Source organism: Sorangium sp. So ce185 (genome assembly GCF_051526825.1).
Classification (GTDB): Bacteria; Myxococcota_A; Polyangia; order Polyangiales; family Polyangiaceae; genus Sorangium; species Sorangium cellulosum_D.
This window is the reverse complement of sequence record NZ_CP150316.1, coordinates 9,245,546-9,706,918: the sequence shown is the minus strand read 5'-3', so window position 1 is coordinate 9,706,918 and position 461,373 is coordinate 9,245,546. Positions and strand designations below refer to the sequence as shown.

The following is a 461,373-nucleotide window of genomic DNA, read 5'->3' as shown; positions in this document are numbered from 1 at the left end:
CGAACGCCTCCGCTGACGCCGTGAGCCAGCGGCCCGGGAGCACGTCGACCGCAGCGCCGACGGCGCCGAGGAGCTGCGAGCCGATCTCGACGTCGTACACCGCGCTCGATCCGCGGATCCGGGCCCCGACCTCGGCCGCGAGCCGGAGGTCGCCGAGCTGGTACGCCGCGGCGGCGGTCGGCGCGAGCGTGACCGTCCCGGCGCTGGCGAACGCGGCCTTGTCGCCGGTGGGCAGGCCGAGCTCGAGGCGCGCTGCGAGCGAGAAGCCGTCGAGGGGGCCGCTCCGGGGCGGCGGCACGATCGCGAACGCCGCGCCGAGGCGCGCGTCGCGCATCACGCTGCGGTGCAGCACCGCGTCGGTGCCGAGGACGTCGGCGAAGCCCGCGCCGTCCTGGTACAGCGTGACGGGCGCGGCGACCGTGACCTCGAGGCGATCGGTGAGCCCGAGCGACCACACGAAGGTCGCGTCGACGATGTTGTCGAGCACGTGGACGACCGTCCCGCCGGGGTCAGGCGAGGCGACGCGCAGGCCCGCCGGCCGCGACAGGTAGCTCGCCACGAGGCCGAACGAGGCCTTCGCGCTCGGCGCCGTCCCCGTGCTCCCCACGGCGAAGAAGGGGCCGCCGCCCGCGTGGGGCCAGAGGTTGTCGGCGTCGATGCAGGTCGACAGCCCGTGCGCCGGCGCGCACTCGTCCGCGCGCGCCGGCCCCGGAAGGAGCGCCGCCATGAAAAAACCGGAGGCCACCAGCAGCGGGAGGCTTGATCGTGCCGGCACCCTCCAATTGGCGCGCATCGCGCCCGACCCTCTACTACTGCCGGGGTGAGAGTCAAAACAGCAATCGTCTCGGCGCGATCTGGGGGCACCCGACGCTCCGTCGGCGCGCTGCGCTCCGCGGTCGGTCCCGCGCCGTGCTACGACCACGCCCGGCCGGGGCCGGCGCCGCCGGCGCCCGCACGACCATGATAGACGACGCGCACCCGCTCCTGCTCGGCTCCGGCTCGCCGCGCCGGCGAGAGATCCTGACCACGCTCGGCCTGCCTCTCCGCGTGGCGGCGGCCGAGGTCGACGAGGCGGGCCGCCCCGGGGAGGGGGCCGCGGCTTACCTCGGGCGGGTCACCCTGGCGAAGCTCGCGGCCGCGCGGCGCCTGCAGCAGGCGGTCGGGGCCGGCGCGATCCTCGTGGCCGACACCTCGGTCATCCTCGGCGACTCCATCCTCGGCAAGCCCCGGGACGAGGGCGACGCGCGCGCCATGCTCCGCGCCCTCTCGGGCCGCGAGCACCAGGTCTGGACCCGGTTCGCCATCGCCGGCGCCGAGGCCGATCTCGCGCCCGCGGCCGCCCCGGGCCGCGCCGAGGCCCTCCACGCGGAGACGGTCGTGACGCGGGTGCGCTTCCGCGCGCTCGACGACGACGAGGTCGCGTCGTACGCGGCGACCGGCGAGGGGCTCGACAAGGCCGGCGCTTACGCGATCCAGGGGATCGGCGCGTTCGCCGTCGCGGGCATCGAGGGCTCGTACTCCAACGTGGTCGGCCTGCCGGCGTGCGAGGTCGTCGCGGCGCTGCGCGCCGCCGGCTTGCTCGCGCGCTTCCCGCTGTCGCCCGCGCGCTCGTCATGAGCGACGACGCCGCGATGGCCGCGCGCCGCCGTGACGGGGGCGCGATCTTCGCCCTCGCCCTCGCCGCGCGGATCGCCGTCGTCGCCTGGGCGGCCGGGCGATTCCCGCCCACCGCCGACGGCACCTACTACCACCGCATCGCCGAGCGGATCGCGGCGGGGCTCGGCTACACGTGGCTCTGGCCCGACGGCGTCGTCACGTACGCCGCGCATTATCCGGTCGGCTACCCGGGCGCCGTCGGCGCGCTGTACGCGGTGTTCGGCGCGCGCCCTGCGGTCGCCATGCTGCTCAACGCCGTCGTCGGCGCGCTCGCGGCGCTCGCGGTTCACCGCCTGGCGGTCCGCGCCGCGCCGCGCTCGCGCGCCATACCGGCGCTCTCGGGCGCGCTCGTCGCGCTCCACCCCGGGCTCGTCGCGTACACCCCGGCCGTCATGACCGAGGGCGTCACCGGCTCGCTCGTCGCCTGCGCGGCGTGGGCATCGGCGCGGGCGCGCGAGCGCCGCCCGGCGCTGGCCCCGTTCGCCGTCCTCGGGCTGCTCGTCGGCGCCGCCACCCTCGTCCGGCCGCAGGCGCTCCTGCTCGCGCCCCTCTTCGCCGGCCTCGCCCTCCTCGGCGCTCCGCGCGGCGACGGCGCCCGCCTCCGCGGGTCCCTCGCCGCGGGCGCGGCGCCCGTCGCCGTCACCGTCCTCGCGGCGCTCCTCGTGTGCGCGCCGTGGACCGCGCGCAACTGCGCGCGGATGAACCAGTGCGCGCTGGTCAGCGTGAACGGCGGCTGGAACCTCCTCATCGGCGCGGACCCGGCCTCCACCGGCGCCTGGGCGCCCATCCAGGTGCCCGAGGCGTGCCGTGAGGTCTTCGACGAGGCCGGCAAGGACGCGTGCTTCGGCCGAGAGGCGCGCCGCTACATCGCGGAGCACCCAGGCGCATGGCTCGGCCTCGTGCCCCGGAAGCTCGCGGCGACGTTCGACTATTGCGGCGCGGCCGGGTGGTACCTGCACGCGTCGAACCCGGCGGCCTTCACCGAGGACGACAAGGTCGCGCTCGGCGCCGTCGAGACGGTCTTCGAGCGCCTCGTCCTGCTCTGCGCGCTCGTGTGGGCAGCGCGCAAGCCCGCGCCGGCGCCCGGCGCGCTCGCCGCGCCTCACCCCGACGACCGCGCTCGCGGTCCCTCGCTCGCGCAGCGGGCGCTCGTGCCTGCCCGGCTCGCGCTGTTCGCGCTGGGGGTCGTCGCCGCGCTGCACGTCCACGCATGGGTGGGCTACCTCGCGCTCCTCGGCCTGGCGCTGCTCCAGGGTCGCGCGCTGCTCCGGGCGCCGGTGCTCGCGCTCTCGGCGCTCGCCGTCCTCGCCGCAACCGCGGCCACCCACGCGGTGTTCTTCGGGGCCGGGCGCTACGCGCTCGTCGCCTTCCCGCTCCTCTCGGGGCTCGCCGCCCTCGCCGCGGCGCGCCAGAGCCCGGAGCAGCCGCGCGCCGGCGCGCCGCACCCCGCGGGCGGCGCGCCCTCCGCGCCGCCGCTCGGGCGCGGGTCGAACGACGAGCTACTTTGACAGCGCCGCCCGGGCTGCTGCATCCTAGGCGCCCGCCGGCTCGGGAGCGCGTGCCCCCGGCCGGCGAACCTGGAGGAGAGACGGATGCCCTTGATTGAAACGGAAGAGGCGGCGCGACGCCTCGCGCGCGCCATCGCAAGCGATCTCTCGCTCTACAACGAGGAGAAGATCGTGCAGGGCATCCAGCAGGATGACCTCTTCACGGTCCTCTCCGAGGAGATCGAGGAGGGCCGCGCCCTCTACAAGAGCCGCGTCTCGCCGGATCTCTACCAGAAGAATTTTTACGACCGCGCCCTCGTGGACATCCTGATCAAGTCCAAGGGCCACATCAAATCGAAGATCTGGTAGCGAGCCTCCGCAGCTGGTCGAGCGCCCTGCGCATGTCCTCGGGCAGCGCGCTCTCCCAGCGCACCGGCCTCTGCGTGGCGGGGTGGATGAACCCGAGCACGCGCGCGTGCAGGGCCTGCCGCCCGAGCTCCTCCGCGATCGCCCGTACGGCCGGCTTCTTCGGCGGCTTGCCGTAGAGGGGGTCGCCGAGGACGGGCGTCCTGCCGCGCTCGGCGAGGTGCACCCGGATCTGATGGGTGCGGCCCGTCTCGAGCGAGCAGGCCACGACCGTCGCCGCGTCGCCGAGCCGCTCGAGCACGCGGACGTGGGTCACCGCGCGGCGCGGCGCCGCGCCGCCCGCGCCGGGGTCGCTGCGGATCCACGACGTGAAGCGGAGCCTGTCGGTCGGGTGGCGGCCGTGGAGCGTGTCGTAGGTGGCGTCTCGCGCCTCGCCCGCCACGATCGCCGCGTACTCGCGCTCGATCTCGTGCCTCGCGAACCGCGCCTTCAGCGCCTCGCGGGTGGGCTCGTCCTTGGCCACGACGAGCAGGCCGCTCGTGCCTCGGTCGAGCCTGTGCACGATCCCGGGGCGGACATGGCCCATGGGGTCGCGCGGATCGGCCGGCGCCAGGGCGAACCCGGGCAGGGCGAGCAACCCGTTGACCAGCGTGCCCGACGCGTGCCCGCGCGCCGGATGCACGACGAGCCCCGCCGGCTTGTCGATGACGAGCAGGTGCTCGTCCTCGTACACCACCGGGATGGCCACGCCGGGATCGGCCATCGCTGCGGACGGCGACGGCTCCTCCGGCCGGACATCGACCAGGGCGCCCGAGCGCACCGCCACCGACGCGCGCGCGGGCTCCCCGTCGACGAGGACCCGACCGGCGGCGATCCACCGCTGCACCGCCGCGCGCGAGGTCGCGCGGCCGGCGCGCTCCATCAGGTGGACGACGAGCTTGTCGAGGCGGTCGTGAGGGTCGCCGTCGTCCACCCGAAAGTGGAGCGCTTCCGCACCGGCAGCCATCGCGTTCGTCACGGGCGTCGTTCACGGCCGAGCGGCGCCAGCCGAGCGGCGTCGCTGCCGCGCGATCAATACTCCGTATCGCCCTCGTCGTCCTCTTCGGCGGTCCCGAGCTCGGGGTTGAGGGCGACGTGCGACTCGAGGTCCTCGAGCCGCTGCGCTTCGGACAGCCTGGCGAGGCCGCACTGCTCGACGAGGTACAGGTCGAACGCCGTGTAGCGCGGGAAGACGCGGACGTTGGTGTCCTCGTTGTCGAGGCCGAGGATGACGAGCTCGCCGTCCCGCCTGGCCTCGCCGAGGTAGAGCGCGTTCCACGGGTGGCCGGGGAGGTTGGGCAGCCGCACGACCTTGCCCCGGAGGCGCGACTCGGTCCAGCCGAGGTCGGTCTTCGCCTCCGCCAGCTTGCGGACCGAGGTGAGCTTCGGCCGCGGCGCCGACGGATCCTGGCCGAAGCGATGCCGCCCCTTGAACCGCGGGCCCAGGCTATCGAGGGTGAAATCGAACTCCAGGAACGCCCGCAGCGTGGGCGGCAGCTCGACCATCAACTTCGACTCGAGCGCATCGAGCGCCGCCTGGCTCGCTCCCACGGCGCCATGGCTGGAGGGGCGCTTCTTCAGTTGCGCGATCACCCGATGCACAAGCTCAACGCCACGTTCGATCGATGCCATGGTTCCACGGGCCGCGGTTGCGCGGCGTTCTTCAGGACCCAAAGGGCCTCACTGGGGCCGCGTTCTCGGCCCCGGTTGTTGCGGGCTCGTCGCGCGCTCGGGCGGCACTCTACATCAGCCGACCGGGAGCGCGTCCCTCTATGGTGCCTACCGGTCCGGTCCGCTCGGTGTCAACCCGCGATCGCACCTGCTGTCGATCATTCATCCGCGGGCATCCGCAGGAAGCGGCCGAGCGGCGCCTCCCTTGGTCCCCCGCGCGCCCGTCACCCACGCCTCGACGAGCGAGGTCCGCCTCGCTCCCGTGAGCGGAGGGTACGCCGCGCCCGCCAGATCAGGACGACGACCGCGCCGAGCACCACGGTCGCGCCGACCGCCAGGATGACCCATTGTGGCGCAGGATAACGGCCGCGCTGCAGGCCAGGAGGCGGCCGCTCGACCTCGATCTGGAGCTGCGCGCCCACGGGGCCTCGTTACACGCGGACGCGTCGACCCGCAACTGATCCGCGGCGTGAGCCGGCCGGATTCGGCGCGTCACCCCACCCGCCGGCCGCCCGCCGCCTCCCGGTGCCCAGCCACGCAAGGGCGACGCGGCAGGCCGCACGGATATGCAAGCAGCCGGTCGGCGCCAAGGGATCAAAACTTGCCTTCATGGAAACTCGGGCGTGTACATTGAAGCGACGCGTGGGCACCCTGCGGCCGGTGCGAGAGGGTGAGAGATGAAGCCGGGCTCTTCAGCATGGGTCGGGGAGGCGCGTCGGCGGTCCCCTGGGATTCGACGATTCCTCTTCGCGATCGCGGCGTGGTCGGCTCTCGGGGGGATGGCGGGGGCGTGCGGCCGGACGAGCCTCCTCGAGCTCCCGGGGGCCGACGTCGGCGGGCTCGGAGGCGGCGGGGGCGGTCCGACCAGCGCGAGCGCGTCGACGTCGTCGAACGGCGGCGGCTTCGGAGGCTTCGCGGCGTGCGGCGGCGACGCGGACTGCGACGACGGCGACGCCTGCACCCGCGACAGCTGCGTGGACGAGCGCTGCGACCACGCGCCCCGCGACGACGACGAGGACGGCGTGGGCCCGACGATCTGCGGCGGGAGCGACTGCAACGACTTCAACCCGTCCGTCTTCCCGGGCGCTCCGGAGATCTGCACGGACGCGGCGGACAACGACTGCAACGGCGTGAGCGACTGCTTCGATCCCGCGTGCGCCGCAGGACAGGACTGCGGCTGCACCCCGCGCCCCGGCGGTGAGCGCTGCGACAACGGCGTCGACGACGACTGCGACACGCTCGTCGACTGCTTCGACGCGGACTGCTCGGGGACCCGCGCCTGCGCCTGCTCCGCCTCCGAGACCGGGGCGTGCGGCAACGGGGTCGACGACGACTGCGACGGCACCTTCGACTGCGACGACGGCGACTGCGGCTCCGACCCGCGGTGCGCCTGCAGCGCGATCGGTGAGCGCTGCGACAACCGTACGGACGACGACTGCGACCTCCTTGTCGACTGCGCCGACCCGGACTGCCGCAGCAGCTTTCCTTGCGTGTGCCAGCCGCCCGGCTCGCTGGAGCGATGCGACGACGGCCAGGACAACGACTGCGACGGGCGCGTCGACTGCGCGGATCCGCAGTGCATCACCGCGCCGGCCTGCGAGGTCTGCGTGCCGGAGGTCTGCGACGACGGCGTCGACAACGACTGCGATGAGCACATCGACTGCGCCGACACCGCCTGCGTGTTCGCGCCGAGCTGCGAGCCGACGCCGGAGCAGTGCAACAACGATCTCGACGACGACCGCGACGCCCTGATCGACTGCCAGGATCCGGACTGCGCGAACAGCCCGGTGTGCGTGCTCGAGCAGGCGAACTGCCTCTCGCCGAAGCGCATCCCCGGGACCGGCACCTACACGGGGGACACCACCGGCCACGTGAGCGAGACCCGGGGCGCGTGCGGCGGCGACGCCGGCGAGGCGGTCTTCTACTTCGTGCTCACCGCGCCGTCGCGCGTGCACCTCGACACGCGCGGGTCGAGCTTCGACACGACGCTCTACGTCCGCACCGGCATCTGCAACACCGGCCGGGAGATCGGCTGCGATGACGACAGCGGCGGCGGGTCGTGGGCCTCCCGGCTCGACTTCGTCATCCTCTACCCGGGCACGTACTTCGTCTTCCTCGACGGCTTCACGGTCGATCCCTTCGGCGGCGCGAACGAGGGCCCCTTCGCGCTCAACGTCGAGATCGTCCCGAACCCGAGCGAGATCTGCGACGACGATCTCGACAACGACGGCGACCACTACGTCGACTGCGCCGATCCGGACTGCGGCGCCTTCGGGCCCTGCCGCGGCTGTGCGGGCGGCGCCGCGCCCGGCCCCGAGTTCGGGACCGCCGCGTGCACCGACGGGATCGACAACGACTGCGACGGCGCGCTCGACTGCGCCGACGAGGACTGCAGCGCAAGCGACTTTTACGTGACGGAGTGCTGCGACGGCCGCGATGACAACGGCAACGGGATCCCCGACGATTTCAGCTGCCGATGCGCCTCGGACGCGGATTGCGACGCGGGGCAGATCTGCTACACGCACACGGCGTACACGTGCGGTTTGCCCTGCAACAGCTTCTTCGGGAGCATTTGTCCCTTCGTGGCGCCGGGCTCGCACTGCAACGACGCGACCAGCCAGTGCGAGTTCTGAGGGCCCGCGGGCCGGCGCCTTCGCCGGCGCCGCGCGCACGGCGCTCCCCTGCTGGCGGTCGCCCGGGCTAAGGTCACGCCATGGAGATCCTCATCATCCGCCATGGGCAGGCCGTGGATGACGCGCCTGACCTCGGCGACGCCGGTCGCTGGCTCACGGGCAAGGGTCGCAAGGTGACCCGGCGCGTCGCGAAGTGGCTCGCGAAGCAGAAGGGCCGACGCCCTGCGGCGATCTGGACGAGCCCCCTCGTTCGCTCGGTGCAGACCGCGGAGATCATCGCCGAGGCTGCCGAGCTGACCGACGACGTCTCCGTCATCGCCGAGCTCTCTCCCTCGCGAGACACCGCCGAAATACTCCGCCTGCTCTCGCAGTATCAGGGGGCTCAGCCGCTGGCGCTCGTGGGGCACGAGCCCTCGCTGTCGGCGCTTGTGACATCGCTGCTCGGCGACGTCGGCTGGACGGGCCTGAAGAAGAGCGGCGTCGTCGCCGTGAGCTGGGACGGGCGTGGGCCGGGTACGCTGCGCTTCGCGCTGGATCTGAAGGCCATGAAGGCGGTCGACCCGGTGAAGGAAGCGCAGCAGCAGGCGCCTCGCTCCCGCTGAGCGCCGCCCGCGCCTCGGCGCCGCTCAGCGCACCGACCGCTCCACGGCGCTCAGCACGTCGACGTCGCGCACGCCGTCCGCTTCGGCGCGGTACGACAGCACGATCCGGTGCCGCAGCGCCGGGATCAGCAGGGCCCTCACGTCGTCCACGTCGGCCGCTGCTTCGCCGCGGAGCGCCGCGCGCGCCTTGGCCGCGATCACGAGCGCCTGGCTCCCGCGCGGCCCTGCGCCGTAGCGCACGTAGTCCCGGACCTCCTGCGCGGCGCGGTCGGTCCCCGGCCGCGTCGCCCTCGCGAGGCGCACCGCGAGGTCCACGGCCTCGTCGGTCACCGGGATCCGCGGGATGAGCCGGCCGATCGCCCGCACCTCGGCCGCCCTGAGCACCGCCTCGATCGCGGGCGGCTTCCCCGACGTCGTCCTCCGCGCCACCTCGCGCTCCTCGGCCTCGCTCGGGTAGGTGACGTGGATCTCGAGCAGGAAGCGGTCGAGCTGCGCCTCGGGCAGCGGGTACGTCCCCTCCTGCTCGATCGGGTTTCGCGTCGCGAACACCTGGAAGGGGTCGGGGAGGGCGTGCGTGGTGGTCCCGACGGTCACCTTGCGCTCCTGCATCGCCTCCAGCAGCGCCGCCTGCGTCTTCGGCGGCGTCCGGTTCACCTCGTCCGCGAGGACGAGGTTGTGGAAGATGGGCCCGGGCTGGAAGCGCAGGCTCCGGGAGCCGTGCTGCTCGTGCAGCACGTCGGTCCCCGTGATGTCGGCGGGCAGCAGGTCCGGCGTGAACTGGACGCGCCCGAAGCTGAGGTCGAGCGCCTTGGCGAGCGACGACACGAGCAGCGTCTTGGCCAGCCCCGGGACGCCGACGAGCAGCGCGTGCCCGCGCGCGGCGAGCGTGATCAGCATGGCCTCGACAACGTCGTCCTGCCCGACCACCGCCGCCGCGATCGCCGAGCGGAGCCGCTTGGCGCCTTCCGCTGTGCGCTCGAGGAGCGCGGCATCCGAGAGGGAGCTCGACCCCTCGTCGGCGGTCGTCTCGGCGTCGTTCCTGTGCTCGGGATCGCTCATAGGGCCAGGGCTCGTACCCCGAGGCCGCGATGCCGACAAGGACCCGGCGGCGCCGGCGCTCACCGCGGCGGATCCTGCTCCGTGGAGGTTTGCTCCGACAGGTGAGCAGGTGTTAGCAATCGATCGCAATGGCGCAGAGCTCTGAGGCCCGGGAGAGGAGGGGGCCGCGCGCGGCGGACGGGGAGGCGCAGCGCGAGGTCAAGGTGAGCGAGCCAGCGGACGAGCCGTACAACGGCGGCGCCGGCGCGGCGGAGGACGGCGCGGAGGCCCCCGGGGCGGGTGGGCAGGGCGCCCCTGATGAGGGCGGCGGGTCGAACGGGGAGGCGCCGTCGGCGCCGCTGGAGTCGCTGAGCCTGCACGACGGGCCGATCCCGCACGCGCCGCTGTCGCCGGTCGCCGGGCCGTGGCGTTCCTACAAGGAGATCCTCGCGAACCTCGCCCAGCGCGTGCTCGAGGCGCAGCGCCCGATCCGCATCCTCCAGGCGCTCCGGTGGGAAGCGGACGTCGAGGAGCAGTTTCTCCGCGCGAAGCAGCGCGAGCTGCCCAGGGTGACCTACGCGGACGACCTCGGGTTCGATCCGGCGGCGAAGCAGCGCGAGCTCGAGGAGATCCTCCGGGACGCCGAGCGGGACCTCGGCAAGCGCGATCGGCTCGGCCAGATCCTCCGCGCGACCGCGGATGAGTACAGGAAGGTCGTGAGCATGCTCATGGGGCGGGGGACCAAGGCGTTCTACGACCTGTCCCGCGAGCTCTACGGCTCTCCGAAGGATAAGCTGCCCGACGGAAAGACGAGCGTGCGGGACATGGGGTTCGTGCTCTACGACCTCCTGACGGCGATCGGCGGCGAGCGGCTCGGCCCGTCGCAGCAGCGCGAGATCACGGCGGAGATGGCGGCGCTCGAGCTGAACGCCCGCTTCGACCGCTTCTTCGGCGGCGCCTCGATCCGCGTGCAGGTGGACGATTCGCTCCTCGCGGATGCCGCCGCCGGCAGCGACTACGTGAAGATCCGGAGCGGCGCGATGTTCTCCAGGAGCGACGTCGACATCCTCGAGGCGCACGAGGGGTGGGTGCACGTCGCGACCAGCCTGAACGGGCAGGCCCAGCCCGTGGCGCGCTGGCTGGCGAAGGGGCCTCCGCGCACCACGGCGGTACAGGAAGGGCTCGCGGTCCTGGTCGAGATCCTCACCTTCAGGAGCACGCCGCGTCGCGCGAAGAAGCTGAACGACCGCATCCTCGCGGTGGACAAGGCGGAGGACGGGGCGTCCTTCCTCGACGTGTTCGAGTGGTACCGCACCGAAGGGTACGAGGAAGAGGAGTGCTTCCAGAACGCCCGGCGCGTCTTTCGCGGCGGCGTGCTCGCGGGAGGGGCGCCGTTCACGAAGGACGCCTGCTACTGCAAGGGGATCGTCCTCAACTATGCCTTCATGCGCGCCGCCATTCAGCACGATCGGGCGATGCTCATTCCCTTCCTGTTCGTGGGGAAGGTCGCGCACGAGGACGTGCCCGTCCTCCACGCGCACGTGACCGACGGGATCATCCGCCCGCCCCCGTATCTCCCGCCGATGTTCGACGACATGAGCGGGCTGGCGATCTGGATCTGCTATTCATCCTTCTTCTCGCGCCTCGGCGGGACGGCGCTCGCCGAGCACTACGGCAGGATGCTGGAGCGCTGATCGCGGCCGCCCGGCGCGCCGCGCGCGGCGGCGCGCCGTTCACGCGGGCGGCGGCGCGGAGGCCTGCGCGCTCGGGCCGGCCGCGCGCGCGTGGGCGGTCGCGTGCGCCACCGCGATCCAGAGCCTGCGCCGGATGGCGTCCGGCACCTCGGGGACGACCCTGGCCGCGTCGAGGAGCGACTCTTCGTCCACCGCGCGGGACCGCTCCGCGACCGGGAGGCTCAAGGGATCGCGCAGCGCGCGCCGGTCCTCGGCGTTCATGCGCTTCACCGCCACGCGGAAGTCCTCGCGGGCGAGGCGGAGGCGGTTGCGCACCGTGTTCTCGTTCACCTCCAGATCGCGCGCGATGTCGGCGCTCGTCATCTCGAGCAGGTCGTGCATGATCAGGACGACCCGCCGTTCGAGGTCGATCGCTCCGAGCAGCCGGCCGACGAGCTGGCCGCTCTGCTCGCGCGCAAGCAGCTGTTCCGAGCTCAAGCCCGGGTCGGCGAGATCGAACGGCCAGCTCGCCCCCGCGCCGACCGCGATCTCTCGGCGGCGATGGGCGCGCCCGCGGTAGTGGCCGACCTGCCGCCAGGCGATGCCGAACAGCCAGCGCCTGAGGGGCTCGCCGAGCGGGCCCGCGGCCTGCGGAGCCCTGCGGCCCGCGCCCGGCTCGCGGCCGGAAGGGCAATGGCCAGCGCGCGCCTCGTCTGTGCCGCGCCTCGGATCGAAGCTCTCCAGCGCGTGGTACGCAGCGATCATGACGTCTTGCAGGACGTCGTCGATGTCGCGCTCTGCCACGCCGAGCCATCGGAGCGCTTGCCGGAGGAACGACAGGCCAATCGTGTACACGGTCTCGAAGCTGGGCCGCTCCAGAAGCGGCACGTGCTCAAGAGGCTGTTGCATGCCTGAACTTACGTGCAGCAGCCCGTGCTGATTTGAAAATCGTCAGACCACCCCAAGGAAGCTATCTATTGTAACAAATATTACGTGCGCAGCGCCGCGCGTGCTGCGCGTTCACTTGCCCTGGAACACCGGTTTCCGTTTCTCCGTGTAGGCGGCGAGCCCCTCGCGCGCGTCCTCCGACGCGAACAGCTCGGCCTGGAGCTCTCGCTCGAGGGCGAGCCCCTGTTCGAGCCCCACCTCGAAGCCTGTCTGCACCGCGCGCTTGATGCGCCCGACCGCCAAGGCTGCGCGACCCGGCAGCGTGAACGTGTGCCCGTACGCGAGGATCCGGTCCATGAACTCGTCGTGGGAGGCGGTCTCCCAGACGTCGTTGACCAGGCCGACCGCTAGGGCCGTCTCGAAATCGAACGTCTGGCCCTCGCACATCAGCTGGATCGCCCGAGATTTACCGATGAGCCTGGCGAGACGCTGGGTGCCGCCCGTGCCGGGAAGGACGCCGAGCGCGACCTCCGGGAGGCCGATCTTGCCGGCGTTCTTGCGGGCGATGCGGAGGTCACAGGCCATCGCGATCTCGAGGCCGCCGCCTACAGTGTGGCCGTTCAACGCCGCGATGCAGAGCTTTGGCGTGTGCTCGAGCCGGCTCAGCGTCTCGTTCGCGTGGAGACAGAAGTAGTATTTGAACGTCGGATCCGATTCGCGGAGCATGTCGATGTTCGCTCCGGCGCAGAAGAACTTTTCGCCGTGCCCGGTGATGACGATGACATGCACATCGTTGTCGAAGCGGGCCTCGAGGATGGCCGCGTCGAGGTCCTTCATCATCTCGTGGGTGTACCCGTTGACGGGCGGATCATTGAGGGTAAGCAGCGCGACGCCTGCAGAGGTGGCGTAGTCGACGAGAGCCATGGGCGCTCTTTACCAAACCGTCAGAAAAAGCGCTGCCCCCTGGTAGAAAGGCGCGGAATTGTGCTACCCCGCAGGGACGTGCTCATGAACGCGCAGGACGTGCGGCAGAAGTTAAAAGAACTCATGGTCGAGGAGCTGAACCTCGAGGGGAAGACGCCGGCGGACATCGACGACGCCGCGCCGCTGTTCGGCGAAGGGCTGGGCCTCGATTCGCTGGACGCGCTCCAGCTCGCCATGAGCGTGGAGGAGCGCTTCGGCGTCCGCATCCCGGAGGGAGACGAGGCGAGGCCGATCTTCGCATCGGTGGACGCGCTCGTGGCCCACATCATCAAGTCGACCGCGGCCGCGTGATCGCGCCGCAGAGAGCCGTTCGAGCGTGCGAATCTGGGTGACGGGCATCGGGGTCGTCTCGCCCCTGGCGCGCGGGGCGAGGGCGACGATGGACCGGCTCATCGCAGGCGAGCGGGCCTTCGCGCCGCTCTCCCTGTTCGAGATCCCCGGGACGCGCGCGCGCATCGCCGCGGAGGTCCGCGACCTCTCCCCGGAGGACGTCGCCCCGCCGGGCGAGGCGGAAGGGTGGTCCCGGACCGACGCGATGGCGGTGCTCTCGGCCCGCGAGGCGCTCGCGCACGCGGGCGTCGACCCCGCGGCGATGCCGGTCGATCTGGTGGTCGGCGGCACGACCGCCGGGATGTTCGAGACCGAGGAGCTGCTCGCCTGGCTCTCGCACGACCCCAGCGCGATCGCTCCCTTGAAGCGGATGCTCTCGCACCCGCTCTCGTCGACGGCCGACCACGTCCGCGCCGCCGTCGGCCCGTTCCGCCGGGTGAGGAGCGTCTGCAGCGCCTGCTCGAGCGGCGCGAACGCCCTCTTGCTGGGCGCGGCCTGGCTCCGCGCCGGCCTGTCCACCCGCGTGCTCGCGGGGGGCGCCGACGGCCTGTGCCGGCTGACGTACACCGGCTTCGGCGCCCTCGCGGCCGTCGATCCGGAGCCGTGCCGCCCGTTCGATCGGCGGCGCGCCGGGCTGAACCTGGGCGAGGCTGCGGCGTTCCTGCTGCTCGAGTCGGAGGACGCCGCGCGCGCGCGGGGAGCGGAGCCGATCGTCGAGCTCCGCGGGTGGGCGACCGGCGCCGAGGCGCATCACATCACGAACCCCGAGCGCGAGGGGCGCACCGCGGCGCGCGTCATGCGCGACGCGCTCCGGTGCGCGGCGCTCACGCCGTCGGATCTCGACTACGTCAACGCGCACGGCACCGCGACGCCGCTGAACGACGTCATGGAGAGCGCCGCCCTGCGCGCCTGCCTCGGCGCCGAGGTGAGCCGCATCGCCGTCTCGTCGTCCAAGGGGCAGATCGGGCACACCCTCGGCGCTGCGGGCGCGGTCGAGGCGGCGATCACCGCGCTCGCCGTCGCGCGCGGCGTGATGCCGCCGACCGGCGGCCTCGAGGAGGTCGATCCGGAGTGCCAGCTCTTGCACCTCAAGGAGGCGCGCGAGGCGCCGGTCCGGGCGGCGATGTCGAACTCCTTCGGCTTCGGCGGCACGGACAGCGTGCTCGTGTTCGCGCAGCCCGATCGGTTCCCGCCGCCGCTCGGCGCCGGCGGCGCGCCCGTGCGGCGCTCGGTGGTCGTGACGGCGGCCGCGACGATCGGCCCGCTCGGCGTCCTCGCGACCCGCGGAGGCGCCGCCTACCTCGAGCCCGGCCCTCCGCCAGCCGAGGGCTCCATCGCCTTCAACACGGGCGCGCACCTCGATCTCGCGCGCGCGAGGCGGCTCGATCGCGCCGGCCGCCTGACGACGTCCGCGATCCTCACCGCGCTCTCGGACGCCGGCCTCGGCGGCGCGGCTCCGGGCGATGCGGGCGCGGGCGACCCGGCCGACGTCGCGCCGAGCCGCACCCTGCCCGGCGCCATCGTCGGCGCCTCGTTCGGCAGCGTCGACGCCTCGACCGCCTACATGCGGCGCATCTACGACAAGGGGGCGAAGTACGCGAGCCCCGCCGATTTCCCGAACCTGGTCCCCTCGTCGCCGGTCGGGCACGCCTCCATCTATCTGGGCCTCCGCGGGCCGGTGTTCGCCATGGCCGACCTCGGCGCGACCGCGGAGTCGGCCATGGTGACGGCCATCGAGCTCATCACCGCCGGGGAAGGGGAGGCGCTCGCCGCCGGTAGCGTCGAGGAGGCGAGCCCCATGATCGAGCGGTGTCTCGGTCCGATCTGCTCGCAGGTCGTCAGCTGCGGCGTGCGCAGCGAGGGCGCCGCCGTGCTGCTCTTCGAGAGCGCCGCGCGGGTGCGCGAGCGGGGCGCGCGCCCGGTGGCGACGGTGGCGTGGTGGAGCTCCTGGCGCGGCGACGGCGCGGGGATGCTCGCGGGAGCGCCGGCGCCGGCGCCCCTCGGCGCTCCCGGGGAGGGCGCGCAGCGCGCGCAGCCCAGCGCACCGTCGCCCGCCGCCGTGTTCGTCGGGCGGAGCGAGGAGCGCCTCACCGTCTGCCTGCGCGGCTCGCCGTGGGCCGAGGTGCCGTGCTCCACGCTGGCGCCGCGCGCGGGCGATCACGAGGGCGCTGGCGGGTTCGCCGCCGCCGCGGCGGTGGCGGCGCTCGCGAGCGGCGCCCTCGCGAGCGTGCTCGTCTTGGGCGGCGCACCCGACCGCGGATACGCCATCCTGCTGGTCGCTCCCGGCGACGCGTGACGACATCGCTGCCTGCGCCCGGCCATCGTGAGCGCCGCCTCGTGAGCGCCGCGTGCCTCCTGCTCTCGCTCGCGTGCGCCCCCGCCTGCGCCGCCAACGTCGCGCGGCGCGGCAGCCCGCTCGACGCCGAGTTCGCGCGGATGCTGCCTCGGCCGTCGCCGGGCACGCCCGCCGCGCGGCCCGATCCGTCGGCGTGGCGCGAGGGGCGGGAGCGCCTCTCAGCGCTCCGCCGCGAGGTCGAGGGGGCCGGCCCGCGCACGCTCCGCGTCCGCCTGGCGCTGCGGGAGCCGCGCACCGGCCAGGTGCTCGAGGCGCGCGGGGCGATCGCGATCGCCCCACCGGCGATCGACGGGCGCGCGCCCGTGGCGGGCGGCGCGGTCGTCGCGCCGGAGGGCGCGCTCCGGATGATCCTCCTCGGTCCAGGCGGCACCACCGCGCTCGATCTGTGGGCGCGCGGCGACCGCTTCCGCTTCGCCGTGCCCGCGCTCGATCTGCTGAAGCGCGGCGACGCCTCGACGCCGCGAGCGTCGCTCCGCGGCCTGCCGGTAGATTTCCTGCGCTGGTGGATGCTCCACCCGGCGGCGGGGACGCTGCTCTGGTACGAGCGCGCCGCGAGCACGGCCTCGTTCGTCCTGCGAGACGGCGACGCCGTGATCGACCTGCGGATCGACGACCGCGGCCTGATCGGCGCGCGCCGCACGACGTGGGCGGCGGAGGGCGCGCGCCGGCGAAAGCTCGACGAGGAGGTCGTGATCGCCGAGGGCATGGGCTGCGGTCATGTCCGCTACGCGCAGGCCTCGACCGGGCTGCTCGTCACCGTGACCTGCGAGGCCGAGGAGCGGGATCGCGCGCCGGACCCGCGCGCCTTCGTCGATCCCGACGCGATCGGGCCGGAGGACGGCTCATGAGCGACGCCTGCGTCATCGCCTCGGGCGCCGTCTCTGCGCTCGGCCTCGGCCCTCTCGCCTACCGCGTCCCCGGCGCCGGCGAGCGCGCGCCGGTCGCGATCGCGCGCGACGAAGAGCTCGCGCGCGCCGGTCTCCTGCGGCCCTTCGCCGCCCGCGCGCCCGCGGCGCTCGGCGTCGCTCCGGGGGCCGATCGCGCCACGGATCTCCTGAAGGCGGCGCTCTCGCAGACGCTCACGGCGCTGGAGCGCGTGCGCCCGGGCTGGCGCGGCGAGCGCATCGGCATCGCGCTCGGCACGTCCAGCGGCGGCATGCTCACCGCGGAGCGGTTCTTCGCGGCCCGGGCCGAGGGCGCCGACGCCGGCTCGCTCGCCGCGCTGGCCTCCGGCGCGACCTACTTCGCGCCGTTCAACGACGCGCTCGCCGCGTTCGGGCTGGAGCGGACCCCGCTGCGCACGCACCTGCTCGCGGCGTGCGCCGCGAGCACCCTGGCCATCGGCCTCGGCCTCCGCTGGCTCGATCGCGACGCCTGCGACCTCGTGCTCGCCGGCGGCTACGACGCCCTCAGCACCTTCGTCGCCGCCGGCTTCGAGGCGCTCCGCGCGACCACGGCGTCGAGCTCGCGCCCGTTCCGCCTCGGCCGCGACGGCATGGCGCTCGGCGAGGGCGCGGCCGTCGTCGCCCTCGTGCGCGAGGATCGCCGCCGCGGCGCCCCGGTGATGGTCCGGGTCGCCGGCTTCGGCGCCTCCACGGACGCGGTGCACATCACCGCCCCGGATCGGACGGGCTCGGGGCTGATGCGCGCCGGCGCCGCCGCGCTCGCCGACGCCGGGTGGCCTGCCTCGCGCGTCGGCCTCGTCAGCGCCCACGCCACGGCGACGCCCTACAACGACGCGATGGAGTCGCGCGCGATCGCCGCGCTGTTCGCCGCGCCCCGCCCCGTGGAGGGCTCGGGCGCCGCGCCCCCTCCGCCCGTCGTCCACCCGTTCAAGGCCCAGATCGGGCACACGCTCGGGGCCGCGGGCGCGCTCGAGTCGCTCGCGGCCGCGGCCGCCCTCGCGGCGTCCATCGCCCCGCCGGCGGCGTCCGAGGGCGAGCTCGACCCCGACGCGCCGGCCCTCCTGCTCGAGCGCGCCGAGCCGCGGCCGCTCGACGCAGCGCTCAAGCTCTCGGCGGCCTTCGGCGGCGCGAACGCCGCGCTCCTGCTCACGTCCCGCGCGAGCGGGCGGAAGCCGCGGCGCGCTCGCCCGGTGCACCTCCGCGCAGCGGCGCGCGTGACGGGCTTCGATCTCGGGCGCCTCGCCGAGGCCACGGGCATCCCGCGCGACCGCCTCGCGCGCCTCGACGCGCTCTGCCGTCTCGGGCTGACCGCCGTGGCGGCCCTCGCCGACGTCGTCGGCGAAGGCGCCTTGCGGGGCGCCGGCATCGTCGCGGGCCACGCGCTCGCGACGATCGACACCAACGACGTCTACGACGCCCGCCGTCGCGCGCGCGGCGCCCGCTTCGTCGAGCCGCGCCTCTTTCCCGCCACGTCGCCGAACGCGATCGCGGGGGAGTGCGCCATCGCGTACCAGCTCACCGGGCCGAGCTTCGCGGTCGGCGCCGGGCTGGGCGGCGCGCTGGAGGCGCTCCGCGCCGCGGCAGAGCTCGTCGCGTCCTCCGACGCCGATCGCATGGTCGTCGTCGCGGCCGACGACGCCGGGCCGGTCGCGCGCGAGCTCCTCGGCCTGACGGTCGCGCAGCACCGCGCGGTCGCCTGCGGCGCCGTCGCGCTCCTCCTCCAGGCGGATCCTGGCGACGCCGGGCGCCTGCGCGAGGTCGATCTCGACCTCCCGGTCGACCACGACGGTCCCGTCGGCCACCTCGCCCTCCTCCGCTGGCTCGACGAGCACGGCTAGCGGGGGCGCCCGTCCGTGTCACCCGCGGCGGTCTTGATCGCTTCGCTTGCCGATCCGCACCCCGATCTGGCAAGGTCCCCGGCTGGAATCAGCTGCTTCCCCTGAGCGTTGTCCTGCCCGCGTATGCTCTGCCGCCAAACAAAAGCTGTCGCTTCGTTCCTCGTCGTGGCTTCGACCGTCCTCGCCGGTTGCGCGACCCACTACATCCCGAACACGGACGTCGAGGACAACGACGACAACCGCAAGATCATCTCGTTCTGCGAGAAGTACCGCAACGCGGTGGAGAGCAAGAACGTCGGCGCGCTGCTCCAGCTCGCCTCGCCCAAGTACTACGAGGACGGCGGCAACATCGACGCCTCGGACGACCTCGATTACGCCGGCCTGCGCGAGTACCTGAACGGCAAATTCCAGGACGCGCGCGCCATCCGCTACGAGATCCGCTACCGGCGCGTGCTCCGGGAGGATGACGTCATCTACGTCGACTACACGTTCAGCGCCAGCTACCGCATCCCGGGTCGCAAGGGCGAAGAGTGGCGCCGCAAGGTCGACGACAACCGCCTCGAGCTGGTGGAGCACCAGGACGAGTACCGCATCGTCGCGGGGATGTAGCGCCCGGCCGCGCCGCCCTGCGACGGCAGCGCGCGGCGCTAGTTCAGCGCGCTCTTGGAGGAGGGCGCGTCGAAGACGCCCTTCTCCTTCGCGGCGGCGAGCACGCGGAGCGCCGTGCGGTAGCCGCGCAAGACGAGCGGCTTCGCGGCGAACCGGTTCATGTAGCTGTAACGGCCGATCGCGGGCGCCACGTCGAGGAAGGTGACGCTCGGGTAGAGCTTGGAGAGCAGCTCGACGCCGCGGCGCTCCTTCTCGGCCAGGAGGATGCTGAGCGACTGCCGGACGACGCCGGGCGCGCCGCTCCTCGCGATCGAGCGCTGCGATTCGTCGCGCTCCTCGGGGCGGTAGATGTTCGAGATGATCACGATGTTGGCGCCGGCGTTCACGGCCACGTCGGCGGAGAGCGTCCGGATCACCTCGCCGCTCAGGTGATAGCGGCCGTTGATGCGGTAGGGCCGGAACAGGCCGGGCACGCAGCAGCTCGCGGCCACCGCCTGGCTGATCGGCGTGGCCTCGTCGTAGCCCGGGCCGAACACGACGCGCTTGGCGCTGTCCACGTCGACCGCGGTGACGTAGACCGCGTGCGGCAGCTGCCGGAAGTCGTTGATCGGCAGCGTCCGGCGCACGTAGCGCTCGAGCCGATCGATCGAGAACACCCCCGAGCAGAGGTACCCCGGGTCGAGCAGATCGCGCAGGGCGGGCGCCCCGAAGAAGCTCGACACGTGGAGGCGAGGCCCGCGGTGCCGTCGCCTCCACGGCAGGCGGTACGCGTCGAGCAGCACGTCGAGCGGGATGTCCTGCCCGTACGTCGCGCTGACGAGCGCGCCGGCCCCCGCGCCCACGTAGATCTCCGGATGGATCCCGAGCTCCTCGCAGGCCTTCAGCACGCCGAGGTGCGCCAGGCCTCGCGCCGCCCCCCCGGAGCCAACGAACGCGATCTTGAGGCGGCTCATCGAGCCCTGATCTTGTCGGAGATGCGGCACGAGCGCAAAGCCTACTGTAGCTGGAAGTCCTCGAGCAGCCGATAGATCTTGAATCGCGGTCCGTCTCGCCGCAGCCACACCACGATCTCGTCGCCGAGCAGCCGGTCCGCCGCGATCCGCGAGGTCATGATCGGCACGCGGATCACGATGTCCTGGTCGTCGAGCGTCTCCGGCTGGATCGCGGGGTGTTGCGGCGTCGCGAGCACGTCCTCCGCCCGGAAGATCTGGAGCTCCGATTCGCGGTAGACCGGTTCTCCGGCGAGCTTTCCGTACTCGAGCCGCCGGAACCGCTGCTCCCAAAAGAGCCCGGCGCTCGGCGGCTGCCCCGATCCGCCGGAGCCGGTGTGGATCGCGAGGGCGTCGCGCGTCAGCAGCTCGCCCAGGGCCTCGCTGTCCTCGGCGATGATCCGCTTGAAGAGCTCGGCCACGACGTCCAGCGCCAGGCCGACGCCGAGCGGCGTCCGGAGGGTCACGACGCTGTCCCTCACGTCCGCCTGGTTCGCGGGTCGCGGCGGGACGCTCGCCAGATCGATCGCCACGCCGTCCGGACGGCGACGATCGTCGGGGAGCTCGGAAGCGGCGGGGAACGAGGCCGGGCCCCCCAGCCCGCACCCGAGGAGGGACGAGCCGATGAGCGCCGCGAGGATCAGCGAGGGGAGCGCCGGCGGCGCTCGCGAGGTGTCGGGGACGCCGGCCGGCGCTGCGTGCGCCGCGGCCCGTTGCGGGCCGTGGGGGCGTTCAGATCGGCTCGATCGCTGGAGCATCGGCGCGCGTGAACGTCACGATCGCACGCTCGCCGACGTGGGTCCACCCCGCGGGGCACTGGTCGTCGTCGAAGTCCGACGCGACGAGCGTGAGCCGGCTCGCGGCGTAGTCGGGCATGCGCATGCGGCCGAGGCCGCCGTCGCTCAGGAGCCGCTCCATGTCGTCGCTGCCCTGGTAAATGCGGTACGCCATCGGCGTGCCGCCGTGGGCCGCGAGCAGGTACTCCGGGTTCGTGACCACGATGTTCATCGCGCTCGGCCCCGCTCCTTCCTCCGCGCAGAGCCGATCGACGAGCGCGATGGAGGACCGGAGCGCCGCCCGCGCGCTCGCCGCGTCCACGTTGGGCCGATCGAGCTGGCCGCTGTCGTGGAGGAACGAGAGGAACAGGTGGAAGAGGATCTCGCTGTCCGTCTCGCCGCGGACGTCGCGCTGGAGGAACTGCGGCAGCGAGTCGCTGAGCTGGCTCCGCAGTCGGGCGAACCCTTCGACCGTGCCCGTGTGGGCGAACAGCCACTGCCGGTAGCGGAACGGGTGCGTGTTCTCGGTGCGCAGGCTGCCGACGGTCGCAGCCCGGACATGCGCCACGAGGATGTCGGCGCGCACGTCCTTGGTCATGTCGACCAGGCTGATCTCGGGTCGATCGTCGATGGGCCGGCGCTTGAGGAGAATCTCTCCTCCCTGGTAGAAGCCGACGCCCCAGCCAGGGATCACGCCCTCCTTTCGGCGAACCGTGAGGGCACGGTCTTCAAGCTCGATCGCACGCGCGCCGAGATCCGGACGGTTACCGATGAAGCCGACGAGACGAGCCATAGCTTTGTCCTCGCGAGTTGGGCCGGGGGGCGGGGGCAGGGTCCGGCTCGCCGGTAGAGCGCTCCCTCATCTGCAAGCAGGGGTGGCTCCGTCGGTCGGCCGAGTGAGCGTGGGTCGCGCGTTGCGCCCTATACTTTCTTGATACGACAGAGTCGCCCTGCAAGCGGAGCAAAAACGGATCCCCAGCGGCGACGCTCGTCGCGGGCACGGCCTGACCACACTGCCCGCCGCTCGTCTCGGCGGTCGCTGGTCGCGTTACCTCTCACTCATGCTCCTCGCCGCTCCTCGCCGCACCGCGCGCTCCCACCCGCTCCTCCTCCCCGCCTCCAGCGCGCAGCGGCGAGCCTCATCTGCTTCTGCGCGTCGGCTCGTCGCGTCGGCGCCGTGGCGCATCGCGCCGTGGCGCGCGCTCCAGCGCTCGGCCGCCCCGCCGGTAGCTCGCGCCGGCCTCGCGGCGTGCGGCCGGCACACGCGGTTGCTGCACAGCGGGCAGCGGCGCAGCGGCGGTCGCGCAACGTTTGCGGGCGGAGCGCGGCGGGGCGAGGTCGGCCCCGCGCGGCGCGCGAGGTGAAGGTGAGACAGCGCGGCAGCCAGAAAACCGGCAGGATCTCTGACGCGCGGCACTACGGCGAGAGCCGATTCAGCATCCGCGGGAACGGGATGGTCTCGCGCACGTGGGGCAGACCGCAGATCCAGGCGACGCTCCGCTCGACACCCAGCCCGAAGCCCGCATGCGGGAAGGTGCCATACCGGCGCAGATCCAGGTACCAGCTGAACGCCTCGGGGGGCAGCTTGTGCGCCCCGATTGCCCGCTCGAGTGTGGCGAGATCGTCCTCGCGCTGCCCGCCCCCGATCACCTCACCGTAGCCCTCCGGCGCCAGGACATCGACGCAGAGCGCGAGCCGGTCGTCCGTCGGATCGCGCTTCATGTAGAAGGCTTTCACCTGGGCCGGATAGCGGTGGATCATGACCGGGCGATCGTACCGGCTGGAGATGATCGTCTCGTCCTCGCCGCCGAGATCCTCGCCCCAGGGAAAATCGGGAACTCCAGCCTCTCCAGCTGTCTTGCGTTTCTCCGCGCGCGCCTCGTTCAGGATGGCGACGGCCTCGTCATAACGGATGCGCGGGAACGGCTTCTTGACGGCCTCCAGCTTCGCGACGTCGCGCTCGAGCACGGCGAGCTCGGGCCGGCGCCGCTCGAGGACGCGCTCGACGATGAAGCAGAGGAAGTCCTCCGCGAGGTCCATGTCGCCCTCGAGGTCCATGAACGCGACCTCGGGCTCGACCATCCAGAACTCGGCCAGGTGGCGGCGGGTCTTCGACTTCTCCGCGCGGAACGTGGGCCCGAAGCAGTACGCCTTCCCGAACGCGGCCGCCGCCGCCTCCATGTAGAGCTGCCCGGACTGGGTGAGGTACGCCGGGTCGCCGTGGTAGTCGGTCTGGAACAGCGTGCTCGTCCCCTCGCACGCGTTCGGCGTGAAGATGGGCGCGTCGACGAGCGTGAACCCCCGCCCGTCGAAGAAGTCGCGGATGGCCTGGATGATGGTGTGACGCACGCGCAAGATCGCGTGCTGCCGCCTCGAGCGCAGCCAGAGGTGGCGGTGATCCATGAGGAAATCGGTCCCGTGCTCCTTGGGGGAGATGGGGTACTCGCCCGTGGTGGGGCCGAGCAGGCGGAAGCCGGACGCGACGACCTCGAACACCCCGGCGCGCTTCGGGTGCGCCTTCACCTGGCCGGTGACCTCGATCACGCTCTCCTGGGTGACCTTGTCGGCGGCCGCGAAGACCTCGTCGCCGACGTCGCTCTTGGCCATCACGCACTGGACCGTGCCGAAGCCGTCGCGCAGCTCGAGGAAGTGGAGCTTGCCGCTCGAGCGCTTGTTGTAGAGCCATCCGCGGAGAACGACCTTGCCGTCGACGTGCGCGCTGAGGTCGCTGGTAGCGATCACGGGCGAGTCCTGCATGGGAGCCGGAAATAGCACGGTTTAGTTGCGGCTGACGCCGGCTCCGGCCAAAAATGGCGCCATCGTGGCCCTCCGAAAGCCTCGCGCGCTCTGCATGCCTGCGTTGTCCAAGCTGCTCGCCGCGGGGGGCAAGCTGCTCGCCGCAGGGGGCGTCCTGCTCGCCGCGGGGGGCTGCTCGTTCCTCTATCCGGAGCTCGCGACCCGGCTCCGCGAGCCCCCGCCAGAGCAGGAGCTGCACCCGCCTCCGCCTGAGGACGTCCGGTGGCTCCGGGTCGTCCGGGCGAGGATCCCGGAGCGCACCCGGGACGGCCGAGCCTGGGATCCCGAGGCGGGAGGCCTCCCCGACCCGTATGCCCGCGTCCTGGTCAACGGCGAGGAGATCTTTCGGACCAAGGTGCAGGAGGACACCGTCGACCCGACGTGGCCCGACGGCCCGAGCGGAAACTTCCGCATCTCGCCCGAGGATCGGCTCCGCGTGGAGGTCTGGGAGTCGGACGCCCTCGTCGACAAGCCGATCGGGGTGCGCGACATCGGCCGCCCGACCGACACGCAGCGCGCGGCCGGGGAGATCGAGGTCGAGCTCGACGGGGGCGGCTGGCTCACGCTGGCGTTCGAGCCGGCCCACGCCAAGCTCGGCCTCGGCTTCTGGTACGAGCTGCACTCGGGCGCCGCGTTCATCTCGCGGACCGTGGAGGGCGGGCCCGCCGAGCGCGCCGGGCTCCGCAAGGGCGACGAGGTGCTCGAGATCGCGGGGCGGCCCGTGCGACAGCTGTCCGTCGCCGTCATCCGGGGCGCGTTCGACGCCGCGCCGCGCGCCGGGCTCGTGCTCCTGGTCAAGCACGCGACGGGCGCCACCGAGCAGCTCAGGCTCCACGAGGGCCCCATCTATCCGCTGTTCGACCGCTTCGCTGCCGCCGAGTAAGGAAGCCAGCGCGCCGTGAAGATCCCGCCGTTCGGGCTCACCACCCAGGAGATCCGCGAGGAGCTCGCCCCCCTGCGGAACGACTTCTCGATCGCCGTCTGCCGCGCGAAGAACCCGTTCAACATCGGCGCCATCATCCGCGTCGCGCACTCCTTCCTGGTGCGCGAGATCTTCCTGATCGGGACCGAGCCCTATTACGAGCGCGCCTCGATGGGCATGCAGAAGTACGAGACCATCGTCGAGTGCCCCGACGAGGCGACCTTCCTCGAGGCGGCGCGCGGCCGCCCCCTCATCGGCGTCGAGCGCGACCACGCGCGGCAGACCCTCTGGGAGGCGCCGTTTCCGCGCGGGCTCGTCTTCCTCTTCGGCAGCGAGGACGACGGGCTGCCGCCGGCGCTGCTCGACGCGTGCGAGGACGTGGTCGCGATCCCCATGTACGGGATCAACCACTCGTACCCGGTGGCGATCGCCGCGGGCATGACGATGTGCGAGTGGGCTCGGCGCCGCGACCCGCGCGGCGGCGTCGGCCGCGCCGGGGGCTGAGGCGCGCTCCCGCGGGCCCGCCGCGCGCGAGGGGCCGCTACTCGCGGGAGCGCTCGAAGACGAGCAGCTCGCCCAGGAGGGCGTGGTCGAGCGTCCCGGCAGCGCGCATCCCGAGCTTCTCGATCACCCGGAGCGACGCGCGGTGCCAGGCCGGCGTGGTGGCGATCACGCGCCGCACGCTCGCCTGCTGCAGCGTCCAGTGCAGGACGGCGCGCGACCCCTCGGTCGCGTAGCCCTGGCCCTGGGACCTCCCCTCGACGCCGTAGCCGATCTCCACGGTGCCGGTCTCGTCGGGCCGGCCGTTCAGCACCACGCTGCCCACGACGACGCGCCCCTCCTGCCCGCGCGTCACCATCAGCCGCGTGCCCCACAGGAAGGCCTCCGGATCGTCGCGCAGCCGGTCGAGCGGCGAGCTGAAGGCGCGCTCGACGAGCGCGCGCCCGGGCCAGGCGTCGGGGAAGCGCGCGCCGGAGATCGCCTCGGCCTCGAGGCGATCTCCGCGGATGACCGCCTCGAGCAGGGGCAGCGAGACCGGGGTCAGCTCAAGGCGCTCGGTAGTCAGGGTGCTCATCGCGAACCTGCGCGGATCAGATCACGCGTCGCGGCCTGCCGGAAGTCGAAATGGAGAAGGGCCGACTTCCCCAGGAGGAAGCCGGCCCTCACCCGACGGGCTTAGCTGCCCGCGCCGCGATCAGAAGTCGTGGCCGTGGCCCGCGTGGGCGCCGCCGGCCGCCGCCTTCTCCTCCTTCGGCCGCTCGGCGATGAGCGCCTCGGTGGTGAGCATCAGGCTGGCGACGCTGGCCGCGTTCTGGAGCGCCGACCGGACGACCTTGACCGGATCGATGACGCCCATCTCGAGCAGGTTGCCGTAGTCGCCCGACGCCGCGTTGTAGCCGAACGAGTCCTTGCCCTCGCGCACCTTCTGCACGACGATCGAGCCCTCCTCGCCGGCGTTGGCGGAGATCTGGCGGAGGGGCTCCTCGATGGCGCGGCGGATGATGTTCACGCCGAACCGCTGCTCGTCGTTGACCTGGATCTTCTCGAGCGAGGTCTGCGCGCGGATGAGCGCCACGCCGCCGCCCGGGACGATGCCCTCCTCGACGGCCGCGCGGGTCGCGTGGAGCGCGTCCTCGACGCGGGCCTTCTTCTCCTTCATCTCGGTCTCGGTCGCAGCGCCGACCTTGACCACCGCGACGCCGCCCACGAGCTTCGCGAGCCGCTCCTGGAGCTTCTCGCGGTCGTAGTCGCTCGTCGTGTTCTCGATCTGGGCGCGGATCTCCTGCTGCCGGGCCTTGATCTTGTCCTTCTTGCCCTGGCCGCCGACGATCGTGGTGTTGTCCTTGTCGATGATGACCGTCTTGGCACGGCCGAGATCGCTGATCGTGACGTTCTCGAGCTTGAGGCCGAGCTCCTCCGCGATCACCTGGCCGTCCGTCAGGACGGCGATGTCCTTCAGCATCTCCTTGCGGCGATCGCCGAAGCCCGGCGCCTTCACGGCCGCGCAGTGCAGCGTGCCGCGGAGCTTGTTCACGACGAGGGTCGCGAGCGCCTCGCCCTCGACGTCCTCGGCGATGATGAGGAGCTGCTTCTGGCTCTTGGCGATCGCCTCGAGCACGGGGAGCAGGTCCTTCATGTTGGAGATCTTCTTCTCCGAGATGAGGATGTAGCAGTCCTCGAGGTTCGCCTTCATCGCCTCGGGATCGGTGACGAAGTACGGCGAGAGGTAGCCGCGGTCGAACTGCATGCCCTCGACCACGTCGAGCGTCGTGTCGGCGCTCTTGGCCTCCTCGACCGTGATCACGCCCTCCTTGCCGACCTTCTCCATGGCGTCGGCGAGGAGCTTGCCGATCGTCTCGTCGCCGTTCGCGCTGATCGTGCCGACCTGCGCGATCTCCTTCGCGTCCTTGGTCTGCTTGGCCGAGCTGTGGAGGTGCCCGACGATCGCCTCGACCGCCTTGTCGATGCCGCGCTTGATCTCCATCGGGTTGTGGCCCGCCGCGACGAGCTTGGAGCCCTCGCGGTAGATCGCCTGGGCGAGCACCGTGGCCGTGGTCGTCCCGTCGCCGGCGATGTCGCTCGTCTTCGAGGCGACCTCGCGGACCATCTGGGCGCCCATGTTCTCGAAGCGGTTCTCGAGCTCGATCTCCTTGGCGACCGTCACGCCGTCCTTGGTGACCGTCGGCGAGCCGAAGCTCTTCTCGATGACGACGTTGCGCCCCTTCGGGCCGAGCGTGACCTTGACCGCGTCGGCGAGGGCGTTGACGCCCGCGAGGATCATGCTGCGGGCGGACTCGTTGTAGATGATTTCTTTGGCTGCCATGGTGTCTCTCCTAAGTTCCTGCTATCGCCCGCGTCACTTCTCGATCACGCCGAGGATGTCGTCCTCGCGGAGGATGAGGTGCTCCTCGCCGTCGATCTTCACCTCGGTGCCCGAGTACTTGCCGAAGAGGACGCGATCGCCCTCCTTGACGTCGAGCTTCCGCACGGTACCGTCCTCGCCGACCTTGCCGTTGCCGACGGCGATGACCGTGCCCTCGATCGGCTTCTCCTTCGCGGTGTCCGGGATGTAGAGACCCCCCTTGGTCTTCTCTTCTTCCTTCACGCGCTGAACGATCACGCGGTCCTGGAGCGGTCGAATCTTCATCTTTGCGAATCCTCCGGGGACGAGCGGCCGCGTCCCACGAGACGGCAGGACCCAGACGGCCTGCCTGAGCAGCCGCAAGGTCCCATACGATTGCAGTCTGGGCACTTTGCTAGCACTCACCTCAGGGGAGTGCTAGCGGGCGCGCCGAAGATAGCCACCCCCTCCAGGGTGTCAAGCGCGGGTCAGCCCGGCATTTCGCGCGCTGGCAGCCAGGCGCCCGGGTGGCTGTAAGTCCTGGAGATTGCAGGGGAAGGTGCGGGACGTGCGGCTGGGCTTGGCCCGGTCCCTCGGCTAAAGTGAGCGTATGAGGGCGGAAATGCGGCTGCACCGTGACGCGACGCCCTCATGGTCTCCTGCCCGAGGGAGGCCGACAGGACGTGTCTGGTTGACCTGAGCGCGTGGTGGCCCGGGTTACGTCGGTATCCAGGGTGCCCGCGCAAGTGAGGTGCCCCCGTGAGCCAAGCGATCTCTGTGTCCCCGAGCATGACCCGCTACTTCCAGGAGGTTGTGGACGAGGCGCTCCGAGTTCGGAACGTCGCCGCGACCGAGGCGGCGTCGAGTTACCTGGTCGGTCTGCTTTGTGCCTTCGCTCACCCGGACGAGCACGCCGAGTCCACCTTCAACCAGCCCCTGACCTTTCTCCTGCGCGACGCCCTGGAGGCCTCCGGCGCCGAGCGCTTCCGGCGGCTGCGCAATCTCGGCGACGGCGTCCTCTACGTGGTCGGCTTCTTCGGCGGCCACATCGAGCTCAAGGGCATCGATCGACGCTACGTGGTCGGGGTCGGGTCGACAGCCTACCACCACGCCGCCGCGATGCTGCGCCTCAACGCGCGCGGCGGCCAGGGCCCCGACGTCCTCGCGGAGATGGCCGAGAAGTTCGAGCGCTTCGTGAGCGTCTTGAACGATGTGGCCGACGGCACGCTCGCGTCCGGCGCTCGCGATGAGCGCTCGGTGCTCCGGCTGTACGAGCGCTGGGTCCGCACCGGCTCCAGCCGGCTCGCCGACGAGCTCGGGGCGCGCGGGCTCGTGCCGAGCCGCGGCACGGGCGGGCTCAACTGATGCGGGGCGCGACCTTCCCCGCCCGGATCCAGCAGCACCTCGCGCGCACCTACGCGCTCGACGACGCCCCCGCTGTCGACGATTTCATCCGGCCGACGGACGGCGGCGCGCGCGAGGCGCTGCTGATCCGACACGCGGACGGGGACATCGAGGTGGCGCTGCACCTGCCCGCCCGCGCGATCTCGCGCGGGCGGGAGGGGACGTTCGACGAGATCTGCCAGATCGTCGAGGGGGTGAGCCACTTCCTCTATGTGGCCGAGCGGGCGCGCAGGGAGCTCCCGGCGACCCAGCTGGAGCTGGAGCTCCAGGCCGAGGTGGACAAGTACGTGCTGCTCGTCCATGGCGGCCTGGCCGAGGAGGTCGAGCTCCCGGGCCCGCCGCTCCGGCGCCGCCACGAGGCCGCGCCGCCCGGGCCAGCGCGCTTCGAGCCCGAGCGCGCCGCGCGGATCCGTGCCCACCTGTTCGAGCGCGTCACCTTCATGGATCCGCCGGGCACCGAGACCGGGGATCGCTACCGGATCGCGAACGACCTGGCGGCGCGGTTCGTGGGCCGGCTGGAGGCCGAGTTTGCTCGCCGGGGCCGGTACGCCGAGCTGCTCGCCGCGCTGCGGCGCTTCTACGCGGCGGGACAGACGGAAAAGATCGCCCTCGCGCGAGCGGCGTGATCGCGGTCTCGCCGGCGCTCGGGGTCGCCGCGGGAGGGCGGCTCCGAGCGCGCGTCGCGTCCCCATGGGCTCGTTCTCTCTTGACCGGTTCGCGCGCACGTACTCTCATCCGCATCCACGATGCCTTCCGCGAGCATGACGCCGCCCCGTGTGCTGGTGGCCGAAGACGAACCGGCGATGTTGAGCCTCGTTGCGCGCCACCTGAGGAACCTGGGCTTCTCCGTGATCGAGGCCTCCGAGGGCGATGCCGCCTGGGAGCTCGCGCGCGAGCACCAGCCGGACCTCGTGATCCTCGACGTGATGATGCCCGGCATGAGCGGCTGGGAGATCTGCAAGCGGCTGAAGAGCGACACGTCCGACGGCCGGCCGTTCGCGAGCACCGGCGTCATCATGCTCACCGGGATCGGCGAGAACCTGAACGAGATGACGTCGCCGCTCTTCGCCGCCGACGCCTGGCTGAACAAGCCGTTCGATTTCGCCGACCTCGACGCGCGGGTGCGCGAGACGCTCGCGCGCTACGCGAAGCCGCTGCCCGACGCGAACGGCAGCAAGGGCCAGCCGAGCGCAGCGGGTGAAGAGCGCGAGGAGGAGCAGCCGTCCGGAGAGCGCGTGACGGGGGCGAAGAGATCCGCGGCGAACGGCGCCGCGACGGGCAGGGCGGCCCCGAAGACGTCCGCCGCGAAGAAGACCGCCGCGAAGCCGGCTGCGAAGAAGGCGGCCGCGAAGCCGGCGGCGAAGAAGACCGCCGCGGCGAAGAAGCCGGCCGCGAAGAAGACCGCCGCGAAGCCGGCGGCGAAGAAGCCGGCCGCGAAGCAAGCGGCGCCCAAGAAAGCCGCGGCGAAGAAGCCGGCCGCGAAGCAAGCGGCGCCCAAGAAAGCCGCGGCGAAGAAGCCGGCCGCGACGAAGAAGGCGGCCGCCAGCAAGGCGGCGCCCAAGAAGAAGGCGGCGAGGTAACCTGGCCGGGACGCCCGCGCCGTGCGCGGGCCCGGTCAGGTCGTTTCCACCGAATCCGTCGAGCGCTCGTGCTCGTCTGCTGGCGCAGCGGCGCCGGGGATCCATCCGGTCGTAATCCGGAGGGAGCGCCCTCACGCGCTCCCGGAAGCGCGATCGATGCCGGCGGTCGCTGAGCGCCGAGGCTGGCCCGCGCGGGAATGATCGGGGTTCGCCGCGCGTCATGCCCTCACGCGTCGCGCGCAGCCTCCCAGGAACTTTCGGGCGCCCGACCCATCAGCAGGTACAATGCTGCGACGTTTCCTCTTCGAGGGGCCCCGCGGGGGGCGCCCGGAGCGCTGGGCACCGTGAGCGACTCTCGCACGAAGCATCTGGACCGTATCCGCAGCGCCGCGCGCGCGGTCGAGCTGCGGCTCCGGGTCGGGCGCGCGCTGCGCGCGCTGCCGACCGCGCTGACCCTCGCGCTGGCGATCGCAGCCGGGACGCTCGCCGTCCACAAGGCGCTCCCGGCGCACCTGAGCGAGCCGCGCGCCCGGCAGCTCCTGCTCGGCGCGGGGCTGCTCGTGCTGGCCACCGTCGCGCTGGCGATGCTGCGCCGCCTGCCCCCCCGCGCCGGGACGGTCGCCCTCGACCGGCACCACGGCCTCCACGACCGGCTGACCAACGCCATCGCCTTCGACGCGCTGCCCGCGGCGCAGCGGACCGCCCTGATGGAGGCGGCGATCGACGACGCCTGCGAGCACGCGGCCAGGCTGCGCCCCGCCGGCGCCGCGCCGCTCGCGCTCCCGCGCGAGCTCTGGGCCTCGGCCGCGGTGGGCCTCGGCGTGTTCGCGGTGGCGCTGCTCGAGGTGCGCACCCCGCGGAAGCAGGCGCCCGTCGCGCAGACGATCGACGCGCTCGCGATGTCGCCCGACGACATCGAGCTCTTCAAGGACGCGGCCAAGGCGCTCGACCGGCAGGATCAGAGCCCGGAGATGAAGTCCGCGGTCGAGCGGTTCAACCAGCTCATCGAGGACATCGCCAACAAGCGCCTCGATCGGACCGAGGCGTTCCGCCGCATGGAGGCGCTCGAGCGCGAGCTCCTCAAGGGCGCCGAGGCCGACCTGAAGGCGCTCGAGGAGGCGCTGAAGGAGACCGGGCTCGACCTCAAGAGGAGCGACCTGGCGAAGGGCGTGGGGGAGTCCCTCGAGAAGAAGGATCTCGAGCAGGCGAAGAAGGAGCTGAAGCAGCTCGCCGAGAAGCTCCGCGACAAGAAGCAGAAGCTCGACAAGGCCGAGATCGAGCGGCTGCGCAAGGCGCTCGCCGAGGCGGCCTCGCGCCGCAAGGAGGCCCTCGCCGCCATCAACGAGAAGCGGGCCGAGGTGCGCGAGCAGCTGCTCAAGCAAAAGCAGAAGGCCTCCGCGAACGAGCAGCGGAAGTCCGAAGAGGAGCGGCTCCTCAAGAAGAAGGAGCGCGAGCTGGAGCGGCTCGACCGCGAGGCCGAGCAGAAGGAGCGGACCGGGCGCCAGCTCGACCGGCTCGACCGCGAGCTCGCCAAGGCCGCCGAGGATCTGATGCGCGACCTCGGGATGTCCGCGGACGATCTCGAGCAGGCCGCCGAGGACATCAACCGGATGCAGCAGGAGGAGATGTCCGAACAGGAGAAGGAAGAGCTGCGTCAGCGCCTCGAGGAGCTCCGGGAGCTCGTGCGCCAGCAAGGGCAGGGGGGCAAGCAGCGGATGGCGAGGATGCTCCGCTTCGGCAAGCGCGCGCGCGGCAACCAGGGCAGCGGCGAGGAGCAGCAGGGCCAGGGCCAGCAGGGGCAGGGCGACGGCGAGCAGGAAGGGCAGGACGGCCAGCAGGGCCAGGGCCAGGGCCAGGGCAAGGGCGGGCAAGGCCAGGGGCAGGAGCTGGTGATCGGGCCCGGCGGGAAGAAGATCCTGATGCCCGGCGGACAGGGGCAGGGGCAAGAGGGGCAGGGGAGCGGCAAGGGCAACCAGGGCGGCGGCAACCAGCCCGGAGGCGACGGCGCCGGCTCCGGCCGCGGCGGCGAGGTCGCGGGCAAGCGCACCGACCCGAAGATGGGGACCCAGGACGTCCAGGCGCAGGGGCTCGACACCCAGCAGGGGCCCTCGAACAGCGAGGTGATCCTCAGCGCCGCCGAGCGGGGCTTCAAGGGGACCGGCTACAAGAAGGTCTTCACGGACTACCACACGGTCGCAGAGCAGCAGATCAACAAGGATCAGATCCCTGATGGATACCGGTTCTACGTGAACCGGTATTTCCAGCTCATCAGGCCGCGCGAGTGAGTCGAGCCATCGGCTCGAGCGCGACCGCGCCTCTACAGGCGCTCCGCGGCAGCGGGCGCGAAGCAGGAAGCTATGGCCGAGAAGACGAAGGAAGCAGCGCGGGCCGAGGTGGACGAGTTCCGCGCGAGCATCGGAGAGCTGCGCGAGGAGGTGGGGAAGGTCATCGTCGGCAACCGCGACGTGGTCGACGGCGTGCTCACGTGCATGCTCGCGGGCTCGCACGCGCTGCTCGAGGGCGTGCCGGGGCTCGGCAAGACGATGCTCGTCCGCACCATGGCCGAGGCGCTCGACCTCCAGTTCTCGCGCATCCAGTTCACGCCCGACATGATGCCCGCCGACATCATCGGCACCACGGTCATCGACGAGAGCGCGGGCGGGCAGCGGTCGTTCTCGTTCCGCAAGGGGCCGATCTTCGCGAACATCGTCCTCGCCGACGAGATCAACCGGGCGACGCCGAAGACGCAGAGCGCGCTCCTCGAGGCCATGCAGGAGCACCGGGTCACGGTCTCGCGGCAGAGCTACACGCTGGAGGAGCCGTTCTTCGTCCTGGCGACGCAGAACCCCCTCGAGAGCGAGGGGACGTACCCGCTGCCCGAGGCGCAGCTCGATCGGTTCTTCTTCAAGCTGCACGTGCCGTTCCCGAGCCGCGACGAGCTGAACGCGATCCTGGAGCGGACCACCGGCACCGACGCGCTGGCGGCGCGGCCCGTCCTCGACAAGGCGCGGATCATCGCCATGCAGCGGCTCGTCCGCGAGGTGCCCGTGGCCAAGCACGTGCAGGACTACGCGGTGCGGCTCCTTCAGGCCACCCACCCCACCGAGGGCGACACCCTCGACGAGGTGAAGCGGTTCGTGAAGTTCGGCGCGTCGCCGCGAGGGGCGCAGGCGCTCCTGCTCGCCGCGAAGATCAGGGCGCTGTTCGAGGGGCGGTTCGCGGCGTCGGTCGACGACGTGCGCGCGTGCGCGCTGCCCGCGCTGCGGCACCGCGTGCTCCTCAACTTCGAGGGGGAGGCCGAGGGCGTGAAGACCGACGAGGTGCTGCAGGCCATCCTGAAGCGCTTGCCGGAGAGCAAATGAGGCGCCGCCGAAGCTAGCATGGGGCTCTTCGACGCGTTCAAGCGGGCCGCCGCGCCGCTGCGGCGGCTCTCCGCGGTCTCCGCCGGCGCCTCCGACGAGGATCTCTTCGACGACGAGTTCCAGCGCAAGCTCGACTACCTCGCGATGGTGAGCCGCCGCGTCTTCTCGGGCGCGATGCGCGCGGAGCGGCGGACCAAGAAGACCGGCTCCGGCGTCGAGTTCGCCGACCACCGCGACTACGCCCCGGGCGACGACTTCCGGTACCTCGACTGGGCCGCGTACCAGCGCTTCGACCGGCTCCTCATCCGGCTCTACGAGGAGGAGGAAGACCTCTCGATCTACTTCATCCTCGACACCTCGGCGTCGATGGCGTTCGGCGACGGCGCGAAGCTCAGGCACGCGAAGCGCCTGTGCGCGGCGCTCGCGTACGTCGGGCTCGCCAACCTCGATCGGATCGCGATCGTCACCGCGACCGACGAGATCAGCGGGCGCATGCAGTCGACCCGCGGCAAGGCGCGCATCTTCAGGATCTTCCGCTTCCTCGGGCAGGCGCGGGCCGACGGCGCGACCGACCTCGGCGAGGCGATGAAGACGTTCGTGGCGCAGCACAAGCGGCGCGGGCTCGCCGTGATCCTCAGCGATCTCTACGATCCGGTCGGCTTCGAGCGCGGCATCAACGTGCTCCGGTACAACCGGTTCGAGCCGTTCGTGCTCCACATCGTCGACCCGAGCGAGGCCCGGCCCGCGCTGCGCGGCGACGTGCGCGTCTACGACTGCGAGACCGGCGACGAGCGCGAGGTCACGGTGACCGCGAAGGTGCTCGACCGCTACGCCGAGGCGTACGAGAAGTACCTCGACGAGATCCGCCGGTTCTGCACGTCGCGGCAGGTGAGCTACTTCCGCGCCGACGTGTCCGTCCCCTTCGACGAGCTGATCCTGCGCGTGTTCCGCAGAGGCGGCTTCCTCCGGTAGCGATGCTGCACTTCACCGGCGTCCCGCTCGCGACCCTGCTCCAGATAGGCGCCCTCGCCGGGGCGGTGGTCGTCGTCTTCTACATCCTCAAGCTGCGCCGGCGGCCGGTCGCGGTCCCGTTCTCGAAGATCTGGGAGCGCGTCCTCCGGGACAAAGAGGCGACGAGCCTGTTCTCGCAGCTGAAGCGGCTGCTCTCGCTGCTCTTGCAGCTCGCGCTCCTCGCGCTGCTCCTGCTCGCGCTCGGGGATCCCCGCCCGCAAGCGAACCTCGTCGAGGGGCGCAACATCGTCGTCCTCATCGACGCGAGCGCGAGCATGCAGGCCGTCGACGTCGCGCCGTCGCGCCTGGAGCTCGCGAAGGACGAGGTCAGGAAGATGGTCCGCGGCCTGTCCGGCAGCGACCGCATGCTGCTGGCCCAGATGGACGCGGCCGTCACGCCGCTGTCCACGCTCACCGGCGAGATCTCCGACCTGGAGGCCGCCCTCGCGGCGGTGAAGCCGACCGACGCCACGGCCGACTTCGCGCGCGCCCTCCGCTTCGCCGGCGACACCCTGAGCGGGCTCCCGTCGCCGGAGGTCATCGTCGTGAGCGACGGCGCGCTGGGCGAGCCGGCCGACGCCGGCGGGCCGGTGCGCCTCGGCGACGTCAAGCTGTCGTTCTTGCCCGTCGGCAAGGGGGCGCGGAACGCCGCCATCACCGAGTTCTCGGTGCGGCGCTACCCGCTCGACAAGAGCCGCTACGAGGTGATGCTCGAGGTCACGAACACGAGCGACGAGCCGCTCGACCTCGAGCTGTCGCTGCTCGGCGACGGCCAGCTCACGGACCTGACGCGCCTCCGGCTCAAGCCCAAGGAGAAGCTGCCCCGCTTCTACCCGAACCTCTCCGGCGCGTCGAAGACGCTCGAGGCGAAGCTCGCGCTCGCCGACGGCGGCTCGGACGATCTCCCGGCGGACAACCGCGCCTACGCGCTGCTCCCCGAGCGGCGCCGCGCGCGCATCCAGGTCGTCTCCGCCGGGAACATGTTCCTCGAGGCGGCGCTGCTCCTCGACGAGTACCTCGACGTGACGTTCGTCGAGCCGCAGCGCTACCCGGCGGCGTCCTCGTTCGACGTGACCATCTTCGACGGCGTGGCGCCGACCGTCGCGCCGGGCAGCGGGAGCCTGCTCTACCTGAACCCGACCGGGACCAACCTCCCGTTCGAGGTGGGCAAGGAGATCCTCGACGACGATCCGAACTACGGCCTGGGCTTCGACGAGCTCGACGCGAAGCACCCGCTCCTGCGCTACACGGCGCTCAGCGACGTGAACATCGCGCGCGCCCACGTGCTCAAGGGCAACAAGGAGGACAGGGTCGTCGGCCGGAGCCACAGGGGCCCGCTGCTCATCGAGGGGCGGCGCGGCGGCGTGAAATTCGTCGCGCTCGGCTTCGACGTCCGCGAGAGCGATTTCCCCCTCCGCATCGCCTGGCCGCTCTTCCTGCTCAACGCGATCAACAACTTCGTCGAGGAGGACACGAGCTACATCTCCTCGTTCCGCACGGGCGCCGTCTGGCACATCCCGGCGTCCTCGTCCGCGGAGTCGGCCAGCCTGGAGCTGCCCGACGGGACGAAGCGGGCGGTCCCGATCCAGGACGGGCGCGCCGTGTTCCTCGGGCAGCACGCCGGCTTCTACACGCTGCGCGTCGGCGCCCCCGGCGCGGAGGAGGTGAGCATGTTCGCCGCGAACCTCTCCGCGCCCGAGGAGAGCGCGATCGCCCCCGCCGCCGAGCTCAAGGTCGACGGGCGCGGCGCGGGCGCCGTGGGCGAGTTCAAGATCGGCGTTCGCCGCGAGCTCTGGGTCTACCTGCTCGCGGCGGTGCTCCTCGTGACCGCGATCGAGTGGTTCACGTACCACAGGAGGGTGACGGTGTGAGCGCGTTCACTGGCCGCAAGTTCCGCGTCGTCGCGTGGGCCATCACCTGCGCCGCCCTCGGTGGGATCCTGTTCTGGGCGTACCGGAAGTACGTCCTGCTGCATCCGGATCCGACGCTCACCTGGATGCGCGAGGGGGTGAAGTACGAGCTCCTCAACCCGAAGATGCTCGGCGCGCTCCTGCTCGCGCCCTGGTTCGTCGGCGTCCTCGCGGGCTCGCTCGCGGATCTTCCTCTGCCGCAGCGCGTGCTGTCCGTGCTGCTGCGGATCGCCTTCGTCGCGCTGATCGCGCTCGGGCTGTCGCGGCTCGCGAGGACGGCGACCACGGAGAAGGTTGCCACCATCTACCTCATCGACGTCTCGGAGTCCGTGACCGACGAGTCGCTCGACGACGCGCGCGCGGCGCTCGACAAGGCGTTCGCCGAGAAGCCGGAGGACGGCGTCATCAAGGTGATCACGTTCGCGCGGCGGCCGCGGCTCGTCGAGCGCGCCGCCGGCGAGGCGGCCGGCGGCGACGCGGAGCGGCGCGCGCCGGCCATCGGCCGCCACCTCGACGAGAAGGGGCAGCGCGGCGACCTCGGCGCGGGCTCGAACCTCCAGGCCGCGCTCCAGCTCGCCTACGGGCTGTACCCGCCCGGCTACCTGAAGCGCGCCGTGCTGATGTCGGACGGCGTCCAGACCGACGGCGACCTCCTCGCCGAGGCCAACCGGGCGCGCGACTTCGGGGTGCGGCTGTTCTCCATCCCGTACCGGCGACCCGCGCCGCCCGAGGTCGCGGTGCGCGAGCTCAGGATGCCGGACCGGGTCAAGGTCGGCGAGACGTTCGAGATCCACGCCGACATCTACGCGAGCCGCGCCACCAAGGCCCGCGCGCGGCTGTTCCAGGGGGAGGCGCTGAACGGCCTCGAGGGCATCCGGGATCTCGAGCTCAAGGCGGGGCCGAACGACGTCGTGTTCAAGAGCGTCGTGCGCATCGCGGGGCAGGTGACCTACGCGCTCGAGCTCGATCAGATCGCGGACGACAAGTTCAAGGAGAACAACCGGTACGCGACCACCATCGACGTGCCCGGGCGCCCGTCGGTGCTCTACATCGAGGGGACGCCGCAGCACGCCGGCCCGCTCTCGAGCGCGCTCACCGCGCAGCAGCTCGACGTCGACGTCAGGCCGCCGGCCGGCTTCCCCGGCTCCCTCAAGGAGATGGAGCGCTACGACTTCCTGATCGTGTCCGACACCCCGAAGGAAGCGCTCAGCCTGCAGGGGCAGGAGATCATCGAGAGCTACGTGCGCGATCTCGGCGGGGGGTTCCTCTTCGCCGGCGGCGAGTCGGGGTACGGCCTCGGCGGCTGGTACCGCACCACGATCGAGCGGATCCTGCCGGTGCGGATGGACAACGAGCGGAAGAAGGACATGCCGAGCGTCGCGATGGCGCTCGTCATGGATCGATCGGGGTCGATGACCGGGCTCCCCCTCGAGATGGCCAAGGCCGCGGCGAAGGCGACCGCGGGGGTCCTGTCGTCGGACGACCTGATCGAGGTCATCGCGTTCGACTCGGCGCCGACCCGGTACGTGAAGATGCAGCCCGCGCGCAACCGCTCGCGCATCGCCGGCGAGATCGCGCGCATCCAGCCGGGCGGCGGGACCGAGATCTTCGCCGCGCTCGACGCCGCCTACCAGGACATGACCGTGACGCAGGCGCGCAAGAAGCACGTCATCCTCCTCACCGACGGCAAGGCGTCCACGGGCGGCATCCGGGACCTCGTGTCCGCGATGATCGCCGAGTCGATCACCGTGACCACGGTGGGGCTGGGGAACGATCTCGACGAGCAGCTGCTCAAGATGATCGCCGACGTGGGCGGCGGGCGCTTCCACGCGGTCCCGGACCCGAACAACCTGCCGCGGATCTTCACCAAGGAGACCGAGATGGTGGCGCGCGCGGCCGCCGTCGAGGAGTGGTTCCCGGTCACGCAGGTCGGCGACGCGGCGTTCCTCCGCGGCATCGACGTCCGCACCGCGCCGAACCTGCACGGCTACGTCTCGACCAAGCTGAAGCCGCCGCCCGCCCAGGAGCTGCTCACGAGCGACACCGAGGAGCCGATCCTCGCGCGCTGGCGGGTCGGCCTCGGGTGGACGCTGGCCTGGACGAGCGACGTCAAGGCGCGCTGGGCCGTGGAGTGGCTCCGGTGGCCGGGCTTCGAGAAGTTCTGGGGGCAGCTCATCCACGAGCACATGCGCCAGAAGCACCGGCGCGAGCTCGACATGAAGGCCGAGATCGTGGACGGAGAGCTGCGCGCGTCCGTGGACGCGTTCGGGGCGGACGACCGGTTCGAGAACAACCTGACCTCCCGCCTCAGCATCATCGGGCCCGAGCCGGGCGGGGCGACGCGGGTGGTCGACATGCGTCAGACCGCGCCGGGCCGGTACGAGACGGCGCTCGCGCTCGATCGGTACGGCTCCTTCCTGCTGCGGGCGGAGCACCTGCGCGAGGCCGACGACGGCTCGCTCCGGCCCGTCGCCGTCAGCTACGGCCACGTCTCGAACCCGTACCCTCGCGAGTACGCGAGCTTCGAGCCCGAGCTCGCGACCCTCGAGAAGGCCGCGACATCGACCGGCGGCGCGGTCGATCCGACCGGCGTGGCGGCCATCTTCGACCCGGCGGGGGAGAAGGTGACCTTCCACGAGGAGCTCTGGCAACGGTTCATTTACGCCGCGATGGTCGTCTTCCTGCTCGACCTGTTCGTCCGGCGGGTGCGGCTCTTCGACCGGAAGTTCGTCGCGCGCCGCGGGCGCGGGGTAGGAGGCCGGAGCCTCCCCGCCGTATGACGGCCCGCGGCACAGCCGAGCCCTGCATGAGCGCCGATCCCGCGTTCCGCCCAGGCGTCGCGCCCAGCGCCGGCGAGCGAGCGTCAGGTTGTCCCCGACTCCGCTGCATGAATCGCTGTGCCCCAGACCGCTGGTCCGCACCATTTCGCGACGCGAAGGGGCTGTCTTGGGCTAGTTTCCCCTTATAGACCGGTGGTAGAGGAGCCCTGGAAAGCAGCGAAGGACGTGAACGCGCTCGAGGCCTCCACCTCTCGGCCTCCGGTAGGTCGTCCGCTCATCATCAGCGGAGATCCGCTCGCCTCGCTCCGCGGCCGCGGGGCCTCGGTCTCGTCCACCACCGCCCTCGGCCGGCTGCTCCGCGAGTCGCCTCGGACGATCGCGGAGCTGCACGAGCAGGAGATCGCGCTGGGGATCGACGTGGTCCGGGCCCTCACGTCCGCGACGACGACGCGCGCGCTGGCGCCCATCGGCATGGCGTTCCGCGCCGCCGCGCTCACCGGGACCGCGGTCGAGCTCGCCACGGAGGCGGCGGGCGCGGCCGCGCGTCGCGTGGCGGTGGCCGGTATCCTGGGCCACACTGCCGCCGCGCCCATGGCCGACCGGATTGCGGAAGATTACGCGGTCCATGCGGCCAGGCTGGCGGCCGCCGGCTGCGAGATCCTCGTCGCGTGCGGCTTCGATCCCGTCCAGGCGGCGTGCGTCTCCCCCGCGGTCGCGCGGCTCGCGCGCCGCGCGGCGGTGGTCAGCGCCAGCACGACGCAGCTGGCGACGTGGGCGCTCGTGGAGCTCGACGGGGCCGGGCGCACCGCCGACGGAGAGGGGTTCGAGGAGGCCGCCCGGGGGGCGCTCGAGAGCGGCGCGGACGCGCTGCTCTTCGAGGTCCCGTCGGTCGACCTCGGGCTGAGCATTCTCCGGCGCCTCGAGGGCGTCGCCCACGAGGTCCAGGTGGGCGTGCTGCTCGGCGTCGAGCCCGCGCCGGCCGACGCGGCCGAGCGCCCGGCGCCCGCCGAGGCCTGCGACGCCTGGGCCGCGTCCGCGGTGCGGCTCATCGAGGCGGGCGCGCGAATGCTGGGGGGAGGGACGGGGACGACGCTGGCGCACCTCGGCGCGCTCGCGAAGATGCTCCGTACGACGCAACGCGCGCCCCTGCTCAGGCGCGCGCTCTAGGCGAGGACGAAACCAACCGGAAACGTGATGATGGCCGACGCAAGCCACGCGAGTGAGTCGAAGTCTCAACCGTTGAAGACGTTCGACGACCTGCTGTTTCCCTTCCACGAGGCTGTGAAGCCCGAGTCGCTCCACCGGATCGGCGCCGAGGCGGAGAAGTTCGGTGTCGACGCCAGGACGGGCGCCGCCATTCCGTACGAGGGCGAACGGAGCGTCCTGTCCGTGCTCCAGGCGCTCGTCGAGCGGCACGGCTGGACGCCCGAGCACGAGACCCCTGGCGGTCCGCTGATCGCGCTCGCCCGGGCCGGCGCCTCGGTGACCCTCGAGCCGGGCGGGCAGCTCGAGCTGTCCGGGGCGCCCCTCGAGAGCATCCACCAGATCTGTCTGGAGATGAGCGGGCACCTCGCGGAGCTGCGGGACATCTCCGCCGAGCTCAATTTCGCCTGGCTCGGCATCGGGTTCCACCCGTTCGCGTCGCAGGCCGAGCTCTCCTGGGTGCCCAAGGCGCGCTACGCGATCATGCGGCGCTACCTGCCGACGCGCGGCGCGCACGGCCTCGACATGATGCGCCGCACCGCCACGGTGCAGGCGAACTTCGACTACGCCAGCGAGGAGTCGGCGATGCGCGCGCTCCGCGTGTCGCTCCGGCTCTCCCCGCTGGTGACGGCGATCTTCGCGAACTCCCCGTTCTACGAGGGCGCGCTGTTCGGCGGGCGGAGCTACCGCGCCAAGGTCTGGCTCGACGTCGACCCCGCGCGGCAGGGGCTGCTCCGCAACGTGCTCGAGCGCGGCCGCCGCTTCTCGGACTACGTCGCGTGGGCGGTGGACGCGCCGATGTTCCTCATCAAGCGCGACGGCGAGGTGATCGAGAACACGGGGCAGACGTTCCGCGACTTCCTGGAGAACGGCTTCCAGGGGCACCGGGCCACCCGCGCCGACTGGGAGATGCACCTCAACACGCTGTTCCCGGAGGTCCGGCTCAAGCGGACGATCGAGGTCCGCGGCGCGGACTCGCTGCCGGCCAACCTGGTCTGCGCGCTCCCGGCGCTGTGGACCGGGATCCTGTACGACGCCCGCGCGCTCGACGAGGCCGACGCCCTCTCGGAGAGCTTCAGGTTCGACGAGCTCGAGGCCGTGCGCCCGATGATCGCCGAGCGCGCGCTCCGCGCTACATTCCGCGGCAAGCCGCTCGCGGCGATGGCCGAGCGGCTCCTGTCGATCGCGTCGGGCGGGCTCGAGCGGCGCGCGCGCCTGAACAAGAACGGCAAGGACGAGCGCGCCCACCTCGAACGGCTCAGCGCGCTCGTCGCCAAGGGGCAGTCCCCAGCCGATGCTCTCGTCGATGGACTCAGCAACGACGACCCGGACCTGCGCAGCAAGATCCTCCATCGTGCGAGGATCTGAGCGCGGCTCGCCGCCGAGCAGGCGCGGGGCGAGGGGCGCACCCGGGGGAGGACGAAGGCCGGCATGACGCTCGTCTATCTCCTGGGCACCGCGCTGCTCGTGCTCCTCAACGCGTTCTTCGTCGCCTCCGAGTTCGCCATCGTCAAGATGCGACCGACGCGGCTGGAGCAGCTCGTGCGCGAGGGGGACGCGCGGGCCCAGCTCGCGCTCCAGATGTCGCAGCGGCTCGACGCGTACCTCTCGGCCAACCAGCTGGGCATCACGCTCGCGTCCCTCGGGCTCGGCTGGATCGGCGAGCCGGCGATCGCCCACCTCATCGAGCCGCTGCTCGCGCCGCTCGGCGCGTGGTCGGGCGTCGGCGCGCACGCCATCGCCGTGGGCATCTCGTTCATCATCATCACGGCGCTCCACACCGTGATCGGCGAGCTCGCGCCGAAGTCGCTCGCGATCCAGCGGACGGAGAAGGTCACGCTCTGGGCGGCGCGGCCGCTGCACGGCTTCTTCGTCCTGATGTGGCCGGTGATCTGGGCGCTCAACTCGATGGCGAACGGGTTCGTCCGGCTGTTCGGGCTCCGTCCGGCGGGTGAGGAGGAGATCGCGCACACCTCGGAGGAGCTCCGGCTGCTCTTGACCAAGAGCCCCGCGGGGCTCGACCCGGCGCTGCGCAGCATGCTCGTGCGCATCTTCGACCTGCGCCGGCGCACGGCGAGGCACGTGATGTCGCTCCGCACCGACGCGGCGACGCTGCGCGCGAACATGACGATCGAGGAGGCGGTGCGGACCGTGGCGGACGCCGGGTACTCCCGGTATCCGGTGCTCGACGAGCAGGGCAAGAACGTGCTCGGCTACCTGCACCTCCGCGACCTGTTCGACGTCCTGAGCCACCGCCGCCGCGCGACGCGCGTGGCCGAGCTGCTCCGCAAGCCGATCTTCGCGCGCGAGAACACCTCGGTCGAGCGCCTCCGCCTCGAGATGCAGGCGCGCCAGGTGCCGGTGGCGATCATCACCTCGGCGTCGGGCGAGTTCATCGGGCTCGTCACGATGGAGGACCTCATCGAGGAGATCGTCGGCGAGATCCGCGACGAGAACGACGAGGAGGTGCCGCCCATCCACCGCCGCGGCGGCGGCATCGTCGACGTCGACGGCCGCGTGCTGCTCGCGGACCTGGAGCGCGACGCCCATATCGTGCTGCTCCCCGAGGTGAAGACCGTGGAGACCGTCGGCGGGTATATGCTCGGCCGGCTCGAGCACCCGCCGGAGGCCGGCGAGCGCGTCGAGTGCGAGGGGTACACGCTCGTCGCCATGGACGTCGCCGGCCGGCGGGTGCGCCGCGTCCGCATCGTGCCGACCGACGCGGCCGGGGGCGAGCGGTCGTGACGAGCGCCGCCCCCGACGCCGCGGATCCGCGCGCCGGCGCCGTCCGTCGGGGGCGCCGCCCGGGAGGGCGGTGCACGCCCGGGCGCGCATCCCGGAGCCGGGGGGTTCGGGGGCGAGCTGCACGCGGATCCAGGTACAAACTTCGGCAGACCGGTACTACGCTGGCTCCGTAAGTGGAAACGCTTGCAACTCGGATCTTGCGTGATGGCCCGCTGAACGAGCTCGATGCCGTCGGCTGGGCCATCCGTCTCGCGAAGAGGATCGAGGCGCTGCACGCCCTCGGCGTCGCGCACGGCGCTATCTCGCCCGAGTGCGTGCTCACGACCGCGGTCGATCGCACCTCGAAGGCCATCCTGGCCGATCTGCGGCAGACGCCGAGCCGCATCGCCTACCAGTCGCCCGAGCGCGTCGCGGGCGGGACGCTCTCGCCCGGCGACGACGTGTGGGCGATCGCGGCGACGCTCTACGAGGTGCTGACCGGGACGAGCGCGTTCGGCGGCGGGAGCGACGTCGAGACGCGGCAGCGGATCGCGAGCTCCTCGCCGGCGCCGCTCGCGGTCTTCGACGTCGGCGACGACGATCTCCAGCGGGTCCTCGACGACGCGTTCCAGCGCGATCGCTCCCTCCGCACGACGAACGCCGCCGCCTTTCGGCGCGCCCTCGAGGAATGGCACCCCGACCCCGCGGTGCGCACGCTGCTCCCGCTCGACGACGAGGACTCGACGAGCGACGAGGACGACGACGAGGTGCGGACGCTGATGCGCGTCGCGCCGCTGAGCTCGAGCCAGCTCGACGCGATCATCGCGCAGCGCGCGGCGGCAGCAGCGGCTGGGCAGCCGCCGCCGCCCCTCCCGCCCGAGCGCCCGCAGCCGCCCGCGGCGTACCACGGCGCGCCGGCGCCGAGGCCAGGCGCCGCCCCTGTCCCCAGGGCGCCCGCAGCCGCGCCGGCCGCTCCCGCAGCGCGGGGCCCCGCGCCGGCCGCGCGGGGGCGGCTCCCCGGCATGGGGGCGGTCCCGCTGACCCAGTCGTTCGGCGACGACGGCGAAGGCGAGGAGCACGTGACGCTCATGCGGGAGGGGTCGCTCGACGCCCGCGGAGCGGCTGCGCCGGCCGCGGCGACGCCCTCGCGCCTCGGAGGGACGGCGTCCGTCGCGCACCGCGTGGGCGGCGTCGGGAGGCCGGGAGCGAGCGCGGGGTCACCGGCCGGAGGCCCTCGCGAGGCGTCGGCGCTCGGGGTGCCCGGCGCGGCGCTGTCCGGGCGCGAGCGTCCGGGCGCGGAGCTCGGCGCGCCGGCCAGGCCGCAGCCTCGGGGCGGCGACATGCCCTTCCTCGGCGATCTCGACGACGGCATCCACGACGAGCCCACGCTGGACGCGCCCACGGTCGTCGATGACGACGACGACGATGACGACGTCCCGACGCGGACGCGGGAGGCGCCCCAGGGCACGTCCGACGCGCCGCTCCAGGTCGCGGCGGCGCCCCTCGGAGCGACTCCCCCCGGAGCGGCGCTCGCCGATGCGACGGCGAAGGGCCGCCCCGCTGGAGCGCCGCTCGATCGCGCGCCGGGGTCGCCGCTCGCCCCTGCGCCCGCGAGCGCCGACGCCGGTGGGCTCCGCGAGCCGAGCGCCGCTGCCGCCCGTGCGGCGGGCCCGCCGCAGCCAGCGTCGCCGCCCCCGCAGAGAGCCTTCCCCGCGCAGCCGAGCGCCGCGCCGGCGCAGCAGGGCTCAGCCGCGCCGGCGCCGGCGCCCTTCGGCAAGCTCGACGAGGCCATGCTCACCGACGCGCCGCCCGACCGCTCGGGGCGGCTCGGGATGATCATCGCGGTGATCGTGGCGCTGCTCCTGGCGGCGGGGGCGATGCTGTTCGCCGCGCAGCTCGGCCTGCTCGGGGCCGCGCCCGGCGCGCCCGGGCCGCGGGGGGGCCATCCGGTCCCCGCGCCGGCCGTCGCCTCGGCCGCGGCTCGCCTGCGGCCGGGCCTCTGCCTTGTGGAAGCTCTGGATCTGCGCGTCGAAGCCGCCCATGTCCACGCGCTGCAGCGCCTCGGGCCGGAGGCCTGAGCGGCGCGCGGTCGCCTCGGTCCGCTCGGGGAACGGCGAGATCCACACCAGCCTCCCGCCGGGCGCGAGCGCGCGCGCTGCGCCCTCGACGAAGCGCTCGAGCTGGGCCTCGAGATCCCCCGTGCGCTCGACGCGCCGACCGAGGGGCGGGTTCGTCAGGATCAGCGTGGGGGCGTCGCCCGGGGGCGGCGCGCCGTGCGCGTCGCGCTGGAGGAGCTCCGCGCCGCGCGCGCCCACGGCGTCGAGGTTCTCCCGCGCGACCGCGAGCGCCCGAGGATCGCGATCCGAGCCCACGAGCCGCCGGTACGGCCCGAGCAGGGCGCGCTCGCAGAGCTCCAGGCCCGAGCCGACGAACGGATCCCAGACGACGTCGTCGGCGCGCGCCCCCGCGATGCGCGCGAGCGCCGCCGCGATCGTCGGGTGCGACGCCGCGGGCACGTCGCCCCGGCGGTACGCGAACCGCGGGTCGGGCAGGCGCGGGGCGAGCTCGACCCGGGCGCGGCCGGCGCCCTCGTAGACGACCACGTCCCACGTGCTCTGGGTCGGATCGTTCACGAGCTCCGGCGCCTCGGCCTCCACCGCCGCCGCCGCGCGGAACACCGCGGCCCGGCGCTTGCCGCCGCCGGCCCAGTCGATGCGGTAGCGGACCGCGCCGTTCGTGAAGCGGCCCAGGATCTCGCGCGACTCCCGCGAGAGCAGCCGCTCGGCGACGGCCGCGGCGAGATCGGCGCCCGGCTCGAGCTTCCGCAGCGGGAGCGGCAGCGCGAACGACAGCATCGTGCGGGCCCCGAACAGCGTGTCGAGGCGGCCGCTCAGCATCACCTCGACGCGCGTGCCGCCGCACGGATCGCTCCGGAGCTCGGGGACGAGCCCCCCGCCCGGAGAGCCCCGGTCGAGCGCCGCGAGCTCCTCGGCGAGGATCGCCTCGAGCCCGCGCCGGCAGCGCACCGCCACGCGCGTCGGGCGCTCCGGCGCGCGATCGCCGGCGATCTCCGACGGCTCGCCGCGCGTGAGGGTCCTCCTGGCCAGGAGCTCGGCGCGCGCGCGCACGCCGGCGGTGTCGTCGTCGCCGCCGAGCTCGGCCAGCACGTCGAGCGCGGCGCCGCCGCCGACCTTGCCGAGCGCGTCGATCAGCGCGCGGCGGACGTCGGGCGAGCGCTCGCCGCGCGCCGCCTCGGCGAGCGCCTGCTCGACGAGCGGCCGATCGACGTCCGCCGCGGGCGGCTTGCCGAGCGCTACCGCGGCCATCCGGCGCGTGCGGCGGTCGTCGTCGCGGAGGCGCGCGACCAGGTAGTCGCGCGCCCGCCCGGCGATCTCGGGCTCGAGCGGCGCGGCGGCCATCAGCTTGCCGACGAGCCGGGTGAGCGGCGCGCGCAGCGACGGCGGCGCGGCGGCGGCGCGATCGAGCGCGGCGGGCAGCGCGGCCGCGCCGGCGCGCCGCAGCGCCCGCTCGGCCAGCTCGGCGGGCTCGCCGGCCGCCTCGAGCAGCGCGATGAGGGCGGCGAAGTGGCGGCGCCCCGGGGTGAACCCCGGGTCCGACAGGGCGCGCTGGAGGTCGGGGTCGGGCGTGGCGGGGGAGCTCATGGGGTCTCGGATCTCCACGTTTTCATTGAGGATCTCGCCGTCCGTCGCCGGCCGGGATCCGGGGGGCGCCTGCGCCGCTCGCCGCGCGGGCCCGACTTTCGCGACAAGCGCGGCGTTCCGGCAAGCTCTTTCGGCGCGGGCGCTCTCGGCGCTCTCGTTTTCGGTCCCCGGGTCGCTAGAGTTCCACCATGCCGGATCTGAGCCAGGTCATCCCGCGGACGGCGCTGCCGCACGACGTGCTGCGCGCGGCGCTCGGCGCGCTGGAGGCGGGGCGGCGGGTGGTGCTCGCCTCGGTGGTGGCGCGGCACGGGTCGGCGCCGTCGACGCCAGGGCAGAAGCTCTGCCTGTTCGAGGATCTCACCGCGATCGGCACGATCGGGGGCGGCGCCGTCGAGCGGGCGGCGCTCGGGATCATGGGGCGCGCGCTCGACGAGCTCGCCACCACCCCGAAGCTCGAGACCTTCCGGCTGGGCCCGAGCCTCGGCATGTGCTGCGGCGGCTCGGTCGACGTCCTCATCGAGCCGATGCTCCCCGCGGTGCACGTCGTCGTGATCGGCGCCGGGCACGTCGGCGCGTTCGCGGCGCCGCTCCTCGCGTCGCTGGGCTTCCGGGTCACCCTCTGCGACGCGCGCGCCGCCGCCGCCGACCCCGCCCGCGTGCTGCCGTCCGCGCCGCTCGCCGGAGTGTCGCCGCCGCACGACGTTGCGCAGCAGGGGCCCATGCCGGCGCTCGCGGAGCAGGTGCGGCTCGTGCTCGCCGATCACGACGACCCCGAGGTGACGGCGGGCCTGCCGAGGGATCTCGGCGAGGCGGCGGCGCTCGTGATGACGCACGATCACGGGCTCGACCAGGAGGCGATCGCGTGGGCGCTCGCGCGCGGCTTCGGCTACGTCGGTGGGGTCGGGAGCCGGGCGAAGGCGGCGCGCACGCGCGCGCGGCTCGAGGCTAAGGGGGTGGCGGAGCGCGACGTCGCGCGGGTCAGGATGCCGGTCGGGCTCGACATCGGGGCGCGCTCGCCGGCCGAGATCAGCGTCGCGCTCGCCGCGGAGCTCATCGCCTGGCGCTCCGGGCGCCAGCGCGCGCGGTGGTCGTCCGCGCCGTCCGCGTCGCCCGTCGCGGTCGCGCCGGCAGGGGAGGAGCAGGCTCGATGAAGACCGTGATCACGATCGTGCTCGCCGCGGGCGCGGGCAAGCGGCTCGGGGGGCCCAAGGCGCTGCTCGCCTGGCCCGCGGCGGAGAAGGGCGGGGCCGAGCGGCCGCTGGCGATCGCGCACGCGGAGGCGCGCCTCGCGGCCGAGAGCGCGCGGGTGCTCGTGGTGGTGCGCACCTCGGTCTTTCACGCGCTGCTCGCCCACGTGCGGCCGGGCATCGACCTTGTCTCGTGGACCGCCCGGGACGACCTCGGCCCGGCGGGCTCGTTGGCCGTCGCCGCGCCGCGCATCGGCGACGCGGACGCCGTCGTCGTGACGCCGGTCGACGTGCCCCCCGCGAGCGCCGCGACGGTGGGGCGGCTGCTCGCCCGGCTCGACGCGGGCGCGCCGTCCGCGGCGGCGCCGCTCGCGGTGCGGCCGCGGCACCTCGGCCGCGGCGGCCACCCGGTGGTGCTGCGCGCCGAGGCGCTGCATCGCTACCTCGAGGCGGATCCACCGCCGCTCCGGGATCACCTGAGGGCGCTCGGCGACCGGTGCGTGGACGAGGAGGTGGACGATCCGGGGGTGCTGCACGACCTGAACGTCCCGGTCGACGTGCTCCGCGTGCTCGGGGGGCCGCCGCGCTTCTTGGCCTGACGGAAGCCGGCGCGGCGGCGTTCGCTGACGTCGCGCGCCGGGCGTGGGGGCGCGCGGCGCCGGGTCGACGTCGCCCGGGCGACCGGGCTATCGTCGGTGAGGAGGAGCAGAAGAATGGCGACGAGCCCTCCAGCCTCAGCGAGCGCCGTGGGGAACAGCGTGCCCCGCGCCGACGGCCCCCCCAAGGTCACGGGGGTGTCGCGCTACGTCGACGACATCCCGGCGATGCCGGGCGAGATCTTCGGGCGCACGGTGCGGAGCCCGGTGCCGCGCGGGATCCTCCGCGGGGTGCGGTTCGACCCCGCGTTCGACTGGAGCGACGTCACGGTGGTGCTCGCCGAGGACGTCCCGGTCAACGTGGTCGCGCTGATCCTGGACGATCAGCCGATCCTCGGGACGGGGAAGGTGAACCACGCCTACGAGCCGATCGTCCTGCTCGGCTGCGCGGACCGGCTGAAGCTCGCGCGGGCGGTCCAGGCCGTCGCGCTCGACATCGATCCGCTGCCGCCGGTGCTCGACATGCGCGCGTCGCTCGAGCGCGAGGAGATCATCTGGGGCGCCGACAACGTCATCAAGCGGTACCTCATCACGAAGGGGCGCCCCGACGCCGAGCGGGAGCGCGGCGAGGCCGCCATCGACGCGGCGCTCGCGCGCTGCGAGGTGGTCGTCACCGGCACGTACGCCTCGCACCACCAGGAGCAGCTCTACATCGAGCCGCAGGGGGTCATCGCCTGGTGGGACGAGGCGGGCGCGCACGCGACCGGCTCGATCCAGTGCCCGTTCTACGTGCACAAGGCGTTCCTGAAGGCGTTCGGGCTCCCGCCCGACCGGATCCACATCACCCAGTCGGTGACCGGGGGGGGCTTCGGCGGCAAGGAGGAGTACCCGTCGATCATCGCGCTCCACGCGGCGCTCCTCGCGAAGAAGAGCGGCCGGCCGGTGCGGATGATCTACGACCGGACCGAGGACATCGAGGCGACGACGAAGCGGCACCCGGCGTCGTGCGAGATCTCGAGCGGCTGCGATCGGGACGGCACGCTCCGCGCGCTGAAGGTCCGGATCCTCATGGATGGCGGCGCGTACGCGACGCTGTCGCAGGTGGTCCTGTCGCGCGGCGCCCTCCACGCCTCGGGCGCGTACCGCTGGGACGACGTGTGGATCGAGGCGACCGCCGTCGCGACGAACACGCCGCCGAACGGCGCCTTCCGCGGCTTCGGCGCGCCGCAGACGATCTGGGCGATCGAGCGGCACCTCGACCGCGTCGCGCGGGAGCTCGGCCGCGATCCGCTCGAACTGAAGGCGAAGAACGTGCTGCGCCCCGGCGACTCGACCGCGACGGGGCAGGTGCTCCACGCGAGCGTGGCGGGCGAGGAGTGCATCGCGAAGGCGATCGAGGCGAGCGGCTACCAGCAGAAGCGCGCGGCCGGCCCGGTCGTGCGCGGGCGCGTGGCGCGCGGGGTCGGGCTCTCCGTGTTCATGCACGGCGCGGGGTTCACCGGGTCGGGCGAGCGCTACTACAAGGGCAAGGTCGCGCTGGATCTCGCGCCCGGCGGGCGCCTCCGCATCCGGACGGCGTCGACGGACATCGGCCAGGGGACGGAGACCGTGTTCCGGCAGATCGCCGCGGACGCGGCGGGGCTGCCGCTCGATCGGGTCGAGTTCGCGGTGCCGTGCACGACGACGGTGCCCGACTCGGGCCCCACGGTGGCGTCGCGCACCGTCATGGTGGTCGGGTCGATCCTCGAGGCCGCGGCGCGCGAGCTCTCGGGCCGCGTGCGCGCGGAGCAGGAGGCGGCGCGGCAGCGCGCCGCGGCGGAGGGGCGCGCGGGCGCGGCGGCGCCGAGCTTCGAGGAGGCGGCCGACCTGCTGCTCGCCCGCGAGGGGCAGGTGACGTCGCTGAAGCAGTACGAGCCGCCGGGCTACGTGCGCTGGGACGACGAGGCCTACAAGGGAGACGCGTACCCGTGCTTCGGCTGGGCGTGCGACGTGGCCGAGGTCGAGGTGGACCTCGACACCTTCGAGGTGACGGTCGTCGACTTCTGGTCGGCCGCCGACGTGGGCAAGGCGATCCACCCGGTGATGTGCAAGGGGCAGATCGAGGGCGGCAGCCTCCAGGCGATCGGCTGGGCGCTCTCCGAGGAGATCGTCTGGCAGGGCGGCAAGATCAGGAACCCGCGGATGACCAACTACATCATCCCGACGTCGCTCGACGCGCCGCCGTTCCATGTCGACCTCGTCGAGGCGCCGTTCCCGTTCGGTCCGGGCGGCGGGGCCAAGGGCATCGGCGAGATGCCGATGGACGGCGGCGCGCCCGCGATCGCCGCGGCGGTCGAGCACGCGACGGGGATCGCCGCGTGGGCGCTGCCGCTCACGCCGGAGCGCCTGTTCGAGGCGGCGCGCGGCGCCGCGGGGGGAGGGGAGCGCGCATGAAGGTATCGCTCGTCGTGAACGGCTCGCCGCGCGAGGTCGACCTGCCGCCGCTCTCGCGGCTGCTCGACGCGCTCCGGGGGCCGCTCGGGCTCACGGGCACGAAGGAGGGGTGCGCGGAGGGCGAGTGCGGCGCGTGCACGGTGCTGATCGACGGCGATCCCGTGAACGCGTGCCTCGTCGCGATCGGGCAGTGCGAGGGCCGGCGCGTGACGACGGTCGAGGGCCTCGGGGCCGCCGGGCACCTGTCGCCGCTGCAGCGCTGCTTCATCGAGGAGGGCGGCGCGCAGTGCGGGATCTGCACGCCCGGCATGCTCATCTCCGCCGAGGCGCTGCTCGCGCGGAACGCGGATCCGTCGGAGATCGAGGTGCGCGAGGCGCTCGCGGGCAACCTCTGCCGCTGCACCGGCTACCAGCGGATCGTCGAGAGCGTCCGCGCCGCGGCGGCGCTCCGCCGCGGCGGGGGAGGGGAGGCGCCGTGAGCATCGCGGATCTCGGGCTGTTCGAGATGCGGCGCGTCTCGGGGCTGGGCGCCCTGTGCGAGCTCGTGGCGGAGCAGGCCGCGCGCGGCGCGGCGGTCGCGCTCCTGGCCGGCGGCACCGACTGGGTCGTCGAGCAGGAGCTCCGGCCGCCGCTCGGCGCGCCGGCCCCGGGCGGCGCCGGCCCGGCGGCGCCGCCGCTCGTCGTCGACGTGTCCCGGCTCTCGGACCTGCGCGGCATCTCGATCTACGGCGGCACGCACGGCGACACGCTCCGGGTGGGCGCCGCGACGACGTACCTCGAGATGCGCCGGAGCGACGCGATCGTGGAGCGGGCGCCGCTCCTCGCGCGGATGAGCCGCGACGTGGGCGCGGTGCAGATCCAGGCGCGCGGCACGCTCGGCGGCAACCTGGCCACGGCGTCGCCGGCGGCCGACGGCGTCGCCGCGCTCGCCGCCTACGACGCGACCGTCGTGGTGCAGAGCGTCCGGGGCGAGCGGCGCATCCCGATGAGCGCCCTGCAGACGGGCTACAAGCGCACGTCGCGCGCGCCGGACGAGGTGATCGTGGCCGTGGAGATCGCGCTGCCGGAGCGCGGATCGCCCTGGTACTGGCGGAAGGTCGGCGCGCGCCGGGCGCAGGCGATCTCGAAGGTCGCGCTCGCGGGGGTGGCCGAGGTGCGATCCGGGCGGCTCGCGCGGCTCGGGCTGGGGATGGCGTCGGTCGCGCCCACGACGGCGCTCCTGCCGACCGTGCGCGCGCTGTGCCTCTCGCGCCCGCTCGGCGAGCTCACCGCGGCGGAGGTCGACGCCGCGGTGGCGCAGGACATCGCGCCGATCGACGACGTGCGCTCGACGCGGGCCTACCGGGAGCACTGCGCTCGCGGGGTGGTGCGAGAGCTCCTCCGGCAGCTCGGCGCGCCGGTCTGATCACTCCATCCAGTCGAGCTGCGCGGCCTCGGGCCGGCGGCTGCGCCCGCCAGCTCGCGCCGGCCGCTCGCGCGACGGCGGCGCGGGCGGAGGATCCATGTCCGCGTCGTCGCAGCGAGCGCACCGCCGCGGGGTGTCGGTGCCGGCCTGGAAGATGGTGACGCAGCCGCAGGCCTGACAGATCATGCCGATGTCGTAATTCATGAGCACTCCTCGACGACGAACGCTCCGGGGCGGCCCGAGCGGCGGGAGGATGCGCTGGATGGGCGACACGCGCGCGACGGCGCTGCAACATCGCGCGGAAGGGATCCGAGCCGGGCGGGACCAAGCCCGGGCGGGTGCGCCGAGCCGCGCGCCGGCGGGGGGCTGTGCGCGGCGGCGCGCGGGTGGGCGCTCGGCCATCCGCCAAGACGGGGGCCGGGGAGCTTGCGCATGCAACACCACCCGGCATGTCTCACTTCGGGCCATGCCTCCTGAGACGTCTCGTCGCGCGCCACACAAGGCGCGCCTGAGACGTAGAGTCCCCTGAGAGCTTATGGCACCTCGTTCGGTGCTCGATCGCGCCCACCCGCGCGCCGCCGCGCACAGCCCCCCGCCGGCGCTCACGTCGCCTTGCGAGGAGGGCCGACATCGAGACGCCGAGCTGCAGGGCGCGCTGGACGTGCACGGAGACGCCTCCAAAGCATCCCTCCGATGCCGAAGCAGGCACCGAAGCCTTCGGCGATTGACACATGAGCGAACGCCCCAAGAGCGCTGGCCTCGTAGCTCGTCTCCTTTCGCGGTGGCCGTGCTCGGCCTCGTCTTTGGTGGTGGATAGAATCGTGCGTTGTTCGCCTTGCTGCACCCGATGGGGACCCTTCGCCGCCCCGCCCGGACAAACTCAAGAGCGCCGTCGTCGAGCGCCACGGCGACGCGATCCGGTTCCGCCCCACGCGGCTTCGGTGTCACGAGCGGCGGCCGGTACGGCGCCTCCGCGCTGACCGCTTCTCACGCCTGCGTCCACTCGCCGTCGCGCGCACCGCTGCGCGTGACGCCCGCGACGTGCCGCGCCGTGCCCAGCATCGGCCGGTGGGCTGCCAGCACCTCGCGGCTCCCTGCCAGCACCTCCCGGCGACTCCCCCAGCAGCCCCGGGATGCCTGCCAGCGTCCGCTGGTACGGCTCCTCGAACGTGCTGGTACGGCTCCTCGAACGTGCTGGTATGGCTCCTCGGACCTGCTGGTACGGCTCCTCGAACGTGCTGGTACGGCTCCTCGAACGTGCTGGTACGGCTCCTCGAATGTGCTGGTACGGCTCCTCGAATGTGCTGGTACGGCTCCTCGAACGTGCTGGTGCGGCTCCTCGAATGTGCTGGTACGGCTCCTCGGACCTGCTGACACGATTCCCGGCCGTCTCGGCGGCGCTGGCCGCGCTCCCGGCCCGCTGGGCCCACGCGCCGGTGCGCAGGGGCGCCCCCCGGGCGCGCTGGCGCAGCGCCGCGGAGACGCAATCGTGCTCTCCGGATCACCGGAGCCCACGTGGGTCGTTGCGAGCTCTGCCGTCATGCTACGTCTGCCCGCTCGCCACCCCAATGGAGGTAGGTTCATGGGAATCGAATTGTCGCAAGAGCAGCTCGCCGTCCTGAAGGAGACCCGCGCGGTCGCCACCCCCGCGGAGTTCCGGACCCTCCTCGATACCGCGCGTCCCGAGATGGACCGCATCGTCCGCGAGGTCATGGAGCCGAGCCAACCCATCTCGACCACCCTCACGGAGCTCCGGGATCTCTACCTGTCCGTCGTCCAGTACGAGGCGCCGCTCGCCAGCAAGGCCTACGGCCCCGAGCGCCGCGCGCTGCTCCGCGGCGCCATCCAGCTCCTCGACACGGCGAACCTCTGGTTCGGCGAGGGCAAGCGCACGGGCGCCTACCAGGTGCGGCCCGTCGACCAGGTGATCAAGGCGAGCCGGCCCTGGCGCGCGCGGCTCAAGGCGTTCGCCGACCAGGCGTTCGCGTTCGAGCCGGACGTCGCCGACCAGTTCGCCGACGTCAACACGAGCGGCACGCTCACCGAGGAGACCAGCGACCTCGCCATGCTGCTCCGGCTCGCCGAGCAGCACCGGACCCGCCTGTCGCCCGTCGGACTCACCGAGGAGTTCCTGCGCGAAGGCAGCGCCTTGCTCGACGAGGTGAGCGGCCGCGACCTGCTCGGCATCCTCGGCCTGCGCAACCGGGAAGAGGCGATGGTGCTCCGCAACTCCATCGTGACCTATGCCACGCTGCTCGGGCACGAGGCGCGCGCCGCCGGCGTCAACGCCTGCTGGGACATCCCCGAGGGCAAGCGCCGCTTCAGCGCCGCCTCGTTCCGCAACGCCCTGCGGCGGCTCCGCCCGAAGCGCCGGGGCACCGCCTCCGCGCCGGACGAGCCGGCGCCGCCCGAACCTCCGCCGGTCGAGCCGACTGGCGCGCCGGTCTGAAGCCACGCCGGATCGAGAACGCGGCGCGCTAGCGCCGCGGACCCGCCGCAACCCCTCCGTCATTCCGGCAGGAGCGCCTCGCCCAACCGGTCGCGCTCCGCCAGGGCCGTCTCCTCGTCGCCCATGGCGGGCGGGCCGAACGACTTGCGGGTGTGCTGCGGGGGGCCGCGCCGAGCGCAGCGAGACTCGGCGCAACGTCAGCACCAGCCGCTTGTTCGGCACCGCCCTCCACTTCACGATGACTCCAATAAATCGCTTCGCGGTCTGGATGTCAGGTTGAAGCATGGCGCATCCCGCAAGATCCCTGTGCGCCGTCAGATAACATCCGGGTTGTTGCCCGAGTACCGCACGACACTGGGGAACTCGCGTGCTCGGAACCGAAAGACGATAAGCCCGCCTTCGCTGAGCCACGGCTCGGCCTCGGTTGCGGGGACCCTCGCCACGTCGTACTCGAGCCGGTGTCGCCTGATGGCCTTCCTAAACCGTTCCGGAACCCCTTCGAGGTGGCTTCCGTCGAGTGGGAGATCGTTTCCTACGGGGGTCTCGAAGAGACGAGCCCTCCAGAACGCGACCAGACTGAGGTCGATTACGTCGAGTTCGAGGTGTCGCTTGTGCAACTTCTTGCGAGTTCGCTTGTTCATCTGAAGCGACCTGTTTCGTGGCAATCGCGCTCCAGCGCCCCAACGACACGACGTCCGAGCGCCGCTGCCTTCTGCGACGCTCCCGATCGCACTGTGGGCCCGCTCTTCGCCGCCAGATCTCGCTGCCGCTCTGGGCAACTGCAACGTGTAATGTTGTCCGCAGCATCATCGCGACTCTCACTGGGTACCGGCGGAGCCCGGAGCGCGTGCCGAACGCCTTGCCAATCTGCTGCGGGGCGGGCTGCCGCGCGAAGCGCGGTTGCCCGAGCCGTCAGCCGCATTGGCATGTTCGGCGCCCGGTCAGGAAGAACGAATCACGCGACCGCCACCGCAGCTTGCGTTCTCCCGTCGTCATTTTGAAGGGCCGCGCGCCTTTCGTCGTCGCGCGGGCTGCCGCCCCGATGCCGCCCCGAGGCGCTTCTGAATCGCCGCTTGCGTTTGGCGGGGCAGCGTCGCGAGGTACTCCTCCGACAACGCACGAAGCATCGCGTCCGGCAACGCGAGCACCGCCTGCGCCTCGGTGAGCCCGGCGAGGCGCTGCTCGGGGGCGAGCCCCGCGAGGCGCTGCTCGGGCGCGTACGCCTGCAGCACCTGCTCCGGGGCGAGCCCCGCGAGGCGCTGCTCGGGCGGCAGCCGCGCGACGAGGCGTGCCAGCGCCTGCTCGAAGCTCTCGACGACCCGCTTTTCGTCCTTCATGTGCCGCTTCCTCTGCCCCGGGAGGGGGTGTCGAACCTGCTCGACATGCTCCAGGAGCGCCCAGAACACCGCGATCTCCGCCGGGGAGAGCGCCGGGATGCCGCCGGGGTCGGCGACCATCCCAGGGGTCACAGTGTACAGCAGATGCTCGTCCTCGCGAGCGTTGGCGGGCACCGTCTCCACCACCCGCAGCGGGAAGACCCCGAGCCGCCCCTCATGCGTGCCCGGCCCGGTCGGTGTGAGCGTGCAGCCCAGCGACCTCAGCGCCTCGGTGAAGCGCGGGGTCAGGCGGGGCGCGAGCACGCGAAGGGCGACCGCGGCGGGAGCTTCGATCTCGGCGACCACGAGGTACTGGAGCGCATACGCGAGGAGCATGCGCGCGTCGTCGCGCTCGAGCTCGTCGGTCGGCCCCTTGAAGTGCACGAGCGTGTGCTCGGCCAGCTCGCCCACCACGCTCGTGAGCAGGCGCGGCCTGGGTGGGGCTCCGCGACGGCTGCGACGGAGGATGACGATGTCGACGCGGAGGGGCTCGCGGGCGAGCTGGAACTCCGAGATGCACTGGTACCAGCCCTCGGGGAGCACGTGCTCCAGGAGCGCGACGAGCACCGGGTGCCAGGCGGTGTAGACGCGAACACGCCGCTGTCGCTGCGAGGATCGAACCTTGCGCGTCGCCGCCGTGCGGTTGCCCTTCGCCATCAGGAGCAGCGCTACCACGACCGTCGCCGGCCGGCGACCTCGTGGCGCGGCGCGGTGACATCGGCCACGACGTACTTTGCCCCGCGGCGTTCCCGCCCCGCATGAGGTGTTGGGCGACAACAACCGTCGGCTATGCGCTCTGGCGCCGAACGTCTTGGGGCTGTGCCGCGCGTGGGTGCGCGCAGCGCACCCACGCGTCGGTCACCAGCCCCTTGTTGGGCGGCATGCCGCTTATACCAAGCGGGGCTCTCTGCCGATTTCCTTCTGCGCCCGCGCACGGGTCCACCTCGGGTGTGAACTGACGGGCAAGCTCACGTTCCGCGAACTGCGTTCACGCAAACACAAGGTGGCCCTTGTCAGAGACACTTCCATGTACCAGACGAACATGAGTCAATGCGGCATTGCGCGCGAGAGCATCACGAAGCCGCTGGGCATTGCTTGCGGAGGCATCCTTACCGACATAGATCGCCGAAATCGCACGCGGGTCGATGGAAAAGAGCGAGACTTCGGTGGCTCCCGGTGAAACGATCCGATCGGCAGTTGCTCTGTCGCGGACCACTCTCCATTCACGCTCATAGGACCACGGGGTAGTCTTAACAAGGACGAGCTCGTCCGGCAGTTCGAGTTCCGCCGAGTCGCAAAAGGCCTCAGGTCTATTGGGTTGGTAGGTCACAGGTGCGGGCAGTCCCTGCCATCCGCTCTCACCAGGCCGTTGGATCAACGGACCGTAGCGTGTGTCGAACTCGATTGCGAAGCCTCTGTGGTCATCGGCATAGCGAGTCCACATATCGAGACTGTCGGGAGTGTCTGCTAGAGACAGGACGCCGAGCACGTCCAGATTGCGGCGCAGGACATCCGCGGACTCCTGAATCCGCTTGTCGATGTTAGTGCGGTAGGAACGAAGCAGATCAGAGCGGGCGCGGGCGATTTCGGCTTTCGACCAGAGACCAGGATTCTTGACGACGTTGCGCTGGATGATTCGATCAACTGCGGCTTGGAGATCTCTCGGGGCGACTACTTGCGGCTGGCAGTCCTGAGGATCATTCAGCACTGATGGCTGGCTGAATCGAATCTCCAAGTTCTCTACGATCGCGAAGTGATGATTAGCGGTTCCGACGTACTTGTACAGGTACGCCGGCGCCGCAGGTGGATCGAGCCTACGGCTTTCCACAGGCGTCACGGGTACTCGGCGCGTGACCGCTTTCTCCGCTTCGCGGCGCCTCGCCGACTTCCTGTCCTTCTTGTCCTGCTTGAGTTTTCGCGCCCGCTGGCGCTCACGCTGTTTTGCATCCATGAAAGACCCGTTTGCGGTGATGATGAAGAGTGAACGACCTGTGACGAAGTTGAGGCGAATCGCTAGGCTGCGTCAAGATCGAGTTCGGCGATCTCGCGGGAGGGCATGCTATGCGAAGCATGGATCGGAAGCCCCAATTCCCGATCGCCCGCCCAACGTCGCAATTGGCTGTGATGCACGACATGTCCACGCATTCGCATGTAGGCCGCGAACCGTGGCACCCTATCTCCATATTCCCGAGGATAAGTCGCGGCCCATCATGGCCTATCTCCGCAATCCCGCAGATAGACCGCGACCTTCCGCAGCCTATCTGCGGGATTGCGGAGATAGGCCGCCGCTGCGTATCTACGTATTCCCGTTGCTAGGTCTCGGACGGCGACGGCGTGTCGTCGCGCAAGATTCGTGCCGACGGCTGGGTGCCCGTCCGCTTCCACAGCGGCAAGCCCCCACGGCAGATGGGCGCGGAAGAGGTCACGGCCTTCCGTGACGAGCTTGCGGTCGCACGCCGCACCGCGGCATCCACGCAGAACCAAGCGCTGTGCGCGCGCATCTTCCTTTACAAGCGGGTTCTCGACCTGCAGATACCCCGGCTCGAAGCGCTCGAACGGGCACGCCGGCCGGAGCACCTCCCCTCGGTCCTCTCGCGGCTCGACATCAGGACGATCCAGACGCTGCTCGGCCACGACGATGGGCGGACCACGATGATCGACACCCACATCGTCGACCGCGGCCCTCTCGGCGTCGTCAGCCCCCTTGGCCGCTGACCGCCGCGTCAGCGGGGAGCGCCTTGAGCTCCGACCCCACCCCGTCGTCCCGGCCCCACTCATCGTGGAAAGGTAGCGTACCTGACGGCTGCCTCGCCTTGTCGAGGGAGGCCAGCGCGTGTTCGTGCGGGCTCCACACCGGACGACTCGAGCTCGGCCGCGGCGTCCACGCCGCGCGCTCGCAACGGGCATCCCCCTCGCCGATCCCGTCATCGTCACGCCCACCGGGGCAGCTCCGTCCCGAACCAGGCGAGCGGCCCAGGATCTGGGCGTCGGCGTGCCATGGGCGATGCCGCCCGCCACGCACGTGGTGACGTAGGCGCCGCCTCGTTCCGCAGCGGCCTCGAAGCGCTTGCCCAACGTTCGGGCTCACGGCTCGCGGGGTCGTGCCTTGCGTGGCCGGCCCCGCTTCACCGGCGGTAGCTCCCGCTGGCGGAACAGCACGCCGAGTCGGACGCCGAGCACGTCGGCCAGCCTCACAAGGACCGCCACCCCGACGTTGCTCTGGGCGTGCTCGACCTTTTGGAGGAAGCGGAGGGCGATCCCAGCCGCGTCGGCGAGCTCTTGCTGCGTCATGCCGCGCTTCTCGCGGATCCGGCGAACGTTAGCCCCAATGAAGCGGAGCACCTCCTCCAACCGCGCATCAGGCATGGCGAAGGAATCGGCGCTCGTCCGATCTGGAATACTGCCCCATATGGCACATTTGGATTGCTGGGTCCCTCTGCACCACGTAAGCTCCCCATAAGCAAGTGCTGCCCGCGACGGCGCCAACCGTCCGGGCAGCGTGGCCGAACCCCGCAGCAACGAGGTCCGACATGAGAACAGTACGTCCACGCCCCGAACAGGGCCAAGAGATCGATCCGCCCTCACGCCGCCGTCCGCGCTCCACGGCTCGCGGCCGGCTCGGTCGCCCGCCCGAGCCCCGTCACGCGTCGTCTCACCCCGCCGTCTATCTCGAAGCCACGGCGCTCCTCGAGCACCGCCCGCTCATCCGGAGCACGCTGCGCGCCCGCGGCGTTCGCGCCGCGGATCTCGACGACGTCACGCAGGAGACCGTGCTCGGCGCCTTTCGCAGCATGCGCGCCGGCCGCTTCCGGCCGTCCCTCGATCAGCCGCCGGGCGACGCCCTGCGCGCCTGGCTGGCCGCGGTCGCCTCGCGGCAGGCTTCGCACTACCGCGACAAGGCGTACCGCCGCTATGAGGTGGCCGCGGTCGAGCCTCACCGGCTCGCGGCGTTCGCTGCGCCCTCTCCGGAGCCGCGCCTCGTGGCGCGCGGGCTGCTCCGTGCCTTCCACCGCCTCCGCGCGGAGCTCCGTGAGGTCCTGGCGCTCACCGCCACGGGCCTCACGATGCGCGAGATCGCCGAAGCGCTCGCGATCCCGAGGCCGACCGTCGCCACGCGGCTCCGCCTCGCGCGGCGCCTCTTCGCCCGAGCCCTCACACGCCGGCGGAGGTGGCCGCGATGAGCACCGCCCCCGTCGACGCGCCCGCCGCGACGGCGGCCGAGATCCCGACCGCGACCGAGGCCGGCCTGATCGAGATGGTGCTCGGCATCCCGGCCGTGGGGCCGCGCATCCTCGGCACGGCCGCCCTCCCGTCCCTCGGTCGCCTCTCTCCCGCGGCGCTCGCCGAGCGAACCCAGATCGCGCTCCTGGACGCCACCCGGCTCGCCGCGGCCTTCGAGCTCGGCCGCCGCGCTCACGCCGCGCGCGCTCGCCGAGGCGCGCTCCTCACCGACGCCGCGCGCGTGGCGCGAACCTTCGGCCCGAAGCTCGCTTCCCTCGTCCACGAGGAGCTCTGGATCGCGTCGCTCGATAGCCATGGCCGCGTGCGCGAGACGCGCATGCTCGCTCGCGGTGTCGACGACGCCGTCTACGCGGGCCGCGCGACCATCCTGCGCGCTGCGCTGGACATGGCAGCCGTCAGCTTCGTCCTCGCCCACAACCACCCGAGCGGCGATCCGACGCCGACCGCGGAGGACGAAGCCATGACCCAGCAACTGCGCGACCTCTCCCATGAGCTCAACGTCCCGCTCCGGGCCCACGTCATCGTCACGCCCAGCGGGCGATACTCCGCCGTCCTGGAGTAGCCGAGCGCCGCGGGGCTCCCACGACGTCGCCGAGTTCACCGCGTCACGCCACGACGTCGCCGGCGGGCGGCGTCCGTGGCAGCGCTGCTCCGGATGGCGAGGGGCAAGCGCGCAGCGACGACGCGCGACGGGCGAGCCGCGCAGCGACAGCGGCGTGCTCGCGTCTACACCGCCTGGCACCCGGTGCTCGTCGCGCTCCTGGAGCACGTGGTGCCCGAGGGCTGGTACCAGTGCATCTCGGAGCTCCAGCTCGCGCGCGAGCCGCTCCGCGTCGACATCGTCATCCTCCGGCGCCGCCGCCGGGGCGCCCCGCCCGCGCCGCGCCTGCTCACGAGCGTGGTGGGCGAGCTCGCCGAGCACACGCTCGTGCACTTCAAGGGGCCGACCGACGAGCTGGAGCGCGATGACGCCCGCATGCTCCTCGCCTACGCGCTCCAGTACCTCGTCGTCGCCGAGATCGACGACCCCGCCGCGGTGGCGCTGCGCGTCGTCGCGCCCCGCGTGACCCAGCGCTTCCTCGGGGCGCTGAGATCGCTCGGGTGCGCGCTCGCCACGACCGGACCGGGCACGCACGAAGGACGGCTCGGCGTCTTCCCGCTGCGGGTGGTGGAGACGGTCCCGGCGACCGCTCGCGCGGGCGAGCATCTGCTGTACACTGTGACGCCTGGGATGGTCGCCGACCCCGGCGGCATCCCGGCGCTCTCCCCCGAGGAGATCGCGGTGTTCTGGGCACTGCTGGAGCATGTCGAGCAGGTCCGGCATCCCCTGCCGGGGCAGAGGAAGCGGCACATGAAGGACGAAAAGCGGGTCCTCGAGAGCTTCGAGCAGGCGCTGGCACGCATCGTCGCGCGGCTGCCGCCCGAAAAGGTGCTGCAGTCGTACGAGCCGGAGCAGGTGCTGCGGTCGTATGCGCCCGAGCAGCGCCTCGCGGGGCTCGCGCCCGAGCAGCGCCTCGCGGGGCTGAGCGAGGCGGAGGCGGTGCTCGCCCTGCCGGACACGACGCTCCGCGCGCTGTCGCAGGAGTATCTCGCGACGCTGCCCCGCGAAACGCAAGCGGCGATCCAGGAGCGCCTCCTGGCAACCTCGAAGCGCCGGCCGGCGCGCCAGCGAAAGACACGCACGTTACCGCGATGACCCACGGCGGTCGCTCGGGCAGCGGCTGCCCGAACCCCGCGCGCGGCCGCGGCGGGGAAGACGACGGCCGGCGACCCGGTCGATGTGGCGACGGGGCGGGTGTTCACCGTGCCGGTGGTGGATCTGGTGCTGCCCGCGCCGATGCGGCTCGTCATCGCGCGGCAGTGCTCGTCGTCGGCGGCGGCGATCGAGCGCGACGTGGGGCTCGGCTTCGGGTGGACGCACGCGCTGGCGTGGGAGATCGAGGAGCGGCGGCGGGGGCTCGCGCTGTGGCGCGGCGACGGGACGCGCGAGCCGATCCCGAGCCTGGAGCCGGGGCAGTCGATCCGGCTGTCGCCCGCGCGCTCGATCGCGCGCGAGGACGGGTGCTACGTGCTGCGCGACGAGCACGGCCACCTCCGGTACTTCCGCCAGGTCGTCGGCACAGGGGAAGGTGCTGGCGGAGATCGAGATGGACGCCTGGGGCAGGGTCAGCGACGCGTCGCGCGGCGCGACGAGCTTCAGGTTCCCCGGGCAGTACGAGGACGAGGAGACGGGGCTCTACGACAACCGCTACCGGTACTACGACCCGGAGAGCGGCAGGTGCATCAGCCCGGATCCGAGTTGCATCCAGGCGTCGCTGCACGCGTATGCGTATGCGGGGAACAGGCCGGAGTCGGCGATCGATCCGGATGGGCTGCAGACGACCGTGAGGATCACGCGCAAGGACCGCTCCGTCATCGAGCGCAGCCAGGGGCAGGCTGACAAATCCCCTCATTTTGTGGCCGATTCCTACGAGAAATTGAACATGAAGGCGGGAAGGCAAGAAGATTTCCCAGAGATTTTGCTTCCCGTCTTCACGTGAATTCCCCGAAAAATTGAGGGGATTCCTCAGAGGGGCAGGAGCAGCCGTGTCACGTCGCGGTGCAGCGGGCGCTGTCGCCCTGCACGGCGCACACCGCTGGCGCGGGCCGCGCGACCATCCTGCGCGCTGCGCTGGACATGGCAGCCGTCAGCTTCGTCCTGGCCCACAACCACCCGAGCGGCGATCCGACGCCGACCGGAGAGGACCATGCGATGACCCACGAGCTGCGCCACCTCTCCCATGAGCTGAACGTCCCGCTCCAGGCCCACGTCATCGTCACGCCCAGCGGGCGATACGCCGCCGTCATGGAGTAGCCATCGCGGGTCGCAGCGCGCCAGCCGCTCCGGCCACGTCAGAGCAAGGTCAGGAGGCGCCGGGCGCGGGCCTCGGCTGCCTGGATGATCGGCTCGGACTCGGCCTCGGGGATCTCGAGCTTCTTGCACAGCGCGGCGATGTACTGCTTCTCGGCGTCGTGCTGCTCGCCGTCGACGAAGGTGAGCAGCACCGCGTGCTGGAGCAGCGCGCGGCGGTCTTCGCCGCCGAGCTCGCCGAGCGGAACGTCGTCCAGGGTCCTCCGCTCGGCGGCGTAGGCGCGGATCTCCTTGGCCTGATCCTCGTTCGCCTCGAACGCCGCGATCAGCCCCTCCACCATCTCGCGCTCGGCGTCGTGGAACTCGCCGTCCGCCCACGCCACGCTCACGAGCGACTTCACGATCGCCATGCTCTGCTCTTGCATGGCGACGAGTGTCGTCGCTCCTCCGGGGCAACGTCAATCGCGAGGGGGCGGCGTCTTCGCCTCCGCGTGCGGCACGACGCGGAGGGCGACGCGCGCGAGCGGCTCGGCCATCGACACGAAGAGCTCGGGCCGCAGCGTCCCGGCGAGCCCGGCGCAGAGCAGCGCGAGCGCGACGAGCGCGAGCCACAAGGACAGACCTCTCCGGCGCGGGGTCACCACGGGCGCAGGCGGCCTGCTGTCCTCGTCCAGCGCGACCCGCTCGGCTGCGGGCGCGGCGCGCTCGGACGGAACGGGACGCTCCGCCCCAGCCAGGGGCGACCGCACGCCCGGGAGGGCGAGCGCGGCGCTCGCGGAGAGGGATGCGACCGGAGGCGGCGTGAGGGTGAGGTCGAGGCCGGCGAGCGCCTTCATGCTGCGCGCCGCGCGGCGCTGCGCGCTGTGCTCCGACTGCGCGACGAAGCGCGCGACGAGCTCGTCGACCCGGGAAGCGCCGGCGCCGTCCGCCGGGGGGCGCGCGCTCGGGGACCGCCGCGAGGCGCTCCACACGATGGCGTCGATCGGACCGAGGCCGGCCGGGCACGGCTCCTCCGCCGGCGCCGCGTCCGCGGGCGGATCGGCGGAAGCTGCGTGCGCGGGCGGGTCGGCCGGCGCCACGTCCGCGGGCGGATCGGCGGAAGCTGCGTGCGCGGGCGGGTCGGCCGGCGCCGCGTCCGCGGGCGGATCGGCGGAAGCTGCGTGCGCGGGCGGCACGACGTCGGGCGCCGACACCGGGGCCACGGCCTCCACCGCGAGCGATGCCTCGGCCGGCAGGGCAGGAGCTGCCAGCGGCGCGGAGGCCGGCGCGGGCAGAGCGTCGTCGCTGCGCGGCGCCGGAAGCGGCCAAGGCAGCGTGTGCCGCGACGCCGGCGTCTCTTCGACCGACGCGGCCGCCGTTCGAGGACCCACGGGCAGGCCGCCGAGGTGCTCCCGATGGACGAGCGGCCAGCCGCCGTACGCCGGCGTGACCTGGAGAGCTGCTGCCTCCTCGACCTTGTAATGAATGGCGGGCGCGCGCGCGGTCTCGACCGCCTCCGGCGGGACGTCGGGCGCGCGCGCGGTCTCGACGGCCTCCGGCGGGACGTCGGGCACGCGCGCGGTCTCGACCGCCTCCGGCGGGACGTCGGTCACGTCGGCGGTCGCCTCCGCCGGCGGGGCCGCCACGGCGCCCTCGGCCGCCACCATCTCGGCCCAGACGGCCGTGGCCACGGTCGGCGTCGGCTCCTGCGAGAGCGGGACGACGCCGGCCGGATCCGGCGAGAACTCGACGAGGATGGACTGGGTCGGCGTCGGCTCCCGGGGAGGAGACTCGACGACGGCGGGGGCAGGGGAGAAGTCGACGAGGAACACCTCGATCCCCTCCGGGCTCGTGAGCGCCTCCCCGTACGCCGAGGCGCCGCAGACGACCGGCGAGGAGGCGACGACGGCGCGCGCCTCGGCAGGCGCAACCGCTTCCACCGCCGACGCGATCGGCGAGCTCGTCGCGATCGGCGCCACGGGCGCGATCGACCGCGCCGGCTCGATGAGCTCCGGGATCAGCGGGATCTCGGCCGGCGCTCCGTCCGCCTCGACCTCCACGACCGCCTGCACGACGGTCGGCGTGGGCTCCGGAAAAGACTCCGCTGGCGCGGCGGCGTGCGCGGGAGGCTCGACCGCGTCGGTCTGCGCGGCGGCGTGGGTGGAAGGCTCGGCCGCCCCGGCATGCTCGTCGGCGACTGCGGCGCGCTCGGGCGACGACGCGACGGCGGCGGTCTCAGCGACCTCGCCCGCGATCGCGGGGGAAAGCGAACGCCCCGCGGTCTCGCACGCGACCAGCCCGGGGCTGAGCGTGAGCTCCACGATCGCCGGCGCGACCGGCCCCGGGCTGAGGGTGAGCTCCACGATCGCCGGCCGCGGCGGCGCGGCCTCGTCGCGCGCCGCCGCGGCCCCGTCGCGCGCCGCGGCGGCCTCGTCGCGCGCCGTCTCGGCGGCCGGCTCGCGCCGCGCGACCGCCGCCTCGGCATGCGGCGCGCGCTCCGGTCGCGCGAGCGGCGGCTTCACCCCCTCGCTCGCTCCCTGGGCCGCGGGCCTCTCCTGGACCTCCGCCCGCGCGCGCCTCAGCCGGCCGGCCTCCTTGGCGCGCAGCGTCTCGCGGGCGAGCCGCGCCAGCGCGCGCCGGGCCGCGTTGCGGTTCACCGGGATCAGCGCGGCCTCGAGCTCCCGCGCCACCGCGTCCGGGTCCAGCTCGGACGCCGGGCGCGGGCGCGCCGTCGCCGCGAGGTTCGGCATGCTGCCGGCCGACGCGGAGAGCAGCCGCGCGAGCAGATCGCGCAGCAGCCGCGCCGCCTCGGCGGGCGCCACCGGCTCGCCGCGCGAGCGCACCGTGACCGTGCCCTCGGTCGTGAGCAGCACCGCGCGATCGTCCAGCCGCAGCGGCAGCCGCGACGTCGCGTCGCCGACCGCCAGCGCGAGGTAGCCCGACGTCTCCGGCACCAGCGAGGCGCACCGCGCGTGCGCCGCCGCGAGCACCTCCTCCAGCGTGACGCAGGCGCTCACGAGCGCCCCCGCGCCGCCGCGCCGCTCGATCCGCCCGCGCGCGCCGGCCTGACCGGCACCTCCGCCGCCTCGAGGTACGCCTTGGCCTCGCCGATCGTGTACTCGCCGTCGTGGAAGATCGACGCGGCGAGCGCGGCATCGGCGCCGCCCTCCACGAGCCCGGCGCGCAGGTGATCCAGGTTCCCCACGCCGCCCGAGGCGATCACCGGGACCGGCACGGCCCGCGCGATGGCGGCCGTCAGCAAGAGGTCGTACCCGTCCCGCGTGCCGTCGCGGTCCATGCTCGTGACGAGCAGCTCGCCGGCGCCCGCGCGCGCGATCTCCTCGGCCCACGCGACCGCGTCACGCCCGGTATCGCGCCGGCCGCCGTGGGTCACCACCGTCCAGGCCACGCGCGAGGGATCCGGGATCCGGCGCGCGTCGATCGCCACCACGATCGCCTGCGTGCCCCACCGATCCGCGGCGCGCCGCACGAGGTCGGGATCGTTCACGGCGGCGGTGTTGATCGCCACCTTGTCGGCCCCGGCGTGGAGGAGCGCCTCGATGTCCTGCTCGGACTTGACGCCCCCGCCGACCGTCAGCGGGGTGAACAGCACGTCCGCCGTGCGCGCCACGACGTCCAGGATGATGCCGCGCTTCTCGTGCGACGCGGTGATGTCGAGGAACGTGATCTCGTCCGCGCCCTCGGCGTCGTAACGACGGGCGGCCTCGACCGGATCGCCGGCGTCCCGCAGCCCCACAAAGCGGACGCCCTTCACGACGCGGCCGTCCTTGACGTCGAGGCACGGGATGATGCGCTTCGCGAGCATACGTCCGCGTTAGCGTACCTGCCGGCCGCGGGCCAACTGTTGCGCGGCGCGCCGGCACCGGAGCCGCGGGGCGCCGTCCCGTGGATTCGCCGTCGTTTCTGCCGCGAGGACGGCGCCGCGCGCGCGCCGGATCGCCCGGAGCCTGACCGCGCCGCGGTTCCTCGCTACCATGGCGCCCATGCACTGCCCGCACTGCGGGAAACCGATCCCCGAGGGCGCGAACGTGTGTCCGCACTGCGGCGCCGCGCTCGCGCTGCCGGGCGGCGCCGCGGGCTATCTGAAGCCCACGGCCCGCACCATGGTCGGCGTCGCGCTCCCCGATCTGCTCCGGCAGGGGCCGCCTGCTCCGGCCGATCCGGGCGGCGCGGGCCACGGCAAGGCCGCGCCGCCGCCCGTGGCCGGCGGGCCGGGCGCCGCCTCCCGCACGATCGTCGGCATGCCCGCCGCGGCCTTCGGCCCGGCGCCCGGACAGGCGGACCCGCGCCTGTCCGGGGGCACGCTCGCCGCGGGGACGCCGGGGGCAGCCGCGCCGCGAGCGCGCTTCGATGCATCGGCGCCGCCGGGCGCGCCGGTCTACCCGCCGCCGGGCGCGCCGGCGTACGCGGCCCCGGGCGCGCCGGTCTACCCGCCGCCGGGCGCGCAGCTCCTCGATCAGACGGTGCCCCTCGCCCCGAGCCTCGCGGCGCGCGGTCCGGCGCCGCCGCCGGCCGCGTCCCGCACGCTGGTCGGCGTCGCCCGGCCCGGCATCGCGCCGCTCGCGCCCGGCGCCCCGGCCGACCCCGGGCCGGATCCCGACCTCGAGGCGCGCTACCAGCCGGCCGGCGAGCTCGGCGCCACCATCGCCCCGGTGCGCTTCCGCGCCCCGGAGCTGCGGAACCCGGTGCTCATGCGCCCGCACCGCCTGAAGCAGCGGCTCGCGCCGGCGCCGCCGCAGCGGCGCGGCCGCTCGTCGCGCCGGGCCGTCGTGGTCGTCGCCGCGGGCGGCGTGCTCGCGCTCGGCGCCGTCCTGTTCGCGCTGCTCTGGCCGAGCGCGCCCCCGGTGACCGCGCGCGCCCGCGCCGACGCCGGCGGCCGCGAGGTCATCGAGCTCCGGTGCGACAGCTGCCCCGACGGCACGGCGGTCTCCATCGGCGAGGGCCGCGCGACCATCGCCGGCCGCGTCGCGCAGATCCCGCTCGCGAGCCCGCTCTCCGTCGGCGAAAATCACATGAAGGTCGCCATCGACCGGCCCGGCCGGGGGCGCGATGAGACGGTCGGCGTCTCCATCCACGTCGCGTACCGGATCCGCCCCGACCTCGGCACCCTGCAGGGGGAGCGCCCCTCGATCCAGGTCGTGGTCGAGGCGAGCAAGGGCACGCAGGTGACGCTCGACGGCAAGGAGGTCACGCTCGCGAGCGGTCGGGCCATCGAGTCGATCGACGTCACCGAGGCGGTCACCGGGCTCTCGGACGAGACGAAGACCCTGAGCCGGCAGGTGCCGTACACCGTCGCGCCGCCCGACGGCCCGCGCGAGCAGGGCGTGGTGAGCGTCGCGGTCGGCATCGTCCCGCTCGGCATCGAGGCGCCCGGCCCGAGCGTCGTCATCGACAAGGAGAGCTTCGTGCTCGCCGGGCGCACGGCCCGCGGCGCCCAGCTCTTCGCCGGCGCGCACCCGATCACGGTCCGCCCCGACGGCACCTTCGCGCACGTGATGAACGTCTCGTCCGTGGGCGCGACCCAGTTCGAGGTGCGCGCGAAGATGCAGGGCATGGCCCCGCGCATCGCGAAGATCGCGGTGCGCCGGGTCGACCGGCTCGAGACCGCAGCGAAGGAGTTCGCCGGCCGCAACCCCATCGGCTACGTCGAGCTCGCCGCGGGCGGGAAGGACGTCATCGGCAAGCCGATCGCGCTGACCGGCGAGGTCCTCGAGGCGCGCCGGCAGGGATACTCGACGCTGATCCTGCTCTCGATGCCGCGGACGTCCGGCTGCAAGGCCGGCGCGACGGCCGCCGGCGCCGGCGCCGCGGCGCGCTCGTCGGACGCGTGTAAGGTCCGCCTCGTCCACGGCGCCGACAACCCCGCCCAGCGCGGGGACGTCCTCACCGCCTACGGCAGCGTCGCGCCCCCGTTCGTCGCGCCGGGCGGCGCCGAGATCCCCGAGGTGTGGGTCGAGTTCACCGTGAAGGGCGCCCGGTGAGCGCCGCGCGCCCGACAGAGCGCCGCCCGCGCCGGCCGCGCCGCCTCGCCAGGGTGGTCCTCGCCGCGGCCGCGGCCCTGCTCCCCGCGGCGGCGCCGTTCGCGTTCGCCGACGCGGTGGACACGAGCCGGCCGCACACGATCGTGGTCGGCGCGCCCCGCGGCTTCGCGCCGAGCGAGCGGCTCGACGCGCGCCGCACCGGCCGCTCCGCGGCGCGGCTGCCCTTCCCCGCGCGCGAGGTGTGGCGAAAGCAGCTCCGCGGCGGCATCGACGCGGCGCCGCTCGCCGACGCCGCGGGCGATCTCGTCCTCACGCTGACCGTCCCCGAGGTCGTCAAGCTCGGCGCCGACGGCCGGGAGCGCTGGCGCGTGCGCATCGGCGACAGCGCGCCGCTCGCGCCCGCCGCGATCACGAGCGACGGCACCATCGCGCTGATCACCTCGTCCGGCCTCGCCGTCGGGCTCACGCCCGCGGGGGGCGTGCGCTTCGCGGTGCCCCTCGGCCTCCGCGGGCGCGACGCCGACGTGACGCCGCTCGCGCTCGACGACGGCGGGCTCGTCGCAGCTGCGGGGCGCTCCCTCGTCGAGCTCGCCGCGGACGGCAGCGTGCGCGCCCGCGCCGAGCTCCCGGATCGCGCGACCGGCGCCCTGCTCGCCGGCCCCGACGGCACGCTCGTCACCACCGAGTCGGGCGCGGTGCTGACATGGCGTCCGCCCAGCGCGCCGAGGCGGCTCGGCGCCCTCGGCGGCCTGCCCCGGCGCGGCGCCGCGCTGGCCGACGCCCGCACGCTGCTCGCGGTCGTCGACGGCCGCCGCCTTGTCGCGCTGGATCTGCCGACCGGGACCGCCGGCGTCCGCGTCGGCGGCGCCTTCGGCGCGCTCGACGGGCCGCCCGCCATCGGCGCCCGCGGCGTGGCCGTGGTCCTCTCGACCGCGGGCCTGCTCGTCGGGGTCGACCCCTCGGGCAACGAGGCGCTCCGGGTCCCCATCGACCGGGCGCTCGCGGCCCCGCCCGCCGACGGTGGCCTCTCCGGCTTCTTCGGGCCGGTGGACGCGAAGCCGAGCCCGCCGGTCGTGATCGACCGCGCGGGCCGCGTCGGCTTCGTGCGGGCGAGCGGCCGCGCCGGCGTGGTCGAGGCGGACGGCAACGTCTCGATCGCCGCCGAGCGCGTCTGCGCGGCGCCGGTCGCGGTCGTCCCCGCGGGCGAGGAGCGGATGGCGGTCGCGTGCCGCGACGGCACCGTGGTGATGCTGGCGCGCTGAGCCGCGGCGCGCGGCCGCGGCTCGCTTCACGACGGCGCGGCCGGCCGCGCCGTCGTGAAGCGAGCCGCGGCCGGCGTGCCGGGGGGACGCCGCGGGTCAGCTGCCTTCGCTCGCCGTGGGCGGGCTCCACTCCTTCCAGGTGCCCTCTTTTTCCTCGTACAGCGTCGACCCGCCCGTCGTCTTGAACCGCGCGATCGTGATCTGGCCGTCGAGCGTCGCCGCGTCGGCCTCCTCGTACAGGGGCTTCGCGAGCGCGTCTGCGGGGAGCATGTGCATGCTCACGACGAACTCGTCGGCGTTCGCCTCGGCGATGCAGAACCCGTTGCTGCTGGCGTTGCTGAAGGCGAGGTAAGGATTGGTTGGGGCGGGGACGCCCTTCTCGACGAGGTAGTTGTCGATGTCGGCGGCGATGCTCTCCGCGCCCATGGCGTGCTTCAGCAGCGGATGGCTGGCGATCTGCCTCTGCAGCCGCGACTGGTACGTGGCCGACGAGATCGCGGCGCCGACGAACTCCACGATCTTCGCCGGCTCGGCGTCGGCGCGGTCCACCGCCGGCGTCCCTGCGAGGAAGGCGCCGAGATCGCCGGTGATCGCCACCACGTTGCCGGCCGTCGCGATCTCGCTGAGCAGCGCGTTCCGCTGCTCGCGGAAGCCGTCCCAGCCGTCGCAGCTCAGGTAGAAGCGCCGCTTGAGCGGGTCGTCCTCCCCGAACGAAGGCGTGAGATCGACGGCGAGCTGCGAGAGGCTGTATTCGTTGCCCCACACCTTCCACGTGCTCGTGGACTCCTTGATCGTGTCCTTGAACCAGGCCAGCTGCGCCTCCCCCATGACCATGGTGTCGCTCCCCGTGGACGGCTCGTACACGAACCGCGAGGTCGCATCGAAGGTCTCCTTGACCACGAAGTGGCGCGACCCGAACGCGCTGTAGAAATCGGGCTTCTCGAGCGTGAAGTCGACGTGCTTCCCGAGATCGACGTAGGCGATCCCGACGTCCATTCTAGCGAAATCCACTCTGGTGAGGAGGGGCAGCTGCTCTCCTGCTGACCGCTGCTCGTTCAGCTTCGCCACGATCGCGTTGACGAACGAGGCGCTGATGGAGCGGGGCGACTCGTCCTGCGCGAACCCGAGGCTCGGATCGAAGCCGAGCACGGGCGCGGCCTCCTCCAGCGCCGTCGCGTACAAGTCTTCGGCGTCGATCTCGTCGAAGTAGGGGCCCATGTGCTCGGGCTCGCTTCCGAGCCGAGCCACGAGCTCCGCCTGCTTCGCGATGACCTTCCCCGGGAAGCCGTCCTCCGGGATCAGGTGATCCGCGCGGTAGGTGCGGAGATCCGTCATCACGAGGTGGACGTGCTTTCCGAAGGTGAAGTCCCGGTAGATGGTGATGTCCTGGGGGTAATCGGCCGTCCTGTCGTAGCTGAAGTCGTCGCCCGCCGGGTAATCGACAGGCATGTACTCGAACCACGCCTGGTTTGCCGCCTTGCGCCGGTCCACGTCCGTCTCCGGCTGCCGGCCGTTGAAATAGGTCGCGGTCGCGCCGTGGCATTCGCTGGAGAACTCGTGATCGCCCCAGATGGCGATCATGGGAAACAGCTCGTGCACCCGCTGGAGCGCCCGGTCGGACCGGTACGTCTTGTAGAGCTCCCGGTAATTGCTCAGCGACCGGGCGGCGTGGTACGGGGCGGCCTCTGCCGGCTCGAAGGCGATCGCGCCGTTCACGTCGGAGAAGGTGACCTTGCGCTCCTCCGAAGGGGTCTGGATGCTCGGATCGCCGGTCGTCTCGTAGATGTAGTCCCCGAGGTGGACGACGAAGTCGAGCTGCTCTCTCGCCAGGGCCGCGTAGGCGTTGTAGTAGCGACCGACGTAGTCCTGACACGACACGAAGGCGAAGCGCACCGGCACGTCCGCGTCGGGCGTCGGCGCCGTCCGCGTCCGCCCGATACGCGAGCTGACACAGCCGTTCCCTGTCGTGTAGTAGAAGCGGTAATAGTAGGTCGTCCCGGGGTTCAGGCCGCTCACCTTGACCTTGACGCAGTGGTCGAAGTCCGCCCGGGCGACCACCGAGAGGCGCGTGCTGGTCGATCCCACGGCGGCCGCGCTGCTGGACGTCGGCGTGAGCGCCACGAGCTGCGTGAACGCCTCGTCGAGCGCGATGACGAGCGCCAGGTTGACATCCGCCGTCTGCTGGCTGTCGACGAGCCGGGTCCACAGCACGACGCTGTCGGGCCTCGGGTCTCCGGAGGCCACCGACTGGGGAAAGTACGCGTCGTCCTCGTGCGCGTCGCACGCGTCGGCCCCCCCCTCGTCCTCCGAGCAGGCCGTGGGCACGACCACCGCGCCGGCGGTTACCAGGGTGGCGCGAAGAAAGTCTCTGCGTCGCATCATCGATTGAAGCCCTCCAACGACGGATACACCCCGGGCGCTGCGCGCGCAACGGCGGCGCCGGGCCCGCCCTCGCGCCGCGCGCCCGAGCGCTCCTCGGGCTCGCTCGGGCGCCGCGGCCGCAGCATGGCGCCTCGTCGCGACGGGCGCGAGCGCGACTTGACGTGCCGAGTCAGGCGGCCTCTCGTGTGCGTCCCACCTGTCGCCTCACCTGTCACCCGACCCACCTCTCACCTATCGCGTGCACGCCATGCTCCAGACCAGCCTCTCCCCTGATGCGCTGCGCGGCGCCCTCGCGCGCCTCCGCAGCGACCACCCCGGGCTCGATGGCGCCGGCGCGCGTCAGCCGGTCCATACCGTCTACGGCGGCGCTCACCTGTTCAAGGCCGACACGGCCCGCAAGCTCGGGGCCGTGGCGCTCCGCGCCGTCGAGGAGCACGCGCCCGACTTCGCCGCCTTCGCGCGGGCGATCGGCCTGCCGGGGGCCGACGGGCTCCCGGGGGACGGCGCCGGGGCGCTCGCGCTCTCGGCCGCCATCGAGGCCGGCGGCGGCGCGGCGGCGGGCGTCTCCGGCCCGGCGCGGCTCGCGCACGCGGTGCACGCGCGCGTGCTCGACAAGCTCCGCCGCGAGCCCGTGGAAGATCTGCGCATCGACTTCGAGGACGGCTACGGCGTGCGCCCCGGGCACGAGGAGGACGCGCACGCCGCCGCCGCCGGCCGCGAGGTCGCCCTCGGCATGGCCGCGGGCGGCCTGCCGCCGTTCCTCGGGATCCGGATCAAGCCGCTCGGCGACGGGTGCGCCGAGCGGGCCCTGAGGACGCTCGATCTCTTCCTCTCCTCGCTCGTCGCCGCTTCGGGCGGCGCGCTCCCGCCCGGCTTCGTGGTGACGTTGCCGAAGGTGGCCGCGCCCGAGCAGGTCTCCGCGCTGGCGGACGCCCTCGACGCGCTCGAGGCCGCGCTGCGGGTGCCGGCCGGCTCGATCCGGATCGAGCTGATGGTCGAGACGCCGGCCTCGATCATCGGCCCGCGGGGCGAGATCGCGTTGCCCGGGCTGGTCGAGGCGGCCCGCGGGCGGTGCGTCGCGGCGCACTTCGGTGCGTACGACTACACGGCGAGCTGCGAGATCACGGCCGCCCACCAGCACCTCGCCCACCCCGCGTGCGACTTCGCGCGGCACGTGATGCAGGTCGCGCTGGCCGGCTCCGGGGTCTGGCTCTCCGACGGCGCGAGCAACATCCTGCCCGTCGCGCCGCACCGCGCGCGGCCCGGCGGGGCGCCGCTCTCGCCGCAGCAGGCGGAGGACAACCGCCGCGCGGTCGTCGGCGCCTGGCGGCTGAAGTACGAGCACGTCCGTCGCGCGCTCGCGAGCGGCTACTACCAGGGCTGGGATCTGCATCCGGCGGAGCTCCCCGTGCGCTACGCGGCCACCTACGCGTTCTTCCTGGAGGGCGTCGAGGCGACGGCCGCCCGGCTGCGGAGCTTCATCGAGCGGGCCGCCCAGGCGACCGTCGCCGGGACGGTGTTCGACGACGCCGCGACGGGGCAGGGGCTGCTGCGCTTCTTCCTGCGCGCGATCAGCGCGGGCGCGATGACCGAGGGCGAGGCGGCGGAGCGGACCGGCCTCACGCCCGACGAGCTCAGGGGGCGATCGTTCCCTGCCATCGTGGCGCGCCGGAGCGCGTGATATGGGGGGCTCGGAACGGACGGCGGCGCGCGAGGGCCCGAGCCAGAGCGAGAGGAGGATCGATGAGCGCGATCACGACGCACGTGCTGGACACGTCGCGGGGCCGCCCGGCGAGCGGCGTGCTGGTGGTGCTGGAGGTCGGTGACGGCGACGGCTACCGGGAGGTCGGCCGGGGCACGACTGACGACGACGGCCGGCAGCGGGGCCTGCTCCCGCCCGGCGAGCGCCCGGTCGAGGGCGCCTACCGGCTCACCTTCCACACCGGGGCCTATTATGCGGCGCTCGGGTCCGAGAGCTTCTACCCCACGGTCTCGGTGCTCTTCGAGATCCGGGACCCGGCGCAGCACCATCACGTCCCGCTGCTGCTCAGCCCTTACGGCTACACCACGTACCGCGGCAGCTGAGCGCGCGCCCGGTGCCTCGCGACGGATGCTCGGCCGCTCGAGCGCGGCGCGCTGGATCCGCGCGCGGATCGCCCTCGGCGCGCTCGAGGGGCCGCGGTGGCGACGGCCTGGCGCGGCGCGTGGCGGAGGGGCTCGTGATACGATGGACGCTGCCTGGCGTCGGGCCAGCGGGAGGGGGAACGGTGGGCTCTCTACGAACTCGCTCGGGTGAAGCACGGGGTCTCCTGCGCGGCGCTGGCTTGCTTTGGGTCGCGACGGCGGCGCTCTGGCCGGGGTGTACGCCGGAGGAGCGGCGCTTCGTCGAGCCGGGCGCCACGGGAGGCGATGGCGCCGCTTCCGGTGCAGCAGGTGGATCCGCGGTTGGGGGAGGCGGTGACGGCGGCGAGGCGGGTGGCGGCGGCGAGGCCGGCGGCGGCGGCGAGACCGGCGGCGGCGGCGAGGCCGGCGGCGGCGGCGGCGAGGGCGGGGGGGTTGGCGGCGAGGGCGGGGGGGTTGGCGGCGGTGGCGAGGCCGGCGGCGGGGGGAGCTCCGTGGCGTGCTCTCCGGCGGAGGCGCGGTGCGCCGGCGATCGCCTGGAGGTGTGCGACAGCGACGGGCAGTGGCGGCGTGCCGCCTGCGCCGGATGGTGCGGCGCGGGCGCGTGCGTCGTGCCGCGGAGCTGCGAGGCCGGCGGGGCCGGAGCGGGCGAGACCTGCGGTCCGGAGCGGAACCAGCCCTGCTGCGCGAGCCCGCGCGTTCCGGGCGGCAGGTACGACCGGAGCAACGACGCGGCCCATCCCGCGGAGGTGAGCGATCTTCGTCTGGACCGGTACGAGGTCACGGTCGGACGGTTCCGCAGGTTCGTGGAGGCATACCCCGAGAGCCGGCCCGACGGCGGCGAAGGAGCTCACCCGGCGATCCCGGGGAGCGGCTGGGACGACGGGTGGGGCGCTCGTTTGCCGGCGAGTCGGGCCGCGCTGAAGGAGGCGTTGAAGTGCAAGCCGGGATTGCACACGTGGACCGACGATGCGGGCGAGAACGAGGCCAAGCCGATCAGCTGCGTGAGCTGGTTCGTCGCGTTCGCGTTCTGCGCCTGGGATGGCGGGCGGCTCCCGACGGAGGCGGAGTGGAACTATGCGTCGGCCGGCGGGAGCGAGCAGCGGGAGTATCCGTGGGGCAACGCGTTTCCGAACGCGACGTACGCCGTCTACGACGTGACGGGCAGCGCGGCTGTCGGCTCGAAGTCACCGAGGGGCGATGGCCGGTGGGGGCAGGCCGACCTCGCGGGGAACCTGTGGGAGTGGACCCTGGATATCGACGGCCCCTACCTCGATCCGTGCCGCGATTGCGCGAAGGTCGAGGGCGGCGGTGCGCGGGTGATCCGCGGCGGCAGCTGGTGGCAGCCTGAAGCGGAGGACATCTCCACGCTCCTGCGGGAGAGCTGGGATCCGGCCGATCTCACGGACGCGCTCGGCGTCCGCTGCGCGAGGCGGCTGTAGCGCTGGCCGCGCTGCGCGAGGCGGCGCTGGCCAGCGCCGTGCGGCGCCGTCAGGGGGAGATGAGGTAGATGACCGTGAAGGCCACGGTGAGCGTCGCGGCCGCGAGCGCGATGAGCTTGGGCATGGTCCAGTCGTCTTCGATCTTCGGGTTCTCTGTGCTCATCGGGTGCCTCCGCCGTGCTCTCCGCGCGCGTCGCGCGCGCCCGTCTCCTGGCAGAACGCGGACTCGCCGTCAACCCTGACCCCCGGCCGCGGCGGGCCGGCCGCCCTCAGGCGGGCGCCTCCGCCGCGGCTTCGCCGGCGCCCTGTCCGCCCGCGTGCAGCATGGCCAGCCGCACCACCTCGGGCAGCAGATCGGCGAGCAGGTCGCGCAGCGACGCCCGGTCGAGCTCGTGCCGCTCGATCCAGTCGAGGCTCGTCGCCTCCACGAACCCGATCCACCCGCGGAGCGCCACCCGGAGCGCCGGAGGCCGCTCGGCCACCGGCGCATCGGCGAGCAGCTTGTCGAGGAACCGGCTGCGGGTCTCCTCGATGATCGCCAGCACCTCGGCGTCCGAGCCGATGCCGCCCCGGAAGACGGCCGCGTACGAGATCCCCTGTCGCTCGACGTAGGCCAGATAGGCGTCCAGCCCGGTGCGCAGCCGCTCCGGCACCGGCACGTCGTCGACGTCCAGCGACCGCTCGACGAGCTCGCGCGCCGCTTCACGCAGGACGGCAATGTAGAAATCGCGCTTGGTTGGAAAATAATGGTAGAGAAGCCCCTTCGAGATGCCTGCGGCCTGCGCCACCTCGTCGATCGACACGTCGTCGTAGGCTCGCTGGCTGAAGAGCTCGAGCCCCAGCGCGAGCAGCTGCGCGCGGCGTGCGTCGAGGTCGAGCCGCTGCCGGGGCGGCTTGCCCTCGCCGCGCCGGGACGTCGCGGCGCGGGACGGCTTTCGGGTCGAGATCATGAGTGGCGGACACTCTACGCTTCCGTCGATCCGGGTTCAATCTCGGCAGAAGCGGCGACTTGGGGCCATGCATTGGGCCGCTCCTGTCCGCGTTCGTCCTCGACTCGGCTCGCCGGGCGCGACGGTGGAGGGGCTATGTCCATCGCAGCCCTCCTTGCCCGCGGCGCCGCCGGGCGTGCGTCGTGCGACGCGCGCGCGGGCCGGCGTCGTCTTTGCTCTTCGTTGCGCCCTCGCATGGCGCATCCCTGGGATGTGCAGGAGGGAGACATGCCGCATCTCACGATGTCCGCTCTGGGCGCCGTCCTCCTGGCGGCGGCGCTCGCGCGCGCGGCGTTGCCTGAGCGCCCGATCCGGCCGCTCACGGCCGCGCTGACCGGGCAGGACGAAGCGCCCGGCCGCGGCGATCGGCGGGGGAGCGGCACGGCCCGGCTCACGCTCGATCTCGCCCAGGGCGAGGTCTGCTTCGACCTCACGGTCTCCGGCATCGCGCCCGCGATCGCGGCGCGCGTCCACGAGGGCTCTGCCGGCCATGCGGGCCGCGTCGTCCTCACGCTGATGCCGCCGACGGGCGGCAGCTCCACGGGCTGCGTCGGCGCGTCCCCCGACGACCTGAGCGCGCTGCTCGCCGCGCCGGAGCGGTATTACGTCGCCGTCCGCACCGCCGATTTCCCCGACGGCGCCTTACGAGGCCAGCTGTCGCGTTGACGCCCGACAGCCGGATAGACCGGTTTGCAGACAGGGCTCGTGCTGGCGCAAAAGCCTCCTGGCGCCCCCTCCTCGGCGGCCGTGCCCCCCGGGATCTACGCGCCCCACAGCAGCTTCTTCAGCCGTATCTCCGTGATCTTCCGCTGCTCCTCCGCGGCGATGTGCAGCTCCTCGTCCGGCGTGTGCTCGATCCGCTCGCGCAGCATCTCCAGCATCTCGTCCGCGCTCTTCCCGGTCGCGCAGACGATATAGATGAACCCGAACTTCTCGTCGTAAGCCCGGTTGTAGCGCGCGAGCGCCTCCCGCGTCTCCTCGGCGGCCGCGCTCATCCCCGCCTGCTCCTGGCTCGAGAACCGCCTCGCCGTCGCGCTCGCCTCCGCGGCCTCGGCCTGCGGCCTGGTCTCTCCGATGCGGGGGTGCGCGCGGAACGCCTCGAGCCAGTCCTCCGGGCCGAGCCGCGCGAACACCTGCGACGCCGTCGCGCAGAGCGCCTCCTCGTCGCGGAACGGCCGCGCCGCCGCCATCTGCGACGCCCACGAGGACGCCCCGCACGCCGCGCGGAGCTCCGCCTCCGCCTCCCGGTCCGTGAGCGCGTTGAGCCAGCGGAGCCGCTGCTCCGCCGCCCCGCTCCGGGTCGCCTTGCCGAAGATGCGGAGGCGGCTCACCCCGCCGTCAGGATAGATGTTCAGCCGCACGTGCGTGAACGGCCCCGCCGCGCGGAGCTCCTCCTCGAAGAGGTGCCGCGTGTGCGCCTGGAGCTTCGTCTGCGGCACGATCTCCCGGAAATCGCTCGCGCCGGCGAGCTCCTCCGGCGGGCGCCCCGCCGCGTCGATCCCCTCGATCATGCAGCTGTCGGGGTAATTGCCCTTGAAATGGTTCGTGTCGACCTCGATCCGGTGGATCTCGCCCTGGGCCGCGAGCGCCACGAGCGCCCAGTCGTACCCGGGCCCCCTCCGGCGGCGCGTCTCCCAGCCCTCTCCCATGTTCGCCGCCCGGCCGGGCATGATGAGGTTGTGGCGCACCCCGAAGAACATGTCGCTGCACGAGAGCACGCGGGCGCCGTTCTCCGCGGCCGCGAGATCGAGCTCCGCGCCCGCGCGGTCGAGCCGGCGAAGGTCGGGGACGGCATCGCCGTGCACGCGGAGGCGCGCCACCCCGCCGTCCGGATAGATGTTCAGGCGGAGGTGCGTGAACCGGAAAGGGCAGCTCACCGCGAACGCGTTCTGCGCGTCGCCCGCGAGCGGCGAGCGCGGCAGGATCTCGACCCAGTGGGTCCGCGGATTGAGCAGCTCCTCCACCCGCGCGTCGGGCCGCGCCGCGCACGCCTCGATCGAGCAGTGCTCGGGGTAGTTGCCCCGGAAGAACGCCGTGTCCACGACGACCCCGCGGATGATCCCGGGCAACCCCAGCCGCACGAGGCACCAGTCGAACCCGGGAGTCCGGCGCCGGCGCGTCTCCCAGCCATCCATCCACTTGCCGCGATCGGTGTACTCGTGCTCGAGGAACACCGGCTTCGACGCCTTGAGCAGGTTCTCCTTCGGCGCGAAGAACTCGTCGTTCGCCGAGATCACCGCGCCGCCCAGGCGCTCCGAGGCGAGATCGAGCGCCTCCGCGAACGCCGGCCCCGTCACCCCTCTCGCTTCAGCCATCGCCCTCTCGCCTCTCCGGAGAAGCTCCCGCGGTCGAACACCCTCTCGCCGCGGAGGTAGGTGGCCTGGACGACCCCGTGGAGCTCCTCCCCCGCGTACGGCGTCACCTTGTGCCGGTGCTGGATGAGCGGCGGCTCGACCCGGAAGCTCGCCTCCGGATCCCAGATCACGAGATCCGCGTCGAACCCGCGCCGGATCTCCCCCTTCTGGCGCAGCCCGGCGAGCCGCGCCGGCCCCCGGCACAGCCAGTCCGCGAGCCGCTCGAGCGGGATGCCCCGCTTCCGCGCGTCGGTCCACACGATCGACAGCCCGAGCTGCAGGCTCGAGATCCCGCCCCAGGCCGCGTCGAAGTCGCCGGCCTCGAGCCGCTTGAGCTCGGGCGTGCACGGGGAGTGATCGGAGACCACGAGATCGATGAGCCCGCCCTGCAGCGCGGCCCAGAGCTCCTCGCGGTTCTCGCGCTCCCGGATCGGCGGAGCGCACTTGAAGGGCGTCGCGCCGTCCGGGATCTCCTCGGCGGCGAAATGCAGGTAATGCGGCGTCGTCTCGGCGGACAGCGCGGAGCCGCCGTCGCGCGCCCGCCGCAGGATGTCGAGCGCCGTCGCCGACGAGAGGTGGACCACGTGCGCCGCCGCGCCGGTCGCCTGGCAGAGCGACGCGAGCAGGGCGATCGCCTCGTCCTCCGCCTCGCGCGGCCGCGAGCGCAGGTAGGCGGCGTACGTCCGCGGATCCAGGCCGGCGATCGCCGCGCGCGCGGCGTCGATCGGGCCGGGGAGCTCGGCGTGGACGAGCAGCGGCGCCCCCGTGCCGGCGAGCACCTCGAGCGCCGCCCGCAGATCCGCCTCGGCGACGTGGCCGAACTCCGCGACGCCGGAGTCGACCATGAAGCATTTGAAGCCGAGCGCGCCGGCCTCGAGCAGCGGGATCAGCTCTCCCGCGTTGCCCGGGACGGCGCCGCCCCAGAACCCCACGTCGACGAGGCAGCGGCCTGCGGCCGCGCGCGCCTTTTCCTCGAGGTGCGCGACCGTGGTCGTCGGCGGGATGCTGTTGAGGGGCATATCGACGAGCGACGTCACGCCGCCGGCGGCCGCGGCGCGCGTCGCCGTCTCGAACCCTTCCCACTCGGTGCGTCCGGGCTCGTTGATGTGCACGTGCGCGTCGACGAGGCCGGGCATCACCACCGCGCCTCGCACGTCCACGACCGGGCAGCCCTCCGGCACCTCGTCGTGCCCGGCGACGGCGGCGATCGTGCCGCCCTGGATGTGCACCGAGGCCGGCCGCACCGCGCCCCCGGTGACCACCCGCAACCCGCGAACGATGAGGTCCGGCGTCATCAGGGGCGCCAGGATATCACGGCGCCGGGCGGCCCGCCGGGGCGGCGCTCCGTCGCGGCTTTATCCCGCACGCGCCGTCGCGGCTTTATCCCGCGCGCGCCGTCGCGGCTTGAGCTCTCGCGGTCCTGCTCCTACGCTGCCCTGCGTGAGCGCCGACGGCCGAGCTGCGCCGCAACAGGGCGGCGCACCGGGGCCCAGCCCCGTCCCCTGGGAGCCGCTCTTCTACGAGAAGAGCCGTCTCTACTGGCCCATCCGTCCGTGGGCCGAGGCGTTCTCGGGGTGCGTCGACTGGCCGCCGGTCGAGGGCTATGGCCGCGCGCTCGGCGAGGGCTTCCCCGTCCGCTTCGTGGAGCAGCCGCCGAGGCCGCGGCGCCGCGGCCGGCGCGGTCCGCTCGACCCCTCGTCGCTCTACGACGCGCGCATCCACGTCGAGGGCCGCGTGCCCACGCGCCCGAGGAACTGGCACGACTTCCTCAACATGCTCGTGTGGGCCGCGTTCCCGCGCGCGAAGGCGGAGCTCCACGCGCGCCAGCACCGGGCGATCGCCGCGCGCCTCGACCCGTCCGCCGAGGCGCTCCCGCCGGCGCGCACGCGCGAGCTCGACGGGCTCGCGCTCCTCGACGAGGGCGGGCTCTTGCTGCTCCACGACGCGCGCCGGGCGCCCCTGCTCGAGGACGCCGCCGATCTCGGGCGCTGCGCCGACGAGGCGCGGGGCGCCGTGCGGCGGGGCGAGGCCGCGGCGCTCGTCTTCGGCCACGCGCTCTACGAGAGCCTCCTCCGGCCCGGTCCGACGGTCCACGCGCTCGTGCACCTCATCCCGTGCGGAGGCCCGCTGCCCGCGGCGCCGGGCGCGCTCGTCTCGCTGGCCGACGCGGGCCTCTGCGACGCGCTGCGATCGCCCGGCAGCTTCGCGCACCCCGAGCGCAGCGCGCGGCTCCCGGTCGACGAGCGCGTCCTGTGCGCGTGAGGAGCGCTCCGTCGCGCGACGTTCGCTGTCGCTCCAGGCGCCGTGCCGGAGAGGAGGTGTGTTCTCGAAGAACGAAAACGACGCCGGGAGCGGTTGACGCGTCGAACGATCGCTGCTTCAACTCCGCCTCATTACCGTGGAAGCTGAAATGACTTGGGCGCGAAGGTGTCTCTCGCGCGTCGCGCCGATCTTCATGGCAACTCTGAGCCTCGGGCTCGCGGCGGGCTGCGGAGGGGTGCACTCGTCGTACGTTCCGACCGCGGGGAGCCCGCGCGCCGTGCAGCCCAGGCCGACCGAGGATGTCGAGGTGTTCCTCAGCAGGCCCGAACGTCCTTTTCACGAGGTCGGGATGATCGAGGTCCAGCAGAGCGCCCTGAGCAGCGCCGGCGCGAACGCGCTCGTGAACGAGCTCCGCCGCGTCGCCGGGCAGCAGGGCTGTGAGGGGGTGCTGCTCTCCGGCGCGAACGACGGCGTCCTCGGCCACGGCTACAGAGCGCCCGGGAGCGTGCGGACCCTGAAGGGGTATCGCGGGACGTGCCTCGTGTTCAAGGACACCCAGCAGCACGCGCCGCCGCGCGGCGGCGGCGGCTTCCTGTTCGACACCGACGTCGCCGCGAGCGGCGAGGCGTGCGCCCGCGCCTCGCTGCAATGGGTCGCCGTCGAGCCCGGGCGCTTCACGTGCAGCGGCGTTCCGGAAGGCGTCGGCCTGCGCGCGACTGCCGCCCTCGGCTTCTGCGCAGATCGCCTCTGCAGCGTCGAGCTGCGGGCGGAGCCGAGCGGCAGCGGCGCTTCTGCGTGGCAGGCGGAGCTGCGCGAGCTCCGCGCGGCGCTCGTGGGCAAGTACGGTCGGCCTGCGAGCGAGGAGGGCGCCTACGCGCCCGACTGCGCCTCGGACCCCGACGCGTGCTCGAAGCCGGGTCGCTTTGCGCGCATCCTCCGGTGGGCGTGGGCGTCGGGGGAGCGGATCGAGCTCGTCTTGTCGGTCTCCCAGACGCCTCGCGGCGATCTCGCCTACCGCACCGGGGAGCTCCTCCTCTCGTACGAGAAGGGGGCCCCGCTCCCGCAGCCCGCCCCCGCGCCGAGCCGCACGGGGCTGTGATCGGCGCAGCGAGGCCGCCTTCCGGACCGGCGAGGTCCGCTGGATGAGCCTCCTTGGGCGCGCAGCGGAGCGCCAGGGGGGCGAGGACATGCAGCTCGGCCGCTCGACGGCAGCTCCCCGGCGAGCCGCCCAGAGCCGACGAGGCGCTGGAGGCGGGTAGCGCGCCAGCGCGCAGCAGGCTTGTGCATTTTTGCACAGCCGGCGCGCACATTTGCCGTCTCCCCGGTACGCTGCCGCGAGCGCATGCTCGCGCGCAGCGTGGCTGGGAGAGTCGCATCGTGATGAGCTGGGACGACCTGCGGTATCTCCTCGCCCTCTCCCGGGCGGGCTCCCTCGCCGGCGCCGGCCGCGCGCTCGGCGTCGATCACACGACCGTGGGCCGCCGGGTCGAGGCGCTCGAGGAGGCGCTCGGCGTGCGGCTCTTCGTGCGATCGCCCTCCGGATACGCGCTCACGAACGACGGCCTCGGCCTGATCCCCGACGTCGCGCGCGTCGAGGAGGCGATCCTCGCCATCGAGCGCGGGAGCCTCGGCCGCGACCAGCGCCTCACGGGCACCGTGCGGGTGACGGCCGCCGAGGCGTTCGGCAGCCGCTTCATCGCGCCCCGGCTCGGCGCGCTCCACGCGGCGCACCCGGGGATCTCGGTGGAGCTCGTGACCGCGATCCGCGCGCTCGATCTCTCCCGGCGGGAAGCGGACATCGCGGTCCGGTTCTTCCGCTCGACCGAGGGCGGCCTCGTGGTCCGGAAAGCGGGCGTCGTCGGCTGGGCGGTGTACGGCGCGCGCGCCTACGTCGAGCGCCGCGGCGCGCCCACCGCGGCCGATCTCCCGGCGCACGCGCGCATCGGCATCGAGGCGCCCGGCGCGATGCCGCCGGAGCACGTCTGGTTCGAGCGCATGGCCGCGGGCGGCCCGTGCGTCCTCCGGACCAACAGCACGGCGTGCATGCTCGGCGCCGCGCGCGCCGGGCTCGGCGTCGCGCTCCTGCCGTGCTTCATCGGCGACCACGAGCCGGACCTCGCGCGCATCCCCCTGCCGGACGAGCCCCGCCGCGCCGTCTGGCTCACCGTCCACCGCGACCTCCAGCACGCGCCCCGCGTCCGCGCCGTGCTGGACGCCCTCGCGCGCATGCTGACCGAGGAGCGCGCCGTCCTCTGCGGCGACTCTCCCCCTCCGCAGCCCTCGAGCGGCCCGGGCGGCGACCGGAGCCCCCGCGCCGCCGCGCCCCGCAAGGCCCGACGAAACAAGGAGACGAAACGATGAGCACCCCCGAGCTTCACCTCTACATCGGCAGCAAGAACCTCTCGTCCTGGTCGCTCAGGCCGTGGCTCGCCATGTCCCACGCTGGCGTCCCGTTCGAGGAGCACGTCATTCCGTACGAGCTCCCCGACTGGGTCGATCGGGTGGCGCAGCGCTCGCCGACGCGCAAGGTGCCCGCCCTGCGCCACGGCGAGCTCGTCGTGTGGGAGTCGCTCGCCATCTGCGAGTACGTGGCCGAGGCGTTCCCCGCAGCGCGGCTGTGGCCCGAGGGGCGCGAGGCCCGCGCGGTCGCGCGCGCGGTCAGCAGCGAGATGCACGCCGGCTTCGCCGACCTGCGCCGGGAGCTGCCGATGGACGTCGCGCGGCGGTACCCGCGGCGCGCGATCTCGGACGGCGCCGCCCGCGACATCGCGCGCGTCCTCGAGATCTTCCGCGACTGCCGCTCCCGGTTCGGCCAGGGCGGGCCGTTCCTGTTCGGCGCCTTCTCGATCGCCGACGCGATGTTCGCGCCCGTGGTGACGCGCCTGCTCTCGTACGACGTCGAGATCGACGAGGTCGCGCGGGCCTATGCGGGCACCATCACGTCGCTCCCGGCGATGGCGCGCTGGTCCGCGGCGGCCGCGGAGGAGGTCGAGCGAAACCCGCACCTCACGGCGCCGGCGGGCAGCTCGTACGCCAAGGCGGCCGGCGGCGCGGCGCCCTGAGCGGGCGTGAGGCTTGCCGGCTACGCGGACGACATCGTCGCCGCGCTCAGCGCCCCCGCCGCGCCGCGAGCGCGTAGACGAGCGGCAGGCGGCGCCCGAACTTCTTCATGCGGAGCTGCCCGGGCGGCCCTTCCTCCATGTCCGGGAAGATGTCGTAGGGCGACCAGTCGAGCTCCCGGAGCCGCTCCAGGGTGAGGCCTGCGTCGAGCAGCGCTGTCACCACCGATCCGATCCCGTGGTTGAAGCCGACCTCCCGGAGCTTCACGCTCGCGTCGCGGTCGGCGTAGGTGCCTGTCTGCTCCGTGATGATCGGCTCCCCGTTCCCGTCGTATGCGTAGGCGATGTGCTCGAACGCGTCGTCGAAGGTCCAGACGAGCGGGTGGAACTCGACGAGGTGCAGGACGCCCCCCGGCTTCAGGCACGCGGCGGCCGCGCGCGCCCACCGCGTCATGTCCGGGAGCCAGCCGAGGACGCCGTACGAGGTGAAGACGATATCGAACGTCTCGCCGCCGAGCGCCGCGGGCGCGTCGTAGGTATTGGCCTCCACGAACCGCGCGTCGATCGAGAGCTCCGCGGCGAGCGCGCGAGCAGCCTTGATGGCCTCGTCGGAGAGGTCCAGCCCGGTGACGCGCGCGCCGCGCCGCGCCCACGAGAGCGTGTCCTGTCCGAAGTGGCATTGCAGGTGGAGGAGCGTCTTTCCCCGGACGTCGCCGACCTGCTCGATCTCGATCGGCTTGAGGGAGCTCGCGCCGGCTCGGAAGGCGGCCAGATCGTAGAACTTGGACCCCAGGTGCACGGGGGTGCGCGCGTTCCAGGCGCGGCGGTTCGTGTCAAACCATTCGGCCTCGGTCATGCGCGCTGGTCTATCACGGCGCCCGCCGCGCCGCCTCGCGCCGCCGCGCTGCGGAGGATCCACTCGGCCACGGCGAGGTTGATCGCCCAGCCGGCCCCCATGGCGAGCGCCCTGCTCATCTCGTCGCGGATCCCGCCGAACAGCAGCCAGGGCACGTGGGTCAGCACCTGCGTGCCGGCCCCGAGGGCGAGCGCGTAGCCGCGCATCATCCAGGCGCGGTGCCCGGCGATGTCCCGGCGGCGGATGGCGGCGAAGCCGAGGCAGATGCACAGGGCCATCGCCGAGCCCACCGCCAGCCGGAGGGCATGGAGCAGCGGGCCGTCGTGATCGACCGGGGGGTAGCTCCAGGTCAGCCATAGACCCGAGAGCGCGGCGATGAGCCCGACGGGGACCAGCACCCGCCCAGCGCCTCGGTGCCATCCGGGGCTCCGGCGGCGCAGGCCGGAGGAGAACTGGAACGCGCCCAGGACGCACCAGACGCTGACGCTCACGATGTGCAGCGCCACGGGCACGGGATCCGCGAAGAACCGCGCGTTCTCCGGGGTGATCTCCGCGCCGCCGGCCAGCCCGATCAGGCGAACGGCGCCGGCGGCGACCGGGACCGCGCTGAGCGCGATCAGCAGCGCGGGGACGCGCCATGCTCCCTTCGCCGAGGGGGCCCTCGTGCTCGACCGCCCTCGTCTCCGGTCCTGAAGGCGCCGGCCGCTCGGCGGCGACAGGGAGGGTGAAGCATAGGACGCTGCAGCGCTCTCATCCATCATGCGCTCGAGCGTAACGACGGCCCCGGCCGCGAACATCGGCAGAGCGGCCAAATCGCAGCCGGCCGAGAGGCGGACCGGGAGGTCGTACTTTCGGCCGATCAGCTCTGGATGCGATGGGTCTCGTAGGCCCAGATGGCGATCTCGACCCGGTTGCGCGCGCCGAGCTTGGCCATGAGGCTGGCGATGTGGCTCTTGACGGTGCTGAGGCTGATGTGGAGCTCTTCGGCGATCTCGGCGTTGGTTCGCCCGCGGGCCACGGCGAGGAGGACCTCCTCTTCCCGGTCGGTGAGGGCCTCCCTCGGCTGCGCTCGCGGCAGCGGGCGCCGGGCGTCGGCGAACGCGCCGAGGAGCCGCGCGGTGATGCTGGGCGCGATCAAGGCGTCGCCGCTCGCGGCGGCGCGGACGGCCTGGGCGAGCAGGTCCGGACCGGCGTCCTTCAGCAGGAAGCCGCGGGCGCCGGCCTTGAGGGCGCCATACACGTAGTCGTCGTGGTCGAAGGTGGTGATCACGACGACCCCGATGGGCCGGTCGACGCCCGGGCCGGCGAGCCGTCGCGTGGCCTCGATGCCGTCGATGCCGGGCATGCGAATGTCGAGCAGGCACACGTCGGGGCGAAGCTCGAGCGCCAGCCGCACGGCCTGGTGGCCGTCGGCGGCGGCGCCCACGACCTCGATGCCGGGCTGGGCATTGAGGATCATGGTGAGCCCGGTGCGGACGATCTCTTGATCATCGGCGACGACGACTCGAATGCTCATAGGGCCGGTCCCCTTCGAGGCAGCACGGCGGTCACCGTCCAGCCGCGCTCCGGGCGCGGGCCCGCGTGGCAGGTGCCGCCGAGCAGCTCCGCTCGCTCGATCATGCCGAGGAGCCCGTAGCCCACCGAGGCGGGCTGGCGAGCGTTCGCGGGGGCGCCGTCGTCGCTGACGCGCAGGCTCACCGAGTCACGGTCTGCGGAGACGCCGACGTCGATCCGCGTCGCGTGCCGCGCGTGCCGCCGAGCGTTGGTGATCGACTCCTGCGCGAGGCGGTAGATGGCGGCTGACACCGACGGTGAGAGGTCGTCGAGGTCCCCGGAGAGCTCGACGTGGATCTCGGGGCCTTCGGCGGACCGGTGGGCCAGGCGATCGAGGTCTGCGATGCGCGGGCTCGGCGCGAGATCGGCGGACTCGTCTCGCCGCAGGAACCGGACCATCGCGCGCATCTCGGTGAGGGTGCGCGACGCCTCGGTCTCGATGACGCGGAGCGCGTCGATCGCGGCCTCGGGGTTCTTGGACGACGTGGCCAGCCCGGCCTGCGCGCGGATGGCGATGGCGGACACGTGATGGGCGACCGTATCGTGGAGATCGCGCGCGAGCTGCGCGCGCTCGCGCAGCTTCACCTGTTCGAGCTCGTGCGAGCGCGCGCGCGCCCGATAGCGGACCGCCGCGCCGAGCGCCATGGCCGAGAGCAGGACGGCGAAGGCCCCGATGACGTCGCTCGTCTTCGCCCGATCCGCGAGGAGGCCCAGCGACGCCGAGACCAGGAGGATGGGCGAGCCCATCATGACGTCGCGTCCAGCGCCCCACCGGAGCAGGGAGTAGGGGAGCAAGAGCAGGAAGGCCGCCGTGTGCAGCCTGGGGAGGTCGCCGCCGGTCGAGAGCCGGGTCAACGCCATGGCCGTGCTCGCGCCGAACGCGATCACGACCATCGACAGCGGCCTCGATCGCCGCCACAGCACCGTGGGCGTGAGGGCGAAGCCGACCAAGAGAGAGGCGGATGTCCACGAGCGATCCAGCCTCACGGCCAGCTCGACCAGCCCAGTCGCGACGAGCACGCCGAGCAGCGCCCAGTCTCCCTTGCCTACGCCGGGTGGATGAGGCGCTCTCGGCTCGGACCAGAGGAGGCGGGGCAGCTCGCGCAGAAGCCTCACGCGCTGTCCGCCGCCTTCGGGTCGTACCCCAGGTTCGGCGACAGCCACCGCTCGGCCTCCTCGAGCGTCATCCCCTTGCGCTTCGCGTAGTCCGCGACCTGATCCCTGCCGAGGCGCCCCACCATGAAATACCGCGCCTCGGGGTGCGCCAGGTAAATGCCGCTCACGCTCGCCGCCGGCGTCATCGCGCAGGTGTCGGTCAGCTCGATGCCGACCGAGGGCGCGTCGAGCAGCGTGAACAGCTTGCGCTTCTCGGTGTGCTCCGGGCACGCCGGATACCCGAACGCCGGCCGGATCCCCCGGTATTTCTCGGCGATGAGCTCCTCGTTGCTCAGCGCCTCTGCCGCGCCGTACCCCCAGTCCTTCCGCGCCCGCTCGTGGAGCAGCTCGGCGAACGCCTCCGCGAGCCGATCCGCGAGCGCCTTCGCGATGATCGCGCTGTAGTCGTCCTTGTCCTTCTCGTACGCGCGCACGACCTCATCGAGCCCGAGCCCCGCCGTCACCGCGAACGCGCCGACGTGATCGGCGAGCCCGCTCTCCCTCGGCGCCACGAAGTCGGCGAGCGACAGGTACGGCTTCACCCCGGCCACGGCCTTCTCGCCGTCCTCCTCGGCGCCGCCCGCGGCCTTCACCTGCTGCTGCCGGAGCATGTTGAACCGGACGAGCTCGCGCGAGCGCGCCTCGTCGCCGTAGAGCACGATGTCCCGCTGCTCGCCGCTCGCCGGCCAGAACCCGTAGACGCCCCGCGCTTGGATCAACCTGCCGTCGACGATCCGCTGCAGCACCTTCTGCGCGTGGTCGAACAGCTCGCGCGCCGCCTCGCCGTACTGCGGGTGCTCCAGGATCTGCGGGAACGGGCCCCTGAGCTCCCACGCCGTGAAGAAGAACGTCCAGTCGATGTACCGCGCGATCTCGGAGAGCGGGACGTCGTCCACCACGCGCCGCCCGGTGAACGACGGCGCCGCGATGTCCTCGGGCCGCCACGCGATCTTGAGCCGCCCCTCGTCCGCCGCGGCGAGCGTCACGAGCGGCTTCGCCCGCTTCCTCGCGAAGAGCTCGCGCAGCTTGGCCTGCTCCTGCCGGTTCTGCGCGTCGAACGTCTGCCGGTTCGTCTGGTCGAGCAGGCTCGACACCACGCCCACGGCCCGCGACGCGTCGAGCACGTGCACCACGGTCCCGCCGTACTCCGGCGCGATCTTCACCGCCGTGTGCTGCCGGCTCGTCGTCGCCCCGCCGATGAGCAGCGGCAGCCGGATGCCCCGCCGCTCCATCTCGCGCGCCACGCTGACCATCTCGTCGAGCGACGGCGTGATCAGCCCGCTCAGCCCGATCATGTCGGCCTTCTCGCTCAGCGCCGTCTCCAGGATCTTGTCCTGGGGCACCATCACGCCGAGGTCGATCACCTCGTAGTTGTTGCACCCGAGCACCACGCCCACGATGTTCTTGCCGATGTCGTGCACGTCGCCCTTCACGGTCGCCATCACGACCTTCCCCTGGGACGACGTCCCGCCCCCGGCGGCCTTCTCGGCCTCCATGAACGGCAGGAGGTACGCGACGGCCCGCTTCATCACGCGGGCGCTCTTCACCACCTGCGGGAGGAACATCTTCCCGGCGCCGAACAGCTCGCCGACGATCTTCATCCCGTCCATCAGCGGCCCCTCGATGATGGAGAGGGGCTTCGCGTACTTCTTCCGCGCCTCCTCCACGTCCGCCTCGATGAAGTCGACGAGCCCCTTCACGAGCGCGTGCGACAGCCGCTCCTCGACCGGGCCCTCGCGCCAGGCGAGGTCGAGCTCCTTCTTCTTGCCCTTGCCCTTCACCTGCTCGGCGAACTCGACGAGCCGCTCGGTCGCGTCCGGGCGCCGGTTGAAGATGACGTCCTCCACCCGCTCGAGCAGGTCCTTCGGGATGTCCTCGTAGACCGCGAGCTGCCCCGCGTTCACGATGCCCATGTCCATGCCCGCCCGGATGGCGTGGTACAGGAAGGCCGAGTGCATCGCCTCGCGGACGACGTTGTTCCCGCGGAACGAGAACGACAGGTTCGACACGCCGCCGCTGACGCGCGCCCCCGGGCAGGTCGCCTTGATGATCCGCGTCGCCTCGATGAAGTTCTTGGCGAACTCGTTGTGCTCCTCGATGCCGGTCGCGATCGCGAGGATGTTCGGGTCGAAGATGATGTCCTGCGGATCGAAGCCGGCCTCCTCGGTGAGCAGCCTGTACGCGCGCTGGCAGATCGCGACCTTCCGCTCCACCGTCTCGGCCTGGCCGACCTCGTCGAAGGCCATCACCACGACCCCCGCCCCGTAGCGGCGGATGGTGCGCGCCTTCCTGAGGAAGTCCTCCGGCCCCTCCTTGAGGCTGATCGAGTTGACGATCCCCTTGCCCTGGATGCACTTGAGCCCCGCCTCGATGACCGACCACTTCGAGCTGTCGATCATGATCGGGATGCGGGCGATCTCGGGCTCGGTGGCGATGAGGTTCAGGAACGTCGTCATCGCCTGCTCGGAGTCGAGCATGCCCTCGTCCATGTTGACGTCGAGGATGTTCGCCCCGCCGCGCACCTGGTCGAGCGCCACCTCCAGCGCGGTCGTGAAGTCGCCCTTCTTGATGAGCTCCATGAACCGGGCCGAGCCGGTCACGTTGGTCCGCTCGCCGATCATCAGGAAGTTCGTGTCGGGCCGGATGACGAGCGTCTCCAGGCCGCTGAAGCGCCCGAAGCCGTCGCGCTCCGTGGGCAGGGGCCGCGGCCTCCGCTCCGAGACCGCCCGGACGATCGCGCGGATGTGGTCCGGCGTCGTCCCGCAGCAGCCGCCGACGATGTTCACGAGCCCGCTCTGCGCGAACTCCGCGAGCAGCCGCGACGTCGTCTCCGGCTGCTCGTCGTACTCGCCGAACGCGTTGGGCAGGCCCGCGTTCGGGTAGCAGCTCACCCGCGCCCGGGCGAGCTTCGCGAGATCCACGAGGTAGGGCCGCATGTCGCTCGCGCCGAGGGCGCAGTTGAGGCCGACGCTGAGCGGCCTCGCGTGCTCCACGCTGGTCCAGAACGCGTCGATCGTCTGGCCGGCGAGCGTCCTGCCGCTCCGGTCGGTGATCGTCACGCTGAGCATGATCGGCAGGCGCCGCCCCTTCTCGGCGAAGACCTCCTCCATCGCGACGAGGCACGCCTTCATGTTCAGCGTGTCGAGGAACGTCTCCGCGAGCAGCACGTCGGCCCCCCCGTCGACGAGCCCGCGCACCTGCTCGGCGAACGCGCGCCGCAGCTCGTCGAAGGTGACGGCGCGGAACGACGGGTCGTTCACGCTCGGCGAGATCGACAGCGTCTTCGGCGTCGGCCCCATCGAGCCCGCGACGAAGCGCGGCTTGTCGGGCGTGCGCGCCGTCCACGCGTCGGCCGCCTTCCGGGCGATCTGGGCCGCGGTGAGGTTGATCTCGTAGGCGAGCGACTCGAGCCGGTAGTCCGCCTGGGCGATCGAGGTGCCCGTGAAGGTGTTCGTCTCGATGATGTCGGCGCCGGCGTCGAGGTACGCGCCGTGGATCTCCGCGATGACGTCCGGCCGCGTCAGCACGAGGAGGTCGCTGTTGCCCTTGAGGTCGATCGCGTGGTCGCGGAAGCGCTCGCCGCGGTAGTCGGCCTCGCCCAGGCGGTAGCGCTGGATCATCGTGCCCATCGCGCCGTCGAGGCACAGGATCCGGCTGTCGAGGATCTCTTCGAGGCGCGCGGGGCGTTCGCTTCCGTTCATGGCTCTGCTCTTCTCCTGGGCTTCTTTACCGTGGGTGCTGCGGCCGCGGCGCAGCCGTCCTGTTGAGAGGGTCGCGCGGCCCGGGGACCTGCGCCCTCGCCCTCGCGGGCCGGCGGGGCGGCCTCGGCCGCGCCCTCCTTGCGGGCGTGGATCGAGATCGCCTCGAAGTGAGGGGGGCGCTTCTCGCGCGAGGTCACGTCGCAGGCGTCCACGGCGAGGCCCGCGGCCTCGAGCATCGCCCGGAGCTCGCGCGGCTCGAAGCCGAAACGCACGTGGCTGTACGTGACGGCCGCGATCTCGTGCCGGTGCGTCTTCAGCGTCACCCCCGCGAGCGCGCCGCCCGGCCGGAGCACGCGGGCCGCCTCGGCGATGGCGCGGGCGGGCGACCGGGCGAAGGTCAGGCAGTTCATCAGCATCACCTGATCGAACGACGCCTCCTCGAACGGCAGCTCGTGCATGTCGCCGCGCGCGAAGCGGACGTTGCCGAGGCGCGCGAGGCGCAGCCGGGCGGCCTCGATCACGGTCTCGCTCGCGTCGAGGCAGGTCATCGTGCGGCACCGCGGCGCGACGAGCTCGGCCAGCGCGCCGTCGCCGGAGGCGATGTCGAGCACGTCACCGAGGGACATCAGGCCGAGCAGCCCGCGCAGCGACGCCTCCCAGGTCCGCCCCGGCGAGTAGTGCCGCTCCATGCGCCCGGCCACCGAGTCGGCCCAGCTCGCCCCTCCGGCGCGCGCCCGCACGACCTCGCGGACGCGCTCGCGATCCTGCTCGATCAGCGGATCTTCCGTGGTCGCCTCGAGCAGGGCCCAGACCCGCCGCGCCTCCTCGGGCATGGCGCCGTGGCTCATCGCGTAGAAGGACGACGCCCCGTCGCGCCGGTCCTTGACCAGGCCGGCCTCCCGCAGCTTGCCGAGGTGCGTGGAGACCCGGGACTGCGCGAGCTGCGTGACGTCGGTGATCTCGGCGACGCTCAGCTCCTCGCGGCCGAGCAGCGCGAGCAGGCGGACGCGGGTCGGGTCGCTGAGGAGCCGGAGGAGCTCGGTGGTGGCCGTGAGGTCGGGCAACGCGTATCTCTCAATCCGGATGAACGGATGATAGCGTGGCGGGCCGGCGGGCGGGCGTCAAGCCTCGCCTGTGCGGGCGAGGGCAGCGGCCCTCAGCTGCGGCCCCCCGGCTGCGGCCTCACCGGGGAAAAGGGCGGGATCCCCTGCGCGAACGGCGGCGCTCCCTGGACGACCGGGCGGTCAGGTGGAAGGCGTACCCCGTTCCGGTTGAGGCACTGGCGGACATCGCTGGAGGTGCGTATCTTTGGCTAGCCCTGAGCACCCCACCCCAGGGCACGGCCGGCCGGGCGCACGCGCGGTTCGCCCTCCATCGGGGCGAGCGCCCCCTCGGGCAGGACATGCCGTCCCCCGCCGGACAAAGCACGCAGAGGAGATTCAGGATGATCACGATCACGCAGAAGGCAGCCGAGAAGGTGATGGAGATCGCGACCGCGGAGGAGCTGCTGGGGCAGGGGCTGCGATTGCGCGTCGTGGGCGGCGGATGCGCCGGCTTCTCCTATGACCTGTACTTCGAGGACAAGCCGACCGAGTTCGACGAGGAGTTCGAGGACCGCGGAATCAAGCTCTACATCGACCCGCTCAGCTTCCAGTACCTCGACGGGACCGAGATCGACTACGTGGAAGGCCTTCACGGCTCGGGCTTCAAGTTCAGCAACCCGTCGGTCAAGAGCACCTGCGGTTGCGGCTCCTCGTTCTCCGTCTGATCCCGCGGCTCCGGTTCCCTCGAACCGAACGCGCTCGCGCCTCCTCCTGAACCTCGCTTCCGTCCTGGCTCGCTCCGCCCGTCGGCGGAGCGGCCGACGTGAGATGCACACGGGCGCCGTGCGCGCGTACGCCCGGAGCATCGAGACCTTCCCGGCTCTCTAGCGGCTCCTTTTTGCCTCAGCGCTCGCGCGGGCGAGCCTGAGCCGCGTGCGCCATGGCTTCGCAGCCACGGTGTACAAGCTGCCCGCCCGGGGCGGCATGCCAGCTGCATCGCAGCCTGGGTGGGCTGCTCTCTTCGGAATCTCGAACCAACCGCTTCGGCGGCAAGTGCCGGCGAGGCGATCAACGCGATCGAGGTCCGGCTTCGGCCGGCCTCGGCCGCAGGAGCCGAGGTCCGGCGTCGGCCGGCCTCAACAACCGAACCGGGGTCTTCGGACCTCGAAGGAAACCCTGTGCAAACGTCCCGAGATCAGGCCAGCGCAGTTTCGCGCTACATCACGCATGTTCGGCAGATCCCGGAGCTGTCGCGCGAGGAAGAAGTCGAGCTCGCTCGACGGTGGAGGGACCACGGCGACGAGCAGGCCGCGGCCGCGCTCGCGCTCGCGAACCTGAGGCATGTTGTCTCGATCGCGATCAGCTACCGGCGGTACGGGATCCCGCTCGCCGACCTCATCGCCGAGGGGAACTTCGGGATCGTCCACGCGATCCGCAAGTACGACCCTGACCGCGGAAATCGCTTCGTGACCTACGCGGCCTACTGGATCCGGGCGTACATCCTGAACCACGTCATCCACTCCTGGAGCCTGGTCGGCGTGGGCTCGGGCCCGCTGCGCTCGAAGATGTTCTTCCGGCTGCGGCGGGAGCGGGCGCGCATCGCGGGCCTGGTGGGCGAGGGGGAGGAGGGCGATCGGCTCCTGGCCGAGAAGTTCGGCGCGCCCGCGGAGAAGGTGCTGGAGATGGCGCACCGGCTGGAGGCCCGGGACGTGTCGCTCGACACGAAGGTCTTCGAGGACGGCGCCCGGTCGCTGGTCGACACCCTGCCGGCGGACGACCAGGACCAGGAGGAGCGCTTCTCCCGCGCCGAGGAGGGGGCGCTGCTCCGCGAGCGGCTGACGCAGGCCGTGGAGAACCTCGACCCGCGCGAGCGGTACATCGTCGAGACCCGGATGATGGCCGACCCGGAGGAGGAGCTGTCGCTCGCCGAGATCGGGCGCCGCCTCGGGGTGTCGCGCGAGCGGGCTCGGCAGCTCGAGGCGCGCGCGAAGAAGAAGCTGCGCGACCGCCTGCAGCCGCTGGCGGCGTAGCGCCTTGCCACAGGTGAGCGGCGGGCGATCACAAAAGCACGGAGCCCCGCCGGGGCGGGGCTCCGTGGTCGCAGGGGACGTAAGCCGAGTTCTGTTGCGCGGGGGGTCGCCCCCCTCGCGCTGGCGATCATTCCTCTAGGACGCGCGTCGCCGCGCGCCTCAAGCAGCCAACCCGGAGGCCTGGGGCGGGCAGCCCTTGCCGTGGCGGCGGTCGCCGCCGCGGACGCCTCCCTACGCGGCCTTGCTCCAGGTGGGGTTTGCCGTGCCGCCCTTGTTGCCAAGGGCGCGGTGGGCTCTTACCCCGCCGTTTCACCCTTGCCGCGCGGCGAGCCGGCGGAGGCTCGGAGCGCAGCCCGTCCGGGCAGGAGGCTCCTCGCCCTCGCGAGGCGCGCGGCGCGGCGGTCTGTTCTCTGTGGCACTTTCCTCGAGATCGCTCTCACCGGGCGTTACCCGGCACCCTGCCCTGCGGAGCTCGGACTTTCCTCCCGCGACCGGGTTCCCCCGGCCGCCGGCGATCGCCTGTCCCGCTGCGACGCGGCGAACATAGTCAAGGGACGCCCGAACGCCAATACCTCCGCGCCGCGCGCCGGCCACGTCCCGGGCAGCGCGGGAGCGGGCCTCTGCCGCGGCCCGCTGTGACAGCTGTGGCAATTTGCTATCGGCTCGTCGAGCCATCGAGGCACCGCCGCGGGCCTCGCCACGGCGGCATCGCGACGCGGGGCGATCAGGTGCGGCGGAGCTTCTGCGCCATCTGCGCACCCAGCTCGGCCGAGCGGTTCGACGCGGCCTCGACCGCGTCGATCAAGGTACGCCGGAGCCCGCCGGCCTCCAGCGTGTGGAGCCCCGCGATCGCCGTGCCGCCGGGGCTCGTCACCATGTCCTTCAGGCGCCCGGGGTGCTCGCCGGTCTCGAGCTGCAGCTTGGCGGCGCCGTACACGGTCTGCGCCGCGAGCAGCAGCGCCGCGTCCCGGCCGAGGCCGACCTTCACGCCGCCGTCGGCCAGCGCCTCGATCATCAGCATGACGTACGCGGGGCCGCTGCCCGACAGGCCGGTCACCGCGTCGAGCAGCGACTCGTCGAGCACGACCACGCGGCCGACCGCCTGGAACAGGGCCCGCGCGATCTCGACGTCGTCGCTCGTGGCGTGGCTCCCGGCGGAGATCGCCGTGGCGCCGGCCAGCGCGATCGCGGCGGTGTTCGGCATGCTGCGGATGACGCGCGCGCCCTCCGGCAGGCGCGCCTCGATCGCGTCGATCGGCACGCCGGCCGCCACCGAGATGACGACGTCCGCGCGGCCGAGCCCCGACGAGATGGGCGCGAGGATCCGATCGACGATCTGCGGCTTGACGGCGATGACGAGCACGTCGGCCCACTGGCAGAGCGCCTCGTTGTCGTCGGTGGTCTCGATGCCGTACCGCGCGTGGAGGAACGAGAGCCGATCGCTCTTGAGATCGCTCGCCCTGATCTGCTCGGCGCCCACGGCGCCCCCCTGGACCAGGCCTCGGATGAGCGCCTCTGCCATGTTCCCGCCGCCAAGAAACCCGATCTTGCGCCCTCGCAGCCGGCCGTCGTCGCTCCCCATCGCCCTCGCTCGCCTCCAGGAGCGCGCACCCTAGCAGCCTTACCGAGCCCGCGGCTCAAATCTCGACGGACACCGCCGCCGGCGCGGCGTGCCGCCGGGGACGGGCGGCCCGGCGCGCGGCGCCCGCCCGGCCCAGCGCGCGCCCTTGTCAGCGGACCTCGTGGGGTTATTTGTGCGGCGGAATGAACGCAGTCGGTCCCCTGTTCGCCGAACGCAGGACGGGACCTTTCGACTGCATGACGGAGATTCCATGATTCAAGCGGTTTCCTATCGCTCTCGCGCCTCGGCCCTGGCGCTGCTCTCGATGGCGGCGCTGGCGTTCGGCGGGTGCGGCCAGCAGGCTCACGCCACGCCCCCTTCCACCCAGGCCGCCGCCGCCGCGCCCTCCGCGGCGCCGCCGCCCGTCTCCACCGTGACGCTCCCGCCGGCGCCGGTGCCGGCCACCTTCGACGTCGCGGCGCTGTCCGAGCGGGTCAGGCCGATGGTCGTCAACATCACGACGACGCACGAGTCCCGCGGTCCCGAGGGGCTCGACCCCTTCGATTTCTTCTTCGGCCCGCACGGCGGCGGCCGGCTCAACCCGCGGGGCGGCCAGCGCCCGCCGCAGACGGCGCTCGGGACCGGCTTCATCATCGATCCGAGCGGCTACGTGGTGACGAACGAGCACGTCATCCACGAGGCCTCCGGCGTGCGCGTCCGGCTCGCCGACGAGCGGGAGTTCGAGGCCGAGGTCGTCGGCCGCGATCCCAAGCTCGATCTGGCGCTCCTCCGCTTGAAGGGCGCGAGCGGCTTGCCCGTGGCGCCGCTCGGCGACAGCGAGCAGCTGCGGGTCGGCGAGCACGTGCTCGCGGTCGGCAACCCCTTCGGGCTCGGCCACACGGTCACGCTCGGCATCGTCAGCGCGAAGGCGCGCGCGATCGGCGCGGGGCCGTACGACGACTTCATCCAGACCGACGCCTCGATCAACCCGGGCAACAGCGGCGGGCCGCTGTTCAACTGGCGGGGCGAGGTCGTCGGCATCAACACGGCGATCCGGGCGGGCGCGAACGGCATCGGCTTCGCGATCCCGGTCGACGCGCTGAAGGACGTGCTCCCGCAGCTGCGCGAGAAGGGCTTCGTCGAGCGCGGCAAGCTCGGCCTTGCGTTCCAGCCCGTCACGCGCGAGCTCGCCGCGGCGCTCCAGCTGGACGCGCCGAAGGGCGCGCTCGTCGCCGAGGTCGAGCCGGGCGGGGCCGCCGCGCGCGCCGGCATCAAGCCGGGCGACGTGATCGTCGACGTGAACGGCACCCCGATCCTCCACGCCGAGGAGCTGCGGCGCAACGTGGCGCGCAACGCGCCCGGCTCGGAGATCGAGGTGACCGTGGTGCGCGGCCAGAAGCGGCAGGAGCTCCGGGCCAAGCTGGACGCGCTCCAGGACGAGGAGGGCGACGCGCAGGGCCGCGCGCGGCCGATCCAGGGCGCGCGGCCCGAGCGGCAGCAGAGCGCCGAGAAGCTCGGCATCCACGTCTCCGACGTGGCGGGCGGCGGGGTGCGGGTCGACGGGTTCGCGCAGGGCGTCGACACGCAGGAGCTCCAGGTGGGCGACGTGATCCTCGAGGTGAACGGCGCCCCGATCAAGGACGTCGCCGGCCTCCGCGCGGCCATCGGCAAGACCAAGGAGGGGTCGACGGCGCTCCTCAAGGTGCGGCGCGGCAAGGTCGTCCAGTTCGCGGCCGTGCCCGTCCCCGCGCGCTGATCCCGCGGCGCGGCGCGCGCCGGTCCCCCCAGCATCACCCCGCGCCGCGCCGCCGGCCGGCGGCCTCCTCCCCGCCCTCCGACACGCTCGCGGGCGCGGCGCTCGCAGGCGCACCGCCGGCGGCGCGCGCCGCCTCGAGCGCTCGCTTCTCCGCCTCCGTCTGCTCCACCTGCGCCTCGAGCACGTCGGTGCCGAGGTAGCGGAAGACATAGATGCCCCCCACGAACATGCAGAGGAACAGGGTGAGCACCCGCCACAGGACGACGTACGGCACCACGAACGCGCCCTCGACCCAGGGCGACATGAGCGCGTTCGAGCCGAGCTCGGCGACGCCGCTCGCGCCGGGCGTGGGGCTCATGTAGAGCGCGAAGTTGAGCACCGTCTGCGTCAGGACGACCTGCGCGATCGGCGGGCCCACCGAGACGAAGGTCGAGGGCGTCGTCGGGATGCCGAGCCCGAGCAGGATGAAGTAGGCGACGGCGAACCGCGACCAGAAGAAGCCGAACGTGAGCAGCAGCGCGGCGGCGTAGGCGCGCTTCCCGCGGCGCATGTAGATGCGGAAGCCCTTGTGGAACTCGTCCACGCCGTGCAAGACGCGCGCGGTCGTGGCGCCGGGCGCGGCGAGCGCGGCGTCGGCGCGGGCCCGCAGCCGGGGCACGCGCCGGGCGACCCGCATCGCGGCGCGCAGGAGCCCCCCGAGCGGCACCGACAGCGCGCGGACGATCGCCTTGAGCAGCGGCGGGTACGCCGCCGCGAAGATCAGCCCGACGAGCGCCGAGCCGAACATGGCGATGGTGAAGAAGAGCAGCCACTCGATCTGCGGGCCCCCGTGCAAGACCAGCATCCCGCTCTGCCGCAGCGCGAAGATGGCGACGGCCGAGAGGAGGAAGAACGAGACCGTGCACGAGGCGGTGAGCAGCTCCGCCGTGGCCACGTCGACGAGCCGCATGCCCCCGTGCACGAGCACGGCGGCCTGCGACGGCGCGGCGCCGGCCTGCCCCGGGGTTACGCCGGCGCAGAACATCAGCACGAACTCCGAGGTCACCGCGGTGCGCACGCGGAGCCCGGGCCAGAGCACGCGCCCGAGGACCCAGATCCTGAGGCCTCCGAACACGCCCTCTTGCAGGGCCAGCACGGCGCCGACGAGCAGCCAGCCCGGCCGCACGTGCGCGAGCCCGGCGGCGAGGCTCGCCTGCTTGTCGTGGATCTCGCTGTAGAGCACGTACGCGAACGACGCGAGCGTGAGCGTGACGATGACCTGGATGCCTCGGATCAGGGTGGCGCGGTTCATACGGGGGCGCGCAGCCGGGGTGATCGCATGCGCATGCCCCTATACCCTGTCGCCGGCGCTCGCGACCGTCATGCGGCGCCGCTCCCGGCGCGAGGCGCGCCGCAGAGCGGCCCCGACCACACGGCGCGCGCGCCGGTGCGAACCACGCTTCGCGGAGGCGTCTTCGCTCCTCCAGCGCGCCGCGCGCCGTCGTTCGTCGTCGACGCGAAGCGTGGCTGTCACGCGCGCCCCGCGCCTTTCGAGGCTCGGGCGAGGAAGATGTCTATTGCGTCGCCGAGGATGGCTCGCAATGCTGGCCGCCTCATGGCGGCACGTAAGATCGCTATCAGCACCGGCGGCGGCGACGCGCCCGGGCTCAACGCTGTGATCCGCGCGGCCACGCTCGGCGCGCTCGAGCGTGGCTGGGAGGTCTGGGGGATACGGCAGGGCTACCGCGGGTTGCTCGACGACTCGCCGGACGGGCTCATCCGGCTCGATCGCGAGCGTGTGCGGGGCATCGCGCACCTCGGGGGCACGATCCTGGGCACCGCGAACCGCGGCGATCCGTTCCACTACCCGACGCCGGGCGAGCACGGGCTCGTGCCGCGGGATCGGTCCGAGGACCTCGTGCGGCGGTTCCGCGCGCTGGGGTTCGACGCGCTCATCGCCGTGGGCGGCGACGGCTCGATGCGGATCGCGCACGAGCTCCTCCAGCGCGGGCTGCCCCTCGTCATCGGCGTGCCGAAGACGATCGACAACGACGTCTGCTGCACGGACATCACGTTCGGCTTCGACACGGCCGTGTCCATCGCGACCGAGGCGCTCGACCGGCTCCACACCACCACCGAGGCGCACGAGCGGATCATGGTCGTGGAGGTGATGGGGCGGCACGCGGGCTGGATCGCGCTCAACGCCGGGATCGCCGGGGGCGCCGACGTCATCCTGATGCCGGAGATCCCGTTCCGGTACGAGCCGATCGCCGACAAGATCCGCCTCCGGGAGTCGCGCGGGCGGCGCTTCTCCATCGTGGTGGCGGCGGAGGGGGCGCATTCGCAGGGGGGAGAGCTGATCATCAAGGACGCGGGCGACGCCTTCCGTCGCACCGCCGTCCTCGGGGGCGTGGCCGAGCGCGTCGCCAAGGAGCTCGCCGCCCGGACGGGCAAGGAGGCGCGCTCGATGGTGCTCGGCCACCTGCAGCGCGGCGGGGGGCCCACGACGGCGGACCGCCTGCTCGCGCTCCGCTTCGGCGCGGCCGCGGCGCGCTGCCTCGTCGAGGACTGCGGGAGCGGGATGGTCGCGCTGCGGGCGAACCGGATCGAGCTGGTCCCCCTCGACGAGGTCGCGGGAAAGACGAAGACCGTGCCGCTCGACTCGGACACGGTCGTCACGGCCCGCGAGATGGGCCTGTGCTTCGGCGACGAGCCGACCGGCCACTTCGCCGCGACCTGACCCGCGGGCGCGCGGGTGGGCTGCTGTCGGCCGTCGGCCCGGCAGGCGCCATGGTGGGACTGTCCAGGTTCGCCCTCGGCCGGCGTTTCGCGCAGCGCGTCGTCGGCCGGACGGCCTGAACGAGGCAACCAGCCTCGTGTTTGACACTCGTCGAAGGGGGCCGATATCTTGGGTTCCCCTCCGAACCCGCGCACACCCGGAACATGACGAAAGTCCTCGTATTTGAGAGCGATCCGGCGTTCGCCGGGGAGCTCCGCACGGAACTCGGCCGCCTTGGCTGCACCGTTCAGGTCGTCGATGACGGCAACGTCGGCCTGCAGGCCGCCGCGGCGGATCGCCCCGACCTCATCCTCCTGTCGATCGAGCTGCCGCGCATGAACGGCTTCTCGGTCTGCAACAAGCTCAAGAAGGACGTGCAGCTCAAGGACGTCCCGCTCGTCATCATGTCGAGCGAGTCGAGCGAGGAGACATTCGAGCAGCACCGCAAGCTCAGGACGCGGGCGGAGGACTACATCCACAAGCCGATCGCGTTCGGCGAGCTCCTCGAGCACATCCGCAACTACGTCCCGCTCGACGGCGACGAGGCCGAGGCCGATCCGATCATGATCGACGAGGCCGAGGTGCTCGAGGCCGACATCGACGAGGACTCGGGCGATCCCACGATCATCACCGCGGCGGTGTCCTCGAACGGCACGCCCGCGAGCGTCGCGCCGCCGCCGCCCGCCGCGCCGAGGCCGCCGTCCGCCGCGCCGCCGCCGCCCCCGCCTCGGCCGCCGTCGGTCGCGCCTCGGCCGCCGTCCGCCGCGCCGCCGCCGCCCGCCGCCGCCGCGCAGGATCGCGCGCGGGCGCCAGGGCCGACGAAGCCGCCGCAAGCGCCCGCGGTGAGGTCGGATTCCGGCAAATCGGACGAGGACATCGAGGAGTTCATCGGCGGCGCGTTTACCCGGTTGATCCGCGACGAAGAGGAGGAGCGGACCGACGTCAGGCCCTCGGTCGCGCCGTCGACGCGGACGCCCTCGGTCGCGCCGTCGACGCGGACGCCCTCGGTCGCGCCGTCTGCGCGGACGCCGACGTCCACCAGCACGCCGTTGCCGGCCTCGGCGCCGCCGCCGGTGAGCTCGTCGCCCGTGGCCGCCTACCGCGCGCCTGTCTCCGAGCGCGGGGGCGCCTACCGCGCGCCCGTCTCCGACCGCGGGGGCGCCTACCGCGCGCCCGTCTCCGAGCGCGGCAGGCTGACCCCTGCGCCGCCGGCGCCGCGATCCGACGCCGACGCGGGCGAGATCGAGCGCCTGCGCGCCGAGCTGGACCGGTCCAAGGACGAGATCGTCCGCCTCACCAAGGAGGTGGCCGCCGCGCGCGCCACGTCGCACCGCCTCGAGGGCGAGCTCTCTTCGGCGAACGACAGCAGCCAGGAGGCGGCCCGCCTGCGGCGCGAGCTCGATGAGCTCAGGGCGAAGGCCGCGACCGGCAGCAGCCCCTCCAGGCCCGGCGGCGTGTCGAGCCGCGAGTTCCTCGATCTGCGCGAGGCGCTGAACAAGAAAGACAAGGAGATCCTCGCGCTCCGCGACCAGATGTCGCGCAAGGACAAGGAGCTCCTGGAGCTCCGGGATCAGGCGCTGTCGCTCGAGCGGGAGAAGGCCGACCAGGTCGACCGCATCCTGGAGCTCGAGCGCGCGAGCGAGGACCTCGACGCGCAGGTGGCGTCGCTGCGCGCGGACAAGGAGCTCGCCGCGAAGCGCGCCGACGACTTCAGGGCGCGCGCCGAGAAGCTGCAGGCGCAGATCGCCGGCCGCGACGCGGATCTGTCGGCGGCCCGGCAAGCGCTGATGGACGCGGAGGCCGCGCACACGGAGGCGCTGCGCTCCGCGGCGGACGAGAGGGCGCAGGCGATCGCCGCCGTCGAGGCGTCGGCGCGGCGCGAGATCGAGGAGAGCGCGCAGGCGGAGCGGGAGCGCTTCGAGCAGGCGGCCGCGGCGCACCGGGCGGAGGTCGAGCGGCTGAGCGCCGAGCACGCCGCCCGCGTGGAGCAGCAGGCCGCCGAGCACCGCGCGGCCGCCGACAGGCTGGCCGGCGAGCACGCGGCGGCCATCGACAAGCTGGCCGGCGAGCACGCGGCGGCGCTCGAGCGGGCGAAGGCCGAGCACGCGGCGACGGCGGACGGCCTCAGGGCGGAGCACGCCGCTGCCATGGACGGCCTGAGGGCGGAGCACGCCGCCGTCGTCGATCGGCTCAGGGCCGAGCATGCCGCGGCGATGGATGGACTGAGGGCGGAGCACGCGGCGGCGCTGGACCGGCAGAGGGCGGAGCACGACGCGGCGGTCGCGACGTCGCAGCGCGAGCACGAGGCCGCCGTCGAGGCGCTCCGGCGCGAGCACGCGGGCGAGACCGAGCGGCGCGACCGGGAGCACGCGGCGGCGCTGGACGCGGCGCGCGCCGAGCACGCCGCCGCGCTGGACGCGGCGCGCGCCGAGCACGCCGCCGCCGTCGAGCGCATGAGCGCGGAGCACGCGGCCGCGCTGCAGGGGGCGCGGGCCGAGCAGGTCGCCGCGCTCGAGCGGCAGCAGGGCGAGCACGCGACCGCCGTCGAGGCGCTGCGGGGCGAGCACGCGACCGCCGTCGAGGCGCTGCGGGGCGAGCACGCGACCGCCGTCGAGGCGCTGCGGGGCGAGCACGCGACCGCGCTGGAGACGCTGCGGCGCGAGCACGCGGACGACAGGGAGCGGCGCGATCGCGAGCACGCGGCCGCGCTGGAGGCGCTGCGGACCGAGCACGCGGCCGCCGTCGAGGGGCAGGCGAACGAGCACGCGCGGACGCTCGAGGCGGCGCGAGAGGACTTCGCGGCGCGGCTCGCGGCGCGAGAGCGCGAGCTCGTCGAGGAGCGCGAGGAGGCCGTGCGCGCCGCCGAGCAGGCGCACGCGGCGCGGGTGGCCGACCTCGAGGCGCGCGCCGCCGAGCGGCAGGCGCAGATCGAGGCGACGCACGCGCAGGCGCTCACCGACCTCCGCGGGGCGCACCAGGCCGAGATCGCCGAGCGCGAGGCCGCGTGGGCGGCGCAGAAGCACGAGCTGGACGAGATCGCCCGCGGGCTCTCCACCGAGCTCGGGCAGGCGCGCAACCAGGTGGCGCACCTCGAGGCCCGGGCGCACGAACTCGATCAGCAGCTGGAGCAGCGCGCGGGCGAGCTCTCCGCCCGCACCGGGGAGCGCGACCGCCTGCAGGGCGAGCTCGCCGAGCGGGCGCGCGACGTCGAGGCGCTCCAGGGCCGGCTCGCCGAGGCCGAGCAGCGGGAGAGCGAGCTCGGCGCGCAGCTCTCGCACCGGACCGAGGAGCGCGACACCCTGAGGACGCAGGGCGAGCAGCTCGCGGAGCAGCTCGCCGTCGAGCGAGCCCGCCTGCAGAAGGCGCGCTCGAAATGGGGCGAGGACCGCGCCTCGCTGGAGCGCGCGCGGGAGGCGCTCGCCGTCGCGCTGTCGCAGATCGAGCAGAACGAGGTGCTGTCGGTCGAGTGAGCCGGCGGCGCTCGCTGGCGCGGGTGGCGCGCGGGGCGATCAGCGCGAGAGCGCGGCCGCCCCGAACGCCTCGGGCAGGAGCGCTGCCAGCGAGGTGAGCCGGGGCGGCGCGCCGCCGTCGGCGGCGATGAGGCGGATCGGGAGATCGGCGGCGAACTCGGCGAGGGTCTGCCGGCACATGCCGCACGGGCTGCCGAGGACGGGCCCGCTGGTGGCGACGGTGAGCGCGATCGGGTCGCGCTCGCCGGCCGCGACCATCTGCACGATGGCCGAGCGCTCGGCGCAGATGGCGAGCCCGTACGAGGCGTTCTCGACGTTGCAGCCGGCGAACACGCGGCCGGATCGCACGAGGATCGCCGCGCCCACCCAGTAGCCCGAGTACGGCGCGTGCGCGCGCTCCCGGACGGCGAGCGCCGCCCGGTCGAGCGCGTCCCAGTCGATCGCCGGCGCCGCCCCGGCCGCGGCGGGCGCCTCGCCGGCGTCCTGCGGGGCGCGGCTCACGACGCCGCGCTCCCGGCCGCGGCCTCGGCGCCGACGCGGCGGACCCACGTCGAGAGCAGCGCCGTGAACCGAGCGCGCGCCCTCCGGGCGGTCTCCTCGACCTCCTTGTGATCAAGCTCGCGCTGGGTCAGGCCCGCCGCGAGGTTCGTGATGCACGAGATGGCCGCGGCCGGCACGCCCATGTGCCGGAGCGCGATGATCTCCGGGACGGTGCTCATCCCGACCGCGTCTGCGCCGAGCGTGCGCAGCATCCGGATCTCCGCCGGCGTCTCGTACGTCGGGCCGAGCAGCCCGGCGTAGACGCCCTCGCGCAGCGGGACGCCGGCTTCGCTCGCCGCCGCCCGCGCGAGATCGAGCAGCCGGGGATCGTGCGCGTAGGTCATGTCGGGGAAGCGCTTGCCGAGCGCGTCGTCGTTCGGCCCGACGAGCGGGTTCGTCCCCATCAGGTTCAGGTGATCGGTGAGCAGCATGAGATCGCCGGCGGCGAAGCCGAGGTTGATGCCGCCGGCCGCGTTCGTCAGGAGCACGGCGCGGCAGCCGAGCCGCGCGAGCACGCGCACGCCGAACACGGCCTTCGCCGGCGGGTGCCCCTCGTAGAGGTGCGCGCGGCCCTGCAGGCAGGCGACCGGCACGTCCCCGACGCGCCCGGCGCAGAGAAAGCCGGCGTGCCCCTCGACGGCGGGCCGGGGCATGCCGGGGATCTCGGCGTAGGGGACCTTCACGAGCCCGGAGAGCTCGTCGCCCCAGCCCCCGAGCCCTGAGCCCAGCACCACACCGACGCTCGGAAGCGCCGGAATTCGTTGGCGAATGACGCGTGCGGCTTCGTCGAGCTCGGCCAGGAGGGTCATCGCGACAAGCTACCCCAGGGCGACGCAAAGGGTAAACGTCGCAGATGCACAGCGACATCGACCGTGATAGGGTCGCCGCCCTTTCGGGGCAAGTGACGACGATGGGCACCAAGATCGAAGATTTCTTGAAGGAAAAGAAGATCGACCCCCGCCGCATCCTGGCGGCGTCGGTCAAGATCGAGCGGCTGCAGCCCGAGGATCGGGCGATCCGCCTGACCAAGCGGCTGGCGCGCGGCAGCGAGGACGCCGCGAAGAAGAAGGAGGCCGCCGGCGCGAAGAAGCCGCGCAGCGGCCGCCCGGTGACCGACCGCACGCTGAGCGCCGCGTTGCAGGGCAAGCCGATCAGCGGCCCCGCGAAGACGCGCCTGCTGCGCGCGGTCAACCGCATCCTGGAGCAGAAGAAGCAGGAGAAGGTCGAGCTGTCGGCGCTCTTCGACCTGCCGAAGAAGGGTGGCGCCGCGGCGGAAGGCGCCGAGGCCGCGGGCTGATCGTACCGGACGGCCCGGACCCCTACGGCTCTTTCCGCCGCCCGGCTTGAGCGCACGTCGGCCCCAGGCCGGAGCGGGCTCAAGCCGGGCACCTTTTTTTGTCGGTCCGGGGCTGACGCCGGTCGCTACACGCGATCGCGGCGGCGGGAGCCCAGCTCGAGCAGGTCGGCGGCCACGAGGGCCACGGTCAGCGACACGGCGATGATGATCATGCGCTGGAAGGTCGCGCCAATGTGCCCGGAGGAACAACTTTTGTGCGCTTCCGGGCGTCACTGCGGGCCCGGGGGCGGCGCCACGCGCGCGCGAGGCCACGCAGCGGCCTGAATGATCCGGCTGCCGGGCGCATCAGAGGCTTTGTGCATACCGTGGAGGTCGAGACGGGGGCGTTATGGGCGCACCTCTCGCGGTCGTTCTTGTTTCCCCTCGGCTGGGGTGCGCCGGCCGGCCGCGCGGACGAGCTGCCCGCCCGGACGGCCGAGGGCGCGCGCGTAGCGCTCGACGTGACGTCCGCTGGCGACGACCTCTCTCGCCGCCCGGAGCTGGTCGCCTCGCCATCGAGCTCCATGAGCGCCGAAGGGGCGGATAGGCTTCCGCCCGTGACCGAGCCCGACGACGTGGGCGAGTGGATCCGCCGCTTCCAGAGCGGCGACCCCACGGCTTTTGCCGAGATTTTCCGCCGCTATCGCCGCGACGTCGCGCGGCTCGTCTTCCGGATGCTCGGACCGTCCGCCGACGCGGAGGACGTCATCCAGGAGGTGTTCATCCAGGTGCACCGGAGCCTGGGGGACTTCCGGGGGCAGTCGAAGTTCACGACGTGGCTCCACCGGGTGACGGTCAACGCCGTGCTGATGGCCCGGCGCGCGGCGCGCTCCCGGCCGGTGTTCGCGGGCGAGCCCAGCGTCGAGCTCGAGATCGACCGCGGCATGCTTCCGGACGAAGACGCCGCCCGGGCCCGCAGGATTGACGCGTTCCGTCGGGTGCTGGAGCGCCTCCCCGAGAAGAAGCGGGTCGTCTACGTCCTCCACGAGCTCGAGGGGATCGCGCCGACCGAGATCGCGGAGATCGTCGGCGCGCCGGTCCTGACCGTCCGGACGCGCCTGTTCTATGCGCGCCGCGAGATCGAAGCGATGATGCGCGCCGAGCCCGCGCTCGCCCAGCTCGCCGCCGAGCTGGCCGAGGGCGGCGCGGACAAGGCGGACGGCGCAGGTCCGGAGGCGGCGCACGCGCGGGTTTCTGTGGGAGGCGCCGCCGTGCGGTATCCCGCGGCGGATGGATCGGCTGTCGACGCGGAGGACATGTGAGCGGCGCAAAGCAGTACGAGCGGGCACGGGAGCACATGGAGCGGCTGCTCCGCGCCGAGGAGCCTCCGGAGCCCCGCTGGGACGAGATCGAGCGCGAGCTGTTCGCGCGGATCGAGCGGCCCGCTCCGGTGCGCCGCGCCGCTCCGCCGCGGCGCTCGCCGCTCGGGCGCGCGCTCGCGTTCGCGGCGGCCGCGGCGGCCATCGCGTTCGCGGTGCTCGCGGCCGGGCGCTCCGCCCCGCCCGTCGTGGCGACGTCGACGCCGCCGCGCGCCCGCGATCTCGCGGACGTGCCGAGGGCCGCCGGGGCGGCCGACGATCTGGATTTCCGCGCCCTCCGGCCCGGCGATGCCGTCGAGACCGCCGCCCACGCGATCTCCTTCGCCGACGTCGGCTCGGTGCGCTGGACGCTGCTGCCGAACAGCCGCGCCGTGGTGCGCGCCGTGGGCGCGGCGGGGGTCGGCCACGTGATCGCGCTCGAGCGTGGCTCGGTGCGGGCCGACGTCGTCACGCGCGCGCCGGAGGAGGGCCTCGTCGAGGCGTTCGCCGTCGAGGTGGACGGCACCCGCGTGGCGGTGCACGGCACGCTCTTCACCGTGACCCGCCTCGCGGATCGCGTGGAGGTCGACGTGGAGCACGGCACCGTCGCGGTCGGTCCCGCGGCGTACCGCGGCGCGACCACCGCGCACCTGCTCGTCGGTCCGTCGCGCGGCACCTTCTCGCTCGACGGCGGCCGCGAGGCGCGCCTGCTCCAGCGCCCGGCGCCGGAGGGCAACGCCGCGCCGGAGGGCAACGCCGCGCCGGAGGGCAACGCCGCGCCGGAGGGCAGCGCCGCGCCGGAGGACGCCGCGCCCGCCGCCTCCCCGACGGAGCCGGCGCATCCGCCCGCGCCGCCCCGGCCCACCGCCGGCGCGACCGCCGGCGTGCGCCCGCCGAGCGGCGCCGCCGCGGCCCGCGTGGTCGTCGCTCAGGCGGAGGAGACCGCTGCCGCGCCCGCCGCGCCCGCCGCCCCGGCGGTCGCCGCGCCGCCCTCGGCGGTCGCGGAGCCGACTCCCGCGCCGGCGATCGAGCCGGCGCCGGCCGCCCCGGCGTCGGTCTCCGACGTTCAGGCGACGCCTCCCCCGCCGGCGCTGACCCCGGCCTCCGTGCAGTCGCAGCTGTCGAGCTGTTTCGCGCGCGAGGCGGCGGGCGGCCCGTCCCTGGTCCGCAAATCGGTCGCCTCGACGCTGCGCATCTCCGTGCGACCGGACGGCAGCGTCGCCGCCATGCGCTTCGACCCGCCGCTCCGGCCTGCGCTGCAGGCCTGCGCCCAGGGCCTCTACCAGGGGCGCTTCGCAGGAGGCCCGATGCACCTCGCCATCCCCTTCATCATCGAGGACTGAGCGCGGCCGCGGCGAGGAGCGCCGCGCGGCACGTCGCGCGGAGGCTCAGAGCGAGCCGAGGAGCTGCGTGAGCGCGTAGGTCTCCCGCGCCCCCATCACCCCGAACTGCACCCCCATCCCCTCGGGGGTGGTCCATCGCACGACCGACGGGATCGCGGCGGCCTGCTTCAGGCCCTCCAGCGACAGCAGCACCTCGATGCTCGCCCCGAAGGGAGCCGGCGAGGTGGTCTCGATGAACATCCCGCCGAGGCTGATGTCGCGGCATATCGCATCGATGCGCGGGCCGTCGCCGATCCGGAACGCGATCGAGAGCTCGATGGGCTTGCGCGGGTGCTTGCGGTGGTCTCGCACGTTCCTCGCTGGTTCGGTGCGCGGCGCTGGAGGTCGCCGCGTGGGGTATTCTGAGGCGCGGAGGAGACGATCAATGTCGCGAGCCGAGAGCGCCTCTGTCAAGCTCCGGGAGCCGCGCTCGGCCCCGTCGACGCCGTCGACGCGCCGCCCGGCCGGTGGGCTTCCTCATCTTCTTCCCGCACGCGCGATCGAGGAGCGCGCGCCGGAGCGCCGCGGCTTACGGCGGCACCTCGAAGGCTGGGAGCCGGGGCTCGTGGCCGTCTTCATCGCGGGCTCCGCGGCGATCCTCGCGGTGCCGCGCGCGGTCGAGCCCGCCGAGCTGCCGCTGCCGCTCGCCGACGCGCGCGCGATCGCGCGGGTGCGGGACGCGGACATCGCCCGCGCCCGCGAGGCCGAGCAGCTCGGGCTCGACGCCGAGGTGCGCGCGCTCGGCTCCGCCATCCGCGCGTTCGGGATCGTCGACGCCGACGCGGATCACACCGAGGCGGAGCTCCTCGCCGCGCGCAAACGCGTGATCGAGGCCACCGGCCCCGCGCTCGCCCAGGGAGACGAGGCGGTGCTCCGGCTGCGCGCCTTCCAGATGAGCTCGTTCGTCCGCGAGGTGCGCCGCTTCGAGGCGACCGGCGAGGCGTCCGACGAGCTCCGCGAGCTCGGCGGCGACTTCCCCGGACTGCTCCGCCGAAACGCGTGGCTGACGGCAGGGGGCGCGGGGCCGCGCGACGGCGGCGAGGCGCGCCGCGTCGCCATGGACGGCGCCGCGCTCGGGGCGCTGTTCAAGAAGCGCTGGGACGCCATCGTGGGCCTGCGGCGCGCGCCGTTCGGCGTGGCGCTCGACGAGGAGCGCGCGCTGTACAGGTTCCTGCTGTCGCATCCGCTCAGCGGGAGGAGCGCGCAGGAGCTCGCGGCGCCTCCCGCCGCGGAGACGGCGGCGCGCCTCGAGCCGCAGGCGGGCGAGCCGGGGCCGCGCTCGCCCGCGGCGGCGCTCCGGGCAGCGGAGGCGCAGCGCGCCGAGGAGCACTACCGCCTGAAGAAGATCGACGAGCTCGCCGCGCTCGATCCGGCGTATCCCAGGCACCTCGCCCGCGGCATCGCGCTCTACCGGCTGGGGAAGTTCGTGCAGTCGGCAGACGCCTTCCGCAGCCACCTGGACCAGCACCCCGACGGGGCGCACACGCTGCGGGCACAGAACTTCCTGCGCGCGGCGCTGGAGCGCGCGAGCGAAGAGCGGTTCTAGCGCGGCGCTCTTTCCGCCGGGCGAGCGCGCGCTGGACGAGCGCGTCGACCTCGCCGCGCCGTCACGGGCCCCTGCGCATCCCGCCGGGCCGGTAGGGGCGCCCGCTGATCCCCTTGGCGGGGTTGCCGTGCCCGCCGCGCCCCCGGCGCGTCTCCATCTCGTTCATGATCCCGTGCATGGCCGACGCCTGCAGGAACCGGCGAGCGGCCGGAAACACCTCCTGCTCCTCGCAGGTCACGTGCCGATGGTACGCGGCGCGCAGGTCCTCGATGAGCTGGGGGAGCTTCTCCAGCGCCTCGGGGCCGCCGTCTCGCTCGATCGCGGCGCGCAGCTCGTTGATCGCGCGCTGATGCGCCTTGTGCTCCTGCCGGAGGCGCTCGAGCGTCGGCGCGATGGCCTCGAGCACCGCGAGCCGCGGGAACAGCGAGCGCTCCTCGTCCTCGTGGTGCCGGCTCATCGAGCGCTCGAAGTAGGCCACCACGCTGGAGAGGCCCTCGAGCGCGGCGGCGCGCCCGCGGGGATCGCCGAGCGCCCGCGCGGCGCGCGCGAGGTCGTTCAGGTTCTCTTCCAGGCTCCGGTGAGCGGAGGCGAGCTTCTCGAGCGGATCGTTCCGGTCATCGGACATCAATCGATGATCGAACGAGAGCGCGCACGCGTGGAAGTCATTTTCTCTCCGCGCATGCGGTTTGGCGCCCGCGCGCTGGCCATCCGACCCCCTCGCCGCCTGGCCAGCGCGGGGACGACATCCCACCTTGAAGGAAGGATCGCGCCGCGGCGCAGCGCGGGCCGCTACGGGAGGCTCGCGTTGCGGGGCAGCTCGAGCCGCAGCTCGGGGGCCAGCATCTCGCGCGCGAGGTGCACCTCGAGCAGGTCGATGACAGGGCTCTTCGACACCGCCCGGAGCCGCTCGTCCGCGCCCGCATCGCCGGCCGCCTTCTTGGCCATGGCCGTGTAAAATTGCGCCTCCACGCGCTGCGCCGCGTTCTGGGCGAGCTTGCCGAGATCCGCGTCGCTGATCTTGCCGTTCGCCCACGCCGCGAGCTTTCCTGTCCAGGACGCGCGGTTCACCGCGCTGTCCAGCGCGCGGCCCGCGGTGCCGTCCGTCGCGACGCCGAGGGAGCGCTCCAGCAGGAGGACCCAGAGCCCGCCGTAGACGAGATCCTCCTCGTCCAGGTTCGCCTCGAGGCCGCGCTTCAGCGCCCGCCGCGCGGCGGGGAGATCGCGCTCGACGAGCGCGCGCCCCACGGCGTCGAGCATCGTGGCGCCGAGCTGCGGCGGCTCGGCGGCCACCAGGGCGAACGCCCGCTCGTATGCCCGGGTCGCGCCCTTCTCGTCGCCGTAGCCGTCGAGGATGCGCCCGAGCAGCCGCTCCGTCCGCGCCTTGGCGCCGGGATCCCGCGCGCGCTGCCGGGCGTCGAGCGCGGCGGCGAGCGCCGCGTCGAGCGACTCCTTGGCCCGGTCCTGCGTGCCGGCCTCGCGGTGGAGCTCGAAGGCGAGCAGGTGCGCCTGGATGACCTCGAGCGGCGCGGTGCGCGCGTCTGGCGCGCCCAGCGCCCGCCGCACGTCCTCCAGCGCGGCCTGGAGCTCGCCGGACTGCCGCTCGGCCATCGCGAGCAGCGTGAGCCCGTTGACCGTCGGCTCGGCCGCCGTCGCCGCGCGGAGCAGCGGCAGCGCGCCGGCGAGGTTGCCGGCGCGCAGCTCGAGCGACGCCATGAGGGACCGGACGCGCGCGCCCGACGGATCCACCGCGGCGCCGCCGCGCGCCGCCCGGTCGGCGAGCACGAGCAGCGGACCCGCGGCGTTGTAGGTGCGCCGCGCGGCCTCGAAGTCGTCGTTCGACGCCTCCTCCGAGAGCGCGCCGAGCACGAGGCCCAGCGCGGACCCGAGCGCGCCGGCGCTCGGCCGGTCGCCGAGCGCGCCGGCCAGGAGGAGCGGCGTCGCCTCCGACATGCCGAGGCGGATCATCACCTGGGAGAGCAGCGCGGCGCTGTCGTAGCTCTGCGGGTCGCGCCGGTAGGCCTCCAGGGCCGTGCCCCAGATCGCCCCGTCGAGCAGGTCCTGCAGCATCCCGGTCTCGGCGTCGCGCTCCTGCGTGTCGTGGTGGGCGAAGGCGGCCGCGAGCGCCTGCCACGAGACCGCGTCGCCGTCGGACGCCGCGGCCTTGAGCCGATCGTACAGGCCGGGCGGGATCACCCGGCGCGCGCTCGTGCGGTCGATCTGCTCGAGCGCGCCCTGCGCGTCCCCCCAGCGCAGGAACAGCGCGGCCATGCTCGCGCCGCCCGACTCCAGCGCGCGCGCCGCCTCGACCGCCTCCTCGCGCTCCGGCCGCTTCCCCCCTTGCCGGTACTCGATGTTGAACTCGATCGCGCGGTCGATCCACGCCGCGGTGGCGGCGGCCGCGCGCTGGATCGCCTCGGGGCGGCTGTCGAGGAGGGCGCGCGAGACGGACGCGCGCTGCTCCATGCCGAGCTGCTCGAGCGGCCCGCCGGTGCGCGTATCCTTCATCCAGCGATCGAGCGCGGCGAGGTGCTCGTCGACCTCGGCGCGGGCCCGGCTGCCGGCCGGCAGCGCGGCGGCGCGGAGCTCCATGAGCGCCCGCACCCGCCCCTCGTCGCCGCGGGGGCTCAGCCGCTCGATCGCGCCGGCGAGGGCGCGCTCGCCCACGGCGTCGATCATCTCGGCGTGGCCCTCGCCGGGACGGACGAGGTAGAGCGCGCCGCGGACGCTGTCGACGCCCCGGCTCGGCTGCCCGGCGTGGAAGCGCGCCGCGGCGTGCGCGAGCTGCCGGCGGACCACGCCGATGAGCAGGCCCGTGCGCTGCGGGCTCTGCTTGCCGTCGCGCACGATCGTGTAGAGGCTGGCGGAGAAATCGGCGTCGCGGACCTCGACGGGGGCGGCGCGGCCTTCGGCGCCGGGCGGCCCCTTCGCCCCCGGCGTGCCGGAGGCTGCGCAGGCGAGGGGAGAGAGCGCGAGGGCGAGCGCGGCGAGACCCCGGGCGAGACGGCGCCGGGGGGGCAGGGTCGGCAGCGACATTGCGAGGCAGTGTACACGGGCACAGCGTGCGCGCACCCCCCGGCCCGCTCTGTCTTCAGCGCTACCGCGCGCTCCAGCGCTACCGCGCGCTCCAGCGCTACCGCGCGCCGTCGCCGAGCTTGCGGCCGAGCAGCTTGGAGGCGAGCGTTTCGCCGAGCTCGCTCATCATCAGCTGCTCGACCACCGCGTCGGTCGCGCCGCGCTCCGCCTCGCTCGCGTACTGGAACTCGATGCCCATCCCCGCCGGGGCCGTCTCCGTCGCCTCGGCGGGCATCACGATCCACTTCACCCGGCCGCGGAGGCGGAGCGGCTCGGCCAGGTTGCGGATCGAGAGGGCGAAGACGAACTCCGTGCCGATCGCGAGCGGGCGCTCTGTTCGGATGAAGGTCCCGCCCTTCGAGATGTTGCGCGTGTAGTCGGCGAAGAACGTGTTGAGTCGCTTGTACTCCACGCTCAGCTCGATCGCGGCGCGATGGGCTGAGCGGCGGTCTGGCTCCGTCACGGCTCCACCCTACCACGGCGCGCGAGGGCCAGAGTAAAGTCGCCGGCCATGGAACTCGGTCATGTCAGGGCGGCGCTCGCGAGCGGGCGGCGCAGGGCCTCCGCGCTCAAGGACGGGGCGCTCGTCGCCGGACGGGCGGTGACGCAGACGGGGCTCCTCGCCGCGCTGCGTTGGCCGGGGCTCAAGGTCCTCGCGCGCGAGCTCGCGAAGGGCAAGGCGAACCCGTCGCTCCTCTTCCGGTTCTACGCCGAGAACAGCCCGCACCGCATCGCGGTGATCGATCCACGGAGCCTCGGGCCGCGGAGCCTCGGGCGCCGCGCGGCCGAGGGGGAGGCGACGGCCCCGGCCGAGGATCGGGTCTACTCGTTCTTCGCGCTGAACGAGGCGATCGAGCGGCTCGGCCACGCGCTCGACCGGCGCGGCGTCGGCCCGGGCGCGACCGTGCTGCTCGCGCTCAAGAACCGCCCCGAGTTCGTGATGTGCCAGATCGCGCTCGCCCGCGTCGGCGCGTCCGTGGTGACGGCCTCCTGGCGATCGACCCCGGCCGAGCTCTCGTACCTCGCCGGCCACTCCGGGGCGCGGCTGCTCGTGTTCGACGCCGACATCGCCGACGTGATCCGCGAGGCCGCGCCGCGGCTCGAGGGGATCCCGCCCGAGGCCATGATCGCGGTCGGCGAGGGCGCGCCGGGCTTCTCGCGCTTCGACGAGCTCCTCGCCGAGCCCGGCGCCGCGCCGGACCGCAGCGAGCGCGCGGCGGTGGTCATGTACACCTCCGGCACGACCGGCAAGCCGAAGGGCGCGGTGCGCGGCTTCGGCGGCGGGGTCGTCATGTCGGCGCTCGGCGCGATCGGCGCGACCCCGATGCGCGCGGGCGACGTGCACCTCGCGGTGTGCCCGCTCTACCACCTCACGGCGTTCGGCTTCGTGAACCTGTCGCTCGTCCTCGGCGCGACGATCGTGATCTTGCCGGAGTTCCATCCGGAGCTCTTCCTCGAGGCGATCCAGCGCTACCGCGTGACCACCACGGCGGTCGTCCCGACGATGCTCCACCGCGTGCTCGAGCTCGGCGAGGCGCGCCTCCGCGCCTACGACACGTCGTCGCTCACCGCGATCTTCACCGGCGGCGCGCCGCTGCCGCCGGCGCTCGCGGCCGAGGTCATGGGGGTGTTCGGCGACAAGCTCTTCAACTTTTACGGCGCGACCGAGACGGGCATCGTGACGATCGCGGGCCCCGAGGATCTGCGCGCGTCGCCGGGCACCATCGGGCGCCCGGTCGCCGGCAGCGCGCTCCTGCTCGTGGGCGACGACGGCAGGCCGTGCCGGGACGGCGAGGTGGGCGAGCTCTACGTAAGGAGCCCCCTGCTCGTGTCCGGCTACCACAGAGATCCCGGCGCCACGCGCGCGTCGACGCTGGACGGCTACTTCTCGGTCGGCGACCTCGCGCGCCGCGACGCGCGCGGCTGCTACCACATCGAAGGCCGCAAGCGGGACCTCATCATCTCGGGCGGCGAGAACGTGTACCCCGCCGAGGTCGAGGCGGTGCTCCACGATCACCCGGCGGTCGCCGAGGCCGCCGTGGTGGGGGCGCCGGATCGCGCCTGGGGGGAGCGGGTGCGCGCGTTCGTCGCGCTGCGCCCCGGCGCGTCCGCGAGCGAGGACGACATCAAGGCGCACTGCCGCGCCGCGCTCGCGGGCCCCAAGGTCCCGCGCGAGATCGTCTTCGTCGACGCGCTGCCGCGCAACCCGACGGGCAAGGTGATGAAGCGCGAGCTCGCCGGACCCGAGCGGAAACCAGCGGGATAGGCGCGCCGCTAGCCGCTGTCCCGGGGGGGCGATCGATGCTATTTCGCACCTCGTGCGGGATCCGTACGAGGTATTGGGCGTCGAGCGTTCCTCGACGCAGGATGAAATCAAGAGCGCTTTCCGGCGGCTCGCCGCGCAGCACCATCCCGACAAGAACCCGGGGGACCAGGGCGCGCACGTCCGCTTCAAGGAGCTGAACGCGGCCTACCAGATCCTGAGCGACCCGCAGAAGCGCGCGGCGTTCGATCGGTTCGGCCCCGCCGCCGTCGGCGCCGCCGCCGGCTCGGGCTTCCAGGGCGTCCCCTTCGACATGCAGGACCTCAACCTGGACGCCATCTTCGGCGACCTGCTCGGCGCCCTCGGCATCAAGGTGGGCGATCGCGGGACGCTCCAGAAAGAGGTGCGCATCAGCTTCGAGGAGGCGGCGTTCGGCTGCACGAAGCAGATCACTTACGATCGCGTCGAGCCGTGCGGCGACTGCGCCGGCTCGGGCTCGGCGCCCGGCTCGTCGACCGAGCGGTGCGCCGCGTGCGCGGGCCGCGGCCGCGTCCGGATGCAGCAGGGGATGTTCCCCATCGCGATCGAGCGCCCGTGCGGGAAGTGCCGCGGCACGGGGCGGATCGTGATCGACCCGTGCAAGACGTGCCGCGGCGCCGGCCTCGCGGCGAAGCAGAAGACGATCGAGGTGACCATCCCCGCGGGCGTGGAGAACGGCGCGACCCGGCTCGTGGAGCGCGGCGGCAACGCCGTCCGCCCCGATCGCGGGCCGGGCGACCTCGAGCTCACCATCCGCGTCGCGCCGCACGAGCTCTTCCGCCGCGTCGGCGACGACGTGGTGTGCGCCGTGCCGATCTCGTTCGCGCGCGCGGCCCTCGGCGGCGAGCTGGAGATCCCGACGCTCGACGGCAAGGGCCGGCTGCGGATCCCCCCGGGCACGCAGCCCGGCTCGGTGCTCCGCATCAAGGGCAAGGGCATACCGCGCCGCGTCGTCGGCGGGCGCGGCGATCAGCTCGTCGAGGTGAGCGTCGAGGTGCCGACGCAGCTCACCGCCTCGCAGAAGGAGCTCATCTCCCAGCTGGCGAAGGAGCTCGGCGAGAACGTGCAGCCGCAGCAGGTCACCTTCATGGACAAGCTCAAGGGGCTGTTTGGTTGACCCGCCCCGCGCCCGCGGGCGATCCTCTCCGTCCCGCTGAACGCCGGGGCACGAGCGCTGCCTCGAGCGCCTGCGCCGACACGGCGACGGAGGCATCGGACATGGACAAGCCGAAGTTCATCGACGTCCTGAGCGACTCGACGGGAGAGACGGCCGAGAAGGCCGTGCGCGCCGCGCTGCTCCAGTACCCGGACGCGGGGGTGCAGATCCGCCTCCACACCCGGGTGCGCACGCCGGAGGTCGCGCGGCCGGTGCTCGAGCGCGCGGCCCGGGAGGGCGCGCTCGTGGTGTTCACGGTGGTGAGCCCCGAGCTGCGCGAGTTCGTGCACGCCTCGACGGCCCAGCTGAACATCGAGGCGATCGATCTGATCGGCTCGCTCATCGTCCGGCTCGGCACCTTCCTCGACCGGGAGCCGATCAACCTGCCGAGCGCGATGCTGCCGCTGAGCGAGGAGTACTTCCGGCGCATCGAGGCGGTGGAGTTCGCGGTGAAGAGCGACGACGGCAAGGAGCCGCGGAATTTCAAGCGGGCGGACATCGTCCTCGTCGGCGTCTCCCGCACGTCGAAGACGCCGCTGTCGACGCTGCTCGCGCAGCGCGGTCTCAAGGTCGCGAACCTGCCCCTCGTGCTCGGCGTGGCGCCGCCGCCCGAGCTCATGGACGCCCCCCAGGACCGGGTCGTCGGCCTGACCATCGGGATCGACCAGCTCTGCGCGATCCGGCAGGCGCGCCTGCGCCAGCTCGGGATGCCGGCCGAGACCAACTACGCGATGCGCGAGCACGTCCGGCAGGAGCTCGACTACGCGAGCCGGCTCTTCGCCGCGCACCCGGAGTGGCCGGTGGTCGACGTCACCGGGCGCGCCATCGAGGAGACGGCGGTGATCATCCTGGAGCACCTGAAGGAGCGCGACGAGCGCGCGAAGGCCGCGCGGTCGTCGCTGATGTGAGGCGACGCTAGCGGGCGAGCGCCCGCGTCTCCCCGATGTCGAGGATCCAGAGCGCGTCTTCCGGGAGCCCGCGCGCCTGCCAGCCGGCGCGCGTCCGCTCCGGCGGCTCGCCGGGGGGCTCGTCCGTGAGCCGGTACGTGCCCCAGTGCATCGCCACGAGGCGGCGCGCGCCGAGCAGGACGCTCGCCTCGATCGCCTCCTCCGGGCACATGTGCTGGGGCTCCATGAACCACCGCGGGTCGTAGGCGCCGATCGGGAGCATCGCCCAGTCGATCGCGCCGGCGCGCCGGCCGATCTCCGCGAAGCCGTCGAAGAAGGCGGTGTCGCCCGAGTGGTACGCCGTCCCCTCGGCGGCGCGCATCAGGTACCCGCCCCAGAGCGCGTCGTTCCGGTCCCAGGGGAAGCGCATCGACCAGTGGCGCGCAGGGACGAGCGTGATCTCCACCCCGCCGACCACGGCGCTGCCCCACCACTCGAGCTCGACGATCCGCTCGGCGCCCGCCTCGCGGAGGACCGCCTCGTGGCCGACGGGCGCGACGTAGACCGGCGCGCGGCCCAGCTGGGACAGCGTCCACGTGTCGAGGTGATCGCGGTGGTTGTGGGTGATCAGGACCGCGTCGACGGGCGGCAGCTCGCCGAGCGGGATGCCCGGCGGCGCGAGCCGGCGCAGCGGGCCGGGGCCGTCGCGGTAGATCGGGTCGATGAGCAGCCGCGCGCCGCCCAGCGTGACGAGGAAGGACGCGTGGCCGATCCAGGTGAGCGACGGCGCGGCGGCCGCGACGAGCGCGCGGTCGTAGGGCCGCACGGGCGCCGAGAACCCCCCGGGATCTTTACGGTTCCTGCCGGCGATGGCGTCGACGACCTTCCAGCGGAGGATGTCGGCCGGGCCGCGGATCGGTCGGGTCGCGAGGTGATCGAAGCGTCCCATGGCGAGGCTCCTCCGGCGGGGGCCGCCGGTCAGCTCACGATCTTGAGGGCGCGGCCGACGAGGACCTCGTTGTGGCTGCCGGTCCGGTACCCGCCGAGATCGAGCGTCACGTACCGGAAGCCGTGCCGCTTGCCGGCGGCCACGACCTCGGCGCGCACGGCCGGCTCGGCGGCGCGCGCGAGCTCGCCGGCGTCGAGCTCGATGCGCGCGAGGTCGTCGTGGTAGCGGACGCGGACCTGGCGGAACCCGAGGCCGCGCAGCGCGGCCTCGAAGCCGCCGATCTGCGCGAGCCGCTCGCGCGTGACGCTGGTCCCGTACGGGATGCGGCTGGAGAGGCAGGCGGCGGCCGGCTTGTCCCAGATGGGCAGGCCCACGCGCGCCGCGCCGGCGCGCACGTCGGCCTTGCTGAAGCCGAGCTCGACGAGCGGGCTCACCACGCCGGCCTCGCGCGCCGCCTCCAGCCCGGGGCGGTAGTCGCCGAGGTCGTCCGTGTTGGTGCCGTTCAGGATCGCCGCGAGCGCCCACTCGGCGCGCTTGCGCACGGCGATCCGGTAGAGCTCGCTCTTGCAGTGGAAGCAGCGGTCGGGGTTGTTCGCCACGTAGCGCGGGTCGTCGATCTCGGACGACTCGACGAGCCGGTGGTCGGCGCCGATGAGGCGGGCGATCGCCGCGGCCTCTTCCTTCTCGGCGGGCGCGAGGCTCGGCGAGACCGCGGTCATGCCGACGGCCTTCGGGCCGAGCTCCTGGTGGGCGACCGCGAGGACGAAGGCGCTGTCGACCCCGCCGGAGTAGCAGACGAGGACGGAGCCGAGCTCCCGGAGCCGGGCGCGCAGCCCGGCGAGCTTCGTGTCGATGAGGGAGCCCTCGGGCGTGAGCGACGGCGCGGACATGGCGATCCTCCCTTTACCACACGCCGCCTCGGGCGCCGGTCCGCCCGGCGCCCGCGGGGCGACCCGGGGCCGCCGACGCCAGGTTACTTGCGGTTCGAGCGCCGGTTCTGACACGCTACAGGGCGAGATGGACTCGAAGAGGAAGCAGGCAGGCCGCACCGCCCTGCCGTTCGCGGTCGCGGCGGCGCTCGCGGCCGCCGCGCACGCCGGCCAGGGGTGCGGAGACAACCGGCTGCCGCCGCGGGACCTGCCGCGCGCCGACGAGCAGCGCCCGCTCCCGCGCTGGTACCCGGAGAAGGCCTGGTCGGAGCAGGGCGGGGAGAGCCAGGTCTACATCCAGGGGAAGATCGTCTTCGAGACGAACAAGGCGTCCATCCGGCCGGGCAGCGAGAAGACGCTGGAGACGCTGCTCCAGTTCCTCAAGGAGCACCCCGAGGTGACGCGGCTGCGGATCGAGGGGCACACCGACGCGCAGTCGAGCGAGGAGCGCAACCAGGAGCTCAGCGCGAAGCGCGCGCTCGCGGTCGCCGACTGGCTGGTCGACCACGGGGTCGAGAACATCCGGCTGATCGCGGTGGGCTTCGGCGAGTCGCGCCCGCTCGGGCCGAACGAGATCGCGGCGGGGCGCAGCGAGAACCGGCGGGTCGAGTTCCACGTGGCCGAGGTGGACGGGCGCCCGTTCCAGGGGCAGGACCCGTACGCGGGCGGCCTCGCGCTGGAGGTGCTGAGCCTCGAGGAGCGCAAGCTGCGCGCGGAGCAGGCCGCGCAGCCCAAGGCGCCCCCGCCCCGCAAGGCCTTCGTGGCGACCGGCGACGAGATCAAGCCGGTGCCGGTCAAGCCGCCGGTCGAGGCGTCGGGGCCTGAGGGCGAGCCGCTCAAGCCCTGAGCGCCCTCAGGGCCCGAGGTGGCGCGCGCGGGGCGCCGGCGTGCGGTACCGCGAGAGGAGCGCGAGCGCCGCGTCCAGCGACGCGCCGTAGGGGAGCACGTTGCCCTTCGGGGTGGCGTACTCGAGGTAGAGGTTGTCGTCCGTGGACAGGATCGGCCCGCCGTCCTCGGCCGCGTCGGCGACGAGGCGGTCGAGGTCGCCGCCGGACGTCACGAGATCGTCGAGGAGGTCCGCGAGCCGCGCGCCGGCGAGCGTCGCCTGGAGCGCCGGGCGCGCGTCGAGCGCCGCGAGGCGCGCCTCCGAGGCGACGAGCGGCGCGGCGCTCGCGACCAGGATGCCCTGCGCGCCGCCCACGAACAGCGCCACGTGCGGGAAGGCGCTGCGCATGGTCCGGATCACGACGGCGAGCTCGCGCCGCCGGATGTGGTGGAGCTGCACCCACTGCTGGAGGACGCCGCCCTCGGCGAGCCGGGACCTGGCGAGCTCGTAGAACTCGCGGCTGTAGAGGCTCGCGGCGCCCGCGAACCAGACGCTGGTGAGCTCGATCGCGATGAGGTCGTAGCGACCCTCGGCGGCGACGAGCAGCTCGTTCCTGCCGTCGTTGAGCGAGAGCCGGACGCGGGGGTCGTCGAGGGCGTTGAGGCTCGGGCCCGCGAAGAAGCGGCGGGAGGCCTCGACGATCGCGGGCGAGATCTCGGCGACGTCGATGCGCTCGAAGGGGTAGGCCGCGATGGTGCCGGTCGTCGTGCCGGTGCCGAGGCCGATGACGAGCGCCGCGCGCGGGTGGCGGACGAAGAGCGAGGGGAAATGCGCGAACCGCCGCTGCGCCGTCATCTCGGGGCCGTCGTCGCCCTGGAACTTGCCGTTCGTGTACATGGTCGTGACGCCGGCGCGGCGCGCGACGGTGGTGACGCCGCCGTGCACGTCCTCGCGCACGAAGTCGATGCGCTCGGGCCGCGGCCCCATGGCGAAATAGACGTTCGCGCCGCTCGTGAGGCGGGCCATGTCCCAGCGCGGCGCGAGCGCGGCGAGGGCGGCCGCGGCGGCGGCCGCCGCGAGGGCGCGGGGGAGCTCCGCGCGGGCGCGCGTGGCGGCGAGGACCGCCGTGAGGGCGAAGGCGAGCGCGATCGCGAAGAGGGCGCGCTCCGAGCCGAGCGCGGGGAGGATCAGGTAGCCGGTGATGATGGAGCCGGCGATCGTGCCCAGGGTGTTCGCGGAGGTCAGCCTGCCGACGCGCGCGGCGACGTCGGCGTGCGCGGCGGCGCGCGCGAGGAGGAGCGGGAAGGTGGTGCCCATGCACAGCGTGGGCAGCGCGAGGATCGCGAGCGCGGCGAGCGCGCGGCACGCCTCGCGGCCGGCCCAGCCGTCGACGTGCTTGCCCGCGAAGGCGAAGAGCCGCGGGAGCTGGTCCCAGAGCGGGGTGGTGGCGGCCAGCGAGAGGGCCGTGGCGACGAGCCCGCGCCAGAGCGCGCCCTCGCCGTGGCGCGCGAGGGCCGGCGAGCGCGCGGCGCCGACCGCGAGGCAGACGAGGAAGACGGCGAGCATCAGCCCGAAGGCGTAGGCGCTGTTGCCGATGAGCAGCGCGAGCAGGTGCGTCTCGACCACCTCGGCGGCGAAGACAAGGAAGCCCGAGGCGAACGCGAGCGGCAGGAGGAACGACGCCTCGGCGCGGCCGCCGGCGGGCGGGAGGGGAGCGCGCGACGAGCGCGCCTCGGGGGAGGGCGTCGTAGACGACGAGCGGGCGTCGAGCGCGGCGGCGGGCGGGGCGAGCGCGGGGCCGCGGAGCCCGGCGGAGATCGCGACGGCGCCGAGGGTGAGGTTGGCGATCGCCGCGGACCAGAGCGCGCCGCGGATCCCGAGGAGCGGGAGGACCACGTAGGCGCCGGAGAGCGCGCCGGCCGCGCCGCCGGCCGTGTTGATGGCGTAGAGCGAGGCGAGGCGGCGCGCGGCGTCGTGGTCGGCCGGGGGCGCGCCGTCCGGCGCGGCGCCGGCGCGGAGGATGCGCGAGAGCACCGGGAGCGTGGCGCCCATCGCGACCGTGGGGACGACGACGACGAGGGCGGTCAGCGCGGCGCGCGCCACGGTGAGCAGCGCGAGCGAGTCCGGCGCGGCGCGGGCGACGGCGACGTAGGCCGAGGTCAGCGCCTCGAACAGGAACGGCGAGACGGCGCAGATGGCGCCGACGATCGCCTCGAGCGCGCCGTAGACGACGAGCGGGCGGCGGGCGGCCGCGGCGTGGCGGCCGCCGAGGTGCGCGCCGAGGGCCAGGCCGCCCATGAAGGCGGCGAGGACCGTGCTCACGGCGTAGGCGGTGGCGCCGAAGACGTAGGCGAGCAGCTTGGAGAAGGCGACCTCGTAGAGGAGGCCGGTCGCGCCGGAGACGAAGAACAGGGCGGCCACGAGCGGGAAGCGGGAGCGCACGGGCGCGCACGCTAGTACCGCGGATCGGAAACCCCGCCAGGGATTTGCCTCGCGAGCGAAGAGAAATTGGAACGCAAAGGCGCCAAGAGCGCAAAGACGCAAAAATGCATGAAAATTTGTATTTTTGCGCCTTTGCGTTGAACTCTCTCCGGATCCCTGGCGGTCGGAGCCAGTACGGGCGCGCGAGGAGCAGGCGCCTTCGCGGGGCGCGAGGGGGACGATGCGCCGTCTGCGGCGTCGCTCTTCGGGCGAGTCCGGACCTCCAAGCAGCGCCGGCGCGACTGGCGCCGCGCCGGCGCGGGCCCTTGATCGCCGGCGTGGCCGCGCGTCCCCGTGTAGCTCGCCCCGCCCCCGCCTCCGCCCCGCCGCCCTCGCCCCGGAGCCCCGCGCCGTGACGGAGCCGACGGCCTCGGGCGTGCCCGCGCCGCCTTCCCCGGGCGGCGCGGTGATCGAGCTCGACGGCGTGGTCCTCCGCTACGGCGAGCACGTCGCCGTGCGCGGCGCCTCGCTCCGGCTCGACCCCGGCGCGATCCACGCCGTCGTCGGCGAGAACGGCGCCGGCAAGTCCACGCTCCTCAAGCTCGCCGCCGGCGTGCTCGCGCCCGACGCCGGCGCCGTCCGCGTCGACGGCGCCCCTCTCCGGCCGGCGACGCCGGCCGAGGCCGCCCGCCGCGGCGTGGGGATGGTCCACCAGCACTTCATGCTCGTCGGGAGCTTCCTGGCCCTCGAGAACGTCGTGCTCGGCTGCGAGCCCACGCGCGGGTGCGGGCGGCTCGACCTCGCCGCCGCCCGCGCCCGCGCGCGCGCCCTCATGGAGGCGGCCGGGCTCTCGATCCCGCTCGACGCGGCGACCTCCGCGCTCACCGTGGGCGAGCGGCAGAAGCTCGAGATCCTGCGGGTCCTCTACCGCGGCGCCCGGGCGATCCTGCTCGACGAGCCCACGGCCGTGCTCTCCCCGATCGAGGCCGACGGCCTGTACGCGACCCTCCGGCGCCTCGCGCGCGAGGGCCGCACGGTCGCGGTCGTGACCCACCGGCTCGACGAGGTGATCCGGTTCGCGGATCACGTCACCGTGATGCGCCGCGGGCAGGTCGCGCTGTCGCGGCCCGCGGCGGGCCGGTCCGCCGAGGCAGGGGAGCGCGGCGCCGAAGGAGAGCTCACCCGCGCGATCATGGGCGGCGAGCCCCCGCCGCGGGTCGATCGGCCGCCGCTCGGCGAGGGCGCGCCGGCGGCGCTCGAGATCGCGGGGCTGACCGTGACCGGCGCCGGCGGACGGCGCCTGCTCGACGGCGTGACCCTCACGGTGCGCGCGGGGGAGATCGCCGGCGTCGCGGGCGTCGAGGGCAACGGCCAGCGCGAGCTCGTGCGCGCCATCGCCGGGATGGAGCCGCGCGCGGCCGGCCGCGTCGCCGTCGGCGGCGTCGATCTCTCCTCGTGGGACATCCGCGCGCGCCGCGCGTGCCTCGGCGTGGTGCACGAGGACCGCCACGCCGAGGGCGTGCTCCTCGGCGCCTCGGTCGGCGACAACCTCGTCCTCGGCGACCTCGGCGAGCTCCCGCGCGGCGCCCGCGGCCGCGACGCCGAGGCGGCCCTGGTCGCGCGCCGCGTCGCCCGCTTCCGCGTCGAGCCGCCCGATCCGTCGCGCCTCGCGGGCGAGCTCTCCGGCGGCAACCAGCAGAAGATCGTGGTCGCGCGCGCGCTCGATCGCGTCGCCCCGGCGGCGCGATCGAGCGCGCGCGCGGCGATCCGGGCGCCGCGCCGCGCGGCCGCGGTCCTCGCTCAGCCGACCCGGGGGGTCGACGTCGGCGCCGCCGCGGTGATCCACGCGGCCATCGCCGAGGCCGCCGCGGCGGGGCTCGCGGTCCTCGTGATCAGCGCGGACCTCGGCGAGCTCCGGCGGCTCTGCCACCGGCTCCTCGTGATGCGGAAGGGCAGGATCGTCGCGACGCTCCCGCCCTCGTGCTCCGACGAAGAGATCGGGCGCGCGATGCTCGGCCTGGAGGCGGCGTGAGCCCCGCCCGCGCGGCCGCGCGCTTCCGGGGCGGGCTGCGCGAGCTCCGCGGGGCCGCCCTCCCGGCGGCGCTCGTGCTCGGCGGCATCCTCCTCGCCCTGAACCTCATCTCGTTCAGCTTCGGCGAGGCGCCGGCGCCGATCCTTCGCCGCGCCTTCGAGGGCACGTGGGGCACGCCGTACGGGGTCGGTCAGGTGCTCTTCAAGGCGACGCCGCTCCTCTTCACCGGGCTCGCCTTTTCCATCGCGCTCCGCGCGGGCCTCTTCAACATCGGCGCCGAGGGGCAGCTCGCGATGGCGAGCCTCGCGGGCGCCGTCGTCGCGGCCCGGCTCCCTCCGGGCACGCCGTGGGCCGTCGCGATCCCGGCGTCGATCGCGTGCGCCATGGCCGCGGGCGCCGCCGTCGCGCTCGTCCCCGCGCTCCTGCGCGCCCGCCTCGGCGCCCACGAGATCATCAGCGGGATCATGATGAACCGCGTCGCCGACGCGCTCGCGCCGTGGCTGCTCGCGTCGGTCCTCGGCAGGGCCGCGATGCGCACCGCCGACGCCATCCCCGCGGCCACGCTGCCGCGGCTCGACCGGCTCGTCCCCGCGCTGCGCGGCAGCGCCGCGAGCGTCGCCTTCCCCCTCGCCGTGGCGCTCGCGTTCGCGGCGCACCGCGCGCTCTCGCGGACCCGCGCGGGCCGCGAGATGCGCTTCGTCGGGCAGTCGGCCGAGGCCGCGCGCGCGGAGGGCATCGACGTGCCGCGCCGGCGCCTCGCGGCGCTGCTCGCCTCCGGCGCGGTGGCCGGGGCCGCCATGACCGCGACGACGCTCGGGTACAAGGGATACTACGAGCTCGGCCTCGGCGCGGGCGCGGGCTTCTCCGGGATCCCGGTCGCGCTGCTCGGCCGCGGGACGCCGCTCGGGCTCGTGCTCGCGGCCGTGCTGTTCGGCACCCTCGAGCAGGCCGGCCTCGCCATCAACGCGCGCGTGCCGAAGGAGGCGATGGACGTGCTCGAGGCGCTCGCCATCGTCCTCGTCGCCGCCGCGGTGAGGAGCGGCGAGCGCGCGGGCCGCGACGAGGGGGCGCCGGCGTGAGCTCGCCGGCGCTCGTCCTGCTCGCCGAGGCGCTGCGGATCTCCACGCCGTACGCGTGCGCGGCGCTCGGCGGCATCTGGGCCGAGCGCTCGGGCGTCGTCCAGATCGGCCTCGAGGGGGTGCTGCTCGCCGGCGCGTTCGCCTCGGTGGCGGTCGCCCACGCGAGCGGCAGCGCGGCGGCCGGCCTCGCCGCCGCGATCGCCGCGGGCGCCGCCCTCTCGCTCGGCCACGCCCTGATCGTCGAGCGCGCCCGCGTGCACGCCGTCGTCAGCGGCATCGCGCTCAACCTGCTCGCCTACGCGGGGACGCGCCTCCTCCTGCGCGGGCTCTACGACAGCGCCTCGAGCTCGCCCCCGATCGAGGGCTTCCGCGCGGGCCCGACCGGGCGGAGCGGCGCGGCGCTGCTCGCGCGCGTGCTCCTCGATCCGGTCGTCCTCGCGGCGGCGCTCGCGATCGCGGCGACGCCGCTCCTCCTCGCGCGCACGCGCTTCGGGCTCCGGGTGCGCGCCGCCGGCGAGGACCCGGCCGCCGCCGCCGCCGCGGGCGTCCCCGTGACCCGCGTCCGCTGCGCCGCGCTCGCGCTGTCCGGCGCCCTCTGCGCGCTCGGCGGCGCGCACCTCGCCTACGACCAGCACCGCTTCGACTCCGGCATGTCGAACGGCCGCGGCTTCATCGCGCTCGCGGCGGTCGTCGTGAGCGGCCTCCGCGCCGGCCGCGCGGCGCTCGCGTGCCTCCTGTTCGGCGCGCTGGAGGCCCTCCAGATCGCGCTCCAGTCCGCGGCGCGCGGGGCGTCGCGCGCGGCCGATCTCGCGCAGCTCCTGCCGTACGTCGCGACGCTCGTGGCGCTGGGGCTCGCGGCGCGTCGCGGCGCCGCGCAGGGGGGCGGCGCCGCGCCGTGACGTCGATGCGCTCTAGCGCGACCCCGGCGCGGCGCGAGGCCGCGCTCTGGGGGGAGCGGCGCCGCTACGGATCCGCGCCCTTCTCCGCCTCGATCCCCTCCCACCAGGCGGAGAGCTCGATCTCGACCGCGTCGAACGGCGCGGCGCGCACGCTCTCGTCCGCGCCGTGGATGCCGAGCTCCATCCACTTGCCGTCGACCTGCTGGGCGACGAGCAGCGTCCGGTCGCGCGGGTCGACGTACCAGATGTGCGGGACGCCGATCTTCATGTAGAAGCGGCGCTTGACGATCTGATCGTAGCTCGCCGTGCTCGGCGAGAGGATCTCGCAGACCCAGTCCGGCACGAGGGTGATCGGCCCCTTGGCGGGGAGCGTCGGGAGGCGCTCGCGGCGGAAGCCCGCGACGTCGGGCGATATCTCCGGCGCGCGGGGCAGCTGGATGCTCGGCTCGGGGAGGATCCACCAGCCGCCGGGGCCGCCGCGTCCCCGCTGGAACGGGTTCGTCAGGTCGGTCGTGATCAGCCCCTCGACGCTCGCGTGCGGCGCGCGTGGGCGAGGGAACGCGTAGAGCGTGTCGTCGAGGATCTCGCCCCGCCACGTCGGCGGCAGCGCCTCCAGGTCGGCGAGCGTCGCCGGGCGGACGAGCCTGGGTGCGAGTTCCATGGGCAGCCTCGAGGAAAATTTACCCCAGCGGGGCGGCGCGCGCTCCACAGAACGATCGCCCCGCGCCGCCTCGTCACCAGCCTAGCCGCTGCAGCCGCTCCCGCGCCCCCTTCACCCCGAAGATCGTCTCCTCGCCCGGCGGCACCACGGGCGCGAGCAGCACGGCCGCGAGGATCGCCGTCACGACCAGCGGCGCTCGCGCGTCGCCGCCGGCGACCGGCGGCTCGCGCACCTGCCAGGCCCGCCGCGCCCGCGCGATCAGCGCGTCGAACCCGCGCCCGCCGATCGCCCGCACCCCCGCGGCGGCCGCCGCCCGCAAGAGAGGCGCGCGATCCAGCGGCACCGTCAGCACGAGCACCCGGCTCGGCGCGCGCGACGTCGAGGAGATGCGCGCGACGTCGACCTCCACGGCGTCGGCCATCGGCGTGGCCCCCGACGGGTACGCCTTCTTCTGCACGAGCGTCAGCTCCGCGCCGAAGAAGACGCGCGCCTGGTGCGCCCACCGGTGCTCGTCGATCCGCGCCTCGGGCTCCGGCGACAGCAGCGACCAGCCCTGGCCCGGCGCCGCGAGCTCGATACGTCCTTCCGCCCACCCGTTGACATCGAATTCCATTCGCGCGCCCGCTGCCACGGTAATCCCGGCTCATCCTGGTCCAGATCGCGCGAAGGCGCGACCCGTGCTCTATAGTCGTGTCATCTAGGCTAAAGGTGAGCCCTGCATGCCGAAGTCCGATCCGGCGTCGGAAGAGCAAGGCCGGGCCGCCCTGAGGGCGGCCCTCTTTGTACATCGCCGCGCGCCCCTCTCGCGCCAGCTCGCTCGCCGCGGCCTCGGCCCCTACCGCGGCTACGGCGAGCTCCTCGAGGCGATCGAGCGGCTCGCCGATCGGGGGGCGCAGCTCTCCCTGATCGGGCGCTCGATCCGCGGCGAGCCGCTGCTCGCCGTCCACATCGGCCCAGTCCGCCCGCCCGGTGACGGCGGCGACCGGCCGGGTGTAGGTCGCCCAGCGCTGCTCTCCCATGGCGGGCGGCGCTTCACGAACGGCGCATCGCCCCGCGGCGCCCACGTCGGCGGCGACGCGCCGGAGGGCGCGGGCGAGCCGCCGGCGAACGACGTCGCCGCGGCGGAGCTGGCCGGGCGCGCCGGGCCGCTCGACCCGCGCGGCGTCGCGGGCGCCGGTCCGCACGATCCGCGCCGCGCCGCGGGCGCCGGGCCGCGCGGGCGGACCACGGTGATCCTGTCCGGGATCCACCCCCTCGAATGGGTCGGCATCGAGGCGAACCTCGCGCTGCTCGAGCGCCTCGCGACCGAGGACCTCGGCGGCCGATCGATCTTCGCCGTCCCGATCGTGAACCCCGACGGGCTCCTGCGCGTCGAGATGAACCTCCGCGCCGGGCGCCACCGCTACGTGCGCGGCAACGCCCGGGGGGTCGACCTCAACCGGAACTTCGACGCCGGGTGGTACGAGCGCGGCCTCGTGCAGCGCCTCATCGGGCTCGTCGTCTCGCCCGGCAGCCGCCCCGCCAGCGAGCCGGAGGTCGAGGCGATCGCGCACGCGCTGTCCTCGCGCCGGATCGACCGCGCCCTGTCGCTGCACAGCGCGGGCGGCGCCGTGCTGTACCCGCCGGCGCACAGCCTCTGGCCCGTGGCCGACGCCGCTGAGCACCGCGCCTTCGCCCGGAGCGTCGCGCGCGCCGCGGCCCGCAGGCCGTACCGCGCCATGTCCTACGTCCGCTTCGCCTGGGGCATCCGCAAGGCCGGCCTGGAGATCGACTGGCTCCACGATCGCCACGGGGCGCTGTCGCTCCTCGTCGAGTGCTCGCGCGGCGGGCTCGGCCTGCGACCGTCGCGGCTCGTCGAGCCGTTCGCCTGGTACAACCCCCGGAAGCTCGACGACGCCACGCCGCCGCTCGTCGAGGCCGTCCTGCCCTTCGTGAAGGGCGCGCGCGCCTGAGCGCGCAGCGCGGGGCGGCGCGCTCGGGCGCAGGCGCGCGCCCTCAGGACTCGACCGGCTCGCCGACGGGGAGCTTCTGCAGGCCGAGGAGGACGCCGACGGCGGCGAAGCCCGCCGCCATGAGGCCGTAGGCCGAGAGCGCCCGGTGCTGGATCAGCCACCCGGCGCCGATGGGGCCGACGATCTGCGCGAGGCTCGCCAGCGACTGGCTCACGCCGAGCGCCGCGCCCTGCTCGTCGCGGCCGACGCTCTTCGTGAGCAGCGTGGTGACGGCGGGCCGCACCACCGCCGAGCCGAACGCCCCGATCCCCACGAGCACGAGCAGCGTGGGCAGCGTGTACGCCACGCCGAGCAGGCCGTAGCCGATCACCATCGCGCCGAAGCCGATCAGCGCGAGCCGCTCCTCGCCGAACCGCTTCGCCAGCCGGCCGATCGCGCCGCCCTGGATGCTCCCGCCGACGAGGCCGGAGAACGCGTAGAGGTAGCCCGTCTCCTTGACGCCGAACGCGAAGCGCCGCTCGAGGAACAGCGCGAGGCCGCCGATGAGCGTCGAGAACGAGAGCGTGAAGGCGAAGAACTCGAGCAGCCGGCGGCGCGGGAGCGGCCGGTCGAAGAAGCGGCGGAAGGCGTCCCCGCGGCCGATCGCCGACGCGCGGGCGGGCGCGGCCGCGGCCGCCTCGGGCGAGGCCGCCGGCGCGATCGGCTTGGCCGGCAGCAGCGTGGCCGTCAGGAGGATCGACGTCAGCGACAGCGCCGCCGCGCCGTAGGCCGGGGCGCCGTAGCCGAACCGGCTCGCGAGCTCGCCGGTGATGGCCGGGCCGAGCAGGAACCCCGAGCCGAAGGCGATGCCGATCAGGCCGAACGCCCTGGTGCGCTCCTCCGGCCGGGTCACGTCGCTGATGTACGCCTGCGCGATCGTCAGGTTCCCGGCCGTGAGGCCGTCGATGATCCGCCCCACGAAGAGCATCGGCAGCGAGCTCGCCGAGCCGATCACGAGGAACCCGAAGAACGTGCCGGTCTGGCTCGCGAGCAGCGTCGGCTTGCGGCCCACGCGGTCGGAGATCCGCCCGAGGATCGGCCCGGAGACGAGCTGGCAGACCGCGTAGCTCGCCGCGAGCACGCCGACGACGAGCTCGCTGGCGCCGAAGTGCTCGGCGTAGAACGGGAGCAGCGGCAGGACGAGCGTGAGGCCGAGGACGTCGACGAAGACGGTCAGGAAGATCGGCAGGAGCGGCGAACGGCGCATGGTGGCTTTCGGTGGCGATGGACGGCGGCGAGGACCGCGGGCGATCCGCGCCGGGGTGGCCCGGCCGGCCGACGGGCGCCCGGGCGGCGGTCTCCTCATGACCCATCTGCGCCGCGGTGGGTACCCTCCAGCGCGCCCCGGCGGCACAGCCCGGCCGGCGCGCCGGCGCCGGCGCCCCGGTCGGGCTTGCGCCGGCCGGGATCAGCGCCCGGCGGGCCTGGCCGCGCGCGCGTCCGGACGCGCGTCGGGGGCGCGGAGCGCGAGCGTCATCTGGATGTCGTCGAGGGTGGCGTCGCCCACCCGGAACGCGTCGGGGCGGGTGCCGATCGGGACGAAGCCCATCCGCGTGTAGAGCCGCATGGCGCGCTCGTTGTTCGAGAAGACGCCGAGATCCAGGTACGAGAGGCCCGCCTTGTCGCGCGCCCAGGCGATCGCCGTCTCGAGCAGGCGCCGGCCGTGGCCCTGCCCGGTGTAGGGGCCGAGGATGCCCATCGCGACGACGGCGCGGTGGCCCTCGGACCAGACGCGGCCGCCGCGCAGCTCGATGTGCCCGATGACGCGCGCCCGCGGCTCGGTCGACCGGAGCAGCCAGGCCCGCCCCCAGAGCGGCTCGTCGAGCGCCTTGCTCCAGCGGTCGCGCGCGCTCTTCTCGACCTCGTCGGGCGCGAGCGACGTCACGACGGCGAAATGGGGCGCGCCGCGGCGGCCGGACTCGGCCACGTGCTCGACGAGGTAGGTCATGAAGGCCCGCGCGTCCGAGAGCTGCGCCGGGGTGATGGCGGGGAGGGCGGGGGAGGCGTCCATGCCGTGGCGCGCGCTGCGCCTCGGGGAGCGTAATGCCGCCGCGGCGCCGGCGCGACCTGTAAGCCGCGGACGGGGCGGGGCCGAGCGACCGCGGGCTCACCCGGCGCGACGGCCGGCGACGGCCGCGCGGGTCACGGCGCCCGCGGGATCGCCGAGCGGCCGCGCGCTCGGGTTGCTGGTGCTGGGGGGAGAGCGGAGGAGGGGAGCGCGGGGGCCCCGGCGCGGGGCCCCCGGCGCGGCGAGGCGCGGCTCAGTCGGGGTACACGCCCAGCTGGTCAGGATCGGCGACGCCGAGCTGGACCATCATCTGGAGCATGTAGTCGGGCACCGACTTGTAGCTCTTCAGCTCGTACGCGTAGTGGTTCTTGTAGATGGTGAGCTGCGTGCAGTTCGGGTTGATGTTCTGGTCGCACGGCTTCACGGCCTCCAGCTGACCGTTGTTCGCGTTCAAGTCCTTGACCGCGGGATCCTGGACGATGATCGCGGCGCCGTCCGGGTGGTGCATGACCATCGCGCGGCCGTACTTGTTGAAGCCCGGGCCGTAGTCGGCGGCGTACGCGGGATCCCCGGACACGGCGACTTCATACGACGGATCGAGCTGGTACCCCTTCGACGTGAGGTCGTTGGCGTATTCGAGCACGCGCGCCGCGATGCCCTTCTGCACCCATTTGCCGCCGGAGTCCTTGCAGGTCGCCCTGTCCTTGCCGGTCCCGAAGAGGCATTCCATGCCGTACGTGCGGGCGTAGTAGATCTGCCCGGACGTCGGGTCCTGCCACTCGATGCGCTGCTCGATCCCGGGCTCGGCGTCGGTGCCGAGCCGGTAGATGCGCATCATGTCCGTCCAGTTCGTCTTGCCGTTCGCGGGGATGTACGCGAGCGTCCAGGCGATCAGGAACTTCTGCACCTCCCAGCCGACCTGCGGATCGACCGCGATGCTGCGGGTGACGGTCTCCGGGTTGAAGTCGCCGCCGATGTAGTTCGAGCAGAGGTTCTTCCCGCCGCTCGGGAAGCAGACCTTCGGCCCCTCGTTCGGCCACCAGCTGACCCAGCCCATCGGGCGCGCCGGGTACTGCGTCGCCAGCGGGTCGGGATCCTTGCTGTCCTCGTCGACCACCGGGAAGCCGTTCTCGTCGGCCTCGAGGCGAGGCGCGAGGAGCGCGCGGTCGCCGGTGAGGGCGTTGGCGAGCAGGCGGCGGTAGCCCTCGGGCAGCACGTCGGCCATGCCGACCGCGCGGAAGCGGGCGTCGTAGAAGTCGCGGCGGGAGCTGCTCACGAACCGGTCCTCCGACTCGGAGAGCAGGATCGCCGCGTTGATCTTGTCGTAGTAGCTGCCCGCGTTGATCGTGAAGTCGGTGTCGAAGTCGCCGTTGACCTCCGAGTTCTTGTTCGCGAGCGGGTGACCGCCGAACCCGATGTCCTTGAAGTAGCCGGTCGAGCCGTTCGGGATCTGCACCAGCACGTCGGTGTTGGCCTGGCCGCCGAAGCCGCTGAAGTCCTCGCCCGCGCCGTAGTCGTCGCTGTCGTCGTTCGACCGCAGGATGCCCCACTCGGACCACGGATTGCCCGGATCGAAGGCGTTCCTGTTGCGCAGGTAGTGCGGCCCCACCTCCGGGCGGGACAGCTGCCGGGCGAAGTGGTCGAAGGCCACCGTCGCGGCGATGACGTTCTCCTCCAGGCTGCCCTCGATGAGGAGCGGCCACAGCGAGTCGAACGACAGGCCCTGGTTCGTCGCGAGATCCTGGTAGATCGTCCCGAAGAACCCGATGCCGCCGGCGATGCCGAGGAGCTTCTCGTTGTAGCGGCTGTAGGACCGGTCCGCCGCGGCGCGGACGTTGAACGTCGTGCGGCCGCGCCGGAAGTTGTCGAAGATGTGCCTGTTCTCCTGGGAGGTGATCAGGAACATCAGCTGCTCGTACGGGTCGGCGCCGTTGTCGTGGCGGAAGACCGAGACGTTGCCGGTGTCGGCCCAGTTGTCGCTCGCGAACGCGTACGGCACGCGGACCCGACCCCGATCGTCGACCGCCGGGCCGCCGCGGAAGGAGATCAGGTTGGTCTCCTTGTCCTCCGGCTTGCGCAGGTTCCGCCAGCTCACGTAGTCGACCGGCTGCTGGCGGCAGCGCTTCGTCTCGTTGCCGACCGTGACGATGCCGCCGTCGATGACCTGGTGCCACTTGCCGTCGAGCGCCTCGTTCCAGCTCGCGGGCGCCTTCGTCTCCACCTCGTAGCAGTCGCGGATGACGTTGTACTGCTTCTGGAGCTGGGAGTAGTGGAAGTCCGAGACGCTCCCGCTGCCCTTCGCGTACGTGCCGTACTTGATGCCGGCGAGCCCGCCGAAGGTGTCGGTCGCGGCGAGCAGCGCGCCGCCGACCCTGCCGCCGGCCAGGTAGTTGCGGTCGCCGTTGTCGTAGACGCTCACCGTGTCGCCGTAGAAGAAGCGCGCGGCGGCGAAGTCGTAGACGCCGAGGCCGACCAGGTCCTGCGAGACGTCGCCCGGGTAGTCCATGACCGTGGAGTGCTGGAACATCCAGATCATGTTCTTCTGCTCTTCGTCCGTGATCGCGTCGTAGTAGCGGGGGCCGACGCACTCCTCCGGGTTCTCCCCCGGCGCGCCGGTGCACGGGTCGTCGATCGTGCCGTTCTTCGTCCTGAGCTGCCAGTACTGGGGCCGGAAGAAGAGCGAGGCGTAGGTGCTCACGAAGTTGTGCCGGAGGCCGATGGAGTGCCCCATCTCGTGCGCGATGACCGCGTACTGGTAGCGGCGCTGGATGTACTTGAACATCCGCTCGTAGCGCCCCCGCCGCTCCGCGGACGTCTCGTTGTCGCCAGGGGGGAACTTCTCGCGCAGCGCCTCCGCGAGGCCCGTCATCGCCGAGGCCTCGGGCGCCTCGTGCAGGATGCAGGCGCCGCGCTCGGCGAGCGCGCTGTCGTGCATGCGGCGGAGCTGCGACTGCACCTGCGGGTTGTTCATCGCGAACGGCGACGCCGCGTCGGCGAACGGCCCCTCGACGGGGACGTTGGCGGGGATGCCGGCGCGCTGGAGCATCGCCGGGTTCATGAGCTCCGCCTCGGCGAGGCTGCCCCGGGCGGCCTTCATGCGCGCGCTCACGACCGCCTGCTGCGGGGAGGGGACGTCGCTCCGCACCGCGATGTCGGCGACCTTGGCCTTCATCGGCTCGATCACCGCCCGGAGCTGCGGGGAGATGCCCTGCGCGACGAGGTTCTTGTACGCCTCGGCGTCGAGCTTCGTGACGCTCGCGAGCCGCGAGGTGACCTCGTCCCTCGTCATCGTGGGCCCGGTCCCGCCGCCCGAGGCGCGGCTCGCCTGCGCCCAGTCGCGGATGTACTTGCCCTCGGTGACCTCGGAGGTCGAGATCTCGCCGTTGATGTAGCGGACGAGGTCGACAAGCCCCTGCGCCGCCAGCTCGGTCTGGTGGTTCCAGATGTTGATGCTGGCGGCCACCTTCTCGCCCGTGATCGGGTCGTCGCCGTCGACCATGATGCCCCACGGCGACGGGGTCTGCGGCTTGTCGACGATGAGGACGCTGTTGTAGCGGAGGTCGCCGAGGCGCGGGGAGAGCCCCTCTTCGCCGCAGGCCGGGTGATCGCCCGCGATGACGGGGTTGTGGCAGAGCACGATCACCGGCGGCTGCGTCACGACGTTGCCGATCGCGAGCGTCGCCTGGTCGTTGCCGCGCCGCCCCGAGAGCTCCGTCACGGCGTCCCAGGCCGCCTGGTCGCACTGCGGCGCGTCCCAGCCGTTCGCGCGGCGGCACGCGTTGAGGTCGCGCGAGATCGCGACGGCCTCGTCGATGTCGTCCTGCTGGCCCTTCCACATGGGGAACCGCGCGTCGCAGTCGGCGCCGCCGGTCTTCCTGCACTCGACCAGGCGCGAGGTCTGGATCGAGGTCTTCATCGCGAGATCCCACTCCTCGGCGGCCCAGTTGGTCGCCTCGAAGAGGTCCTCCGACGTGTTGCCGCCGATGTACCAGGGGATGACGACCGCCTCGCGGTCCGCGTAGGGCAGCGTGCACTTCTGCTTGAACACGTCGCACTGCGAGCCCGCGCCGGCCGCGACGCACTCGTCGGCGGTGCCGTCATTGTCCTCGTCGCGGTTCGGATCGGCGTTCAGGTCGCCCGAAGTGAGGGCCGTCTCCCGCGTCGCGCAGGCGATGCCCCCCTCCATCGTCTCCGGGTTCGTGTAGAAGTGGCTGCGCTTCCAGAGGTTGTAGCGGGCCGCGAAGCGCCGCCACTGGTTGTCCAGGATCCCGTAGTTGGGCTCGTAGCCGTAGCGGTAGTCGAAGTTGAAGATGCCGAACGCCTGGAACCTCACGCCGTCGAAGTCGACCGGCTCGTAGTCGGTGTCGACCACCTTCTTGAACGACTGCCGGATCGTGATCTCGATCGGGTTGCAGTTGCCGTACGGGTCGGTGCCGCCGGCGAAGTCGCCCGGGAGCATGCAGGCCGGGAACTTGTCGATGCCCCAGCCGAGGCTCGAGAGGTCGAGCAGGGCGGGCGTGGCGAACGCCTTCGTCGTGACGTCGAAGTAGCCGTTCGCGGCGTCGAACTTCGGGGCGTCGGCGGCGTTGGGGTCGTTGACGGTATAGGCGAGCGGCTCGTACTCGACGCCTCCGTAGAGGCCGAGCTGCGAGAGGGTGTCGAAGTTGTAGGCGTCGGTCGCGAGGTTGCGCGACCAGTCCACGCGCATGTACTCGCGCTCGTACCAGAGCCTGTCCGTCGTGTTCTCGACGATGACGTTCGACTCCTCGCCCGTCGCCGGGTTGTAGTCGCGGCGGATGTCGAAGTGCGACTCGATGGCGTAGCTCGCGACGATCTGGCCGTCGTTCGTCGTCTTCTTGGTGAGCCCGTTATAGGCGTTGCCCTTGGTGTCGGTGCCCTCGATCCGCTCGTAAGCGAGCCGAGCATTGAGCTGGTGCTCGGTGACCTCCCACTTGATGCGGGAGACGGGCTGAGCGTAGGTCGACGTGAAGAGCCCGTCTTGGGCAGAGCCGTACCCGACGTCGATGACCGTACCCCGCATGTAGAACTCGGGGTCGTCGGCGATGTCGGCCAAGCTCCCTCCAACGAAGAAGGACTTGGCGAGCGCATCGCTCTGGACCTTTCTGATGGACTGCCGCTCCTCGGCGCAGCCCGCCCCCACGACGGTCAGCGCGACGGTGCCGAGGAGCACCGCGCGCCTAAAAATTCGATTCATCAACGATCCTCCGGAAGCTGCCTGTCGAGATCGATGCACAAGCCGGCCCTTCGCGACGCACCCGGCGCGGCGCGAGGCATTTCCCCCCAGGCAAGAACGCTGCCAACGGTCGAAGGCGAGCTCTTTCGATAAGTTAAGCACTTGTCGCACATTTGCACCGGGGGTGGCGTTAAAGAGTTAACTGCCGCCGGTCGGGCCTCGGGCCGGCGCCGTCTCCGGGGTGACGGTGGCCGCGAGCGCGGGTCGGGAACGGTGGTCGGGAACGGCGCTCCGGAGCGCGGGTCGGGAACGGTGGTCGGGACGGCCGATCGCGCGCTGGCCGGCGGCTGCGTCCGCTGGCGGGCTGCCGCCGGGGTCGACAAGTCGTCCGCTGACACGTTCTTTGGTATGGTCGCCGCGTGCACTCCCCCTCGCATCGAGCGCGCGGGTCGCGCAGGCGCGCGGACAGCCCTGTTGGCGGTGCGCTGCTGCGCGGGCGGCGCGGCGGCCCGCGAGCGGGCGAGCGCGGCGGACGGGGGGTGGCGAGCGAGCGCGAGGGGCGCGGGCGGGTGCCGGGCGCATGAGGCATGAGGCTCTCCTCGGCCGCAAGGTGGCCGGGCGGTTCACGATCACCCGCTTCCTCGGCGAGGGCGGGATGGCCAGCGTCTTCGTCGCCGAGCGCGACGCCGAGCCCCGCCGGGTGGCGATCAAGATCATGAACCCGGAGTTCACCGCGGACCGCGCGTTCGTCCGGCGCTTCCAGCGCGAGGCGAAGGCGGCGGCGCGGGTGAAGCACCCGAACTCCGTCAAGATCTTCGAGTACGGGGTCGAGGGCGCGCTCAGCTACATCGTGATGGAGCTGCTCTCCGGGGACGACCTCTACGTCCTCCTCGAGCGCCACGGCGCCATCGGCCAGGCGAGGGCGGTCCGCATCCTCTCGGAGGTGTGCGAGGCGCTCGCCGTCGCCCACGAGATGGGCGTCGTGCACCGCGACCTCAAGCCCGAGAACATCATGGTGGTCCCGGACTTGACGCACCCTCACGGCGAGCGCGTCAAGGTGCTGGATTTCGGGATCGCCAAGATCCTCGACACCGCCTCGTCGGGCGATGAGCCCGAGATCCAGGCCGATCCGCTCTCCGTCGTGACGCGCGCGGGCACGTTCGTCGGCACGCCGGCGTACATGTCTCCGGAGCAGTGCGGGCTGCTGCCGGTCGATCAGCGGGCGGATCTGTACACGTGCGGGGTGCTGCTGTTCCAGCTCGTCACGGGGCGGCTCCCGTTCGAGGGGGAGACGCCGCTCCACACGGCGACGCTCCACATCCACGCGCCGGTGCCGGCGCCGCGCAGCTCCGCGCCGGGGATCGACCCCCGGCTCGAGGCCCTGATCGTGAAGGCGCTCGCCAAGCAGCCGGCGGACAGGCACCAGACGGCGCGCGAGCTCGGGTACGCGCTGCACACCCTGCTCGCCGATCTGCCCGACACGGCCGTGGGGCTGGGGCCGATCTCGCGCCGCCAGCCGAGCTCGCTGTTCTCGCGGGACCTGCCGCGGGGGCCGCTGTCGTCGCTCCCGCCGCTCACGTCGCTGCCGAGCTCGACGTCGGCGCCGGTCTCCGGCCCGCCGCCGCGGCCGGAGGTGTCGATCGAGTCGGCCAGGACGCTCGTCTCGGGCACGGCCGGGCCCGAGGCGGGGCCGCCGCCGCCGGCGAGGCTCGACACGCCGGCGCTGGAGCTCCCGCCCACGCTCGATCCGCCGGGGGTGTACCCGTCGCTCGGCGCCGAGCCGCAGCGCTGGGCCGGGGAGTCGGTGCCGGAGATCTCGCTGCAGCTCCCGTCCTGGTCCCACAGCGAGAGCGAGGCGCTGCTCTCGGGGAACGGCCTCGCCGCGCCGAGCTCGCCCGACGAAGCGGGCGAGGACAGCACGCTGACGATGGTCCGCCGCGACGAGCTGCTCGGTCCGCCGAAGGTCCGCGTGCACGCGGCGTCGTCCTATGACGAGGGCGACGAGCTCGACCTCACGCCTCCGGGGCGCGAGGTGAAGGCGACGCTCCGTTCGGCCGAGGACTTCGGGCTGGGCACGCCGGAGAAGCGGGCCGAGGTCGGCCTCGTGCGCGTCGACTCCGCGCCGACGCCGCCGGTGCCGCCGACGCCGCAGAGCCCGCAGTTCGATCCGGGCGCGGCGGCGTGGGATCGGCGACCGAAGCGCGTCGCCAACACGCTCCGGCTGGTCTCGTCGCCGCCGCCGGCCGACAGCCAGCTGCCCACGTTCCAGCCCGGCGAGCTGCAGGCGGTGATCCCGCCGGCGCCCGCGGCGTCGAGCGCGGCCGGCGCCGGGAGCGCCGGCGTCGTGGTGCGGGCGGCCGCCGCCGCGGCGGGGGGCGCCGCGCCGGCGGCCCCGGCGGAGGCGCTGCCGCTCGAGCTCGCCTCGACGCTCGCCGCGGATCGCGCGTCCCTGGAGCGCAGCGCGACCGTGCCGGATTTCGCGGCGCCGCCCGCGCCGTCGCGCGAGCCGAGCTGGCTCGCCGGCAAGCGCGGGCTCATCATCGGCTTCGTCGCGGGCATGATCCTCACGGCGGCGGCCATGGCGCTGCTGATGCGCCTGCTCTCCTGAGGCGCTCGCCCGGACGCGCGCCGCGCGGGGCAGCGCGGCGGGAGCGGCGCTTCAAGGGATGTCGTACGTGAGCAGCCGGCACTCGATCGGGCCGTTGAACACGGTGAGCGACCGCTCCGGCCGGCGGCGCATCGCGCGCTCGATGTCCTCGGTGCCGGCGAGGAGGGCGACGCGGTGGCCCGCGAGCCGCGAGAGCGCGGCCGCCATGTCGCGGTAGAGGGCGAGCGTGCCCGGGAGGCGCTCGCCGTACGGCGGGTTGGTCAGCACGTGGCCCGGCGGCGCCGTCGGCGCGACCGCGGCGATGGGCTGGCAGCGCACCTCGATCTGCACGCCAGCCATGCGGGCGTTGCCGCGGGTGATCTCGGCGGCGCTGGGGTCGATGTCGGCGGCGAGGATCGGCGGGCCCTCGGGCCGGATCCGGGCGCGGGCGGCGTCGCGGAGCGCGGTCGTGCGCTGCGCGGCGGCGTGATCGTGGCAGGCCCACCGCTCGAAGCCGAAGCGCTGCGCGCGCAGGCCGGGGGCGATGTCCCGCGCCCAGAGCGCCGCCTCGAGGGCGATGGTGCCGGCGCCGCACATCGGGTCGACGAGCGGGCGGGCGCGGTCCCAGCCGGAGAGGCGGAGCAGCGCGGCGGCGAGGGTCTCCTTGAGCGGCGCCCCGCCGATGTGCGTGCGGTAGCCGCGGCGGTGGAGCGCGGCGCCGCCGAGGTCCGCGTAGAGCGTCGCGCGGTCGCGGACGAGGTGGACGAAGAGGGCGAGGTCCGGGTCGTCGAGGTCGACCGACGGACGCGCGCCGACGCGGCGGCGGATCTGGTCGACGATGGCGTCCTTGGTCCGCTGGGCGATGAACTGGGTGTGGGTCAGCGCGCTCGACCGGCAGGAGGCGCGGACGGCGAGCGTGTGGACCGGGCTCAGGTACGGGGCCCAGTCGACGCGGGAGACGCCCTCGTAGAGCGCGTCCCCGCTGGGCGCGTCGAAGGACGCGAGCTCCGCGAGCACGCGCACGGCGGTGCGGAGCTCGATGCAGGCGCGGAAGCCCTCGTCCGCCGCGCCGGAGAAGTGGACCCCGCCGCGATCGGCGCGGACGCCGCGGAATCGGAGCTCGCGGAGCTCGTCGCGGAGCGCGGGCTCGGTGCCTTTGGCGGCGGTCGCGAAGAAGTCCATGGCGACCGGGCTTGTAGCCGAACCGCCGGCTCCTGGCCCTCACGAACGGCGGCCGCGGCGGCCTTCGCGAGCGGCCGCCGCGACGCCGCGCCGCCGGGCGAGCCGCGCCGGTCGCGGGGCCGCGCGGCCCGCGGCGGTGGCACCGGATTCGCACGGAGCTCGGCGAGCTCGTTGATGTGTGGACCGGGCGCAGGCACGCGCCGGCGCTCGGCAGAAGGGGGGGTGAGCGGACTCGGCCTTCCCGGGGCCGCTCCGGGGCGTGGCGCCCGCGCGCGTCATGGCGCGAGCGGGCGGGGAGCGAGAGCGCTGCGCGGCGGAGGGCGCCGGCGCGGCGGCAGGAGAGGAGGGGGAGCCATGCAGCGTCGGACGGCGGCCGTGCGCGGCGTCAACGTCGCGCTCGGGATCTGGTTGTTCATCTCGGCGTTCCTCTGGCGGCACAGCCAGGGGCAGTTCACCAACGCCTGGGTGGTGGGCGCGCTGTGCGTGCTCTTCGCCCTGCTCGCGATCTGGGCGCCCCGGGCGCGCTACCTCAACGCGCTCCTGGCGATCTGGCTCTTCGTCAGCGCCTGGTCGATACCTGCGCTGTCGGCGTGGACGGTGTGGAACAGCGCGCTCGTCGCCATCGGCATCCTCATCGTGTCGCTCGTCCCGGCCGAGGTCGAGGTGCGGGGGGCGCCGACCGTGCCGCGGCTCTAGGGGCTGTCGGTCGGCGGGGCGCGCGAGGGCGGGGCGCCGCACCCGATCCGGCGCCGCGCCGCCGGGCGAGCCGCGCCGGGCGCGTTTCCACGGCCGGCTCGCGGCGTGTTCGCCTCGCAGCGTCGATCGTGTATAGCGGCGTCGCGAGCGGCGCGCCCGCGAGAGGATGCCCCCATGAAGCTCAGCGTCAACGTGAACAAGATCGCGCTCCTGCGGAACTCGCGGGGCCACGACGCCCCGAACGTCCTCTCCTTCGCGCAGCGGATCGTGTCCTACGGGGCGCACGGCATCACGATCCACCCGCGGGCCGATCGGCGGCACATCACGCCGGACGACGCGCGGGCGGTGACTCGGCACATCACCACCGTCGAGACGAACTTCGAGGGCGATCTCCGCGAGGAGTTCCTGGACCTCACGCTCGAGCTCAGGCCGACGCAGTGCACGCTGGTCCCGGTCACGCCGGGGGAGCTCACGTCGCACCGCGGCTGGGACGTCGTGAAGTGGCGCTTCGTCCTGCAGCCGGTGGTGAAGCGGCTCAAGGAGGAGGGGATCCGGACGAGCCTCTTCGTCGAGGCGGACCCCGCGGTCGTGCCGGTGGTCGCGGAGATGGGGGCCGATCGCATCGAGATTTACACCGGGCCTTACGCGGAGGCGTTCGATCGCGGCGATCACCGCGCGGAGCTCGACAAGATCGTCGCGACCGTGAGGGCCGCCGCGGCGGCGGGGGTCGGGATCAACGCGGGGCACGACCTCACCGTGGAGAACCTCGCGCCGCTCGTGAGCGAGGCGCCGCAGATCCAGGAGGTGTCGATCGGGCACCACCTCGTGGTGCGCGCGCTCGAGGTCGGCATGAAGCAGTCGGTGCTCGACTACCTCGCGGCGGTCGAGGGGCGCGGCGCGCAGGCGCGGTAAGCGGGGCCTGGCGAACGGGCTGGCGCGGCGCGGAATACATCGTCTCCCGTCGTCCGTCTCCCGTCCCCCGTCGTCCGTCTCCCGTCGTCCGTCTCCCGTCTCCCGTCATCCGTCTTCGTGCGCGTCATTCGTGCGCGTGCGCGTGCGCGATTCCCCGGAATCAGCGCGCACGCGCACGCGCACGGAAGAGCGAAGACGGGAGACGGACGACGGGGACGAGAGACGGAGGACGAGAGACGGGAGACGGACGACGGAGGATGGGAGCGGAGAACGAAAGACGTGGCGAGAGCCGCTCTATGTCTCGTCTCGGCGCCTCGTCTCGGTGGTTCGAAATTCATTGGTTTAGAGCCGCTATGAATTGATGCGCCACGCCGGCGTATCGCTCTCTGAAGAGCTGGTGCGCCGCCGTGTCTCGCAGCGTGCTTTGCGAGAGATGCGTGGTCGACAAGATTGGCAATCTCCGCTCAGGCGTTCGAGCCCTCGCGTGCCCGATGTCGTCGCGGGTGGGAGCGCGCCGGCCTCCCATGAGCCCGCTCGTGCGCTTCTCGTGCAGGATAACCAAGCTCGCTTCGTATGGCGATACGAAATTGCCAAATCGATTCCCATGTGCCCTGTCGCACAGATTGGCAATTGTCGATTGCCATTCATGAAGTTGGTCCTGTAGGGTCATCACACTACGGCTTGCGGTTAAGACGTACGAAAGGGGAGCGAGACGTCATGACATATCTTCCTACTTGTTCTTCCATTGGAGCACAGGGGCTTCTCCGCCTCGGCTGCGCGATCGCAGCGGCCTCTGCGCTCACCGCGATGTCGGCTCCGGCGAGCGCGCTCCCGGCGTTCCCCGGCGCAGAGGGCTTTGGCGCCGTCGCGACCGGCGGGCGCGGCGGGCGCGTCATCAAGGTCACCAACCTGCGATCGAGCGGGGCGGGGAGCCTGCAGGCGGCGCTCGACGCGAGCGGGCCGCGCATCATCGTCTTCGACGTGAGCGGCGTGATCGAAGGGGATGTCGTCGTCCGGAATGGCGACGTGACGATCGCCGGCCAGACCGCGCCAGGCGCGGGCATCACCGTGCGCGGGCGCCTGCTCTCCAGGTACTCCAACGCGGTCAACAATGTCATTGTAAGATTCTTGCGAGTCCGCCCCGTGCACAACGGCTCGGCCGGAGAGCAGTTCGATGGGGCGCAGTTCTCCCTGAACTCGAAGCTGATCCTCGATCACGTCTCGATCGCCTGGGGCGTCGACGAGACCCTGGATCTCTATGAGGCGGACGACGTCACGGTCCAGTGGTCCACCATCGAGTCGTCGGCGACCACGGGGCATCCAGAGGGGGTGCATAATTACGGCCTCATCAACGGCCCTGACGGCCATCGGATCACGTTGCATCACAACCTGTTCGCCCATCACAAGGCGAGGTGCCCCGCGGTCGCGAACGGCCCCGCGGATATCCGCAACAACGTGGCCTACAACGTCAGACACGGGTTCGTGCACCACAACCGGGCGAGCGGCCAGTTCAACATCGTGGGCAACGCGTACGTCAAGGGGCCGAGCGATCAGCTGATCCCCTTCTATTTCGACGGCAGCGCCGGCGCGGGGCTCAAGTACTTCCTCGCCGACAACTTCATCGACGATCCCGGCAAGTTCACGGGGGTGGTCGACAACCCCTGGCAGAAGCCGTACCTCCACCCGAGCTTCAGCCGGCTCAACAAGCCCGAGTCGTACCGCGCCTCGTCGCAGTTCAACTTCTCGCGCGACGTCCCCGGCTACATCCCCGTGACGACGCACCGCGCGGAGGACGCCTATCGGCTCGTCCTCGCGCAGGCCGGCGCGCTGCCGCACGACGTCGTGACGAAGGGCGTCCTCCGGAACATCGAGCGCCGCGACGGCGCGTGGGGCGCTCGCTACGTGAACAACCTGATGGAAGGGCTCACCCCAGGGACGGCGCCCGCCGACGCCGACCGCGACGGGATGGCGGACGCGTGGGAGCGCGCGCACGGCCTCAGCTCCTCCAACGCAAACGATCACAGCCGGGTGATGCCGTCCGGATACACCGCGATCGAGGAGTACATCAACGAGCTCGCCGCCGCGCTGATCAGCACGGCAGAGTCCAGCGTGGCGTTCCAGGGCGAGGAGGAGGAGACCGACTAGCGAGCTCGGCCACGGCGCGCCGCGGCGCTCACCGCCCGCGCACCGAGCCGCCACAGCCGCGCCGCACCGCGTCGGCCGCACCCCTTTGCGCCGCCCGTCGCGCCTGCTAGGTTCCCCCCCGGCGCCCACGGGAGCGTCCCGGACGAGACGCGCCGTACCCGGTCAGGATAAGACGACGCAGCCACATTACGAGGAGATTCGTCATGTCCTGGCTGTTGTTGTTCCTGGCAGGTCTGCTCGAAGTCTGCTGGGCCGTCGGACTCAAGTACACACAGGGCTTCACGCGGCCCCTGCCCACGGCGCTCACCATCTCCGCGATCATCGCGAGCCTCGTCCTTCTCGAGGGCGCCTCGCGCACCCTGCCGATCGGCACGGCCTACGCCGTCTGGGTCGGCATCGGCGCGTTCGGGGCGGCGATCGCCGGCATCGTCCTCTTCGGCGAGCCCGCCACGCCCGCGAGGCTCGGGTTCCTCGCGCTCCTCGTCGTGGCCATCCTCGGCCTCAAGCTGTCGAGCTCCTGAGCCGCCGCCGCGCGGCGCGCACGACCGAGCGCCCCGCCTCGACTAACCTCTCCCCATGCACGGAACCCCCGAAGCGCGCGCCCTGCACGCGCAGTTCCCCGCCATCGACCTCCACGCCGACAGCCTCATGTGGTCGCGCTGGGTCGGCTACGATCTGCACGAGCGCCACGAGCCGATGCTGCCGCTCGCAGCCCTGGGCGGGCACGTCGACGTCCCGCGGCTCGTCGAGGGCGGCGTCGGCGCGCAGTTCTTCGGCCTGGTCTCGCTGCCCATCGGGCAGCGGCGCGGGCTCGCCGCCGTCGTCGACGAGCAGATCGACCTCCTGGAGCAGGCCGCCCTCGCGCAGCCGGATCGCCTCGTCAAGGCGCGCACCGCCGAGGACATCGAGGCGGCGAGGGCCCGCGGCGCCGTCGCGGCGCTGCTCGGGATCGAGGGCGCGCACGCGCTCGAGGGCGAGCTCGACACGCTCGAGCGCTTCGCGCGGCGCGGCGTGCGCTACCTCGGGCTCTGCCACTTCAGCGCCAACGACGTGTGTTATCCCGCCTACGGCCGAGGTCGCAGGGACGGTGAAGGCCTCACCCCCTTCGGCCGCGACGTCGTGCGCCGCGCCGAGGATCTCGGCGTCATCGTCGACCTCGCGCACATCAACCGCGCTGGCTTCCTCGAGGTGTGCGCGCTCGCGCGCCGGCCTCCCATCGTCAGCCACACCGGCGTCGCCGGCGCGTTCGACCACTGGCGCAACATCGATGACGACCAGCTCCGCGCCCTCGCCGACCGCGGCGGGTGCGCCGGGGTCATCTTTTGCCCGCTCTACCTCGGCGGCAACGGGCTCGCTCCCGTCGTCAAGCACCTCCTGCACATCATCAATGTTGCCGGCGAGGACACCCCCGCGCTCGGATCCGATTGGGACGGCTTCATCGTTCCCACACGCGAGCTCCGCGACGCCGCGCACCTTCCGCTCTTGACGGATGCTCTGCTCCAAGCTGGGTTGAGCGAGCGTGTCATCGGCAAGTTGCTGCGCGGCAACGCAATGCGCATCTTGCGCGACAATCCGCTTCCAACGCAGCGCTCGGTTGCGTAGCCTCTCGACAGGGCCGTCGGGGTGGGTGGTCCCTCCGGCGCTGGTCGAACTCATCCTCACGCGGAGCGGACGCAGGCCATGACTCTCCATCGCCTCGCTGCACAGGGCTACGCGACTGCAGCGGATGCTTACGAGAAAGGGCGCCCGGACTATCCGCGCGGCGCGATCGAGCTCCTGCTCGACACGCTGCGCATCGACGCCGGAAGCACGGTGCTCGATCTCGGCGCGGGGACCGGCAAGCTCACGCGCCTGCTCGTGCCGACGGGCGCCCGGCTCCTCGCGCTCGAGCCGGTCGAGGGGATGCGCCGCAAGCTGGGCCAGATGGTCCCGTCCGCCGTCCTGCTGGACGGCGTGGCCGAGGCCATCCCCCTGCCCGAGGCGTCGGTCGACGCCGCGGTCGCCGCGCAGTCGTTCCACTGGTTCCACGGCGATCTCGCGCTCGCCGAGCTCCACCGGGTGCTCCGGCCGCGGGGGCGCCTCTCGCTGCTCTTCAACCTGCGGGACGAGCGGGTCGACTGGGTCGCTCGCATCTCCCGCATCCTCAACCGCTACGGCCGCGATGCCCCGGTCCACCGGATCGGCGCGTGGCGCCGGCCGTTCTCCGACACCAGCCTCTTCGCGCCGATCGGAGAGCACGAGTTCACCCACTCGCAGGAGCTCGATCTCGACGGGCTCCTCGAGCGCGTCGCCTCGATCAGCTACATCGCCGCGCTCCCCCTGAAGGAGCGGTACTCGGTCCTGAACGAGGTGCGCGATCTGGCCGGGAGCCACCCGGAGCTCGCGGGCAAGAGCGCGTACCTCTTCCCGTACCGCACGCAGGTGGCCTCCTACGAGCGGCGCTGAGCCCCCGCGCGCACGCGCGCCTCCGCCAGCCGAGCTCGCCTGTTCGCGAGCGTCCTGCCCGCCAGTCCCGCGGCCTGCCCGCGAGCGGCCCGCCCGCCGAGCATCCCGCGCCCGCGGCGCGAGGCGCCGTGCTAGAGCGGCGCCCCATGTCGGCGCATGAAGTCGTGATCGTCGGCGGCGGGCCCGCGGGCCTGAGCACGGCGCTCTTCCTCGCCCACCATCGCCCGGCCCTCACCGACAGGATCGTGGTGCTCGAAAAGGAGCGCTACCCGCGGGACAAGTGCTGCGCGGGCGGGCTCGGCCAGCGCGCCGACAGGGCGCTCGCGGCGATCGGGGTGACGATCGACGTGCCCTCGGTCGTGGTGCACGGCGTCAGCGCGGCCTTCCAGACGGGCGAGATCGCGCTCCGCGAGGGGAACATCGGCCGCGTCGTCCGGCGCGTCGAGTTCGATCGCGCGCTCGCGCTCGCCGCGCGCGCCCGCGGCGTCCGGATCGTCGAGGGGGCGCGGGTCACCGCCGCCTCGCTGGGGCCGGGCGGCGCGCGGGTCGAGAGCTCGGCCGGGGACTTCGACGGCCGCGTCGTCGTCGGCGCGGACGGCGTCGGCAGCGTCGTCCGCCGCGCGATGGGGCTGCCGTTCGGCCGGCTGCGCGCGCAGGCCGTCGAGGTCGACACCGAGCCCGTCGCGGGGGACCGGGCGCGCGACCTCCTGCACTTCGAGATGCGGGATCGCTCGTTCGCCGGCTACCTGTGGGACTTCCCCACGATCGTGGGCGGGCGCGAGCTCGTCTGCCGGGGGGCGTACGTGCTGCACGAGGGCGCCCTCGGCGCGGCGCGCCCCGCCCCCGACGCCGAGCGCGTCCTCCGGAGCCGGCTCGCGGCGCTCGGCCTCGACCCGGACCGCTACCGGCGGAAGCGCTTCGCGGAGCGCGGCCTCGACCCGCGGGCCGCGGTCGCGCGGCCCGCGGCCCTGCTCGTCGGCGAGGCCGCGGGCATCGATCCGATGCTGGGCGAGGGCATCGCGCAGGCGATCGCCTACGGCGCCCTCGCGGGCGCGTACCTCGCCGAGAAGCTCGAGGCCGGCGACCTCGGGTTCGGCGACTGGGGCCGGCGGGTCGAGCGATCGCTGCTCGGCCTGGACCTCCGGTTCCGGCGCCGGGCGATGCGCGCCTTCTACGGCGCGCCGCGGGAGCGCGTCGAGCGCTACCTCCTCCGCGAGCCGTCGTTCCTGCGCTTCGGCATGCGCCACTTCGCCGGCAGCCCCCAGCCGGCGCCCGACGCGCTCCGCGCCGCGGCGACGGGCGCGCTCGTCGCCGGCCGGATCGGGCTCGATCGCCTGGTCGCGTCGCTCCCGCCGCGCGACGCCGCTCTGTAACGCATGTACCAGAGACGGGCGAAAACCGCTCTAGCGAGGCGCGCGGCGCGCGCATGTGCGCTGCAACACGGAGCCGCGCCGTGAGCGCCGACACCCCCCAAGGCACCCGCATGCTAGCATCGCGGGCCATGATCGCGCCGCTTCAGCCGGCGGTCGGGATGCTCTTCGGGGAGTTCCGGATCGTTCGGCCTCTCAGCGCCGGGGGCATGGGCGCCGTGTACGTCGCCGAGCAGGCGAGCACCGGCAAGCTGCGCGCCCTCAAGCTCATGCACCCGCAGCTCTGCGCGGACACCCGGCTGCGCGAGCGCTTCGAGCAGGAGGCGCGCGTGGGCGCGCTGGTCGAGAGCGATCACATCGTGCAGGTGATCGGCGCCGGCGTGGACGCGGCGAGCGGCGTGCCGTGGCTGGCGATGGAGCTGCTCGAAGGGGAGGACCTCGCGCAGCGCATGAAGCGCAGCGGGCTGCTCGCGCCCAAGGACGTGCACGAGATCTTCCGGCAGCTCTGCCACGCGCTCGGCGCCGCCCACCGGGCGGGCGTGGTCCATCGCGACATGAAGCCGCAGAACGTCTTCCTCGCGAAGTCGAACAGCGCGACGGCGCCGTGGTCGGTCAAGGTCCTCGACTTCGGCATCGCGAAGATCGCCGCGGAGGCGAGCACGATGGCGACCGCGTCGCTCGGCACGCCCCTCTGGATGGCGCCCGAGCAGTCCGACGCGCGCGGGCAGATCACGCCGGCGACCGACGTGTGGGCGCTCGGGCTCATCGCCTTCGCGGCGCTCACCGGCCGCATGTACTGGCGCGCCGCGAACGACCCGATGGGCACCGCGATGCCCGTGCTGCTCCGCGAGATCCTCTTCGAGCCGATCGACCCGGCGTCGACGCGCGCGACGGCGCTCGGGCGCGCCGGCTGCGTCGTGCACCCGTTCGACGCCTGGTTCGCGCGCTGCCTCGCGCGCGAGCCGTCGCAGCGCTTCCAGACGGCGCAGGAGGCGTTCGACGCGCTCGGGCCGGCGCTCTTCGTCGATCCGCGCAGCGTGCGCCCCCCCGGCGCCGCGATCTCGGTGACGCCGCCCGGCATCGCCGCGGCGGTCACCCCCGCGGGGACGGCCTCGCACCTGTCGATGACCGGGCCGACCGAGATGGCCACGGACGCGCAGCGCCCGGCGGACGCGCGCGCGGGCGGCCGCGGGGGCGCGTCGACCGCCCCCCCGCCGGCGGATCGGCCGCGGCCGGGCGCGTCCTTTCCGCCGGCCAGCGCGCCGGCCCTGGCGAGCAGCGCGCCGGCGCCGGCGCCCTCGAGGCCGGCCATGTGGAAGCCGATGCTGCTCCTCGCCCTCGGCCTGCTCGGCGGCGCCGCGGCGGCGCTCGCGTTCTCCACGGGCCGCGCGCGGCGCGAGGTCCCGGTGGCGCAGCGGCTGCCCGAGCCGGCGCGCCCCACGGTGATCAGCGCCGGCCGCGGCGACGAGGCGCGCCCGCCGGCGTCGGCGGACGGCGCGGACGCAGAGCAGCCGCCGCCAGGCCCGCGCCAGGGGCCGGTGCCGGTGCTCCTGCCGAGGGTCCCGCGCCCCTCGCGCGAAGGCGGCGCGACCGCGGCGGCGACCGCGGCGCAGCCGGGCGCGGCGAGGCCGTTCGATCACGCCGCGGCCCACGCCGCGCTGCAGCGCAAGGGGTCGACCGCGCCGATCCACTGCAGGGGCAAGGAGGGGCCGAAGGCGGTGACGGCGCGGGTGTACTTCAACCCCGCGGGCGCCGTGCAGCGCATCAGCATCGATCCGCGGGTCGCGATGACCCCGGCCGGGACCTGCGTGCAGATGGTCCTCAGCTCCGCGCGGGTGCCGGCGTTCGACGGGAACGAGCTCCAGGAGGTCTCGACGACGGTCGCGCTCGAGTAGTGGTCAAATTGGAACATGAAGGTGGGAAGGCGGGAAGAAAACCTTAATGATCTTCCCGCCTTCCCGCCTTCATGTGGACTCTCTCTGGGCAACGTTGACCACTACCCGCGGCCCGATCACGGGTTGACGGAGACGCACTCGCCCTCGCCGCGGAAGTGCCCGAGCGTGCGCGAGAGCGCCGCGACGAAGGCGCCGAGATCGTCGATGTCTCCGGCGCTGCCCGTCCCGTAGGGGCCCTCCTCGATCGCGACGAGGCGCACCGCGGCGAGCTCCTCCAGGGTGACGGCGCCGTCGGCGTCGGCGTCCGCGGCGGCGATCGGCGCGAAGCGGCGCGCCGCGGACGCGGACTGGAGGTCGTCGTAGAAGAAGTGGTCGCCGTGGATCGTGAGCTCCACGGTGTCGGTGCCGCCGTTCGTGACGAGGACGCCCTCGGTCTCCTTGCCGGCCTTGTCGCCCTTGCAATCGGCGTAGCGCGTCGCGAGCGAGAAGGTCCAGTCGAGGCGCTTCTCCTCGCCGCCGTCGCCCTTCCGCGCGGTCGCCTCGATGTGCACCGACGCGCCCGCGGCCAGCATGAGCGCCTTGTCGTCCTCCGTCGCCCCGTCGAGCGCGGTGTCCGCGTCCGCCGGGCCGATCTCGTAGGAGACGCGCTCCCAGGGCCTGGGCTCGAGGCCCTCGAACGTCACGACCGGCTTCACGCCGGGCTTCGTGTGGTCGAACAGGATCGAGCCCTCCATCCGCGCCCCGACGTTCCCTTCGCGATCGGCGACGGTCACGTTCCGGAGGACGAAGAGGAACTTCTCGTACCGGATGCTCCAGCCGTCCTCGAGATCGGCGGCGGGGATCTCCTGCTCGATGTACTCCTCGCCCCACGTCGAGAACGCCACGCTCCCGGTCCCCGACGCGCCGTCGTCGCCGCAGCCGGCGAGCGCCGCCGCGGCGAGCGACAGCGCCGCCGCGCACAAGCTTCCCGTGGTCCTCATCGCTCCTCCTCCTTCTGTTCCTGCGGCGCGCCGGGCGCGAACGAGAGCGCGTAGGCGGTCCCCTTCTTGAGGCCCCGCACGAAGCCACGCTGGGCCTGGCTCTCCGGCTCGAGATCGGCCGGCGCGCCGTCCTCGCCCTCGGCCACGGCCTCGAAGTCGACCTGGTCGAGCCAGACCGACGGCTTGACCACGAGCGTCACGACGCCGGGCCCGTCGAGGTAGACCTCCTCGAAGACGCACCCCTCGACCGCCGGCTCGCCGGTCACGTCGCTCGCGACGTCGGCGGCCAGGGCGCGCGCGCGGAACACGCGGGCGGCGTCGCCCTTCTCGGCGCGGCCCTCGAGGGCGACGACGCGCCCGTCGAGCTCCGCGGCGAAGGGGCCCGCCGGCGGCGCGCCGAACGTGAAGCGCGCGGATCGCACGACGCCGCTCACCGCGTCCGCGTCCGCGAGCGCGGTCGTCCCCTCCAGCAGGTCGACCGAGGTGGGCTGCGCCATCTGGCCCCGCGCCTCGCCGGCCTGGTAGTGGCCCGGGTGGGCGTGCGCCTCCGGGACGGCCCACCGGGCGAGCCGGTCGAGCAGCGAGGGCGCGCCGCCGCGGCCCGGGGCCGCGCGCCGCGCCGTGAACGGGGCGCCCTCGAAGTAGTAGAGCGGCCCGATCGACAGGTGCGCCTTCGACAGCGTGACGGTCCAGCCGAGCGCGTTCGTGAACGGCGCGACCGACGCCGCGTCGGCGGCGACCTCGGTCGCGAGCGTGAGGCGCTTGCCCGCGGTCGCGCCGTCGCCTCCGGCGCCGCACCCTGCGGCGAACGCCGCGGCGAGGAGCCCCGCCGCGGCGAGCGCGGCGCGCCGGCGGGGCGCTGGTTTCTGTGCTGTGGTGGAGCTCATCGAGGACCTCATCCGAGATAAAGGGACAGCGAGACGAGGAAGCTGCGGGGGGCGCCGACGGTCACGTGCCGCGCGGGCAAGAGGTCGGGCGCCGCGCCCCGGGCGAAGCTCGACGGGTAGACGAACTCGCCGTCGAACCAGGCCGCGTCGAGGAGGTTGTAGACGTCGAGCCCGAGCTCGACGCGGTGGTAGCGGACGTGCGCCGTCACGTCGGTGAGGAGCGCGTCGCGCCCGAGCTCCCCGTACGGCAGGGGGCGGCCGTGGAGCAGCGTCACGCCGGCGCCGGCGCGGGCCTCGAGGCGCCGGCCGAAGAGCGCGCCGAGGCGCGGCGTCGCGGCGAGATCGGCGCGCGCGACGACCTGCGGCACGAACGGGAGGAGATCGCCCGCCGCGTAGCGCCCGCCGGGAGCGGTGAAGGCGGCCCGGGTGTACGTCATGCCGACGCTCGACACGAGCCACGGCGCGGGGCGCGCCACCGCGTCGAAGGCCACCCCGGTGCGGGCCGTGGCGGGGACGGGCTCGTTGCGGCCGGTCGCCTCGTCGAAGACGAGATCGTCGGTGAGGCGCGTGTGGAACAGCGCGACCGACGCGCGCACGAGCTCGTCCGCGTAGCGGAGCCCGGCCTCGGCCGAGAGCGCGCGCGTGAACGGGGTCCGCTCGCCGTCGCCGAGGCTGCGCGCCTGGGGCGAGCGGAACCCCTGGCCCACGCTGGCGAGGGCGCGCAGCCCGGGGAGCAGCGCCACGTCGACCGTGCCCTTGCCGCCCACGTGGATGCCCTGCGCGCTGCGCGCCTGCGCGCCCTCGCCGGCGTGGTCGACGACCTGGTACGCGAGCCCGTCGGCGCGCACCCCGCCGCGCACCGTGACCCGCCGCGCGGGCCGGATCGACGCGTCGAGGTAGCCGGCGAGGTCGGTCGCGCGGACCTTCGCGTCGACGAGCGTCGCGGTCGGCCGGCCGTCGACCGCGGCGAGGCGCCGCTGCGACTGCTCGATCCAGTCGGTGCGCGCGACGACGCCCGCCTCGAGCGCGTCGCGATCCGAGACCAGCGGGAACCTGAGCCGGTACGAGGCGGTCGCGCCCGCGGTGATCGCCTCGTTAAGCTGCTGGGTGGCGTCGCCGGAGGTCGGGTCCTCGAGGTAGCCGGTGTAGTTCGAGCGCAGCCGGAGCGAGCGCAGCACGAGGAACGGCGCGAGCGAGAGGCCCTCGCCGCGGGCGGCGTCGGCGCCCGCGCCGCGCAGGTCCACGACGAGCTGCGCGCGCGACGAGTCGCCGCCCTGATCCGGGTCGTACGAGGCGAAGCGGTCGACCTTGCCCGCCTCGAGGTCGTCGAGGCGCAGGACGCCGGCGGAGGCGAAGCGCGAGGCGAACGCCGAGGCCATCACGCGCGCGCGGACGCCCGCGACGGGCTCGTAGACGGCCTGCGCGACGGCCGAGGTCCGGCTGGCGGCGCGGGCGGGGCCGAAGCCGTCGGTCGCGTACGCCTCGAACGCGGCGAACGTGGTCTCGTCGGCGCCCTCGGGGTGGTAGGCGAGGAAGAGCCGGCGGGCGCCGAACGAGCCGGCGGAGGCGGTCGCGGTGATCCCCGGCTCGTCGTAGCCGAGCTCGAGGCGCACGCTGCCGGCGACGGCGAAGTCGCCCTGGCGCGGGTCGTACGACCCGGGTTGCGCGCGGAGCTCGCGGATCACCTCGGGCATGACGAAGTGGAGATCGGCGTAGCCCTGCCCGTGGACGTTGGACACCTCGTTGACCGGCGCGCCCGCGACCCAGATCTCGAGGTCCTGCCCGTGGACCGCGTCGAAGCCGCGGAAGAAGATCTGGTGCGCCTTGCCCTCGCCGCCGTGCTGGGCGGCGAACACGCCCGGCACGAGCTGCAGCACGTCGCTCGCGGTGCGGTGGGGCGCCGCCCTCACCTCGGCCCGCTCCCGCACCGCCTCCGAGGCGCTGCGCGGCGGCGCCGCGCCCTGCACCACGACCGAGACCGGCGCGGCGCCGACGGCCGCGCCCGGGCCAGCGCCGCCGTCCGGCGCCGCGGCCGAGGTCTCCGCCGCCGGCGAGGCCTCGGCGGCGGCCACGGGCGGCGGCGGGGGGGCCGCGCCGTCGCCGGCGCGCGCCGGGGCGGCGGCCGTGGTGATAAGAAGCGGCGCGAGCGCCGTGCGCAGGGAGAGGGTCACAGCGGGACCGTCCGTAGCACGATTTGTGGAGATCGTGCTACGGCATGGATGCGCTCGCTCGTCTGGAACGGCGTCGGCGTGCCTGCTCGGGCTCGGGCGACGGGCGCGGGGCGCCCGCGGCGTTCATGATCGCGGGCCGCCGGGCCCCGCGTCGGGGCGCTCGGAGATTATTTTTTTGACGCCCGCTCGATTCGTGCGCTCCGGCGGATCGCGACGGCGATCGCGACAAGATGTCGCATTCAGGTTGGTGACGACGCGGCCTATCGTTGCGCGCGTCGTTGTTCCTCAGGAGGACTCTCATGAAACGCGGTCTTCATGCATTACGGCTCTTGTTCCCGCTGGCCGGTGCGGCGCTCTCGCTTACGGCGTGCGGCGGCGGCGAAGGTGGGGTGAACCCCGTCGATGGCACATCGACCTCGACGGGCGTCGGCGGCGACGGCGGCGCCGGCGACGGCGGGCGCGGCGGGGCCGGCGGCGAGGGAGGGACCGGCGAAGGGGGGACCGGCGAGGCAGGCGGCGGGGGCGAGGCCACCGACGCGGCGATCGCCGTCGAGCTGGCGTTCGAGGGCCGCGTCAACGACGAGGTGTTCTCCTGCAGCGACACGTACGCTGTCGGCGCCGCGGCGACGGACGTGAAGCTCAACGACTTCCGCCTGTACATCCACGATGTACGCCTGCACCGCGCGGACGGCGAGAAGGTGCCGCTCACGCTCGAACAGGACGGGAAGTGGCAGCTCGAGAACATCGTGCTCCTCGATTTCGAGGACAAGTCCGGGAGCTGCGCCAACGGGACGCAGGAGACGAACGCGCGCGTGCTCGGGACGGTTCCGGCCGGGAACTACGACGGGCTGTCGTTCAAGCTGGGCGTCCCGTTCGAGCGGAACCACGGCGACGCCTCGGTCGCGCCGTCGCCGCTCAACCTGACCGGGCTGTTCTGGAGCTGGAATCACGGGTACAAGTTCCTGCGCATCGACAGCGTCCCGGAGCAGGGCGGGGACCCCTTCATCATTCACGTCGGGAGCACCGGCTGCGTCGCCGGCGACGGCGGCGAGGTGACCGCGTGCGATCGCCCCAACGTGGCCGAGATCGTCTTCGAGGGCATCGACCCGCTCGCGACGAAGGTGCTCGTCGACTATGGGGCGCTCGTCGCGGACACCGACGTGTCGGCGAACGCGGGCGGCACGCCGGGCTGCATGTCCGACGCGACGGATCCCGACTGCCCGCCGCTGTTCACCCACCTCGGCATCGACGTCACCGACGGCTCGCCGCGCCCGGAGCAGCAGTCGTTCTTCAGGATAGAATAGGAGCCATGACGATGACCGCACTGGTTACCGCGCTCCGCCGCGCCGCGCTCTCCTCTGTCCTGGCCGCGCTGGCGGCCCTCGCCTGTGCCTGCGGCGACGGCGAGGGCACGCCGGGCGCGGGCGGGACTGCGGGGGAGGGCGCCGGCGGCCAGGGCGGGGGCGACGGGGGGAGCGACGGGGGCGGCGGGGGCGGCGACGCGGGCGCGTTCGCGTGGGGGCTGCCGCCGGGCTTCCCGGTGCCGAAGGTCCCCGAGGACAACCCGATGTCGTCGGCCAAGGTCGAGCTCGGCAGGCGGCTGTTCTACGACAGGCGCCTGTCCGGCAACGGCACGTACTCCTGCGGCTCGTGCCATGTCCAGGAGCTCGCGTTCACCGACGGCCTCCCGACCGCCAAGGGCTCGACCGAGCAGTTCCACGTGCGCGGCTCGATGAGCCTGGCCAACGTCGCTTACCTGACGACGCTGACCTGGGGGAATCCGCTGCTCGACTCGCTCGAGGAGCAGGCGCTCCTCCCCATGTTCGGCGAGACGCCGGTCGAGCTCGGGCTCGCGGGCATGGAAGCGGAGCTGTTCCATCGGCTCCGGGACGAGCCGCTGTACCAGGAGCTCTTCCCCGCGGCCTTCCCCGGCGACGAGGGCCCCATCCGCCTCGGCAACATCACGAAGGCGATCGCGGCGTTCGAGCGGTCGCTGCTCTCGTACCGCTCGCCCTACGACCGGTACCGCTACGACGGCGACCCTTCGGGGATGTCGGAGGCGGCGCTGCGCGGCATGGATCTCTTCTTCTCCGAGAAGCTCGAGTGCTTCCACTGCCACGGCGGCTTCAACCTGTCGGACTCGGTGCAGCACGACGGGACCACCTTCACGGAGGTGATGTTCCACAACACGGGTCTCTACAACATCGGCGGGAGCGGCGCTTACCCGCAGGGCAACGCCGGGGTCTACGAGATCTCGGGCAACGAGGCGGACATGGGCCGGTTCCGCGCGCCAACGCTGCGCAACATCGCCCTCACGGCGCCGTACATGCACGACGGCAGCATCGAGACGCTCGAGGAGGTGCTGGACCATTACGCCGCCGGAGGGCGCACGATCGAGGAAGGCCCCAACGCCGGCGTGGGGAGCAAGAACAAGTTCAAGAGCGAGCTCATCACCGGGTTCGATCTCACCGAAGAGGAGAAAGCAGACGTGATTGCCTTCCTGGAGAGCTTGACGGACGATGAGTTTCTGACGGACCCGCGCCACGCGGATCCGTGGGCGGAGGCGCCGTGAGCCGGACACCCATCCTTCACCGGGCGATCCTCGTCCCCGCGCTGGCGGCGCTCGCGTCGGCCGCGATGTACGTCGGGGCCTGCGGTCACGGCCACGACCACGACGACACGTCGGCCGGGCCGGAGCTGGCCGACGTCATCTTCGAGGGGGGCGCGACCGACGAGGCGCTGGTCGCGCTGCTCGCGGCCGACCCGAAGGACGAGCCGTCGCAGGGGACGGTGTTCGACGCGCCCGAGGACGGCGCGGCGGTCCCCGGCGACGCCGCGCCGGCGCTGACCTTCCACGTCGCGGGCGCGGCGCGGTGGACGGCCCCGGGGGCCGCGCCGGCGCTCGGCTTCGCGGGCGCTCGGCCAGGCGTGCCGGGGGCGCCGGCGGCGGGGGCGTCGCCGTGGGCGGAGCTCGGCGCGCTCCTCGGGCCGGTGCGCGCGGCGCGGGCGCACGGGATGCCGATCAACGGGCGCGCCTACTTCCTGGTCTTCTCGACCGCAGAGCGCGAGGGGCTGCTCCGGGTGTTCACGATGAAGCTGAGCTACACGCCGGACGCGGCGGCGTGGGACAAGCTCCGCGCCGCCGGCGGGCCGATCACCGTCAGCGTGCTCAACGCGGTGTTCGAGAACAACCGCATCGTGCAGGGCGGCGGGCCGTTCGCGGGCGAGCCGGTCACGTTCTCCGTAGCGCCCTGACGGCTGCGCGCGGGGCGCCGAAGCGCGGCGCCCCGCGGCGATCTGCGGCGGCGGGGCCATGCAGCAGGGCGGGGGGCGCAGCGCGGAGCGCTGGTAAAGGCCGAGAGAGCCTGTGCGCTCTCTCCGTCCCCGAGAGCCGGTTTCCGGCTCCCGCGGGTGGATTGCTTTCAAGACGACGTGGTGGATGGAGCGTCGGGCGCGAGCGCGCCGCGTGCGACGGCGGGATGCGCGCCGCGGCGCCGGGACCAGGCGAGCAGCCCGAGGGCGGCGAGCCATGCGGCGCCGAGGGGTGTGCCCGCCCTCGAGGAGCCCACGCTGGCGCTGGCGCTGCACGCTGTAGAGCCGTCGGCAGATTCGCCGCCGGAGCCCGAGGAAGCCGCGGAGGTGGAGGAGGCCGCGCCGGTCGAGCCGCCGTCGCCGGTGGAGCCGGCGTGGCCGCCCTCGCCGGTGTCGCCGCCGGAGCCCGAGGAAGCCGTGGAGGTGGAGGCCGCGCCGGTCGAGCCGCCGTCGCCGGTGGAGCCGGCGTGGGCGCCCTCGCCGGTGTCGCCGCCGGAGCCCGAGGAAGCCGCGGAGGTGGAGGTAGCGCCGGTCGAGCCGCCGTCGCCGGTGGAGCCGGCGTGGCCGCCCTCGCCGGTGTCGCCGCCGGAGCCCGAGGAAGCCGCGGAGGTGGAGGAGGTCGCGCCGCCGGAGCCGCCTGCGCCGGACCCGCCGCTGCACGGCCCGGCATCGAGGGGCACGCCGCGGCAGACACCCGCGACGCAGGTGTCGGCTTCGGTACAAGCATCGCCATCATCGCAGCTCGCGCGGCTCGCCGGGCTGCAGGTGCCGTCCTGAGCGGCGCCGGCCGCGACCGAGCACGCCTCGCACGCTCCTTCGCAAGCCCGGTCGCAGCAGACGCCATCCACGCAGGGAGCGCCCGCGCACTCGGCGCTGCTAGCGCAGGGAGCGCCCCGCGTGCCCATCGGCGAGGAGATCTCCGTCGTCGCCGTGACGACGGTCTCGGAGGGGAGCCACACGTTCGGCAGGTGCCCAGGCGGCAGCGGCGGCGCGCTGCTGCCGCCGGCGATGAGGACTCGCCCGTCCGGCAGCACGGTCGACGAGTGCGAGACCCGTACGAGCTGCATGGGAGAGAGGTGAGACGACACGTTCGTCGCAGGATCGTAGACCTGTACGATGTCGTGGAGCATCCAGTAGATGGTCTCGTCGCAGCTGTCGATCGTGCCGCAGGCGCCTGTGTCCATCGTCAGGCCGCCGGTCGCGAGCACCCGGCCGTCGCCCAGCGACGAGAGCGCGTAGTCCGAGGGACCGCCGTAAAGTCCAGCATGAAGGCCGGTGAGCCCAGGCCCGCCGGTCCAGGTGCCGGCCGCCGGATCGTACGTCTCCGCCTGCGTATTCAAGAGGGAGCCCATGTCGAGGAGGAACACCCTGCCATCCGGCAGGCGCATCGCGGTGTGCCAGCTGTGGGAGCTGTTCATGTCCGTGGCGGAAGCCCAGGCATCGGTCGCGGGGTCGTAGATCTCCGCGCTGGGGCGGGACGGCTCGGGCCAGACCGCGAGGTGCCCGCCCGCGACGAGCACCCTGCCATCCAAGAGGAGCGTGGCGCTGTGATCCCTGCGCGGGTGAAGCATGGAAGCCGCCGGCGCCCACGTGTCGGCCACGGGATCGTACACCTCGGCGCTCCGGGCGTCTGAGCGGGCTGCGCCCGCGACGAGGACCCTGCCGTCCGCGAGCAGCACGGCGGGGAAGCTCGCCCGCGCATCGATCATCGGGGCGGCCTGCGCCCACCGGTCGGCGGCCGGATCGTAGATCTCGACGCTGCGGCGCTCCTCGGAGCCGCCTCCGCCCACGAGGACGCGGCCGTCCTCCAGCAGGATCGCCGGGTGCCAGCAGCGCGTCTCGCCCATCGACGCGGCGGGCGTCCACGCGTCGCTCGCCGGATCATAGAGCTCCGCCGACGTCATGCAGCTCCCGCCGCCATCCCTCCCGCCCGCGACGAGAACGCGGCCGTCGTGCAGCAAGGTGGCCGAGTGGCCCTCCCGGGGAGAGAGCATCGAGGCCGCGAGCGTCCACACAGGGTCGATCAGCAAGGGCTCACCGCGCGCCCCCTCGACGCCGAGCGTGATCCTGTCGCCGTCCACGTCGAGCCGCGCCTCCAACGGGCGTCCTCCTGCCCCGTACGCCACTGGCGCGGTGACGCGCACCCGCGGGCGGCCCGCGGCGTCCAGCAGCTCGACGAGGTCGCCGCGCCGCCGCAGCGCCGCGCCCTCGACGCGCCAGGAGGCCAGCGGCGCGCCGGCGGAGCGGGCCGCGGGCGGCAGGTACAGCCATTCCTCGTAGCCGCCGTCGCCGGTCGTCGTCCAGAAGGCCGCCTCTCCGTCGCCTCGCGCGTACGCGACCGAGGTCCCCAGGATCGACGCCTCGCCGCTGGCACCCAGCTCGGTCACGCGCGCCTCGAACCCGCCCGGTAGCTCGAATCGCAGCGCGCCGCCGCCGTCGCCTGGCAGAACGAGGCGGAGCTCCCGGCGCACCGCGCGCGCGTCGTCGTCCGTCCGGCGCGGCTTGAGCCCGTCCGCGGCGCGGGCGAAGCCGTCGCCGGCCCCGATGACGAGCTGCTGCTGCTCGGGGAAGTGCGCGCGCAGCCCCTCGACGGCGTCGATGCCGCCCTGATCCGCGCATCCGGCAGCGGTCCACGGCAGCGAGAGCAGCGCGAGCGCTCCGGGGGTGAGCCCTCGGCAGCGCAGCGATCCGATGGAGGCACTGAAGGAAAATCCCGTCATGATGCTCCTCTCGGCCGAGAAGCGACGCCGCGGAACAGCGCCGGGGGGCCGAGCTCCTGCTGCTCCCTTCGTTGCCCTCGCCGGGCGGAGCATTCACCGTCTCAGGACAGCGGCAGCGACGCCCGGCGGGGCGTTTCCCGGGCCGACGCGCGCGACGGCCGCTGCGGCCCTCCGCGGGAGCGCTCGTGGAGGCTCAGGGCGAGCGAGGGAAGATGAGCACGTACGCGCCCGGCGCGGGGTTGAAGAGCACCGTCTCGTCCGGGTGCGCCTCCCGGTCGAAATGGGGATACCAGGGCAGCGCCCGCCAGGACTCGGAGTCCTTGATGAACTCGCGCACGATGAGATCGAGCTCCACGTACTTCCCGCCGGTCGCCGCGGAGAGCTCCGGTCCGAAGCTCCAGCGCTCGCGCCCGGGGCGCGGGGCGACGTCGTTGTGGAGCGCCCCGCCGTAGGCGATCACCATCTTGCCGGCGGCGTCCTCGCGGCCGAGCAGCGCCTTCGCCTCGGCGGCGGTCAGGCGCGCGATCATCTCCAGCATGGCCGTCACCGCGTCCGGCCCCGCGCGCACGATGGCGTCGTACTCCTGGCAGGAGGGCGCGAGCAGGCGCGGGCGGATGCCGAGCCGCTTCGCCTCGCCGCCGAGCGCGAGGAACTCTCCCTGGTTGCCCGCCGACTGCGTCTGGGTGACCGCCTTCTGCTCCTCTTCGACCCGCGCCACCTGCTCTTTCTTGCAGCGCGGATCCACCGCCCAGAGCTCGACGATGAGGTCCGAGGCGCGGCCGGCGAGCGCCGGCAGAAAGAGCTCCGTGAAGCGCCGGGTCGCCGAGGGGACGCCGTCCGCGCCCTGCTGGGCGTGCGCCTCGCCCACCGCGAGCACGCGCGGGCCGCTCTGCAGAACGTGGGCGAAGGCCTGGGCCGGCGCATCGAAGGCGAGGCAGCCGAGCGCGCCGCAGGGCGCCGGGGCAGGGGAGGCGGGCGCCGTGGCCGCCGCGGCCGCGGTGGCCGAGGCAGCGGGGGCGGCGGCCTGCGGGGCGGCGGACGGCGCGCTCGGGCCGACGGCGCTCGCGGCACCCGCGGCGCCCGCGGAGGGAGCGCCGCCGCCGGCCGGCGCGCCGCAGGCCGCGAGCAGGGCCGCGGCCACCAGGGAGGTTCGCGGGGTTCGCATGCGGGCATCTTAGCCGGGCTCCGAGATCTCCTGCGCGCCTGGGCCGCTCCGGAGCAGCCGAGCGGCTCCTCGGCCCGGGCCGCGGCCACCCGGCGGCCTCGCGAGGGCTACCAGGAGCCAGGGCGATGACCCATGGAGCGCGGTGCATGACGTGACGACGGGGGCCTCGTGCCCAGACGAAGAGAACACCCGGAGCGAGCGGGCTCGGTGGGGGGTCGCGAGCGCGACCGCGCGGCGCGGAGGATCCACGGCGAGCGCGCTCGGCGCTCGGCAGGGGACGCGCGCGGCGCGCACGGAGAGGGGGGATCTCCATCATGACCACGAAGATGAGCGGGCGGACGGAGCACGAAGCGAGCGCAGGACACGCGGAGTCCGCGATCGCCAACAGCCTGGAGCAGGTGCGCGACATCCTGTGCGGCGCCCAGCTCCGCGAGCTCGCTCGCCGGCTGGCGCACACCGACGCTCAGGTCGCCGCCCAGGCGGAGGAGCTCCGGCTCGAGGCGCGGCGGCGCCTGGACGTGCTGGAGGCGCACGTGCGCAAGGAGCTCGAGGCGCTCGCGGCGTCGCTCGAGGCCCAGCGCGCGGCCGGCGCCGGCGCGCTCGGCAGCGTGGCGCGCGACGCGCGGGAGGGGCTCGAGCTGCTCGAGCAGCGGGTCCAGCGGCTGGAAGATCTCGTGGCGCGCACGCAGCGGGAGCTCCGGCAACAGCTGCTCGACCAGTCCAAATCGTTCCTCGACGAGGCGCGGCGCACGCGGGGCGAGCTCTGCGCGATGGTCGAGCGCGAGCTCGCCGTCCTGTGGACCGACGGCGCCGACGCGTCCCAGCCGGACGCGCCGGCGCGGGAGGGGCCCGCGGAGTCGGAGCGCTACCAGAAGGCGGACCCCCGCTCGGACGAAGCCGCGTGAGGCGCCCGCGCCGCTCTGGCGAGCGGCGCGGGCGTGGAGGGCCGGAGACGAACGATGGGACAGCCGAGAGCGCGTCGCGGGCCGCCCCCGCCGGTCGACAAGACGCTCGAAGACCTCCGCCCCCTGCTCGTGGGCCCCGAGCAGCGCCGGATCCGGCGGCTCGAGGAGCGGCTCGACCAGTCGATGGCCGAGATGGTCGCCGGGGCGCTGCCCGAGGCGGTGGTCGAGAGCCGCAAGAAGGGCGAGGCGCTCTCGTGGGCGCTGGATCCGCTCATCACCAGCGCGATCCACGAGCGCGTGCGCCGGGATCCGGGGTCGTTCGCGGACGCGATCTCCCCCGCCATGGGGCCGGCCATCCGCAAGGCGGTGGCCTGCGCCCTCCGGGGGATGATCCAGCGCCTCAACGAGGCGCTCGCCCTCGGCCTGTCCTGGGAGAGCCTGCGCTGGCGCCTGGAGGCGCGGCGCACCGGGCGCCCCTTCGCGGAGGTGGTGCTGCTCCGCGCGATGGTCTACCGGACCGAGCAGCTCTTCCTGGTCCATCGCGGGACGGGGATCGTCCTCGAGCACGTGAGCGCCGAGGACACCCCCTACAGGGATCCCGATCAGGTCTCCGCGATGCTCACCGCCATCGACGCGTTCGCCCACGACGCGTTCCGGACCGACGCGCGGCTCCAGCGCTTCTGCGTGGGCGATCTCACCGGGTGGGTCGAGCACGGACCGTCGGCCCTCCTCGTGGCCATCGTGCGCGGCGTGGCGCCGCAGGCGTACGGGACCGTCCTGAGCGAGACGCTCGAGCGCGTGCACCTGACGTACGGGGAAGAGCTCGCCGGTTTCCGCGGCGATCGGTCGCCGTTCTCCGGCACCCGCGAGCTGCTCTCGACCTGCCTCCACCAGCAGCGCAAGCCGGTCCCGCGCGGGAGCAGGCCCGCGCTCGCGGCGGCCGCCGTGCTCGTCGCGATCGCCGCGACCGCCCTCGCCGTCCGGACGCGCGCCTCGTGGGAGGACCAGCGCCGCTTCGCCGGATGGGCCGAGGCGCTGCGGCGCGAGCCTGGCATCACGGTGATCGCGGCGGAGCGGCGCGGGGGCGAGGTCGCGTTCTCGGGCCTGCGCGATCCGCTCGCCGAGGACCCGCGGGCGGTGATCGAGCGCGCCGGCCCCGCGCGCACGCCGGTGACGCTGCGCTTCGAGCCGTTCTACTCGCTCGATCCGCAGATCGTCGAGCGCCGGGCGGCGCGGGCGCTGGAGCCGCCGCCGGGCGTCGCCCTCTCGCTGCGCGGCGGCGTCGTGGTGGCCAGCGGGGTCGCGCCCGAGCGCTGGATCGAGCGCGCGCGCTGGACGGCGGCGGTGCTGCCGGGCGTCTCGGGGTTCGACGGCGCGCGCCTCACGGCCCAGGAGGCGATCGAGCGGGCGCGCGCCGCGGCGCGATCGCTCGAGGGGATCGAGCTCCTCTTCCGCCGCGGCGCCGCCCGGCTCGCCGCCGAGCAGCGCGCGCGCGCCGCCGAGGCCGCGGCCGCGGCCACGCGGGAGATCGCGCTCGCGCGCGAGGCCGGCATGACCGCCGAGATCCGCGTGGTCGGCTACGCGGATCCGGTCGGAGCGGAGGCGTCGAACCGGGCGCTCAGCCTGGCCCGCGCGGAGCACGTCGCGGCCGAGCTCATCGCGCGCGGCGTCCCGGCCGAGCGGCTGCGGGCGAGCGGCGGCGGACTGCGCGGCGACCTCGCGCCCGCGCCGTGCCCCGGGGGAGCGGCGGGCGCCGGGTGCGGCGTCGGCGGCGCGGACGAGCGGCGCGCGCGCAGCGTGATCTTCCTTGTGGACCTGCGCCCATCGATCAAGGAATGAACCATGGGGGAGAAGCGCAAGGTCTGCGTGCTGGGCGCCACGGGGGTCGGCAAGACAAGCCTCGTCGCCCGCTTCGTGCGCAGCATCTTCTCCGAGGCTTACCGGACGACCATCGGCGTGACGATCGAGACGCGGCGCGTGAGGTGCGATGATCGCGAGCTCGATCTCATCCTCTGGGACCTGAGCGGAGAGGACGAGTTCCAGGACGTCCAGATATCGTATGTGCGCGGCTCCGCGGGCTTGCTCCTCGTCATCGACGGCACGCGGCGCCTCACCGTGGAGACGGGGCTCCGCCTCCACGCCGCGGCGCGGGCGATCGCCGGGGAGCTCCCGTCGGTCGCCGTCCTGAACAAGGCCGATCTCACGGCGGCGTGGGAGATCGACGAGGCCGCCGAGGCCAGGCTGAGGAGGGCGGGCCTCTGGGTCACGAGGACGAGCGCCAAGACCGGTGCCGGGGTCGAGGGCGCGTTCAGCGCGCTCGCGTGCGCCATGCTGGCGAGCGAGGCGCCCGTGTGGCGGGGCTGATGGACATGGACACCCGGATCCTCTCGGCGCTGGACAAGCTCGTGCTCGAGCGCGTGCGCGACGGCGCCTTCGTCGTCCGCGGCGAACCGCCGCCCTGGTTCCTGCGGCTCGGGATCGCGCCGCCGTGGCGCGATACGCCGCTCCGCATCGACCGCGCGCTGCCGTTCCTGGAGGTGTTCCTCCCCGAGGCGGAGCGGGCCTGGTCCGCGGACGGAGCGCCGAGCGTGCAATCCGACGGCTGGACGCAGATGACCGAGGACGACGAGGCGCTGCACCTCGAGGCCACGGCGCTCTGCGTGGGCCCGTCGCGGCTGCTCGTGATCACCCGGAACGACGCGCTGTTCCACGAGCGCCGCCGCGTCCTCCAGCGGGCGCGGGAGCTGCGCCTCGTGCACGAGGCGCTGTCGCGCGAGATCGAGCGGAAGGACGTCCTCGTCCACTGCATCGTCCACGATCTCTCCGGTCCGCTGAACAGCCTCCTCGGCGCCCTGTCGCTGCTGCGAGAGCAGCCGCTCCCGGAGAAGTGCGGCGCGCTCGCCGAGGTCGCGCTGAAGGCCGCCCTGCGGCAGCGCGAGCTCATCCGGGAGATCCTCGACATCTTCGCCGCCGAGGGGGCCTCGCTCGGCCCACCCGGTGGCGATCTCGCCGAGGTGGCGGACCTGCGCGGCGCCGTCGCGCAGGTCGTCGAGGCGCTGCTGCCCATGGCGCGCAGCCGCGGCGTTCGCCTGGAGGGGCCTCCGGAGACCGGCGGGGGACCGCCGTGCCGCGTCGTCGGCGAGGAGCGCCGGCTTGCGCGCGTGGTCTCCAACCTCGTCGAGAACGCGCTCCGCTTCACGCCCGCGCGCGGGGCGGTGCGGGTCCTCGTGCGCGACGAGCCCGGATGGGCGCGCGTGACGGTCGAGGACGAGGGGCCGGGCGTCTCGCCCGCCATCGCGCCTCACCTGTTCCAGAAGTTCGCGCACGGGCGCGATCCGGAGGCGGGCAGCGGCCTCGGGCTCTACGGCGCGCGGATCGCGGCGGAGCGGTGGGGCGGGGCCATCGGCTACGAGGCGCGGCCGGAAGGAGGGGCGAGGTTCTGGCTCCGGCTGCGGCGCGTCGGCGCGCCGGGCGAGGCGAGGGGCAGAGGGGCCCAGGGAGAGACGTAAAGGGAGTGATGCCATGGCCAAGCTCTTGCTGGTCGACGATGATTCGGGGACGCTCGCGTGGATGGCCGAGGCGCTGGAGGGCGCGGCCTACGACGTCAGGACGGTGCGCGGCGGCGGCGCGGCGCTGGAGCTCCTCCGCACCTGGACGCCGGACCTCATCCTCGCCGACTTCTTGATGCCCGAGATGGATGGCTTCGCCTTCAACCGGCTCGTGCAGTCGCGCGAGCGGGTGCCCGTGATGCTCGTCTCCGTCGTGAACAAGCCGGCGGAGGCGATCCTGAGGGGGGTCGCCGGCTACGTGCGGAAGCCCGTCACCGCGGCGGAGCTCCGCGCCGCGGTCGAGCGCGTGCTCGGCGCCGTCGAGGGGGTCACCCTCCTCGTCGTGGACGACGACGCGGACATCCGGGCGTGCTACCGGCTGATCCTCGAGCCGCGCTTCACCGTGATCGAGGCCGAGGACGGACGCGCCGCGCTCGATCTGCTCTCGCGCGAGCCCGTGGCGCTGGCGATCGTCGACGTGCACATGCCCGTCATGAACGGGGTGGAGCTCATCCGCGCGATGCGCGAGGACGCGAGGTTCTGCACGATCCCGGTGGTGGTGCAGACGAGCGACCGGGCGGCGGCGCGCGCGCCCGTGTGGACCGACCTGCACGTGGCGCAGACGATCCTGAAGGACGAGTTCCTGGACTGGCTCATGACCCAAATCGACGCGCACCTCGCGCCGGCGCCGCCGCGCGAGGCCGAGCGCGCGTGGCCGGCCGTGAGCCGCTAGAGCGCCGATCGGCTTGGAACGCCCGAGAATGAAGAGATTTGAACCACAGAGTCACAGAGGGCACAGAGGGGAGAGATGAAATAGGGATCTTTATTTCTCTCCCTTCTGTGCCCTCTGTGACTCTGTGGCTCAGTTTTCTCGGGGTTTCACCTCGTTAGAAGCACGTGAGCTCCGCCCCGAGCGTCAAATGGTCGCGCGAGCGGATGCGCCCAGCAGCTGCACGCTGTGCCGGTCGGACGCCGACTGCGGCGCCGGCGAGGTCTGCTCCTCAAGGACGGTTGGACTCTGGCGTAACGACGTCCGCGGCTGTAGCCCTGCCGAGTGATCCGGCTGTGACGGTCTCCATCCCGGCGCCGGGCGCCGTCAGCCCGGCGTCCACTGCGGGTTCGCCGTGAACAGCCCGGAGCCGATGCTGATGTCGTAGGCGAGGAACAGGCCGAAGCCCACGCTGAGCAGGGCCGCGGCCGCGCCGAGCGCGCGGTGCATCCCGCCGAAGCGCGCGCTCGTGTACGCGAACGGCACGGCCAGCATCCCGGTGATCAGCATCATCCCGGCGATCGTGCCCGCGCCGAACAGCGCGATGTACCCGAGCCCCCACCGCGGATCGTGCACCGTGGTCAGCACGAGGAGCGCGACCGCCGCGGAGCCGGCCACCCCGTGCACCACGCCGATGAGCAGCGGCCGGAGGCTCACGTAGAGGCGCGACCCGCCGAACACGCGATCCGCCCAGCCGACGCCGTGGCGGTGGCCGTCGTGGTGCTCCGCCGCCTGCGCCTGCGGCTCGCCCCGCCGGACCGCCCGGTAGAACCGCAGGAGGTGGTACGCGCCGAGGCCGATCAGCATCAGCGCGACCGTGAGCTCCATGGCCAGGCCGACGTGCGGCGGCACCACCAGCCCGAACAGGAGGATGCCGCCGCCGATGAGCATCAGCGTGACGGTGTGGCCCAGCCCCCACATCGCGCCGATCAGCAGCGCCACCCCGAGGCTCCGGACGCGGCTCACGATCGTCGCCACCGCGATCACGTGGTCCGCGTCGGTCGCATGGCGGATGCCGAGGGAGAAGCCGAGGAGCAGCAGCGGAAACGCCGAGGCGATCATGGCTCGCTTCGTAGCACGGACCGCGCTCCCCGTGCCACGACGGCGTGATTGACGGGCTCTCGGTCACGCCGGCCCCGCGCCGCGCCGGCATCGCGCATCGCGCGCCGCGCCCGATCGATCGGCCCTGTCCGGCCGGCAGCGCTTCGCGGGCAGATCCGGTGAAGAATATCCTCTCGACCCGATTCAAGAAAGCAGGCTCGTCGATCGTGTCGCGACGCCGCGGCGACACCCGATCAGCGCAGCCTCGAGGCGTGCTCGACGATTCGCAACCCTCACAACCCTCGTCCCACGGAGCGTGGCTTTCAGCGTGGTTCGAGGAATCCAGATCCCTTGTACGAACGCCCGGTCCACGCGACCACCGACGTCGTCTCCTCCTGTCCCCTCATGTCAGTTGGCGTGGTCTCGACTCAGCGCGTCGATGGCCTGTTGCATCCAGACCGCGTCCTCTTCGGCTTGCTTGAGGCCGTGCCTCATCTGCTCGCGCAGCACCCCCGTGGTCTCGCGGATGCCCCGCCGAAAGACCTCGGCTGCACGCTCGTGGACGACCTTGAGCCACGGGGCCAGGGCGCGCTTGTCGAGCGGGCCGGGAGCGTCCAGGACGGTGATGCAGGCCTCGATGGCCTCGCGCATGGCACGGGATTCGAGCGCGTCGGCGAAGGCGGAGAACTGGAGCAGCGACTCTCGCAGCGCAGCGCGACCGGTCGATGAGACTCTCTCTGTCATGGCCGCGCTCAGCCTACCACCTGGGCGACGCCTCCGCCCGTGCGCGCGCTGCGATTGCGCGCCTCAGCGCAGGTGGGATCGGCCCGCCGTCTCCAGCAACATCGCGAGCACGAGCGGGTCGCCGAGGCCGTGCTCTGCGCCCATGTGCGCGCGGAGGCGCGCGAGGCGCGCAGCGTCCTCCAGAAACAGCGGCTCGTCGAGCCGGGCCGCCGCCTCGCGCAGGATGCCCTCGCGCTCGGCGAGCAGCGCGGCCGCGCCGCTCGGATCGCCTCGCCCGACGCGGGCGGCGGCCTCGGCCAGCGACTCGCCCGCGGCGAAGCCCTGAAGAGTCCGCGTCATCGAGGCGTCGACGGACGCCGCGCTCGCCGCGTCGCTGTCCGCATAGCCCACCTCGACGGGGATCTCCTCGATCACGTTCTTCCTGGAGAGCCGGTCCTTGTACTTGAGCTCGACGGTCGCCAGCGCGCGCTTCCCCGTGCCGGGCTCGGCGCTCAGCTTGAGCAGCAGGGCGTGGCGGTCATCGCGGGCGAACATCGGCATGAAGAAGCGCAGGCCGCCCTCGGCGTCGTCGCGCCGGTCGACCGCGATCCGGTCCCGCGACAGGGCGGCGAGGTCGGCCGCGATCTCCTGTGCGCGGACGCGGGAGGCCTCGGCGTCGTTCAGCCGGCGCGAGCCGTAGACGCGGAGCAGGTCGACGCCGCGCTTCAGGCGCACGCGCACCTCGACCGCGGTCGCCACCGGGTCGAGGCGCTTGTCGAGCTCGGTCGAGAGCGCCGGCGCGATCTGCTCGGGGTGACGCAGGTAGTAGTAGCCGCCGGCCCCGTCGCTCGCGATCGCGCTCATGAGCTGGCCGTCGTAGTCGTCGCCGAGCCCGAGCGCGCTCGTCTGGACGCCGAGCTGGAACGCGTCGAGGGCGAGCCGCGCGATCCGCTCGCTGTGCGTGAGGCCGCTGGTCGCGCGGCCGTCGGAGACGAGCAGCACCACGCGCACGGCGTCCTCGGGGATGTCGGGCCGGTTCGCCTGCGCGTAGCCCTGCGCGAGCCCCGCGCCGATGTTCGTGCCGCCGCCCTCGCGGATCCCCTCGATGAGGCCGCGGATCGCCGCGCGGCGCGGGCCGACCGGGCCGTCCTGGATCAGCACCTCGGCGTCGCTCGAGAAGGTGGTGAGCGAGAAGTCGTCGGTGGGCGCGAGGCGGTCGACGAGCGCCTGCGCCGCGCGGCGGGCGCTCTCGATCGGCGCGCCGGCCATCGAGCCGCTCGTGTCGAGCACGAGGTGCACCGAGAGGTGCGGCCGCGCCGCCGCGGCCGCGGCGGAGGAGCGGAGCGCGAGGCGCAGGTGGACGGCGCCGCCGCCCGGCCCGAGCGCGGCGCGCTCCAGGTCGGTGCGCAGGCCGAGCGCCTTGCCGGGGCCGAGCGGGACCTCCGGGGCGTAGCGGGCGCCGACGTCGCTGACGAGCTCGCGCTCCGCCTCGGGCACGACGCCGCGCGCGAGGGCGGCCTCGAAGGCGGCGAGGTGGCCGCCCCCGGGCCGGTACGTGGTGGCGAAGCGGCCGTTCGGATCGAGGGGGACCTCGGCCTCCGGGGCGTACGCGGCCGCGCCCGGCGGCGCGGCGCCGGCGCGCCCGTGGCCGCTGCCGAACCCCTGGCCCGACCCGGCGCCCGCGCCGTGCCCGATCGTCCCGATGGCGCCGAGCCCCATTCCCTCTTCGCCGCCACCGTCGCCCAGGCCGTTGAGGGGGAGGCCGGCGCCGCCCGCGCCCGCGGGCGCGGCGGGCTGGCCCCGCGCCCACGGCGGCGCGCTCGGCTGGCCGCCGGCCCCGGCGTTGAGCAGGCCGATCATCCCGAACTCGGCGGCGTCGCGCAGCGCCTCCCGCGGCGTCGCGTACGGCGCTGGGCCGTCGCTCGGGCCGGCCACCCCCCACCGGTTCCCGGTCGCCATCGCGCGCGCGGGCGCGCCGCCCATGGATCCCTCCTCGCCCTTCGCCCTCGCCCCCGTCCCGCCCTCCTTCGCGTCCGCGCTCGGCTCGCCCTCCTGCTCGATCGCGGCGCGCAGCTCGCGCGCGTCCGCGGACGCGAGGTACTGCTGCACGAGCGCGATCCGGTCCGCGCTCATGCCGGGGAACGGGTCTCCGGGGGCAGGGGGCGGAGCCCACCGCGCCAGCGCGCCGAGCAGGCCGAGGTGCAGGGCCGCGGAGGCGGCGTGGAGGGCGAGGCTCTTCCAGCTCACGAGCGACCGGCGCGCGCGCTCGCCCGCGGCGGCGTCGGCGGCGACCTGGATCCGCACGCCCGCGATCTCGACGTCCACGCGGGCGTGGGCGGGGAGGGGCACGAGCACCGCGCCTTCGACGTCGGCGAGGTCCGGCCGGGTCGCGCCGGCGTGCCGCGCCCGCGCGTCGGCGGCGGACAGGGGCGCGCCGCCCAGGGCGAGCGTCCCGGTCGCGGCGCCGAGCAGGACGAAGCGGACGCGCCCCGCGGGGTCGACGTCGAGGAGGGGCGCGCGCCGCGCGCCGAGCACGCGCCCGGGGAGGAAGAGATCGCACGGGCGCCCGTCGGCGCGCCCCTCGCCGACGTCGAAGGCGCGGGGCGGCGCGAGGTGCTGGACGAAGAGGACGGTCGTGCCCCACGAGACGAGGATCTCCACGGAGCGCACCGCGGTCTCCGCGGCCTCGCCGGGGCTCGCCGCGTCCGGTGGCTCCGCGGCCGTGGGGGTCGCGTGGGTGGTGGCGGCGGCGCCGCCCGCGGCGTCCGATGGGTTCGCGCTGGGCATGGATCTCCCCTGTGCGCCGCGCGGAGCGGCGCGCTCATGTCGTCAGAAATCCGGCAGCAGGCGCGCGGATCCGCGCCCTCCGGGCGACGCGCTCGGCCGCTCCGGCCGGCGGTCCGTCGTGCCAGCGACAGACAGCGGCGCCGGGGGGAGGTTCCGGCGGCGAGGGGGGACAAGCGTCGCTCGGCGGGAGGGCGCCGCGGGCGTCGCTCGGCGAGGGCGCCGCGGGCGTCGGTCGGCGAGGGCGCCGCGGCGGCGCGGCGCGCGGGCATGCTGCGGCGCGGGCCGTCGGCCGATCAGCTCCAGCCCACCTGCAGCACGCACGCCCCCGCGCTGCCGCCCCCGCAGCGCAGCTCGAGGAGGCGCGTGGCCCGCCCCGACGTCGCGAGCAGCGCGCGCAGGAAGCCGCTCACGTAGCGGCACATCACCGGCGCGAGCCCCTCGGGCAGCCAGACGTCGACCTTCGCGCTGTGGGTCGAGGTGCGCTCGAACTGGACGCGACCCCACGCGTGGAACCGCCGGAGCAGCGGCCCTGCCACCTCCAGCAGCGCCTCCGGGGAGCGCGCGACCTGGAGCCTGCGCAGCATCTCGGGGAGCGCCGCGCTCGCGAGCGCGCCGCCGACGGCCTCCACGCTCCCGGGGACCTCGCCGCCGAGCGCGCGCAGGTACGCGACGAGCGGCGCCACCGGGTAGAGCGCCGTGTCGTCGGTCGCCGCCGCGATCGCCGCGCGGTCCGCCGGATCGAGGCTGCCCCACGCGCGCGCCTCGACCCCGTCGCCGAGCCGCCGCGCCGCCGCTTCCCTGCAGAGCCGGAAGGCCAGGCCGCGGCTCTGCGGCGCGCCGTCGTGCGGCGCCGGGACCTCCGCCGGCGCGCGCTCCCCGGGGCTCGCGAGGAGCGCGGCCGCGAGCGCGTCGGCGAAGGCGACCGGCGAGGCGAGGCGCCGGGACGGCTCCGGATCGAGCGCCCGCGCCAGGAGGGCGTCGATGCCCGGGGGGAGCCCCGGCCGCGCGCTCGAGGCGGGCGTGAGCTCCCCGCGCCGCTGCATGGCGACGATGCCGTCCGCGCTCGCGGCCTCGAAGGGGGCCCTGCCCGTCAGCATGGCGTAGGTGACCGCCGCGAGGGCGTAGGTGTCGAGCGCCGGCTGCGGGTCGGCGGCCTCGGGGATGAGCTGCTCCGGCGCCGCGTAGCCGCGCGTCCCGCCGACGAGGTGGGGCCGCCCGCTCCCGAGGCGCAGCCCGAGCCCGAAGTCGATGAGCACCGCCCGCTCGATCCGCGTGTCGAGCAGGATGTTCCCCGGCTTCACGTCCGCGTGCACGTACCCCTCGGCGTGCATGCTCGCGAGCGCGCCCGCGATCTGGCGGACGACGGAGAGGACCTGGGGGAGGGGCATGAGCCCGCCCTGGGGCGCGCGGTCGACGATGTGGCGGTGGATCGTCTCGCCCTCGACGTACTCCAGGATGAGGTACATGCGCGCGCCGTCGAGCCTCCCCCAGCCGTACAGCTGGACGATGCTCGGGTGCCTGAGCCGCGCGAGCGCCTCGGCCTCGCGGAGCAGCGCGCCGTCGTCCGGCTCGGTCAACACCTTGAGCGCGACGAGCTGGCCGAGGAGCTTGTCGCGCGCGAGGTAGACCTGCGACTGCCCGCCCTCGCCCAGGATCGCGGTGATCCAGTACTTGTCGTCCACGAGATCGCCGGGGGCGAGCCGCGCGGGGGCGTGACGCCGGGCGAGCGGCTCGGGCGGCGCGGTGCTCTCGGTCGTCGGCAGCGACGTCGCCCGATCGACCGACTCGGTCACCTGGGGCGAGAGGCCGGAGCGCCGCGCGAGCTGCTCGCTCACCAGCCTGGCCGCGAGCTGGAGGGTCGCGATGCTCCCCGCGTCGAACTGCCGGGGCTCGCCGGACACCGCGCACACGCTCCCGACGGCCCCGACGCCCTCGAGCACGACGGGGAACCCGGCGTACGCGCGGATCATGTTCATGGCCACGAGCGGGTTGTCGGCGAGCGCGGGGTGCTCGCGGGCGTCCTCGACGATGAGCGGCGCGTTGTCGCGCGCGACGTGCTCGCAGAACGACCACGAGCGCAGCGTCCCGCCGGCGAGGGTCAGGTCGCGGGGGAGGCCGGTCGCGCCGAGGAAGATCTGCCTCGACGAGTCGATGACCGTGACCACGCTGGCCGGCGTGCCCACGCCGCGCGCGACGAGCTCGGCGACGACGACGAGCTCGGGGTCGGGGGTCGTGCTGCGCAGGCCGCGCCGCGCGAGCTCGGCGTCGCGCGCGGGATCGTCGAGCGGATCGGCGGCGGCGGTCTGCGCCGCGCGCGACCGGGTGGGGGCGTCGCTCGCCGGCGGGAGCAGCGCCTCGAGGAGCGCGTCCGCGGTGGCCGGTTTGTGGACGACCGCCGCGACCTGCTCGTACCGGCGGATCTGGTCGAGGAAGGCGCGGAACCGGGAGGTGACGATGAGCCGGGCGGGCGGCGGCGTCGGATCGGCCGCGCGGACCCAGCCCTCGCCGGCGGCGCGGTCGAGGTCCGCGACGATGGCGTCGGCGGCGGCGCAGTCCTCGGGGGCAGGGCGCGCGCCGGGGGGCATGCAGACGGACCAGCCGGCGCCCCGCAGCACCTCGGCCATGTAGTCGCGCTCCGTGGCGATGGGCTCCAGCAGCAGGACATTGCGCGCCATGCGCCCGTCAGCGTACCTCGCCGGGGCGGAGCGAGGCGCGGAGCATCGGCGCCGGCGCGGTAGCGGCAGGCGGGCGCGTGGGTGGCGGTGACGGGCGAGCTCGGGGCGAGCGATCCCGGCGGTCGGGCGCCTCCGGACGATCCCAGCGGTCGTCCTCGGACGGGAGGGGGTGTCCCTTCTGTCCGAGGCGGAGAGCATGATTGCTGGTGTTCCAGAGGATTCACCTGGCGACGGGAGGCGCCCGCGCGTCCCAGCCGCCATTGCAACGCAACCGAGGAGCGTCGAGCTGCCGAATCTCGTCGCGGAGCGATCGCCGGCAGGGCGCGTGGGTGAGCCGGCGGGCACGCGGGGGGCCTGCGAGCCTGGCGTCACCCGTCAGGAGAGCACTTCGGCGGCGCTCTTCGCCCCGAGGACGTTATCGAGCCAGCGGTCGAGGGTCGCGATGTCCGCGCATGCCTGGATGCGCGCGCTCTCATTCTCGGTGAGCACGATCCCCGCACGCGCGAGCTGCCGCAACAGCGTATCCCTCTTCCCCTCGAGCTTGCCCTCACGGATGCCCTTGAGCTCGCCCTCACGCATGCCGCGATCGATGAGCTTCTGCACGAACGGGGGAAACGTCGCCTCGCCTTCGATCTGCGGTTCCATGACCAACGCCTCCAGAGCCTGCCGCATCGGCTCACGCAACGCGTTCCAGATGAGCTGAAAGTAGACCATCGCGTGCTCCTGGTCGAGCCGGCCAAGGGCAGCGAGCGCCGCCAGGACCACGGCGGGTCCGTTCGGCCCGTTGCCGTGCGCCATCGCCGAGAGCACGGCGAGCTCCGTCTCCGCCTCCGCGTCGGCTGGATCGGTGATCTCGGGGACGACGGCCGGGCCGAGCACCAGCGGCGCGACGTGGCCGAGGCCCAGCCCGAGGTCGATGCGCTCCGCCGCCCAGGCAGCCACGCCGGCGTCCGGCGCGACCACGAGCACGACCGTGCGGCAGCGCGTCTTGGCGCGCACGACCGTGACGTACGTCGGCCACGAGAACTTCTTGTTCGGATCCATGTCCCGCTGGACCTCGACGACGATCGCCAGCACGATCGTGCCGCTCGCGTCTCGAAGCTCGAGCACCAGGTCAGCGCGGAACTCCACGGGGAGGAGCTGGTCGAGCGACGACTCGACCACCGCGGCGGAGTCGTGCGGAGGCACCTCGACGTGGAAGAGCGTCGCGAGCAAGCGGGGCGCGAGCGCCGGGTCCTCACGGAACGAATCTGCGAGGTCGAACCGTCGCGATCCGTCACATTCCCCGGGATCTTGTAGGTGCGTCGCGACGGATGGCGCCCGTTCGGAAGGCACGGACCCAACCCGGGCCCAACCGGCGACGCTTAAGCTTGGCGGGCTCGCGCCAGCCGACCCGTCGCCTCGAGCCGCCGTGGTCGCCTCGCTCGCCGCCACCATGAGCCGCGCCGTTGCGCTCGGCGATGAAGGTGCGGCTCGTGTCGTCCACGAGGCGATAGGTCGGCTGCTCGGGTTGCCGGCGATACCGGAGGGGCGAACGCGCGCGCGCACGTAGGGTTAGGCCTACTGCCGCGGAGAGGTGGCCTTCGCAAATCCGCACCTGATGGCCGAGGGGCCGAGGAGCAGGTGCCATCCCCCAGCAGGCCGTCAAGGCGCGCGACCTCCCTCCTGGCCCAGCTCCGGCTCATAGGCCCTAGACACCGAGTTCACGCTCCCGAGATCATCGCCCGCCACGACGAACGGCCTGCCAGGTCGCTGCGAACAGTTTTCAGTAGGCCTGTAGCGAGCTCAAATACTAGACGGGGGCGGACGGGTGTTACCAAGCCGTATCGGGCGGGCGCTTACGGCAACCCGCCTCGCCCCACTCGCGTCCACGGCGTGGCGGACCGCTTCCGGATCCGTCTACGGCGACCATAGGCTTCCCATCTCGGCGAGTCTCGCCCCGTCGGCGAACTTGACGTCGCTTCACTACCGTGCGGTGCCCGCGTCGACCTGCTCGGCACTCCAGAATGTATACCCGACGGAGCTCGACGGCGCCCATTCCTGGCCCCCGCACTGGAGGCGAGAGCGAGGAGAGGATGAAGATGGCGCGCTTGGGAGGGAGCACATAAATCAGGGTTTGGGGTCGCGGGTGATGCAGTCGATAACGGGCTTCAGCTGGTCAATAAGGGCGTCCAGTTCCTCGTCGGGGGCCTGCCAGAGGTGATAGCGAGCCAGGTTGCGGCCGCGGCGGCGCCGGGTGGGTTGATCGGGGCCGGGCGAGGCTTCGTACGCGCGAATAACAGTCGCCATGTCACGCATTGACCATCGTCCGGGCGAGACATCTTCGAACGCCCTGCTGATGCTTGCTGGAATGTTTGCGCCAAGTAGAGCAATAAATCGAATAGCTTTACTGTACGAATAAACCAGGGAACCCACCTCTGCAACGTCCCCAGCACTGACGTCGGCATTTCTTAATAGCCGAACGATGTCGCAAGCTCGCGACTCGTCCTTCTCAAAAGCGTCTAGAGCTTCAGAGGTTGTCGGCAACGCGACTCCCAATTCGGCGAGGCCCCCGAGGCGGCGATGCGCCTCCGCCATGGTCACATGAAATCTCTCAGCGATACGCCCAACCAGAGCAACTGGGACTCGCGCGCTAGCAGCCAGAATTTCAGAATCCGAATCACCTACCAAGCAGCCCAACGCATCGTCGGCTGCCTGGTCAAGCCTAAAAGGATCAACCGATGGCAAGCAAATGCCAAACCGATCGAACGACTTGAGCGAATGAACCAACTCAGAGACAGAAGTGCGTCGCTTTCGAGCTGCGAGAAGAAGACGCAGAACAGAAACTTCGCCAATCAGCCAAGGACTACTCCCATCGAAACTGACGGAAAGGGTGCGAAGGTCAGCATTGCTCAGGCTCACCTCGGCAATCAAATGCTCATCCCGGGAATCAAGACGAACTCCCAGCGTCTTAAGAAGGTAGACAACATCCCCAATGGGCATGCAAGCATCTCGAGCGAGCGCGAGTGAGTCGAGCGCTGACGGGCCGATATCTCCCCATCGCAGCATTATACCGAGCAGACGCGCAGAAGGATTATCTCGCAGGCGCAACCGGAATTGCTCAAGGTCATCTGGATCAGTCCCGTCCAGGTCAACTTCAAAGCCCAAGAACTCGTACATCCGCACTCGCTCAACGATCTCCGCAATCGGCCTGCCCTCTATCAACGCAGACTCCAGCACCGCCCTGGCAGAGTAAACGAGATGAGCCTTCGACAGCGCCTCGGACCAGCGACTCCACTTCCAAGCGCGAATGACAGCCCTGTCAATCGGCTCGACTCGCTGAACCGGAAGCTTCTGCACATGTTGCGGTACGTGCCATCCCGGCGCATGAATGCCGCCACTTCTAAGCCATACACTCACGCGCCATGCATCGACGAGCGTCGGCGGCTCCGTGCGCATGGCAGCATGCAATATTTCCGAGTCGTCCGACCAGAGACCAATGTCGCCAACGTCTACAAAGCAGTCTTGTACACCTTCCGAGTTCTCATTTCGTGGCGTTGCCACTGGAATTCGAAGATCTGAAATCTTAATAGCCAACAGGCGCTGTGTTAGCCATTCGGTCTTCGAAGCAAGATGCCATAGGAACATCATCGTCAGGCCTTCCCAATTAAGCAAACTGGGAAGACTTCTCTCAAGCGCATTCGCCGCCCATGCCATGTCCCACTCATAGACATTGTCCCTGTCAACGCTCAACACTCGGCATCGCCCCTTGCGGAGGTTGATCAGGTATCCTGTCATTTTGGTTTTGGTAACGATACCATCAACCAAAATGGGAACGTCTGGCTCATGATTAGTTATTCCGAATGGGTGAGCACACGCCGACCACCACACGTCGGGATCGTCGGTAGGCGCGTACGTCGATGTTGAGGCAACCTTCCCACCCGGTGAGAGTACTCCTGGCTTCCAGCGCAGTTCCTCCTTACCCTTCTCTTCGACCGATGTCGAGAACTCAGAAATCCAAAGCAACTCGCTCAGAACACTTCGACACGAAACGTCGCGCTGGTCCCGTTCGCGATGCCGATGGGCGTCGCGCTTGAGATATACTCTTATGCGAGTTCCTCCACTGCCCAGCAATTTGTCTATCCGCTTCTCTATGCGAAACAGCCCGCTCGCGCTCGAGATGCGGGCGCCCAGCATGCCACGACATTCGCCGTCCGATTCAAACCGTCGGGTCCAGACCTCGATTTCATCGCCGAGCATGAAGTAGCTGAGCACTCCGATCCCGAAACGACTGTTCGGCCATAGTTCAATCTTCTCGGGCAACGTGTCCCAGCGTGCCCGTTCCTCAAGATGCTCGGGCATGTCTTGAAATCGTTTTCCCGCTATGGCAAAAACATTGGCCAGGATCCCAACAGTCATTCCAACGCCATTATCTTCACATTCGATGTACGGTCCCTTTGCGTCTTCATCCTGCCTGAAGATAATCTCCCCGACGTAGCTGGAATCGGGCTGCTGTCCGCTCTTGCGCAGATATTCCACTCGTGCTTGTCGATATCTGCAAGCATCGAGGGCATTCTGATACATTTCACGGATCGCTACACTGGGGCCACCATAGAGATTCTCCCCCATGAGCAGCTCCCGGATCTGGTTGTGGTCGAGCTGGAAACGCACGTGCGGAACTTCATATTTGTCACGTCCGTCCGACCCCTTCTCGATGACGATGTCCGCCCGAATCTGCGCCGGCAGCTTTTCGAGTAACCCACCCGCCATTTCCGGCAACCGATCCCGATCTTGCGCTAGCCGCCGCACGACATGATCCGCACGCGCCACCAGATCATCGCGCAGCACAAAGTCCACGACCGGATCCGCGCACCTCACCACTAGTCGCGCCCCGTCCTTTCCCACCTCCCACACGGCGTTCCGGATCGCTTCGCGCGCCATCGTTACATCGAACCCCTCGCGCCCTGCGTGGTCCGCGATCAGATCGTCCGCACGCCGCAGTTCCAGCGCCCACGCCCCGGCCGCGCAGAGGAGCCGGGCGATTGCCGATCTCCGCACGCTCACCGTGCCCAGTGTGACCACCGACTTCTTATCGATCGTCTCCTCTGCCTGGAATACGTCGGCGTTCACCCCCACGTGTCGTACCAGCGCCATCAACTCGTCGAGCTGCATCCACCCAGCGTTGGATTCGCGTGCTTTGTGCTCAATGCTCCGCCCCAGCTCCCCCGCTGGACCCAGCCTCGGCCGGTCGTCCCACAGCTGCGGGCACTGCCGCAGCGCCCGCGTCCGGAGCCAGTGCTCGACCGCGGCCCGCGGCGTGCCCGTCAGCTTCTCCCGCCGCCGCACCAGATCAGGGCGCGCCCGGTCCATCTCGTCGAGGATCTTCCGCGCCAGGCTCCCTGTGTCGCCTTTCGCTAGCTCCTCTGCCATCCACTGCGCCCCCGCCGCGAAAATCGCCTCGCGCACGATGGGCGCGAGGAGTACGTATGACGTCTCCGCCGCACTCAGCCGCCCTGGGGGCACCAGCGCTGCGAGCCGTGCCAGTGTCCGGATCGGGAACTGCTGATCGCGCCAGGGATCGCCGGGGACCTTTTCACCCGCCACCTGCCAGCACCGCCAGCAGGCTTCGGCGATCGCCCCTGCCAGCTCGCGCGCTTGCTCGACCGCCGCATCCGCGCTCCCCCAGAGCGGCGACGTTTCCACCGCCTCCCGCCAGGTCTGCATGCGGATCGGAGCCACGCCCATCACCGCAGGCACAGCCGCGGTGGATCGTCTGGGCCGGGCGGGACGCGGCTCCACGTGGGTGCTCGGCGTGGGCCGCAGGTCACCTTCGAGCTGGTAGGTTACATCGGCGGTCACCGCCCAGCTCCCGTCTTGCCGCCGTACACCGAGACGCGGGTAGAGCGTGGTCCGGCCGCTGCCGTCGGATTGCACGTCGAGCGTACCCGCGGTGTAGCCATGCTTCCGGTCGATTTTCTCCTTGCCAGCTTTCTCCAGCCCAAAGAGAGAGGCACCTTGCCAGATCTCCCGCACCGCGCCGCGCCCAGTGCGGGTCTGCTTCGCGAGCGACTCGTGGAGGTGGCCGCAGAAGTGCGCCGTGAAGACGCCGGGCGGTGCAATGGCCGCGTTGTAGTGCGCGCGCGCCTCGGGAGTGAGCCAGCTCGGAGGGTGATGCGTGAGCAGGAAGGAGAAGTCATGCTGGTCCCGCGCCCACGCGAGGAGGTCACCGCCGCAGGCAGTCTTGACCTGGTCCTGATGGACCCAGAGCTGGCCTTCATCCACGGTGGGGAGCGTCTGCGCGAACGCGGAGTTGAGGCCGAGGAATGCGAACCGGATGCCCCCGCGGTCCAGGGTATACGCGAAATCACCTGGAAGCAGTCCTGGTGTGACGCCGCGGGGCTTGTAAGGATTACGATCCCACCAGACGGCGTACTCACGGAACCACTTCTTGACGGGGTCGATATGCGGCTTCTCGCCCTTCCAGAGGGCACGGCGGCCGGCGTCATCCTTAGCTAGGAGCTGAGCTGCGACCGCATCGCTGGGCTTCGGCCGCGCGAGGTCGTGGTTGCCGGGGACTGCGAGAAGCACGGGCGCGGAGGTAGGATGGATCTCTTCGAAGAGCGCCCAGACGTCCTTGAGCTCGGCTTGCAGCCTGGTGTACTCAGCCCTCCGGCCGCTGAAGGTGAGGTCCCCTGTGAAGACGACGACGTCCCAGGGGCCAAGCGCTTGCGTGGTGCGGCGCAGGTCGTCGAAGAGGGCCTGCTTCGCGCTGGGCCACAGGCCTTCGTCGTTCTGTCCGATGTGCAGGTCAGTGAAGTGTAGCCAGCGGAGCGTCATGGTTCGAACCGGAGGGCGAGCATACCCCAACCAGTGAGCTCTTGCCTACCACCGCCACGTCCCGCCTCCTTGAGCCGCCGCCCACCCGATGCCCGACCGCCGTGCCGGCCTCGACCGCTCGGCGCTCGCCGAGCTCCACGGGGACAGCGTATGATCGATGCCGAGCGCGAGTCCTCACTGGAGATTTATCGGTCCTTAGACAGCACAGTGCTCTAAGGCAGCACCCATTGTCAGCCCGGACGGTAGTTGAAGCAAGTCGAAGATGCGGCCTGTCCACGGAACACGGCGGGCGGGGTTGCCGGTCATCGCTGCGGGGGTCGCATCCACATGGCAGCCCCAGCAGGCGCTGTTGCCGCTCCAGCTCGCGCTTTGTATCTTGCGAAACCGCCTGCTGCGGCGGATCGGCCGTCCCAGCGTCATGTGGGATTCGCTCGGAACCTGCCGCTATCTCGGCAGAAATGGAGCAAGGCAGTCTCGGCGAGCACTGCGCGCACTTCGGGTGTGAGCCGCTCTCTGGTCCTCCCCCGCTTCCGCGGACAGTCTCACTATGCCGCGCGCGCGGTCACGTAGATCTTCAATTTGAGCACGATCGGGCTCATGTAGGCGAGCCGTGAGTGTCGTCGTTTCAGATTGTAGAATTTGTCGATGTAATCTCCGAGCGAGGCGATGGCGGCCGCTCGCGTCGGGTAGCGCTCGTGCTCGACCAGCTCCGCTCTCTGCGTCGCCAAGAAGCTCTCGGCCACGGCGTTGTCCCAGCAGTCGCCGGCGCGGCTCATGCTCGGGATGAGCCCATGGGTGGCGAGCACCAGGCGGTAGTCGTCGCTGGCGTAGGGACTGCAGCGGTCGGAGTAGTGCACCAGCCCAGGCGCGGGACGACGCGTGCCTAAGGCGAGCGCGGCGAGCGCCAGGACGCGATCGTTGGTCGCGCTCGCGGCCCAGCCGACCACTCGGCGCAAGAACAGGTCCAGGATCACGGCCAGGTACAGCCAGCCCTCGCCGGTGGGATGTACGTCACGTCCGTCACCCAGACTTGGTCGGGCGCTTGAGCGTCGAATCGCCGCTCGATCACATTGGGGGCGATCGGGCCGTTGTGCCGCGAATCGGTGGTGCGGCGGAAGCGCCGCTCCCTCCGGGCCGCAAGCCGTTGAGCTCGCATCAGCGGCCCGACCCGTTTCTTGCCCACACGCATGCCGCGAGCACGCAGCTCCGCATGGACGCGCGAGCTGCCATAGCGGCCCCGGCTCTTCTGGTGCACGGCCCGATCTGCACGCTGAGTTGAGCGTCGGCCTTGGCCCGCGCGGACTCTGAGCGCTTGGCCCACGCGTAGTAGCCGCTGCGTGAGACCAGCAGCGCCGCGCACATCACCTGCACCGGGTAGTGCGCCTTCTCCGCGTCGATGAACTCGAACCTCACTCGTTTTCCGTCGCGAAGAAGGCCGCTGCTTTTTTTAGGATCTCGCGCTCCATCTCCAGTCGCTTCACGTGGCGGCGCAGCCCCTGCAGTTCCTCACGCTCCGGCGTCGTCAGCGCCCTCAACGGGCCGTGGCCCGCGTCGGTGTCCGCGCGCTTGATCCAGTCGCGCAGCGCGGTCTCGTTCAGTCGCGCAGCGCGGTCTCGGGCAGATCGAGGTCCTTCGCCACCTGGCCGATGCTCCGGTCGCTCGCCTTCGCCAGACGTACCGCCTCCGCCTTGAGCTCGGGCGTGCTCGCCCTCCGCTTTCTGCGTCCCATCCCTGCCTCCTGGTGCCTCCGGGGGTGTCTGCGGAAGCGGGGGAGGACCAAGTCGCGCCGGCACTGCACAACCAGGCCTTCGACGCTCATTAGAGCGTCACTGCGTACGTGGAGATTTCCCTGGCTTCCCGAAGCCTAATGGCGCCACGTAGCGCATCGATAGCCTTTGCGCGTCGCTTGTAGAGCGTAGAAAGAGGTAGCCCTGCGTCTTCGGCTATCTCGGCCATAGAGACGCCGTTTAGGTCGTGTGCCACGAGCACAGATCGCAGCTCCGGTTCGAGCGCGTTTACTGCGTCGATGGTGCTAGTCCTGATGTCTTCGCACTCCATCGCCGCAGCAGGGGCCGGCCCTGGATCGAGCGCTTCGATCAAATCGACCAACTCCTCCCTGCGGTGCTGCGCTCGCTCGTGATAGTGCGAGGCAACGTGTACGGTGATCGCGTTTAACCAGCGTTCCGGCCTGCCGCGCTTCGGATCGAACCTGGGCCAGCTCTCCCAGGCGTTGAGCCAGAATTGACCTGCGACGTCGCCACGATGGCACAACGGTACCCCCAGCCTCCCCAGCCAGCGGAGCACGGCACGAACCAGCGTCGGGCAAAACAGGCGCGCGTGCGCGGCGGCGCGCTCGTCTTCATTCGGCGCACGACACATGGCTCCACCCCCCGGGGCAATCTATCATCCTATGATGATGGTCCGCCAGCTCACCTGTGCGGCACCGGTCTGCGGTCCTCCCCGCAGAGGGTCCGCTACCAAACGGAGGCGTCAGCTGCAGCTGCTCAGCGGCCCGAGCGGTGCCATCCTCGCCAGCATGCTCCTGAGGGCGAACAGCGTCGGAGCATCCTTCAAGCGAACCGCTCTTCGCAGTTGCTTTCTTCCACGCACCAAGCGGTTCTGAATCGTGTTGGGATTCTGGCCATGCTCGGCCGCTATCTCCTCAGCAGTGTACCCCAACGCAGAATCCGCCACGGCGTCCCGCAGCAACGGATCGAGCCGTTCCAAGCCGCGGAGGCTGAGCCGCGCCTCCACCTGTTCGGATGGCGGCGGCATGTAGCCATCGATCGCCGGATGCGTGTACGAGGCGCGGCCTTTTTCCCACTGGTGCTGGTGTTCCCTGTAGTGCGTTGTGTGGTGCCATGTGACTACGAACAGCCAGCGCCTCACCGCCGTGTTTACCGGAAGGCGCTCGCTCGCATGGAACCCGCCTGCCTCGACGGTTCGCCAAGCGGAGAGAAGAATATCCTGCATTACGTCCGAACGGTCGCACTCTGGAACCTTGAGTCGACGCAGGTTGTCCTTTATGATGGAACTGTTTCGCACGATAGCATCGAATGAAACGCGTGTCCCCGATCGCACACGCATTTCCGCTGAACGCGAGGGGCGGCCGCGCTCACCCATGGCTCCCCACTCCTGGAAGTGTCGTGTTCAGCGAAGAGGGCTCAACGTCCTCCCAATCCGATCCGCGTACAGGACTGGACCCACCTTCGTCGCGCCGTAGCGGGAAGCTCGTCAGCGTGGCAGCGCGACGGGCGAGCTCGGCGCCCGCCTCGGCGCGAGCAGGCAGCGGCGACCGCAGCCGCGGCTGTGGAGGCGGCGGGAGCTTCGCCCGCGGGCTCCTGGCCGCAAGCTCGGGAGACGCGACCACGGGCGGAGGAACGTCGAGCGCGCGCGGAGGTATCGTGGGCGGAGTCGGCGGCATCGGGCTCGGCGCCGGTGGCGACGCGGGACGCGTCGAGCTCTCGCGCTTGGCGATGGGCTCGCCGAGCTGGATCACCACGGTCTCTTCTGCGTCCGCCCGGTAGTCGTCGTGCAACCACCACAGGCGCTCCCAGTACCGCGCCGGCGCGCCCGTGAAGGCTTCCAGCTGCCGCGCGAGGCCGGGCGTTATCGACAGGTCGCTTCGCAGCAGCCGCTCCACCTCCCTCGGCTCCAGCCCCGTGCTCTCGGCCAGTTTTCGCTTCCACGAAGGAATCGTCGCGCAGAACGATTCGAGGACCCTGCCTGGCCAGGGAACCGGGCGCGCGCGAGCGTCTGTCAGCTCTGCGAGCGCGGCGTCGACATGACAATCCAGAAGGCGCCGGTATCGGTCCCGCTCCTCCGCTGCCTGCTCCTTCGCATCGGTGAGGGCCGACGTCTCGTCATCATGCGCGTGCTCGCGCGCCTCGCGAAACCCGCGTTCGCGTCCCAGCGCTTCGCGCGCCGTGATCGCGAAACCGATCGCGACGCAGGATATCATCGCGAGCCCGAGCGGCGAGACGAGCCACATCGCAGCTAGCGTGTCCTCCATGAGCTTCTCCTCCTCGACGTGAGCATTCCTGTCCGGCGCAAGGCGGATCTCGGCCTTCTGCCGACCGAGGACAGCGCCGTCCTCACCGCTTGCTTGGCTGTCGATGGACAGCCGACGATTCAGCGAATTTGTATCAGGAGCGCTTCACGCTCCGCAGCGAGCTGACCTTGCGGGAACTCCCGTGCATGCGTCTCGAGCACTCGTCGCGCCTCGGCATCTGCGACTGCGCTATGGACCTCGATGGCCCTTCGGGCCTCGTCGATGAGGCCCTGCTCGCGCTCGGTGACGGCTGGGACCACGGCGCGGACGGGGAGCGAGGTACGACGAACCGGCGCGCCGGACGGGACCGGTACCCGTGCGTCTCGGTCCTGCGCCGGCTGCGCGGTATCCTTCGCGGCCGTCGCGGCCGCCGCGCGCATCGGGAGTTGGGGCGGTGGCTGCGCGATCTCCTCCACGGCCGGTACGGGCGCAGGAGCGCGCACCACCGCCGCCCGCAACCACGACTCCGGGGTGAACGAGTCCGGCAACGTCGCGATGACGGCGCCGGTCAGCACGACGACCGCCCCCTGCACCAGGATCTTGATGCCCAGGCGGCCGAGCTTGGTCAGCCACCCCTCGCGGTCACGCAGATCGAAGGCGAACGGGACGCATGGAGCGTCGTCCCATCCGCGCGAGCGTTGCCGCGCCTTCCAGCGCTCTACGGCCGCGGCGAGGTCCTCGAGCGCTCGGCGGTATTGTGTCCTCACCGTCTTCGGGTTGAGCCCCAGCTCGGAGGCGATCTCGACGAGCGGCACCTCTTCGATCCCGTGCTTGATCAAGACGTCGCGGTACTTGGGGTCGACCTGGTTGATCAGGTAGCGGATGAGCTCCTCCCGCTGCTGCCTGCGGAGCATCTCTTCAGGAGTCGGGCACTCCGCCCGAAAGTCGTGGTCGTCGAACGAGGTCAGGACTTCCCCCCGACGGCGTTCGTTCCGGACGTGGTTCCGCGCCTGGTTCAGGACGATGGTGGCACCGTACGACGCTCGGGCCTCCCCGAGCTCGCCCCGCAGATCCGCTTCGAGCCCCCGCAGCAAGGCGTCCTGCGCGAGGTCCTCCGCGTGTCGCGCAGGGACCCCGAAACGCCGCGCGAGGCGCCGGAAGAACTCGAAGCCGGTAGGGGTGCTGCCTGGCTCGCCCATACCCGGTAGAACACCTGAGCTGTCTGCAGGGCTTCAAGAAAATGCAGGGCGGCTCCAGGGTCGGTCGGAGAAAGTATGACATGTGGGTTCGCGAGGTGCGCGACTGCACGAGCAGCCACGGCCGCATTCCCTGTTCGGGCGGGGTTTTTCTCATCCGATCGGCCAGGTCATGCCAGTTTCAGCGCCATTGACGCGCCACGGCTGGCGTAAGTACTGTCTCTACATGCGTTTCGTTGCGCAATCGCTCTGGATATGCCTGGTGCTTGGCGTCGCGATCGGCACTACGCATCCGGTTCGTGCGGAGGACCGCAATACGGTCCCCGCACGAAGTGACGGCTCGATCGTAAAGGACCATCTTCGCCGCGCCCGACGAGCTCGGGCATCGGGGAAGTGGACCGAGGCACACGCCGCCTACAAGGCGGCTTTCGAGGCGATCAACTCGACATCTGTTACAGAGAGAGAATCCGCTGAGGTCGCCGGAGAGCTGGGCCTCTGCGAGCTCAAGTTACGCAAGTTTCGTGACGCAGCGGAGCACCTGGCTTGGAGCCTTGAGCGGCGCAAGGCCCTCTCTCCTGAACAGCAAAAAAGATTCGCGGACGGACTGGCCAAGGCCGTTCAGTTCGTCGCGACGCTCTATCTGTCGGTGGATCCGCCGGATGCCGAGGTGCTCATCGACGGCAAGCCCCTCGGCAGACCCAGGCGGACCTACACACTGTTCTTCGAGCCTGGCAAGCACATGGTGCGGGCCCGAGCACCAGGCCGTGAGGAAGGATCCCAGACGCTGGACGCGCAGGCGGCGACGGAGCCGACCATGACGATACAGTTGCCGCGCACGGTCGTGAGCAGCGCCAAGGAGGGCGCGCCCGCGGTACCGACAACCGCGAGCGCATCGCCCGCTTTGCGCCCGCAGGCTCCCAGGCAGCCGGCGTCGTGGCCGACGACGCTGCGAATCGCCGGGATCGCGGTCACGACGGCCACCCTGTCCGCGGGCAGCCTGCTCATGATCCGGGCCACCAGTCTTGACGGCGATCTGAGCGAACGGCGCGACGGGCTCAACGGCGGTGCGACGGCGAGCGGGTCCAGGTGCTGGCAAGCAGCGGACCGCCCGGCGTGCGCTGACCTGCTCCGCCTCCGAGACGAGCGCAACCTGTCCGCGGGCGTGGGCACGGCCATGCTCATCGCCGGCGGTGTGATCGGGGCAGCGACCGCCGCGTCGTTCTTCACGGACTTCTCCTTCCTGGGGCTCACGCCGGCTGAGGATCGGATCCACGCCTCGCCCGTGGCGACCGAGCGAGAGATCGGCGTGATGATCGAGGGGCTGTGGTGAGGACATCGGGGGCCGAGCAGATGCATTCCAAGGAAGGCCGGCGCGTGGCGACGTCGGTCGTCGCCGTCGCGATCTTCATGTGCGGCGTGAGCACGCTGACAGCGTGCCCGTACTCCGACCCTTGCTGGGAGGTGGAGGCGTGCGAACCCGATCCGGTGCCTCCGCCCGGTCCGTGCGAGGGAGAGCCCGGCACGGCGCCGGCGCTGGATGAGTGCGGGGTGTTCGTCAGCGAGCAGGGCGACGACAACAGCCCCGGAACGAAGGGCGCGCCGGTGAGGACGTTGCAACACGCGATCGGGCTCGCCGCGCATGGGCGAAGCTACGGCGAGGCAGCGACCCGGCGCGTGTACGCGTGCGGCGGGGAGTTCGCGGAGACGATCTCGCTGCCCTCGGGGGTCGACCTCTGGGGCGGGCGGCTGTGTGACGGCGGGGATTGGTCATATGAAGGGTCGTTCGGCGGGCCGGAGCACCCGACGATCATCGCTCCGCCGGGAGGGATCCCGCTGCGGGTCCTCGGGGAGGAGGGTACGGTGCTCGCGCGGGACGACACGACGTCGGTAATCGCCGGCGTGCGCGTCGTGGCGGCGGACGCCTCGGCGCCCGATCGCAAGTCGTCGATCGCGATGGTTCTGAGCACGGGGGCCAGGGCGATCGTGCAGGACAGCGTGATCGTCGCGGGCAACGGCAAGGACGGGGAGCCGGGCGAGGACGCGCCGAGCTATCGAGCGACGGATGGCGTGGTGGGGAACGACGGCGCGGATGCCTGCACCGCGGACTCCCCGACGGGCGCCCTTCCGGTGGTCACCGTGTGCGACGACGGCATCGAGTCGACGGGCGGCTATGGCGGTGACGGCGGACTCGACGTCGGCGGCGATGGCGCACCGGGACAGCCGTTGCCTGCGGAGGATTCCGAGTACGACGGCCACGCCGGGCTTGGCGCGGCTCTCGGGCGATGCAGCAAAGGCGGCAATGGCGCAGACGGCGCCGACGCCGGTCGCGCGCGTGGTGCCTTTGGCCCAGGCATCCTCAGCGGCGATGGATGGATCGGTGTCCGTGGTGAGGACGGGAAGCGAGGCCGCACCGGCCAGGGGGGCGGCGGCGGTGGCGGCAGCAAGTCGCGCGGGCCCATGGTCGACTGTCGGGCAGGCGGCCCCCAGGGGGGTGCCGCCGGCGGCTCGGGAGGAAGCGGCGGCTGTGGCGGTCAGGGTGGCCATGGCGGCGGCTATGGCGGTGCGAGCATCGGGATCGTTGCGCTGGACGGCACGGAACTCACGGTCGCAGCCAGCGACGTGTTCACGGGCAAGGGCGGCCAGGGCGGCGTGGGCGGGACGGGCCAACCGGGGGGAGTCGGTTGGACCGGTGGTCATGGGGGCGGGACTTCTGACGCTGAAATGTGGACGGGGTGCCCTGGCGGTTGGGGAGGCAGTGGCGGTCGCGGAGGCGATGCCGGCGGCGGGCTCGGCGGCGCATCCGTCGGCATCGCCTACGTGGTGCCCAACTTCGCCATTCGACCCGGGACCAACATTGTTGCCGGTCCCGCCGGTGATGGTGGCCTCGCGGGGAACGCCGGCCCGGCGGACGATGCGGGCGCTGGGGCGGAAGGCCCGTGGGGGGAGCTCTATCGTTTCGGTGCGGCAAGCGAGCCGCCCCATTGACGCGCGCTTCGCGAGACGCTGCCAGCGAGGGATGCCGATGCACCTGAATTCCGCGATTCTCTTGGTCTCTCTTGTGCCGCTCGCCGCGGTCGGTTGCGGCACGGCGCCGGGGGTGAACGACCCAGACGGAGCGCCGCCGTGCGGCGGTCCATCGACGTGTGCAGGTGATCCGATTCCCGAGTCGGTCTGCCTGGAGCATCTCGCGGCGGGGCGGGCGATGGACGGCTGCGGCGTGTTCGTCAACGATCCGGTTCTCGGCGGTGACGACGCGAACCCCGGCACGAAAGACAGGCCGGTTACTTCCCTGCCGCGCGCCATCGAGCTCGCGCGTACCGGGCGCGGTCGCGTGTTCCTCACTGGCAATGCTTTCGTGGAGTCCATCCTGCTGCCCTCCGGGGTGGATATCTATGGAGGCTTCGACTTCTTGGAATGGGAACGGCATCGGGAGCTTGGAGATCCGGTGTACAACATGGCCAAGCTCACTGCACCGGTTGGGCACATCCCGCTGACCATCGAGCCGGCGCGGGCAGGCGACACGGGGGCTGCGGATGGCGTCTCGATCATCGATCACGTGTACGTCCGCAGCCCAAGGCATATGGGAATGATCGTTCAGTCGGGGACCGCGGTAGAGATCATCGGAAGCTGGATCCAAGCCAAGCAGGGATTGAGGGGCCACCATGGGGAGAAATGGCCGGGTGGGGCAGCGTCGGGGCCGGACGGGCAGTATGGGGGAGACGCGTGCTCCGCAGCGACGGTCCCGGGGGGGGCTCCGGCGGTGAACTCTTGCGAGGGAGGGGTCCCGAGCGTCGGTGGCAAAGGAGGCGACGGGCTCGCGGACGGCGCTGGAGATGGGGAAGACGGCGAGCCCGTACCTCAGCCGAACCCCAACCACGATGGGGAAGGAGGACGCGGGAACCGGGCAGACGGTGGTTGTAGCAGCGGCGTCGCCGGGAAAAGCGGTATGTGGGGTGCCGCCGGCGCACCGGGCAAGGGCCGCGGGCGGATCGATGAGACCGGATGGCACCCCGACAGGGCCGGCGACGGCGCGCGGGGGATGCCGGGCCAAGGCGGCGGCGGGGGCGGCGGGCGTCGCGGTGGGCTCGCGGCGTGCGGCGTGGCCACCAAGGGCGGCGCCGGTGGCGGCTCCGGAGGCGCGGGCGGCTGCGGGGGGCGGGGCGGCAGAGGCGGCGAGAACGGGCAGCCGAGCATCGCGATGGTGGCGCTCCACGCGAAGGTGACGGTGCGCGATAGCATCATCACCGCCCGCGACGGGGGCAAAGGCGGCGACGGCGGGGAGCCGGAGGAAGGCGGCCCTGGCGGGCGTGGCGCACCAGGAGGCGCCTTCGGGGACGGCATGTGGTCCTGCCAGGGTGGCAGCGGCGGCCTCGGAGGCGACGGCGGCTACGGCGGTCCCGGGCGCGGCGGCGACTCGATCGCCATCGCCTACCTCGACGAGGACCAGCTCACGCTGGAGGGGGTCACCTTCGAGATCGGGCTGCCGGGCCCAGGCGGAACGAGCTGGGATTGGTCTGGCGAGGAGATCACGGGGGAGGACGGCATCGCTGTCGAGACGCTGCGCTTCCCTGAGTAGGGTCGACGGGGAGGCTCTGTGAACCGGTACCGATAGCGCGTTAGCGGCGACGCGCCCGGGCCCACGCGACAGCGCACGTGAGCCTGATGTCAGCAAGGTGGACGGTCGCGCCGAGCTCCAGGAATCTCACGCCAGGCCGCGGCGCCGAGCCCATGGCTTTCAAGCGGCGCACGTCGACGAGAGCCTGCTGAGCGCGTTCCCGCGCAGCGTCATTCCAGAGGAGCGGCGGCGGCGAGTCTACTGGAACGGCGTGCTCGCGCGCGCGGAGGTGAGCTCCAGCTACAAGCCGGCGCGCAAGCTATGGCGTCGCGAGCGACAAGGCCACTACATGCCCAGCACGGTCGGCGTGCGAGTCGCCGGCGAAGCGGGCAAGCCGGACACCTACGTGCCGCTCGATCGCCTGCTAGGTTGCGACATCCTCGAAGAACAGGGCGCGCCAGACGCAGCCAGCCGGGCTCATGTGACGAGCCCGTCCTGAAACGTGATGCTGCCGAGCACGAACGTCTGCTCGGTGTACCGCCTGTCACTCGTTCCAGTTCTTCCACTCGTTCCAATTCTTGGACTGAGTCTGCCACACGCCCGTGTTGTTGTAGTCGCCACCGTCTTTGAGGAACGCGTCCTTGCGGGAGTTCTCCCCGCCGAGGTGCCAACGCATCCAAGCAACGTTCGCTCCGGCGCCGTCCCAAGGCCCCGAGCCGTGACCACCGCCCTTCATCTTGCCGAGCCAGACTGGCCCCTTGTTGCCGGCGTTGTTGAAGTCACCCTCGGCGTTGGGCGCCTCTTGACCCGTTTCACCGTAGATGATGCCGACAGGGATCTTGAGATTGACGAGGGCGTTGTGCTCGAAGGAGCCGCTGTTGTTGAGCAACGCGGTGGAGACGCGCTTATCGGTTTGAGCAGCCGCTTCCGACGACAGCCCGCCCATCGAGTGCCCGAACACACCAACGCGGTCGAGGATCAAGCGGCCGTACATGGGGCTGTTCTGATCGGCGTCCTGAGCCTCCAGCCAATCGATCGCCGCCGACATGAGCACGGCGTCGCCCGTCGACTCTCGAATACCGACGAGGACGAAGCCGTGCGAGGCCATGCGCGTCAGCAGCTGTAGGTAGTCGCGAGGAGGGGTACCTCCGCCCGGACCCCAAATGGCCACCGGGTGCTTCTTGTTGGGCTCGGTGGTGAGCGTCGTCGGCCTGACGAGAATGTGGCCACCGCCGCTGAACGAGAGGTCCTGAACCGTCGTCTCGAGCGGTCCGTTAGCGTTCACATTGTCACCCGCCAGCACCACTTCGGGCCGATTGACCTGGCCGCCGCTACCGCCCGCGCCCGAGTCGCTGCCTCCGGAGCTCGTGCCGGTGCCTGCGGACCCCGCAGTGGTACCACCCGAGCTGTTGCCAGCGGCCTCGCCCGTGCCGCCCGCTCCGGCGGGGTCAGCGCCGCCGCCAGAGCTGGTATCGGTTCCGCCCAAGCCCGCGGCACCCGAGCTCGAACCGCTCGCCCCTGGGCTGTAGCCGTCGCCGGGAGCGGACTCGCTCGAGCAAGCAAGAACTAGAATGAGAACAGAAGGAGCTAGTTGCCTCATGGGATACCTCGGAGCTCCGAGCGCGCTTTCTTGACGACGGCCCTCAGGCCAACCTGCTACCGGAGCGGAAAAATCCGAACGACTCGCTGCTGTGCGGCGGCTGCGATGTGAGCGCACACATGACCCGATTCCGCTACGAAGTCCACCTATTCCGCTGCCGCGCGATTGTTCAAACCGCGCTAAACTCGAGGACTTCGGCCGGACGGCTCTAGCGCCTGACGGCGGGAGTATCGTCACCTCGTGAGCCTGACCGAGCCGACCGACTTTCCCATGCGCTCCGAGAATCTTGCTTTGCGGAACGCGTTTGCTTGTCCTTCTATGGAACGTAGTGTCAAGCCAGATCCCTCCCGATCGCCGACCGTCCTCTTCAACGGAGGCGTCCGCTCCCAGTCGGCACGTGCGGCGTGGCTTGTCCGGGTTCGGCTGGCTTTTGCGACGGGGCTTGCCCGCGTTCAGCTGGCAAGCGCGGCGAGCCTTGAGCGCTTCCCGGTCGGTCACGCGTCCGCGATTGGCGTTGGAACCGCTGGCCAATACGGAGGATGACGGTAGCTCCCTTTCTGGGGTGTTTTCGCTGGCATCCTCGACGAGATCGAAGCCCTGTTGTTCTCGCGCACGGAGCGGGAACCATCCTTCTATCTGGGCCTCTTCTGACCATGGCTTCTTTCGGTACTCCGAGGGGGCATAGCCTATCCGAGGGACCTCAGGTCGACTGCGCCTGGGCCAGGACAAGCATGGATACTCACCCTCGAACCTTGCTCGTCTCCAGCTGCTGCGCCGGCGATTACACCGCTGCTGGGGATTGATAAATCCACACGTGAGACGAGTCTTTAGCCTTGCTTGCGATGCTTCGTCAGGTCGTACTTCTCCTTGCTCTTCCACATCGAAAGAGCGATTGCGGCGATCTTGCGGGCGATCGTCAGCTTCGCCGCCCGAGGAAGCGCACCGACGGCGGCATCGCGCGCTTCCGACAGCCCTCGCGCCGGCAGCACAAGCTGAACCGACGGGCGAACGCCTCGCCCGCTGGCGCGACGAGGGCCCCACGCGGCTTGCGGTCGCACCGGTGCAGCGGCCCGTCGCACACGGGGCAGCCCTCGGCCGCGACCCGGCGCGTCACCGCCTCGTCCACCTCCACCAGCACCCTGAAGAACCCGCGCCCAAGATGGGGGTCGTCCAGCATGGTCTACCGCCGGTCCTGAAACCCGGAGGGGAGCCCCCTCGGACGAACTTCACCAAGTTCAGTGAGGGGGCTTCCTTGTGCGCCCCTCAAACAAGTTGATCAGGATGGGCCCCAGCCCCCTCCATCTCCCTGACGGTTCTCATTCGCGCGCGGGCGGCTCGTCGGAGCGCGCCGTCGGGAAGGTCGCGGTCACGGCGCGCTGACTGCCGAACGCTTGGGGCTGCACACGATGCCGCCCGTGCAGCAGCGTCGCCCGCCAGCGCGGCCCGCCGACCGCGCGCCTGGAGCCGCCGACCGCGCGAGGGTAGCTACTCCTGCCACATCCGAACCTCCGTTGTTGTGGCGTTTCGGGTTCGGGACAGAGCCTGAACGAGCGCGCGTGAGGCGGCCCGAAATGGTAATTCTGACGATCCGGTAACTCGTCGCGAGTTACCGGGATCTAGTCAGGCGGGGAACCCGCTCTGATGACGCGCAGTTAGGCCGTTTCGAGAGAGCGCCCGAGGGGCCGATTTTGGAGGGGCGCGAAGGGGTCGATTTGGTAATTTCGCGCGGGGTCGGCTGCGCGTCTCCGGCGAGCCGCCGACCTCCGTTTTGTCGCATGCGACAGGGCGGCGCGCGCCGGGCACAACCGCGGGCCGGCCCGAGCGGCGCTGCGCGAGCTCGTCCTGGCGGACGCCGGGGCGGCCTGGGGCTGGCGCCTGGACGCGAGCACGCGGCGGGGCGCGAACTCGGCGCACGGGGCCGCGGAGCTCGTCCACACGGGAGGCTGACGGCAGGCGGAGCTCGTCCAGGTGGACGTACGCGCGGCCGGCGGACGCGGCGCCGGGAGGGCTGGCCCCGCTCGACGGCCGGGCGGTGGGATCGCCGGAGGGGTCACCCCGCACACCGAGGTCACCTGATCGGGCCCCAGCGAATGCCAGTCAGGTCACGGTGCCACGTGAGAACCGGCGTCCTCTTGGTCGCACGTTACATCAGACTTTAATGCCGTCACCCTCGCCAGGCGCCGACTCTTGTACTGTGCTTTAACGCTCTTTAAAGTTGAACGGAAAAATGAAGGCTTCGCCCTGGCAGGTTTGTGGTTCGGTGCTTTTGTAAACGCATGAGCTCGCGGCGCTGGTACGAGCTCGCGTGCGGAGTTGTCCGCGCGCCGAGCCACGTCCTGGAAGAGTGTTTCCAGATGAACAAGCAGACCCGGTGCCGCCTGCGCGCGATCGCACGGCTGCACCCCGAGATCGGCAACCTGTGTGATCAGCTTGAAGCGCCCTGGAACGCCGTGCGAAGGATCGCGCACGCGCCGGGGGCGGCGGAGCAGTGGGAGCGCGCGGCGCAGGTGCTCGGTGAGCTCGTGGAGAAGCGCCGGGCGACGGCGCCACGCCGGTCGAGGCTGGAGGCTGCGCGCCTGGAGGCGCTGAAGCGAATGGGACCGCCGATGGAGGGGGGAGGAAGACTTGCAAGCAGCCTGCGAGCAGCGTGGGAGGCGGCAGAGCGCGGGACGCCCGCGGTCTCAAGCCCACGTCCGAGCGATCGGCATGCTAGTCTGCGGTGCAGAGCTACCCGCCGGGAAGCGCGCCAGTCGAGCACATGAAGCGGCGTCGCGTTGGACTTTCGCCGCGTACCTCTCCCGTGCGTGCCGATCGCGCCCGCTCGCCGATCCTAATTCAGGGAGCAGGCGACGCTGGCGCACGCGCGACGTCGTGCAGCTCCAGGTGCGTCAAGGAGTGCTGCCACGGCGCCGGTACGGCGCCGCGCTCGGCCCGATGGACGAGGCCGACGGCGCAACCATGTCGAATCACCAGCGACACGGAATTACCGTTTCGTGCTCGGGTTGCCGCCGTGCTTGCCTCTGCCGGGCTCGAACCTGTTCCGCAGCCGCCCACCGGCCGAGCGAGCGCCCGTCACGCCGATGCGAGGCGTGCTAGGCTGGCGCTGAAGTAGAGCGGGCCCGCTCGGCGCTACCAACGCCGGACGGGCCCTTGATCGACCCCCGCGTTCCCGGAGACCGACCCATGACCGACGTACCGCAGCTGCGGGCGCGCGCCAAGCGCTCGCCGGCAGTCGCTACCTCGTCCGTTCCTTCAGCCGGATCAACCGAGCGCCGCGCACGTGCGAGCCGCCCTGGTGGGCGCGCCTCGCCGCCGGAGGCGGGAGCCGCGCCAGGTGCGAGCTTACCGGGAGCGTCGAGCTCTGCAGAGCGCCCGCAGGGCACCGCGCCATCAGCGGCAGGCGACAAGCGCGCCAACGGCTCCGGGTCAGTCCGGTTGCGCAGGAGCACGTGGACCGCGCGTCTGAGCCTCGGCGAGGCGGGGCGACGCACGTTCAGCCTGCCGACGTGTCGGACCGAGCACGACGCCAACGCGCGGCTGGAAGTGTTGGCCGATCTCAGCAGGCACCTGCTCGCTGCCGGGCAGATCGTGCTCGGCCTGCCGCTGCTGGAGCAGGCTGCCGCGCGCGAGGGCAGCGCGCTCCGTGACGTCCGGATCGCGATCAACCACCTGTGCAGGGGCGAAGCGCGCGCCCGTGCCTCCGGGGAAACCACGTTCGCCGAGTTCGCTGAGCGGGTTCTTTCTGGAAAGCTTGCCGAGCAGTATCCGGATCATGTGAAGGCGATTCGGACAGCCGATAAATATGAGCAGAGGCTGGGCCACGTGCTCGACGTGCTAGGCCCTGTTCCCCTCGTGCGCTTCACACTCGACCATGCTGACCACGCGATGTCACGGCTGCCGGTGCACCTGGAGCCCGGATCGCGCCGAAATACTGCGATTGTCATCCATCGGCTACTGGCACTGGCTGCCTACCCCGCGCGCATCATCGCGCACAACCCGCTGCCACGCGGGTGGATTCCGAAGATAGACAATAACAAGGCAAAGGGTTACTTGTACCCCGACGAGGATCAACGCCTCATGAGGAGTCAGTTGGTCCCGCTGTGCTTCCGGATCTACTACGGCTTCCTCACGCGCGAGGGAATGCGAGCCGACGAGGCCGGAACTCTCGAATGGTCGGATGTCGACCTTGACCGGGGAGCCGTTGTTCTCGATGAGAACAAGACCGATGACCCCCGTGCCTGGGCACTATCGCCTGATGTGGTGCGCGCGCTTCGTGCTTATCGCGAGCTCTGGCCGGACAATCGGCGTGTCTTCGTCGGGCCAAAGTGTGACCCCTTGCCGGGTTGTCACGGGGCGGAACGCTTCAGAGAACACCTCCAACGCGCGGGAGTCGATCGACCCGAGCTGTTCGAGACCACGGAGTCGAGGCTGAACATCCGATTGCACGACACTCGAGCGACCTTCGTTACCATCAAGCTCGCGAATGGTCGCACGGAGACGTGGATCTCCGACCGAACCGGACACAAGTCGAGCGGCCAGATCCACCACTACAAGCGCGCCGCGCGCAAGATCGCCGAGCTTGGGCTGGGCGACTTTGCCCCCCTGGACGAGGCGATCCCCGAGCTGAGAGGAAAGGGCGGCTCGGTAGGAGGAGGCCAACCCGCGTCCGCTGGAGCAGGCATGGGCTCGGCGAGCGCCGAAGCTTCCGCCTCCGGCGCGCCGCCCGGTCAGACGACGTCCCCGCCCCCGCCACGGCGGACGCTGGCGCCTTCACAGGCGGTTCGTTGGGCCCGCGTTGGGCCACGCCGGAAGAGGACTCGGCCACGCGGCAGTCGGAACCCATTGAAATAATAGATATTTCTGCCGCTGACGCCTCGGCGCCGGAGATGTCCTCACGGAACATCTCGACGAGGGCGTTGTGCTCGAGCGTCGGCATGACGCTCGGCCTCGAGCACGCGGCATGCCGGCACGAAATGGCGGGAAAATCCGAGGACAGGGCCAGCTCAGGGGGCGGCGGCGCCATGGCGGAGCGGGCGGCGCCGGCCCCTACCACGGGCGCGTCGTCCCGGATAAGCTGCCGCCCGTGCCGCGGAGCACCGGGCGCCGACGTCAAGCCGCCGCGCGCGAGCCGCCGTCGGGCCTCGGCGGATCTCCGAGGCGCCAGGACCAGACACGCTGGAGGGAGCACCCATGGACGAAGTTGCCATCGCCCGATACATCGCCGACACGTTTGCTGGCGTCGACGTCGAGCGCCCGGAGGCCGGCGGCAGCGCCCCGGAGCTCGCGTGGGGCGATACGTTCTTCATCTACGATCCCGAGCGCAACCTCGAGCCCAAGCACAGGTTTCCGTTTGCGACCATCGTCACCAAGGATTACGGCGACTTCGACCGCGCCTCGAACCTGGATCGCCCGGGCGTGTTCCGCCTGAACATCGGGGTTGGCAAGGACACATACCGTGCGTTGTTTGGCGCCCCGCCGCCAGCTCCCGGCCAGGCGGGCGCTGAGAGCCTCGCGAACGCTGGCCATGACTTCACGGCCCTCGACCGGATCATGCCGCACCCTGTCTATGCGCCGCAGTCCTGGGTCTGCGTGCTCAACCCGAGCGACGCGACGTTCGAGGCGGTGCGGCCGTTGCTCGCCGACGCGTACGAGCTGGCCGTCAGGAGGCGCGCCAGATCCCGGGCCGCGGAGGAGCCCTGACCAGGCGCTGGACATCAGATCCCGGCCGGGCTCGAGGTCAGCGCGCCGCCGAGCGTGATCCAGCTCGACCAGCCGCCGTCGTAGTACTTGTGCCAGATGGCGTTGTCGGTGCCGCGCGCGAACACGACCAGGCGCCCCTCGGGCGTGACCGCGGAGCCGGGCTGATCCACCGTGGCGCCGCCGAGCGAGATCCAGCCGGACCAGCCGCCGTCATAGTACTTGTGCCAGATGGCGTTGTCGGCGCCGCGCGCGAACACCGTGAGCCGCCCCTCGGCCGTGACCACCGCCGACGGACCCGAGGCGATGGTGCCGCCGAGCGAGATCCAGCTGGACCAGCCGCCGTCGTAGTAGCGGTGGACGAGCTCGCCGCTCGAGCTCCTCGCGAAGACGACCAGGCGCCCCTCGGCCGTGACGACCGCCGCCGGATCGTGCGTCGTCGCGCCGCCGAGCGAGATCCAGCTGGACCAGCCGCCGTCATAGTACTTGTGCCAGATGGCGTTGTCGGTGCCGCGCGCGAACACCGTCAGCCGCCCTTCGCGCGTCACGGTCGCGGCGGGGGCCGACGCGAGCGGGCCGCCGAGCGAGGTCCAGCCCGACCAGCCGCCCTCGTAGTACTTGTGCCAGATGGCGTTGTCCGAGCCCTTCGCGAACACCGTCAGCCGGCCCTCCCGCGTGAGCGTGGCGGAGGGCGCCGAGGTGAGGCTCCCGCCGAGCGAGGTCCAGCCGGACCAGCCGCCGTCGTAGAACTTGTGCCAGATGGCGTTGTCCGAGCCCTTGGCGAACACGACGAGCCGCTGCGTCACGTCGCGCAGGATCGGGGACTCCTCGAGGATCGACGTGATCCTGACGCCGGAATTCGCGCCGCCGCTCGAGGTGCACCCGCCGTTCGTGTGGACGCCGACGATCTTGCCGGACGCGGCGTGGAGCACGCCCGAGCCGGAGTTGCCGCCGAGCGTGTCGAGCGAGCCATACTGGATATAGTCGCCGCTGAAGCTGGTGGCGGGGCCCGCGTCGACCTGCTTGGGCTCGCCGCTCGGGTGGCCGATGACGGCGAGCATGTCGTTGACGGCGGCGTCCGTCGTCGAGACCACCGTGAAGCCGTAGCTCGCCGCGGCGCTCCGCGCGAGCTGCACGATGGCGTAATCGAGGCCGCCTTGCCGGTACTCGCGCAAGGACACGATGTCGAACGACTCCGCCGTCCTGAGGTTGCCGCTCGGGTCCTCCTGGTAATCGAAGTTGACGCGCATCTCGACGGCCCCCTGGCTCGCCGAGATCGGCGTGCTCGAGGCGGTCCGGGGCCAGGTCCAGCCGTTGCCGTCGGGATCGAAGCAATGGCCGGCGGTCAAGAAGAGGTTGTGCGCGATCAGCGTGCCGGAGCAGGTGCGGGTGCCGCTCACGTTGCCCGGGTTCGCGTAGCGGGACGCGAGATCGCTCTTCCACTGGATCTGCCCGACCGGGGACTCATGCGCTCCGACGAACCCCGTCGTCACGCCGAGGGTGCCGTCGTACTGCTCGACGTGCTGGAAATCGGTCGTGGTGCCGCAGATGGTGGGCTGCGCGACCTCACCCACGAGCTGCTCGTCGAGATCGGGCGCCGCCACGCAGCCCATCATCATCGCCGATGCCGCCGTCAGCGCGCTCGAGACCCTCGCGGAAATTCGCATGTGGATTCACCCTCGGTTCGTGTTCCGCAGGTCGACGGGGAGCCCTCCCGGCCATCGCCGGATCCGGCGGCGCCAGGGAGGCGTGCCTGCTTGTCCGGAGCCATGGCAACCTCGATGCCACCGGCGCGCGCGGCCGATCGGCGCGATTCGGCCGCGAAAACGACCGGTGCGCCGGCTCGAAGGCGCCCCGCTAGAGGCTGCAGTCTTCAGGGGTGGCGGCTCGCGCCATCACCTGGAGAGCGCCGTGGGCGGTCCGGGGGTGGAGGAGGCTCACGGCGCGGTATCACAACGTGGACTTGCACTCCTCAGAGATACACACGTGGTTCGCGGGGCAATCCGCGTCCGACGCGCAGAGCTGGCCCGACGGCCCCTCGCACGTGTCACCGGTGCAGATCTGACCCCGGAGGGGGCAGTCGGCGTCGATCGTGCAGGGCGCAGGGCCATCGGCGATGCAGGTGCCGTTTCTGGCGCAGAGGAGAGCCCCAGGGCAATCGGCGTCCGCGACGCATTCGGGGTCGACCAGAGGCACGCAGCGCTCCGTGCCCTTCGCCGGCAGCGTGGACTTGCAGACTTCACCCATGCACACGTGGTCTTCGCCGCACTCCGCGTCCGACGTGCAGTGACCCTGCTCTGGCCCCTCGCAAACGCCATCGGAGCAGAGCTGGCCATGGACGGGGCAGTCGGCGTCGGTCGCGCAGAGCCCCGCGCCGAAGCCGCAGGAGTCGCCTCTCATGCAGAACTGGTCACCCGGGCAATCCGCGTCCGTGGTGCACTCGCAGAACGCCGAGCCATGGACGCAGGCGCCGCTCATGCAGGTTGACCCCACAGGGCAATCCGCGTCGACGGCGCACTGGCCGGACGCCGCGCCGTCGACGCAGGCGCCGTTCACGCAGGAGCGCCCCGAAGGGCAGTCCGCGTCCGCGGCGCAGCTCGCCTGGCACGCGCCCGCGCCGCACGTCTCCCCTGGGCCGCATTCGGCGTCGGTGTTGCACGCGACCTGCTGCTTGTCCTGCCCGATCGCGATGATCTCGGGAGTGCACGAGAACATCGCCGCCACGATCGTCAGGCCCGCTGCGCCGATGAGCATCTGGATTTTCATGTTCGCTCCTCTCCACCGGCTCATGGTCGCGCGCGGAGGATTCCGTGTGAGAAACGTCCTCTCGAATCATTTCTCTTCGCACGCAGCGCGCACGCGGCCCGAGTACGGCGAACCGGGGCTCTTCCGCAGGAGCTCGACCATCGCCGCGCGACCTTCCGCCGTCTTGCCGAGATCGCACAGCGCGACGACGCGGGCAGCGGCCCGCTCCTCCCGCAGCTCTTGCCCGCCCGCATCCGCGGCGTCGAGCAGCGAGAGCGCGCGCGCCGGGTCGCCGCGCCGGAGCGCCTCGTGGACCTCGCGCAGCCGCCGCGTCTCGGCGACGAGCGGGTCTTCCGCCGGCACCTCGGGCGGCGCTCCCGGTCCGCCGGAAGCGGCGGGCCGAGGCGCCCGCCTGGGCGTCGTGGGCCGCGTCCTCGCCGCCTGGGGCGGGTCGAGCTCCTCGCCGTCCGCCGGCTCGATCGGCCGGGGCGGCGCGCGCGGGCTCTCCGCCGGCGCGCGCGGGCTCGCCGCGGGCGCGCGGTCGTCGCTCGCCGCCGGCTGCGCCGCGGCCGCCGCGCGCGCTCTCTCGATGACCGCCGCGCTGGCCGTGCTCGCGCGCGGAACGGCCTTCGGCTCGCCCTGCGCCGCATGCAGCGCGGTCACGACCGCCGCGGGCGCGAGCAGCGCCACGACCCCCCACGGCAGCGCCGCCTTGGCCGAGACCATCGCAAAGCCGGCCTTCGCGGCCCCGCCCGCCGTGACGGCCGCTCCGGCGGCCAGGCTCTTCCGCAGCTTCGCGCGCACGCGCGCGCGGTCCGCCGCCGTGCTCCGATCGCCGTTGCGGGCGGCCTCGATGATCGATCGCGACAGGGGCCCGAGCTGACTCATGCCTCCCTGCCATCCTGCGTGCTCCGCGCCGCGCGCCGGGGCCCTGCGTTCATCGCGACCTCCACCCGTCGCGCGCCCGCAGGCGCGCCACGCCCTGCTCGAACTCCTTGCGTGCCGCCCGGAGGCGCGCGTAAACGGTGTTCAGGTTGGCCCCGGTCGCCTCCGCGATCTCCGGCGCCGTCATCTGCTCGAGCTCCGCGAGCACGAAGACGGCGCGCTTGTGGTCGTCCAGCCCCTCGAGCAGCGCGTGCAAGAGCCGCGTCGCCTGCGCCTGCGCCAGCGCTTCGTCACCGCCGGCCGCGCCGCTCTCCACCTCGTCCGGATCGAGCGGCGGGGCCAGCGATCGCGCGAGCGGGCTCTTGCGCACGTAGGCCCTCCGGTGCTCCCGCGCGACGCGCGCGACGATGCCCGAGAGCCACGCGCGGACCGTGGAACGGGGCTCGAACGCCGGGAGCTTCCGGTGGACGACGAGGAACACCTCCTGCACCGCGTCGTCGGCGTGGCAGTCCGGGACGCCGAGCCGGCGTACGTTGCGCCAGACGAAATCGAAATAGCGCTCGTAGATCGCGTCGAACTCGAGCGCGACCGCGCAGTCTGCCGCTTCTGCCGGGGGCGCAACCTCCGCTCCGGCAGACTCGGCGCTCAGGGTGACGGCACGGGCGGCCACCCTCGCCCATGGCCAGCGCGCGCCGATTCCGTGAAGAAAACGACCGCGCCCGTCACAACGCGAGCTCGAGCCCCAGGGCCGCCCGCGCCGCGACGCTCGGCTCGTGGACCTCGCCGACGCCTTCGAGCACGAAGCGCGGGCGCTCGAGCGGCACCACCGCCTCGAGACGGAGCCTCAAGCGCATCCACGGCGCCACGATCCAGGAGGCCGCCGCGCCGCTGCGTAACGCGACCCACACGCCGCTCCCTTCGCCTGGGTCGCTCACGCCGTACCCCTCGGCGTGCATGCGCCCGAGCTCGACGCCGGCGCAGGGCACGCCGACCTCGAAATCCGGGCGAACGGCGCGCTCGAGAGGCGGCAAGAGGGCGCACGCCGTGAGGGAGCCGGCGACGAGATCGATGGTCCCGCCGGTGCCGGGCTTGGCCGCGGACTCCGCCCTTCTGCCGGGCCAGAACGAGGCCCCGGCCTCGAGCCGCGCGGGGCCGACGACGACGCCCGCCCAGGGCTCGATGGCGCCGCTCAGCCGTTGCATCGTGCCCAGATCGCTCATGCCGCCGAGCCCGACGCGAAACAGGGGGGCTCTCTCGGCCGAGCCCTCCGTCGGCCGCGCGCGCGCCCGCGTCGGCGGCGCGGACCTGGGCGGGGCCGTGGGCGGGCCCCTCGGCGGCGCGGGCTCGGCGGCGCGAGCGGCGGCGGCCGGGGGCTCCGGGGCGGGATTGGCCGGACGCGCCCCGGCGATCGAACGATCGTCCGCCGCTGCCGTGCCCGACCGCGCCGCGGCGTCCGGATCGATCGCCATCGCCACGATGAGGGCCCCCGCGTCGGCGAGCGCGCGGCACGTCGCGCCGCGCACGGTCCGCGCGCTGCTCCATCCGTCGCGAGAGAGCTCGATGTGCAGCTCGAAACCGCTGCCCGCGGGCGCGATCGCGCCCACCGCCCGCAGCGCGCCGCTCGAAGGGGGGCTCTGGTCTCCGAGGAGCCGGGTGATCTCGGCCTCGACCGCCGCGCCCTCGGGGCAGCCGGCGGGGGCCGTCCACCGCAAGGCGAAGGGGCGATCGTCGGCGCGCGCGGCGCTCGAAGCGAGGGGCGCAACGCACGGCGCCACGATCGCAAACAGCAGCGCTCGCGCCCTCCTGCGTGACGTACGCATGCTCGCCGCATGCTACCACGGGGCGCAGGCGGCGGGCCGCTAGCGAATGCAGGCTTCGTGGGGCAGTCCGAGGATGGCGTCGCGCCCCTCGGAGAGCGGCGAGTTGAACGGCACGGCGCCGTCTTTGCCCGCGGTCGCATTGACGTAATCCACCAAGTCTTGGCCGGCGCGGAGCTTATGCTCGCCGATCAGCGCGCGCGATTCCCCTGAGTAATCCTGGGAGAGATCCCGCGCCGCGCCGCCGCCGCCCGAGACCGCGGCTTCGTAGGTCGCGTCGATGACGCACTCGTCATCGGAGAACCAGGCGAGCGAGCCGGTGGCGGTGAAATTGCCGTCGTCCACGACGTTGCTCGAGAGCCGCTTCGTCGTCCATTCGTTGAAGGCGGCGCCCCGATCGCTCTTCTCGCTCTGGACGGGCGTTCCGCCCAGAAAGACGTTGTCTTCGAACAGCAGGGTGCCGCCGACCCGCACGCTCGCGAAGTCCTTGTAGTAGTTCATGAACATGTTGTTGAACATGTGCGACGAGCCGCGGCGCAGCAAGGGCACCCTCCGGGCCGTGCCGCGGCCTTCGTCGTAGAACGGCTCGCTGGTGATGAACGCGTTGTGATGCATGGTGGTGGTGATCTGGGCGTCGATGGTGTGGTCGTCGCTGGATCCGTGCAGGGTGGCCCGCTTCACGTCGAGGACGCGGTTGAACGACATGGTGATGTCGTGGGCGCCGACCTTCACGTCGAAGGCGGAGTCCCCGGTGAAGCTGAAGCTGTTCTTGTGAATCCAGATGTCGTGGGACGCGCCGGTGGAGCGGATCATGTCCGGATCCAGGCCGTGGTCTTCCACGTGACCGGCGCCCTTGAAGCTCAGGTGGGTGAGGATCACGCTCTCGGCGGTCTGGGTCGGCGTGCCGGTGCTGTCGCGGCCTATGGCGAAGCCGCTGAAGCGAAAGACGGCGCGGCTCATGCGACCATCGATGGTGGTGTTGGAGCCGATCACCACGTTGCGGATGGGCAGGCTCGCGTCGTTCAGGGCGACGTTGAAGAACTGGTGTTCGCAGTCGGCCGCCGGCACGCCTTTGGCGCTGCACCACTCCTGGTAATTGACGCACTGTCGCTCGGTGGCGCCAAGCTTGGCCAGGACCGCGGGCTCGCCGCATTTCAGGCGGTACATGGCGATGTCGTGATCGCTCTTGAAATCGTCCTTGTCGAACACCACCCAGTTGTGCTCGTCGCTGGAGACGGCGTCGTAGATCTGCTGCTCCACCGAGACGTCGGAGCGGGTGGTGATCACCGTCAGGCGGCTTTTGCCATTGGGGTCGAAGCCGCCCAGGGCTTTTTCCCCGTACCCCACCGGCCGCCCCAGGGTCTGCGCCAGGCACTGGACGATCTCCTGGTCGCTCTTCAAGGACGACTCGCGCCAGTTGATGTCCGGGTTGGTCACCAGGTCGACGCAGTCCGCGGAGGTCCCAGGATCGCCGGGACCGCCGGAGGATGAGCTCTCGCCGCCCGACGAAGCGCTGGAGCTGCTGGACGAGGGCCCGGCGCCGCCGGCCGACGCGCTGGAGACGCTGGACGAGGCACCGGCGCCGCCGGCCGACGCGCTGGAGCCGCTGGACGAGGCACCGGCGCCGCCGGCCGACGCGCTGGAGCCGCTGGACGAGGAGCCACCGGAGCTGGAGCCCGTCGTGTCGTCACCGCAGGCGGGGAGGGCGGCCATCAGCGCCGCAAGAGAAAGCGCGCGCAGAGACATGGTGCGCGTGAACAGGACCCGGTGTTGCATAGGACCTCACGCATCAGCAATACTCGGGCCACGGAGCGGAGCCCGCGCGATGACCTGAACGCGCGCCTCTGCTGTAATGTTTCACCATGGCCCGCCTTTCGCCATTCTCCGCCGAAAGATCCAGTCGCCACCGTCAAATGGTGTTGTACACGGTGTCAACCGGGAGTTGACACACGGACCCGTCGGTGCGTGGGCGAGTCAACGCGAATAGAGCCGCTGCGAGCGTGTAGAAGTGCCGTCAACACGGCTGCGCACATTCGGCGCCGGCGCCGCTGCGCACGATTGCGACGGTCGAATGGATTCCCTCTGTCGAGATCCTGTGATGTGCTCATAGAATTGCGTCCTGCGCTCATTGTCGCATCGCGAGCGCAAGGAGCCTATGCACCAGGTTCCTGTCCCGGGGGCTGGTGAATCTCGGGACGTCCGCACGGAAGGAGAGAGCATGAGCATCGAGGTTGGCGCCGTCGCGTGCATCAGGAGGGTGACGAGCTTGCTGGCCGTCGGCGCAGGGCTGCTCGCGGGAGGCTGCGCCGAGGTATCGACCGGCGAGCCGGCGGCCCTGGGGAGCGCCCGCCTCGCGTCGTCCGCGCTCGGCGCCGATCGGACGGAGGAGCGCCGCCACCACGGGCACGGGAGCGGCGGCGCGCGCGGCAGGTGGCGATCGCGCGGCGTGGGCGGCGGAGGAGCCCTCTTTTCACCGTCGATCAACCCCCACGACGGCCGCGAGATCTTCATGGCCAGCGACATGCGGGGCGTGTACCGCACGAGGGATTTCGGCAGGAAGTGGACGAACCTCGATTTTCGCGACATCCAGGGCGGCGTCCTCTCGCAATTCCGGTTCACCGCCGACCCGGATGTCCTCTACGCCGTGACCTACAGAGGCCCCGAGGACGTCATTTTCGACGCGGCCACGCTGGCCAAGAGCACCGACGGGGGAGCGACGTGGGAGGCGCCCGTCACCACCCCGGGGACGCCCGGAGACGCCCACTACCTGTTCGCGGACCCCTGCGACACCGAGCGGCTGCTCATCTCGGACACGCGCCAGCTCTACGCTTCGCTCGACGGCGGCAGCAGCTTCCACCTGGTCCACACGACGGACTGGCCCGGCGGCCTCCGGGTCGGCGGCGTGCACTGGGACGGCGACGACATCTACGCCGGCACGAGCGACGGGCTGCTCGTCTCGCGCAACGGCGGCGCGAGCTTCGCGCTCGACACCTCGATCGGCGGCCTCCCGCAGGGCGAGAAGATCGTCTCGTTCGCGGGGGTCGGGCACGGCAGGCGGGCCCGCTTCTTCGCGGTCACCTTCTCCGCCGCCGACAGCGGCGGCAACCCCCTCGTCACCGCGAACACGACCGGCGGGGAGCTCGACGCTTACGCCGGCCTCTATCGGCTCAAGCTCGGCGAGAAGCGCTGGATTTCCGCGACGAACGGGCTCGGACCGAGCGACAAGCTCGCGTTCGTCGCCACGTCCGCGGACGACCCCGGCGTCGCGTACGTCGCCGGCGGCGACCGCCAGACGCTCGCGCCCATCGTGCTGAAGACCGTCGACGGCGGGGCCAGCTGGCGGCACGTGTTCCGGAGCGATCACAACGCCAACATCGCCACCGGCTGGAGCGGGTTCGGCGGCGACATGGGCTGGGACTTCGGCGAGTACGCGCTCGGCCTCTCGGTGTCGCCCGAGGATTCCCGCCGGGTGGCGATCACCGATCTCGGGTTCGTCCACGTCAGCGACGACGGCGGGAAGAGCTTCCATCAGGCGTACGTGGACCCGGCGGACGAGAACCGGAGGGGCACGGATACCCCGAAGTCCCGGTTCTACCGCACGAGCGGCGTCGAGCAGACGTCGGGCTGGTGGCTGACTTTCCCCGACAAACACACCATCTTCGCTTCGCTCACGGACATCCGGAGCGCCTACAGCGAGGATGGCGGCAGGTCGTGGGCTCGCGACGGCGCGAACGGCCTGACCCTGAACACCACCTACCACGCCGTCCAGCACCCGATCACCGGAGCGCTCTACGCGGCCACCGGCAGCGTCCACGACATCTACCAGAGCCCCTGGATGCGCGACGCCCGCATCGACGGTACGGAGGCCCGCCCGGCCAGAGGGGGAATCATGATCTCCGAGGACAAGGGCGCCACGTGGTCGCCCGTCGCCGATCTGGGCCGCCCCGTCATCTGGCTGGCGCTCGATCCGAACGATCCGGACCAGCTCTATGCGAGCACGGTCAACAGCGTGTCGGGCGGCATCGTCCGCCTCGATCTGAGCGCGCCCGGCGCGGCGCCCGAGCCGCTCCCCGCCCCGCCGCGGACGCAGGGGCACGCGTTCAACGTCCACGTGCTGAAGGACGGGAGCATCGTCGCGACCTACTCCGGCCATCAGCCCGGCAACACCCGGACGTTCACCGATCGATCGGGCGTGTTCCTCCTGCCGCCCGGCGCGTCGGCGTGGGAGGATCGCTCCTCGCCGGAGATGCACTACTGGACGAAAGACATCGTCGTCGATCCGAACGACCGCACCGAGAGCACGTGGTACGTGACGGTGTTCAGCCACGATGACCGCTTCTTCGGCGGGCTGTACCGGACGAGGGATCGCGGTTTGACCTGGCAGCGCATCAGCGACAAGGTCCGCGTCGAGTCGTGCGCGATCGACCCGCGCGACCCGGACCGCATGTACATGACGACCGAGCGGGACGGGCTCTGGATCACCGAGAACCTCAACGACGACGCGCCGACGTTCTTCCGCGACGACGGTTACTCGTTCCAGCAGCCGGTGCGGGTGTTCTGGAACCAGCACGACCTCGACGAGGTGTGGACGGTCAGCTTCGGCGGGGGCATGCGCGTCAAGCGCGAGCGCTGATCGCGCCTCCGTCGTGCAGCGTCGGGCTCGAGCGCGAGCCCGGCGCGCGCGGGAGCTCGCGGCTCCTGCGGCGCAACGCCCTGTCGCAGGCCGCGCGCCCGTCCTTCACGAAACCCGCTCGGCCGTCGTGGGCTCGTCCCCCGAGCGCCCCGGCGGGCCTCCGCGATGCGCTCGGAGGCGGCGCTTGCGCAGAGCCGTCGAGCGTGACAAGCCACGTGGCATTCGCGGCCGCGGGGCGGGCCCGAGGGACGGAGCCTCCGGCGCGTTCACCGCAACGGGCATACCGGTCTTGAGAGCGACTGTCGCGGACAGCCCCGCGCTCCGCTGACTGCGAGCCAGCGCGCCCCGGCTCGCAGCATCCCCGTCGTCGACGTGCCCTCTCCGCGCTCGCTGGGACGGGCCGCCGCGCCGCGCGCGGCACGCCCGCTCAGGAGAATCGCTCATGCCAGACGCGTGGAGCGGACGGTCGTGCGATCGCGCCGCGGCTACCCCGGCCGGGGTAGCCCGCGTCTTCGCACAACGATGCTCCGCTCGACGCCAGCGCTCGCTCCTTGCACCTGAAAGTCCCGGATTACCCCCTCGTCCGAGAAGGAGGTATGTGTGTCGTTGGACCAGCGGTTTGTGAAGATCTGGATCGGAGTCTTGCTCGCGCTCGTCTCCGCTCCAGCCGGAGCCACCCCGCCCCCGGACAGCGCCGGCTGCGACGAGGCTGGCTGGGGGGTTCCCCCTGATGCGATGGAGAGCGCTGCGTCCCGGGATTTCTGCGACCTCGATGCGCCCTACACCGAGCCGCCCTTCGTGGCCGACGAGACGACCGGCGTCGCCTGCCCTGATGCCGCCGCGCTGTCTCCGGTCTGCACGGGGCCCTTCTGCCCCGCCAGCGGCGGTTGCCTCGGGACCAGGACGCTGCACGAGGATCTGAATGCTTGCCAGGGGGCGCGCTGCTGCCTGCCGGGCTCCGTCGACCCGGACGGCGTGGTCAACGTCCTTCCCTACCTGGCGAGGCCGGCGGAATGGCCGTTCTCCGCCGACGCGTCCGTCGACCACAGCACGAACGTCGACGACAGCCCGGGCATCGCGACGGCCATCGAGTGCGCGGCGTCGCTGCGCGCCCGCAGGCGCATCGTGGCCTTCCCCGCGGGGCGATACGTGCTGCGCAGCCCGCTGCGACCTCACTACGACGCGCTGACCCTGGAGGGGCCGGAGCTGTCTCCCCACGCCGGCCCGGGCGATCCCGGGACCGCGACCCTCGTGGCGATACCCTGCAATCCGGAGCAGTACCCCGGGGCCATCCAGGTCAGCGAGGTCGTCAAGCGGGACGGGACCGCCGTCAGCGCGGTCCGGGGGCTCTGGATCCGCAATCTGCAGATCGCGCTCACGGATGGACCACGCAGGACGGCCAACAGCGGCATCCACCTCAACACGTGCGCCGACTGCAAGGTGGAGAACGTCATCGTGCGCTACGCGCCCCTCGCGCCCCAGCTCCCTTCCTGCAAGCCGTCCAATCTGGAGGGCATCGGCTTCTCCTGGGGCTCCGGGGGCGTCATCCGGAACGTGATCGTGGACGGCACGGCGAAGGGCGGCATCTACCTGTCCTCCATCGCCGGGCACCACGACACGCCGCCCATCCTCGTGGAGAACTGCGAGATCAAGAACATCAACGGCCCGATCGGCGCCAGCGCGATCAAGATCATCACCGCCAACGTGACCGTGCGAAACTGCAATGTTCACCACAGCTTGATCCATCCCGTCGACGGCTCCGCGACGGGCAGCGGCGGACATGGCCTGTGGATCTCCGCCCAGGTCCCCCCTAGGCCCGGGATCCCCAGCGCGGTGCCGGCGAACGTCGTGGTCCAGGACAGCTACTTTCATCACAACGGCGGCGCCGGCGTCATGCTGGCGAGCGCCATCGAGGAGGACCGTCCGACGGGGATCCTGATCGAGCGGGTCGTCTCCGCATACAACGCGAGCCACGGCGTGCACGTCCAGGCAGGCACCGGGGTGGCGCTCCGGGACGTCGCGTCCTGGGGAAACGGGCTCTACGGCGTGCTCCTGAGCTCGCGAACGACGCTGCCCGTGACCGCGGTCCGAGTGGGAGACGTGACCCTGAAGCGATTGCTCGTCTTCGACAATGCCCTGCGCCTCACGTCGGGCTCCCATCCCGGTATCAAGATAGAGGCCAGCGACGTCACGGTCCGCGGCGCCACGGTGGGGCGCTGCGACCCCTCGCGCGGGAGGCAATCACAATCCATCCAGCAGCAATGCTGGATGTCGGGGCCGGCTGGCGCCCAGGCGCTCTTTCATCCGGAGGACAACGTCATCTCGGGCGTGAGCACGCAGGGCGTGAGCGCGCCGGAGGTGCTGGCCTGCCCCTATTGAGGAGCGCCGGGAGCGGCGCGGGCAGGGCCTGCCCGGCGGCGACGGCGACGCGGGCGCGCCGCGCAACGGCTCGCCCGGCTGCCGCAGCCCCGCGCGCCCCGCCTACGCCCTCCGCCGCCGCCCCCAGAGCGCCATCGCCCCGAGCAGCGCCGCCCCGAGCGCCGCGCGCTCGCCGGCCCCGCCCCGCGGATCCCCCGCGGCCGCGCAGGCGCAACCGCCGCCCAGCCGCAGGAGGACCTGCGCCTGCTGCGGGCCCTCGCACAGGTCCACGGTGAGCGGTCGCGCCGCGCTCCGCCCGCCCCCCTGATCGAGCGGCGTCTCGAGGTTGCCCGTGTTCCGGTTGTCGTGGTGGAAGCTCTCCCACGCGACGAGCGCGTCGGTCGTCGCCTCGGTGTGCCACGCGAAGAGCCAGCCGTCGCGGGTGCCCACCACGACCTCGAGCGTCCCGTCGCCGTCGAGGTCGCCCACCGCCGGCGTCGTCGCGATCGACTGGCCGGTGAACTTCGGGAACCCGCGCGGCTCCCGGCCGCACCCGTCGAAGGCGTGCAGGAAATAGCCGCTCGAGCCCGTCAGCACCTCGGGGTAGCCGTCGCCGTTCAGATCGACCACCGCCTGGCTGCTGCCGACCGTGTGATCCTCGAGGACGAACGGCGCGCGCGGCAGCATCGCGCCCGACCGGCCGCTCCAGACCGCGAGCAGGTGAGCGGGCCGCTCCGCGCCGCGCTCGCCCGCGAGCGCCAGCGCGGCCGCCTCCGAGGCGCCGGCGGCGATCACGTCGGGGGTGCCGTCCTGATCGACGTCGCCCAGCGCCGGATGCGAGAGCAGCGGGAGCATCGTCCGGGCGCCCGCGGCGGGCGAGAGCGGGCCGAACGTCGGATCGAGCCCGGCCGGCGAGCCGCCCCGCGCAGGCGGCAGCGCGCCGGCCGGGGTCGCCAGGAGCCCGTCCTGCGCGCCCGGCGAGGCCGGGAGCACGAGCGGCGGCGCGCCGTTGCCCTGGACGACCCCCGCCAGCGTGCCGCCGAACCGCCCGACGACGCCCGAGGCCGCGATCCCCTCCGCGACGAGCGGCGTGAGCGAGAGCGACGGCATCGTGACCGGCCAGCCCGCGAGCACCGGCCCGGAGGGCGCGGCCGCGCCGCGCGCGTCGAGCACGTAGACCGCCCCGGCGTCGCCGTCGTCGCCGAGCCGCTCGCTCGACCCGACAAGCAGGTCCGGGAGCCCGTCGCCGTTGAAATCGGCGACGGCCGGCGTCGCGAGCAGGCGGCTCCGCGCCGGCTCCCGGGCGAGCGGCCCCTCGTAGTGCACCTCCACCGGCCAGCCGCGCAGCGCGCCGCCGTCCGCGTCGAAGGCGTAGACCTTGCCGTCGAACGCCGCCTGGATCACGTCGAGCAGGCCGTCGCCGTCGAGGTCGGCGAGGACCGGCGCGGCGAACGCCCCCCGCGCGATCCGCGCGTCCGCGGACATGCACGGCGCGCTCGCCGGCGCCCCGAGATCGACGGGGCAGGAGGGGACCTCGGGCAGGCGCACCGGCCAGCCGTCGCGGAGCGAGCCGTCCGCGCCGATGACGTAGACCGTGCCCGGCCAGGTCGAGATCGCGATCTCCTGCGCGCCGTCGCCGTCGAGATCCGCGATCGCGGGCGCGCCCAGGATCGGCTCGCGGCCGAGCTTGTCCCAGTCCACCTCGTCGTACGCGCGGGCGCGCCGGTAGGAGGCGGGCGAGGCCTCCGGCGTCTCGGGATCGAGGCCGTCGGCGTGGCGCGTCCGGAAGGGGAACCCCGGCAGCGGCTTGGGGCCCTTCGGCGTCGCCTTCAGCACGCGCAGCTCGCCGCCGGCCGTGGGGTAGATGATCTCGCGCCCCCCGTCGCCGTCGAGATCCGCGAGCTTCGGGCTGCCCTCGCCGCTGTCGCCGATGAGCAGCGGAAAGCCGTCGACGAGCGTCGGATCGCTGGCGACGTAGTAGGTGCGCCGCGCCTCGCTGCGCACGTCGCCGGCGGCCCCGCCGTAGCGGGCGGTCGCCCAGGCGCGGACCGTGATCGCGCGGTCGTTCTCGCCGTGGGGGCTGTCGGCGTCGCGGGCGTGGGACGTGTCGATGGTGCGCACGTCGAGCGAGGCGAGCGGGCCGCCGGCGCCGATGACGACCGTCGGCGCGACGTTCACCTCCCGCTGGAGCAACCTGAAGTCCGACTCGAGCGGCTGCACGCCGGGCGCCCACTCGATCGCGTAGTCGTACGCCGTCGCCCGCTTCGCCGAGATGGTGCCCTCGATCGGCACGGGCACCTGCACCTGGTCCTTGTAGAGGACCTCGAACCAGCGCGGCGACGTGAGGTCGATCGCGGGCGGCACGCGCCCGTCGCGCAGCGCCTCGACGGCGCGGTTCGCGTTGACGCGGCCGTGGCCGAACCGCTGATCGAACCCCGGCTGCGAGGCGCGGTACGGCGACCCGGGCTCGCGCGACTCGGGCACGTCGATGTCGTCGGCGCTCACGATGAGCAGGCCCTGCGCCTCCGCGGGCGACAGGGCGACGCCGCGCTCCAGGGCGGCGGAGTACAGGAGGCCCGCGACGCCGGCGAGCTCGGCGGTCGCGTCGCTGGCGCAGCCGGCGCTCGACACGGCGAGCAGGTTGTTGCCGCCGAAGCTCGAGCACGGGGAGGCGTCGAGGAAGGTGGTCGACGTCCCGACGCTCTGGCCGTCGTAGCGGACGGCGCTCACGGGCAGCGCGTGGTTGCTCATCGCGGGCGCGCTGTGGTGGCGCGAGCCCTCGTCGCCCACCGACGCGACGACGAGCGTCCCCTCGCCGTGGGCGTAATCGAGCGCCGCCTGGAGGAAGGCGGTGCTGTCGACGGCGGTCACCGGGCACTGCACGACGTCGGCCCGGAGGTCGGCCGCGTAGAGGATCGCCTTCGCGAGGTCCTGCGCGTCGGCGACGCGGCTGTCGCCGACGCGCAGCGGGACGACCCTGCACAGCGGGCAGGCGCCCGCGCCGCCCAGCCGGTTGTTCGTCTGCGCCGCCGCGACCTTCGCGCCCTCGGTGCCCTGGCCGTTCAGGGTGTCGTCGAACGGATCGTTGTCGTTCTTGAAGAAGTCCCAGCCCGCGATGTCGTCGACGTAGCCGTTGTCATCGTCGTCCTCGCCGTCCGAGAAGTGGAGGAGGAGATCGCCGGCGTCGAGCCGGCCGTTGCCGTTCCGATCGCCCCGCGGCCGCCCCGCCGACGCCGCTGGCGTGAGCCCCGGCGTGTCCTGGTAGTCCGAGGCCGAGAGGACCCCGTCGCCGTTGCAGTCGAAGCCGGCGAGCTCGCCGTCGCCCGCGCACGGCGTGCCGTCCGCGTGCAGCGGCTTGTGGGGTTCGAGCTCGCCCCGGTTGAGCCACACCTTCTCGAGGAGATCGTCGTCGTCCCAGAGGATCCCGGAGCCGGTGACGGCGATCCGGACACGCGGGTCGCCCTGGGTGCGGCGCCAGGCGAGATCGATCGCCATGCCGGCGGCGGACTCCTCCGGGCGGGGGCGCACGCTCCCGCTCGGGGCCGGGAGGAAGGAGTAGAAGCTCCACTGCCCGCTCTGCGTGGCCGAGGGGCCGTACTCGGGATCGTTCGGCCAGTTCTCGGGATCGGCCATGTCCGCTGCGCTGGCCGAGGCGGGCGGCGGCCAGCCGCCGGACGCGTCGGAGGGAACGAGCGCGCCCGCCGCGGCGCCGCCGAGCGCCCCCAGACAAGCAAGCGAGGGAAAGCGAAACCAGCGCATGGGCCTGGACCCTACCATCGGTGAAGGCGCGCGAGGGAACCGGCGCGCGCGGCGCAACCGGCGCTCTCCGCAGGAAAACGGCGCTTCTTTCGAGGCGGGCGCGGCGGCGCGAGGCGCTCAGGGCAGGCAGAGCGCGGGGGTGGGGTGCTCGGCGCAGTACGCCGGGTCGTCCGGCGGACCGATGCGGAGCACCATGTCCTGCGAGGCGAGGCGCGGCCGCGCGCCGCAGACGTCGGAGGACGGCGCGGCCTCCGACGGCGCGCACACGCCGGCCTCGTTCGGCACGGTCCAGGCCTGGCCGGTGCCGTAGATCAGGTTGAGCGCGTAGCGACCCTCGGGCAGGCAGCCGTAGACGATCTCGATCGGGCGCCCGAACTGCCGGGCGAGCGCCTCCTCGACCCTGTCCTGCTCGGCGATGACGTCGTTGCCTTCCTTGTCCTTCGCGTGGCTTACCACGAGGACGCCGCCCCGCTCCGGCTCGGTCGGGCGCATGCAGAGCGCGGCGGGCCGGACGCCGACGAGCGCGCTGTCCCGCGGCTCGTTGAGCGGCTCCGCGCCGAGCGTGGCCGTGGTCAGCAGGTCGTCGTAGATCGTGAGCCCCTGGAGGAGCACCGCGGGCGCGGCCTGGCTGACCAGCGGATCGTCGGCGCTCTGCTTCGCGAACACCGCGATCGGGAAGAGCGCCGGGAGGAGCGCCGAGTCGGGCACGTGATCGTCGCCGTCGATCGCTCCGTCGCCGTTCACGTCCTGGCGCGCGTACGTGAGGGTCGGCGCGGGCTCGCCGCCCACCGGCAGCGAGATCGGGGGCCTCGCCGCGCTGGCGATCTCCTCGTCGGGCACGCCCGCGGCGAGCCGCAGGCGCAGGAGCGACGCCTCGGTGCCGGCGGGGTTGGTCGGGCTGAACGTCTCCAGCTGGAAGTCCGAGGCCATGACCACCTCGCCCGGGCCCTCCTCGACGCCGTCGGGCGGCGCGAGCACCTCGGCGACGTGGAAGATCGGCCGCTCCAGCGGGAGCGGCAGGCCGAGGGTGACCGCGATGCCGCCGACGCGCGCGCCGGTCGCGGGGATCGGGGCGGCGAGCGCGATCTCGCGGTACCGCGGGGCGGCGCCGCCGAGCGCCTCGGCCGCGTTCTCGATCGCGCCGCCGGCCACGTCGCCCCGGGTCGGCAGGTTGGCGATGCTGAAGATCGGATCGAAGTCGCCGTCGTGGTCGTAGAAGGCGCGGACCTGGTAGGTGCCGGCGGGCAGCGGCGACAGCCGCCACGTGGCGCTCACGGTCACGGGCGGATCGTCCGGCGCGGGGCAGCGGAGCGCGCCGTCGTTCGTGAGATCGAGCGCGGCGCCCAGGCCGCCGAACAGCTCGTCGCCGGGGATCACGTCGAGGCTCGCGGCCGAGGTGCCGAGCCCCTCCGGCGGCGGCAGCAGGCGCGTGTCGAAGCCGAGCACGATCGCGGCGCCGACGACGCGGCCGTCCTTCGTGCAGGGCCGGGGGCCTGAGTAGGTCACCGTGCCGTCGAGCACCCCGGCGGGGCCGCTCTGGTCCGGCAGCGGGATGAAGACGTCCGCGTCCTCGCACCCCGGGAGGGCCGCGAGGAGCGCGCCGAGCAGGAGGAGACCGGTGCGGGGCTTGGATCCGAGCATGGAGGTGCCTAGAGCGAGTACCGGAAGAATCCCATGAAGCGCCGGCCGATGCGGTTGCCGAACGGGTGCATCTGCAGCGGCGCCTCGCCGAGGCCGTCGAGCGCGTTGAAGACGGTCGCGGAGATCTCGGCGCGGTTGTCGAGGAAGCGGTAGCCGAGGCGCGCGTTGAGCAGCGTGTACGCGGGCAGCGGGTAGACGGTGGTGGCGATGACCGTCCCCGCCGGGACCTGCTCGGCCCACGCCTGCGCGGACTGGTAGTGGAACGTGACCTCGCCGTCGACGCCGATCGGGGTGCGGACCTGGACGCCGGCGTTCACCTTGTGCCGGCTGGTGCGCTCGTCCTCGGGGGCGTTGCACCCGGCGGGGCGCTGCTGCTCCGACAGGTTGAGCGCGTAGTTGGCGAAGATGTCGAGCCCCTCGACGGGGTAGACGCGGCCGCCGAGCTCGCCGCCGACCACGTGGTAGACGTCGCACTGGTTCTCGAAGCCGCCGAAGCCGGACGTGTAGCGCCCCGTCTCCGGGTTCAGCCCCCCGATCCCCTGGGCGCGGTGCGAGAGCGTCATGCGCTGCGGCTCGGCGAGCACGATGAGGTCGCTCACGCGGTTGTAGTACGCGGTGACCTCGAACTCGAAGTAATCGCTCTGCTGGTTCAGGTAGCTCGCCTCGGCGGTGATGATCTGCTCGGGGTCGATGATGACGTCGGACCGGACCGGCGGCCGCGTGGTCGAGAGGAGCTCGAGGCCGGGCAGCGCGAGCTGGATCGGCAGGTCGACGTACGCCTCGAGCGACGTGGGCGAGCGGAACGCCGTCGAGCCGGAGAGGCGGATCGCCTGGCGGGCGGTCGGCTTGACGATGACCGAGCCGCGCGGCGACGGGATGAGCCGCTCCAGGTAAGGCACGTAGTCGAGCCTGCCGGAGGCGACCACCGTCACGCGCTCGCCGAGCTTCATCGAGTCCTGGAGGAACACGGAGCCGTGGTGCTCGATCGGCATGTCGCCGTCGAGGTAGCTCCAGTCGGTCGCCTTGAGCCGGTAGCCGAGGCCGATGTGGAAGTCGTGCGCGACGGCCGCGGGCGCGCGGAGCGTCTTCACGAACTCGATCTCGGCGTTCACGATGTGCTGGCGCGGCCGCCCCGCGTACAGGGTGTGCCCGAGGTACGCGGCGTTGAGCAGCGAGGTGCCGTCGAGGTACGAGTAGTACGTCCGCGCGTTGACGTTCTCGCCGCGGTACGCGACCGAGGCGTCGGTGTTGGCGACCTCCAGGTTGTAGTCGTTGAACGGGCCGATGCCGTAGATGTCGAGCTCGCTCCGGGAGTAGCCGGCGCCCACCGCGAGCTCGCGGCGCGGCCCGAGCCGCTGCGAGGCCCGGAGATCGATGCGCACGTTCTCCGCGCCGAGCTCCTGGCTCTGGCCGCTCGTCTCGAGGTCGATGCGGTCGCCCGCGACCTCGCGCGTCCACCGCGGATAGCGCGTGTAGCCCGCGGACAGGCGGTACGCGAAGTCGCCTTCCCGCGCGGAGGCCCACACCGATCCGTAGCCTTGCTGGTGGTCGCCGTAGCCCGCGCGGAAGCCGCTCTTCCCGGCGCCGGGCTCGATCGTGATGATGTTGACGATGCCGGCGAACGCGTCGGCGCCGTAGAGCGCCGAGCCCGGGCCGCGCACCACCTCGATGCGCTCGATCTGATCCACGTCGATCGAGAGCGCCTCCCAGAAGGTCGAGCCGAGCACGTCGTTCTTGACCGTGCGCCCGTTCACGAGGACGAGGAGCTTGTTCGCGAGGCGGCTGTTGAAGCCGCGCATCGAGACGTTCTCGTCGCCGCCCGTGATCTGCATGACGTCCATGCCGGCGACGCGCCGGAGCAGCTCCGGGATGCGGGTCATGCCGGAGAGCCGGATGTCCTGGCGGGTGACGATGGTCGTCGAGTTCGGGGAGTCGAGCGGGCTCTGGGCGCCGCGCGACGCGGTGATCACGGTCTCCTGGTAGACGTCCTCGGTGCGGGCGGCGCCGACGATCCCCGCGGCGTCGACGTGCGCCGCCTTCGAGGCCGGCGCGGGCGCCGGGGCCGCGGCGGCGCCGGTCGGCGCCGCGGTCCCCGCGGGGGGCTGGCCGGCGGGGGGCTGGGCGGGCGGGTCGCCGGGGGCGGGCTGGGCGGGCGGCTGCGGCTCGGGCGCGGGCGGCTGCCTCGCCTCCGGGGCCGCCGCGGCGCGCTGCGCGGCGAGGCGCTGCTCCAGCTGCTCGACGATCCGCGTCACCTGGTCCCGGTCCGCGGGATCGCTCGCGAGGTACTCGCGGTACGCGGCGATCGCCTGCTCGATGTGGCCGGCCTCGGCGTGCGCGCGCGCGATGTTGAAGACGACGTTCGGGTGGGGGAGGATCTCGTTGGCCTTCTGGAGCTGCCGGATGCCCTCGTCGAACTGCTTCTGGGCGATGAGGTCCATGCCTGCCCGGAAGTGGAGGCGCGCCTCGGTGCGGGCGTCTGCGAGCGCGCCGCGCGCGGCGGTCGTCGCGCCGAGGGCGACGGCGCAGGCGAGGAGCCGCCGCGCGAGCGCCGCGCCGCTGCGCGGCCGCGCGGGGCGCGGCGGGCGTGCGTCGTGGGTCGGTGCGGGCGCCGGGGCGGCGCCGTTCCGGCCGTGCGAGCAGGAATCGGGAGACGACATGAGTTCGCCCTGTCCTCATCGGGGCCGGGGGCGCGACCGCGACCCACCGGCGACAAAGGCCGGGCCGCGACGGCGATCCCGGCGAGAGCTCGGGAGCGCGGACGGCGCGGCTCCCCACATCACACCGAACACATCATCGACGAGGGGAGCGCCCGGCGCGCCCCTCCCGCGAGCGCGAAGCCGCGCTGGTCATGACAAGCGGCTCTGGCCGCGAAGGCGCGGCGATCCTACCAGAGCGGCCGGCGCGCGTGCGCGGGCGTCAGTAGGGGTTGCTCTTGTACGGATCGGCCTTCTGGACGTTCGCCCTGGGCTTGCTCGGGGCGCCCGGCGCCGCGATCGGGGCCGGGTCGAGCCGCGCGCGCACCCTCTCCTCGGCGCCGGAGACGCGCACGATCGCGGGGCGATAGCCCGCCTTCTCGAACACGAGCTCGTGCTCCGACGCGAGCGCGGCCGCCGTCCCGCGCCAGATGATCTCGCACGGCGTCTCGGCGCAGAGCTCCTTGTTGCCTTCCCGGACCGCCGCCCCGGGCGGCGTGCTCTCGACCTGCAGCGGGCGCGCCGCGGGCGCGCTCGCCGCGGGCGCGCTCGCCGCCGGGGGCGCCTCGGCCGCCGGCGTGCGCCCCGCGCCCTGCTCGCGCGCCGCGGCGCTCGTCCCTGGCGCCGGCGAGCGCGTCATGACGGCGGCGACGCCGACCACGGCGGCGAGGGCCGCGCCGATCGCCCAGGGCGCGAGCCGCCTGCCCGGGCTCGCGCCGGGCTGGGTCGACGAGAGCCCGTCGGCGTGCGGCGCCGGGCGCGCCCCGACCGGGTCGGCGCCCATCGGGTCGGTGCCCATCGCGTCGGTGCCCATCGCGTCGGTGATCGACGGGGCGACGAAGAGGGGCGCCGCCGGCGGCCGCGGCCCGCTGTCGGTGGCGATGGGGGCGGTCAAGGTGACGGGCGAGCTCGTGGGAGGCGACGAGTTCGGCGTGGAGAGGCCGGGGATATCGCTCGTCGTCGAGTACGACGGCGTCGGCGGATACGACGGCGCCGGCGGATACGACGGCCCCGATGGATACGACGGCGACGATGGATACGACGGGGGCCGCGGATACGCCGGGAGCGACGGGTACGAGGGCGCCGACGGGCGGTGGCTCGCCGCGCCGGGCAGCATGGGCGCGGTCTCGCCGGTGTCCCGCGTGGAGATGCCCCCCGCGGCGAACTTGAGCGCGGCCAGGAGCTCGTTCATCGAGGAGAAGCGCTGCGCCGGGTCCTTCTCCAGGCAGCGGTAGACGATCCCCTCCATCGTCTGGGAGATGGAGAGGCTCGGGTTGTGCGCCTGCATGGGCGGGACCGGGTCGTTGACGTGCGACATCAGCGTCCCGACGCTCGCGCCCTTGTCGAAGGGCACCTGGCCCGACAGCATCTCGTACATCATCACGCCGAGCGCGTAGATATCGGTGCGCGCGGACACCCCGCTGCCGGCGATCTGCTCGGGCGCCATGTACTTGGGCGAGCCCATGAACAGGCCCTGTTGCGTCAGGTCCTCGCCGCTCTGGGTGTCCTTGACCAGCCCGAAATCGAGCACCTTCACGTGGTCGTGCTCGTCCTCGTGGTCGACGAGCAGCACGTTGCCCGGCTTGAGATCGCGGTGCACGACGCCGAGCCCGTGCGCCTCGCGGAGCGACCGGCAGATCTGGCGGGCGATGTGCGCGGCGCGCGCCTCGGGGAACGGCCCGTCCTCGCGGAGCACGCGGTGGAGGGTCTTCCCCTCGATGTACTCCATCGCGATGTAGTAGATATCGTCGTCGCTCTGGCCGTAGTCGAACACGGTGACCGTGTTCGGGTGCGAGAGCTTCGCCGCGGTCGACGCCTCGAGGAAGAAGCGCCGGTGGAACTCGGGATCGTGATCGCCCTCGTACTTGGGGCTCAGCACCTTGAGGGCGCAGATGCGGCCGAGCGGCGCCTGCTCGGCCCTGTACACCTTGCCCATGCCGCCGCGCGCGATGACGCTGACGATCTTGAAGCGGCCGTTGATGACACGCCCTAGCAGCGGATCGGGCGCGGCAGCCCTCGAGCCCCTCGCGCTGCCGGTTACCTCTGGCTGTCGGCCCTCGGGCATGTCGTGCCTCTCCTCGGGCAGCGTGAGGAGGTGAAGATTGGACACACAGCAGCCGCCTCGAAAGCAGTGTGACTGAGGCGACTCTGAGGTGTCAATCTGCAGTGTCACGATACGCGCAGGAAATGCGCGGACATTGGTGCGCTGCCGTCCGGACGGCCGGTGAGCCGCCGCGCGGCGCGTGCGCGGCGCCTGGAGGGGCCGCCCGAGGCGGGCGGCTCAGCGCCGGACGGCGACCGCGAACAGGAACCCGCCGTCCGGCAGGGGGCCGCCGATCCAGAGGCGGTTCGCGTCGTCGGTGAAGAGGGAGAGCAGCGTGCCCGCCGTGGCGAGCTCGACGAGCGGGGCCGGGGCGCCTTCGGCGCGCATGCGGCCGCCGTCGTCGCTGGTCGCGACGGCGACCGGCGCGAGCGCCTCGTAGGTCGCGGGGTCGCTCGGCTGAAAGACGACGAGGCCCGGCGCGCCCTGCTCGGGCGCGAGGGCAGCGAGGCTCGTGCCGCTGCCCGGCAGCGAGAAGAGGACGTCGCCCTCCGTGGGCCCGGCGCCCCGCGTGATCGCCTCGGCCGCGAAGCCGCGCGCCTCTTGCGTTCCGTCTGCAGACGGGAGCACGGCGACCACGTTGCCGCGCAGATCCGCGGCGACGGGGCCGGAGCTGTCGCCCCACGCCGCGACGGCGTCGGGCGCCGCGCAGCTCGCGTCGCCCTCGGGCACGAGCCGCGCGTCGGGCCCCGCCGCGCCGCAGCGGTCGGCAGCATAGAGGCCGTTCGCGCCCGCCGCGGCGTCGCCGAGCGGCGACAGTCCGGTGTAGAGCAGGCGCCCCTCGACGGCGGCGGCCGCGAAGAAGCCGTTCACCTCGTAGCGCTCCGCCACCGCGCGCACCGCGCGGTCCTCGATCAGGATCAGCTCGCCGAGCGTCTCGGGGAACGCGCTGGTCCACGAGATCGCCGTCCAGTCGAAGAAGGGCAGGTCCACGGCCTGCGCGCCGAGGAAGGCGCCGTCGGGGACGCCGGCGTCGATCGTCGTCCGCGCCGCGGCGAGCTCCCCGTCCGCGCTCTCGGGCGGCGTGAGCCGCACGATCTCCGCAGCGCCGCCGGCGCCGCTCCGCGCGAACATCGGCCCGCCGTGCCGCCCCCACGTCACCGAGGCGAAGCCGATCTCCTCGTCGGTCGTGTAGACGGCGACGGCGCACCACGCGGGGTCGACCAGCGAGAAGAGCGCGCCGTGGGATCGCGCGTCCAGGCACCCGGCGCCGTCCGCGCCGCCGCCCGACGCCGCGCCGGCGCTCCCGTCCCCGTCGTCGCCGCAGCCCTGCGCGAACGCCGCCGCCGCCGCGCAGAGCGCCGCCGCGGCGAGGCGCGCTCTCCTCTGCTCCATCCAGCCGTCCCAGCGCATCGGTCCTCCGAGGATCCGCGGCGCTGCGGTCCGGTGATCGCGTCCGTCCCGGGCTCCGGGCCAGCGGGGGCGCCGCGCCGGATCTCGGCTCCGCCGGCTCGCTGGGCCGGCGCGCCTCGCGGCGCCAGCGCCGGCGCGCGCGGCGGTCCCGCCGGGCTGGCCGAGCCGCGTAAACAAATCGGCGGCCATCGTCAAGAGATCCCGAAGAGATCCCGGCGCCCGGGGCGTCCGGAGGGGCGATCTCGGCACAAACCAGCGGGCCGGCGGCTGCCGCCGCGCTGCGTCCTGTCTGTTCCCTAGAACGACCGTTGCGCTCGACGTTCAGATGGACGACGCTGTGCGCCGCAGCCGGTGTCGGGCACGCTCCGGTTCGCGCTCCTTTCATCCACCGCGGGCCGTGACCAAGACACCCCCTCCTCCCATCACTGCCGGAACGGTCATCAACGATCGTTACGACATCCGTCAGAGCCTCGGTAAAGGCGGCATGGGCGAGGTCTTCCTAGCCTTCGATCGCTCTACGCAGCAGACCGTGGCGCTCAAGGTGGTCCGCGAAGAGTCGCGCATGCCGGGCGACGACGAGGCGCTCCGCCAGGAGCTGCTCCTCGCGCGCTCGGTCGGCCACCCGAACGTCTGCCGCGTGCACGACCTCGCGCCGAGCCCGTGGGGCCCCATCCTCGTGATGGAGCAGATCCCCGGGCAGACGCTCCACACGCACATCCGCAAGCGCAAGGCCCAGGGCGGCTACACGGCCGACGAGTTCCGCAAGATCGCGAGCGAGGTGTGCAACGGGCTCGCGGCCATCCACGCGCAGGGCCTCGTGCACGGCGATCTGAAGCCGGGCAACGTGATGGTCTCCGAGGGCCGCGCGGTGATCCTCGACTTCGGCTTCGCGCAGGAGCGCGCGCGCGCCTCGGCGCGCCGCCCCGGCGCGCCGCCCGACGGCGGCACGCCGAACTACATGTCTCCCGAGCGGCTGCGCAACGGCGGCGCGAGCCCCGAGGACGACGTGTACGCGATGGCCCTGACGCTCTGGGAGATGTGGACCTGCCGCGTCCCCGAGCCCGGCTACAAGCCGCGGCTCAAGACGATGAAGCAGCAGATCATGTTCGACGTCCCCGCGGGCCTGTCGATCGACGAGGTGCGGCAGATCTTCCGCGGCCTCAACGAGGACCCGTCGATGCGGCCGCAGGCGCGGCACATGCGCTTCTTCAACCCGTCGCAGCTCACGACGAGCCCGATCCAGCTGCCGCGCGAGCGCCTCGATCCGGGCCCGCCGCCTGGCGGCGCCTTGAAGCTGAACTTCACGCCGGGCGCGCAGTCGCTGCTCGTGACGTACGCGACGAACGCGCCGGAGATCGTCGGCACGCTGCTCCCGCTGCACGACACGAAGCTCGCGCTCGGCCGGCGCAGCGATCAGAGCCTGTGCGTGCCCGAGGCGACCGTCTCGGGGGCGCACGCGATCTTGAAGTGGCAGACCGGCTCGTGGCTCATCGAGGATCAGGGCAGCACGAACGGCACCTACGCGGACTTCAACTACGAGCGCAAGTCGCAGGTCTCGCTGCTGCACGGCGGCGAGGTGCAGGTCGGCGAGTGCCGGATGAAGCTCGTGACGTTCGGCCCGGACTCGCCGCAGCACCGGCGCGCGAAGCAGTACCTCGCGAAGCGCGACGGCCTCACCGGCCTGCTCGTGCGCGAGCACCTGATGAAGGCGATCGACGAGGACGGCCTGTTCGCCGACTGGGCCGAGGTGCCGATGCAGGTCGCGCGCTACGAGCTGCGCGGGCCGAACCGCCAGGTCAGCGAGCGCCCGACCATCCTGGAGATGCTCGCCCTCCGGAAGGCGGCGCAGCGGGTGATCGATCTGACCGAGATGCTGCTGCTCAGCCTCACGCCCGCCGTGGCGGGGCGGACGGGGCCGCTCAAGTTCGTCGTCTCGATCGTGGGTCCGAGCATCGACGAGGCGCGCCACGTGGTCGAGCAGGTGGTCGCGCAGGTTCAGGGGATGCTCCCCGAGACGCTCGAGCTCGGCGCGACGCTGGTGAAGGGCGAGCCCGGGCGCCCTGCGCGGACGCTCATCGATTGAACCTGAACGCGTCCGATGAACAGCCGGCCTCCGTTTCCGTCCAGCCCGCCGTCTCAGCCCTCGCCGTACCGTTACCTCGGCCGCGGCGGCGGCGAGCGCCCCGTGCGGCTCCAGATCATCATCGCGCTCGTCGCGGGGCTCATCGTCGTCGCGGTGCCGCTCTACCTCTGGCGCCGCCCGAAGCCTGAGTCGATCCCGTCGGCGGACGCCGCGACGGCCGACGCCGGCGCCTACGCGTGGGACGCGGGCGCGCTCGCCGACGCCGGCGCCGCGGTGGACGAGGGCGTCAAGCTCTCGCCGTTCACCACGATCAAGTGCGAGAACCCCGGCCCGGGCACCACGCCGCCCGAGCGCTGCGACCACGTCACCTTCTTCGAGGACGCGCTCGCGCGCGCGATCCGCGACAACGTGCAGTGCGCCCCGTCCGGCAAGACGAGCATCACGGTGAGCTACGTCCTCGAGATGGACTTCCGCCGCAAGCGCACGAACCTCTACGCGGGCAAGTCGACGACGGTGAACCGCGCGAAGACGAAGGAGCTGCTCCGCTGCGTGAAGCGCGCGATGCCGACGCCCGACTGGGGGACGATCCCGCACCAGTACGTGAAGTACAAGATCAACGTCATGGCGACGTACCCTGCCAACGAGTCCTACTGAGGGGAGCGGCTCGTGCGGCGCGCATCGATCGTGCTGATGCGCTGCGCCCCCTCGCTCCTCGGCGCGCTCCTCGCCACCGCGGCGCACGCGCAGCAGAGCGCGCCGGCCGCTGACGCCGCGCCTCGGCAGCTCGAGGGCTACTCGAGCTACGAGCGCGCCACGATCGAGCGCACCCTGGCGCGGCTCGGCGCGACGCTCGATCCCACGCCCGAGGGCAAGATCGTCGAGGGGATCGACGTGGTCCCGTACGAGGTGATCGAGGACCGCGATCCCGCTCCGTCCTTCCTGAACTGGTTCCACGTGCTCTCGCGGCCGTACGTCATCCGGCGCGAGGTGCTCCTCGCCGTCGGGCGCCCCTACGAGCAGGCGCTCGCCGACGAGTCCGCGCGCAACCTGCGCGGCCTGAGCCAGGTCTCGCTCGTCCTCATCTTCGCCGTGCGGGGCAGCGCGCCGGGGCGGGTGCGGGTCGCGGTCGCCACCAAGGACGTCTGGAGCCTGCGCCTCAACTCGAACTACCGCTTCGCCGGGGGGAAGCTCGAGTACCTCTTCCTGCAGCCCGCCGAGACGAACCTGTTCGGCATCCACCACGCCGTCGCGGCGCAGCTCACGCTCGATCCCGGCGCGCTCTCGCTCGGCGTCGCCTACGCGATGCCGCGCATCGGGGGCAGCCACGTGCGGCTGCGGACCGAGCTCAACGCGATCGTCTCGCGGGAGACCGGCGCGCTCGAGGGCTCGAGCGGCGCGTTCGTGTACGGGCAGCCGCTCTACGCGACCGAGGCCGAGTGGGCCTGGGACGCCGAGATCTCCTGGCGCGACGAGGTGACGCGCCGCTTCATCGGGACGAGGCTCGCCACCTTCGACGCGGCGGCCACGCCGGACGACGATGACATCCCGTACCGCTACCGCAGCGATATCCTGGTGGGCGGCTACGCCGTCACGCGCAGCTTCGGCGGCCGCGGCGCGCCCGGCGGCGCCGGCTCCACCGTGAAGCACGACTTCTCGGTGGGCGTCGAGGCGAGCCGCAGGGTCTACCGCATCGACGCGCCCGCGGGCGTCGCGCCGGCCGCGATCGCCGAGTTCGAGGCGAGCGAGATGCCGGTGAGCGACACCCGCGTCGCGCCCACGTTCAAGTACTCCACGTACTCGACCCGCTTCTCGCGCGTGCTCGACTTCAACACGCTCGCGCTGCAGGAGGACTACCGGCTCGGGCACGAGCTCTCGATCCTGATCTACCCGGTCACGACCGCGCTCAACTCCACCCGGAGCTTCCTCGGGGTCTCCGCCGCGGCCGCGTACACCGTCGCGCTCGGCGACGGCCTCGCGCGCGCGGTGATCAAGACGATCACCGAGTTCGACCGCTCCCAGATCTTCGACGCCTCGTTCGAGGCGCGCGCGCGCGTGCACACGCCGAGCTTCGGCCTCGGGCGGCTCGTGTTCGACGTGCGGCTGCTCGACCGCTACCGGAACTACCTCAACCGGAGGTCGCAGCTCGGCGGCGACACGCGCCTCCGCGGGTACCCGACGGCGGCGTTCATCGGCGAGGACGTGCTCTCCGCGAACCTGGAGCTCCGCACGCGCCCGCTCGAGATCTGGTCGTGCCAGATCGCGGGCGCCGCCTTCTTCGACGCCGGCGACGCGTTCGACGGCTACGGCGAGCTGCGCCTCAAGCAGTCGGCGGGCTTCGGGCTCCGGGCCCTCTTCCCGCAGCTCAACCGCGTCGTCATGCGCGCCGACTGGGGCTTCCCGCTCACGCGCGGCTACCGGGAGCCCGACGCGCTCCCGGGCGACATCCTCGTCACCTTCGGTCAGGCGTTTCCGATGCTCCCTGCGGACGAGTAGGCGCGCCGCGCGGCCCCTCCTGCGCCGGCGCGCCCCCCGGGGACGCCGGCGCCGCGCCCGCCACCCGCGCGCGGTGCGCCGCGAACGCCTCCCGGAGCGCGGGCGGCACCGGCTCCCGGTCGAGGGCCGCGAGCGCCTCGGCCGCCGGCCTGCCCGCGAGCAGCGCGTGCCAGGCCCGCTCGAGCGCGCCCCTGAGCCGCGCGGCGTCGTCCTTCTCCGGCTCCTTCGGCTTGCCCTGGCCGCCCGCGCCCGAGCCTCCCGCCCGCGCCGCGTGGAACGCCCGCGCCGCGCCGCCGCGGTGCGTGTAGCGACCGCCCTCGAAGCCCGCGACGTCGAGGAGATCCGGCGCGATGGGATCCCCCTCGGCCACGGCGATCCGGCCGGCGAGCTCCAGCGTGCCGTCGTGGTCGACGTCGAGCGCGAACCGCGGCGGCGCCGCGAGCTCGACGGCGTACCTGCCCGCGCCGAACGGCTGCACGGCCCAGATCTCCAGCGCGCCCGCCTCGTTCCTGAGCACCACGTCCGGCGCGCCGTCGCGGTTGAGATCGGTCCCGGAGCGGAACGCCCCGAGCTGCTCGGTCGCGTCGGGCTCCGAGCCCGGGAGGAGCGACGGTATCAGCTGGGTCGCCTGGCTGCGGTCCGCGCGCCCGCTGTCGAGGGGCCCTGCGGCCATGACCACGCCGCGCGGGGTCGCCACGCGGACCGCCGAGGTGCGGCGCCCGATCGCGTCGGTCCCGCCGTAGCCGCGCAGCACCACCTCGCCCCCCCGGCGCGGGAGCGCGCCGCGGAGCTCGACCTCGAGCGTCAGCCCGAGCTCGGCGGCCTCCACGTCGATGGCGCGCAGGTGGGCCTCGAGGTCGGGGGGCGCGACGTACGCGGCGAGGTGCGGCCTGCGCGCGGCGCCCCAGGGAGAAACCTGATGATCGCTCGCGCAGGCGGCAACGCAGGCGGCGACCAGAACGCACGTCGTCAGCGAGAGCTTTTCTGTTACCGTTCCCTTCCGCATGCGCCTGCTAGTCGCCGACAAGATGGACCTCTCGGCTCTGGAAGAGCTCAAGGTGCTCGGGATCCAGATCGAGTCCCGGCCGGAGCTCACCAGGGACACCCTGCCGGCGGCCCTGGACGGGGTCGGCATTCTGGTCGTTCGCTCGACGGAGGTCACGGCGAAGGCGATCGAGGCCGGGCGGCAGCTCAACCTGATCGTGCGGGCCGGGGTCGGCGTGGGCACGATCGACGTGGCGGCGGCGAGCGCGCGCGGCATCTACGTGGCGAACTGTCCCGGCAAGAACGCGACCGCCGTCGCGGAGCTGACGATGGCGTTCATCCTCGCGCTCGATCGCCGCCTGGTCGACGCGACGTCTGATCTTCGGGCCGGCCGCTGGGAGAAGACGAAGTACTCGGCGGCCCGCGGCCTGTTCGGCCGGCGGATCGGGATCGCGGGGCTCGGCGCGATCGGCCGCGAGGTGCTGCTGCGCGCCCGCGCCTTCGGCCTCGAGCCGCACGCGTGGTCGCGCTCGCTGACCCCGGGCCGCGCCGCCAAGCTCGACGTCAGCTACGCCCGGACCCTGGAGGAGCTGGCCGCCCGCTCGGACATCTTCACGATCCACCTGACGGCCACCCCGCAGACGCGCGGCATCGTCGGCCGGAGCGTCCTCGAGGCGCTCCCCGACGGCGCCATCGTCGTGAACGCCGCGCGCCCCGAGGTCCTGGACTATGCCGCGCTGGAGGAGCTCATCCCGCGCAAGGGGCTGCGGGTCGGCCTCGACGTCTTCGCCAGCGAGCCCGACAAGGGCTCGGCGCCGTTCGAGTCGCACCTCCTCGGGCGGGGGCTCGTCTACGGGACCCCGCACGTCGGCGCGCAGACCGAGCAGGCCCAGCGCGCGGTCGCCCTCGAGACGGCCCGGATCATCCGCGCCTTCTTGACGGAGGCGGACCTGCCCAACGTGGTCAACATCTGCGCGACCTCGCCCGCGCGCTACGCGGTCGTCGTCCGGATGCTGGACAAGGTCGGCGTGCTCGCGAACACGCTCAGCGTCATGAAACGCCACGGGATCAACATCGAGGAGATCTCGAATACGGTCTTCGAGGGGGCCACTGCCACGTGCACGAAGATGCGGGTCACCGGCCGGCCGAGCGAAGCCTGCCTGAAGGAGATCGCGGCGTTCGAGGAGGTCCTGCACGTGGATATCGTCGCGCTGCCGAATCTGGCGTAAGGCGGCCCGCCTCCCGGCGGTGACGCGGCGCGGCCCCGAAGGCGGGCGACGGGTGACGGACGGCGGGCGACGCGGGGAGACGAACCGGCGGGGAGATCCCCGGCGAATGCAGGAGCGGTTTGCCCGTATCCCCCCTTGCATGAAGGCCCGCATTCGACTAGGTTGTCCGCCGACAACTAGGCGGATCCGCGAGCCGGATTCCCAGTTCGGGAATCGGCTCTTTTTTTTTGGCGCAGGGGCGCCGGGCACCGTCGCTCGGGGCTCATGGCGCCGGAAGGTCCCGGATCCGCCGAGGGTGACGTCTCTCACATGCCGCAACCGATGGAGCCTACGACCAGAGCCGCGTTCGATCTCGGCCGCGTTCGCGACGCGGTCGCGCCGGTGCTCGCCTCGCACGGGGTGACGCTCGTCGACCTGGAGTGGACCACCGAGCGGGCGGGCTGGACGCTGCGGATCACGATCGAGCGCGAGGGGTCGGCCGACGCGGGCGGCGGCGTCACGCTGGAGGACTGCGCGGACGTGTCGCGCGACGTCTCCTCGGTCCTCGACGTCGAGGATCTCATACCCAACCATTACAACCTCGAGGTCAGCTCTCCTGGCCTCGACCGGCGGCTGCGGACCCCGGCCGAGTTCGCCCGTTTCCTCGGCAAGACGGCCAAGGTGAAGCTGTCGCGGCCCGCGCCGGACGGCCAGCGGCTGCTCCGGGGCGAGCTGCTTCAGGCGCCGGAGGGGCAGGTCGCGGTCCTGGTCGACGGCAAGCGGATCGAGGTGCCGTTTTCGGATGTCGTGGAGGCGCGCCTCGTCTTCGAGCTCACGACGCAGCCCAAGCCCAAGAAGGGGCAGCGGCAGGGCAAGGAGACCGCTAAGGAGTCGGGGCAGGCCAGGCGGTCCACGGGGGCGGCTCCGGGGTCGGCCTCCGGGCGGAGCGAGCGCGGCTCCGAGAAGCGCAAGTAGAGAGAAGAAAGATCAGGAGACAGGGACGTCATGGCAACGATGGCAGCGATGCCGACCTCGGAGACGAGCCTCGGCAGCATCCTCGATCAGGTCGCGAAGGAGAAGGGGATCGACAAGAAGATCCTTGTCGAGACGATCGAGGCCGCGATCTTGAAGGCCGCGCAGAGCGTCTTCGGCCCGACCCGCGAGCTCGAGGCGCGCTTCAACGAGGACACCGGGCAGATCGATCTCTTCCAGTACATGACCGTGGTCGAGGCCGTGACGGAGCCGGAGCGCGAGATCTCCATCAACGACGTGGACAAGCTCAAGCTGGACGCGACCCTGGGCGAGGAGCTCGGCTTCCAGGTCTTCTGGCGCCCTGAGGACGCGGAGAAGGCGCGCGATCAGGACAAGGAGTACGGCGACATCCTGAAGCTCAAGCACGGCCGCACGACCTTCGGGCGCATCGCCGCGCAGACGGCGAAGCAGGTCCTGCTCCAGCGCGTGCGCGACGCCGAGCGCGATCTCATCTTCAACGAGTACAAGGATCGCAAGGGAGAGCTCATCCGCGGCATCGTGCGGCGGTTCGAGAAGGGCAACAACATCATCGTCGACATCGGCCGCACCGAGGGGGTGCTCACGTTCCGCGAGCAGACGCCGCGCGAGACGTACCGGCCGGGGGACCGCATCGTCGCGTACGTGAAGGACATCGATCGCGAGGCGCGCGGGCCGCAGGTCATCCTCTCCCGCTCCGATCCCCGGCTCGTCGAGAAGCTCTTCGAGGCCGAGGTCCCCGAGATCTACGAGGGCATCGTGCGGATCGTGTCGGTCGCCCGCGAGCCGGGCGCCCGCTCCAAGATCGCGGTGACGAGCCGCGACGCGGACGTCGACCCGGTGGGCGCGTGCGTGGGCATGAAGGGCTCGCGCGTGCAGGCCGTGGTCCAGGAGCTCCGCGGCGAGAAGATCGACATCGTGCCGTTCGACCGGGATCCGGCGCGCTACGTCATCGCCGCGATCCAGCCGGCCGAGGTGCACAAGGTGATCGTCGACGAGGCCGACGGGCGCATGGAGCTCGTGGTCCCGGACGAGAAGCTGTCGCTCGCGATCGGGCGCAAGGGCCAGAACGTGCGGCTCGCCGCGCAGCTGACCAACTGGAAGCTCGACATCATCAGCGAGACCAAGTTCAAGCAGATGGAGGAGGAGGCGATCTCCGCCCTCCAGCAGATCGACGGCGTGACCGAGCAGATCGCCAAGTCCATGTACCGCCTCGGGTTCCGGGCGCTGGAGGAGGTGAGCGAGGCGTCGGTCGAGGAGCTCGCCGCCATCCCGGGCCTCGGCGGCGCCGAGGCCGCCGAGCGCATCAAGTCGCAGGCGGACACCACGATGGAGCGGCTGCGGCAGGAGCGCATCCGCTCCGCGAGCTCGCGCACCGAGCCGCTCACCGACCGCGAGCGGCTGATGTTCATCCGCGGCGTCGGCGAGCGGACGGTGGTGCTGCTGGAGGAGGCCGGGTACCGCAGCGTGGAGGACGTGCTGCGGGAGGACGAGGATCGGCTGGCGATCCGCACGGGCCTCGGCATCAAGAAGGCGCGCGCCATCAAGCAGGGCGCGCGGGACTTCGTCGAGAGCGAGCAGAAGGTGCTCGATGCAGCTCGGGCGGACATCCGCCGTGCGGCGGAGGCGAGGCACGCGTAAGGAGTGGGGCAGCGCAGAGGGCCAAGGATGGAATCAGCGGTGAGCAGACAGAGCGACGCGGGTGAGCGCGAGCCCTTCGAGAAGGGGCGGGTGCGCACGTGCGTCGGTTGTGGGGAGCGCGTCGGCGTCGAGGACGCCCGCGGCGCCCGTCCGCTCGTCCGGCTCATCCTCGGCCCTGGCGGCGTGATCGCGGTCGATCCGGGCGACGGCGGGTTCGGGCGGGGCGCGCACGTGCATCCGCAGCGGGACTGCCTGGCGGCCGCGGTCGCCCGGGGCCTCGCCCGCGCCGCGAAGGGGCGGGTCCACGCGATCATGGGGACCGCCGGCCCGGGCGGCACGGGTGGCACGGGTGACGAGCGCGCCGGCGAGCCCGCCGCCCCCGGGCCGGAGCCGCTCACGACCGTGTCGCTGGCGCGGGGGATCCGGGAGGCGACGGAGCGGCGGCTCCAGGGGCTCATCCGCGCGGCCGTCCGCTCCCAGGGCGTGGCGGTCGGCGCCGATGCGGTCGTGGGGTCGTGCCAGCGGGGCGAGGCCGCCCTCGTGCTGGTCGCGTGCGACGCGGCGGCAGGCGCGGATCTGCCGGAGGTGCGGCGGGCGATCGCAGAGGGGCGCGCCGTCGCATGGGGCAGCAAGCAGGTGCTCGGCTCCCTGGTGGGCGGCCCGCGCGAGCGCGGCGTGGCGGTGATGGCGATCTCTTCGCCCTCGATCGCCGCCGCCGTCGCGCACACGGCGCACGTCGTGGACACCTGCGCCCGCATCGAGCGGGGCGAGGGCCCCGCGGAGGGCGGGCGCGGCGGCTCCGGTCGAAAGGGGCGGGCTTCGCGCAACGCGGCTGCCCGATCCGAGGAGGGCGGGAGCCCCGAGCCGCAGAAGGCCGCGCCCGGTCCTGCCGGCCCGGCGCCTCGCCGCGGCCGGGGGAGGGCGGGGGTGGACGTCGAGCACCCCAGGCCTTCCGCTCGGCCGGCGTCCGAGGGGGGCGGGGGACAACCTGGCAGCCCATCGGGCGAGCTTGCTGGCCGCGAGGCGCGGTTGGCGTCAGAAAGTGGGTCCGGTCGGCTTCTTGCAACTGCGCCGGGGACCGGGGAAGGCGGCGCGGTCGGGGGCAGGGCGGCGATGTCCGGTTCTACCGGACGCGCCTCGACGGTGGACAGAGTGGCCGCAAATCGTCGCCCGCGCGGATGGGTGAGGCGGATTGGTTAACGTGGAGCGAGGTGCATGAGCAAAGTCCGGGTCTACGAGGTCGCCAAGCAGCTGAACATGGACCAGAAGACGCTGGTCGCGCTCTTCCAGTCCATGGGTATAGGCGACGTGCGCAACCACATGAGCGCCGTCGAGTCCGACGTCGTCGAGCGGGTTAAGCGGCACCTCGAGCGGCAGAAGTCGCCTGAGGTGGTGGAGGAGCGGATCCGTCCGACGGTCGTGAAGCGCCGCGCCCGGCCCGGGGCTGAGCCCGAGCCGGCCGAGGCGCCCGTGCGCGCCGTTCCGGAGCCGGCGCCCTCTCGGCCTGTGGCTGCGTCCGCTCCGGCTTCCCCGCCGCCCGAGCGCGCTGCCCAGGAGGAAGCGCCGGTCCGTCGCCCCGCTCCGCCGCCGCCCGCCGCTCCCGTCGCAGCGCCCCCGGCGCCGGCTCCCGAGCCGGTGGTCGCCGCGACCCCGCGCGAGCCTGCGCCCGCGCCCGCGCCCAGCGCGCCTGCCCCGGCAGCGCCGCCCGTCGCGGCTGCGCCCCCCGCGCCGGAAGCGCCGCCGCCCCCGGCGGCTCCCGCTCCCGCAGCACCCGCGTCTGTCGCGGCGTCCGCGCCCGCGCCCGCGGAGGAGACGAAGGTGACCTCGCCCGAGCCGAAGCCTGCTCCGCCCACCGCCGCTGCGGCGCCGTCCGCCGCTGCGGCGGCGCCCGCCGCCGCTACGCCCGCGCCCACCGCGGCGCCCGAGCCTGCGCCCGCCGCGGCTGCTCCCGCGGCGCCTGCGCCCGCTCCGGCGCAAGCGGCCGCTCCCGCGGCGCCCGCCGCGCCTGCCCCGGCGCAGGCCGCTGCGCCCGCGCCGGCCCCGGCGAAGCCCGCGGCTGCTGCGACGCCCGCGCCTGCCGCGGCGCCTGCTCAGGCCCGGCCGCAGGCTGCGCCCTCGGCGCCGGCGCCCGCTCCGGCGCAGGGGGTCTCTCGGCCGACGCAGCCGCCCCCCGCGGGGCAGCGGCCGGGTGCTCCGGCGCAGCCCGCGGCGTCCGCGGCCCGCCCCGGCGCGCGGCCGACGCAGCCGCCGGCGTCCGCGCCCGCGGCCACCGCGGCCAAGCCGGAGGAGGCGGCGCCCGCGAACCAGGCGCCGCGCCGCCCGTCCTCGCCGCCGAAGACCGGCATCGAGGTGTGGCAGGGGCGCCCCGGCGTCACGATGCCCGCCGCCCGCACCGGCACGCCGCCGGCGCGGCGCACGACCTACGATCCGCGCGCCAACGCCCAGCAGGCGCGCCCCGGCGGCCCCAGCTTCGGTCCGGGCGGCCGGTCCATGCCCGGCGGCCGGAACGCTCGCCCGGGGACCTTCGGGCGGCAGCGCCCGGGCGGCGCCCTGCCGCGCAAGCCGGTCCAGGTCTCCACGCAGGAGATGGCCTCGCACAAGAAGGTCATCAAGATCGAGGAGCAGGTCACCCTCCAGCAGCTCGCCGCGAAGATGAGCCTGAAGGCCACCGACGTGCTCATGCGGCTCCTGTCGATGGGCATGACGGGCGTGAACATCAACAGCACGCTCGACGCCGACACGGCGAAGATCCTCGCGAGCGAGTTCGGCTGGAGCGTCGAGGACGTGGCCGTCAGCGAGCAGGACACGCTGACCGCGGCGATGCAGGCCGGGGTCGACGCCGACGAGGACGTCGAGATGCGTCCGCCCATCGTCACCGTCATGGGCCACGTCGACCACGGCAAGACGTCGCTGCTCGACCGGATCCGGAAGGCCACCGTCGCCGAGGGCGAGGCGGGCGGGATCACCCAGCACATCGGCGCTTACCGCGTCGAGACGCAGCGGGGCACGATCGCGTTCCTCGACACGCCGGGCCACGAGGCGTTCACGGCGATGCGCGCCCGCGGCGCGTCGCTGACCGACATCGTGATCCTGGTGGTCGCCGCAGACGACGGCGTCATGCCCCAGACCAAGGAGGCGATCTCGCACGCCCAGGCCGCGAAGGTGCCGATCATCGTCGCGGTCAACAAGATCGACAAGCCGGGCGCCGACGCGGACAAGATCAAGCGCGACCTCGCGGCGCTCGGGCTGCAGCCCGAGGAGTGGGGTGGCGAGACGATGTTCTGCAGCGTGTCGGCGAAGATGGGGCAGGGCATCGACCAGCTCCTCGAGTCGGTCCTGCTCCTCGCCGAGGTCCAGGACCTCCGCGCCAACCCGAAGAAGCGCGCCAGCGGCACCGTCATCGAGGCGCTGCTCGATCGCGGCCGCGGCCCGGTCGCGCGCGTCATGGTCCAGGACGGCACGCTCCGCACGGGCGACATCCTCCTGGCCGGCGCCGCGTGGGGCAAGGTCCGGGCGATGACCGACGAGCTCGGGCGCTCCGTCGCCGAGGCCGGCCCCGCGACGCCCGTCGAGGTCCTCGGCCTCAACGAGGTGCCGAGCGCGGGCGATCCCGTCCACGCCGTCAAGGACGGGAAGACCGCGGAGGAGATCGCCGAGACCCGCCGCAAGAAGGCGTCGAAGACGCTGATCCCGCAGGACTCGCGCGTCTCGCTCGAGTCGATCACGAAGAACCTGCAGGAGGCCGATCAGCTCGAGCTCAAGCTGATCATCAAGGGCGACGTGCAGGGCTCGGTCGAGGCGATCACCCACGCGCTGGCGAAGCTCTCGACCGAGAAGGTGAAGGTCACCATCGTGAACGGCGCCGTCGGCGGCATCACGGAGGGCGACGTCAACCTGGCGGTCGCGTCGAAGGCGATCATCGTCGGCTTCAACGTCCGGCCTGCCGGCAAGGCCGGCGCGCTGGCCGAGAACGAGGGCGTCGAGATCCGGCTCTACAACATCATCTACAACGCCGTCGACGACATCCGGAGCGCGATGGAGGGTCTCCTCCCCGCGACGAAGGTGGAGAAGGTCCTCGGCCGCGCCGAGGTCCGCCAGGTCTTCAAGATCACGAAGGCGGGCACGGTCGCCGGCTCGATGGTGATCAACGGCTCGGTGAAGCGCACCGGCGAGGCGCGCCTGATCCGGGACAACGTCGTCATCTGGACGGGGCGCCTCTCGGGGCTGCGCCGCTTCAAGGACGACGTGAAAGAGGTGGTCGAGGGGTTCGAGTGCGGTATCTCGCTCGACGGCTACTCGGACATCAAGGAGAAGGACATCGTCGAGAGCTTCGAGATCGAAGAGGTCAAGACGAAGCTCTGAGCCTGTAGATGTTCGTCGGCGTCCTCCGTCTCCGCCTCGATATCGTCGGGGCCCGCTCCCTCAAGGACAAGCGCAGCGTGGTGCGCTCCTTGAAGGAGCGGGCGCAGAGCCGGATGCGCGTGTCGATCGCGGAGGTCGGAGTGCTCGACGATCCGCGGCGGGCGACGCTCGGCGTCGCGGTCGTCTCGAACTCGGCGGCCATGTGCGACCGGGTCCTCGCGGACGTGGCCGCGATGGCCGGGTCGCTGCCCCACGCCGTCCTCACCGACCGCGCGACCGAGATCGTGCCGTTCGGCGAGGGGGGAGCGGGGGTGCAGGGCGGCATCGAGCAGGCGCTCGGCCGCGGGGATGATGATCTGGGAGCGGCCTCGGACAGGTTCGAGGACGCAGAGGACGACGAATGAGCGGCACGGTGAAGCGGGCGACGCGGGTCGCCGAACGGCTCCGCGAGGACCTGTCCAACCTGCTCCGGGATCTGCGCGATCCGCGGATCGCCGGGGTGCTCGTGTCGCGCGTGGAGATCACCGACGACCTGCAGAGCGCGAAGGTCCACGTGCGCCACGAGTTCGGCGCGGAGGACGCGGCGTCCCGCCGCGCGCTGCTCAAGGGGCTGGAGGCGGCGTCCGGCCGGCTGCGCAGGGACGTCGCCCGCACCATGGGCCTGCGCGTGGTGCCGACGCTGCGGTTCTTCTACGACGAGGGCCCCGACGCCCAGCGGCGGATCGAGGAGCTGCTCCGGGAGATCAAGGACGACGCGGGCGAGGGCCGCTCGTAGCGCCGAGGGCCCGGCCGCGCGGCTCGGACGGCGCGGCGCTCATCTCGGACGGCGCGGCGCGCGGCTCGGGCGCGATCACCGCGAGATGAGCCGCTCGATCGCCTGCGCGGGCTCGAGGTCGAAGCGCCACGGCCCCATCTTCGTCGGGGCGTCGAGCGCCGTCTTCAGCGCGCGGAGGAACTCGCGCCGCGGCCACTCGACGGCGCCGAAGCGATCGAGGTGGTCGGTGTACACTTGGCAGTCCACCAGCGCGAAGTCCCAGGCGACGAGGTTCCCGAGCAGCGTCGCGAACGCGACCTTCGAGGCGTCGGGCGCGCGCGCGAACATCGACTCGCCGAAGAACATCCGCCCCAGCGACACGCCGTAGAGCCCGCCGACGAGCGCGCCGTTCGACCAGGCCTCGATGCTGTGCGCCACCCCGGCGGCGTGCAGCGCCGTGTACCCGCCGATGAGCTCCTCGGTGATCCACGTGCCGTCCTGCCCTGGCCGCGGCGTCGCGCTGCAGGCCCGCATGACGTCCGCGAACGCCGTGTCGGTCCGCACCTCGATCCCGCCGCGGCGCACCCGCTTGCGCAGCGAGTGCGGGACGTGCGCCTCGCGCGGCGGCAGGACGAAGCGCGGATCCGGGGAGAACCAGAGCAGCGGCAGCCCGTCGTGGGGCCACGGGAAGATGCCCCGGCGGTAGCCGGCCAGGAGCCGCTCCGGCGAGGCCTCGCCGCCCACGGCCACGATCCCCTCCGGGGTCGCGCGCTCGGGCGGAGGAAAGTCGAGCTTGCTCGTGAGCACCGGGACGCGCATCGCTGTGGGATCGAATCCTCCCACCGGAGCACGCGGTTGCAAAGAGGCGCCCTGCGTCCGCGCGCCGCGCGCCGTGCGCTCAGGAGGCGCACACATAGTCGGAGCCCTCGACGAAGCCGCGCGCGGCGAGGTGCTCGCGGATGAGCGCGCGCGCCCCCCGCGCCCCCACGGCGACGACGACGGTCTGCGCGCCCCGCGAGAGCCGCGACGGATCGACGATCGGCGCCCCCTGCGCGATCCGGCCGATCTTGCGCGGATCGATGTCGATGAACCGCTCCGGCCTCACGCCGTTCCGGGCGAGCGCCCTCGCCAGCCGCCTGCCCGTCTTGCCCGCGCCCCACACCGCCACGGGGCGCGCCGCGCCCAGCTTCCTCGCGAGGTAGTGCGCCTTGGCCTCGAGGAACCGCGCGATCGCGTACCGCGGATCCGCGAACGTCGCGCGGCCCTCGCGGTGCCGCCAGCGCAGGCCGAGCTCCGGGAGCTTCGCCATCCGCGCGCCGGCGGCGTCGAGGCGCAGCCACAGGTCGTAGTCCTCCGCCCAGGGGGCCTCCCGGAACCCGCCGACCTGCTCCAGCGCGCTCCGCCGCAGCATCACCGACGGGTGGCACAGCGGGGACTCCACGAACATCTCCCGCGCGTGATCCTCGGGGGTGAGGATCGAGTTCAGCCAGTCGACGTAGCGGAGCATGCCCTCGCCGACCGGCCCGGCCGCGAACGCCTCCACGCGGGCGCCGACGACGGCGAGCCGCGGATCCCGCCGGAGCGCCTCGGCCTGGCGCGCGAGGCGCCCGCCGACCGAGATGTCGTCGCCGTCCATGCGCGCGAAGAGCTCGCCGCGCGCCGCCTCGGCCGCGCGCGCGAGCGCCCGCGCGATGCCCACGCCGCCGGTCGCGACCGGGACCACGCGGCGGTCGCGCCGCGCGAGGCGCGCGACCGTGGCCGGGCCGGCGTCGGTCGAGCCGTCGTCCACGGCGATCACCTCGAGGTCGACGTCGCGCTCGGCGAGCACGCTCTCCAGCGCCTCCTCGATGGTCGCCTCCGCCTGCCGGTACGGGAGCAAGACGGAGACGAGCGGCGCCACGCCGAGACCATGGCGGCGCGCCGGCGCAGCGTCCACAGGAAGGGCGCGCCGCCGGCGCGGCGTCCACGGCAAGGGCGCGCGCCGCCGGCGCGGCCCCGGGTCAGAGGTCGCGGGCCAGCCGGATGCCGCTCATCTGCCACCGCGCGTCCGGCGGGAAGAAGTTCCGGTACGTCGCGCGGAGGTGCGTCGCCGGGGTCGCGCACGAGCCGCCGCGGAGCACGAGCTGGCTGCTCATGAACTTGCCGTTGTACTCGCCGAGCGCCCCCGGCCACGGGCGGAACCCGGGGTAGGGCGCGTACGCGCTCGACGTCCATTCCCACACGTCGCCGAAGAGCTGCCGCGGGGCCCCCGGCCGCGGCGGCGCGCCCGCGGGCTCCGGGTGATAGCGCCCGCGCTCGGCGAAGTTCCCCTGGAGCGCCGCCTCGCCCGGCGCGGCGCCGCCGGCGACCTCCCCCGCGGCGGCGAGCGCGCCCTGCGCGGCGGTCTCCCACTCGGCCTCGGTGGGGAGCCGCGCGCCTGCCCAGCGGGCGTAGGCGTCGGCCTCGTAGTGGCTCACGTGGCAGACGGGCTCGTCGGCGTCGAGCTCGCGGAGCCCGTGGAGCGTGAACAGCTGGAGCCCTCCGTCGCGCTGCTCCCAGTAGAGCGGCGCCTCCCACCGGTTCGCCACGACCGCGTCCCAGCCGCCCGACAGCCAGAGCTCCGGCCGCGCGTACCCGCCGTCTCGCATGAACTCGAGGTACTCGCCGCACGTCACCGGCCGGTCCGCGAGCGCGAACGCGCCGACGAACACGCGGTGCCGCGGCGCCTCGTTGTCGAACGCGAACCCGCCCTCGCCGTGGCCGATCCAGCGCACGCCCTCGGCGTGCTCGACGAAGCGGAGCTCCCCGGCCGCGCCGCCGCGCCGCCCCGGCGGCGCGCCGCCGAAGATCGCGGGGCGCAGCGGGTTCTGCGCCATCGCGTGCTTCAGATCGGTCAGGAGGAGCTCCTGGTGCTGCTGCTCGTGGTGCAGCCCCACGTCGATCGCGAAGGCGAGATCGAGGTGCAAGCCCGCGGCGATCTCGTCGAGCAGCGCGCGCATGTGCTCGTCCACGTGGCGCCGGTAGCGGTAGGTCTCCTCGACGGTCGGGCGCGACAGGACCCCGCGCCGCGGCCGGCTGTGCCGCTCGCCCACGGTCACGTAGTACGAGTTGAAGAGGTACCCGAACTGCGGGTGAAAGGGCGCGTACCCGGCGCGCTGGCCGAGCACGAACGCCTCGAAGAACCACGCCGTGTGCGCGAGGTGCCACTTCACCGGGCTCGCGTCCGGCATCGACTGGACGACATAGTCCTCGGCGCAGAGCGGCGCGCAGAGCGACTCCGTGAACGCCCGGACCGCGTCGTACCGCGCCCTCAGCCCGCCCGCGACGCGCTCTGCCTGTTCCATCGCGCTCCCCTGAGGTCCTTCGTCTCCGCGAGAGATGCCGCCGCGGCGCGCGGGCGCCTAGCGCTTCTTGAAGTCGCCGAGGTGCGTGATGTACCAGCGGCCCTGCCACGAGATGATCGTGTGGACGTCGAGGCTCGCCGGCTTGCCGTCGAGCTCGTATTTCAGCTTGCCGTGGAACGAGCGGTAATAGCCGATCTTGTTGACCTCGTCGCCGGGCGGCACCCACTTCGGCCTGGAGCCGACCTCGAAGCCGACGAACCGCGCGCCCTCCCAGCTCTTGCGCTTCCGGTGCATCGCCTTCACGTCGTTCGCGTAGGCGGCGTGGAGGTTGTCCCAGTACTTGCCGGGGTCCTTCACGTCCTTGAGCGGGATGAACGGCTCCTTGGGGAACCAGAACGGGTCGGCCAGCGCCGGCTCGTTCTTCACGATGGCGTCGAACAGCGCCCTCGCCCGCGCCGTGAGCTCCTCGCTCTCGAGCGGCGGCAGGATCTTGTTCGTCGCGATCGCGGTCGCATCGGCTCCGGCGGCCGGCGGCGATCCAGGCGGGGGAGCGCCCGTCGCCGCCGCGTCGGCGGCCGCGCTCGCGCCCCCGTCCTGCGTCGGCGCCGGCGCGCCCGCGTCCTCCGGCTGCGGCGCCGGCGCCGCGCCGGAGGACGCGGGCGCGTCGGCGACGGCAGCCGCCGGCGCGCCCGCGTCCGCCGGCGCGGCGGCGGGCGACGAGGGCCGCGCGCTCTCGGCGGGCCGGGCGTCCGGCGCCGGGGTGGGCGCCGCGCACCCCGCGATCACGGCGAGCGCGCCCGCGACGACCTGCTTCATCATGCGCGTGCCCTATCGCAGCGCCCCGGCGCCGACAAGCGACGCCGTGGCGCGGCCGCGCGCCGGATCCGCCCGGCGGCGGGCCCGGCTCACTTCTCGACGATGATGAACTGCACGCGCCGGTTCTTGGCCTTGTTCGCGGGCGTGACGTTCGGCGCGACCGGGCGGTCCTGCCCGTAGCCCTTCGCCTGGAGGCGCGACCCGTCCACGCCGGCCCGGATCAGCCAGGCGCGCACCGAGTTCGCGCGGGCCTCGCTGAGGGTCTGGTTGTGCTCGCGCCCGCCCGTGTTGTCGGTGTGCCCCTGGATCTCGACCTTGCGGATGTTCGGGTTCCGCTGGAGCACGTCCGCGATCTCCTCCATCAGCGCGTTCGAGTCGCCCAGGATCTTCGCCGAGTCGGTCTCGAAGTGGATCTGCCGCGAGATCTTGATCTCGTTGCCCTGCACCTTCACGAGCGAGACCTTCGGCCGCTTGTTCACCGTGAGCGCGGCGCGCGTGTCCTCGCTCGTGCGGACGTCGGCCTGGTTGACGTGGTTCATGTAGCCCTGCGCCTCGACCTTGAGCGTCACCGCGCCGGCCGGCAGATCCGGGAAGCGGAAGGCGCCGCTCGCGTCGCTCGTCGCCGTCTGCTCGCGGCCCGCCGCGTCGGTCAGCCGGATCGTCGCGCCGGCGACCGCGTCCCCGCTCTCCGCGTCCTTCACCGTCCCGACGACGTTGCCCGTCTTCGGCAGCGCCTCGAGCGAGCAGTCGACGTCCACGAACGTCGGCCCCTGCGGCGGCGCCCCGCTCGGTCCGGCGCCGGGCAACCCCGGCTGCGGACCGAAGGGATCGGGCTGCCCGGGCTGCGGGCCGAACGGGCCCGGCTGCGGGCCGAACGGCCCGGGCTGCCCCGGCTGCGGGCCGAAGGCGCCCGGCTGACCGGGCTGCGGTCCGAAGGCGCCGGGCTGCCCCGGCTGCGGACCGAAGGGCTGCCCGGGTTGCGGACCGAAGGCGCCCGGCTGACCGGGCTGCGGGCCGAAGGCGCCAGGCTGCCCCGGCTGCGGGCCGAACGGCCCGGGCTGCGCACCGAAGGGCCCCGGCTGCGGACCGAACGGCCCGGGCTGCCCAGGCGCCGCCCCGCCGGCGAGGATCGTCGCCTGGCACGTGCCCGGCTTGTAGCCGTTCGCCCGGACGCTGAACGTGTACGTCCCCGGCTCGAGGTGCCGCGTGAGGAAGCGGCCGTCCGGCCCGGTCGCGTACGGCGGCTGGGGCACGCCCTCGATCGTCACGATCGCGTCCGCCACCGCCGCGTCGGGCCGGTTCTGCTCGTGCACGAAGCCGCGCGCGAACGTCTGCGGCGCGGGCACGAGCTGCGGCGGCTCCTTGATGATCTGCGGCGCAGGGGCCGGCGGCGGCTCCTTCTGCTTCGTGTCGTAGGCGTAGCCGATCCCGAGGTACAGCGTCCACGGCGCCTGCGGCGCGACCTCCTCGATGAACACGGAGGTCGCCGACAGGCCGAGGTCGAACGCCGCGTGCCCGGAGAGCCCGCGGAACGCCTTCTGGAACGGCGTCACCCGCACGCCGAGCGACAGCCGCGACGGCGCCGCGGCGTAGCCCGGTCCGCCCTGGCTCTGCGGGTCCGGGGACGCGAAGTCGTCGAGCCCGAGACAGACGTCGCCGCGCGACACGCGGCTCGTGTGGCACTCGTAGCCTTGCCGGTTCACCGGGATGTCGAGCGTGTACTCGAGGTACGGCTGCACCTTCGGCAGCGGCACCTCGACGCCGAGGTGGGTCTGGAAGAAGTCGACCCGGTTGATGCCGAGCCCGAACCGCTCGATGCGCGAGATCGGCTGCCGATCGCGCCCGTCGGTGAACGCCTTGGCCCGCTCCTTCTCGACCTCCTCCACGACCTGGCCGGAGTTGTCGAGCTTGTAGCCGAGGTTCAGGTTGACCCGCAGCGGGAACCCCTTGCCCTGCGGCTTGCGCAGATCGAGCGTCGCGAGCCCGCGGAACACCGCGCTCGTGCCGCCGCCGGCCAGGCCCACGTCGCCCGTGCCGTTGAGCAGGAGCAGCTGCGCCTCGCCGCCGAAGGTGAGCGGCTTGCCGATCTTCGTGGGCGTGAACGCCTTCACGCCGAACGTCGTGTCGCCGAGCACCTGCAAGAGCCGCGGGCGGCCCTGATCGTTCGCGTTCGCGAACGTGCGGATCGCCGCGTAGCCCTCGAGGAAGGGCAGGGGGGTCGCGTTCAGCGCGAAGAGCGCCCCCACGTGGCTCGCCGAGTCCTCCCGCGCGTCGGGGCCGCAGGTGATCGGGTGGCCGGCGAGCGTCGACTCGGCCGGATCGCAGAGGAAGCCGCTCGTCGAGAACCAGTCGAGCAGGAACGACACCCGGAAGGTGCCCGGCGCGCCCGAGCCCGCGTACGACGTCCTGAGGAGGCCCGTCGAGCCCCACAGGTTCGGCTGCGCGGTGAGCGAGAGCGCGCGCTCCTCCTCGTCCCACGCGGTGGAGCGCGGCGCCGTCGCGCTCGCCTGGGCGCCCTGCTCGCCGACGGACGCCTGCGCGCCGAACGAGAAGCTCGCGTCCGGCGGCGGCTGCCCCGGCTGCCCGAACTGCGGCGGCGCGTCGCCCGGGAAGCCCGGCTGCGGGCCGAAGCCCGGCTGGGGGCCGAACTGGGTCGGAGGCGCGTCGCCCGGGAAGCCCGGCTGCGGGCCGAAGCCCGGCTGCGCCGGCTGGGGGCCGAACTGGGTCGGAGGCGCGTCGCCCGGAAAGCCCGGCTGCGGGCCGAAGGGGCCGGGCTGCGCGGGAGGAGGCTCGGGCCCGAACGGCCTGGGCGGGGCCGGCTGGCCCGGGAGCGGCTGAGGTCCGAAGGGCGGCTGCGGCTGCTGCGCCTCGGCAGCGCCCGCGAGCGTGAGCGAGCCGACGAGCGGCAGCGCCGTGAGCGCAGCGCGCCGGGGCCTGTCGCCGAACACCTTCCGAAGCGTATGCATCGAGCCTCATCCGCGAGATCGAACAAGGAAACGCCCGCCAATCGGGACGGTGGGGACCTCGCGCGCGGCCCGTTGTACCATCCCGGGCGGCCCACGAAACAGCGGTTTTCGTCGATGGCAGATCCCCGACGAGCCGCGCCGCAGGGCTCGATAAGTGCGGTCTCACCGCGGCGAGGCGCGGATCGTCGGGCCTCCGTCGCGCCTCGTCCGGATTGCGCGCTCCGGTCCCCGGCGACCCGGTCGCAAACGTGCTCGGCCGCGGCGCCCCGCGGCCCCGGCGCCGCTCGGCCGGGCCGCGCAGCTGCCCAATCCGGCGGGCGCGCATGCTAGGAAAGGCCATCAACATGGCATCCCGGGGGCGCATCCTGATCGTCGACGACGAGGCCAACGCGCGCGCGGCGCTCTCCGAGATCCTCCGCGAGGAGGGGTACACGACCGAGACCGCGGCCGACGGCTTCAAGGCGCTGGGCAAGCTCGAGGAGTTCGCGCCGGACGTGGTCCTGACCGACCTGAAGATGCCGGGGCTCGACGGCATCCGGATGATGGAGAAGGCGCAGCTCGCGCTGCCCGACGCGACGTTCGTCGTCATGACGGCGTTCGGCACCATCTCGAGCGCGGTCGAGGCGGTGAAGAAGGGCGCGTACAACTACCTGACGAAGCCGCTCGATTTCTCGGTGCTCGCGGTGGTGGTCGAGCGCGCGGTGGAGCGGGCGCGGCTGCTCCAGGAGAACTCGCGGCTGCGCGAGCGGCTGCGCGAGCGCAACGCGTTCGGCCACGTGATCGCGAGCCACCCGAGCATGGTGAAGCTCCTCCGGCTGGTCGAGCAGGTGGCGCCGAGCCGCGCGAGCGTGCTGATCGTGGGCGAGACGGGCACGGGTAAGGAGCTCATCGCCGAGATGATCCACCGCGCGAGCCCGCGGGCGAAGGCGCCGCTCGTCCGGCTGAACTGCGCCGCGCTGAGCGAGTCGCTCCTGGAGAGCGAGCTGTTCGGCCACGAGCGCGGCGCCTTCACCGGCGCCGTCGGCCGCCGCGAGGGGCGCTTCGAGCAGGCGAACGGCGGCACGCTGTTCCTCGACGAGGTGAGCGAGATCCCGCTCGCCACGCAGGTGAAGCTCCTGCGCTTCCTGCAGGAGCGCACGTTCGAGCGGGTGGGCGGCAACGAGACCCTGAAGGTCGACGTGCGGATCCTCGCCGCGTCGAACCGCGACCTGCGCCAGCGCATCGCCGAGGGTCTGTTCCGCGAGGATCTCTACTACCGGCTCAACGTCGTCACCCTGGAGATCCCGCCGCTCCGCGAGCGCCGGAGCGACATCCCCGAGCTCGCGACGTTCTTCCTGGGCCGTTACGCGCAGGAGAACGGCAAGCGGATCGAGGGCTTCACGGACGAGGCGCTGTCGGCGCTGACGAGCTACTCGTTCCCTGGCAACGTGCGCGAGCTGGAGAACGCGATCGAGCGGGCGGCGGTGCTCTGCGACGGCGCGCGCATCGAGCCCCGGCACTTGCCGGCGCAGATGTCGTCCGAGCCGGCCGAGGCGTCCGACGCGATGCCGCGCGTCCCGGGGAGCACGATCTACGATCTGGAGCGCTACGCGATCCTGCGCACGCTCGAGGCGTGCAAGGGCTCGACCTCGAAGGCGGCGACGATCCTCGGGATCAGCCCGCGCAAGATCCAGTACAAGCTGCACGAGTACAGCGCGGCGACGGCGCGCGGCCGCGCGCGGCCGGGCGACGGCGCGCCGGGCGAGGGCCCCGACGGCGAGGAGGGCGCGTGAGCGGCGGCGAGGCGATCATCGAGGAGCGCGGCGAGCGCGCCGCGCCGTCCCGCTCCGGCGGGGAGGCGCCGGGCGGCGAGCTGCTGATCGACGTCCGCGGCCTGCTGAAGACGTTCCGGGTGGGCTTCTTGCGCCGGCGTGCGGTCGAGGCGGTCAAGGGGGTGAGCTTCGGCGTGCGCCGCGGCGAGATCTTCGGCTTCCTCGGGCCGAACGGCGCCGGCAAGACGACGACGATCAAGATGTTGACGGGCCTCATCGCCCCGACCGGCGGCGAGGCGTACCTGTTCGGCGCGCGCGTCCCGTCGCCCGAGGCGCGCCGGAAGATCGGCTTTTTGCCGGAGAACCCGTACGTCTACCCCTACCTCACCCCGCGCGAGTTCGTGGAGCTCTGCGGCCGCCTGTCCGGGATGCGCGGCGCCTCGCTGCGCCGGCGGACGATGGAGGTGCTCGATCAGGTGAAGATCGCGTACGCGGCGGATCGGCAGGTGCGCCGGCTGTCGAAGGGGATGCTGCAGCGCACGGGGCTGGCCGCCGCGCTGGTCGCCGATCCCGAGATGCTGATCCTGGACGAGCCGATGAGCGGCCTCGATCCGGTGGGCCGCAAGGAGGTGCGCGATCTCATCTTCGCGGAGCGCGATCAGGGCCGGACGATCTTCTTCTCGACGCACATCCTGAGCGACGTCGAGGCGATGTGCGATCGCGTGGCGATCCTGCGCGAGGGCCAGGTGGTGGTGAGCGGCGCGATCCGCCAGCTCCTCCGGGGCGACGTGCTGCGCACCGACGTCATGCTGGCCGGCGCGCCCGAGTCGCTCCTCGAGGAGCTCGGCGCGCTGGGCTTCGCGACCACGCGCCGCGGCGACGTCGTGGTGGTCGACGTCGAGGGCGAGGCGCGCGTGCGCGAGGCGCTCCAGCGCTCGCTCGCCGCGGGCGCGCAGGTGGTCGAGGTGACGCCGCGCCGCGAGACGCTGGAAGACCTCTTCATGCGCCGCGCGCTGTAGAGCGAAGGCCGCCCGCTTCGGATACGGGCCCATCTCGACGTTTTCGGTGCTCAGCGTGCTGGAGCACGCTTGCGCGCCGAAAACGCCGATCTGGGCCCGTCTCCTGTGCGGGCGGCCTTCGCTCTAGCCAACGCCGGGCATCCCTCGGACGACGGTAGGCCCCCGGAGAGGGTGTCCGCTGGGCGGGGTGGGGGATGGGCCGATGTTTGAGGCGGAGACATGGGTCATCCGGCTTGCCGGATGGCCCATGTCTCCGCCGAGTTCGGCGGGGCCCCCACCCCGCCCAGCGGACACCCTCGCCGGGGGCCGGGCAGGCCCAGCGGACACCCTCTCCGGGGGCCGGGCAGGCCCAGCGGACACCCTCCCCGGGAGCCGGGCAGCCCTGGCTACGCCGTGGCCCCCGCCACGTCCTGCTTGGCCGCCTCGATGATCTCGAGCGCGTACGCCCCGATGGTCGACGCGTCCTCGCCCTCGACCATGACGCGCAGCTTCGGCTCCGTCCCGCTCCACCGCACGAGGATGCGCCCCTTGTCCCCGAGCGTCTTCTCGATGCGATCCACCGCGACCCGCGTCCGCTGCATGCTGTCGAGCGGCAGCCGCGTCGGGAACGTCGCGTTCTCCAGCACCTGAGGCACCCGCTGCATCGCCTTCGACGCGAGCTCGCTCAGCGGCTTGTCCTCCTCCATCATGATCGCGAGCACCTGCAGCGCCGCCACGATCCCGTCGCCCGTCGTCGCGTGGTCCAGGAAGATGAGGTGCCCCGACTGCTCCCCGCCGAACGAGTAGCCGCCGTTCCGCATCGCCTCCACCACGTAGCGGTCCCCGACCGCCGTCCGCACCACGTGCCCGTTCTGCGCCTTGAGCGCGCGCTCGAGGCCGAGGTTCGACATCACCGTCGTCACGATCGTGTTCCGCGGCAGCTTCCCGGTGCGCAGCATCCTGAGCGCGCAGAGCGCCATGATCGCGTCGCCGTCCACGACCTCGCCGCGCTCGTCGACCATGATCACCCGGTCCGCGTCGCCGTCGAGCGCGATGCCGATCGCCGCCCCCCGCTTGAGCACCTCGGCCTTCACGTGCTCCGGGTGCAGCGCGCCCGTCTCGCGGTTGATGTTGCGCCCGTTCGGCTTCACGCCGAGCGCGGTCACCTGCGCGCCGAGCTCGGTGAACACCGACGGCGCCACGCGGTAGGCCGCCCCGTGCGCCGCGTCGACCACGATCTTCACGCCGTCGAGCGACAGCGCCGTGGGGAACGTGCTCTTGCAGAACACGACGTACCGGCCCCGCGCGTCGTCGAGCTTCACCGCGCTGCCGATCGCCGAGCCCACCACCCGGGCCTCGTCGAGCTCGTGGCTCTCCATGAGCCGCTCGATCTCCTCTTCCGCGGAGTCGGGCAGTTTGTAGCCGTCGGGCCCGAAGATCTTGATGCCGTTGTCCTGGTACGGGTTATGGCTCGCGCTGATCACCACCCCGGCGTCGGCCCGCATGCTCTGCGTGAGCTGCGCGACCGCCGGCGTCGGGATCGGCCCGCTCAGCATCACGCGGCCGCCCATCGCGCACACGCCGGACGCGATCGCCGTCTCCAGCATGTAGCCGGACAGCCGCGTGTCCTTCCCGATCACCACCCGCACCTGCCGCGACTTCCCGTGGCTCGCGACGAAGGCGATCGCGCGCCCGAGCCGCAGCGCCATCTCCGGCGTCATCGGCGGCTGGTTCGCCACGCCGCGCACCCCGTCGGTGCCGAAGAGCTTGCGCCCAGCGGAGGCCTGCTGCGGTGCGCCCGTCGCCGACGGAGCGCCCTCCCTATGATCCTTCTTGGTGTGCTTCGGCACGGTCCCTCTCTCGTGGTTCGGGCTGAGGAGACCACCCTTAGCAACCTTTGCCAAGACAGCCTACGGCCAACTGCCGGCGCGGCGACCGCGGCGCGTGTTCATCGCTCCGCTCTCACCGCGCCGCCTCGGGCGGCGCTTCGTTGTTGCGCCGCGCCGCCTCGTTGCTCAGGCGCAGCAGGGCCGACCCCTGCGCCGGCGCGCGCAGATCCCGCCCCCGCGTCGTCCCCGCGGCGCCGCGGGGCGCCGGCAGGAGCGCGTTGACCAGGCCCATCAGCCGCACCGTCATCTGCGGCGCGACGCCGTGCGCCCAGCTGAGCAGGTGCGAAGACAGCCCGAGCTTCACCTCGGCGCGCCCCTCGCGCGCCGCCGCCACCACCCGCCGGGCCGCGCGCCGCGCGTCGATCGTCGCGAGCGGGATCGACGAGGCCAGGCCGAACCAGCCGAACTCGCGCCGCGGGTCGCCGCCGAACTCGGCGTTGTAGATCGACCCCGTGCGCATCGGCCCGGGGATCACCGTGGTGACCCGCGGGCCCCGCGCGCTGCCGTAGGAGAGCTCGGCCTGGAGGCTCTCCGAGAAGCCCATCATCGCGAACTTCGACGCGTTGTACCCGAGCAGGTGCGGCACCGCGACGCGCCCGCCGATCGACGTCACGTTCACGATCCGCGCCGCGCGCCCCTGCTTCTCCAGGTGCGGCAGCGCGCGCCCCGTCGCGTAGACCGCGCTCCAGTAGTTCGAGCGCATCGCCTCGTCGAGCTCCTCCACGCGGAGGTCCTGCATCGGCGCCACCTGGATCACGCCGGCGTTGTTGACGAGCACGTCGATCCGGCCGAACGCGCGCGCCGCGCCGTCGATGAACGCCTCGGCCGCGGCGCGATCGCCGAGGTCGCACGCGACCGCGTGCACCTCGACGCCGAGCGCCCGCAGCCGCTGCTCGGCCCGCTCGAGCGCCCCCGGGTCGCGGCCGGCGATCGCCACCCGGGCGCCGTGCCGGCCGAACTCCTCGGCGAGGAGCAGCCCGAGGCCGCGAGAGCCGCCCGTGATGACCACGACCCGGCCGCGCAGATCGAGCCGCCGCAGGGCGCGGAACGCCGTCCGCGCGAGCGCGGCCGCCCCGAGGGCCGCCGCTGGGAAGAGCACCGGAGAACGCCGCTTTCTGAACGCCATGCCGCCGGACCGGCATCGCCCGTGCCAGACCGGCGCGCCGCCGCGCAGCGACGCGCCTGCACATCGCGCGGCGGCGCGCCCGCGTCAGAGCGCCACGACCGGGTCCGGCGCGATGCCGAGGAGCGCCGACCGCACCTCGCCTACCAGGTAAATCGAGCCCGTCACGACGACGAGCCCGCCCGGCCCGGCGACCTCGATCGCCCGCGCCACCGCCGCGCGCGGATCGCCGATCGGCTCGCCCGGCGCGATCGCCTGCAGCGCATCGAGCGGCGCGGCCGCGCGGCCCTGCGGCGTCGCGTAGAGCCGCCCCTGCGCCCGCGGCGCGAGCGTCTGTAGCATTTCGCCCCACCCCTTGTCGGCCATCGCCCCGAACACGAGCGCGGTGCGCGCCGCGCCCGGGCCTTCCTCGTCGAGCCACGCGGCGAGCGCCCGCGCGCCGTGCGGGTTGTGCGCACAGTCGAGCAGGACCTGGCCGGCGCCCGCGTCGATCCGCTCCAGCCGGCCGGGCCAGCGGGCCGCGGCGAGCCCCGCCGGGAGCGCCCGCTCGACCTCGGGCCACCGGCCCGCGAGCTGCCACGCGATCCCGCACGCCACGCCCGCGTTCTCCGCCTGGTGCGCCCCGCGGAGGCCGAGCTCCACCTCGAGCGCGGGGCGCCCCGGCCCGACGACGCGCGTCGCGCGCGCGGAAGGCTCCGCGCGCCCCACCGCGATCTCGCCCGCGCGCCCCACCGCGATCTCGCCCGCGCTCCCGCCGCGCTCGGCGCGCGCGACGCGGAGGCGCGGCCCGGCGGAGATCGCCAGCGCCGCGGCCTCGATCGCGGCGTCGGCCTCGGGGTCGAGCGGGCCGAGCACCACGGGCGCGCCCGGCTTGAGGATGCCCGCCTTCTCCCGGGCGATGTCGGCCAGCGTCGGGCCGAGCAGGGCCACGTGATCGAACGCGATCGACGTGATCGCCGTGCAGAGCGGCGCCGCGAGCACGTTGGTGGCGTCGAGCCGCCCGCCGAGGCCGACCTCGACGATCGCGAGGTCGACGCCCGCGTCGCGGAAGGCCACGAACGCGGCCACCGTCAGCGCCTCGAAGAACGTGAGCGGCGCGGGGACCCGCTCGAGCGCGGCCGACAGCGCGCGCTCGAGCGCCGCGTCGTCGATCGGCTCGCCGTCGATGCGGATGCGCTCGGCGAAGCGGGACAGGTGCGGCGACGTGTAGAGGCCGGTGCGGAGCCCGGCCGCGCGCGCGACCGACTCGACCATCGCGCACACGCTCCCCTTGCCGTTGGTGCCGGCGACGTGCACCGCGGCGACGTCGGCGTGCGGGTCGCCGAGCGCCGCGAGGGCCTCGCGCACCCGGTCGAGCCCGAGCACCATGCCCCGCGGCGCCCGCTGCCCCAGCGCCTCGAGCAGCGCCGGGAGCCGCGGCGCCGCCGGGCTCATCGCCGCGCCCGGCGATCGCCCGCGAGGTGCTGGAGCAGCGTGGCGAGGTACGCCTTCATCTCGGGGCGCGGCACGATCGCGTCGACCATCCCGTGATCGAGCAGGAACTCGGCCCGCTGGAAGCCCTCGGGCAAGGTCTGCCGGATCGTGTTCTCGATGACCCGGGGGCCGGCGAAGCCGATGAGCGCCTTCGGCTCGGCGATGTTCACGTCGCCGAGGAAGGCGAAGCTCGCCGCGACGCCGCCCGTGGTCGGGTGGAGCAGCACCGAGATGAACGGGAGGCGCGCCTTGCGGTAGCGCTCGAGCGCGGCGACGCTCTTCGCCATCTGCATCAGCGAGAGGATGCCCTCCTGCATCCGCGCGCCGCCCGACGACTGGAGGAGCACCACCGGGAGCTCCTCGCGCGTGGCGCGCTCGAACAGCCGCGTGATCTTCTCGCCGACGACGGAGCCCATGCTCCCGCCCATGAAGGCGAACACGAACGCGCCGTACGCGATGTCGCGGCCGCTCAGCCGGGCGCGGCCGATCTCGATCGCCTCTTTGGCGCGGCCCTTCTTGTGGAGCGCCGCGACGCGGTCGCGGTAGCTCTTGCCGTCGCTGAACCCGAGCGGATCGTTGGGGACGAGGTGATCGTCCCACTGGGCGAGCTCGCCGTCGTCGAGCAGGAGCCGACGCCACCCCTCGGCGTCGAGCTTGTGGTGGTGGCCGCACTGCGAGCACACCTCGAACGTGCGGGCGAGCTCGGAGGCGTCGTGCGTGTGCGAGCAGCCGTCGCAGCGACGGAACACGCCCGCTCCCAGCGAGCGCTTCTCGCTCGCGTCGGTCGTCGGCAGGGTCTTTTCGGGCCAGGTCATCGGCGAACCCCTAGGCGCTCCGCTGCCCCATCTCCTTCACGTCGGAGGGGACCCGGAGCGTTGGTTGTGTCTTCTCCTGCACCTCTCGGGCGCTCACGCCGGGCGCGAGCTCGCGCAGCACGAGCCCCTCGGGCGTCACGTCGAGCACGGCGAGATCGGTGATGATCCGGTGGACCACGCCGCGCCCGGTGAGGGGCAGCGCGCACTCGGTCAGGATCTTGGGCGCGCCGTTCTTCGCCGCGTGATCCATGATCACGACGACGCGCTTCGCGCTCACCACGAGATCCATCGCCCCGCCCATCCCCTTCACCATCTTGCCGGGGATCATCCAGTTGGCAAGATCGCCCTTCTCGGAGACCTCCATGGCCCCGAGGATCGCGAGGTCGATGTGGCCGCCCCGGATCTGCGCGAACGACTCGGCGCTCGAGAAAATGGCCGAGCCGGGGAGCATGGTCACCGTCTCCTTGCCGGCGTTGATGAGGTCCGCGTCCTCCGCGCCCTCGGCGGGGTACGGGCCGATGCCGAGCAGCCCGTTCTCGCTCTGGAGCACCACCTCGATCCCCGCGGGGATGTAGTTGGCGACGAGCGTCGGCATCCCGATGCCGAGGTTGACGTAGTAGCCGTCCTTGAGCTCCAGCGCGGCGCGCTGCGCGATCTGTTCCCGCGTGAGTCCCATCGTGTCCCCTGTCCCGGCCCCGCGCCTAGGCGGCCGGCGCCTTGCGCACCGTGCGCCGCTCGATCCGCTTCTCGAAGCGCTCGCCCTGGAAGATCCGGTGCACGAAGATCCCGGGCGTGTGGATGTGGTCCGGGTCGAGCGAGCCGACCTCGACGAGCTCCTCGACCTCGGCGATCGTCACCTTCGCGGCCATCGCCATCATCGGGTTGAAGTTCATGGCGGTGTGGCGGTAGACGAGGTTGCCGAACCGATCGCCCTTCCAGGCCTTCACGAGCGCGTAGTCGCCGCGGATGGCCGGCTCGAGCACGTAGTCGCGGCCGTCGAACTGCCGGACCTCCTTCTTCTCGGAGTACTTCTTCACCGTGCCGTCGGGGTTGTAGAGCACCGGCAGCCCGCCCTCGCTGATGGCCGTGCCCGCCCCGGTCGGGGTGTAGAACGCGGGGATCCCGGCGCCCCCGGCGCGGATGCGCTCGGCCAGCGTGCCCTGCGGCGTGAGCTCGACCTCGAGCTCCCCGCTCAGGTACTGCCGCTCGAACTCCTTGTTCTCGCCGACGTACGACGAGATCATCTTCCGGATCTGGCGGTTCTGCAGGAGGATCCCGAGGCCGAAGCTGTCGACCCCGCAGTTGTTGGACACGACCACGAGGTCCTTCGTGCCGAGCTCGCGGAGCGCGGCGATGCAGTGCTCCGGGATGCCGCAGAGCCCGAAGCCGCCCGAGAGGATCGTGGCGCCGCCCGGGATGTCCCGCACGGCGTCCAGCGCGCTCTTGTAGACCTTGTCCATGGCCGACCGAGAGGTACCCCAACTGGCCGCGAGGCAAAAGCCTCCGCTGCGGCCGCGGTACGCCGCGACGCCGGGACGCCGCAGCGCGGCACGGGGGACGGACGGCGCCGGCTTCTTGGCCCGGCCCGCCGAAACCCCGTAACGCACCGGTGTGCCTCGACCGATCTCCGTGCTGTTCACGATCCTGGCGCTCTCCTTGCCCGGCGCTCCGGCGGCCGCCGCGGCGCCGGACGCCCCGGCGCGCTCGGCCGCGGAGGCGCCGGCGCGCTCGAAGGCGCGCTCTGGCGCAGGAGCGCCGGCGGGCTCGAAGGCGCGCGGGGCCGCGGGCACGCGGGCGCGCGCGGCCGCCCCGCGCGCGCGGCTCGCGAGCGACGTCGGCAAGGGCCACCGCCCCCGCGCCGGCGACGCAGGGCCGCGATCGTCCGAGGCGGCCAAGACCAAGCCGGCGCCCAAGCCGCCCGCCGCGTCGGTCGGCCACCCGAACGAGGGGCACCTCGAGGGCGGCGTGCGGCTCGACACCTCGCGCAAGGACATCCGCGTCGTGCCCGCCTACGCCCACGCCGACGTGCGCTGGGGGCTGCCGGCGCTCGTCGGCATGATCGAGCGCGCGGCGCGCGGCGTGGCCAAGCGCTTCCCGGGCGCCGTGCTCGAGGTCGGCGACCTGTCGCGCCAGCGCGGCGGCGACGTCCACCGCCACAACTCCCACGAGAGCGGCCGCGACGTCGACCTCGGCTTCTACGCGCTCGACGGCCGCGGCAAGCAGGTCCACGCGCCGTACTTCCTGCGCTTCAACGCCCGGCTCGCCTCGACCAACCTGCCCGGGGCGCGCTTCGACCTGCCGCGCAACTGGCTGCTCGTGCAGCACCTGCTCACCGATCCCCGCGCCCACGTGAGCCACATCTTCATCTCCGATCCGCTGCGGCACGCGCTGCTCGCCCACGCCAAGCGCATCGGCGTCTCCCGCGCGCTGCTCGTCCGCGCGCAGCTCGCCATGATGCAGCCGACGGGCTCCGAGCCGCACGACGACCACATGCACGTGCGCATCTCCTGCCCGAGCGCCATGCGCGGCAGCTGCATCGAGCTCGCGAAGAACGCCCCCTCGTTCCGCACGCGCGCGCGCATGGCGAAGGCGGCCAAGGGGCTCCGGACCCCGGCGTCCCCGCGCGCGGGGGCCGCGCGCGCGGGGACGCCGGAGCCCGCGCCCGCGGCGCCCGCGCCGGAGCGGCCGCGCGAGGCCGGCGCGAGCGGGCGCGACGCCGCGAAAGGCGCACGCCGCGAGGACGCGCGCCGCGAGGACCCGCGCCGCGAGGACCCGCGCCGCGAGGACCCGCGCCGCGAGGACCCGCGCCCCGCGAAGGCCGAGCGCCGCGCCGCGCCCCGCGCGGGCGAGGCCGACGCGATCCCCCTCGCCGCCGCGCGCGCGGCGGCGCAGCAGCCCATGGGCGGCCTCGACCTGTCCTTCCTGCGGCCGTCCACGTCCCAGGAGGACGTCGAGGCCGATTCGGACGGCGCCGACGCGAGCGGCGCGCTCGACGACAGCGGCGCGCTCAAGATCACGGACTGAGCCCGCCTCCCCCGGCGCACCACCGCAGCGACGTGCGACTAACGCATTGCATTGCAGGTGGTCCCGCAATCTGGAATCGGGACGCCGGCGCGTCTTTACCGCGAGAGAAGACCTCGGGCAGACTGGGGCGAAATGATGGGGGTGTTCATGCGGCAAGCGGACTCCCAGACCTCGATTCCCACGCTTCCATCCGCTCCTTCGCTGGTCGCGAAGGAGCATGATCGCCGGGCGCTGTTCGCGGCGCTCACGTTCGTCGACAAGCCTCCCCGGAGCGCGGCGGCGCTCTCGGGCTGGTTCGAGAAGCACCTCGTCGCGCCCGGGCGGATGCGGCGCCCGACCTATGTGACGGAGGGCTTCTCCATGCAGGTGGCGCTCGGCCCGGCCGCCCCGGAGGAACCGGACGAGCGCGAGCTCCAGGCGCTCGTCGAGGCGGCGCGGTTCCGGGTGCTCTCCTCGCTCCGCGCCCTCATGCCGCCCGCCGCGGACGATCGCTTCCTCGCCGCGGCGATCGACGACGGCCGCGTGCGCCGCGCCGGCGACGGCGCGCTCTGGGAGCCGTGCCCGCGCGAAGAGGACCTGCTCAGCGACATCGTCCTCAGCCTGTTCGCCGCGGATATCCTGAGCTACCGCGAGTTCCACGACGCCTACCTCTGCGTCTGCAAGACCTGCCTCCGCATCGACTTCGATCCCAGCCGCTCCGGCCGGACCGGCTGCCCCGAGCACCAGCCGACCGCCACGGTCAACGTGATGCGCCGCAGCCGCCCGCCGCTCTGACGCCCGGCCCGCGGCCGCACGAGCCGGCGCGGCCGCGGTCGCGCGGACCGGCGTTGCGCGCCGGCGCGGCGCAGGGGCTCAGCGGCAGCGGCTCAGAGGCAGCCGAGCCGGCACCGGGACGCCTGCTCCAGGCACGTCGACAGGCAACTCTGGTAGCGCTGGTACTGGCTGCCCTGCGTGGGCTCCTTGCCGCATTGCGTCGCCCTGCACGCCTGGTGCTTCCGCTCGCACGCCCCCACGCACCCGGCGTTGCCGCCGGCGGGCGCGTTGGCGGCGGCGGCCGCGCGCGGCGCCGCCCCGGGGGCGTCCGGCCGGGCGGCCGGGACCTCCGCCGCCGGCGCGTCGCTCCCCTGCGCCGGGGCCGTCCGCTGCGCCGCGTGGGCGGGCGCCGGCCCGCAGCGCTCGAAGGCGCGGCGCATCACGTCGTCCGCGGCGCCGGGCGGGATCTCGCACGCCCGCGCCACGCTCTCGATCCGGCGCTCGATCGCGGCGGCCGCGCGCGCCGCGACCCCGTCCGGCCGGGCGGCCGTCGGCGCCGCAGGCGCGGCGCTCGCGGGCGCGGCGCGCGCGGCCGCCGCCTCGCCGTCCGGCGCGCTCGACGCCCGGCCGATCAGGAAGGCGACGACCAGGCTGGCCACCACGAGCCCCAGCGCGGCGAGCAGGAGCCGCGGATCGACGCGGCGCGCGGCCCGGGCCGGCGCGCGCTCGGCGGCGCCCGGCGAGACGGCCGGGCGCGCCTGCCCCGCGGCGCCGCGCGGCCGCGCCGCGGCGGGCTCCGGCGTGGGGACGGTCGGCGTCCGTGTGGTCGGCGGGATGGGCGGCGGCGCCAGCGTCGCGACCTCGGTGGGAGGCGAGGGGACCGGCAGCGCCGCGAGGTTCGGCAGCGGCGCCGGGCGCGGGATGTCGGTGTGCGCCGGCGCCTGTGCGATCGACGAGGCGGGCGGCACCGTCGGCATGTCGGGCCACTCCACGAGCGGCCGCACCGCGCGGAGCTGCTCGACGAGCGACCAGAGCTCGCGCCGCTGCTCGAAGCGGCGGACGAGCTCGTGCGCCGCGGCCTGCATCCCCCGATCCCAGGGGATGTCGGGCACGCCGAGCTCTTCTGCCAAGCGGCGCAGCTCGGCCAGGCTGAAGCAGGCGGCGATGCGCCCGCGGATCTCCGCGGCATTGCGCGCCGTGCTACCGGCGCGCGGCGGCGTCCCCGTGACCTCGTCGTCCACGCCCCGCAGCTTACCGCACGCGCCACCGAAGCCGAACCTGGTATAGGCTCGGGACATCGTGTCCCGCGCTGCGGCACCCGAGGACGCGGAGGCAGGGAGATGAGCCGAGGGGAGTGCCCCGCGCTGCGGCACCCGGGGACGTGGAGGCCATGGAGATGAGCCGAGAGGACAGTGCAACTGGCGCAGCGACGCCCGCCCGCGCACCGCTCGTCGGGCGCGAGGCCGAGCTGTCGGCGCTGGCCCGCGCCCTCGACGCGGTCGAGCGGGAGCGCTCGACGCGGACCGTGACGCTCGTCGGCCCGCCGGGCATCGGCAAGAGCCGGCTCGTGAGCGAGTTCCTCGAGGGGCGGCGCGAGGGCTCCGCCGCGCTGCGCGTCTACGCGGGCGCCGCCGGCGACGTGGCGTCCGCGTACGGCATCTTCGCGCGGCTCCTGCGCGCCCGCTTCGGCCTCTCGGACGCCATGGACAAGGACGCGGCCCGCGCCGAGGTCCGCGCGCAGGTCGCGCACGTGATGGGCGACCGCAAGGTCGGCGACGTCATCTACTTCCTCGGCCAGTTCATCGGGCTCGCGTTCGGCGACAGCCCGCTCACCCGCGCGGTGCAGGACGACCCGGCGCAGGGCGACCTCATCCGCCGCGCCGTGCTGAAGGCGTTCCTCGAGGCGGACGCGGCCCAGGGCCCCATGCTCCTCGTCTTCGAGGACCTCCACGCGGCCCACGACGACTCGCTCGCGCTCCTGCGCTACCTCGTCGAGTACCTCGCGGCCCCGATCCTGATCGTCTGCGCGGCCCGCCCGGAGCTGCTCACCCGCCAGGACGACTGGGGCAAGGTCGGCGAGCGGCGCCACGCCCTCGTCGAGCTCACGCCGCTCGGCGAGGCCGAGGCGGCGGAGCTGGCGCGGGCGCTGCTCGCGCCCTGCACGCCGCGCGGCGGCGAGGACGTCGTCGTCGTCGACGCCGCGGGGGCGGAGTCGCAGGCCCGGCCGGGCGCCCCGCCCGAGCTCGTCGAGGCGGCCTGCGCCTTCGCGAACGGCAACCCGGCGCTCATCGAGCAGATGGTCCGCATCTGCCACGACCAGGGCGTGATCGAGGAGCTCGCGCCCGACTCGGGCGGGCCGCGCTGGCGCGTCCACCTCGGGAAGCTGTCGACGGCGGCCCTCCCGGCGACGGTCGAGGACGCGGTGAACGTCCGCCTCGCCGCGCTCGATCACGACTGCCGGCAGCTGCTCGAGCAGGCCGCGACCATCGGCCCGGTGTTCTGGAGCGGCGCGCTGTTCGTGCTCGGCCGGGCCGGCTGTCAGGCGCCCGAGCTGTGGGGCGAGGAGCAGAGCGACAGGGATCTCGACCGGATCAACGCCGCGCTCCGCGCGCTGTGCGACCGCGGCTACCTGCGCAAGCAGGGCGAGTCGAGCTTCGCGGGCTCGGACGAGTACGTGTTCGTGCACGACAAGGAGCGCGAGGCGCTCCAGAAGCGGATGAGCGCCGCGGCCCAGCGGCGGTACCACCACGCGATCGCCGAGTGGCTCGAGCAGCAGGTGGCGGTGCGCGCCAGCGAGGAGCTCCTCGCCGAGCTCGCGACGCACCGCGAGCGCATCGGCGACGCGGTGCGGGCGGGGCTGTCGCTGCTCGACGCCGGGGACGTGGCGCGCGGGCGCTACTCGAACGCGAAGGCCGCGGAGTACTACGCGCGCGGGCTGTCGCTGCTCGGCGACGCGCACGTCGCGCGGCGCATCGACGCGCTGCACGACTACGGCGACGTCCTGCAGCTCGCCGGGCGGATCGACGACGCGCTCGCCGCCTTCCGCGAGATGCTGACGCTCGCCTACCGGCTCGACAACCGGCGCAAGGGCGGCGCCGCGCACAACCGCATCGGGCGGCTCTACCGCGACAGCGGCTCGCTCGACGAGGCCGGCAAGCACCTCACCACCGCGCTCCGCCTGTTCGAGGGCGCGCGGGACGAGCGGGGGATCGCGTCGACCATCGACGACATCGGCAAGCTGCACTGGCTCCGGGGCGAGTACCAGGAGGCGCTCAAGTGGCTGCGCGACGCGCTCGCCCGCCGCGAGCGGATGGGCGACCGCCGCTCGATCGCGCTGTCGCTGAACAACCTCGGGCTCGCCCTGCAGGACTCGGGGGAGTTCAAGCAGGCGCTGAGCACGTTCGAGCGGGCGCTCGCGATCCGGCGCGAGATCTCGGATCTGCTCGGGGTCGTGGTGAGCCTGAACAACCTAGGGATGATCGCCCAGGATCAGCGCGACCACCGCCGCGCCCTCAAGCTCTTCGAGGAGGCGCTGGAGGTGGCGCGGCAGGTCGGCGATCGCAACCGGACGGCGCTCATCCTGACGAACATCGGGGGGACGCTCTACCGGAGCGGCGATCCCGACGAGGCGGTGCGGGTGCTGCAGCAGGCCGAGGAGCTCTGCGACGAGCTGGGCGACCGGCTCGGCCTGGCGGAGGCGCGGCGCGCGCTCGGGAAGGCGTACATGCTCCGGGGCGATCTGGAGAAGGCGCGCGACTCGATCAGCCGGGCGGTGGACCTGTTCGCCTCGGTGCGGAGCAAGGTGCACCTCGGCATCGCGCTCCGGACGCTCGGCGAGATCACGGCGGCGGGCGGCTGGGGCAGCGCGAACACGAAGAGCGCGCGCGCGTATTTCGCGCGGTCGGTGAGCATCTTCGAGGAGACGGGGAACGAGCTGGAGCTCGCGCGCACGTTCCAGGCCTACGCGCGGTTCTTGACGACGGACCGGAGCTTCGTGGCGAACATGGCGGCGCGGCGCGAGGCGGTGACGATGAACGATCGGGCGGAGGCGATCTTCGGGCGGCTGAAGATCACGTCGATGCGCTTCGAGGACGAGCCCACGCTGCCGACCGGGCCGCCGGGGCTCGCGAAGCAGCCGGTGTCCTCGCCGAGCCCGGGGCGGGCGGGGACGGCGGAGGAGCCGTCGTTCCCGAGCCCGGGGCGGGCGTCCACGTCGAGCTAGCTCGAGCGCTCCTGCGGCGCGGTGATACACCTGCCGGGTGAAGGCCCAACACGAGAAGCGCGCCTCCGATTCGGTCACGACCATGACCGAGTACGTCCTGCCGACGCACGCCAACGCGCTCGGCACGATCTTCGGCGGGCAGGTGCTCGCCTGGATCGACCTGTGCGCCGCCATCTGCGCGCAGAGGCACACCGGCAGCACCGTCATCACCGCCGGCATCGACGACCTCTCGTTCGACCGCGGGAGCAAGGTCGGTCAGGTCGTGCGCCTGGCCGCGCGGGTGACCGCGACCTTCCGCACGTCGCTCGAGATCCTCGTGTCCGTCGAGGGGGAGGACGCGGCCACGGGCGACGTCTGGCCCATGGTCACGGCCTTCGTGACGTTCGTGGCCGTCGACGCGTCGCTGCGGCCGACCGCCGTACCGCCGCTCCGGCTGGAGACGGACGAGGACCGCCGCCTCGCCGAGGCCGCGGCGGAGCGGCGCGCGCGGCGGCTCTCGCGGCGCGGCCGCGGCGCGTGAGCGCCGGCGCTACTTCTTGATGAACCGGTCGGGATTCCCGAGGAACTCGAAATGCATCGTGTCCTCGAGGTCGTCGTGGCCCAGCCAGTCGAAGCCGTAGCGCTCGAACGCCTTGATCCAGCAGCGGGAGAGGGACGTGCGCTCGTAGGCGGTGCGTTTCTTCTCCTGGCACAGGGGGCTCGTGGGCCACGGATCGACGCAGCCGCAGCACGGGTTCCGGTCAGGATCGATGTCGATCGCGATGCCGAACAGGTGGTTCGAGATCTCGGCGCCCCGGTAGCTGTTCGCCGTGCGGAACCCGCCGACCGCGCGCGGCGTGTAGCGGCGGGACTTGCTGGAGCACGTCGCGCGGATCCGCTTCTCCACGCAGTGGAGCGCGGGCGCGATCTTCTCGTGGATGGAGACCGGCAGACCCATGAACTGCACGGTCTTCGCCTGGGAGTGGGCGCTCTCGGAGTTGTAGCGCCGCGTCTCCTCGGTCTCGACGTGGCCGTAACGCTCGGCGAGGTAGCGGACCGCCTTGGCGTGCTTCTTCGGGTTGAGCATGCCCTTCTGGACGAAGGTGCGCCGCTTCAGGAACTTCTGCGGGCTCTGCACGCGGCACTCGTACTGCGTCGTCTTCTTGCTCTTGCTCTTGCCCCGCGCGGCCTCCTTCGCCTCGGCGACGGGCCCGCCGCCGAGCCCCGAGGGGCCGGCCGCAAGCAGGGCGAGCGCTGCTGCCACGAGCAGGTGCACCCGTGTCCGGCCGTTCGCGTTCACGCGCGGAGGTTAAGCAGGCCAGGTCAGGGGCGGCAAGGACTTGCCGCAGCTGCCCGTCAGGAGATCGCCGTCAGGTGACAGGGCGCACCCCCTCGGCCGCTGCGCGCTGCGTCGCGGCGACGGCGCTGCCGCGGCGCAGCGGTCGATCTCATGGGGCGGACCACGGCGAGCAGATCTCCACGAGCACGCCGTTCAGGTCGCGCACGTAGGAGACACGCTGGCCCCAGGGCATGTCGTGGGGCTCCGCGACGGGCGCGGCGCCGGCCTGGACCGCGCGCGCGAACGCCGCGTCGACGTCCTTGCTGGTCACGAGGATCTCGAACCCAGCGGGACGCGCGCCGGGCCGGTTCTTCACGAACTCGGGCAGGTGCTGCTGGACGAACTCCTCCCGCACGAACCCGAGCGGCACGTCGCCCTGCATCTCGCAGTAGTCGTTGCCGTCGGCGACGAACTTGCGCTCGAAGCCGAACGCGCGCTCGTAGAACGCCGCGGCTTCCACCGCGTCGGGCACATAGACGATCACGCCACCCAATCCTGTCTTCATCAGAGCCTCCTCGCGGGTCTTCCGCCCACGCGCTCCGGCAACCTACGGCGCCCCTCCTGACAGCGTGCTGTCAGGAGACGTGGCGCCTTGCGCAGCGCGCTTCGCCGGGCTGCTCAAGGCGCCGCGGGAGGCCGCTCCGGCTCATCGCAGCCCGCGAGCCGCGCTCCGATGACGCAGCGCCGGACAGCGAGGTGCAGATTCTGCGCAGCGATCACGTTCAGGTCGAGCGGGCGAAGCCGCCGCAGCGCGACGAGCCCTTCATGGCCGAGGAGCTCCCGCTGCGCGCGGCGGAGCTCCGCGAGATCGGCCAGCCGGTGCGCTGATGGCCCGTTTGACGCGGTGTTCCTTCGGCCAGGACGCTCGCGGATGTGTCTCTGCACACGCGCGCTCGTCGCGGGCGTGGAGGTGGGTACCGTCCTGGCCATCGGCCCCGGTTGCAGCGCTGAAGCGGCGTTTCATCCATGCAAGGGAAATCCGCCGTGAATCCCCTTGTTCGTGCGGCGACTCGTTCCTGGATCGAGCGGCATGGCCATTGCAGCGTCGGGAGCGTTCCCTCCGCTGCGGTGGTTGCCGCAAGCGGCCCTGTTGAGATTTTTTTCGCCGCGAGCTCCCATATGAAAGAGGTCCGCAGCGACCACCGCCGGCAAGCCAACGAGACGCCGATTCCCAGGAGCGGTGTCATGCGCACCCTGCCTCGAAGCGTCATGCCGGCGAGCGCGCCGGCCGCCGAGGGGCCGCTCGTGGGGCCGAACGGTGCGTCCTTCGAGGTGCGTCCGTCCGATCCGCTCCTCGGCAACATCGACATCGACGCCGTGGTGGCGGCCGTCCCCGAGTTCTACGCGATGAAGGGGATGTTCTTCAACGCGCTGGCGGCGACGCTCGGGGAACGGTTCGCGCAGGTGGTGACGACGCTGTCGAGCCCGCCGCGGGGCGGGCTTTACCTGCCGTTCTCGGACTATCCGATGCGCGACTTCCTGCGCGTCTACGACGCCGCCGCGCGGCTCTCGCACCCGAACCGGAGCTCGCGCGAGGCCTACCGCCGCCTGGCGCGGCAGCAGGTCGCGGCGTTCCGGGAGAGCGCGCTCGGTCGGATCACGATGCACCTGGCGACCGACCCGGGCGCCGCGCTGATGCGCTACACGGGCAGCCTCGGCGCGCTCGTGAAGGGGCCGTCGGCCAGGGCGCGGCAGCTGGGGCCGTCGGAGGTGCAGATCGACATCGGCAGCTTCCGCGGGATGCTGGAATACCCGCTCGGGAATTTCGAGGCGCTCGTCATGGGATACGGGGCCAAGCCGACCATCGCCGTGGAGGTGCGAGGGCCGGACGCGCTGCAGTTCGTGGTCACCTGGTAGGTGGCGCGCGCGGGTGGCCCGCGCCGGCGGGAGGGTCAGCGCGGCGGGGGCGGGTGGGCGCTCGGCCATCCGCCAAGACGGGCGGCGTGGGAGCTTGCGCTGAGAACACCGCCCGGCATGTCTCCCTTCGGGCCATGCCAGCTGGGACGTTATGTTGCGCGCCACACAAGGCGCGCCTGGAGCGCTGAGCCCGCGGAGACCTTATGGCACCTCGGTCGGTGCTCGCCGCGCCCACCCGCCCCCGCCGCGCTGACCCTCCCGCCGGCGCTACGGTGGTGTAAGGGGGGCGGTTCATCCGATCGCGGAGCGATCGGGGGCGAGGCGGCTCGCAGCGATGTCGTCGACACCGCACGACAGGACGAGCCGAGCCCGACACCGTCGAATCGGCGGTGGTCCGAGATTCTGCGCTTTCGGACGGAGTCAACCTGCTTGTCGCGAACGCCCCGTTTGGCGGAGGGCGTACGCGATGCCGCTCTGCAAGGTGCCGAGCGTGGTGATGCCGGACAGGTCCACGCCGAGCGTGACCAGCGTCTGCGCCACGTCCGGGCCGACGCCGGTGAGCACCACGCGGGTGCCGAGCAGCTGGGCTGCGCGCGCGGTCCGCGTCAAGGCGTCCGCGACGTGCGTGTCGATCGCGCGTACACCCGTGACGTCCAGGATCGCGGTGTGGGCGCCGTGATTGCTGATGCCGGCGAGCAGCGTCTCCATGATCTGCGCCGCGCGCGCGGTGTCGATCGTCCCCACCAGCGTCATCGCCACCACCCGGTCGGCGATCGGGATGAGCGGCGTGGACAGCTCCCGTAGGGCGGCCTGCTGGGCGGCGATGATCTTCTCCTGCAGCGCGGCCCGTTCGGCCTCAGCGTGCCTCAGCGTCGTGGTGTTGGTGACGACGCCGCCGAGGCCGATCGGCTCGCCACGCCCGTCGAAGATGGGGAATTTGACCGTGGAGAAATGGATGCTCGTGTCGCCGAGCAGCAGGACCTCCTCGCACTGTATCGCCTTCCCCCCGGCAAGCACGTCGCGCTCCCTCGCCACGACCTCGTCCGTGGCCTCGGGGGCCAGGGGGCTCAAATCATGTTCCTTCTTGCCGATGACGTCGACGACATGCTTCCGATAGACCTCCGCGTGAGCGCGGTTGGTGAAGACATATCGCCCGTCGATGTCCTTGATGAAGATGGAGTCGCGCGAGTGGTCCACCAGCTGAAGCAGCAGCTGAAGCCGCCCGCGCAGCGCGTGCTCCCTCCACGGCGCGGCGCCGGCGTCCTCCACGATCGCCGCGATCTCGCGGGCGGCGCCGTCGTCGTCGCGCAGCACCGCGTAGGTCCACCGGCAGAGGCGCGCCTGCCCGTCTTTCGTCCTGCCCTCGCTCGTGACCGAGGCGAACCGGTTCTCCGCCCAGTCGCGCATGAGCGCGCGCACCGCGTCCGGGGACACGGGATCTGCGGCCACGAGGTCGGAGAGCGCGCGACCGACGGCCTCGCCCCCGCTCCAGCCGAAGACGCGCTCGGCGCCATCGTTCCACCGCGTCACCGTGCCATCGGGGCGCCAGCGGATCTGCGCTGGCTCCGGCGCGAGCAGCCACGAGAGCGCGGCGAGCGCGGCGTGAGCGTCCGCGGTCGCCGCGCCGCGCGGCGCTGCTCCCTCGGCCGCAGGGCCGCAGGGCCGCTCCGCGAGCGCCCTCTCCAGCTCCTGTACGCGCGCGTGCAGCGCCGTGATCTCCGCCCTGAGCCGCCCGGTCTCCCCCAGCTCATCGTCTGCCATTGCCAGTTGCTCGACTGTATGCGGAGCGTGCGCGAGTCCGCAAGGTCATCGCGGAGCACACGCAGCTCGGGGCAAACCGAGCGTCGCCTGGCCCACAATGCCGACCGGCATCGACCCGAGCTTCTGCCGTACGAGGTCGTATCACCACGCCCGCGAGGACAACCCGCAGGACGGTGGATGTCGGCGGATCGGGAGGGCGCTCACATCGGCTCGGGCTCGTTGGGCTCGGCCTTCTTCCTGGCGCTGGCGGCGCGGGACCGCTGCTCGGCGCGCCGGGCTTCTTCCGCCGCGTCCTCGTACGGCGAGAGCAGCCGGTCGCGGAGGAGCGCGTGAGTCTCGTCCCGGTCGTCGTCGTACTCGGCGTGGACCTGGACCATGAGCGTGCCGTACGCCTCGTGCCACGCCTCCACCGCCTTGAGCGCCGGGTCGGCGCTCTTCGCCTCGGTGACGCCGAGCTTCTGACCGTACAGCTCGGTCCAGCGACGCAGCCGGCCCACCTCGGCCGAGAGCCCGAGTCGCTCCACCGCCGCCTTCACGTCCTTGCGCTCGAGCGCCTTGATCATCGCGCTCATGCGCACCCATTGCTGGGAATGGACGAGCCGGACGAAATCGATGCCCGCCGAGAGCACCTCGGAGCGCACCAGCAGGGCGTCGCCGCGGCGCGCCGCCTCGTCCTCGGTCAGCGGCAGGATGCCGTCATGATCGAACGCGCGCTCGATGGCGTCGAGCTGGCCGTTGAACGCGCCGATGCAGCGATCCGCGCCGCGGTCGATCGCGACCATCGAGGCGTCGGTGCCGCCGAGCGCCGCGATGACCTCGGTCGCCGCGATGACGGACTGGGCCGCCGCATCGACCTTGGCAGATAGCTTGATCTTCTTCGATTTCAACGCCTCCCGGTGAGCGGTGAGCTTGGTTCCTGCAATGATGCACCCGCTCGGCGTGAGCCGGCGGGCGAGAAATGCGGATTTGGTCATCCAGCCGGGGTATCGCCGTCTCCGTGTCTCGACAAGCGCACAGCACGTCTGCGGCGCGGGGGGGCACGTCTGCGGCGCGGGGGGCACGCCGACGGCCAAGGCGCGTCCCTCCACCGCGGGCTGCACGCCGGCGGCGGTCCCCCCACCGTGGGCTGCACGCCGGCGGCGGTCCCCCCACCGTGGGCTGCACGCCGGCGGCGGTCCCCCCACCGTGGGCTGCACGCCGGCGGCGGTCCCTCCACCGCGGGCTTGCACGCCGAGGTGGTGCCCCACGGCAGCTCACGCTGCGGGCGACGGATTATCGAGCGGTCAAGGGCTGCGGCTTCTTGACGTAGCGGACGGTGATTGGCGGCGTCCAGCCAGGGATCGGCGATCCATACCGGTCTTTCATCGGCACGTAACGTTTCGTCATTGCGCACTCGGCTGCGGCCGATCCGAAGCCGTGGCCAGGGTCCTGCAGGATCATTGCCCGTCGGGGGAAGCCGTCGAAATCGACGTAAACCCTGATAACAACGGTGCCCTCGTCGATGCCGTTCTTTTCTGCCTCCTCAGGAAAACCACACGCCCACGTTCCACGGCGTGCCGGACGCTCGCGCGCTGCGTCCTGCTGCGCGGCACCCGGCATCGCGGCCGTCGTGGCCTCGCATGCGGTCGCGGTCCACAGGGGCAGGAGCAGAAGCGTCGCGATCACGCGGCTGGGGCGTTCCATCAGGAGACGATATCACCGAGCGACTGCGGTGGTGTCGCCGCGCTGTCTCGCGCGACAATCGCGTGGGCACCGTGTCCCAGGGCGAGATGGGTCGTGGCGAAGATCGACGCACGCGAGGCGCGCTTCTGCCCACGCGCAGACGGGACAGCGATAGGGCCGCCGATCCATCTCCCCTCATCGCCGCACCCACCCTGGTCCGAGCGCCACACCCGAGTCGCAGCTCCCCCGGAACACAGGTGCAACGTTCCCATGGCGCTGCAGCTCTCCCGCGCGCCGCCCGCGCCCTCTCGGCCGACCTTGCGCCCGCCCCCTCCCTTTGCGAGGGTCTCTGCCGGGCCGCCGGGCCCTTCCCGAGGACCACGCCCGATGACCACCAGCGAGATCGCGCTCTTCGTCTACGACAACCTCATGAAGGGCGAGGACCAGCACGAGCGGCTCGCGGCAGCCCGCCCGCTCGGGGCGGCGACCACGACCCCCCAGTACGCGCTCGTCGACCTGGGCACGAGCGGCGCCCTCGTCGAGGGCGGGCTCGTCGCCGTGACCGGCGAGCTCTACGCCATCGCGCCCGCCGCGCTCGCCGCGCTCGACGTGCACCGGGGTCACCCGATCCTGCACCGGCGTGCCGCCGTGCGCCTCGCCGACGGCCGGGAAGCCCAGGCCTACCTCCTCTCGATGGAACAGGCCGCAGGGTGCCGCCGCGTCCGCGAGGGCGACTGGCGGAAACGCCGCGGCGCGCCCGGCGCCGCGCGAACCCGGGACAACAGCCCGCTCGTGAGCTGGGCAAAACGCCGCTTCGATCCCTCCCGCTGACCGGCCGCCGGCGGCGCGCGCCGCACACCTCCGCTCGCCCGTCCGCGCAGCTCACCCGCTCAATCTGCCCGCTCGTTCGCTCGCGCCGACCTCAACGCCCGCGCCGCCCCATCGCTTCGACGTGCCATCCGCTCGAGCGGCACCGCCCGCCCTCCACAGGTGCTAGGCAAAAGACGGAGGGACGCATGACGACCATCTCGGCGCATGACCGGGCCCCGGGCATCCACGGAGAGCCTGCTGCGGCCGCCGCCCAGCTCGCGGACGCCATCGTCGCGGCGTCCGCCGCGCTCTCCGGGAAGCGCGATCCGCGGCAGATCCACGACACCATCGTCGAGCAGGCTGCCCGGCTGCTCGGCGCCGACCTCTCGCTCCTCCACGACGCGCGCGCGCCCACAGACGGCGCGCGCGCGATCCGCTTGCTCGCCTCCTCCGGCGTGCCGGACGCGCTCGACGGGGCGCTCGGCGATCTCACGAGCACCCCGTCCCTCGTCCTGCGCGCCGCGGAGAGCCGCCGCATCGAGCACGCGGCGGCGGACGACGCCGCCCTGGAGCGCTTCGCCGACGTGCGCGCGATCGAGACCTGCCTGAAGGTCGGCTGGGTGCTGGCCGCCCCGCTGCTCGCCGCCGAACGGCCGCTCGGCGTCCTCACCTGCGCGTTCGGCGGCCGCAGCGCGCCCGCGGCGGAGCTCCTCCCGCGCGTCCAGGCCCTCGTCGCGCTGTTCGCCCTCGCGCTCGCCTCCGCCGAGCGCGAGGGCGAGCCGCGCGACGAGCGAGAGCCCCGCCGCGCGCTCGTCGCCGCAGCCGCGAGCGCGGAGGAGGCAGAGGCGCAGCCGCGCGCCGAGGCGCTCCTCCGCGACGCCCAGGCCGCGCTCCACGAGGCGAAGGCCCGCCTCGCGGCGGAGCAGCAGTGGCTGCGCAGCATCATCGCGGACTTCCCCGTCGCGATCGCCGTCTTCGACGAGCGTGGCGGCCGCTCGCTCCTCGCGAGCCGCCGCTGCGAGCAGCTCTGCGACGGCCCGCACCCCCTCGCGACGCCCAGGTCCGCCGGGCGCGCGCTCCTCTGCGCGCCCGGCGGTCGGCCCCTCCTGCACCACGAGATGCCCCTCGTCCGCGCCGCGCGCGGCCAGGGAATGACCTGCGAGGAGCTGTGGTTCCGGCGGAGCGACGGGAGCCACATCCCCGTCGTGGTGAGCGCCGGCCCCGTCCGCGACGACCATGGCACCATCCTCGGCGCCATCGCCAGCTACGAGGACGTCACCCACTTCATCGAGCGCGAGCGGCTCCGCGAGGAGTGGCTCTCCATCGTGGCGCACGACCTCAGGCAGCCGCTCACCGCGATCACCGCGTGCGCGGGCATGCTGTCGCGACGATCCGAGGCCGCCGACATCCGGGGCTGGAGCCGGAAGATCCTGGCCAGCGTCCAGCGCATCGAGCGGATGGCCGAGGACCTGCTCGACGCCTCCAAGCTCGAGGCGCGCCGCTTCTCCCTCGACCGGCAGCCGACGGACCTCTGCGCCCAGCTCCGCGCCGCCGTCGATCTCGCCAACATGGAGCGGCCGGAGCGCGCCGTCGTGCTCGCCGCCGACGAGGACGTGCCGCTCGTCCACGCGGACGCGGCCCGCGTCGACCAGGTGGTCGGAAACCTCCTCCTCAACGCCGCCAAGTACGGCGACCCGAGCGCGCCGACCCGGGTGACGCTCTCGCGCCGCGACGCCGAGGTGGAGGTCGCGATCGAGAACCGCGGGCCGGGCATCCACCCGGACGAGCTGCCGAAGCTCTTTCAGCGCTTCCAGCGGCTCACGTCAGGCCCGTCCAGGAGGAACCTGCCCGGCACGGGCCTCGGGCTCTACATCTGCAAGGGCATCATCGAGGCGCACGGCGGCCGCATCTGGGCGCGGAGCGAGCCGGACGAGACCACGTCGTTCCACTTCACGCTCCCGCTCTCCGAGCCGCCCCAGCGCGGCTGATGCCGCGCCCGCGGCGCGCCGGCGGCGACCTCCGCCGCGCCGACGCGCCTGCTCACGCGAGGTCCCGAGCGCCGCTCAGCCGTTCTTGATGCGCGCCACGATGGCGTCGGTGAGCGCCTTCGTGTCCGCCTTGCCGCCGAGATCGCGGGTGCGCACCCCGTCGACGTTCAGCGCGCCGTCGATGCCGGCGCGCAGGCGCTCGGCGAGATCCCGGCGGCCGACGTGGTCGAGCATCATCGCGGCGGCGAGCATGAGCGCGATCGGGTTCGCCACGCCCTTGCCGGCGATGTCCGGCGCCGAGCCGTGCACCGCCTCGAAGATGGCGGCGTTCTGGCCGATGTTGGCCCCGGGCGCCATGCCGAGGCCGCCGACGAGGCCCGCGATCTCGTCCGAGAGGATGTCGCCGAACAGGTTCGTCGTGACGATGACGTCGAACTGCCACGGGTTCAGGACGAGCTGCATCGCGCACGCGTCCACGATGCGCTCGTCGGTCGCCACGCGGCCCTCGTAGGCCTTGCTCACGTCGCGCGACGTCTCGAGGAAGATGCCGGTGAGCGCCTTCATGATGTTGGCCTTGTGGACGATCGTGACCTTCTTGCGGCCGTTCTTCTCGGCGTAGTCGTAGGCGAACTCGGCGATGCGGCGCGAGCCGACCCGGGTGTTCACGCCGGAGCCGATCGCCACCGCGTGCTCGTCGCTGCCGATCGGGATGTAGTGCTCGAAGCCCACGTAGAGGCCCTCGAGGTTCTCCCGCACGAGCACGATGTCGATGTTCTCGTAACGGCCGCCCGGGATCAGCGTGCGCGCGGGCCGCACGTTCGCGAAGAGCTTGAACTCCTGCCGCAGGCGCACGTTCGAGGAGCGGTATCCGCCGCCGATCGGCGTCTCGAGCGGCCCCTTCAGCGCGAGCTGCGTGCGGTGGATGCTGTCGAGCGTGGCCCGGGGCAGGGGATCGCCGGACTCCTTGACGCCGGCCATGCCGGCCACGCACGTCTCCCATTCGAAAGGCGCGCCGAGCGCGTCGAGGGCGCGCAGCGTCGCCTCCACGATCTCGGGGCCGATACCATCGCCGGGGATGAGGGTCGCAGGATGCTTCTGTGAGGTCACGGGCTCTGTCTCTCGGGCTCGGGGTGGGTTCGCGTCGTCCAGGAAAGTTGCACGCATAGTCGAGGTCCGCGCCGCGATCTACCTCCCGGGACGGCAGATCGCGCCCTCGACGGAGCGCGCGTCGCGCGTCGCGTCGTCATCGTCGTCGTCGTCACGCTGCACATGTTTCAATTGTTTCATGCGCTCCGCGCTGGTCCGCGTGGGTCCGTGTCGCTCCGCGTGCGTCCGTTTTGTTTCATGTTGGTTTACGCACGATTGCTCGCCGGGGCGCATGTCCCTTGAGGATCCCCGCCCGCGCCGCCATCATGTCGCGCGCCCATGATCTGCCCGCGCTGCCACCGCGGCTACGCCGACCGTTCGTACGCGTTCTGCCCTGACGACGGCGCCCGCCTGGTCCAGTCCCTGTCGGCCGCGCAGCCCGCGCAGCCGACGCGGCAGTTCGGCGCCGTCCTCGAGGATCGGTACGTGATCCAGGGCTTCATCGGCGCCGGCGGGATGTCGCGCGTGTACCTCGCGGTGGACAGCCACACGAAGGAGCAGGTCGCGGTCAAGATCCTGAACCGCAACTTCGCCGCGGACCGGACCCAGCGCGAGCGGTTCCTCCGCGAGCTCGAGGTGGCGGCCGAGCTCGGGCACCCCAACATCATCCGGGTCCTCGACGCGGGCGAGCGCAAGGACGGGTCTCCGTTCATCGTGCTCGAGCTCCTCACCGGCGAGTCGCTCGGCGCCCTGCTCCGCCGCGAGGTGGCCGTGAGCGAGGCCGTCGCGCTGCCGCTGATACGTCAGGCGGCGTCGGCGCTCGCCGCCGCGCACGCGGCCGGGATCGTCCACCGCGACGTGAAGCCGGACAACATGTTCCTCGTCCGCTCCTCGAGCGGCCCGCGCGTGCTCAAGATGATGGATTTCGGCTTCGCCAAGGTGAGATCGGGCCCGGTGACCGCGGCCGGCCTCGTGCTCGGCACCGTCCCCTACATGGCCCCGGAGCAGGCCCTCGCCGATCCGGTCGACGGCCGCACCGACGTCTACGCGCTCGGGGTCACGATGTTCCGCATGCTCGCCGGCCAGCTGCCCTTCTCCTCGCCGGACGACGTGGTGGTCGTCGCCCAGCACGCCTGCGCCCCGGCGCCCCGGCTGAGCGCGATCCGCCCCGGCATCGATCGGCGCCTCGAGGCGCTGGTCGCCACCGCGCTCCGCAAGCTGCCCGGCAACCGCTTCGACTCGATGCAATCGCTCCTGGAGGACGTCGAGCGCATCCTCGGCGCCCGCCCCGGCGCTCCGATCGGCGCGCCGCTCCGGAAATCCCCCGACGTGTACGAGCCGGTGAACCCGGCGGCGCGCGAGGCGCTCAAGTTCCTGCGGCGCCAGCTGCCCTGAAGGGCACGCGGCGTCCCCGAGGGCGCGCGGCGCGACGGTCGACGCGCGCCGAGGTCAGCGCGCGCCGAGGTCAGCGCGCGCCGAGGTCAGCGCGCGCCGAGGTCAGCGCGCGCCGAGGTCAGCGCGCGCCGAGGTCAGCGCGCGCCGAGGTCAGCGCGCGCCGAGGTCAGCGCGCGCCGAGGTCAGCGCGCGCCGAGGTCCTCGATGCGGTAGCCGTCCGGGTACGTGCGGCTCTTCATCTTGGTGAGCAGGTGCGGCGAGCGCCGGCGCGGCATCGCGCGCAGGAGCGGGCCACGCGCGCGGAGCGCCGCCTCCGCGACGCGGCGCAGCGCCGGCGGCGGCCGCGGCAGCCCGAGCGCGTCGAGCAGGGGGTCGTCGAGGATCGCGTGGATGACCTGCGCCCCGAGCGGCCACAGGGCCTTCGGCAGCATCCAGCCGAGCATGAGGTCGCGCGCCGCGACGGCGAGCCTGCGGTTGTCTTCCGAGAATCGCAGGTGCTCCGCCTCGTACTCGACGTTGAAGCGCTCGTACGCCTCGTAGCTCGGCGGGATGTCGCGGATGTTCATGAGCACCCCGACCTGCTTCCAGTAGTGGTACGCCGCGAGCTTCTCTTTCTCGAGCAGCGGCCGCCAGGCGAAGCGCTCGTTCCAGCGGATGGGCTCGAAGATGAACGTCGACAGCGTGTACACGTACTCGTCGTTCGGGATGGTGTAGCGCCTGTGCTGCTGGTTCATGCGCCGCAGCGCCGCCCGGCCGCGCTCGCTGTCGTACCCGTTCTCCAGCATCTCCGAGAGGATGAGGACCGTGTCGTCGTAGCGCTTCTGGGTCCGCTGAAGGAGCTCCCCTGTCTGCACCAGGAGCGGCGTGCTCTTCGCGATGCCGAAGACGCGGAGCAGCGCGAGCTCGAGGGCGCGGTGCGTGTCCCACGGAAAATCATAGCAGGTCGAGAGAAACGCGATCTCCTGATGATCCTGGACCGGATCGAGGTTCGCCTCGATATGGTCGCGGATCGCATAACGCGATCGCGATTTGGGAGGAGCCCAGCGCATAGAGAGATCTCCTGAGTTGTATCCAGTCGATGACGGCCCGGTATCTATCATACCTCCTCGAATCCTCGCGGAAACGTCGTTGAGCCGGTGCGGACGCCAACACCGATGAGCCGACGCCGACGAGACGAGGTGAGGACGGACGCCGGGCGCGGCGTCCTCGACGGGGGACGAGGCGGCCCGCGCGCCGGCGAGCCGGTGGTTCAGGGCTGCCGCGCGACCAGGCCGCAGCGGCTGCGCGGGGGACGGGCTCGGGACGTCCGGCCGGCCCCGCGCCGAAGGCCATGCGCCGGGGCGGGGCGCGCGTGCGCGGTCTGCGCGAAGGTGGCACCCTAGCTCCGTGCGGCCTGTCATCGACGACATGATCCAGGAGCTCCTTACTCGCCATCGGTCGACCGGCCGGGTGGACCTCAACGACATCGCCGACGTCATCGACCGCCGGCCGGTGTCGTACGAGGAGGTGGAGCACATCATCGACCGGCTCGAGTCCGAGGGGCTCCGGGTGGCCGAGCCGCTCGACGCGGGCGACGTCGAGGTGCTCCGCGCCGTCCTCGCGAGCGCGAGGCGGCTCGCGGCCGAGCTTGGGCGCACACCCACGATCGGCGAGATCGCGCTGGCCTCTGGCCATGCCCCGCACACGGTGCGCCGGGCCCTGGAACAAGCGGGGCGCGCCAAGACTTGTTGAAGAGGACGCACGCAGGCCGCGCCGGACACAGCGCAGCGCGGCAAGACGCGGGAGAGGCGGCAAGACGCGGCACAGAGCCAGACCGAAAGGGAGGCAAACAAAACGAAGGAGCTGCGCCGTTGAGGGCAGACCGGAGCTCTACGTCAGTGTTATTATCGAGATGGAGGGGAGCTCTGTATCCGTAGTCGATTGTTTCCTCTACGCGTCAGGGAAGGAAGGCTGGCCCGATGAACATCACGATCACGTTCCGGCACATGGTGGGTACCGAGGCCGTCAAAAAATACGCTCACGAGAAGGTCGCCAAGCTCCAGAAATTTCTTCGGCAGGCGATGACGGCGCAGGTGACCCTCTCCGTAGAGGGGCTGATGCACGTCGCCGACGTCCGCATCTCCTCCGGCAGCCTGGCGTTCCAGGCGACCGAGCGGGGGGAGGACATGTACGCGTCGATCGACACGGTCCACGACAAGCTGGAACGGCAGATCCGCGATGGAAAGGGGAGCACGATCGCGCGGAAGCGCGGCGGGACGAGCGCCGGCGAGTACGCCGCCGAGGTGGAGCGGGAAGCGGTGGCAGCCGCAGCCGCCGGACGCGGTCGATCCTGAGCCGCCGCGCTCCGCCGCCGGGGCGGCGGAGCGCGCCCGATCCGAGCCGCCGCGCGCGCCCATGTGGCGGCGCGGCGGCGCGGCGGCGCGGCGAAATGAGGCCTGAGCCGCCGCGCTCGCCGTCGCGGCGGCGCGGCGAAATGAGGCCTGAGCCGCCGCGCTCGCCGTCGCGGCGGCGCGGCGAAATGAGGCCTGAGCCGCCGCGCTCGCCGTCGCGGCGGCGGCCTCCCGCGGGGAGGTGGTGGCCCAATTTGCCCCGGAGCGATTCCCATGAAGGCGGGAAGGCGGGAAGATCATTGATCTTTTCTTCCCGCCTTCCCGCCTTCATGTTCAAATCCGGCCACCGCCCGCGGGGAGCTGCGCGCCCGCCGCGGCGGCGGTCGCCTGCCGCGGGTGAGCCTCCACGCTCGTCGTCGTGGCGGCGGCCTCCCGCGGGGAGCTGCGCGCACGCGGGCGACCCGCCCGAGGCGCCTGCTGCCCGCGCCGCGGCGCGAAGATCGCTCCCTCCAGGGCCGCCGGCCGCGATAGCGTCCTTGAGTCGCGTACCCGAGGTCCCCAGGGTACGATGGCACGTCGGTGCGCCTGGCCCTGGCCGAGCGCCGCGCCGCCCGTACCCGTGCGCCACAAAAGAGCCCTCTCACCTCGCCGAGCGCCGAAATCAGCATGCAAGTCTGCGACATCTTGACCGCGCACCAGGTATCCGTCGCCAGCGAGCAGGAGGGGGTCGTCCGCTCCAAGGCGGACGCGCTCCGCCGGCTCGCCGCCCTGCTCGCGACAGGACAGCAGGGGGTCAAGAGCGAGGACATCGAGCGGGTGCTCGCCGAGCGCGAGCGCCTGCAGTCCACCGGCGTCGGCAGCGGCGTGGCCATCCCCCACGGCGCCATGGAGGGCGTCGATCGGCTGATCGGCGCCGTCCTGCTCTGCCCGAAGCCGATCGACTTCGACGCGATCGACGGGGCGCCGGTGTCCATCCTCGTCGCCGTGATCGGGCCGAAGCGGGCCACCGGGGAGCACCTGAAGACGCTCGCGCGCATCTCCCGCCTCCTGCGGGACGAGACGTTCAGAAGGCGGCTGCTCGGCGCCTCGACCGGGCGGGCGGCGTTCGAGCTCATCGCCGCCGAGGAAGGGAGGTCGGTGTCATGAGCAGCTCGCGCGGCAGTACACAGGAAGGCGAAGGGGGCGGCCGGGTGCCCCCCGCGACCGGCGCGGGGCGGCTCGAGCGCCCCGCCCTCACGGTGCGGAGCCTCATGGCCGACGACGGGCTCGGCATCGAGCTCACGCTGATCGCCGGCGCCGCGGGCCTCGACCGGCCCATCATGAACACCCGCATCCAGAAGTCGGGGCTCGCGCTCGTCGGCCACTTCCACGGCATCGTCCCGACGCGGGTGCAGATCCTCGGGCAGACCGAGCTCTCGTTCCTCCACAAGCTCTCCCGCGAGGACCGGCTCCTGTCGCTGCGCGGCTTCTTCGAGCTCGGCCTGTGCTGCGTCATCCTCACGCAGGGCGACCAGCCGTTCGACGTGAACGGCTCCGGCGTCGGCTTCGTCCCCGTGCCGGAGCTCGCGCAGTGCGCCGAGGAGAGCGGGACGCCGCTCCTCGTCTCGGCGGTGCGGTCGAGCGTCACGATCACCGCCCTGCACGCGCTGCTCGACGACCGGCTGGCGCCGCGCATCCGCCTGCACGGCGTGCTCGTCGACGTCTTCGGCGTGGGCCTCTTGCTCATGGGGTCGAGCGCGATCGGCAAGAGCGAGTGCGCCCTCGACCTCGTGATGCGCGGCCACCGGCTCGTGGCCGACGACGCCGTCGAGTGCGACTACCGCCCGCCCGGCATGGTGTTCGGCGCGCCGGCCGAGCTCCTCCGGTACCACCTCGAGGTGCGCGGCCTCGGCATCCTCAACGTGAAGGACCTCTTCGGCGTCACCTCGATCCGCGAGCGCAAGCGGATCGACGTCGTGGTGAAGCTCGTCGAGTGGTCGAAGGACACCGAGTACGACCGGCTCGGGCTCGACGAGCGGTACCACACCATCCTCGGCGTGAAGATCCGGGAGCTCGTCATCCCGGTGCGCCCCGGCCGCGACATGGCGTCGATCCTCGAGGTCGCCGCCCGCAACGAGCTCCTGAAGAACGCCGGGTTCCACGCGGCGCGCGAGTTCTTCGGCAACGTCGAGGGCGAGCTGCTCCGGGAGCGCCCGGCCGAGGAGTCGTCGGTCCCGCCGCCGGTGCGGCTCGCGGAGGAGGGCGCCCCGCGCGGCGCGCCGCCGCACGGCCCGCCCCGCCCGCCGCGGCCCGGCCACGGCGTCGAGGTGCAGAGCCCGCCGAGCAGCGCCTTCCGGCAGCCCGCGGAGCGGGGGAGGCCGCCGGAGCGGCCCGGCACCGGGTTCGTCGCCACGGAGTCGTCCGTGAGCCTGCCGCGGCCGAGGAGGCGAGGGTGAGCGGCGCGCCCGACCCGCTGCCGCCCGTCCAGCCGCCGTCCGACGGCGCGACGGCGCGCGTCGTCGTCGTCACGGGCCTGTCGGGCGCCGGCAAGTCGACGGCGCTCCACGCCCTGGAGGATCTCGGCTTCTTCTGCGTCGACAACCTGCCCACCTCGCTCGTCCGGCCCGCGGTCGAGGCGTGCGAGGCGGGCGGGATCAACCGGATCGGGCTCGGCATCGACGTCCGCGTCGGCTCGTTCCTCGCGGGGGCCACGGCGGCGCTCGACTCGATCCGGGTCGGCCGCGACGTGGTGATCCTCTTCCTCGACGCCTCGGACGAGACGCTGCTCCGGCGCTTCAGCGAGACCCGGCGGCCGCACCCGCTGACGACCGGCGGCAGCGGCGCCATCGCGATGCTCGACGGCGTGCTCCTCGAGCGCGAGCGGCTCGCGTCGCTGCGGGCCAGGGCGACCATCGAGCTCGACACGACGCGGCTGTCGACGCACGACCTGCGCCGCGCCGTCCTCGAGCGGCTGCGCCCGGCCAAGGTCGATCTGCCCCGGATGTCCACCCGGTTCATCTCGTTCGGCTACAAGTACGGCATTCCGCTCGACGCCGATCTGCTCTTCGACGTCCGCTTCCTCGACAACCCGTATTTCGTCCACGGCCTGCGCGAGCTGACGGGCAACGACGAGCCGGTGCGGGAGTACATCCTGAAGAACGCGGACGCCCTCGAGTTCATCAGCAAGACCGAGCAGCTGCTCTCGTTCTGCATGCCGCGCTACGCCGACGAGGGGAAGAGCTACCTCACGATCGGCATCGGGTGCACCGGGGGCCGGCACCGCTCCGTCGTGCTCACCAACGTGCTCAGCGACAGCCTGCGGCGGAAGACGGGCCTCCCGATCACGGTCGTGCACCGGGACGTCGCCCGGGCGAGCAGTAGTATAGTACCCTCCGGGGCGGGTGAGGGCATGGCGGGGACGCCCAGCGTGGATTTCCGGCGGCTGCAGCCGGGGACGGCCGCGGCGGAGTCACGCCCGGGTTCGGACAAGAGCGTGACGGGGGGCGATCGGTGACGACCGAGGGGGTGACGAGGCGGTTCACCATCATCAATGTGCGCGGGCTGCACGCGCGCGCCGCGACGAAGCTGGTGCAGCTCGCGGGCCGCTACGACTGCGACATCTCGCTGACCGGGCCGGACGGGCAGTCGGCCAACGCGAAGAGCGTGATGGGCGTGCTCCTGCTCTGCGGCTCGATGGGCACCCAGATCGAGGTCCACGCGACCGGCGATCAGGCCGGCGAGGCGGTCTCCGCCATCGGCGAGCTGATCGCCTCACGCTTCGGAGAGAACGAGTGACGCCCGGCCGGGGGGCGCTCTCCGCGGAGGCTCCGGGCGATCACGCCGTCCCGGCGGACGCCGCCCGCGGCGACGCGATGGCGCCCGGCGCGCGGGGCGACCCGGCGGCGCCGGGCGCGCGGAGCGACTCGGGGGCGCCCGGCGCCCGCGGCGACTCGGGGGCGCCCGGCGCCCGCGGCGACTCGATGCCGCCAGGCGCCCGCGGCGACTCGATGCCGCCAGGCGCCCGCGGCGACTCGATGCCGCCAGGCGCCCGCGGCGACTCGATGCCGCCAGGCGCCCGGACCGAGACGCTGCGGGGCATCTCCGGATCGCCCGGGGTCGCCATCGGCGCCGCCGTCGTGATCGGCGGGCACAGGACGGATCACCCGCGCCGCCGCGTCAGCTCCAGCGAGATCGGGGCAGAGCTCGAGCGCTTCGAGACCGCGGTCGAGCGCGCGCAGGACGAGCTCCGCGACATGGCGAAGCGCCTCGGCGACCACCGCGCCGAGGCGTCGATCCTCGAAGCGTACCTCCTGATGCTCGGCGACGAGGCGCTCGCCGACGCCGTGAGGCGCCAGGTCACCGAGGAGCGGCGCTGCGCCGAGTGGGCCGTCGCGGCCGCGTGCGAGGCGATCGCCGGCCGCTTCGCCGCCCTCGACGACCCGTACCTGCGCGAGCGCAGCCACGACGTCATGTTCGTCGGCGAGCGCCTGCTGCGCGCCTTCACCCTCCCGCCCCAGGAGCCGCCGTCCTCGCGCGACACCGGGCCGCTCTCCACCCGCAGCCTCATCGAGCTCCAGAACTCGATCGCCATGCCGGCGACGTTCGGCGCGGCGCTGCCGCGCTTCTCCGGGCCGACCATCCTCATCGCGCACGACCTCTCGCCGGCCGACACCGCGGCCATGGTCGACGAGCCGGTCGTCGGCTTCGTCACCGAGGTCGGCACCCGCACGAGCCACACCTCCATCATGGCCCGCGCGCTGGAGATCCCGGCCGTGGTCGGCGTCAGCGACGTGCTCCAGCGCGTGATCACGGGCGACGTCGTCGTGATCGACGGCCTGCGCGGCACGGTCGTCGTCCGGCCCGGGCCCGTCGAGCTCGCGGAGGCGCGCGCCCGCGCCGAGCGCCACGTCGCGCTCGCCAAGGAGCTCTCGGAGTCCAGGCACCGCGCGGCCGAGTCGAAGGACGGGGTGAAGGTGTCGCTCCGGGCCAACGTCGAGCTCCCGGCCGAGGCGATCCTCGCGCGCGACCAGGGCGCCGACGGCATCGGCCTCTACCGGACCGAGTTCCTCTACATCGACCGCACGTCCCCGCCCTCGGAGGACCAGCAGTTCGAGATCTTCCGCGCCGTCGTCGAGGCGCTCCGCCCGAAGCCGGTCACCCTGCGCACCTTCGACATCGGCGGCGACAAGTTCGTCTCCACCTTCCAGGTGCCGCCGGAGATGAACCCGATGCTCGGCCTCCGCGCCGTCCGGCTCGCGCTCTCGCGCCCCGACGTCTTCCTCGAGCACCTCCGCGCCATGGTGCGCGCTTCCGCCTTCGGCGACGTGCGGATCATGATCCCCATGGTCGCCGGCCTCGGCGAGCTCCGGCAGGTGCGCGAGATGCTCCGCCGCGCGCAGGAGCAGGTGCGCGCCCGCGGCCAGCCCTGCGCCGACGAGATCCCGCTCGGCGTGATGATCGAGGTGCCCGCGGCCGCGATCATGGTCGACCATTTCGCGCGCGAGGCCGCGTTCCTCAGCCTGGGGACGAACGACCTCATCCAGTACGCGCTCGCGGTGGACCGGACCAGCCGCTCGCTCGCGTACCTGGCCTCGCCCTTCGACCCGTCGATCCTCCGGCTGATCACCAAGGTGATCCAGGCGGGCCAGGAGTACGGCCGCCCGGTCTCGCTCTGCGGCGCCATGGCGAGCGACCCGCTCGCCGCGCTGCTCCTGCTCGGCCTCGGCCTCCGCGACTTCTCGATGGAGGCGGCGGCGATCCCGGAGATCAAGGAGACGCTCCGGCGCGTGACGGTCGCCGAGGCCGAGGCGGTCGCGGCGGAGGCGCTCGCCTGCGCCACGGCCGAGGAGGTCGAGTGCTGCGTCGCCGCGGCGTTCGCGCCGGGCCTCTACGACCTGCTCACCGGAGAGCGCGAGGCGCGGTGACCGGCCTGCGCTCGGGAGAGCGCGGCGCGCGGTGACCCGCGCCGCAGGTCGACGGCCTCGCCGTCTTCACCTCCTTTTCGCTTGAGCTCGCGGGGAGGGCTTCCTAGCGTGAAGCCGCTTCATGAAGTCCCGTAAAGCCATGGGCGCGGCGCCGGGGGCGACGACGCGGCCCCCCGAGGCTCCCCTCTCACCGGCGCGCGGCGCGGCGGCGCGCTCGTCCGCGGCGCCGGCCGCGTCGCGCGTGACGCACGTGACGCGCGCGTTCGCTGTCGGCGCGGCGGCGCTCGGCCTGTGCGCGGCGGGCTGCGAGCAGGAGCAGCCGCCCACGCGGCTCGTGGGCCAGGCGCACCTGACCCTGCTCCACACGTCGGACATCCACTCGCGGCTCTTCCCGTACAACCTGCAGCTCGGCCAGGTCGACGCGGGCCTCGGCCTCGGCGAGGCGACATCCATCGCCAACGTCGGCGGCGCCGCGCGCATGTCCCATATCATCGGCCGCGAGCGCGCGCGCTCGTCGCGCGTGCTGCACCTCGACGGCGGCGACTGCTTCCAGGGGGCGCCGATCTTCAACTTCTACTCGGGCGAGGCGGAGATCCGCACCCTCGGCGCGATGGGCGTCGACGCGATGATCGTCGCCAACCACGAGTTCGATCGCGGCGCGCTGAACCTCGGCGTGCAGCTCCAGCAGAACGCGGGCTTCCCCATCCTCGCGGCGAACTACCTCCTCGAGGACCCCGCGCAGCCCGGCGCGTCGCCGCTCGGCGCGATCCTGCAGCCGTTCACGGTCTTCGACCTCGAGGGCCTGCGCGTGGGCGTCATCGGCATGGGCAACCTCTCCAGCCTGACGTCGATCTTCGAGGCGCCGAACCGGCTCGGCGTCACGCCGCTGAACACCACCGAGGTCGCGCAGTTCTACGTCGATCTGCTCCGCCCCACCGTGGACGTCGTCGTCTTCGTCACCCACCTCGGGCTCGACGTCGACGAGCGGATGATCGAGACCACGACGGGCATCGACGTCGTCCTCGGCGGGCACAACCACATCGTGCTCCAGCCGCCGAAGCGCGTCCGCGACTGCTCGCGGTACTACGACGAGGCGGAGCAGCGCCACTACATCCTCCTGAACGACGAGCGCTCCCCGGAGGCGGGCGAGAAGCGCCGGCGCTACTGCACGCCGCGCGACGTCGTCCTCGCGCACTCCGGCGCGTTCGCGAAGTTCGTCGGCCGCCTCGACCTCGTGCTGTCCAAGGATCCCTCGGAGCTCGGCGCCGACTACGACCCGCTGAACGGCTACGAGGTGCTCTCGAACCGGTACGAGCTCTTCCCGGTGACCGAGAGCGTGCCGGCGGACCCGATCGTCGCCTCGGTGCTCGAGCCGTACGCGCAGGGGCTCGACGCCCTCGCGAACCTCGATCTCCTGGTCGGCTACGCGCTCGACGGCTCGCGCCGCGTCTCCGCGAGCGGCGGCGACTCGCCGCTCGGCAACCTGATCGCCGCGGCGATGTGGCTGCGCCTCGGCATCCAGACCGACTTCGCCCTCACCAACACGACGGGCATCCGCGCCGACCTCGTGCCCGGCCCGGTGACCGTCGAGCAGATGTTCAACATCTTCCCCTTCGACAACTCGATCTCGAAGATGCAGCTCTCCGGCCTCGAGGTGCAGGACCTGTTCGACTTCGTGGCGCGCCGCTCGAGCGGCCGCGGGTGCGTGTCGCAGGCGCAGATCGCGGGCGCGCGGGTCGTCATCGACTGCGCCGCGCGCGCCTCCGAGGGCGCCGCGCCCGGCGTGGCGACCCACGTCTACATCGGCGCGCACGACCCGCCGATCGCGTGCCCGAACGGCGACGCCGACTGCCCGGGCGGCCTCACCGGCAGCTGCGACGTCGAGGCGAACCGGTGCTGGCAGCCGATCGACCCGATCGCCACCTACGAGCTCGCGACGTCGAACTACCTCGCCCAGGGCGGCAGCGGGTTCCGCGTGCTCCAGCGCAACACGACCCAGTTCGACACCCAGGTGCAGCAGCGCGACGCGCTCATCGACTACATCCGCGCCGGCCGCCCGTGCGGCGCGGACGACCGCGGCGAGCTCGCGTCGTGCCAGCGGGACGCCGACTGCGCCGGCGTCGGCGAGGGCTACGTCTGCGCGTGCCCCGAGTCGGTCGTCGAGGGCCCGGTGTGCAAGACCGGCGGCGCGCCGTGCGCCGAGGGCGCCTGCGTGCTCGCGCGCTGCCGCGACGACGTCGCCGCCTACCAGCGCGACGTCTGCGCCAGGGCGCCGACCCCGGAGCTGCGGCAGCAGTGCGAGAGCGCGCTCGCCCCGTGCAGCGCCGCCGGCGAGCAGTGCAAGTACCTCGCGTGCGTCGACCGGCGGCTCGGCAACTTCTCCGACGGCCGCTTGCGGATGGTGGGCCAGTGACGCCGCGGGCGCGGCTCCAGGCGGCCCTCCTCGCCGCGGCGCTCGCCGGGTGCGGCAGCGACGCCGGCCCGCCGCGGGGCATCTCGAGCTTCTGGGTCCAGATCGTGGAGGTGAACGGGGCGGCGCCGCCCTCCGCCGAGGCGCCCCTCCCGGCCAACCGCGGCGACTCGGTGGACGCCTGGTCGTTCCGGATCGAGGCGCGCGACCCCGCCGGGCGCCGCGCGCCGTTCGACGGCATGGTCCGGCTCAGCGTCGAGCCCGGGGCCGTGGTCGACGTCGCGGCCGACGAGGCGGACCTCGCGGTCGGCCGCAACGTCCGCCTTCGCGGCGGCGTCGCGACCGGCGTGGTCCACGTGACGGCCGTCTACGGGCCCGCCCGGCTCTGGGCCGAGGACGTCGGCTACGCGCCCGCGCCCCGGGGCGGCCGGCCCGCGTGCGCCAACGGCGAGAACGACGACGCGCCGGGCGACGTGCTGATCGACTTCCCCGCCGACCCCGGGTGCGCGTTCGCCGACGACGACAGCGAGGAGGGCGGCACCTTCAGCGCCGGCGCGTCGAAGCCCGTCGCCTACGCCCTGCCGCGCGTCGCCGACGTCCAGGGGGGCGGCTCGGCGACGCCCTACGCGTTCGAGGGGATCCAGATCGACACCGCCGCGCCCCAGGAGGTCGTCGTCACGCGCGTCGCGAGCGACGGCTTCTACGTCACCGATCTGACCGGCCAGGACGGCGGGTACAACCACCTCTTCGCGTACAACTTCAACACCCCCGCCAACATGCGGGTCTGCGATCGGCTCCAGTACCTCGCCGGCACCGTGAACGAGTTCTTCGGCTTCACCGAGCTCTCGTTCCCGTCCTACGAGATCGCGCCGTTCCACGAGGGGGAGCCGTGCCCGGTCCCGGAGCCCGCGGTCCTCGACGCGCGGACGATCGCCGACCCCTCGGCCATGGAGCGCCTCGAGAGCGGGCTCGTGCGCGTCGAGGGCGTCCACATCAGCAAGAATTTCGGCCCGAAGCCCGCGCGGAACAACGTCTTCGCCCCGGAGCAGTCGAGCTGCGACCTCAACGGCGACGGCCAGGTCGACTTCGAGAGCCGGACCGAGGGGAGCTGCGCGAACGCGTGCTCGCGCGACCCCGAGTGCAGCGAGTGGACGAGCTACTCCGCGCGCGGCAACTACAAGGTCACGGACGGGTCGAGCATGATCCAGATCCAGACGGGCACGGTGAGCTCCTTCGATCCGACGTCCCACCGGGGCCGCGCGCTCGAGGCCGTGACGGGCACGCTCCGGAACTTCTCGGGCGGCTCGCTGAACTGGACGATCGAGGCCCGCTGCCCGGACGATCTCGTCTGCGAGGCGCCCGGCTGCGCGCCGGCCGCGAAGCCCTCGACGGAGGCCTGCGTGCGGCTGCGCAGCCTCAACGACAACGACGCGGAGACCAACTAGCCGCCGCCTCCCCCTCGCGGCCGCGCCGCGCCCTCGGATCCCCCAGGCCCCAAGGAAGCCCACCGCCCGCCATGCACCGAAGCGCGCTCCTCGCCCCCGCCGTTTCCGCGGCCCTGCTGCTCACCCTCGCCCCGCCGGCGCTGGGCCAGCCCCAGCCGGCCCCCGGTCAGGCCCCGCCGGCGCCCGCCGCGCCGGCCCAGACCCCCGACGCGCCCGCGGCGGCGCCGGCGCCGCCGGCCGACATCCCCCCCGCGCCGACCCCCGGGCCCGCCGCGCCGGTCCAGACCCCCGCCGCGCTGGGCCCGGAGCCCGCCGCGGCGCCGCCCGCCGCCGCGGCGCCGCCCGCCGCGGGGCTGCCCGCCGCCGCCCTCCCGGCCCCCGGCGCCCTGCCGCCGGCGGCCGAGGCCGGGGCCGCGACCGCGCTGCCGCGGGTCGAGCCCCGCGTGACGATCCCGGCCGAGGAGCCGCCGGTCCGGGTCGGCGACGCCATGGATACGCGCCTCACCTGGACGTTCGGCGACGACGACGTGCTCCACGACACCGGCCAGGCGCAGCCGATCTCGCCGAACGTGAGCATCGGCGATCGCAAGCAATACCGGCTCTTCTTCGACAACCTCAACTCCCGCTTCAGCGGGCGCGAGAACCTGACGCACCTCGCGCTCTACAAGAAGATGCCGGGGTTCATCGAGGGGCTGGACACCGAGGCTTCGCTCGTCCTCCGCATCGACCTCGCCTCGCTGTCCAGGAACAGCAACAACGTCAATCAGGCGCTCTACGACGCAGGCTCGTTCATCCGCGCCTTCTATCACACGGACGGCAAGCCCGACGGCAAGACGGGGCTCGGCGTCACGCTCTGGCCCCTCGACACCGACCGGTTCCGCCTCGGCTACCTCTACGACATCTCGTGGGGCGGCACGAACGCGTCGATCAACCAATCAATCTTCCCGCGCATCATCGGCACCGCGCCCGGCGCGAAGGTGCAGTTCGATGCCGAGCGGTTCAGCGTCTTCGCCGGGTTCAAGGTCGCGAGCCTCACGCAGCTCCAGCGGGTGCTCACCCCCGGCACCAGCGAGGTCGAGGAGATCCGCATCGCGCAGACGAACTACGGCTTTCTCCTCGGCGGCGGCGTCGATCTCCACCCCTACGTGCACGCCGACCTCGGCGCCGGCTACTTCCAGCAGGGCAGGTTCGACTGGCCCGACGTCGCGGGCGAGCCGGTCTACACGTACGGCGCCTCGGCCCGCGTCGTCGCGCACACGAAGGGCGAGCCCATCCCGCAGTCGGTCGACTTCCTGCTCTACCGCAACGACCCGGACCGGCCGCAGGTCATCTTCAAGCCCGAGGCCTACACGCCGGGCAAGACCACCTGGGCCGTGAGCCTCGAGGCGTCGAACCTCTACCAGAACCTCAAGGACTTCGAGTCCGCGGGCGTGACCACCCGCCAGGCGGCCCGCGCCGGCGCCCTCCAGGCGGTCCTCAAGTCGGGGTACGCGCGCGCGAGCGTCACCGGCATCTACCGCGATCTGCCGTTCGTGCTGCGCAACCAGCCGAGCTTCATCCCGTTCCAGAGCATCCCGGAGACCCGCGGCGCCTCGACGGGCGACGAGCTGTTCTTCGCCCTGTCGGCCGACTACTACATCGCGCCGGCGCGGCTCACCCCCGGCATCGGCGCGGGCCTCCAGCTCCCTGCCACCTTCAAGACGACCTCGTTCGACCTCTACAGCGCGCCGATCGCGCGCACCGTGGTCGTGCGCGAGCAGGGCAACCTGTCCATCCTCCCCTACGACCGGTCCGCCGTGCCCATCTTCCAGGCCCGCGTCAGCCTCAAGTGGGACATCAGCCGGATCCTCTCCGCGGTCGCGTGGGTCCAGTACGTGCGCGACAACAACGGCACCTTCATGGAGCGCGACCCCTCCGAGGGCACGCTCGCGCTGCGCACCTTCGTGAACCCCGACTTCGTCGGCGGCGGCGTCAGCGCCCAGGCCCGCTTCTGAGGGTCGCGCGGGCGCCGCGTGCCCCCGCGGCCCGCGCTCACCGCGGCTGGAACCCCTTGAACGCCGCCAGGGCCCGCTGCGTGCTGCTCACGGTCTCGACGATGCGGAAGCCCCCGCGGAGGTAGAACCCCTCGAAGTGCAGCACGCTCTCGCCCTCGGCCGGCTCGATCTCCCAGTACCGCGAGAGGTCCCGCGACGTGCCGAGGACGGCGATGCGCCGCCACCCGCTCGGGATCATCCCCGTCCACTCCGGGCCGCGCTTCTCCGTCAGCTCGAAGTCGTCGCGGCTGTGCTTCACCCGGAAGCTCGCGTCCGGGCCCGAGCCGATGCGCGCGTCGAGCGGGCCGCCGGGCGGCCCCTTCGCCTCCTGGTCCTGCCGGCGCGGCCCGCGCTTGCTCACCCGGTAGCTCGCGACCGAGTGCGGATCGAGGTAGTAGGTGCCGCCCTCCTTGTTCGCGCGCAGCCGCCCCGCGTAGATCGCCTGGCGCACCGCGCTCTCGGAGATGCCGAGCTGCTGCGCGGCCTCCGGCACCGTCATCGTGTAGCGCGTCCGCGGCGTGGCCACCGCCGACTCGGGCGGCAGCCGCTTGCGCGCCAGGCAGTCGAGCATCACGTGGAACGCCGGATCGCGGTACACGTCGGCCGTCGCCACGCTCCGCCCCGCGACGGCGGTCTTGTCCAGCAGCGGGTTCTCCGGACCGAGGACGAGATCGGTCAGGTCGGCCTCGGACACCGCGGGATCCCGGGCCGCCGCCAGCACCCGGCACAGGAAGGTGCCGAGCTCGCCGACCGGCGTGGCGAACTCGACCGTCTCGCCGGACAGCAGCGTGTATTGCGTCTTCATCTCGCCTCTTCGCAGCTCGTCGTGTGCGCTCTCCGGCACCGCGCGCCGCGCGCGTGCCCGGGGCTACGCGAGCCCGATCCGTCCGTGAGGCGGACGAAGTCCCTCGCGCGCCAGTGCCGGCGCGCGCAGGCGGATCTCACCCCACCGGGGACGCCGCGCGCACGGCCCCCGCCCTGAGGGCCAGGACCGCCCGCACGCCGCCCCCGTCGGGCACGCGTTCAGCGCCGCAGCTACGGATTACTGTATGCCCGTTCAGGTAGTTCCGTCTAGTGCCTTTGCGCGCCGGTAGGACAAAAGTCGTCCGCCTCCGGCGACGCCGCGTCGTTCGCAACACTCCGAAAATGCACGTTAATTCTGCGTGCTCAGAACGCAGGAACCCGGCGGAAAAATCGTCGTAGGCTCGCGAGGCGGGGCGGAACGGCGGCCGCGGTCGGCCTACGGCGCCCGGGGGTGGACGGGCGCTGTTCAGGTCTGTGTGGGGCGCCGTCTGTTCAGGTGGCGGGCTTCTGGCGCGTCGTCTCGGCGAGGGTCTCGACGGTGTCGGGGTCGTGGTCGCGGATGCAGTCGACCCCGTTGCGCTCGAACTGGATGGCGGCGGCCAGCGCGGCCCGGCTTCGCTCGCGGTCCATGGCCCACGCCGCGTGCCGCACGAGCAGCGCGAGCGAGAGCGCCCGGCCGAGGGTGATCGCGACGCGGCGGGCGCCCGCCTCGAGGCCGGGGCGGTCGGTGGCGGCCATCTCCTTGATCCAGGCGCGGGCGTGGGACACCGCGCGCGACGCCGCCGTCTCGGCCTCGGCGAGCTTCGGCTCGACCACGCCCGTGAGGAGGCGCGCCACCTCGGCCGCGAGGATGTCGAGCGAGCCGTCCTTCAGGATCACCCGCAGCGCGTCGAGGGCGAGCACGTTCGTCGTGCCCTCCCAGATCGGCAGGACCTGCGCGTCGCGCAGGAGGCGCGGCAGCCCCGTGTCCTCGATGTAGCCCGCCCCCCCGAACGCCTCGAGCACCTCGCTCAGCACCGACACCGCCTGCTTCGCGGTCGTGAGCTTCGCGATCGGGATCATCAGCCGCAGGAGCTTCGCCTCCGACTCGGTGAGCGACCCGGTCTCCTCGCGCCCGAGCAGCTCGATCGCGCGGAAGGTCAGGTGGAAGGCGCCCTCGAACTCGGCCTGGAGCTCGGCGAGCGTGTCCATGTGCAGCGGCTTCTCCGCCAGCGTCGCGCCGAACAGGGCGCGGCGCTGGGCGTAGGAGCGCGCCAGCGCGAGCCCCCGGCGCATCCCCGCGACGGCGGCGATCGCGTTCCAGGTCCGCGTCACGTTCAGCATCGGCGCGATCGCCCGGACGCCGTTGGTGAGGCCCGTAACCGGCGTCGCGAGGACGCCGTCGAGGGTGATCTCGGCGGTGGGGACCTTGCGGGTGCCGAGCTTGTCCTTCAGCCGGTTGATCAGCACCCCCTCGCGGCGCCCGTCCTCGCCCGCGAGCTCGACGTAGAACAGCGCCAGCCCGCGGCTGCCCTCCGGGTTGCCCTCGGGGCGCGCGAGCGCGAGCGCCATCTCGGACGTGGCCGCCGAGGCGAACCACTTCGTCCCGTACAGCCGGTACGCCCCGTCCGGCCCGGGCCGCGCCACGGTCTCGCTCCGCCCGACGTCCGAGCCGCCGGTGCGCTCGGTCATCCACTGCCCCGACGTCCAGGCGCGCGCCGGGTCGCGGCCTGTAAGGCGGGGCACCGCGCGGTCGATGAGGGCGCGGTTGTCGCTCGCGAGCAGCGCCCGCGCGGCGCCGTCGGTCATCGCCAGCGGGCACGTGTAGACGTCGCTCGACGCGTCGAAGAGGTACGCGAGCGCGAACTGGTGGACGCGGGAGAACGCGCCGTGGGCCCGCTCGTACGCCGTCGCGACGACCCCGTGCTCGCTGGCGATGCGCGCCGCCTCCTTCCAGAGCTGCGTCACCTCGACCCGGTCGACGCGCTTGCCCCAGGCGTCCCACGACGTGAGCTCCGGCTCGTTCTCGCGGTCGGCGAGCTGCAGGCGGTAGAGGCGGCCGCCCGCGAGCTCGCCCATCTCCCGCAGCGAGGGCGTGATCGCCGCGGCCACCTCGCGCGGCAGCACCCGCGCGAGGTAGGACCGCAGCACGCGGTCGTCGTCGTACTGGTTCCCGAGTGATGGGGGATCTTGATAGAAAGCCACCGGACGACTCCTGGGTTGGTGCGCCGCGGCCCGAACCGTGCGACGCGGACGCGTCGATCGGGTCCCGCGCGCCCTCCGGCACGCGCGGCGACTCGCAGCCTCGAACCTCTCGAAGCTACTGAACCCGTCCCATCCGGTTCAACAGGAAGCCGAGAGCCTGCTCGCCATGACGCGGCGAACGGTGAACCTCGGCTGTCAATTTCGCTGCACCGGCCGGTTTCTGTGCGCTGTTCGGGTGCCGTGTCGCACGGAACGAAGCTCAAGTCGCGGATTGTGCGGTTCTTGACTTCCCCGATGCACCAATGCATAGGACTGGCGGTGAAGCTCTCGAACAAGGGTCGCTACGGTGTGCGCGCATTGTTCGATATCGCGTTCCACAACGACGGGCGGCCGACGCAGATCCGCGAGATCTCGGAGCGAGAGGTCATCCCGGCGCGGTTCCTGGAGCAGATCTTCCAGGACCTGAAGAAGGCCGGGCTCATCAGCTCGAAGCGGGGGCCGCGCGGGGGCTACCACCTGGCGCGGCCCGCGAGCGAGATCAGCCTGGGCGACGTCGTCCGCGCCCTGGAGGGGCCGGTCGCGGTGATCGCGCCGGACGACGAGGGCAACCCGGAGAGCTCGACGCTCGACCCGCCCACGGCCGTGTTCCACGATCTGGCGCTCGCGATCGAGCGCTGCTTCGACGCGGTGTCGATCGCCGACGTCTGTGAGCGCGGGGTCGAGCTCGGCGTGCGCCGCAAGGGGCGGCCGGAGCGGTCGACCTACGTGATCTGAGCCGAGCTCCCATGAGAAGCCCTGACCGAGACGACCCGTCCCCCGGCGTCCCCCGCGCACCCGCGGGGGCGGCCGAGCTGCCCCCGCTGCCCTCGCACCCGCGCGTCGTCGACAGCGTGCTCGACCTCGTGGGCGACACGCCGCTCTTCGAGATCCGCCGCGTCGACGCGGCGACGCCCCGGGGGCGCGTCTTCGGGAAGGCCGAGCAGCAGAACCCGGGCGGCTCGCTGAAGGACCGGATCTGCCTCGCGATGATCGAGGGCGCCGAGGCGCGCGGGCTGCTCGGCCCGGGCGCGGGCGGCGTGGTCATCGAGCCGACGTCGGGCAACACCGGGATCGGGCTCGCGATCGTGTGCGCGGCCAAGGGGTACCGCTGCATCCTGACGATGCCGGCGAGCATGAGCCTCGAGCGCCGCCAGCTGCTCGAGGCCTACGGCGCGGAGGTCGTGCTGACAGAGCCCGAGCAGCAGATGGAGGGCGCCATCGAGAAGGCGCAGCAGCTCGCCGCCGAGATCCCGGGCGCCATCATCCTCGGCCAGTTCGACAACCCCGACAACCCGCGCGTCCACGCGGAGACCACCGCGCGGGAGATCCTGCACGCGATGGCGGGGCTCGACGCGCCCGGGCGGCCCGGCCCGCGGCAGTCGCTGAGGATCGACGCGTTCGTGGCGGGCGTGGGGACGGGCGGGTCGGTGAGCGGCGTCGGGCGCGTGCTCAAGCGGCTGCGCCCCGCGACGCGCGTCATCGCGGTCGAGCCCGAGTCGTGCGCGACGATCTCGCGCGGCGAGCGGGGGCCGACGAAGATCCAGGGGCTCGCGGCGGGGTTCGTCCCGGCGAACTACGATCCGGGCGTGGTGGACGAGGTGCGCACGGTCAGCGATCGCGCCGCGTACGAGATCAAGGCGGCGCTCGCCCGGCAGGAGGGGCTGCTCGTCGGCATCAGCGCCGGCGCCGCGGTGCGGGTGGCGCTCGACGTCGCGCGCGAGCTCGGCCCCGACGCCAACGTCGTGACGGTCCTGTGCGACACCGGCGAGCGGTACTTCAGCCTGGACGAGTACTTCCGATGAGCGGCGGCGGCGGCGGCGCGACGGTCCGCGGGTGCGTGCTCCTCGTCGGGGCGGGGGGCATCGCGGCGCCGGCCGCGCTGGCGCTGGCCGCGGGGGGCGTGCGGGAGATCCGCGTGGCCGACGACGACGAGGTCGAGATCACGAACCTGCACCGGCAGATCCTGTTCGACGCCGACGACGTCGGCCGCCCGAAGCTCGACGCCTTCGCCGAGGCGCTGCGCCGCCGCCACCCGACGCTCCGGGTCGATCGGCGGTACGGCCGCTTCACGCCGAGCGCGGCGGCCGCCCTGATGCCGGGCGTCTCGGTCGTGGTCGACGCGACCGACAACTTCGCGTCGCGGTTCCTCATCGCCGACGTGTGCCGCCTCACCAGGACGCCGGTGGTGCACGCGGCGGCGATCCGCTGGCGCGCGACGGTGATGGCGGTCGCGGCGGAGGGGCGGCCTTGTTACCGCTGCCTGTTCGAGGACCTGCCGACCGGGAACGCGCCGGACTGCGCGACGGCCGGGGTGGCGGGCCCGGTGTGCGGCGTGGCCGGCGCGATCGCGGCGGATCGGGCGCTCGCGATCCTGGCGGGCGACGCGTCGGTCTACGGCCGGATCGCGACGTACGACGGCCTGTCGGACACCTTGCGGAGCGTCCCCGTCGCCGCGCGCCCCGCCTGCGCCCTGTGCGGCGAGCGCGCCGACATCGCGACCATCGACGCGTCCCGTTACGTGATCTCGTGTGCTGCAGAAGGGGACCGCGAGAGCGGATCCCCGACCCTTGTTGCAGGGGACCGTGACAACGGAGCCCCCACCTACGTTGAAGGGGACCGCGGAAGCGGCTCCCCGGCCCACCTCAACACTGGAGAGCATGACCATGGCTGACACCGCGACCGTCCGCATCCCGACCCCCCTTCGCACCCTCACCGGCGGGCAGGACGAGGTCAAAGCCGCCGGCGGCACCGTCGGCGAGCTGATCGAGAACCTCGAGAAGAGCTACCCGGGCATCCGCGACCGGCTCCTCGACGAGAAGGGCGTGCGGCGCTTCGTGAACATCTTCGTGGGCGACGAGGACATCCGCTTCCTCGACGGGCTGAAGACGCCCGTGAAGGGCGGCGATCAGGTCGCGATCGTCCCCGCGATCGCCGGGGGCTGAGGTGGACGACCCGCGCTATCTCCGCCAGGTGCTGCTCGCGGAGATCGGTCCAGAGGGACAGGCGAGGCTCGGGGCGGCGACGGCGCGCGTGCTCGGCGGCGGCGGCGATGGCGCGCCGCCGCTCGCGCGCGAGGTGGCGGAGCGCTACGCGCGGGGGGCCGGCTTCGGCGCGCTCGCGGAGGGCGCGCTCGACGTCGACGCGCTCGCGCCCGCGGACCTCGTCGCGTCGCCCGCCGCGCGGGCGGTGCTCGCCGGGGCGCGGGCGGCCCTCGCCGAGATGCGGGCCGCGCTCGGCCGGGGCGCCGGGGCGGGGCAGGGCGGCGCGGCGGGAGGCGAGCCGTCATGAGGCTCTCCCTCGCCCGCTCCCGCCGGATCGCGTCGGTCGTCGACGCCGTGGGCGACACGCCGCTCGTGCGCCTGTCGCGCATCGGCCGCGAGACGCCGTCGGTCGAGGTGTACGCCAAGCTCGAGTTCACGAACCCGGGCGGCTCGGTGAAGGACCGCGCCGCGCTGCGGATGATGAGCCGCGCCGCCGCCGACGGGCGCCTCACCAGCCAGAAGACGCTCATCGACTCGACGAGCGGCAACACCGGCGTCGCCTACTCGCTCTTCGGCGCGGCGATGGGCTTCAAGGTGGCGCTCGTCATGCCGTCGAACGTGTCCAAGGCGCGCAAGGACATCGCGCGCGCGTTCGGCACGGAGCTCATCTTCAGCGATCCCATGGAGGGCTCCGACGGCGCGATCCGCCACGTGCGCGCCCTGGTCGAGAAGGATCCGGAGAGGTACTTCTACCCGGACCAGTACTCGAACGAGGACAACCCGCTCGCCCACTACCACGGCACCGCGCGGGAGATCCTCGAGGCGGTCGGCGACCGGATCACGCACTTCGTGGCCGGGGTCGGCACGAGCGGCACCATCGTCGGCACGAGCCGGAGGCTCCGGGAGCACCACCGGCCGATCCGCTGCATCGCGGTGGAGCCCGCGGACGCGCTCCACGGGCTCGAGGGGCTCAAGCACCTCCCGAGCTCGCTCGTGCCCGCCATCCACGACGCGGGCGCGTACCACGAGACGATGCGGATCACGACGGAGGAGGGCTGGGACATGTCCGATCGCCTCGCGCGCGAGGAGGCGCTGCACGTCGGGCACTCGGGCGGCGCGGCCATCTTCGCGGCCTTCGAGGTGGCGAAGCGCCTGCACCGCGAACAGCAGGGAGGGTGCGTGGTGGCGATTGTCCCGGACCGGGGCGACCGCTATTTTGCGCCCATGAAATGGGAGAAGCGTTACGTATGGTGATGTCTCACCCGTGGACAGCCGGCGGGGTCGTCCTCAAGGCGGACGTCCTCAGGGCCGTCGAGGCCGAGGCGCTCGCCGGGTACGCGCGCGACGAGGAGGCTTGCGGGTACCTGAAGGGGCCCGCGGGCGAGCCGCTGCTCTGCGACGAGCACGTCCGGATGGAGAACATCGCGAACAAGCTCCACGCCGTCGATCCGGAGCGGTACTTCCGGACGGCGCGGACGTTCTTCGACTTCAACGGCAAGCGCTTCTCCGACGCCGTCGAGAAGGGGGCCGCGGCGGGTCGCCCCGTGAAGGTGCTCTATCACTCGCACCTCGACGCCGGCGCCTACTTCAGCCCGACCGACGCCGCCATGATGAGCGGCGGCGAGCCGCCGGCCGAGGAGGGGGGCGCGATCGTGATGGGGCCCGGGCCCGCGTTCCCGCTCGCGTTCCTCGTCACCAGCGTGCGCGGCGGCTCCGGCGACGGGGGCGAGCCCCGCATCGCCGAGCACCGCCTCTTCGTCTGGGACGGCGCCGCGTTCGTCGCGTCGACGTTCTCCGTCGTCGATTGAGCTCATCGCGCCGGGGCGCGTCCGCCGTCCTCGCGCTGCCCGCACCCGCTTGCAGGCATCCGCTCCCGAGGCCCAGAGAGGCCGATTCCGCAGTTGTCACTCGATCATCGAAGGAGTTGCCTAAATGTCAGGTTTTGTTGTCTGGTTCACCGGGTTGAGCGGCGCGGGCAAGAGCACGCTCGCGGCGATGCTTTCGGCCGAGCTCCGCGCCCGCTCCGTCCACGTCGAGGTGCTCGACGGCGACGAGGTGCGCACGAACCTCTCGAAGGGCCTCGGGTTCTCGAAGGAGGACCGCGATACGAACATCCGGCGGATCGGATACGTGGCGAAGCTCATCGCCCGGTCGGGCGCGTGCGCGATGACGGCGGCCATCAGCCCGTACAAGGCGATCCGCGACGAGCAGCGGGCGCAGAACCCGCGCTTCGTCGAGGTGTACTGCTCCTGTCCGATCCCGGTGCTGGCGGAGCGCGACGCGAAGGGGCTCTACAAGAAGGCGCTCGCGGGCGAGATCAAGAACTTCACGGGCATCGACGACCCGTACGAGGCGCCCGAGAACCCCGAGGTGGTCGTCTACACCGACAAGGAGACCAAGGAGGAGGGCCTCGCCAAGATCCTCGCCAAGCTCGAGGAGCTCGGGTACATCCCGCGCCGCGGCGCCGCGGTGTCGGTGTCCGGCGCTGCCGCCGCGGGGGCGGCGGCGGCCGGCGCCCGCGGGCTCATCGCGCCGCACGGCGGCGAGCTCGTGAACCGGTGGGCCGAGGGCGCGGAGAAGGCGTCGCTCGCCGAGCGGGCGAAGGGGCTGCCGGTCATCGAGCTCGACGAGCGGACCGAGAGCGACGTCGAGATGATCGCGATCGGCGCGTTCTCGCCGCTCCGCGGCTTCATGAACTCGAAGGACTACCTGCGCGTCGTGCGCGAGATGCGCCTCGAGAACGGCCTGCCGTGGTCGATGCCGATCACGCTCGCCGTCTCGGAGCAGGCGGCCGAGGGGCTCCGCGTCGGGTCCGAGGCCGCGCTCCGCGCGCGCGACGGCCGCATCGTGGCGGTCATCGAGCTGAGCGACAAGTGGCGGCCGAACAAGGAGCTCGAGGCGCAGGAGGTGTTCCGGACGACCGAGACGAAGCACCCGGGCGTCGCCTACCTGATGGGCACGGGCCCCGTGTACGTCGGCGGCGAGATCCGCGTGCTGGAGCGGCCGGTCGAGTCGCCGTTCCCGGCGTACGACCGGGGCCCGGCGGTGACCCGGGCGTATTTCGCCGAGAAGGGGTGGCGCCGCATCGTCGGCTTCCAGACGCGCAACCCGATACACCGGGCGCACGAGTTCATCACCAAGACGGCGCTGGAGATCTGCGACGGGCTGATGATCCACCCGCTCGTCGGCGCGACGAAGTCGGACGACATCCCGGCGGACGTGCGGATGCGCTGCTACGAGGAGCTCATCGCGAAGTACTATGTGAAGGACCGCGTGCTGCTCTCGATCTACCCGGCGGCGATGCGCTACGCGGGCCCGCGCGAGGCGATCTTCCACGCGCTCGCGCGCAAGAACTACGGCTGCTCGCACTTCATCGTGGGGCGCGACCACGCCGGCGTCGGAAGCTACTACGGTACCTACGACGCGCAGGAGATCTTCAATGCCTTCAGCCCCGGAGAGCTCGGCATCACGACGCTCAACTTCGAGAACGCGTTCTACTCGACGGTGGTCGGAGCGATGGCCACCGCGAAGACCGCGCCGGGCGACGCGTCGACGCAGGTCAACCTGTCGGGCACGAAGGTGCGCGAGCTGCTCCAGCGCGGCGAGCTGCCGCCGCCGGAGTTCTCCCGTCCGGAGGTCGCGCGCATCCTCATCGAGGCGATGCGCAAGTCGTCGTAGCCGTTCCGGCCTGATGGCGGCGGCGCGCGGCCTCGTCGAGCGGGGCCGCCGCGCTGCCGTCGGCGCCGCGCGCGGCGCGGCCCTCGCGGGCCTGACCGCGCTCGCCGGCCTGACCGTGGGGGCGCCGGCGCGCGCGGACCTCAGCGACGACGCCGCGCGCGTCGCGCGGATGTGGTCGCTCTCGGGCGCGCGCGTCGCGCGGCTCCCCCCCATCTTCATCGAGCACGGCCGCCTCCGGGTGCTGGCGATCGATCCGCCGCCGGCCGGCGCGGCCGCCGTGGCCGGCGCGAGCGGCGTCGCCGGCTCGGCCGGCGCGAGCGGCGCGGCCGGCGCGAGCGGCGCGAGCGGCGCGGCCGGACCGAAGGCGGAGGAGTGCCTGACCGTCGCGTTCCTCGCGCCGCGCATCGTGGACTTCACGCTGGAGCCGGAGTCGTCCTCGGGCGAGCTGTCCGCCCTCGAGGGCCTCGTGCACCGGCTGCGCGGCCAGGATCCCGAGGACGAGCGCCGCATCCACAGCGTCGCCGGGGCCGCGGCGATCGTCCGGTGCGGGGACGCGCGCGAGACGCTGGGCCGCGTGGCGCTCGAGGTGCTGTCGCCGCGCGGCGCCTTCGAGGTCGTGGTCGCGGCGTCGAGCGGGCCGCCGGAGCGGCTCGAGGCGATCCTGCCGGAGCGCGTGTCAGGGCCCGTCGCGCCGCGCGGCGACCCGGGGCGGCCGGCCGAGCCGGGGCCGCTCGACGCCCGCGTCGCGCGCGCCGCGCGCCGGGCCCGCGCCGAGGGGGCGCCGCGCGTCGCGCCGCTCGACATGCGCGCCTCGACGGTCGGGACGGGGCAGTTCTCGGTCAAGCTCCCCGAGGGCTGTCACCGGCTCGACCTGATGGCCGAGGTCCCGAGCGCCACGGTGCGCCGCGCGACCGATCTGGACGCCGAGGCGCGCGAGGCGGGCACGGGGCGGCTGCTCGATCGCGACCGCTCCGACGCGCCCGACGCGCGGCTCGACTTCTGCCTCGGGGAGCCCGGGGTCGTCGAGGTGCCGTTCCTCGGCGCCGCGGGCCCGGTCAAGGTCGTGCTGTCCGACGCGCAGTGGCCGATGCCCCCGCACGTGCCGGGGTACTTCGGCGCGCGCGCCCGGGGCAACCTGGCCGCCGCGCTGAAGCGCCGCCACGCGCCCGCGCCGCGCGCGCAGGCGATCGCCGAGGCCGTCGGCGCGCAGGGCGACACGCTCGTCCCCGTGGAGGTCGAGCCGGGCCGCTGCTACTTCGCGGCGGCGGCGCTGGTCCGGGGCGAGATGCGCGCGCTCCGGATCTCCGTCGAGGTGGGCGACCGCGCCGCGCGCGACGACGCCGGCGAGGGCGGCGAGGGCGCCGGCGTGGCCTTCTGCTCCGACGTCGAGGAGAGCGCCGCCCTCCGCGTGTCCGCGCGCGGCGGCTCCCCGGTCTGGGTCCTCTCGGTCTGGCCCATGGACTGACGCGGCGGTCACTCGGCCGGGCGCGGGCGCCTCCGGCGCTGCGTGGTGTGCCCCGATGCGGGGCTGGCCACGGCGCCGGGCTGGGCCCGCTCCGGCAGGAGCTGACGGAGCTGCCACGCCTGCAGGAACGCGCGCCGCTCCGCGTCCCGGAGCGCGTGCTGGTGCTGGCCCATCATGAACGCCGGCACGACCAGCATGAACAGGGTGGTCAGCGTCAGCGCCGTGATCGTCGGGACCTTCGAGTGCTCGACGGCCTGGGGCAGGATGACCATCGCGCCGCCGGTGAACTCGTACGAGCGCGGCAGGATGCCCGAGTACTCGATCCACGCGGCGGCCAGCACCGCGACGCAGCCGGTCACGACGACGGCCACGCGGTAGGCCGTCCGGTAGGTGAACGAGTTGCCGTACGTGAAGATCACGAGGAGCATCGGCATGAAGAGCAGCGGGCCGAAGCCGCGACCGATGCACAGGAAGCTGAGCACGTTGAAGACGAACCCGGCGTAGGCGTACCACTCCGCGGACCGGCGGTGCACGAGGCGCGCCGCGATGAACTTCATCAGCGCCGCCAGGGCCGTGAAGCCCAGGATGAAGCCGAAGACCTGCCACTCGCGGATGCCCAGCCACACCGCGGCCACGAGCGTCGCGATCGCCGTCGCGAGCAGCTCGGCGCGGATGCCCGCGTGCAGCTGCAGCCGGTGCCGCGCCGCCGCGGCCGCGTCGAGCTCGGCGAGCACCTCCTGCGGCATCTCGCGCGGCGGCTCGGTCAGGATGCGCCGGAGCGTCTCCAGGGCGCGCTCGTTCGACGGATCGAGCGCGAGCGCCTGGCCGACCTCGCTGAGCAGCGTCTTGCGGGCGCTCTCGGCCTCCTTGCCGCCGGCGAGCGCCTTCTCCACCCTCTCCTCGGCCAGGCCCGCGTGCCGCGCCGCCAGGCCGCGGCGGAGCTCCACGTCCTTGTCGCCGTCGAGGAAGCGCTCGACCGCCTCGTAGAGCGCGCGCGCGGTCGGGTAGCGCTCGGACGGCTCGCGCCGGGTCGCCCGCACGCAGATGGCGTCGAGCTCCGGCGGCACCTCCCGCTCGGGCGCGCGCACCGACGCCCGCGCGTCCGCGCCGTGCAGGAGCGAGTCGAGCATCTCGTTGCGATCCTTCTTCGGGTGCAGCGGCTTGAGCGTGAGGAGCTCGAAGAGGATGGCCCCGAGCGAGTACACGTCGCTGCGCGCGTCGAGCGTGTCGACGCACCCCTGCGCCTGCTCCGGCGACATGTACCCGAGCGTCCCGAGCACGTCGCCCGGGATGGTCCGCGTGCTCATGGGGTCCTCCCCCATGTCGATGGTCTGGTACGGCGTGTCGATGAGCTTCGCGACGCCCCAGTCGAGCAGGTACACCTCGCCGAAGTCGCCGAGCATGATGTTGGCGGGCTTGAGGTCGCGGTGGAGCACGCCGCGCGAGTGCGCGAAGTCCACGGCGATGCAGATGGACGAGAACGCGGTCAGCAGCTTGCGGCGCGAGAAGCTCTGCAGCGCCGTCGCGTCGCCCTCGCGGAGCTCGTTCAGGATCCTCGCCAGCGTGAGGCCCCGGAGGCGCTTCATCGTGAAGTACGCCGAGCCCTTGGCGTCCACGCCGAGGTCGTAGACCGGCACGATCGAGGGGTGCTCGAGCTGGCCTTGCACCCGGGCCTCGCGCAGGAACCGGTGGCGGAGCGTCGTGTCGCCCTGGTGCTCCGCGCGGATGACCTTCATGGCCACGTCGCGGCCGATGCGGCGGTCCCTGCAGAAGTGGACCTCCCCCATCCCGCCGACGCCGAGCAGCGAGCGCACCTCGTAGCGCGGGCCGTCGCTCGTGATGTCCGCGAGCTCCGCCCGGGCGCGGCCGGGGTTCACCGGCGTCGGGGTCTGGCCGAGCGAATCCCCGCTCTTGCCGCGAGATTTCCGCATCTCGGGGAGCTGCTCGAGCGTCTCGAAGTCGTCGTCGAACAGAGCCATGGCCTTCGGGAAGCCAGGCCAGTCGCGCCGTGCCAGCAACACCCCACACCGGCAGGGCCCCGCGTGGCGACCCCCGGACGGCCTCGACGGACCGCCGCGAGCACCGCCGCGGAATGCTGAGCTTCCTTGGCGAAAGGATCTCGTATCGGGTGGTGATGTCAACGGGGTGCTGCGTCCGTGGAAGACAACGGACGAGCCGCGCTGCGCCGCGCACCACGCGCGCAGATCGGGTGAAAGCGCGCAGCTCGCGCGAGATGAAGGTCGATGTCGGGCGCCCGCGCACGGCGCCGCGGCGGCCTCCGCGTCGTGTGTGGGGAGCATCACGACGCGGGCGATCCGCGGTCAATCTGCGGTGCGGCGCCGGCGCGGCGCGCTCGGCGAGCGGAGGGCGTCAGCGCCCGACGAGCGCGAGCAGCGCCTTCTTGTTCGCGAGGCCGACGTGCCGCCCCAGGGCCTCGCCGTTCTGGAAGGCGACAACGGTCGGGACGCCGCGGATCCCGAAGCGCTTCGTGGCCGCGGGCGACTCGTCGATGTCGAGCTTGACCACCTTCACCTGACCCGCCGTCTCCGCCGCGATCTCATCGACGATCGGCGCGAGCCGCTTGCAGGGGCCGCACCAAGACGCGGAGAAGTCCACGAGCACCGGTGTATCGGTCTCCAGGACCTCATGAGCGAAATTCAGGTCGTTGACTTCGATGACGTTGCTGCTGCCCATGGCGCTGTCCTTTCAGCTCACTCGGAGGCGAGCGCCCCTGGCCGCGATCGCCGGCTCGACGCCGGCCCGGTCTCGACGGCCACGCTCGCATGAACTGTTATAGGCACGGTTTCAGTTTCTGCCAGGGGAGGGGAGGCGCGCCGCGCGGGGCCGGGCCCGGCGCGATCAGCCGGCCTTGACCGGCGCCGGGGCCGGGCGGCCGAGGTGCTGCGCCCGCAGCGCGATGTCGGCGACGGTCTTCTGCGCGAGGCCGCGCAGCAGCCCTTCGTTGGCCGCCTCGGCGACCTCGTCGAACGCGCGCTGGATGCCCGCGCCGATCGGGCACCTCGCGTTCGGCTCGCACGGGCTCGGCGCGATGGCGCCGTCCGGCTCCACGGCGGCGTACACCTCGCTCAGCCGGATCTTCTTCGCCGGCCGCGCCAGGCGGTAGCCGCCGGCGCGGCCTTCCCGCGCCTCGATGAGCCCGGCCTGCGACAGCCGCGCGAGGATGCGCCGCAGGAACGCCGGGTTCGTGTTGATGCTCGCGGAGAGCTCGTCGCTCGCGCAGCTCTCCTCGGTCTGCGCGAGCAACGCGAGCGCGTGCGTGGCGATGGCGAAGCGACCCGAGGACATCGAAGGGCCTCTCGGAGGTATCTGAGGGTTCCGACGTCTCCGCTGTCAAGCCTCCGGGGAGCGGCGCCCCGCGACGCCGTCGTCAGGGCGACGGCGATCGGGCCGATGTGCGGGTCAGCACGAGCGCCTCCCCCTTGCCGTCGGCGAGCCTGAGCTCGATCGACGCCGGGACGGGCGACGCGCCGGCGCAGCGGCTGTCGGACACGACGTGGCGCGCGCGGGCGAGCGAGCTCTCCCCGGTCGACGTGTCGACGAGGCGCAGATCGACGCCGGCGCCCCCGGCGTCGAGCGCCGCGATCACCTCGGCGCACGTGTTCGCCGGGATCTGCAGCGGGAGGATCTTGAGGCGCGAGGCGTCGAGCGCCACCGCCTGCGCCCCGGCGGCCGCCGAGGCGTCGGCGAGGCCGGCGGCGCTCATGCGCCCGAGCAGCCTCGCGGCGGCGAGCGGGTGCGCGACGAGCGCCGGCGGGGCCTTGGGCTCCTTGCGGACCTCCACGGCGAACGGGCCAGGCTGCGCCATCGACTCGACGTCGATCCGGGCGGGGCCGCCGCTCCCGCAGGCGAAGATCGTCGCCCGCGCGCCGCCCCGGGCGCGGCCGAGGAGGGCGTGCGCGTCGCTCCACAGCTCGGCGAGCACGTCGGCGAGCGGCCTGCCGGCCAGCACGTCGATCCGGGCGCAGCCGGCCGGCAGCTCGATCGGGAGCGTCGTCCGGCTGCCGAGCCGCGCGGCCCCGGTCGACACGCGCGGCGCGCCGTAGCCCCGGCCGGCGAGCGCGCGGCCGTGGTCCGCCCGCACCTCGGCGAGATCGCGGCTCTCGGTCACCCGCTCGATCGGCGTGGCCCCGGAGATCTCCGCCTCGGCGCCCGGCTGGGAGCGGCCGACGACCACGGCCACGAGGCCCTGGGTGCCGCGCGAGCGGACCGCGATCGAGAGCTCGATCGAGACCGTCGCGCAGAGGAGCAGCACGCGATCCTGGCCACGCTCGCGGGCGCGCGCGACGATCCTGCCGGTCTCGTCCTCCGCGACGACCTCGAGCGAGGCGACCTCGTCGCTCGGCGAGACGAGCACGTCGATGCAGCGGCCGCCGTCGAGGCTCGCCCCGATGCGGCTCGCGGTCCTCGAGCCGACGGGCAGCGCGACGCGCCGCACGTCCTCCCAGCGCGCGCCGATGGCGCCGCGGTGCGCGCGGACCTTCGCCTCGAGGCCGGGCCACGACTCGAGCCGCCCGCTCTCGTCGCCGGCCCGGCCGCGCGCGCCGACGGCGCGGGCGACCGCGTCGGCCGCCTGGACCGGGACGCCCTGCACGCCGACGCTGACCGCCCCGGCGCCCGACATGACGCGCGCCATGACGTAGAGCCGCCGCGGGTGCGGGGGGCAGACGAGGATGGAGGCGCGCGCGTCGGCCGCCTCGTCCGTGGAGAAGGCGCTGCCGTCGTCCTCGAAGGCGAACAGGTCGACGTCGCCGATCGTCGGCGAGACGCGCGCCATCGCGAGCATGCACTCGCCGGCGGGCACCTCGACGAAGGCGCCGAGCCGATCGCCGTCGGACGCCATGTCCGCGCCGATCACCCGGAGCGGGCCCGCGCCGGCCTCGGCCGCGCGCCGCGCGTCCCTGCCGAGCAGGGTGCTGCCGTCGATGCGGTCCGGGAGCGGGCGCAGCGCCTCGGGCGCCGGCGCGCCCGGCGAGGCGGCCGCGCCGGCGCGGCAGGCGGACGCGGCCGAGAGCAGCGCGGCGAGCGTCCAGGCCGCACGGGCGCGCGAGGGGCGGGGCGCGCGCGGGGCGGTCGAGGCGCGGGCCGCGCGCGCGGGCTCGGCGCCACGGACCGCGGGCGGCGGGGGCGCGGGCGAAGGAACGGGCGCGGGGTGTCGGGGACGCAAGGTCGTGGGCTCGTCGGGGCGCTCGTGGCGAGCGACGAGGTTCTACTTCAGGGCGGGTACGGCAGCCAGAGCGCGCCCGTCAGCGCCGTCGGCCGCGCCGCCGCCGCCGCCGCGGGCGGGCCCGCGCGCCGGGCGCCGCCGCGGATCACCCCGCCGCAGCCTCCGCGCAGAGCCGCCCGAGCGTCCGGACCGCGTGCTCGATGAGGTCGGTGAACGGGTAGCCGCAGTTCACCCGGATGTAGTTCGAGAACCGGTGCTTGGCCGAGAAGATCGGCCCCGGCGCGACGCTGATGCCGTGCTCGAGCGCGCGCTCGTGCACGTCGAGCGCGCTCGCGCCGGGCGGCAGCTCGACCCAGAGCACGAAGCCGCCGGCGGGGCGCGAGACGCGGGTGCCGGGGGGGAAATGCTCGGCGATCGCCTCGCTCATGCGCGCGACCTGGGCGGCGAGCCGGCGCCGGAGGGTGCGCAGGTGGTGCTCGTACCCGCCGATCTCGAGGAACTCGGCGATCGCCATCTGCGGCAAGGTCGCGCACGCCACGCTCTGCCCGAACTTGAGCTGCTCGACCTCGTCGAGGAAGCGGCCGGGGGCCGTCCAGCCGACCCGGTAGCCCGGCGCCATCGTCTTCGAGAACGACGAGCAGAGCATCACGAGCCCCTTGCGATCGAACGCCTTGGCCGGGCGGGGGCGCACGTCGCCGAAATGCAGGTCGCCGTAGATGTCGTCCTCGATGAGCGGCACCTCGCGGCGCGCGAGCATCGCGACGAGCCGCTCCTTCGCCTCGTCGGGCATGGCGCTGCCGAGCGGGTTGTTGAAGTTCGGGATCGCGAGGCACGCCTTGATGCGGTGGCGGCCCAGCATCTCCTCGAGGACGTCGAGGTCCATGCCCGTGCGGGGGTGCGACGGGACCTCGAGCGCCTTGATGCCGAGGCTCTCGATGAGCTGGAGGAGCCCGTAGTACGCCGGCGACTCGAGCGCGACCGTGTCGCCGCGGCGGGCGACCGCGCGCAGGCAGAGGTGGAGCGCCTCCATGGCGCCGACCGTGGTCACGATGTCGTCGGCCGAGAGCGCGACGCCCCACTCGACCGAGCGCCGGGCGATCTGCCGCCGCAGCGCCGGCAGGCCGGGCGGCGGGTCGTACGAGACGCCGGCGCCGCCCGCGCTCCGCGCGATCGCGCCGAGGATCCGGTTCAGCTTGTCGGTCGGCAGGAGATCGGGGCTCGGGCACGCCGCGCCGAACGGGACGATGTGCGGGTCCCGGGAGGCCCGGTAGACCTTGGAGACGAGGCTCTTCACGCTGACGCGCGTGGCGGTGGTGCAGGCGCGCGCGGCCCGCGGCTCGGGGAGCGCCGAGGCCCGGCGGGCGCGGACGTAGTGCCCCGACTGCGGGCGCGCCTCGATGAGCCCCCGGTTCTCGAGCTGCAGGTACGCCTGGAGCACGGTCGCGACGCTGACGCCCTGCTGCCGGCTGAGCCGCCGCACCGACGGGATCCGGTCGCCGGGCCGCAGCGTGCCGCGCGCGATCAGATCGGCGATGTGGGCGGCGACGCGATCGTAGAGGTGGGCCTCGTCCTCGGCTTCGATGGGCGCCTGCGCCTGCACGGAGACGATTGTACAACCGGGCGGGCGCTGCGGTACCGGTACAGCCGGCGGGCGTGAGGACCAGTACAGTTGTCCGTTTGGTGAACTGTACCGGCCTCAATGCCGGGCGGACTGCCTCTGTGCCGGTCGCTCGCTCGAGACCAAGCTCTGCGGCATGAAATTGACCTCACTTGTTCCGGAGGCGCGGTCGCGCCTCCGAGAGTCGTCGCGGATCGAGCTTGGGAAGGGGGGGCTGTGGACGCACCGCTTGCGGGGCGGTCCGCTGCTCCTGAGCTGCACCGCCGGCTCTGTCTGGATCACCCGAGAAGGTGAGCCGAACGACGTGGTGCTGGAGGCGGGGGCCAGCTATGGCGGCGAGGGGCGCGGGCTCCTCGTGGTGGAGGCGCTCGAGCCGGCGCAGATCGCGGTGGCCGCGGGCGAGGCGAGGCGGACGGCGCGGGCGGCGCTCGAGCGCGCGCGGGCGGCGCTCGGGGATGCGCGGGGGAGCTGGCTCGTGCTCCTCTCGCTCGCCGCGCTGTACCTGATCTGGGGCTCGACGTACCTGGCGGTCTCGATCGCGCTGGAGACGCTGCCGCCGTTCCTGCTGGCCGGGGTGCGCTTCGTGACGGCGGGCGCGCTGCTCTACGGCGTGCTCCGGCTGCGCGGGGTCCCGCGCCCGACCCTGCGGCAGTGGGGCGCGGCGGCGCGGGTCGGGGTGCTGCTGCTCGTCTTCGGCAACGGGCTGGTGGTCGTCTCGCAGCAGTGGGTGAGCTCCGGCGTCGCCGCGGTCGTGGTGTCCACGATGCCGCTCTGGCTGGCGCTGTTCACCACGATGCGGGCCGGGCGCGGCGAGGGCGCTTCCGCAGGGGCCCCGGAGGTCTCCCGGGGCGAGTGGCTCGGGCTCCTCGTCGGGTTCGCGGGCGCGGCGCTGCTCCACCTCGGCGGCGACCTCCACGCCGCGCACGTCGGCGCGCTGCTCGTCGTGCTGGCCCCCGTGGCGTGGGCGCTCGGCTCGCTGTACAGCCGCACGCTGCCGCTGCCGGCCGGGTCGATGGCGGTCGCGGCGGAGATGCTGGCGGGCGGCGCGGTGATGCTCGGGATCAGCGCGCTCGCGGGCGAGCGCCTCGCGGCGCCGCCGTCGGCGCGGTCGCTCCTCGCCCTCGGCTACCTGACGGTGTTCGGGTCGATCGTGGCCCTCAGCGCGTACGCGTTCCTGCTCCGGAGCACGCGCCCGGCGATCGCGACGAGCTACGCCTACGTGAACCCGATCGTCGCCATCGCGCTCGGCATCCTGCTCGGCGGCGAGCGCGCCTCCGCGGCGACATGGGCGGCGGCCGCCATCATCGGCGCCGGCGTCGTCATCGTCTCCCGCTCCCGTCACTAGAGCGGGGGGGCACCCGCACAGGAGACGGGCCCACCTCGGCGTTTTCGGTGCTCGGCGTACGTGAGTACGCCTGCGCGCCGAAAACGCCGATCTGGGCCCGTCTCCTGTGCGGGTGCCCCCCCGCTCTGTCTTCCTTTGGGGCAGCGCGGGGGCGGAGGTACCTCAACCGAGCAGCGTGCCGCGAGCTGCGGCGATCGGGGGCTGCTGGCGGGCGCCGCGCGGCGCGAGCGCCGTCGACCGTAGGCAATGCGGGAGGCGACGTGTAGTGTGCGGCGCGAGGAGGAGAGGTAGATGAAGCGAGGTTACCGGCTGCTCGGATGGGCGCTGCTCCTTTCCGGTGCGCCCCCGGCGTGCGGCGGCGACATCGGCGGGGCGACCAGCGCGACCTCGGGCAGCGGGGCGGGCACGACGTCGAGCAGCGCGAGCTCGGGCAGCGGGGGCGGCGGGGGCGGCGAAGGCGGGGGCGGCGGCGAAGGCGCCGGCGATGGGGGCGCGGGCGTCGGCGCGGGGCCGACGGGGGAGTGCGCGGCGGTCGCGCCGGGGCCGTTCGAGCCGACGCGGGTCACGGACGTGTTCAGCGGCAGCGAGGACTTCGCGTTCGATGGCCAGGGCTACCTCGTCGCCAAGCAGGGGCCGAACCTCGTTCGCTACGAGGCGTCGGGCCATACCTCGAACTTCGCGTCCCTGCCGGGCAACGTGCTTGGGCTCCGGTACCGGCCCGACGGGACCCTCGTGGCCGCGCGGCCCGGCATGGGCGACGTCGTCCAGATCTCGACGAACGGCATCGTCATCGATTACGTGAAGGGCCTCCAGGAGCCGAACGGCCTCGCTCCGGACGCCGACGGCAACGTCTGGGCGACCGACGCCGCCGCCGGCCGCGTGCTCCGCCTCAACCCGGACGCCACGGTCGACGAGATCGCGAGCGGCGCCCCCGAGGTGAGCCAGCCGAACGGGATCGCCTTCGATCCGGCGCGAAGGGCCGTGTTCTACACGAACGCCGCCGCCGGCGAGATCCGCAGGATCGACCTCGCCGACCCCGGCGCGCGGCCCTCGCTCGTGACGACGATCGCGTCGGCCACGCTCGACGGGCTCGCCCTCGACACGTGCGGTCACCTCTACACGATCGATAACAAGGACAGAGAGCTCTATCGCGTGCGGCTCGACGCGGGCGGGGCGGCCGTGGGAGAGCCGGAGCTCCTGGCGAGCTTTCCGACCGGGGTCGCCAATGCGCAGTTCGGATCGGGCCCCGGCTTCAACGCGAGGACCCTTTATGTCGGGGGCGCGGCCGGCTCGATCTACGCCGTCGCGGTCGGCATCGGCGGCGCGCCGGTCCCCGCGCCGCCGGAAGCGCCCTGATGAACGCTCCTCGGCGGCGCGCTGGCTCGGCGGCGGTTCAGCGGGCGCCCTCGGCCGCGGGCACGTCACCCTTCTTGAGCTTCTCTTGAAGCTCGCCGAGCCTCCCCGCCGTCCGGTCCAGGACGCGCGCGGCCTGCTCGAGCGCGATCCGCCCATACCCGATCGCCACCCCTGCCCAGGACGTGCCCCGCTCGCGCAGCGTCTCGATGAAAGGCGCCTTGGTCGCCGGCGCCGCGGCGCTCGCGTCGGCCTGATACGCGGACGCGGCGCTCCCGTTCACGCTGTTCTCGACCTTCGGCTCCGTGATGCTCTGGGTCTCACTCATGATCTGCCTCCCACCTCGGTTGGTCCCCCCGCGAAGGACGCGGGCGTACGGAAACGATCCATCGAGCACAGGCCGACCGTCCTCGCGCATCGCTCGCTCTCGCGAGAGCGCAAGATGCGATGTGCACTGGAACGAGGGGCCTCGCCTCGCGGCCATGCCAGCCAACAGATCCACGCTGTGGCCTCGTCGGAGGCACAAACGCGACGCAACGACACTGCGACGCGACGCGTTAACTGTCAAGGCCTCATGTCGATTTTGTTGCAGTCGTTTTTCGCTAAGCTGTTTGATGAGGACGCTGCGGCGGCCATCGCGTTCGCTCGGCAGGTCAACGAAGGGAGTCTCCCTATGTCGCTCGCGCGCTGGAACAAGGCCGCGCCTTCAAGGCTCTTCTGGTTCCTCGTGGTGCTGTTGCTGCTCGCCGTCCCCCCGCGCTCGCTCGCGCAGGCGCCCGCCGAGCCGACGGCGGCGCCTGCTGCGGGCGCGGCGCCCGCGGCGCCCGCGGCGAAGGCCGCCGCAACGCCGGCGCACGCGTCTGCGCCGCCGCCGGACTCATGGGCAGGTCAGCTGGAGATGCTCTCGCGCTGGGTCGATCAGCGCCGCGGGCCGGGGCAATGCGAGGGCCGCTGTTACGCGCTCGACCGGCTGCGCATCACCGGCGCGGTGGGCGAGGGGCCGCTCCAGTTCGAGCTCTCGGGCGGCGTGCTCGCGGACGGCCCGGTGGCGGTGCCGCTCTTCGGGCCGCCGGCGCACGTCCGCATCGAGGCCATCCTCGACGACGGACGGCCCGCGTCGCGCCGCGAGGCCGCGCCGATCAGCTTCGAGAACGACCATTACTACCTCTGGACCGCCGCGCGCCGCTTCGTGCTCCGGGGCACGCTGTCGCTCGACGGCGATCTCACGCTGCTCGTGGCCGGCCCGCTCAACACGTTCGAGGCCGACGTCACCGGCGGCTCGGTCGCGGAGGGCGCGCAGCTCTCGGGCCTCTCGGGGGCGACGCTCCACTTCAGCCGCGACGGGGGCACAGCGGCGCAGAGCGCGGGCCCCACGGTCTTCCAGCTCTCGCGCGCGGTGCGCGTCGGCCGGGAGGTCGGCTTCGAGTACCGGCTCGTGCTGCGGTCGGGCACCGATCTCGGCGTGGTGCGCCTGCCGCTCGCGTTCGGGGAGAAGGTGCTCGACGTCTCCGGCGCGAGCGGCTTCCGGGTCGAGGGCGAGGAGCTCGTGCTGCCCACCTCGGGCCGCACCGCCGAGGTGACGATCTCGGGCACGCTCCCGAAGGTCGGCGTCTTCTCGCCCGACCCGCGCTCGGCCTACGAGTGGTGGCTGTTCGAGTCGGACGCGGAGCACCGGCTCACCGTGAAGGGCGACGCTCGCCAGGTCGACGCCGCCGAGTCGCCGATCCCGCGGACCCAGGCGACGTCGCGCCTGCTGCTGGTCCAGCGCGGGCAGCGCGTCGAGGTCGCGGTCGAGCCGCTCGCGGGCGTCGAGGTGCTCGCCGCGGTGGTGCGCGAGCACCGCCGCACGCTGATCCTGACCGAGCGCGGCGACCTCGTGGCCGACGACGCGCTGACCTACGAGAACAACGGGATCGACTACCTGCCCTACGCGCCCGGCGGGCGGCCGATCTTCCTCGCCACGGACGGCAAGGCGCAGCGGATCATGCACCAGGGCGCGGCCGCGGAGGAGGTCCTCGTGCCCCTGCAGACGGGGAGCCACAGGATCCAGGTGCAGTCGCTGGGGCAGGCCGCGGTGCGCCCGCTCGGCGGATCCCTGGAGCTGCCGATGCCGCGCTACTCGCTCACCGCGAGCGAGGTGGCGCTCACGGTCGGGCTGCCCGAGCGCGTGGTGCCGCTCGCGCTGCTCGGCGGCGACCGGCCGGTGTGGTTCGCGGACGCGGGCGACGCCGTCGCCGTGGCGATCGGCTTCGTGGCGGCGTGGATCGCCGTCCGCCCCGGCGGGGCGCCGGGCCGCGCGCGCCTGCGCGCGCTGCGCGCGCTGGGCGGGCTGATCATGGCGGGCCTGTGGTTCGTGGCGCCCGCCACGTTCGTGGCGATCCTGGTCGGGATCGCGACGGCCGGGGCGGCGTGGCTCGTGGGGCGGCTCTTCCGGGGCACGAGCCGCGCCGTCGCGATGGTGGTGCTGCTCGGCGCGGGCGGCCTCGCGCTCCTGGTCGGGCTCTTCGCGGTCTCGGCGGGGCGCTACCGGTCCGAGCGGTGGAACTCGTACGAATCGGCCATGGCGCCGGCCGCGGCCCCGCGCGCCGTCAAGGGCGAGGAGCCGTCCAAGGGCGGCGGCGCACTCGCGCCCGGCGGCGCCGTGCTGGAGGGGGTGACGCCGGTGGCGCTGTCGCTCCCGGACTACGAGCGGTCGCTCCAGGCGAGCCGCGAGCTCGTCACGCGCGATCGCGCCTTCCGCCCCGTGCTCGTCTACACGACGTCCTCGGCGCTCGTGCCGCTGGCGCTGCTGTGGCTGGCCGGGGCGACGGTCCTCCTCGCCGCGCACCGCGCGCCGCTCACGGAGCTCTACCAGCGCGCGGCCGCGCGCCTGTCGCGCCGGCCCGAGGACGAGGACATCGACGGGCTCGGGGGCGGCAGGCCGCAGGGCGGCCCGAGGCCCGCGGCGCCGTTCGGCTGAGGCGGAGCCCGGGCGCCGGCGGGCCGGCGCGCATCGACGCTCCTGATGGCAGCGCGCCGTCAGGAGCCCGGGCTAGGCTCCCTCCACGCTCCTCGCGGCCGCGCCGGCGAGAGGGCGCGCCATCATGCGGAGAGCCGACCGACTGTTCCAGATCGTCCAGCAGCTGCGCCGCCGCCGCGTCACGACGGCCGCGCGCCTCTCCGAGGAGCTCGAGGTCTCGGAGCGGACCATCTACCGCGACATCCGCGATCTCATCGCGTCGGGCGTGCCGATCGAGGGCGAGGCCGGCGTCGGTTACGCCCTGCCCCGCGGCTTCGATCTGCCGCCGCTCATGTTCCAGGACGACGAGATCGAGGCGCTCGTGCTCGGCGCGCGGATGGTGGAGAGCTGGTCCGATCCGGCGCTCGTGCGCGCCGCGAGGCGTGCCCTCGAGAAGATCGAGGCGGCGCTGCCCGAGCGCCTCCGGCCCCGGGTCGCGGCGAGCGCGCTGTTCGCGCCGAGCTACCACATCCCGGAGGGCGCCACGGCGCACCTCGCCGAGCTGCGCGCCGCGGTCGGCGAGCGCCGCAAGATCCGCTTCGGCTACGCGCGCGAAGACGGCGCCCGCTCGACGAGGACGGCGCTCCCGCTGGGGCTCTTCTTCATGGGCACCTGCTGGTCGCTCGCCGCCTGGTGCGAGCTGCGCGCCGAGTTCCGCAGCTTCCGCCTCGATCGCATGCACGGCCTCGAGGTGCTCGACGAGCGCTTCGAGGAGGCGGAGGGCCGGACGCTGGACGACTTCTTCCGGTTCCGGCGGGCCGAGGCGAGCAACGATCGCGGCGATCGGTGACCGGCGAGGCGCGCCCTCGCGCCGTGGGAGCGTGGGCGCGGCGGGCCGCGCGCTCCGCGCTGCCGCGGATCGGTGGTACGACCGCGGCATGGCGTGGTCGCCCCGTGTCGCCGTGGCCCTCGCGCTCCTCGCGCTGGTCGCGCTCCGCATCGCGCAGCTGAGCCCTCCGAGCGTCGTCCCGCGAAGCGCCCCGCCCGACGTGTTCTCGGCCGAGCGGGCCAGGGCGCACCTCCTCGAGCTCGCCGCGGAGCCGCGCCCCACGGGCTCGGCGGGGCACCGGCGGGCGCGCGACTACCTGCTCGCGCAGCTCGCGGCGCTCGGCGTGCAGGCGGAGGTCCAGCGCACCTCGGTGCTCAGCCGGCAGTGGGGCCTGCCGTACGACGCCGCGCGCGTCGAGAACGTCGTGGCGCGGCTGCCGGGCGCGGACAGCACCCGCGCGGTCGCGCTCGTCGCGCACTACGACTCGGTGCCTGGCAGCCCGGGGGCCGCCGACGACGGCAGCGGCGTGGCGGCGCTGCTCGAGACGCTGCGCGCGCTGAAGAGCGGCCCCCCGCTGCGCAACGACGTGCTGCTCCTGTTCACGGACGCGGAGGAGGGGGGCGTCCTCGGCGGCAAGGCGTTCATGGACGAGCACCCGCTGCGCGGCGAGATCGGGCTCGCGCTCAACTTCGACGCCCGCGGGGCCGGCGGCGTGGTCGCGATGTTCGAGACCGGGCCCGGGGACGCGTTCCCCGTGCGCGAGCTCGCCCGCGCCGCGCCGATGCCGATCGCGTCGTCGCTCTTCCCCGCGGTCGCGCGGCGCCTCGGCCACAGCACCGATTTCAGCGTCTTCAAGCGGGCCGGCATCCCCGGGCTGAACTTCGCCTTCAGCGACGACGCCGCGCACTACCACACGCCGTCCGACACCGTGGACAACCTCGATCTCCGGAGCGTTCAGCACGCCGGAGACTACGCGCTCTCGCTCGCGCGCCGCTTCGGCGGGCTCGACCTGCGGCGCCCCGACCGCGAGGACGCGGTGTACTTCAACACCTGGGGCGCCCACGTCGTCTCCCACCCGATCGGCTGGGCGATCCCGATCGCCGCGCTCGTCTTCGGCCTGTTCGCGGGCGCCGCGGCGCTCGCGCGGCGCCGGCGCTGCGCTTCGCTCGGCGGCATCTTCGCGGGCTCGCTCGCCTTTCTGGCGCTGCTCCTCGGCGCCGCCGGGGCGGTGGGCGGGCTCGGGTGGCTCCTCCGGCGCGTCCACCCGGCGCTGCGGGCGATGCCGTTCGAGCCGTACAACGCGCCCGCGTTCCGGATCGCGCTCGCCCTCGCCGCGCTCGCGGTCTCGGCGGCGGGCTACCGGCTCTTCCGGCGGCGGCTCGGGGCCTGCGATCTCGCCCTCGGCGCGCTGCTCGTGTGGCTCTCGCTCCTCGCCGGGGCGAGCCTCTCCATGCCCGGCGCGAGCTTCTACTTCGCCTGGCCGCTCGCGTCCGCGCTGGTCGGCGTCGTGGCCGTGACGATCCGGCGCGGCGACGCCCCGCCGACGCTCGGCGACGCGGCGCTCCTCGTCGCGACCGCGGCGCCGGCGGTCGCGCTGGCGGTGCCCGGCCCGTACCTGCTCTTCGTCGCGCTGGGGCTGCCGATGGCGGCGGCGCCGGCCCTCTCCGTCGCGCTCGTGTTCGGGCTCTTCCTGCCGCACGCCGAGCTGCTCGGCGGCGGGGCCTCGCGGCGGCTCGCGCTCGCCTTCGCCCTGCCGGGCCTCGCGGCGCTCGCCGCGGCCTGCGCGACGCTCGGCTTCACCGAGGCCGAGCCCCGGCCGGCGAGCCTCGCGTACGCGCTCGACGCCGCCGGCGGGAAGGCCCACTGGCTCTCGGCCGACCGGGACCTCGACCCGTGGACCGCCGGGTACTTCCCGGCCGGGCGCGCGCAGGCGCCCTCGTTCGCGGTGCCGTACGTGCGCGTGGCCCACCAGAGCGAGGCGCCGGCCCTCGCCCTGCCGCCGCCCTCGCTCACGGTGCTCGGCGACGCGACGGGCGGCGGCGTGCGGTCGCTCCGGCTGCGCGTCGCGTCGCCCCGGCGAGCCCCCTGGCTGCTCGCCGAGGTGGCGTCCCCCACGGCAGTGATCCGCGCGGTGGTGGACGGGCGGCGCGTGGAGGAATCGGCCCGCGGGGCGGGGCGGAACCAGCGCTGGGGTTTCACCTACATGGGGTTGCCGCCGGAAGGCATCGAGTGGTCGCTCGAGGTCGAGGACGCGGGGCCGATCGAGATCCGGTTGATGGATCAGACGTACGAGCTCCCGCGCGAGCTCGCGCCCGGGTCGCGGCCGAAGGATATCATGGGGGTGCCGTACCGGCTCGCGGATTCGACGTTCGTGAGCGGGTCGTTCTGGCTTTAGCCCCGCGCCGCCGCGCCGTCACGAGAGAGCGAAGGAACCAAAGAGGCACAGAGAGCACAGAGGGAGAGAAATGATCTCTGTGCCTCCGCGGTTCAAACCCTTCCGCGGACGCGCTCAGTCGACGAAGATGGGCTCGCAGTTGGTGAACGCGAGCGTCGACTGGATGGCGAAGTTCGACGCCTCCGTGTGCCGCTCGGCGTGGAAGAAGTCGAGCGGATACTCCTGGCCGGGCGCGATCCCGAGCTCGGTGGCCATTGCATCGAGGTCGAGCTGGTCCTCCTGCGGGCTGTGGAGGCCGCCGAGATCGATGGCGAGCCGGTTGTTGATGAACACCCAGAGATCGTCGTCGCCGGAGAACCGGAACACCTCGCCGCCTTTGTAAACGAACTTCATGTGGAGCTCGAACGTGAAGTGGAAGTTGTGCTCCCTCCCCTCGTTCCCGAAGCCCTCCCCGTCGACGGGGAAGAAGGCCCGGTTGTCGTAGGTGGCAATGCCGTTCCCGTTGACCGTGGGCGTGATGGTGAACTGGATCGGCATGTTCACGCCGTCGACGTCGCGGTACCACTGATCGAACTCGGCCGGCCCGGTCGTGTGCTCGGTGCCGCCCCGGTGCGCATAGACGGGCTTCTGATCCGGGCCCAGCTCGCGCTCGACGATGCCCTTCAGGCCCTGGCCCGTGAACGTCTCGAAGTCGGGGTGCCCATCGCCGCCGTTGTAGGCGCGGAAGTCGCGCACGATCCCCGTGAGGTTCGTGTCGCACCCGCTGCCGCTGCCGCTGCCCGCGCCCGAGCCCGCGCCCGGCCCCCCCGTCACGCCGCTGCCGATGTCGTCGCCGCCCGTCGGCGCGCCCGCGCCAGCCCCGGCGCCCGAGCCGGAGCCGTTCCCGGAGCCGCTCGACTCGCCGTCGCTGCCGCCACAGGCGACCCCGGCCAGGACCAGCATCATTGCGAGCGGAGCACACCAATTCGATTGCCGCGGCTGAAGCATGCGAAGACTCCTTCTGAGCGTGACTGAGCGTGAGTTGCGCGCGCGAGGCGCCCGGGCAGGCAAACCAAACACCGGCCGAGGGCGCAAGGGAGAAGCGATCTTATCCCGCCGCCATCGCGGGTCGAATCATAAAATTGCGACGATGCGACAGAGCGGTAGGTCCGCCGGAGATGCGCTGAGCTGTGGGGCATTCACCGAGCGCCGTCGCTACAGTGGGCGCCGAGCCGCTGCGACAGCGCGGCCGGGAGGCGGTCGCAAAAGCCGGGCGCGCGGGGCAGGGGCTCGCGCCGCGCGGTGAGCCAGAAGAGCGCCGGGCCGAGCCGGCGACGCCGCGCGTCGGCCATGAGCGCGGCCATCGCCTTGCCGGTGTAGACCGGCTCCAGCGAGATGCTCTCGGCCGCGAGCGCCTCGCAGGCCGCGAGCGATGCGGGCGTCGGGGAGCCGTACCCGCGGCCGAGGTAGCCGTGAACGAGGTCGATCGGCGCCGCGGCGGGCACGGGCCAGGCGCCCTTCTGCGCGAGCAGGGCGCGGAGCTCGGCCGTGAGGGCGCCGAGGCGGAGGCGCGAGGCGAGGAGGCGCTCGACCACGGCGACGGCGACGACCCGCGACCTCAGGCCGCCGAGCGCGAGCCCGACGGCGAGCCCCGCGGCGGTGCCGCCGGAGCCGAGCGGGACGTAGACGCGCTCGGGCTCGGGGAGCTCGCCCGCGCGCACCTGCGCGCTGAGCTCGAGCGCGGCGCGCGCGACGCCCACCATGCCGAGCGCCGAGGTGGCGCCGAGCGGCACGACGGCCGCGCCGTCGCCGTCCCGCGCGCGGAGCGGCAGGAACAGCGATGGGCGCGCGAGCGCGAGCTCGAGGCGCGAGGGATAGAAGCGGATCGAGGTCGGCCCCGAGGCGATGAACGCGAGGTTGTCGATCACGCTCCTCGACAGGTCGGTCCAGAACAGGTGCGCGTGCACCCGCCGGCCGAGCCGCTCCGCCGCGGCGGCGAGCGCCGCGAGGTTGCCCGAGCCGATGCCGCCCGCCGCGGACCACGCCGCCGCGGTCGAGAGCGGGGGGGCGGCGAGCACGTAGTCGAGCTTCCGCATCTTCATCCCGCCGTGGACGGGCTCGCAGAGGTCGTCGCGCTTGACGCCGAGGTAATCGAGGCCCAGCGCGGCGGCGAGCCGCGGCAGCGCCTCGACGGGCGAGGGGGCGTCGATCCAGCCGAGCCGGGGAATGCGATCGATCGTCCGGAGGGCGGCTGCGTCGCGCATCGAGGGCACCTCGCGAAGGGGCGTCGAGGATACGGCGTCAGCCGGGCGCGCCGGCGCGCTGCCCGGCGAGCACCGCGTCCGGCTCCAGCACGAGCAGGCGCACGCGCCCCGTGGCGCAGAGCCGGCCCTGCTCGTCGTGGACCGAGCCCTCCCAGGCCTGGGTGCGCCGCCCGCGGTCGAGCGGCCGCGCCTCGGCGCGGAGCCGCCCCGACCGGACGGCGCGCAAGAAGCTCGTGTGGTTCTCGAGCCCGACGACCGAGCGGCCCTCCGGCAGGGCGTGGAGCGCGGCGCCGACCGACGCGAGCGTCTCGATGATCCCCGCGTGCACGCCGCCGTGCACGATGCCGTAGGCCTGCCGGTGCTGCGGCCCGACGTCGAGCTCGGCCTCGACCCCGTCGCCCGTCGCGCGGACGAGCCGGAGCCCCATGGCGCTGACCCAGCCGTCGATGTTCGCGGCGTTGAACGCCGCGGCGAAATCCTCAGGGTTCCCTTCGGCCATGGAGACAGCCTAGTCCACGCGCCGCCGAGGGCCTCCGGCAATCTCCCGGTGATCGCAAGATCTTCCAAGAACGGCGCGCGGCGCGCTCCCTAAGGTGAACGCCGACCCGAGGAGGTCGCCCGTAAGCGAGGTGTTTCATGGCCGAGATCATCCTTCATCACTATCCCCTGTCGCTCTTCGCCGAGAAGATCCGCCGGATCCTGGCGTACAAGAAGATCGCGTGGCGCTCGGTCGAGCAGCCGATGATGGCGCCGAAGCCGGAGCTGACGCCGCTCACCGGTGGGTACCGGCGGATCCCGGTCCTGCAGATCGGCGCGGACGTCTACTGCGACACGGCGTGCATCGCGCGGCGCCTGGAGCAGCTCTGGCCGGAGCCTGCCTGTTTCCCGCCGGGCCAGGCCGGGCTCGCCGGGCTGATCGAGGACTGGGCGGACCACCGGCTGACGTCGCAGATCGTGCCGCCGGTGGTCGTCGACCTGTTTCCTGCCCTGCCGCCCGGCATCCTGGCGGATCGCGCGGCGATGTCGCCGGCGCTCAGCAAGGAGGCGATCTTCGCGGCGGCGCCGCACGCCCTGAGCCAGGCGCTCCTGTCGCTCGACCGCCTCGACGGCCAGCTCCGCGGCCGGCCCTTCCTGCTGGGCGACGCGTTCTCGATCGCGGACGCGGCGTGCTTCCACCCGGTCTGGTTCATGAAGCAGAGCGCGAGGCTGTTCGCGGCCGTCGAGGCGCGGCCGGCGCTCGCGGCGTGGCTCGCGCGCATCGAGGCCTTCGGGCCGGGCGACGCGCGGCCGATGAGCGCCGCCGAGGCGCTCGCGATCGCCCGCGCGTCCGAGCCGGCCGACGTCGCCGGCGGGGAGACGGCGGCAGGAGAGGGGCTCCGGCCGGGAGCTTCGGTGGCGATCACGGCCGACGATCACGGTCCAGAGGAGAGCCGGGGCGTCGTGGTGCGGAGCTCGGCCGCCGAGATCACGATTCTGCGTCACGACCCGGAGGTGGGGGAGATCGCGTTGCACTTCCCGCGCGCCGGATATCGCATCAAGGAGCGGTGAGCCGCGCCGACCCGCCATCGCGGGCCGCGTTGGACGCCCCGCGCCCCGACTCCATCACGAAATCGAAGTCGACCCACGCGGACGCATGAGATCGACTCCTCTCCTCGGGCCGCGGAGATGCTTCGGCCGGTGCATCCGTGCGCTCCACAGCAGCACCGCCGCGACCGCCGGCGCCGCGACCGCCACACCCACGACCGCGAGCTCGAACGCCCCCCGCGCCCGCGGCAGGTTGAACAGCAACGCTTGCGCCAGCGTCAGCGCCGCGTCGCAGGTCACCAGCCCGGCCAGCACCAGAGAGAGCGTCTGCCCGTGCCGCTGGCTGAGCCGCAGCATGGCCGGCGCGAGGCACACGTCGAACGCCACCCACGCCCATTTCACGGAGGGTGACGGGAACCATCGCTCCGCGGGAGCGAGCGCGAGCAGCGCGGTCCACGGAATCAGCAGCCAGCCGAGCACCTCGAACACCACGGCCGGCCCGCGCAGCAGCGTCGCGAGCCCGAAGCGCAAGAGACCTCCGCGCGCGAACGCCGCGAGCGCGTCATAGATGGCCACGAGCCCGTGGCCGCCGGGCGGGTACATCAGGTAGATCGGGACCCAGCTGTCGGGCCGCAGCTTCGCCTTGAACGCGTAAAGGCCCTGAAAGTCGTAGAGACGTGCCCCGAGCCGCTGCGCCGCGCGCAACCCGCGCCGCACAGGCCCGGCGAGCGGGGCGAGGCCGAGCGTGACATACAGGCACTCCTCCGCCGCGGCGGTGCGCATCGCGTGATCCACGAGCAGCTCCGTGGTGCCGTTCGGCGCGGACGGGTCGCGCAGCAGGTCCTCCAGAAAGAGGCCGCGCCGCGCGTACACCGGCACCGCCGCGAGGAAGCCGACCACCGCGCCTCCGGCCTCCGCCACGACGTAGCGCCGCTCGCCGGCGAACGAGAACGGCTCCAGCTGCACGAGGAATCCCATGGGCGCCATCGGCCGCGAGGAGGCCCAGCGCGCCATGAGGCGCTCCACTTCGCGCCGCAGCGGGCTCTCGGCGTCCTCGATCTCGCCGGGGCTCACCGCGCGCGCGACCACGCCCTTCGCGCGCGCGCGCCGGAGCTGCTCGCGCAGCCGCCGGCTCGACCGGAGGACGTCGCCCCACCGCGCCGGATCCCACACCGGCTGCTCCCCGATGAGCATCGCGCTCCACGGGACCCGCTCGGAGAACCGCGCCTCCGCGCCGAAGAGGCACGCGCGCCGCCCCGCCGTCGCGGCTGCCTCCACGAACGCCCGCGCGACCTCGACCAGCCGCTCGGCCGCCGCGATCGGGGCGCCCGCGGCGACCCACGCGCCGCCGGTGTCGACATAGGCCACGCAGGCGTCGTCGCCATGGAACCAATACCGAAAGTCGGACTCCAGGGTCTGGAACGAGGTCGCGTTCCACCCGTGGCGTTTGAGCAGCGCGAGGACGCGCTCGCGGTCGGGGCCATGGTTCAGCGGCGGCACGGTCCGGCCGAGCATAGCGCAGGGGCGCTCCGGCGCTCGCAGCGCTGTTCGAGGCAGCCGCGTCGGTACGCCACGCAGGAGTCCAGCGGCAAAGGGCCTGATCGACAGCGCGCGCCGCGATCCGCCCTTGTAGAAAAGCGACGCTATATCGGTATTTGTCCGCGCCTCGGAGAAGGGCCTTCACCGCGCGCTCCGCGCGGGCGGCGGCTCGGCGCACGAGGGGCTCGAGTTCAGGGCAACCACGTGAAAGACTGCCGCGCGCTTCGCGCATCTCGAGCGATCGCGGGCGACCGAAAGGAGCAGGTCATGCGTCCTCGTGCTTCGTGCTTTGGTTCGACGATCTTCATCGCGGGCTGCCTCGCCGTCGCGGCGAGCTGCTCTGCGGCCGGCGAGGGCAAGACGGGCACGCCCGGCGGCGGCGGCGGCCCCGGGGACGGCCCCGGCGCCGGCGGCGACATCGGCGACGGCGACATCGGCGACGGCGACATCGGCGCGACGTTCCGTTGCGGTGACGGCGTCCTGACCTCGGACGAAGCGTGCGACGACAGCAATTCCCAGAGCGGGGACGGCTGTACCGGCGATTGCCTCTCGGTCGAGCTGGGCTGGTCGTGCCCGATCGCCGGCGCTGCCTGCACCCGCATCGCCCGCTGCGGGGACGGCGCCGTGGTGTTTCCGGAGCTCTGCGACGACGCCAATACGGCTGCGGGCGACGGCTGCTCGCCGACCTGCAAGGTGGAGGTGGGCTACAAATGCGCCGGCAGCCCGAGCGCCTGCGCGGCGACGACCTGCGGCGATGGCGCCCAGGAGGGGGCCGAGAGCTGCGAGGACGGCAACACGACGCCGTTCGACGGCTGCTCCTCGGCGTGCCAGGCCGAGCCCGACTGCTCCGCGGGCAGCTGCGTTTCCCGCTGCGGAGACGGCCTCGTGCTCGCGGAGGACTGCGACGACGGCAACAACATCGACGGCGACGGGTGCTCCGCGGCGTGCACGATGGAGCCCGGTTATGAGTGCGCCGTGCCCCAGCCCTCGGGATCCATGGCCGTGCCGGTGGTGTTCCGCGACTTCCGGGCGGCCCACCCCGACTTCGAGCCGAACGGTCCAGGCCGGAGCGCGCCGGTCTTCGGCATGGTCGCGAACCGGCTCGACGCGGAGAAGAAGCCGGCGTACGTGGCCGCGGCGAACAGCCAGGTGACGAGCGCGCAGAGCTTCGCCGACTGGTACCACGACGTGCCTGGCACCAACAGCACCACGGTCACCACCCTGACGCTGTGGGACATCGGAGATGGCCGCTTCGTGAACCGCTGGGGCGAGGACGGCGCGCCGTGGACGCTGCTGTCGCCGGAGAGCGCGCACTATTGCGGCAACGTGGGCAACGAGGTCGACGGGGAGCGCTGCACCTCGTCGGCCGAGAACACGGCGGCCTGCGGCGACATCCACGGCCCCGATTTCCACAGCTGCGAGGTGCGCGGCGGCGTCTACTGGGCGAGGTACGTGGACGCCACGTACGACGGCAACCCGCTGTTCTTCCCCGTCGACGGAGATCGGTTCACCCCGGCGGCCGAGCGCGTCCCCGCCGATATCTTCCCGAGCTACGGGGACGGGAGCTGGCTGAAAGAGGAAGGCACCCCGGACCATAACTTCCACTTCACGAGCGAGATTCGCTACTGGTTCCAGTACACGGCGGGCGAGCAATACGTGCTCGACTTCACCGGCGACGACGACGTGTGGGTGTTCATCAACGATCGTCTCGCGGTCGACGTCGGCGGCATCCACAGCGCCGTCACCGGGCACCTCGTCATCGGCGCCGACGGGACAGGGCAGGTGACCTACGCCGGGGGCGAGGACGACGTCATCCGGCCGCAGAACGTCGACCTCGGCCTCGCGGACGGCGGCGTCTACCAGATCGCCGTGTTCCACGCCGAGCGCCAGACGGCGGCGTCGATGTTCAAGCTCACGCTGCAGGGCTTCGCGACGGCGCGCAGCGAGTGCAGGCCGATCTGCGGCGACGGCGTCGTCGGCCTCGGCGAGCAGTGCGACGACGGCGTGAACGACGGCGGCTACGGCGAGTGCGGGCCGGACTGCCAGCTCGGCGAGTACTGCGGCGACGGCATCGTCCAGGGCCCCGAGGAGTGCGACGACGGCAACAACCGCGATGGCGACGACTGCGGCAGCGGCTGCCGCAACCTCATCCCCCGCTGAGCCGGCGCGCGCCCGCGCGCGGGCGGGGGAGGCCGCGCGCGCTCGCGGGGGAGGCCGAGCGCCGACAGCGTGCGCACATCTCCCACGCAGCGCGGAGGGCGCCTTTGCGCTACGACTGCGGGATGTTCGGTCCCGGGCATCCTCAGTATCGTCCCCAGCAGCCGCCTTATTACCCTCCCCAGCAGCAGCAGCCTTATTACCCGCCTCCGCCGCCCCCGCCGCAGCGCCCGAAGCCGGGCGTATCGCCGATCGTGATCGTGCTCGCGGTCCTTGGCGGGTTGTTCGCGCTCGGCGTCGGCGCCCTCGTCGTGATCGGCGGCGTTCTGTACGTGGTGGCGAGCGCGGAGCCCGAGAGCGCGGATCCCGAGAGCGCCGTCGTCGAGCCCGCGCTCACCGGCGCGCCGACCGCGGGCGGCGCCTCGCCCGTGCGGCCCGTGCCGCCCGCGTCGACGAGCACCCGGCTGCGCCCCGACCAGGAGGCCGACGAGGCGGCGGGCGCTGACCCGGCAAGCGGCGGCGACGGCGTCCCCGAGGTGCCGTCGCCCGCGGGCGACGACGGGGCGGGCGACGCGCCGGCGCCCGCGGTGGCCGGAGCGCGGACGCCCGCCGCCCCGAGCGCGGGCGCCGCGAAGGAAGGGTCGAACAGCGGGAGCGCGGCGGGCGGGACGTCGTGGTGGTGCACCGGCAGCGCGTCCGTGCGCGTCTGCGGCTTCGCGGGCGCCTGCAACTATCAGATGGTCTTCGGCAACGGCATGGGGAACGACCGCTTCATGGCGTCGCAGCAAGCCAAGCGCTCGTGCGAGGCGAGCGCGCGCGCGAAGGGCGCCTCGGCCATCTGCGTCGTGCAGTGCAGCCCTCGCTGACGCGGGCCGAGCTCGTCCCTGGCCTCGCGGAGGCCCGCTGCCCCGAGCAACAGCTCATCCCTGCGTCGAAGCGGCCGCCTTCACGCCGCGACCTGCGGGGCTCCCCTCCCGGCGAGGCTCAGCCCCTGAGGGTCGCGCCGTTGATGTGCGCGGCGAGATCGGCGTACTTCATGCGAAACCGGCCGCCGAGCTCGGGGACCGGCGCGCGGGGCGGGGGGCCCTGGCAGCTGTCCGACCCCACGGGGTTGCGCAGGATGACCGAGGCGGGCGCGCCGTCGGCCCCGCGCTCGATCTTCTCGGCGACGACCCAGTGATAGCCGCCGTCCCATTTCAGGAGAACGGGCACCTTCTCGCCGCGCTCCATCGCCGCGGCGACGTCGGCGGCGACGGACGCGCCGCTGCGCAGGAGAGACGAGACGCTCGTGTAGCTGCCGCCCATGATGTCCTGGAACAGGCTCGTGAAGTTGCCGAGCGGGACGCGCGAGTCGCCCCCCAGGGCGGCCCAGAACGAGTCGTTGTCCTCGGGGTTGTCGTAATCGAAGATCCAGCTCATCGCGGTCGCGTGGTTCATGAGCGCGGATTGGAACAGCCGGTCGATGTCGACCCGGCCCGAGGCGTCGCGCAGGATCGCGTTGCGCGGCATCCTGAGCGCGCGGCCCGAGCGGAGCGTCACCTCGCGCGCCTCCCGCGTGATCCCGTCGAGGATCCGCACGAACTCGGCCGGATCGACGCGCAGCAGGACGTACTCCATCGTCCCCGCGCCGCAGGTGCCGTGACACGCGCCCTGCTCGACGCGCAGCGGGTTGTCCACGTGCCGGATCGCCTGCGCGAGCACGAGGTGCGGATCGATGCCGCCCTCGAGCACGAGCTTCGGATCGCGCTGGACGCCCGCCATCGTCGCCAGGTTCGGCAGGAGCGCCCCCGTGTGCAGCCGGCCCGCCGCGAGGAGCCTGTCGAGCGCGGCGAGCGCGGGCGCGTCGCCCCGGAGCGCGCGCCGGACCTCGTCGAGGCGCGCGCCCCGATCGGCGGCGAGCGCGCCGGTGGCGGTGGCCGCGGGCCTGTCGCCGACGGAGTCCACGGCGGGCGGCGGCGAGTCCGGATCCGGCTCGGCCCCGGGCACCACCTGCGGGAGCTTGTCCCCATCCTTGAAATAGCCCTGATCGTGGGGCGAGGGCCCGCCGGACGCCTGGACCGCGGGCGACGTGCGGCCGAGCGCCGCCACCTGATCGGGGCTGAGCCCCGCGGCCTTGGCCATGGCCTCGTCGAGCGCCAGCGCACGCTGGGCCGCGAGGCGTGCGAGGCTTCGATCGAGGGCGGCGACCGTCGCGGCCTCGACGATGCCCGTCTGGGGCAGGCCCTCCGCGGCTTGCAGCGCGACGATGGCGTCGCGCGTCTTCCGCCCGAACGAGCCGTCGGCCATCATCGGGTGGCCGATCGCGCCGAGCGCCTCTTGTAAGGCGCGCACGCCGTCGCCGCGCGCCCCCTCCGCGAGCGTCGCCGCGCCTGCCGCGATCGATCTCAACACCTCGTTTGCCGCGAGCTCGGGGGCGCCGAGCCCCGTGTTCCCGTTGTCGCCCATGGTCCCCTCCGGCGATCGCCAGACGCGCTGGTTCCGTCCCAGGATACTACGCCGCGCCCGTCGATGGCACGCGCCAGCGGAGCCGACATCGACGCTCATCGTGTCATGATCGACCCGGGGAGCGGCGTCGTGGGGCCAGCGTGGCTCGAGCGGTGCGCGCCTCGGCTCAAGCCTCCGCGTGCGCAGGGCGCTCCGCGCTCGCGACATCGCCGCGCGGCGGCCGACCCTCCCTGGAAAAGACCATGGCGGCGTCCTCAACCGGGCCGAGCGTCATCGCGAGCAGATCGAGCACGTAGTTCTGGCGGAAGTTCCACGGCGCCTTCGAGCCCTGCTTGGGCAGGTGGTCCGCCGAGCGCTGCACGTAGCCCGACCTCAGGCCGAGCAGCGGCCGAGGATCGAGGTCCGATTCGTCAGGGCGGGGCAAGCACTCCCGGTAGCCGTGGCGATCCATGTGGCTTAGCAGCCGACAGACGTACATCGAGGCCAGCTCCGCGCGGAGCGTCCACGAGGCGTTGGTGTAGCCGAGGCAGAACGCGAAGTTCGGGACGCCGCCCAGCATCAAGCCCTTGTAGATGAACGCCCGCCCGGGCTCGAGGACGTCGCCGTCGACGTCGACGCGGATGCCGCCGCAGAACAGGAGCTCCAGGCCCGTCGCGGTCACGATGATGTCCGCCTTCAGCTCCTCGCCCGACTCGAGCAGGACGCCGTTCTTCGTGAAGGTCCGGATCCGGTCGGTGACCACCGAGGCGCGCCCCTCCTTCACCGCGCGGAAGAGGTCGCCGTCGGGCACGAGGCAGAGGCGCTGATCCCACGGATCGTAGCGAGGGTTGAAGTGCGTATCGACGTCGAAGTCGGGCGGCAGATGCCGGGCGACGCCGCTGCGGAGCATCCGCCTGGCGAGCCGCGGCGCGCGCTGGCAGACCTGGTAGACGAGCAGGCTGAGCGCGACATTCTTCCAGCGGGCGACGCGGTGGGCGATCCGCTCCGGCAGGTGCTCGCGGATCGCGTTCGCGATCGGGTCCTCCGCGGGCAACGAGGCGATGTAGCTCGGTGAGCGCTGGAGCATCGTCACGTGGGCTGCGTCGGCGGCCATCGCGGGCACGAGCGTCACGGCCGTGGCGCCGCTGCCGATGACCACGACGCGCTTGCCCCGGTAGTCGAGATCTTGCGGCCAGTGTTGCGGGTGCACCAGCCGTCCCTGGAAGTCGTCGGAGCCGGGGAAGCTCGGCGTATAGCCGCTCTCGTAGCGATAGTAGCCGCTGCAGACGTACAGGAAGTCGCAGGAGTAGCGGGCGCGCTCCTCGCCTGGGCCGACGTCCACCTCGACGGTCCAGCGCGTGTGCTCCGAGGACCACGACGCGGATCGAACCCGGTGATTGAACCGGATGTGCCGGTCGATGCCGAACTCCCGGGCCGTATCGCGCACGTACTCGCGGATCGACGGCCCGTCCGCGATCGCCTTGGCCTCCTTCCAGGGATGGAAGGAATAGCCGAGCGTGAACATGTCGGAGTCCGAGCGGACCCCGGGGTAGCGGAACAGGTCCCAGGTGCCGCCGATGGCGCTGCGCCCCTCGAGGATCGCGTACCGCTTGCCGGGGCAGCGCGTCTGGAGGTGGTAGCCGGCCCCGATGCCGGAGAGGCCGGCGCCTACGATCAGGACGTCGAAGTGCTCGATGGACATGCTGCGTTCTCTAGAGGCGAGCGCCGTTGCGCTCCAGGACCCGAGCATAGCGTGGCGAAGCACGGCTGTGCTCGGCGCCACGCGGATTTTGGCGCGCGGCGCGGCGGCGGCGAGGCGCGAGCTCAGCTCGCTCGACGCGGGCGAGGCGGCCCGGCCTGTGCGCCGGGCGACATCTCATCGCACCGGGAGCCCGATGCGGTCCCAGTGGCTTAGGCCGTTCGTGTCGATGGAGAAGTAGATCACGGCGGCGATGCCTTCGATGGCCTCGACGGGCACGGGGCCGAAATGCCGCGAGTCGTACGAGCTGTCCCGGTTGTCGCCGAGGACGTAGACGCTCGCGTGAGGCACCTTCACGTCGATCGGAGCGCTCGGCGCAGGGCCGCCGGGGGTGCGCAAGACCGGATAGCGCCGCTCGCCGAGGGTCTCTTGCCACAGCTCATGAGGACTCCCGGCGTCTCCCGGGATGACGTGCTCCGCGCCGACGAGCTCCGAAGTCACCTGGCGACCGTTGATCCGTAGACCTCGAGCGTCGATCTGAACGCGATCTCCGCCGGTCGCGACGATCCGCTTGATGAAGCGCTGGCGCGGGTCCGCCGGGGAGCGGAACATGATGACGTCGCCCCGGCCGGCCCGCTCGCCAGGCTTGTCTTTCAGCACGAAGAGGTGGTCGCCCGGCATCACGGTCGGGCTCATGCTCCCGGAAGGCACCTTGAAGGACTCGAGCACGTGCCGCCGCACGGCGAGCGGCGTGCTCGCGGCGAGCGCGGCGTCCGTCGCGATCTTGACCCGCATGACGAGGCCGTCGGGAGGAGCGGCCGCGATCTCGAGCGGCTCAAGGCCCGCGGCCCCGTTCTGCCGGGCGGCGGACAGCGCCTCGGCGAGCCGTGCTCCCGCGTGCGACGCGTCGGAGCGACCGGGGGACGAGAGCCTCGCCTCCAGGTGATCGGTCACGGTCGCGACGAGCTCGATCGCGGCGTCGTCGGGCCCGAGGTCGGCGACCACCGCGGCGCCGCTGCGGGAGAGCGCTCGATCCAGCCGACGCGCGAGCGCCTCGTTCGCGCCTGGCCCGTCCGCGAGGGCGCCCTGCGTCGCGACGCGCACGCCGCCGCGGGTCAGCGGGACGATCTCGAGCGGGCCGGCGCGGAGCCTGCCTCCGTCCGGCTCGGCTTCGAGGAGGCAGCCCACGTCGTCGATCGTGAGCGAGCCCAGGATGTCGGCGCGGATCTCCGCTGGCTCGGCGACGGCGATCTGAACGCGCGAGATGCTCCGCTCGATGTCCACGCCGCACCGCTCGGCGCCCCATCCGAGCATGGCGCCGACGTCGCCGGCGGGCAGGGCCTTCGGGTCGATCTGCGCGAGCAAGCGCGTCCGGGCAGGCGCCCGCTCGGCGAACGTTCGCCGGTCTTCTACCAAATGGGGCTCCGCCGGCCTCGTCGGCGCCGGGCCGAGCGCCGCGCTCGATCCGGGCGTGCCGCCGGAGCAGCCCGCGAGGAGATGGACCGCCGCGAGGACGGGCGCGACCATGGACGAGCTGCAAAGGCGGCGAGCGCAGGGCGCCTTGAGGGGCGTGGCGAGCGCCTCGCGATTCAAGCGCTCCTCGGCATCGAATGTCCGCATGGATCCAGGATAACCTGCTTGGGATCCTGTTCTGTCAGAGAAAGCTCGTCCGGGAGCGTTGGGGCGCTAGCGTCCCGCGGGCGGGGCAGCGCGGAGGAACGCGCGCATGTGGAAGCGGCGTTGGTCGTCGGGGTAGATGTGCTCCTGCCCGACTGGGCACGCGCGCCGCGACAGGCACCCTGCGGTCATGCACGCTCCGGCAGGCTGGGCGTCGAGGTGGCCGACGCAGGCGGCGACGTCGTAGCTGCCGGGAGAGAAGGCGGCGACGGGGCAGGCGCGCAGACAGGGCTTGTCGGCGCAGGACGCGCAGGGGCTCGGCAGGTCCTCGCGCGGCGGGAGCGACAGCCGCTCGGCGAAGACGAGCGCGGCGCGATACCCGTGCCAGAGGCCGAAGCGCGGGTGGATGAGGATGCCGAGGGGCGACGGGTACACCGGCTCGGCCCGCTGCGCCCAGCGCTGGAAAGGCCAGTACGGAGGGCCGGTGAAGGGGAACAGCGGGGCCGCGCCGAGCTCCGCGGCGAGCGCGGAGACCACCGTGGAGGTCCAGTCGTCGAGCGCGAGATCGGGCGCTTGCTCGCGGGCGCGCGAGAACGCGCGCCACATGGAGGGGCCTGCATTGCCGAGCAGGGCGAGCGTGCCGGCGGGGAGATCCCCGACCGCGGGGACGCCGTCGCCCTCGCAGGGGTGGAAGCCGCCGCGCAGCGGGATGCCCGCGCGGTCGCAGCGCGCCGAGAGAGCAGGCCAGCCGATGGGCATCGGGGCTCGCTTAGGACGCCAGGGCCGGCGCGGCAAGCGAGCGACGGCGAAGGCGGCCCCGCGAGGGCCTCGATCGGCTCTCCTGGATCGGAGCGAGCGCCGCGCGCCCCGCGGGCGGCCTCCTCGCCTGATCAGGGGTTCTGTTCTACAGTGGCGCCGTGGTCCGGAGGCTCGATGGCCGGCTCGGGACGAGGACGTCGTCCCCCAACGCCCGCGCGGCGCGCGCGTTCGGCCGCGCCGGGTGTCCGCCCGCGAGCGCGCCATGAGCCTCCCGCGCCCGCTGGTCACGCTCCACTTCGCCCAGACGCTCGACGGCCGGATCGCCGCCCCCAATGAGCGCGTCGAGCTCAGCACGCCCGCGGGGATCGAGCACGCCCACCGGGCGCGCGCGGATCACGACGCGGTGCTCGTCGGGATCCGCACCGTCGTCATCGACGATCCCCTGCTGACGGTGCGCGCGTGCGAGGGCCCGCAGCCGATGCGCGTCGTGCTGGCGAGCGCCCTCGGCGTGCCGGAGGGGGCGCGCCTCTTGCGACGGTCGCCGGCCACGTCGACCGCGTCCACCAACGGCAACGGCGCCGCGCGAGCGCAGCCGGCCGGCGGGCGCGTGGTCGTCGTCGGCGCGGCGGGCCGCGCGCTTGACGGCGCGCGCGCGCGCCTCGAGGAGCGCGGCGCGGCCGTGATCGTCGTGCCCGCGGACGACCGCGGCCGCGTCTCGCTGCCGCACGCGCTCGCCGAGCTCCACGCGCGCGGCGTGCGACGGCTGCTCGTCGAGGGGGGCGCCGCCGTGCTCACCTCCTTCCTGCGCGCGCGGCTCGCCGATCGCGCCGAGGTCGAGATCGCGCCGCGCCTGCTCGGCGACACGGCGATCCCCGCGGTCGGCGCCCTCGGAGAGGCGCCGCTCGCGTCGGCGATCGACCTGCGCGAGCCGGCGGTCGAGCTCCTGGGGGGCAACCTGCTCTTGCGAGGCGACGTTGCCTATCCCGACTGATCCTCCGGCGCCGCCGGGGACCTCCGTGCCGCCAGCGGCCTCCGCGCCGCCAGCGGCCTCCGCGCCCGCGCCGCTCGCGGGGCCCGCCCGGGAGCTCTGGTTCGTCCGGCCCGGCGCCGTCGAGGTGCGCGCCGGCGACCCGCCGCGCGAGCCTCGGGCCGGCGAGGTCGTGGCGCGCGCGGTCGCCTCGGGCGTGAGCCAGGGGACGGAGCTCCTCCTCTTCCGCGGCGAGGGGCCGACGCCGTTCGATCCGTCGCTCGACGCGCCGGGCGCGCCGACCTACCCGCGCCGCTACGGCTACGCGTGGGTGGGCGAGGTCGTCGCCCGCGGCGAGGGCGCGGCGCTCGGGCCGGGCGACCGCGTCTTCGCGCTCGCGCCGCACGGCGATCTGCACCTGTTCGGGCCGGGCGCGGCGCGCGCGCTGCCCCGCTCGATCCCGGGCGAGCGCGCGGTGCTGGCCGCGAACCTCGAGACGGCGATCACGTGCGTGTGGGACGCGGGGGTCGGCCTCGGGGACGCCGTGGTGGTGCTCGGCGGCGGCGTCGTCGGGCTGCTCGTCGTGGCGCTCGCGCGGCGCGCCGGGGCCGAGGTCCGCCTGGTCGAGCCGAGCGAGCGGCGCCGCCGCGCCGGCCTCGCGCTCGGCGCCGCCGCGGCGATCCGGCCGGAAGACGACCGGCCGCGCGGCGACGCGGACGTCGTGATCGCCGCGACGGGCGACCCGGGCGAGCTCGACCGCGCGATCGCGCACGCGGCGCGCGAGGCGACGGTGACGGTCGCGTCGTTCTACGGGGCGCGGACGAGCCCGGTCGCGCTCGGCTCGGAGTTCCACCGCCGCCGGCTGCGCCTGCGCGCGAGCCAGGTCTCGACCATCCCGCCCGAGCGCGCGCCCCGCTGGGACTACGCGCGGCGCTTCGCGCTGGTGCGCGCCCTGCTGGAGGACGCCGCGCTCGACGCGCTGCTCGACCCGCCCGTCCCGTTCGACGCCGCGCCGTCGGTCTACGCCGAGCTCGCCGCCGCGCCCGGGGCGAGGCTGCAGACGGTCTTCCAGTACGGATCGCGATCGGCTACGCGAGGGGCAACCTAACGAAGGGGCCTCCCATGTTCCTCCTCGGCGTCAGCGACCACGTGATGATCGCGCACAGCTTCTCCGATCCGTTCTTCGGCCCGGCGACCCGGCTACACGGCGCGACGTACGCCGTCGAGGTCGAGATCCGCGCCAAGGCGCTCGGCCCGCACCACGTGGTGATGGACATCGGCGCGCTGCACGCGTCGCTGCGCCGGGCGCTGGACACGATCGACTACCAGAACCTCGACGAGCACCCGGCCTTCCCCGGGCGCACCTCCACGACCGAGCGCGTGGCCGAGCACGTGGCCGGGCTGCTCGCCGAGGACATCGCGAAGCTCGCCGCGGACGAGGCGCCTTGCCCGGGCGCGACGCTGCGGGTGCTCGTCCGCGAGTCGCCGACCGCGTACGCCGGCTTCGAGCGCGACCTCTAGGCTCCGTCGGACGAGCTGCTGCGCCGTCCGGACGGTCGGCCGAGCCCTGCAGCTCCCCTCGCTTGTGCTCCCCGACCTCAGGCCGTTCGCGACGCCCGTCCGGCAGCGCCGAGCGTGAGCCCGGCGAGACGCGCGCGCCTGTCCGGCCGAGGCCGAGCGGCCAGCTGCTCGGCGCCCGCTCCGGCGCTCGCGCGGGAGCAGGGCAGTCGCCTTCGCCGCCATAACAAGGCGGAGACACGCTTATTCCTCTGACGAGCGATCTTCATCGAGACGCCATGTAGCCCGGCGGGGCGCGCCCGGAGCACACCCGCGGTGTCTCGCGACGTGCGATCGCGATCCCACAATTCGTCACCACGCCCGGAACCCGGCACCCCCCTGTTCCGTCTTGTGGGCCACAAAGGCGCGGCACATCAGGGCGACCCGCGCGGGGTTGGATCAATTTTTGTATCCATGTTGCATCAGTAACTCGATGTGAGAACGCGACCGAGCCCGCTCCGCCGCGTCCTCGTGACGTCGAAGGGCCGCTGTACCGGATGGCCCGACGAGCGCTCGCGTAGGACCGCGGACGACGGCGCTCGGGGACGCGCGCAGCCCGCGCCGAGCGGCTGCTTGAAGGACAAGGAGGACTGGATCTCATGAGCGATGAACCTGGATCTGCCGTCGACGACGGGGGCACGATCGGCAGGAACGGGCAGGCGGTCCCAAAGAGGGAGAGGAAGCGCCTCGTGGTGATCGGCAACGGGATGGCCGGCGCGCGGTTCGTGGAGGATCTCGTCGCGCGGGGGGGCAGGGACCGCTTCGAGATCGTGATGTTCGGCGATGAGCCGTACGGCAACTACAACCGCATCCTGTTATCGAACGTTCTTGCGGGAATCCAGGATCCGAAGGACATCTTCATCAACCCTCTGTCGTGGTACGAGGACAACGGCGTCCGCCTCCACGCCGGGGTCCGGGTCGCCTCGATCGACCGTCGGAGCAAGACGGTCCGCGGCGCCTCGGGCGTCGTCGAGGCCTACGACAAGCTCGTCATCGCCACGGGCAGCCGCGCCTTCGTGCCGAAGCTCGAGGGGCTGGAGCGGGAGGGCGGAGGGTACAAGAGCGGCGTCTTCGTGTTCAGGACGCTCGATGACTGCAGCGGCATCCTCGAGCACGCGAGGCGGTCGCGGCGGGCCGCCGTGATCGGCGGCGGGCTCCTCGGCCTCGAGGCCGCGCGGGGCCTGCTCGGGCTCGGCCTGGAGGTGCACGTGGTGCACCTGATGAAGCACCTCATGGAGGTCCAGCTCGACGCCGCCGGCGGAGCCGTGCTCCGGCGCGCGCTGGAGGACATGGGGCTCGTCATCCACCTCGAGAAATCGACCCGGGAGATCTTCGGAGACGAGCGGGTCGAGGGGCTCCGCTTCGAGGACGGGAGCGAGCTCGCGTGCGATCTCGTGGTGATCTCCGCCGGCATCCGCCCGAACGCAGAGCTCGCGCGCGACGCGGGGCTCACGGTCGAGCGGGGGATCGTCGTGGGGGACGACCTCTGCTCGCCCGACGATCCGGACGTCCATGCGCTCGGCGAGTGCGCCCAGCACCGCGGGCGCACCTACGGGCTCGTGGCTCCCCTGTGGGAACAGGCGCAGATCCTGGCCGATCGGCTCACGGAGCGCAGGCCCGACGCGGCGTACGCGGGCTCGAAGGTCTCCACCAAGCTCAAGGTGATGGGCATCGATCTCCTGGTGATGGGGGAGCAGCGCGCCGCGACCGACGCAGAGGAAGAGGTCTCCTACGCCGAGCCCTCGCACGGAATTTACCGGAAGCTCGTGATCCGGGACGGGACCCTGGCGGGCGCCATCCTGCTCGGCGGCGGGGCGCCCGCCGGGAAGCTGCTCCAGGCGTTCGAGCGGGGCCTCGAGATCCCCGAGGATCGCGTGGCTCTCCTCTTCCCCGGGGCCCACGCCGGCGCGGGCGAGCCCAGCGTGGCGGATATGCCGGACGAGGCGCAGGTATGCAACTGCAACGGCGTCTCGAAAGGTCAGATCGCCGCGGCGGCGCTGGGCGGGTGCCGCACGCTCCGGCAGGCGTGCGCCGCGACGCGCGCCGGGTCGGGCTGCGGGGCGTGCAAGCCGCAGGTGCAGGCCGTCCTCGAGCTGGTCCTCGGGAGCGGCGCGGCGGAGGACCCCTCGGCCCATTACTACGTGCCCGGGGTGCCCTACGCGAAGCCGGAGCTCGTCCGGCTCATCCAGGAGCGCGGGCTGCGCAGCGTCTCGTCCGTGTTCCGGGAGCTCGCGGGCGGGCAGGAAGACGTCGCGAGCAAGCCGGGGCTCGCCTCGCTGCTCAAGAGCATCTGGGGGAGAGCGTATGAGGACGAGCGCGACGCGCGCTTCATCAACGATCGGGTGCACGCGAACATCCAGCGCGACGGCACGTTCAGCGTCATCCCGCGCATTTATGGAGGCGTCACGACGCCGGCCCAGCTCCGGAAGATCGCCGACGTGGCCGAACGGTACGACGCGAGGATGGTGAAGATCACGGGTGGCCAGCGGATCGACATCCTCGGCATCGCGAAGGAGCGGCTGCCGGACGTGTGGCGCGACCTGGGCATGCCGTCCGGTCACGCGTACACGAAGGGATTCCGCACCTGCAAGACGTGCGTCGGCAGCGAGTTCTGCCGCTACGGGGTCGGGGACAGCACGGCGCTCGGCATCGCGATCGAGCGCCGTTTCCAGGGGTTCGAGGCGCCCCACAAGCTGAAGCTCGCCACCGCCGGCTGCCCTCGCAACTGCTCGGAGGCGACGACCAAGGACGTGGGCGCCGTCGCCATCGAGGGGGGCCGGTGGGAGATCTACGTGGGAGGCGGGGCCGGCTCGCGCGTCAGGAAGGGAGACCTGCTCTGCGTGGTCGACACGCAGGAGGAGGTCGTCCGCTACGCGGGCCGCTTCATGCAGTATTACCGAGAGCAGGCCAGGTACATGGAGCGCTCGTACGATTTCGTCGAGCGTGTCGGCATCGAGAAGGTGCGAAGGGTGATCGTGGACGACGCCGAAGGGATCGCGGCGCGCCTCGACGCGGAGGTCCAGGCCTCGGTCGACGCGTACGCGGACCCCTGGAGCGAGGCCGACAGCCCGATCCATCCGTCCCAGTTCACGACGCTGCTCCCGCCGCCGAGCGGCGCGCCCGCGCAGGCGGAGTAGGCCGTGGATCGGCGGAGAGGAGCGCCGGGCCAGCGCCCGGCCCGCGGATACGAGGGGTGTCATCCAGCCGGCCCGCGCGCCGGCCGGGGAGGAGTTCGGGTGATGATCGATGTCGCGCAGAAGGAGATGACCATCTTCAACCTCGGCCCGCTGGGCCAGATACCCGAAGGAGAAGGGAAGGCGTTTCATGTCGGCGGCTACGAGGTAGCCGTGTTCCGGACGCGAGCAGGGGAGCTGTTCGCCGTGCAGGCGCGCTGCCCTCATCGGGAAGGGCCGCTCGCGGACGGGCTCCTCGGGGGCAACGTCGTCCAGTGCCCTCTTCACGGGCTCGCCTTCGACCTCTCGACCGGTCACCCGATCGGCGCCGAGTGCAGCGCGCTCGCGTGCTTCCGGGTCGAGCTGAGCGCGTCCGGAGAGATCCTCCTCCGCCTCTCGCGTCCCGAGGCGGGCACCTCGCCCTTTTCGCGCGAGGAGCGACCCGCGCTGGCGCAGCTGCGCGCCGAGGCGACCGCCCGCTGAGGCGGGCAGTCGGCGCGCACTATCGAAACACTATCGAAACAATCCCGATCCCGAAACAATCCCGATCCCGAAACAATCCCGATCCCGAAACAATCGCGAGCCGCGCGTATTCCGCCGACACGATCTCTTCATGAACGCCATTCAGGCTGGCCCGGTCGCGTCCGGATGACACGCGCGGTTTCTCACGAATCGCTCGGGGCTCTCCTGAATCGTCGTGATCTTGGAACCCAGCGCACAGCTTGTTCCGTCTTCGGGGCCACATGGATGCACGTCGAGGCGGCCGGGCAACGGCGCCTGTTCTACTGCAATCGTGCTGCATCAGTGACTACGTGGCCGGAAGGCGGTCGAGCCCGCTGTGTCGCGTCTGCCCGGTAGCGCTGGACGCGGCGGCGAGCGAATGCGAAGGCCCCAGCCCATGATGGAAGACAGGGACACTCGATCCAGGATGCCGGAAGAGGCGTGGGGCGCCGGCCGCGGCTACGGCCCGATCTCGCCGCGCCACCCGCTCGGCGGCGAGATGTCGGACGTCGCGCGCGGGCTCTTCTCGCGATTGCGGCTGCCGCGGCTCCTCCAGCGCTACGCACAGGTGCCGGTGCTCGCCGCGTTCAGCTTCGTGAACGGGTTCGTGAGCATCGGCCTGATGGCGGCCCTCGCCGCCGTGACGAAGGAGCCCTTCGTGTTTCCGTCGCTCGGTCCGACCGCCTTCCTCTTCTTCTACACGCCGCGGGCCGCCTCGGCCGCGCCGCGCAACACCCTCATCGGGCACAGCATCGGTATCGCGGCCGCTTACTTCAGCCTGTTCGTCACGGGGCTGACGCACGCGGGCCCTGCGACCGCCGCCAGCGTGACCCTCCCGCGCGCCCTCGCCGCCGCGCTCTCGCTGGGGCTCACGGCGGGCCTCATGGTGCTCGCCCGAGCTCCCCACCCGCCCGCGGGCGCCACGACGCTCATCGTCTCGCTGGGCATCCTGGACCGGCCGCCGATGTTCCTGGTGCTCCTCGGAGGCGTCGCCCTGCTCACGGCGCAGGCCATCCTCATCAATCGCCTCGCGGGCGTCGATTACCCCCTCTGGGCGCCGCGGCAGGCGCCGGGACCCGACGACGCGCGGGCGCACCTCTCCGCGCCGCCGGGGCGGGGCGCGGCGGCCGGCACGGGGGCGCAGCCATGAGCGCGGAGCTCACCGAGTACCGCGCGCCGCCCGCGCGCCCCGGCGCCGCCGCGAGCGCGCCGCGGCGCGCCCCGCTCGCGCACTGGGGCGCGGTCCGCAACGGGACCGCCGCCGCCGCCGCGCTCGCGGCGCTCATCGTCCTCGGCAGCCGCGACCTCGCCGACTTCGACTCCGCGCTCGTGGGCTACACCTTCGCGTGCCTCTTCATGACCTTCGGGGTCGTGTACCGGTACTCCGTCTGGCTCAGCAAGCCGCCGACCCGCAAGTACTGGGTCCGCGGCGTGGAGGTGCTCTTCTCGCGGCGCCGCTGGCCGCGCCTCCGCCGCCCGACGCTCATCGTCAAGGCGCTGTGGTCGAAGATCATCGCGCAGGATTTCATCCTGCGTCGCGGCCTGACCCGGTGGATCGCGCACATGCTCATCGCGTGGGGCTGCGCGCTCGCCGCGGCCGTGACGTTCCCGCTCGTGTTCGGCTGGCTCCACTTCGAGGCCGGCGCCGCCGGCGCGGTCTATCGCGTGGTGCTCTTCGGAGCGCGCGTGTCCGAGATCCCGGTCCACGGCGTCGTGGGGTGGGCGATCTTTCACGCGCTCGTCGTCAGCGGGTTCATGGTCGTCCCGGGGGTGATGCTCGCCCTGCTCCGCCGCATGCGGGAGGGCGGCGCGGTGGCGGTCCAGCGCTTCGAGCGCGACCTCCTGCCGCTCCTCCTGCTCTTCGCCGTGAGCGCGAGCGGGCTCTTGCTCTGGGTGAGCTACGAGTGGCTGCACGGGTATTTCTACGGCGCGCTCGCCCAGCTCCACGCGCTGACGGTGATCGTGACGCTCGTTTACCTGCCGTTCGGCAAGCTGTTTCACGTGTTCCAGCGCCCCGCCTCGGTGGGCGTCACGTTCTACAAGGAGGCGGGAGACCGGGGCGAGAAGGCGGTCTGTCCGGTCACGGGCGAGGCGTTCGCGGCCAAGCTCCAGACCGACGATCTCAAGGAGGTGCTCGCGGAGGTGGGGTTCGACTACGCGGCGCGGGCGGGGGCCGGGCCTGCGTGGAGCGAGCTCTCCCCGCGGGGGCGGCGGATGCTCATCGGCCGCGCGCACCACCGCGCGCGCGGCGGCCGCTTCTCGTGAGCGACGGAGCGGAGGAGACGACACATGGCTCACCTCAGATTGCCAATTTCCGACTACATCCGCGAGTACGGGCCGCACGTCTCGGACTCGCCCGTGACCGGGTGGGGACCGAAGCCCGAGCCCGACAGGCTGGTCGAGACGCACTGCTGCTTCTGCGGGATGCAGTGCGGCGTGAAGCTGCAGGTCAAGGACAGCCGGGTCATCGGGATCGAGCCGTGGGAGGAGTTCCCGTTCAACGAGGGGCGGCTCTGTCCGAAGGGGGTCAAGCGGTACATGCAGACGCACCACCCCGACCGCCTGACCGACCCGCTGATCCGCGACGGGGCCGGGTTCAGGAAGGCGGGCTGGGACGAGGCGCTCGATCTCGTGGCGTCGAAGGCGCGCGCCATCCAGGCGAAGCGGGGCAAGGACGCCTTCGCGATGCTGAGCGGGGTCTCGCTGAGCAACGAGAAGAGCTACCTCGTGGGGAAGTTCGCGCGCCTCGCGCTCGGCACCGCGAACCTCGACTATAACGGCCGGTTCTGCATGGTCTCCGCGGGCGCGGGGAACAAGAAGGCGTTCGGGATCGACCGCGCCGCGAACCCCTGGGAAGACATCCCCGAGGCCGGCGTCGTGCTGCTCGCGGGCACCAACGTGAGCGAGTGCTTCCCGACGCTGACGCACTACATCTGGAAGGCGCGCGACCGGGGCGCGAAGCTCATCGTGGTCGATCCGCGCGAGACGCCCATCGCCCGCACCGCCGACCACCACGTCGCGCTCCGCCCGGGGACCGACAGCGCGCTCAACCAGGCGCTGCTCCATGAGCTCGTCGCGAACGGCTGGTTCGACCGGGAGTTCGTCGAGCAGCGCTGCACCGGCTGGGCCGAGCTCCGCGCCTCGGTGGAGCGCTGCACGCCCGAGTGGGCCGCGGAGATCTGCGGCGTCCCGGCGGCGCTCATCCGCGAGGTCGCCGCGGCGTGGGGGCAGGCGAAGACGAGCTTCCTGCTGCACGCGCGCGGCGTGGAGCAGCACACGAAGGGCGTCGAGAACGTCCTCAGCCTGATCAACCTCGTGCTCGCCACCGGCAGGATCGGCCGCAAGGGCTGCGGCTACGGGACCATCACGGGGCAGGGCAACGGCCAGGGCGGGCGCGAGCACGGGCACAAGTGCGATCAGCTCCCCGGCAACCGCGACATCGAGAACCCGGAGCACCGCAGGCACATCTGCGATGTCTGGCGGATCTCCGACGCCGAGCTGCCGCGCAAGGGCAAGACCACCGTGGAGATCGTCGAGGCGATCCACGCGGGCGAGATCCGCGGGCTCCTCAACATCTGCTTCAACCCCATGGTCAGCCACCCCGACACGAGCTTCGCCCGCGAGGCGCTCGAGGGGCTCGAGTTCTTCTGCGTCATCGACTTCTTCATGAGCGAGACGGCCCGCTACGCCGACGTCGTGCTGCCCGGCTCGCTGCACGAGGAAGAAGAGGGCACCTCGACGACGGCGGAGGCCCGCGTGGTGCGCCTCCGCGCCGCCGTCGACCCTCCCGGCAACGCGCGGCGGGACACGTGGATCCTCCTCGAGCTCGCGAGGCGGCTCGGAGACGAGGAGCGCTTCCGCTTCTCGAGCAGCGAGGACATCTTCAACGAGCTGCGCCGCGCGAGCGCGGGAGGGACCGCCGATTACGCGGGCATCACGTACGAGCGCGTGGAGCGGGAGATGGGGGTGTTCTGGCCCTGCCCGTCGGAAGGGCACCCGGGCACCCCGAGGCTCTTCGAGGACGGGAGGAGCTACCACCCCGACGGCAAGTTCAAGCTGATCCCCACGCCGTATCGCCCGAGCGCGGAGGTGCCCGACGCGGAGTTTCCGCTGTACATGACCTCGGGCCGGAGCGTCTTTCATTACCTCAGCGGGGCGCAGACGCGGCGGATCAAGTTCCTCGTCGAGAAGAGCCCCGGGCCGGTCTGCGAGATGCACCCCGCGCCCGCGGCGCGGCTCGGCCTCGTCGATCGGCAGCTGGTCACGGTGGAGACCCGGCGCGGCGGGATCACGGTCCCGCTCCGGATCGTCGAGGCGATCCGCCCGGACACGGTGTTCCTGCCGTACCACTGGCCCGAGGAGCTCGCCGCCAACCAGCTCACGGTCCGCGCGCTGGATCCCGTGAGCAAGATGCCGGAGTTCAAGGTCGCGGCGTGCAGGGTGCGCGCCGCCACGCGCGTCGAAGCCGCTCGGGCGCGATCGCTGTTCGCCGAGCTCAAGCTGGAGGCCTCATGAGCGCCGTGGTGCGGGATTTCTTCATCGATTTTCAGCGGTGCATCGGCTGCCAGGCGTGCGCCGCGGCGTGCTCGGAGTGCCACACGCACCGCGGGCTGCCGATGGTGCACGTGGACCTCGTCGCGCCGGGCGTGTCGCTCCAGACCGCGCCGATGGTCTGCATGCATTGCGCCGATCCGACGTGCGCGTCGGTCTGCCCTGCGGACGCCATCAAGGTCGACGAGAACGGGATCGTGCACTCGAGCCTCAAGCCCCGGTGCATCTCGTGCGGGAACTGCGAGCTCGCGTGTCCGTTCGGGGTCCCGATCATCAAGATGGAGATCCAGCAAATGCAGAAGTGCGACATGTGCTTCGACAGGACGAGCGCCGGGAAGAAGCCGATGTGCGCGACGGTCTGCCCCACGGGCGCGCTGTTCTACGGGACGCGCGAGGAGATCGCGCAGCAGCGGCCGGCGAGCAAGCCGATCAACCGCTGGCGGTTCGGCAAGCAGCGGATCGCGACGCGCGTGCACGTGATGGTGCCGCACGACGTGGACGAGATGGCGGTCGAGCTGCCCGCCTTCGACGAGGGCGGCGGCCCCGCGGCGCTCGCGACCGCCCTGGCGACGGGCGCGGGCGACGGGCGAGCGCCGGAGGAGGCGCGGTCGGAGGCGGAGTTTCTGTGATGGGCGCGGAGGATCTGCCCAAGTGGCGAGAGGACTTCCCCTACGAGTCCGAGGGCGACGACCACGTGACCCGCCGCGATTTCGCCCGCTTCCTCGTGCTGCTGAGCGGCGGGCTCGCGACCGGCAACGCCGTGGTGTACCTCCGCTCGCGCCGCCCGCCCGCGGAGCCGCCCGGCCGCATGGAGATCGCGCGGGTCGACGATCTCGCGCCGGGGAGCGCCGTGGCCTTTCGCTACCCGGACGAGACGACGCCGGCGCTGCTGATCCGCCGGGAGAACGGCGAGCTCCTGGCGTTCGAGCAGAAGTGCTCCCACCTCGGATGTCCGGTGTCCTACGCGCGGGAGGGCGGGGAAGAGCACCTCCGGTGCTACTGCCACAACGGCCGCTTCGACGTGGCCTCCGGCGAGGGCACGTCCGGTCCGCCGCGCGACCTGCGGCCGCTCGGGCGGATCGCGCTGGCGGTCGAGGACGGCAAGGTGTTCGCGGTCGGGTTCGCGCGGCGGCGCGCGACGTGAGGTGAGCGATGCCGATCCCTGGACCGAAGCACGACCTGCGCCCGGGGGCGAAGGGCGCGATGAGCGCGAGGGTGCTCGCCGTGGCGATGCTCTGCGCGTTCCAGTACTGGCTCCTCACGTCCACGGTCGAGGCGTACAACGGCGGCGATCGCGACATCCCGCTGCCCGCGCTGGCGACCTCGCTGGTGTGCTTCGCGCTGGGCGCCGGTCTGGTCGCGGCGGGGGAGCTGTCGGGGTGGAGGGCGCGCCGGAGGCCCCCGCCCGACGCGTGACACCCGGGCGCGGCGCCTGGCCGCCCGCGCGGGGCGGGCCGGGTTCCGTGGTACTGGGTCGACGCATGCGCATCGCCTGGATCGTCTACGGCGCCCTCGAGCAGATCACGGGCGGGTACATCTACGATCGGCTCGTCGTCGAGCGGCTGCGGCGGAAGGGCGATGTCGTCGAGGTGGTGTCGCTCGATCCCGCGCCGCGGTCGCGCGCGCTGGCCGGGCTCGCCCTCGCGGGGCGCCTCGCCCGGCTCGACCCTGCCGTCGTGGTCGGCGACGAGCTCTGCTTCCCGGAGCTCGGCCCGGCGTTCGCGGCGCTGCCGCGGCGGATCGCGCGCGTGCTCCTCGTGCACCACCTCAGCGCGTGGGAGCTCCCGCCCGGCCCGCGGCGCGCGGCGCTCGCGCTCGCCGAGGCGGCGGTGATCCGGCTCTGCGACGCGCACGTCGCGACGAGCGCGACGACCGCGGCGCGGCTCCGGCGCGAGCACGGGGTCGGCCGGGTGGACGTGGCGCCGCCGGGCGCGGACCGGCTCCCCTTGCGCCCTCGCGCCGCGCGGGACGGCGGCCCGCTGGGGCTCACGTTCGTGGGGAGCTTCATCCCGCGCAAGGGGCTCCTGGAGCTGCTCGCGGCGTTCGAGCGGGTCGGGAGCGCGCGCGCCACGCTCGTCCTCGTCGGCGACGCGGCGCGCGACCCGGCCTATGCGGAGCGCGTGCGCCGGGCGATCGACGGCTCCGCGCACCTGCGGGCGCGCGTCGAGGCGCGCGGCGTGCTCGACGACGAGGCGCTCGCGGCGGCGCTCGCCGAGACGGACGCGCTGGTCCTGCCCTCGCGGCTGGAGGGGTACGGCATGGTGCTCACCGAGGCGGTCCGCGCGGGCGTGCCGGTGCTCGCCGCCCGCGCCGGCGCGATCGCCGAGGTCGTGCAGGACGGCGCCGAGGCGCTGCTCTGGGACGACGGCGAGGGGCTCGTGCGGGCGCTCTCCCGCTTCATCGAGGACGGGGCGCTCAGGGCGAGCATGCGCCGCGCGGCGCTGCTCCGCGCGCCGGCGCTGCCCACGTGGGACGGCGCCGCGGCCGCGGTCGGCGCGGCGCTCGCCCGGGCGGCGCCGGGGCGCTGAGCCGTCATCCCCCGCTGCCGCCGGGGTCGCGCAGGACGCACCTCTTGGCGCGGACGAAGGCGTCGAAGCGGCCCTCTTGCAGGCCGTCCGGGTCCGGGGTCGGGTCCTTCACGATGCACGCCGCCACGGAGAGCTCCCCTTCGTAAAGGTCCTTGTCGCGTGTGGTCTTGTGGTTCAGCTGGCAAACACCGCTGAGCACGTCGTCGCCGAGGTTGGCGGACACGTTCCAGGCGTCCTCGTCCAGCGCGTGAGACGCCCGGAGGGTGATCCCCCAGAACCCCTTCTTTTCCCGGATGGGATCGTTGAGGATCATCACCTCGAGCTCATCGCCTTTCACCCCACAATCCGTGTACCAGCTGCGCTGGTTGTCCTCGTCGAACGCGACCGCGGTCTCTCCGTTGTTGCCCGTATCGAGGAAGAGCTGCTTCGCGCCGAGGGTGAGCACGGCCCTCCCCGCGACAAGCGGCGGCTCGAAGTCGCTGCCGCAGCCGAGCGGCGCGAGCGACAATGCGGTGGCGAGCAGTGTCCTGAGCATGGGTATCCTCACTGGTGAGGATCATGCGTGGCCGATCCACAAGTCAATCGGCAAATCGACCATGTTGCGCGCTCAAACATGGCAATTTTGGTGCGTGCGCGGGAATGAGATGGGCTGAGAGCGCGGAGATCGTTCTGCGTGTCACCTCATCGTACGACTTCGCGGATCTTTGGAGCGGGAATCTCATCGGGTCGTGGCAACTTTGCGGGTTTCGAGGGAATGGTCGCGTTGTGTGCTTCGTTGCCTCGATGTCGCGTTGTCTCCATCGATTGCGGTACACGCCCATTGCGCGGCTTACCCGCCGACCGGTCCCTTCCGGTCATGCGTTCGACTGCCGCTGCTGTACAATCTCAACTACAGTGTTCAGGTGAGCGGAGTCACGTCCGCCCCTCTTGACGCGTCGCACCGGAGGAGCGCCGCCAGCCTCGGTCTGTCCCGGACTCGAGGATGCCCGCGGTCTTGTCGATTGGAATTGACATCGTGGATGTTACCGTTAACATTTGGCTCGAAGGGTATCCTTTTGCTTGGCCCTGGTTGGGCAGTCTCGCGGCGCGCAGCGAGGCCTCCGTTGTCTGAACGACTTCCGCGATAACAGCGTTCGCTCCGTCGTCGCGGAAGCGTTCGCTGACCGATGCTGTACCGAGGGCAGGTCCGCAGCTGGGGGCTGACGTCTCCAGGCCTGTTGGATTTTGTTCTCCCATAGCCGCGCCTGGGGCCTGATGCCGGTCGTCCGTGAGGGCCAGCTCCTCGAGCGCGCCATCGACCGGGACGATGCGCCCCGCTTCAGCGAGCACGATGGTCGTTGCATCGCTGGTCATGCGAAGGGAACTGCTAGCCACGAGAGGTCCGTCAGGAGGCAATGATGACCCCACCGTCTTTTTCGATGACCGGCTCGCCGCGCCGCGGGCGGGGGCTCGGCGCGGGGCTCTGCGTCACGGCGCTCCTGCTCGCGGGGTGCACGGGCACCTTGGGGGATCCAGAGGAGAGCATCGGCCCTGGGCCGGACGGCAGCAGCCCGGCCACCGGCGGCGAGGCGCGCGGCATCGATATGCCGGGTGCGCCGCGGTACCACCGGTTCGTGCGCCTCACGAACGCGCAGTGGGCGAGCAGCGTGCAGGTGGTCCTGAACCTGGGCGCTCCTTCCTCGCTGTCCGAATCGTTCGAGAAGCCCGTCGCCGGCACGACGGACTTCACGAACAACGAGCTCCTGCTGAGCGTGAACCAGCGCTCGTGGAGCGACTACCAATCGGCGGCGGAGGCGCTCGCCGAGGAGGTGACGGCCTCGGACGCGGCGCTCGCCAAGGTGTACCCGGATACGGACGCGACCGGCTTCATCAAGACCGTGGGGCGCCGTGCGTATCGCCGTCCGCTGACGGACGGCGAGGTCGCCAAGTACGAGGTGCTCTTCGAGGCCGGCGCGGCGATGTCCGGCACGAAGAGCACGTTCGCCAAGGGCGCGCAGCTCGTGATTCGGACGATGCTCCAGTCGCCGCACTTCCTCTACCGCACGGAGCTCGGCCAGGATCGCAAGCCGCTCAGCGGTTACGAGATCGCCGCGAAGCTATCGCTCTGGCTGCGCAACTCCGCGCCGGACGACGCGCTGCTCGACAAGGCGCCCACGCTCACGACGCCGGAAACCATCGCCGCGGTCGCCGAGTCCATGCTGGAGGAGCCCGCCGCGGCCAAGGGCATGCGGTACTTCCATCGCGAGCTGCTCCATTTCGATCGCTACGCCACGATCAGCAAGCTCGGCGTGCCGAGCTACAACGAATCGTTGAACGCGGAGTACGAGGAGAGCGCGTACCTGTTCTTCGAGAAGATCTTCACCCAGGGCCTGGGCGTCAAGGACATCCTCACGTCCACGAAGGGCTTCGTGGGGCCGGGGATGGCGGAGCTCTACGGCCTTTCGCCGAGCGGCCGAGAGCTCGTGGAGCGAGACCTCGGTCCCGATCGCGTCGGCTTCTTCTCGCAGCTCCCTTACCTGACGCTCAACGCCCTGAACGACGAGTCGGACTCGATCCACCGCGGCGTGAGCATCAACCTCGACGTGCTGTGCACGCCGCTCGGCGCGCCGGCGCCCAACATCCCGCCGGTCCCGCCCCTCGAGCCCGGGCAGACGAACCGCCAACGCATCACGCAGCTCACGTCCGCCTGCGGCGGCACGTGCCACAACGCGCTCATCAACCCCGTCGGCTTCGCCTTCGAGCACTTCGACGGCATGGGGCTGTACCGGGATGAGGAGAACGGAGGCCTGCCGATCGACAGCAGCGGCGTCTACTCCTTCACCGAAGGGGCCAAGTCGTTCGCGGACGCCGGCGAGCTGATGCACCACATGGCGGCGGGCGAGCAGGCTCACCTCTGCTACGCCAAGAAGCTCGCGAGCTTCGCGCTGCAGCGCGACGTCATCCCGGCGGACTTGCCGCTCGTCGAGACGCTCGCCGACGTGAGCCGCGGCGCCAGCGGCTCGGTGAAAGAGATGATGCTCGAGCTCGTGAAGGATGAAGCATTCCGGACTCGCGTGGGAGGCCCGCTGTGAACTCCAAGATCGTTACGAACCTCACTCAACCGCACGTGGCGCGCCGGCGCGGGATGAATCGGCGCGCGTTCCTGCGCGCCGGCGGCGTCGCCATCGCCCTTCCGTTCCTGGAGGGCTTGCCGTCGCGCTCCGCCTGGGCCGCGGACAACGTGCCCGTGTTCAGCCTCTACATCGTGGCGGCGTGCGGCGTGGTGGGTAAAAAGTTCTTCCCGGACCAGACTGGCCCGCTCACGACCGCGGGGCTCGGCGCCATGACGGACAAGGCGACGCACGTGCTCGCGCCTCACGCCGCGAACCTGCTGTTCATCCGCGGGATCAACTTCCCCATGAACGGGCCCACCAACTGCGGCCACGCGCAGGGGTTGTGTCAGGCGCTCACCGCGCGCCCGGCGCAGGGCGGCGGCAAGACCGCATCCGCGACCGGCGTGTCCGCGGACGTGGTCATCGCCGAGCTGGTGAACGAGGGCGGCGCCGAGCCGCTCACGCTCTATGCCGGCAACCGCAGGAACGGGTACATCGCCGAGCGCATCTCCTTCAAGGCCGGTGGTGCCGGGCAGGTGCGCTCGGCGGACGACAACCCGTACGCGCTCTACGCCAAGCTCGTCGGCCTGGCGGACAGCGGCGGTGGAAGCGGCAACGGCGCGCAGCTCGCGGAGGAGCTCCTCCGCAGCCGCAAGAGCGCGAACGACTTCGTGAGGGAGGAGCTGAACAGCCTGATGCGCATGTCGGCGCTGAGCTCCGCCGACAAGCAGCGCCTGCAGCAGCATTTCGACTCCATCCGCGACACCGAGGTCACGATGGGCGAGATGGGCACGACCTGCAGCAAGGCGGGCCTCGCGACGTCAGAGCTCGAGGCGCTCAAGAGCGGTTTCGCGTTCAAGATGGACGGCATGATCGAGGACGTCGCGAAGCTCCACCTCGAGCTCGTGGCGATGGCGTTCGCCTGCAACTTCAACCGCGTGGCGACGCTGCAGCACGGCGACGGCACGGATGGGACGAAGTATGCGGTGCCGTCGAACGCGGGCCTCGGCTGGCCCTTCCACCACATCAGCCACCGGGTGCAATCGGACGCAGCTACGGGCAACAACCCGACGGCCGAGCAAGCGCACGCCGAGATCGACGTGGTCCGCATGCAGACGCTGCTCCACGGCCTCGACCACTTCAAGGCGCGCGACCTGTTCGACAAGTCCATCCTCATGTGGACGAACCACGTCTCCGACGGCCCGTCGCACAGCTTCCGCAACGTGCCGACGATCATCGCCGGAAACGGCGGCGGCTACCTGAAGCAGGGGCAGTACATCGACGCCGGCAACGTCACGAACAACCGCCTCTTCAACGGCCTCATCGCCGCCGCCGTCCGGGACAAGACCGAGTGGACGGAGAACTTCGGTGAGGGTCAGGGCTCCGGGCCGATCGACGGCATGCTCGCCTGAGCGCCATCGCCGGGCGGTGAGCCTCGCTGCCGACGCTCGTGGCTGAGCTCGGTTCGGCTCATCGCCCCGCCTGATGCTGTCGGCCGTAGACCAGCAGCATGGCGATGATCACGGCACCGTAGATGATCTGACGGCCGGCCTCGGGCATCTGCAGCACGCTGAGCATGCTCTGGAGCAGCACGATGAGGATCGTGCCGAGGACGGTGCCGAGGTACGTCCCGCGTCCGCCCATGATGTTGGTGCCGCCGATCACCACCGCGGCGATGGCCGGCATGAGGTAATCGTTGCCCATGGCCTGGTAGGCCTTGTGCGAAAAGCCCGCCAGCAGCATGCCGGTGATCGCGGAGCACACGCCGCACATCACGAAGGCGCCGATCAGCACCCAGTGCGTCCTGATGCCCGAGAGATAGACGGCCTGCTCCTGGTTGCCCACGGCGTAGATGTAGCGGCCGAGCGCGGTCTTCTTCAGTACGAAGGCGCCGACGCCGCCGACCAAGATCCAGACGAACAGCGAGTTCGGAATCGAGAGCGTCTTGCCGACGGCCAGGACTTCCATCCACTCCGGCGCCTCGCTGCGCGGAGCGAAGCCGCCGGTGTAGAGCACCATCAGCCCCTGAAGCACGGTGTTCGTACCCAGGGTGAAGATCATCGAGGGCACGCGCAGGTAGGCGACGCCGAGCCCGTTCAAGAGCCCCGCGGCGGCGCCGATGGCGAGGCCGTAGGGCAACGCGGCCCAGCCGCCGAGCCCCGCGGCCAGCATGGCGCTCGAGGTGAGCACCCACGGCAGGGAGAGATCGATGTGACCGAGCAGGATGACGATCATCATGCCCGTGGCGGCCACGCCCAGGAAGGCGGCGATCTGCAGCTGTTGCAGGAGGTAGTGCGGGCTCAGGAAGCTGAGCGTGCCCTGGGTGATCAGCGTGCCGACCGAGCCGATCGCGAGGATGACGCCGATCGACAGCAGCGCGTACCAGGTCGGCTTGTCGATCTCGCCGAAGCGGCTCTTGAGGAAAGGGAGCTGTTGCATGGAGCTCACCTGAAAATGTGTAGCCGGTTCTTGAGGCGGAAGACCCAGAGCGCGCCGAGGCAGACGGCCGCGAGCAGGATGAGGCCCTCGAACAGCGGCTGGTAGAGCGGGTTGGCGAGGAAGCCGAGCGCCGAGCCCTCGTCGAAGACGCGGAAGTTGAAGGCGACGGAGCGGAGCACCAGGGCGCCGAAGAGCGATCCGATGGCGCCGCCCATCCCTCCGTACAACGAGGTGCCCCCGATCACGACGCTGGCGATGGAGTTCAGCGTGTAGGAGCCGGCTTGTGGGATATCGGCGTTGCCCGACGCCGTCTGCAGCGCGAGGTAGAGGCCGCCGACGCTGGCGAAGAACCCCGACAGCGTGTACGCGGCCAGCTTGACGCGCTCGATGCGGACGCCCGACATGTACGCCGCCTCCTGCGACGCGCCGACGGCGTAAGCGCCGAGGCCGTAGCGGGTACGGCGGTAGTAGGTCCAGAGCAGCGCGAGCAGCGCCATCCAGATCGCGGGTGACGGGATGCTGCCGATCGAGCCCAGCGCGCCGTCGAGGGGAGCGGCGCCCGCGGCCTGCAGCAGCTCGTTGAGATCGAAGGTCGCCGCGAACGCCAGATCGCCGTCGACCTGGCCGCCGGGCGTCGGTCGCAGGAACAGCGCGATGCCGAGGAAGATCGTGCCCGAGGCCAGGGTGGCGATGATCGGTTGCAGGCGGCCGTACACGACGAGGCAGCCGTTGATCAGGCCCGCCGCGACGCCGAGGGCCAGGCATAGCAGGATGCCCAGGAAATTCTCGAACGCGCTGCCGGCGAGGACGTGCGAGGCCAGGCAGTTGACGAGCGTGATCACCGCGCCCACGGACAGATCCAGGCCGCCGGTCAGCACGGGGATCGTCTGGGCCATGGCCGCCGCCACCAGCACGAACGACTCGTTGGCGTTCTGCCCGACCAGCGACGCGCTGAAGCCCTTGGGATGGGACAGCGAGTAGCGCCCATAGAAGAAGATGCACAGACCGATGGCCACGAGCAGGCCCTGGTTCTGGCGCAGGCGGAGCTTCCAGTCCTTCATCGTGCCTCTGCTCGCGCGCGCTCGGCTCCGGGCTTCGCGCGCTCAGGCCCGCCGCGCAGACCGAGGGCCAGATCCAGGATGTTCTTTTCGGTGATGTCGGGCCCCACGAGCTCGCCCTGCACGCGGTTCTGGTAGAGGACGAGCACGCGGTCACAGCAGCCGATCAGCTCGTCGTAGTCCGTGGTGTAGAAGAGGATGGATGTGCCGGCGTCCGCCAGCTCGCGGAGGAGCTGGTAGATCTCCTGCTTCGTGCCGACGTCGATGCCGCGGGTGGGGTCGTTGAGCATCAGCAGCCGCGGCTCCGTCATCAGCCATTTGGCCAGCACGACCTTCTGCTGGTTGCCCCCGGACAGCGACGACACCGGGTCGTCGGGCGAGCCGATCTTGATCTGGATGCGGCGCACCATCTCGTCGACGCGCGCGGCCTCGCGCCTTCGGTCGAGCACCACGCCGCGCGTGAGCTTGTCGAGCGAGGCCAGCGACATGTTCGCGGCGATGGCCATCGGCAGCATCAGGCCCTCGGTCTTCCTGTCCTCGGGCACGAGGGCGATGCCGTGCGCGCGGTCCTTGGCCTTCCGCGGGCTCGTCAGCTTGACCGGCTTGCCGTCGATCTTGATCTCGCCGCGCAGGTCCTTGAGCACGCCGAACAGGCCGAGCAAGAGCTCGCGCTGGCCCTGGCCGTCGAGCCCGCCGATGCCGAGGATCTCGCCCTTGCCGAGCTTGAACGACACGTCATCGAGCTGCCGCTCCCAGCTCAGGCCGCTCACCTCGAGCAGCGTCGTCGGGAAGCTGCGCGCCGCCGGCTTCGGCGGGAAGGCGTGACCCACGTCGCGGCCGATCATGAGCTCCACGATCCCGTCGTCGCTGCGCTGGCCCCTGGCGAACGTCTCGATGTGCCGGCCGTTGCGGAAGACCGACATCACGTCGGCGAGCTCCTTGATCTCGTGCATGCGGTGCGAGATGTAGAGCATACCGACCCCCTGAGCCTTGAGCTCGGCCAGGAGGTCATAGACCTTCTTGACGTCGCTGCTCGACAGCGCGGAGGTGGCCTCGTCCAGGATCAAGAGCCGCGGGTCCTTGCCGAGCGCCTTCGCGATCTCGACCATCTGGCGACGCGAGAGCGGCAGGTCGCTCACCCAGGCGTTCGGGTTCACGCCCTCGCAGCCGACGCGCGCCAAGAGCTCCTCGGCCCTGCGGACCTGCGCCTTGCGATCGAAGAGCCCCAGGCGGTTCGTCGGCATGGTGATGCCGATGTTCTCGGCCACCGTCAGCGTCGGCATCAGGGACAGCTCCTGAAAGACGCAGACGATGCCGGCGGCGTTCGCCTCGAGCGGGTGGTCGAACCGAACCGGCCTGCCGTGGAGCAAGAGCTCCCCGGCGCTCGGCTTGACCACGCCGCCGATGATCTTGATCAGGGTGCTCTTGCCCGCGCCGTTCTCGCCGAGGATCGCGTGCACCTTCCCCGCCTCGCAGGCGAAGTCGACGCCGCTCAGGGCGCTCACCCCGCCGTAGCGCTTGGAGACGGCCCGGAGCTCGAGCAGCGGAGGGCTCACCGGTTCGGTCATGATGCTTGGGCGCCCGCGGGCGCTACTTCACGTCCGATTCGGACTCGTTCATGATCTTCACGCCCGAGATGTTGACCCCGCAGGGCGGGAACTCGTTGGGCGTGAAGAAGTTGTCGGAGAGCTGGGAGAAGAAGCTCTCGCCGTCCTTCAGCGTGGTGTGGTCGGCGGCGGGGATCGGCACGGAGATCATCTGCGGCATCACCTTGCCTTGCAAGCCCTCGAGCGCCGCCTTCATCGCGATGGCCGCGAGCCCCGGCGACTGGCCGAGCGACAGGCCCTTCATGCCCTGTTCGTGGTGCTTCGCGATCAGCTTGCGCGCGCCGTTCTCGGCCTCCGTGGCGACCGGGATCGGCTTGTGGCCGGCGTCGAGCAGCGCGCGGATCGCGCCCGTCGAGCCGCCCTGCGCGAAGAGCGCGTCGAACTGGCGGTGCACGGCGAGCGCGTCGGCCACCGCCTTCTGCGCCTTGCCGTCGTCCCAGCCGCCGACCACCTCCACGATGGTGTAGCTCTTCCCCGGCGCTTCCATGACCTGGCGGAAGCCGACGTGGCGGTCGCGATCGACGGAGTTGCCCTGCAGGCCGCGGACCTCGAGCACCTTGCCCTTCCCACCGAGCTGCTTGTCGAGGAACTCGCCCCACTGGCGGCCCATCGCCAGCTGGTCCTCGTTGACCTGCATCACCTTGTCCGTGTCGAGCACGTTGTCGAACGGGACCAGGATGACGTCCTTCTTGTCGGCGAGGCGGATCACGCGATCGAAGCCGTCGGGGCTGACGGCGAGCGTGACGACGGCGTCGAAGCCCTGGTTGATGAAGTCCTCGATCGCGCCGAGCTGGGCCGCGACGTCGGTGCCGGTCGACACCACCTTGAACTCCTTGAGCAGCGGCGCGATGGCCGGGTCCTTGGCGAAGGCCTTGGCCGTCTTGACCATCTGGATGCGCCAGGCGTTACCGACGTAGCCGTTGACGAGCGCGAGGCGGAACGGCGGCTTTCGCGCCGTCCACTGCAAATACTTGGTGTCCTTGCTCCACGGCGCGAAGCACTCGGGGCTATAGCCGGGCCCTGGCACGACCTTGGGCCCGTGCCCGCTCGGCGCCTGCTCGGCCGCGGCGCTGGCGGAGCCCTCTACGGCCGGAGCGCTGTCGGGCTTGCCTTTGCAGGCGGAGAGGCCCCAGAGCCCGAGCGCGCAAACCAACACCGCCGCTGCGCGCCGCGCCGGTCCACGAGACTTCAACTGGCCAATCGACATCGTGCCGCTACCTTTCGAGCAAAGAGACGTGGTCAGAGAGAGACCTCTACGGCACATCACACGTCGTCACGTTCTCGCCCTCACGAGCTCCGAGGCCAATGTCCGCGTGCCGCCGCGTCGCTCACGGCGAAAGCACTGGGGCACGAGCTGTAGCATTGGACGAGCGACGGTGTCGCGCGTCATCACCGGGGCACCGCGCAGATTTCGCGAGCGGCCTCGGAATTCAAGGGCGTGTCGGCGAGGCTCGTGGCGTCCGCCACTAGAGAGCTTCTGGTTTCAGGGGGCTAGGAAATCCAAACGCGATCCGAAAGTCAAGATCCTCGTCTTGTTCGTCCCATCGTACAGCCACGCTGCACGCGCTGGTTCACACATGGAACGGTGTCGTGGCGAGGAACGGCGCGTACGGCAAAAGAACCTGCCAATGCCGTGCTCCCCGGGGGCCTGCGCTGTTCGTCGCCCTCACCCTCACCGAGGGGACCCGCGCGCCCCGCCGGCGAGCAGCCTCGCCGCCTCCTCCTGGAGCCGCCGCGTGAGCGCCGCGTCATCGTCCCCTCCGTCGACCGCCGCCGCCGCCTCCCGCGCCTCGCCGAGCCGCACCCGCACGTCGACGTCGTCGAAGCCTGGCAGCGCCACCTGGAGGAGCGGCGCCAGCGTGCTGATCCCGCGCCGCTCGGCCCAGCGCGTGACGGCCAGCCGCTTCGCCCGCCGCGAGTGCACCCCCGAGACGACCGCCACCGCGACGCGCCCCCCCGCCGCCGCCGCCGCGCGCAGCAGCGCCCCGGCGCTCGGATGCCACGCCCCGAGCAGCGCGTCGCCGTCGCCCGCGAACGCCGGATCCGCCTCGATGCGGCCCGCGGGGAAGTGCAGCAGCGCCCCGCCGCCGCGCAGGTGACGCAGCGCGCGGCGCACCCCGGCCGTGCGCGCCGCGAGCTCCCGCCCGCCGCCGCCCCCGTCGATCGGCACGAAGAGCAGCCGCTCGCTCACGTGCGGCAGCGCCCGCAAAAACCGCCGCTCGGCCGCCACGATCATGAGATCCCCCCGGCCGATCGCCGCCATCAGCGCGAGCGCGTCGTAGGCGCCGGGGTGATTCGACACGACGAGCAGCGCCCCGCGCGGCGGCGGCCCCGCGTCGGCCGTCCACCGCGCCCCGAAGCCCGAGAGCGCCTCCCGCGCCGCCACGTGGATCCCCGCCTCGCCGACGCGCCGATCGAACCGCGCGAGCGCGCGCCCGAGCGGCCACGACGGCACCGCGAACGCCGCGCGCCCGGCGCGGCGCACCCACGCGGGCGCCCTGCCCAGCCCGAGCGCCGCCGCCATCTCCTCGCCGGACAGCATCGCGAGCTCTCTCTCCAGCGGCTCCGCCATGTCCGCGTCTCTACCCGCGCCGGCGCCGCCACGCCAGCGCCGCGCTCCGGCCCGGCCGATCGAGAGGCGCCGCGATCCGCGCTCCCACCGACGCTGCGGCCCACCCCCCGGCGCCGGCGACGGGCGACGACGCGGCGCGCGCCGCCCTCGCGCTCCCCAGCGCGACCTGCGCGCCCGTCGCCCATCTCCCATCTCCCATCTGGGCCCTGTCGTGTTTGCGCCGGGACGCGCCGGCGCTGGTTCTGTATGAGGACACCATGAAGGCCACGTCCCTGACCGTGGATGACTCCATCCGACGCGACGCCGCGCCTGCGCGCCCGCGGCGGACGCTCGCGGACCTCCCGGGGCCGCGGGGGCTGCCCGTGGTCGGTCACCTGCTCGCGCTCCACCCCGACCGCTGGCACCTCGACTTCGAGCGATGGTGGCGCGCCCACGGAGACCTGTTCGCCGTCCGGCTGGGCCGCAAGCCGATCCTGGTCGTGGCGGACGGCGAGCTCGTGCGCGACGTGCTCCAGCGCCGCCCCGCGGTGTTCCGGCGGATGCGCACCATCGAGGACGTGTCGCGCGAGGCGGACATGGTCGGGCTGTTCTCGGCGGACGGGGACGCGTGGCGGAAGCAGCGGCAGCTCATCAGCCCGACGTTCCACGCGCGGCACGTCGAGGGCTTCTTCCCGAGCATCTCCGCGATCACGGGCCGGCTGCGCGCGCTCTGGGCGCAGGCGGCCGACGAGCGCGCCGCGCGCGACGTGCTCGGCGATCTCATGCGCTACTCGGTCGACGTCACCTCGTCCGTGGCGTTCGGCCGCGACCTCGACACGCTCGCGCGCGGCCCGGACGCGCTCCAGGAGCACCTCCAGCGCGTCTTCCTCGGCCTGAACCGGCGGATGCTCGCGCCGCTGCCCTACTGGCGCTACCTGGGCCTCCCCGCCGACCGCGCCTATGATCGCGCCATCGCCTCGGTGAAGCGGTTCATCCTCGATCTCGTGACCGCCGCGCGGCGCGAGATCGAGGGCGGCGCGGACCGGCCCGCGCGCCCGAGGACCCTCCTGGAGCTCATGATCGCGGCGCGCGACGGCGAGGACCCGAAGGCGCGCCTCTCGGACGCCGAGGTCTACGCGAACGTCCTCACGATGCTGCTCGCGGGCGAGGACACGACGGCGAACACCCTCGCGTGGATCCTCTATTACCTCGGCTCGCGCCCCGACGTGCAGGCGCGCGCCCGCGAGGAGGCGGATCGCGTCGTCGTCGGCGCCCTGATCCCGACGCTCGAGCAGAGCAAGCGCCTGGAGTACACGGGCGCGGTCGCGCACGAGGCGCTGCGCCTGCGGTCCGCGGCGCCGCTGCTCTACCTGGAGGCGAACCACGACACCGTCGTGGGCGACGTGGCGGTGCCGGCCGGCGCCGGCGTCGTGGCGCTCACGCGCGCCGCGGGGCGGAAGCCCGAGTATTTCGGCGATCCGGAGTCGTTTCGCCCCGAGCGCTGGCTCGGGGGCGCGCCCGCGACGCTGCCGCACGAGCCGCGGATGGCGCTCGCGTTCGGCGGCGGGCCGCGCATCTGCCCGGGCCGCTCGATGGCGCTGCTGGAGTGCGCCGTGACGGTCGGCATGGTGCTCCGGAGCTTCACGGTGGAGCTCGCGGATCCGGCGGCGCCGGTGCGGGAGCGGATGGCGTTCGCGATGCAGCCGGAGGGGCTGCGCATCCGGTTCACGAATCGCGCGAGCGCGTGAGCTCACGAGGCGCGCGAGCGCGTGAGCTCACGCGGCGCGCGGGCGCGAGGGCGCCCGCGCTCCGGCTCACCGCACCTTGGCGAGGGCCGCGTCGTAGTCGGGCTCCTGCGCGATCTCCGGGACGAGCTCCGCGTGGACGACCTTGTTCTGCTCGTCGAGCACGAGGACCGCGCGCGCGAGCAGGCCGGCGAGCGGCCCGTCCACCAGCTTGACGCCGTACCTGTCGCCGAAATCGCCCCGGAAGGTCGAGAGGCTCTCCGCGTTCTTGATGCCCTCGGCCCCGCAGAAGCGGCCGTGCGCGAACGGCAGATCGGCCGAGATGTTGAGCACCGTCACGCCCGGGAGCTGCGCGGCGCGCTCGTGGAACGTCCGAACGGACTTCGCGCAGACGCCGGTGTCGACGCTCGGAAAGATGTTGAGGACCTTCTTGCCCGAATACGACGAGAGCTTGCCCTCCGACAGATCGCTCTTCACGAGCGTGAAATCGGGTGCGGTCGCGCCGACGGACGGCAGCTCGCCGGCGGTGTGGACGGGGCTTCCCTTGAACTTGGTCTGAGCCATGGTCGCATCCTCCTCTGTACAGCGGTGCGTCGGCGCCCGTCGTAGGCGCGCGGAGGGCGGATGCCAAGCAGATCCAGCCAGGCCGCCGGCGTCCGAGGCGCCGGCCGGCCTGCCGCGTGGGCGATGCGCTGCCTCGCGGGCTCCCCGGCGCGAGCCGTCGCTCGCGCCCGGATCATCCGCCGAGGGGCGAGCGGTTGACCAGGGGGAACGGCTCGACCTCGGCGTCGTCGGGGTTCATCGAATCCCTGCTGTACCCGATCTCCTGCTCGGCCGTGGTGATGATGAAGGGCCCCCCGATCTCCTCGGGATCCACCGCGTCCTCGTAATCCTCGGTCATGTCGCCCTTGCCCGACGTCGCGGAGGCGAGGTACTGCTCGGCGATCTGCTCGGCGAACTCGTCCACCACCCTGGGCGGGCCGTCCCCCGGATCGGGGATGAACGCCTCGCGGTCGTCCGTGCGAGTCGCGCTCTTGCGCGCTGCCTCCACGAAATCCTTTCCGTGGCTTCTGCTGGTGGCCCGCTGGGAGCCGTCTTGCTTGGTCTGCATGATGGATGATCTCCTCGATCGGCGGCACGCTCCCACGCGCTTTCAGCGGCGCCGCCCGTCCGGTGTTCTGACATCGAGAGATGCACCGCGTGTACCAAGGCTGGAACTCCGCGCTGTGCGCGGTTTGGCGCGCCGATCGGATGGGCGCTCGTGCGCCGCGGCGAGGTCGCCAACGAGAACGTGCGGCGGGTGTAGCGGCGTGCCACAGCCGACGAGGGGCGCCGGTGACACGATGCCCCGGCGCTGCGCCGCCGGTGCACGGCGCTGCCCCGGCGTGTCCGGCTCGCGTGGGCTGCTGGAGAAGAGGCCAATCTCATGGCCGGCGCCTCTCGAGCGCAGCGCGCGTCGAGGCGCGGCGCGCGCTGCGCTCGACGCGCGCAGCGGAGGAGCGATGTCGTGTCGTTGCGCCCCGCGCCGTACCTTTACCAGCCGAGCTCTTCGCTGATCGCGTCGGCGAGCTGCTCGGCCATGTCCCGGTTCTTCTTCGCGCTCGGGTGCCAGTCGCAGCCGAGCCCGTCCGTCGCCTTGTCGTGCGGCGGGAACTCGAGGAAGCGCACCCGGTCGTCGCCGCCGGCGGTCCGGTCCTCCACCACCTGGCCGATGTAGTCGCGCGCCCTGCTGAGCGCCTCGGCGCCCTCCGGGTACGAGTCGCTGAGCATGGGCCCGATGGTGCAGAAGATGTACGCCTCGGGGTAGTTCTCCCTGACCGTGTCGACGAGGCCCTCATAGGCGTTCGTGAACGGCTCACGGAACTCGGCGTCGCCCGGGACGTTGATGCTGAAGTCGTTCGTGCCGAGGTTGATCACGACGACCTGCGGGACCCAGGACGAGAAGTCCCATGCGGGCTGCGCCTCGTCGGCGATCGTCCGGCCGTAGATCTCCGGCATGGTGGGCACCATCTCACCGTCGTAGTTGCGGACCACGCCCCTGCCGGACCAGGCGACGATCGTTGTGTCGGCCTCGAGCAGCCGGCCGATCATGGAGCTGTAGGCGAGGTAGTTGTTCTCCGTGTCGCTCGTGAACTTGCACGTCTCATCCGCTCCGTCGATCCCGTAACCGGCGGAGATCGAGTCGCCGATCACCTCGATACGGCGCTCGGGCGCGGGCGCGACCGGCAGGAGCTCCCCGCCTTGCTCCGGGACGAACTCGAGGAACTGCGTCACGCCGACCAGCGGCTCGGTCCGGCGGTGGAGCAGGAGATCGTGCTCGCCTGCGGGCAGCCCTTCGGCGACCGTGTAGAGCTCCTCGTCGGCGTTGACCTTGATGACGCCCTTCGACTCGCCGTCGATCACCACCTGGAAGAAGTTGGACTGCGCCGCGGTCGACGCGTCGTTGAAGCGGACGCTGATCGACGTCCCCGAGAACCGCGTGGCGATCGCGCTGCCGGCCCAGGAGAAGCGGGGGCCTTCGGGCTTCGTGGTGTCGAAGCGCCCGATGAAGCGGATGGTGTCCCCGGAGGGGTTGCTCCCGCCGGTGCCGCTCGTGCTCGACGCCGTCGTCGCGCCTGCGCCGCCCTCGCCGGCGCCGCCCTCGCCCGTGCCGCCGTCGCCGCCCGCGCCCGAGGCGCTGGTCGTCGAGGTCGATGAGCCGGCGCCGCTGCCCGTCGCCCCGTTCGGATCGTCGTCCCCGCACCCCACGAGCGCCGACCAGGCGATGCAGACGGCGGAAACGAGCTTCGGGAACGTTGAATAAGCTGCTGTCTTCATGGCGGCGGAGGATGCTGCAGGTCCGTGGCGCACACAACACCAATCTGTCCCTGAAAACCGGTGCAGACTCCGTGATGCGGCCGTGGAGAGGCGGAGATCGGTTGGCGCGGGCGCTCCGACGATGTCGGGTGAGCCAGGGGCGGCGCTGCCGCCGGAAGAGGGGACTCGAACAGGAGGGCGGGGAGGCGGGGCGGGAGCGCTGCGTGGTTTGCGCGCCGGGGGCGGGGAGGGGAGCGCGTCCAGCGCGACGGATCGCCGCGGAGGCGCTCAGTTCCAGGACCGGTTCTGGTTCTGGTGCTCGGAGCGACCGCCCTCCTCGGCGGAGGCGCGGTCGCGGCCCTGCGAGGCGCGCACGTCGTCGCGCTCGTGGACCCGGGTCGAGTACCCCTGCGGGATCTCGTCGCCCATGAAGCGGCCGAACCCGGGCCGGCGCTCCGGGCGGTTGTAGATGTCGCCCTGGCCGCCGCGCTCCTGGCCGCGACCGTGGCCCTCGCGCTCGTCGCTGCGGCCCTGGTAGCCGCGGTCCTCGTCGCGGTCGCGGCGATCGCCGCGCTCTGCCTCCCAGCCCCGGCCGCCGGCGCGCTGGTGCTCGTCGCGACCGCGCTGGCCGCTGAACCCGCCGCGCTCGTCGCCCCAGCCGTAATGGCCGGGGTTCTGGCGCTCGTCGCCGCCTCGATACCCGCGGTGCTGGCCTTCGCCGCGCCCGTAGCCGCCGCCCTGGTACTCGTCCTGTCGCCCGTAGCCGCGGCCGTAGCTCTCGCGACCCTGGCGGTCGTCGCGGCCCTGATAGCCACGGTCTTGGGTGTCGTCGCCACCCTGATAGCCGCGACCCTGATAACCGCGGCCCTGGTAATCGTCGCGACCCTGATAGCCGCGGCCCCGGTAGTCGTCGCGACCCTGATAGCCGCGGCCCTGGTAGTCGTCGCGACCCTGACTCTGGCCCTGGTAGCCGCGGCCCTGGTAGTCGTCGCGCCCCTGATGGCCGCGGCCCTGGCTGTGGCCCTGGTAGCTGTGGCGCTCGTACTCCTCCTCGCGCCCGTAGCCGCGGTGCTGGTTCTCCTCGCGCCCGTAATCGTCGCGGCCGTAGTCGTCGCGCCCGTACGAGCCGCGGCCCTGGCCCTCGTCCTGTCCGGTGGTCCCGCGGTTCACGTCGCGGCCGTGATAGCCGCGGTTCTCGTCGCGCCCTCGCTGCGCCGAGCCGAACCCTCTGCGCTCGTCCTCCGCGCCCCGACCGCCGAAGTGGTCGCCGCGCCCGCCGCTCCGCTCCCAGGAGGGGCTGTCCTGTCCGTACGCGCGGCTCTCCTCGTGCTCCCGGTAGCCGCGCCCGCCGAAGCCGCCTTGCTCCTGCCCGCGCCCGCCGTATCCGCCGTACCCGCCGCGGTACTCCTGGCCGTGCTGGCCGCCCGCCTGCCAGGGGCCCCTGCCTTCGCCGCGCCCCTGCTGGCCGTACTGCGGCTGCCCGTACTGCGGCGCCTGGCCCAGCTCGCCTTGCCGGCTGCCGCCGCTCTGGTTCGCGTAGTTGCCGCGGCTGTACGAGCCTCGTTCGAACGCGTCCCCCTCCTCCTCGTGGCCGCGGAAGCCGCGCTGATCGTAGCTCCCTGGAAAGCGCCCCTGCTCTTCCCGGTGGCGCCAGTCGTCGCGCGCCCCCTGGTCACGGAAGCCTCGGTTGTCGTAGCGATCTCGTGCCATGTCGCTCTCCTTGGTGGGTGCTGGTTAACAACGCTCGTGGCTCACACAGGCGAACACCTCCGTGAGCAGCGGGCCTACTTGCCCAGCAACCGACGTGCCCAGAGGAGACGGAGGACGAGCGCCAGCGCGCCGCGCGACGGCCTCGGCGGCCCGATCGCGGGCCGCGGCTCACGCGCCGCGCGCGGCGATGCGCCAACGCGCCACACGCTGGGGCAAGCTGTCACGCGAGCGCGGCCGAGCTCATCTAGGACGAGCTCGGCGCGCCGGCGTGACAACCAGGTTCGCCGTGGACGGCGGCGCTCGCCCGGCGCTCAGTACCGCGTCTCGCAGGGGTGCTGATCGGCGAACGCCTTCACGCGCGTCTTGTTGGACGACCAGGGGAAGTTCGCGTCGGTCACCGACCAGGACATCGCGCCCGCATACCCCATGTTGAAGAGGTCGCCCACGAACTTGTCGTAGCCCACGTCCATCTCGGCCATGTTGATGGGGAACTCGCCCATGACGACCGGCTTGTCCGTGAGGTTGTACTCGGACAGGGGCTTGTCGTACGGGAAGTAGTCGTTGACCCAGCCGTACATGTGGACCTGGTAGAAGTCGACGTCCGCGCGGGTCCACGCCTGACCCCACTTGATCGCGGCGCTGCCGACGCTCACGGGCGCGCCGGTCTCCTCCCGCAGCACCGCGGCCGACTCCTTGGCGAGCGCCTCCATCTGCTGGTGCGTGACGAGATCGAACTTGCTCGAGTCCCCCTCGAACGCCGGGTCGCCGCCGTAGAGGCTCGGCCCGGTCATCGCCCACTCGGGCTCGTTGATGACGTCCCAGGCCAGCATGCGGCCGCGGTGCGGGCTCGACGCGACCGTCTTCGCGATCGGCCGGACGACGTTCTCGATGAGCTTGGCCCGCCGGCCCGCGTCCGCGACGATCGGCCCCATGCTCCAGACCGTCAGGCCGTCCGGCGGGTTGTGCGACGTCTTGTAGAAGCCGTCGAAGGAGAACAGGGTGAACATCACGTTGACCTGCGCCTGGTCCGCGAGCTCGAGCGCCGCCAGGATGTCCTGCGCCGAGGTGCCGCCGAGCCCGGTCGGGTTGCCCTGCCCATCGAAGTTGATCTGGTCCCCGTAGAAGCGGGGGTAGATCCACCAGCGGACCACGTCGACGCCGTTGGCGCGCATGTCCTGGAGGTCGGAGAGCACCTGGCCCTTCTTGCCCGAGACGCCCGCCTGGCTCCACCGGGACTGACCGCCGAAGTCGGCGCCGAAGTCGCGCCACGCGTAGTTCACGCCGTACATGAAGCGGAGGCGGCAGGCGATCTCCACCCCGGCCTCGAACGGACATTCGTCCGCCGCCGTGCAGGTGCTGGGCTCTCCGCCGCCGCTGGTGCTGCTGCCCACGGGCTCGCCGGCGCCCGTGCTCGCGGTCCCGCCCGTGGGCGCGCCGGCGCCCGTGCCCGTGGGCCCGCCGCCCGTGCCCGTGGGCCCGGCGGTGCCCCAGGAGCCGCTGCCGGTCGGGCCGTTGTCCGCCGACTCCCCGCCGGCGCCGCCCTCGCCGCCGTCGCCCGTCCCGTCGCCGCACCCGAGGCCCGCCGCGGCGAGCTGGAGAACCCCAACAAGAAGAAGCCAATTGCGCATGAGGCCGATTATCGCCAGAAACGCACGTTCGAGCCAGCCCGAAATCTTAATCGGTTCAGTGACTCGCCGCGCCACGTTCTGCCATGGCTACAACATGCTTGTCACAGCGGCCCAGGCGGGATCATCGCCTCTCCCGTGCGGCAGCTGCGGTATGTCGCCTTACCGCGAGGGGCCGCGCGGCCGGGGGTGAACCCCCATATAGGCGGCGGCGCTCCTGGCGGAGGGGTCGTCCGGAGAGCGCTCGATGAGGTCTTCCGCGAGGCTGCGGGCCTCGCCGGCGCGGCCGAGGCGCACGAGCGCCCGCACGCGGAGCAGGCCGCGCTCGGCGGCGCGCGGGCTGTCGCCGAGATCGCGCGACGCCGCGTCGTCGAGCCGGAGCACCTCCTCCGGGTCGCTCGTCAGCGCGGCGCGCATGCGCTCGAGGACGCGGGCCTCGGGGTCCGCGTCCAGCGCCGCCGGCGCTGCGTCGGGCTGCCGTGCCGCGGCGCTCGCGGGGGCGGCGGCCGGCGGCGGCGCCGGGGGGACGGCGGATGACTCGTCGCGTCGCTGCGGCCTCGCGCCTTCGCTGGGCTCCGCGCTCGACGGCCGCGCCTTCGGGGCGGGGCGCTCGTCGCGGCCGAGCGCGAGGAAGCCCGCCACGGCGAGCGCGGCGAGGGGGAGGCCGATGAGCAGCGCGCGGCGGGTGCCGGACGGTCGATGTGCGTCCACGGCGGCGAACGTAGCGCGCGGGCGCGGCCGGCGGTAGCCGTCGCTCGGGCGGCGGGGCGGCGGCGCGGGCGCGCTCGATCAGGCCAGGAGGGCTCGCGGGCCGTGGATCGAGCCGTCCTCGGAACAGGCCATCGAGGTGGGCTGTGCGCCGCGCGAGGGCCGCGCGCTGGAAGCGCGTTGAGGGACTTGCGCTGTCGGATCGCGAGCTGGCACAGATGGCCGCAACTCCGGGGGAGTGTGCCAGGATCTGATCCCCGTGTCATGAGGGGGCGAAGGCCGCGCGCCGCGCGGTGCGCGGGGCGCGCGGGGCGAGCTCCTCGAAGACCTCACCGGATCTGCGGGGCCGGCATGGCCCCGGAGCATCGCCACCGTCGCTGTCACAATTTGCCACGGACGGTATGATTTTTGCAGTGGGCGTGTAGCGGAAAGGTTGCACTCATGCCCTCTCAGCTACCGTCTCTTTCGGCTCGGTCTCGGTCGTTCCGCACGCGAGCGATTTCGCTGTTCGCCTTCTCGGTCATCCCGTCTGCCATCCTCCTCGCGGGCTGCGCCGATCCGCCGGACACCATCAACAACTACTATTACACGAACGGGGAGGGCGGGGCCGGCGGCGGCGGCGGCGGCGGCGATGGCGGCGACGGCGGCGACGGCGGCGCGCCCGCAGAGGAGTTCCCGGGGGCGCCCGTCGCGGACACCGAGGTGGCCGATCTCGCGCTCGACGTCTTCGGCACCATCGGCAATCGCTACTGGCTCGCCGTCTCGGAAGAGCAGCTCGAGATCATGAACGATGGGCTCGAGGGCGGCCCGGGCCCCATCGCGAGGCCGGGGTTCGGGGATATCTACTCACCGACCGGGGAAGACGCGACCTTCGTGGATCACCTGTGGGTGACGACGGCCGGCGCCGAGGGCAAGACGGCCGATTACGGCAAGGTCCAGGTGGGGATCGCCGGGCAGTCGACGATGCGGCCCTGGACGAAGCGGACCATTCCCAACCTCAACATCGACGCGGACGAGTTCGTCGAGAAGCAGCGGCTCGGCGGGTTCGAGCACGTGCGCTTCAACAACGGCCAGGTCGGCACCATCTTCCGCGAGCGCTTCACGCTCGAGCTCTATGCGCGCCTCGATTACCCGGCCCCCCTGACCAACTACGCCTGGGTCTCGAGCAACGTCTGGGGGCCGGCGGTGTCGATCCCTTACATCGTGGTCGAGCGCTACAAGAAGGCGTTCTGCGAGCGCGTCGGGGACAAGCTCGGCGGCGGCTGCGCCAACATGTGGGAGTTCGTCGGGGACTTCGCCGGCAACATCCCGGGGGGCGGCTGGATCCCGAAGCCGATTGACGTGGTGATCCCCGGCGGCAGCATCTTCGACGACCCGGCGAACTGCCAGCTGAAGACGTGCGACAACACCCGCGCGAAGGAGCTCGAGCAGGCGATCGCCGACACGCCGCCGGGAGAGGGCTACAAGGCCGCGCTCGAGGGCTGGATCGACTGGCCGGCGTTCCACCGGTTCCAGTGCCTCTCGTGGGTGCTCGCCACCGGGGACGACGCGATCCACAACAGCAACAACGTCGTGCTCGTCGAGCGGGCCGATGGCCTGTTCCAGTACCTGCCGTACTCGGTCGACATCAGCCTGGGGCAGAGCTGGTATCCGCAGGTCCCCCTGGCCGGCGGGAACGCGCTGGCGCGCGGGTGCCAGAGCGATACGGCCTGCTGGGCCGACACGATCGCGATGTGCGAGGACGTGATCGAGGATTTCGCGGCGCTCGATCCGAACGCGGTGCTGAAGGGCATCTACGAGCAGCTGTCGGACGAGGGGATGCTCCGTCCGGGCGACGAGGAGCGCTACGAGGCGCTGGACGCCTGGATCACCGAGCACCTCAAGTTCCTGCCGGAGGACCTGGAGAGGAACCGCGAGCAGCCGCAGCTCTGCATTCCTCCCCAGATCGATTGCGGCGGCTACTGCGGCTATCCCCAGGACTGCGGCTGGGGCGTCGGCGCGGGCGGTGGAGGCGTCGGCGGTGGAGGCGAAGGCGGATTCGGCGAGGGCGGTAAAGGTGAGGGCGGACTCGGCGAGGGCGGTGGAGGCGTCGGCGGATTCGGCGAGGGCGGTGGGGGCGTCGGCGGATTCGGCGAGGGCGGTGGAGATGCGGGGAGCGGCGGCGCCGGCGGTGGCGCTGCGGGGAGCGGCGGCGCCGGCGGCGGCGCTGCGGGGAGCGGCGGCGCCGGCGGTGAATCCGCGGGCTGACGCCGGGTAAGCGTCAACGGCCTCGACGCGCGGAGAGGGAGGGGCGCCGCGCTCCGGCGCTCCCTCTCAGGGCGAGATCTCGAACAGGCACCGCGTGATCGGGATGCCGACGTCTGCCAGCACGTACAGATAGTATTTCGTGCCCGGGACGAGCTCCTCGGGGGTCCCGTCGGCGGGATAGCCCTGCTTCGTGCTCGCGGGGACCTCGCCGTAGGCGATACCGCTCTTCATGGGCTCGGCGCTCGAGGGCACGTCGAGCCGCCAGATCGTCCCCTCGGGCAGGTCGAGGTTGGGGGGCGCGCCCGGGTTCGCGGCGTCCGCCGACATGACGTAGACGTAGCGGGCGCCGCCGCCCGCCCAGGTGACCTTGCCCGCGGCGTCCACGCCTTCGCCCGCCGCGCAGTCGCTCGGCTCGTAAAGGCTCTGTTCATAGATGGGCCCGCCGAACGGGGTCATGTCCGCGAAATCCTCCCTCGTGAACCCGCGGCGCTCGAGCTCGCCCTCGAAGAACGCGACCATGCGCGCCGGGTCGGTGGTGGGGAGGCCGGCGACGTCGCGGGAGAAGCCGTTGTTCTGGTCCGGCGGATAGGCGCCGAGCGCCGCCGAGGAGACCCAGCCGGCGGCCAGCGCGAGGCCCGACGGATTGAAGCTGTCGGTCCAGATCGGCCCGGCCTCGATGTACCAGTTCGACGGCCCCGCGGGCGCGGTGTTCTCCGAGTGACAGCACACGCACCCGCACGCCTCGGTCTGCTCCGTGACCCAGGCGAGCTCGGCGAGCCATTCCGGATCGGACAGGCGCGGATCATCGCTCGGGGTCTTGTACTCCGAGGGCGGCGCGGGCCAGTACGGGCGCTGCGTGAGGACCGGCTCGCACGACGCGTAATCGGTGAACCGGCGGCCCGGCTCGGTGCAGCCCGAGATCGCGCCGAACGTGCAGACCTTGCCGTCGCTCTGTCCGGCCGGCTCGCCGGCCTCCGGCTCGACGCAGACCAGCTCGGGCCACTGGAAGACGGCGCCGCCCGTGCCGATGCCGGGGTCTTCGGTCGCGGCCTCGCAGGCGTCGGGCTCGAACTTGCCGCCGCCGAACATCTCGCAGCCGCGCTGGGTGGCGGCGCACTGGCTCGCGTCGCCGCCGGGGAAGACGATGGCGTACGCGTCGTCGGTCCCGCCGCCGAGCACGCATCGGCCGAGCGTCTCCGGGTAGCCGCAGCTCTCGCCGCCGGTGAAGGTGGAGCCCTGGAGCGCCTTGCAGTCGGCCTCGGCGGCCTCCGCGGTCCAGCCTCGGCCGGTGTACTCGCGGCACTCCTCGGCCTGGCTGAAGGCGCTCGTGTAGACGCAACGCCCGGGCGACCCGGAGGCCTCTGGCGCCCCCGAGGCGTCGTCGTCTTCGCTGCTCTGGCAGGCGCCCAGCCCTCCGAAGGCCGAGACGAGGAGCGCTGCGACCAGCATCGCGTGCGGTGAACGGAGGAGCTCTCGCTTCACGGTGAATCTCCTGAACGTGGACCTTCGAGCGAAGGTGAACGTGGTCTAGCTCACCGGACCGCCCGGGGAGCATATCGATGTGTATCGTTTGTTCATGATTGTGCAATCTTGGTACATGGTTTTGTGAGTATTATGTAATATAAAAAACAATTTATGTCCGTCGATGCCCGGATCGGGGGCATGCCGGACGTGTGCCGGGGCACGCCGCGCCTTGTCCGGGAACCACGCAGGGCCGGTCCGAGGCGCTTCAGCGACGGGAGGCGGGCGTCGCCGGCGCAGCTCGCCCCTGTGCGGCGCGATGCTGCGGGGCGGAACGGCGCTCCCCGCTGCGGGGAGCAGCGGCCGGGCGGCGCCGGCCCCTCACCGGAGCGCGCCGATGCCGAACGACAGGCACGGCTCTCCGTCGCGCAGCGACACCGCCGCGAGCTGCTTCTCCGGCGGGTACATGTACCCGAACAGCGTGCACATCTCGTTGTCGCCGAAGCCGAAGGTGAGATCGTGGTCCGACGTGTTCCGGAACCTGCACGCGTACCGGAGCGAGTCGCCCTCCTCGAGCGCGATCGCCGGCCGGTAGACCTCGATGTCGCCCTCCAGGTCGAACGCCCCGCCCTCGTAGACGCGCGCCTCGCCGCCGCCCTCGCGGACGACATCCACGTCGAAGGCCTCGGCGTAACGGTGCGTGTGGGGCATGAGAGACACGATGTTCCCCCCGAACGTCGAGCACGTGGCGCCGACGGTCCGGGTGGCGCGCGGCGGAACGAGGAAGTCGTTCACGTTCATGACGAACGGCACGAGCTCTTCCGTGCGCTCCGACAGGGGCATGGTGAAGAAGTCGTAGGCGAGCTCGACGACCTCGGGCTCGGCCGACGTGTTGAGCAGGTGGACGCTCGTCGCGATCTCGCGGGTCGTGTCCAGGGTGAAGCCCATCCCCTCGGGGAAGACGAGCGTCTCGTCGCCGACGACCTGGGTGGAGCTCGCGAAGAGGACGTCCGGGATGACCGCCGGCAGCGCGCCAAAGGCGTCGTCGGCGCCAGGATGGCAGTCCGGGTAGGGGTTCGGCCCGTACGACGGATTCACCGGCTTGGCGATGACGTTGCTGTGGTGCAGCCCGGCCGTCGTGTAGAGGCGCGCCGCGTGGACGGTCTCGTTCACGAGGGCAGGGAAGGGCCATGAGAGGCAGAACAGCGCCTCCTCGCCGGGCGCGAGGGTCCGCGGCGGCGCGATGATCCTGAAGCCGCTGCGCGGCGGCTCCGGCAGCCGGAGCCGGGTGAGCGGCGCGCCGAACGCGACGACGTTGTCCCGGTCGATGCGCTCTTCAGGCTCGTAGCGGGCGGCGGGGTGGACGCACCGGCCCCGGAAGAGCTCCTCGCCCGGCGCGCACGCCGCGGGCGGCGAGGGCTCGAGTCCGGCGCAGGCAGGGAGGAGAGGAGTCCAGAGGAGGGGAATCCAGCGGAGGCTCGACGTACGGGTCCTATCTCTCGGGACGGAGCGGAGCTTTGAAGTTCGCATCACGCGTCACCTGCGACCGGCGGCGCCTCACCGGAAGCCTCGACTGCCGATCTCCACCGCTCGATCGGATCTCCCGTCGTCGACGAGCGCGGCCTCGCGCGGCCAGGGCGGAGCGCGCGGCCGCGCGGCGCTCGCGGCGCGACTGACCACGGCGCCGGCCGGCGCCGCTCGGCCGCCTTGACCGCCGCCGCGCCGGCGCTATGGCCGCTGCTCGGGCGCAGGGCGGCGCGGGCCATCCGGCGCGCCCCGACGGCCTGGAACGCCGGGGAGGCGCCGCCGCGCCGCGGGGCCGCCCACGTGGATACCCGGTTCACCCGGGTCGACGCTGTGCGCAACAAGGGCGTGACGTGGGCGTCGCGGATCGTCTAGCATCCGCATGCCGAGGGGCATCAGGCCCCACCATCCCCTGCATCGCCCGACGACCACGCAGCGTGGTCCCAGCTCGTGGAGAGACAGCATTGAGCGAGCAAGCAACCGAGCCGGCCCTCCCCGTCACCGCTTTCGAGAGGCGCTTCAAGCACCCGCCGGGGCTCGTGATCCTCTTCTTCGCGGAGATGTGGGAGCGCTTTTCGTATTACGGCATGCGCGGCCTCCTCAAGCTGTATATGGCGAACTACCTGTTCGTCACCGCGCGCGAGGCGTACCAGGGGTGCCGCCAGCACGCGCCGCCGTGCGACCTCGTCCCTGGCGATCCGGCCACGGTGTTCGCGTGGGAGTTCATCCGGGGCCTGCTCCCGAGCGCGCCCGCCGAGCAGGCGTCCATTCTCTACGGGCTGTACACGGGCCTCGTCTACCTCACCCCGTTCTTCGGCGGCATCCTCGCCGACCGGGTGTGGGGCCAGCGCAAGACGGTGGTGATCGGCGGCGCCCTGATGGCCATCGGACACTTCGTCATGGCCTTCGAGAACTCGTTCTTCCTCGCGCTGCTCCTGCTCATCCTCGGCAACGGCGCGTTCAAGCCCAACATCTCGACCCAGGTCGGCAGCCTGTACCCGAAGGGTGATCCGCGCCGCGACGGCGCCTTCACCATCTTCTACATGGGCATCAACCTCGGCGCCTTCATCTGCAACTTCGTGTGCGGCACGCTCGCCGCCGTCTACGGCTGGCATTACGGCTTCGCCGCCGCGGGCGTCGGGATGTGCCTTGGGCTCGTCGTCTACCTGATGGGGCAGAAGTACCTCGCCAAGGACAACCTCACCAAGGCGGCTGAAGGGACCGGCGAGGAGAAGCAGCCGCTCTCCAGCGACGAGTGGAAGCGCGTCGGCGCGCTCGTGGCGCTCTGCGCCCTCAATATCGTCTTCTGGGCGGTCTACGAGCAGCAGGGCAACACGATGCAGACCTGGGCCGACGAGAAGACCACGTGGCCCGTCGTCCTCGGCTTCCAGATCCCCTCGACGTGGTTCCAGTCGTGGAACCCGCTCTGCATCATCCTGTTCGCCCCGCTCCTCGACATCTTCTGGCGCTGGCAGGCGAAGCGCGGCACCGAGCCGACGAGCGTGTCGAAGATGGCGATCGGCTGCACCCTCCTCGGGCTGTCGTTCATCGTGATGATCCTCGGCGCGCAGGCGGTCGGCGACGGCAAGGGCAGCCTGTTCTGGCCGCTCTTCTGCACGCTGCTCCTCACGATCGGCGAGCTCTACCTGTCGCCCATCGGCCTGTCGCTCGTGACCAAGGTCTCGCCGGTGCGGATCGTGTCGATGATGATGGGCATGTGGTTCGTCTCGAGCTTCTTCGGCAACACGCTGAGCGGCTACATCGGTATCTTCTACACGCGCTGGCCGAAGGAGATGTTCTTCCTGCTCCTCACCGTCCTCGGCATCGGCGCCGGCGCCGCGATGTTCGCGTTCAACAAGCCGCTCCGCCGGGTCATCGGCAGCCACTGACACGGACCGCCGAGCGGCGCGGCGGCGCCCCCGGGGAGGGGGCGCGCCGCCGCGTCAGGGCGCCCGCGCGCCGTCGGGGTCGACGATCCGCTCGTCGAGCACGGCGAGCCGCCCCGCGGGCAGCGCGCCCCCGATGGCCGCGACGGCGCGGCGGACGCTCTCCAGCGTGCTGCACGAGGCGACGTCGACGAAGAGCCGCCCCGACTCGGGCCAGGAGTGCAGCGCCACGTGCGACTCGCTGACGACCGCGCACGCGGTGATGCCCTGCGGCGAGAACGGGACGACCACCATCTCGAGCAGGGTGAACGGCCCGGCGGCCACCGCGGCCTCCAGCGCCCCGCGGAGCGCGGTGGGGCTGTTCAGGAAATCGAAGGGACAGCCTTCGAAGTGGGCGAGGGCGACGTACAACCGCATCGTGGGCGAGGCGCGCAGCGGCGGCGCCGCGCTGGCCGCCGAGGATAGCCGAGGCCGGGCGGCGCGGGACCGGAATCGGCGCGGCCCGAGCCGAGAGGGCGCGCCGGCGAGCTCACGCCAGGGGCGCGCCGATCGGGGCGGGCGCCCGGGGGGCGCCGGCCTGCGCCGCGGCCTCGACGCAGACGCGGACCTCCTCCAGGAGCTCCTGGAGGCCGAGCTCGCCCTTCTGGAACACCCGCTCGGTGCCTAGCCGGAGCCGGGCGCGATCGTCGTCCGTGAGCTCCTTGGCCGTGAGCACGATGAGCGGCATCCGGCGCCAGTGCTCGTGGAGGCGCAGCCGCTCGATCAGCTCGAACCCGTCCATCTCGGGCATCATCAGATCGACGATGGCCGCGTCGGGCGCCTCCGCGTCGGTCGCCAGCAGATCGAGCGCGAGCCGGCCGTTCGCCGCCGACACCGCGTCGCAGCCCGACCTGCGCAGCATCCCCTCGAGCACCTCCCGGCTCGGCGCGTCGTCCTCGACCACGAGGACGCGCGGGCTGCGCCCGCTCCGGAGCGCGCACCGCGCGAGCGCGCGCTCCAGCGCCTCGCGCTCCACCGGCTTCGTGATGTAGTCCGCGGCGCCGAGCGAGTAGCCGATGCCCCGCTCCTCGACGATCGAGATGACGATCACCGGGATCGACGCGAGCGCCGGGGTCGACTTGAGAGCCGAGAGCACCCGCCAGCCGTCCATCTCGGGCATCAGGAGATCGAGCGTGATCACGTCGGGGAAGAGCGTGCCGGCGAGGCGCAGCCCCTCCCGCCCGCCCGGCGCGAGCGCCACGTGGTGGCCGAGCGCCTCGATGTGCCGCTTGAGCAGGTCGCGCACCGTGGCGTCGTCGTCCACCACGAGGACGAGCCGCTGGGCGTCCGCGCGGCCCGGCGCCCACGCCTCGGCGCCCGCGCGACCGTGGCCGTCCGCCGCGCCGTCCCGCGCCGCGGCGTCGTCGGGCGGCGCCGCGAGCGGCAGCCGCACGCGGAACGTGGAGCCCTTGCCGACCTCGCTCTTCACCTCGATCGCGCCGCCCATGAGCTCGACCAGCCGCTTCGTGATCATGAGGCCCAGCCCGGTGCCGCCGTACCTGCGCGAGGTCGACGCGTCGGCCTGGACGAACGGCTGGAACAGCCGCTTCAGCTGCTCCTCCGTCATCCCGATGCCCTCGTCCTCGACCTCGAGGTCCAGCGCCGGCCGGCCGGCCTCGCGCTCGACCGAGACCCGCACCCGCACGGCGCCGTCGGCGGTGAACTTCGCCGCGTTGCTGAGCAGGTTGTAGAGGATCTGCCGCGTCCTCCGCGGGTCGGCGTGCAGGGTGATCGGGCCGTCGGGGCGGTGGATCGAGAGCGTGTTCCGGCGCTGCGCGACCAGCGGGCGCACGGTCGAGGTCACCTCGTCGAGCAGCACCTGGACGTCGAACGACTCGGGGTGGAGCTCCATCCGGCTCGCCTCGATCTTCGACAGGTCGAGGACGTCGTTGATGAGGCCGAGGAGGTGGGCGCCGGCCTGGTGGATCTTCTTCAGGTCCGCCACGAACGCCTGGTTGCCGATCTCGAGCGCGTCCTCCTGGAGCATCTCGCTGTAGCCCAGGATCGCGTTGAGCGGCGTGCGCAGCTCGTGGCTCATGTTGGCGACGAACTGGCTCTTCGCCAGGTTCGCGCGCTCGGCCGCCCGCGCCATGGCCTCCGCGTGCGTCTTGGCCTCCGAGAGCTGCCGGTTCACGACCTCGGCCCGCTCCATCGCCTGGGACAGCGCCTGCTCGGTCTCCTTGTGCAGGGCGATCTCCTGCTGGAGCTGCTCGTTCTGCCGATCGAGCTCCTCCTCGACGAGCTCCCGGCTCTCCCACGAGAGGACGAGCCACCACGCGCCGACGCCGATGAGGACCACGACCGCGGCGTAGAGCTTGATGAACGCGGCGAGGACCTCGGGCCGCGCCTCGGCGGTCAGGGCGGCGCTCCAGTAGAAGAGCCCGAAGAGCGCCCCGACGACGCCCGCCATCGCGGCGAACACGAGCGCGAAGCGCAGGAGCCTCGACGAGAGCCGCGCCGACAGCCGCTCCGCCACGAAGGCGCGGAGCGCCGTCGCCCGGCGCGCGGACACCCCGGCCCGGGGCGTCTTGCAGACGTCGTGGCAGCGCGCGTCCAGCGTGCAGCAGAGCGAGCAGATCGCCCCCTCGTACACGGGGCAGTACGCCATGTCCTGCGGCTCGTAGCCGTGCTCGCAGACGCAGCACTGCGCGATCCCAGGGGCCTTGTCGCTCGGGAAGTGGGTGTTCTCGCGGGCGATGTAGTACTTGCCCCGGGTGAGCCAGGCGATGGCGGGGGACAGCGCGAACGCGAGGCCGAGCGCGATGAACGAGGAGTACGCCGCGGCGGCGGGGCCGAACAGCCCGGCGAAGCAGAGGATGGAGGCCGCGGCGCCCGCGCCCATCGCGCCGACCCCCACCGGGTTCACGTCGTAGAGGTGCGCCCGCTTGAACTCGATATACCGCGGGCTCAGCCCGAGGGGCTTGTTGACGACGAGGTCGGCCACGATCGCGCCGATCCACGCGATCGCCACGCTCGAGTAGATCGCGAGCACCTTCTCGAGGGTCTGGAAGACCCCGAACATCATGAGGAGGAGCGCGATCGCGACGTTGAACACGAGCCACACGACGCGGCCGGGGTGGCGGTGCGTGAGCCGCGAGAAGAAGTTGGACCACGCGAGCGACCCGGCGTAGGCGTTGGTGACGTTGATCTTGAGCTGCGAGACGACGACGAACGCCATCGCCGCGAGGAGGACGACGCCGCGGTTCGAGAAGACGTGCTCGTAGCCGGCGAGGTACATCACCACCGGCCGGAGCGCCGCGTCCACGCTCGAGCCCTGCCGCACCGCGAGCGACGCGAGGAAGCCGCCGGCCAGCTGCTTGGCGCCGCCGAGCAGGATCCACCCGGGGCCCGCCAGGATCAGCGCGGTCCACCAGAGGCGGCGGTTCGATCGCGTCCTGTCCGGCATGAACCGCAGGTAATCCACCTGCTCGCCGATCTGCACGATGAGGGAGAAGCTCACGCTGGCCGCGAGGCCGAAGAGGACCGGGTCGAACCGATCGCCGCCCTCCGACCTGCCGGCGAAGCTGGTCCAGCCGGACAGCGCCTCCGGGTCCTTGTGGAGCACGAAGACGAACGGCAGCGCCATGAGCGCGAGCCACAGCGGCTGGGTCCAGAGCTGGAACTTGTTGATCAGGGTCACGCCGAAGAGCACGAGCGGGATGATCACCGCCGAGCACAGGAGGTACCCGGGCACGAGCGGCAACCCGAAGTAGAGCTCGAGGGCCTGCGCCATGATGGCGGCCTCGAGGGCGAAGAAGATGAACGTGAACGACGCGTAGATGACCGACGTGATCGTCGAGCCGATGTAGCCGAACCCCGCGCCCCGCGTGAGGAGGTCCATGTCGAGGTTGTACGTCGCCGAGTAGTACGAGATCGGCAGTCCCGTGAGGAAGATGATGGCGCTGGAGACGAGGATCGCCCAGACCGAGTTCGTGAACCCGTAACTGACGATCAGCGAGGCGCCGATGGCCTCGAGCGCGAGGAACGAGATCCCGCCGAGCGCCGTGTTGGCGAGGAGCGCCGGGGACCATTTCCGGAACGACCTCGGCGCGTAGCGGAGGGAGTAGTCCTCCATGGTCTCGTTGGCGACCCAGCTGTTGTACGCGCGCCTCTCCCTGACGATGGTGTGGATGACCTGCATGGCTCGCCGCTCCGCGCCTGTCCGCACACGCCCCGGACAGGCGCACTCGTGTTCACGGTACTTCGCCTGTGAAGCGCCCCGCGCGCGCCCCGGCCGGCGCGGCCCCTCGCTCAGCCCCCGCCCTGCTCGCCCGCGCCGCCCCGCGCCGCCCCGCGCTGCGCCTCCTCGGCGCGCGCCTGGTGCTCCCGGAGCAGGGTGACATAGGCCTCCTCGCATTGCCTGAGCCGCTTGAGCTCGAGGCAGGCGCGGATGCGCGCCTGGAGCAGGACCATGTTGAACGGCTTTGTCACGTAGTCCTCGGCGCCGCACTCGATGCCGCGCGCCACGTCGCCGAGCTTGTCGGACGCGGAGAGCAGGACCACCGGGGCGAGGCCGAGGCGCCCCTCGTCCCGCAGCTTCTCCAGGACGTCGAGGCCGCTCAGGTCCGGCATGACGAGATCGAGCAGGATCAGGTCGTAGTCGTTCTCGCGGATGAGCTGCAGCGCCGTGCGCCCGCCGGGCGCCTGGTCCACCTCGTACCCCCGCCGCTCGAGGCACGCGCTCAGCATGTCGCGGTTCACGGAGTTGTCGTCGACGACGAGCAGGCGCCCGCCGAGGCTCCCGGCCCTGGCCGGGGAGGTGGGCGCGGGGAGGGGAGCCTCGTCCTGGACCGGCGGCAGCCCGAGCCACGGGGCCTTCGGGAGGCCGCTCTGCGAGTAGCCCGCGATGAGGTTGCGCAGCATCACCCCCGCCGCCTGGATCCTGCAGAGGATGGGAATCAGCGCGAACCGCTCCTCGCGCTCGAACCGGGAGAGCAGCTCGGCGCAGAGCGGCTCGATCTTGCTCGTGTGCGGCTCGGTGGCGTCGTTGAGCTCGCGCAGGCTGCGGAGCAGCGCCTGCGAGTCGCGGCCGCCGAGCGCCTCCTCGGAGATGCGCTCGTTCACCTGGGCGAGCACGGAGGCCCCGATGCCGCGGAGCCCGTTGAGCGCGTCGAAGGTGCTCGTCGGCGCGTCGAGCGGCAGGCACTCGAGGAGGTGGTCGCCGTAGCCGACGATCGCGGTGAGCGAGGTGCGGAGCTCGTGGCGGAGGTGCGCGATGAGCGATCTCCAGAGCTCCTGCCTGCCGGGCCTGTCGCTCGGGGCGCCGCGGCCGGCGAGGGGATCGGCCGGGCGCTTCACGGCGACTCCCGGGCGAGCAGCGTCTGGATCTTGGCGTCGAGGCGCTCGATCTCGACGGGCTTGATGTCGTAGTCGTCGCCGCCCGCCTCGATGGCCTGCTCTCGATCGCTGCTCATCGCATGGGCGGTGAGGACGATGATGGGGATGTCCCTGGTGCGCGTGTCCCCCTTGAGGCGGCGCGTCGCCTCGAGGCCGTCGATGTTGGGCAGGCCGACGTCCATGAGGATCAGCTGCGGCCGCGCGGCCCGCGCCAGCTCCACCCCCGACTCGCCGTCCACGGCGGTCACCACGGCGTATCCACGGCGGAGCAGGCGTCGCGATAACATGTCACGGTTCATCTCGTTGTCTTCGACGAGGAGAATGGTGGTCATGAGGTCCCCCCCTTGAAAGCAAGATCCCCGCGGCGCCCCGCCCGACGATGAGCGCGGCCGCCGCTCGCGCAGGCGCGCGGCCGAGGCGGCGCCCCGCGCCGCCCCCGAGCGCCGCGCCGGCAGGAAGCCAGTCCGCCTAGAAGAGCCCCTGAGCGGTCGTGTCCCCCGTCCGCGCCGCCTTCGTCGATTCGATGTTTCGTACGTTACGGTATCGGTTTTTGGGGATCCATAGAAATCGGTGTTTGCCCTCGCCAGAGGCGTGCTGCTCGGAGAGCGAATGTCCGCGCCCCGAGCCTCTCCTGGGAGGGGAGCAGCGTTGTGTCCAGCACGTGTCGAGCGATGATGGAGAGCGCGGCGAGGCCACGAGATGGCCTGTCGCAGAGGGAGGAGTGGATTCGGGACGTACGCTGCCGGAGCGCGCCGCGCCTCGGTCGCTCAGCGCCGCGCGATCTCGACGATCTGCCGCACGCGCTGGCCGCCGAGGTCGAAGCGCCCCTCGAGCCCCGCGAACACGAAGCTGTTCACGCGGCTGCCCCGGACCTCGTGGGCGGCGCTCGCGCCGCCGGCGCGCTCCAGGAAGAAGACGTTGAGCCCGCCGCCGATCGACGGGCCGAGCGCCACGCTGTCCGACATGCGGACATCGATCGTCGCGGTGAGGCGCGCGAGCTCGACGCCGTGGGTGAGCGTGTCGCGCTCCTGGCCGGGCGCCGCCGTCCAGAGGGCGCGGTAGCCGCTGCCGAGCGCGATCACCGGGTCGATGCGCTGGAACGGCGCGAGGTGGAACCTCGCCTCGGCGCCCGCGGTCAGGCCGCGGACGTCGGTGTCGCGCCGGTCCGGGCCCATGGCCATGTACTGCTCGTAGCTCGACGTCAGGCCGAGGCCGAGCTTCGGCGTCGCGCGGTAGCCGAGCTTCACGGCGACGCCGGCGCCGGGGCCCGACACGTCGCGGATGCGCCGCTCGCTCCCGATGTCGCCGAACCCCTGCGTGTACCCGGCGCCGACCCCGAGCTCGAGCGCGTTGCCCGGCGCCCTGAGGGGCGAGCTCAGGTAGCTCGGCGGGACCTCGCCCTCGTAGTCCTGCGCCGAGGCGACGCGCGCGCACAGCGCGACGAGCGCGGCCGCGGCGACCGCGAACCCCGTGTTTGCCTTCATTGCGGATCCTCCTCGTTCGCGGCGCCGCGAGGCGGCGGAGCCGATCCGCGCGCCACGATCCGCGCTGCGCGGCCCGCGCCGCGCGATCTGCCCGGGGACGCCGCTCGCGGGGGCGCGGAGCATCGCGTGTGCCACGGAGGCGGCGAGCACCGCCTTCTCGGTCGCGGACGGGCGGGGGGCGGCGCGCGAGGCCGCCGGCCGCTCACGGCGCGGCGCCGCGAGGCCGCCGGCCTACCAGCGGTGGAAGGCCGGGTGCCCTTCCTTGACGGCCACGAACGTCCCGCGGCACGTCGCCGTGACCCGGCCCCCCGCCTCCAGGGTCGCCTCGACCACCACGCGGTCGCCCTCGGCCTCCGCGACCTGCGCCCGCAGGCGCACCGGGCCGAGCGGCGTCGGCTTCTTCAGCTTCACGTGGAAGTCCGCCGTCACCGTGCACGGCGGCGCGTCGGCCCCCCGCGCCTGCATGAGGTGGTGGGCCGCGGTCCAGTTCGAGTGGCAGTCGAGCAGCGCCCCGAGGATGCCGCCGTTGACCATCCCGGGGAACGCCTCGTGGTGGGGCTCCGGCGTGAAGTCGCAGACCACCGCGTCGCCCTCGACGCGGCTCTTCAGCCGGAGCCCCTTGTCGTTCGCGGGCCCGCACCCGAAGCACCGGCTCTCTGGCGCGTACCGGTCCTGCAGGCTCGCGGCTCCGCTCACCGGCTGCCCCCCATCAACGGCTGCCCCCCACGAACGCCTCGTCCATCAGCATCTTCTGCTCGAGGAGGTGGCTCGCCCGCGATCCGGTCGCCGGGCTCGCGCTCGGCGCGCGGCTCACGCACGAGAGCGGCAGCCGGTCGCCGAGCTTGTTCCGGAGCACCGCGAGGATGTGGTACCAGGCCCCGTAGTTGCGCGGCTCCTCCTGCACCCACACGAGCGGCGTGCCGTCCTTGTAGGGCGCGAGCGCGTTCACGATCTCGTCGTTCAGCGGGAAGAGCTGCTCCAGCCGCAGGATCGCCACGTCCTTGAGCCCGCGCGTCTCCCGCGCCAGCGCGAGGTCGTAGTACACCTTGCCCGAGCAGAGCAGGATCCGCTTCACGTCGGCCGGATCGACCCCGCTCGTGTCGGGCAGCACGCGCTGGAACTGGCCCTCGGCGAGGTCCTGGATCGTCGACACGGGCCGGTGCGGGCCCTTCGACGTCGCCGGGACGCGCAGCAGGCTCTTCGGCGTGGCGATGATGAGCGGCTTGCGCCACGGGCGGTGCACCTGCCGCCGCAGCACGTGGAACAGCTGCGCCGGCGTCGTCAGGTTGCACACCTGGATGTTGTCCTCGGCGCTGTTCTGCAGGCAGCGCTCGATGCGCGCGCTCGAGTGCTCCGGCCCCTGGCCCTCGTAGCCGTGCGGCAGGAAGAGCACGATGCCGCTCAGGCGGTGCCACTTGTCCTCGCTCGACGTGATGAACTGGTCGACGATGACCTGCGCGCCGTTGAGGAAGTCGCCGAACTGCGCCTCCCAGATGACGAGCCCGTCCGGGTAGTCGAGGCTGTAGCCGAAGTCGAAGCCGAGCACGCCCGCCTCGCTGAGCGGGCTGTTGTACGCCTCGAACCGCGCCGGCGCCTTGGCCACGCTCGACAGCGGCGCGAAGCGCGCGCTCGTCTCCACGTCGCGCAGCACCGCGTGCCGGTGGCTGAAGGTGCCGCGCTGCACGTCCTGCCCGGAGAGCCGCACCGGCGTCCCCTCGGCGAGCAGCGACGCGTAGGCGAGCATCTCGCCCGTGCCCCAGTCGAACGGCTCGCCGGCGACCAGCTTCTCGTGCCGCTGCTTGAGCGTCGGCAGCACCTTCGGGTGCGCCTTGAAGCCCTCGGGCAGCTCGAGGAGCTTCTCGGACAGCGCGATGAGCCGCTCGGCCGGCACGCTCGTCGGCACGTCCGGCGTCGCGTGATCGGCGCCGCCGCGGTAGTGCGTCCACACGCCGCCCATCGAGTAGAGCACCGGCGCGAAGCCCTTCTGCTTCACCTCGTCGAGCGCGGCGGCGAGCGCCTCGCGGCGCCGCACCACGATCTCCTCGGCCTTCTCCGCGGTGACCTGGCCGAGCTCCATGAGGCGCCGGACGTAGACCTGCCGCACGGTCGGCTTCTTGTCGATCGCGGCGTACATCCGCGGCTGCGTGTAGCGCGGCTCGTCGCCCTCGTTGTGGCCGTACTTGCGGTAGCAGTACATGTCGATGACCACGTCCGAGCCGAAGCGCGAGCGGTAGTCGATCGCGAGCTGCGCGACGTGGGCGACCGCCTCCGGGTCCTCGCCGTTCACGTGGAACACCGGGACCTTGAGCATCCGGGTGATGTCGGACGCGTAGCGGGTCGAGCGGCCCTCCATCGGGTCGGTCGTGAAGCCGACCTGGTTGTTCACGATGACGTGGACCGTGCCGCCGGTCGAGTAGCCCTTCAGGTTCATCATGTTGAGCGTCTCGGCGACGACGCCCTGCCCGATGAACGCCGCGTCGCCGTGGATGAGCAGCGGCATCACGCGGCGGCGCGCGTCGGCCGCGCCGTCGGCGAGCCGCCGGTCCTGCTTCGCGCGGACGCGGCCCTGAACGACGGGGTTCACGAACTCGAGGTGGCTCGGGTTGAACGTGAGCGTGAGGTGGACGTTGCGCCCGTTCTCGAGCGTGCGGTCGGTCGAGTAGCCGAGGTGGTACTTGACGTCGCCGCTGCCGAGGTGGCGCTCCGCGTCCTTGTCCTCGAAGGCCGCGAAGATCTCGCGCAGGCTCTTGTCCATGATGTTCGCGAGGACGTTGAGCCGGCCGCGGTGCGCCATGCCGACCACGATCTCGTCGACCTCGTGCGACCCCGCGCGCTCGATGATGAGGTCGAGCAGCGGGATGAGGCTCTCGGCGCCCTCCAGCGAGAAGCGCTTCGTCCCCGCCTCGTAGGACTTGTGGATGAACTGCTCGAAGATCTCGGCGTCGGAGAGCTTCGTCAGGATCCGGAGCTGCTTGTTTCGGTCGAGCGTCAGGCGGTTGCGCGTCGACTCCATCTGCTGCTGGAGCCACTGGCGCGCCTCGGGCTCCTCGATGAACGTGAACTCGACGCCGATCGAGCGGCAGTACGTCTCCTCGAGCCGGCGGATGATCTCGCGCAGGGTGAGGACGGGCGGCACGCCGGCGAGGTCGGTCGTCGGGAAGGCGAGGTCGAGGTCCTCGACGCGCAGCCCGAAGTTCGTGAGGTCGAGCTCGGGCGGCGTCGCGGGCGGCAGGCCGAGCGGGTCGACGTGCGCGAAGAGGTGGCCGCGCACGCGGTAGGCGTTCACGAGGGCGTAGACGCGCGCCTTGAGCGCCGCCTCCGCGAGCACCTTCAGGTCGCGCGACGTCTCGAGCGAGGTCGGGTGCTCGCTCAGCGTCTGCGCGAACGCGGCCTCCAGCGTCTTCGCGGCCTCTCCGTTCGTCTTGCCGTGCCCGTTCCCCGGCGCCGCCGAGGGCCGCTGCGCCTGTGGCTGGACGGACGGCAGCGCGGCCGGAGCGGGCAGCCTGATCGGCGCGGCGCCGCCGTTCTTGCCCTCGAAGAACGAGCGCCAGCCGGGGTCTACCGACTCCGGGTTCTCGAGGTACTGCGCATAGAGCTCCTCGACGAGCCCTGCATTGATTCCGAAATCAAGCTGCATCGTGGTTCGGCGTGCAAATAACGCGTGTCGGGGCGGCACGCTAGAGTCGTTTTCCGATGGCTCCGGTGCATAGGGCGGAACATCGTCCGGACAAGGGGTCCGAGCGCCTGGAGAAACGGTAGGGAGAAGCGGTAGAAGGGGGGCCATGGATCAAGACCGCGCAACCCCGGGTCGAGGACCGGCGCCCGCCGTCCTCCCCATCGACCGTTTCCGGGACCACCTCTTCCACGACGGGAGCCTCGGCCTCTGGCTGGACGTGAGCCGGATCCGCTTCGAGAAAGACTTTTTCGCCACGATGGATCCGCGCATCCAGGCGGCGCTCGCCGAGATGGCGGCGCTCGAGGGCGGGAGCATCGCCAACCCCGACGAGGGCCGCCGGGTCGGCCATTACTGGCTGCGCGCGCCGGAGCTGGCGCCCGAGGCCGCGCTGCGCGCCGCGATCGAGGCGACGAACGCGCGGATCCTGAGCTTCGCCGCGGACGTTCACGCGGCGCGGGTGCGGCCGGAGCGGGCGGCCCGCTTCCGCAAGGTGCTGGTCGTCGGGATCGGCGGCTCGGCGCTCGGGCCGCAGTTCGTCGCGTCGGCGCTGGGGACGCCGGCCGACCGGATGCAGCCGTATTTCTTCGACAATACGGATCCGGACGGGATCGATCGCACGCTGGACGCCATCGGGGACGACCTCGGCGCGACGCTCGCGGTGATCATCTCGAAATCGGGCGGGACGAAGGAGACCCGCAACGGGATGCTCGAGCTCGAGGCGGCGTACCGCCGGCTCGGCCTGTCGCTCGGGGCGCACGCGGTCGCGGTGACGGGGGAGGGGAGCGAGCTCGACAAGTACGCGGCGAAGCACGGCTTCCTGGCCCGGTTCCCGATGTGGGACTGGGTCGGCGGGCGGACGAGCGAGCTCTCGGCGGTCGGCCTCTTGCCGGCGGCGCTGCAGGGGCTGTCGATCCTGGAGATGCTGCAGGGGGCGCGCGAGATGGACGAGGTCACGCGCTCGAAGGAGGCGCTCCGGAACCCGGCGGCGCTGCTCGCGCTCGCCTGGTACTCGGCGACGGGCGGCGTGGGCCGGAAGGACATGGTGCTGCTCCCGTACAAGGATCGGCTCGAGCTCTTCTCCCGCTACCTCCAGCAGCTCGTGATGGAGTCGCTCGGCAAGCGGCTCGATCGCCAGGGCAAGGAGGTGTGCCAGGGGATCGCCGTCTACGGCAACAAGGGCTCGACCGATCAGCACGCGTACGTGCAGCAGCTCCGCGACGGGCTCGACAACTTCTTCGTCACGTTCATCGAGGTGCTGCGCGATCGCGCGCCGTCGCGCGGCGCGATCGAGGTCGACCCCGGCGTCACGACGGGCGACTACCTCTCCGGCTTCCTGCAGGGGACGCGCAAGGCGCTCAGCGAGAGCGGGCGCGAGTCGATCACGATCACGATCGAGACGGTCGACGCGCGCGCCGTCGGCATGCTGATCGCGCTCTACGAGCGCGCGGTCGGGCTGTACGCGTCGCTCGTGGGCATCAACGCGTACCACCAGCCGGGCGTCGAGGCCGGCAAGAAGGCCGCGCAGGAGGTGCTGGATCTGCAGGCCAAGGTGCTCGCGGCGCTGGCCGCGGGCGCGGGGCGCGCGCTGAAGCTCGAGGAGATCGCGGGCGCGGCGGGCACCGGCGACGTCGAGACGGTCTTCTGGATCCTGCGCCACCTCGCGGCGAACCCGGAGCGCGGCGTGGTCCGGGAGCTGCCGCAGGGGGGCTCGCCGTTCGACGCGACGTACCGGCTGGCGCGGTGAGCGGAGGGCGCGGGGGGCGCCGGGAGCTGGGGCGGGCTCCCGGCGCGCGCCGCTCAGAAGCGGACGCGCAGGGTCCCGCCGGTCGGGCCGACGAGGAGCTCGGGGGCGTGGAGCGACGTCTTGCGCGGGATGTCGTGGCGCACCCAGACCTTCTGGTTGGAGGCGAGGCCCGCGACGAGCAGCGCGAAGCCCGTCACCTGCGTGAGACCGTTGAGGAGCACGAGGGAGCCGGCGACCCGGCCGCCGTCGTCGGAGAAGTCGACGTCCTCGCCCGTGGCGAGCGTGATGAACGGGCCGCCCACGGGCACGAACAGCGGCGCGTAGCTGCCGGCTTCGCTCTCTCCCTCGCTGAGGATGCTCCCGGCCGTGAGCGCGGCGAGCGCCCACGCGGTGCCGATGACGATGGACCCCGCGACAAGCAGCCGGCGGCTCTTCTGCGTCTCGAGGCGGTAGCCCTGCGGCGCGGGCTCGCCTTCCTTGAAGGGCAGCGTCCGCGGCATGCCGAGGATGAAGCTCGACGTATACGACGCGTAGTCCGCCGGCGGCGCGTAGCCGGGCGGCGGCACGTAGCCGGGCGGCGGCGCGTAGCCGGGCGGCGCGTAGCCGGGCGGCGCGTAGCCGGGCGGCGCGTAGCCGGGCGGCGCGTAGCCGGGCGGCGCGTAGCCGGGCGGCGCGTAGCCGGGCGGCGCGTAGCCGGGCGGCGCGTAGCCGGGCGGCGCGTAGCCGGGCGGCGCGTAGCCGGGCGGCGGGTAACCCGGAGGCGGCGCGCTCTGCGCTGACGGAGCGTCGCTGTCCGCTGCGGCCGGGGTCGCGCGCGCGAGCACGCCCAGCAGCGCGGCCACCGAGAGGACAGTGCGGATCGCGCTCACGTGCGTCTCCCTTCGGGGTGAGAGCCGCTGGCGCAGGCTCGCCGGATCAGAATCGCCATCGGAGCTCCGCGGACGACGCGCCGATCGAGATCGCAGGCCACGGGGACGCAGCGTGCTCGGGATCGCGCGGGCTCACCTTGAACTGCCGCTCCAGGTAGACCTCCTCGTTTGCCAAGCCGGCGACAACCAGGAGCAGTCCGCTCACCTGGGCGACGGCGTCCACCGTGAGCCAGAAGACGCCCGCGCCCTCGGCGTTCATGGTCACCGTGCTGATCATCGGGCCGACGAACGGGATGAACAGCGGCCCGAACTCGTCGAAATCCTCCTCCGCGACGATCGCGACGCCCGCGACCGTGACCGAGAGCGCGTACGGGATGCCGAACGTCAGGAGCCCCGCGCCGACGAGCGCGCGATCCGATCGGGTCTTGAGCGCGTAGCCGCGCGGGATCGGGTCGCCCTCCTCGTATTGGATGGTCCGCGGGTTCGCCCACGGCGGGAGCGGCGGCGGCGGCAGCAGGTAATAGCCCGGCGGAACGGGCATCCGCGCGCCGTCCGGAGGCGCGGGAGGAGCGCTCGCGGGCGCGGGAGGAGCGCTCGGCGCGGCGGGAGCCGCCGTCGTGCCGCCGAGCGCGGGCCTCTGCGGCGCGCCAGGCACCTGCGCGGCCGCGGGCGCGGCGAGCCCGAGCAGCGCGGCGAGCACCGCGGCGGCCTGCGCGCCGCGGGCGCGCTGCGCGGCGAGGCGGCGACGCGGCACGATACTCCCTTCCGTTGGCCCGATCGGCATGCTGGCTCCCGTCGCGCTCGCGCGGCGACTCCAAGGAACTGCGGGTGGCTTCGGCGCAGCGAGGCCAGCATACGCGGACCGTTCGCGAACTCAACGAGGCGCGCACGATGTCCGCGCGCCGCGGCGAGGCGCGCCGGACGGCGCCCCGCGCAGCGCGAGCGCGGCCGCGCGTTCGACGACATCGGCGCCGTCGAGCCGGACGTCGGGCTCGAACCCGCGCAGCTCGACGAAGTCGCCGAGCGGGTCGCGGTACGCGCGGGTGCCGAGCGACAGGGTGACGCCCGAGCGCGGGAGCCGGAAGAGCGCGAGCTCGCCGACGCTCATGCCGCCGCGGGTGTTCTGCCCGACCACGAGGACGCCCGGGATCTGCCGCGCCAGCGCGAGCAGCATCTCGCACGCCGACGCGCAGCCGCGGTCGACGAGGAACACGGCGCGCCCCTCGAGCGGCCCCGCCGCCCGCCCGCGGACCAGCGCGCCGCGGGTCGTGAGGTCGACGCGCGGCGCCGCGCCGCCGCGGTCCGCGGCGCGACCCCGCAGCGCCCCGGCGAGGCGCTCGAGCGCGGCGAGGTGCTCGACGAAGCGCGGCCGCGCCTCGGGCGGGACGTCGCCGCGGGCGAGCCGGCGGCGGGCGCTGTTGGCGCGCCCCTCGGCCGCGGCGACGGAGAGGACCTCGCGCTCGTCGAGCGCGCAGAGCGGCGCGTCGGTGAGCGCGAGCGCGAAGCGCTCGGCGAAGAGGTAGTTGCCGCCGGCGTTGCCGCGCAGGTCCACGACGAAGGCGGGCGCTCGCCGCAGCTCGGCGGCGAGCGCGGGGAGCGCCGCGAGCGCCGGGGCGGCGGCGGCGCTGAAGGTGCGGATGGCGAGCACCGGGACGCCGTCGCGGCTCCGCGTGAGCGCGACGGGCGGGCCGGGGAGGCGCGGCGCCGCGAGCCGCCGCGGCGGGGCCTCGGTCCGGTCGTCGGCGCCGCGGCCGGCGCAGGTCGCCGGGGCGGCGGGCGCGGGCGCCGGGTCGGCCAGCGCGGGCGCCGGGGCGGCGGGCGCCGGGGCGGCGGTGAGCCGGAGCGGCGCGCGGCCGCCGTGGCCGAACGCGAGGTGGCCGTCCGGCGCCGCGAACACGTCGCGCAGGAGCCGCGCGAGCTCGTCGGGGCGCCACGCGGCGCGGCCGCGGAGCGCGGCCGCGGCCCGAGCGAGCGCGCGCGGCGAGGGCGCGGGCGAGCGCCCGTCGAGGCCCGCGTAGGCGTGCTCGAAGGCGTAGCGCGCGTCGTCGAGATCGAGGATCGCCTCGGCCGAGGACACGGTCCGCGGCTCGCCGTCGAGGTCGCCGTCCGCGATGCGCAGGCTCCGGAGCGGCGCCGGCGCCTGCGAGGGGGCGACCGCCGGCGCCGGGGCGCACGCGAGCGCGGCGCAGGAGAGCGCGGCGCACGCGAGCGCCGCGAAGGAGCGCGCCGCGGTCGCGGCGCGGCGAGGCCAACGGAGCGAGCTCTCGGGGGGCACGGCGCGCGAGGGTGCGACGGCGCGCGCCGCCGGCGCAACCGCGGCCGCTCGGGCTCGTGAAGGAGATCACGGCATCGCAGCGAGATCCAGGGCCCGGCGCGCCGGCGCGGCGCCCGTCACCGCGCGCCGGCGAGCCGCGCGACGAACCCGCGCGGCTCCGCGTCGGCCTGGCTGCCGAGCGGCTCGTCGAGCCCGAGGCCGAGGAGCCCGGCCACGTTCCCCCCGACGTAGAGGGGACCGCCGGGCGCCCCGCCCGCCGCGACGGCGCGCACGTCGGCGGAGCCGGCCCCGTCGAGCGTCGACGCCGAGATCACGCCGCCCGCGCCGTCGAGCTGGATCAGAAACCCTGCCCGAGTCCCCGGCGAGGCCGCGAGCACCCCGGCGTCCCCGAGGTCGATCTCGCCGGCGAACAGCCCCGCGACGTAGATCGCGCCGGCGGCGTCGACCGTCACGGCGGCCGCCGCCTGGATGGCCGCCGCGTCGCCGAACCCGCGGCTCCACATCACCCCGCCCTCCGAGACGCGCGCGACGAAGACGTTGTCCGTGCCGCCCGCCTCGGGCATCCCCGGGCAGGTGTCCTCGAAATCGAGCGCGCCGGTGTAGCTGCCGGCGACCACCACGTCGCCGTCCGGCAGCTGCGCGGCGCCGTGCGGCGCGATGCGCTGATCGCCCGCGAGGCGCAGCGTCGTGACCCGCTGCGGCGCGCCGTCGCTCGACGCGTAGCGCGCCACGAAGATCCCGCGGCCGTCCAGGGCGCGGGGCGTCGCCTCGCCGAACGCGACGGCGCCGCGCGCCGTGTCGTACTCGCCCACGACCGCCACCGACCCCGGCCCGGCCGTGGCGCCGGCGACGAGCGCCCTCACGGTCACGCCCGACCGTGCCCCGAGGGTGCGGCTCCACTTGCACGCGCCCCGCGCCGGATCGAAGGCGGCGATCAGCACGGACTCCTCGGCGATCGTGCGCTTGAGGTCGCACGGGCCGGAGCTCTTGGCCTTGTCCACCGAGTCGACGGCGAAGACGACCGCGTCCGACGTCGCCGCGAGGCCGCGCGCGGCGGTGCCGCCATCGGAGTCGAGGCTCCACGCCCAGGCGCACCGGCCCGCCGCGTCGAGCGCTGCCACGAAGCTGGACCGGGCGGCCGCCGCTCCCCCGCGCGGGCCGACGCGGCACCGCGCATCGGCGAGGTCGACGCTCTGCGTCGACTCCCCGGCGACGAACGTGGCGCCCGTCCCGACGGCCAGGTGCGTGCCCCAGACGCCGGGCGCCGACAGGCGCACCTCGCCCTGGCGCACCCCGGCGGAGCTCCACCGCGCCACGGTGAACGCGTCTGCCTCGTTGACGACCGCCGTCACCGCGTCGTCCTGTGCCGCGATGTCCGCCACGTCCACGCCGATCGTGTCGCCCCAGAGCCCCGACGGCGCCGCGACGGCTCCCTCCCTCGCGCCGTTGCAGGCGAGCTCCCCCCCTCCGCTGCCGGCGCCGCCGCCCCCGCCCGCGCCCGCGCCGACCGCCGAGGAGCCGCCCGCCGACGAGGAGGACACGGCGTCATCGATCTCCGCTGGATCGGCCTCGCCGACCTCGAGGCCGATGAGGGCGTTGCAGCCGCTGGCGCCGGAGGCGAACAGCGCAGCACAGAGCCCAGCTCGGAGCTTCGCGAGAGAGCGCTTCATTGCGTCGACCTCTATTGCACGGCGCAGTCGCGGCCGCCACGACAGGAGGCGAGCGGAGCCTCCATCGCCGATCCCCTCGAAACCCAGCGTGCCTGAGCCGGCAACCGCAGAGAGCGCGCGGCCCCGGACCGCGCGTCTCCGCTGCTCACGACGTCTCCTGGAAACACGCTGGTTGCGTGGCGACAAACAGATCCGCCCTTGAAGTCGACGGCAGGGATCCCCTTACGCCTCGTTGCCGCTCACGCCGTACGCGGCGCGAGCGCAGCGCCGCCGCCTCCTGCTGTGTTCGGCGCGATCGCAGCTCACCGCATGCCGGAGAGCCTCGCGATGAACCCGTGAGACTCCGGATCGCCGTCGCTGCCGAGCGGCTTGTCGAGCCCGGGGAGCTCGAGGGTGCCGGTCACGGCGCCCGCGACGTAGACGGGATCGCCGGAGCCGCCGTCCGCGGCGACGACGCGCAGGGCGACGGTGCCGTCTCCCTCGAGCTGGGCCGCCGAGACGAGGTTGCCTCGGGCGTCCAGCCTCAGCAGGAATCCCGCCCGCTTCCGGGAGGTGGTGAGCGCCCCGGCGCCCCCCAGCGGGAGCGCGCCCGAGAACTCGCCCGTGACGTAGATCGAGCCCGCCTCGTCCACCGCCACGCCGGCCGCGATCTGGCTCTCCGTCGCGTCGCCGAACCCGCGGCTCCACACGACGCCGTCGTCGGAGACGCGCGCGACGAAGAGGTTCTCGGTCTCCCCCGCGTCGGGCAGCGGCGGGCAGCGCTCTTCGAAGCGGACGCGCCCGCGGTACGTCCCGGCGATCACGACGTCGCCGCCCGGGAGCAGCGCGGCCCCGTGCTGCGCCACCTGCTGATCTCCCTCGACGTTCAGCGTCTTCACGTCCTGCAGGGCGCCGTCGGTGGTCACGTAGCGCGCGATGAAGACATCGCGGCGCTCCGAGGCGAAGGGGAGCTCCCCGCCGAACGAGACCTCTCCGCTGAGCGAGTCGTAGTCGCCCACGACGGTCACGAACCTCGACCCTGACCTCGAGTTGGCGGCGATCGCCTTGACCGTCACGGCCGCGCGCGGCCCGAGGCGGTGCTGCCACCGGCACGCGCCGTCCTGCGGGTGGAGCGCGGCGAGCAGCGCCGACTCCTGCGGGATCTCCCCGAGCGCGCACGGCCCGAAGCTCCTGCCGGCGTCCGTCACGTCGACGGCGGCGACGACCGCCTCGGAGGTCGCCGCGAGGCCGCGCGCGGTGGTGCCGTGCTCGGCGTCGACGCTCCACACCCACCCGCATTTGCCCTCCGGGCCGAGCGCTGCCACGAAGCTCGTCGTGAAGGCGGTGTCGAGCAGGCCGGGGCCGATGCGGCAGGCGCTGAGCGACCCCGTGGGCAGGTTGGCGGCCCCCTCGGACTCCCCGGCGACATAGGTGAAGTCTTTGCCGGCGGCCAGGTGCAAGCCCCAGATGTCATTCACCGAGAGCCCGTACCGGCCGTCGCGCGCCCCGGCGGCGCTCCACTTCGCGACGGTGAATTGATAGCGCGAATCCTCGAGGACATCCGTGACGACGGCCGTCAGCGCGTTGCCAGATGCGGTGAGGTCGCCCACGTCGAAGCCGAGCGTCGCGCCCCACGCGGCCGACGGCTGGAGGATGGCGCCCGGGGCCTCGCTGCACATCGGGACCCCGCCGCCCTCTCCTCCCGCGCCCGAGCCCCCGCCGCCCTCGCCCACGCCGCCCGCGCCCATGCCGCCCGCGCCCATGCCGCCCGCGCCCATGCCGCCCTCGCCCGAGCCGCCAGTGCCCGAGCCGCCCGTGCCCGAGCTCGCCGCGGAGGAGGTCGCGCCCGGGGCCGCGCCAGCGCCGGCCTGCGACCGGTCGAGCTCGCCGACCTCGAGCCCGATGATCGCGTTGCAGCCGCCCGCCACGACGGCGAACAGGCCGGCGCAGGACACGGCGGATCGGATCGTACGGGGTTCGCGCTTCATCGGATCGGCTCTCCGCGGGGCGGCATCTTCGAGGCTGCCAACGCCCCAGCGCGGGCTCAATGGCAGGCTCTGACGTAATCAGGAAAGAGGATGGTGGACTGGCAGGTGAGGCTGCACGACCCGAACGGGCCGCGCTGCCCGCACGGGACATCCGCCAGGAACACGCTGGATACCACCGCGCACGTCAGGAGGCCGCTGCAGTTGACCGAGCGGAACTCCTTCTCCTCGGCGCCGCTGCAGTCGTAATCGAAGCCGCCTCCCGGGCTGATCGGCGTGTCGTAGAACGTGCTGGGCTGGCCGGGGTGGACCCGGGGGTTGTCGTCGTTGCAATCGTTGCCGCCCTCGCACGCCTTCGAGCGATAGCCGTCGTCGTCCGCGTCGCAGTCGACGGTGCCGCCGCCGGAGCCGGAGGTGGCCGAGGTGGAGCTCGCGCTGGAGGTCGCCGCGCCCCCACCGACGCCGGAGGTGGCCGAGGTGGAGCTCGCGCTGGAGGTCGCCGCGCCCCCGCCGGCACCGTCGCCGCCCGCGCCGCCGCCTCCACCGGAGGCCGCCGCGCCGCCGCCGTCCCCACCGGCGCCGGAGCTCGCCGCGCCGCCGCCCGAGCCGGCCACGTCCGCGGACGAGGCGGCGGTGCTCGCGGACGATGCGGTGGTGCCCGCGTAGTCCCCGCCAGCGCCTGCGCCGCCGGGGCCCCCGGTGAAGGTGACGTCGGGGTAGCACCCCGCGACCGCGCCCAGCGCGGCGGCCGCGGCGGGCAGAGCCAGGCGGAAACATCGGTGAAGCGAGCGCATCCTCGAATGGAAGCCCCCGTTCCCACCGGCGTCAACCTGCGGCGGCCGGATCACGCGCCGCGCCGCGCTGCTTCCGTGGCAGGCTCAGCGGCGCCGTGTGGAAATGTCGTGGGCTGTTCTGCTGGCGCGCGCTCGATGCCGAGCGCGGCGGTCACGGCATGCCCTGCAGCCGAACGATGAACCCCTCTCCCGGCGCCCGGATGGGACGGCCGAAGTCCATGAGACGGAACGTGTCCGTCAGCTCGCCGCCGATGTGGAGCGGATCGCCGGGCCTCGCGCCCGGCGCGACCGACCAGATAGCCACGGTGCCTTTCCCCGCGATCGCGGTGCCCCAGAGGACGTTGCCCCTCGGGTTGAGCGCGATCAGATAGCTGGACAGCTCCTCCGTCCCGGCGGCGATCGTCTCGCCGCTCTCCAGCGGGATCTCGCCCTCGAGCGTCCCCGCCACGTAGATCGTGCCGCTCTCGTCCGCTTCCAGGTGGACGACCATCTGATCTTTCACCGCGTCGCCGAATCCACGGCTCCAGATCACTCTGTCTCTCGAGACGCGCGCGACGAAGGTGTTCTCCGAGCTCCCCGCGTCCGGCAGGAGCGGGCAGTGATCCTGGAACTTGAAGGACGGCCCGGAGTACGTTCCGGAGATCACGAGATCGCCGCCCGGGAGCAGCGCGGCCCCGTGTCGCGCCGCCGACTGGCTCCCAGGGGCCCTGAGCGGGAGGAGGTCGGTCAGCTCGCCGTCCTCCATCCGGACGCGCGCCACGAACAGATCGCGATCCGGCGTGCGGGGGAGCTCCTTCGTCTGGATCTTGATCGCCGCGTCCGGCGCGTCGTATTCGCCGAAGACGAGCACCTCCCCGGTCTCCGGGACCGCGACGAGCTCTTCGATGCGCACGGCCGCGGCGGTCTCGAACGTGCGATGCCAGACGCACGCGCCGTCGGGGTCGAGCCCCACGAGCGCCGTGGAGCCGCGCTCGTCGCCGGGCCCGAGGGCGCACTCGCGGGAGCTCGCCGTCGCCTGTCCCGAGAGCGAGACCGCGAACACGACCCGCTTGGGCGTCGCCGCGAGGGCGAGCGGGGAGGTGTTGAACTCGGCGTCGACGCTCCAGATCCACTTGCATTTGCCCAGCGGGTCGAGCGCCGCCAGGAAGCTCGGCTTGTGCCCGTTCTCGTCGGGCACGCCGATCAAGCACTCGCCGTCCGGCGTGAGCGAGGTGAACGGCGCCTCCGACCAGCCGGTCACGTAGGCGGCGTCCGGCATGACGGCCAGGTGCTCGGGCCAGATGTTGCCGAGCAGCTCGCCGGTCTTCATCCCGTACGCGGTGTCGCGGGTCCCGGACGGGCTCCACCGCGCGACCGAGAACCCGACCTTGCCGGGCGTGCTGACGAGCCCCCGCGCCTCCCGGATGACCGCCGTCACCGCGCCGTCCCGCGCCGCGACGCTGGCGACCGACAGGCCCGACAGCTCTCCCCACGCGCCCGACACGCCGCGGACCGCCCCCTCGCGGGTCGGGCTGCATTCCGCCGCCTCCCCGCCTGCGCCGCCGGCGCCGTCCCCGCCGGCGCCGTCGCCGCCATCGCCTTCACCGCCGGCGCCGCCGCTGCCGCCCGTGCCGACCGCGGAGGCGTCCGCCGACGTCGCGCCCGCGCTGCCGGACGACGGATCCAGCTCGCCGACCTCGAGCCCGATGATCGCGTTGCAGCCCGCTCCGGCCGCGGCCGCGAGCAGCGCGGCGCGGAGCATGGGTCGAGTGTTCATGAGATCGCGCGTCATCTCTCCGTCTCCCGTGGCGCGGCGCCTCCGGCGGCCGGCGAAAGATCACCCTCGCCACCGCCGGCTGCATGCCGGGCGTGGCTCCAGGGATCGAGAGATTACCAGCGCACCGCCGGCCGCGGCTGCCGTCAGAAGATCACCGTCGCCACGGCGCCTCCCGGCACCACGCCGACCGTCGCCCTCGGGGCCGACGGCGCCTGCGCCGACGACGGCGCCGTGAAGATGAGCACCGCCCCGGCGCCCAGCGCGGCCGCCCCGACCAGGAACGCGACCGTCGAGATCGTCCCTGCGGTCGCGCCCTGCTGCTGCAGCTGGATCCCGCGCTCCGAGCAGACGTTGGCCTCGTTGCAATAGGGCTCGGCGTCGCCCTTCTTCCCGAGGGCGCGCAGGCCGAACGCGGCGCCGACGCCGAGCCCGACCACGCCGGCGCCGGCGCTGATCCAGCCGGCCGTCCGCTGCATCGAGCTCCCCGCCGCCCGCGGGCCGTCCTTCGGCGGGAGCGCGGGCCCGGCGCTCCCGCCGCCGGCCGCGAGCGCCTCCGGCGCCACGAGCAGCTCGGCCTGCGCGCCCTCGGCGAGCTGCACCGTGAACGTCTTCTGCTTCCGGCCCGGCGCCGTCGCCGTCACCTGGACCTCGCCCGGATCCACCGGCAGCGGCGCGCCCAGCGAGCCGGCGCCGACCGGGATCCCCGAGCGCTGCACGGCCGTCTCCGGCGGCGCGCCGGGCGCGAGCCGGATGGTGAGCCTCGGCACGCGGCCCTCGAGCGCCGCGGCGCGCGCCTGCGCGATGGGGCGCCGGTCGTCGTTCGCCGGCAGATCGCGCGCGAGCTGCCGGAAGATCGACCAGGCGGTCGCGATCTTGCCGCGCTTCTCCTCGCAGTCGGCGAGGTTGAGCAGCGCGCCGGGCGCCGGATCGAGCTCGTAGCTCTCCCGGAATTTCGGGCACGCCGCGTCGTAGTCCTTCGCCTGGAGCGCGGCCCTGCCGGCGTCGAACAGCGCCTCCGCCGCCGCGGGATCGCGCACCTGCGCCGAGGCGCCGGGGCAGGCGAGGAGCGCGGCCCCTCCCAGGGCGAGCGCCTCGGCCGGGAATCGTTTCCGCGAGCGTTTACGCGAGCTCAATCTACCCATCCGTGCGACCTCAGCGTCTCCGGTTGAACGGGTCCTCCGCCGGCGTGGGCGCTGGGGCCGGCGCGGGCGGCGTCTTCGCCGGCGCGGTCGCGGGCGGTCGCGCCTTCCCCGCGGCGGGCCGCGCGGCGGCCGGCGTGGGCGCGGGCGGCGTCCCGGTCGCGGACGCGCTCGGCGCGGACGCCGGCGGCGTGGGCTCCGGCGACTCCGGCGGCGGCGCGGGCACGGGCGCGGACGGCGCGATCGCCGGGACCGCGTCGCCGGACGCCGCGGGCTCCGCGCCGGCCCCGGGCGCGCCCGCGCCGCCGTGCGGCTCCTGCGCCGCCCCGGCGCTCGCCCCGGGGCGCGGCTCTGCTTCCACGGCGGAGCCGTTCGACGCGTGCTCCGCGTCCGCGGCGCCCCCGCGCTGCCACCACACGAGCCCGACCAGGGCGCCCACGGCCAGCGCGCCGGCGCCGGCCAGGAGCGCGCCCAGGGCCGCCGCGCGCGGCGCCGGGCGCTCCGTGCCGGCCGAGCGCTCCACGACCGGCGAGACCGTGCCCGCGCCCCCGCCGGCCGAGCCGGCGCTGACCGCGCCGCCGCTGCGCGTGCTGGGCGAGCTCGCCGCGGCGAACTCCGTGCCGCGCGGCCCGCTCCCCGGGGCGCGCGCGTGCGCCGCCTGGCGCCCTGGATCCGAGGACATGTAGGCGCGCCCCGGATCCGGGTGCGAGCCGGGCGCGGGGTCGAGCGCCGCGCCGCCCCGCGCCTGGCGCAGGGCGCGCTGCATCGCGCGGGCGTTCGGCCAGCGCCGGTCGGGATCGAACGCGAGGGCCGCGTCCATGACGGCGGCGATGGGCGGGGGGAGGGTCGGCAGGACGCTGCCCACGGGCGGCGCCGGCTGGGTCATGGCCGCGAGCAGGAGCAGCGGGAGGGTCTCGGCCTCGTGCACGTACCGCCCCGAGAGGAGCTGGAACATCGTGCTCGCGACGGCCCAGAGGTCGGTGCGCGGGTCGACCCTGTCCCATTGCCCGCGCGCCTGCTCGGGCGGCATGAACTGCGGCGTCCCCATCAGGCTGCCGGCGCGCGTGGTCGCGTTGGCCGGGGACGAGAGCTCGCGCAGCCGCGCGATGCCGAAGTCGAGCACCTTGAGCTGCCCCTGGCGCGTGAGGAACAGGTTGTCGGGCTTGAGGTCGCGGTGGACGATCCCGCGCTCGTGCGCGACGGCGAGCACGTCGAGCAGGTCGTCGGCGATGCCGAGCACCTCGTTCACGCCGAGCACGCCGCTCGGCTCGCGGGCGCGGCGGGCCTCGACGGTCTCGCCCTCGAGCAGCTCCATGACCAGGAACACCGAGCCGTCCTCGGTGACGTCGTCGTCGAGCACGCGGACGATGCCCGGGTGGTCCACGCGGTTCGCGACGTAGCCCTCGCGCAGGAAGCGCGAGCGCGCTTCCTGGTCCTCGGACAGCTCGCGGCGGAGGATCTTCACCGCGCCGCGCATCCCGTTGCGGTGCGTGCCGGCGTAGACCATGGCCATGCCGCCGAAGCCGAGGAGGCGCTCCAGGCGCCATTTGCCGCGCAGGACCTGGCCTACGAGCGCCTCCGGCCGGAAGCCCTCAGGGTCGACTCGGGTCATCGGCGGAGACCACCTCTTGTCCTGGCCACGGGGGGCGTCGCCCCGCCGGCGAGGCCGGCGGAGCCGGCGCGGCCAGCGGAGCCGGCGAGGCCAGCGGAGCCGGCGAGGCCAGCGCGGCTCGAGCGGCAGGGGTGGCTGACGGGCGCGCGACGCATGACGGCCGCATGTTACCCCGGTCTCGGGCGGCGGGGCGCGAAACCGTCCGGGGTAGGCGCGCGCTCGCCGGGAGTGGGCGGATCGCGCGGCGCGGGGGAGCGGCGCGCGTGCGGCGCGGGGGCCGACACCCTTGACGTCGCGCGCGAACGGGGACACTTCGCCTGCTTCCCGGAGGATCGAGCGAGCATGCGCAAGACGGTGAGCCACGCGGCGTTGATCCTCCTCGCCGCCGTTTCCTCGGTTCGGTGCGGCGGCGCGGGCGCCCATTCCCCGACGGCCACTGCGCACGAGCCAGCTGTCCATGCGCAGGCGCCTGCCGGCCCTGAGGGCGGTCCCGGGCACGCGGCCCATCACCACGATCGCGGTCCCGGGCACGCGGCCCATCACCACGATCGCGGTCCTGGGCAGGCGGCCCATCACGGCGGCCACCTGCCCGCGCAGCACGACCACGGCCACCGGCCGGCGGCGGGCTCGGCCCCGGGGGCGCCGGAGGACGAGCTCCGCGCGGTCGCCGCGATCCACGGCGGCGCGGGGCCGTGGGCGGTCGCCGGCTACCGCATGGGGCGGTATGCCCTCGCGAAGCTCGGGCTGCCGGCGCGGAGCTTCGACCTCGAGGTGATCCACCACAGCCCGAGGAACGTGCAGTTCTCCTGCATCGCGGACGGCGCCGCCGCGGCGACGGGGGCCAGCCTCGGCAAGCTCAACCTCAGCCTTGTCGAGGCGAGCGAGGCCGGGGTCGAGACGACGTACCGGCGCAGGTCGACCGGACAGGCCGTGACGCTCCGTCCCTCGGCGGCCTTCCGCGCGCGCTTCCGCGATGTGCCGAGAGAGGGGCTGGAGGCGGCCGGCAAACAGGTCCTGTCGTTGCCGGACGCCGAGGTGTTCGAGGAGGTGCCGGCGCGCGTCGCCAGCCCGCCGGCCGGCTCGCCGGAGTGACGCGCCCTTTCTGCGGCGCGATGCTCGGCGGCCTGCCGCGCTGGCTGCGCGGCGCGGGGTACGACGCGACGTTCGAGCACGGAATCGACGACGTCGATTTCGTGCGGCTGGCGCCGCAGACCGGCCGGCGGCTGCGGACAAGGCATTGGCCAGAGGAGAGTACGAGTCGGTCGCGTCGCGAGAGAGGCGCTGGGGCGAGGGTTGGGAGACGCGGTGTGCCGCGGAATCGGAAGGATGCGGCGTGGCTGGCGCGGCGCGCAGCGGGCACGGAGCTGGCGAAGGGGGCGCGGGCGCAGGGGAGGGAGGCGGGAGAGGGAGTTGCGCAGCCGCCATGAATGGCGCGCGAGACCACGTCGGGGTTGCGCAGGAGATCCACCGGGGCTGCGCAGGAGCCGGACGATGGCAACAAAGGACAGCCACGGGGGTGCGCAGGAGGGGAGCGGGGGACGCGCAGGACGGGAGCGAGTGTGGTGTAGGACACAGACGGGGGTGCGCAGGAGAGCCGGCGGGGCCGCGCAGGAGAGCCGGCGGGGCTGCACAGGAGGGTCGCCGGGGCTGCGCAGGAGGGCGCCGGGGCTTGCACAGGAGGGCTGACGAGCTGCGCAGGAGGGCCCACGGCGCTGCGCAGGACGGCCGGCGGCGCTGCGCAGGAGGGCGCCGGGGCCTGTTCAGGCGGGCCGACGGGTTGCGCAGGAGGGCCGACGGCGCTGCGCAGGAGGGCCGACGGCGCTGCGCAGGAGGGCGCCGGGGATGGTCAGGAGGACCGGTGGGCTGCACAGATAGCCGCCCGGCTGCCGCTTCGCCTGGTCCACCGCTCCGCGATCACCTCACCGCCGTGCGCATCCAGCACGCCGCCGATGTCGCGGCGGGCGCTGGCTGGGAACCCTTGCGCCGGCGAGCTCCTCGAGCGCGGGCTCGGCGCCACGGCCTGCGGAGCGGCCGCGGGCGTCGAGGACCCCGTATGCATTCCGGTTTCACCGCGAAAATTGTCTGTGACGCCCACGTCACGCTCAGAGAAATGCCGGCGGGCGTCCCGCTCCGGCGGCGTCGGAGCGCGTCCCGCCCCGGCGGCGTCCGAGCGCGTCCCGCTCCGGTGATTCGACCGTCGCGCTCACCTGCAGATGTCGATCGCCGTCTTGCACTTGCCGCTCTGGCAAAAGCCCGCCCTCCCGAGCGCCGGGTCCGGGCACTCGACGTCTGGACAATCGGCGTTCGTCGTGCACGCCTGGCCGGTCGCGGGGGTCGTCACCATATCGATGGCCCTCGTATAATAGAAGGCGCACAGGTCTCCCGCATCGGGCTCATGGCCCTGCTCTACCGCCTGCAACGCCTCCTTGTAGCTCTCGTTCTCCGCGAAGCACGGATGATCCCCCGGGAGCTCGGCCGCCCCCGTACCGACGTCGATCTCGCACCCCTCCTGCTGCGCCGCGCAGGCCATGAGGCTCTGGAGCTCCGCGAAGACCGGCGTGCATATGCCCACCTCCTTGACGGCCTGCTCGTGGGCTCGGCGGGTATCGGTGGCGCACTGCTCGGCTGTCACGCCGCCGCTCAGCCGCCCGCACTCGGCCAGCTTGCCACAGAGGATCTCCTCTGGCTTTACCGAGTCTGAGGACTCGCTTGTACAACCCGGAAAGGCCACCGCGAAGAGGCCGAAGAAGGGAGCGCAACGGAGGATGATGTGGATTGTCTTCATGGCTTGTCCCCTACCTTTCACGATCATCGCCGTCGAGCCCGGCAGGAAGAGCGACTTCGCAACCGGCGTGCCGGCCCTCCGCGCGAAGGGTCTTCCGATGAAAGGCGGGCTACGCGGCGCACCGACCTGGCAGCGCCGCGCGGTCGCCCCGCGGCCGCACGCGCGGATCGGCCGGCGCGCGCGTGGCGAGAGTCGCCCTCCTGGCAATGCTTGCCGGCGTGCGCATGGCAAGTCTTGCCGTCCTGGCAACGCTTGCCACCGTTGTCCGGAGCGGCTCGGGCGCGTTGCTGCACGGACGGCCCGCGGCGGGAGAGGGGGCGGCAAGGCTCGCGGGGGCGATCACGCGAGGATCGGGTCAGGCCCGGGTCGCCGCAAGGCCGAGCAGGCCCCTGGCGCGCGGGGGCCATCATCAGCCCATCCGTGAGTATGGTGGCCGATAACCGCCGCTACCGCCACCGAAACGGGGGCCACCAGCTTCGCTTGGGCTTTGCGGCGGCGCGTGGAGCGCCGCCATCGCCACCGCTCCCGGCGCCCTCCCCGTGGAGCGAATGGCCCCGCTCCACGATGGCGCCGCTCACCATCGTCGTGAAGAGCGTCCGCAGGGACTCCTCCTGTTCGAGCGGCGCGACGAAGCCGAAGCCGAACAGGAGCAGGTCGCCGTGGGCCTCGCAGAGGAACAGCTCGTACACCGCCCCGGGGGCGAGCTTCGTGCACTCCTCCAATCGATGCCGCTCGAACGCCATGCCCTGCCAGCTCGTGCGCTCGCGGAGGTGACGCAGCGGCGCCTTCCCCTTCACGAACCCGTCGACGTACCGCCGTCGTTCCTCCTCGTCCCGCCCGCGCCCGACGATGACGTAGAAGTCGAAGCTCACCCCCACGATGGCGACGGCGTTGTACCCAAAGAAGCCGGGCTTCTCGCGGACCTCACCCTCCTCGTACCAGAGCTCGGGCAGCCGAAGGGGGTAGGGCCCAACGTGAACGATCTTCGGCTCCATCACGGTCATGCGCTCCAAGCGGAGCTCGACCCATACCACGGTGGCCGAGCAGGTCACGACGAAGAGTGTGTCGAAGCTCCAGACCCCTGCGCGCGATCACCGCCTCGCGCCGCTCGTCCACGAGCGCGACGCAGCCCGCGCCACCGTGGCTGATACACGCTGGCTCACGAGGGCTGCGCTCCAGGTGGGCTTCCTGGGCGGCTTGCCGCCGTATCCTCGGGTGGACTTCAAGGTCGTGGCGGGCCAAAATACCGACGTCACCCTCGTGGCGACGCCGGGCGCAGCCGGCGCCAGCCTGGTCCCCTGGGACGGAGAAGGTCCACATGCCAGAGCCCCTGATCCGCGACGTCTCCGACACCGCCCGCTGGGCCGCCTGGTGTCGCGGGACGGAGGGCGAGCGCCCACGAGGCCCTGTCGAACCGATCGTCGGGCATGGAGGCTCCTGGGGAGCGCACACGGTACGCAGGAGCCCTGAACGGATCCTGTTTTCAGAGATTGCCGCAGGTAGAGGGATCGGGCGAGGTCGTATCGAGGCACGCGCTCCACCAGAGGGGGGCCGTGTCGGCGGTGTCCGTCCAGAGGCTCCTGACTTTGAAGCTCCAGCGCGAGCTCGCGTCCACGGTCGTGAATGCCTTCGTGAAAATGGAGGCGATGAACCAGCTCGAGCCATCGCCCGGCTGCAATGCGCTCCATCCGGAGGGGGACGTCGGGCCGAAGACAGCCCCGCCCGCGCCAGCGCCCGAGGTGTCCGGGAAATACCGCGGCCCGCCCCCCCTCGCGACGGGGACCCAGGTACATCCGAAGCCGCTGCATTGCTTCTCTTGGATGAAATAGCCGACCCACTGGCAGGTGCCCGTCTGGGGGGCATTGCAGGTGGACCGCTTGACCGAGACGTTGACCTGGTAGGTCGATTGATCCTGGAACACCGGAGCGGGCATCACGCCGGTCTTCTTCTGGCACCAGGTCTTGTTGGAGACCGCGCTCGGGGCCCAGGGCCTCAGGAAATGCTCGATCCCCACGGCGTTCGGGAGGTCGCCCTGGTAGTCCTGCAAGGCGCCGCCGTCGTAGTAGAACGGTCGACCATCGGACGGCTCCTGGTGGAAGCAAGGCACGTTGCCCAGCATGATGCCGCTGCCCATCGCATAGGGCACCTTGGCATTGTTGTACGTGGGCTCGACGGTGAAGACGGGATATCCATGGTACATGGCGCCCCCGACCGCGTACGGGAGGAACGCCCGCGGGGAGACGGCGATGTGGGCCTTGGGGTTCTTCGAGAAGAAGTCCATCGTATCGAGCTCGAAGCTCATCGAGTGATAGACCCGCTGTCCCTGAGGGTCGAGGTAGGCGTTGTCCCCCCGGACCACGGCGCCGTTCATGATCTGGTCGAGCTGATTGCCGATCACGGTCCCGTTGCCGATAGCGGTGGCGTCCCCGTAGTCGCAGTACGGACCGGCGCAGACCGTGAGGTAGTGGAGGATCGGCGCCGTTTGCGCGCCCCATACCGGGCCCGAGGCCGAGGAGCCCTCGAACGTGTAGCTGTTCCATCCCGGGAACGTGTCGACCCCGGCGAGCGCGGTCGCGGGCGCGAAAAGGCCGCACGCGACGGTGAGCGCGACCCGGGTGAAATAGGAATGGGGCGACGTACTGTGAGACATGGTACCTCCTGCGCTCACATCTACAGCGGAAGCCACGCAACGTCTACAGCGAAAGCCACGCAAGGTCACGACGCCGCCGCAGCGCCCGGCGGACGTGCGGCTCGGCCGCGCGTCGACCACGTCCTGCCCGACGTGCCCCTACGGCAATGGGTGCTCACCGCGATGGCCTCGCGGGCGAAGGGCCGCGCCTCGGACGCGCGGGCGGCCCTCCGGGTCGAGCGGTCCGCCCTGGAGGGCCAGGCTCCGCGCCGCGTCCGCCGGCAGGCTGGCCCGGTAGCCCGCGTCGGCGGCGCAGCGCCAGCGCCCTCGTCGCGATCTCGTAGCGCCTGGTCGTCTGCTCGTCGTCGGCGAGCGGGGCCTGCACGGCGAACGACCGACGCCCGGGAATCACGCCGAATGGAGGGCGAGGCCAGAATGGCCTTCATGCCCCCCGGGGCATCGCTACTGCAGCACTGTCTCCATATCCCAGTCAACCCACATGTCTTTCCATTCGTTGACCGGCTGCTGAACGCCATTGTCCAGGATGTTCATCACGTCCGTGTTCGCGCTTGTATTGCCTTCGAACGCTCGCTTGAACATCTCGCCTGCGAGGGCGGTCTGAGAGCCGGACGCGCCGCAGTGGTTCGCGCTGTACATCTGAAAGCCCATGCGCTCTGGGACGCCGAGCGCCTTCCATACCGGTTTTGCCGCCCACGCGGAGAGCGCTTCGCAGGTCCCGCCCAGGTGACACCATGAGTTCCTGCCGTTGGCGTTCGTGAAGTGCACCAGATGCCGCGGAGCGATGGTCGCCAGGATCATGTGCGTATCGAAGGGGAGGTTGTACACCTTCGAGGGGTCGCTCCGGAGCCAACGGGCCGCGCTGGTCACCCAGGGGCCGCAGATGCCGCTGTCTTCGAGGTTGTCGATGCTCTGAGGTTTTGCATCCGAGCACTGCCAGACAGAACCGCCTTCACCGTGCCTGAACCACTCTGCCTGACGCAGGTTGGCCACGCCACCGCCGCCCGATTCCACGATGACGACCACCGGCGCGCGACTGAAGACACCCGCCAGGTAAGCGCCTTTTCCACATCCGGAGCAACCCGACACCATCACCTTCGTGGGATCGTGTCCGCTGCCCGGGTTCTGCTCCAGCACGTCCATCACCCGGTCGATCATCCATCCGTTGGCGATGTTGGTGTTGAGCTCGGACAGGCCGAAGAGGTTTCTTATCTTGCCTTCGAAGCCGCTGCCGAACGACAGCTTTTTTCTGCTTGACGGGAAGATCCCGCCCGACAGCTCGAGGGCGATCACATCGCCGGATCCGCTGATGGTCGCCGAGAAGCTCTCGGTCTTTTCGCCGACCTTGGCGGTGATCGAAACGGTACCTCCGGAGACGGTCCCGGTCACCTCGTCCGGTTCGCCGGGGACTGGACCGTAGAGGTACTTGGCCGCCATCGCCAGGATCTCCTTGCGGCGGCACTCCCACTGTTCCTTGGTGGTGACCTTCGTTCCGTCGAAGAACGTGAACGGATCCGGGAGCTTCTCGTTTACCTCGGTCAGAGCGCTCGGCTCAGGCAGAGTGGGCAGGGTACACGTGAAGCTGCCGCCGCCGCCGTTCCCGCCGGTCCCGGTAGCCCCGCCCGTCGGGGAGCCGCCCGTGCCGGATCCGCCCGTCGGAGCACCGCCGCCCGTACCGGCGACCCCGCTGGTCGCGGAAGCGCCGCTGGTCGCGGAGCCTCCACCCGTGGTGACTCCCCCGCTCCCGCCCGACGTCCCGCCGCCTGTGCCCGAAGCATCTTCACCGGTACCGCCGGATCCTACTTCTGAAGAGCAGCCAGCGAAGGTGAAGAGGGCGAGGACGGGGACCGCGAGAGCGGTTAATTGGCGCGAGGCACGAGAACGGACAGACATGAAGGCCTCCATGTATCGAGTGCAGTGGCGGAATGCGACACGCGGCGCACGGCGCGTAGTGCGTGACACGCAATCGCCGTACTTATAGCAGACGGTGAATAAGTCTATGTGTTTTCGCGTCAGTAATGCTGTTTTGCCACGCGTGCGAATTTGCGCTGTGACGATGCCGATGGCACGTGAACGAGAAGTTTCAGGGCGCGGTGCGATGCGTTCGCCGTCGAGCCGAGGACCCGTGAACCGAGCCATGAGAACGGCGCTCCCGGGGCTCGGGGGATCGTCGAGGAACCGCCCGCTCCCGAGGTCACGCCACCGGCGCTACCGCCGCCGGCGCCGGCCACGGACGACGTGGTGCCCGCCGACGAAGCGCCGCTGGTCGGGCTGCCGGTGCTGGTGGTGTCATCCTCATCAACTGTGATGCCGCCATCGCTGGAGCCGCACGCGACGGACAGGGGGAGGAGGGCCCTTAGGGGGAGAGGTCTGGAGAAGGCTGGCCGGAACGACACCATCAGACGCTCATTCCCAGTGGAGGGCGGTTCGATCACGTTTATCGCTGAGAATCGTACGACCGGAGCGAGCAGCGCTAGGTCGGGGTGCAAATGTTCAACGAGCTTGGAGTCGATGGGATCCACCCGGATCGTCTCCGGGAACACTTCGCGACAGCGCGCGCCTGCGGGACATCCGAGGAAGCGACACTTTGGGGCGAGCGCCGAGGCGGAGAGCCGTTCTTCGGTGAGCGCTACGACCCGGTGACCTGCGAAGCTGCCTTGGGGCTTGCCCGGCACCCCGATGTCGACGCGTCGGCGGCGGGCGACGCTCTCGTGCTCCCGCCCTTCACTCGGTGAGGGAGGGCGCAGCCGGCGTGTCGTCGCCGGCCTCTCGCCGGTCCTGCGCGGCGCCGTGCTTGCGGAACGCGCCGGGCGGCAGCCCGTGCTCGCGGTGGAAGGCGCGGTTGAAGGCGGACACCGAGGTGTAGCCCACCGCCTCGGCGATCTCGGTGAGCGATCGATCGGTCTCGCGCGCCAACCGCGCGGCCTCGTGCATGCGTGCCTGGGTCAGGTACGCGAGCGGGGAGAGACCCACCTCGGCCACGAAGCGGCGCGCCAGCGTGGGCCGCGAGGTCCCGAGCCTCGCCGCCAGCGCCGCGACGTCCCAGGGCGCGGCGAGGTCCTCGTGGAGGAGCGAGAGCGCAGCGGCGACGAGCGAATCGCGCAGCGCGCCCAGCCAGCCGGCGCCGCCGGGGGGCTGATCGTCGACCCAGGCGCGGAGGAGCTGCACGAAGAGCACGTCGAGGAGCCGCGACACCACCAGGGATCGGCCGAGATCCACGCGATCGTGCTCGCGCGTCAGGCCGGCGATGGTCTCGGCGAGCTCGGGCCTTCCGCGCGTCTTCTTCGCTGGGATGTGGACCAGCTCGGGCAGCACGCGCAGCGCCGGGTGGCGGGCGCCGGGGACGTCGAACGCGTAGACGCCGCAGAGCACCTGCGTCTCCACGCCCTGGCCGTCGCCGAGGCGCATGCGGTGGTCGACGGTCCCGCGCGCCGCGAGCCACGCCGCGAGCGGTATCCGCCGGCTCCGCGCGTGATCGGCGAGCGCGTGCGCGCTGCCGCGCGGCAGGAGCACCACGTCGCCCGGCCCGAGCGCGACCCGCCGCTCGCCGAGGAAGAGCCAGCACGTGCCGGCCGTGACCAGGTGGAAGAGCGCGTCCGCGGACGCGTCGAAGCAGATCCCCCACGGCGCCCGCGCCGACGAGTGGCAGTAGACCCGGCCGCGCAGGTGCGTCAGCTCCAGCACCCTTCCCAGCACGTCGTGCACCGCGCCCTCGTTCATGGAACGCCACGGTAGCAGCCTTCTCCCGAACGATCGCACCGTGAGCGCTTCGGACAAAACATCGAGAGCCGGAGCGATGGCCCGTGGCGGCGACAATCCCCAAGCTCTCTCGCATCGAACGGCTCGCGCACCGCAGGGGTGGCGATGCCGTATCGGAGGAGGCGGATCGTGAAGCGTGAACCTTTGGAGCAATCGTCGTCCTGGAAGCCCACCTCGCCGTCGTTCATCCTCGGCGCGCTGGGCGGCGCGTTCATGCTGTTCCTCGCGGTGAACGGCTTCGCCCAGCCGGTGGCGGCGGCTCAGGGCTTCGGCCTCCCGCTCCTCGACGTCGGAGACGCCGTCTTTCTCCACATCAAGGCGGGCCGCGATCTGGGGATCGGCCTCATGTTCGTGGGTCTGCTCGCGCTGCGGATGCGCACGGCGCTCGGCGTCGTCACCCTCGCCTCCAGCGTGATGCCGCTCGTCGACTGCCTGGTGACGAGCACGAGCGGTCGTTGCAGCGTCCCCTACGCGCTGATGGTCCACGGCTCCGCGGCCGTCTACTGCGTGGTCGCCGCCGTGGTCATGCTGTGGACGCCGCGCCCCGCGCTGGAGCCGCACGCGGCGCTGGAGCGCTGAGCGGCGCGGCGGGCAGCTGCCGCAGCGCCGCTCGCCACGTGCCGCGAGCCCTCGTCCTGATGACTCTTGATGGTGTTTACCTGCCAGCGTTTATCATCATTGCATCGGCGCAGGCGCAGGCGCAGGCGCCGCGTCCGGTGCGGGCGCAGGAGCAGGCCCGGGGACCGGCGTGGGCGCAGGTGCAGGCGCCGCGTCCGGTGCGGGCGCAGGCGCAGGCCCGGGGGCCGGCGTGGGCGCAGGCGTCGGCGCGGGCTCCGGGGCAGGCGAGGGCGCAGGCGTCGGCGCGGGCTCCGCCTTGGCTGGCACCGGCTTGCAGGGCACGCAGGGCGGCAGCCCTGGCACCTTCGAGCCCACGGCATAGGAGAGCGTGAGCAGGATGTTGTTCTGCACCTGCCAGGCGTCGACGAGCTGCGGCTGGCGCACGACATGGAGCTGGTAGTCGAGAGACGCCCACTCCACGAGCTTGAAGGTGAGCCCCCCGACGATGTCGACGTTCATGAGGTCCAGCGCGCCGCGCTCATCGCCTGCGTCCAGATCCGAGTACACGATCGGCAAGAGGGCGGCGACGCCCGCCTTGTACGTGATCTGCTTGTCACGGAGCGCGCCCGAGGCCTCGATGACAGCCTCGGCGCCGAGCTGGCTATAGCTCGAGAGCTCGCTCACCTCGACCTCGGGCGTCCCGTCGTCGTCCCCCAGGGCGAGCACGCCCGACGCAATCACCTCCTGCGCGCCAGCGCCGGCGCGCGCCTCGACAAGGATGGGCTCCCGATTGACGGGCTGGACGAAGACGCCGAGCGACTGCTTGAGCGTCACTGGCTGGAACGGATCGCTCAGGTGAAGGCGCGTCCCGGTGATCGCCTCGCTCGTCCCGTCCGCGCGCGCGATCGCATAGGTCGTCGGCGCCGAGCGCGGGTCGCTGCCAGGGAACATCTGCGTATCGAGCGCGAAGCGACCGAACGGCCCGAACCAAGGCACGACGTGGTAGAGGTAAATCGCCTCGAAGGCGAGCGCGTCGCGCGTCTTGACCCAGGCATCCACGGCCGGCGTGCGCGTCACGCCAGCGCCGGCCCCGAGCGTCATGCGGAGCTCATGGGCGGCCTGATTGAAGTCGAGGGAGCCCTCGAGGACGAAGCCTGCGGATATGCCTGTCCCGTCTGACTGCCCGACGACGCTTTGATTGTTGGCCAGGTTGAACGTGCCGCCGAGGAGCAGCCCCGGTGACCAGCCGTCCACGCGCCCCGGATCGGTCGCGGGCGCATCGACGTACGTGGTCTCCACGGAGGGGGCCGACTGCGCAGCGGCCCCGCGAGCGAGGAGACCGGCCACGGCGCACGCTGATACCACAAGACCGAAGCGTTCTGGAGAGAATTTCATGGGATATCCTCGGCGATTGTGCTGAATCAGGTACAAACGCGGGGTCTATAGCACACAACGCGTCCGACGAGGGTCCAACGTCAAGATCACTCGCAAGAGGTCGGCGCCGTCGAGCAAACGGCTGGGTTTCACGCGAGCTCACCTCGCCCGAGCCCTCGGTCACGAATGACGCTGCTTGGAGGAGATGGGGTCAGGGCCGCTCCTCTCCAGTCGCTCGTAGCGCCCCGCCCCCTGCGCGCCTTTCCGAAGAACGGCGGCTGTTGAGCTCGCTCCGCGCGGGGCGTCGCCTCACTCCAGGTATGCCAACCGCGCGAGCCGGAGGCGGGCGTGCTCATCGCGGGCGTGGCCGACAGTCCCGTAAGGCCCCTCGCCGGCGCGACGCGGCGGCCGCGCTCATGGCGACGAGCAAGCCGAGCAAGAGCGGCGACGAGCCTCGCCCCGGCGCCGCCGGACCGTACGAGCACCCCGAAGGCGATGTCCCCGCGCACACGCCCTCCGAGCACGCGTCGCCGTCCGTCTCCGGATCGCCATCGTCACACGCCGTACCCCGAGGCCGAGGCGCCTGCGAGCACGACGCCGACTCTGGCTCGTAGACCCCGAGGTTGCATGCGTCGGAGAGCTCCCCGCAGAAGCGCCGCGAGGTCTGCGCCTCGTACAGGTTCGCCGGCTCGAGGGCGCTCACGGTCTCGTACCACTGAGCATCTTCCGTGAGCTCGTCGGCGACGACCAGGCCTTCGCCGACGACGTTCGACTGGACATGGCCCCACAGCAGGGGGATGTACATCGGGGCCGCGAGGTTCCAGTAGGTGTTGCGCGCGCCGCCGTGCGGCCCCGTGCATTCCTCGCCCCCGCTGCCCGCGAACGTGTACGCGCTGAGCTGCGTGAACAGGTTCTCGAACGGCGAGTCGCCGTGGTGATCGAGGACGAGCAGCTCGGCGCCGGTTCCGCGGGAGAACACATTGCCGCTCGCGCGCGCAGACACCGTGAGCGAATGCGTCCAGACGTTCGCTATGTTGAAATCGCGCACCAGGACGTCCGCCGAATAGCTCAACGCGATGCCATGGTGCCCCTGGCGCCCCTCGAGCGCGATGTCCTGGAACGTGAGCCCCTTCACGTAAGGCCCGGTGAAGATCCCGCTGTCGGCGTCGACGATGGTGACGTCGCGGACCCAGCTGTCGGCCACGGCAGTGAAGGTGATCGCGTTGTAGCCGGGCTCCTTCGAATGCCCGGCGTAGGGGACCTCGATGAACTCGATGCGCAGGTGCTCGACCCCGACCTCTTCCACCACCTCGTGCGTCTGGAGCTCGGGGCTCCATGCGAGGGATACGTCCGTGCGCAAGGGTTGCGTGAACGTCACGACACCGCCATCGATCGAGCGGATGCGCAGCGGCGAATCCAGGGTCAGGGGGACCATATAGGGGCAATCTCCCGCCTCCGCCTGGTCGTTGTGCAGGTGCCTGCCGAGGCTCCCCGATCCGTCGTCGACCTGGTGCAGCTCGACGAGCCGCCCTTCTGCGAGGCCCACGGTGGACGCCACGGTGAGGGAGGTGTCGCCGCGCGGCGCCGCGGCCGTCACCGCGGTCGCGGTCGTGGCGATCACCTCCTGGGAGGGACGTATATCGATGAACGCTCCGCTCCAGGACCACGACGGGCTCGGTCCATAGACATCCGCGAGGCTCTGGGGGATGAAGAGAACACTGCCGTCCGGACCGGAGCCCTCGCCGCGAAGCACGACGTTGCTCTTCGAAATCCGGAGGATATCGGTGATGACATAGCGCCCCGCAGGGATCAGGACAGCCCCGTTCTCGGCCGCCGCAATGGCCGCCGCGAAGGCGCCGGTATCATCGGTCACGCCGTCGCCGACCGCGCCGAAGTCCGTGACGTTCGCCACCACCGGCACCTCGGGGAGCGGCGCCTCGCCCGCGTGGTACCCCGCATGAGAATACTCCGGGAGGCGGCTCGTGGGGGTCCACGCCTCGCCTGCGGCGCCCCAGAGCTTCGACATCCCGCCGAATGCGGGCGCCGACGCAAGCAGCAAGGCCACGCCGGCCGCCCAGCCGCGTCGCAACATTCCCAGACCAAGCCCACGATACTTCGATCGGGTCATGGATGCTCCTGATAGCGAAGCCGGCCTCGCATGCCGCACGACTTCGATCCAAGGAGACCACGGCGCTCCGTCGACAGCAACTCGATGCTGCGCGTCGCCTGAAGCGTCTTCGGGCACGTTCAGGGCGGCGCGATCGTGTCTTGGACGGCGCGCGGACCGGCCGCCGAGCCGCATAGGACGTTGCTCCCCGCGCTGGAACAATAGCGGAGCTCCGGGTCGTGGGCGGTGAGCTCCCGGCGCGCTTCCAGGGTCAGCGGCAGAAGAGGAACCTGCAGTTCCCGGACTGGCACTGGTTGTCCTTCGTGCACGCCGCGCCTCGGCCGCGCTTGTTCACGCACTCGCCCTCGTTGGTGCCCCAGCCGCAGAACTGGTTCGCGCCGCAGTGCGCGTCGTTCCGGCAGAGGCAGGTCTGGGTGAGGTCGCCGCAGCGGTTGCTCGGGCACTCCTCGTTCACCCGGCACCCCTGGCCGATGGCCTTCGATCCGGGCGTGTAGCACCAGCCGGTGCCGGCGATGAGCCCGCCGCAGCGGCCGGACGCGCACTGGCCGTCGCGCGTGCAGACCGCGTGATCGCCCTTGTCCGGCACGCACTCGTTGTCGCCCCCGATCCCCGGCGTCTTGAGCGCGCAGTAAGCGACGCTGTCGTCGCAGTCGGCGTCGTCGTTGCAAACGCAGCGTCCCGGGATCGCGTTGCAGGCGACGGCGGTGCACTGGCCGCTCTCGCACTCCTCGTTGAACCTGCAGCTGCCCCCGAGCTCCTGGAAGCCAGGGCAATAGGCGGCGCCGCACTTCGTGGGGTAGGCGAGCTCGCGCTCCTCGGCCGTCGCGAGGGGCGCGACGCCGCTCTCGTCCATGTCAGTGGCGGGGTCGGCCATGCCGGCGCGCGGGCCCGCCGCGCGCTCCCACATGCGGAGGAAGGACTCGGTCGAGGAACGCAGGCCCGTCGTGTCCACGCCGAGGCGTTCCAGGTCGGCCACGAGATCGGGCAGCATCCCCTCGTGGGCGAGGCCCTTCTCGTCGAACTCCGTCCCCAGGGGGCCGGGCCCCTGCTCGCGCTGCTCCCAGGCCTGGCAATCGGCCTCCGCCTGGAACGCCGCCGAACAGGCGCCGTCCTCGCCGAAGCGCGGCCGTGTCTGCTGGATGAAGCCGTTGAGATCGGCCCCGAACGCCATCGGCACCTTGAGGCCGAGCCGCCCGTAGTCGTAGGCCTGTGCGAAGGAGCGCGAAGACCCCTGGCAGCTGTTCTCGACCGAGCTCCGCGCGAACTGCTTGGTCTCGTCGTGCGCGGTGCGCAGGCCGAAGATGCCGCCGGTCTGCCGGAGCATCCGGATCACCCGCGCCGGCGTGGACTTCTCGGTCTCGGCCACCTTGGGGCCCATGATCTCCCGGAAGTGACCGTGGGAGATGTACATCGGGTAATAGTCGCGCGCCCGCGCGAGGTCGAAGACGCGGTCGACGCCTCGCTCGGACATGTGGGCGACGTCGATCAGCATGCCTCGGTCCATCATCTCGCCGACGAGCTGCTCGCCGAGCGGCGTGAGCCCGCGCATGTTGTTGCAGCTCGCGTCGACATCCATGCCCAGGGTGACCCCCGCGAGGGTGGCGCCGCAGTCGGTGTCGATGAAGCAAGTCTCGGTGTACTGCGCGAACTGGAAGATCGGGTTGTGCAGCGCCGCCCCGGAAAAGGCGTTGTCGACCTGGTGCACCGGCTGGAGCGTCCGGACCCCCAGGGCGTGGTATTTGTCGAGCTGCGCGCGCATCCTCGCCGCGTCGACGTCGCGGCCGAACAGGTGGCTGGCCTCGATGGACAGGACCACCGCCAGCTTGCCCGCCCCGATGATCTGCCGGGCGTGCGCCGGCGAGAGCGCGACCTCCATCCAGCCGGCGTTCCGCGCGACCAGCGCGTGGGTCATCTGCAGCTGGAGGTCGACGTCGGCCATCTCGTCACAGGCCCGCTCGCGGTTCTGCTCCGGCAGGATCGAGCACAGCCAGTCGTAGCTCACCGCCGACATGACGATGAGGCTCAGCCCGCGATCGTGGGCTGAGCGCAGCCAGCTCACGTGGCCTTGCTGGTGAGCGATGGTGTCCCAGCGCGGCCAGCCCTCCGAGGAGCGCTTCCGCTGGAGGTGCAGCCCGGTGTCGCCCTGCGTCCCTTCGGTCTTGCCTATCGCCTCCGAGCCGACGACGCCGCCCCCGATGCCGAGCAGCGCCGACAGCGCGCCGTTGCTGGCGAAGTCCAGCATCGTCGACTGAGGGCAGCTGTCCAGCAGGCCGCTGAGGTCCTGTCGAACGCGGGCGTGGTCGCTCTCGGGCATGCCGCCGTCGCAGTCGTCCAGGGCGCCGGGGCCGTCGTGCTTGCCGTGCAGCCATCCGCCGCCGAACGCCGCCTCGGACATCATGTGGAAATGCAGATCCGCGAACCCGCTCACCGGGGCTGCGCCGGACGCAGCCGGCGCGGCGAGCGGGGCCCACGCGGCGGGGTCGGCCGCCGCCGCCGTTTCGGCGGAGAGGTCGCTCCGCGCGGCGAGGGTGAGCTCGCTCATCGCGTCTTGCCCGCTGTCCGACGGCAGGATCGCGGCGTCACACGCGCACGCCAGCAGCGCGGCGGCGGCCAGCGCCGCGGTCGCGAACGGGCTCGCGCGGCGCCGGCGAGGCGCCGCGCCGGGGAGGCCAGGGAGGATGGATGGGCCAAGGGGTGAGAGGTGGTCGAGGCTGGTCATCGCTGTTGCGGCCGGAGGGGTTCGAGTGAGCTTGTCCCCGGCTCGCGCGGGCAAGCAGAATAGCCACGCTGTCATCGATCGGACGCCGCGACCGATTTACATTTCGCGACACGCTCTCATAATGCGACATCGTGCCAGCCCAAGGTTCGGCGTCCACGGAGTTCCTGCGCGTCCTGATGACGGCCGCAGCAAAGGACGGGATCGAGGTCGACGACGTGCGGCGCGCGATGGCCGTCTCCGGCGATCTCCTGGAGAAGCGGGGCGCCCGGGTCCCCATCGCCCTGGTCCGCCGTGCCTGGAGCGGGCTGACGGATCGGGCGGGAGACCCTCTCCTGAGCTTGCGCGCGGCCCGCATGCTTCCGCCGGGCAGCCTGGACATCCTGGATTACCTCGCGCAGACGAGCACGACCGGGGCCGAGGCGTTCGAGCAGCTCACGCGGTACCTCCCGCTGCTCGCGGACGCCGGGCGCGTCTGGACCGAGGTCGATCGGCGCACCTTCCGGTTCCGCCACGCCGCGCCCGGCGGCCTGCCCTCGCTGGCGGAGCTGCTGCTCGGGCTGATCGTCGAGCGCGCCCGGACGATGTTCGGGCCGGCGTTCGCGCCGCGCCTCATCCGCTTCGCGCACGCGCCCTCGTCCACGGCGAGCGCATACGAGGAGGTCCTGGGCGCCCCGGTCCAGTTCGGCGGCGGCTTCGACGAGCTCGTCTTCGATCGCGACATCGTCCGGGCGCCGGTCGCGAGCCACGACCCGGCGCTCCGGGGCATCCTCGTGGCGCAGGCGGAGGAGGCGCTCTCCCGCGTCCACCTCGACCTCCGGGCCGCATCCGCGCTCGATCGCGAGTTCGTGCCGGCGTTCCGGCACGCCCTCGCGCTGGCGCTCGATGCGGGCGACCCCAGCCTGGTGCGCATCGGCGAGAGCTTCGGGATGAGCGCGCGGACGTTGCAGCGGCGGCTGGCCGCCGTGGGCGTCAGCCACCGCGAGCTCTTGCAGGAGCTGCGGCTCTCGCGGGCGCGGCAGGCGCTGGGCGGCGCCCAGCTCAAGGCGGTGTCCCACGAGCTCGGCTACTCCAGCCCCAGCGCCTTCCACCGCGCGTTCAAGCGGTGGACGGGGGTGACCCCCGGCGCCGCGACCACGGCGGACGCCGGCGCGCCGCTCCGGGCCAGGCGGCGGGGCCACGCGCCGCCGGGGGCGGGGGAGCCGCCGGCGCGGCTCTCGGCCGCGCGGCGCTCGGCGTGACCGGCCGGCGCGGGCGCGCCGCCGCCTGAATTCACCGGAAGCGCCGGCGCCCACGTGCTATCCCCCGCGCCGCTGAGATGATCACGCTCGAAAAGCTCACCAAGCGGTACGGTCCAAAAATTCTCTTCGAGAACGTGTCGATGCGCTTCGACCCCGGCAAGCGCTACGTGCTCGTCGGCGCGAACGGCGCGGGGAAATCGACGCTCCTCAAGGTCATCTCCGGCGAGGAGGAGTCGGATCAGGGCACCGTCGAGATCCCGAAGCAGCTCCGGGTCGGCGTGCTCAAGCAGGACCATTTCGCCTACGAGTCCAGCCGCATCATCGACACGGTCCTGATGGGGAACCGGGCCCTGTGGGACGCGATGCAAGAGCGCGATCGGCTGTACGAGGTCGAGATGACCGACGAGGTCGGCATGCGGCTGGCCGAGCTCGAGGGCACGATCGGCGAGGAGGACGGCTACACCGCCGAGGCGCGGGCCGCCGAGATCCTCGAGGGGCTCGGGATCGCGACCGCGCGGCACACGAGCACGGTGAGCACGCTCGCGGGCGGGTACAAGCTCCGCGTCCTCATCGCCCAGACGCTCTTCGCGGGCGCCGACGTCCTGCTCCTCGACGAGCCGACGAACCACCTCGATCTCGACTCGATCCGCTGGCTCGAGGCGTACCTCACCGACACCTTCCGCGGCACGCTGCTCGTCGTCAGCCACGACCGGCATTTCATGAACGCGATCGCGACGCACGTCGCCGACGTCGACTACCAGACGGTCACGCTGTACACGGGCGACTACGACGACTTCATCGAGCAGAAGACGACGGGCAAGCGCCAGTCGGACGCCGACGCCGCGCAGAAGAAGAAGAAGATCGCCGAGCTCAAGGACTTCGTGGCCCGCTTCGGCGCGAGCGCGAGCCGGTCGAGCCAGGCGCAGTCGCGCGTGAAGGAGATCGAGAAGCTCGAGGCGGGCATCCAGGTGCGCCGCTCGAGCGTCGTGCGGCCGTACATCAAGTTCGAGATCGAGAAGCCGTCCGGCCGCGACGTGCTGCGCGTCGAGGGCCTCGCCAAGAGCTTCGGCGACCTGCGCGTGATCCAGAAGCTCGATTTCAACCTGAACCGGGGCGACAAGCTCGCTGTGATCGGCCCGAGCGGCATCGGCAAGTCGACGCTGCTCAAGCTCCTGGTCGGCGAGCTCACGCCCGACGCCGGGAAGGTCACGTGGGGCCACGACACGAACGTGGGTTACTTCGCGCAGGACCACCACGAGGCGATCGAGCCGGGGTTCACGGCCTACGACTGGCTGTACCGGTTCGATCCGAGCGCGCCCAAGGAGCACGTCCGCTCGGTGCTCGGCAAGCTGCTGTTCAGCGGCGAGGCCGGGCTCAAGAAGACGGAGAACCTCTCCGGCGGCGAGGCGGCGCGCCTGTTCCTCGCGAAGCTCATCCTGGTGAAGAACAACGTCGTGGTGCTCGACGAGCCGACGAACCACCTCGACGTCGAGAGCATCGACGCGCTCCTCCAGGCGCTCATCGAGTACAAGGGGACGGTCATCGTGACGAGCCACGACCGGCACTTCGTGGGCAAGCTCGGCACCCGCGTGCTCGAGCTGTCGTCCCGGGGCCCGCAGCTCTTCAACGGCACGTACGACGAGTACCTCGAGGGGCCGGGGAACCCGAGCGCGTACCAGGGCGCCAAGGCGTCGTAGCCAGGGCGCCGCGGCGCCGCGCCCGGCGGGGGCGCGGCGCCTCCGCGCGGGCCCGATCCCGCGGACCTCGGCCGTCCGGGCGCCGGCCTGCGTCCCGCCGGCGCTCTGGTACGGTTCTGGGCATGTTCTCCGCCAGGCCTCCCGGGCTCACCGCCGACGAGCGCGCCCGCTTCGACCGCGACGGCTTCCTGGTCGTCGAGGGCTTCGTGCTCCCGGCGCAGTGCGACGCCCTCAGGGCGCGCGCGGCCGAGCTCGTCGAGGGGTTCGATCCCGCGGAGATCTCCATCTTCTCGACCCGGGATCAGGCGCGCTCGACCGACGCGTACTTCCTCGGCTCCGGCGACCGGATCCGGTTCTTCTTCGAGGAGGAGGCGTTCCTGCCCGACGGCTCGCTGCGGCAGGCGAAGGCCTGCTCGATCAACAAGATCGGCCACGCGCTCCACGATCTCGATCCGGTCTTCGCGCCCTTCTCGCGGGCGCCGGCCCTCGCGTCGGTGGTCTCGGACCTCGCGCTCGCGCGCCCGCTGCTCCTGCAATCGATGTACATCTTCAAGAACCCGTTCATCGGCGGCGACGTGGCGTGCCACCAGGACGCGACGTTCCTCTACACGGACCCGCTCAGCGTGATCGGGCTCTGGTTCGCGCTGGAGGACGCGACCGTGCACAACGGCTGCATGTGGGCCCTGCCCGGCGGTCACCGGGGCCCGTTGCGCAGGCGCTTCGTGCGCGACGGCGACGGAACGAGGATGCTCGCGCTGGACGACACCCCGTTCCCGGCGGTCGCGCCGCGCGCTCCCTACGTGCCGATCGAGGCGCCCAAGGGCACGATGGTCCTGCTCCACGGGCTCTTGCCGCACTGGAGCGGCGCCAACCGGTCCGAGCGCTCGCGCCACGCCTACGCGCTCCACGTGGTGGACGGCGCGTGCCGCTACCCCGAGGACAACTGGCTGCGCCGCGCGCCCGACCTGCCGGCGCGGGGGTTCGAGGCCTAGCGCCGCGGGCGGGGCGGCTCAGCGCGCCCTGAAGTAGGCCCGGTAATGCGCGACGAGCTGCTGCCAGCGCGCCTCGAGGGCGGGGTCGCTGCGCATCCGGAGCTGCCACGCCGTGTCGGTGGCCTGCCACGCGGCCACGTCGCGGAGGCCGTAGCGCGGGTAGATGGCCGCGGCGCTCCGCGGGTGCAGCGAGAGCTCCGCGCACAGCGCGGCGTAGTGCTCCAGCGAGAGGGCGGGCGCGGCGCGGGCCGCGAGGGGCTCGGTCGGCGATGATGCCGGCGCGGGGCGCTTCTCCGGGGCCGGGGTGAAGGGCAGGGAGGCGGCGAGCGCGGGCAGGTCATGGATCGGCGCGGTGCCGGCCGTGATGGGCTCGGCCGGAGGTGCCGCCGGTGCGGGGCGCTTCTCCGGGGCCGGGGCGAAGGGCAGGGAGGCGGCGAGCGCGGGCAGGTCGGAGAGCGGCGCGGTGCCGGTGAGCGCGGGCGGCGCCGGGGGCCGCGGCGCTGGGCCGGCCGCCGGCGGCGCGGGCGGCGCCGGATCACGCGGCGCGCTGGGCAGGAAGGGCAGGGCGGCGACGAGCGCGGGCATGTCGGGGAGCGGGGCCGTGCCGGAGGGCGCGAGCGGCGCCGAGCGCCGCGGCGCCGGCGCGGCCTTTGGCGGGGCCGGCGCTGGACCGGGCGGCGGGCTCACCGGGGGCGCGCTCGCGGGCGGCGAGGCCGCGAGGATCGCCCGCTGGTGCTCGAGGAAGGCCCGCGTGTAGCGGTTGGTCAGCTCGAAGCTGCCGTGCTCGAGCTCCGCCCCCATCCGCTCGAGCCAGTCGCGTTGCGCGGCCGTCCACTCGCCCACCGTGAGCCCGGCGCGCGCGAGCACCTCGTCGCGGAGCGTTCCGGCCTCCATCTGCGCGCGCATCTCCGCGTAGCGCTCCAGCGAAAGCGCCGTACCCATCGCGTGCATCCTAGCCTGAAGCGTCGCTCCTCTGCTGCGCCGCCTCGAGGCGTTGCGCCGCGCCGCGGGGAAGCGATACGTTCGCGTCGTTTGTCGCCGCGATCTCGCGACCGAATCACCCGCCCGGAGAGCACGCTGAGCCATGTCGACCGCACCGGCGCCTGATGCCTCTGCTCCCCCCGGGATGTGCCCTGGGGTCGCCGTGCTGGGAGGCGGCGGTGGATCCGGTGACGGCGGCGGCGGCGGCAGCGGCGGCGATGGCGGCAGCGGCGGTGGGGGGAGCGGGAGCGGCAAGGGCGGGGGCGGCGATCAGAAGAACGCCCCCTCCGGGGCGGGGAGGCAGAGGTCCGAAGGGGAGCCGGTCGATGTCGTCACCGGGCGGGTCTACACCGTGCCGCGGGCCGATCTGGCGCTGCCCGGCCCGCTCCCGTTCTCCTTCGTCCGCCGCTACTCCTCGGCCATGGCCGATCGCGACGTCGGCCTCGGCCACGGCTGGGCGCACAGCCTCGGCTGGCGTGTCGCCGTCGCCCGGCGCGCGATCCGGGTCTGGACCGACGAGGGCATCTCGGTCGACTTCCCGGCGCTGGCCGAGGGCGGCGAGGCGATCGGGCCCTGGGGCTGGCTGCTGCGGCGCGAGCGCGGCGGCTACCGCCTCGACAAGGGCGACGGCCTGCTCCACGCCTTTGCGCTGCCGCTCGCCGGCGAGCGGGAGTGGCTGCTCACGGCGATCGAGGATCGCTCCGGGAACCGGATCGCGATCTCCTACGACGGATCGCGGATCGCGGAGGTGCGGGACAGCGCCGGCCGGCGCGTCCGCTTCGCGCCGAGCCCCGAGGGGCGGATCGCCTCCATCAGCGTCTACAACGCCGCCTCCCAGGGGCGCTGGGTCCGCTTCGCGCGGTACGAGCACGACGACCTCGGTCGCCTCGTCGCCGCGGCCGACGCCGAGGGCTTCACCTCGCGTTATGCGTACGACGAGCGCAACCTGCTCACGGAGCACACCGATCGCGCCGGGCTCACGTTCCACTACCGCTACGACGCCGAGCGGCGCTGCGTCGAGACCTGGGGCGATCGCGACGGCGGGCCGGATCCCGGCCTCGCCGACGGGCTGCCGCCGCTGCTCGCCGACGGCGCGACGCGCGCGAGGGGCATCTATCACTGCCGCTTCGCCTACCTTCCGGACGGCTACCGCGAGGTCGCCAACTCCCGGCAGGTGAAGCGCTTCTTCGGCAACCGGCACGGCCTGCTCGACCTCGAGGTGGACGGCGGGCACGCCGTGTCGGCGACCTACGACGACGCCGGGCACCTGCTCTCGGAGACGGATCAGCTCCAGGCCACCACGCGCTACGAGCGCGACGCGCGGGGCCGGCTGCTCTCGCAGACCGATCCGCTCGGCCGCGCCGTGCGCTACGAGCGCGACGCGCGGGGCGACGTCGTGCGCGTGATCGATCCCGCGGGGCTCGCGACGGCGATCGAGCGCGACGCCTCCGGCCTGCCGGTGCGGACGACGGATCCGACCGGCGCGGTGCGGCGCTTCGCGTACGACGCGCGCGGCCAGATGATCGAGGCCGAGGACGCGACCGGCCGCGTCGTGCGCATCGGGTACGACGCCCACGGCAACGTGGTCTCGCTCCTTGATCGGCGCGGCGGGAGGTGGCAGTGGACCTACGATTTCTTCGGCCGGACGCTGTCGATGACCGATCCGACGGGCGCGGTGAGCCGCTTCGACTATTCGCCGCGCGGGGATCTCGTGGCGACCGCGGATCCGGCGGGCGCCGCGGCGCGGTATGCTCACGATGGGGAGGGCCGGCTCGTCTCGGTCGCCGACCGCGCGGGGCGCACGTCGCGCGTCGCGTGGTGCGGGTATCACTGGCTTCACGAGGTGACGGACGCGACCGGCCGGACCGCGCGGATGCGCTACGGGCGCGAGGGGGAGGTGCTGGAGGTCGAGAACGCGCGCGGCGAGAGGCACGTGTTCGAGTACGACGCCGCCCTGCGCCGGGTGAAGGAGCGCACCTTCGACGGGCGCGTGCTGCGCTACCGCCACGATCCGGCCGGGCAGCAGACGCGGGTCGAGCCGGGGATCGGCGCGCCGATCGGCTTCGTCTACGATCTCGCCGGGCAGCTCGTGGCCCGCGAGGTCGAGGGCAAGCGCGAGGTGTACGCGTACGACGTGCGCGGCTTCCTCGAGTCGGTGGCGGGGCCGGACGGCACGGTCGCGTTCGAGCGCGACGCCATGGGGCGCATCGTGCGCGAGACGCAGGAGGGCCCGGGCGGCCCCGCGTTCACGGTCGAGGTGGAGCACGACGCCGAGGGGCGCGCGATCGGGCGAAGGACGTCGCTCGGCCACACGCTGTCGTGGGAGCCGTCGCCGGACGGCCGCGCCGCCCGGGTGACGCTCGACGGCCGGCAGGTGGTGCGCCGGCATTTCGATCCGGTCGGCCGGGAGATCGCGCGCGTGCTGCCGGGTGGCGGGGAGGTGCACAGCGCCTTCGACGTCGCCGGGCGCCTCTCGCGCCGCGTCGTGCGCCGCGCCGCGACGGACCCGTCGATCGGCGCCGGCGATCCCGGCTGGGTGGGCGCGCGCCCGGCGGGGACGGTCGTGGACGCGCGTTACAGCCATGATCCGACGGGGCGCCTCGAGGCCGTCGAGGATCTCACGCGCGGTCGCACCGCGTACCGCCGCGATCCGGCCGGGCGGCTGCTGGAGGTCATCGCGGAGGCGGGGCTGTCCGAGGTCTTCGCCTTCGATGCGACCGGGAATCTGGTGGATGCGGGCCCGCTGGCGCCGGCGCGCGAGCACGGGCCCGGCGACCGGCTGATCCGGAGAGGGGACGTGGCGTATCGCTACGACGCGCTGGGCCGGCTGGTGGAGAAGCGCGAGGGGGGAGCGCGGATCACGCGCTACGCGTGGGACGGGCGCGGGCTGCTGCGCCGGGTGGAGACGCCGGACGGGCGTCGGGTGGAGTTCTCGTACGACGCCTTCGCGCGGCGGATCGAGAAGCGCGTCTCGACGCTGGACGGCGCGGGGGCGCGGCTCGTGTCGCGCACGCGGTTCTACTGGGATCGGCACGTGCCGGTGCACGAGGTGCGCACGCGCGAGGGCGAAGCGGTCATCGAGGAGCGGACGTATGTGTTCGACGGCGGGAGCGCGGTCCCGCTCGCCCACTGCGAGACGCGCCGGGTGAGCGGCGACGTGGCGTCGCGCTGGTACCACTACGTGAACGACCCCCTGGGGACGCCGGAGCGGCTGCTGGACGAGCGCGGCGAGATCGCCGGGGAGCTGCGGCTGTCGGCGTGGGGCAAGCGGATCGAGGGGGGCGGGGAGGGGGGCGTCACGACGCCGATCCGCTTCCTCGGGCAGTACGCGGACGAGGAGACGGGGCTCGTCTACAACCGGCACCGGTACTACGACCCGGAGGTGGGGAGGTTCATCAGCCCGGATCCGATCGGGCTGGAAGGGGGAGACAATCTTTATGCGAGGGGCGTGGATCCGACGGCGGAGGTCGATGTTTACGGTAAACGCATCGTCCTGCCCGAGCCGATCAGCGACGCCGAGAGGAAGGCGATGCGCGACGCGGCCCGGGCGAGGTTCGAGGCGGATCCAGTGCTCAAGGCGCGGCAGGCGGCGATCAGCACACGAAAGAACGCGATGCTGTGCGATGCAGTTGCCACAGACGCAAGTCGTATCGGCGGAGGGTTCCTTGTGAATGTCCTAGGGGCGGACCTGGACGACGGAAGTAACGAGCCTCTCGCGTCGTGGGATGACAGCACGGGCAGGCCCAAGTTGTGGCGCGATCATTGGGTGAACAAGGACCCCGACGGCAGGATAGTCGACTACGATCAAGGGATGGTCTTCGACAATTACCAGCAGCACGCGACGGCGATGTTCGAGAATCGACAGGTTGGCTATCACATCGAAGTCGATCCCAGGAGAGATTGGTGACTCCTCTCCCGCCATGCCCGCACTGGATGTATTCTACTATAAGACCACGATGAGCGCCCCCGACGGGCTTCTCCGGCATCTCTGCGCACAGGGGCGTGACGGTATAGTGGGCGAAGGCTCAGTGCCGCACGAAGGCCGCGTGCTCTGGGCGCGCGGCGACGTCCTGTACTCTCTCCACTTGTTCTTCGCCCGGCTGCGCGGTACGTGGCCGGTCCCGACCATGGCGGAAGACGCGGCCCAAGAGGCCGCCGAGGGCCATGGTAGCACCTTCTTCGCCCAGAGGTTCGCTGCGCTGAAACGTGCCCAGGTCGTCGTCTTCGTGACCGACAATCAGGCCTACCGCTTCAAGCGTAACCGGGCGTTCCTCCTGAGGCTGCGCGCCGACCTCATCTCCGCAGGGCGGGACCCAGACTCCGTCCCGGTGCTGTTCCAGATCGACTGTTATCGCCTGGAAGACGTCGACAAGACGCCTGCGTCCGAGATCATTCAGGTGCTCACGTGGTCCCGCTGCGATCACGCGCAGGCCTTCCCCGAGGAGAAGCGCGGCGCGAAGGAAGCGCTCGACCGCGCCATCGCGCTGTACGAAGAGGTGAGGGCCGAACATGAAGCCAAGTAACCTCCTCTGCCGGCAGCTCGCCGCCCGCGCGGCCGCCGAGGGCGGCGGCGCGCAGCTCGCCGTCGTGGCCTGAAACCGGCATCACCCGGCGCCAGGCCACTCCTCGAGATCGCCCGGACCGAGCTTCGCGCCGAGCTCTCGCCCCGGGCCGCCCACGGCCCGCGCGAGCGCCTGCTCGTGCAAGTGCCGCCGCTCGTCCGGCAGGCGGGCGCGAAGGCGCGCCTTGACCGTCGCGAGCTCGCTCTCCGGGTACGAGCGCTCGATCAGCGCCACGAGCGACCTCCCGGCGGCGGCGTGGCGCACCTCGTCGCGCAGCAGCGACTCGAAGGCCCGCCGGATCGAGGGCTCCCCGGCGGCGCGCACGTAGGCGCGCAGCGTGATCACCGATGCTTCTTCGACGACCACGAGCTCGCGGGCGGCGATCTCGAGCGCCCTGGCCGCGGGAGGCTCGTCGGTGCGGGGCATCCGCTGCCCTCCGAGATCGAGGTGGAGCGACTCCCATCCTCCAAGCCAGCCAACGACCTCTGCGCACAGACGGGTGTGGCGGAGCTCGTCTCCGATGATCCGGTGGACGGCCGCGAGCGCCGGGTACGGCGCCTCCGCCTCGACGAGGGCCGAGAGGAGCTCGGTGTAGATCACCACCCCGCGGTACTCGCCCATGACACGGTGGCTCCAAGCGAGCTGGGCGTGCTCGATGTCCTCCGCGGTGAAGCGATCGAGATCGAGCCTCGCTCCGGGCCCGTCCTCGACGCCGATCGAGGCCTGTGCGTCGAGATCGCGCGCGAAGCGGGCGAGGATCGGATCGTCCGTGGCGAGACCGATCATCTCTTCTCGATTCGATTGTGCGTGCCCAGGGTGAAGAAGGCGCCCATGTACTTGAAGTGAGGTCGGAGCTGCATCTCGAGCCTGTACCAGTCGCTCTCGTGCTCGGTGCTCAGGATGCGCACCTTCACCTTGCGCAGGGGTTTCCGGCCGCGCGACGCCGCGGTCACCACGTTCCGATCCGCGACGTACTGATCCAACCAGTCGTTCAGCTCCCTCTCGGCCTCCTCCGGCGTCTCGAAGGCGTGCTGGTAGGAACGATAGATGACCTTGAGGTAATGGACGATGCGGGCGACGATGAAGAAATAAGGGAGGCGGCTCCCGAGCATGTAATTCATCTCGGCGGCCCTGCCTTCCTCCGTGTCGCCGAAGGATCGGGGCGCACGTAGGGAGCTCGCCGAGAAGAAGCACGCTTGCCCGGGAGCGACCGCCACGAGCGGGATCAGCCCGCGCTCCGAGATCGCGGCCTCCTGGGGGAAAGTCAGCCCTACCTCGGTTGGGGCTTCGATCACGCCGTCGCGCTCGGGCTGCGGCAGCCCCTCGATCAGACCGCCGCCGCCGTGACCGATGATGTTGGGACACCACCGGTAGCGCGCGAAGCTGTCGGTGAGCCGCGTGGCGAAGGCGAAGATCGCGTTGCCCCAGCAGTAGCTCTCGTGGTCTTCGGTGCTCTCCTCGTACGCGAAGCTCGCCTCTGTGCGCTCGCCGCGCCCGAACGGCGCGCGCAGCAGGAAGCGGGGCAGAACCAGCCCGAGCGCGCGTGCGCCCTCTTCTTCTTCGCGCAGCCGCCGCAATAGGTCGGGCTCTCGGCCACCGTCCGTGGCGCCGAGCGCGCGATAACTCTCTATCCCGAGGAGACGCGGCGATGCCGCCGCCACGAAGGGCGCCTGCGCGAGCAGCGCCACCGTCGCGCATCGCTGGAGCAGGGCCATTTCCTCGGGCTCCGGGCCGAACTCGAAATTCGCGAGGATCGCTCCATAGGGCTCGTGCCCGCTCCCGATCGCGCGCGCGTAGACGATCGCGTGCAGCCCGCCCTTGTCGGCCGGGCCTGCGGCCTCGAAATCAAGCCGCAGGTCCTCCTTGGAACAGTTGAGCAGGTCGATACGGATGTTCTCGTCGAAGAGCGTCCTCTCGACGACGAACCAGAGCCCGCGCCACGCCCGCTCGAGCCGCTGAAAGGTCGGGTCGTGGAGGATCAAGTCCACCTGCGCCGCGATACGCCGGTCGATGCCTGCGATCACGTCGTCGAGCCTCTCCGGGAGCAGCTGGAGGATCCGATCGTCGTCGATGGGGCGATGAGGCATCGTGGTCATGGTGAACGAGTAGAGCCGCATCCGTCGCGATCCGCAACTTCACGATCCCGCCTCCGACATCGTCCCGGCGCTCACCTGGGCGCGGTGCGATCACCTCGAAGCCTTTCCTGGAGAGAAGCGCTGCACGAAGGAGCGCTTGACCGCGCCATCGCGCTTTACGAAGAATGAGGGCCGAACATGAAGCCAAGTAACCTCCTCTGCCGGCAGCTCGCCGCCCGCGCGGCCGCCGACGGCGGCGGCGCGCCGCTCGTCCTCGTGGCCTGCGGACCCGACGGCGCGCCCGAGCCGCTCCGCACCTGGGACGACGCCACGGGCGAGCCGGTGCTCTGGGGCGTCCACTGCGTCAACGAGGAGCCCGGCGGGCGCATCGTCGACTACGCCCAAGGCCTCGTCTTCGACGACCGGCGGCAGCTCGTCGCCGCGCTGTTCGAGAACGCGCGCGTGCTCGTGGAGCAGGAGGATCTGGACTGGTGAGCACGCCCGCCCAGCCGCACCCGCTCCACGTCGCCTACTACACAGGCCCCACCGGGAGCCCCTACCGGCTCCTCCGGCACCTCGCCGCCCTCGCCCGCTCGGCCTCGATCGAGGCCGGCCCGATCCCGGCGCGGGCCGAGCTGCTCTGGCCGCGCGGCGCCGCCGTGCTCCCGCTGCGCCTCTCGTTGATCGTGACGCGCGGGGTCGCCTGGCACGAGCCCATCGAGGGCCTCGCGGCCGAGAGCGACGAGGTGCGCGGCGAGCTCGACGCCCTGAGGCGCGCGCAGGTCGTCGTGCTCCCGATCGACGGCCGGGCGCGCCGGCTCGCCCTCGGGGTGCACCGCGCGGCCACGCTGCGCGCCGACCTGATCGCGGCGGGACGACAGCCCGAGCAGGTGCCGGTGCTCTTCCAGGTGCACCGCTACGCCGACCCGAACGAGCCGGCGGCGGCGCTCCCGGACATCGCGCGCGCGCTGGCGTGGCCTCGGTGTGACCACGTGGAGGCGTTCCCTCGGGAGAAGCGCGGGGCGAGGGAGGCGCTCGATCGCGCCATCGCCCTGCACGAGGAGCGCCGCGGCGCCTCGGGCCTCGGCGACGCTCGCTGATCGCTCCGTCGACGGAGCTCACCGTGCTCCGTGGTGGATCGACACACCCGCTTCGCATAGGCTCAGCAGCTCGCTCATGGTGCTCGATCTGGAGACGTACGCGCGGGTGATGGCTCGGCTCGCCGAGTCCGGCGGCGCGCGGGCCGAGGTGCTCGCGCGACACGGGGTCGACGAGGCGCGGTGGGACGCCGCCGACGCACACTGGCAGGCGCGCCTCTCCGGCGCTCTGGCCGACGAGGACGAACCGGTCCCGGCGCTGCTCGCCGCGTATTGTGAGGCCTACCAGGCGGCGTCGCGCGCGGCCGCGCCGCCGGTCTCGCTCGAGCAGTTCGCCCGGGTGACATCGCTGCTGCAGTCGACCGGCGACGTGCAGGCCGCGCTCGCCCAGGTGGGCGTGACCCTGGCCGACTACGTGCGCGGGAGCGAGCACTGGAGCCGTCGGATGGCCGAGGACGCCGGCATGGAGAGGCGGTTCCACGCGGCGCTCCGCGGCGAGGCCGGAGGCTCCCCGGAATGAGCGCGTCGACCTCGGCGCCGCTGGCCGCACGGTCGACATGGAGGCCCATGGTCGCTCATCGAGGTCGCCGCGGTCGAGCGCTGCCGCCACGTGGCGTATCGGAGACATGATGGAAGCTCACGACAAAAGCGCCGCCGCCGCCGTCAGCGCGACCGTCGCGCTGGAGGAGGCAGCGCCGGCGTCGCGCCTCTCCATCGACGATCTGCTGCCGGATCCCACCTCGCCGGAGCCGGCGCCGCGCCGGGCGGGCGTCGCGCCAGGCGTCGCGCCGGCGGCCGGCACGCGCACGGCGCGCGTGCTCGCCGTGGCCGGCCGCAGCGCGACGATCGTGCTCCGCGGCGCGCCCGCGGCGGTCGAGGCAGAGCTCGCGCCCGAGGTGGATCCCGAGGTGATCGCCGACGCCCTGGACAACGGCGATTCGGTGCTTGTCGAGTGCTGCGAGGGCGAAGCGCCGCTCGTCGTCGCGGCGCTCGCGACGCGCAAGCCCCGCGAGCTCCGGCTGCAGGCGGCCACGGTCCACATCGAGGCCGAGGACGAGGTGCTCCTGCGCTCGGGACACGGCGCGGTCCGCATCCGTCAGGACGGGGACGTCGAGGTGATCGGCAGCCGCATCAGCGCCGCCTCCCGCGGGCTGTTCCGCATCGTCGGGCGGATCTTGAGGCTGAATTGAGCCCGCGCCGGCGCGGCCCGCGCCCCGAGGAGATCCCGCTGGCCCCGCGCGAGGAGCGTTGTCAGGGGCGGCGAGCACGGGCGCTCCTCTGGGTTCGCGATCGTGGAGGGCTCGTTTGATGGAGGCCACGCTCGGCCACCTCCTCCTCGCGGGCGACGGTCTGCCCGGCGATGTGCGGGTTCGTTCCTACGAAGCCCACGAGGCGGTCTCGCTTCCGTACGCGGTCCGCGTCGAGATCTCGACCTGCGACCCGTCCTTTCGCGTCGATGCGTGCCTCCAGCGCCGGATGCTGCTCGAGGTCGATGATGGCCACGGGAGCGTCCGCCATTACGACGGCCTGCCCGACCGCGTCGGCTTCCTCGAGTACCGGGCCGGCGAATACGTCTTCGAGCTCCGGCTCCGGCCCGCCGTCGCCGCCCTCGAGCACCGCGAGGGCTCACGCATCTTCCAGGACAGGAGCCCGGTGGATGTCGTCAAGGCCGTCCTGGCCGACGCCGGCGTCGACCGCGGCGTGGAATGGCGGCTCCGCCACGGCTACGCGCCCCGCGAGCTCCTGTGCCAGTACCGCGAAACAGAGCTGGATTTCGTCCACCGGCTCCTCGAGGAAGAGGGGATATTCTACTTCTTCCTCCACGGCCCCGACGGGCACAGGCTCGTTTTCGCCGACGACCCGGCGGCGTTCGCGCCGCTGGACGGGACCCCCGACGTGCGGCTCTCCGTCCGGCAGGGGGCTGGCGCGCACGCCCGGCCGGTGCTCGATCTGCGCCGGAGAAAGGCCTTGAGGCCGACGGAGCTCGCGCTGCGCGATCACGACTTCGAGCAGCCCGAGGTCTTCCCCACGGCCTCGGCGGCGGCGCCCGGCAACCGGGCGATTCGCCACTTCGACTACCCCGGCGGCTTCACCGCGGCCGCCGAGGGCGCACGGAAGGCCGCGCGGCGGCTGAGCTCCCTCCGCGGCGACGTCGACCTCTGCCGCGGCAAGACCGGCGCGGCGGGGCTCCTGTGCGGCACGCCGGTGGCGATCGAGGGTGCGGCCGCGCCGTTCCTCGAGGGAGAGTTCGTGGTCGTCGAGCTCCGGTCGCGAGGCCGGGCGGGCGGGGCGGCGTGCGAGAACGAGTTCTCCGCCATCCCGAAGGGCGCGCCGTTCGCCCCGCCCCGCCGCACGAAGAAGCCGAGAGCGCGCGGCGTCCAGACGGCCATCGTGACCGGGCCATCGGACGAGCCTCAGGCCGTCCACGTCGACCGGTACGGCCGGATCAAGGTGCGGTTTCTGTGGGATCGCTCGGGCAAGCAGGACGACACCTCGAGCGCCTGGCTGCGCGTATCGCAGCTCGCGCTCGGCGGCTCGATGATCCTGCCCCGCGTCGGCTGGGAGGTCTCGGTCGGCTTCCTCGACGGCGACCCGGACCGCCCCCTCGTGCTCGGGCGCGCGTTCAACGCCGAGCACACCCCTCCTTACGCCCTGCCCGGCGCGGCGGCCAGGAGCGCGCTGAAGAGCCTGTCCACGCCGGGCGGCGCCGGGCACAACGAGATCACGATGAGCGACACGGCGGGCGGTCAGGGGTTCTCCATCTCCGCCCAGCGGGATCTCCACATCGCCACCGGCCACGACAAGGACGAGACCGTGGGGGTCGACGAGGAGCACAGCGTCGGGGGCAACTACGCGGTTTCCATCGGCGCGAGCGAGTCGGTCACGGTGGGCGCGAACCAGTCGATCGCCGTGGGCAACGCGCTCCAGAACAAGGTGGCCGGCGCGCAGGCGATCTCCGTCGGCGGCGACGAGCGGATCCACGCGAGCGCCGATCTCGTGGAGAAGGTCGGGGGGGCGCGCGACTATGCCGTGGGCGGGGACCAGATCACCCTCTCGTGCGGCGTCCGCCAGCAGATCGCGGGCGCCTTCACGCGCGACGTCGGCTCGATCCAGACCAGCCTCTCGCTCGCCTCGATCGATGACGACATGCTCTCGACCTACGATGAGACGGCCGGGGCGCTCATCGCGCAGCTCGTCGCCGGCGCGAGCGTCGAGAGCGTCGCCGCGAGCAAGGACCAGACGTCGTCCGCGGGCGAGATCCACAGCGTGGGCGCGCTCTCCACGCAGGCGGGCGAGGTGAAGCAGCTCATCGGCGGGCTGCACCTGCGCAACGTGGGCGGCGACTGCGTCGTCGAGGCACCGCAGATCGTCCTCGCGGGCGGCGTGGCGAGGCTCATCGGCGGCGGGAGCGCCATCAAGCTCGACGGCGGCCCGATGACGCTGGAGGGCCCGAAGATCGCCATTGAGGCGGCGCTCATCGTCCGGCAGGCGGCGAGCCTCAAGATCGGGTGAACGAGGCCAGGCGTGGCAGACCTCATCGAGATCGGACACGAGCTCACGATCGACGGCGCTCCGTTTCCCCTCCTCTGGCTCGAGGCGCGCGAGGCGATCGACGGCATCGGCTCGCTCCGGTGCGAGCTCGCCGGCGGGCCGGACCCGGCGACCCTCGTCGGCAAGCCGCTCGTGCTCACGCTGTCGCGCGGCGGCCGCGAGGAGCGCAGGCTGGCCGGCGTCGTCGTCGAGGCCGAGCGCGGGACCACGCGGGGCACGGACGAGCCCGGGACGCGGCTCGTCGCGCGCCCCCGGCTGTTCCGCCTCACCCAGCGCGCCGACTGCCGCGTCTTCCAGCGCATGTCGGCGCCCGACATCGTGAAGGAGGTCCTCGCGGGCGCGGGCATCCCTGCCTCCGCGCAGCGCTGGCGGCTCGTGGACAGCTACCCGACGCGCGAGATGGCGGCGCAGTACCGCGAGACGGATCACGATTTCGTCCGGCGGCTCCTTGCGGAGGAGGGGATCGCCTTCTTCGTCGATTCGAGCACGGGCGCCGACACGGTCGTCTTCTTCGACCGCGAGCCCGAGGACATCGAGGGGGAAAAAGAGCTGGCTTTCCGCCCCGCGGACGGGCTCGACACGGCGCATGACGCGATAACCACCCTCTCTTGCGAGAGGACGACCGCGCCGGGGCGCGTGCGCCTGTGCGATCACGATTTCGAGCGACCCCGGGTGAAGCTCGACGCCACGGCCGAGGGGGACGACGCGCCGGAGAGGGCGCTGGAGGTGTACGCGCACCCCGGCCGGTTCACCGAGCCCGCCGTGGGCGATCGCCGCGCCAGGGTGCTCCTCGAGTCGCTCCGCGCCCGGCGCGAGCTCGCGACCGGCACGACGAACACCCTCCGGCTGCGCCCCGGGCGCAGGTTCTCGCTGGTCGACCATCCGTACGAGCCGCTCAACCAGGAGTACCTGGTCGTCGAGGTCGACATCGCGCTGGAGGCGCGCGCGACGGCCCAGCCGCGCGGGGACGCGACGGGGCGCGGCGCGCGCGTCGCCTTCCGCGCGATCCCGGCGTCGACGACCCCCTATCGGCCCCCGCGAGCCCTGCCGGCGAGGGCGGTGGCAGGCGCGCAGTCGGCCGTCACGACGGGACCGCCGGGCAGCGAGATCCACCCGGATCGGCATGGCCGCGTGAAGGTCCTGTTTCCCTGGGACCGCCGCGGCAGGGCCGACGATTCTTCGAGCCCGTGGATCCGCACGAGCCAGCTCCCGCTCGGCGGCGGCATGCTGACGCCGCGCGTGGGCTGGGAGGTGTGCGTCGCCTTCGTCGAGGGCGACGTGGACCGGCCGTTCGTGGGCGGGCGGCTGTACAACGCGGCGTCTCCGCCGCCGTATCCCCTGCCGGCGCACAAGACCCGGATGGCCCTTCAGACCGCCACGACCCCCGGCGGCGGTTCGGTGAACGAGATCCGCATGGACGACCGGGCGGGCGCCGAGGAAGTGCTCATGAGCGCGTCCCGGGACGGATCGGTGCGCGCGGGGAACAACGCGATCGAGAGCATAGGAAACAACGAGTCGCGTTCCATCGGGGCCCATCATACGCTGGCGGTGGCCGACAGCTTGTCCGCCGCGGTCGGAGCGAACCAGGACCTCGCGATCGGCGGCGACCAGAGCGTGCGCGTCTCGACGTTCATGGTGGATGACGTCGGCAGCCATTCGCTCACCGTCGGTGGCAACCGCGATCTCGCGGCGGGCGGAGATCACAAGCGCACGGTCACCGGGAGCTCGACGCTGACCATCGGCGGCATGCAGGTCGAGGTCGCGGCCGGCTCGGTGGACGAGGCGACCCTGGCCACGATGAACGACGCCGTCGGCGCGGCGCTCATCGAGATGACCGCCTCGGATCGGACCGTGACGGTGAAGGGGAGTCGGACCGAGACCGCGGGGGCGGCCAAGGTGATCCTCGCCGGCGGCGGCCGCTCGGTCGAGGTCGGGACCCGCTTGAGCCAGAAGGCCGCGGGCGCGATCCTCAACCAGGTCGCCGGGGACCGCCACGACGTGAGCGAGACGGATTTCCTCGAGATCGCGGGGGGTGCGCAGATCGTCAAGGCGACGAACGTCGTGTTCGAGGCCCAGACCCTGCTCAGCGTCGTCATGGGGGCCTCGACGATCACGCTGACCCCTGCGTCGGTGTCGATCGCCGCCTCCGCGATCACGTTCGACGGCGACTGCGACGAGCTGGGCGTCATCAAGGAGAACTGAGCCGTGACACCCCGGACGCTGAGCACCTTCTTCCGAGCCCACGCCATCGCGTCGCGGGACGTCCTCGGGTTCCGGGTCGAGCGCCGGCTCGGGCTCGTCACCAGGGCGGAGGTCGAGCTGCGCTACGGGGCCTACGTCGATCCGGACGAGCTGCTCGGCAGCCCTGCCACCCTTGCATTCGGCTGGGAGGGCCCGGAGCACGAGGTCCACGGCGTGGTGACGGACGTCGAGATTGCCGCCACGCCGGCGGACCACGACCTCCAGGGCGCCTTGTACCGGATCCACGTCGCCTCGTGGATGGGGCTGCTCGAGCGCGAGGTCGACTGCCGCATCTTCCAGGACAAGGACGTGAAGGAGATCGTCTCCGAGGTGCTGCGGCGCGCTGGTATCGACGACCAGCGCCAGTCATGGCGGCTCGTGAGCGGCTATCCGAAGCGCGTCCATTGCGTGCAATACAACGAGAGCTCGCTGGCCTTCGTCTCGCGGCTCCTCGAGGAGGAGGGCATCTACTTTCACGCCGAGTCCGGCGACGCTGGCGAGGTCGTCGTCTTCGAGGACGACAGCACGTCGAGCGATCCGATCGACGGAGACAACGAGGTGCCTTATCGGCTCGGTGCCGGGCTCGCCGGCGTCGAGGACGCGATCGGCGTCCTCACGCGGCGGTGCCGCACGGCGACGGGCAAGGTGGTCTTGCGCGATGTCGACTTCGAGGCGCCGACGTTGGACCAGACCGTGACCGCGGCGGCGGATACGGACGCGGACCTCGAGGTGTACGACCATCCGGGGCTGTACACGGATCGGCGCGAGGGGGAGCGGCTCGCCCGGGTCCGGCTGGAGGCCCTGCAGGCCGAGCGGGCGCTCCTCGAGCTGGAGTCCGGATGCCCGCGGCTCATGGCGGGCCGGTGGCTCAAGCTCGTCGATGCCCCCGACGGTCTGGACGGCGATCACTTCATCACCGCTGCCGACCACGAGCTGCGCGACGGGGTGTACCTTGCCCGCGCCACGACCGTTCCGAGGGGCGTCCGCTACCGCAGCCCGCGGCGCACGCCCGCGCCGATCATCGAAGGCCCGCAGACGGCGGTCGTCGTCGCGCCGCCGGGCGCGCCCACCGAGGACATCCATACGGATGCGCACGGCCGGTGCAAGGTGAAGTTCCACTGGGATCGCCACGGCGAGGGCGATGACACGGCTTCGTGCTGGATCCGCGTGGCGCAGCCGCAAGCGAGCGGGGCGATCCTCCTGCCGCGGGTGGGATGGGAGGTGATCGTCGAGTTCCTGGAGGGCAACCCCGACAGGCCTGTCGTGACGGGGCGCGTCTTCAACGGGCGATTCATGCCGCCTTACGCGTTGCCTGAGGGCAAATCGCGCACCGCGCTCCGCACGAGCTCGTCGCCTGGCGGGTCGGGCGCGAACGAGATCCGCCTGGAGGACAGGGCTGGGAGCGAGGAGCTCAGCATCCGATCCCAGAGGAACACGACGCTCGCGACGGCGAACGACAAGACGCGCTCCACGGGCGTCCATGAGTCGAAGAGCGTCGAGGTCGACGCGCGGCTCACGGTGGGCGCGGACCAGAAAATCGAGGTGACGAACGGTTACCTGAGCACCGTCGACGGCGCGCAGACCGCGACCGTGGGCGGCAATCGCACGGTGCAGGTGAGCGCCGTCCTCGGGCTCACGGCCAGGGGGGCGAGCGCGGCGACGGTGGGCGGCACGCACAAGGAGATGGTCGGCAATCCGGCCAGCGCCCTGCTGTCCCTCTCCGGCACGGCGCCGACCGAGGCAGCGACAGCGGAGGCGCGCCGCGCGCTCATGGCGCTCGACCGGGCCGTCGTTGCGAAGGTCGACCAGGTGATGGCGCCAGTCCATGCCCTGGAGAGCCAGCTCGGGGATCTGGGAGCTGCGATGGACGCCCTCGGGGCCGGGAACCTGGGCGCCACGGGGAAGGCGCTCGACGCGGCAGCGCGTCTGCCTTCGCCGGCGGCCTTCGGCGCGTCGCTCGGCGCGATCGCCGGCGGGCCGGCGCCCGCGGGCGGCGACGCTGGCTGGCTCGAGGCGCTGCTCGGGGGCGGAGGGGCGGCCGGCGTGGGCCGCCCCGGCGATGCGTCGGGCGTCGGCTCCGGCGCCTCGGGCGAAAGCGGAGCGGGGCCGGACGGCGGAGCGGCGAGCCCTTCGGCATCGGACAGCGCCACCGGGCCGGGGCACTCCGTCAACGTGTGCGCCTCGACGCACGACGAGAAGGTCGGTGGCATGAGGGCGACGATCGCGGCGGCCGGCATCCACACGACGGTCGGGGGCGCGCGGGTGCAGCGCGTCGGGGCGGCGCGGGTCGAGCTCGTGGCCGGTGCGCGGGTCGAGACGTGCCTCGCCGACAAGACGGAGAAGGCGGCTGGCCTGGCCGTCGTGAGCGGCGCGCCGGAGGCGGAGAGGGTCGGCGGCAGCCGGACGACGATGGTGGGCGGCGCCGTGATCGACAGGATCGGCGGCTCGCACACCGTCGTGGCAGGCGGCAAGGGCATGTTCATCGGCGCGTTTCACGAGGTGGACGCCGCGGGGGCCATCCTGCTCAAGTGCGGCCCGAGCGAGGTGGTCATCGACGGCGGGGGCGTGACGATCAAAGCCGGGCTCGTCACGATCACCGCGCCCGACGTCAGGCTGAAGCGCAACGTGTCCTTGATGTGAGGCGATATGGATGCGCCGCGCGTGGACAACAGGACCGATTTCGCCGCTGCGCCGTTCCTGCTCATCGGCAAGGACGGCGAGCGCCTCGTCGTCGTGGTGAAGGCGACGTTCGTGCTGGTCGCCGGGCAGGGCGAGCTCGAGCTTCCGGACGGGGCGGAGCAGCGCCGCATCCGCAGCGCCGACGTGCCGTGGGGCGATCCGGAGATGAGCAGCATCAAGTATCCAGCGGACCTGTGCATCGCGAAGCCGGGCACGGACGTCATCGTGGTGGCGGCGGCGCACGCGCCCGGCGGGCAGGCCGTCCCTTTCTTCGATGCCGGCGTGCGGATCGGCGCGCTGGAGAAGGTCGTGCGGATCTTCGGGCTGCGCGTCTGGCAGGCGAACGGCGCCGCGCTGTCCGAGCCGCGCCCCACGACCGGGATCGAGGTGCGGTACGACCACGCGTGGGGCGGGCTGGATCGGAGCGATCCGTCGCGCCCCGTGGAAGAGCCGCGGAATCCGGTGGGGATGGGGATCGCGCGCGATCCGGCGGCGCTGACGCACAAGCCTGCTCCGTTCATCGAGGATCCGGCGGAGCTCATCGCCTCGGCGAGCACGCGCCCGGCGCCCGCGGGGCTCGGCGCGATCGGCCGGCACTGGGAGCCGCGGCGGCGTCATCTGGGGACCTACGACGCCGCCTGGCGCAGGCAGCGCGCGCCGCTCTTGCCCCTGGATCACGACGATCGCGCCAATCTGTGCGCCTCGCCAGGGCTCATCGCGGCCCCGTCGCTGCGCGGGGGAGAGGACGTGGCCCTGCTCAACCTCACGCCGGGAGGGGGGACGACGCGCTTCCGGCTCCCCAGCGTCGCCGTCGAGATCGCGATGAGGGCGAGAGGGCGAGCGCCTGAGGTCGTTTTGCCCGCGGTCGATACGGTCCTCGTCGACGCGCTCGCGCCGGCGGGCGTCGTCGTCGAGCTCGTGTGGCGAGCGGCGTTCCAGCCCCCGCGGCGCATGAAGGATGTCGAGATCGTCGTGACCGAGACGGGGGCAGGGTGAGCGCGGTCGGGGTCGTCAGGGTCGGGGCACGGACGCCGATCGGGCTGAACGCCCGGCAGACGGGGTTCTTGCTGCGCGCGGGCTTCCCGGCGGTCGCCGAGGCGCCGCTCGCGAGCTCGGCGGGCGAGGCGATCTCGATGGGGTTCATCCCGGTGATCGATCCGCGCATCGTGGGGCCCGAGCGGCTCGTCCTGCTCGCGGTGCCGGCGTTCGAGGAGGCGGCCGCGCCGATCCGCGACGGGAGGACGTTGGTCCGGCTCTCGCTCGACGAGGGATATCCCGACGCGCCGGCGGCGACGCAGCTCCTCGCGGCTGCCGTGAAGCGCTCGATGCCGTCCGCGACCGTGGGCATCGTCGCCGGAGGCGAAGCGGCCCTGGGACCGCTCCTCTCCGAGGCGCTGAGCGCACTCTCGTCGAGGCTCGCCGACGCGGTGATCCTGGGCGGCGTGCACAGCGATTACGACCCGCGTGCGATTGCGGCCCTCGAGGAGAGCGGGCGGCTCTTCTCTCCCGACAACCTCGACGCGCGCATCCCGGGAGAAGCTGCGGTGTTCTTCGCGCTGATGCGCGACGCGGACGCGGAGCGCCAGGGCCTCCGCGCGCTCGCGCGCGTGCTCGGCGTCGGCGCGGGGCGGGAGCGCGCCCGGCCTGGCGACGACGCGCCGGCCTACGAGGCGCTCGGGCTGACCAGCGCGGCGCAGCAGGCGGCCGAGCCCCTGGCGCGGGCCGGGAGGACAGCGGGGTGGATGTTGACCGATCTCACGGGGGAGATGCGGCGGCTCCGCGAGTGGCAGGCTGCGTTCGTGCGGATGCAGGACGTGCTCGGTCGCCCTTATGTCATCGATTCTCCAGCGCAGCGCATCGGCTACCTGGGGGCCGCGGCGGTGCCGCTCTTGGTCGCGATGGCGGCCACAGCGTGGGAACACGGGTATGCACCGTCGCCCGTGGCGATCGCGACGGCGGGGAACGACGGCGGGGAGCGGGCGGCGGTGCTGCTCGCGAGCGCGGCGCGAGGGGCTGAGAGGGAGGAGCAGGCATGAGCATCACGGCGTGCGGGATGGATTGCATCACGGCCAGGTCGGGGCACCAGATGGTCCCGCTGGCGGCCAGCGTGTGCACGACGCCGGCCGCGCCTGGCCCGGTTCCGGTGCCGTATCCGGTGTTCGCGAGCTCGGCCGACGGGATCAAGAACGCGCCGGTACGAACGAAGATGGGCGGCGCCAAGATCCTGACGGTGGGGGGGAGCTTCAAGGCGTGCCACGGCAACGAGCCAGGGACGCTGAAGGAGGTGGTCAGCCTCAACACCGGCGGGCCGTCGTTCCTCGTGATGGGAGCGCCGATCGTGCTCGTGGAGCTGGGCATGGTGGGGATCACCGGCAGCCCCGGCTTCTTGAACAAGGGAGGGCTCTGATTCATGTCGATAGGCCCTGGGCGCCGCGGTCCCGCCGGGAGCGTGCGCACGCAAGGCATCGGGTGAGGCGGCGAGCCATGTCCGACGAGCTCTCCGCCTTCGACGCTGGCGCGCCCTGGGTTCGGCACCTGGAGCGCGCGCACGCGCTCCTCCACGCGGTCGCGCGCTTCATCGAAGCGCAGCGTGAGCCGAGCGCCCATCTCGCGCCCGCGGCGCGCAGGCTCGAGAGCGGCCTCGGCGCGCTGTACGACGCGTTCGATGGCCGCGCCGACCGCGTCACGGCCATCGGTCGCGCGCACGGCCATGCCTTTGCGGCCGCTGTGCTCGTGGCCCGCGCGGGTCAACCGCGGGTGCTCGCTTCCCTCCGGGACGCGTGCGCAGCGCTCGTCGCGGCCGAGGAGCAGTTCGCCGGCGCGCCGCTCGCCGGGCCCAACGCCGCCGTGCTTCGCGCGGGCGTCGACGGTCCGCCGCTGCACGTCGTCGAGCGGGCCTCGCTCGTCCCAACGTTCCGCGCGCCGAAGCTGCCCGAGCCCGAGCCTGAAGCGCGAGAGCTCGCGCCTTCGGAGCCGAGGACGTTCGATGAGCTGGCCGCCATGGCCGAGGCGATGCGCCGTCTGGCACGCGAGCGGACCGAGGCGCTCGTCCGTCCGGCGAGACCAGCGCCGAGGCTGGCGAAGCCGGCCTCGGCCGGGGGAGAGGCGCCGCCCGGATTTGCGTTCGCGCCGCCCGCCGCGATCTCCGACGGGGACTTCGTTCGTCGCTGGTCGCGCCTGTGCTTCGAGGACATCGGGATGCTGGGCATCCAGCGGGCGCCGCTCCCGGGTGACGACTGGCGTTCCTGTCAGGCGCTCGAGCTGCGCATGGTCGCTGCCATCGACGCGCTGGCGGCGCTCGGTCCGACGGCGATCGCGCACGTCGAGCCGATGGCGATGGATGCGCCGGCCGCCGACCCCATGCGCGTCTTTGCAGCCGCGATGATCGCCGGGTGCCTCGAGGGTCGCGACGTGCTCGCCTGCGCCGAACGGGTGCTGTTCCGGTTCGGCCCCGGCAATCCGGTCGTCGCCGGGGCGTTCGTCTCGGCCATGAAGCTCGCCCGGAACCCGTTCTTGCCGAGTTGCCTGCGGGCCTTGTCCGCGTCCTCCGAGCGAGGGTGCCGGGCGATCGCCGTGGAGGTGCTGGCCCACCGCGGCTGGCTCACGCCCGCGGAGCTCGAGGGGCTGAGCGAGGAGGAAGACGCGCGCGTCTTTGCGCTGGGGCTGTCCGCGCTCGCCGCGGCGAGACATCCGCGCGGTCGACGCGCGATGGAGCGGGCGCTCGCGCACGAGGATCTCGACGTCCAGGCGGCGGCGCTCGACGCCATGCTCCTCGCGGCGCACCCGGGTACGGCCGAGGCCGCGCGCAGGGCGGCGCAAGGGGCGCTCGGGGATCGGGCGCTCGTGCGCGTTTCGCTGGCCGCCCGCGAGGAAGACGCCTTCTGGCTGCTCGAGCGCATGCAGCGATCGCCGACGCCTGCCGCTGTCGAGGCCGTGGGGTGGGCCGGGCTCGTCGAGGCGATCCCGAGCTTGCTGGATCTGCTGGAGTCGGCGGTGGAGGGGGTGGCGCGCGCCGCCGGCGCCGCGCTCGAACGGCTGCTCGGCGCGAACCTCGTGAAGGAGGTGGAGGTCGACCCGGAGGCGCTGGAGGATGTGGGGGTGATCGATCCGGACCCGGCGCCGTTCCGGGGGCGTCGTCCGCTCGGAGAGCTGGTGAGCGATCCGCGCGACCGCCCGCCGGTCGGATCGAGAGAGACGCTGGAGGTGCCATCGACGGATCCCGCGCGCTGGCGGGCGTACTGGTCGGAGCACAGGGGGCGCTTCGACCCGAAACGGCGACTGCGGCGCGGGCGGATGTACTCACCGTCGGTGTCGCTTCACGAGCTGTGGAGGCTCTCGCTCCCGGTCGAGGATCGGAGGCGGCTATGCAGGGAGCTTGCGGCGCAGACAGGGAGATGGGCGCGCTTCGATCCGCACGATTTCGTCACGGAGCAGGAGCGGTGCCTCGGGGCGTGGCAGGCGATTCTCCAGGAGACGCGCGAGGCGCCGGGGGCCTGGGGGCAGCCGCTGGGAGAATAGGCTACTGCTTGGCGGTGTCGCCGGAGCAGATGACGAACTGCGTGGCGCCGTCCTGGGCGCCGCCGTTGCCGGTGAACCGGACCTGCCGGCGCTCCGTGGACGGGCACTTCGCGACGACCTCGTCTCGGCCCAGGCCGAGCCGCGGGTCGACGTAGCACCACCCGTGCACCTTCTCGCCGCCGACCTCCACGGGCGCCGGCGGCACCGTGTCCTGGCAGGCCTTGAGCTCGGCCGGATCGCTGAGCTGCTCGACCTCGCAGACGCAGTTCCAGCCGTTCGCCGTCGCGACCGGATCGTCGAGCACCATCTGCTCCGCCAAGCGGTGCTCGGTGGGCACCATCCGCCGCGCCGCGGCTCCGTCGCAGCTGCACTGCCCGTCGGCCACGGTCCGCGCCTCCAGGACCAGGCAGCTGACCTGTCCGTTGTCGTTCGGCTGGAGGGCGCGGGGCAGGCACTGCCCGGCCAGCTTCGTCTTCAGACGATCGACGATCGCGCCGATCGCCGGCCGATAGCCGAAGTCGAGCGCGCCCTCGACCTCGGCCTGCTTGCTGAGCTCCGCCGGGCACACCGAGCCGACGATGCCCTGGTCCCCGAGGCTCCGGATGAGCTCCAGCTGCCGGAGGCCCGGATAGGCCTTCGCGTTCACCTGGATGTTGCTGTCGGTGCCGTCGGGGTTGTCCTGGCACAGGGGGCTGTTGTAGTCCGTCTTGTCGGTCCGCTTGTCGCAGTCTCCGTCCATCACGGGGTTTTTCAGCGGAAACACGCAGGCGAACTGGAGGTCGCCGAAGGTCGTCTTGGGCTCCCACTCGTGGCCGTTGATGACGTTGGCGTCGTCCGGCGAGCTCACGCCGGCGATGGGCGTCCCGGTGATCGGGTTCACGCCATCGCGGGGCCTCGGCGACTCGACCATGTGGGGATCCGCGGGGGGGCGGCGCGCCTTGGGATCTCCGAGGATGATGTCCCAGGTGCTCTGGAAGCCAGCGATCGGGGCGCTCAGCTCCTCGGCGCTCTTGAAGCCGCCGACGGGGTTGCCGTCCTTGTCCTTGCCCTTCTTGAGGTCGGGCTGGCCCGCGTCGTTCTGGCGCGCGATGTCCTGCCAGGGGACGCCGACGAGGCCCGCGAAGAACACGAGCTCCGGCGACCGAACCGTGCTGAGCTCGTCGTCCGGGTCGAGATCCGAGAAGAGCGGGTTGTTGACGATATCGCCGTCGTGATCCTCGATCTGCGTCTTCGTGAGCGCATCCGTGTAGCGGTCGATCGGGTAGAGCAGGTCGATCCCGAACCGCTCCTTCTGATTGAAACAGCGCAGGTTGGGCGGGTCATGTTCCAGGTCGAGCGCCTTGACCTTGCCTCCTTCGCTGCAGGTCTCATCGACCGGGCACCCGCGAGGGGCGTCCACTCCGCACGACGCGCAGCACGGATCGTCCGGACCTTTCTCCGCGCACTCCTTGCGCGGCTGGAACATCCGGAACGGGGGTGGCCGCGCGACCCAGAAGTCCGTCCCGCCCTCCCGGATGGAACAGTCGTTCTCGTCCGACAGCATGATGATCGCGAGGAGCGAGTCCGGCCGGAGGAACGCCTTGCGCTGATCCAAGAGCGCCTTGTCCAGCCCTGTCCGGATCGCCTTGCCGTTCACCACCTCGAGGGTGTCGTAGGGCGCTGGGTCCACGAGGAAGCGGTACCAGCTCTCCAGCTGCGACTCGTAGCCGCACCCGACGTCGCCCACCCCTCGGACCATGTTCGTCAGCGTCGGCACGAGGCCGTGCCCCGCGCCGTCGTCGAGGATCGACTCGCCGGCAGGGTTGAGCCTCTGCTCTGGATCCCAGGCGAGGAACCCCTTGTTTTCATACGTCGGTGGGGCGTCGTCGCCGTCGCTCCGGGCGATGAGGTGCCCCATGTCGTTGTTGGAGATGTGCACGGTCGACCCGGCGCACGCGCTCTTCCCGTCGGGGGTCATGGCCGCAGCGCCATGGTCGCCGAGGCTCGTGCTGATGATCCCGATGTGGATGTCGAGGACGGGCTCGAACTCGCGCTCCATGCCGCTATCGCAGACGCCGTTCTTCGGCGGCGACGATCTCGCGGGGTCCAGCGGATCGACGCACTGGGGGTTGACCAGTCGCCTCACGAGGTCCGGCACGGCCAGCGCGAGGATTTCCTGCTTGTCCTTCATCGACGCCGAGTTGTCGATGGTCAGGAGGAGATCGATCTTGTCGACGTGCTGCGGGAGCCGCTCGACGACGGTGCCCGTCGTGCGCGTATCCTGGTTGGCGATGGGTCGGGTCAAGCACCCCGAGATGAGCGATGTACCGCCCACGACGAGGGAGCACCAGAGCAACGCGGCTGCGCGGGCAGCGCGGGACGGAGGACGATCGGCCATGAATCCTTCCTTGCGCGAGAGATGGAGTGGTCCCTTCGCGCGTCGCACGCGGCGCGCGCGCTCTGCCGGCGCGCCTGTCTCGCGCGGAGTGGATGACAGGCCGCCTGGCGATCGCGAGTTCAGACGCGGAGAGGGGGTGTTCTCTTGGCTGCGTGGCAAGAGCCGCGCGACGCCATCACGAAAAATGCAGGAAGCACAGGAAGGGCGGGCCGGCCGCCGCGTCGCGCAGGGGTGGTGCGGTCGTCGCGTCGCGCAGCCTCGGCGCGGCCGTGGCCCGGCGTGGGGACGGCGCGGCCGTGGCCCGGCGTGGGGACGGCGCGACCGTCGTCGCCCGGAGCGGACGAGGCTCGCGCCAGGTGGTGGTTCTGTAAAATTAAATTAAAGATGGAAAGTGGGCGTCGGGCGTCGGGGCGCCGTCGGCAGGCGACCGCGGTCGGAGCTCAGCTCTCGGCGGGGGCGGCCGTCTCGGCGCCGGCGACGAGCGGCGCGTACTGCGCGAGGAACTTGTTCCAGCGCTTGGCCTTGCGGCCGGGCTTGCGGGAGCTCTGGGAGCTCCTCTCCTGCTTCTGGGTGACCTTGAGGGTGAGGTGCTGGTGCTGGCGCGTAGGGCGATGCATGGCGGCGGATGCTGCTCGAAGGCGCCGCGCTGCGCAAGCCTCAACGCGACGGAAGCCGCGCCCGCTCGTCCCGCTCCGGCCCCAGGCGGCCGAAGCTGTGGATCCCGTAGATGAGGACGACGAGCGCGATCAGCGTGAGCCCCATTCCGGCGTCCGAAGGCCCGACGCCGACGAGCGCGAGCCCGGCGACGAGGAGCATCCCCCCGCCGCCGAGCGCGCGGCGCGCGCGCGCCTCCTCCTCCGTCCGCTGCCCCCGGCGGCGCGCCGGGCGGCGCGCGCCCTCGCCCTGATCGACCGCGCTCACGGGAACTTCTGCGTCCGCGCGTAGGTGATGAAGTCCTGCACGTCGCGCGTCAGCTCGCGCTCCGCGGTGATCGTCGTGCGCTCGTGCGACTCGCCGACGAGGTCGTCGTAGAGGTAGTTCTGCTGGTAGAGGAGCACGACGCGGACGGCCCCGTCCGGCCCGCCGCGGACGATGCGCAGCTTCTCGTCCCGGCCGTTGGGCGGCGGGAGCGCGGCGCCGAGCGCCTGGGCGTCCTCCTCGGTCACGTAGACGACGCCGTACGAGCGGTTCTGCACGCCGACGTCGACGCGGACCTTGCCCCCGCTGACGAGATCGACCTCGCGCCCGAGCACCGGCTTCGCGCCTTCCTGCACCATCGCGCGGCGGATGACCTCGATCGCCCGGCGCTCGTCGAGGGCGCGCAGCGGGTTGGGCGCGCGCGCCTCACCGCCGCCGCAGCCGGCGAGCGCGAGCGCCGCGGCCGCGATCCCCAGCGCGACGCGCGCCGCCTCGCGCGCGCCGCCGAGGAGACGGCGCGCGCCCCGGGCATCGCCGGGCAGGGCCGCGCGCGCTGAAGGCCGATGCTGAAGGGGACCGAGATGGCGGGCCCCCGACCCGCGTTGAAGCTTCCTCCACATGAGCGGGCATGAGAGTAGCCAACCGCCCGGAGCTTCGCTACTTCTCCCGGCATGGCGCGGCTCGCTGCCATCGACATCGGATCCAACGCCATCCGCCTCCGCATCGTCGACGTCGATCCTCCGGCGCTCGGGGCGTTCGGCGGCGGCAGGGAGCCGGCGCTCGCCGGGGGCCCGGCCGGGGCGCACGACGCGCCGCGCTTCCACCCGTTCCGCGACGTCCACGCGGACCGCGCCTCCGTGCGCCTCGGGCACGACGTGTTCACGAAGGGCCGGCTCGAGTCGGGGGTGATCGGCGCCGCCTGCGAGGCGCTCCGGCGCTTCCGCACGGCGATGGATGCGGCCAAGGTCGACCGTTACCGGGCCGTGGCGACGAGCGCCGCGCGCGAGGCCCAGAACGGCGACCTCTTCGTCGAGCGCGCGGCGCGCGAGGCCGGCGTCCACGTCGAGGTCATCGAGGGCATCGAGGAGGCGCGCCTGGTCCAGCTCGCCGTCCTGGAGCGCGTCGCGCTCGGCGACCGGACCGCGCTCCTCGTCGACATCGGCGGCGGCTCCACCGAGCTCACGCTGCTCCGCGGCCGCAGGGCGGTCTTCTCGCGCTCGCTCCCCCTGGGGACGGTGCGGATGGTCGAGACCTTCCTCGAGGATCGCCGCCCCGTCGACGCGGGGCACCGGCGGCTCGTCGAGGAGTACGTCGACCGCGTCATGGTCGACGCCACGCGCGAGATCGTGGAGCTGCTCGGCGAGGGCTCGGGCTCGGGGGTCGATCTGCTCGTGGGCACGGGCGGCAACATCGAGACGCTCGCGGACCTCTGCCCCCTGCCGGGCGCGCCGGTCGAAGGGCGGGCGATCGACGTGGCCGCGATGTCCCGCCTGCTCGACGAGCTGGTGTCGAAGACGCCCGAGGAGCGCGCGCAGATCTACGGCCTGCGCCCGGACCGCGCCGACACGATCGTCCCCGCCGCGACGATCCTGGGCCGCGTCGCCCAGTCGTTCGTGCAGCCGTTCATCGTCGCGCCGGGGGTCGGGCTGAAGGAGGGCGTGCTCGTCGACCTCGCCCACGCGCACTTCCTCGGGCCCGATTTCCGCGGCGAGGCCGCCGCCGTCAGCGACGCCTGCACCCGGCTCGGCCGCCGCTACCACTTCGACGAGCAGCACGGCGCGCTCGTGGCGCGCCTCGCCGAGCGGCTCTTCGACGACCTCGCGCCGCGCCATCGGCTCGGCCAGCGCGACCGGATCCTCCTGCGCGCGGCGGCCCTGCTCCACGACATCGGCGACTTCGTCCGCTACGAGGGGCACCACAAGCACAGCTATTACATCATCGCCCACAGCGACCTCATGGGGCTGACCCCGGAGGAGCGCGCGATCGTCGCGAACATCGCGCGCTACCACAGGAAGTCGCCGCCCAGCATGGACCACGACAACTTCCGCGCGCTCTCGCGCGACGCGCGCGCCAAGGTGAAGGCGATGGCGTCGATCCTCCGCATCGCCGACGCGCTCGATCGCGAGCACCGGGCGAAGGTCGCGGACGTGAGCGGCCGCATCGAGGAGGACACGTTGGTGATCGAGGTGCAGGGCGCGGAGGACCGGGCGCTCGAGGAGTGGACCGTCGTCGCGAAGGCGGGGATGCTGCGCGACGCCCTCGGCCTGGACGTGCGGATGGTCGACGCCACGCCGAGATCGCACCCGCCGACCTCCGGCGGCTGACCCGCGGGAGGCGCCGCGGCCTCCGAAAAAATCGCCGCGGCGTTTGCGCGGAGCCCTGTGCGTCACCATGTAGGTCAGCACGGGGGAAACTGTGCCTCCGGGAGGGCGCGCGGCGACGCCGTGCCACCGAGCGCGGCCGTGCCGCGAGCGAGGGCGGCTGCGCCGCCGCGCAGAACGAGGGCGAGCGACCGTTGACGCTGAAATCTCCAAAGCTGATGGAGGCCCGCCGCGCCGCCGGCGTCCTGGAGTCCGCCCTGCGCGGGCACACCGGCGATCTGACGCTCGCCGACGCCTCGGCGCGGAGCGGCTTGCCGTTGCGCGACGCCGAGAGCGGCCTGCACCTGCTCGTCAGCGAGTACCGCGGGCACCTCAAGGCGACGTCCGAGGGCGAGCTGCTCTTCCGTTTCCCGCACGGCTTCACCAAGCCGTGGGAGACCCGCACGCGGCTCGAGCGCGCGCTCGGGTTCGTCCTCCGCGGCGCCGCCGGCGTGGCCCGCTTCGTCGTGCGCGCGTGGATCGCGATCGTGCTGATCGCGTACGTCGTGATCTTCGTCGGGATCCTGATCGCCCAGCTGCTGGCCCGGTCGAACAGCGACTCGCGCGAGCACGGCAGCTTCTCCGGCTCGTTCGCGGGCTACGTCCTCTTCCGGATGGTCTTCGACGCGATCTTCTGGACGTTCCACCCCTTCTCGCCGTTCGTGTGGACGGCCGAGCCGCCCTGGTCCTCGTCCTCGTCGTACGGGCGCCGCGGGGCGTTCGGGCAGCCCAGGGACGAGACGCCGTTCTACGAGAAGGTCAACCGGTTCTTCTTCGGCCCGACGCCGGCGCCGCGCGATCCGCTGGAGAGCGAGAAGCTCATCCTGGCCGAGATCCGCGCGCAGCGGGGCCGGATCGGGCTCGCCGACGTGATGCGCGTGACCGGGCTGTCGCGCGACGAGGCGGACCCGATGATGGCGCGGCTGATGCTCGACTACGACGGCATGGTCGACGTCTCGGAGGAGGGGGGGATCGTGTACCGGTTCGAGGCGATCCGGCGGACGGCGGCCGAGGCGCCGTCGCGGGCGCCGGCGCCGGTCTGGGCGAAGCGCGAGGAGCTGCCGCCGCTCACCGGGAACGGCCCGGGGGTGAACGCGCTCATCGTGGCGCTCAACGGGTTCAATTTGATGATGAGCGTCTACGCCCTCGGGGCGCACCTCACGCTGGACAACCTCGGTCTCCTGGCCCGCGGGGTGCCGATGGCGGAGCTGCCCGCCACGGGGACGGCGGTGGCGCTCGGGGTGGTGCCGCTCGTCTTCTCGCTCGCCCTCTTCGCGCTGCCGCTCGGCCGCGCGCTCCTGCGCCCGCTGAAGCGGCGGCGGCTCGCCCGGCGGAACGCCCGGCGGGCGGTGCTGCGGGCGATCCTCACCCGCATCGGCGCGCGGCAGGTCCGGGAGCCGATCACGGAGGCGGTGCTCCAGCGGGCCTGGCAGGACGCGGCCGGGGAGGCGCCGCGCTCGGAGGAGATCACCCGCGAGGTGGTCGCGCTCGGGGGTGATGTGGACCTCGAGGCAGGCGACGGGATCCGGTACCGCTTTCCGGATCTGGAGACCGAGGCGAAGGCCCTCGAGGCCGAGCGGGAGGCCGCCTCCGAGGACGAGGCGCGCCCGGGGAAGGTGATCTTCTCGTCCGGCGCGTGAGCACCGTCTCGGGCGGTTTTGTTCTGTCGAGGCGGCCGCCGACAAAGCGTCATTGTCGTGGGCGCGCGTACGGGGCCGTACCGCACGGATTCGCCGTTGATTGACGCGCTCTGGCTCGGACGTCTACGGTAGGTTTAATTTCGCTCATGTACTCCGTTGACAATAGAGCCGGTCGTCTCATCGAAGTGAGGCTGGCCTCACCGCTCCCGGCTGGCGAGGTCGACGCGTGCATCGCCAGGATCCAGGGCATCGTGACCCAGAACCGGCACGGGGCCGTGGTGTGCATCGAGCTGCTCCAGGTCGACGTGCTCGCGCCCGAGAGCGCGGAGAAGTTCCTGGAGATGATGCGCGTGCAGAACGCCACGGTGCATCGGACCGCCTACCTGCTGCCGGTGGCGAACGCGATCCTCGGGCTCCAGGTCGAGCGGCTCATCCGCGACGCGCACAACTCGAGCCGAAAGGCGTTTCGCGACACCACGTCGCTCGAGGCCTGGCTCGTCCCGGTGATGACGATGGTGGAGGCGCAGCAGCTCCGGAAGTTCCTGTCGCAGCTCGGCTGACGCGCCGGCGGGCACCGAGGAAGACGGGCCGTCGAGGGGTTCGGCCAGGCCGGCGGCGCGCCGCGCAGAAAAGACATCCTGTGGCGCGGCCCTGACGAGCGCGATCCGGTCGAGTCGACCTCCCGGGGGCCCGTGGCCGAGCGCGCCTCTCGGGGCGCCGCCGCGTGGTATACGGGGTCGATGCGACGCGTCGCCATCGTCGGAGGCGGTCTGGCCGGGTGCATCGTCGCGTTCAGGCGGGCGGCGGCGGGCGATCGGGTGACGCTCGTCGAGGCGGCGCCGCGGCTGGGCGGGCAGCTCTGGACCGAGCGGACGGCTGGGTTCGTGGTGGAGCACGGCGCCGAGGGGTTCATCGCGCGGAGCGAGGCCGTGCCCGCGCTGGCGGGCGCGCTCGGCATCGCCGGCGATCTCGTCGGCCAGGAGACGCACAGGTCGTTCGGCTTCGACGGCGCCGCGCTGCGGGAGCTCGCGCCCGGCGAGGCGGCGGCGTTCCTCGGCTTCCAGGTGCCGCGCGACGAGCTCGGCAAGGGGATCCGCACCTTCCGCCTCGGGATGGCGCAGCTGACCGAGACGCTCGCGCGCGCGCTCGCGAGCGACGAGCGCGCCGACGTGCGCACCTCCGCCGCGGTCGCCTCGCTCGCGCGGGCGGCCGGCGGCGGCTTCCGGCTCGCGCTCGCCGGCGGGGTCGAGGTCGACGCCGACGCGGTGGTGATCGCCACCCACGCCGCCGGCGCGGCCGCGCTGCTCGGCGAGCCGGCGCGGGCGCTCCGCGACGCCGAGACGCTCTCCAGCGTGACCGTCTCGCTGGCCTACCCGCGCGCCGCGATCGAGCACCCGCTCGACGGCACCGGCTTCGTGGTCGCCGCGGGGCACCAGGAGCACGGCTTCCGCGCGTGCACGTTCACGACCTCCAAGTTCGCCGAGCGCGCTCCCGCCGGCCATGCCGCGCTGCGCCTCTTCTTCCGCCCCGAGCCGGCGGACCTCGAGCAGATGGGCGACGACGCGTGGGCGGCGCGCGCCGAGGCCTCGCTCGCGCGCGTGCTGCGCGTGCGCGGGCCCGCCGAGCGCGCCTGGGTCTCGCGCTGGTCGAGCGCGCTCCCGGTCTCCACGCCCGCGCATGCGGCGCGGGTCCGGGAGACCGAGCGGGCGCTCGCCGGCAGCGGGGTGCTCCTCGCCGGCTCGGCGTTCCACGGCTCGGGGATCGACGCGGCCGTGCGCTCCGCCGAGGCGGCCGCGGAGCGCGTCGGCGCCCTGCCGTGACGTCCCCGACCCGGACGCGAGGAGGCTGCGCGCCATGACCACGCACCTCACCGGTAGCTGCTGTATGCCGATGGAGTCGGCCACGGCGGGAGGCGCCCGGCGAGGCGACGACCGAGGCGAGGTCACGTGGTGGTCTCGGGGGCCGGGTGCAATGAGCGATTCCGGATCGAGGCCGGTGTCCGATAGGGCACGAGGTGTGCACTGCGCAGCAGCCTTCCGCCACCCTCGTCATATCCAGGGCAAATCGCCATAGATCCGCGGTAATTCCCGATTGCGGCGACCGGCGCCGAGGCCCGGCGAGCCCTGGTCTCGAAGGCGAAGAAAAAAGAATCGACTCGAAGAACTTTTCTGTTGCGCAGCCCCTTCAAGGGGAGTACTCATCGTCGAACAGGGATTCGTTATGTTCAGCCGCCGCGACAACATGCAGCTCATCGCCAACCAGCCCAAGGCGGGAACGCCTGAAGCGATCGTGGGATGGGACCATCTGCTGGGTGGCGATCCCTTGGCGCATAGCCCCGGATACTCCTGCGGCCTCCGCCCGTCGCGGAAGCTCGGTAACCCGGACAATAGCGCCTAGAGGCAGCTAAGCACGCGTCGATCGACGACGTTCGCGAAGGCCGCCTCGGGAGACCCAGGCGGCCTTCGGCGTTTTGGGGCTCGTGAGCTGTAGGTCCGATGTGGGCTGCAGGCCTGTCGTGGGCCATAGCCGCCTCGTGGGCCTCAGGCCTGCTGTGGGGCGCGGGCGATAGGCTCGTCGAGGAGAGAGATTGTCTTGCTTGCAGCGCGTGCGAGATCGCCGCGCGCTGCGGCGGGGGATTGCGCCCATGGAAAGGAGGCGCGGCAGAGAATGCGCTGGAGGCATTCGATTCGATAACGAATGACGTTCGGGGGGGCATGATGCGCGCTCGCGAGGGCGCGATAGGGATTCGTGTGCGTCGGCTCTGGGCGCGGCACCGCCCGCGCGGCCATGGGTCGCCGTCTCTTCCGGCCCGGAGGCTCGAGCTCTTCAGATCATGACGGCCTGCCGGCGCGGCAGGCGATGCGGAGGTGCGTCCTCCGCGCGGACCCGTAGCTCAACTGGATAGAGCAGCCGCTTCTTAAGCGGACGGCTGGAGGTTCGATTCCTCCCGGATCCACCCGGCGCGCGCTCGGCATTCCATGCCGGCGCGCGCGCCGTGAGAGCGCTGAGATCGTCGAAGCGCTCTGATGGATCCCTCTGTGGAGGGGTCGCTCGTTCTGTGACAACCAGGATGTGCAATGTAGATGGAGGCGCGCTGCGCCTCCATGTTCCGGTGTAGCTCAATGGTAGAGCGCCCGCTTGTTAAGCGGTGGGTTGGAGGTTCGATCCCTCCCGCCGGAGCCGCGCCCCCGGCGCTCGGTGGCAGGGCCCGCCTCGTTCACGCGAGGCCCGGGCTCGCCTCCGGCCGGGGGCGCATCGGCGCCTGCCGCGAGCAGGCGCTCCGGGATGTAGCCCAGTGGAGAGGCGCCTCATTTGGGGTGAGGAGAACCGCCGGTTCGAATCCGGCCATCCCGGCGATAGCTTGCGTGGGTGTTGCTCTTCTGGTGAAGAGGGCAGGTTGTGACCCTGCGGAGACGGGTTCGATCCCCGTACGCCCACCCAGGACGGGTCGAACGCGCTCGGTTATCTTTGGTAGATCCTCCGAGCGCGCCGCTTATCCGTCCTCTTTTGCCCGGGCTCTCGGGCCGGAGGTGGTGTCATGGCCAATTATCTGAAGCACTTCGCCGCGCTGGTCACCCCGCAGCGGCGGAAGGCCCGCGCCGATCAGGTGCAGAACAGCGCCGGTGGCTTCGCCTTCGCCCTGGACGAGTGGGCGAGGCTCGACCGCTGGCTGATCCTCGGCGCGGAGGGGGGGACCTACTACGCGACCGAACGGAAGCTCACCGTGGAGAACGCCCGCGCCGTCGAGGCCTGCCTCGCCGCGGACGGGCCCCGCGCCGTGCGGCGCGTCGTCGATGTCAGCGGCTCGGGGCGAGCGCCGAAGAACGCGCCTGCGATCTTCGCGCTCGCCATGGCCTCCGCCGACCCGAAGCCCGAGACCCGGAAGGCCGCCCTCGCGGCCTTGCCCGAGGTGTGCCGCACGGGGACGGACCTCTTCCACTTCGCGCGCGACGTGCAGGGGTTCCGCAAGTGGGGCCGCGGGCTCCGGTCCGCCGTCGCTGCGTGGTACAACGGCAAGCCCGCCGACAAGGTCGCGGTTCAGGCGATCAAGTACCAGCAGCGCGACGGCTTCAGCCACCGCGATCTCCTGCGGCTCGCGCATCCTGTCGCGCCGACCCCGCAGCACGACGCCCTTTACCGCTGGATCGTCGGCGGCATCGAGGCGCTCGGCAAGGAGTCGGCGCGCGGCAAGGCGCTGCCCCTCGGGGAGCTGCCGGACGCGGTGCGCGCGTTCGAGTCGCTCCGCGCGGCGACGAACCGGAAGCAGGTCACGGCGCTGATCCGACAGCATCGCTTCACGCACGAGATGCTCCAGACCGAGTGGAAGAACGACCCCGCGGTGTGGGAGGCGCTGCTCGAGCACATGCCCCAGACGGCGCTCATCCGGAACCTGGGGAAGATGACCGCGATCGGCCTGCTCGCGCCCATGAGCGACGCGTCCCGCAGGGTGGCGCAACAGCTCACCGACGCCGGCCGCCTGAAGGCGGCGCGGGTCCACCCCGTCGCCGTGCTCTCGGCCCTCAAGGTCTATGAGCAGGGCCACGGCGAGCGCGCTCGCCGGCGCGAGAACGCGCTCTCGTGGACCCCGGTCCGCGAGATCGTCGACGCGCTGAACGAGGCGTTCTACCTCGCGTTCCGGTCGGCCGAGCCGACCAGGAAGAAGCACCTCCTGGCGCTCGACATCTCCGGATCCATGACCAGCGGCTCTATCGCTGGCGTCCCCGGCCTGACGCCGCGCGTGGCGAGCGCGGCCATGGCCATGGCGACGGCGCGGATCGAGCGCGAGTACAGCGTGGTCGGCTTCTCGGCGGCGTCGGGCGGGTACGGCGGCAAGTGGGGCGGGGGAGTCTCCGGCCTCTTGCCGCTCTCGATCTCGCCGGAGCAGCGGCTCGACGACGTGCTGCGCGCGGTGGAGGGCCTCCCCTTCGGCGGCACCGACTGCGCTCTGCCGATGATCTGGGCGAAGCGGAACCGGGTGGAGGTCGATTCGTTCGTCATCTACACGGACAATGAGACCTGGGCGGGCGGCGTTCACCCGTTTCAGGCGCTCAGGGACTACCGGCAGGCGATGGGCCGACCGGCGAAGCTGATCGTCGTCGGGTTGACGTCGACCGGCTTTTCGATCGCCGACCCGACGGACCCCGGCATGCTCGATGTCGTGGGGTTCGACGGGGCGGCCCCCCAGGTGATGGCGGATTTCATCCGGGGTGTCTCGTGACAGACAGCGTGACGGACGGGCTCCGCCGGCCCGTCCGTCCGACGCCGGGGCGCCGCGCGGGCGCCCCTCCTGCGGGACGCCGCCATGATGGATGGCACCTGTTCTTCATCATTTGCCCGGGCTCGCCCGGGCCGCCGAAGGACAGTTCTCGTGGTTCGACTCCAGCGTCCCGCTCCCAGGAGCTGCCCCCGAGCCCGATCGGATAGGGGCCGGCCTACGAAGCCGGTCGATGCGGGTTCGAGTCCCGCCGGGGGCGCCGGGATCCCGCCCTCCGTCGTCCGCATCATTGCCCGACCCGGGCCGAAGGACGACGGTTCTCGGATCCCGACCTTGCCGCTGTAGCTCAGCCTGGTAGAGCACCTATGCCGTTCTCCGCCCGCTTGCCCGACCCGGGCCGAAGGAGGACGGTTACCGTAACCTAGGATGTCGCGGGTTCGAGTCCCGCCGGCGGCGCCGCTTTGCCCTCGTATGCATCTGGTGAAGCAGCCTGATTGTCGATCAGGTGAGGGGAGTTCGATCCTCCTCGGGGGCGCCCCGGGAGCTCTCCGGAGCTCCTGCGAAACGGGCTTGATTGCTTCGTTGTCCGGCTCCCTCCAAAAAGAGCGAGCTTGGGCCAACGAAACCGACAGCTCGCTGTCCAATGCACAAGGAGATGACGATGAAGATCTGACGCGGTGATCGCTGGTCCGGGGTGATAGTTCAACCGGGAGAACACTGCCCTCGCACGGCAGGGATCGAGGTTCGACCCCTCGTCGCTCCACCGGACGGGCCGAAGCTCGTGGGTTACCATACCTGTTACGTGTGCCCCCCATGGCGTCCCTTGCCCGTCCGTTCGTCTCGTCGCCGAGGCGGGCCGCCGGCCGGCGTGCCGCACTTCGTGCGGGCGCGCGCGGCGCCCGGCGGCCCGCCTCCTTTTTTTCGTCGTAACCTGCGGTGGTAGCTCAAAGGTAGAGTGCGAGCGTGCCAAGCTCGCGACGGGAGTTCGATTCTCCTCCACCGCTCCATCCCTGAGTGCAACGACAGATTTCTGGGTGTGGCTCAACCTGGTAGAGCACCGGCTTCGGGAGCCGGGGACTGGGGGTTCGAATCCCCCCACCCAGACCGCGGAGAGGCGAAGCCTCGCCGCGACGCGCGACGGAGATCCCTGGGTGTGGCTCAACCTGGTAGAGCACCGGCTCGGGGAGCCGGGGGCTGGAGGTTCGAATCCTCTCACCCAGACCGCGGCGCGCGGATGTCACCGTGACGGAACGGCATACGTGGCAGGCTGAGATCCTGCGCCCTTCGGGGTATGTGGGTTCGAGTCCCACCGGTGACACCCTGCCCGGGTGGCGAAACGGCAAACGCTGCTGGCTTAGACCCAGCCTACTGGGGGTTCGACTCCCTCCCCGGGCACCGAACGCACGTGACCTGGAGCGACATCATGAAGAGAAAGAGACGATAACGAGGTGGGCCATGACCGCGCAGACGCTGCTTTTGACGCCATGGATGGTGCCCCATAAGGTCATCCCGTGGCAGACCGCTGTCACGATGAGCTTCCTGGGCAAGGTGGAGGTCATCGAGGAGTACGACGACGTCATCCGGTCGCCGTCGCTTTCCATCAAGGCGCCCGCGGTGGTGCGGCTGAAGCGACCGACGCTGGGGATGAAGCGCGGCGTGAAGTTCTCGAGGATCAACGTCCTGCTGCGCGACGGCTTCCGCTGCCAGTACTGCGGCGTGAAGAAGGAGGCACGCGAGCTCAACTATGATCACGTCATCCCGCGCGTGCAGGGCGGCAGGACCGTCTGGGACAACATCGTGGCCTCGTGTTACGCGTGCAACACGATGAAGCGGGGCCGGACGCCGGAGCAGGCCGGCATGAAGCTGCTCCGCGCCCCGGTGAAGCCGAAGTGGCTGCCCCCGGCGCCCGTCCTGGGCCTCAGCGAGCGGCGTATCCCGGAGCTGTGGGCAGGCTACTGCGCGAGCGCGGGATGACCCGCGCACCGCGCGCCGGCGCGACCATGACGCCGCCTCACGGGCGAGTCGTCGGGCGCGCCGGCGCGCGTCGGGGCTTCCGCCGCCGGGCGGGCAGGTGCACGATGGTCGGGCCATGGTGACGCCTCCGACGTCCGACCGCATCGAGGACGAGCTCGCGCCGTTCCCCGCGGTCCTGCGCGGCTGGCTCATCGAGGGCGAGCTCGGCCGCGGCGGGATGGGGCGGGTGTTCCGGGCGCGGCACCCGAAGACGCGGGCGCGGGCGGCGATCAAGGTGCTGCTCGGCGACTATGCCCGACGGCCGGACGTCGTGGCCCGCTTCCGGCAGGAGGCGATCGCCGTTAACATCATCAACCACCCGGGAATCGTCCGCGTCTTCGACTCCGGCGAGCTCGACGACGGCTCGCCCTACATCGTGATGGAGTACCTCGACGGCCGGGGGCTGCGCGACTGGGTGCAGGCCGTGCCGCCCGCGGATCGGCCGCGGCAGGTGGTGCGGCTCGGCTACCAGATCGCGTCGGCCATGGCCGCGGCCCACGCGTCCAAGGTCGTCCACCGCGATCTGAAGCCGGAGAACATCATGGTGGTCGACGACGAGCTCGCGCCCGGGGGGAGCCGCGTCAAGATCCTCGATTTCGGCATCGCCAAGGTCCTCTGGGGGGGTCTCCCCGAGGTGCTGGAGCTCGAGGGGAGAGGCTCCCTGGCGCCCGCGTCCGTGCCCACGATCCGCACCGAGCTCTCGACGCGGCCGGCGCTGACGGTGGGCGCCGCGGCCGGCCCAGCGAGCGCCCTGGGCGGCGCGAGCGCCACACCGGAGAGCGCCCTGGACCGCGCGGGCGCCACGCCGGAGGGCGAGGCCCACGAGGACGACGTGCTCCGGAGCCTCCCCGTCGTGAGCATCGGCAGGGCCGCGATCAACCCCGCGCAGGTCGAGGTCCCGGCCGAGGCGGTCTCCTCCGCGTCGGCGCGCGGGTCGCGCGCGTCGATCGAGCCCGGCGCGCTCGCGCCGCAGAGCGAGGGCGCAGGACAGCCCACGATGCCGTTCACGCAAGAGGGCGTGTGGGGCCTCGGGACGAGGAGCTACATGGCGCCAGAGCAGGAGCGCCACTCCGGGAGCGTCGACGTCAAGGCGGATGTCTACTCCCTCGGCGTCATCCTCTATGAGCTGCTCGAGGGGCGGACGCCCGACGCGCCGAGCGCGGCGTGGCCGCCCCCGATGAGCGCCGCCACGCCACCCGATCTCGTCGCCCTCGTCCACCGGGTGCTGGCGTTCGATCCCGAGGCGCGGCCGCGCATGGCGGAGGTGGCGAGCGCGCTTCACCGGCTCGGCCGGGCGAAGAAGGAGCTCGACGAGGCGCTCTCGAGGTGGGTCGCCGGCGGCAGGGCGCCGCGGCTCTTGCCGCGCGGCAAGGCGCTCCACGAGCTGTCCGCGTGGGCCCGGGACATCGACGATCTCTCCGGCCTGGAGCGCAGCTTCCTCGACGCGGCCGTCGCCGCGGAGGCGCGCCGCGAGCGCCTCACGCGGGTGCTGCTCGCCCTCGGCGTGGTCGTCCTGATGGGGATGGTCGCGACGACCACCGTGTTCTGGATGCACGCGACGCGAGCGCGCAAGACGGCGGAGGCCGCCGAGCGCGCCGCGCGCGAGCACAGCCGCCTCGAGGCGGCGGCGAACGCCTCGGCGCAGGAGGCGCTCGCGAAGATGAGCGAGGCGCAGCGCGCGACCGAGGAGGCGCTCGCCCTGGCGATGAAGGCGAGCGACGACGCGAAGAGCGCCAATTCTGCCAAGGAGTCGATGACCGAGGCAAAGCGCCTGGCCGAGAACGCCGAGCTCCGGGCGAGGCGCGCGGCCCAGGCCGCGGCCGCCGCGAAGGCCGAGGCCGACGCGCGCTACGAGCAGTCGAAGAGCGCGCTGGAGCGCGAGATCGCCGGCCTCGAGAGCGACCGCGAGCGCCTGGCGGCGCGGCTCGATCAGGCCGAGAGCGAGCGCGAGCGGGCGAGGGCCGCCCTCCGCTCGAGGGATCACGATCTCAGGACGGCGCTCTCGGAGCTGCGGCGTGAGTCCGCGCGCGTGGGCTGGCTCGAGCGCAAGCTCGACGAGGCCTCCGAGCGGATCGACGCGCTCGAGCGGCAGCGCGAGGAGTGCGTCATGCGACAGCCCAGGGGGCAGCCGCAGCCCGATCCGCCCCGGGACGGGGACGCGGTCCCTGGACAGGAAGAGAAGGAGGAGATCGCGACGCCGCCGGCCGAGCCCCCGCTGGACTCGATGCCGCCGGCGCCTCTCCCGCCGTTGCCGCGCGGTACGACGATATAGCCGCTCGCTGGGGGAGCGAGCGAGAGCGGGGCTCGCGCGCCGCGCGCACGAGCCCCGCGACCTCTTCGCTCGGGGCTAGCTGAGCGTAGGGATCTCCTCGCGACCGCGGTTGCCGCCGCGCGCGTCCACGATCCGCACCGTGCTCGCCTGGGGCCCCTCGTCGCCGTCCTCTTCCGTGTAGGCGACGCCCATGCCGATCTTCAGCTCGGAGAACGGCGCCGACACGATGCTTCGCTCGTGAAAATAGATCTCCCGACCATCGATCGTCGTGATGAACCCGTAGTCGTTGAACAGCTTGGTAATGACGCCTGCCGTGTCTTGCGCCGGGTGGGACTTCACCTCGCTCCGCTGCTCGCTCGCGAGCTTCTTCAGCTGGCGGCCGGCGCGCTGGAAGACGTCGCGCACCGCCGTGGGCAGCAGGTTCCTGGCGGCCCGCTCCTCGCTCACGATCTCGTGCTTGCCGGCGACGTGGAGATCGACGCGCACGCGGTACTCGCCGCCCGTGCCCTGGCTCGCGTGGTCGCGTTCGACGACCACGGCGCAGCTGTTGATGTGGTCGTTGAACCGCTGGATCTTGTTCGCTTGCTCCCGGATCAGCTCCTCGAGCGAGGGGCTTTTGTCGATGTGTCGGAAGGTGAGCTCCACTTGCATGCTCGCTCCTTTCATCCTGCGTCGCTGTGACGCGTCACTGCAGTCGATGTGAATCGCTGATTCGTACCAGCCGATTTCAGTACATGTGCGGGGTGTCTGACGTGGGCACCAGGTACTGCCCCGGCCTCGCGAGCATCTGCGCGGTCGCCCGGTGCGGCGCAGGTTCCGAGTGGTTGTTCTTCGCGACCATGAACACCTCGTGTGTGCCTGAAGTGAGCAGGTAGCAAGTTCGCTGCCACGGTCGCTCCGGCGTGCGGCAGCCGCGGGCGGCGAGCTCCGCGGTCGAGCAGCGCCGGGTCGGGTCAGGGCGGCGCAAGCTCTGCGCGACAGGCGCAGGTTCTTGCGTCCGTCGTGGATCTCCAGGCTGGCGACGGGAGCGTGGCGAGGAGCGACGGAGCGTCCTCCGCTGGGGCAGTTTGCGACACGCGGGGCATCTCGCGTCGTTCCGTCACATCTCCTCGGAATGCCACCCGCCCGTCCGGTCTGGGAAATCGAGGTAGCGCAAGGCGAACGAGCTCGACCGCGCCGGGCGCGGGGGCTGACCATCGCAGCGGGCCTTCGATCGCGCCGAGCGACTCGGTGGTTCGCCCGCCGCGCCGCAGCCGTGCCGATCGGGAGCAGGTGCGCACGGCGCGTCGCCCCGGCGCTGGGCGGCACCAGGGGAGCGAGCGCGCCGCTCGCGCGGCCGCGCATCGGGCCGGCCGTCAGCGGGCGCGCCGGCCGCGTCCCGAGCGCCGCTCAGCGGATCTCGAAGACGTAATCCGTGTCGTAGGTGCGGACGAAGAGCTTGCCGTCCTTCTCGACGAGGAACGCAGGCCCGCTCTTCAGCGAGAGCTTCGAGACCACCTTGCCGGTGGCGCGCTCGAGGACATAGAGGAAATCTGGCTCGGCCGTGAAGCCGTAACCGCAGAGGAGATGATCTCCGCGCAGGACGAAGTTCTCCGCGTTGCAGACGAGCGGCGCGCTCTGCCAGAGGAGCTGCCCGGAGGCGAGATCGATGGCTGACAGGTAAGCGTTCTTGCCCTTCGAGGAGGCCGCGTACGTCCTGTGTCCCGACGAGACGTAGAGCACGCCGTCCTTGACCACGGCCCAGCCGACGTGGCCCCGCACGAACTCGGCCTCGTTGGGGGCGATCTCGGGCGGCGTGAGGAAGCTCTCGAAATCGAAGAAGGCGACGACCCTGTGCGCCGCGTCGAGGATCGCGACGAAGCGCTCTGCGGCGAAGCCCGGGCCGTAGAACAGGGCGAGGTGGTCGCCGTGATCGATCGCCTTGACGAGCGGTTGGTGGCGGTAGCTCTCGGGGACGAAGGAGGGGAGGGGACGGGAGCCGCTCGCCTCGCCCGCGGCCGCGCTCGGCACCTGCAGCGTCGGCAGCGACAGACCGTTCGCGGTGAACCACGCCGCCTCGTCCGTGATCTTGTTCTTCTGCTCGGCGATCTTCACGAGGCGCGGGGCGGCGGAGCTTCCGGCCGGCGCGGGCCTGACGAGCGTCTGGCCGAACGGCGGCGGCGCGAGCTCCACGGGGGACCTGCCGTCGAGCGACGATGCGCGCGCCGCGCCGGCCCCCGGCGCGCGATCGTCCGCGGCCTTCTGCGCGGGCTGCGCGGCGCTGTCGCCCGCGGCCGCTGGCGCGGGCCGCGGCGCTGGGGCGGCGACGTGAGACGACGGCGTCGCGGCGCCGGGGTGCAGCGGGGCGCCCTGGGAGGTGTGGGCCGGCGGCGCGGCGTCCGGCTGGCAGGCACACACGGCGAGCAGCGCGGCGGCGAGCAGGCGCGCGCGGCGCCATGGCTGAGCTGAAGGAGGGGTGGCAGGCACGCGCGCAGCGTACCTCATCCCCCGGCCCGGCGAGCGCTACGCCGCGCCGCGCGGCGTCAGAGCTCAGGGAGAGGGGGTGAAGGAGAGGCGGAGCGAGTAGGGCCCCACGTCTGTCAGGCGGTACGCCTCGACGAAGATGATCAGGGGCACGCCGCCCTCGACGTCGATCGAGCGCCTCTCGTCCCTGTCGGCGATCTCGCTCTCGACGCACGCGAGCTGGCGGCCCGAGCAGCCGGTCCGCACGTAGAAGCCTTGGTCGGTCTCGGAGGACAGCACAAGCCTGAGCGTGCCGTCGCTCGGCGGCGTGAACGCGTGGAGCCTCTCCGGCGTACCACGGCCGGTGCAGGTGCCCTCGAACACCGCCGTGCCGCCCGTCGTGTCGCCCGCGTTGCCCCCAAGGACGGCCACGGGCGCGTCCGCGCAGACGTCGTCGATCTCCACGGTGCACGCGGCGGAGCAGCCGTCGCCGGCGACGGTGTTGCCGTCGTCGCACTCCTCCGGCTTGCTGACGATCCCATCGCCGCAGGTGGCCGGCGAGAACACGAGATCCAGCGTGTATGGCCCCGCGTCGGCGGGCGTGCGGGCGTCGACGACGATCGGCACCGCCTGGTCCTTGTGCACGACGACCTCGAGCTCCTCCTCGTCGGGCTCGGCGCCCGAGGCGGCGTGCTCATCCTCGCACGCGCTCTCGGTGGACGCCTCCGCGCATGCCGTGCGGGTATAGAGGCCGTGGTTGCTCTCCGACTGGAGCACGACGAGGAGCGTGCCCGACTGGCCGGCGGGCGGCGTGAACACGTGGATCTTCTCCGGCCCGGCGCCGGTGCAGCTGCCATGGAGCACGCGCGTGCCGCTCGACGTGTCGCCCTCGATCGTCGTCGTCACCGGCGCAGCGCCCGCGCAGGCGGCGTCGACGAGCGGACGGCAGGTCGCGGCGCAGTCGCTGTCCGCGCAGTCGACCTGGCCGTCGCCCTCGTCGTCCTCGCCGTCGGAGCAATCGAGCTCGCCGAGCTTGCAGAGGCCGTCGAACCTGTCGCACAGGCCGAGCTCCGCGCACTGCGCGTTCTCGGTGCACGCCGGGATGCACGCCGTGATCTCGCCGCCGATGTCGCTGCACCTGTAGCCGTCGCGGCACTCGTCGGTCGTGGTGCAGCGACGGATGCACAGGCCCAGATCGCCGAAATCGACGCAGACGCCGCCATCATCGCAGGCGCCCACGATGGGATCGCAGAGGCCCGCACAGGCACCGGACGGCCAGCCCCAGTCGATCTCCCTGATGCAGTACTCTCCGTCGCACGCCGCGTCGTAGGTGCACGCCGCGCCGTAGTTGACGGGCGTCCCTCCACCGCCGCCGGTGCCGGTGGGCTCGGCGCCGCCGGTGCCGCCGGTGCCGCCGGTGCCGGTAGGCTCGGCGCCGCCCGAGCCGCCGGTGCCGGTGGGCTCGGCGCCGCCGGCGCCGCCGGTGCCGGTGGGCTCGGCGCCGCCGCTGCTGCTCGTGCTGGTCGCGCCCGATGCGCCGGCGCCGCTGCCCGTGACGCCGGCGCCGCCAGCGCCGCCGGCTCCGCCCTTGCCTCCTTCGCCTCCATCATCACCGCATCCGGCGTTCGCCGAGAGCGCGAGCACAAAGAGACCTGCAACGAGTCGTACGTTCATCCACCCGCTCCACCACAAGAGAGATCATCGAGACGCGGGGTGCACCCCACCCCACGGCGCAGCTACGCCATCTTCAGCGCAACGGCGTGGCCTGCCAACCCCCCGGTTCATGTCGCCGGCGCTGCGTGACTGCCGCTCTCGGCCGCTGGATCCGAGCGGGACAGCCGTCCCTTTCGCGAAAAGAGGGCCCACGGAGGCGGCGCGCGGAGCATGCGCGCACACCGATCCGCACGTGGGAACGCGTGCGTTCGCGTTCTGCGTCGCGTACGGTCGCATCCGATGAAGCCCGAGAAAACACTGCTCCTCTCCCAGTCCGATGTGGTCTCCCTCCTCGCGATGGACGCGGCGATCGCCGCCGTGGAGGCGGCGTTCGCGGCGTACGGCCGCGGCGAGGCCGCGATGCCGCCGAAGGTGTACCTGGGGCTGCCTGCCCACGACGGCGACCTCCGTGCGATGCCGGCCTACGCCGAAGGGGCGGCCGGGGTGAAGTGGGTCAATTCGCACCCGAAGAACCCGGCGCGCTTCGGCCTGCCGTCCGTCATGGGGCTGTACATCCTCAGCGATCCCGCCACGGCGGTGCCCCTCGCCGTGATGGATGCGACCCGCCTCACGGCGGTGCGGACCGGCGCGGCCGCGGCGATCGCGTCGAAGCACCTCGCGCGGCAGAGCGCGAGGACGCTCGGCTTCATCGGCTGCGGCGTGCAGGCGCGCTTCCTGCTCGACGCCCACCGCGCCGTCTACGGCGATCGGCTGGAGGTGCTCGCCGCCGACGCGTCGCGCGAGGCGAGCGAGCGGTTCGCGGCCGAGGCGGGCGGGCGCGCCGTCTCGGTGGAGGAGGCCTCCGGCTGCGACATCCTCTGCACCTCCACGCCCGCGCGCGCGCCGGTCGTGCGGCGCGCGTGGGTCCGCCCGGGGGCGCACATCAACGCGATGGGCGCCGACGCGCCCGGCAAGCAGGAGCTCGATCCGGAGATCCTCCGGGAGGCGCGCGTGATCATCGACGACTGGGCGCAGGCGACCGAGAGCGGCGAGGTCAACGTGCCGCTGCACGAGGGCGCCATGCACCGCGAGCACATCCAGGGGACGCTCGGCGAGGTCGTCGCGGGCAAGCTGGCGGGGCGCGGCGACGCGGCCATCACGGTGTTCGACTCGACCGGCCTCGCGATCCAGGACGTGGCGCTCGCGCGCGTCATCTACGCCGCCGCGCGCGAGAGGGGCGCCGGGACGGCGTTCGACTTCTTCGGCTGAGCGCGGCGCCTACGGCCTCCTCGCGCACCGCATGCCGAGGCTGTAGTACGGGGCCGACGGCGCGACGCTGACCCGCGCGGACGTCAGCAGGTAGCTCGGCGCGCCGAAGCTGCTCCCGCCGCGGACCACCCGGTTCGTGGTGTCCGTCAGGTTCGCGCAATCGACGCACTCCGCCGGATAGGTCCCATATCCATCCAGCGTCCACTCCCGCATGCTCCCGCCGAGATCCGCCTGCGTCCACCGCCCGTCGCCCTTCGGCGAGCGGGATCCGACGGGCACGATGTCGCTGAAGTCGCTCTGGAACGTGCAGCCGGGCGCCGCGCTCTCCCTGCAATCGTAGGACGCGTAGCTGGCGTCGATGGTCGTCGACTCCGGTGGATTCGACCACGGATACTGCCGCTGCTCGCCCCCTCCGGCCGCAGCGTAGTTCCATTCGGCCTCGGTCGGGAGGCGGCCCCCGTCCCACGCGCAGAACGCGAAGGCGACGTACCAGCTCACGCAGTTCATCGGCAGGTGCTCCTGGGCGCCTGCCTCCTCCGTCCACGTCCGCATGTCCGGGTTGTCCGGATTGCACATCACCGCGGCGCGCAGCGCCGCCGCGTCTGCCGGCAGCTCGCCGTTCCAGGCCGGGTTCCATCCGCTCCCCGGGATGCCCGGGTGCGCCCCGGCGTCGGCCGCGGGCTGGCTCCCGGGGTACGCCGCCACGAACTTCCGGAACCTCCCCACCGTCACCTCGAAGCGATCGAGCCGGAGGTCGCTCACCGTCGCCGGGGATGCGGGATCGTTGCCGCGGTTGAACGTCCCCCCGGGCACCACCGCGCTCGCGCAGCAGCCCTCGGTCGCGCCGGGGCCGCACATCGACGGCAGACCGGCGCAGCTCGGGGGGGTCGTGCACGCCGTCCCGCGGCACACGGGCGCCTCCGAGGGACACGGCTCCGGGGCGCCCCACTGGCCGGCGTCGTTGCACCGGGTGAGCAGGTTGTCCGAGCACCGCGCGTCGCCGGGGGTGCACTCTCCGGGACCGCCGCCGCCATGACCGGCGCCACCGCGGCCCGAGCTCGCGCCGTCGCCGCCGGAGCCGGCGTCGCCGCCGCTCGAGCCGGTGTCGCCGCCCGCGCCGTCGAGCGGGTGATAGTCCTTGTCGAGCCCCAGGAGCGCCGTACAACCGCTGGCCATCAAGGCCGATGCTGCCCACCACCATCCACCGCGCACACTTCGCATCTGTTCTCCTTAGCTCGCTCACGGGTCCGTTCGGCGCAGAGCGCGTACGCCTCGCACCAGCTCGGGCAGCTCATCGGCCGATGCCCATGGTCCCAGGGTTCCTCGGTCGATGTCGAGCCATGTCGAGCGCGGCGAGCCCAGCGCGCACGTCACCGCGGCCCGCAGCGCGGCCGGCTCCGCGGGTGAGCGAGGCGGCGTCGCGGTCGATGCCGGGCGCGATTCCCATAAAGAAGGGAAGGCGGCAACAGCATCGAGCTTTCTTCCCGCCTTCAAGCTCGAATCCGGCCACCTCCGAGGGCCTCGCCGTAGGAGGAGGTGGCCGAGCTCGGGGGCCGTCGATTCAGATGGGCGCCGGATCGCCGCCGGCAGGCGCTGCCGTCTGTGCCTCGTGGGCTCGCGGGAGGCGGCGCCGTCCCACGGTCCGCGCCCGTCCGCTCGGCGTGTGTTCGGCCTGTGGCGGATGAGAGGCCGCGCCCACCTCGCCGCGGCCGGCCGTCGCGCGGCTCCGCGGCCCTCCGCGGCCGCCCCGATCGCGCGGTGCGGTGTCGCGCGGCATCGGGCCACGGTCCCCGCTCTCACGCACTTACGCGCAGGCACGCGAATCCATCTCTCTTTATCTGCCGTACAGAGCGCTTATTCGAAGTGCATCGCCGCAGGTGAGCTGATATCAACGCCCCCGTGGGCAAGCTGGACGGGTTCGCCAAGCTGACCTTCGCCGAGGTGACCCCGAGCGTCACCGCCGGCTCCGCCGCATGGCACCGGCCGCCCGAGGTCCGGCTCGAGCGCGTCCAGGCCGACGGCTATCTCCGCGTGGTGCGGCCCGACGGGCTCGGTCCCCTTGCCGCGCCCTGGCCGGAGGCGTGCGGTCATGACGAGGTGGTCGTCGAGATCAAGATGGCTGGCGACCACGTCGACATCGTGGAGCTCAAGCGCGCCACGCTCCGCCGGCTAGTGCGCGAGATCGAGCGCATCGAGGAGCGCGAGCCGCCCTGGATGGGAGAGGAGCCGCTCTGGGTCGTCGCTCCCCACCTGCCATCGTGGCTGTACACCGTCCGGGCGCTGGAGCGGTTCGCCCCCGGCTGCTACCGCGTCGGACCCTCGCCGTTTCTGTTTCTCTGGATCGCGGCCAACGAGCTGCCGCTGCGCGACGAGCTCGTGCCGTTCCTGACGGCGCGCTCAGGACAGGCCCTCGACGACTTCGCCCGGTGGGTCGCACCGCGGCGGGATGTGGAATGGGTGATCTCCATGCTAGAATACCTGCCGATGTCACCGAAGACCCGTGAGGACTTGCTGCGACGGTTCGCCCGCGTCGACGACCCGGAGATCGAGGCGCGCAGGCAGTGGATCCTCCAAGCCCTGCTCGCCCACACCCCGGAGGTCAAGGAGCAGCTCATCGAGGAGGGCCAGATCACTGAGGCGCGCGCGCTGCTACGCAGGTTGCTGGCTCGCCGTGGCTTCGCGCCGACCGCGGCGATGGAGACCCAGATCGACGCCTGCTCCGAGCTGGACACCCTGCACCGATGGCTGGACCAGGCCATGACCGCGGACAGCGCAGAAGACGCGCTGGCATAGTCCCGGGCCGTTGGCGCCTTGGCGGCCACCTGCCCGCGGACGTGCCGCTGCCAGCGTCAGGAGCTCCGGCGACGCCTCGTCACACCGCCAGAAACTCCCTCGCGATCTCGTCGCTGAACTCCGCCACGCTCCCCCGCCGCACGATCCCCCCGTTATCCATGATGAAGTACTCGCTCGCCGTCGAGAGCGCGAAATCCAGGAACTGCTCCACGAGCAGGATCGCCATGTCGCCCTTCTTCCCGAGCTCTTTGATCACCTCCCCGATCTCCTGCATGATCGACGGCTGGATCCCCTCCGTCGGCTCATCCAAGAGGAGGAGCTTCGGTTTGCGCAGCAGCACGCGCGCGAGCGAGAGCTGCTGTTGCTGCCCGCCGCTCAGCGTCCCCGCCGCACGCGCCTCGAACTTCTTGAGGATGGGGAACATGGACATCATCTCTTCGAGCGCCGCCGGGCTCGGCGTGGCGTCGCTCTTGGCCTCGAAGCCCATGAGCAGGTTCTCTCGCACCGTCAGGTACGGGAAAATCCCGCGCCCCTGCGGCACATAGCCGATCCCCGCGCGCGCCCGGTCGCTCGGCGACCTCGAGGTGAGATCCGCCCCGTCGAGCGCCACCTTCCCGCGCCGCGGCTTGAGCACGCCCATGATCGCCTTGAGCAGCGTCGTCTTGCCGACCCCGTTCCGCCCCAGGAGGCACGAGACCCGGCCGGGCGCGACATCCAGGCTGACCTGCGACAGGATGCAGCTCTCCTCGTAATAGACCGCGAGATCCTCGACCACCAGCATCTCTCTACCGCTCCTCCGCCGCGACCGCGGCCCGAGCGCCGCCGCGCGCGCCCCCCGCGTCGTGCGCCCGACCGAGGTAGACCTCGATCACCTTCGCGTCGCGCTGGACCTCCTCGACCGGCCCCTCGCACAACCTTCTGCCGGCGTGCAGCACCGTCACCGTGCTCGCGTACCGCCGGACGAACTCCATGTCGTGCTCCACGACCAGCACCGACCGCTCCTTCGCGATCTCCTGGACGAGCTCCCCGGTGCGATCGCGCTCGCGCCGGGTCATCCCCGCCACCGGCTCGTCGAGCAGCAGCAGCTTCGGCTGCTGCACGAGCAGCATGCCGATCTCCAGCCACTGCCGCTCCCCGTGCGCGAGCACCGCGGCCCGCACGTCGGCGCGCCGCCGGAGCCCGATCCGATCGAGCGCCTCGGCGATCTCCTTCTCCTGCTCCGCGGACAGCCCGCGGAGGAGCCCCGGCGCGCTCTCCCGGAAGCCCATCGCCGCCTCGAGGTTCTCGAGCACCGTGAGGCTGCCGAACACCGCCGGCGTCTGGAACTTCCGCCCGATCCCGAGCCGGACCAGAGCGTGCTCCGGAAGCCGGTGCGCCTCGACCGCCTCTCGCCCCGACTCCCCACCTCCGTGGAACACCACACGCCCGCTCGACGGCTTCGTCTTCCCGGTGAGGATGTCGAGCAACGTCGTCTTCCCGGCGCCGTTCGGCCCGATGAGGAACCTGAGCTCCCCGCGCTGGATGGAGAAGTCGAGCCCGTCCAGCACCTTGAAGCCGTCGAAGCTCACCGTCACCTGCTGGACCTCGACGATGTTGCCGCGGCTCATCCCATCGCTCCTCTGCTCGCTCTCGCGCTCATCTCCGCTCATGTCCGCTTCCTCCCCTCAGCGCCCGGACGTCGCGGGCGCCTCGGAGCGCGCCTCCACCTCGCCGACGCCCACCGGCCCGTCGACGGCGGCCTCACGCGTGCCCGCCGGCGCGCCGCCCGCGTCGCGGCGCGCGAGCCGCGACGCGTGGCGGCGCAGGAAGCCGGCGATGCCCGTCGGGAGCAGCATGACCGACGCCGCGAAGAGCGCGCCGAAGCCGAGCTGCCACACCTCGGGGTACGACTCGCTCAGCGCGCTCTTGCCCAGGCTCACCAGGATCGCCCCGACCACCGCGCCGATCAGCGTGCCGCGCCCGCCGACCGCCACCCACGTCACCATCTCGACCGACGGCATCACGCCCATCGAGGACGGCGAGATGAGGCCGACCTGGCAGACGAAGAGCGCGCCGGCGATGCCGGCCATGCCCGCCGACAGCGCGAACACCAGCGTCTTCAGCGTGACCGGGTTGTAGCCGAGGAAGCGCACCCGGTTCTCGTCGTCGCGCGTCGCCACGAGCAGGCGCCCGAAGCGCGACTGGGTGAGCCGCCGGCACAGGAGATACAGCGCCCCCAGGCAGAAGAGCGTCACGAAGTAGAGCACCGTCTGCGTCGAGGCGGCCCCCCGCGCGAAGCCGAAGATCGTCTTCAGGTTCGTGATCCCGTTCGTGCCGCCCGTGATCGCCTGCTGGCCGACGAAGAGGATCGACGCGATCAGCGTGAGCCCCTGGGTGATCAGCGAGAAATACACCCCCTGGACGCGGCTCCGGAAGACGAGGTAGCCCACCGCGGCCGCGATCGCCATCGGCGCGAGGACCACGGCGCAGAGGGCCACGACCGGCGAGCGGAACGGCTCCCAGAACAGCGGGAGCGCCTCGAGGCCGCTCCAGCTCATGAAGTCGGGGAGGCGCGAGCCCGACGTCTCCAGCTTCAGGTACATCGCCATCGCGTAGCCGCCCAGGCCGAAGAAGAGCCCCTGTCCGAGGCTCAGCATCCCGCCGTAGCCCCAGATGAGGTCGAGGCCGAGGGCGACGATCGCGAACGTGAGGAACTTGCCGAGCAGGTTCAGCCGGAAGTCGGAGAGCACGAGCGGCGCGACGAGGAGCGGCAACGCCACGGCGAGGGGCGCTCCCCAGGTCCAGAGGAAGGTGCGAAGGGCGGAGTCTCGAGGGGCCATGTCCGTGTCCTCTCCTATCGGGTGCGCAGGGCGAGCAGGCCTGTCGGCCGCCACTGCAGGAAGGCGATCACCAGCGCGAACACGAGCGCCTTGCCGAGCGAGGCCGTCGTCGACAGCTCGAGCAGCGTGTTCGCGATGCCGATCACGAGCGCCGCGATGGCCGTCCCGGGCAGCCGCCCGAGGCCGCCGAGGATGACCACCATGAAGGCGTCGACGATGTAGTTCGTCCCGAGCGACGGGCCGATCGAGCCGAGCTGCGTCAGCGCGCACCCGGCGATCCCGGCGAGCCCCGCGCCGAGCGCGAACGTCGCGGCGTCGACCCGGCGCGTGCGGACGCCGAGGCACGAGGCCATCTCCCGGTTCTGCATTACCGCCCTGAGGCGCCTGCCGCCCGCGGAGCGGTGCAGGTACGTGTAGACGGCGGCGATGCACGCGATCACGAGGGCGATCAGGAAGACGCGCTTGTAAGGCAGCTGCACGCCGCCCGACAGCGCGACGCCGCCGCTCAGCCACGACGGGCTCGAGACCTGCACGTTGGACGCGCCGAACAGGCTGCGCGCGGCCTGCTGCAGCACGAGGCCGACCCCCCATGTGGCGAGCAGCGTGTCGAGCGGCCTGCCGTAGAGGAAGCGCACGATCGAGAGCTCGAGCGCGAGCCCGAGCACGCCGGCCACGAGGAACGAGGCCGGCAGCGCGAGCAGGAACCAGAGCCCGGCGTCCGTCCCCCCGACGAGCGGCGCGAGGTGCTGCCCGACGACGTACGTCGTGTAGGCCCCCGCCATGATGAACTCGCCGTGGGCCATGTTGATCACGTTCATCAGCCCGAACGAGAACGCGAGGCCCATCGAGATGAGCAGGAGGATCGAGCCCAGGCTCAGGCC

351 protein-coding genes, 13 tRNA genes, 1 other RNA gene, 3 pseudogenes and 1 riboswitch (2 of these 369 only partly in view) are annotated in these 461,373 nt (G+C 72.7%); of the genes and pseudogenes, 198 read left to right on the top strand and 170 right to left on the bottom strand.

The annotated features are described in order from the left end of the window. On the bottom strand, positions 1–793 hold the 5' portion of the coding sequence (locus WMF26_RS35600) for an OmpA family protein (RefSeq protein WP_437996348.1). Its footprint begins 1,229 nt before the window's first position; only the first 793 of its 2,022 coding nucleotides appear in the window; its start codon is at positions 791–793; its stop codon lies beyond the left edge, outside the window. A 167-nt stretch (positions 794–960) separates the two neighbouring features. Between WMF26_RS35600 and WMF26_RS35595 the strand changes: the two genes are divergently transcribed. The 3 genes from WMF26_RS35595 to WMF26_RS35585 all read left to right on the top strand — a co-directional run bounded on the left by WMF26_RS35595 (position 961) and on the right by WMF26_RS35585 (position 3,512). After that, positions 961–1,617 carry a Maf family protein gene (locus tag WMF26_RS35595; protein ID WP_437953959.1) on the top strand — a complete coding sequence of 219 codons (657 nt, stop codon included), beginning with the start codon at positions 961–963 and terminating at the stop codon, positions 1,615–1,617. Continuing rightward, positions 1,614–3,164: a hypothetical protein gene (locus WMF26_RS35590; protein ID WP_437996347.1), complete on the top strand. Its 1,551-nt coding sequence runs from the start codon at positions 1,614–1,616 to the stop codon at positions 3,162–3,164. Before WMF26_RS35595 ends, WMF26_RS35590 begins: the two co-directional genes overlap by 4 nt. A gap of 84 nt (positions 3,165–3,248) precedes the next feature. Next, positions 3,249–3,512, top strand: a complete 264-nt coding sequence (locus WMF26_RS35585; protein ID WP_012238561.1) for a hypothetical protein — start codon at positions 3,249–3,251, stop codon at positions 3,510–3,512. Here WMF26_RS35585 and WMF26_RS35580 read toward each other — a convergent pair. Beyond that, positions 3,493–4,515 carry an RluA family pseudouridine synthase gene (locus tag WMF26_RS35580; protein ID WP_437996346.1) on the bottom strand — a complete coding sequence of 341 codons (1,023 nt, stop codon included), beginning with the start codon at positions 4,513–4,515 and terminating at the stop codon, positions 3,493–3,495. The two genes, WMF26_RS35585 and WMF26_RS35580, sit on opposite strands and share 20 nt — an antisense overlap. Positions 4,516–4,580: 65 nt before the next feature. Further along, positions 4,581–5,141, bottom strand: coding sequence for an SMI1/KNR4 family protein (locus tag WMF26_RS35575; protein WP_437996345.1), 561 nt, complete (start codon positions 5,139–5,141; stop codon positions 4,581–4,583). 857 nt (positions 5,142–5,998) lie between these two features. On the opposite strand from WMF26_RS35575, the gene WMF26_RS35570 reads away from it, so the two are divergent. Both WMF26_RS35570 and sixA read left to right on the top strand, forming a co-directional pair. Continuing rightward, on the top strand, positions 5,999–7,852 hold the full coding sequence (locus WMF26_RS35570; protein ID WP_437996344.1) for a MopE-related protein: 1,854 nt from the start codon (positions 5,999–6,001) through the stop codon (positions 7,850–7,852). A gap of 80 nt (positions 7,853–7,932) precedes the next feature. Beyond that, positions 7,933–8,454: a phosphohistidine phosphatase SixA gene (gene sixA / locus WMF26_RS35565; protein WP_437332709.1), complete on the top strand. Its 522-nt coding sequence runs from the start codon at positions 7,933–7,935 to the stop codon at positions 8,452–8,454. A gap of 24 nt (positions 8,455–8,478) precedes the next feature. Here sixA and WMF26_RS35560 read toward each other — a convergent pair whose 3' ends face one another. Further along, on the bottom strand, positions 8,479–9,513 hold the full coding sequence (locus WMF26_RS35560) for an AAA family ATPase (protein WP_061626895.1): 1,035 nt from the start codon (positions 9,511–9,513) through the stop codon (positions 8,479–8,481). 128 nt (positions 9,514–9,641) lie between these two features. Between WMF26_RS35560 and WMF26_RS35555 the strand changes: the two genes are divergently transcribed. Beyond that, complete coding sequence (locus WMF26_RS35555; protein ID WP_437996343.1) at positions 9,642–11,186, top strand: flavohemoglobin expression-modulating QEGLA motif protein; 1,545 nt, start codon at positions 9,642–9,644, stop codon at positions 11,184–11,186. Between the two features lie 39 nt (positions 11,187–11,225). Here the strand turns inward: WMF26_RS35555 and WMF26_RS35550 are convergent, their stop codons facing one another. Further along, positions 11,226–12,074, bottom strand: a complete 849-nt coding sequence (locus WMF26_RS35550; protein WP_437996342.1) for an RNA polymerase sigma factor — start codon at positions 12,072–12,074, stop codon at positions 11,226–11,228. 111 nt (positions 12,075–12,185) lie between these two features. After that, entirely contained in the window at positions 12,186–12,977 is a 792-nt protein-coding gene (locus WMF26_RS35545) for an enoyl-CoA hydratase/isomerase family protein (protein ID WP_061621831.1), read from the bottom strand. A gap of 84 nt (positions 12,978–13,061) precedes the next feature. Here WMF26_RS35545 and WMF26_RS35540 point away from each other — a divergent pair, with 84 nt between their 5' ends. From WMF26_RS35540 to WMF26_RS35520, 5 genes are all read left to right on the top strand, one after another. Then, positions 13,062–13,328 (top strand): phosphopantetheine-binding protein, encoded by a 267-nt coding sequence (locus WMF26_RS35540; RefSeq protein WP_044989135.1) that lies wholly within the window; start codon positions 13,062–13,064, stop codon positions 13,326–13,328. Between the two features lie 25 nt (positions 13,329–13,353). Further along, complete coding sequence (locus WMF26_RS35535; protein ID WP_437996341.1) at positions 13,354–15,663, top strand: beta-ketoacyl synthase N-terminal-like domain-containing protein; 2,310 nt, start codon at positions 13,354–13,356, stop codon at positions 15,661–15,663. Further along, entirely contained in the window at positions 15,660–16,571 is a 912-nt protein-coding gene (locus tag WMF26_RS35530; protein WP_437996340.1) for a hypothetical protein, read from the top strand. Before WMF26_RS35535 ends, WMF26_RS35530 begins: the two co-directional genes overlap by 4 nt. Continuing rightward, positions 16,568–18,466: a beta-ketoacyl synthase N-terminal-like domain-containing protein gene (locus tag WMF26_RS35525; RefSeq protein ID WP_437996339.1), complete on the top strand. Its 1,899-nt coding sequence runs from the start codon at positions 16,568–16,570 to the stop codon at positions 18,464–18,466. The genes WMF26_RS35530 and WMF26_RS35525 overlap by 4 nt, the downstream gene beginning before the upstream one ends. A gap of 165 nt (positions 18,467–18,631) precedes the next feature. Continuing rightward, positions 18,632–19,075 carry a hypothetical protein gene (locus WMF26_RS35520; protein WP_437314247.1) on the top strand — a complete coding sequence of 148 codons (444 nt, stop codon included), beginning with the start codon at positions 18,632–18,634 and terminating at the stop codon, positions 19,073–19,075. 38 nt (positions 19,076–19,113) lie between these two features. On the opposite strand, the gene WMF26_RS35515 is transcribed toward WMF26_RS35520, so the two are convergent. The 4 genes from WMF26_RS35515 to asnS form a co-directional block, all read right to left on the bottom strand. Next, on the bottom strand, positions 19,114–20,028 hold the full coding sequence (locus tag WMF26_RS35515; RefSeq protein ID WP_061627614.1) for a patatin-like phospholipase family protein: 915 nt from the start codon (positions 20,026–20,028) through the stop codon (positions 19,114–19,116). A 41-nt stretch (positions 20,029–20,069) separates the two neighbouring features. After that, positions 20,070–20,822, bottom strand: coding sequence for a hypothetical protein (locus WMF26_RS35510; RefSeq protein WP_437996338.1), 753 nt, complete (start codon positions 20,820–20,822; stop codon positions 20,070–20,072). Then, a complete protein-coding gene (locus tag WMF26_RS35505) occupies positions 20,797–21,534 on the bottom strand; it encodes a class II glutamine amidotransferase (protein WP_236644106.1) in 738 nt (245 codons plus the stop codon). The genes WMF26_RS35510 and WMF26_RS35505 overlap by 26 nt, the downstream gene beginning before the upstream one ends. Before the next feature lie 722 nt (positions 21,535–22,256). Continuing rightward, positions 22,257–23,597 (bottom strand): asparagine--tRNA ligase, encoded by a 1,341-nt coding sequence (asnS, locus tag WMF26_RS35500; protein ID WP_437996337.1) that lies wholly within the window; start codon positions 23,595–23,597, stop codon positions 22,257–22,259. A gap of 94 nt (positions 23,598–23,691) precedes the next feature. Between asnS and WMF26_RS35495 the strand changes: the two genes are divergently transcribed. Together WMF26_RS35495 and WMF26_RS35490 are read left to right on the top strand one after the other, a co-directional pair. Continuing rightward, positions 23,692–24,519 carry a PDZ domain-containing protein gene (locus WMF26_RS35495; protein WP_437996336.1) on the top strand — a complete coding sequence of 276 codons (828 nt, stop codon included), beginning with the start codon at positions 23,692–23,694 and terminating at the stop codon, positions 24,517–24,519. Between the two features lie 15 nt (positions 24,520–24,534). After that, entirely contained in the window at positions 24,535–25,062 is a 528-nt protein-coding gene (locus tag WMF26_RS35490) for a TrmH family RNA methyltransferase (RefSeq protein ID WP_437332700.1), read from the top strand. Between the two features lie 37 nt (positions 25,063–25,099). Here the strand turns inward: WMF26_RS35490 and WMF26_RS35485 are convergent, their stop codons facing one another. From WMF26_RS35485 to groES, 3 genes are all read right to left on the bottom strand, one after another. Further along, the gene (locus WMF26_RS35485) at positions 25,100–25,633 is read right to left on the bottom strand and encodes a GNAT family N-acetyltransferase (RefSeq protein ID WP_437996335.1); all 534 of its coding nucleotides are present in this window, start codon (positions 25,631–25,633) and stop codon (positions 25,100–25,102) included. A 120-nt stretch (positions 25,634–25,753) separates the two neighbouring features. Further along, positions 25,754–27,382: a chaperonin GroEL gene (groL, locus tag WMF26_RS35480; RefSeq protein WP_437332699.1), complete on the bottom strand. Its 1,629-nt coding sequence runs from the start codon at positions 27,380–27,382 to the stop codon at positions 25,754–25,756. A 33-nt stretch (positions 27,383–27,415) separates the two neighbouring features. Continuing rightward, positions 27,416–27,706 carry a co-chaperone GroES gene (groES, locus tag WMF26_RS35475; RefSeq protein WP_020738934.1) on the bottom strand — a complete coding sequence of 97 codons (291 nt, stop codon included), beginning with the start codon at positions 27,704–27,706 and terminating at the stop codon, positions 27,416–27,418. 453 nt (positions 27,707–28,159) lie between these two features. Here groES and WMF26_RS35470 point away from each other — a divergent pair, with 453 nt between their 5' ends. From WMF26_RS35470 to WMF26_RS35420, 11 genes are all read left to right on the top strand, one after another. Further along, complete coding sequence (locus WMF26_RS35470) at positions 28,160–28,765, top strand: hypothetical protein (protein WP_437996334.1); 606 nt, start codon at positions 28,160–28,162, stop codon at positions 28,763–28,765. Beyond that, positions 28,765–29,430, top strand: a complete 666-nt coding sequence (locus tag WMF26_RS35465) for a hypothetical protein (protein WP_437996333.1) — start codon at positions 28,765–28,767, stop codon at positions 29,428–29,430. The genes WMF26_RS35470 and WMF26_RS35465 overlap by 1 nt, the downstream gene beginning before the upstream one ends. Positions 29,431–29,550: 120 nt before the next feature. Then, the gene (locus tag WMF26_RS35460; RefSeq protein ID WP_437996332.1) at positions 29,551–30,384 is read left to right on the top strand and encodes a response regulator transcription factor; all 834 of its coding nucleotides are present in this window, start codon (positions 29,551–29,553) and stop codon (positions 30,382–30,384) included. A gap of 344 nt (positions 30,385–30,728) precedes the next feature. Next, the gene (locus WMF26_RS35455) at positions 30,729–32,669 is read left to right on the top strand and encodes a hypothetical protein (RefSeq protein ID WP_437996331.1); all 1,941 of its coding nucleotides are present in this window, start codon (positions 30,729–30,731) and stop codon (positions 32,667–32,669) included. A gap of 72 nt (positions 32,670–32,741) precedes the next feature. Next, entirely contained in the window at positions 32,742–33,746 is a 1,005-nt protein-coding gene (locus tag WMF26_RS35450) for an AAA family ATPase (protein WP_437332694.1), read from the top strand. Between the two features lie 18 nt (positions 33,747–33,764). Further along, positions 33,765–34,718 (top strand): DUF58 domain-containing protein, encoded by a 954-nt coding sequence (locus tag WMF26_RS35445; protein ID WP_437332693.1) that lies wholly within the window; start codon positions 33,765–33,767, stop codon positions 34,716–34,718. Positions 34,719–34,720: 2 nt separating this feature from the next. Further along, positions 34,721–36,628, top strand: coding sequence for a vWA domain-containing protein (locus tag WMF26_RS35440; RefSeq protein ID WP_437996330.1), 1,908 nt, complete (start codon positions 34,721–34,723; stop codon positions 36,626–36,628). Beyond that, a complete protein-coding gene (locus tag WMF26_RS35435; protein ID WP_437996329.1) occupies positions 36,625–39,447 on the top strand; it encodes a VWA domain-containing protein in 2,823 nt (940 codons plus the stop codon). Before WMF26_RS35440 ends, WMF26_RS35435 begins: the two co-directional genes overlap by 4 nt. 225 nt (positions 39,448–39,672) lie before the next feature. Beyond that, positions 39,673–40,614, top strand: coding sequence for a homocysteine S-methyltransferase family protein (locus WMF26_RS35430; RefSeq protein WP_437996328.1), 942 nt, complete (start codon positions 39,673–39,675; stop codon positions 40,612–40,614). A 72-nt stretch (positions 40,615–40,686) separates the two neighbouring features. Beyond that, complete coding sequence (locus WMF26_RS35425; protein ID WP_437996327.1) at positions 40,687–42,018, top strand: glutamate--cysteine ligase; 1,332 nt, start codon at positions 40,687–40,689, stop codon at positions 42,016–42,018. A 63-nt stretch (positions 42,019–42,081) separates the two neighbouring features. After that, the gene (locus WMF26_RS35420) at positions 42,082–43,395 is read left to right on the top strand and encodes a hemolysin family protein (protein WP_437996326.1); all 1,314 of its coding nucleotides are present in this window, start codon (positions 42,082–42,084) and stop codon (positions 43,393–43,395) included. A gap of 1,724 nt (positions 43,396–45,119) precedes the next feature. Here WMF26_RS35420 and WMF26_RS35415 read toward each other — a convergent pair. Then, entirely contained in the window at positions 45,120–47,036 is a 1,917-nt protein-coding gene (locus WMF26_RS35415; RefSeq protein WP_437996325.1) for a HEAT repeat domain-containing protein, read from the bottom strand. A 188-nt stretch (positions 47,037–47,224) separates the two neighbouring features. On the opposite strand from WMF26_RS35415, the gene WMF26_RS35410 reads away from it, so the two are divergent. The 5 genes from WMF26_RS35410 (at position 47,225) to WMF26_RS35390 (ending at position 52,657) form a co-directional block, all read left to right on the top strand. After that, complete coding sequence (locus WMF26_RS35410) at positions 47,225–48,187, top strand: XdhC family protein (RefSeq protein ID WP_437996324.1); 963 nt, start codon at positions 47,225–47,227, stop codon at positions 48,185–48,187. Then, the gene (locus WMF26_RS35405) at positions 48,184–48,822 is read left to right on the top strand and encodes a nucleotidyltransferase family protein (RefSeq protein ID WP_437950557.1); all 639 of its coding nucleotides are present in this window, start codon (positions 48,184–48,186) and stop codon (positions 48,820–48,822) included. The genes WMF26_RS35410 and WMF26_RS35405 overlap by 4 nt, the downstream gene beginning before the upstream one ends. A gap of 114 nt (positions 48,823–48,936) precedes the next feature. Continuing rightward, the gene (locus WMF26_RS35400; protein WP_437996323.1) at positions 48,937–51,252 is read left to right on the top strand and encodes a xanthine dehydrogenase family protein molybdopterin-binding subunit; all 2,316 of its coding nucleotides are present in this window, start codon (positions 48,937–48,939) and stop codon (positions 51,250–51,252) included. Further along, positions 51,249–51,731, top strand: coding sequence for a (2Fe-2S)-binding protein (locus tag WMF26_RS35395; RefSeq protein ID WP_437996322.1), 483 nt, complete (start codon positions 51,249–51,251; stop codon positions 51,729–51,731). Before WMF26_RS35400 ends, WMF26_RS35395 begins: the two co-directional genes overlap by 4 nt. Then, a complete protein-coding gene (locus tag WMF26_RS35390) occupies positions 51,728–52,657 on the top strand; it encodes an FAD binding domain-containing protein (protein ID WP_437996321.1) in 930 nt (309 codons plus the stop codon). Before WMF26_RS35395 ends, WMF26_RS35390 begins: the two co-directional genes overlap by 4 nt. Here the strand turns inward: WMF26_RS35390 and WMF26_RS35385 are convergent, their stop codons facing one another. Then, complete coding sequence (locus WMF26_RS35385; RefSeq protein ID WP_437996320.1) at positions 52,658–52,861, bottom strand: hypothetical protein; 204 nt, start codon at positions 52,859–52,861, stop codon at positions 52,658–52,660. A 1,378-nt stretch (positions 52,862–54,239) separates the two neighbouring features. Between WMF26_RS35385 and WMF26_RS35380 the strand changes: the two genes are divergently transcribed. Next, positions 54,240–55,106: a hypothetical protein gene (locus WMF26_RS35380; protein WP_437996319.1), complete on the top strand. Its 867-nt coding sequence runs from the start codon at positions 54,240–54,242 to the stop codon at positions 55,104–55,106. A gap of 314 nt (positions 55,107–55,420) precedes the next feature. Here WMF26_RS35380 and WMF26_RS35375 read toward each other — a convergent pair whose 3' ends face one another. From WMF26_RS35375 to WMF26_RS35365, 3 genes are all read right to left on the bottom strand, one after another. Beyond that, positions 55,421–55,747 (bottom strand): hypothetical protein, encoded by a 327-nt coding sequence (locus tag WMF26_RS35375; protein WP_437996318.1) that lies wholly within the window; start codon positions 55,745–55,747, stop codon positions 55,421–55,423. 351 nt (positions 55,748–56,098) lie between these two features. Further along, positions 56,099–57,157, bottom strand: a complete 1,059-nt coding sequence (locus tag WMF26_RS35370; protein ID WP_437996317.1) for a hypothetical protein — start codon at positions 57,155–57,157, stop codon at positions 56,099–56,101. Positions 57,158–57,470: 313 nt separating this feature from the next. Next, positions 57,471–58,433: a DUF2971 domain-containing protein gene (locus tag WMF26_RS35365; protein WP_437996316.1), complete on the bottom strand. Its 963-nt coding sequence runs from the start codon at positions 58,431–58,433 to the stop codon at positions 57,471–57,473. 383 nt (positions 58,434–58,816) lie between these two features. On the opposite strand from WMF26_RS35365, the gene WMF26_RS35360 reads away from it, so the two are divergent. Beyond that, positions 58,817–59,197: a site-specific integrase gene (locus tag WMF26_RS35360; RefSeq protein WP_437996315.1), complete on the top strand. Its 381-nt coding sequence runs from the start codon at positions 58,817–58,819 to the stop codon at positions 59,195–59,197. 369 nt (positions 59,198–59,566) lie between these two features. Here WMF26_RS35360 and WMF26_RS35355 read toward each other — a convergent pair whose 3' ends face one another. Further along, complete coding sequence (locus WMF26_RS35355) at positions 59,567–59,848, bottom strand: helix-turn-helix domain-containing protein (protein ID WP_061626696.1); 282 nt, start codon at positions 59,846–59,848, stop codon at positions 59,567–59,569. A 164-nt stretch (positions 59,849–60,012) separates the two neighbouring features. Between WMF26_RS35355 and WMF26_RS35350 the strand changes: the two genes are divergently transcribed. The 6 genes and pseudogenes from WMF26_RS35350 to WMF26_RS35325 all read left to right on the top strand — a co-directional run bounded on the left by WMF26_RS35350 (position 60,013) and on the right by WMF26_RS35325 (position 63,578). After that, positions 60,013–60,663: a sigma-70 family RNA polymerase sigma factor gene (locus WMF26_RS35350; protein ID WP_437996314.1), complete on the top strand. Its 651-nt coding sequence runs from the start codon at positions 60,013–60,015 to the stop codon at positions 60,661–60,663. Further along, positions 60,660–61,286, top strand: coding sequence for a JAB domain-containing protein (locus WMF26_RS35345; protein WP_437996313.1), 627 nt, complete (start codon positions 60,660–60,662; stop codon positions 61,284–61,286). The genes WMF26_RS35350 and WMF26_RS35345 overlap by 4 nt, the downstream gene beginning before the upstream one ends. A gap of 75 nt (positions 61,287–61,361) precedes the next feature. Further along, a complete protein-coding gene (locus WMF26_RS35340; protein ID WP_437996312.1) occupies positions 61,362–62,420 on the top strand; it encodes a hypothetical protein in 1,059 nt (352 codons plus the stop codon). Between the two features lie 81 nt (positions 62,421–62,501). Beyond that, a pseudogene (locus tag WMF26_RS35335) lies at positions 62,502–62,699 on the top strand (DUF6531 domain-containing protein); the annotation flags it as partial. 154 nt (positions 62,700–62,853) lie between these two features. Further along, positions 62,854–63,264, top strand: coding sequence for an RHS repeat-associated core domain-containing protein (locus WMF26_RS35330; RefSeq protein ID WP_437996311.1), 411 nt, complete (start codon positions 62,854–62,856; stop codon positions 63,262–63,264). 59 nt (positions 63,265–63,323) lie between these two features. Beyond that, complete coding sequence (locus tag WMF26_RS35325) at positions 63,324–63,578, top strand: JAB domain-containing protein (RefSeq protein WP_437996310.1); 255 nt, start codon at positions 63,324–63,326, stop codon at positions 63,576–63,578. Between the two features lie 38 nt (positions 63,579–63,616). Here the strand turns inward: WMF26_RS35325 and WMF26_RS35320 are convergent, their stop codons facing one another. The 3 genes from WMF26_RS35320 to hisF are packed head-to-tail and all read right to left on the bottom strand — an operon-like array spanning position 63,617 to position 67,380. Next, a complete protein-coding gene (locus WMF26_RS35320) occupies positions 63,617–64,000 on the bottom strand; it encodes a TerB family tellurite resistance protein (RefSeq protein WP_061626700.1) in 384 nt (127 codons plus the stop codon). A gap of 33 nt (positions 64,001–64,033) precedes the next feature. After that, positions 64,034–66,571 carry a hypothetical protein gene (locus tag WMF26_RS35315; protein WP_437996309.1) on the bottom strand — a complete coding sequence of 846 codons (2,538 nt, stop codon included), beginning with the start codon at positions 66,569–66,571 and terminating at the stop codon, positions 64,034–64,036. Further along, positions 66,568–67,380 carry an imidazole glycerol phosphate synthase subunit HisF gene (gene hisF / locus WMF26_RS35310; RefSeq protein WP_437996308.1) on the bottom strand — a complete coding sequence of 271 codons (813 nt, stop codon included), beginning with the start codon at positions 67,378–67,380 and terminating at the stop codon, positions 66,568–66,570. The genes WMF26_RS35315 and hisF overlap by 4 nt, the downstream gene beginning before the upstream one ends. A 178-nt stretch (positions 67,381–67,558) precedes the next feature. On the opposite strand from hisF, the gene WMF26_RS35305 reads away from it, so the two are divergent. Together WMF26_RS35305 and WMF26_RS35300 are read left to right on the top strand one after the other, a co-directional pair. Beyond that, positions 67,559–69,556, top strand: coding sequence for a zinc ribbon domain-containing protein (locus tag WMF26_RS35305; RefSeq protein ID WP_437996307.1), 1,998 nt, complete (start codon positions 67,559–67,561; stop codon positions 69,554–69,556). Further along, complete coding sequence (locus WMF26_RS35300) at positions 69,553–70,818, top strand: hypothetical protein (protein WP_437996306.1); 1,266 nt, start codon at positions 69,553–69,555, stop codon at positions 70,816–70,818. The genes WMF26_RS35305 and WMF26_RS35300 overlap by 4 nt, the downstream gene beginning before the upstream one ends. Positions 70,819–70,914: 96 nt before the next feature. On the opposite strand, the gene WMF26_RS35295 is transcribed toward WMF26_RS35300, so the two are convergent. Beyond that, positions 70,915–73,200 carry an alkaline phosphatase D family protein gene (locus WMF26_RS35295; RefSeq protein WP_437996305.1) on the bottom strand — a complete coding sequence of 762 codons (2,286 nt, stop codon included), beginning with the start codon at positions 73,198–73,200 and terminating at the stop codon, positions 70,915–70,917. Between the two features lie 247 nt (positions 73,201–73,447). Here WMF26_RS35295 and WMF26_RS35290 point away from each other — a divergent pair, with 247 nt between their 5' ends. The 3 genes from WMF26_RS35290 to WMF26_RS35280 all read left to right on the top strand — a co-directional run bounded on the left by WMF26_RS35290 (position 73,448) and on the right by WMF26_RS35280 (position 76,763). Continuing rightward, a complete protein-coding gene (locus WMF26_RS35290; RefSeq protein WP_437996304.1) occupies positions 73,448–74,881 on the top strand; it encodes a DUF6986 family protein in 1,434 nt (477 codons plus the stop codon). 62 nt (positions 74,882–74,943) lie between these two features. Then, entirely contained in the window at positions 74,944–75,285 is a 342-nt protein-coding gene (gene uraH, locus WMF26_RS35285; protein WP_061624017.1) for a hydroxyisourate hydrolase, read from the top strand. A 239-nt stretch (positions 75,286–75,524) separates the two neighbouring features. Then, the gene (locus tag WMF26_RS35280; RefSeq protein ID WP_437996303.1) at positions 75,525–76,763 is read left to right on the top strand and encodes a formylglycine-generating enzyme family protein; all 1,239 of its coding nucleotides are present in this window, start codon (positions 75,525–75,527) and stop codon (positions 76,761–76,763) included. A 269-nt stretch (positions 76,764–77,032) separates the two neighbouring features. Here the strand turns inward: WMF26_RS35280 and WMF26_RS35275 are convergent, their stop codons facing one another. Next, the gene (locus WMF26_RS35275; RefSeq protein ID WP_437332664.1) at positions 77,033–77,713 is read right to left on the bottom strand and encodes a TetR/AcrR family transcriptional regulator; all 681 of its coding nucleotides are present in this window, start codon (positions 77,711–77,713) and stop codon (positions 77,033–77,035) included. Positions 77,714–77,980: 267 nt separating this feature from the next. Between WMF26_RS35275 and WMF26_RS35270 the strand changes: the two genes are divergently transcribed. Further along, positions 77,981–78,418 carry a CHRD domain-containing protein gene (locus WMF26_RS35270; protein WP_437996302.1) on the top strand — a complete coding sequence of 146 codons (438 nt, stop codon included), beginning with the start codon at positions 77,981–77,983 and terminating at the stop codon, positions 78,416–78,418. A 95-nt stretch (positions 78,419–78,513) separates the two neighbouring features. Here the strand turns inward: WMF26_RS35270 and WMF26_RS35265 are convergent, their stop codons facing one another. Next, complete coding sequence (locus WMF26_RS35265) at positions 78,514–80,067, bottom strand: allantoicase (RefSeq protein ID WP_437996301.1); 1,554 nt, start codon at positions 80,065–80,067, stop codon at positions 78,514–78,516. Further along, positions 80,046–81,401: an allantoinase AllB gene (gene allB, locus WMF26_RS35260; RefSeq protein ID WP_437996300.1), complete on the bottom strand. Its 1,356-nt coding sequence runs from the start codon at positions 81,399–81,401 to the stop codon at positions 80,046–80,048. Before allB ends, WMF26_RS35265 begins: the two co-directional genes overlap by 22 nt. A 145-nt stretch (positions 81,402–81,546) precedes the next feature. Between allB and WMF26_RS35255 the strand changes: the two genes are divergently transcribed. The 4 genes from WMF26_RS35255 (at position 81,547) to WMF26_RS35240 (ending at position 85,430) form a co-directional block, all read left to right on the top strand. Next, on the top strand, positions 81,547–82,368 hold the full coding sequence (locus WMF26_RS35255) for a DUF3025 domain-containing protein (protein ID WP_437996299.1): 822 nt from the start codon (positions 81,547–81,549) through the stop codon (positions 82,366–82,368). Between the two features lie 193 nt (positions 82,369–82,561). Next, positions 82,562–83,467, top strand: coding sequence for a hypothetical protein (locus tag WMF26_RS35250; protein ID WP_437996298.1), 906 nt, complete (start codon positions 82,562–82,564; stop codon positions 83,465–83,467). Positions 83,468–83,748: 281 nt separating this feature from the next. Next, a complete protein-coding gene (locus tag WMF26_RS35245; protein ID WP_437996297.1) occupies positions 83,749–84,729 on the top strand; it encodes a LysR family transcriptional regulator in 981 nt (326 codons plus the stop codon). Next, positions 84,726–85,430 (top strand): glutathione S-transferase family protein, encoded by a 705-nt coding sequence (locus WMF26_RS35240; protein ID WP_437996296.1) that lies wholly within the window; start codon positions 84,726–84,728, stop codon positions 85,428–85,430. Before WMF26_RS35245 ends, WMF26_RS35240 begins: the two co-directional genes overlap by 4 nt. A gap of 46 nt (positions 85,431–85,476) precedes the next feature. Here the strand turns inward: WMF26_RS35240 and WMF26_RS35235 are convergent, their stop codons facing one another. The 6 genes from WMF26_RS35235 to WMF26_RS35210 all read right to left on the bottom strand — a co-directional run bounded on the left by WMF26_RS35235 (position 85,477) and on the right by WMF26_RS35210 (position 93,757). Continuing rightward, positions 85,477–86,283, bottom strand: a complete 807-nt coding sequence (locus WMF26_RS35235; RefSeq protein ID WP_437996295.1) for a class I SAM-dependent methyltransferase — start codon at positions 86,281–86,283, stop codon at positions 85,477–85,479. Continuing rightward, a complete protein-coding gene (locus WMF26_RS35230; RefSeq protein WP_437996294.1) occupies positions 86,280–87,044 on the bottom strand; it encodes a DUF2306 domain-containing protein in 765 nt (254 codons plus the stop codon). The genes WMF26_RS35235 and WMF26_RS35230 overlap by 4 nt, the downstream gene beginning before the upstream one ends. A gap of 98 nt (positions 87,045–87,142) precedes the next feature. Further along, positions 87,143–87,799 (bottom strand): response regulator, encoded by a 657-nt coding sequence (locus WMF26_RS35225; protein ID WP_437996293.1) that lies wholly within the window; start codon positions 87,797–87,799, stop codon positions 87,143–87,145. Continuing rightward, on the bottom strand, positions 87,796–88,953 hold the full coding sequence (locus WMF26_RS35220) for a sensor histidine kinase (protein WP_437996292.1): 1,158 nt from the start codon (positions 88,951–88,953) through the stop codon (positions 87,796–87,798). The genes WMF26_RS35225 and WMF26_RS35220 overlap by 4 nt, the downstream gene beginning before the upstream one ends. Then, positions 88,950–92,693 (bottom strand): methionine synthase, encoded by a 3,744-nt coding sequence (gene metH, locus WMF26_RS35215; RefSeq protein ID WP_437996291.1) that lies wholly within the window; start codon positions 92,691–92,693, stop codon positions 88,950–88,952. Before metH ends, WMF26_RS35220 begins: the two co-directional genes overlap by 4 nt. Next, complete coding sequence (locus WMF26_RS35210; protein ID WP_437996290.1) at positions 92,690–93,757, bottom strand: ArsR/SmtB family transcription factor; 1,068 nt, start codon at positions 93,755–93,757, stop codon at positions 92,690–92,692. The genes metH and WMF26_RS35210 overlap by 4 nt, the downstream gene beginning before the upstream one ends. Positions 93,758–94,137: 380 nt before the next feature. Between WMF26_RS35210 and erpA the strand changes: the two genes are divergently transcribed. Next, a complete protein-coding gene (gene erpA, locus WMF26_RS35205) occupies positions 94,138–94,461 on the top strand; it encodes an iron-sulfur cluster insertion protein ErpA (RefSeq protein WP_012238498.1) in 324 nt (107 codons plus the stop codon). A 453-nt stretch (positions 94,462–94,914) separates the two neighbouring features. Then, on the top strand, positions 94,915–95,766 hold the full coding sequence (locus WMF26_RS35200; RefSeq protein WP_012238497.1) for a sigma-70 family RNA polymerase sigma factor: 852 nt from the start codon (positions 94,915–94,917) through the stop codon (positions 95,764–95,766). Between the two features lie 66 nt (positions 95,767–95,832). Here the strand turns inward: WMF26_RS35200 and rnpB are convergent. Further along, an RNA gene (gene rnpB, locus WMF26_RS35195) (RNase P RNA component class A) lies at positions 95,833–96,297 on the bottom strand. 193 nt (positions 96,298–96,490) lie between these two features. Next, positions 96,491–97,348 carry a pyrroline-5-carboxylate reductase gene (proC, locus tag WMF26_RS35190; protein WP_437950522.1) on the bottom strand — a complete coding sequence of 286 codons (858 nt, stop codon included), beginning with the start codon at positions 97,346–97,348 and terminating at the stop codon, positions 96,491–96,493. A gap of 250 nt (positions 97,349–97,598) precedes the next feature. On the opposite strand from proC, the gene WMF26_RS35185 reads away from it, so the two are divergent. After that, the gene (locus tag WMF26_RS35185; protein WP_437996289.1) at positions 97,599–99,083 is read left to right on the top strand and encodes a Do family serine endopeptidase; all 1,485 of its coding nucleotides are present in this window, start codon (positions 97,599–97,601) and stop codon (positions 99,081–99,083) included. 34 nt (positions 99,084–99,117) lie between these two features. Here WMF26_RS35185 and WMF26_RS35180 read toward each other — a convergent pair whose 3' ends face one another. Further along, a complete protein-coding gene (locus WMF26_RS35180; protein WP_437996288.1) occupies positions 99,118–100,374 on the bottom strand; it encodes a lysylphosphatidylglycerol synthase transmembrane domain-containing protein in 1,257 nt (418 codons plus the stop codon). A gap of 303 nt (positions 100,375–100,677) precedes the next feature. On the opposite strand from WMF26_RS35180, the gene WMF26_RS35175 reads away from it, so the two are divergent. Further along, positions 100,678–101,802, top strand: coding sequence for a 6-phosphofructokinase (locus WMF26_RS35175; RefSeq protein WP_437332647.1), 1,125 nt, complete (start codon positions 100,678–100,680; stop codon positions 101,800–101,802). 203 nt (positions 101,803–102,005) lie between these two features. After that, the gene (locus WMF26_RS35170; RefSeq protein WP_437996287.1) at positions 102,006–105,311 is read left to right on the top strand and encodes a response regulator; all 3,306 of its coding nucleotides are present in this window, start codon (positions 102,006–102,008) and stop codon (positions 105,309–105,311) included. A 39-nt stretch (positions 105,312–105,350) separates the two neighbouring features. Here WMF26_RS35170 and WMF26_RS35165 read toward each other — a convergent pair whose 3' ends face one another. Together WMF26_RS35165 and WMF26_RS35160 are read right to left on the bottom strand one after the other, a co-directional pair. Next, on the bottom strand, positions 105,351–105,812 hold the full coding sequence (locus WMF26_RS35165; RefSeq protein WP_437996286.1) for a cytidine deaminase: 462 nt from the start codon (positions 105,810–105,812) through the stop codon (positions 105,351–105,353). Next, positions 105,809–106,660: a purine-nucleoside phosphorylase gene (locus WMF26_RS35160; protein WP_437332644.1), complete on the bottom strand. Its 852-nt coding sequence runs from the start codon at positions 106,658–106,660 to the stop codon at positions 105,809–105,811. The genes WMF26_RS35165 and WMF26_RS35160 overlap by 4 nt, the downstream gene beginning before the upstream one ends. A gap of 44 nt (positions 106,661–106,704) precedes the next feature. On the opposite strand from WMF26_RS35160, the gene WMF26_RS35155 reads away from it, so the two are divergent. The 3 genes from WMF26_RS35155 to WMF26_RS35145 all read left to right on the top strand — a co-directional run bounded on the left by WMF26_RS35155 (position 106,705) and on the right by WMF26_RS35145 (position 109,828). Next, positions 106,705–107,148 (top strand): hypothetical protein, encoded by a 444-nt coding sequence (locus tag WMF26_RS35155; protein ID WP_437332643.1) that lies wholly within the window; start codon positions 106,705–106,707, stop codon positions 107,146–107,148. A gap of 596 nt (positions 107,149–107,744) precedes the next feature. Next, complete coding sequence (locus WMF26_RS35150; RefSeq protein WP_437996285.1) at positions 107,745–108,449, top strand: RNA polymerase sigma factor; 705 nt, start codon at positions 107,745–107,747, stop codon at positions 108,447–108,449. Next, positions 108,446–109,828, top strand: coding sequence for a FecR domain-containing protein (locus tag WMF26_RS35145; protein WP_437996284.1), 1,383 nt, complete (start codon positions 108,446–108,448; stop codon positions 109,826–109,828). The genes WMF26_RS35150 and WMF26_RS35145 overlap by 4 nt, the downstream gene beginning before the upstream one ends. Before the next feature lie 45 nt (positions 109,829–109,873). On the opposite strand, the gene WMF26_RS35140 is transcribed toward WMF26_RS35145, so the two are convergent. After that, positions 109,874–110,179 (bottom strand): PilZ domain-containing protein, encoded by a 306-nt coding sequence (locus tag WMF26_RS35140; RefSeq protein WP_020738867.1) that lies wholly within the window; start codon positions 110,177–110,179, stop codon positions 109,874–109,876. Positions 110,180–110,432: 253 nt separating this feature from the next. Here WMF26_RS35140 and WMF26_RS35135 point away from each other — a divergent pair, with 253 nt between their 5' ends. Then, positions 110,433–111,413 (top strand): hypothetical protein, encoded by a 981-nt coding sequence (locus WMF26_RS35135; RefSeq protein ID WP_437996283.1) that lies wholly within the window; start codon positions 110,433–110,435, stop codon positions 111,411–111,413. A gap of 61 nt (positions 111,414–111,474) precedes the next feature. On the opposite strand, the gene WMF26_RS35130 is transcribed toward WMF26_RS35135, so the two are convergent. From WMF26_RS35130 to WMF26_RS35120, 3 genes are all read right to left on the bottom strand, one after another. Next, positions 111,475–112,038 carry a hemerythrin domain-containing protein gene (locus WMF26_RS35130; protein ID WP_044989121.1) on the bottom strand — a complete coding sequence of 188 codons (564 nt, stop codon included), beginning with the start codon at positions 112,036–112,038 and terminating at the stop codon, positions 111,475–111,477. Positions 112,039–112,202: 164 nt separating this feature from the next. Continuing rightward, positions 112,203–114,446 (bottom strand): hypothetical protein, encoded by a 2,244-nt coding sequence (locus tag WMF26_RS35125; protein WP_437332638.1) that lies wholly within the window; start codon positions 114,444–114,446, stop codon positions 112,203–112,205. A gap of 97 nt (positions 114,447–114,543) precedes the next feature. Further along, positions 114,544–114,948 (bottom strand): PilZ domain-containing protein, encoded by a 405-nt coding sequence (locus tag WMF26_RS35120; protein WP_437332637.1) that lies wholly within the window; start codon positions 114,946–114,948, stop codon positions 114,544–114,546. Between the two features lie 48 nt (positions 114,949–114,996). Between WMF26_RS35120 and WMF26_RS35115 the strand changes: the two genes are divergently transcribed. From WMF26_RS35115 to WMF26_RS35105, 3 genes are all read left to right on the top strand, one after another. Further along, entirely contained in the window at positions 114,997–116,751 is a 1,755-nt protein-coding gene (locus WMF26_RS35115; protein WP_437996282.1) for a class I adenylate-forming enzyme family protein, read from the top strand. A 52-nt stretch (positions 116,752–116,803) separates the two neighbouring features. Continuing rightward, entirely contained in the window at positions 116,804–117,904 is a 1,101-nt protein-coding gene (gene dnaJ / locus WMF26_RS35110; protein WP_061625491.1) for a molecular chaperone DnaJ, read from the top strand. 101 nt (positions 117,905–118,005) lie between these two features. Then, positions 118,006–118,851: a pyruvate, water dikinase regulatory protein gene (locus WMF26_RS35105; RefSeq protein WP_061625492.1), complete on the top strand. Its 846-nt coding sequence runs from the start codon at positions 118,006–118,008 to the stop codon at positions 118,849–118,851. A 7-nt stretch (positions 118,852–118,858) separates the two neighbouring features. Here the strand turns inward: WMF26_RS35105 and WMF26_RS35100 are convergent, their stop codons facing one another. Together WMF26_RS35100 and larE are read right to left on the bottom strand one after the other, a co-directional pair. After that, on the bottom strand, positions 118,859–119,779 hold the full coding sequence (locus WMF26_RS35100; RefSeq protein WP_437996281.1) for an MBL fold metallo-hydrolase: 921 nt from the start codon (positions 119,777–119,779) through the stop codon (positions 118,859–118,861). Between the two features lie 29 nt (positions 119,780–119,808). Beyond that, positions 119,809–120,669 (bottom strand): ATP-dependent sacrificial sulfur transferase LarE, encoded by an 861-nt coding sequence (gene larE, locus WMF26_RS35095; RefSeq protein WP_437996280.1) that lies wholly within the window; start codon positions 120,667–120,669, stop codon positions 119,809–119,811. Positions 120,670–120,796: 127 nt separating this feature from the next. Between larE and WMF26_RS35090 the strand changes: the two genes are divergently transcribed. Next, on the top strand, positions 120,797–121,555 hold the full coding sequence (locus WMF26_RS35090) for an OmpA family protein (RefSeq protein WP_437950510.1): 759 nt from the start codon (positions 120,797–120,799) through the stop codon (positions 121,553–121,555). 6 nt (positions 121,556–121,561) lie between these two features. On the opposite strand, the gene WMF26_RS35085 is transcribed toward WMF26_RS35090, so the two are convergent. Then, complete coding sequence (locus tag WMF26_RS35085; RefSeq protein WP_437996279.1) at positions 121,562–123,976, bottom strand: fused MFS/spermidine synthase; 2,415 nt, start codon at positions 123,974–123,976, stop codon at positions 121,562–121,564. Between the two features lie 391 nt (positions 123,977–124,367). On the opposite strand from WMF26_RS35085, the gene WMF26_RS35080 reads away from it, so the two are divergent. Genes WMF26_RS35080 through WMF26_RS35070 form a run of 3 tightly spaced genes read left to right on the top strand, consistent with a single transcriptional unit; the run spans position 124,368 to position 127,965 of the window. Further along, on the top strand, positions 124,368–125,987 hold the full coding sequence (locus WMF26_RS35080; RefSeq protein WP_437996278.1) for an ABC transporter ATP-binding protein: 1,620 nt from the start codon (positions 124,368–124,370) through the stop codon (positions 125,985–125,987). Further along, complete coding sequence (locus tag WMF26_RS35075) at positions 125,984–127,066, top strand: ABC transporter permease (RefSeq protein ID WP_437996277.1); 1,083 nt, start codon at positions 125,984–125,986, stop codon at positions 127,064–127,066. Before WMF26_RS35080 ends, WMF26_RS35075 begins: the two co-directional genes overlap by 4 nt. Further along, positions 127,063–127,965 (top strand): ABC transporter permease, encoded by a 903-nt coding sequence (locus tag WMF26_RS35070; RefSeq protein ID WP_437996276.1) that lies wholly within the window; start codon positions 127,063–127,065, stop codon positions 127,963–127,965. Before WMF26_RS35075 ends, WMF26_RS35070 begins: the two co-directional genes overlap by 4 nt. Before the next feature lie 64 nt (positions 127,966–128,029). On the opposite strand, the gene WMF26_RS35065 is transcribed toward WMF26_RS35070, so the two are convergent. Further along, positions 128,030–128,626 carry a Uma2 family endonuclease gene (locus WMF26_RS35065; RefSeq protein ID WP_437996275.1) on the bottom strand — a complete coding sequence of 199 codons (597 nt, stop codon included), beginning with the start codon at positions 128,624–128,626 and terminating at the stop codon, positions 128,030–128,032. Positions 128,627–128,699: 73 nt separating this feature from the next. After that, the gene (locus WMF26_RS35060; RefSeq protein WP_437996274.1) at positions 128,700–129,239 is read right to left on the bottom strand and encodes a hypothetical protein; all 540 of its coding nucleotides are present in this window, start codon (positions 129,237–129,239) and stop codon (positions 128,700–128,702) included. Between the two features lie 106 nt (positions 129,240–129,345). Here WMF26_RS35060 and WMF26_RS35055 point away from each other — a divergent pair, with 106 nt between their 5' ends. After that, positions 129,346–130,578 carry a M14 family metallopeptidase gene (locus WMF26_RS35055; RefSeq protein ID WP_437996273.1) on the top strand — a complete coding sequence of 411 codons (1,233 nt, stop codon included), beginning with the start codon at positions 129,346–129,348 and terminating at the stop codon, positions 130,576–130,578. A 43-nt stretch (positions 130,579–130,621) separates the two neighbouring features. Here WMF26_RS35055 and WMF26_RS35050 read toward each other — a convergent pair whose 3' ends face one another. The 3 genes from WMF26_RS35050 to WMF26_RS35040 all read right to left on the bottom strand — a co-directional run bounded on the left by WMF26_RS35050 (position 130,622) and on the right by WMF26_RS35040 (position 137,840). Further along, positions 130,622–131,824 (bottom strand): MFS transporter, encoded by a 1,203-nt coding sequence (locus tag WMF26_RS35050; RefSeq protein WP_061624057.1) that lies wholly within the window; start codon positions 131,822–131,824, stop codon positions 130,622–130,624. A 201-nt stretch (positions 131,825–132,025) separates the two neighbouring features. Continuing rightward, the gene (locus WMF26_RS35045; protein ID WP_437332624.1) at positions 132,026–132,628 is read right to left on the bottom strand and encodes an N-acetyltransferase family protein; all 603 of its coding nucleotides are present in this window, start codon (positions 132,626–132,628) and stop codon (positions 132,026–132,028) included. Between the two features lie 250 nt (positions 132,629–132,878). Beyond that, positions 132,879–137,840 carry a hypothetical protein gene (locus WMF26_RS35040; protein WP_437996272.1) on the bottom strand — a complete coding sequence of 1,654 codons (4,962 nt, stop codon included), beginning with the start codon at positions 137,838–137,840 and terminating at the stop codon, positions 132,879–132,881. 559 nt (positions 137,841–138,399) lie between these two features. Here WMF26_RS35040 and WMF26_RS35035 point away from each other — a divergent pair. After that, positions 138,400–140,427: a serine/threonine-protein kinase gene (locus WMF26_RS35035; RefSeq protein WP_437996271.1), complete on the top strand. Its 2,028-nt coding sequence runs from the start codon at positions 138,400–138,402 to the stop codon at positions 140,425–140,427. Positions 140,428–140,478: 51 nt separating this feature from the next. Here WMF26_RS35035 and WMF26_RS35030 read toward each other — a convergent pair whose 3' ends face one another. Then, positions 140,479–141,588: a THUMP domain-containing class I SAM-dependent RNA methyltransferase gene (locus tag WMF26_RS35030; RefSeq protein ID WP_437332621.1), complete on the bottom strand. Its 1,110-nt coding sequence runs from the start codon at positions 141,586–141,588 to the stop codon at positions 140,479–140,481. Positions 141,589–141,942: 354 nt separating this feature from the next. Here WMF26_RS35030 and WMF26_RS35025 point away from each other — a divergent pair, with 354 nt between their 5' ends. The 9 genes and pseudogenes from WMF26_RS35025 to WMF26_RS34985 all read left to right on the top strand — a co-directional run bounded on the left by WMF26_RS35025 (position 141,943) and on the right by WMF26_RS34985 (position 151,051). After that, entirely contained in the window at positions 141,943–142,284 is a 342-nt protein-coding gene (locus tag WMF26_RS35025) for an SPW repeat domain-containing protein (RefSeq protein WP_061624268.1), read from the top strand. A 174-nt stretch (positions 142,285–142,458) separates the two neighbouring features. Then, a complete protein-coding gene (locus tag WMF26_RS35020; RefSeq protein ID WP_437332620.1) occupies positions 142,459–143,196 on the top strand; it encodes a pyridoxine 5'-phosphate synthase in 738 nt (245 codons plus the stop codon). Between the two features lie 42 nt (positions 143,197–143,238). Further along, positions 143,239–143,313 (top strand): annotated as a pseudogene (locus WMF26_RS35015) (hypothetical protein); the annotation flags it as partial. 600 nt (positions 143,314–143,913) lie between these two features. Continuing rightward, positions 143,914–145,341: a pectate lyase family protein gene (locus WMF26_RS35010; RefSeq protein ID WP_437996270.1), complete on the top strand. Its 1,428-nt coding sequence runs from the start codon at positions 143,914–143,916 to the stop codon at positions 145,339–145,341. Positions 145,342–145,458: 117 nt separating this feature from the next. Continuing rightward, a riboswitch (guanidine-III (ykkC-III) riboswitch) is annotated at positions 145,459–145,523 on the top strand. A gap of 21 nt (positions 145,524–145,544) precedes the next feature. After that, positions 145,545–145,862 (top strand): quaternary ammonium compound efflux SMR transporter SugE, encoded by a 318-nt coding sequence (sugE, locus tag WMF26_RS35005; protein WP_437996269.1) that lies wholly within the window; start codon positions 145,545–145,547, stop codon positions 145,860–145,862. A 55-nt stretch (positions 145,863–145,917) separates the two neighbouring features. Next, a complete protein-coding gene (locus WMF26_RS35000) occupies positions 145,918–146,943 on the top strand; it encodes a dipeptidase (protein WP_437950497.1) in 1,026 nt (341 codons plus the stop codon). A 78-nt stretch (positions 146,944–147,021) separates the two neighbouring features. Then, entirely contained in the window at positions 147,022–147,786 is a 765-nt protein-coding gene (locus WMF26_RS34995; protein WP_437996268.1) for a class I SAM-dependent methyltransferase, read from the top strand. Between the two features lie 146 nt (positions 147,787–147,932). Continuing rightward, positions 147,933–149,159 (top strand): NAD(P)/FAD-dependent oxidoreductase, encoded by a 1,227-nt coding sequence (locus WMF26_RS34990; protein ID WP_437950495.1) that lies wholly within the window; start codon positions 147,933–147,935, stop codon positions 149,157–149,159. 128 nt (positions 149,160–149,287) lie between these two features. After that, complete coding sequence (locus WMF26_RS34985) at positions 149,288–151,051, top strand: protein kinase domain-containing protein (RefSeq protein ID WP_437996267.1); 1,764 nt, start codon at positions 149,288–149,290, stop codon at positions 151,049–151,051. A gap of 116 nt (positions 151,052–151,167) precedes the next feature. Here the strand turns inward: WMF26_RS34985 and WMF26_RS34980 are convergent, their stop codons facing one another. From WMF26_RS34980 to WMF26_RS34970, 3 genes are read right to left on the bottom strand one after another with little or no spacing between them, the layout of a single operon-like run. Further along, positions 151,168–152,031, bottom strand: a complete 864-nt coding sequence (locus WMF26_RS34980; protein WP_437996266.1) for a hypothetical protein — start codon at positions 152,029–152,031, stop codon at positions 151,168–151,170. Beyond that, positions 152,028–152,918 carry a hypothetical protein gene (locus tag WMF26_RS34975; RefSeq protein ID WP_437996265.1) on the bottom strand — a complete coding sequence of 297 codons (891 nt, stop codon included), beginning with the start codon at positions 152,916–152,918 and terminating at the stop codon, positions 152,028–152,030. Before WMF26_RS34975 ends, WMF26_RS34980 begins: the two co-directional genes overlap by 4 nt. An 8-nt stretch (positions 152,919–152,926) precedes the next feature. Then, the gene (locus WMF26_RS34970; RefSeq protein ID WP_437996264.1) at positions 152,927–155,089 is read right to left on the bottom strand and encodes a TonB-dependent receptor; all 2,163 of its coding nucleotides are present in this window, start codon (positions 155,087–155,089) and stop codon (positions 152,927–152,929) included. 299 nt (positions 155,090–155,388) lie between these two features. Here WMF26_RS34970 and WMF26_RS34965 point away from each other — a divergent pair, with 299 nt between their 5' ends. The 3 genes from WMF26_RS34965 to WMF26_RS34955 are packed head-to-tail and all read left to right on the top strand — an operon-like array spanning position 155,389 to position 158,344. Continuing rightward, positions 155,389–156,393 carry an MbnP family copper-binding protein gene (locus WMF26_RS34965; protein WP_437996263.1) on the top strand — a complete coding sequence of 335 codons (1,005 nt, stop codon included), beginning with the start codon at positions 155,389–155,391 and terminating at the stop codon, positions 156,391–156,393. Between the two features lie 5 nt (positions 156,394–156,398). Then, a complete protein-coding gene (locus WMF26_RS34960) occupies positions 156,399–157,661 on the top strand; it encodes an MbnH family di-heme enzyme (RefSeq protein WP_437996262.1) in 1,263 nt (420 codons plus the stop codon). Next, complete coding sequence (locus WMF26_RS34955) at positions 157,658–158,344, top strand: hypothetical protein (protein WP_437996261.1); 687 nt, start codon at positions 157,658–157,660, stop codon at positions 158,342–158,344. The genes WMF26_RS34960 and WMF26_RS34955 overlap by 4 nt, the downstream gene beginning before the upstream one ends. Before the next feature lie 167 nt (positions 158,345–158,511). Here the strand turns inward: WMF26_RS34955 and WMF26_RS34950 are convergent, their stop codons facing one another. Together WMF26_RS34950 and WMF26_RS34945 are read right to left on the bottom strand one after the other, a co-directional pair. After that, a complete protein-coding gene (locus WMF26_RS34950) occupies positions 158,512–161,121 on the bottom strand; it encodes a kelch repeat-containing protein (protein WP_437996260.1) in 2,610 nt (869 codons plus the stop codon). A gap of 193 nt (positions 161,122–161,314) precedes the next feature. Then, positions 161,315–162,286 carry a hypothetical protein gene (locus WMF26_RS34945; protein ID WP_437996259.1) on the bottom strand — a complete coding sequence of 324 codons (972 nt, stop codon included), beginning with the start codon at positions 162,284–162,286 and terminating at the stop codon, positions 161,315–161,317. 314 nt (positions 162,287–162,600) lie between these two features. Here WMF26_RS34945 and WMF26_RS34940 point away from each other — a divergent pair, with 314 nt between their 5' ends. From WMF26_RS34940 to WMF26_RS34920, 5 genes are read left to right on the top strand one after another with little or no spacing between them, the layout of a single operon-like run. Then, entirely contained in the window at positions 162,601–163,191 is a 591-nt protein-coding gene (locus WMF26_RS34940) for a hypothetical protein (protein WP_437996258.1), read from the top strand. A 54-nt stretch (positions 163,192–163,245) separates the two neighbouring features. Then, positions 163,246–165,030 carry an OmpA family protein gene (locus WMF26_RS34935; RefSeq protein WP_437996257.1) on the top strand — a complete coding sequence of 595 codons (1,785 nt, stop codon included), beginning with the start codon at positions 163,246–163,248 and terminating at the stop codon, positions 165,028–165,030. A 3-nt stretch (positions 165,031–165,033) separates the two neighbouring features. After that, the gene (locus WMF26_RS34930; RefSeq protein WP_061627997.1) at positions 165,034–165,555 is read left to right on the top strand and encodes a Rab family GTPase; all 522 of its coding nucleotides are present in this window, start codon (positions 165,034–165,036) and stop codon (positions 165,553–165,555) included. After that, positions 165,555–166,700, top strand: a complete 1,146-nt coding sequence (locus WMF26_RS34925; RefSeq protein ID WP_437996256.1) for a sensor histidine kinase — start codon at positions 165,555–165,557, stop codon at positions 166,698–166,700. The genes WMF26_RS34930 and WMF26_RS34925 overlap by 1 nt, the downstream gene beginning before the upstream one ends. Positions 166,701–166,713: 13 nt before the next feature. Further along, entirely contained in the window at positions 166,714–167,472 is a 759-nt protein-coding gene (locus tag WMF26_RS34920) for a response regulator (protein ID WP_061627995.1), read from the top strand. 363 nt (positions 167,473–167,835) lie between these two features. Here the strand turns inward: WMF26_RS34920 and WMF26_RS34915 are convergent, their stop codons facing one another. From WMF26_RS34915 to WMF26_RS34865, 11 genes and pseudogenes are all read right to left on the bottom strand, one after another. After that, positions 167,836–168,570, bottom strand: a complete 735-nt coding sequence (locus WMF26_RS34915; RefSeq protein ID WP_437996255.1) for a high-affinity nickel-transport family protein — start codon at positions 168,568–168,570, stop codon at positions 167,836–167,838. 387 nt (positions 168,571–168,957) lie between these two features. Next, on the bottom strand, positions 168,958–169,293 hold the full coding sequence (locus WMF26_RS34910; RefSeq protein WP_020738821.1) for a hypothetical protein: 336 nt from the start codon (positions 169,291–169,293) through the stop codon (positions 168,958–168,960). 63 nt (positions 169,294–169,356) lie between these two features. Further along, complete coding sequence (locus WMF26_RS34905; RefSeq protein WP_437996254.1) at positions 169,357–172,059, bottom strand: vWA domain-containing protein; 2,703 nt, start codon at positions 172,057–172,059, stop codon at positions 169,357–169,359. Positions 172,060–172,352: 293 nt separating this feature from the next. Beyond that, complete coding sequence (locus WMF26_RS34900) at positions 172,353–174,734, bottom strand: protein kinase domain-containing protein (RefSeq protein WP_437996253.1); 2,382 nt, start codon at positions 174,732–174,734, stop codon at positions 172,353–172,355. Positions 174,735–175,109: 375 nt separating this feature from the next. Then, on the bottom strand, positions 175,110–176,171 hold the full coding sequence (locus tag WMF26_RS34895; RefSeq protein WP_437996252.1) for a hypothetical protein: 1,062 nt from the start codon (positions 176,169–176,171) through the stop codon (positions 175,110–175,112). 672 nt (positions 176,172–176,843) lie between these two features. Continuing rightward, entirely contained in the window at positions 176,844–181,550 is a 4,707-nt protein-coding gene (locus tag WMF26_RS34890) for a metallophosphoesterase (protein ID WP_437996251.1), read from the bottom strand. Positions 181,551–182,095: 545 nt separating this feature from the next. Continuing rightward, positions 182,096–183,279 (bottom strand): annotated as a pseudogene (locus WMF26_RS34885) (IS3 family transposase). Between the two features lie 89 nt (positions 183,280–183,368). After that, entirely contained in the window at positions 183,369–183,929 is a 561-nt protein-coding gene (locus WMF26_RS34880; protein ID WP_437996250.1) for an RNA polymerase sigma factor, read from the bottom strand. Positions 183,930–184,040: 111 nt separating this feature from the next. Further along, entirely contained in the window at positions 184,041–184,595 is a 555-nt protein-coding gene (locus WMF26_RS34875) for an RNA polymerase sigma factor (protein WP_437996249.1), read from the bottom strand. A gap of 70 nt (positions 184,596–184,665) precedes the next feature. Continuing rightward, a complete protein-coding gene (locus tag WMF26_RS34870) occupies positions 184,666–185,562 on the bottom strand; it encodes a helix-turn-helix transcriptional regulator (protein ID WP_437996248.1) in 897 nt (298 codons plus the stop codon). Between the two features lie 119 nt (positions 185,563–185,681). Then, complete coding sequence (locus WMF26_RS34865; RefSeq protein ID WP_437996247.1) at positions 185,682–186,740, bottom strand: RNA polymerase sigma factor; 1,059 nt, start codon at positions 186,738–186,740, stop codon at positions 185,682–185,684. A 223-nt stretch (positions 186,741–186,963) separates the two neighbouring features. Between WMF26_RS34865 and WMF26_RS34860 the strand changes: the two genes are divergently transcribed. The 4 genes from WMF26_RS34860 (at position 186,964) to WMF26_RS34845 (ending at position 191,791) form a co-directional block, all read left to right on the top strand. Continuing rightward, positions 186,964–188,067, top strand: a complete 1,104-nt coding sequence (locus WMF26_RS34860) for a hypothetical protein (protein WP_437996246.1) — start codon at positions 186,964–186,966, stop codon at positions 188,065–188,067. A 20-nt stretch (positions 188,068–188,087) separates the two neighbouring features. Next, positions 188,088–189,722: a hypothetical protein gene (locus WMF26_RS34855; protein ID WP_437996245.1), complete on the top strand. Its 1,635-nt coding sequence runs from the start codon at positions 188,088–188,090 to the stop codon at positions 189,720–189,722. Positions 189,723–190,683: 961 nt separating this feature from the next. Beyond that, a complete protein-coding gene (locus WMF26_RS34850) occupies positions 190,684–191,313 on the top strand; it encodes a hypothetical protein (RefSeq protein ID WP_437518214.1) in 630 nt (209 codons plus the stop codon). A gap of 97 nt (positions 191,314–191,410) precedes the next feature. Then, on the top strand, positions 191,411–191,791 hold the full coding sequence (locus WMF26_RS34845; protein ID WP_020738812.1) for a hypothetical protein: 381 nt from the start codon (positions 191,411–191,413) through the stop codon (positions 191,789–191,791). A gap of 45 nt (positions 191,792–191,836) precedes the next feature. On the opposite strand, the gene WMF26_RS34840 is transcribed toward WMF26_RS34845, so the two are convergent. Beyond that, positions 191,837–192,778 (bottom strand): poly(ethylene terephthalate) hydrolase family protein, encoded by a 942-nt coding sequence (locus WMF26_RS34840; protein WP_148314137.1) that lies wholly within the window; start codon positions 192,776–192,778, stop codon positions 191,837–191,839. A 941-nt stretch (positions 192,779–193,719) separates the two neighbouring features. After that, positions 193,720–193,881, bottom strand: coding sequence for a hypothetical protein (locus WMF26_RS34835; protein WP_437996244.1), 162 nt, complete (start codon positions 193,879–193,881; stop codon positions 193,720–193,722). Between the two features lie 2,446 nt (positions 193,882–196,327). Here WMF26_RS34835 and WMF26_RS34830 point away from each other — a divergent pair. Together WMF26_RS34830 and WMF26_RS34825 are read left to right on the top strand one after the other, a co-directional pair. Beyond that, positions 196,328–197,743: a tyrosine-type recombinase/integrase gene (locus WMF26_RS34830; protein WP_437996243.1), complete on the top strand. Its 1,416-nt coding sequence runs from the start codon at positions 196,328–196,330 to the stop codon at positions 197,741–197,743. Positions 197,744–198,082: 339 nt separating this feature from the next. Beyond that, positions 198,083–198,592: a DUF6194 family protein gene (locus tag WMF26_RS34825; protein ID WP_437332595.1), complete on the top strand. Its 510-nt coding sequence runs from the start codon at positions 198,083–198,085 to the stop codon at positions 198,590–198,592. A 14-nt stretch (positions 198,593–198,606) separates the two neighbouring features. On the opposite strand, the gene WMF26_RS34820 is transcribed toward WMF26_RS34825, so the two are convergent. The 6 genes from WMF26_RS34820 to WMF26_RS34795 all read right to left on the bottom strand — a co-directional run bounded on the left by WMF26_RS34820 (position 198,607) and on the right by WMF26_RS34795 (position 205,812). After that, a complete protein-coding gene (locus WMF26_RS34820; RefSeq protein WP_437996242.1) occupies positions 198,607–200,256 on the bottom strand; it encodes a trypsin-like peptidase domain-containing protein in 1,650 nt (549 codons plus the stop codon). A gap of 283 nt (positions 200,257–200,539) precedes the next feature. Beyond that, entirely contained in the window at positions 200,540–201,355 is an 816-nt protein-coding gene (locus WMF26_RS34815; protein ID WP_437996241.1) for a DUF7107 domain-containing protein, read from the bottom strand. A 66-nt stretch (positions 201,356–201,421) separates the two neighbouring features. Continuing rightward, the gene (locus WMF26_RS34810) at positions 201,422–202,222 is read right to left on the bottom strand and encodes a hypothetical protein (RefSeq protein ID WP_437996240.1); all 801 of its coding nucleotides are present in this window, start codon (positions 202,220–202,222) and stop codon (positions 201,422–201,424) included. 49 nt (positions 202,223–202,271) lie between these two features. Beyond that, positions 202,272–202,889: a sigma-70 family RNA polymerase sigma factor gene (locus WMF26_RS34805; protein WP_063823552.1), complete on the bottom strand. Its 618-nt coding sequence runs from the start codon at positions 202,887–202,889 to the stop codon at positions 202,272–202,274. 52 nt (positions 202,890–202,941) lie between these two features. Then, positions 202,942–204,039 (bottom strand): hypothetical protein, encoded by a 1,098-nt coding sequence (locus WMF26_RS34800; protein WP_437950468.1) that lies wholly within the window; start codon positions 204,037–204,039, stop codon positions 202,942–202,944. Between the two features lie 39 nt (positions 204,040–204,078). Next, complete coding sequence (locus WMF26_RS34795; protein WP_437996239.1) at positions 204,079–205,812, bottom strand: pectate lyase; 1,734 nt, start codon at positions 205,810–205,812, stop codon at positions 204,079–204,081. Positions 205,813–206,254: 442 nt separating this feature from the next. On the opposite strand from WMF26_RS34795, the gene WMF26_RS34790 reads away from it, so the two are divergent. Further along, complete coding sequence (locus WMF26_RS34790) at positions 206,255–208,669, top strand: hypothetical protein (RefSeq protein ID WP_437996238.1); 2,415 nt, start codon at positions 206,255–206,257, stop codon at positions 208,667–208,669. A gap of 600 nt (positions 208,670–209,269) precedes the next feature. Continuing rightward, positions 209,270–211,048 carry a right-handed parallel beta-helix repeat-containing protein gene (locus tag WMF26_RS34785; RefSeq protein ID WP_437996237.1) on the top strand — a complete coding sequence of 593 codons (1,779 nt, stop codon included), beginning with the start codon at positions 209,270–209,272 and terminating at the stop codon, positions 211,046–211,048. A gap of 102 nt (positions 211,049–211,150) precedes the next feature. On the opposite strand, the gene WMF26_RS34780 is transcribed toward WMF26_RS34785, so the two are convergent. The 5 genes from WMF26_RS34780 to WMF26_RS34760 all read right to left on the bottom strand — a co-directional run bounded on the left by WMF26_RS34780 (position 211,151) and on the right by WMF26_RS34760 (position 222,556). Continuing rightward, positions 211,151–214,786, bottom strand: a complete 3,636-nt coding sequence (locus tag WMF26_RS34780) for an FG-GAP-like repeat-containing protein (protein WP_437996236.1) — start codon at positions 214,784–214,786, stop codon at positions 211,151–211,153. Between the two features lie 117 nt (positions 214,787–214,903). Then, the gene (locus WMF26_RS34775) at positions 214,904–216,427 is read right to left on the bottom strand and encodes a hypothetical protein (protein WP_437996235.1); all 1,524 of its coding nucleotides are present in this window, start codon (positions 216,425–216,427) and stop codon (positions 214,904–214,906) included. An 8-nt stretch (positions 216,428–216,435) separates the two neighbouring features. Continuing rightward, entirely contained in the window at positions 216,436–219,084 is a 2,649-nt protein-coding gene (locus tag WMF26_RS34770; RefSeq protein ID WP_437996234.1) for a TonB-dependent receptor domain-containing protein, read from the bottom strand. Between the two features lie 259 nt (positions 219,085–219,343). Further along, positions 219,344–221,230, bottom strand: a complete 1,887-nt coding sequence (locus WMF26_RS34765; RefSeq protein WP_437996233.1) for a serine/threonine-protein kinase — start codon at positions 221,228–221,230, stop codon at positions 219,344–219,346. A gap of 171 nt (positions 221,231–221,401) precedes the next feature. Further along, positions 221,402–222,556 (bottom strand): hypothetical protein, encoded by a 1,155-nt coding sequence (locus tag WMF26_RS34760; RefSeq protein WP_437996232.1) that lies wholly within the window; start codon positions 222,554–222,556, stop codon positions 221,402–221,404. Between the two features lie 415 nt (positions 222,557–222,971). On the opposite strand from WMF26_RS34760, the gene WMF26_RS34755 reads away from it, so the two are divergent. The 3 genes from WMF26_RS34755 to WMF26_RS34745 are packed head-to-tail and all read left to right on the top strand — an operon-like array spanning position 222,972 to position 227,150. Then, complete coding sequence (locus WMF26_RS34755) at positions 222,972–224,657, top strand: FHA domain-containing serine/threonine-protein kinase (protein ID WP_272826330.1); 1,686 nt, start codon at positions 222,972–222,974, stop codon at positions 224,655–224,657. Between the two features lie 15 nt (positions 224,658–224,672). Then, positions 224,673–225,311, top strand: coding sequence for a hypothetical protein (locus tag WMF26_RS34750; RefSeq protein WP_061628246.1), 639 nt, complete (start codon positions 224,673–224,675; stop codon positions 225,309–225,311). A 36-nt stretch (positions 225,312–225,347) separates the two neighbouring features. Next, entirely contained in the window at positions 225,348–227,150 is a 1,803-nt protein-coding gene (locus WMF26_RS34745; protein WP_437996231.1) for a hypothetical protein, read from the top strand. Here the strand turns inward: WMF26_RS34745 and WMF26_RS34740 are convergent. Then, positions 227,107–228,156 carry an FG-GAP repeat domain-containing protein gene (locus WMF26_RS34740; protein ID WP_437996230.1) on the bottom strand — a complete coding sequence of 350 codons (1,050 nt, stop codon included), beginning with the start codon at positions 228,154–228,156 and terminating at the stop codon, positions 227,107–227,109. The genes WMF26_RS34745 and WMF26_RS34740 overlap by 44 nt on opposite strands. Between WMF26_RS34740 and WMF26_RS34735 the strand changes: the two genes are divergently transcribed. The 7 genes from WMF26_RS34735 to rbfA all read left to right on the top strand — a co-directional run bounded on the left by WMF26_RS34735 (position 228,155) and on the right by rbfA (position 237,128). After that, positions 228,155–229,363 (top strand): phosphoglycerate dehydrogenase, encoded by a 1,209-nt coding sequence (locus WMF26_RS34735; protein WP_437996229.1) that lies wholly within the window; start codon positions 228,155–228,157, stop codon positions 229,361–229,363. The two genes, WMF26_RS34740 and WMF26_RS34735, sit on opposite strands and share 2 nt — an antisense overlap. 321 nt (positions 229,364–229,684) lie before the next feature. Then, entirely contained in the window at positions 229,685–230,317 is a 633-nt protein-coding gene (gene rimP / locus WMF26_RS34730; protein WP_437996228.1) for a ribosome maturation factor RimP, read from the top strand. A 30-nt stretch (positions 230,318–230,347) separates the two neighbouring features. Further along, positions 230,348–231,991, top strand: coding sequence for a transcription termination factor NusA (nusA, locus tag WMF26_RS34725; RefSeq protein ID WP_061622027.1), 1,644 nt, complete (start codon positions 230,348–230,350; stop codon positions 231,989–231,991). A gap of 39 nt (positions 231,992–232,030) precedes the next feature. Continuing rightward, the gene (locus WMF26_RS34720) at positions 232,031–233,191 is read left to right on the top strand and encodes a DUF448 domain-containing protein (RefSeq protein WP_437996227.1); all 1,161 of its coding nucleotides are present in this window, start codon (positions 232,031–232,033) and stop codon (positions 233,189–233,191) included. Positions 233,192–233,206: 15 nt separating this feature from the next. Then, positions 233,207–236,353: a translation initiation factor IF-2 gene (gene infB / locus WMF26_RS34715; protein WP_437996226.1), complete on the top strand. Its 3,147-nt coding sequence runs from the start codon at positions 233,207–233,209 to the stop codon at positions 236,351–236,353. 8 nt (positions 236,354–236,361) lie between these two features. Further along, positions 236,362–236,757, top strand: coding sequence for a DUF503 domain-containing protein (locus tag WMF26_RS34710; protein WP_061621791.1), 396 nt, complete (start codon positions 236,362–236,364; stop codon positions 236,755–236,757). After that, complete coding sequence (gene rbfA, locus WMF26_RS34705) at positions 236,754–237,128, top strand: 30S ribosome-binding factor RbfA (protein ID WP_437567399.1); 375 nt, start codon at positions 236,754–236,756, stop codon at positions 237,126–237,128. The genes WMF26_RS34710 and rbfA overlap by 4 nt, the downstream gene beginning before the upstream one ends. Positions 237,129–237,203: 75 nt before the next feature. Here the strand turns inward: rbfA and aat are convergent, their stop codons facing one another. The 5 genes from aat to WMF26_RS34680 form a co-directional block, all read right to left on the bottom strand. Further along, positions 237,204–237,926, bottom strand: coding sequence for a leucyl/phenylalanyl-tRNA--protein transferase (gene aat / locus WMF26_RS34700; protein WP_061621793.1), 723 nt, complete (start codon positions 237,924–237,926; stop codon positions 237,204–237,206). A 79-nt stretch (positions 237,927–238,005) separates the two neighbouring features. After that, the gene (locus WMF26_RS34695) at positions 238,006–239,007 is read right to left on the bottom strand and encodes a glycosyltransferase (protein WP_437996225.1); all 1,002 of its coding nucleotides are present in this window, start codon (positions 239,005–239,007) and stop codon (positions 238,006–238,008) included. A gap of 100 nt (positions 239,008–239,107) precedes the next feature. Further along, a complete protein-coding gene (egtB, locus tag WMF26_RS34690; RefSeq protein ID WP_437996224.1) occupies positions 239,108–240,430 on the bottom strand; it encodes an ergothioneine biosynthesis protein EgtB in 1,323 nt (440 codons plus the stop codon). A gap of 57 nt (positions 240,431–240,487) precedes the next feature. Further along, the gene (locus tag WMF26_RS34685) at positions 240,488–241,249 is read right to left on the bottom strand and encodes a hypothetical protein (RefSeq protein WP_437996223.1); all 762 of its coding nucleotides are present in this window, start codon (positions 241,247–241,249) and stop codon (positions 240,488–240,490) included. An 86-nt stretch (positions 241,250–241,335) separates the two neighbouring features. Then, on the bottom strand, positions 241,336–244,212 hold the full coding sequence (locus WMF26_RS34680; protein ID WP_437996222.1) for a carboxypeptidase regulatory-like domain-containing protein: 2,877 nt from the start codon (positions 244,210–244,212) through the stop codon (positions 241,336–241,338). A gap of 344 nt (positions 244,213–244,556) precedes the next feature. On the opposite strand from WMF26_RS34680, the gene WMF26_RS34675 reads away from it, so the two are divergent. Both WMF26_RS34675 and WMF26_RS34670 read left to right on the top strand, forming a co-directional pair. After that, the gene (locus tag WMF26_RS34675) at positions 244,557–245,984 is read left to right on the top strand and encodes a sigma-54-dependent transcriptional regulator (protein ID WP_437332569.1); all 1,428 of its coding nucleotides are present in this window, start codon (positions 244,557–244,559) and stop codon (positions 245,982–245,984) included. Then, a complete protein-coding gene (locus WMF26_RS34670) occupies positions 245,981–246,982 on the top strand; it encodes an ABC transporter ATP-binding protein (protein WP_437996221.1) in 1,002 nt (333 codons plus the stop codon). The genes WMF26_RS34675 and WMF26_RS34670 overlap by 4 nt, the downstream gene beginning before the upstream one ends. A gap of 386 nt (positions 246,983–247,368) precedes the next feature. Here WMF26_RS34670 and glmM read toward each other — a convergent pair whose 3' ends face one another. From glmM to WMF26_RS34640, 6 genes are all read right to left on the bottom strand, one after another. Beyond that, positions 247,369–248,811, bottom strand: a complete 1,443-nt coding sequence (glmM, locus tag WMF26_RS34665; protein ID WP_437567393.1) for a phosphoglucosamine mutase — start codon at positions 248,809–248,811, stop codon at positions 247,369–247,371. A gap of 112 nt (positions 248,812–248,923) precedes the next feature. Further along, complete coding sequence (locus WMF26_RS34660; RefSeq protein WP_437996220.1) at positions 248,924–249,949, bottom strand: SDR family NAD(P)-dependent oxidoreductase; 1,026 nt, start codon at positions 249,947–249,949, stop codon at positions 248,924–248,926. Between the two features lie 111 nt (positions 249,950–250,060). Beyond that, on the bottom strand, positions 250,061–251,407 hold the full coding sequence (locus WMF26_RS34655; RefSeq protein WP_437996219.1) for a bifunctional folylpolyglutamate synthase/dihydrofolate synthase: 1,347 nt from the start codon (positions 251,405–251,407) through the stop codon (positions 250,061–250,063). Then, positions 251,404–252,261, bottom strand: a complete 858-nt coding sequence (gene accD / locus WMF26_RS34650; RefSeq protein ID WP_061622096.1) for an acetyl-CoA carboxylase, carboxyltransferase subunit beta — start codon at positions 252,259–252,261, stop codon at positions 251,404–251,406. Before accD ends, WMF26_RS34655 begins: the two co-directional genes overlap by 4 nt. Before the next feature lie 10 nt (positions 252,262–252,271). Beyond that, positions 252,272–252,937: a CoA transferase subunit B gene (locus WMF26_RS34645; protein WP_020738766.1), complete on the bottom strand. Its 666-nt coding sequence runs from the start codon at positions 252,935–252,937 to the stop codon at positions 252,272–252,274. A gap of 25 nt (positions 252,938–252,962) precedes the next feature. Continuing rightward, positions 252,963–253,721 (bottom strand): CoA transferase subunit A, encoded by a 759-nt coding sequence (locus tag WMF26_RS34640; protein WP_061622098.1) that lies wholly within the window; start codon positions 253,719–253,721, stop codon positions 252,963–252,965. A gap of 151 nt (positions 253,722–253,872) precedes the next feature. On the opposite strand from WMF26_RS34640, the gene WMF26_RS34635 reads away from it, so the two are divergent. Both WMF26_RS34635 and WMF26_RS34630 read left to right on the top strand, forming a co-directional pair. Further along, positions 253,873–255,285, top strand: a complete 1,413-nt coding sequence (locus WMF26_RS34635) for a penicillin-insensitive murein endopeptidase (protein WP_437996218.1) — start codon at positions 253,873–253,875, stop codon at positions 255,283–255,285. 147 nt (positions 255,286–255,432) lie between these two features. Then, positions 255,433–256,059 (top strand): hypothetical protein, encoded by a 627-nt coding sequence (locus tag WMF26_RS34630; protein WP_437996217.1) that lies wholly within the window; start codon positions 255,433–255,435, stop codon positions 256,057–256,059. A 92-nt stretch (positions 256,060–256,151) separates the two neighbouring features. Here the strand turns inward: WMF26_RS34630 and WMF26_RS34625 are convergent, their stop codons facing one another. Next, positions 256,152–257,336, bottom strand: a complete 1,185-nt coding sequence (locus tag WMF26_RS34625; RefSeq protein ID WP_437332561.1) for a hypothetical protein — start codon at positions 257,334–257,336, stop codon at positions 256,152–256,154. A gap of 92 nt (positions 257,337–257,428) precedes the next feature. Between WMF26_RS34625 and WMF26_RS34620 the strand changes: the two genes are divergently transcribed. Next, positions 257,429–260,260, top strand: a complete 2,832-nt coding sequence (locus tag WMF26_RS34620) for an ATP-binding protein (RefSeq protein ID WP_437996216.1) — start codon at positions 257,429–257,431, stop codon at positions 260,258–260,260. Between the two features lie 37 nt (positions 260,261–260,297). Beyond that, positions 260,298–260,780: an acyl-CoA thioesterase gene (locus WMF26_RS34615; protein ID WP_437332559.1), complete on the top strand. Its 483-nt coding sequence runs from the start codon at positions 260,298–260,300 to the stop codon at positions 260,778–260,780. A 9-nt stretch (positions 260,781–260,789) separates the two neighbouring features. On the opposite strand, the gene WMF26_RS34610 is transcribed toward WMF26_RS34615, so the two are convergent. Next, positions 260,790–261,539 (bottom strand): M15 family metallopeptidase, encoded by a 750-nt coding sequence (locus tag WMF26_RS34610; protein WP_437996215.1) that lies wholly within the window; start codon positions 261,537–261,539, stop codon positions 260,790–260,792. Between the two features lie 148 nt (positions 261,540–261,687). Continuing rightward, positions 261,688–262,083, bottom strand: a complete 396-nt coding sequence (locus WMF26_RS34605; protein WP_437950417.1) for a VOC family protein — start codon at positions 262,081–262,083, stop codon at positions 261,688–261,690. A 191-nt stretch (positions 262,084–262,274) separates the two neighbouring features. On the opposite strand from WMF26_RS34605, the gene WMF26_RS34600 reads away from it, so the two are divergent. After that, entirely contained in the window at positions 262,275–262,406 is a 132-nt protein-coding gene (locus WMF26_RS34600) for a hypothetical protein (RefSeq protein ID WP_437996214.1), read from the top strand. Positions 262,407–262,763: 357 nt separating this feature from the next. Beyond that, the gene (locus WMF26_RS34595) at positions 262,764–263,435 is read left to right on the top strand and encodes a DUF2378 family protein (RefSeq protein WP_437996213.1); all 672 of its coding nucleotides are present in this window, start codon (positions 262,764–262,766) and stop codon (positions 263,433–263,435) included. A 420-nt stretch (positions 263,436–263,855) separates the two neighbouring features. Here the strand turns inward: WMF26_RS34595 and WMF26_RS34590 are convergent, their stop codons facing one another. From WMF26_RS34590 to WMF26_RS34580, 3 genes are all read right to left on the bottom strand, one after another. Further along, positions 263,856–265,196, bottom strand: a complete 1,341-nt coding sequence (locus tag WMF26_RS34590) for a PAS domain-containing protein (RefSeq protein ID WP_437996212.1) — start codon at positions 265,194–265,196, stop codon at positions 263,856–263,858. Between the two features lie 200 nt (positions 265,197–265,396). Further along, complete coding sequence (locus WMF26_RS34585) at positions 265,397–266,170, bottom strand: phosphoenolpyruvate--protein phosphotransferase (RefSeq protein ID WP_437950411.1); 774 nt, start codon at positions 266,168–266,170, stop codon at positions 265,397–265,399. A gap of 298 nt (positions 266,171–266,468) precedes the next feature. Further along, on the bottom strand, positions 266,469–266,879 hold the full coding sequence (locus WMF26_RS34580; RefSeq protein WP_437996211.1) for an energy transducer TonB: 411 nt from the start codon (positions 266,877–266,879) through the stop codon (positions 266,469–266,471). Between the two features lie 366 nt (positions 266,880–267,245). On the opposite strand from WMF26_RS34580, the gene WMF26_RS34575 reads away from it, so the two are divergent. Together WMF26_RS34575 and WMF26_RS34570 are read left to right on the top strand one after the other, a co-directional pair. After that, positions 267,246–267,689, top strand: coding sequence for a gamma-glutamylcyclotransferase family protein (locus WMF26_RS34575; RefSeq protein ID WP_437996210.1), 444 nt, complete (start codon positions 267,246–267,248; stop codon positions 267,687–267,689). Positions 267,690–267,874: 185 nt separating this feature from the next. Next, a complete protein-coding gene (locus tag WMF26_RS34570) occupies positions 267,875–269,656 on the top strand; it encodes an ATP-binding protein (RefSeq protein ID WP_437996209.1) in 1,782 nt (593 codons plus the stop codon). A gap of 75 nt (positions 269,657–269,731) precedes the next feature. On the opposite strand, the gene WMF26_RS34565 is transcribed toward WMF26_RS34570, so the two are convergent. Then, positions 269,732–270,763, bottom strand: a complete 1,032-nt coding sequence (locus WMF26_RS34565; RefSeq protein ID WP_061627431.1) for an isocitrate/isopropylmalate dehydrogenase family protein — start codon at positions 270,761–270,763, stop codon at positions 269,732–269,734. Between the two features lie 318 nt (positions 270,764–271,081). Here WMF26_RS34565 and WMF26_RS34560 point away from each other — a divergent pair, with 318 nt between their 5' ends. Then, positions 271,082–272,137, top strand: a complete 1,056-nt coding sequence (locus WMF26_RS34560; RefSeq protein ID WP_061627432.1) for a serine/threonine-protein kinase — start codon at positions 271,082–271,084, stop codon at positions 272,135–272,137. A gap of 182 nt (positions 272,138–272,319) precedes the next feature. Here the strand turns inward: WMF26_RS34560 and WMF26_RS34555 are convergent, their stop codons facing one another. Further along, the gene (locus WMF26_RS34555; protein ID WP_437332550.1) at positions 272,320–273,186 is read right to left on the bottom strand and encodes an oxygenase MpaB family protein; all 867 of its coding nucleotides are present in this window, start codon (positions 273,184–273,186) and stop codon (positions 272,320–272,322) included. A 337-nt stretch (positions 273,187–273,523) separates the two neighbouring features. On the opposite strand from WMF26_RS34555, the gene WMF26_RS34550 reads away from it, so the two are divergent. The 10 genes from WMF26_RS34550 to WMF26_RS34505 all read left to right on the top strand — a co-directional run bounded on the left by WMF26_RS34550 (position 273,524) and on the right by WMF26_RS34505 (position 286,219). Continuing rightward, on the top strand, positions 273,524–273,868 hold the full coding sequence (locus WMF26_RS34550) for a sigma-70 domain-containing protein (protein WP_148314129.1): 345 nt from the start codon (positions 273,524–273,526) through the stop codon (positions 273,866–273,868). A 227-nt stretch (positions 273,869–274,095) separates the two neighbouring features. After that, positions 274,096–274,470: a ribosome hibernation-promoting factor, HPF/YfiA family gene (gene hpf, locus WMF26_RS34545; protein WP_061627433.1), complete on the top strand. Its 375-nt coding sequence runs from the start codon at positions 274,096–274,098 to the stop codon at positions 274,468–274,470. 663 nt (positions 274,471–275,133) lie between these two features. Next, positions 275,134–275,613, top strand: a complete 480-nt coding sequence (locus tag WMF26_RS34540) for a PTS sugar transporter subunit IIA (protein ID WP_061627434.1) — start codon at positions 275,134–275,136, stop codon at positions 275,611–275,613. A gap of 44 nt (positions 275,614–275,657) precedes the next feature. Continuing rightward, positions 275,658–276,902 (top strand): HPr(Ser) kinase/phosphatase, encoded by a 1,245-nt coding sequence (hprK, locus tag WMF26_RS34535; protein ID WP_437996208.1) that lies wholly within the window; start codon positions 275,658–275,660, stop codon positions 276,900–276,902. Further along, positions 276,899–277,960, top strand: a complete 1,062-nt coding sequence (gene rapZ / locus WMF26_RS34530) for an RNase adapter RapZ (protein WP_437996207.1) — start codon at positions 276,899–276,901, stop codon at positions 277,958–277,960. The genes hprK and rapZ overlap by 4 nt, the downstream gene beginning before the upstream one ends. Beyond that, positions 277,957–278,241 carry an HPr family phosphocarrier protein gene (locus tag WMF26_RS34525; protein WP_061621290.1) on the top strand — a complete coding sequence of 95 codons (285 nt, stop codon included), beginning with the start codon at positions 277,957–277,959 and terminating at the stop codon, positions 278,239–278,241. The genes rapZ and WMF26_RS34525 overlap by 4 nt, the downstream gene beginning before the upstream one ends. Beyond that, on the top strand, positions 278,238–280,370 hold the full coding sequence (gene ptsP, locus WMF26_RS34520) for a phosphoenolpyruvate--protein phosphotransferase (RefSeq protein WP_437996206.1): 2,133 nt from the start codon (positions 278,238–278,240) through the stop codon (positions 280,368–280,370). The genes WMF26_RS34525 and ptsP overlap by 4 nt, the downstream gene beginning before the upstream one ends. Positions 280,371–280,491: 121 nt before the next feature. Beyond that, positions 280,492–282,783 (top strand): bifunctional metallophosphatase/5'-nucleotidase, encoded by a 2,292-nt coding sequence (locus tag WMF26_RS34515; RefSeq protein WP_437996205.1) that lies wholly within the window; start codon positions 280,492–280,494, stop codon positions 282,781–282,783. Further along, entirely contained in the window at positions 282,780–284,225 is a 1,446-nt protein-coding gene (locus WMF26_RS34510) for a hypothetical protein (protein ID WP_437996204.1), read from the top strand. The genes WMF26_RS34515 and WMF26_RS34510 overlap by 4 nt, the downstream gene beginning before the upstream one ends. A gap of 71 nt (positions 284,226–284,296) precedes the next feature. Then, complete coding sequence (locus WMF26_RS34505; protein WP_437996203.1) at positions 284,297–286,219, top strand: hypothetical protein; 1,923 nt, start codon at positions 284,297–284,299, stop codon at positions 286,217–286,219. A gap of 37 nt (positions 286,220–286,256) precedes the next feature. Here WMF26_RS34505 and WMF26_RS34500 read toward each other — a convergent pair whose 3' ends face one another. Next, on the bottom strand, positions 286,257–287,063 hold the full coding sequence (locus WMF26_RS34500; RefSeq protein ID WP_437332541.1) for a helix-turn-helix domain-containing protein: 807 nt from the start codon (positions 287,061–287,063) through the stop codon (positions 286,257–286,259). A 491-nt stretch (positions 287,064–287,554) separates the two neighbouring features. Beyond that, a complete protein-coding gene (locus WMF26_RS34495; protein ID WP_437996202.1) occupies positions 287,555–289,246 on the bottom strand; it encodes an acyl-CoA dehydrogenase family protein in 1,692 nt (563 codons plus the stop codon). A 318-nt stretch (positions 289,247–289,564) separates the two neighbouring features. Between WMF26_RS34495 and WMF26_RS34490 the strand changes: the two genes are divergently transcribed. The 9 genes from WMF26_RS34490 to WMF26_RS34450 all read left to right on the top strand — a co-directional run bounded on the left by WMF26_RS34490 (position 289,565) and on the right by WMF26_RS34450 (position 297,409). Next, positions 289,565–290,020 carry an RrF2 family transcriptional regulator gene (locus tag WMF26_RS34490; RefSeq protein WP_061626538.1) on the top strand — a complete coding sequence of 152 codons (456 nt, stop codon included), beginning with the start codon at positions 289,565–289,567 and terminating at the stop codon, positions 290,018–290,020. Positions 290,021–290,031: 11 nt separating this feature from the next. Then, positions 290,032–291,087 (top strand): cysteine synthase A, encoded by a 1,056-nt coding sequence (gene cysK / locus WMF26_RS34485; RefSeq protein ID WP_437950390.1) that lies wholly within the window; start codon positions 290,032–290,034, stop codon positions 291,085–291,087. Then, on the top strand, positions 291,084–291,956 hold the full coding sequence (locus WMF26_RS34480) for a HesA/MoeB/ThiF family protein (protein ID WP_437996201.1): 873 nt from the start codon (positions 291,084–291,086) through the stop codon (positions 291,954–291,956). The genes cysK and WMF26_RS34480 overlap by 4 nt, the downstream gene beginning before the upstream one ends. Continuing rightward, a complete protein-coding gene (locus tag WMF26_RS34475; RefSeq protein ID WP_012238383.1) occupies positions 291,949–292,227 on the top strand; it encodes a MoaD/ThiS family protein in 279 nt (92 codons plus the stop codon). Before WMF26_RS34480 ends, WMF26_RS34475 begins: the two co-directional genes overlap by 8 nt. Position 292,228: 1 nt before the next feature. Then, entirely contained in the window at positions 292,229–292,573 is a 345-nt protein-coding gene (locus WMF26_RS34470; RefSeq protein ID WP_437996200.1) for a hypothetical protein, read from the top strand. Then, positions 292,570–293,520 carry a PLP-dependent cysteine synthase family protein gene (locus WMF26_RS34465; protein WP_437996199.1) on the top strand — a complete coding sequence of 317 codons (951 nt, stop codon included), beginning with the start codon at positions 292,570–292,572 and terminating at the stop codon, positions 293,518–293,520. Before WMF26_RS34470 ends, WMF26_RS34465 begins: the two co-directional genes overlap by 4 nt. After that, positions 293,514–294,074 carry a Mov34/MPN/PAD-1 family protein gene (locus WMF26_RS34460; RefSeq protein ID WP_437996198.1) on the top strand — a complete coding sequence of 187 codons (561 nt, stop codon included), beginning with the start codon at positions 293,514–293,516 and terminating at the stop codon, positions 294,072–294,074. The genes WMF26_RS34465 and WMF26_RS34460 overlap by 7 nt, the downstream gene beginning before the upstream one ends. Positions 294,075–294,198: 124 nt before the next feature. Then, the gene (gene sat, locus WMF26_RS34455; RefSeq protein WP_437996197.1) at positions 294,199–295,944 is read left to right on the top strand and encodes a sulfate adenylyltransferase; all 1,746 of its coding nucleotides are present in this window, start codon (positions 294,199–294,201) and stop codon (positions 295,942–295,944) included. Between the two features lie 13 nt (positions 295,945–295,957). Beyond that, on the top strand, positions 295,958–297,409 hold the full coding sequence (locus WMF26_RS34450; RefSeq protein WP_437996196.1) for a hypothetical protein: 1,452 nt from the start codon (positions 295,958–295,960) through the stop codon (positions 297,407–297,409). A gap of 8 nt (positions 297,410–297,417) precedes the next feature. Here WMF26_RS34450 and WMF26_RS34445 read toward each other — a convergent pair whose 3' ends face one another. The 5 genes from WMF26_RS34445 to WMF26_RS34425 all read right to left on the bottom strand — a co-directional run bounded on the left by WMF26_RS34445 (position 297,418) and on the right by WMF26_RS34425 (position 304,194). Beyond that, positions 297,418–299,388 (bottom strand): serine/threonine protein kinase, encoded by a 1,971-nt coding sequence (locus tag WMF26_RS34445; RefSeq protein WP_437950384.1) that lies wholly within the window; start codon positions 299,386–299,388, stop codon positions 297,418–297,420. A 391-nt stretch (positions 299,389–299,779) separates the two neighbouring features. After that, positions 299,780–300,103, bottom strand: coding sequence for a thioredoxin (gene trxA / locus WMF26_RS34440; RefSeq protein WP_437996195.1), 324 nt, complete (start codon positions 300,101–300,103; stop codon positions 299,780–299,782). Between the two features lie 165 nt (positions 300,104–300,268). After that, the gene (locus WMF26_RS34435) at positions 300,269–300,715 is read right to left on the bottom strand and encodes an Rrf2 family transcriptional regulator (protein WP_020738723.1); all 447 of its coding nucleotides are present in this window, start codon (positions 300,713–300,715) and stop codon (positions 300,269–300,271) included. 82 nt (positions 300,716–300,797) lie between these two features. Next, positions 300,798–302,594, bottom strand: a complete 1,797-nt coding sequence (locus tag WMF26_RS34430; protein WP_437996194.1) for a hypothetical protein — start codon at positions 302,592–302,594, stop codon at positions 300,798–300,800. A 145-nt stretch (positions 302,595–302,739) separates the two neighbouring features. Then, positions 302,740–304,194 (bottom strand): PLP-dependent aminotransferase family protein, encoded by a 1,455-nt coding sequence (locus WMF26_RS34425; RefSeq protein ID WP_437996193.1) that lies wholly within the window; start codon positions 304,192–304,194, stop codon positions 302,740–302,742. A 154-nt stretch (positions 304,195–304,348) separates the two neighbouring features. Here WMF26_RS34425 and yedA point away from each other — a divergent pair, with 154 nt between their 5' ends. Both yedA and WMF26_RS34415 read left to right on the top strand, forming a co-directional pair. Beyond that, positions 304,349–305,557: a drug/metabolite exporter YedA gene (yedA, locus tag WMF26_RS34420; protein ID WP_437996192.1), complete on the top strand. Its 1,209-nt coding sequence runs from the start codon at positions 304,349–304,351 to the stop codon at positions 305,555–305,557. A 291-nt stretch (positions 305,558–305,848) separates the two neighbouring features. Continuing rightward, on the top strand, positions 305,849–306,913 hold the full coding sequence (locus WMF26_RS34415) for an SMP-30/gluconolactonase/LRE family protein (RefSeq protein WP_437996191.1): 1,065 nt from the start codon (positions 305,849–305,851) through the stop codon (positions 306,911–306,913). A gap of 37 nt (positions 306,914–306,950) precedes the next feature. Here the strand turns inward: WMF26_RS34415 and WMF26_RS34410 are convergent, their stop codons facing one another. Further along, positions 306,951–307,238 carry a hypothetical protein gene (locus WMF26_RS34410; RefSeq protein ID WP_437996190.1) on the bottom strand — a complete coding sequence of 96 codons (288 nt, stop codon included), beginning with the start codon at positions 307,236–307,238 and terminating at the stop codon, positions 306,951–306,953. Positions 307,239–307,583: 345 nt separating this feature from the next. Here WMF26_RS34410 and WMF26_RS34405 point away from each other — a divergent pair, with 345 nt between their 5' ends. From WMF26_RS34405 to WMF26_RS34395, 3 genes are all read left to right on the top strand, one after another. Then, positions 307,584–309,869, top strand: a complete 2,286-nt coding sequence (locus WMF26_RS34405) for a hypothetical protein (RefSeq protein WP_437996189.1) — start codon at positions 307,584–307,586, stop codon at positions 309,867–309,869. Between the two features lie 124 nt (positions 309,870–309,993). Next, positions 309,994–310,698 carry a helix-turn-helix transcriptional regulator gene (locus WMF26_RS34400; RefSeq protein ID WP_437996188.1) on the top strand — a complete coding sequence of 235 codons (705 nt, stop codon included), beginning with the start codon at positions 309,994–309,996 and terminating at the stop codon, positions 310,696–310,698. Positions 310,699–310,786: 88 nt separating this feature from the next. Beyond that, positions 310,787–313,072 carry a M20/M25/M40 family metallo-hydrolase gene (locus WMF26_RS34395; RefSeq protein ID WP_437996187.1) on the top strand — a complete coding sequence of 762 codons (2,286 nt, stop codon included), beginning with the start codon at positions 310,787–310,789 and terminating at the stop codon, positions 313,070–313,072. Positions 313,073–313,186: 114 nt separating this feature from the next. On the opposite strand, the gene WMF26_RS34390 is transcribed toward WMF26_RS34395, so the two are convergent. The 3 genes from WMF26_RS34390 to WMF26_RS34380 all read right to left on the bottom strand — a co-directional run bounded on the left by WMF26_RS34390 (position 313,187) and on the right by WMF26_RS34380 (position 315,814). Further along, on the bottom strand, positions 313,187–314,017 hold the full coding sequence (locus tag WMF26_RS34390; protein WP_437996186.1) for a fibro-slime domain-containing protein: 831 nt from the start codon (positions 314,015–314,017) through the stop codon (positions 313,187–313,189). 233 nt (positions 314,018–314,250) lie between these two features. After that, positions 314,251–315,315: a 1-aminocyclopropane-1-carboxylate deaminase/D-cysteine desulfhydrase gene (locus WMF26_RS34385; RefSeq protein ID WP_437996185.1), complete on the bottom strand. Its 1,065-nt coding sequence runs from the start codon at positions 315,313–315,315 to the stop codon at positions 314,251–314,253. Between the two features lie 37 nt (positions 315,316–315,352). Then, positions 315,353–315,814, bottom strand: coding sequence for a PaaI family thioesterase (locus tag WMF26_RS34380; protein WP_437996184.1), 462 nt, complete (start codon positions 315,812–315,814; stop codon positions 315,353–315,355). A gap of 137 nt (positions 315,815–315,951) precedes the next feature. Between WMF26_RS34380 and WMF26_RS34375 the strand changes: the two genes are divergently transcribed. Then, the gene (locus WMF26_RS34375; protein WP_437996183.1) at positions 315,952–316,863 is read left to right on the top strand and encodes a glutathione S-transferase family protein; all 912 of its coding nucleotides are present in this window, start codon (positions 315,952–315,954) and stop codon (positions 316,861–316,863) included. A gap of 54 nt (positions 316,864–316,917) precedes the next feature. Here WMF26_RS34375 and WMF26_RS34370 read toward each other — a convergent pair whose 3' ends face one another. Further along, a complete protein-coding gene (locus WMF26_RS34370; protein ID WP_437996182.1) occupies positions 316,918–318,339 on the bottom strand; it encodes a phosphatidylglycerol lysyltransferase domain-containing protein in 1,422 nt (473 codons plus the stop codon). A 306-nt stretch (positions 318,340–318,645) separates the two neighbouring features. On the opposite strand from WMF26_RS34370, the gene WMF26_RS34365 reads away from it, so the two are divergent. Together WMF26_RS34365 and WMF26_RS34360 are read left to right on the top strand one after the other, a co-directional pair. Then, complete coding sequence (locus tag WMF26_RS34365; protein WP_437996181.1) at positions 318,646–320,538, top strand: DUF4215 domain-containing protein; 1,893 nt, start codon at positions 318,646–318,648, stop codon at positions 320,536–320,538. 122 nt (positions 320,539–320,660) lie between these two features. Beyond that, a complete protein-coding gene (locus tag WMF26_RS34360) occupies positions 320,661–321,401 on the top strand; it encodes a hypothetical protein (RefSeq protein ID WP_437996180.1) in 741 nt (246 codons plus the stop codon). 118 nt (positions 321,402–321,519) lie between these two features. On the opposite strand, the gene WMF26_RS34355 is transcribed toward WMF26_RS34360, so the two are convergent. The 4 genes from WMF26_RS34355 to WMF26_RS34340 all read right to left on the bottom strand — a co-directional run bounded on the left by WMF26_RS34355 (position 321,520) and on the right by WMF26_RS34340 (position 327,034). Then, complete coding sequence (locus WMF26_RS34355) at positions 321,520–322,980, bottom strand: peptidoglycan-binding domain-containing protein (RefSeq protein WP_437996179.1); 1,461 nt, start codon at positions 322,978–322,980, stop codon at positions 321,520–321,522. 166 nt (positions 322,981–323,146) lie between these two features. Next, positions 323,147–324,661 (bottom strand): flavin-containing monooxygenase, encoded by a 1,515-nt coding sequence (locus tag WMF26_RS34350; protein ID WP_437996178.1) that lies wholly within the window; start codon positions 324,659–324,661, stop codon positions 323,147–323,149. Positions 324,662–324,835: 174 nt separating this feature from the next. Then, a complete protein-coding gene (gene lepB / locus WMF26_RS34345; protein ID WP_437996177.1) occupies positions 324,836–326,278 on the bottom strand; it encodes a signal peptidase I in 1,443 nt (480 codons plus the stop codon). 66 nt (positions 326,279–326,344) lie between these two features. Further along, the gene (locus WMF26_RS34340) at positions 326,345–327,034 is read right to left on the bottom strand and encodes a hypothetical protein (protein ID WP_437996176.1); all 690 of its coding nucleotides are present in this window, start codon (positions 327,032–327,034) and stop codon (positions 326,345–326,347) included. A gap of 262 nt (positions 327,035–327,296) precedes the next feature. On the opposite strand from WMF26_RS34340, the gene WMF26_RS34335 reads away from it, so the two are divergent. The 12 genes from WMF26_RS34335 to WMF26_RS34280 all read left to right on the top strand — a co-directional run bounded on the left by WMF26_RS34335 (position 327,297) and on the right by WMF26_RS34280 (position 340,311). Then, a complete protein-coding gene (locus tag WMF26_RS34335; RefSeq protein WP_437996175.1) occupies positions 327,297–328,025 on the top strand; it encodes a RibD family protein in 729 nt (242 codons plus the stop codon). After that, the gene (locus tag WMF26_RS34330) at positions 328,009–329,109 is read left to right on the top strand and encodes a zinc-dependent alcohol dehydrogenase (RefSeq protein WP_437996174.1); all 1,101 of its coding nucleotides are present in this window, start codon (positions 328,009–328,011) and stop codon (positions 329,107–329,109) included. Before WMF26_RS34335 ends, WMF26_RS34330 begins: the two co-directional genes overlap by 17 nt. A 14-nt stretch (positions 329,110–329,123) precedes the next feature. Beyond that, on the top strand, positions 329,124–329,522 hold the full coding sequence (locus WMF26_RS34325; RefSeq protein WP_061629843.1) for a 6-pyruvoyl trahydropterin synthase family protein: 399 nt from the start codon (positions 329,124–329,126) through the stop codon (positions 329,520–329,522). Positions 329,523–330,157: 635 nt separating this feature from the next. Beyond that, on the top strand, positions 330,158–332,695 hold the full coding sequence (nirB, locus tag WMF26_RS34320; protein ID WP_437996173.1) for a nitrite reductase large subunit NirB: 2,538 nt from the start codon (positions 330,158–330,160) through the stop codon (positions 332,693–332,695). 102 nt (positions 332,696–332,797) lie between these two features. Next, on the top strand, positions 332,798–333,214 hold the full coding sequence (locus tag WMF26_RS34315) for a Rieske (2Fe-2S) protein (protein WP_437996172.1): 417 nt from the start codon (positions 332,798–332,800) through the stop codon (positions 333,212–333,214). Positions 333,215–333,629: 415 nt separating this feature from the next. Further along, positions 333,630–334,382 (top strand): HPP family protein, encoded by a 753-nt coding sequence (locus WMF26_RS34310; protein WP_437996171.1) that lies wholly within the window; start codon positions 333,630–333,632, stop codon positions 334,380–334,382. After that, positions 334,379–335,497 carry an MFS transporter gene (locus tag WMF26_RS34305; RefSeq protein ID WP_437996170.1) on the top strand — a complete coding sequence of 373 codons (1,119 nt, stop codon included), beginning with the start codon at positions 334,379–334,381 and terminating at the stop codon, positions 335,495–335,497. Before WMF26_RS34310 ends, WMF26_RS34305 begins: the two co-directional genes overlap by 4 nt. Before the next feature lie 24 nt (positions 335,498–335,521). Further along, on the top strand, positions 335,522–337,747 hold the full coding sequence (locus WMF26_RS34300) for a molybdopterin oxidoreductase family protein (RefSeq protein ID WP_437996169.1): 2,226 nt from the start codon (positions 335,522–335,524) through the stop codon (positions 337,745–337,747). After that, complete coding sequence (locus WMF26_RS34295; RefSeq protein ID WP_437996168.1) at positions 337,744–338,412, top strand: 4Fe-4S dicluster domain-containing protein; 669 nt, start codon at positions 337,744–337,746, stop codon at positions 338,410–338,412. The genes WMF26_RS34300 and WMF26_RS34295 overlap by 4 nt, the downstream gene beginning before the upstream one ends. Further along, complete coding sequence (locus WMF26_RS34290; RefSeq protein WP_437332506.1) at positions 338,412–338,927, top strand: ubiquinol-cytochrome c reductase iron-sulfur subunit; 516 nt, start codon at positions 338,412–338,414, stop codon at positions 338,925–338,927. Before WMF26_RS34295 ends, WMF26_RS34290 begins: the two co-directional genes overlap by 1 nt. A gap of 8 nt (positions 338,928–338,935) precedes the next feature. After that, positions 338,936–339,199, top strand: a complete 264-nt coding sequence (locus tag WMF26_RS34285) for a DUF6755 family protein (RefSeq protein WP_437996167.1) — start codon at positions 338,936–338,938, stop codon at positions 339,197–339,199. 65 nt (positions 339,200–339,264) lie between these two features. Next, the gene (locus tag WMF26_RS34280) at positions 339,265–340,311 is read left to right on the top strand and encodes a glycosyltransferase family 4 protein (RefSeq protein ID WP_437996166.1); all 1,047 of its coding nucleotides are present in this window, start codon (positions 339,265–339,267) and stop codon (positions 340,309–340,311) included. A 4-nt stretch (positions 340,312–340,315) separates the two neighbouring features. Here WMF26_RS34280 and WMF26_RS34275 read toward each other — a convergent pair whose 3' ends face one another. Then, complete coding sequence (locus WMF26_RS34275) at positions 340,316–340,846, bottom strand: hypothetical protein (protein WP_437332503.1); 531 nt, start codon at positions 340,844–340,846, stop codon at positions 340,316–340,318. A gap of 377 nt (positions 340,847–341,223) precedes the next feature. Beyond that, entirely contained in the window at positions 341,224–341,664 is a 441-nt protein-coding gene (locus tag WMF26_RS34270; protein WP_437996165.1) for a hypothetical protein, read from the bottom strand. A 44-nt stretch (positions 341,665–341,708) separates the two neighbouring features. On the opposite strand from WMF26_RS34270, the gene WMF26_RS34265 reads away from it, so the two are divergent. Together WMF26_RS34265 and WMF26_RS34260 are read left to right on the top strand one after the other, a co-directional pair. Next, positions 341,709–343,382, top strand: coding sequence for a DUF1592 domain-containing protein (locus tag WMF26_RS34265; RefSeq protein ID WP_437996164.1), 1,674 nt, complete (start codon positions 341,709–341,711; stop codon positions 343,380–343,382). Between the two features lie 53 nt (positions 343,383–343,435). After that, positions 343,436–344,815: a DUF1552 domain-containing protein gene (locus tag WMF26_RS34260; protein ID WP_437996163.1), complete on the top strand. Its 1,380-nt coding sequence runs from the start codon at positions 343,436–343,438 to the stop codon at positions 344,813–344,815. Between the two features lie 58 nt (positions 344,816–344,873). Here WMF26_RS34260 and WMF26_RS34255 read toward each other — a convergent pair whose 3' ends face one another. The 5 genes from WMF26_RS34255 to WMF26_RS34235 form a co-directional block, all read right to left on the bottom strand. Beyond that, on the bottom strand, positions 344,874–345,842 hold the full coding sequence (locus WMF26_RS34255) for an ABC transporter permease (protein WP_437996162.1): 969 nt from the start codon (positions 345,840–345,842) through the stop codon (positions 344,874–344,876). Positions 345,843–345,847: 5 nt separating this feature from the next. After that, positions 345,848–346,903: an ABC transporter permease gene (locus WMF26_RS34250; RefSeq protein WP_061629852.1), complete on the bottom strand. Its 1,056-nt coding sequence runs from the start codon at positions 346,901–346,903 to the stop codon at positions 345,848–345,850. Beyond that, positions 346,900–348,468 (bottom strand): sugar ABC transporter ATP-binding protein, encoded by a 1,569-nt coding sequence (locus tag WMF26_RS34245; RefSeq protein ID WP_437996161.1) that lies wholly within the window; start codon positions 348,466–348,468, stop codon positions 346,900–346,902. The genes WMF26_RS34250 and WMF26_RS34245 overlap by 4 nt, the downstream gene beginning before the upstream one ends. Before the next feature lie 22 nt (positions 348,469–348,490). Next, entirely contained in the window at positions 348,491–349,699 is a 1,209-nt protein-coding gene (locus tag WMF26_RS34240; RefSeq protein WP_437996160.1) for a sugar ABC transporter substrate-binding protein, read from the bottom strand. A gap of 480 nt (positions 349,700–350,179) precedes the next feature. After that, positions 350,180–351,079, bottom strand: coding sequence for a 1-acyl-sn-glycerol-3-phosphate acyltransferase (locus WMF26_RS34235; protein ID WP_437996159.1), 900 nt, complete (start codon positions 351,077–351,079; stop codon positions 350,180–350,182). A 257-nt stretch (positions 351,080–351,336) separates the two neighbouring features. Between WMF26_RS34235 and WMF26_RS34230 the strand changes: the two genes are divergently transcribed. Next, a complete protein-coding gene (locus WMF26_RS34230; protein ID WP_437996158.1) occupies positions 351,337–352,806 on the top strand; it encodes a cytochrome P450 in 1,470 nt (489 codons plus the stop codon). A gap of 66 nt (positions 352,807–352,872) precedes the next feature. Here the strand turns inward: WMF26_RS34230 and tpx are convergent, their stop codons facing one another. From tpx to WMF26_RS34200, 6 genes are all read right to left on the bottom strand, one after another. Further along, a complete protein-coding gene (gene tpx, locus WMF26_RS34225; protein WP_437996157.1) occupies positions 352,873–353,367 on the bottom strand; it encodes a thiol peroxidase in 495 nt (164 codons plus the stop codon). Between the two features lie 172 nt (positions 353,368–353,539). Continuing rightward, a complete protein-coding gene (locus WMF26_RS34220; RefSeq protein WP_437996156.1) occupies positions 353,540–353,914 on the bottom strand; it encodes a hypothetical protein in 375 nt (124 codons plus the stop codon). Positions 353,915–354,336: 422 nt separating this feature from the next. Then, positions 354,337–355,620 carry an SGNH/GDSL hydrolase family protein gene (locus WMF26_RS34215; protein WP_437996155.1) on the bottom strand — a complete coding sequence of 428 codons (1,284 nt, stop codon included), beginning with the start codon at positions 355,618–355,620 and terminating at the stop codon, positions 354,337–354,339. A 267-nt stretch (positions 355,621–355,887) separates the two neighbouring features. Beyond that, on the bottom strand, positions 355,888–357,309 hold the full coding sequence (locus WMF26_RS34210) for a hypothetical protein (protein WP_437996154.1): 1,422 nt from the start codon (positions 357,307–357,309) through the stop codon (positions 355,888–355,890). Positions 357,310–357,620: 311 nt separating this feature from the next. Then, positions 357,621–358,937 (bottom strand): endo-1,4-beta-glucanase, encoded by a 1,317-nt coding sequence (locus WMF26_RS34205; RefSeq protein ID WP_437996153.1) that lies wholly within the window; start codon positions 358,935–358,937, stop codon positions 357,621–357,623. A gap of 159 nt (positions 358,938–359,096) precedes the next feature. Further along, positions 359,097–359,645, bottom strand: coding sequence for a tetratricopeptide repeat protein (locus WMF26_RS34200; protein WP_437996152.1), 549 nt, complete (start codon positions 359,643–359,645; stop codon positions 359,097–359,099). A gap of 438 nt (positions 359,646–360,083) precedes the next feature. On the opposite strand from WMF26_RS34200, the gene WMF26_RS34195 reads away from it, so the two are divergent. After that, positions 360,084–361,889 carry a hypothetical protein gene (locus WMF26_RS34195; protein ID WP_437996151.1) on the top strand — a complete coding sequence of 602 codons (1,806 nt, stop codon included), beginning with the start codon at positions 360,084–360,086 and terminating at the stop codon, positions 361,887–361,889. A gap of 66 nt (positions 361,890–361,955) precedes the next feature. Here the strand turns inward: WMF26_RS34195 and WMF26_RS34190 are convergent, their stop codons facing one another. Continuing rightward, complete coding sequence (locus tag WMF26_RS34190) at positions 361,956–363,371, bottom strand: proteinase inhibitor (RefSeq protein WP_437996150.1); 1,416 nt, start codon at positions 363,369–363,371, stop codon at positions 361,956–361,958. 360 nt (positions 363,372–363,731) lie between these two features. After that, positions 363,732–364,880 (bottom strand): hypothetical protein, encoded by a 1,149-nt coding sequence (locus tag WMF26_RS34185; RefSeq protein WP_437996149.1) that lies wholly within the window; start codon positions 364,878–364,880, stop codon positions 363,732–363,734. 177 nt (positions 364,881–365,057) lie between these two features. On the opposite strand from WMF26_RS34185, the gene WMF26_RS34180 reads away from it, so the two are divergent. Continuing rightward, complete coding sequence (locus WMF26_RS34180; RefSeq protein ID WP_437996148.1) at positions 365,058–365,249, top strand: hypothetical protein; 192 nt, start codon at positions 365,058–365,060, stop codon at positions 365,247–365,249. Between the two features lie 89 nt (positions 365,250–365,338). Continuing rightward, on the top strand, positions 365,339–366,763 hold the full coding sequence (locus WMF26_RS34175; protein ID WP_437996147.1) for a peptide MFS transporter: 1,425 nt from the start codon (positions 365,339–365,341) through the stop codon (positions 366,761–366,763). Between the two features lie 54 nt (positions 366,764–366,817). Here the strand turns inward: WMF26_RS34175 and WMF26_RS34170 are convergent, their stop codons facing one another. The 7 genes from WMF26_RS34170 to WMF26_RS34140 form a co-directional block, all read right to left on the bottom strand. Then, a complete protein-coding gene (locus WMF26_RS34170; protein ID WP_437950340.1) occupies positions 366,818–367,177 on the bottom strand; it encodes an S-adenosylmethionine decarboxylase family protein in 360 nt (119 codons plus the stop codon). Between the two features lie 112 nt (positions 367,178–367,289). Next, complete coding sequence (locus WMF26_RS34165; RefSeq protein WP_437996146.1) at positions 367,290–370,940, bottom strand: hybrid sensor histidine kinase/response regulator; 3,651 nt, start codon at positions 370,938–370,940, stop codon at positions 367,290–367,292. Between the two features lie 110 nt (positions 370,941–371,050). Continuing rightward, the gene (locus tag WMF26_RS34160; protein ID WP_437996145.1) at positions 371,051–372,097 is read right to left on the bottom strand and encodes a response regulator; all 1,047 of its coding nucleotides are present in this window, start codon (positions 372,095–372,097) and stop codon (positions 371,051–371,053) included. Further along, entirely contained in the window at positions 372,094–372,468 is a 375-nt protein-coding gene (locus WMF26_RS34155) for a response regulator (RefSeq protein WP_020738673.1), read from the bottom strand. The genes WMF26_RS34160 and WMF26_RS34155 overlap by 4 nt, the downstream gene beginning before the upstream one ends. 435 nt (positions 372,469–372,903) lie before the next feature. Continuing rightward, positions 372,904–373,620 (bottom strand): hypothetical protein, encoded by a 717-nt coding sequence (locus WMF26_RS34150; RefSeq protein ID WP_437332483.1) that lies wholly within the window; start codon positions 373,618–373,620, stop codon positions 372,904–372,906. A 231-nt stretch (positions 373,621–373,851) separates the two neighbouring features. Further along, entirely contained in the window at positions 373,852–374,316 is a 465-nt protein-coding gene (locus tag WMF26_RS34145; protein WP_020738671.1) for a PaaI family thioesterase, read from the bottom strand. Between the two features lie 13 nt (positions 374,317–374,329). Beyond that, positions 374,330–377,257 (bottom strand): 2-oxoglutarate dehydrogenase E1 component, encoded by a 2,928-nt coding sequence (locus WMF26_RS34140; protein WP_437996144.1) that lies wholly within the window; start codon positions 377,255–377,257, stop codon positions 374,330–374,332. 145 nt (positions 377,258–377,402) lie between these two features. Here WMF26_RS34140 and WMF26_RS34135 point away from each other — a divergent pair, with 145 nt between their 5' ends. After that, positions 377,403–379,040 (top strand): glucose-6-phosphate isomerase, encoded by a 1,638-nt coding sequence (locus WMF26_RS34135; RefSeq protein WP_061621953.1) that lies wholly within the window; start codon positions 377,403–377,405, stop codon positions 379,038–379,040. Positions 379,041–379,093: 53 nt separating this feature from the next. Here WMF26_RS34135 and WMF26_RS34130 read toward each other — a convergent pair whose 3' ends face one another. From WMF26_RS34130 to WMF26_RS34090, 9 genes are all read right to left on the bottom strand, one after another. After that, entirely contained in the window at positions 379,094–379,909 is an 816-nt protein-coding gene (locus tag WMF26_RS34130; RefSeq protein ID WP_437996143.1) for a hypothetical protein, read from the bottom strand. A gap of 46 nt (positions 379,910–379,955) precedes the next feature. After that, on the bottom strand, positions 379,956–380,663 hold the full coding sequence (locus tag WMF26_RS34125; protein ID WP_437996142.1) for a hypothetical protein: 708 nt from the start codon (positions 380,661–380,663) through the stop codon (positions 379,956–379,958). Positions 380,664–380,783: 120 nt separating this feature from the next. Beyond that, on the bottom strand, positions 380,784–382,184 hold the full coding sequence (locus WMF26_RS34120) for a S41 family peptidase (RefSeq protein WP_437996141.1): 1,401 nt from the start codon (positions 382,182–382,184) through the stop codon (positions 380,784–380,786). A 116-nt stretch (positions 382,185–382,300) separates the two neighbouring features. Continuing rightward, a complete protein-coding gene (locus WMF26_RS34115) occupies positions 382,301–383,854 on the bottom strand; it encodes a hypothetical protein (RefSeq protein ID WP_437996140.1) in 1,554 nt (517 codons plus the stop codon). Positions 383,855–384,156: 302 nt separating this feature from the next. After that, positions 384,157–385,788 carry a hypothetical protein gene (locus WMF26_RS34110; RefSeq protein WP_437996139.1) on the bottom strand — a complete coding sequence of 544 codons (1,632 nt, stop codon included), beginning with the start codon at positions 385,786–385,788 and terminating at the stop codon, positions 384,157–384,159. 89 nt (positions 385,789–385,877) lie between these two features. Then, positions 385,878–386,612 carry a hypothetical protein gene (locus tag WMF26_RS34105; RefSeq protein ID WP_437996138.1) on the bottom strand — a complete coding sequence of 245 codons (735 nt, stop codon included), beginning with the start codon at positions 386,610–386,612 and terminating at the stop codon, positions 385,878–385,880. A 151-nt stretch (positions 386,613–386,763) separates the two neighbouring features. After that, positions 386,764–388,368, bottom strand: coding sequence for a hypothetical protein (locus tag WMF26_RS34100; protein ID WP_437996137.1), 1,605 nt, complete (start codon positions 388,366–388,368; stop codon positions 386,764–386,766). A gap of 143 nt (positions 388,369–388,511) precedes the next feature. Further along, on the bottom strand, positions 388,512–389,510 hold the full coding sequence (locus WMF26_RS34095) for a tetratricopeptide repeat protein (protein ID WP_437996136.1): 999 nt from the start codon (positions 389,508–389,510) through the stop codon (positions 388,512–388,514). Positions 389,511–389,520: 10 nt separating this feature from the next. Then, entirely contained in the window at positions 389,521–391,119 is a 1,599-nt protein-coding gene (locus WMF26_RS34090; RefSeq protein ID WP_437996135.1) for a protein kinase domain-containing protein, read from the bottom strand. Between the two features lie 342 nt (positions 391,120–391,461). On the opposite strand from WMF26_RS34090, the gene WMF26_RS34085 reads away from it, so the two are divergent. Next, complete coding sequence (locus WMF26_RS34085; protein ID WP_437996134.1) at positions 391,462–392,211, top strand: FmdE family protein; 750 nt, start codon at positions 391,462–391,464, stop codon at positions 392,209–392,211. Positions 392,212–393,322: 1,111 nt separating this feature from the next. Here the strand turns inward: WMF26_RS34085 and WMF26_RS34080 are convergent. The 4 genes from WMF26_RS34080 to WMF26_RS34065 form a co-directional block, all read right to left on the bottom strand. Then, positions 393,323–393,904 (bottom strand): hypothetical protein, encoded by a 582-nt coding sequence (locus tag WMF26_RS34080; RefSeq protein WP_437996133.1) that lies wholly within the window; start codon positions 393,902–393,904, stop codon positions 393,323–393,325. Positions 393,905–394,350: 446 nt separating this feature from the next. Then, entirely contained in the window at positions 394,351–394,908 is a 558-nt protein-coding gene (locus tag WMF26_RS34075; protein WP_437996132.1) for a hypothetical protein, read from the bottom strand. A gap of 479 nt (positions 394,909–395,387) precedes the next feature. Further along, positions 395,388–396,554 (bottom strand): hypothetical protein, encoded by a 1,167-nt coding sequence (locus WMF26_RS34070; RefSeq protein ID WP_437996131.1) that lies wholly within the window; start codon positions 396,552–396,554, stop codon positions 395,388–395,390. Positions 396,555–396,995: 441 nt separating this feature from the next. Next, positions 396,996–398,444: a glucuronyl esterase domain-containing protein gene (locus tag WMF26_RS34065; protein ID WP_437996130.1), complete on the bottom strand. Its 1,449-nt coding sequence runs from the start codon at positions 398,442–398,444 to the stop codon at positions 396,996–396,998. Positions 398,445–399,040: 596 nt separating this feature from the next. On the opposite strand from WMF26_RS34065, the gene WMF26_RS34060 reads away from it, so the two are divergent. After that, entirely contained in the window at positions 399,041–399,286 is a 246-nt protein-coding gene (locus WMF26_RS34060; protein ID WP_437996129.1) for a hypothetical protein, read from the top strand. Here WMF26_RS34060 and WMF26_RS34055 read toward each other — a convergent pair. After that, positions 399,276–400,271, bottom strand: coding sequence for a cupin domain-containing protein (locus tag WMF26_RS34055; RefSeq protein ID WP_437996128.1), 996 nt, complete (start codon positions 400,269–400,271; stop codon positions 399,276–399,278). The genes WMF26_RS34060 and WMF26_RS34055 overlap by 11 nt on opposite strands. Before the next feature lie 168 nt (positions 400,272–400,439). Between WMF26_RS34055 and WMF26_RS34050 the strand changes: the two genes are divergently transcribed. Further along, entirely contained in the window at positions 400,440–400,889 is a 450-nt protein-coding gene (locus WMF26_RS34050; protein WP_437332459.1) for a DUF4267 domain-containing protein, read from the top strand. Positions 400,890–400,985: 96 nt separating this feature from the next. Here the strand turns inward: WMF26_RS34050 and WMF26_RS34045 are convergent, their stop codons facing one another. The 3 genes from WMF26_RS34045 to WMF26_RS34035 form a co-directional block, all read right to left on the bottom strand. Next, positions 400,986–402,167 (bottom strand): hypothetical protein, encoded by a 1,182-nt coding sequence (locus WMF26_RS34045; RefSeq protein WP_437996127.1) that lies wholly within the window; start codon positions 402,165–402,167, stop codon positions 400,986–400,988. Positions 402,168–402,594: 427 nt separating this feature from the next. Beyond that, a complete protein-coding gene (locus WMF26_RS34040) occupies positions 402,595–404,268 on the bottom strand; it encodes a glycosyl hydrolase family 28-related protein (protein ID WP_437996126.1) in 1,674 nt (557 codons plus the stop codon). A gap of 352 nt (positions 404,269–404,620) precedes the next feature. Beyond that, positions 404,621–407,089 (bottom strand): membrane dipeptidase, encoded by a 2,469-nt coding sequence (locus WMF26_RS34035; RefSeq protein WP_437996125.1) that lies wholly within the window; start codon positions 407,087–407,089, stop codon positions 404,621–404,623. 131 nt (positions 407,090–407,220) lie between these two features. On the opposite strand from WMF26_RS34035, the gene WMF26_RS34030 reads away from it, so the two are divergent. From WMF26_RS34030 to WMF26_RS34020, 3 genes are all read left to right on the top strand, one after another. After that, positions 407,221–408,327, top strand: coding sequence for an AraC family transcriptional regulator ligand-binding domain-containing protein (locus WMF26_RS34030; protein ID WP_437996124.1), 1,107 nt, complete (start codon positions 407,221–407,223; stop codon positions 408,325–408,327). A 77-nt stretch (positions 408,328–408,404) separates the two neighbouring features. After that, positions 408,405–410,024, top strand: a complete 1,620-nt coding sequence (locus WMF26_RS34025) for an ABC-F family ATP-binding cassette domain-containing protein (RefSeq protein ID WP_437996123.1) — start codon at positions 408,405–408,407, stop codon at positions 410,022–410,024. 122 nt (positions 410,025–410,146) lie between these two features. Then, positions 410,147–411,016 (top strand): phytanoyl-CoA dioxygenase family protein, encoded by an 870-nt coding sequence (locus tag WMF26_RS34020; protein ID WP_437996122.1) that lies wholly within the window; start codon positions 410,147–410,149, stop codon positions 411,014–411,016. 18 nt (positions 411,017–411,034) lie between these two features. Here WMF26_RS34020 and WMF26_RS34015 read toward each other — a convergent pair whose 3' ends face one another. Beyond that, positions 411,035–411,958, bottom strand: coding sequence for a hypothetical protein (locus WMF26_RS34015; protein WP_437996121.1), 924 nt, complete (start codon positions 411,956–411,958; stop codon positions 411,035–411,037). Positions 411,959–412,100: 142 nt separating this feature from the next. On the opposite strand from WMF26_RS34015, the gene WMF26_RS34010 reads away from it, so the two are divergent. Beyond that, complete coding sequence (locus WMF26_RS34010) at positions 412,101–415,904, top strand: RHS repeat-associated core domain-containing protein (RefSeq protein ID WP_437996120.1); 3,804 nt, start codon at positions 412,101–412,103, stop codon at positions 415,902–415,904. A 49-nt stretch (positions 415,905–415,953) separates the two neighbouring features. Beyond that, positions 415,954–416,520 (top strand): hypothetical protein, encoded by a 567-nt coding sequence (locus tag WMF26_RS34005; protein ID WP_437996119.1) that lies wholly within the window; start codon positions 415,954–415,956, stop codon positions 416,518–416,520. Positions 416,521–416,601: 81 nt separating this feature from the next. On the opposite strand, the gene WMF26_RS34000 is transcribed toward WMF26_RS34005, so the two are convergent. Then, positions 416,602–417,345 (bottom strand): ferritin-like domain-containing protein, encoded by a 744-nt coding sequence (locus WMF26_RS34000; protein WP_437996118.1) that lies wholly within the window; start codon positions 417,343–417,345, stop codon positions 416,602–416,604. Next, positions 417,342–418,676 carry a type VI secretion system contractile sheath large subunit gene (tssC, locus tag WMF26_RS33995; RefSeq protein WP_437996117.1) on the bottom strand — a complete coding sequence of 445 codons (1,335 nt, stop codon included), beginning with the start codon at positions 418,674–418,676 and terminating at the stop codon, positions 417,342–417,344. The genes WMF26_RS34000 and tssC overlap by 4 nt, the downstream gene beginning before the upstream one ends. A gap of 156 nt (positions 418,677–418,832) precedes the next feature. On the opposite strand from tssC, the gene WMF26_RS33990 reads away from it, so the two are divergent. The 11 genes from WMF26_RS33990 to WMF26_RS33940 all read left to right on the top strand — a co-directional run bounded on the left by WMF26_RS33990 (position 418,833) and on the right by WMF26_RS33940 (position 432,721). After that, positions 418,833–419,129 carry a hypothetical protein gene (locus WMF26_RS33990; protein WP_437996116.1) on the top strand — a complete coding sequence of 99 codons (297 nt, stop codon included), beginning with the start codon at positions 418,833–418,835 and terminating at the stop codon, positions 419,127–419,129. Then, positions 419,126–419,734 (top strand): hypothetical protein, encoded by a 609-nt coding sequence (locus tag WMF26_RS33985; RefSeq protein ID WP_437996115.1) that lies wholly within the window; start codon positions 419,126–419,128, stop codon positions 419,732–419,734. Before WMF26_RS33990 ends, WMF26_RS33985 begins: the two co-directional genes overlap by 4 nt. A gap of 76 nt (positions 419,735–419,810) precedes the next feature. Beyond that, a complete protein-coding gene (locus WMF26_RS33980) occupies positions 419,811–420,251 on the top strand; it encodes a hypothetical protein (protein WP_061623727.1) in 441 nt (146 codons plus the stop codon). Between the two features lie 106 nt (positions 420,252–420,357). Continuing rightward, entirely contained in the window at positions 420,358–420,921 is a 564-nt protein-coding gene (locus WMF26_RS33975; protein ID WP_437996114.1) for a hypothetical protein, read from the top strand. A 118-nt stretch (positions 420,922–421,039) separates the two neighbouring features. Beyond that, a complete protein-coding gene (locus WMF26_RS33970; protein WP_437996113.1) occupies positions 421,040–423,244 on the top strand; it encodes a type VI secretion system Vgr family protein in 2,205 nt (734 codons plus the stop codon). A gap of 12 nt (positions 423,245–423,256) precedes the next feature. Continuing rightward, complete coding sequence (locus WMF26_RS33965) at positions 423,257–425,485, top strand: type VI secretion system Vgr family protein (protein ID WP_437996112.1); 2,229 nt, start codon at positions 423,257–423,259, stop codon at positions 425,483–425,485. A gap of 3 nt (positions 425,486–425,488) precedes the next feature. Next, complete coding sequence (locus WMF26_RS33960; protein WP_437996111.1) at positions 425,489–428,164, top strand: type VI secretion system Vgr family protein; 2,676 nt, start codon at positions 425,489–425,491, stop codon at positions 428,162–428,164. 21 nt (positions 428,165–428,185) lie between these two features. Beyond that, positions 428,186–429,199: a DUF2169 family type VI secretion system accessory protein gene (locus WMF26_RS33955; protein WP_437996110.1), complete on the top strand. Its 1,014-nt coding sequence runs from the start codon at positions 428,186–428,188 to the stop codon at positions 429,197–429,199. Then, complete coding sequence (locus WMF26_RS33950; RefSeq protein WP_437950294.1) at positions 429,196–430,239, top strand: beta-ketoacyl synthase N-terminal-like domain-containing protein; 1,044 nt, start codon at positions 429,196–429,198, stop codon at positions 430,237–430,239. Before WMF26_RS33955 ends, WMF26_RS33950 begins: the two co-directional genes overlap by 4 nt. Further along, entirely contained in the window at positions 430,236–430,610 is a 375-nt protein-coding gene (locus WMF26_RS33945) for a PAAR-like domain-containing protein (RefSeq protein WP_437567263.1), read from the top strand. Before WMF26_RS33950 ends, WMF26_RS33945 begins: the two co-directional genes overlap by 4 nt. 77 nt (positions 430,611–430,687) lie before the next feature. Next, positions 430,688–432,721: a hypothetical protein gene (locus tag WMF26_RS33940; protein ID WP_437996109.1), complete on the top strand. Its 2,034-nt coding sequence runs from the start codon at positions 430,688–430,690 to the stop codon at positions 432,719–432,721. Between the two features lies 1 nt (position 432,722). Here the strand turns inward: WMF26_RS33940 and WMF26_RS33935 are convergent, their stop codons facing one another. From WMF26_RS33935 to WMF26_RS33920, 4 genes are all read right to left on the bottom strand, one after another. Continuing rightward, a complete protein-coding gene (locus tag WMF26_RS33935; RefSeq protein ID WP_437996108.1) occupies positions 432,723–435,098 on the bottom strand; it encodes a hypothetical protein in 2,376 nt (791 codons plus the stop codon). Positions 435,099–435,538: 440 nt separating this feature from the next. Beyond that, positions 435,539–435,715, bottom strand: coding sequence for a hypothetical protein (locus tag WMF26_RS33930; protein WP_437332450.1), 177 nt, complete (start codon positions 435,713–435,715; stop codon positions 435,539–435,541). Between the two features lie 40 nt (positions 435,716–435,755). Then, on the bottom strand, positions 435,756–436,019 hold the full coding sequence (locus WMF26_RS33925) for a hypothetical protein (RefSeq protein WP_020738639.1): 264 nt from the start codon (positions 436,017–436,019) through the stop codon (positions 435,756–435,758). Next, a complete protein-coding gene (locus WMF26_RS33920) occupies positions 436,016–436,636 on the bottom strand; it encodes a hypothetical protein (protein ID WP_437996107.1) in 621 nt (206 codons plus the stop codon). Before WMF26_RS33920 ends, WMF26_RS33925 begins: the two co-directional genes overlap by 4 nt. Before the next feature lie 51 nt (positions 436,637–436,687). Here WMF26_RS33920 and WMF26_RS33915 point away from each other — a divergent pair, with 51 nt between their 5' ends. The 20 genes from WMF26_RS33915 to WMF26_RS33820 all read left to right on the top strand — a co-directional run bounded on the left by WMF26_RS33915 (position 436,688) and on the right by WMF26_RS33820 (position 449,516). Continuing rightward, positions 436,688–438,340: a Ppx/GppA phosphatase family protein gene (locus WMF26_RS33915; protein WP_437996106.1), complete on the top strand. Its 1,653-nt coding sequence runs from the start codon at positions 436,688–436,690 to the stop codon at positions 438,338–438,340. 191 nt (positions 438,341–438,531) lie between these two features. Continuing rightward, positions 438,532–440,016 (top strand): hypothetical protein, encoded by a 1,485-nt coding sequence (locus WMF26_RS33910; protein ID WP_437996105.1) that lies wholly within the window; start codon positions 438,532–438,534, stop codon positions 440,014–440,016. Between the two features lie 185 nt (positions 440,017–440,201). After that, positions 440,202–440,576 (top strand): hypothetical protein, encoded by a 375-nt coding sequence (locus WMF26_RS33905; protein ID WP_020738635.1) that lies wholly within the window; start codon positions 440,202–440,204, stop codon positions 440,574–440,576. A gap of 180 nt (positions 440,577–440,756) precedes the next feature. Then, complete coding sequence (locus tag WMF26_RS33900; RefSeq protein WP_437996104.1) at positions 440,757–441,836, top strand: protoporphyrinogen/coproporphyrinogen oxidase; 1,080 nt, start codon at positions 440,757–440,759, stop codon at positions 441,834–441,836. A 1,062-nt stretch (positions 441,837–442,898) separates the two neighbouring features. Beyond that, positions 442,899–442,972, top strand: a tRNA-Lys gene (locus WMF26_RS33895). A 152-nt stretch (positions 442,973–443,124) separates the two neighbouring features. Beyond that, positions 443,125–443,196: transfer RNA gene (locus WMF26_RS33890), tRNA-Asn, on the top strand. A 101-nt stretch (positions 443,197–443,297) separates the two neighbouring features. Then, a tRNA-Pro gene (locus WMF26_RS33885) sits at positions 443,298–443,370 on the top strand. Positions 443,371–443,382: 12 nt separating this feature from the next. Further along, positions 443,383–443,457 (top strand) — tRNA-His (locus WMF26_RS33880). A gap of 97 nt (positions 443,458–443,554) precedes the next feature. Further along, entirely contained in the window at positions 443,555–445,234 is a 1,680-nt protein-coding gene (locus WMF26_RS33875) for a TROVE domain-containing protein (protein ID WP_437996103.1), read from the top strand. A gap of 184 nt (positions 445,235–445,418) precedes the next feature. Next, a tRNA-Arg gene (locus WMF26_RS33870) sits at positions 445,419–445,490 on the top strand. A 76-nt stretch (positions 445,491–445,566) separates the two neighbouring features. Further along, positions 445,567–445,687, top strand: a tRNA-OTHER gene (locus tag WMF26_RS33865). Positions 445,688–445,694: 7 nt separating this feature from the next. Next, positions 445,695–445,766 (top strand) — tRNA-Asp (locus tag WMF26_RS33860). Between the two features lie 156 nt (positions 445,767–445,922). Next, a tRNA-Ala gene (locus WMF26_RS33855) sits at positions 445,923–445,994 on the top strand. Between the two features lie 170 nt (positions 445,995–446,164). After that, positions 446,165–446,238 (top strand) — tRNA-Gly (locus WMF26_RS33850). Between the two features lie 23 nt (positions 446,239–446,261). Next, positions 446,262–446,335 (top strand) — tRNA-Pro (locus tag WMF26_RS33845). Between the two features lie 43 nt (positions 446,336–446,378). Continuing rightward, a tRNA-Pro gene (locus WMF26_RS33840) sits at positions 446,379–446,452 on the top strand. 15 nt (positions 446,453–446,467) lie between these two features. Next, positions 446,468–446,549 (top strand) — tRNA-Leu (locus WMF26_RS33835). 4 nt (positions 446,550–446,553) lie between these two features. After that, a tRNA-Leu gene (locus WMF26_RS33830) sits at positions 446,554–446,626 on the top strand. Positions 446,627–446,686: 60 nt separating this feature from the next. Next, positions 446,687–447,205 (top strand): HNH endonuclease, encoded by a 519-nt coding sequence (locus WMF26_RS33825; protein ID WP_437332444.1) that lies wholly within the window; start codon positions 446,687–446,689, stop codon positions 447,203–447,205. A gap of 115 nt (positions 447,206–447,320) precedes the next feature. After that, positions 447,321–449,516 carry a protein kinase domain-containing protein gene (locus tag WMF26_RS33820; protein WP_437996102.1) on the top strand — a complete coding sequence of 732 codons (2,196 nt, stop codon included), beginning with the start codon at positions 447,321–447,323 and terminating at the stop codon, positions 449,514–449,516. Positions 449,517–449,591: 75 nt separating this feature from the next. Here WMF26_RS33820 and WMF26_RS33815 read toward each other — a convergent pair whose 3' ends face one another. The 4 genes from WMF26_RS33815 to WMF26_RS33800 all read right to left on the bottom strand — a co-directional run bounded on the left by WMF26_RS33815 (position 449,592) and on the right by WMF26_RS33800 (position 453,632). Beyond that, positions 449,592–450,167 carry an HPF/RaiA family ribosome-associated protein gene (locus WMF26_RS33815; protein WP_044986385.1) on the bottom strand — a complete coding sequence of 192 codons (576 nt, stop codon included), beginning with the start codon at positions 450,165–450,167 and terminating at the stop codon, positions 449,592–449,594. A 76-nt stretch (positions 450,168–450,243) separates the two neighbouring features. Further along, positions 450,244–450,483, bottom strand: coding sequence for a hypothetical protein (locus WMF26_RS33810; RefSeq protein WP_437996101.1), 240 nt, complete (start codon positions 450,481–450,483; stop codon positions 450,244–450,246). Between the two features lie 422 nt (positions 450,484–450,905). Then, positions 450,906–451,982: a hypothetical protein gene (locus WMF26_RS33805; RefSeq protein ID WP_437996100.1), complete on the bottom strand. Its 1,077-nt coding sequence runs from the start codon at positions 451,980–451,982 to the stop codon at positions 450,906–450,908. Between the two features lie 63 nt (positions 451,983–452,045). Then, on the bottom strand, positions 452,046–453,632 hold the full coding sequence (locus tag WMF26_RS33800; RefSeq protein ID WP_437996099.1) for a DUF4215 domain-containing protein: 1,587 nt from the start codon (positions 453,630–453,632) through the stop codon (positions 452,046–452,048). A gap of 279 nt (positions 453,633–453,911) precedes the next feature. Here WMF26_RS33800 and WMF26_RS33795 point away from each other — a divergent pair, with 279 nt between their 5' ends. After that, the gene (locus tag WMF26_RS33795) at positions 453,912–454,880 is read left to right on the top strand and encodes an ornithine cyclodeaminase family protein (RefSeq protein ID WP_437996098.1); all 969 of its coding nucleotides are present in this window, start codon (positions 453,912–453,914) and stop codon (positions 454,878–454,880) included. Between the two features lie 9 nt (positions 454,881–454,889). Here WMF26_RS33795 and WMF26_RS33790 read toward each other — a convergent pair whose 3' ends face one another. Further along, positions 454,890–456,056, bottom strand: coding sequence for a formylglycine-generating enzyme family protein (locus tag WMF26_RS33790; RefSeq protein ID WP_437996097.1), 1,167 nt, complete (start codon positions 456,054–456,056; stop codon positions 454,890–454,892). Between the two features lie 723 nt (positions 456,057–456,779). Between WMF26_RS33790 and WMF26_RS33785 the strand changes: the two genes are divergently transcribed. After that, positions 456,780–457,673 (top strand): hypothetical protein, encoded by an 894-nt coding sequence (locus WMF26_RS33785; RefSeq protein ID WP_437996096.1) that lies wholly within the window; start codon positions 456,780–456,782, stop codon positions 457,671–457,673. Between the two features lie 79 nt (positions 457,674–457,752). Here WMF26_RS33785 and urtE read toward each other — a convergent pair whose 3' ends face one another. The 4 genes in view from urtE to urtB are tightly spaced (at most 15 nt apart) and all read right to left on the bottom strand, a layout consistent with a single transcriptional unit that may run on beyond the window. After that, positions 457,753–458,454, bottom strand: a complete 702-nt coding sequence (urtE, locus tag WMF26_RS33780; RefSeq protein ID WP_437996095.1) for an urea ABC transporter ATP-binding subunit UrtE — start codon at positions 458,452–458,454, stop codon at positions 457,753–457,755. 4 nt (positions 458,455–458,458) lie between these two features. Further along, positions 458,459–459,322, bottom strand: coding sequence for an urea ABC transporter ATP-binding protein UrtD (gene urtD / locus WMF26_RS33775; protein ID WP_437996094.1), 864 nt, complete (start codon positions 459,320–459,322; stop codon positions 458,459–458,461). A gap of 15 nt (positions 459,323–459,337) precedes the next feature. Beyond that, positions 459,338–460,492: an urea ABC transporter permease subunit UrtC gene (gene urtC / locus WMF26_RS33770; protein ID WP_437996093.1), complete on the bottom strand. Its 1,155-nt coding sequence runs from the start codon at positions 460,490–460,492 to the stop codon at positions 459,338–459,340. Between the two features lie 14 nt (positions 460,493–460,506). Beyond that, on the bottom strand, positions 460,507–461,373 hold the 3' portion of the coding sequence (urtB, locus tag WMF26_RS33765; protein ID WP_437996092.1) for an urea ABC transporter permease subunit UrtB. Its footprint extends 30 nt past the window's final position; 867 of the gene's 897 nt are visible here — the last part of the coding sequence; its start codon lies beyond the right edge, outside the window; the stop codon is at positions 460,507–460,509.

Coding starts and splice junctions, on each gene's coding strand:
- WMF26_RS35595 (WP_437953959.1), top strand. CDS start 961: ATGATAGACGACGCGCACCCGCTCCTGCTCGGCTCCGGCTCGCCGCGC.
- WMF26_RS35590 (WP_437996347.1), top strand. CDS start 1,614: ATGAGCGACGACGCCGCGATGGCCGCGCGCCGCCGTGACGGGGGCGCG.
- WMF26_RS35585 (WP_012238561.1), top strand. CDS start 3,249: ATGCCCTTGATTGAAACGGAAGAGGCGGCGCGACGCCTCGCGCGCGCC.
- WMF26_RS35580 (WP_437996346.1), bottom strand. CDS start 4,515: ATGGCTGCCGGTGCGGAAGCGCTCCACTTTCGGGTGGACGACGGCGAC.
- WMF26_RS35570 (WP_437996344.1), top strand. CDS start 5,999: ATGGCGGGGGCGTGCGGCCGGACGAGCCTCCTCGAGCTCCCGGGGGCC.
- sixA (WP_437332709.1), top strand. CDS start 7,933: ATGGAGATCCTCATCATCCGCCATGGGCAGGCCGTGGATGACGCGCCT.
- WMF26_RS35560 (WP_061626895.1), bottom strand. CDS start 9,513: ATGAGCGATCCCGAGCACAGGAACGACGCCGAGACGACCGCCGACGAG.
- WMF26_RS35555 (WP_437996343.1), top strand. CDS start 9,642: ATGGCGCAGAGCTCTGAGGCCCGGGAGAGGAGGGGGCCGCGCGCGGCG.
- WMF26_RS35550 (WP_437996342.1), bottom strand. CDS start 12,074: ATGCAACAGCCTCTTGAGCACGTGCCGCTTCTGGAGCGGCCCAGCTTC.
- WMF26_RS35545 (WP_061621831.1), bottom strand. CDS start 12,977: ATGGCTCTCGTCGACTACGCCACCTCTGCAGGCGTCGCGCTGCTTACC.
- WMF26_RS35540 (WP_044989135.1), top strand. CDS start 13,062: ATGAACGCGCAGGACGTGCGGCAGAAGTTAAAAGAACTCATGGTCGAG.
- WMF26_RS35525 (WP_437996339.1), top strand. CDS start 16,568: ATGAGCGACGCCTGCGTCATCGCCTCGGGCGCCGTCTCTGCGCTCGGC.
- WMF26_RS35515 (WP_061627614.1), bottom strand. CDS start 20,028: ATGAGCCGCCTCAAGATCGCGTTCGTTGGCTCCGGGGGGGCGGCGCGA.
- WMF26_RS35510 (WP_437996338.1), bottom strand. CDS start 20,822: ATGCTCCAGCGATCGAGCCGATCTGAACGCCCCCACGGCCCGCAACGG.
- asnS (WP_437996337.1), bottom strand. CDS start 23,597: ATGCAGGACTCGCCCGTGATCGCTACCAGCGACCTCAGCGCGCACGTC.
- WMF26_RS35495 (WP_437996336.1), top strand. CDS start 23,692: ATGCCTGCGTTGTCCAAGCTGCTCGCCGCGGGGGGCAAGCTGCTCGCC.
- WMF26_RS35485 (WP_437996335.1), bottom strand. CDS start 25,633: ATGAGCACCCTGACTACCGAGCGCCTTGAGCTGACCCCGGTCTCGCTG.
- groL (WP_437332699.1), bottom strand. CDS start 27,382: ATGGCAGCCAAAGAAATCATCTACAACGAGTCCGCCCGCAGCATGATC.
- groES (WP_020738934.1), bottom strand. CDS start 27,706: ATGAAGATTCGACCGCTCCAGGACCGCGTGATCGTTCAGCGCGTGAAG.
- WMF26_RS35465 (WP_437996333.1), top strand. CDS start 28,765: ATGCGGGGCGCGACCTTCCCCGCCCGGATCCAGCAGCACCTCGCGCGC.
- WMF26_RS35460 (WP_437996332.1), top strand. CDS start 29,551: ATGCCTTCCGCGAGCATGACGCCGCCCCGTGTGCTGGTGGCCGAAGAC.
- WMF26_RS35450 (WP_437332694.1), top strand. CDS start 32,742: ATGGCCGAGAAGACGAAGGAAGCAGCGCGGGCCGAGGTGGACGAGTTC.
- WMF26_RS35445 (WP_437332693.1), top strand. CDS start 33,765: ATGGGGCTCTTCGACGCGTTCAAGCGGGCCGCCGCGCCGCTGCGGCGG.
- WMF26_RS35440 (WP_437996330.1), top strand. CDS start 34,721: ATGCTGCACTTCACCGGCGTCCCGCTCGCGACCCTGCTCCAGATAGGC.
- WMF26_RS35420 (WP_437996326.1), top strand. CDS start 42,082: ATGACGCTCGTCTATCTCCTGGGCACCGCGCTGCTCGTGCTCCTCAAC.
- WMF26_RS35415 (WP_437996325.1), bottom strand. CDS start 47,036: ATGAGCTCCCCCGCCACGCCCGACCCCGACCTCCAGCGCGCCCTGTCG.
- WMF26_RS35410 (WP_437996324.1), top strand. CDS start 47,225: ATGCCGGATCTGAGCCAGGTCATCCCGCGGACGGCGCTGCCGCACGAC.
- WMF26_RS35405 (WP_437950557.1), top strand. CDS start 48,184: ATGAAGACCGTGATCACGATCGTGCTCGCCGCGGGCGCGGGCAAGCGG.
- WMF26_RS35400 (WP_437996323.1), top strand. CDS start 48,937: ATGGCGACGAGCCCTCCAGCCTCAGCGAGCGCCGTGGGGAACAGCGTG.
- WMF26_RS35395 (WP_437996322.1), top strand. CDS start 51,249: ATGAAGGTATCGCTCGTCGTGAACGGCTCGCCGCGCGAGGTCGACCTG.
- WMF26_RS35385 (WP_437996320.1), bottom strand. CDS start 52,861: ATGAATTACGACATCGGCATGATCTGTCAGGCCTGCGGCTGCGTCACC.
- WMF26_RS35380 (WP_437996319.1), top strand. CDS start 54,240: ATGGGAATCGAATTGTCGCAAGAGCAGCTCGCCGTCCTGAAGGAGACC.
- WMF26_RS35375 (WP_437996318.1), bottom strand. CDS start 55,747: ATGAACAAGCGAACTCGCAAGAAGTTGCACAAGCGACACCTCGAACTC.
- WMF26_RS35365 (WP_437996316.1), bottom strand. CDS start 58,433: ATGGATGCAAAACAGCGTGAGCGCCAGCGGGCGCGAAAACTCAAGCAG.
- WMF26_RS35355 (WP_061626696.1), bottom strand. CDS start 59,848: ATGCCTGATGCGCGGTTGGAGGAGGTGCTCCGCTTCATTGGGGCTAAC.
- WMF26_RS35350 (WP_437996314.1), top strand. CDS start 60,013: ATGAGAACAGTACGTCCACGCCCCGAACAGGGCCAAGAGATCGATCCG.
- WMF26_RS35345 (WP_437996313.1), top strand. CDS start 60,660: ATGAGCACCGCCCCCGTCGACGCGCCCGCCGCGACGGCGGCCGAGATC.
- WMF26_RS35320 (WP_061626700.1), bottom strand. CDS start 64,000: ATGCAAGAGCAGAGCATGGCGATCGTGAAGTCGCTCGTGAGCGTGGCG.
- hisF (WP_437996308.1), bottom strand. CDS start 67,380: ATGCTCGCGAAGCGCATCATCCCGTGCCTCGACGTCAAGGACGGCCGC.
- WMF26_RS35305 (WP_437996307.1), top strand. CDS start 67,559: ATGCACTGCCCGCACTGCGGGAAACCGATCCCCGAGGGCGCGAACGTG.
- WMF26_RS35295 (WP_437996305.1), bottom strand. CDS start 73,200: ATGATGCGACGCAGAGACTTTCTTCGCGCCACCCTGGTAACCGCCGGC.
- WMF26_RS35290 (WP_437996304.1), top strand. CDS start 73,448: ATGCTCCAGACCAGCCTCTCCCCTGATGCGCTGCGCGGCGCCCTCGCG.
- uraH (WP_061624017.1), top strand. CDS start 74,944: ATGAGCGCGATCACGACGCACGTGCTGGACACGTCGCGGGGCCGCCCG.
- WMF26_RS35275 (WP_437332664.1), bottom strand. CDS start 77,713: ATGATCTCGACCCGAAAGCCGTCCCGCGCCGCGACGTCCCGGCGCGGC.
- WMF26_RS35270 (WP_437996302.1), top strand. CDS start 77,981: ATGCCGCATCTCACGATGTCCGCTCTGGGCGCCGTCCTCCTGGCGGCG.
- WMF26_RS35265 (WP_437996301.1), bottom strand. CDS start 80,067: ATGGCTGAAGCGAGAGGGGTGACGGGGCCGGCGTTCGCGGAGGCGCTC.
- allB (WP_437996300.1), bottom strand. CDS start 81,401: ATGACGCCGGACCTCATCGTTCGCGGGTTGCGGGTGGTCACCGGGGGC.
- WMF26_RS35250 (WP_437996298.1), top strand. CDS start 82,562: ATGGCAACTCTGAGCCTCGGGCTCGCGGCGGGCTGCGGAGGGGTGCAC.
- WMF26_RS35245 (WP_437996297.1), top strand. CDS start 83,749: ATGAGCTGGGACGACCTGCGGTATCTCCTCGCCCTCTCCCGGGCGGGC.
- WMF26_RS35240 (WP_437996296.1), top strand. CDS start 84,726: ATGAGCACCCCCGAGCTTCACCTCTACATCGGCAGCAAGAACCTCTCG.
- WMF26_RS35235 (WP_437996295.1), bottom strand. CDS start 86,283: ATGACCGAGGCCGAATGGTTTGACACGAACCGCCGCGCCTGGAACGCG.
- WMF26_RS35230 (WP_437996294.1), bottom strand. CDS start 87,044: ATGATGGATGAGAGCGCTGCAGCGTCCTATGCTTCACCCTCCCTGTCG.
- WMF26_RS35225 (WP_437996293.1), bottom strand. CDS start 87,799: ATGAGCATTCGAGTCGTCGTCGCCGATGATCAAGAGATCGTCCGCACC.
- metH (WP_437996291.1), bottom strand. CDS start 92,693: ATGAACGGAAGCGAACGCCCCGCGCGCCTCGAAGAGATCCTCGACAGC.
- erpA (WP_012238498.1), top strand. CDS start 94,138: ATGATCACGATCACGCAGAAGGCAGCCGAGAAGGTGATGGAGATCGCG.
- proC (WP_437950522.1), bottom strand. CDS start 97,348: ATGGGGAGCGACGACGGCCGGCTGCGAGGGCGCAAGATCGGGTTTCTT.
- WMF26_RS35185 (WP_437996289.1), top strand. CDS start 97,599: ATGATTCAAGCGGTTTCCTATCGCTCTCGCGCCTCGGCCCTGGCGCTG.
- WMF26_RS35180 (WP_437996288.1), bottom strand. CDS start 100,374: ATGAACCGCGCCACCCTGATCCGAGGCATCCAGGTCATCGTCACGCTC.
- WMF26_RS35175 (WP_437332647.1), top strand. CDS start 100,678: ATGGCGGCACGTAAGATCGCTATCAGCACCGGCGGCGGCGACGCGCCC.
- WMF26_RS35170 (WP_437996287.1), top strand. CDS start 102,006: ATGACGAAAGTCCTCGTATTTGAGAGCGATCCGGCGTTCGCCGGGGAG.
- WMF26_RS35160 (WP_437332644.1), bottom strand. CDS start 106,660: ATGACCCTCCTGGCCGAGCTCGACGAAGCCGCACGCGTCATTCGCCAA.
- WMF26_RS35155 (WP_437332643.1), top strand. CDS start 106,705: ATGCACAGCGACATCGACCGTGATAGGGTCGCCGCCCTTTCGGGGCAA.
- WMF26_RS35130 (WP_044989121.1), bottom strand. CDS start 112,038: ATGTCCGATGACCGGAACGATCCGCTCGAGAAGCTCGCCTCCGCTCAC.
- WMF26_RS35125 (WP_437332638.1), bottom strand. CDS start 114,446: ATGTCGCTGCCGACCCTGCCCCCCCGGCGCCGTCTCGCCCGGGGTCTC.
- WMF26_RS35115 (WP_437996282.1), top strand. CDS start 114,997: ATGGAACTCGGTCATGTCAGGGCGGCGCTCGCGAGCGGGCGGCGCAGG.
- WMF26_RS35105 (WP_061625492.1), top strand. CDS start 118,006: ATGGACAAGCCGAAGTTCATCGACGTCCTGAGCGACTCGACGGGAGAG.
- WMF26_RS35100 (WP_437996281.1), bottom strand. CDS start 119,779: ATGGGACGCTTCGATCACCTCGCGACCCGACCGATCCGCGGCCCGGCC.
- larE (WP_437996280.1), bottom strand. CDS start 120,669: ATGTCCGCGCCGTCGCTCACGCCCGAGGGCTCCCTCATCGACACGAAG.
- WMF26_RS35090 (WP_437950510.1), top strand. CDS start 120,797: ATGGACTCGAAGAGGAAGCAGGCAGGCCGCACCGCCCTGCCGTTCGCG.
- WMF26_RS35065 (WP_437996275.1), bottom strand. CDS start 128,626: ATGGAACTCGCACCCAGGCTCGTCCGCCCGGCGACGCTCGCCGACCTG.
- WMF26_RS35060 (WP_437996274.1), bottom strand. CDS start 129,239: ATGGAATTCGATGTCAACGGGTGGGCGGAAGGACGTATCGAGCTCGCG.
- WMF26_RS35055 (WP_437996273.1), top strand. CDS start 129,346: ATGCCGAAGTCCGATCCGGCGTCGGAAGAGCAAGGCCGGGCCGCCCTG.
- WMF26_RS35050 (WP_061624057.1), bottom strand. CDS start 131,824: ATGCGCCGTTCGCCGCTCCTGCCGATCTTCCTGACCGTCTTCGTCGAC.
- WMF26_RS35045 (WP_437332624.1), bottom strand. CDS start 132,628: ATGGACGCCTCCCCCGCCCTCCCCGCCATCACCCCGGCGCAGCTCTCG.
- WMF26_RS35040 (WP_437996272.1), bottom strand. CDS start 137,840: ATGAATCGAATTTTTAGGCGCGCGGTGCTCCTCGGCACCGTCGCGCTG.
- WMF26_RS35035 (WP_437996271.1), top strand. CDS start 138,400: ATGAGGCATGAGGCTCTCCTCGGCCGCAAGGTGGCCGGGCGGTTCACG.
- WMF26_RS35030 (WP_437332621.1), bottom strand. CDS start 141,588: ATGGACTTCTTCGCGACCGCCGCCAAAGGCACCGAGCCCGCGCTCCGC.
- WMF26_RS35025 (WP_061624268.1), top strand. CDS start 141,943: ATGCAGCGTCGGACGGCGGCCGTGCGCGGCGTCAACGTCGCGCTCGGG.
- WMF26_RS35020 (WP_437332620.1), top strand. CDS start 142,459: ATGAAGCTCAGCGTCAACGTGAACAAGATCGCGCTCCTGCGGAACTCG.
- WMF26_RS35010 (WP_437996270.1), top strand. CDS start 143,914: ATGACATATCTTCCTACTTGTTCTTCCATTGGAGCACAGGGGCTTCTC.
- sugE (WP_437996269.1), top strand. CDS start 145,545: ATGTCCTGGCTGTTGTTGTTCCTGGCAGGTCTGCTCGAAGTCTGCTGG.
- WMF26_RS35000 (WP_437950497.1), top strand. CDS start 145,918: ATGCACGGAACCCCCGAAGCGCGCGCCCTGCACGCGCAGTTCCCCGCC.
- WMF26_RS34995 (WP_437996268.1), top strand. CDS start 147,022: ATGACTCTCCATCGCCTCGCTGCACAGGGCTACGCGACTGCAGCGGAT.
- WMF26_RS34990 (WP_437950495.1), top strand. CDS start 147,933: ATGTCGGCGCATGAAGTCGTGATCGTCGGCGGCGGGCCCGCGGGCCTG.
- WMF26_RS34985 (WP_437996267.1), top strand. CDS start 149,288: ATGATCGCGCCGCTTCAGCCGGCGGTCGGGATGCTCTTCGGGGAGTTC.
- WMF26_RS34980 (WP_437996266.1), bottom strand. CDS start 152,031: ATGAGGACCACGGGAAGCTTGTGCGCGGCGGCGCTGTCGCTCGCCGCG.
- WMF26_RS34975 (WP_437996265.1), bottom strand. CDS start 152,918: ATGAGCTCCACCACAGCACAGAAACCAGCGCCCCGCCGGCGCGCCGCG.
- WMF26_RS34965 (WP_437996263.1), top strand. CDS start 155,389: ATGAAACGCGGTCTTCATGCATTACGGCTCTTGTTCCCGCTGGCCGGT.
- WMF26_RS34960 (WP_437996262.1), top strand. CDS start 156,399: ATGACGATGACCGCACTGGTTACCGCGCTCCGCCGCGCCGCGCTCTCC.
- WMF26_RS34950 (WP_437996260.1), bottom strand. CDS start 161,121: ATGACGGGATTTTCCTTCAGTGCCTCCATCGGATCGCTGCGCTGCCGA.
- WMF26_RS34945 (WP_437996259.1), bottom strand. CDS start 162,286: ATGCGAACCCCGCGAACCTCCCTGGTGGCCGCGGCCCTGCTCGCGGCC.
- WMF26_RS34940 (WP_437996258.1), top strand. CDS start 162,601: ATGACCACGAAGATGAGCGGGCGGACGGAGCACGAAGCGAGCGCAGGA.
- WMF26_RS34935 (WP_437996257.1), top strand. CDS start 163,246: ATGGGACAGCCGAGAGCGCGTCGCGGGCCGCCCCCGCCGGTCGACAAG.
- WMF26_RS34930 (WP_061627997.1), top strand. CDS start 165,034: ATGGGGGAGAAGCGCAAGGTCTGCGTGCTGGGCGCCACGGGGGTCGGC.
- WMF26_RS34925 (WP_437996256.1), top strand. CDS start 165,555: ATGGACATGGACACCCGGATCCTCTCGGCGCTGGACAAGCTCGTGCTC.
- WMF26_RS34920 (WP_061627995.1), top strand. CDS start 166,714: ATGGCCAAGCTCTTGCTGGTCGACGATGATTCGGGGACGCTCGCGTGG.
- WMF26_RS34915 (WP_437996255.1), bottom strand. CDS start 168,570: ATGATCGCCTCGGCGTTTCCGCTGCTGCTCCTCGGCTTCTCCCTCGGC.
- WMF26_RS34910 (WP_020738821.1), bottom strand. CDS start 169,293: ATGACAGAGAGAGTCTCATCGACCGGTCGCGCTGCGCTGCGAGAGTCG.
- WMF26_RS34905 (WP_437996254.1), bottom strand. CDS start 172,059: ATGCCCAGCGCGAACCCATCGGACGCCGCGGGCGGCGCCGCCGCCACC.
- WMF26_RS34900 (WP_437996253.1), bottom strand. CDS start 174,734: ATGGCGCGCAATGTCCTGCTGCTGGAGCCCATCGCCACGGAGCGCGAC.
- WMF26_RS34895 (WP_437996252.1), bottom strand. CDS start 176,171: ATGGTGGCGGCGAGCGAGGCGACCACGGCGGCTCGAGGCGACGGGTCG.
- WMF26_RS34890 (WP_437996251.1), bottom strand. CDS start 181,550: ATGACGCTCCGCTGGCTACACTTCACTGACCTGCACATCGGACAGAAC.
- WMF26_RS34880 (WP_437996250.1), bottom strand. CDS start 183,929: ATGTGTCGTGCGCCGAATGAAGACGAGCGCGCCGCCGCGCACGCGCGC.
- WMF26_RS34870 (WP_437996248.1), bottom strand. CDS start 185,562: ATGGAGGACACGCTAGCTGCGATGTGGCTCGTCTCGCCGCTCGGGCTC.
- WMF26_RS34865 (WP_437996247.1), bottom strand. CDS start 186,740: ATGGGCGAGCCAGGCAGCACCCCTACCGGCTTCGAGTTCTTCCGGCGC.
- WMF26_RS34860 (WP_437996246.1), top strand. CDS start 186,964: ATGCGTTTCGTTGCGCAATCGCTCTGGATATGCCTGGTGCTTGGCGTC.
- WMF26_RS34855 (WP_437996245.1), top strand. CDS start 188,088: ATGCATTCCAAGGAAGGCCGGCGCGTGGCGACGTCGGTCGTCGCCGTC.
- WMF26_RS34850 (WP_437518214.1), top strand. CDS start 190,684: ATGTGGGGTGCCGCCGGCGCACCGGGCAAGGGCCGCGGGCGGATCGAT.
- WMF26_RS34825 (WP_437332595.1), top strand. CDS start 198,083: ATGGACGAAGTTGCCATCGCCCGATACATCGCCGACACGTTTGCTGGC.
- WMF26_RS34820 (WP_437996242.1), bottom strand. CDS start 200,256: ATGCGAATTTCCGCGAGGGTCTCGAGCGCGCTGACGGCGGCATCGGCG.
- WMF26_RS34815 (WP_437996241.1), bottom strand. CDS start 201,355: ATGAAAATCCAGATGCTCATCGGCGCAGCGGGCCTGACGATCGTGGCG.
- WMF26_RS34810 (WP_437996240.1), bottom strand. CDS start 202,222: ATGAGTCAGCTCGGGCCCCTGTCGCGATCGATCATCGAGGCCGCCCGC.
- WMF26_RS34800 (WP_437950468.1), bottom strand. CDS start 204,039: ATGCGTACGTCACGCAGGAGGGCGCGAGCGCTGCTGTTTGCGATCGTG.
- WMF26_RS34795 (WP_437996239.1), bottom strand. CDS start 205,812: ATGCAACACCGGGTCCTGTTCACGCGCACCATGTCTCTGCGCGCGCTT.
- WMF26_RS34790 (WP_437996238.1), top strand. CDS start 206,255: ATGAGCATCGAGGTTGGCGCCGTCGCGTGCATCAGGAGGGTGACGAGC.
- WMF26_RS34780 (WP_437996236.1), bottom strand. CDS start 214,786: ATGCGCTGGTTTCGCTTTCCCTCGCTTGCTTGTCTGGGGGCGCTCGGC.
- WMF26_RS34775 (WP_437996235.1), bottom strand. CDS start 216,427: ATGCTCGGATCCAAGCCCCGCACCGGTCTCCTCCTGCTCGGCGCGCTC.
- WMF26_RS34770 (WP_437996234.1), bottom strand. CDS start 219,084: ATGTCGTCTCCCGATTCCTGCTCGCACGGCCGGAACGGCGCCGCCCCG.
- WMF26_RS34760 (WP_437996232.1), bottom strand. CDS start 222,556: ATGGAGCAGAGGAGAGCGCGCCTCGCCGCGGCGGCGCTCTGCGCGGCG.
- WMF26_RS34750 (WP_061628246.1), top strand. CDS start 224,673: ATGAACAGCCGGCCTCCGTTTCCGTCCAGCCCGCCGTCTCAGCCCTCG.
- WMF26_RS34745 (WP_437996231.1), top strand. CDS start 225,348: ATGCGCTGCGCCCCCTCGCTCCTCGGCGCGCTCCTCGCCACCGCGGCG.
- WMF26_RS34735 (WP_437996229.1), top strand. CDS start 228,155: ATGCGCCTGCTAGTCGCCGACAAGATGGACCTCTCGGCTCTGGAAGAG.
- WMF26_RS34740 (WP_437996230.1), bottom strand. CDS start 228,156: ATGCGGAAGGGAACGGTAACAGAAAAGCTCTCGCTGACGACGTGCGTT.
- rimP (WP_437996228.1), top strand. CDS start 229,685: ATGGAGCCTACGACCAGAGCCGCGTTCGATCTCGGCCGCGTTCGCGAC.
- nusA (WP_061622027.1), top strand. CDS start 230,348: ATGGCAACGATGGCAGCGATGCCGACCTCGGAGACGAGCCTCGGCAGC.
- infB (WP_437996226.1), top strand. CDS start 233,207: ATGAGCAAAGTCCGGGTCTACGAGGTCGCCAAGCAGCTGAACATGGAC.
- WMF26_RS34710 (WP_061621791.1), top strand. CDS start 236,362: ATGTTCGTCGGCGTCCTCCGTCTCCGCCTCGATATCGTCGGGGCCCGC.
- rbfA (WP_437567399.1), top strand. CDS start 236,754: ATGAGCGGCACGGTGAAGCGGGCGACGCGGGTCGCCGAACGGCTCCGC.
- aat (WP_061621793.1), bottom strand. CDS start 237,926: ATGCGCGTCCCGGTGCTCACGAGCAAGCTCGACTTTCCTCCGCCCGAG.
- egtB (WP_437996224.1), bottom strand. CDS start 240,430: ATGGAACAGGCAGAGCGCGTCGCGGGCGGGCTGAGGGCGCGGTACGAC.
- WMF26_RS34685 (WP_437996223.1), bottom strand. CDS start 241,249: ATGATGAAGCAGGTCGTCGCGGGCGCGCTCGCCGTGATCGCGGGGTGC.
- WMF26_RS34680 (WP_437996222.1), bottom strand. CDS start 244,212: ATGCATACGCTTCGGAAGGTGTTCGGCGACAGGCCCCGGCGCGCTGCG.
- WMF26_RS34675 (WP_437332569.1), top strand. CDS start 244,557: ATGGCATCCCGGGGGCGCATCCTGATCGTCGACGACGAGGCCAACGCG.
- WMF26_RS34655 (WP_437996219.1), bottom strand. CDS start 251,407: ATGAGCCCGGCGGCGCCGCGGCTCCCGGCGCTGCTCGAGGCGCTGGGG.
- accD (WP_061622096.1), bottom strand. CDS start 252,261: ATGACCTGGCCCGAAAAGACCCTGCCGACGACCGACGCGAGCGAGAAG.
- WMF26_RS34645 (WP_020738766.1), bottom strand. CDS start 252,937: ATGGGACTCACGCGGGAACAGATCGCGCAGCGCGCCGCGCTGGAGCTC.
- WMF26_RS34640 (WP_061622098.1), bottom strand. CDS start 253,721: ATGGACAAGGTCTACAAGAGCGCGCTGGACGCCGTGCGGGACATCCCG.
- WMF26_RS34630 (WP_437996217.1), top strand. CDS start 255,433: ATGCGGCAAGCGGACTCCCAGACCTCGATTCCCACGCTTCCATCCGCT.
- WMF26_RS34625 (WP_437332561.1), bottom strand. CDS start 257,336: ATGTCCCGAGCCTATACCAGGTTCGGCTTCGGTGGCGCGTGCGGTAAG.
- WMF26_RS34620 (WP_437996216.1), top strand. CDS start 257,429: ATGGAGATGAGCCGAGAGGACAGTGCAACTGGCGCAGCGACGCCCGCC.
- WMF26_RS34605 (WP_437950417.1), bottom strand. CDS start 262,083: ATGAAGACAGGATTGGGTGGCGTGATCGTCTATGTGCCCGACGCGGTG.
- WMF26_RS34595 (WP_437996213.1), top strand. CDS start 262,764: ATGCGCACCCTGCCTCGAAGCGTCATGCCGGCGAGCGCGCCGGCCGCC.
- WMF26_RS34590 (WP_437996212.1), bottom strand. CDS start 265,196: ATGGCAGACGATGAGCTGGGGGAGACCGGGCGGCTCAGGGCGGAGATC.
- WMF26_RS34585 (WP_437950411.1), bottom strand. CDS start 266,170: ATGACCAAATCCGCATTTCTCGCCCGCCGGCTCACGCCGAGCGGGTGC.
- WMF26_RS34580 (WP_437996211.1), bottom strand. CDS start 266,879: ATGGAACGCCCCAGCCGCGTGATCGCGACGCTTCTGCTCCTGCCCCTG.
- WMF26_RS34575 (WP_437996210.1), top strand. CDS start 267,246: ATGACCACCAGCGAGATCGCGCTCTTCGTCTACGACAACCTCATGAAG.
- WMF26_RS34570 (WP_437996209.1), top strand. CDS start 267,875: ATGACGACCATCTCGGCGCATGACCGGGCCCCGGGCATCCACGGAGAG.
- WMF26_RS34560 (WP_061627432.1), top strand. CDS start 271,082: ATGATCTGCCCGCGCTGCCACCGCGGCTACGCCGACCGTTCGTACGCG.
- WMF26_RS34555 (WP_437332550.1), bottom strand. CDS start 273,186: ATGCGCTGGGCTCCTCCCAAATCGCGATCGCGTTATGCGATCCGCGAC.
- hpf (WP_061627433.1), top strand. CDS start 274,096: ATGAACATCACGATCACGTTCCGGCACATGGTGGGTACCGAGGCCGTC.
- WMF26_RS34540 (WP_061627434.1), top strand. CDS start 275,134: ATGCAAGTCTGCGACATCTTGACCGCGCACCAGGTATCCGTCGCCAGC.
- WMF26_RS34515 (WP_437996205.1), top strand. CDS start 280,492: ATGAAGTCCCGTAAAGCCATGGGCGCGGCGCCGGGGGCGACGACGCGG.
- WMF26_RS34505 (WP_437996203.1), top strand. CDS start 284,297: ATGCACCGAAGCGCGCTCCTCGCCCCCGCCGTTTCCGCGGCCCTGCTG.
- WMF26_RS34500 (WP_437332541.1), bottom strand. CDS start 287,063: ATGAAGACGCAATACACGCTGCTGTCCGGCGAGACGGTCGAGTTCGCC.
- cysK (WP_437950390.1), top strand. CDS start 290,032: ATGAGAAGCCCTGACCGAGACGACCCGTCCCCCGGCGTCCCCCGCGCA.
- WMF26_RS34480 (WP_437996201.1), top strand. CDS start 291,084: ATGAGCGGCGGCGGCGGCGGCGCGACGGTCCGCGGGTGCGTGCTCCTC.
- WMF26_RS34475 (WP_012238383.1), top strand. CDS start 291,949: ATGGCTGACACCGCGACCGTCCGCATCCCGACCCCCCTTCGCACCCTC.
- WMF26_RS34465 (WP_437996199.1), top strand. CDS start 292,570: ATGAGGCTCTCCCTCGCCCGCTCCCGCCGGATCGCGTCGGTCGTCGAC.
- WMF26_RS34460 (WP_437996198.1), top strand. CDS start 293,514: ATGGTGATGTCTCACCCGTGGACAGCCGGCGGGGTCGTCCTCAAGGCG.
- sat (WP_437996197.1), top strand. CDS start 294,199: ATGTCAGGTTTTGTTGTCTGGTTCACCGGGTTGAGCGGCGCGGGCAAG.
- WMF26_RS34450 (WP_437996196.1), top strand. CDS start 295,958: ATGGCGGCGGCGCGCGGCCTCGTCGAGCGGGGCCGCCGCGCTGCCGTC.
- WMF26_RS34445 (WP_437950384.1), bottom strand. CDS start 299,388: ATGGCTCTGTTCGACGACGACTTCGAGACGCTCGAGCAGCTCCCCGAG.
- trxA (WP_437996195.1), bottom strand. CDS start 300,103: ATGGGCAGCAGCAACGTCATCGAAGTCAACGACCTGAATTTCGCTCAT.
- WMF26_RS34435 (WP_020738723.1), bottom strand. CDS start 300,715: ATGTCCTCGGGTCGCTTCGCCATCGCCACGCACGCGCTCGCGTTGCTC.
- yedA (WP_437996192.1), top strand. CDS start 304,349: ATGAAATTGACCTCACTTGTTCCGGAGGCGCGGTCGCGCCTCCGAGAG.
- WMF26_RS34415 (WP_437996191.1), top strand. CDS start 305,849: ATGAAGCGAGGTTACCGGCTGCTCGGATGGGCGCTGCTCCTTTCCGGT.
- WMF26_RS34410 (WP_437996190.1), bottom strand. CDS start 307,238: ATGAGTGAGACCCAGAGCATCACGGAGCCGAAGGTCGAGAACAGCGTG.
- WMF26_RS34405 (WP_437996189.1), top strand. CDS start 307,584: ATGTCGCTCGCGCGCTGGAACAAGGCCGCGCCTTCAAGGCTCTTCTGG.
- WMF26_RS34400 (WP_437996188.1), top strand. CDS start 309,994: ATGCGGAGAGCCGACCGACTGTTCCAGATCGTCCAGCAGCTGCGCCGC.
- WMF26_RS34395 (WP_437996187.1), top strand. CDS start 310,787: ATGGCGTGGTCGCCCCGTGTCGCCGTGGCCCTCGCGCTCCTCGCGCTG.
- WMF26_RS34390 (WP_437996186.1), bottom strand. CDS start 314,017: ATGATGCTGGTCCTGGCCGGGGTCGCCTGTGGCGGCAGCGACGGCGAG.
- WMF26_RS34385 (WP_437996185.1), bottom strand. CDS start 315,315: ATGCGCGACGCAGCCGCCCTCCGGACGATCGATCGCATTCCCCGGCTC.
- WMF26_RS34380 (WP_437996184.1), bottom strand. CDS start 315,814: ATGGCCGAAGGGAACCCTGAGGATTTCGCCGCGGCGTTCAACGCCGCG.
- WMF26_RS34375 (WP_437996183.1), top strand. CDS start 315,952: ATGGCCGAGATCATCCTTCATCACTATCCCCTGTCGCTCTTCGCCGAG.
- WMF26_RS34365 (WP_437996181.1), top strand. CDS start 318,646: ATGCGTCCTCGTGCTTCGTGCTTTGGTTCGACGATCTTCATCGCGGGC.
- WMF26_RS34360 (WP_437996180.1), top strand. CDS start 320,661: ATGTTCGGTCCCGGGCATCCTCAGTATCGTCCCCAGCAGCCGCCTTAT.
- WMF26_RS34355 (WP_437996179.1), bottom strand. CDS start 322,980: ATGGGCGACAACGGGAACACGGGGCTCGGCGCCCCCGAGCTCGCGGCA.
- WMF26_RS34350 (WP_437996178.1), bottom strand. CDS start 324,661: ATGTCCATCGAGCACTTCGACGTCCTGATCGTAGGCGCCGGCCTCTCC.
- lepB (WP_437996177.1), bottom strand. CDS start 326,278: ATGCGGACATTCGATGCCGAGGAGCGCTTGAATCGCGAGGCGCTCGCC.
- WMF26_RS34340 (WP_437996176.1), bottom strand. CDS start 327,034: ATGCCCATCGGCTGGCCTGCTCTCTCGGCGCGCTGCGACCGCGCGGGC.
- WMF26_RS34335 (WP_437996175.1), top strand. CDS start 327,297: ATGAGCCTCCCGCGCCCGCTGGTCACGCTCCACTTCGCCCAGACGCTC.
- WMF26_RS34325 (WP_061629843.1), top strand. CDS start 329,124: ATGTTCCTCCTCGGCGTCAGCGACCACGTGATGATCGCGCACAGCTTC.
- nirB (WP_437996173.1), top strand. CDS start 330,158: ATGAGCGATGAACCTGGATCTGCCGTCGACGACGGGGGCACGATCGGC.
- WMF26_RS34315 (WP_437996172.1), top strand. CDS start 332,798: ATGATCGATGTCGCGCAGAAGGAGATGACCATCTTCAACCTCGGCCCG.
- WMF26_RS34310 (WP_437996171.1), top strand. CDS start 333,630: ATGATGGAAGACAGGGACACTCGATCCAGGATGCCGGAAGAGGCGTGG.
- WMF26_RS34305 (WP_437996170.1), top strand. CDS start 334,379: ATGAGCGCGGAGCTCACCGAGTACCGCGCGCCGCCCGCGCGCCCCGGC.
- WMF26_RS34300 (WP_437996169.1), top strand. CDS start 335,522: ATGGCTCACCTCAGATTGCCAATTTCCGACTACATCCGCGAGTACGGG.
- WMF26_RS34295 (WP_437996168.1), top strand. CDS start 337,744: ATGAGCGCCGTGGTGCGGGATTTCTTCATCGATTTTCAGCGGTGCATC.
- WMF26_RS34290 (WP_437332506.1), top strand. CDS start 338,412: ATGGGCGCGGAGGATCTGCCCAAGTGGCGAGAGGACTTCCCCTACGAG.
- WMF26_RS34285 (WP_437996167.1), top strand. CDS start 338,936: ATGCCGATCCCTGGACCGAAGCACGACCTGCGCCCGGGGGCGAAGGGC.
- WMF26_RS34280 (WP_437996166.1), top strand. CDS start 339,265: ATGCGCATCGCCTGGATCGTCTACGGCGCCCTCGAGCAGATCACGGGC.
- WMF26_RS34275 (WP_437332503.1), bottom strand. CDS start 340,846: ATGCTCAGGACACTGCTCGCCACCGCATTGTCGCTCGCGCCGCTCGGC.
- WMF26_RS34270 (WP_437996165.1), bottom strand. CDS start 341,664: ATGACCAGCGATGCAACGACCATCGTGCTCGCTGAAGCGGGGCGCATC.
- WMF26_RS34265 (WP_437996164.1), top strand. CDS start 341,709: ATGACCCCACCGTCTTTTTCGATGACCGGCTCGCCGCGCCGCGGGCGG.
- WMF26_RS34260 (WP_437996163.1), top strand. CDS start 343,436: ATGAATCGGCGCGCGTTCCTGCGCGCCGGCGGCGTCGCCATCGCCCTT.
- WMF26_RS34255 (WP_437996162.1), bottom strand. CDS start 345,842: ATGCAACAGCTCCCTTTCCTCAAGAGCCGCTTCGGCGAGATCGACAAG.
- WMF26_RS34250 (WP_061629852.1), bottom strand. CDS start 346,903: ATGAAGGACTGGAAGCTCCGCCTGCGCCAGAACCAGGGCCTGCTCGTG.
- WMF26_RS34245 (WP_437996161.1), bottom strand. CDS start 348,468: ATGACCGAACCGGTGAGCCCTCCGCTGCTCGAGCTCCGGGCCGTCTCC.
- WMF26_RS34235 (WP_437996159.1), bottom strand. CDS start 351,079: ATGGCGGAGCCGCTGGAGAGAGAGCTCGCGATGCTGTCCGGCGAGGAG.
- WMF26_RS34230 (WP_437996158.1), top strand. CDS start 351,337: ATGAAGGCCACGTCCCTGACCGTGGATGACTCCATCCGACGCGACGCC.
- tpx (WP_437996157.1), bottom strand. CDS start 353,367: ATGGCTCAGACCAAGTTCAAGGGAAGCCCCGTCCACACCGCCGGCGAG.
- WMF26_RS34220 (WP_437996156.1), bottom strand. CDS start 353,914: ATGCAGACCAAGCAAGACGGCTCCCAGCGGGCCACCAGCAGAAGCCAC.
- WMF26_RS34215 (WP_437996155.1), bottom strand. CDS start 355,620: ATGAAGACAGCAGCTTATTCAACGTTCCCGAAGCTCGTTTCCGCCGTC.
- WMF26_RS34210 (WP_437996154.1), bottom strand. CDS start 357,309: ATGGCACGAGATCGCTACGACAACCGAGGCTTCCGTGACCAGGGGGCG.
- WMF26_RS34205 (WP_437996153.1), bottom strand. CDS start 358,937: ATGCGCAATTGGCTTCTTCTTGTTGGGGTTCTCCAGCTCGCCGCGGCG.
- WMF26_RS34195 (WP_437996151.1), top strand. CDS start 360,084: ATGCCCTCTCAGCTACCGTCTCTTTCGGCTCGGTCTCGGTCGTTCCGC.
- WMF26_RS34185 (WP_437996149.1), bottom strand. CDS start 364,880: ATGCGAACTTCAAAGCTCCGCTCCGTCCCGAGAGATAGGACCCGTACG.
- WMF26_RS34170 (WP_437950340.1), bottom strand. CDS start 367,177: ATGCGGTTGTACGTCGCCCTCGCCCACTTCGAAGGCTGTCCCTTCGAT.
- WMF26_RS34165 (WP_437996146.1), bottom strand. CDS start 370,940: ATGCAGGTCATCCACACCATCGTCAGGGAGAGGCGCGCGTACAACAGC.
- WMF26_RS34155 (WP_020738673.1), bottom strand. CDS start 372,468: ATGACCACCATTCTCCTCGTCGAAGACAACGAGATGAACCGTGACATG.
- WMF26_RS34150 (WP_437332483.1), bottom strand. CDS start 373,620: ATGAAGGCAAACACGGGGTTCGCGGTCGCCGCGGCCGCGCTCGTCGCG.
- WMF26_RS34140 (WP_437996144.1), bottom strand. CDS start 377,257: ATGCAGCTTGATTTCGGAATCAATGCAGGGCTCGTCGAGGAGCTCTAT.
- WMF26_RS34135 (WP_061621953.1), top strand. CDS start 377,403: ATGGATCAAGACCGCGCAACCCCGGGTCGAGGACCGGCGCCCGCCGTC.
- WMF26_RS34115 (WP_437996140.1), bottom strand. CDS start 383,854: ATGAAGCGCTCTCTCGCGAAGCTCCGAGCTGGGCTCTGTGCTGCGCTG.
- WMF26_RS34105 (WP_437996138.1), bottom strand. CDS start 386,612: ATGCGCTCGCTTCACCGATGTTTCCGCCTGGCTCTGCCCGCCGCGGCC.
- WMF26_RS34100 (WP_437996137.1), bottom strand. CDS start 388,368: ATGAACACTCGACCCATGCTCCGCGCCGCGCTGCTCGCGGCCGCGGCC.
- WMF26_RS34095 (WP_437996136.1), bottom strand. CDS start 389,510: ATGGGTAGATTGAGCTCGCGTAAACGCTCGCGGAAACGATTCCCGGCC.
- WMF26_RS34090 (WP_437996135.1), bottom strand. CDS start 391,119: ATGACCCGAGTCGACCCTGAGGGCTTCCGGCCGGAGGCGCTCGTAGGC.
- WMF26_RS34085 (WP_437996134.1), top strand. CDS start 391,462: ATGCGCAAGACGGTGAGCCACGCGGCGTTGATCCTCCTCGCCGCCGTT.
- WMF26_RS34080 (WP_437996133.1), bottom strand. CDS start 393,904: ATGAAGACAATCCACATCATCCTCCGTTGCGCTCCCTTCTTCGGCCTC.
- WMF26_RS34075 (WP_437996132.1), bottom strand. CDS start 394,908: ATGACCGTGATGGAGCCGAAGATCGTTCACGTTGGGCCCTACCCCCTT.
- WMF26_RS34070 (WP_437996131.1), bottom strand. CDS start 396,554: ATGTCTCACAGTACGTCGCCCCATTCCTATTTCACCCGGGTCGCGCTC.
- WMF26_RS34065 (WP_437996130.1), bottom strand. CDS start 398,444: ATGTCTGTCCGTTCTCGTGCCTCGCGCCAATTAACCGCTCTCGCGGTC.
- WMF26_RS34060 (WP_437996129.1), top strand. CDS start 399,041: ATGTTCAACGAGCTTGGAGTCGATGGGATCCACCCGGATCGTCTCCGG.
- WMF26_RS34055 (WP_437996128.1), bottom strand. CDS start 400,271: ATGAACGAGGGCGCGGTGCACGACGTGCTGGGAAGGGTGCTGGAGCTG.
- WMF26_RS34040 (WP_437996126.1), bottom strand. CDS start 404,268: ATGTCGAAGCTCTGGGGCGCCGCAGGCGAGGCGTGGACCCCCACGAGC.
- WMF26_RS34035 (WP_437996125.1), bottom strand. CDS start 407,089: ATGACCAGCCTCGACCACCTCTCACCCCTTGGCCCATCCATCCTCCCT.
- WMF26_RS34025 (WP_437996123.1), top strand. CDS start 408,405: ATGATCACGCTCGAAAAGCTCACCAAGCGGTACGGTCCAAAAATTCTC.
- WMF26_RS34020 (WP_437996122.1), top strand. CDS start 410,147: ATGTTCTCCGCCAGGCCTCCCGGGCTCACCGCCGACGAGCGCGCCCGC.
- WMF26_RS34015 (WP_437996121.1), bottom strand. CDS start 411,958: ATGGGTACGGCGCTTTCGCTGGAGCGCTACGCGGAGATGCGCGCGCAG.
- WMF26_RS34010 (WP_437996120.1), top strand. CDS start 412,101: ATGTCGACCGCACCGGCGCCTGATGCCTCTGCTCCCCCCGGGATGTGC.
- WMF26_RS34005 (WP_437996119.1), top strand. CDS start 415,954: ATGAGCGCCCCCGACGGGCTTCTCCGGCATCTCTGCGCACAGGGGCGT.
- WMF26_RS34000 (WP_437996118.1), bottom strand. CDS start 417,345: ATGATCGGTCTCGCCACGGACGATCCGATCCTCGCCCGCTTCGCGCGC.
- tssC (WP_437996117.1), bottom strand. CDS start 418,676: ATGCGGCTCTACTCGTTCACCATGACCACGATGCCTCATCGCCCCATC.
- WMF26_RS33990 (WP_437996116.1), top strand. CDS start 418,833: ATGAAGCCAAGTAACCTCCTCTGCCGGCAGCTCGCCGCCCGCGCGGCC.
- WMF26_RS33980 (WP_061623727.1), top strand. CDS start 419,811: ATGGTGCTCGATCTGGAGACGTACGCGCGGGTGATGGCTCGGCTCGCC.
- WMF26_RS33975 (WP_437996114.1), top strand. CDS start 420,358: ATGATGGAAGCTCACGACAAAAGCGCCGCCGCCGCCGTCAGCGCGACC.
- WMF26_RS33970 (WP_437996113.1), top strand. CDS start 421,040: ATGGAGGCCACGCTCGGCCACCTCCTCCTCGCGGGCGACGGTCTGCCC.
- WMF26_RS33945 (WP_437567263.1), top strand. CDS start 430,236: ATGAGCATCACGGCGTGCGGGATGGATTGCATCACGGCCAGGTCGGGG.
- WMF26_RS33940 (WP_437996109.1), top strand. CDS start 430,688: ATGTCCGACGAGCTCTCCGCCTTCGACGCTGGCGCGCCCTGGGTTCGG.
- WMF26_RS33935 (WP_437996108.1), bottom strand. CDS start 435,098: ATGGCCGATCGTCCTCCGTCCCGCGCTGCCCGCGCAGCCGCGTTGCTC.
- WMF26_RS33930 (WP_437332450.1), bottom strand. CDS start 435,715: ATGCATCGCCCTACGCGCCAGCACCAGCACCTCACCCTCAAGGTCACC.
- WMF26_RS33920 (WP_437996107.1), bottom strand. CDS start 436,636: ATGTGGAGGAAGCTTCAACGCGGGTCGGGGGCCCGCCATCTCGGTCCC.
- WMF26_RS33915 (WP_437996106.1), top strand. CDS start 436,688: ATGGCGCGGCTCGCTGCCATCGACATCGGATCCAACGCCATCCGCCTC.
- WMF26_RS33900 (WP_437996104.1), top strand. CDS start 440,757: ATGCGACGCGTCGCCATCGTCGGAGGCGGTCTGGCCGGGTGCATCGTC.
- WMF26_RS33875 (WP_437996103.1), top strand. CDS start 443,555: ATGGCCAATTATCTGAAGCACTTCGCCGCGCTGGTCACCCCGCAGCGG.
- WMF26_RS33825 (WP_437332444.1), top strand. CDS start 446,687: ATGACCGCGCAGACGCTGCTTTTGACGCCATGGATGGTGCCCCATAAG.
- WMF26_RS33820 (WP_437996102.1), top strand. CDS start 447,321: ATGGTGACGCCTCCGACGTCCGACCGCATCGAGGACGAGCTCGCGCCG.
- WMF26_RS33815 (WP_044986385.1), bottom strand. CDS start 450,167: ATGCAAGTGGAGCTCACCTTCCGACACATCGACAAAAGCCCCTCGCTC.
- WMF26_RS33800 (WP_437996099.1), bottom strand. CDS start 453,632: ATGAACGTACGACTCGTTGCAGGTCTCTTTGTGCTCGCGCTCTCGGCG.
- WMF26_RS33795 (WP_437996098.1), top strand. CDS start 453,912: ATGAAGCCCGAGAAAACACTGCTCCTCTCCCAGTCCGATGTGGTCTCC.
- WMF26_RS33790 (WP_437996097.1), bottom strand. CDS start 456,056: ATGGCCAGCGGTTGTACGGCGCTCCTGGGGCTCGACAAGGACTATCAC.
- urtE (WP_437996095.1), bottom strand. CDS start 458,454: ATGCTGGTGGTCGAGGATCTCGCGGTCTATTACGAGGAGAGCTGCATC.
- urtD (WP_437996094.1), bottom strand. CDS start 459,322: ATGAGCGGAGATGAGCGCGAGAGCGAGCAGAGGAGCGATGGGATGAGC.
- urtC (WP_437996093.1), bottom strand. CDS start 460,492: ATGGCCCCTCGAGACTCCGCCCTTCGCACCTTCCTCTGGACCTGGGGA.